General features: G+C 43.6%; 466 protein-coding genes, 4 tRNA genes, 1 other RNA gene, 5 pseudogenes, 2 riboswitches and 1 other annotated feature (2 of these 479 running past the window's edge). Of the genes and pseudogenes, 166 read left to right on the top strand and 310 right to left on the bottom strand.

The window, feature by feature from the left end:
- The 4 genes in view from mobA to VIA_RS15505 are tightly spaced (at most 7 nt apart) and all read right to left on the bottom strand, a layout consistent with a single transcriptional unit that may run on beyond the window.
- Positions 1-522: the 5' portion of a molybdenum cofactor guanylyltransferase MobA gene (gene mobA, locus VIA_RS15520; RefSeq protein ID WP_004414103.1), read on the bottom strand. The gene continues 63 nt to the left of window position 1, outside the view; only the first 522 of its 585 coding nucleotides appear in the window; it begins with the start codon at positions 520-522; its stop codon lies beyond the left edge, outside the window.
- Entirely contained in the window at positions 500-1,216 is a 717-nt protein-coding gene (locus tag VIA_RS15515; RefSeq protein WP_004414101.1) for an energy-coupling factor ABC transporter ATP-binding protein, read from the bottom strand. Before VIA_RS15515 ends, mobA begins: the two co-directional genes overlap by 23 nt.
- Before the next feature lie 7 nt (positions 1,217-1,223).
- Complete coding sequence (locus VIA_RS15510; RefSeq protein ID WP_004414099.1) at positions 1,224-1,922, bottom strand: ABC transporter permease; 699 nt, start codon at positions 1,920-1,922, stop codon at positions 1,224-1,226.
- Between the two features lie 6 nt (positions 1,923-1,928).
- On the bottom strand, positions 1,929-2,747 hold the full coding sequence (locus tag VIA_RS15505; protein ID WP_004414098.1) for an ABC transporter substrate-binding protein: 819 nt from the start codon (positions 2,745-2,747) through the stop codon (positions 1,929-1,931).
- A gap of 260 nt (positions 2,748-3,007) precedes the next feature.
- Between VIA_RS15505 and VIA_RS15500 the strand changes: the two genes are divergently transcribed.
- Positions 3,008-4,453: a sigma-54-dependent transcriptional regulator gene (locus tag VIA_RS15500; protein WP_004414097.1), complete on the top strand. Its 1,446-nt coding sequence runs from the start codon at positions 3,008-3,010 to the stop codon at positions 4,451-4,453.
- On the top strand, positions 4,443-6,473 hold the full coding sequence (locus VIA_RS15495; protein ID WP_040896950.1) for a cache domain-containing protein: 2,031 nt from the start codon (positions 4,443-4,445) through the stop codon (positions 6,471-6,473). Before VIA_RS15500 ends, VIA_RS15495 begins: the two co-directional genes overlap by 11 nt.
- Before the next feature lie 68 nt (positions 6,474-6,541).
- On the opposite strand, the gene VIA_RS15490 is transcribed toward VIA_RS15495, so the two are convergent.
- Together VIA_RS15490 and VIA_RS22430 are read right to left on the bottom strand one after the other, a co-directional pair.
- On the bottom strand, positions 6,542-7,420 hold the full coding sequence (locus VIA_RS15490; RefSeq protein WP_004414093.1) for a mechanosensitive ion channel family protein: 879 nt from the start codon (positions 7,418-7,420) through the stop codon (positions 6,542-6,544).
- A 1-nt stretch (position 7,421) separates the two neighbouring features.
- The gene (locus VIA_RS22430) at positions 7,422-9,767 is read right to left on the bottom strand and encodes an ATP-binding protein (protein WP_004414090.1); all 2,346 of its coding nucleotides are present in this window, start codon (positions 9,765-9,767) and stop codon (positions 7,422-7,424) included.
- A gap of 213 nt (positions 9,768-9,980) precedes the next feature.
- Here VIA_RS22430 and VIA_RS15480 point away from each other — a divergent pair, with 213 nt between their 5' ends.
- Entirely contained in the window at positions 9,981-11,573 is a 1,593-nt protein-coding gene (locus VIA_RS15480) for an ABC-F family ATPase (RefSeq protein WP_004414088.1), read from the top strand.
- A gap of 66 nt (positions 11,574-11,639) precedes the next feature.
- Here VIA_RS15480 and VIA_RS15475 read toward each other — a convergent pair whose 3' ends face one another.
- Together VIA_RS15475 and fdhD are read right to left on the bottom strand one after the other, a co-directional pair.
- Positions 11,640-13,526 (bottom strand): methyl-accepting chemotaxis protein, encoded by a 1,887-nt coding sequence (locus VIA_RS15475; protein WP_004414087.1) that lies wholly within the window; start codon positions 13,524-13,526, stop codon positions 11,640-11,642.
- A 171-nt stretch (positions 13,527-13,697) separates the two neighbouring features.
- Positions 13,698-14,522, bottom strand: coding sequence for a formate dehydrogenase accessory sulfurtransferase FdhD (gene fdhD, locus VIA_RS15470; RefSeq protein ID WP_004414085.1), 825 nt, complete (start codon positions 14,520-14,522; stop codon positions 13,698-13,700).
- A 238-nt stretch (positions 14,523-14,760) separates the two neighbouring features.
- Between fdhD and VIA_RS15465 the strand changes: the two genes are divergently transcribed.
- The 11 genes from VIA_RS15465 to cobB all read left to right on the top strand — a co-directional run bounded on the left by VIA_RS15465 (position 14,761) and on the right by cobB (position 25,878).
- Entirely contained in the window at positions 14,761-15,225 is a 465-nt protein-coding gene (locus VIA_RS15465) for a DUF3305 domain-containing protein (RefSeq protein ID WP_004414084.1), read from the top strand.
- Positions 15,215-15,742 carry a DUF3306 domain-containing protein gene (locus tag VIA_RS15460; protein ID WP_004414083.1) on the top strand — a complete coding sequence of 176 codons (528 nt, stop codon included), beginning with the start codon at positions 15,215-15,217 and terminating at the stop codon, positions 15,740-15,742. The genes VIA_RS15465 and VIA_RS15460 overlap by 11 nt, the downstream gene beginning before the upstream one ends.
- A 178-nt stretch (positions 15,743-15,920) precedes the next feature.
- Positions 15,921-17,582 (top strand): 4Fe-4S dicluster domain-containing protein, encoded by a 1,662-nt coding sequence (locus VIA_RS15455; protein ID WP_004414081.1) that lies wholly within the window; start codon positions 15,921-15,923, stop codon positions 17,580-17,582.
- A 12-nt stretch (positions 17,583-17,594) separates the two neighbouring features.
- The gene (locus VIA_RS15450; RefSeq protein WP_004414079.1) at positions 17,595-18,230 is read left to right on the top strand and encodes a TorD/DmsD family molecular chaperone; all 636 of its coding nucleotides are present in this window, start codon (positions 17,595-17,597) and stop codon (positions 18,228-18,230) included.
- A 47-nt stretch (positions 18,231-18,277) separates the two neighbouring features.
- Entirely contained in the window at positions 18,278-18,475 is a 198-nt protein-coding gene (locus VIA_RS15445) for a twin-arginine translocation signal domain-containing protein (protein WP_004414078.1), read from the top strand.
- Between the two features lie 10 nt (positions 18,476-18,485).
- Complete coding sequence (locus tag VIA_RS15440; protein ID WP_004414077.1) at positions 18,486-21,341, top strand: formate dehydrogenase subunit alpha; 2,856 nt, start codon at positions 18,486-18,488, stop codon at positions 21,339-21,341.
- Positions 21,342-21,352: 11 nt separating this feature from the next.
- Positions 21,353-21,961, top strand: coding sequence for a formate dehydrogenase FDH3 subunit beta (gene fdh3B / locus VIA_RS15435; RefSeq protein ID WP_004414075.1), 609 nt, complete (start codon positions 21,353-21,355; stop codon positions 21,959-21,961).
- Between the two features lie 14 nt (positions 21,962-21,975).
- Complete coding sequence (locus VIA_RS15430) at positions 21,976-23,022, top strand: formate dehydrogenase subunit gamma (RefSeq protein WP_004414073.1); 1,047 nt, start codon at positions 21,976-21,978, stop codon at positions 23,020-23,022.
- On the top strand, positions 23,009-23,425 hold the full coding sequence (locus VIA_RS15425) for a membrane protein (protein WP_004414072.1): 417 nt from the start codon (positions 23,009-23,011) through the stop codon (positions 23,423-23,425). The genes VIA_RS15430 and VIA_RS15425 overlap by 14 nt, the downstream gene beginning before the upstream one ends.
- A gap of 327 nt (positions 23,426-23,752) precedes the next feature.
- Positions 23,753-24,973, top strand: coding sequence for an ammonium transporter (locus VIA_RS15420; protein WP_004414070.1), 1,221 nt, complete (start codon positions 23,753-23,755; stop codon positions 24,971-24,973).
- A gap of 167 nt (positions 24,974-25,140) precedes the next feature.
- Entirely contained in the window at positions 25,141-25,878 is a 738-nt protein-coding gene (cobB, locus tag VIA_RS15415) for a Sir2 family NAD+-dependent deacetylase (protein ID WP_004414068.1), read from the top strand.
- Positions 25,879-25,902: 24 nt separating this feature from the next.
- Here the strand turns inward: cobB and VIA_RS15410 are convergent, their stop codons facing one another.
- The 6 genes from VIA_RS15410 to potA form a co-directional block, all read right to left on the bottom strand.
- Positions 25,903-26,685, bottom strand: a complete 783-nt coding sequence (locus VIA_RS15410; RefSeq protein ID WP_004414066.1) for a GGDEF domain-containing protein — start codon at positions 26,683-26,685, stop codon at positions 25,903-25,905.
- Between the two features lie 98 nt (positions 26,686-26,783).
- On the bottom strand, positions 26,784-27,821 hold the full coding sequence (locus VIA_RS15405; protein ID WP_004414064.1) for an extracellular solute-binding protein: 1,038 nt from the start codon (positions 27,819-27,821) through the stop codon (positions 26,784-26,786).
- Positions 27,822-27,994: 173 nt separating this feature from the next.
- A complete protein-coding gene (locus tag VIA_RS15400; protein ID WP_004414062.1) occupies positions 27,995-29,029 on the bottom strand; it encodes an extracellular solute-binding protein in 1,035 nt (344 codons plus the stop codon).
- 113 nt (positions 29,030-29,142) lie between these two features.
- On the bottom strand, positions 29,143-29,913 hold the full coding sequence (gene potC, locus VIA_RS15395; RefSeq protein ID WP_004414060.1) for a spermidine/putrescine ABC transporter permease PotC: 771 nt from the start codon (positions 29,911-29,913) through the stop codon (positions 29,143-29,145).
- The gene (gene potB / locus VIA_RS15390; protein ID WP_004416913.1) at positions 29,913-30,773 is read right to left on the bottom strand and encodes a spermidine/putrescine ABC transporter permease PotB; all 861 of its coding nucleotides are present in this window, start codon (positions 30,771-30,773) and stop codon (positions 29,913-29,915) included. The genes potC and potB overlap by 1 nt, the downstream gene beginning before the upstream one ends.
- Positions 30,754-31,887: a spermidine/putrescine ABC transporter ATP-binding protein PotA gene (gene potA / locus VIA_RS15385; protein ID WP_004416915.1), complete on the bottom strand. Its 1,134-nt coding sequence runs from the start codon at positions 31,885-31,887 to the stop codon at positions 30,754-30,756. The genes potB and potA overlap by 20 nt, the downstream gene beginning before the upstream one ends.
- Positions 31,888-32,266: 379 nt before the next feature.
- Here potA and VIA_RS15380 point away from each other — a divergent pair, with 379 nt between their 5' ends.
- The 4 genes from VIA_RS15380 to ttcA all read left to right on the top strand — a co-directional run bounded on the left by VIA_RS15380 (position 32,267) and on the right by ttcA (position 35,695).
- Positions 32,267-33,073 (top strand): DUF2189 domain-containing protein, encoded by an 807-nt coding sequence (locus tag VIA_RS15380; RefSeq protein ID WP_004414056.1) that lies wholly within the window; start codon positions 32,267-32,269, stop codon positions 33,071-33,073.
- Positions 33,066-33,914 carry a glucosaminidase domain-containing protein gene (locus VIA_RS15375; RefSeq protein WP_004414055.1) on the top strand — a complete coding sequence of 283 codons (849 nt, stop codon included), beginning with the start codon at positions 33,066-33,068 and terminating at the stop codon, positions 33,912-33,914. The genes VIA_RS15380 and VIA_RS15375 overlap by 8 nt, the downstream gene beginning before the upstream one ends.
- A gap of 27 nt (positions 33,915-33,941) precedes the next feature.
- Positions 33,942-34,601, top strand: coding sequence for a DUF2987 domain-containing protein (locus VIA_RS15370; RefSeq protein WP_004414054.1), 660 nt, complete (start codon positions 33,942-33,944; stop codon positions 34,599-34,601).
- 200 nt (positions 34,602-34,801) lie between these two features.
- Positions 34,802-35,695, top strand: a complete 894-nt coding sequence (gene ttcA, locus VIA_RS15365; protein WP_004414053.1) for a tRNA 2-thiocytidine(32) synthetase TtcA — start codon at positions 34,802-34,804, stop codon at positions 35,693-35,695.
- A gap of 67 nt (positions 35,696-35,762) precedes the next feature.
- Here the strand turns inward: ttcA and uspE are convergent, their stop codons facing one another.
- From uspE to ccoN, 10 genes are all read right to left on the bottom strand, one after another.
- Positions 35,763-36,710: a universal stress protein UspE gene (gene uspE, locus VIA_RS15360; protein WP_004414052.1), complete on the bottom strand. Its 948-nt coding sequence runs from the start codon at positions 36,708-36,710 to the stop codon at positions 35,763-35,765.
- 144 nt (positions 36,711-36,854) lie between these two features.
- The gene (locus VIA_RS15355) at positions 36,855-37,604 is read right to left on the bottom strand and encodes an FNR family transcription factor (RefSeq protein ID WP_004414051.1); all 750 of its coding nucleotides are present in this window, start codon (positions 37,602-37,604) and stop codon (positions 36,855-36,857) included.
- 91 nt (positions 37,605-37,695) lie between these two features.
- Entirely contained in the window at positions 37,696-38,367 is a 672-nt protein-coding gene (locus VIA_RS15350; RefSeq protein WP_004414050.1) for a sulfite exporter TauE/SafE family protein, read from the bottom strand.
- Positions 38,364-38,528 carry a cbb3-type cytochrome oxidase assembly protein CcoS gene (gene ccoS, locus VIA_RS15345; protein WP_004414049.1) on the bottom strand — a complete coding sequence of 55 codons (165 nt, stop codon included), beginning with the start codon at positions 38,526-38,528 and terminating at the stop codon, positions 38,364-38,366. The genes VIA_RS15350 and ccoS overlap by 4 nt, the downstream gene beginning before the upstream one ends.
- The gene (locus tag VIA_RS15340) at positions 38,529-40,901 is read right to left on the bottom strand and encodes a heavy metal translocating P-type ATPase (RefSeq protein ID WP_004414048.1); all 2,373 of its coding nucleotides are present in this window, start codon (positions 40,899-40,901) and stop codon (positions 38,529-38,531) included.
- A gap of 9 nt (positions 40,902-40,910) precedes the next feature.
- Positions 40,911-41,390 carry a FixH family protein gene (locus VIA_RS15335; protein ID WP_004414047.1) on the bottom strand — a complete coding sequence of 160 codons (480 nt, stop codon included), beginning with the start codon at positions 41,388-41,390 and terminating at the stop codon, positions 40,911-40,913.
- Positions 41,391-41,497: 107 nt separating this feature from the next.
- Positions 41,498-42,475 carry a cytochrome-c oxidase, cbb3-type subunit III gene (ccoP, locus tag VIA_RS15330; RefSeq protein WP_004414046.1) on the bottom strand — a complete coding sequence of 326 codons (978 nt, stop codon included), beginning with the start codon at positions 42,473-42,475 and terminating at the stop codon, positions 41,498-41,500.
- On the bottom strand, positions 42,472-42,648 hold the full coding sequence (locus VIA_RS15325) for a CcoQ/FixQ family Cbb3-type cytochrome c oxidase assembly chaperone (RefSeq protein WP_004414045.1): 177 nt from the start codon (positions 42,646-42,648) through the stop codon (positions 42,472-42,474). Before VIA_RS15325 ends, ccoP begins: the two co-directional genes overlap by 4 nt.
- Before the next feature lie 12 nt (positions 42,649-42,660).
- Positions 42,661-43,281 (bottom strand): cytochrome-c oxidase, cbb3-type subunit II, encoded by a 621-nt coding sequence (gene ccoO / locus VIA_RS15320; protein ID WP_004414044.1) that lies wholly within the window; start codon positions 43,279-43,281, stop codon positions 42,661-42,663.
- 12 nt (positions 43,282-43,293) lie between these two features.
- Complete coding sequence (ccoN, locus tag VIA_RS15315) at positions 43,294-44,721, bottom strand: cytochrome-c oxidase, cbb3-type subunit I (protein ID WP_004414043.1); 1,428 nt, start codon at positions 44,719-44,721, stop codon at positions 43,294-43,296.
- Between the two features lie 257 nt (positions 44,722-44,978).
- Between ccoN and VIA_RS15310 the strand changes: the two genes are divergently transcribed.
- Together VIA_RS15310 and VIA_RS15305 are read left to right on the top strand one after the other, a co-directional pair.
- On the top strand, positions 44,979-45,341 hold the full coding sequence (locus VIA_RS15310) for a hypothetical protein (RefSeq protein WP_004414042.1): 363 nt from the start codon (positions 44,979-44,981) through the stop codon (positions 45,339-45,341).
- 295 nt (positions 45,342-45,636) lie between these two features.
- A complete protein-coding gene (locus tag VIA_RS15305) occupies positions 45,637-46,785 on the top strand; it encodes a hypothetical protein (protein ID WP_004414041.1) in 1,149 nt (382 codons plus the stop codon).
- Between the two features lie 668 nt (positions 46,786-47,453).
- On the opposite strand, the gene VIA_RS15300 is transcribed toward VIA_RS15305, so the two are convergent.
- From VIA_RS15300 to matP, 4 genes are all read right to left on the bottom strand, one after another.
- On the bottom strand, positions 47,454-48,050 hold the full coding sequence (locus tag VIA_RS15300) for a class I SAM-dependent methyltransferase (protein ID WP_004414040.1): 597 nt from the start codon (positions 48,048-48,050) through the stop codon (positions 47,454-47,456).
- 262 nt (positions 48,051-48,312) lie between these two features.
- Positions 48,313-49,545, bottom strand: a complete 1,233-nt coding sequence (locus VIA_RS15295; RefSeq protein WP_004414037.1) for an HDOD domain-containing protein — start codon at positions 49,543-49,545, stop codon at positions 48,313-48,315.
- A 224-nt stretch (positions 49,546-49,769) separates the two neighbouring features.
- Positions 49,770-50,081, bottom strand: a complete 312-nt coding sequence (locus tag VIA_RS15290) for a DUF3634 family protein (protein ID WP_004414036.1) — start codon at positions 50,079-50,081, stop codon at positions 49,770-49,772.
- A gap of 17 nt (positions 50,082-50,098) precedes the next feature.
- On the bottom strand, positions 50,099-50,545 hold the full coding sequence (gene matP / locus VIA_RS15285) for a macrodomain Ter protein MatP (RefSeq protein WP_004414035.1): 447 nt from the start codon (positions 50,543-50,545) through the stop codon (positions 50,099-50,101).
- A 169-nt stretch (positions 50,546-50,714) separates the two neighbouring features.
- Here matP and VIA_RS15280 point away from each other — a divergent pair, with 169 nt between their 5' ends.
- Both VIA_RS15280 and fabA read left to right on the top strand, forming a co-directional pair.
- The gene (locus VIA_RS15280; protein WP_004416919.1) at positions 50,715-52,361 is read left to right on the top strand and encodes an AAA family ATPase; all 1,647 of its coding nucleotides are present in this window, start codon (positions 50,715-50,717) and stop codon (positions 52,359-52,361) included.
- Positions 52,362-52,452: 91 nt separating this feature from the next.
- Complete coding sequence (gene fabA / locus VIA_RS15275) at positions 52,453-52,971, top strand: bifunctional 3-hydroxydecanoyl-ACP dehydratase/trans-2-decenoyl-ACP isomerase (protein WP_004414032.1); 519 nt, start codon at positions 52,453-52,455, stop codon at positions 52,969-52,971.
- A gap of 131 nt (positions 52,972-53,102) precedes the next feature.
- Here fabA and rmf read toward each other — a convergent pair whose 3' ends face one another.
- From rmf to VIA_RS15210, 14 genes are all read right to left on the bottom strand, one after another.
- Positions 53,103-53,276 (bottom strand): ribosome modulation factor, encoded by a 174-nt coding sequence (gene rmf, locus VIA_RS15270; protein ID WP_004414030.1) that lies wholly within the window; start codon positions 53,274-53,276, stop codon positions 53,103-53,105.
- A gap of 205 nt (positions 53,277-53,481) precedes the next feature.
- A complete protein-coding gene (locus VIA_RS15265) occupies positions 53,482-55,047 on the bottom strand; it encodes a DUF3466 family protein (protein WP_004414027.1) in 1,566 nt (521 codons plus the stop codon).
- Positions 55,048-55,053: 6 nt separating this feature from the next.
- Positions 55,054-56,970: an ABC transporter ATP-binding protein gene (locus tag VIA_RS15260; RefSeq protein ID WP_004414026.1), complete on the bottom strand. Its 1,917-nt coding sequence runs from the start codon at positions 56,968-56,970 to the stop codon at positions 55,054-55,056.
- Complete coding sequence (locus tag VIA_RS15255; RefSeq protein WP_071816325.1) at positions 56,951-57,190, bottom strand: glutaredoxin family protein; 240 nt, start codon at positions 57,188-57,190, stop codon at positions 56,951-56,953. The genes VIA_RS15260 and VIA_RS15255 overlap by 20 nt, the downstream gene beginning before the upstream one ends.
- Positions 57,191-57,199: 9 nt before the next feature.
- Positions 57,200-59,323 (bottom strand): bifunctional 23S rRNA (guanine(2069)-N(7))-methyltransferase RlmK/23S rRNA (guanine(2445)-N(2))-methyltransferase RlmL, encoded by a 2,124-nt coding sequence (gene rlmKL, locus VIA_RS15250; protein WP_004414022.1) that lies wholly within the window; start codon positions 59,321-59,323, stop codon positions 57,200-57,202.
- A gap of 478 nt (positions 59,324-59,801) precedes the next feature.
- A complete protein-coding gene (locus VIA_RS15245; protein ID WP_004416922.1) occupies positions 59,802-60,347 on the bottom strand; it encodes a cell division protein ZapC in 546 nt (181 codons plus the stop codon).
- Between the two features lie 196 nt (positions 60,348-60,543).
- Positions 60,544-61,554, bottom strand: coding sequence for a quinone-dependent dihydroorotate dehydrogenase (gene pyrD / locus VIA_RS15240; protein WP_004414019.1), 1,011 nt, complete (start codon positions 61,552-61,554; stop codon positions 60,544-60,546).
- An 87-nt stretch (positions 61,555-61,641) separates the two neighbouring features.
- Positions 61,642-66,483, bottom strand: a complete 4,842-nt coding sequence (locus VIA_RS15235; RefSeq protein WP_004414017.1) for an NAD-glutamate dehydrogenase — start codon at positions 66,481-66,483, stop codon at positions 61,642-61,644.
- Positions 66,484-66,671: 188 nt separating this feature from the next.
- On the bottom strand, positions 66,672-66,890 hold the full coding sequence (locus tag VIA_RS21935; protein ID WP_004416925.1) for a DUF2835 domain-containing protein: 219 nt from the start codon (positions 66,888-66,890) through the stop codon (positions 66,672-66,674).
- A 95-nt stretch (positions 66,891-66,985) separates the two neighbouring features.
- Positions 66,986-69,592, bottom strand: coding sequence for an aminopeptidase N (pepN, locus tag VIA_RS15230; RefSeq protein ID WP_004414015.1), 2,607 nt, complete (start codon positions 69,590-69,592; stop codon positions 66,986-66,988).
- Between the two features lie 241 nt (positions 69,593-69,833).
- Positions 69,834-70,496: a hypothetical protein gene (locus VIA_RS15225; protein WP_004414012.1), complete on the bottom strand. Its 663-nt coding sequence runs from the start codon at positions 70,494-70,496 to the stop codon at positions 69,834-69,836.
- A gap of 134 nt (positions 70,497-70,630) precedes the next feature.
- Positions 70,631-72,628: a carboxy terminal-processing peptidase gene (prc, locus tag VIA_RS15220; protein WP_004414011.1), complete on the bottom strand. Its 1,998-nt coding sequence runs from the start codon at positions 72,626-72,628 to the stop codon at positions 70,631-70,633.
- Positions 72,629-72,645: 17 nt separating this feature from the next.
- Positions 72,646-73,275, bottom strand: a complete 630-nt coding sequence (gene proQ / locus VIA_RS15215) for an RNA chaperone ProQ (protein WP_004414009.1) — start codon at positions 73,273-73,275, stop codon at positions 72,646-72,648.
- A gap of 99 nt (positions 73,276-73,374) precedes the next feature.
- Positions 73,375-73,848: a GAF domain-containing protein gene (locus tag VIA_RS15210; protein WP_004414008.1), complete on the bottom strand. Its 474-nt coding sequence runs from the start codon at positions 73,846-73,848 to the stop codon at positions 73,375-73,377.
- Positions 73,849-73,949: 101 nt separating this feature from the next.
- On the opposite strand from VIA_RS15210, the gene VIA_RS15205 reads away from it, so the two are divergent.
- The 4 genes from VIA_RS15205 to rsmF all read left to right on the top strand — a co-directional run bounded on the left by VIA_RS15205 (position 73,950) and on the right by rsmF (position 81,177).
- Positions 73,950-75,746, top strand: coding sequence for an ABC transporter ATP-binding protein (locus VIA_RS15205; protein WP_004414006.1), 1,797 nt, complete (start codon positions 73,950-73,952; stop codon positions 75,744-75,746).
- A gap of 33 nt (positions 75,747-75,779) precedes the next feature.
- A complete protein-coding gene (locus VIA_RS15200) occupies positions 75,780-77,039 on the top strand; it encodes a paraquat-inducible protein A (RefSeq protein WP_004414004.1) in 1,260 nt (419 codons plus the stop codon).
- Positions 77,032-79,665, top strand: a complete 2,634-nt coding sequence (locus tag VIA_RS15195) for an MlaD family protein (RefSeq protein WP_004416929.1) — start codon at positions 77,032-77,034, stop codon at positions 79,663-79,665. The genes VIA_RS15200 and VIA_RS15195 overlap by 8 nt, the downstream gene beginning before the upstream one ends.
- 87 nt (positions 79,666-79,752) lie before the next feature.
- Positions 79,753-81,177, top strand: coding sequence for a 16S rRNA (cytosine(1407)-C(5))-methyltransferase RsmF (rsmF, locus tag VIA_RS15190; RefSeq protein WP_004414000.1), 1,425 nt, complete (start codon positions 79,753-79,755; stop codon positions 81,175-81,177).
- 199 nt (positions 81,178-81,376) lie between these two features.
- On the opposite strand, the gene VIA_RS15185 is transcribed toward rsmF, so the two are convergent.
- Positions 81,377-82,210 (bottom strand): CvfB family protein, encoded by an 834-nt coding sequence (locus VIA_RS15185; protein ID WP_004413997.1) that lies wholly within the window; start codon positions 82,208-82,210, stop codon positions 81,377-81,379.
- A 90-nt stretch (positions 82,211-82,300) separates the two neighbouring features.
- Here VIA_RS15185 and VIA_RS15180 point away from each other — a divergent pair, with 90 nt between their 5' ends.
- A complete protein-coding gene (locus VIA_RS15180) occupies positions 82,301-83,686 on the top strand; it encodes a hypothetical protein (RefSeq protein WP_004416931.1) in 1,386 nt (461 codons plus the stop codon).
- Here the strand turns inward: VIA_RS15180 and VIA_RS15175 are convergent.
- Positions 83,655-84,134 carry a DUF4442 domain-containing protein gene (locus VIA_RS15175; protein ID WP_004413995.1) on the bottom strand — a complete coding sequence of 160 codons (480 nt, stop codon included), beginning with the start codon at positions 84,132-84,134 and terminating at the stop codon, positions 83,655-83,657. The genes VIA_RS15180 and VIA_RS15175 overlap by 32 nt on opposite strands.
- Positions 84,135-84,245: 111 nt before the next feature.
- Positions 84,246-85,133, bottom strand: coding sequence for a putative PEP-binding protein (locus VIA_RS15170; RefSeq protein ID WP_004413993.1), 888 nt, complete (start codon positions 85,131-85,133; stop codon positions 84,246-84,248).
- 213 nt (positions 85,134-85,346) lie between these two features.
- Between VIA_RS15170 and VIA_RS15165 the strand changes: the two genes are divergently transcribed.
- Both VIA_RS15165 and VIA_RS15160 read left to right on the top strand, forming a co-directional pair.
- Complete coding sequence (locus VIA_RS15165) at positions 85,347-86,399, top strand: 3-deoxy-7-phosphoheptulonate synthase (protein WP_004416933.1); 1,053 nt, start codon at positions 85,347-85,349, stop codon at positions 86,397-86,399.
- Positions 86,400-86,415: 16 nt separating this feature from the next.
- Positions 86,416-86,901, top strand: coding sequence for a YajQ family cyclic di-GMP-binding protein (locus VIA_RS15160; protein WP_004413990.1), 486 nt, complete (start codon positions 86,416-86,418; stop codon positions 86,899-86,901).
- 52 nt (positions 86,902-86,953) lie between these two features.
- Here the strand turns inward: VIA_RS15160 and VIA_RS15155 are convergent, their stop codons facing one another.
- Positions 86,954-87,892, bottom strand: a complete 939-nt coding sequence (locus VIA_RS15155; RefSeq protein WP_004413988.1) for an NAD(P)-dependent oxidoreductase — start codon at positions 87,890-87,892, stop codon at positions 86,954-86,956.
- A 459-nt stretch (positions 87,893-88,351) separates the two neighbouring features.
- Between VIA_RS15155 and VIA_RS15150 the strand changes: the two genes are divergently transcribed.
- The 7 genes from VIA_RS15150 to VIA_RS15120 all read left to right on the top strand — a co-directional run bounded on the left by VIA_RS15150 (position 88,352) and on the right by VIA_RS15120 (position 93,802).
- Complete coding sequence (locus VIA_RS15150; protein WP_004413986.1) at positions 88,352-89,380, top strand: amino acid ABC transporter substrate-binding protein; 1,029 nt, start codon at positions 88,352-88,354, stop codon at positions 89,378-89,380.
- Positions 89,381-89,456: 76 nt separating this feature from the next.
- On the top strand, positions 89,457-90,659 hold the full coding sequence (locus tag VIA_RS15145; RefSeq protein WP_004413984.1) for an amino acid ABC transporter permease: 1,203 nt from the start codon (positions 89,457-89,459) through the stop codon (positions 90,657-90,659).
- A 1-nt stretch (position 90,660) separates the two neighbouring features.
- A complete protein-coding gene (locus VIA_RS15140; protein WP_004413983.1) occupies positions 90,661-91,758 on the top strand; it encodes an amino acid ABC transporter permease in 1,098 nt (365 codons plus the stop codon).
- Positions 91,759-91,776: 18 nt separating this feature from the next.
- On the top strand, positions 91,777-92,526 hold the full coding sequence (locus VIA_RS15135) for an amino acid ABC transporter ATP-binding protein (RefSeq protein WP_004413981.1): 750 nt from the start codon (positions 91,777-91,779) through the stop codon (positions 92,524-92,526).
- Between the two features lie 131 nt (positions 92,527-92,657).
- On the top strand, positions 92,658-93,050 hold the full coding sequence (locus VIA_RS15130) for a hypothetical protein (protein ID WP_004413979.1): 393 nt from the start codon (positions 92,658-92,660) through the stop codon (positions 93,048-93,050).
- Positions 93,051-93,197: 147 nt separating this feature from the next.
- The gene (locus VIA_RS15125) at positions 93,198-93,380 is read left to right on the top strand and encodes a hypothetical protein (RefSeq protein ID WP_004413977.1); all 183 of its coding nucleotides are present in this window, start codon (positions 93,198-93,200) and stop codon (positions 93,378-93,380) included.
- A 182-nt stretch (positions 93,381-93,562) separates the two neighbouring features.
- Positions 93,563-93,802, top strand: a complete 240-nt coding sequence (locus tag VIA_RS15120; RefSeq protein ID WP_004413975.1) for an RNA recognition motif domain-containing protein — start codon at positions 93,563-93,565, stop codon at positions 93,800-93,802.
- A gap of 82 nt (positions 93,803-93,884) precedes the next feature.
- Here the strand turns inward: VIA_RS15120 and VIA_RS15115 are convergent, their stop codons facing one another.
- The 5 genes from VIA_RS15115 to VIA_RS15095 form a co-directional block, all read right to left on the bottom strand.
- Entirely contained in the window at positions 93,885-94,502 is a 618-nt protein-coding gene (locus tag VIA_RS15115; protein WP_004413973.1) for an HAD family hydrolase, read from the bottom strand.
- Between the two features lie 71 nt (positions 94,503-94,573).
- Complete coding sequence (locus VIA_RS15110) at positions 94,574-95,191, bottom strand: LysE family translocator (protein ID WP_004416934.1); 618 nt, start codon at positions 95,189-95,191, stop codon at positions 94,574-94,576.
- 129 nt (positions 95,192-95,320) lie between these two features.
- Positions 95,321-95,797: a GNAT family N-acetyltransferase gene (locus VIA_RS15105; protein WP_004413970.1), complete on the bottom strand. Its 477-nt coding sequence runs from the start codon at positions 95,795-95,797 to the stop codon at positions 95,321-95,323.
- A gap of 144 nt (positions 95,798-95,941) precedes the next feature.
- Positions 95,942-96,598 carry a Qnr family pentapeptide repeat protein gene (locus VIA_RS15100; RefSeq protein WP_004413969.1) on the bottom strand — a complete coding sequence of 219 codons (657 nt, stop codon included), beginning with the start codon at positions 96,596-96,598 and terminating at the stop codon, positions 95,942-95,944.
- Positions 96,599-96,838: 240 nt separating this feature from the next.
- On the bottom strand, positions 96,839-97,252 hold the full coding sequence (locus VIA_RS15095) for a nucleotide triphosphate diphosphatase NUDT15 (protein ID WP_004413967.1): 414 nt from the start codon (positions 97,250-97,252) through the stop codon (positions 96,839-96,841).
- 313 nt (positions 97,253-97,565) lie between these two features.
- On the opposite strand from VIA_RS15095, the gene VIA_RS15090 reads away from it, so the two are divergent.
- Complete coding sequence (locus VIA_RS15090; RefSeq protein ID WP_004413964.1) at positions 97,566-97,757, top strand: hypothetical protein; 192 nt, start codon at positions 97,566-97,568, stop codon at positions 97,755-97,757.
- A 76-nt stretch (positions 97,758-97,833) separates the two neighbouring features.
- Here the strand turns inward: VIA_RS15090 and VIA_RS15085 are convergent, their stop codons facing one another.
- Positions 97,834-98,151, bottom strand: coding sequence for a heavy metal-binding domain-containing protein (locus tag VIA_RS15085; protein WP_004413962.1), 318 nt, complete (start codon positions 98,149-98,151; stop codon positions 97,834-97,836).
- Positions 98,152-98,456: 305 nt separating this feature from the next.
- Here VIA_RS15085 and VIA_RS15080 point away from each other — a divergent pair, with 305 nt between their 5' ends.
- Positions 98,457-99,125, top strand: coding sequence for a Bax inhibitor-1 family protein (locus tag VIA_RS15080; protein WP_004413960.1), 669 nt, complete (start codon positions 98,457-98,459; stop codon positions 99,123-99,125).
- Between the two features lie 127 nt (positions 99,126-99,252).
- A complete protein-coding gene (locus VIA_RS15075) occupies positions 99,253-99,582 on the top strand; it encodes a TusE/DsrC/DsvC family sulfur relay protein (RefSeq protein WP_004413958.1) in 330 nt (109 codons plus the stop codon).
- 27 nt (positions 99,583-99,609) lie between these two features.
- On the opposite strand, the gene yccX is transcribed toward VIA_RS15075, so the two are convergent.
- A complete protein-coding gene (yccX, locus tag VIA_RS15070) occupies positions 99,610-99,882 on the bottom strand; it encodes an acylphosphatase (protein WP_004416937.1) in 273 nt (90 codons plus the stop codon).
- A gap of 96 nt (positions 99,883-99,978) precedes the next feature.
- Between yccX and VIA_RS15065 the strand changes: the two genes are divergently transcribed.
- On the top strand, positions 99,979-101,382 hold the full coding sequence (locus VIA_RS15065) for a methyl-accepting chemotaxis protein (RefSeq protein WP_004413955.1): 1,404 nt from the start codon (positions 99,979-99,981) through the stop codon (positions 101,380-101,382).
- Between the two features lie 96 nt (positions 101,383-101,478).
- Positions 101,479-102,672 carry a class I SAM-dependent methyltransferase gene (locus VIA_RS15060; protein WP_004413953.1) on the top strand — a complete coding sequence of 398 codons (1,194 nt, stop codon included), beginning with the start codon at positions 101,479-101,481 and terminating at the stop codon, positions 102,670-102,672.
- A 116-nt stretch (positions 102,673-102,788) separates the two neighbouring features.
- On the opposite strand, the gene VIA_RS15055 is transcribed toward VIA_RS15060, so the two are convergent.
- A complete protein-coding gene (locus tag VIA_RS15055) occupies positions 102,789-112,787 on the bottom strand; it encodes an Ig-like domain-containing protein (protein WP_004413945.1) in 9,999 nt (3,332 codons plus the stop codon).
- 421 nt (positions 112,788-113,208) lie between these two features.
- On the opposite strand from VIA_RS15055, the gene VIA_RS15050 reads away from it, so the two are divergent.
- The 4 genes from VIA_RS15050 (at position 113,209) to VIA_RS15035 (ending at position 117,705) form a co-directional block, all read left to right on the top strand.
- Positions 113,209-114,513 carry a TolC family outer membrane protein gene (locus tag VIA_RS15050; protein WP_004413944.1) on the top strand — a complete coding sequence of 435 codons (1,305 nt, stop codon included), beginning with the start codon at positions 113,209-113,211 and terminating at the stop codon, positions 114,511-114,513.
- 1 nt (position 114,514) lies between these two features.
- Entirely contained in the window at positions 114,515-115,126 is a 612-nt protein-coding gene (locus VIA_RS15045; protein ID WP_004413943.1) for an OmpA family protein, read from the top strand.
- 100 nt (positions 115,127-115,226) lie between these two features.
- Complete coding sequence (locus VIA_RS15040) at positions 115,227-115,580, top strand: DUF2750 domain-containing protein (RefSeq protein ID WP_004413942.1); 354 nt, start codon at positions 115,227-115,229, stop codon at positions 115,578-115,580.
- 148 nt (positions 115,581-115,728) lie between these two features.
- Entirely contained in the window at positions 115,729-117,705 is a 1,977-nt protein-coding gene (locus tag VIA_RS15035) for a tetratricopeptide repeat-containing diguanylate cyclase (RefSeq protein ID WP_004413941.1), read from the top strand.
- Here VIA_RS15035 and queC read toward each other — a convergent pair.
- Together queC and queE are read right to left on the bottom strand one after the other, a co-directional pair.
- The gene (queC, locus tag VIA_RS15030) at positions 117,662-118,360 is read right to left on the bottom strand and encodes a 7-cyano-7-deazaguanine synthase QueC (protein ID WP_004413940.1); all 699 of its coding nucleotides are present in this window, start codon (positions 118,358-118,360) and stop codon (positions 117,662-117,664) included. The two genes, VIA_RS15035 and queC, sit on opposite strands and share 44 nt — an antisense overlap.
- Positions 118,361-118,371: 11 nt before the next feature.
- Positions 118,372-119,040 carry a 7-carboxy-7-deazaguanine synthase QueE gene (gene queE / locus VIA_RS15025; RefSeq protein ID WP_004413939.1) on the bottom strand — a complete coding sequence of 223 codons (669 nt, stop codon included), beginning with the start codon at positions 119,038-119,040 and terminating at the stop codon, positions 118,372-118,374.
- A 157-nt stretch (positions 119,041-119,197) separates the two neighbouring features.
- On the opposite strand from queE, the gene VIA_RS15020 reads away from it, so the two are divergent.
- Positions 119,198-120,007: a Cof-type HAD-IIB family hydrolase gene (locus VIA_RS15020; protein WP_004413938.1), complete on the top strand. Its 810-nt coding sequence runs from the start codon at positions 119,198-119,200 to the stop codon at positions 120,005-120,007.
- Positions 120,008-120,051: 44 nt separating this feature from the next.
- Here VIA_RS15020 and VIA_RS15015 read toward each other — a convergent pair whose 3' ends face one another.
- The 8 genes from VIA_RS15015 to VIA_RS14980 all read right to left on the bottom strand — a co-directional run bounded on the left by VIA_RS15015 (position 120,052) and on the right by VIA_RS14980 (position 130,737).
- Entirely contained in the window at positions 120,052-121,479 is a 1,428-nt protein-coding gene (locus VIA_RS15015; protein ID WP_004413937.1) for a bifunctional NUDIX hydrolase/phosphatase PAP2 family protein, read from the bottom strand.
- A gap of 12 nt (positions 121,480-121,491) precedes the next feature.
- Positions 121,492-121,971, bottom strand: a complete 480-nt coding sequence (locus VIA_RS15010) for a GNAT family N-acetyltransferase (RefSeq protein ID WP_004413936.1) — start codon at positions 121,969-121,971, stop codon at positions 121,492-121,494.
- Positions 121,972-122,075: 104 nt separating this feature from the next.
- Positions 122,076-123,953, bottom strand: coding sequence for a propionyl-CoA synthetase (locus VIA_RS15005; protein WP_004413935.1), 1,878 nt, complete (start codon positions 123,951-123,953; stop codon positions 122,076-122,078).
- A gap of 65 nt (positions 123,954-124,018) precedes the next feature.
- Positions 124,019-125,197, bottom strand: a complete 1,179-nt coding sequence (gene prpF / locus VIA_RS15000) for a 2-methylaconitate cis-trans isomerase PrpF (protein ID WP_004413934.1) — start codon at positions 125,195-125,197, stop codon at positions 124,019-124,021.
- 13 nt (positions 125,198-125,210) lie between these two features.
- Entirely contained in the window at positions 125,211-127,802 is a 2,592-nt protein-coding gene (gene acnD / locus VIA_RS14995; RefSeq protein WP_004413933.1) for a Fe/S-dependent 2-methylisocitrate dehydratase AcnD, read from the bottom strand.
- A gap of 75 nt (positions 127,803-127,877) precedes the next feature.
- Complete coding sequence (gene prpC / locus VIA_RS14990; RefSeq protein ID WP_004413932.1) at positions 127,878-129,020, bottom strand: bifunctional 2-methylcitrate synthase/citrate synthase; 1,143 nt, start codon at positions 129,018-129,020, stop codon at positions 127,878-127,880.
- 113 nt (positions 129,021-129,133) lie between these two features.
- Positions 129,134-130,030, bottom strand: coding sequence for a methylisocitrate lyase (gene prpB / locus VIA_RS14985; protein WP_004413931.1), 897 nt, complete (start codon positions 130,028-130,030; stop codon positions 129,134-129,136).
- 11 nt (positions 130,031-130,041) lie between these two features.
- The gene (locus VIA_RS14980) at positions 130,042-130,737 is read right to left on the bottom strand and encodes a GntR family transcriptional regulator (RefSeq protein WP_038210879.1); all 696 of its coding nucleotides are present in this window, start codon (positions 130,735-130,737) and stop codon (positions 130,042-130,044) included.
- 267 nt (positions 130,738-131,004) lie between these two features.
- Here VIA_RS14980 and VIA_RS14975 point away from each other — a divergent pair, with 267 nt between their 5' ends.
- Positions 131,005-131,802, top strand: coding sequence for a hypothetical protein (locus tag VIA_RS14975; protein ID WP_004413929.1), 798 nt, complete (start codon positions 131,005-131,007; stop codon positions 131,800-131,802).
- Between the two features lie 64 nt (positions 131,803-131,866).
- Here the strand turns inward: VIA_RS14975 and VIA_RS14970 are convergent, their stop codons facing one another.
- Positions 131,867-132,769 carry a hypothetical protein gene (locus VIA_RS14970; protein ID WP_004413928.1) on the bottom strand — a complete coding sequence of 301 codons (903 nt, stop codon included), beginning with the start codon at positions 132,767-132,769 and terminating at the stop codon, positions 131,867-131,869.
- 159 nt (positions 132,770-132,928) lie between these two features.
- On the opposite strand from VIA_RS14970, the gene VIA_RS14965 reads away from it, so the two are divergent.
- The 29 genes from VIA_RS14965 (at position 132,929) to VIA_RS14825 (ending at position 169,941) form a co-directional block, all read left to right on the top strand.
- Positions 132,929-134,911, top strand: a complete 1,983-nt coding sequence (locus VIA_RS14965; protein ID WP_004416407.1) for a type VI secretion system Vgr family protein — start codon at positions 132,929-132,931, stop codon at positions 134,909-134,911.
- Positions 134,911-135,483, top strand: coding sequence for a DUF6931 family protein (locus tag VIA_RS14960; RefSeq protein ID WP_004413926.1), 573 nt, complete (start codon positions 134,911-134,913; stop codon positions 135,481-135,483). Before VIA_RS14965 ends, VIA_RS14960 begins: the two co-directional genes overlap by 1 nt.
- Positions 135,480-135,779 carry a PAAR domain-containing protein gene (locus tag VIA_RS14955; protein ID WP_004416408.1) on the top strand — a complete coding sequence of 100 codons (300 nt, stop codon included), beginning with the start codon at positions 135,480-135,482 and terminating at the stop codon, positions 135,777-135,779. The genes VIA_RS14960 and VIA_RS14955 overlap by 4 nt, the downstream gene beginning before the upstream one ends.
- A 209-nt stretch (positions 135,780-135,988) precedes the next feature.
- Positions 135,989-137,428 carry a type VI secretion system protein TssA gene (locus VIA_RS14950; RefSeq protein WP_004413925.1) on the top strand — a complete coding sequence of 480 codons (1,440 nt, stop codon included), beginning with the start codon at positions 135,989-135,991 and terminating at the stop codon, positions 137,426-137,428.
- Between the two features lie 28 nt (positions 137,429-137,456).
- The gene (locus tag VIA_RS14945; RefSeq protein ID WP_004413924.1) at positions 137,457-137,978 is read left to right on the top strand and encodes an Hcp family type VI secretion system effector; all 522 of its coding nucleotides are present in this window, start codon (positions 137,457-137,459) and stop codon (positions 137,976-137,978) included.
- Positions 137,979-137,997: 19 nt separating this feature from the next.
- Complete coding sequence (gene tssB / locus VIA_RS14940) at positions 137,998-138,501, top strand: type VI secretion system contractile sheath small subunit (protein ID WP_004413923.1); 504 nt, start codon at positions 137,998-138,000, stop codon at positions 138,499-138,501.
- Positions 138,501-139,985 (top strand): type VI secretion system contractile sheath large subunit, encoded by a 1,485-nt coding sequence (gene tssC / locus VIA_RS14935; protein ID WP_004413922.1) that lies wholly within the window; start codon positions 138,501-138,503, stop codon positions 139,983-139,985. Before tssB ends, tssC begins: the two co-directional genes overlap by 1 nt.
- A gap of 63 nt (positions 139,986-140,048) precedes the next feature.
- A complete protein-coding gene (locus tag VIA_RS14930; protein WP_004413921.1) occupies positions 140,049-141,437 on the top strand; it encodes a type VI secretion system contractile sheath domain-containing protein in 1,389 nt (462 codons plus the stop codon).
- Positions 141,437-141,862 (top strand): type VI secretion system baseplate subunit TssE, encoded by a 426-nt coding sequence (gene tssE, locus VIA_RS14925; RefSeq protein ID WP_004413920.1) that lies wholly within the window; start codon positions 141,437-141,439, stop codon positions 141,860-141,862. Before VIA_RS14930 ends, tssE begins: the two co-directional genes overlap by 1 nt.
- Positions 141,855-143,606: a type VI secretion system baseplate subunit TssF gene (tssF, locus tag VIA_RS14920; RefSeq protein ID WP_004413919.1), complete on the top strand. Its 1,752-nt coding sequence runs from the start codon at positions 141,855-141,857 to the stop codon at positions 143,604-143,606. The genes tssE and tssF overlap by 8 nt, the downstream gene beginning before the upstream one ends.
- 17 nt (positions 143,607-143,623) lie before the next feature.
- Entirely contained in the window at positions 143,624-144,553 is a 930-nt protein-coding gene (locus VIA_RS14915; protein ID WP_004413918.1) for a type VI secretion system baseplate subunit TssG, read from the top strand.
- A 52-nt stretch (positions 144,554-144,605) separates the two neighbouring features.
- On the top strand, positions 144,606-147,218 hold the full coding sequence (tssH, locus tag VIA_RS14910) for a type VI secretion system ATPase TssH (protein WP_004413917.1): 2,613 nt from the start codon (positions 144,606-144,608) through the stop codon (positions 147,216-147,218).
- A gap of 25 nt (positions 147,219-147,243) precedes the next feature.
- Positions 147,244-149,790, top strand: coding sequence for an MFS transporter (locus VIA_RS14905; protein WP_004413916.1), 2,547 nt, complete (start codon positions 147,244-147,246; stop codon positions 149,788-149,790).
- Positions 149,787-150,794, top strand: a complete 1,008-nt coding sequence (locus VIA_RS14900; RefSeq protein ID WP_004413915.1) for an ABC transporter substrate binding protein — start codon at positions 149,787-149,789, stop codon at positions 150,792-150,794. Before VIA_RS14905 ends, VIA_RS14900 begins: the two co-directional genes overlap by 4 nt.
- Entirely contained in the window at positions 150,791-151,507 is a 717-nt protein-coding gene (locus VIA_RS14895; protein ID WP_004413914.1) for a type 2 periplasmic-binding domain-containing protein, read from the top strand. The genes VIA_RS14900 and VIA_RS14895 overlap by 4 nt, the downstream gene beginning before the upstream one ends.
- A 3-nt stretch (positions 151,508-151,510) precedes the next feature.
- On the top strand, positions 151,511-152,449 hold the full coding sequence (locus tag VIA_RS14890; protein ID WP_004413913.1) for a type VI secretion system-associated FHA domain protein: 939 nt from the start codon (positions 151,511-151,513) through the stop codon (positions 152,447-152,449).
- Complete coding sequence (tssJ, locus tag VIA_RS14885; RefSeq protein ID WP_004413912.1) at positions 152,449-152,934, top strand: type VI secretion system lipoprotein TssJ; 486 nt, start codon at positions 152,449-152,451, stop codon at positions 152,932-152,934. Before VIA_RS14890 ends, tssJ begins: the two co-directional genes overlap by 1 nt.
- A 20-nt stretch (positions 152,935-152,954) precedes the next feature.
- Positions 152,955-154,286 (top strand): type VI secretion system baseplate subunit TssK, encoded by a 1,332-nt coding sequence (tssK, locus tag VIA_RS14880; protein ID WP_004413911.1) that lies wholly within the window; start codon positions 152,955-152,957, stop codon positions 154,284-154,286.
- 4 nt (positions 154,287-154,290) lie between these two features.
- On the top strand, positions 154,291-155,490 hold the full coding sequence (gene icmH, locus VIA_RS14875) for a type IVB secretion system protein IcmH/DotU (RefSeq protein ID WP_004413910.1): 1,200 nt from the start codon (positions 154,291-154,293) through the stop codon (positions 155,488-155,490).
- Positions 155,491-155,492: 2 nt separating this feature from the next.
- Positions 155,493-158,873: a type VI secretion system membrane subunit TssM gene (gene tssM / locus VIA_RS14870; RefSeq protein ID WP_004413908.1), complete on the top strand. Its 3,381-nt coding sequence runs from the start codon at positions 155,493-155,495 to the stop codon at positions 158,871-158,873.
- Between the two features lie 3 nt (positions 158,874-158,876).
- A complete protein-coding gene (locus VIA_RS14865; protein ID WP_004413907.1) occupies positions 158,877-159,632 on the top strand; it encodes a protein kinase domain-containing protein in 756 nt (251 codons plus the stop codon).
- A 221-nt stretch (positions 159,633-159,853) separates the two neighbouring features.
- On the top strand, positions 159,854-161,641 hold the full coding sequence (locus VIA_RS14860) for a M28 family metallopeptidase (RefSeq protein ID WP_004413906.1): 1,788 nt from the start codon (positions 159,854-159,856) through the stop codon (positions 161,639-161,641).
- 264 nt (positions 161,642-161,905) lie between these two features.
- Positions 161,906-162,877, top strand: a complete 972-nt coding sequence (locus tag VIA_RS14855) for a tripartite tricarboxylate transporter substrate binding protein (protein WP_004413905.1) — start codon at positions 161,906-161,908, stop codon at positions 162,875-162,877.
- A 203-nt stretch (positions 162,878-163,080) separates the two neighbouring features.
- Positions 163,081-163,599, top strand: a complete 519-nt coding sequence (locus tag VIA_RS14850) for a tripartite tricarboxylate transporter TctB family protein (protein ID WP_004413904.1) — start codon at positions 163,081-163,083, stop codon at positions 163,597-163,599.
- An 18-nt stretch (positions 163,600-163,617) separates the two neighbouring features.
- Positions 163,618-165,144, top strand: a complete 1,527-nt coding sequence (locus VIA_RS14845; RefSeq protein WP_004416416.1) for a tripartite tricarboxylate transporter permease — start codon at positions 163,618-163,620, stop codon at positions 165,142-165,144.
- Between the two features lie 128 nt (positions 165,145-165,272).
- Positions 165,273-166,673 (top strand): TolC family protein, encoded by a 1,401-nt coding sequence (locus VIA_RS14840; protein WP_004413903.1) that lies wholly within the window; start codon positions 165,273-165,275, stop codon positions 166,671-166,673.
- A gap of 9 nt (positions 166,674-166,682) precedes the next feature.
- The gene (locus VIA_RS14835; RefSeq protein ID WP_004413902.1) at positions 166,683-167,660 is read left to right on the top strand and encodes an HlyD family secretion protein; all 978 of its coding nucleotides are present in this window, start codon (positions 166,683-166,685) and stop codon (positions 167,658-167,660) included.
- Between the two features lie 14 nt (positions 167,661-167,674).
- Complete coding sequence (locus tag VIA_RS14830; RefSeq protein WP_004413901.1) at positions 167,675-168,817, top strand: ABC transporter permease; 1,143 nt, start codon at positions 167,675-167,677, stop codon at positions 168,815-168,817.
- Positions 168,814-169,941: an ABC transporter permease gene (locus VIA_RS14825; protein WP_004413900.1), complete on the top strand. Its 1,128-nt coding sequence runs from the start codon at positions 168,814-168,816 to the stop codon at positions 169,939-169,941. Before VIA_RS14830 ends, VIA_RS14825 begins: the two co-directional genes overlap by 4 nt.
- Positions 169,942-169,973: 32 nt before the next feature.
- Here the strand turns inward: VIA_RS14825 and VIA_RS14820 are convergent, their stop codons facing one another.
- The 4 genes from VIA_RS14820 to VIA_RS14805 form a co-directional block, all read right to left on the bottom strand.
- The gene (locus VIA_RS14820) at positions 169,974-172,148 is read right to left on the bottom strand and encodes a CHASE3 domain-containing protein (RefSeq protein WP_004413899.1); all 2,175 of its coding nucleotides are present in this window, start codon (positions 172,146-172,148) and stop codon (positions 169,974-169,976) included.
- A gap of 124 nt (positions 172,149-172,272) precedes the next feature.
- Positions 172,273-174,990, bottom strand: coding sequence for a bifunctional diguanylate cyclase/phosphodiesterase (locus tag VIA_RS14815; protein ID WP_004413898.1), 2,718 nt, complete (start codon positions 174,988-174,990; stop codon positions 172,273-172,275).
- Positions 174,991-175,116: 126 nt separating this feature from the next.
- A complete protein-coding gene (locus VIA_RS14810) occupies positions 175,117-175,554 on the bottom strand; it encodes a DUF3859 domain-containing protein (RefSeq protein ID WP_004413897.1) in 438 nt (145 codons plus the stop codon).
- Entirely contained in the window at positions 175,533-175,925 is a 393-nt protein-coding gene (locus VIA_RS14805; protein WP_038210881.1) for an ATP-binding protein, read from the bottom strand. Before VIA_RS14805 ends, VIA_RS14810 begins: the two co-directional genes overlap by 22 nt.
- Before the next feature lie 129 nt (positions 175,926-176,054).
- On the opposite strand from VIA_RS14805, the gene metA reads away from it, so the two are divergent.
- Both metA and pilW read left to right on the top strand, forming a co-directional pair.
- Entirely contained in the window at positions 176,055-176,996 is a 942-nt protein-coding gene (metA, locus tag VIA_RS14800; protein WP_004413895.1) for a homoserine O-acetyltransferase MetA, read from the top strand.
- A gap of 194 nt (positions 176,997-177,190) precedes the next feature.
- Positions 177,191-177,901, top strand: coding sequence for a type IV pilus biogenesis/stability protein PilW (gene pilW / locus VIA_RS14795; RefSeq protein ID WP_004413894.1), 711 nt, complete (start codon positions 177,191-177,193; stop codon positions 177,899-177,901).
- Here pilW and VIA_RS14790 read toward each other — a convergent pair.
- Genes VIA_RS14790 through VIA_RS14780 form a run of 3 tightly spaced genes read right to left on the bottom strand, consistent with a single transcriptional unit; the run spans position 177,898 to position 179,661 of the window.
- The gene (locus VIA_RS14790) at positions 177,898-178,086 is read right to left on the bottom strand and encodes a hypothetical protein (protein WP_004413893.1); all 189 of its coding nucleotides are present in this window, start codon (positions 178,084-178,086) and stop codon (positions 177,898-177,900) included. The genes pilW and VIA_RS14790 overlap by 4 nt on opposite strands.
- A 20-nt stretch (positions 178,087-178,106) precedes the next feature.
- The gene (gene rlmF, locus VIA_RS14785; protein WP_004413892.1) at positions 178,107-179,153 is read right to left on the bottom strand and encodes a 23S rRNA (adenine(1618)-N(6))-methyltransferase RlmF; all 1,047 of its coding nucleotides are present in this window, start codon (positions 179,151-179,153) and stop codon (positions 178,107-178,109) included.
- Between the two features lie 4 nt (positions 179,154-179,157).
- On the bottom strand, positions 179,158-179,661 hold the full coding sequence (locus VIA_RS14780) for a M48 metallopeptidase family protein (protein ID WP_004413891.1): 504 nt from the start codon (positions 179,659-179,661) through the stop codon (positions 179,158-179,160).
- 124 nt (positions 179,662-179,785) lie between these two features.
- Between VIA_RS14780 and VIA_RS14775 the strand changes: the two genes are divergently transcribed.
- Complete coding sequence (locus VIA_RS14775; protein ID WP_004413890.1) at positions 179,786-180,016, top strand: glutaredoxin family protein; 231 nt, start codon at positions 179,786-179,788, stop codon at positions 180,014-180,016.
- A gap of 70 nt (positions 180,017-180,086) precedes the next feature.
- On the opposite strand, the gene VIA_RS14770 is transcribed toward VIA_RS14775, so the two are convergent.
- The 5 genes from VIA_RS14770 to VIA_RS14750 form a co-directional block, all read right to left on the bottom strand.
- On the bottom strand, positions 180,087-183,215 hold the full coding sequence (locus VIA_RS14770; protein WP_004413889.1) for an efflux RND transporter permease subunit: 3,129 nt from the start codon (positions 183,213-183,215) through the stop codon (positions 180,087-180,089).
- Between the two features lie 9 nt (positions 183,216-183,224).
- Entirely contained in the window at positions 183,225-184,370 is a 1,146-nt protein-coding gene (locus VIA_RS14765; RefSeq protein WP_004413888.1) for an efflux RND transporter periplasmic adaptor subunit, read from the bottom strand.
- A gap of 241 nt (positions 184,371-184,611) precedes the next feature.
- A complete protein-coding gene (locus VIA_RS14760) occupies positions 184,612-184,857 on the bottom strand; it encodes a Rho-binding antiterminator (protein WP_038210866.1) in 246 nt (81 codons plus the stop codon).
- A gap of 5 nt (positions 184,858-184,862) precedes the next feature.
- Positions 184,863-186,317, bottom strand: a complete 1,455-nt coding sequence (modF, locus tag VIA_RS14755) for a molybdate ABC transporter ATP-binding protein ModF (RefSeq protein ID WP_004413883.1) — start codon at positions 186,315-186,317, stop codon at positions 184,863-184,865.
- Between the two features lie 116 nt (positions 186,318-186,433).
- Positions 186,434-187,303: a LysR family transcriptional regulator gene (locus VIA_RS14750; protein ID WP_004413881.1), complete on the bottom strand. Its 870-nt coding sequence runs from the start codon at positions 187,301-187,303 to the stop codon at positions 186,434-186,436.
- Between the two features lie 104 nt (positions 187,304-187,407).
- Between VIA_RS14750 and VIA_RS14745 the strand changes: the two genes are divergently transcribed.
- From VIA_RS14745 to VIA_RS14735, 3 genes are all read left to right on the top strand, one after another.
- Complete coding sequence (locus tag VIA_RS14745) at positions 187,408-188,658, top strand: MFS transporter (protein ID WP_004416426.1); 1,251 nt, start codon at positions 187,408-187,410, stop codon at positions 188,656-188,658.
- Positions 188,655-189,224: a DUF1415 domain-containing protein gene (locus VIA_RS14740; protein ID WP_004413877.1), complete on the top strand. Its 570-nt coding sequence runs from the start codon at positions 188,655-188,657 to the stop codon at positions 189,222-189,224. The genes VIA_RS14745 and VIA_RS14740 overlap by 4 nt, the downstream gene beginning before the upstream one ends.
- Before the next feature lie 142 nt (positions 189,225-189,366).
- Positions 189,367-189,942 (top strand): nucleoside triphosphate pyrophosphohydrolase family protein, encoded by a 576-nt coding sequence (locus tag VIA_RS14735; protein WP_004413866.1) that lies wholly within the window; start codon positions 189,367-189,369, stop codon positions 189,940-189,942.
- A 68-nt stretch (positions 189,943-190,010) separates the two neighbouring features.
- Here VIA_RS14735 and btuD read toward each other — a convergent pair whose 3' ends face one another.
- The 9 genes from btuD to VIA_RS14690 form a co-directional block, all read right to left on the bottom strand.
- The gene (gene btuD / locus VIA_RS14730; RefSeq protein ID WP_004413857.1) at positions 190,011-190,766 is read right to left on the bottom strand and encodes a vitamin B12 ABC transporter ATP-binding protein BtuD; all 756 of its coding nucleotides are present in this window, start codon (positions 190,764-190,766) and stop codon (positions 190,011-190,013) included.
- Positions 190,753-191,748: a vitamin B12 ABC transporter permease BtuC gene (btuC, locus tag VIA_RS14725; protein WP_004413856.1), complete on the bottom strand. Its 996-nt coding sequence runs from the start codon at positions 191,746-191,748 to the stop codon at positions 190,753-190,755. Before btuC ends, btuD begins: the two co-directional genes overlap by 14 nt.
- A gap of 107 nt (positions 191,749-191,855) precedes the next feature.
- Positions 191,856-192,884: a succinylglutamate desuccinylase gene (locus tag VIA_RS14720; RefSeq protein ID WP_004413854.1), complete on the bottom strand. Its 1,029-nt coding sequence runs from the start codon at positions 192,882-192,884 to the stop codon at positions 191,856-191,858.
- A gap of 199 nt (positions 192,885-193,083) precedes the next feature.
- Positions 193,084-194,874: a M3 family oligoendopeptidase gene (locus tag VIA_RS14715; protein ID WP_004413847.1), complete on the bottom strand. Its 1,791-nt coding sequence runs from the start codon at positions 194,872-194,874 to the stop codon at positions 193,084-193,086.
- Between the two features lie 14 nt (positions 194,875-194,888).
- On the bottom strand, positions 194,889-195,521 hold the full coding sequence (locus VIA_RS14710; protein WP_004413844.1) for a histidine phosphatase family protein: 633 nt from the start codon (positions 195,519-195,521) through the stop codon (positions 194,889-194,891).
- Positions 195,518-196,057: a bifunctional adenosylcobinamide kinase/adenosylcobinamide-phosphate guanylyltransferase gene (cobU, locus tag VIA_RS14705; RefSeq protein WP_004413843.1), complete on the bottom strand. Its 540-nt coding sequence runs from the start codon at positions 196,055-196,057 to the stop codon at positions 195,518-195,520. Before cobU ends, VIA_RS14710 begins: the two co-directional genes overlap by 4 nt.
- Positions 196,054-196,830, bottom strand: a complete 777-nt coding sequence (locus VIA_RS14700; protein ID WP_004413840.1) for an adenosylcobinamide-GDP ribazoletransferase — start codon at positions 196,828-196,830, stop codon at positions 196,054-196,056. Before VIA_RS14700 ends, cobU begins: the two co-directional genes overlap by 4 nt.
- Positions 196,830-197,861 (bottom strand): nicotinate-nucleotide--dimethylbenzimidazole phosphoribosyltransferase, encoded by a 1,032-nt coding sequence (cobT, locus tag VIA_RS14695; RefSeq protein ID WP_004413837.1) that lies wholly within the window; start codon positions 197,859-197,861, stop codon positions 196,830-196,832. The genes VIA_RS14700 and cobT overlap by 1 nt, the downstream gene beginning before the upstream one ends.
- Positions 197,862-197,868: 7 nt before the next feature.
- Positions 197,869-198,480, bottom strand: coding sequence for a flavin reductase family protein (locus VIA_RS14690; protein WP_004416431.1), 612 nt, complete (start codon positions 198,478-198,480; stop codon positions 197,869-197,871).
- 537 nt (positions 198,481-199,017) lie between these two features.
- On the opposite strand from VIA_RS14690, the gene VIA_RS14685 reads away from it, so the two are divergent.
- The 6 genes from VIA_RS14685 (at position 199,018) to cdd (ending at position 205,144) form a co-directional block, all read left to right on the top strand.
- On the top strand, positions 199,018-199,698 hold the full coding sequence (locus VIA_RS14685) for a Rossmann-fold NAD(P)-binding domain-containing protein (protein WP_004413832.1): 681 nt from the start codon (positions 199,018-199,020) through the stop codon (positions 199,696-199,698).
- Between the two features lie 188 nt (positions 199,699-199,886).
- Complete coding sequence (locus tag VIA_RS14680; protein WP_004413830.1) at positions 199,887-201,260, top strand: L-cystine transporter; 1,374 nt, start codon at positions 199,887-199,889, stop codon at positions 201,258-201,260.
- Between the two features lie 144 nt (positions 201,261-201,404).
- Entirely contained in the window at positions 201,405-202,829 is a 1,425-nt protein-coding gene (gene sbcB, locus VIA_RS14675) for an exodeoxyribonuclease I (protein WP_004413829.1), read from the top strand.
- Positions 202,830-202,970: 141 nt separating this feature from the next.
- Entirely contained in the window at positions 202,971-203,336 is a 366-nt protein-coding gene (locus VIA_RS14670; RefSeq protein ID WP_004413826.1) for a CidA/LrgA family protein, read from the top strand.
- Entirely contained in the window at positions 203,336-204,013 is a 678-nt protein-coding gene (locus VIA_RS14665; RefSeq protein ID WP_004413824.1) for a CidB/LrgB family autolysis modulator, read from the top strand. The genes VIA_RS14670 and VIA_RS14665 overlap by 1 nt, the downstream gene beginning before the upstream one ends.
- Positions 204,014-204,256: 243 nt before the next feature.
- Positions 204,257-205,144, top strand: coding sequence for a cytidine deaminase (cdd, locus tag VIA_RS14660; protein WP_004413823.1), 888 nt, complete (start codon positions 204,257-204,259; stop codon positions 205,142-205,144).
- Positions 205,145-205,190: 46 nt separating this feature from the next.
- Here the strand turns inward: cdd and VIA_RS14655 are convergent, their stop codons facing one another.
- Positions 205,191-206,396 (bottom strand): cyclic di-GMP phosphodiesterase, encoded by a 1,206-nt coding sequence (locus VIA_RS14655; RefSeq protein WP_004413820.1) that lies wholly within the window; start codon positions 206,394-206,396, stop codon positions 205,191-205,193.
- A gap of 295 nt (positions 206,397-206,691) precedes the next feature.
- On the opposite strand from VIA_RS14655, the gene purT reads away from it, so the two are divergent.
- A complete protein-coding gene (gene purT, locus VIA_RS14650) occupies positions 206,692-207,867 on the top strand; it encodes a formate-dependent phosphoribosylglycinamide formyltransferase (protein ID WP_004413818.1) in 1,176 nt (391 codons plus the stop codon).
- A gap of 66 nt (positions 207,868-207,933) precedes the next feature.
- Here purT and VIA_RS14645 read toward each other — a convergent pair whose 3' ends face one another.
- Positions 207,934-208,581, bottom strand: a complete 648-nt coding sequence (locus VIA_RS14645; RefSeq protein WP_004413817.1) for a thiopurine S-methyltransferase — start codon at positions 208,579-208,581, stop codon at positions 207,934-207,936.
- A gap of 338 nt (positions 208,582-208,919) precedes the next feature.
- Here VIA_RS14645 and VIA_RS14640 point away from each other — a divergent pair, with 338 nt between their 5' ends.
- Together VIA_RS14640 and VIA_RS14635 are read left to right on the top strand one after the other, a co-directional pair.
- Positions 208,920-209,693 (top strand): nucleotidyltransferase family protein, encoded by a 774-nt coding sequence (locus tag VIA_RS14640; protein WP_004413814.1) that lies wholly within the window; start codon positions 208,920-208,922, stop codon positions 209,691-209,693.
- 109 nt (positions 209,694-209,802) lie between these two features.
- Positions 209,803-210,783, top strand: a complete 981-nt coding sequence (locus VIA_RS14635; protein ID WP_004413812.1) for a DUF3187 family protein — start codon at positions 209,803-209,805, stop codon at positions 210,781-210,783.
- Here the strand turns inward: VIA_RS14635 and VIA_RS14630 are convergent.
- Positions 210,776-211,519 carry a sporulation protein gene (locus VIA_RS14630; protein ID WP_004413810.1) on the bottom strand — a complete coding sequence of 248 codons (744 nt, stop codon included), beginning with the start codon at positions 211,517-211,519 and terminating at the stop codon, positions 210,776-210,778. The two genes, VIA_RS14635 and VIA_RS14630, sit on opposite strands and share 8 nt — an antisense overlap.
- Before the next feature lie 189 nt (positions 211,520-211,708).
- On the opposite strand from VIA_RS14630, the gene hutC reads away from it, so the two are divergent.
- From hutC to hutH, 5 genes are all read left to right on the top strand, one after another.
- Entirely contained in the window at positions 211,709-212,419 is a 711-nt protein-coding gene (gene hutC / locus VIA_RS14625) for a histidine utilization repressor (RefSeq protein ID WP_004413809.1), read from the top strand.
- Positions 212,420-212,526: 107 nt separating this feature from the next.
- Entirely contained in the window at positions 212,527-213,738 is a 1,212-nt protein-coding gene (gene hutI / locus VIA_RS14620) for an imidazolonepropionase (protein ID WP_004413807.1), read from the top strand.
- Complete coding sequence (gene hutG, locus VIA_RS14615) at positions 213,731-214,729, top strand: formimidoylglutamase (RefSeq protein WP_004413806.1); 999 nt, start codon at positions 213,731-213,733, stop codon at positions 214,727-214,729. The genes hutI and hutG overlap by 8 nt, the downstream gene beginning before the upstream one ends.
- Before the next feature lie 90 nt (positions 214,730-214,819).
- Positions 214,820-216,517 carry a urocanate hydratase gene (gene hutU / locus VIA_RS14610; protein ID WP_004413805.1) on the top strand — a complete coding sequence of 566 codons (1,698 nt, stop codon included), beginning with the start codon at positions 214,820-214,822 and terminating at the stop codon, positions 216,515-216,517.
- Between the two features lie 5 nt (positions 216,518-216,522).
- Positions 216,523-218,070 carry a histidine ammonia-lyase gene (gene hutH, locus VIA_RS14605; protein ID WP_174269808.1) on the top strand — a complete coding sequence of 516 codons (1,548 nt, stop codon included), beginning with the start codon at positions 216,523-216,525 and terminating at the stop codon, positions 218,068-218,070.
- A gap of 77 nt (positions 218,071-218,147) precedes the next feature.
- Here the strand turns inward: hutH and VIA_RS14600 are convergent, their stop codons facing one another.
- Entirely contained in the window at positions 218,148-218,609 is a 462-nt protein-coding gene (locus tag VIA_RS14600; RefSeq protein ID WP_004413801.1) for a methyltransferase family protein, read from the bottom strand.
- Positions 218,610-218,674: 65 nt separating this feature from the next.
- Positions 218,675-221,707: a D-2-hydroxyglutarate dehydrogenase YdiJ gene (gene ydiJ, locus VIA_RS14595; protein ID WP_004413798.1), complete on the bottom strand. Its 3,033-nt coding sequence runs from the start codon at positions 221,705-221,707 to the stop codon at positions 218,675-218,677.
- Positions 221,708-221,909: 202 nt separating this feature from the next.
- On the opposite strand from ydiJ, the gene VIA_RS14590 reads away from it, so the two are divergent.
- The 5 genes from VIA_RS14590 to VIA_RS14570 all read left to right on the top strand — a co-directional run bounded on the left by VIA_RS14590 (position 221,910) and on the right by VIA_RS14570 (position 225,838).
- The gene (locus VIA_RS14590) at positions 221,910-222,596 is read left to right on the top strand and encodes a DUF3334 family protein (protein ID WP_004416437.1); all 687 of its coding nucleotides are present in this window, start codon (positions 221,910-221,912) and stop codon (positions 222,594-222,596) included.
- Between the two features lie 202 nt (positions 222,597-222,798).
- Complete coding sequence (locus VIA_RS14585; RefSeq protein ID WP_004413795.1) at positions 222,799-223,482, top strand: DUF2786 domain-containing protein; 684 nt, start codon at positions 222,799-222,801, stop codon at positions 223,480-223,482.
- Positions 223,483-223,625: 143 nt separating this feature from the next.
- On the top strand, positions 223,626-224,294 hold the full coding sequence (locus VIA_RS14580) for a YiaD family glycine zipper/OmpA-like lipoprotein (protein ID WP_004413792.1): 669 nt from the start codon (positions 223,626-223,628) through the stop codon (positions 224,292-224,294).
- 156 nt (positions 224,295-224,450) lie between these two features.
- Entirely contained in the window at positions 224,451-225,482 is a 1,032-nt protein-coding gene (locus VIA_RS14575) for a J domain-containing protein (RefSeq protein WP_004413790.1), read from the top strand.
- 170 nt (positions 225,483-225,652) lie between these two features.
- Entirely contained in the window at positions 225,653-225,838 is a 186-nt protein-coding gene (locus VIA_RS14570) for a hypothetical protein (protein WP_004413788.1), read from the top strand.
- 97 nt (positions 225,839-225,935) lie between these two features.
- Here the strand turns inward: VIA_RS14570 and maiA are convergent, their stop codons facing one another.
- Genes maiA through hppD form a run of 4 tightly spaced genes read right to left on the bottom strand, consistent with a single transcriptional unit; the run spans position 225,936 to position 229,800 of the window.
- On the bottom strand, positions 225,936-226,583 hold the full coding sequence (maiA, locus tag VIA_RS14565) for a maleylacetoacetate isomerase (RefSeq protein ID WP_004413787.1): 648 nt from the start codon (positions 226,581-226,583) through the stop codon (positions 225,936-225,938).
- Positions 226,576-227,589: a fumarylacetoacetate hydrolase family protein gene (locus tag VIA_RS14560; protein WP_004413785.1), complete on the bottom strand. Its 1,014-nt coding sequence runs from the start codon at positions 227,587-227,589 to the stop codon at positions 226,576-226,578. The genes maiA and VIA_RS14560 overlap by 8 nt, the downstream gene beginning before the upstream one ends.
- A 14-nt stretch (positions 227,590-227,603) precedes the next feature.
- Entirely contained in the window at positions 227,604-228,734 is a 1,131-nt protein-coding gene (locus tag VIA_RS14555; RefSeq protein ID WP_004416440.1) for a homogentisate 1,2-dioxygenase, read from the bottom strand.
- The gene (gene hppD / locus VIA_RS14550) at positions 228,727-229,800 is read right to left on the bottom strand and encodes a 4-hydroxyphenylpyruvate dioxygenase (protein ID WP_004413782.1); all 1,074 of its coding nucleotides are present in this window, start codon (positions 229,798-229,800) and stop codon (positions 228,727-228,729) included. Before hppD ends, VIA_RS14555 begins: the two co-directional genes overlap by 8 nt.
- Before the next feature lie 410 nt (positions 229,801-230,210).
- Here hppD and VIA_RS14545 point away from each other — a divergent pair, with 410 nt between their 5' ends.
- The gene (locus VIA_RS14545) at positions 230,211-231,317 is read left to right on the top strand and encodes a M20/M25/M40 family metallo-hydrolase (protein WP_004413781.1); all 1,107 of its coding nucleotides are present in this window, start codon (positions 230,211-230,213) and stop codon (positions 231,315-231,317) included.
- Positions 231,318-231,396: 79 nt separating this feature from the next.
- Here the strand turns inward: VIA_RS14545 and VIA_RS14540 are convergent, their stop codons facing one another.
- The 3 genes from VIA_RS14540 to VIA_RS22425 all read right to left on the bottom strand — a co-directional run bounded on the left by VIA_RS14540 (position 231,397) and on the right by VIA_RS22425 (position 234,255).
- Positions 231,397-233,181, bottom strand: coding sequence for a putative bifunctional diguanylate cyclase/phosphodiesterase (locus VIA_RS14540; protein WP_004413779.1), 1,785 nt, complete (start codon positions 233,179-233,181; stop codon positions 231,397-231,399).
- 163 nt (positions 233,182-233,344) lie between these two features.
- Positions 233,345-234,079 carry a hypothetical protein gene (locus VIA_RS14535; protein ID WP_004413778.1) on the bottom strand — a complete coding sequence of 245 codons (735 nt, stop codon included), beginning with the start codon at positions 234,077-234,079 and terminating at the stop codon, positions 233,345-233,347.
- Between the two features lie 17 nt (positions 234,080-234,096).
- Positions 234,097-234,255 (bottom strand): hypothetical protein, encoded by a 159-nt coding sequence (locus VIA_RS22425; protein WP_004413776.1) that lies wholly within the window; start codon positions 234,253-234,255, stop codon positions 234,097-234,099.
- Positions 234,256-234,477: 222 nt separating this feature from the next.
- On the opposite strand from VIA_RS22425, the gene VIA_RS14525 reads away from it, so the two are divergent.
- Entirely contained in the window at positions 234,478-234,816 is a 339-nt protein-coding gene (locus tag VIA_RS14525) for a 50S ribosome-binding protein YggL (protein WP_004413774.1), read from the top strand.
- Positions 234,817-234,854: 38 nt separating this feature from the next.
- On the opposite strand, the gene VIA_RS14520 is transcribed toward VIA_RS14525, so the two are convergent.
- Entirely contained in the window at positions 234,855-235,097 is a 243-nt protein-coding gene (locus tag VIA_RS14520) for a hypothetical protein (protein WP_004416442.1), read from the bottom strand.
- 415 nt (positions 235,098-235,512) lie between these two features.
- Positions 235,513-235,628: riboswitch (glycine riboswitch) on the top strand.
- 107 nt (positions 235,629-235,735) lie between these two features.
- Here VIA_RS14520 and VIA_RS14515 point away from each other — a divergent pair.
- Positions 235,736-237,109, top strand: a complete 1,374-nt coding sequence (locus VIA_RS14515) for an alanine/glycine:cation symporter family protein (RefSeq protein ID WP_004413772.1) — start codon at positions 235,736-235,738, stop codon at positions 237,107-237,109.
- A 38-nt stretch (positions 237,110-237,147) separates the two neighbouring features.
- Here the strand turns inward: VIA_RS14515 and VIA_RS14510 are convergent, their stop codons facing one another.
- Complete coding sequence (locus VIA_RS14510) at positions 237,148-237,774, bottom strand: LysE family translocator (RefSeq protein ID WP_004413770.1); 627 nt, start codon at positions 237,772-237,774, stop codon at positions 237,148-237,150.
- 187 nt (positions 237,775-237,961) lie between these two features.
- On the opposite strand from VIA_RS14510, the gene VIA_RS14505 reads away from it, so the two are divergent.
- On the top strand, positions 237,962-239,443 hold the full coding sequence (locus VIA_RS14505; RefSeq protein WP_004413768.1) for a carboxypeptidase M32: 1,482 nt from the start codon (positions 237,962-237,964) through the stop codon (positions 239,441-239,443).
- Between the two features lie 84 nt (positions 239,444-239,527).
- Here VIA_RS14505 and VIA_RS14500 read toward each other — a convergent pair whose 3' ends face one another.
- Positions 239,528-239,866, bottom strand: coding sequence for a zinc ribbon domain-containing protein YjdM (locus VIA_RS14500; protein ID WP_004416444.1), 339 nt, complete (start codon positions 239,864-239,866; stop codon positions 239,528-239,530).
- Between the two features lie 168 nt (positions 239,867-240,034).
- Between VIA_RS14500 and VIA_RS14495 the strand changes: the two genes are divergently transcribed.
- Positions 240,035-240,247, top strand: coding sequence for a hypothetical protein (locus VIA_RS14495; protein ID WP_004413766.1), 213 nt, complete (start codon positions 240,035-240,037; stop codon positions 240,245-240,247).
- 89 nt (positions 240,248-240,336) lie between these two features.
- Here the strand turns inward: VIA_RS14495 and VIA_RS14490 are convergent, their stop codons facing one another.
- The 3 genes from VIA_RS14490 to VIA_RS14480 all read right to left on the bottom strand — a co-directional run bounded on the left by VIA_RS14490 (position 240,337) and on the right by VIA_RS14480 (position 241,683).
- Complete coding sequence (locus VIA_RS14490; protein WP_004413764.1) at positions 240,337-240,753, bottom strand: DUF6232 family protein; 417 nt, start codon at positions 240,751-240,753, stop codon at positions 240,337-240,339.
- Positions 240,754-240,887: 134 nt separating this feature from the next.
- Entirely contained in the window at positions 240,888-241,268 is a 381-nt protein-coding gene (locus tag VIA_RS14485) for a SpoIIAA family protein (RefSeq protein ID WP_004413762.1), read from the bottom strand.
- Positions 241,269-241,461: 193 nt separating this feature from the next.
- Complete coding sequence (locus tag VIA_RS14480; RefSeq protein ID WP_004416446.1) at positions 241,462-241,683, bottom strand: VF530 family protein; 222 nt, start codon at positions 241,681-241,683, stop codon at positions 241,462-241,464.
- A 312-nt stretch (positions 241,684-241,995) separates the two neighbouring features.
- On the opposite strand from VIA_RS14480, the gene VIA_RS14475 reads away from it, so the two are divergent.
- Together VIA_RS14475 and VIA_RS14470 are read left to right on the top strand one after the other, a co-directional pair.
- On the top strand, positions 241,996-242,940 hold the full coding sequence (locus tag VIA_RS14475; RefSeq protein WP_004413760.1) for an IS110 family RNA-guided transposase: 945 nt from the start codon (positions 241,996-241,998) through the stop codon (positions 242,938-242,940).
- A 212-nt stretch (positions 242,941-243,152) separates the two neighbouring features.
- A pseudogene (locus tag VIA_RS14470) lies at positions 243,153-243,965 on the top strand (IS30 family transposase); the annotation flags it as partial.
- A 25-nt stretch (positions 243,966-243,990) separates the two neighbouring features.
- On the opposite strand, the gene VIA_RS14465 reads toward VIA_RS14470, so the two are convergent.
- The 13 genes from VIA_RS14465 to VIA_RS14405 form a co-directional block, all read right to left on the bottom strand.
- Positions 243,991-244,338, bottom strand: coding sequence for a hypothetical protein (locus VIA_RS14465; RefSeq protein WP_004416447.1), 348 nt, complete (start codon positions 244,336-244,338; stop codon positions 243,991-243,993).
- Between the two features lie 66 nt (positions 244,339-244,404).
- Positions 244,405-245,196 carry a zinc metalloprotease gene (locus VIA_RS14460; protein WP_004413756.1) on the bottom strand — a complete coding sequence of 264 codons (792 nt, stop codon included), beginning with the start codon at positions 245,194-245,196 and terminating at the stop codon, positions 244,405-244,407.
- Between the two features lie 638 nt (positions 245,197-245,834).
- Positions 245,835-246,686, bottom strand: a complete 852-nt coding sequence (locus VIA_RS14455) for an IS3 family transposase (protein WP_004413755.1) — start codon at positions 246,684-246,686, stop codon at positions 245,835-245,837.
- Entirely contained in the window at positions 246,683-246,991 is a 309-nt protein-coding gene (locus VIA_RS14450) for a transposase (RefSeq protein WP_004413754.1), read from the bottom strand. Before VIA_RS14450 ends, VIA_RS14455 begins: the two co-directional genes overlap by 4 nt.
- Before the next feature lie 210 nt (positions 246,992-247,201).
- Entirely contained in the window at positions 247,202-247,615 is a 414-nt protein-coding gene (locus VIA_RS14445; protein WP_004413753.1) for a lysozyme inhibitor LprI family protein, read from the bottom strand.
- Between the two features lie 178 nt (positions 247,616-247,793).
- Complete coding sequence (locus tag VIA_RS14440; RefSeq protein WP_004416451.1) at positions 247,794-248,210, bottom strand: globin family protein; 417 nt, start codon at positions 248,208-248,210, stop codon at positions 247,794-247,796.
- A 258-nt stretch (positions 248,211-248,468) separates the two neighbouring features.
- Positions 248,469-249,221 carry a DUF5677 domain-containing protein gene (locus VIA_RS14435; RefSeq protein WP_004413752.1) on the bottom strand — a complete coding sequence of 251 codons (753 nt, stop codon included), beginning with the start codon at positions 249,219-249,221 and terminating at the stop codon, positions 248,469-248,471.
- Between the two features lie 732 nt (positions 249,222-249,953).
- Positions 249,954-250,253: a hypothetical protein gene (locus VIA_RS14430; protein WP_004416453.1), complete on the bottom strand. Its 300-nt coding sequence runs from the start codon at positions 250,251-250,253 to the stop codon at positions 249,954-249,956.
- Between the two features lie 149 nt (positions 250,254-250,402).
- Positions 250,403-251,248, bottom strand: a complete 846-nt coding sequence (locus tag VIA_RS14425; RefSeq protein WP_004413748.1) for an MBL fold metallo-hydrolase — start codon at positions 251,246-251,248, stop codon at positions 250,403-250,405.
- Positions 251,249-251,409: 161 nt separating this feature from the next.
- Positions 251,410-252,069, bottom strand: a complete 660-nt coding sequence (locus VIA_RS14420) for a hypothetical protein (protein ID WP_235801276.1) — start codon at positions 252,067-252,069, stop codon at positions 251,410-251,412.
- Positions 252,070-252,231: 162 nt separating this feature from the next.
- A complete protein-coding gene (locus VIA_RS14415) occupies positions 252,232-252,723 on the bottom strand; it encodes a hypothetical protein (RefSeq protein ID WP_038210877.1) in 492 nt (163 codons plus the stop codon).
- An 84-nt stretch (positions 252,724-252,807) separates the two neighbouring features.
- A complete protein-coding gene (locus VIA_RS14410) occupies positions 252,808-253,659 on the bottom strand; it encodes an IS3 family transposase (RefSeq protein WP_004413659.1) in 852 nt (283 codons plus the stop codon).
- Positions 253,656-253,964 (bottom strand): transposase, encoded by a 309-nt coding sequence (locus tag VIA_RS14405; protein ID WP_004413658.1) that lies wholly within the window; start codon positions 253,962-253,964, stop codon positions 253,656-253,658. Before VIA_RS14405 ends, VIA_RS14410 begins: the two co-directional genes overlap by 4 nt.
- 361 nt (positions 253,965-254,325) lie before the next feature.
- On the opposite strand from VIA_RS14405, the gene VIA_RS14400 reads away from it, so the two are divergent.
- A complete protein-coding gene (locus VIA_RS14400; RefSeq protein ID WP_004418228.1) occupies positions 254,326-254,865 on the top strand; it encodes a GIY-YIG nuclease family protein in 540 nt (179 codons plus the stop codon).
- A 173-nt stretch (positions 254,866-255,038) separates the two neighbouring features.
- Here VIA_RS14400 and VIA_RS14395 read toward each other — a convergent pair whose 3' ends face one another.
- The 6 genes from VIA_RS14395 to VIA_RS14370 all read right to left on the bottom strand — a co-directional run bounded on the left by VIA_RS14395 (position 255,039) and on the right by VIA_RS14370 (position 259,711).
- Entirely contained in the window at positions 255,039-255,584 is a 546-nt protein-coding gene (locus VIA_RS14395; RefSeq protein ID WP_004413742.1) for a hypothetical protein, read from the bottom strand.
- Positions 255,585-255,744: 160 nt separating this feature from the next.
- A complete protein-coding gene (locus VIA_RS14390; RefSeq protein ID WP_004413741.1) occupies positions 255,745-256,422 on the bottom strand; it encodes a DUF4145 domain-containing protein in 678 nt (225 codons plus the stop codon).
- A 564-nt stretch (positions 256,423-256,986) separates the two neighbouring features.
- The gene (locus VIA_RS14385; RefSeq protein ID WP_004418226.1) at positions 256,987-257,544 is read right to left on the bottom strand and encodes a hypothetical protein; all 558 of its coding nucleotides are present in this window, start codon (positions 257,542-257,544) and stop codon (positions 256,987-256,989) included.
- A gap of 191 nt (positions 257,545-257,735) precedes the next feature.
- Positions 257,736-258,149, bottom strand: a complete 414-nt coding sequence (locus VIA_RS14380) for a VOC family protein (RefSeq protein ID WP_004413735.1) — start codon at positions 258,147-258,149, stop codon at positions 257,736-257,738.
- Positions 258,150-258,354: 205 nt separating this feature from the next.
- Positions 258,355-259,278, bottom strand: coding sequence for a hypothetical protein (locus VIA_RS14375; protein ID WP_004413733.1), 924 nt, complete (start codon positions 259,276-259,278; stop codon positions 258,355-258,357).
- A 193-nt stretch (positions 259,279-259,471) separates the two neighbouring features.
- The gene (locus VIA_RS14370; RefSeq protein WP_004413731.1) at positions 259,472-259,711 is read right to left on the bottom strand and encodes a hypothetical protein; all 240 of its coding nucleotides are present in this window, start codon (positions 259,709-259,711) and stop codon (positions 259,472-259,474) included.
- 257 nt (positions 259,712-259,968) lie between these two features.
- Here VIA_RS14370 and VIA_RS14365 point away from each other — a divergent pair, with 257 nt between their 5' ends.
- The 3 genes from VIA_RS14365 (at position 259,969) to VIA_RS14355 (ending at position 261,176) form a co-directional block, all read left to right on the top strand.
- A complete protein-coding gene (locus VIA_RS14365; RefSeq protein WP_004413730.1) occupies positions 259,969-260,211 on the top strand; it encodes a type II toxin-antitoxin system Phd/YefM family antitoxin in 243 nt (80 codons plus the stop codon).
- 8 nt (positions 260,212-260,219) lie between these two features.
- A complete protein-coding gene (locus VIA_RS14360; protein WP_004418225.1) occupies positions 260,220-260,519 on the top strand; it encodes a type II toxin-antitoxin system RelE/ParE family toxin in 300 nt (99 codons plus the stop codon).
- Between the two features lie 255 nt (positions 260,520-260,774).
- A complete protein-coding gene (locus VIA_RS14355) occupies positions 260,775-261,176 on the top strand; it encodes a YkgJ family cysteine cluster protein (RefSeq protein ID WP_004418224.1) in 402 nt (133 codons plus the stop codon).
- Between the two features lie 147 nt (positions 261,177-261,323).
- Here VIA_RS14355 and VIA_RS14350 read toward each other — a convergent pair whose 3' ends face one another.
- The 17 genes from VIA_RS14350 to VIA_RS14275 form a co-directional block, all read right to left on the bottom strand.
- Positions 261,324-261,662, bottom strand: a complete 339-nt coding sequence (locus tag VIA_RS14350; protein WP_004417642.1) for a GFA family protein — start codon at positions 261,660-261,662, stop codon at positions 261,324-261,326.
- 152 nt (positions 261,663-261,814) lie between these two features.
- Positions 261,815-262,342 (bottom strand): hypothetical protein, encoded by a 528-nt coding sequence (locus VIA_RS14345; RefSeq protein ID WP_004418223.1) that lies wholly within the window; start codon positions 262,340-262,342, stop codon positions 261,815-261,817.
- 695 nt (positions 262,343-263,037) lie between these two features.
- Entirely contained in the window at positions 263,038-263,934 is an 897-nt protein-coding gene (locus VIA_RS14340; protein ID WP_004413723.1) for a hypothetical protein, read from the bottom strand.
- Positions 263,935-264,075: 141 nt separating this feature from the next.
- Positions 264,076-264,501: a GNAT family N-acetyltransferase gene (locus VIA_RS14335; RefSeq protein WP_004418221.1), complete on the bottom strand. Its 426-nt coding sequence runs from the start codon at positions 264,499-264,501 to the stop codon at positions 264,076-264,078.
- Between the two features lie 17 nt (positions 264,502-264,518).
- Positions 264,519-264,767 (bottom strand): hypothetical protein, encoded by a 249-nt coding sequence (locus tag VIA_RS22630; RefSeq protein ID WP_050778704.1) that lies wholly within the window; start codon positions 264,765-264,767, stop codon positions 264,519-264,521.
- A gap of 1,053 nt (positions 264,768-265,820) precedes the next feature.
- The gene (locus VIA_RS14325; RefSeq protein ID WP_004413717.1) at positions 265,821-266,060 is read right to left on the bottom strand and encodes a hypothetical protein; all 240 of its coding nucleotides are present in this window, start codon (positions 266,058-266,060) and stop codon (positions 265,821-265,823) included.
- Positions 266,061-266,236: 176 nt separating this feature from the next.
- Positions 266,237-266,677, bottom strand: coding sequence for a zinc ribbon domain-containing protein (locus tag VIA_RS14320; RefSeq protein WP_081453807.1), 441 nt, complete (start codon positions 266,675-266,677; stop codon positions 266,237-266,239).
- A gap of 484 nt (positions 266,678-267,161) precedes the next feature.
- On the bottom strand, positions 267,162-267,863 hold the full coding sequence (locus tag VIA_RS14315; RefSeq protein ID WP_004413715.1) for a hypothetical protein: 702 nt from the start codon (positions 267,861-267,863) through the stop codon (positions 267,162-267,164).
- 729 nt (positions 267,864-268,592) lie between these two features.
- Positions 268,593-269,117 carry an opioid growth factor receptor-related protein gene (locus tag VIA_RS14310; RefSeq protein ID WP_004413711.1) on the bottom strand — a complete coding sequence of 175 codons (525 nt, stop codon included), beginning with the start codon at positions 269,115-269,117 and terminating at the stop codon, positions 268,593-268,595.
- Between the two features lie 166 nt (positions 269,118-269,283).
- A complete protein-coding gene (locus tag VIA_RS22045) occupies positions 269,284-269,631 on the bottom strand; it encodes a zinc ribbon domain-containing protein (protein ID WP_004418689.1) in 348 nt (115 codons plus the stop codon).
- Between the two features lie 133 nt (positions 269,632-269,764).
- On the bottom strand, positions 269,765-270,340 hold the full coding sequence (locus VIA_RS14300) for a hypothetical protein (protein WP_004418193.1): 576 nt from the start codon (positions 270,338-270,340) through the stop codon (positions 269,765-269,767).
- 173 nt (positions 270,341-270,513) lie between these two features.
- On the bottom strand, positions 270,514-270,723 hold the full coding sequence (locus tag VIA_RS22600; protein ID WP_071816317.1) for a GDCCVxC domain-containing (seleno)protein: 210 nt from the start codon (positions 270,721-270,723) through the stop codon (positions 270,514-270,516).
- 175 nt (positions 270,724-270,898) lie between these two features.
- On the bottom strand, positions 270,899-271,339 hold the full coding sequence (locus tag VIA_RS14295) for a hypothetical protein (protein ID WP_004413709.1): 441 nt from the start codon (positions 271,337-271,339) through the stop codon (positions 270,899-270,901).
- A gap of 134 nt (positions 271,340-271,473) precedes the next feature.
- Positions 271,474-272,010 (bottom strand): nucleotidyltransferase family protein, encoded by a 537-nt coding sequence (locus VIA_RS14290; protein WP_038211448.1) that lies wholly within the window; start codon positions 272,008-272,010, stop codon positions 271,474-271,476.
- A gap of 131 nt (positions 272,011-272,141) precedes the next feature.
- Positions 272,142-272,567: a GNAT family N-acetyltransferase gene (locus tag VIA_RS14285; RefSeq protein WP_004413704.1), complete on the bottom strand. Its 426-nt coding sequence runs from the start codon at positions 272,565-272,567 to the stop codon at positions 272,142-272,144.
- A 106-nt stretch (positions 272,568-272,673) separates the two neighbouring features.
- Positions 272,674-273,252, bottom strand: coding sequence for a hypothetical protein (locus tag VIA_RS14280; RefSeq protein ID WP_004418189.1), 579 nt, complete (start codon positions 273,250-273,252; stop codon positions 272,674-272,676).
- A gap of 234 nt (positions 273,253-273,486) precedes the next feature.
- Positions 273,487-273,765, bottom strand: coding sequence for a DUF4242 domain-containing protein (locus tag VIA_RS14275; protein WP_004413700.1), 279 nt, complete (start codon positions 273,763-273,765; stop codon positions 273,487-273,489).
- A gap of 1,396 nt (positions 273,766-275,161) precedes the next feature.
- On the opposite strand from VIA_RS14275, the gene VIA_RS14265 reads away from it, so the two are divergent.
- Positions 275,162-275,584 carry a hypothetical protein gene (locus VIA_RS14265; protein ID WP_004413697.1) on the top strand — a complete coding sequence of 141 codons (423 nt, stop codon included), beginning with the start codon at positions 275,162-275,164 and terminating at the stop codon, positions 275,582-275,584.
- Positions 275,585-275,770: 186 nt separating this feature from the next.
- Here VIA_RS14265 and VIA_RS14260 read toward each other — a convergent pair whose 3' ends face one another.
- From VIA_RS14260 to VIA_RS21865, 4 genes are all read right to left on the bottom strand, one after another.
- Complete coding sequence (locus tag VIA_RS14260) at positions 275,771-276,238, bottom strand: Sbal_3080 family lipoprotein (protein ID WP_004413661.1); 468 nt, start codon at positions 276,236-276,238, stop codon at positions 275,771-275,773.
- Positions 276,239-276,415: 177 nt separating this feature from the next.
- Positions 276,416-276,841, bottom strand: a complete 426-nt coding sequence (locus tag VIA_RS14255; RefSeq protein WP_004413696.1) for a hypothetical protein — start codon at positions 276,839-276,841, stop codon at positions 276,416-276,418.
- Positions 276,842-276,899: 58 nt separating this feature from the next.
- The gene (locus tag VIA_RS14250) at positions 276,900-277,265 is read right to left on the bottom strand and encodes a site-specific integrase (RefSeq protein WP_004418185.1); all 366 of its coding nucleotides are present in this window, start codon (positions 277,263-277,265) and stop codon (positions 276,900-276,902) included.
- A 484-nt stretch (positions 277,266-277,749) separates the two neighbouring features.
- Positions 277,750-277,810: hammerhead ribozyme type II (locus VIA_RS21865), an RNA gene on the bottom strand.
- 762 nt (positions 277,811-278,572) lie between these two features.
- Here VIA_RS21865 and VIA_RS14235 point away from each other — a divergent pair.
- A complete protein-coding gene (locus tag VIA_RS14235; RefSeq protein ID WP_004418180.1) occupies positions 278,573-279,019 on the top strand; it encodes a DUF417 family protein in 447 nt (148 codons plus the stop codon).
- Positions 279,020-279,183: 164 nt separating this feature from the next.
- On the opposite strand, the gene VIA_RS14230 is transcribed toward VIA_RS14235, so the two are convergent.
- The 15 genes from VIA_RS14230 to VIA_RS14160 form a co-directional block, all read right to left on the bottom strand.
- Entirely contained in the window at positions 279,184-279,960 is a 777-nt protein-coding gene (locus VIA_RS14230) for a putative phage abortive infection protein (protein ID WP_004413694.1), read from the bottom strand.
- Between the two features lie 155 nt (positions 279,961-280,115).
- Positions 280,116-280,733, bottom strand: a complete 618-nt coding sequence (locus tag VIA_RS14225; protein ID WP_004413693.1) for a hypothetical protein — start codon at positions 280,731-280,733, stop codon at positions 280,116-280,118.
- 713 nt (positions 280,734-281,446) lie between these two features.
- A complete protein-coding gene (locus tag VIA_RS14220) occupies positions 281,447-282,073 on the bottom strand; it encodes a PmeII family type II restriction endonuclease (RefSeq protein ID WP_004413691.1) in 627 nt (208 codons plus the stop codon).
- 151 nt (positions 282,074-282,224) lie between these two features.
- Positions 282,225-282,473, bottom strand: a complete 249-nt coding sequence (locus VIA_RS14215; RefSeq protein ID WP_004413690.1) for a hypothetical protein — start codon at positions 282,471-282,473, stop codon at positions 282,225-282,227.
- Between the two features lie 221 nt (positions 282,474-282,694).
- A complete protein-coding gene (locus VIA_RS14210; RefSeq protein ID WP_040896926.1) occupies positions 282,695-283,228 on the bottom strand; it encodes a hypothetical protein in 534 nt (177 codons plus the stop codon).
- A 551-nt stretch (positions 283,229-283,779) separates the two neighbouring features.
- On the bottom strand, positions 283,780-284,397 hold the full coding sequence (locus VIA_RS14205; protein ID WP_004413687.1) for an RraA family protein: 618 nt from the start codon (positions 284,395-284,397) through the stop codon (positions 283,780-283,782).
- 226 nt (positions 284,398-284,623) lie between these two features.
- Positions 284,624-285,214 carry a hypothetical protein gene (locus VIA_RS14200; RefSeq protein WP_004418216.1) on the bottom strand — a complete coding sequence of 197 codons (591 nt, stop codon included), beginning with the start codon at positions 285,212-285,214 and terminating at the stop codon, positions 284,624-284,626.
- 246 nt (positions 285,215-285,460) lie between these two features.
- The gene (locus VIA_RS14195; protein ID WP_004413685.1) at positions 285,461-285,655 is read right to left on the bottom strand and encodes a hypothetical protein; all 195 of its coding nucleotides are present in this window, start codon (positions 285,653-285,655) and stop codon (positions 285,461-285,463) included.
- 213 nt (positions 285,656-285,868) lie between these two features.
- Positions 285,869-286,276, bottom strand: a complete 408-nt coding sequence (locus VIA_RS14190; RefSeq protein ID WP_004418215.1) for a hypothetical protein — start codon at positions 286,274-286,276, stop codon at positions 285,869-285,871.
- A gap of 50 nt (positions 286,277-286,326) precedes the next feature.
- Positions 286,327-286,689, bottom strand: a complete 363-nt coding sequence (locus VIA_RS14185; protein WP_004418213.1) for a hypothetical protein — start codon at positions 286,687-286,689, stop codon at positions 286,327-286,329.
- Between the two features lie 204 nt (positions 286,690-286,893).
- A complete protein-coding gene (locus tag VIA_RS14180; protein ID WP_004413682.1) occupies positions 286,894-287,493 on the bottom strand; it encodes a hypothetical protein in 600 nt (199 codons plus the stop codon).
- Positions 287,494-287,632: 139 nt separating this feature from the next.
- Positions 287,633-288,094, bottom strand: coding sequence for a hypothetical protein (locus VIA_RS14175; protein ID WP_004418211.1), 462 nt, complete (start codon positions 288,092-288,094; stop codon positions 287,633-287,635).
- Between the two features lie 818 nt (positions 288,095-288,912).
- Positions 288,913-289,719: a DUF2971 domain-containing protein gene (locus tag VIA_RS14170; protein ID WP_004413680.1), complete on the bottom strand. Its 807-nt coding sequence runs from the start codon at positions 289,717-289,719 to the stop codon at positions 288,913-288,915.
- 144 nt (positions 289,720-289,863) lie between these two features.
- Positions 289,864-290,283, bottom strand: coding sequence for a nuclear transport factor 2 family protein (locus VIA_RS14165; protein WP_004418210.1), 420 nt, complete (start codon positions 290,281-290,283; stop codon positions 289,864-289,866).
- A gap of 160 nt (positions 290,284-290,443) precedes the next feature.
- Positions 290,444-290,800, bottom strand: a complete 357-nt coding sequence (locus VIA_RS14160) for a DUF6547 family protein (protein ID WP_004413679.1) — start codon at positions 290,798-290,800, stop codon at positions 290,444-290,446.
- A 198-nt stretch (positions 290,801-290,998) separates the two neighbouring features.
- Here VIA_RS14160 and VIA_RS14155 point away from each other — a divergent pair, with 198 nt between their 5' ends.
- Together VIA_RS14155 and VIA_RS14150 are read left to right on the top strand one after the other, a co-directional pair.
- Positions 290,999-291,283: a type II toxin-antitoxin system RelB/DinJ family antitoxin gene (locus tag VIA_RS14155; protein WP_004413678.1), complete on the top strand. Its 285-nt coding sequence runs from the start codon at positions 290,999-291,001 to the stop codon at positions 291,281-291,283.
- Complete coding sequence (locus VIA_RS14150; protein WP_004413677.1) at positions 291,280-291,558, top strand: type II toxin-antitoxin system RelE/ParE family toxin; 279 nt, start codon at positions 291,280-291,282, stop codon at positions 291,556-291,558. Before VIA_RS14155 ends, VIA_RS14150 begins: the two co-directional genes overlap by 4 nt.
- Before the next feature lie 176 nt (positions 291,559-291,734).
- Here the strand turns inward: VIA_RS14150 and VIA_RS14145 are convergent, their stop codons facing one another.
- The 15 genes and pseudogenes from VIA_RS14145 to VIA_RS14080 form a co-directional block, all read right to left on the bottom strand.
- Positions 291,735-292,085 carry a hypothetical protein gene (locus tag VIA_RS14145; protein WP_004413676.1) on the bottom strand — a complete coding sequence of 117 codons (351 nt, stop codon included), beginning with the start codon at positions 292,083-292,085 and terminating at the stop codon, positions 291,735-291,737.
- Between the two features lie 225 nt (positions 292,086-292,310).
- Entirely contained in the window at positions 292,311-292,739 is a 429-nt protein-coding gene (locus VIA_RS14140; protein ID WP_004413675.1) for a GNAT family N-acetyltransferase, read from the bottom strand.
- A 154-nt stretch (positions 292,740-292,893) separates the two neighbouring features.
- Complete coding sequence (def, locus tag VIA_RS14135) at positions 292,894-293,397, bottom strand: peptide deformylase (RefSeq protein ID WP_004413674.1); 504 nt, start codon at positions 293,395-293,397, stop codon at positions 292,894-292,896.
- Positions 293,398-293,569: 172 nt separating this feature from the next.
- Positions 293,570-293,812 carry a hypothetical protein gene (locus tag VIA_RS14130; RefSeq protein ID WP_004418208.1) on the bottom strand — a complete coding sequence of 81 codons (243 nt, stop codon included), beginning with the start codon at positions 293,810-293,812 and terminating at the stop codon, positions 293,570-293,572.
- A gap of 254 nt (positions 293,813-294,066) precedes the next feature.
- A complete protein-coding gene (locus VIA_RS14125; RefSeq protein WP_004418207.1) occupies positions 294,067-294,423 on the bottom strand; it encodes a hypothetical protein in 357 nt (118 codons plus the stop codon).
- A gap of 26 nt (positions 294,424-294,449) precedes the next feature.
- The gene (locus tag VIA_RS22270; RefSeq protein WP_050778703.1) at positions 294,450-294,698 is read right to left on the bottom strand and encodes a hypothetical protein; all 249 of its coding nucleotides are present in this window, start codon (positions 294,696-294,698) and stop codon (positions 294,450-294,452) included.
- Positions 294,699-295,164: 466 nt separating this feature from the next.
- Positions 295,165-295,341, bottom strand: a pseudogene (locus VIA_RS21850) (DUF4019 domain-containing protein); the annotation flags it as partial.
- A 30-nt stretch (positions 295,342-295,371) separates the two neighbouring features.
- A complete protein-coding gene (locus tag VIA_RS14115) occupies positions 295,372-295,764 on the bottom strand; it encodes a DUF4019 domain-containing protein (RefSeq protein WP_004413671.1) in 393 nt (130 codons plus the stop codon).
- 753 nt (positions 295,765-296,517) lie between these two features.
- Positions 296,518-296,979: a hypothetical protein gene (locus tag VIA_RS14110; RefSeq protein WP_235801315.1), complete on the bottom strand. Its 462-nt coding sequence runs from the start codon at positions 296,977-296,979 to the stop codon at positions 296,518-296,520.
- 587 nt (positions 296,980-297,566) lie between these two features.
- Positions 297,567-298,106, bottom strand: coding sequence for an isochorismatase family protein (locus tag VIA_RS14105; protein WP_004413668.1), 540 nt, complete (start codon positions 298,104-298,106; stop codon positions 297,567-297,569).
- 150 nt (positions 298,107-298,256) lie between these two features.
- Positions 298,257-298,757, bottom strand: a complete 501-nt coding sequence (locus tag VIA_RS14100; RefSeq protein WP_050778702.1) for a hypothetical protein — start codon at positions 298,755-298,757, stop codon at positions 298,257-298,259.
- A 327-nt stretch (positions 298,758-299,084) separates the two neighbouring features.
- Positions 299,085-299,540, bottom strand: coding sequence for a hypothetical protein (locus VIA_RS14095; RefSeq protein WP_004418421.1), 456 nt, complete (start codon positions 299,538-299,540; stop codon positions 299,085-299,087).
- Positions 299,541-299,673: 133 nt separating this feature from the next.
- On the bottom strand, positions 299,674-300,015 hold the full coding sequence (locus tag VIA_RS14090) for an SH3 domain-containing protein (protein WP_004413666.1): 342 nt from the start codon (positions 300,013-300,015) through the stop codon (positions 299,674-299,676).
- A gap of 55 nt (positions 300,016-300,070) precedes the next feature.
- The gene (locus VIA_RS22265; protein WP_050778708.1) at positions 300,071-300,280 is read right to left on the bottom strand and encodes a hypothetical protein; all 210 of its coding nucleotides are present in this window, start codon (positions 300,278-300,280) and stop codon (positions 300,071-300,073) included.
- 450 nt (positions 300,281-300,730) lie between these two features.
- Positions 300,731-301,042, bottom strand: a complete 312-nt coding sequence (locus VIA_RS14080) for a hypothetical protein (protein ID WP_004418423.1) — start codon at positions 301,040-301,042, stop codon at positions 300,731-300,733.
- A gap of 337 nt (positions 301,043-301,379) precedes the next feature.
- Here VIA_RS14080 and VIA_RS22400 point away from each other — a divergent pair, with 337 nt between their 5' ends.
- Positions 301,380-301,541, top strand: coding sequence for a hypothetical protein (locus VIA_RS22400; protein ID WP_004413662.1), 162 nt, complete (start codon positions 301,380-301,382; stop codon positions 301,539-301,541).
- Between the two features lie 235 nt (positions 301,542-301,776).
- Here VIA_RS22400 and VIA_RS14070 read toward each other — a convergent pair whose 3' ends face one another.
- From VIA_RS14070 to VIA_RS14045, 6 genes are all read right to left on the bottom strand, one after another.
- Positions 301,777-302,157 carry a hypothetical protein gene (locus VIA_RS14070; protein ID WP_004418426.1) on the bottom strand — a complete coding sequence of 127 codons (381 nt, stop codon included), beginning with the start codon at positions 302,155-302,157 and terminating at the stop codon, positions 301,777-301,779.
- Between the two features lie 198 nt (positions 302,158-302,355).
- Positions 302,356-302,823: an Sbal_3080 family lipoprotein gene (locus VIA_RS14065; protein ID WP_004413661.1), complete on the bottom strand. Its 468-nt coding sequence runs from the start codon at positions 302,821-302,823 to the stop codon at positions 302,356-302,358.
- 175 nt (positions 302,824-302,998) lie between these two features.
- Positions 302,999-303,415 carry a hypothetical protein gene (locus VIA_RS14060; protein WP_004418429.1) on the bottom strand — a complete coding sequence of 139 codons (417 nt, stop codon included), beginning with the start codon at positions 303,413-303,415 and terminating at the stop codon, positions 302,999-303,001.
- A gap of 65 nt (positions 303,416-303,480) precedes the next feature.
- Positions 303,481-304,332 (bottom strand): IS3 family transposase, encoded by an 852-nt coding sequence (locus tag VIA_RS14055; protein ID WP_004413659.1) that lies wholly within the window; start codon positions 304,330-304,332, stop codon positions 303,481-303,483.
- Entirely contained in the window at positions 304,329-304,637 is a 309-nt protein-coding gene (locus VIA_RS14050; RefSeq protein WP_004413658.1) for a transposase, read from the bottom strand. The genes VIA_RS14055 and VIA_RS14050 overlap by 4 nt, the downstream gene beginning before the upstream one ends.
- Before the next feature lie 199 nt (positions 304,638-304,836).
- Positions 304,837-305,241, bottom strand: a complete 405-nt coding sequence (locus VIA_RS14045; protein ID WP_038211647.1) for a cell envelope integrity TolA family protein — start codon at positions 305,239-305,241, stop codon at positions 304,837-304,839.
- 250 nt (positions 305,242-305,491) lie between these two features.
- On the opposite strand from VIA_RS14045, the gene VIA_RS14040 reads away from it, so the two are divergent.
- Positions 305,492-305,824 (top strand): PBPRA1643 family SWIM/SEC-C metal-binding motif protein, encoded by a 333-nt coding sequence (locus VIA_RS14040; RefSeq protein ID WP_004413657.1) that lies wholly within the window; start codon positions 305,492-305,494, stop codon positions 305,822-305,824.
- A gap of 793 nt (positions 305,825-306,617) precedes the next feature.
- On the opposite strand, the gene VIA_RS14030 is transcribed toward VIA_RS14040, so the two are convergent.
- The 73 genes and pseudogenes from VIA_RS14030 to VIA_RS13665 all read right to left on the bottom strand — a co-directional run bounded on the left by VIA_RS14030 (position 306,618) and on the right by VIA_RS13665 (position 358,564).
- Positions 306,618-307,382 carry a hypothetical protein gene (locus tag VIA_RS14030; RefSeq protein ID WP_004413655.1) on the bottom strand — a complete coding sequence of 255 codons (765 nt, stop codon included), beginning with the start codon at positions 307,380-307,382 and terminating at the stop codon, positions 306,618-306,620.
- Between the two features lie 161 nt (positions 307,383-307,543).
- A complete protein-coding gene (locus VIA_RS14025) occupies positions 307,544-308,038 on the bottom strand; it encodes a GNAT family N-acetyltransferase (RefSeq protein ID WP_004418405.1) in 495 nt (164 codons plus the stop codon).
- 144 nt (positions 308,039-308,182) lie between these two features.
- A pseudogene (locus VIA_RS14020) lies at positions 308,183-308,527 on the bottom strand (immunity protein Imm33 domain-containing protein).
- A gap of 719 nt (positions 308,528-309,246) precedes the next feature.
- On the bottom strand, positions 309,247-309,486 hold the full coding sequence (locus tag VIA_RS14010; RefSeq protein ID WP_004418400.1) for a hypothetical protein: 240 nt from the start codon (positions 309,484-309,486) through the stop codon (positions 309,247-309,249).
- Between the two features lie 168 nt (positions 309,487-309,654).
- A complete protein-coding gene (locus tag VIA_RS14005) occupies positions 309,655-310,605 on the bottom strand; it encodes a hypothetical protein (protein WP_004413652.1) in 951 nt (316 codons plus the stop codon).
- Between the two features lie 1,348 nt (positions 310,606-311,953).
- Positions 311,954-312,484 carry a hypothetical protein gene (locus tag VIA_RS14000; RefSeq protein WP_004418387.1) on the bottom strand — a complete coding sequence of 177 codons (531 nt, stop codon included), beginning with the start codon at positions 312,482-312,484 and terminating at the stop codon, positions 311,954-311,956.
- 258 nt (positions 312,485-312,742) lie between these two features.
- Positions 312,743-313,213, bottom strand: a complete 471-nt coding sequence (locus VIA_RS13995; RefSeq protein WP_004413651.1) for a hypothetical protein — start codon at positions 313,211-313,213, stop codon at positions 312,743-312,745.
- A 140-nt stretch (positions 313,214-313,353) separates the two neighbouring features.
- Positions 313,354-313,761 (bottom strand): DUF6010 family protein, encoded by a 408-nt coding sequence (locus VIA_RS13990; RefSeq protein WP_004413650.1) that lies wholly within the window; start codon positions 313,759-313,761, stop codon positions 313,354-313,356.
- Between the two features lie 159 nt (positions 313,762-313,920).
- The gene (locus tag VIA_RS13985; RefSeq protein ID WP_004413649.1) at positions 313,921-314,421 is read right to left on the bottom strand and encodes a hypothetical protein; all 501 of its coding nucleotides are present in this window, start codon (positions 314,419-314,421) and stop codon (positions 313,921-313,923) included.
- 1,294 nt (positions 314,422-315,715) lie between these two features.
- A complete protein-coding gene (locus VIA_RS13980) occupies positions 315,716-316,261 on the bottom strand; it encodes a GNAT family N-acetyltransferase (protein ID WP_004413648.1) in 546 nt (181 codons plus the stop codon).
- A gap of 156 nt (positions 316,262-316,417) precedes the next feature.
- A complete protein-coding gene (locus VIA_RS13975; RefSeq protein ID WP_004418391.1) occupies positions 316,418-316,762 on the bottom strand; it encodes a hypothetical protein in 345 nt (114 codons plus the stop codon).
- A 162-nt stretch (positions 316,763-316,924) separates the two neighbouring features.
- Complete coding sequence (locus VIA_RS13970) at positions 316,925-317,290, bottom strand: hypothetical protein (RefSeq protein WP_004413647.1); 366 nt, start codon at positions 317,288-317,290, stop codon at positions 316,925-316,927.
- Between the two features lie 159 nt (positions 317,291-317,449).
- The gene (locus VIA_RS13965; RefSeq protein WP_004413646.1) at positions 317,450-318,127 is read right to left on the bottom strand and encodes a hypothetical protein; all 678 of its coding nucleotides are present in this window, start codon (positions 318,125-318,127) and stop codon (positions 317,450-317,452) included.
- A 153-nt stretch (positions 318,128-318,280) separates the two neighbouring features.
- On the bottom strand, positions 318,281-318,685 hold the full coding sequence (locus VIA_RS13960; RefSeq protein WP_004413645.1) for a putative signal transducing protein: 405 nt from the start codon (positions 318,683-318,685) through the stop codon (positions 318,281-318,283).
- A gap of 139 nt (positions 318,686-318,824) precedes the next feature.
- Positions 318,825-319,325 carry a hypothetical protein gene (locus VIA_RS13955; protein WP_050778701.1) on the bottom strand — a complete coding sequence of 167 codons (501 nt, stop codon included), beginning with the start codon at positions 319,323-319,325 and terminating at the stop codon, positions 318,825-318,827.
- A 147-nt stretch (positions 319,326-319,472) separates the two neighbouring features.
- Complete coding sequence (locus VIA_RS13950) at positions 319,473-319,949, bottom strand: GNAT family N-acetyltransferase (protein WP_071816309.1); 477 nt, start codon at positions 319,947-319,949, stop codon at positions 319,473-319,475.
- Between the two features lie 154 nt (positions 319,950-320,103).
- Complete coding sequence (locus VIA_RS13945; protein WP_038211647.1) at positions 320,104-320,508, bottom strand: cell envelope integrity TolA family protein; 405 nt, start codon at positions 320,506-320,508, stop codon at positions 320,104-320,106.
- Between the two features lie 152 nt (positions 320,509-320,660).
- A complete protein-coding gene (locus tag VIA_RS13940) occupies positions 320,661-320,885 on the bottom strand; it encodes a hypothetical protein (RefSeq protein WP_004413643.1) in 225 nt (74 codons plus the stop codon).
- A 97-nt stretch (positions 320,886-320,982) separates the two neighbouring features.
- Positions 320,983-321,282 (bottom strand): hypothetical protein, encoded by a 300-nt coding sequence (locus VIA_RS13935; RefSeq protein WP_138977060.1) that lies wholly within the window; start codon positions 321,280-321,282, stop codon positions 320,983-320,985.
- 112 nt (positions 321,283-321,394) lie between these two features.
- Positions 321,395-322,225, bottom strand: a complete 831-nt coding sequence (locus tag VIA_RS13930; RefSeq protein ID WP_004418543.1) for a hypothetical protein — start codon at positions 322,223-322,225, stop codon at positions 321,395-321,397.
- Positions 322,226-322,395: 170 nt separating this feature from the next.
- Positions 322,396-323,064, bottom strand: coding sequence for a hypothetical protein (locus VIA_RS13925; protein WP_004413641.1), 669 nt, complete (start codon positions 323,062-323,064; stop codon positions 322,396-322,398).
- Positions 323,065-323,208: 144 nt separating this feature from the next.
- Positions 323,209-323,556, bottom strand: a complete 348-nt coding sequence (locus VIA_RS22030) for a zinc ribbon domain-containing protein (RefSeq protein ID WP_004418689.1) — start codon at positions 323,554-323,556, stop codon at positions 323,209-323,211.
- Positions 323,557-323,585: 29 nt separating this feature from the next.
- Positions 323,586-323,672 (bottom strand): annotated as a pseudogene (locus tag VIA_RS22155) (DUF2007 domain-containing protein); the annotation flags it as partial.
- Positions 323,673-323,809: 137 nt separating this feature from the next.
- Positions 323,810-324,007 carry a hypothetical protein gene (locus VIA_RS13915; protein WP_138977056.1) on the bottom strand — a complete coding sequence of 66 codons (198 nt, stop codon included), beginning with the start codon at positions 324,005-324,007 and terminating at the stop codon, positions 323,810-323,812.
- Positions 324,008-324,269: 262 nt separating this feature from the next.
- A complete protein-coding gene (locus VIA_RS13910) occupies positions 324,270-325,259 on the bottom strand; it encodes a hypothetical protein (RefSeq protein WP_004413640.1) in 990 nt (329 codons plus the stop codon).
- A gap of 54 nt (positions 325,260-325,313) precedes the next feature.
- The gene (locus VIA_RS22260; protein ID WP_004418453.1) at positions 325,314-325,523 is read right to left on the bottom strand and encodes a hypothetical protein; all 210 of its coding nucleotides are present in this window, start codon (positions 325,521-325,523) and stop codon (positions 325,314-325,316) included.
- A gap of 452 nt (positions 325,524-325,975) precedes the next feature.
- The gene (locus VIA_RS13900) at positions 325,976-326,488 is read right to left on the bottom strand and encodes a J domain-containing protein (RefSeq protein WP_004418451.1); all 513 of its coding nucleotides are present in this window, start codon (positions 326,486-326,488) and stop codon (positions 325,976-325,978) included.
- Between the two features lie 160 nt (positions 326,489-326,648).
- Positions 326,649-326,987 carry a GFA family protein gene (locus VIA_RS13895; protein ID WP_004417642.1) on the bottom strand — a complete coding sequence of 113 codons (339 nt, stop codon included), beginning with the start codon at positions 326,985-326,987 and terminating at the stop codon, positions 326,649-326,651.
- A gap of 559 nt (positions 326,988-327,546) precedes the next feature.
- Positions 327,547-327,918: a hypothetical protein gene (locus tag VIA_RS13890; RefSeq protein ID WP_004418436.1), complete on the bottom strand. Its 372-nt coding sequence runs from the start codon at positions 327,916-327,918 to the stop codon at positions 327,547-327,549.
- 212 nt (positions 327,919-328,130) lie between these two features.
- Entirely contained in the window at positions 328,131-328,544 is a 414-nt protein-coding gene (locus VIA_RS13885; protein WP_004418438.1) for a lysozyme inhibitor LprI family protein, read from the bottom strand.
- Between the two features lie 136 nt (positions 328,545-328,680).
- On the bottom strand, positions 328,681-329,136 hold the full coding sequence (locus tag VIA_RS21550; RefSeq protein ID WP_004418440.1) for a DUF4304 domain-containing protein: 456 nt from the start codon (positions 329,134-329,136) through the stop codon (positions 328,681-328,683).
- Positions 329,137-329,874: 738 nt separating this feature from the next.
- The gene (locus VIA_RS13875) at positions 329,875-330,243 is read right to left on the bottom strand and encodes a VOC family protein (protein ID WP_004413636.1); all 369 of its coding nucleotides are present in this window, start codon (positions 330,241-330,243) and stop codon (positions 329,875-329,877) included.
- A gap of 159 nt (positions 330,244-330,402) precedes the next feature.
- Positions 330,403-330,807 (bottom strand): DUF4019 domain-containing protein, encoded by a 405-nt coding sequence (locus VIA_RS13870; protein ID WP_004418443.1) that lies wholly within the window; start codon positions 330,805-330,807, stop codon positions 330,403-330,405.
- Positions 330,808-330,952: 145 nt separating this feature from the next.
- Entirely contained in the window at positions 330,953-331,306 is a 354-nt protein-coding gene (locus VIA_RS13865; RefSeq protein WP_040896918.1) for a hypothetical protein, read from the bottom strand.
- A gap of 566 nt (positions 331,307-331,872) precedes the next feature.
- Complete coding sequence (locus tag VIA_RS13860) at positions 331,873-332,277, bottom strand: cell envelope integrity TolA family protein (protein WP_038211647.1); 405 nt, start codon at positions 332,275-332,277, stop codon at positions 331,873-331,875.
- A gap of 563 nt (positions 332,278-332,840) precedes the next feature.
- Positions 332,841-333,362, bottom strand: coding sequence for a GNAT family N-acetyltransferase (locus tag VIA_RS13855; protein ID WP_004413634.1), 522 nt, complete (start codon positions 333,360-333,362; stop codon positions 332,841-332,843).
- Positions 333,363-333,515: 153 nt separating this feature from the next.
- Positions 333,516-334,040 carry an SUKH-4 family immunity protein gene (locus VIA_RS13850; RefSeq protein ID WP_004418533.1) on the bottom strand — a complete coding sequence of 175 codons (525 nt, stop codon included), beginning with the start codon at positions 334,038-334,040 and terminating at the stop codon, positions 333,516-333,518.
- Positions 334,041-334,684: 644 nt separating this feature from the next.
- Entirely contained in the window at positions 334,685-334,894 is a 210-nt protein-coding gene (locus tag VIA_RS22465; RefSeq protein ID WP_004418536.1) for a hypothetical protein, read from the bottom strand.
- A gap of 449 nt (positions 334,895-335,343) precedes the next feature.
- Positions 335,344-335,889, bottom strand: coding sequence for a GNAT family N-acetyltransferase (locus tag VIA_RS13840; protein ID WP_004413630.1), 546 nt, complete (start codon positions 335,887-335,889; stop codon positions 335,344-335,346).
- A 147-nt stretch (positions 335,890-336,036) separates the two neighbouring features.
- On the bottom strand, positions 336,037-336,444 hold the full coding sequence (locus VIA_RS13835) for a DUF6010 family protein (RefSeq protein ID WP_004413631.1): 408 nt from the start codon (positions 336,442-336,444) through the stop codon (positions 336,037-336,039).
- Positions 336,445-336,585: 141 nt separating this feature from the next.
- Complete coding sequence (locus tag VIA_RS13830) at positions 336,586-337,131, bottom strand: GNAT family N-acetyltransferase (RefSeq protein ID WP_004413630.1); 546 nt, start codon at positions 337,129-337,131, stop codon at positions 336,586-336,588.
- A 146-nt stretch (positions 337,132-337,277) separates the two neighbouring features.
- Entirely contained in the window at positions 337,278-337,727 is a 450-nt protein-coding gene (locus VIA_RS13825; RefSeq protein WP_425273947.1) for a hypothetical protein, read from the bottom strand.
- A gap of 148 nt (positions 337,728-337,875) precedes the next feature.
- Complete coding sequence (locus VIA_RS13820; RefSeq protein WP_004413628.1) at positions 337,876-338,553, bottom strand: hypothetical protein; 678 nt, start codon at positions 338,551-338,553, stop codon at positions 337,876-337,878.
- Positions 338,554-339,207: 654 nt separating this feature from the next.
- On the bottom strand, positions 339,208-339,669 hold the full coding sequence (locus VIA_RS13810) for a hypothetical protein (protein WP_004418108.1): 462 nt from the start codon (positions 339,667-339,669) through the stop codon (positions 339,208-339,210).
- A 159-nt stretch (positions 339,670-339,828) separates the two neighbouring features.
- Positions 339,829-340,182, bottom strand: a complete 354-nt coding sequence (locus VIA_RS13805) for a hypothetical protein (protein ID WP_004418109.1) — start codon at positions 340,180-340,182, stop codon at positions 339,829-339,831.
- Positions 340,183-340,297: 115 nt separating this feature from the next.
- Positions 340,298-340,561, bottom strand: coding sequence for a hypothetical protein (locus VIA_RS13800; protein WP_004418114.1), 264 nt, complete (start codon positions 340,559-340,561; stop codon positions 340,298-340,300).
- 136 nt (positions 340,562-340,697) lie between these two features.
- Positions 340,698-341,960, bottom strand: a complete 1,263-nt coding sequence (locus VIA_RS13795; RefSeq protein WP_004413626.1) for a HEPN domain-containing protein — start codon at positions 341,958-341,960, stop codon at positions 340,698-340,700.
- A gap of 736 nt (positions 341,961-342,696) precedes the next feature.
- On the bottom strand, positions 342,697-343,164 hold the full coding sequence (locus tag VIA_RS13790; protein ID WP_004413625.1) for a cold shock domain-containing protein: 468 nt from the start codon (positions 343,162-343,164) through the stop codon (positions 342,697-342,699).
- A gap of 141 nt (positions 343,165-343,305) precedes the next feature.
- Complete coding sequence (locus VIA_RS13785; protein ID WP_038211432.1) at positions 343,306-343,737, bottom strand: N-acetyltransferase; 432 nt, start codon at positions 343,735-343,737, stop codon at positions 343,306-343,308.
- A gap of 168 nt (positions 343,738-343,905) precedes the next feature.
- Complete coding sequence (locus VIA_RS13780) at positions 343,906-344,352, bottom strand: GNAT family N-acetyltransferase (protein WP_004413623.1); 447 nt, start codon at positions 344,350-344,352, stop codon at positions 343,906-343,908.
- 135 nt (positions 344,353-344,487) lie between these two features.
- The gene (locus VIA_RS13775; protein WP_004418114.1) at positions 344,488-344,751 is read right to left on the bottom strand and encodes a hypothetical protein; all 264 of its coding nucleotides are present in this window, start codon (positions 344,749-344,751) and stop codon (positions 344,488-344,490) included.
- Between the two features lie 144 nt (positions 344,752-344,895).
- Positions 344,896-345,351, bottom strand: coding sequence for a hypothetical protein (locus VIA_RS13770; RefSeq protein WP_004418116.1), 456 nt, complete (start codon positions 345,349-345,351; stop codon positions 344,896-344,898).
- A 180-nt stretch (positions 345,352-345,531) separates the two neighbouring features.
- On the bottom strand, positions 345,532-345,936 hold the full coding sequence (locus VIA_RS13765; RefSeq protein ID WP_004418119.1) for a DUF4019 domain-containing protein: 405 nt from the start codon (positions 345,934-345,936) through the stop codon (positions 345,532-345,534).
- A 790-nt stretch (positions 345,937-346,726) separates the two neighbouring features.
- Entirely contained in the window at positions 346,727-346,969 is a 243-nt protein-coding gene (locus VIA_RS13760; RefSeq protein ID WP_004418123.1) for a hypothetical protein, read from the bottom strand.
- A 251-nt stretch (positions 346,970-347,220) separates the two neighbouring features.
- A complete protein-coding gene (locus VIA_RS13755) occupies positions 347,221-347,625 on the bottom strand; it encodes a hypothetical protein (protein ID WP_004413620.1) in 405 nt (134 codons plus the stop codon).
- A 165-nt stretch (positions 347,626-347,790) separates the two neighbouring features.
- A complete protein-coding gene (locus VIA_RS13750; protein WP_004413619.1) occupies positions 347,791-348,183 on the bottom strand; it encodes a DUF4019 domain-containing protein in 393 nt (130 codons plus the stop codon).
- A gap of 145 nt (positions 348,184-348,328) precedes the next feature.
- On the bottom strand, positions 348,329-348,682 hold the full coding sequence (locus VIA_RS13745; RefSeq protein WP_004418125.1) for a hypothetical protein: 354 nt from the start codon (positions 348,680-348,682) through the stop codon (positions 348,329-348,331).
- 161 nt (positions 348,683-348,843) lie between these two features.
- Positions 348,844-349,254: a hypothetical protein gene (locus tag VIA_RS13740; protein WP_004418128.1), complete on the bottom strand. Its 411-nt coding sequence runs from the start codon at positions 349,252-349,254 to the stop codon at positions 348,844-348,846.
- A gap of 120 nt (positions 349,255-349,374) precedes the next feature.
- Positions 349,375-350,241 carry an FRG domain-containing protein gene (locus tag VIA_RS13735; protein ID WP_004413616.1) on the bottom strand — a complete coding sequence of 289 codons (867 nt, stop codon included), beginning with the start codon at positions 350,239-350,241 and terminating at the stop codon, positions 349,375-349,377.
- 174 nt (positions 350,242-350,415) lie between these two features.
- Positions 350,416-350,832: a globin family protein gene (locus VIA_RS13730; protein ID WP_004416451.1), complete on the bottom strand. Its 417-nt coding sequence runs from the start codon at positions 350,830-350,832 to the stop codon at positions 350,416-350,418.
- Positions 350,833-351,115: 283 nt separating this feature from the next.
- Positions 351,116-351,832, bottom strand: coding sequence for a hypothetical protein (locus VIA_RS13725; RefSeq protein ID WP_004413614.1), 717 nt, complete (start codon positions 351,830-351,832; stop codon positions 351,116-351,118).
- Between the two features lie 145 nt (positions 351,833-351,977).
- A complete protein-coding gene (locus tag VIA_RS13720) occupies positions 351,978-352,337 on the bottom strand; it encodes a DUF805 domain-containing protein (RefSeq protein WP_004418131.1) in 360 nt (119 codons plus the stop codon).
- 40 nt (positions 352,338-352,377) lie between these two features.
- Positions 352,378-352,698 carry a hypothetical protein gene (locus tag VIA_RS13715; RefSeq protein WP_004418134.1) on the bottom strand — a complete coding sequence of 107 codons (321 nt, stop codon included), beginning with the start codon at positions 352,696-352,698 and terminating at the stop codon, positions 352,378-352,380.
- Between the two features lie 142 nt (positions 352,699-352,840).
- Positions 352,841-353,374 carry a hypothetical protein gene (locus VIA_RS13710; RefSeq protein WP_004418136.1) on the bottom strand — a complete coding sequence of 178 codons (534 nt, stop codon included), beginning with the start codon at positions 353,372-353,374 and terminating at the stop codon, positions 352,841-352,843.
- Between the two features lie 145 nt (positions 353,375-353,519).
- The gene (locus VIA_RS13705) at positions 353,520-353,960 is read right to left on the bottom strand and encodes a zinc ribbon domain-containing protein (RefSeq protein ID WP_081453807.1); all 441 of its coding nucleotides are present in this window, start codon (positions 353,958-353,960) and stop codon (positions 353,520-353,522) included.
- A 164-nt stretch (positions 353,961-354,124) separates the two neighbouring features.
- Positions 354,125-354,532 (bottom strand): DUF6010 family protein, encoded by a 408-nt coding sequence (locus VIA_RS13700; protein ID WP_004413611.1) that lies wholly within the window; start codon positions 354,530-354,532, stop codon positions 354,125-354,127.
- A gap of 151 nt (positions 354,533-354,683) precedes the next feature.
- Positions 354,684-355,097, bottom strand: a complete 414-nt coding sequence (locus VIA_RS13695) for a VOC family protein (RefSeq protein WP_004417638.1) — start codon at positions 355,095-355,097, stop codon at positions 354,684-354,686.
- Positions 355,098-355,281: 184 nt separating this feature from the next.
- Positions 355,282-355,881 carry a cytochrome c oxidase assembly factor Coa1 family protein gene (locus tag VIA_RS13690; RefSeq protein ID WP_004413609.1) on the bottom strand — a complete coding sequence of 200 codons (600 nt, stop codon included), beginning with the start codon at positions 355,879-355,881 and terminating at the stop codon, positions 355,282-355,284.
- Positions 355,882-356,032: 151 nt separating this feature from the next.
- Positions 356,033-356,464, bottom strand: coding sequence for a hypothetical protein (locus VIA_RS13685; protein WP_004413608.1), 432 nt, complete (start codon positions 356,462-356,464; stop codon positions 356,033-356,035).
- Positions 356,465-356,643: 179 nt separating this feature from the next.
- Complete coding sequence (locus tag VIA_RS13680; protein ID WP_004413607.1) at positions 356,644-357,072, bottom strand: hypothetical protein; 429 nt, start codon at positions 357,070-357,072, stop codon at positions 356,644-356,646.
- Between the two features lie 150 nt (positions 357,073-357,222).
- Entirely contained in the window at positions 357,223-357,648 is a 426-nt protein-coding gene (locus VIA_RS13675) for an N-acetyltransferase (protein WP_004417641.1), read from the bottom strand.
- Between the two features lie 162 nt (positions 357,649-357,810).
- Positions 357,811-358,149 (bottom strand): GFA family protein, encoded by a 339-nt coding sequence (locus VIA_RS13670; protein WP_004417642.1) that lies wholly within the window; start codon positions 358,147-358,149, stop codon positions 357,811-357,813.
- A gap of 151 nt (positions 358,150-358,300) precedes the next feature.
- Positions 358,301-358,564, bottom strand: a complete 264-nt coding sequence (locus VIA_RS13665; RefSeq protein WP_004417644.1) for a hypothetical protein — start codon at positions 358,562-358,564, stop codon at positions 358,301-358,303.
- A 397-nt stretch (positions 358,565-358,961) separates the two neighbouring features.
- Between VIA_RS13665 and VIA_RS22385 the strand changes: the two genes are divergently transcribed.
- The gene (locus VIA_RS22385; protein WP_004413605.1) at positions 358,962-359,123 is read left to right on the top strand and encodes a hypothetical protein; all 162 of its coding nucleotides are present in this window, start codon (positions 358,962-358,964) and stop codon (positions 359,121-359,123) included.
- Between the two features lie 227 nt (positions 359,124-359,350).
- On the opposite strand, the gene VIA_RS13660 is transcribed toward VIA_RS22385, so the two are convergent.
- From VIA_RS13660 to VIA_RS13645, 4 genes are all read right to left on the bottom strand, one after another.
- Positions 359,351-359,728, bottom strand: coding sequence for a BRCT domain-containing protein (locus VIA_RS13660; RefSeq protein ID WP_004413604.1), 378 nt, complete (start codon positions 359,726-359,728; stop codon positions 359,351-359,353).
- 167 nt (positions 359,729-359,895) lie between these two features.
- Positions 359,896-360,735, bottom strand: coding sequence for a hypothetical protein (locus VIA_RS13655; protein ID WP_004417646.1), 840 nt, complete (start codon positions 360,733-360,735; stop codon positions 359,896-359,898).
- Between the two features lie 139 nt (positions 360,736-360,874).
- Entirely contained in the window at positions 360,875-361,228 is a 354-nt protein-coding gene (locus VIA_RS13650) for a hypothetical protein (protein WP_004417648.1), read from the bottom strand.
- Positions 361,229-361,385: 157 nt separating this feature from the next.
- Positions 361,386-361,853: a hypothetical protein gene (locus VIA_RS13645; RefSeq protein ID WP_004413602.1), complete on the bottom strand. Its 468-nt coding sequence runs from the start codon at positions 361,851-361,853 to the stop codon at positions 361,386-361,388.
- 582 nt (positions 361,854-362,435) lie between these two features.
- Between VIA_RS13645 and VIA_RS13640 the strand changes: the two genes are divergently transcribed.
- Entirely contained in the window at positions 362,436-362,774 is a 339-nt protein-coding gene (locus VIA_RS13640) for a thiamine-phosphate diphosphorylase (RefSeq protein ID WP_038211287.1), read from the top strand.
- 70 nt (positions 362,775-362,844) lie between these two features.
- Here VIA_RS13640 and VIA_RS13635 read toward each other — a convergent pair whose 3' ends face one another.
- A complete protein-coding gene (locus VIA_RS13635) occupies positions 362,845-363,501 on the bottom strand; it encodes an isochorismatase family protein (RefSeq protein WP_004413600.1) in 657 nt (218 codons plus the stop codon).
- A gap of 183 nt (positions 363,502-363,684) precedes the next feature.
- Between VIA_RS13635 and pncB the strand changes: the two genes are divergently transcribed.
- Positions 363,685-364,917: a nicotinate phosphoribosyltransferase gene (gene pncB / locus VIA_RS13630; protein ID WP_004413599.1), complete on the top strand. Its 1,233-nt coding sequence runs from the start codon at positions 363,685-363,687 to the stop codon at positions 364,915-364,917.
- On the opposite strand, the gene VIA_RS13625 is transcribed toward pncB, so the two are convergent.
- The gene (locus VIA_RS13625; RefSeq protein ID WP_071816342.1) at positions 364,914-365,867 is read right to left on the bottom strand and encodes a LysR family transcriptional regulator; all 954 of its coding nucleotides are present in this window, start codon (positions 365,865-365,867) and stop codon (positions 364,914-364,916) included. The two genes, pncB and VIA_RS13625, sit on opposite strands and share 4 nt — an antisense overlap.
- Before the next feature lie 104 nt (positions 365,868-365,971).
- Between VIA_RS13625 and VIA_RS13620 the strand changes: the two genes are divergently transcribed.
- Together VIA_RS13620 and VIA_RS13615 are read left to right on the top strand one after the other, a co-directional pair.
- Entirely contained in the window at positions 365,972-367,312 is a 1,341-nt protein-coding gene (locus VIA_RS13620) for an MATE family efflux transporter (protein ID WP_004413597.1), read from the top strand.
- Positions 367,313-367,349: 37 nt separating this feature from the next.
- A complete protein-coding gene (locus tag VIA_RS13615; protein ID WP_004413596.1) occupies positions 367,350-367,808 on the top strand; it encodes a hypothetical protein in 459 nt (152 codons plus the stop codon).
- Here the strand turns inward: VIA_RS13615 and VIA_RS13610 are convergent.
- From VIA_RS13610 to VIA_RS22660, 3 genes and pseudogenes are all read right to left on the bottom strand, one after another.
- Positions 367,792-368,985 carry a hypothetical protein gene (locus tag VIA_RS13610; RefSeq protein ID WP_004413595.1) on the bottom strand — a complete coding sequence of 398 codons (1,194 nt, stop codon included), beginning with the start codon at positions 368,983-368,985 and terminating at the stop codon, positions 367,792-367,794. The genes VIA_RS13615 and VIA_RS13610 overlap by 17 nt on opposite strands.
- 35 nt (positions 368,986-369,020) lie before the next feature.
- A complete protein-coding gene (locus VIA_RS13605) occupies positions 369,021-370,706 on the bottom strand; it encodes a hypothetical protein (protein ID WP_004413594.1) in 1,686 nt (561 codons plus the stop codon).
- A 518-nt stretch (positions 370,707-371,224) separates the two neighbouring features.
- A pseudogene (locus VIA_RS22660) lies at positions 371,225-371,359 on the bottom strand (phenylalanine--tRNA ligase subunit beta-related protein); the annotation flags it as partial.
- A 369-nt stretch (positions 371,360-371,728) separates the two neighbouring features.
- Between VIA_RS22660 and VIA_RS13600 the strand changes: the two are divergent.
- From VIA_RS13600 to VIA_RS13575, 6 genes are all read left to right on the top strand, one after another.
- Positions 371,729-373,237 (top strand): DUF3360 domain-containing protein, encoded by a 1,509-nt coding sequence (locus VIA_RS13600; RefSeq protein WP_004413593.1) that lies wholly within the window; start codon positions 371,729-371,731, stop codon positions 373,235-373,237.
- Between the two features lie 213 nt (positions 373,238-373,450).
- Positions 373,451-374,452 (top strand): metal-dependent hydrolase, encoded by a 1,002-nt coding sequence (locus VIA_RS13595; RefSeq protein ID WP_004413592.1) that lies wholly within the window; start codon positions 373,451-373,453, stop codon positions 374,450-374,452.
- 272 nt (positions 374,453-374,724) lie between these two features.
- On the top strand, positions 374,725-376,134 hold the full coding sequence (locus tag VIA_RS13590) for an ATP-binding protein (protein ID WP_004413591.1): 1,410 nt from the start codon (positions 374,725-374,727) through the stop codon (positions 376,132-376,134).
- Complete coding sequence (locus VIA_RS13585) at positions 376,112-376,762, top strand: response regulator transcription factor (RefSeq protein ID WP_004413590.1); 651 nt, start codon at positions 376,112-376,114, stop codon at positions 376,760-376,762. The genes VIA_RS13590 and VIA_RS13585 overlap by 23 nt, the downstream gene beginning before the upstream one ends.
- On the top strand, positions 376,759-377,577 hold the full coding sequence (locus tag VIA_RS13580) for a DUF2861 family protein (RefSeq protein ID WP_004413589.1): 819 nt from the start codon (positions 376,759-376,761) through the stop codon (positions 377,575-377,577). The genes VIA_RS13585 and VIA_RS13580 overlap by 4 nt, the downstream gene beginning before the upstream one ends.
- A gap of 129 nt (positions 377,578-377,706) precedes the next feature.
- Complete coding sequence (locus VIA_RS13575) at positions 377,707-380,028, top strand: glycoside hydrolase (RefSeq protein ID WP_004413588.1); 2,322 nt, start codon at positions 377,707-377,709, stop codon at positions 380,026-380,028.
- A gap of 335 nt (positions 380,029-380,363) precedes the next feature.
- Here the strand turns inward: VIA_RS13575 and pheT are convergent, their stop codons facing one another.
- Together pheT and pheS are read right to left on the bottom strand one after the other, a co-directional pair.
- Positions 380,364-382,769 (bottom strand): phenylalanine--tRNA ligase subunit beta, encoded by a 2,406-nt coding sequence (gene pheT, locus VIA_RS13570; RefSeq protein ID WP_004413587.1) that lies wholly within the window; start codon positions 382,767-382,769, stop codon positions 380,364-380,366.
- A gap of 18 nt (positions 382,770-382,787) precedes the next feature.
- Positions 382,788-383,771 carry a phenylalanine--tRNA ligase subunit alpha gene (gene pheS / locus VIA_RS13565; protein WP_004413586.1) on the bottom strand — a complete coding sequence of 328 codons (984 nt, stop codon included), beginning with the start codon at positions 383,769-383,771 and terminating at the stop codon, positions 382,788-382,790.
- 260 nt (positions 383,772-384,031) lie between these two features.
- Here pheS and VIA_RS13560 point away from each other — a divergent pair, with 260 nt between their 5' ends.
- Positions 384,032-384,514, top strand: a complete 483-nt coding sequence (locus tag VIA_RS13560; RefSeq protein ID WP_004413585.1) for a GNAT family N-acetyltransferase — start codon at positions 384,032-384,034, stop codon at positions 384,512-384,514.
- On the opposite strand, the gene VIA_RS13555 is transcribed toward VIA_RS13560, so the two are convergent.
- The 5 genes from VIA_RS13555 to VIA_RS13535 form a co-directional block, all read right to left on the bottom strand.
- Entirely contained in the window at positions 384,511-385,617 is a 1,107-nt protein-coding gene (locus tag VIA_RS13555; RefSeq protein ID WP_004413584.1) for a GGDEF domain-containing protein, read from the bottom strand. The genes VIA_RS13560 and VIA_RS13555 overlap by 4 nt on opposite strands.
- Positions 385,618-385,806: 189 nt before the next feature.
- Positions 385,807-386,988, bottom strand: a complete 1,182-nt coding sequence (locus VIA_RS13550; RefSeq protein ID WP_004413583.1) for a hypothetical protein — start codon at positions 386,986-386,988, stop codon at positions 385,807-385,809.
- 7 nt (positions 386,989-386,995) lie between these two features.
- Positions 386,996-387,790, bottom strand: a complete 795-nt coding sequence (locus tag VIA_RS13545; RefSeq protein WP_004413582.1) for an outer membrane lipoprotein-sorting protein — start codon at positions 387,788-387,790, stop codon at positions 386,996-386,998.
- 21 nt (positions 387,791-387,811) lie between these two features.
- A complete protein-coding gene (locus VIA_RS13540; RefSeq protein ID WP_004413581.1) occupies positions 387,812-390,199 on the bottom strand; it encodes an efflux RND transporter permease subunit in 2,388 nt (795 codons plus the stop codon).
- A gap of 174 nt (positions 390,200-390,373) precedes the next feature.
- A complete protein-coding gene (locus tag VIA_RS13535; RefSeq protein ID WP_004413580.1) occupies positions 390,374-391,162 on the bottom strand; it encodes a TetR/AcrR family transcriptional regulator in 789 nt (262 codons plus the stop codon).
- A 225-nt stretch (positions 391,163-391,387) separates the two neighbouring features.
- Here VIA_RS13535 and VIA_RS13530 point away from each other — a divergent pair, with 225 nt between their 5' ends.
- Complete coding sequence (locus tag VIA_RS13530) at positions 391,388-392,467, top strand: PQQ-dependent sugar dehydrogenase (RefSeq protein WP_004413579.1); 1,080 nt, start codon at positions 391,388-391,390, stop codon at positions 392,465-392,467.
- Positions 392,468-392,486: 19 nt separating this feature from the next.
- On the opposite strand, the gene VIA_RS13525 is transcribed toward VIA_RS13530, so the two are convergent.
- The 9 genes from VIA_RS13525 to uvrY all read right to left on the bottom strand — a co-directional run bounded on the left by VIA_RS13525 (position 392,487) and on the right by uvrY (position 398,558).
- On the bottom strand, positions 392,487-393,938 hold the full coding sequence (locus VIA_RS13525) for a sensor domain-containing diguanylate cyclase (protein WP_071816300.1): 1,452 nt from the start codon (positions 393,936-393,938) through the stop codon (positions 392,487-392,489).
- A gap of 62 nt (positions 393,939-394,000) precedes the next feature.
- The gene (locus tag VIA_RS13520; protein WP_050778707.1) at positions 394,001-394,492 is read right to left on the bottom strand and encodes a hypothetical protein; all 492 of its coding nucleotides are present in this window, start codon (positions 394,490-394,492) and stop codon (positions 394,001-394,003) included.
- A 240-nt stretch (positions 394,493-394,732) separates the two neighbouring features.
- Positions 394,733-394,808: transfer RNA gene (locus VIA_RS13515), tRNA-Gly, on the bottom strand.
- Between the two features lie 29 nt (positions 394,809-394,837).
- A tRNA-Leu gene (locus tag VIA_RS13510) sits at positions 394,838-394,924 on the bottom strand.
- 84 nt (positions 394,925-395,008) lie between these two features.
- Positions 395,009-395,084, bottom strand: a tRNA-Gly gene (locus tag VIA_RS13505).
- 3 nt (positions 395,085-395,087) lie between these two features.
- Positions 395,088-395,161: transfer RNA gene (locus tag VIA_RS13500), tRNA-Cys, on the bottom strand.
- Positions 395,162-395,400: 239 nt separating this feature from the next.
- Entirely contained in the window at positions 395,401-395,958 is a 558-nt protein-coding gene (gene pgsA / locus VIA_RS13495) for a CDP-diacylglycerol--glycerol-3-phosphate 3-phosphatidyltransferase (RefSeq protein ID WP_004413576.1), read from the bottom strand.
- A 78-nt stretch (positions 395,959-396,036) separates the two neighbouring features.
- On the bottom strand, positions 396,037-397,866 hold the full coding sequence (uvrC, locus tag VIA_RS13490) for an excinuclease ABC subunit UvrC (protein ID WP_004413575.1): 1,830 nt from the start codon (positions 397,864-397,866) through the stop codon (positions 396,037-396,039).
- A gap of 47 nt (positions 397,867-397,913) precedes the next feature.
- Positions 397,914-398,558 (bottom strand): UvrY/SirA/GacA family response regulator transcription factor, encoded by a 645-nt coding sequence (gene uvrY / locus VIA_RS13485; RefSeq protein ID WP_004416227.1) that lies wholly within the window; start codon positions 398,556-398,558, stop codon positions 397,914-397,916.
- Between the two features lie 323 nt (positions 398,559-398,881).
- On the opposite strand from uvrY, the gene VIA_RS13480 reads away from it, so the two are divergent.
- Complete coding sequence (locus VIA_RS13480; protein ID WP_004413573.1) at positions 398,882-401,245, top strand: DNA polymerase II; 2,364 nt, start codon at positions 398,882-398,884, stop codon at positions 401,243-401,245.
- A 79-nt stretch (positions 401,246-401,324) separates the two neighbouring features.
- Here VIA_RS13480 and VIA_RS13475 read toward each other — a convergent pair whose 3' ends face one another.
- On the bottom strand, positions 401,325-402,092 hold the full coding sequence (locus tag VIA_RS13475; RefSeq protein WP_004413572.1) for a nucleotidyltransferase domain-containing protein: 768 nt from the start codon (positions 402,090-402,092) through the stop codon (positions 401,325-401,327).
- A gap of 131 nt (positions 402,093-402,223) precedes the next feature.
- On the opposite strand from VIA_RS13475, the gene yeiP reads away from it, so the two are divergent.
- Together yeiP and VIA_RS13465 are read left to right on the top strand one after the other, a co-directional pair.
- Complete coding sequence (gene yeiP / locus VIA_RS13470) at positions 402,224-402,790, top strand: elongation factor P-like protein YeiP (RefSeq protein ID WP_004413571.1); 567 nt, start codon at positions 402,224-402,226, stop codon at positions 402,788-402,790.
- Positions 402,791-402,792: 2 nt separating this feature from the next.
- Positions 402,793-403,113 (top strand): HI1450 family dsDNA-mimic protein, encoded by a 321-nt coding sequence (locus tag VIA_RS13465; protein WP_004413570.1) that lies wholly within the window; start codon positions 402,793-402,795, stop codon positions 403,111-403,113.
- 130 nt (positions 403,114-403,243) lie between these two features.
- Here the strand turns inward: VIA_RS13465 and ihfA are convergent, their stop codons facing one another.
- The gene (ihfA, locus tag VIA_RS13460; RefSeq protein ID WP_004413569.1) at positions 403,244-403,540 is read right to left on the bottom strand and encodes an integration host factor subunit alpha; all 297 of its coding nucleotides are present in this window, start codon (positions 403,538-403,540) and stop codon (positions 403,244-403,246) included.
- A 608-nt stretch (positions 403,541-404,148) separates the two neighbouring features.
- On the opposite strand from ihfA, the gene VIA_RS13455 reads away from it, so the two are divergent.
- From VIA_RS13455 to VIA_RS13425, 7 genes are all read left to right on the top strand, one after another.
- Positions 404,149-404,370 carry a hypothetical protein gene (locus VIA_RS13455; RefSeq protein WP_004413568.1) on the top strand — a complete coding sequence of 74 codons (222 nt, stop codon included), beginning with the start codon at positions 404,149-404,151 and terminating at the stop codon, positions 404,368-404,370.
- Between the two features lie 90 nt (positions 404,371-404,460).
- Positions 404,461-405,012 carry a septation protein A gene (locus VIA_RS13450; RefSeq protein WP_004413567.1) on the top strand — a complete coding sequence of 184 codons (552 nt, stop codon included), beginning with the start codon at positions 404,461-404,463 and terminating at the stop codon, positions 405,010-405,012.
- A gap of 73 nt (positions 405,013-405,085) precedes the next feature.
- Entirely contained in the window at positions 405,086-405,478 is a 393-nt protein-coding gene (gene yciA / locus VIA_RS13445; RefSeq protein ID WP_004416232.1) for an acyl-CoA thioester hydrolase YciA, read from the top strand.
- 105 nt (positions 405,479-405,583) lie between these two features.
- The gene (locus VIA_RS13440; RefSeq protein WP_004413565.1) at positions 405,584-405,880 is read left to right on the top strand and encodes a YciI family protein; all 297 of its coding nucleotides are present in this window, start codon (positions 405,584-405,586) and stop codon (positions 405,878-405,880) included.
- Between the two features lie 3 nt (positions 405,881-405,883).
- Entirely contained in the window at positions 405,884-406,288 is a 405-nt protein-coding gene (locus VIA_RS13435) for a GspS/AspS pilotin family protein (protein WP_004416235.1), read from the top strand.
- A gap of 210 nt (positions 406,289-406,498) precedes the next feature.
- Complete coding sequence (locus VIA_RS13430; RefSeq protein ID WP_004413563.1) at positions 406,499-407,059, top strand: VC2662 family protein; 561 nt, start codon at positions 406,499-406,501, stop codon at positions 407,057-407,059.
- 313 nt (positions 407,060-407,372) lie between these two features.
- Complete coding sequence (locus tag VIA_RS13425) at positions 407,373-407,594, top strand: hypothetical protein (RefSeq protein ID WP_004413562.1); 222 nt, start codon at positions 407,373-407,375, stop codon at positions 407,592-407,594.
- On the opposite strand, the gene VIA_RS21745 is transcribed toward VIA_RS13425, so the two are convergent.
- Both VIA_RS21745 and VIA_RS13420 read right to left on the bottom strand, forming a co-directional pair.
- The gene (locus VIA_RS21745; protein WP_071816298.1) at positions 407,595-407,786 is read right to left on the bottom strand and encodes a DUF1289 domain-containing protein; all 192 of its coding nucleotides are present in this window, start codon (positions 407,784-407,786) and stop codon (positions 407,595-407,597) included.
- A 72-nt stretch (positions 407,787-407,858) separates the two neighbouring features.
- Entirely contained in the window at positions 407,859-408,107 is a 249-nt protein-coding gene (locus VIA_RS13420) for a DUF1289 domain-containing protein (protein WP_038210793.1), read from the bottom strand.
- A gap of 193 nt (positions 408,108-408,300) precedes the next feature.
- Between VIA_RS13420 and VIA_RS13415 the strand changes: the two genes are divergently transcribed.
- The 5 genes from VIA_RS13415 to VIA_RS13395 all read left to right on the top strand — a co-directional run bounded on the left by VIA_RS13415 (position 408,301) and on the right by VIA_RS13395 (position 413,043).
- Positions 408,301-408,747, top strand: coding sequence for an META domain-containing protein (locus VIA_RS13415; protein WP_004413560.1), 447 nt, complete (start codon positions 408,301-408,303; stop codon positions 408,745-408,747).
- A gap of 198 nt (positions 408,748-408,945) precedes the next feature.
- Positions 408,946-410,088, top strand: coding sequence for an ABC transporter substrate-binding protein (locus VIA_RS13410; protein ID WP_004413559.1), 1,143 nt, complete (start codon positions 408,946-408,948; stop codon positions 410,086-410,088).
- Positions 410,089-410,094: 6 nt separating this feature from the next.
- Positions 410,095-411,804 carry an ABC transporter permease gene (locus tag VIA_RS13405; RefSeq protein WP_038210814.1) on the top strand — a complete coding sequence of 570 codons (1,710 nt, stop codon included), beginning with the start codon at positions 410,095-410,097 and terminating at the stop codon, positions 411,802-411,804.
- Positions 411,770-412,417, top strand: coding sequence for an ATP-binding cassette domain-containing protein (locus tag VIA_RS13400; protein ID WP_004416242.1), 648 nt, complete (start codon positions 411,770-411,772; stop codon positions 412,415-412,417). Before VIA_RS13405 ends, VIA_RS13400 begins: the two co-directional genes overlap by 35 nt.
- Positions 412,411-413,043: a CDP-alcohol phosphatidyltransferase family protein gene (locus VIA_RS13395; protein WP_004413556.1), complete on the top strand. Its 633-nt coding sequence runs from the start codon at positions 412,411-412,413 to the stop codon at positions 413,041-413,043. Before VIA_RS13400 ends, VIA_RS13395 begins: the two co-directional genes overlap by 7 nt.
- On the opposite strand, the gene VIA_RS22380 is transcribed toward VIA_RS13395, so the two are convergent.
- The 4 genes from VIA_RS22380 to VIA_RS13380 all read right to left on the bottom strand — a co-directional run bounded on the left by VIA_RS22380 (position 413,023) and on the right by VIA_RS13380 (position 416,459).
- Positions 413,023-413,172 (bottom strand): hypothetical protein, encoded by a 150-nt coding sequence (locus VIA_RS22380; protein ID WP_004413555.1) that lies wholly within the window; start codon positions 413,170-413,172, stop codon positions 413,023-413,025. The two genes, VIA_RS13395 and VIA_RS22380, sit on opposite strands and share 21 nt — an antisense overlap.
- 111 nt (positions 413,173-413,283) lie before the next feature.
- The gene (locus VIA_RS13390; RefSeq protein ID WP_004416245.1) at positions 413,284-414,216 is read right to left on the bottom strand and encodes a class I SAM-dependent methyltransferase; all 933 of its coding nucleotides are present in this window, start codon (positions 414,214-414,216) and stop codon (positions 413,284-413,286) included.
- 11 nt (positions 414,217-414,227) lie between these two features.
- On the bottom strand, positions 414,228-414,923 hold the full coding sequence (locus VIA_RS13385; RefSeq protein WP_004413553.1) for a TIGR01621 family pseudouridine synthase: 696 nt from the start codon (positions 414,921-414,923) through the stop codon (positions 414,228-414,230).
- Between the two features lie 105 nt (positions 414,924-415,028).
- Positions 415,029-416,459, bottom strand: coding sequence for a sodium-dependent transporter (locus tag VIA_RS13380; RefSeq protein WP_004416247.1), 1,431 nt, complete (start codon positions 416,457-416,459; stop codon positions 415,029-415,031).
- A 368-nt stretch (positions 416,460-416,827) separates the two neighbouring features.
- On the opposite strand from VIA_RS13380, the gene cls reads away from it, so the two are divergent.
- The 4 genes from cls (at position 416,828) to VIA_RS13360 (ending at position 421,592) form a co-directional block, all read left to right on the top strand.
- A complete protein-coding gene (cls, locus tag VIA_RS13375) occupies positions 416,828-418,282 on the top strand; it encodes a cardiolipin synthase (protein ID WP_004413551.1) in 1,455 nt (484 codons plus the stop codon).
- A 67-nt stretch (positions 418,283-418,349) separates the two neighbouring features.
- Entirely contained in the window at positions 418,350-419,555 is a 1,206-nt protein-coding gene (locus tag VIA_RS13370) for a cystathionine beta-lyase (protein WP_004413550.1), read from the top strand.
- Between the two features lie 236 nt (positions 419,556-419,791).
- On the top strand, positions 419,792-420,727 hold the full coding sequence (locus VIA_RS13365; RefSeq protein WP_004413549.1) for an esterase/lipase family protein: 936 nt from the start codon (positions 419,792-419,794) through the stop codon (positions 420,725-420,727).
- A gap of 10 nt (positions 420,728-420,737) precedes the next feature.
- The gene (locus VIA_RS13360) at positions 420,738-421,592 is read left to right on the top strand and encodes a lipase secretion chaperone (protein WP_004413548.1); all 855 of its coding nucleotides are present in this window, start codon (positions 420,738-420,740) and stop codon (positions 421,590-421,592) included.
- A 43-nt stretch (positions 421,593-421,635) separates the two neighbouring features.
- Here VIA_RS13360 and VIA_RS22595 read toward each other — a convergent pair whose 3' ends face one another.
- Positions 421,636-421,749 carry a DNA-3-methyladenine glycosylase I gene (locus VIA_RS22595; RefSeq protein ID WP_268869233.1) on the bottom strand — a complete coding sequence of 38 codons (114 nt, stop codon included), beginning with the start codon at positions 421,747-421,749 and terminating at the stop codon, positions 421,636-421,638.
- On the opposite strand from VIA_RS22595, the gene VIA_RS13355 reads away from it, so the two are divergent.
- Entirely contained in the window at positions 421,740-423,284 is a 1,545-nt protein-coding gene (locus VIA_RS13355; protein ID WP_004413547.1) for a recombinase family protein, read from the top strand. The genes VIA_RS22595 and VIA_RS13355 overlap by 10 nt on opposite strands.
- 447 nt (positions 423,285-423,731) lie before the next feature.
- Here the strand turns inward: VIA_RS13355 and VIA_RS13350 are convergent, their stop codons facing one another.
- The 3 genes from VIA_RS13350 to VIA_RS13340 all read right to left on the bottom strand — a co-directional run bounded on the left by VIA_RS13350 (position 423,732) and on the right by VIA_RS13340 (position 426,174).
- On the bottom strand, positions 423,732-424,637 hold the full coding sequence (locus tag VIA_RS13350; protein ID WP_004413546.1) for a hypothetical protein: 906 nt from the start codon (positions 424,635-424,637) through the stop codon (positions 423,732-423,734).
- A 54-nt stretch (positions 424,638-424,691) separates the two neighbouring features.
- Positions 424,692-424,940: a hypothetical protein gene (locus VIA_RS13345; protein ID WP_004413545.1), complete on the bottom strand. Its 249-nt coding sequence runs from the start codon at positions 424,938-424,940 to the stop codon at positions 424,692-424,694.
- A gap of 406 nt (positions 424,941-425,346) precedes the next feature.
- Positions 425,347-426,174: a hypothetical protein gene (locus tag VIA_RS13340; RefSeq protein ID WP_235801275.1), complete on the bottom strand. Its 828-nt coding sequence runs from the start codon at positions 426,172-426,174 to the stop codon at positions 425,347-425,349.
- Positions 426,175-426,505: 331 nt separating this feature from the next.
- Here VIA_RS13340 and VIA_RS13335 point away from each other — a divergent pair, with 331 nt between their 5' ends.
- The 3 genes from VIA_RS13335 (at position 426,506) to VIA_RS13325 (ending at position 428,634) form a co-directional block, all read left to right on the top strand.
- Complete coding sequence (locus tag VIA_RS13335) at positions 426,506-427,042, top strand: recombinase family protein (protein WP_004416255.1); 537 nt, start codon at positions 426,506-426,508, stop codon at positions 427,040-427,042.
- Between the two features lie 119 nt (positions 427,043-427,161).
- Positions 427,162-427,932, top strand: coding sequence for a toll/interleukin-1 receptor domain-containing protein (locus VIA_RS13330; protein WP_004413542.1), 771 nt, complete (start codon positions 427,162-427,164; stop codon positions 427,930-427,932).
- Positions 427,933-428,082: 150 nt separating this feature from the next.
- On the top strand, positions 428,083-428,634 hold the full coding sequence (locus VIA_RS13325; protein WP_004413541.1) for a DNA-3-methyladenine glycosylase I: 552 nt from the start codon (positions 428,083-428,085) through the stop codon (positions 428,632-428,634).
- Here the strand turns inward: VIA_RS13325 and VIA_RS13320 are convergent.
- The 7 genes from VIA_RS13320 to pspA form a co-directional block, all read right to left on the bottom strand.
- A complete protein-coding gene (locus VIA_RS13320) occupies positions 428,571-429,173 on the bottom strand; it encodes a DNA-3-methyladenine glycosylase I (RefSeq protein ID WP_050778699.1) in 603 nt (200 codons plus the stop codon). The genes VIA_RS13325 and VIA_RS13320 overlap by 64 nt on opposite strands.
- Positions 429,174-429,238: 65 nt before the next feature.
- Positions 429,239-432,340 (bottom strand): efflux RND transporter permease subunit VmeI, encoded by a 3,102-nt coding sequence (vmeI, locus tag VIA_RS13315; protein ID WP_004413540.1) that lies wholly within the window; start codon positions 432,338-432,340, stop codon positions 429,239-429,241.
- A complete protein-coding gene (locus tag VIA_RS13310) occupies positions 432,333-433,421 on the bottom strand; it encodes an efflux RND transporter periplasmic adaptor subunit (RefSeq protein WP_004413539.1) in 1,089 nt (362 codons plus the stop codon). Before VIA_RS13310 ends, vmeI begins: the two co-directional genes overlap by 8 nt.
- A 1-nt stretch (position 433,422) precedes the next feature.
- On the bottom strand, positions 433,423-434,454 hold the full coding sequence (locus VIA_RS13305) for an efflux RND transporter periplasmic adaptor subunit (RefSeq protein ID WP_004416262.1): 1,032 nt from the start codon (positions 434,452-434,454) through the stop codon (positions 433,423-433,425).
- Positions 434,455-434,642: 188 nt separating this feature from the next.
- Positions 434,643-435,062, bottom strand: coding sequence for an envelope stress response membrane protein PspC (pspC, locus tag VIA_RS13300; RefSeq protein ID WP_174269807.1), 420 nt, complete (start codon positions 435,060-435,062; stop codon positions 434,643-434,645).
- Complete coding sequence (pspB, locus tag VIA_RS13295; RefSeq protein ID WP_004413536.1) at positions 435,025-435,258, bottom strand: envelope stress response membrane protein PspB; 234 nt, start codon at positions 435,256-435,258, stop codon at positions 435,025-435,027. Before pspB ends, pspC begins: the two co-directional genes overlap by 38 nt.
- Before the next feature lie 77 nt (positions 435,259-435,335).
- A complete protein-coding gene (gene pspA, locus VIA_RS13290; protein WP_004413535.1) occupies positions 435,336-436,004 on the bottom strand; it encodes a phage shock protein PspA in 669 nt (222 codons plus the stop codon).
- Positions 436,005-436,216: 212 nt separating this feature from the next.
- Here pspA and pspF point away from each other — a divergent pair, with 212 nt between their 5' ends.
- The 7 genes from pspF to VIA_RS13255 all read left to right on the top strand — a co-directional run bounded on the left by pspF (position 436,217) and on the right by VIA_RS13255 (position 443,373).
- Positions 436,217-437,212 (top strand): phage shock protein operon transcriptional activator, encoded by a 996-nt coding sequence (gene pspF, locus VIA_RS13285; protein ID WP_004413534.1) that lies wholly within the window; start codon positions 436,217-436,219, stop codon positions 437,210-437,212.
- Positions 437,213-437,326: 114 nt separating this feature from the next.
- Positions 437,327-438,946, top strand: coding sequence for an ABC transporter substrate-binding protein SapA (sapA, locus tag VIA_RS13280; RefSeq protein ID WP_004413533.1), 1,620 nt, complete (start codon positions 437,327-437,329; stop codon positions 438,944-438,946).
- A complete protein-coding gene (locus VIA_RS13275) occupies positions 438,946-439,908 on the top strand; it encodes an ABC transporter permease (protein ID WP_004413532.1) in 963 nt (320 codons plus the stop codon). Before sapA ends, VIA_RS13275 begins: the two co-directional genes overlap by 1 nt.
- Entirely contained in the window at positions 439,895-440,782 is an 888-nt protein-coding gene (sapC, locus tag VIA_RS13270; protein ID WP_004413531.1) for a putrescine export ABC transporter permease SapC, read from the top strand. Before VIA_RS13275 ends, sapC begins: the two co-directional genes overlap by 14 nt.
- A complete protein-coding gene (locus VIA_RS13265; protein ID WP_004413530.1) occupies positions 440,782-441,795 on the top strand; it encodes a peptide ABC transporter ATP-binding protein in 1,014 nt (337 codons plus the stop codon). Before sapC ends, VIA_RS13265 begins: the two co-directional genes overlap by 1 nt.
- Positions 441,792-442,577, top strand: coding sequence for a peptide ABC transporter ATP-binding protein (locus VIA_RS13260; protein WP_004413529.1), 786 nt, complete (start codon positions 441,792-441,794; stop codon positions 442,575-442,577). Before VIA_RS13265 ends, VIA_RS13260 begins: the two co-directional genes overlap by 4 nt.
- 7 nt (positions 442,578-442,584) lie before the next feature.
- Positions 442,585-443,373 (top strand): DUF2927 domain-containing protein, encoded by a 789-nt coding sequence (locus tag VIA_RS13255; RefSeq protein ID WP_004413528.1) that lies wholly within the window; start codon positions 442,585-442,587, stop codon positions 443,371-443,373.
- A 50-nt stretch (positions 443,374-443,423) separates the two neighbouring features.
- Here the strand turns inward: VIA_RS13255 and VIA_RS13250 are convergent, their stop codons facing one another.
- Positions 443,424-443,801 (bottom strand): DUF2750 domain-containing protein, encoded by a 378-nt coding sequence (locus VIA_RS13250; protein WP_004413527.1) that lies wholly within the window; start codon positions 443,799-443,801, stop codon positions 443,424-443,426.
- A gap of 68 nt (positions 443,802-443,869) precedes the next feature.
- Complete coding sequence (locus VIA_RS13245; protein WP_004413526.1) at positions 443,870-444,775, bottom strand: manganese-dependent inorganic pyrophosphatase; 906 nt, start codon at positions 444,773-444,775, stop codon at positions 443,870-443,872.
- A 304-nt stretch (positions 444,776-445,079) separates the two neighbouring features.
- On the opposite strand from VIA_RS13245, the gene VIA_RS13240 reads away from it, so the two are divergent.
- Positions 445,080-446,285: a putative manganese transporter gene (locus VIA_RS13240; protein ID WP_004416264.1), complete on the top strand. Its 1,206-nt coding sequence runs from the start codon at positions 445,080-445,082 to the stop codon at positions 446,283-446,285.
- 80 nt (positions 446,286-446,365) lie between these two features.
- Here VIA_RS13240 and hisIE read toward each other — a convergent pair whose 3' ends face one another.
- From hisIE to VIA_RS13195, 9 genes are all read right to left on the bottom strand, one after another.
- Positions 446,366-447,001, bottom strand: a complete 636-nt coding sequence (hisIE, locus tag VIA_RS13235; RefSeq protein WP_004413524.1) for a bifunctional phosphoribosyl-AMP cyclohydrolase/phosphoribosyl-ATP diphosphatase HisIE — start codon at positions 446,999-447,001, stop codon at positions 446,366-446,368.
- On the bottom strand, positions 446,998-447,771 hold the full coding sequence (gene hisF, locus VIA_RS13230) for an imidazole glycerol phosphate synthase subunit HisF (RefSeq protein ID WP_004413523.1): 774 nt from the start codon (positions 447,769-447,771) through the stop codon (positions 446,998-447,000). The genes hisIE and hisF overlap by 4 nt, the downstream gene beginning before the upstream one ends.
- Positions 447,753-448,490 (bottom strand): 1-(5-phosphoribosyl)-5-[(5-phosphoribosylamino)methylideneamino]imidazole-4-carboxamide isomerase, encoded by a 738-nt coding sequence (gene hisA / locus VIA_RS13225; protein ID WP_004413522.1) that lies wholly within the window; start codon positions 448,488-448,490, stop codon positions 447,753-447,755. The genes hisF and hisA overlap by 19 nt, the downstream gene beginning before the upstream one ends.
- A gap of 28 nt (positions 448,491-448,518) precedes the next feature.
- Complete coding sequence (gene hisH / locus VIA_RS13220; protein ID WP_004413521.1) at positions 448,519-449,133, bottom strand: imidazole glycerol phosphate synthase subunit HisH; 615 nt, start codon at positions 449,131-449,133, stop codon at positions 448,519-448,521.
- 12 nt (positions 449,134-449,145) lie between these two features.
- Positions 449,146-450,219: a bifunctional histidinol-phosphatase/imidazoleglycerol-phosphate dehydratase HisB gene (gene hisB / locus VIA_RS13215; protein WP_004413520.1), complete on the bottom strand. Its 1,074-nt coding sequence runs from the start codon at positions 450,217-450,219 to the stop codon at positions 449,146-449,148.
- A 60-nt stretch (positions 450,220-450,279) separates the two neighbouring features.
- Positions 450,280-451,320: a histidinol-phosphate transaminase gene (hisC, locus tag VIA_RS13210; RefSeq protein ID WP_004413519.1), complete on the bottom strand. Its 1,041-nt coding sequence runs from the start codon at positions 451,318-451,320 to the stop codon at positions 450,280-450,282.
- Positions 451,321-451,331: 11 nt separating this feature from the next.
- Positions 451,332-452,627 (bottom strand): histidinol dehydrogenase, encoded by a 1,296-nt coding sequence (hisD, locus tag VIA_RS13205; RefSeq protein ID WP_004413518.1) that lies wholly within the window; start codon positions 452,625-452,627, stop codon positions 451,332-451,334.
- A 5-nt stretch (positions 452,628-452,632) separates the two neighbouring features.
- Positions 452,633-453,529 carry an ATP phosphoribosyltransferase gene (gene hisG, locus VIA_RS13200; RefSeq protein ID WP_004413517.1) on the bottom strand — a complete coding sequence of 299 codons (897 nt, stop codon included), beginning with the start codon at positions 453,527-453,529 and terminating at the stop codon, positions 452,633-452,635.
- 54 nt (positions 453,530-453,583) lie between these two features.
- Positions 453,584-453,720, bottom strand: a sequence feature (His leader region).
- 176 nt (positions 453,721-453,896) lie between these two features.
- Positions 453,897-455,498, bottom strand: a complete 1,602-nt coding sequence (locus VIA_RS13195; protein ID WP_004413515.1) for a Na+/H+ antiporter NhaC family protein — start codon at positions 455,496-455,498, stop codon at positions 453,897-453,899.
- 114 nt (positions 455,499-455,612) lie between these two features.
- Positions 455,613-455,795, bottom strand: a riboswitch (Lysine riboswitch).
- A gap of 567 nt (positions 455,796-456,362) precedes the next feature.
- On the opposite strand from VIA_RS13195, the gene VIA_RS13190 reads away from it, so the two are divergent.
- Positions 456,363-456,770 (top strand): H-NS family histone-like protein, encoded by a 408-nt coding sequence (locus tag VIA_RS13190; RefSeq protein ID WP_004413514.1) that lies wholly within the window; start codon positions 456,363-456,365, stop codon positions 456,768-456,770.
- A gap of 111 nt (positions 456,771-456,881) precedes the next feature.
- On the opposite strand, the gene VIA_RS13185 is transcribed toward VIA_RS13190, so the two are convergent.
- Together VIA_RS13185 and VIA_RS13180 are read right to left on the bottom strand one after the other, a co-directional pair.
- Positions 456,882-458,186, bottom strand: coding sequence for an inosine/guanosine kinase (locus VIA_RS13185; RefSeq protein ID WP_004413513.1), 1,305 nt, complete (start codon positions 458,184-458,186; stop codon positions 456,882-456,884).
- 199 nt (positions 458,187-458,385) lie between these two features.
- Entirely contained in the window at positions 458,386-458,655 is a 270-nt protein-coding gene (locus VIA_RS13180; protein ID WP_004413512.1) for a hypothetical protein, read from the bottom strand.
- Between the two features lie 173 nt (positions 458,656-458,828).
- Between VIA_RS13180 and mnmA the strand changes: the two genes are divergently transcribed.
- The 3 genes from mnmA to purB all read left to right on the top strand — a co-directional run.
- Positions 458,829-459,965 carry a tRNA 2-thiouridine(34) synthase MnmA gene (gene mnmA / locus VIA_RS13175; protein WP_004413511.1) on the top strand — a complete coding sequence of 379 codons (1,137 nt, stop codon included), beginning with the start codon at positions 458,829-458,831 and terminating at the stop codon, positions 459,963-459,965.
- A 30-nt stretch (positions 459,966-459,995) separates the two neighbouring features.
- Complete coding sequence (hflD, locus tag VIA_RS13170; RefSeq protein WP_004413510.1) at positions 459,996-460,616, top strand: high frequency lysogenization protein HflD; 621 nt, start codon at positions 459,996-459,998, stop codon at positions 460,614-460,616.
- Between the two features lie 170 nt (positions 460,617-460,786).
- A protein-coding gene (purB, locus tag VIA_RS13165; RefSeq protein ID WP_004413509.1) for an adenylosuccinate lyase crosses the window boundary here: on the top strand, positions 460,787-461,373 show its start. The gene runs 784 nt beyond the window's last position; the window shows 587 of its 1,371 coding nt (coding positions 1-587); the start codon lies at positions 460,787-460,789; its stop codon lies beyond the right edge, outside the window.

The raw sequence follows: 461,373 nt of genomic DNA, 5'->3' as shown, positions 1-461,373 counted from the left end.
TGAATCGCTAAAATCGACGTATTTAGTCTTACATTCGTTGTAGAGTAAGATGATCTTACGGTCACCTCGTTCTAGGAATGCAGTCAATCTACCCAGCACGGATTTATGGTAAAGGGTGAAAACAGGCTGTTGGTGATCACCATCATGAGCGACCAAAATCTCTGTCTCATCAGTGGCTTGACGACAAAAACGTTCAACGATGTCGTTGCTGATAAGCGGGCTATCGCAAGGGACAAAACCAACCCAGTCGGTTTTTGCGTTGATTAGCCCGGCATGAATGCCACCCATTGGGCCAGGAAACTGTTCGAACTGATCGCGAAACACTTGGCCATACTGTTGGTAGGTCTCAAGGTTTCGATTGGCGTTAATCAGGATTTGGGATGTTTGAGATGAGAGGCGCTCAATAACATGCTCGATTAATGGTTTATCGTTAAGTTGAACGAGGCCTTTATCTTGACCTCCCATTCGGCTTGCTTGTCCACCAGCTAAGATTACCCAGCTAGTTTGTTTTGGATGAAGCATACGTTTTATCTAACTCTTTATCTGAAATGACTTGTAGCAGTGGAGACTCTATCAAAGTTGTCTCTTTTATCCACCATTGTTTGCGGCATAAATCGGTCAATGCATTCTGTTGATGGCTAGTAATAACAAGACTAGAACCACGATCTATGAGGTCTTGGGCCATAATCACTAGGCGTTCAATCGACTCTTGATCGAGTGAAGCGCTAGGTTCATCCATCAGTAAAATCGAAGGCTTAAGAATCCAGGCACGGGCCATTGCTACTCTTTGTTTCTCGCCACCCGACAATACAGAAATATGTTCGTCCGCTAATGTTTCCAAGCCTACCATGCGAAGCGCCGTGATAACTTGAGCTCGCTTATCTTTTGCCTCTTCTTTTTGATAGCGAATACCATAAACGACATTCTCGTAAACCGTGCCGTCGAACAAATAAGGTGATTGATGTAGATAGATAACGTTTTTTCGACCTGTGCGCGGAAAGAGACGATGTAGCCAAGTATCGTTTGGCGCAATGACAGTACCCGTAGTGGGTTTGATCAATCCAGATAAAATCTTGAGTAGGGTCGTTTTTCCGACGCCATTATCACCTTTTAGATAGATAGCATCATTTGGCCCGATAGAAAGCGTCGGTATATGGAATAGCACGCGTTCTTTGAAACGCATAGAGAGTTGCTGTGCCGTTATTTTTATTGTCATACAGGGCCTAGCTCCTTAAGTAACCTTTACCGCGCATACTGGTGAGCATGAAATTCAAAACCAGTGCGAGAGTCAGTAACACAATGCCGAGCGCGACACCTTGTGCAAATGCACCTTTATGGCTCTCCATTGCGATTGCAGTTGGGATGTTGCGAGTGATCCCCATGATGTTACCGCCTACCATCGTTGAACAGCCGACTTCAGTAACAATACGAGAAAACGCCGCAATAGCAGCAGCGAGAAGAGGGAAGCGAGTTTCCCAAATCATGGTTGCGACAATGCGTGGGATAGATGCGCCCAGTGTTATTGACGTTTCAACAGCACGGCGATCGCTTGATTGCAACGCACCGTGCATCATTGAAACTAACACGGGAAAGCCTATGAGCATTTGACCTACGATCATTGCCTTTTGCGTAAATAGCATTTGCCAGTCTCCAAGCGGCCCGGAACGTGACAGCATCATATACAGGAGAAGACCGATAACGACGGTTGGTATGGCTTGCAAAGTATTCACCAGAGATAGAAGCAACCATTTGCCTCTGAAGTTGGTGTACGCGAGGACAAACGATAACAAAATCGCCGGGAGTAAAACGATCGATATTGCAGATAGTGACACGCTAAAGGAGACCGCAACGATCTCCCAGAGTTCAGTATCGAAACTCACCAATAGCGTGAGTGCATCTAAGGTGGTTTGCCATAGGCTCATAGACGGTTATTTCTCGTTCGCGTTTGCAACGAACAACTGCTTGCCGTGTAACTTGAACTTATTGATAAGATCTTGGCCACGAGAGTTAACCAACCAATCACTGAACTCTTTCGCACCTTGGTAATTGATGCTTGGGTAGCGCTCAGGGTTAACTAGGATAACTTGGTAAGGGTTAAATAACTGCTTATCGCCTTGGAACAAGATCTCAAGATCGAGCTTGTTATTGTAAGCAAGCCAAGTACCACGGTCCGTCATAGTGTAGCCTTGCATTTCATTGGCCATATTTAGTGTTGGACCCATACCTTGACCTACACTGCGATAACCACCGAAGTTAGGTTCAATTTTGGTTTGCTCCCAAATGCCTTTTTCTTTCTTATGTGTACCAGAGTCGTCACCGCGCGAGACGAAAGTGACATTGCTATTTGCGATACTCTCAAATACATGAGCAACGTCTTTCTGCGAAGTTACTTTCGCTGGATCGTCATGCGGCCCAACGATAACAAAGTCGTTATACATCAGCTTTCTTGGAAGAACACCGTAGCCTTTCTCAACAAAGTTTGCTTCTGCTTTAGGCGCGTGTGTCATCACAAGATCCACATCGCCATTTTGTCCCATCTTAAGAGATTTACCTGTACCAGCGGCAATAACATCGACCTTATAACCGGTGTCTTTTTCAAATTCAGGTAGAAGATAGTCTAAAAGGCCCGAGTGGTAGGTACTGGTCGTAGTGGCGAGTCTGACGTGAGTGTTGTCGCCTGCTGCTGAAGCGGAATAACTAACCAAGGCCAAAGACGCTGTCGCGAGAGTAAAAGTGATTGCTTTCATGTTGTTTTTATCCGTTTTTTTATTTGATTTCGGCTTTCCATTCTGAAATGTATAAAACCAATACCACCAATCTTTGTTATAAACTGGCACGCATATAAAGCAATCTTAATGCCAAAACTTTGTGACTATTTTCAAATGTAATTTCAATGGCTTAGCATATTAAAATTTGATCTGGGACAAAATGTCTCACATTGAAAGAGTTGTTGCCTGATAAACTTGGTACACTCTGTCCCAATAACCTCATGAATAAGTAAATGACTATGCCTGTGTCTCTTGACCCACATAAAGCCTCTCAGTACCAAGCTTTCTCTGTTCTTGTTGTCGACGATGAAATTGGTATGCAGACCATTCTTAACAAAGCGTTGAGCAAATGGTTTGCGAAAGTAGATTGTGCAGGGAGTATAGAGGAAGCTGAAGCGCTTCGTGTTGCGAACCATTATGACCTTATCGTTCTGGATATTAACCTTCCGGGCCGTTCAGGTATTGAGTGGGAAGAAGCGTTCAATGATCAGGATAAGAAAGCCGATGTGATTTTTATGACTGGCTACGCCGACCTCGAAACCGCCATTTCTGCTTTAAAGCTCGGCGCGTCTGACTTCATTCTAAAGCCGTTTAATTTAGACCAAATGTTACAAGCAGTACAACGTTGTATGGATAAGCGTTTAGAGCAAAGACATCAGCTTGCACTTAAACATGAATTTAAACGTCACATCAAAACAGAAATTGTTGGTGGGTCTGAAAAAACTAAGCAGCTCAAACAGCTCATCACACAGTTTGCGCCTTCAAGAGCGTCAGTGTTGGTTGAAGGTGAGTCGGGGACGGGTAAAGAGTTGGTTGCGCGTGGCGTGCATGAAGCAAGCGGGCGAAGCGGTCCATTTGTTCCAATTAACTGTGGGGCCATTGCGCCAGAGCTTTTAGAGAGTGAGTTGTTCGGTCATACCGCAGGCGCCTTTACCGGTGCAAAGAAAAGTCGTGAAGGTTTGTTCAGGGTTGCTAGTGGTGGCACTTTGTTCCTTGATGAGATTGGAGAGATGCCATTAACCATGCAATCAGCACTGCTTCGCGTCTTGGAGCAACGCACAATTAGGCCCGTTGGTAGCGAGAAAGAAGTTACGGTGGATGTACGTGTCGTAGCGGCGACCAACCGTAATCTTCAAGAAGAAGTGAACAAAGGTAACTTTAGATCGGATCTTTACTATCGTTTAAACGTTTTGAAGATTGATGTTGCGCCGCTTAAAGAGCGTAAGGCCGATCTTATTGAACTGGTTCCATTCTTTACCAAAATGCTGATTGCAGAGCTTGGCATGCAGGATCCTAAGTGGGCTCACGAAGATATTCATGCCATGAACGACTACGATTGGCCGGGTAATATTCGCGAACTTAAAAACCTCATTGAACGCTGTATTTTATTGGGTAAACCACCAGCTCATTACTGGCGCGAAGTGAATGGTGAGCATCTTAAACCTTCGATTACCATGACAGTATCGAGCGGAGCGGAATTGATTGAAATAGGCGATGGTATGACATCGTCAGGCTACCCTAACACCTGGGCATTAAAAGAGGTGGAAAGGGCGCACATCGAACAACTGGTCGACTTTCATGATGGCAATAAATCAGCCGCTGCCAGAGACTTAGGCGTTGCTCGTAAAACGTTAGAACGTAAATACAAAGAGTGGGACAGCGAGGGCACAAGCTATGCCGACTAGTACGACGTTATGGGGAAAATGGCGATATCGATTCAAAACCATGGTTCGTTACCGACTTATGTTCCTAACGTCTGCGCCTATCTTTCTCACGCTGATTGCCTTGATTGGTATTACCGTCTATTGGTCGATTCATTACACGTGGCAAAGCGCATTATTAGATGTATCTGAGCGGCTAGGTGTAGCTGAGAACAGTATAGAGCTGATTCAAGAGAAGCAGGCCAATCATGTCAAAGCATTCGCAGATTCCTATGAATTCATTACCCACGTAAGAGGGAAGAAGCCAGATGAAGCAGAGCTGCAAAAATGGGTCGCTGACCAGAGGTATCGTTATAAGCTCGATTTTCTACGCTTTCATCGCGTAGATACGATGGAGAATAAGTTTCGGTTCTTGGATTTAACGCGTAAAGAGTCTTTTTTTGATGTACTTACCGCTGAAGAGCTAGGCGAGTTAAACCAAGACTTAACGATACGCGCTCAAACTCCAACGTTAGATGGCAATCAGGTTGAAGGACGAGGTTTAGTCAGCCGCACCGTGATCCCTATCTACAACCAAACCAATGACTTGATCGGTTTCTTGGATGGTGGCTTGCTGCTTAATAACAGTACATCGTTGGTTGATACCATTCGTGACCTAATTTACCCCTCTAAAGGAGACAGTCTGCGTCCAGTCGGCACGCTAACGGTATTCTTAGACGATCTTCGGGTCAGCACCAACGTTCCACTCAATAGTGAAGTAAGACAAGGTCGCGCCATCGGTACTCGTGTTTCCGAAGAAGTCAAACAGTCGGTATTAATTGAAGGAGTAGAGTGGGTAAATCTGGCCTTCGTTTATGACGCTTGGTATATCACTGCGTATAAGCCGCTTTACGACCAATACGATAATGTGATTGGCATGCTCTATACCGGCTATCTGCTGTGGCCCTTTGTTACGACCTATATGACTAACATCGCCGAGATCTCCATAACAACGCTTTTCCTATTGTTGATATCGAGTCTGTTGGTTTATCGCGGCTCGCGCGATCTATTCGTGCCGATAGAGCATATTCACCGCGTGGTGAAGATGATTCAACTTGGTAAAGAGACGCGAATTGGTCCACTGGGGTTAGATGAGAACCACGAACTCGCGATGTTGGCAAAGCAGTTCGATAACATGCTCGACCTGCTTAAACAGCGAAAAAACGAGCTACAAAAAGCGGCTGAGGGCCTTGAATGTAAAGTTCAAGATCGAACCGCTAGCTTAAAAGAGAAAACAGAAGAACTTGAGCTTCATATCCAGTTGTTAAATCAGACCAGAGATAAGCTGGTTATTAGTGAGAAACTCGCGGCGTTAGGGGAATTAACCGCGGGCATTGCCCATGAGATCAACAACCCTACCGCGGTGATCCTCGGCAACGTTGAGTTGATTCAATTTGAGCTTGGTGACGATTCAAAAAGGGTTGCCGAAGAGATTGAAGCGATTCATGCTCAGATCGATCGCATTAGAAATATCACCCGAAGCTTGCTTCAATACAGTCGTCAAGGTGGTGTGCAAGATGAGATCACTTGGCAGCACGTTAACCCAATAATTGAAGAAAGCGTGACTTTAGTTAAAACAGGGGCGAAGAAGCGAGATATTAGTTTTGAAACACAGCTTAACGCTCATACCTGTGTAGAGGTCAATCGCCATCAATTGCTGCAGATTCTTGTTAACCTGCAAATGAATGGCATTCATGCGATGCAAGGTAAAGGCCGATTACTTATTTCGAGCGAAGATTGGGTCGAAGAGGGAAAAAGTCGCGGGGCAATCATTCACGTTCAAGATGGAGGGTGTGGGATTAAAGAAGATAACCTTAAGCGTATCTTCTCGCCATTTTATACCACCAAACGTGAAGGTACCGGTCTTGGACTATCAGTCTCTCAAAGTATCTTAAGTCAATCTGGTGGTGAGCTGAAGGTTGAGTCAGAATGGGGTAAAGGAAGTGTGTTCAGCATTTACTTACCTGAACGTACTGAAAATGAACTAAAGATAACCAACCTTTAAAGTAAGTAATATTGCGAATAAAAAAGCGGCCCTAGAAAGGGCCGCTTTTTTATAAGTTTACATCCATTTTAGTGTGCGAGTACTGCAATCTTAGGTGGGCTAATGTTGTGTTTCTTAAACTCTTTCATAACCCTTAGCGTAATGTCAGTCTCGAACAGCTTCTCATAGGCGGTATCAACCACATAAGCTTTACACGTTAACTGAATCGCTAGGTAGTTATCAGTAATGGTTTGTTTAACTAGTACGGTGACAGGCTTGGGTAAGTGAATATAGCGACTCGATGAAGCTGCTTCTTGGATTAAGTCTCGCGCAAGGGTGATGTCTTCATCCATCCCAACGTAAAACGGAATAACCACCTGCATATCAAGCGCGCCATAGTTGCCGCTGACGGTGACTTCACTTAAGAACTTGTTATTCGGAATCGTGATGATGTCATCGTTAAGTGTACGCATACGTACTGAACGCAAACCGATAGCGATAATGTCACCATAGTTACCCTCAAACGTGACGCGGTCACCAACTTGGAACGGTCGATCTACCATTACTGTCATACCTGCGATGAAAGATGCTGCTAGGTCCTTTAGTGCGAAACCCACCGATACAGCAAGCGTACCGCCAATCAAAGCTAGTATTTGATCGTTGATACGGAAACTCATCATAAATACCAGAATACCGGCACTCATGTAGATGAAGAACTGCATAAACGATTGCAGCTTTTGCAGCAGCATTCGGTACTGGGCAAACTGACTACCAATGCTCTCAACCATAGAGTTGATAAACTTGAGCAGTAACCAAGTTGCGGCGATGATTAGGAAAGAGAAGAAAACGCCACTCCAACGAATCAAACTGGCGATTTGAGTAATGTTATCGACATTGGCCATCTCTTCCGTTGCAAGCGCGGGAAGGGCGATAAACGATGACAAAATAACGAGTAGAAAACGAATCATATTATTTCACCAGTAAGTGTTGACGGTCGAGTACATTAGTAATGTGGCGGAACCAATGGTCTGAAATACGAGCTTTATCTTCCGACCACTCAATATAGCCTCGGCTTTGGAAGTATCTTAATGTGCCGGTGATCTCTGCAATGGTTAGCTGAGTACACTCAGACAGAACTTCCGGTGAAGCGATCTCCAACTGAACAATAGAGCGAAGTACAGCAAGCATTGGCTTAGGCATTTTTTCGAGTTCTTGCGACTCAGGTGCCTTAAACAAACGTACGTAAACTTGCTCTGTTTCTTTATCCCGATTCAGAGAGAAACGGAAAAAGCGCAAAGCAACCGTTGGGTTACCATCGGAGTAATGCCAAAGGATACGATAGAAACCTTGCTTGGCTCGCTCTTCTTCTGTGCACTCTTCTTGATCCCATTGCTTTGGAACCATCAAACCATCAAACGAGAGGCGATAGTCGTCACTTTGATTGATACGTGTATCAAGTAGCTGCCCAACTTGTTTTTCAGTCCAGCGGGGTAGAAAGCTCACTAAATCGAACAACAGGCGTTCACCACGAGCTCGGTCAACAAAGCGCCAACTGGCTTTCTCGATACCAAACACTACGCGGTGATTCTTACGAGAGCGACGAAGTAAGTTAGTAATGCGGATAAGTTCGGCTAAGCCACCGACCATAGGTCTAACTAGACGCTGGGCATTATCTATCGCGATAAGATAAGTTGTGTCGCTTTTACGCAAATGCGCCAAGATCTGAATCTCGGTGGCATCTTCGTCAAGACCAATGCTAACGGCAAGGTGAACCAGTAACTCTTTATAGCCAGCATAAGGGCAGCTTAAGTAAATTGGTTCTGCATTCTTCACACGGTTAAGCAAAGAGCGTAAGGCTGTGGTTGTTCCAGCGCCACGTTCACCAGAGAGGACGCAAACCGCTGGGCTGTCCGTTAACAGGTAATGGGATAGCTGTTTGATCTCATCAGTGGCGTAATCAATCAGTTCACTGTCGGCAGTACCAGGAAGAACATACTTAAAGGTTGCATCTCCGCGAACTCGAACCAGCTTTTCTTGATTACTGTGACTGCTGGTTTGTTTGGCAACTTCAATTCTAAACAGGTATGCCAGTGCTTGGCTAAAGAAGCTAAAGCTTGAAAGCGCAGCGACAATCTTGTGTTTTAGCACATGAATCATTAGCCAAACGATGGTAATGGCAGTGGCGACGATATTTAGTAGGAATGTATCTTTGCGGCTGATTGCCCATTGAACCCAAACTGGACGATCAGGGATATGCGCAACGGTTTCAAACACTTTTGTTCGCCAAAGGCGCAGTACTGAAACGGTAACCAAAACAAACCAGAAGAACAGAGCGCTGTATATCCAGTAATAGATGGTGCCTTTACCAAGGGTGCGCATAGAAATTTGCAAGATGACCCCGGCAACGATAATGCTCCATACGTAACGGCGAATGGTTGAAAGACGCAAAGCGATAACTTCACGACTGGTTGTGCGGCTGTGGCGATAGGTTAGTTCCAAAATAAAGCTCACAGCGATAGAGCCACCGAGAACCCACCAAGTAAAGATCTCTAGGAAGATGAGATGCTGAAGGCTCGGGATGCCAGATAGAACTCGCAACGAGAGAGTAATGCCGATTAACCAAGCAATGGCGCGGTTGGCGCTACTAATGTACCAAACGACACGAACCCAGAAAGGAGGCTTGTTCGAGTTTTCAACAAATGAAGATTTGAATAGAGTGATCAGACGACGGTTATTCGCTAGCCACCAAACCAATACAAAATAGATGAACAGGACCTTCAACGCTGCCCAGATAACAGGCACTGGCGAAATAAGAAGATCATTAATCAATGATTTAAAACTACGAAGCTGGAAATGGAATAAGTATTCACCATTGAGCTTAGTCAGCTGAAGTTCGCGCTTAAATTGCGTCACACCGTAAGGGCCAAAGCCGGTTAGTTTTTCGCGTATCGCATTATCAGCCAGTTCGAGTAGGCGCTGCTTACTTTGGGCTAAGCTATTCAATGTCAGATAACTTGATTCTACTTCAAACCAAGTTTTATCGCTGTCTGATTTGCGGTAAGAGGCCAAGTCTTGATCAAATGAAACGCGTTGTTTGTCTTGCTCTTGCAAAACCGCGTTTAACAACATTGAAACCTTACGGTGATCCTTTGAAGTCATAAACAGAGGATCAGGAATATGGCTTACTTCATCTGCTATATCACTTGCGACAGATTTAGCTTCTGGCACAGGCTGGAAGTCATAATCCCAGCTGGCATAAGAAAAACTAGAGATGAGTAGAGAAAAAAGTACACATAAGCGTGTTATGGAACGCATAGAAATCTCTTAAATCTTATGAGGTTAGAGTTAGTTTAGCGACTTTCATACGAAAAGCGAACGATCGCTGGCAAAATATAAGCGCACAGCCTAATAGTCTTACACATAAGAATCGTCAGTGTAGTGTCATGAATCTATCGTAAAACAATGCTTGAAGTTAGACGCGGTAAACAGTAGTGTGGCGCCGTTTTTCATATTAAATAGGTAACGACATTGATTTCCACTAACAACATCACACAACAATTTGGTGCTAAGCCACTGTTTGAAAATATTTCAGTTAAGTTTGGTGAAGGTAACCGTTACGGCCTGATCGGTGCGAACGGTTGTGGTAAATCGACGTTCATGAAAATTCTAAGCGGTGAGCTAGAGCCAACAGGTGGTAACGTCAGTTACGATCCGAATGAACGTGTCGCTAAGCTAAATCAGGATCAGTTCGCCTACGAAGAGTTCACGGTAATCGATACGGTTATCATGGGCTACAAAGAGCTATGGAAAGTTAAGCAAGAGCGTGACCGCATTTACTCACTACCAGAAATGAGTGAAGAAGAGGGCATGTTAGTTGCGGATCTAGAAGTTCAATTCGCAGAAATGGACGGTTACATGGCTGATGCTAAAGCGGGAGAACTTCTTCTTGCTGTAGGTATCCCAGAAGAGCAGCACTACGGTTTAATGAGCGAAGTGGCACCTGGTTGGAAGCTACGTGTCCTACTTGCGCAAGTCCTATTTGCTGACCCGCACATCATGCTTCTTGACGAACCAACCAACAACTTGGACATGGATACTATCCGTTGGTTGGAAGAGACGTTAAACCAGCGTAACTGCACCATGATCATCATCTCGCACGACCGTCACTTCCTAAACTCAGTATGTACACACATGGCTGACTTGGATTACGGCGAGCTACGTGTATATCACGGTAACTACGATGAGTACATGACAGCGGCTTCGCAAGTGCGTGATCGTCTACTTTCTGACAATGCTAAGAAGAAAGCACAAATTGCCGAGCTACAAACATTTGTGGCGCGTTTCTCTGCAAACGCATCAAAAGCAAAACAGGCAACATCTCGTGCTAAACAGATCGATAAGATCCAGCTTGATGAAGTAAAAGCGTCAAGCCGTCAAAACCCATTCATCCGTTTTGAACAGTCTAAAGAGCTGTTCCGTAACGCACTTATTGTAGAAAACCTAAGCCAAGGTTTTGAAAATGATCTGTTCAGCAAGTTTGACGCAATTTTCGAAGTCGGTGAGCGCGTTGCAATCATCGGTGAGAACGGTGTGGGTAAAACAACACTACTAAACACACTGGCGGGTGCACTAGAGCCACGTTCAGGTGAATACAAGTGGTCAGAAAACTCTAACATTGGTTACTACGCTCAAGACCATGCCCATGACTTTGAAGAAGACATGAACCTTATGGACTGGATGGGTCAATGGCGCCAAGAAGGTGATGACGAGCAGGTACTACGTAGCTTCCTAGGCCGTATGCTTTTCTCGCAAGACGATATCAAGAAGTCAGTAAAAGTTCTGTCTGGTGGTGAGCAAGGTCGTATGCTGCTAGGTAAGATTCAAATGCACAAGCCAAACATGTTGTTAATGGATGAACCAACAAACCACATGGATATGGAATCAATTGAATCGCTGAACAATGCACTTGAACAGTACAAAGGCACATTGTTCTTCGTTTCTCATGACCGTGTATTTGTAGACTCACTGGCAACACGCGTCCTAGAAATCAAAGATGGTCAGATCCACGACTTCCGCGGCACTTATGCAGAGTTCCTAAAAGCGCGTGGTGTTGCAGGTTAATAGACTTGCAATCAATTGATACTAAAAAGAGCCTCGTTATGAGGCTCTTTTTGTTTTTATCTCAAGTTAGTATTTAAACTGAGAAACGATATGAGCCAATTTGTGGCTGACGCCAGAGACTTGTTCACTGCATCTTACAGAGCCTGATACCACTTCATAGGTATCACCGGCGAGGTGTGCGATTTGCGTTATGTTTCGGTCAATCTCAGCTGAAACCATCGACTGTTCTTCAGACGCGGTTGCAATCTGGCTATTCATATCGAACATCTCACTGATTTGACCGCTGATGCTCTCGATAGCCGTGACCACATTGCCAGTATTGGCATTGGTTCCTTTAGCTTGCGCTAAACTGTTCGACATCATGGCGACTGCTTCATTTACACCATTGGTTAACGCAGTGACGGTTGATTCGATTTGGTGTGTGGAGGTATTCGTCATCTGTGAAAGTTGTCTGACTTCATCTGCTACAACAGCGAAGCCGCGGCCACTTTCACCTGCTCTTGCCGCCTCTATGGCAGCATTGAGAGCAAGAAGGTTAGTTTGCTCTGCGATGCCTTGAATTGTTGAAACCACACTATGAATCTCGCGGCTTTGTACTTCAAGGCGTTCAATTTGGCTCTGAGAGTTCTCAATCGATTGCGACAAAGCCTCGATTTCATCTCTAGTCGAATGAGTGACGTCTAGCGCTTTATTCGCCTCGTTTTTCATCCGTTCTGCGTTTAATGCTGCAGACTCAATGTTGGCAGTAATCTCATTGCTTGTCATGACCAGTTCATTCACAGCGGTTGCAACAGATTCAGACTCCGCTTTTTGCTGCTCGGCGTTACTCATACTTTTAGTTGCTGCTTGCTCAGAGCTACAAGAGCTTTCACTTAGTACATTCATCACTTGAGCAAGATCTTTGATATGCAGGTGTAATTGGCTAATGAAACTATCAAAGGAGTGGGCAAGCTGAGCGAGTTCGTCGTTGCCTTTAGCATTCATACGCACGGTTAAGTCGCCATTACCAGACGCTATATCACGCATCAATATGTTGATTGCCTTAATACGTTTCAAGATACTTCTACCAATTAAAAACAGCAGTAAAGACAACAGAGTAACCATGGTAAGACCGATGATTTGTAGCTGATGCTTCACACTGTCCGTAGCATTTGCAACCTCACGAACGATCTCGCTCTGTAAAGCGGCGATAGACTCCTCGGTCTTATGGACATTATTGCGCAATTTACCGCGCAACCCTTCATTGGGTGATAGTCCGAGAACTAGATTGGCTTGTTGCAGTGCCTCTGCTTGCTTTCGATAGGCTAGAAAGTAGTCACTAATCGTAGGGTGGCCAACCAAAAGTAGCGCTAAATTCGCTAAAGCATTTTCAAAAGTCCCTTGGTTTTCCGCAGAAGGATCACTTAAGTAGCGATAGTTTGCCTCCATCAACTCAAATAGCGTCACTTTTAATGGTAAGTTTTGTAGTTCAATCGTTTTAGCCTTTAGCTCATTGCGTGCTTGGGTCAACAAGGAAATATGGCTATCGTTATTGCCTTCAATACTCTTAATTTGCGCCACTAGAGCATGAAACTGTTGCTGGTACTGCTGTAACGTTTCAGTGATGTGATTGGTCGATTGGTTGAACTCAAGTTCATGAGTGGCAAGTTGAGAAAATAGAGTGTTGAGACGAGTTTCTAACTCACCAAATGTGGTGTCAAAACGTTGGGTGTACTTGTCATCTTTCCGAGCAAGAAAATCTTTCTCATGCCTTCTAAGCATTAATAGGTCGATACCACTCGATAGGTTATCTGATGAAGCTTTCTCCAATGATTGTAATCTTTGTAAACTAAGGTGTTCATAATACCCATAGGCACCAACAAACAGCAGTAAAGCGAGGTTAATAAGAACCAGCTTTGCTCTTATTGATAAAGCAAAGCCATGAGTTTGTGTAGTGCTTGGATTTTCATCCATGAACACCTCCCTAGAAGCCAATGTCAACGTTGATAGCTGATGAGTGTGTCATTTATATGAATGTTATGTGACACATATAAAACTAATAGCAGTTGGATGGGGCTTTGCAAGCTGTTGAATAAAAAAACGCACCGATAGCGGTGCGTTAGGGTTGAATGATTGGGAGAGGGACTATTGGTTACCCTTGACGTCAAATTCGATTTTTTCGGCACCAGTAAATACTTGAAAGCGCAGACCTTTCGCTCTGGCGATTGTGGTAATACCAAATTTTTCAGCGAGCTCTAAACCCATCTGAGTTACGCCAGAACGAGAGAGAAGAACAGGGATTCCCATCTGTGCCACTTTGATCACCATCTCTGAAGTTAGACGACCTGTGGTATAGAAAATTTTATCATCACCAGTTTGTTGATTGATCCACATTTCACCTGCCAAAGTATCAACCGCATTATGGCGGCCTACATCTTCAACAAAAGAGAGCACTTCATTGTCACGGCATACGGCACAACCATGCACGGCACCCGCTTTTTTGTAGGTTTCGTTGTAATGGGTTAAGGCTTCTAGAGCTGAATAGATCTCAGACTGCTTTATCTGAATTTGTGGTACTTGGTAGTTTTCCAACTGCTTCATGACGTTACCATACATGGTGCCTTGCCCACAGCCAGAAGTAACGGTTTTCTTTTTAAGCGCTGATTCGACTTGCTGAGTATCTTCAGAAGTAACAACCGCTGCCGAATGGGTTTCCCAATCGATAATGACAGATTCTAAAGCGTCTGGATCTGAGATAAAGCTTTGGTTTTTCAAATAACCTAAAACCAGTGACTCAGGGCGGGAGCCTAAAGTCATTAGGGTCACCACTTCTTTCCAGTTAAGCAGAACGGTTAACGGGCGTTCACAAGCAATCTGTTTGGTCAGCTTTTCTCCATATTCGTCGAAAACAACCACTTCGAGCGTCTGTAGAGGGTTTTCACTGGTTTTGATTATGTTTGGTTTAACCACGACGTATCCTATTCGATCTATCAGTATTATTTTTGCTACACGTTACTTGCAAATAACGTTCCTATTATGGGAAAGCTCTAAGTTTGACTAACTGTTGTCACAAAGTAGACGAACATGCACTAAGTTGAAATTAGGTAACGGCTTAGTGTTTGGGTACAAATATTGCTTTGTGAGTGAACTATTTGCGAGAACTCGATTAGCCGAAACAACTTAATATCAAATTTCAAGCTGGTGAACCATGTCGAAACAAGAAACTGTGAGCCCAAAACTACACAAATCAGAAGAACTTTGGTCCATTGATTGTCAATTAGTCTCTCATGAGATTGCGACAGGGCTATGGACCACAACTCAATGGCAATTAACGGGCTTTGATTTACAGCCTGTAGAGTTAAACGAATCGGTTGCGCTACTTCAATTACATAGAGATGAGCGAACTGACTATCGGTTCAACCTGAGTTCTGCACAACCTAAGTTGTTCTTAGTTTTAGACAATGTTGAAAGTGATGACCAACCCAATATTGTCACTCTTACTGCATCGCAAAGTGTTGCTGGCCAATATATGGATGGTGACTACTTAGTGCTTTCCAATGATATGCCTTTGGCCGTGCAGGCTTGGATGGAGGCCTTCATCGGTCGCCACGGAGAGTTACTAGAGCAGAGACGTAAAAAGAGAAAAGGTGCGGGGCGCGCAAGTGGCAACTAGTTTTTTAAGCCGTTGGTCGAAAAGAAAGCTTGAAGGTGATGAAGCTGAGCAACAAAGCGAGATCGTCGAGTCAGATGAATCCGCTACACCTACCGCTGAACCTATAGAAAGTGTTGACGAATCACCAGTTGCAGAGTTAACAGAGCATATAGAGCCAATTGAAAGCGAACAGTCAGAGGTCAGTGTTGCGGCATTGCTTGCGTCAGAAGCGGAGTCGGCGGTCAAGAAGGCGGCCTTAAGAAAGCTTTTTCTCTCTGGTGAGTTTAGCGCGGTTGATGGCCTTAACGATTATGATCATGACTACAAAGCAGTTAAGAGCTTATCGACTGAAGTGGCAAGTAAGCTGCGTGATTGGATGAATGCTGATGATGAGCAAGAGGAGCAGGTGATCGAAGAATCCTTGGTTCAGAATGAAGATCAGGCAGATGATGAAATCGAGCAGGCGCCGATCACGAACGACGATCTAATTGACGAACAGCATCAACAAGTGGGACAAAATATACCACACAAAAAATAGGTACATTTTGACTAATCAATCAACTAACGGGGTGGGACAATTTGTCTCACCCCGTTTTTTTGTCGCATGTGACTTTTTGAATAACCAATAAACTACTGATTTTAAGGGGATAAAAAGTTGGTACAGCATTTGCTAATACTCGCCTAAGTGAATATTCCGTTCTAACTGGAACTGAGCAATGCTAAAACAACTATTACAACAATCTGATTCTGTAAATGGTAAAGCTCGTCTTTATGCATTTGAGAATACCGTTGAGCTGACAAATCTCATCCCGCCAACAGTAAGCTACGAAAGTGGTGGTAACACGTTAATTGTCGGTCCAACTTCTATTATTGAAAGTGCGGCGCATCAATTAGAGCAAATGAAAAGTGTCACGCTTCTGTCTACTGATGGAGAGAAAGGTGAGCATAGCAACTTGTACTATGCGAGCTCAGTTCAGGTCTCTGGGTTTCTCGGCACGTTTACCGTTATCACAGAAAATAATGGCATAGAGAGCAACTTGGCTAAGGTCGCCCTTAATCATGACTGTTTCGATATCGTTTTGGATTTATGTCTCAACAGTTGTATGGCTGAAGAAGTGCCTGTTCCTGGTTATTACCCAGTTGGTCGTGGATATCCAAAACTTGCCGAAGCGCTTGAAGAAATTCCAACCTTAATGGGGACGTTTGATAAACCTAAGTTCTTCCGCCTTGATACCGACCTATGTGCACACAGTTCACGTGGCGTTAAAGGATGTGAGCGCTGTGTTGATGCATGTCCAGCTGGCGCGTTATCTAGTGAAGGTAGTGACAAGACCGGGCATCGAATCGAGATCAATCCTTATTTATGTCAAGGCGTGGGAACATGTGCAACGGCTTGTCCTACAGAAGCTATCCATTATGCACTGCCAAACCCTCAAGATACGCAAAAGTTTATCGAGCGCACTTTAGCGAACTATGAAGCAGAAGGTGGTGTTAATCCTATCGTTCTTGTCTGTAGTTCACGTCATGAGTCATACAATGTTATGGCACTTAAAGCGCTGCCTGATAACGTTATTCCCCTCGTGGTAGAAGAACTCCCATCTGTTGGCATTGACTCTTGGTTTGCAGCCTTGGCAAATGGTGCGACGCAAGTTCTATTTGCAGCGAGTCGATTTATGCCGCAAACCATTCAACGTGTTCTGAATAGTGAAGTGGCCGTTGCGCAAGAATTACTACTTCAACTGGGTATCGCGAAAGAAACCATCGATATTCTATATTTAGAATCACTGCGTGAAGGCGCTCCAACGCTTTGTACTGAGTCATTTGACTTGGCGCTTGGCGATTTAGAAGGCAATAAACGCCAGCGTTTGTTTACGTCTCTTGATGCGCTCGCTCAATCACGAATTCCAGTAGAAAACATCGTAGAGCTTCCAACTAATGCGCCATACGGCACCATAAGCTGTGAAAGCAAAGATTGTACACTTTGTATGAGTTGTGTAGCGGTGTGTCCAACGCGTGCGCTGCATACTGATGGCTCTTCACCTTCACTTCAATTTATTGAGCAAGACTGCATTCAATGCGGCCTTTGTACTAAGGCTTGTCCGGAACAAGTTCTTAGCATGACCTCACGTATGAACTGGGACAAAACCAGTCGTCAGCAAGCGCAAGTCATTCATCAAGAAAAAGCGGCTGAGTGCGTTCGTTGTCATAAGCCATTCGCACCACAATCGATGATCGATATGTTGCAAGATAAGTTACGTGGTCACTCTCATTTTGCTGATGAGTCAGCGTTAAATCGTATTGCCATGTGTGAAGACTGCCGAGTGGTCGACATGTTCGAGTCAATGGCGGAAGACCCAACGAAACAATTGAACTACTAAGGCGAACTACCAATGGATAATCAACAACAAACCATTCGCGCTGACATTTATTTGCTGCTTTCAACACTGTTTCGTCAGCAACCAACCAGTGAGTTAGTTGAATTTCTATCACAACTGGAAACGGAACAAAGTGAGAGTGCGATGCAACTTGCTTGGAACCAGCTTAAGCATGCCGCGCTAGAGATCCAACCAGAAGCACTTGCGGATGAATACCAAGAACTCTTCATCGGTATTGGTCGTGGAGAGGTTGTGCCATTTGCCTCTTGGCACTTAACTGGTTCGTTAATGGAAAAACCACTCGCGTCTATTCGTCACGACCTAGCATTACTAGGCTTAGAGCGAGAAGAGCAAGTAAAAGAGCCAGAAGATCATTTTTCAGCGCTGTGCGAAGTGATGTCTGTTCTTACCGGGGAGGAAGAGGAACTACAGCAAGTCTTCTTCAATAAACACCTTGGTACTTGGTTTGAGTCTTTAACCAAACAAGTGAAGAACGCCAAAAACGCAAACTTCTACCGCGCAGTGGCTGAACTTGCTCAAGCGTTTATGACACTTGAGCAGGTCCGTTTCAGCGCCAATACCGCAAGTAGTAAAAACAAATTAAAAATTGATGTGAAAAACGTAACTGAGTACGAGCAAGCTCAAAAATAACGTTTCACGTCGATAGCAATACCTACTAAAAGGGTAAGGAAGCAATAATGAAAGATAATAAAGAGTTAAACCAAAGCCGTAGGGACCTTCTCAAAGGCTTGACGACCGCAGCAGTTGCTGGAGCCGTAGTCGCTGGAACAACAAAAGTGGCTAGCGCTTCAGAGTCTGTAGCACCAAAACAAGACGTTAAGAAAACGGGTTATCACGAAACCCAGCACATTCGTGACTACTACGAAACGCTATAGGAGCTAACCGATGAAATTAGTTAAACGCTCCGATAACGTGAGCAAAGAACAAAACCAACTAGGTGTATCACGCCGTGCATTCATGAGAAACAGCTCGCTTGCTGCTGGTGGTGCTGTGGTTGGAGCCAGTCTTTTCGCACCGGGAATGATCAAGAAAGCGGAAGCTAAATCCATTGATCCAAATGCGAAAACTGAGATCAAACGTACAATCTGCTCTCACTGTTCAGTGGGTTGTGGCATTTATGCAGAGGTACAAAACGGTGTTTGGACTGGTCAGGAACCTGCATTCGACCACCCATTCAATGCTGGTGGCCACTGTGCGAAAGGTGCAGCACTGCGTGAGCATGGTCATGGTGAACGTCGTCTAAAATACCCAATGAAGCTTGAAAACGGTAAGTGGAAGAAACTATCGTGGGATCAAGCAATTGAAGAAATTGGTAATAAAACACTAGAGATTCGTAAAGAGTCTGGTCCAGATTCAGTTTACTGGCTGGGTAGTGCTAAGCACAATAACGAACAAGCGTACATGTTCCGTAAAATGGCGTCTCTTTGGGGCACCAACAACGTTGATCACCAGGCACGTATTTGTCACTCAACAACGGTTGCAGGTGTAGCAAACACTTGGGGCTACGGTGCGATGACTAACTCTTTCAACGACATGCACAACTGTAAGTCGATGCTGTTCATTGGTTCAAACCCTGCTGAAGCTCACCCAGTAGCGATGCAACATATCCTCATTGCGAAAGAGAAAAACAACTGTAAGATCGTTGTTGCGGATCCTCGTCGTACTCGTACTGCTGCGAAATCTGATCACTATGTTTCACTTCGTCCGGGTTCAGACGTTGCTTTCATCTGGGGTATTCTATGGCATGTCTTCGCTAACCAGTGGGAAGACAAAGAATTCATTCGCCAACGCGTGTTCGGCATGGAAGAGATCCGTGAAGAAGTCGCTAAGTGGAACCCAGCAGAAGTTGAACGTGTAACGGGTGTCACTGAAGCAGAAGTGTACCAGACTGCGAAGCTTCTATCTGAAAACCGTCCAGGCTGTGTTGTTTGGTGTATGGGGGGGACTCAACACACCACGGGTAACAACAACACTCGTGCATACTGTGTACTTGAACTAGCGTTAGGTAACATGGGTAAATCAGGCGGCGGCGCAAACATTTTCCGTGGTCACGATAACGTACAGGGTGCAACTGACCTTGGCGTACTGTCTCATACTCTTCCGGGTTATTACGGCCTCTCAGACGGCGCGTGGAAGCACTGGTCAAAAGTTTGGGATCTTGACCATGCTTGGGTTCAAAACCGTTTTGACCAAAACGAATACCGCGGCAAGAAACCAATGAACAACATGGGCATTCCTGTGTCCCGTTGGATTGATGGTGTATTAGAAAACAAAGACAACATCGAACAGAACGACAACATCCGCGCTATGTTCTACTGGGGTCACGCGGTTAACTCGCAGACTCGTGGCGTTGAGATGAAGAAGGCGATGCAGAAGCTGGATATGATGGTTATCGTTGACCCATACCCAACGGTTGCAGCGGTAATGAACGATCGTACTGATGGTGTTTACCTTCTACCAGCAACAACTCAATTCGAAACTTACGGTAGTGTGACAGCGTCAAACCGCTCAATTCAGTGGCGTGACAAAGTCGTGGACCCATTGTTTGAGTCTAAGCCTGACCACGAAATCATGTACCTTCTAACCAAGAAACTGGGTTTCTCGGATCAGTTGTTCAAAAACGTTAAAGTTGAGAATAACCAACCACTAATCGAAGACATTACTCGTGAATTCAACAAAGGTATGTGGACGATCGGTTACACAGGTCAAAGCCCTGAGCGTCTAAAAGCACACCAACAGAACTGGCATACATTCCACAAAACCTCTCTAGAAGCCGAAGGTGGCGTTGTGCATGGTGAGACTTACGGTCTGCCTTGGCCATGTTGGGGTACGCCAGAAATGAAGCACCCAGGTACGCATATTCTTTACGATACGTCTAAACCTGTTGCTCAAGGTGGTGGTAACTTCCGTGCCCGCTTCGGTGTAGAGTTTGAAGGTACAAATATCCTTGCAGAAGACAGTTACTCAAAAGGTTGTGAAATCGAAGATGGCTACCCAGAGTTCAGCGATAAACTACTGAAATCTCTAGGTTGGTGGGACGATCTAACGGCTGAAGAAAAAGCAGCTGCTGAAGGTAAAAACTGGAAGACAGATCTGTCTGGTGGTATTCAGCGCGTTGCGATTAAGCATGGCTGTATTCCTTTCGGTAATGCGAAAGCGCGTGCTGTTGTGTGGACTTTCCCAGACCGAGTGCCACTTCACCGTGAGCCGCTTTACACGCCTCGTCGTGATCTTGTTGCTGACTACCCAACATGGGACGACAGTGAATCAATCTACCGTCTACCTACCATGTATAAATCGATCCAAGATAAAGATGTATCGGGCGAATACCCAATCATCCTTACCTCTGGTCGTCTGGTTGAGTACGAAGGTGGTGGTGAAGAAACACGTTCTAACCCATGGCTAGCGGAACTACAACAAGAGATGTTTGTTGAAGTGAACCCGAAAGATGCTAACGATCTTGGCTTTAAAGATGGCGACATGGTTTGGGTTGAAGGTGCAGAAAAAGGCCGTATTCACGTTAAAGCGATGGTGACACGCCGCGTTAAACCGGGTCTGGCATTTATCCCATTCCACTTCGGCGGTAAGTTCCAAGGTGAAGATCTTCGTGACAAATACCCTGAAGGTGCTGACCCATACGTAATTGGTGAATCGGCAAACATCGCAACGACTTATGGTTACGACCCTGTGACACAAATGCAGGAAACTAAAGTCACCCTATGTAACATTCGCAAAGCTTAAGGAGTCAACAGATGGCTAGAATGAAATTCCTTTGTGACACTAAGCGCTGCATCGAATGTAACGGTTGTGTCACTGCATGTAAGAACGAAAACGATGATGCGCTAGAGTGGGGCATTCAACGTCGCCGTGTGGTCACACTTAACGACGGTGAGCCGGGTGAGAACTCGATTTCTGTTGCTTGTATGCACTGTACTGACGCGCCATGTATGGCAGTTTGTCCTGCTGACTGTTTCGAGCACACAGAAGACGGCATCGTACTTCACAATAAAGATCTTTGTATCGGTTGTGGCTACTGTCTGTTTGCTTGTCCGTTTGGTGCACCTCAGTTCCCTAAACAAGAAGCGTTTGGTGAACGAGGTAAGATGGATAAATGTACATTCTGTGCCGGCGGTCCGGAAACGGAACCTGGCTCAGTAGAAGAGCGTCAGAAATACGGTGCGAACCGTATTGCTGAAGGCAAACTGCCAATGTGTGCTTCGCTATGTTCGACAAAAGCACTTCTAGCGGGTGATGCAGAGAAAGTCTCTGATATCTTCCGCCAGCGTGTTGTTGAGCGCGGTGCTAAAGGCGCGGGTTGGACAGACGGTAACGATCTGTCTTACGACGCAACGAAAAGCTAAGACTGGAGAGATACATGTTTTCAATGTTTAAACGTGCATCTCTTGTAATGCTGTCTATGATGGCAGCATTACTGTTTGCTTTGTCGTTGCCTGCGCATGCTGAGCAAAAAGAGTCTGAAGTTGCACAACGTGAAATGACCCAATTGGCTGGTGCCGATTTTTGGCGTCAAGTTCGTGATGGTGAAGTAGGCTACACAACATCTCAGTCCCCAGAGCACGGAATGCTGATTAGTACCCCGGGTCAAACCTGGTACATTTTGAAAGAAAAATGGATGTCGCCAGCGGGAGCTGTGGCAATTTTCGGTAGTATTGCCTTTGTGACGCTAATGTATATTGTCATTGGCCCACTAATGCTGAGTGCCCCTAGAACGGGTAAGAAGATTAAACGTTGGTCTCGACTTGATCGAGCACTCCACTGGAGCATGGCGTTTACCTTCTTAACATTAGCGTTTAGTGGCTTGATGTTGGTTTATGGTAAGCATTTCCTAAAGCCTTACATCCCGTCAGAGTTATGGGGCTTTATCGTTATGTTGGCCAAGCAGTACCATAACTACATTGGTCCGATCTTCTACGTTTTACTACTATGCGTGCTTGTGAAGTGGTGGCGTAAGTCGACCTTTAAGAAGGTGGATATCGCATGGTTTATGAAACTGGGCGGTATGGTTGGTAAACACAAGGGTTCGCATCCTTCGGCTGAGTTCTCTAACGCCGGTGAAAAAGCGCTATTTTGGCTGCTTATCGTGGTGGGCACAGTGGTTGCGTTCAGTGGCTTAGTGCTAGATTTTCCTATCTTTGGCCAGACACGTCGCGATATGGAATTCTCTAACCTTGTCCACATGCTTGCTGCCTTGATCCTCATTTGTGGCTTTGTGTTCCATATCTATATTGGTTTGTTTGGTATGGAAGGCGCGCTGGAAGGTATGGTCACTGGTGAAGTCGATGAGACTTGGGCGAAAGAGCACCATGACTTGTGGTACGAAGAAGTCATGGCGAAAGAGCGAGAAGAGCAGGGTGCTGCTGTTAAAGAAGTGAAAGGAGCGCAAACAAATGAGCAAGCCTAACAAAGGTATTTGGGTCGCGTATGTCCTTAGCTTTTTTACACCGTTTACTTGTTTAATCTCAGGCGTGGTAGCAATTATCTATGCGGGTTACCGATTAGATAAAGGTGAAGACGGCGAAATTGTTGATTCACACTATTATGGTCTGATTCGTTCATTTTTCTTGAACCTAACGTACTTTGTCGTACTGATTATTACCGTTGCTACCTCAAATGGTGTATTGGTCGGCCTTAACGATTATTGGTACAAGAGCCACATCATCGATGAGATTGCTTACTATATTCCATATGTTGGTATGGTGTTTGGTATGGTCGCTATCGTGTTCTGGCTACTACGAATGATCCAAGGCATGAAAAAGTTACAAGCAAACGAGCCATTCAGCTTTTCTAAAGGTCCTAACCTTTAAGAAAGTACGATACTCAAAAGTTAAAATCTTAAGCCCTGACATTGTCAGGGCTTTTTATTATGCACCACAAGCAATCGCATTATTCTGGTGCATGCTCACCAAATCTGTGCGACTTAACGCATTGGTTGTTTGTATGATGTGATAATTACTAATTGGGTTGCCGTATAAACCTTCGCTAATTCAGTTGGTTAGTCAGAGTTTATAAAATCATCAGTTAATGGCATACAACTTGCCATATCCAATCTACTAGCGAGCTCACCACAATGGTGAGCTCGATTATTTGATGCACAGGTAAAGTGCGCAACAACAGAATGGAGACACACACGGATGAGCGTCACAGCCAGTCAGGTTCACGGAGCGGTTCAAACTCTGACTCAAAGTTCGGACACACTTTTTCTTTTACTCGGAGCGATTATGGTGTTCCTAATGCACGCTGGTTTTGCGTTCCTTGAAGTGGGGACTGTGCGACATAAGAACCAGGTCAATGCGTTGGTAAAGATCCTTGCTGATTTTGGTATCTCAGCACTCGCTTATTTCTTTATCGGTTATTGGGTGGCCTACGGAGCAAACTTCTTTGCTGATGCTCAAACATTATCGCAAGGAAATGGCTATGAATTGGTTAAGTTCTTCTTCCTACTTACTTTCGCGGCAGCAATTCCAGCAATAGTATCTGGTGGCATCGCGGAACGTGCTCGTTTTTATCCGGTACTTATTGCAACGTTCTTTACTGTCGGATTGGTGTATCCAGTTTTTGAGGGCATGATCTGGAACGGTAACTTTGGTTTACAAGCTTGGTTTGAATCGCAGTTCGGTTACGGCTTCCATGACTTCGCAGGTTCAGTTGTCGTCCATGGCGTTGGCGGCTGGATTGCATTAGTTGCTGTTCTCTTCTTAGGGATGCGCAAAGGTCGTATTCGTGCGGGCAAACATACAAACTTCGCGCCTTCTAACATTCCATTTTTAGCACTCGGTGCATGGATTCTTTGTGTCGGTTGGTTTGGTTTCAACGTGATGTCAGCACAGACGTTAAATGGAATCAGTGGATTGGTAGCAATGAACTCACTAATGGCGATGGTTGGCGGTATTGTAGCTGCGCTAATTGCTGGCAAAAATGACCCAGGCTTTATTCACAACGGTCCTCTAGCAGGCTTAGTGGCAGTATGTGCCGGGTCCGACCTAATGCATCCAATTGGCGCACTGATCACTGGTGCAATTGCAGGGGCCTTGTTTGTTTATCTATTTACCTACTTACAAAACAGAACAAAGATTGATGATGTGCTAGGGGTTTGGCCGCTACACGGCGTCTGTGGCGCGTGGGGCGGCGTTGCTGCGGGTATCTTTGGCCAAACTGCGTTAGGCGGGCTAGGCGGGGTGAGCATCACTGTTCAACTGCTAGGCACCATTACTGGCATCGCTGTGGCTCTGATAGGCGCATTAATTGTTTACGGTATTATCGATAAGATGTCGGGGCTACGTCTTTCTGAAGAAGATGAGTTCAACGGTGCCGACCTCGCAATCCATAAAATATCCTCGACGAGTGAAGATTAATCATTTATCAGATAAAGCTATTGAGGCAGCCGCTATGGCTGCCTTTTGTTTAACCTCACAAAAACTAGGTTAAAAATCACCAGTTCGACTATGGTCTAACTCCGAATGCTAGGGAAGATAAACATACGATGCTAAGCTAACCTCAAGAACACTAACAAGGATGCAGTATGAACTTCCCATATCGTAATGTCGTTGTATTGACGGGTGCAGGAATCTCAGCAGAATCAGGGATTCAAACATTTCGAGCTCAGGATGGTCTTTGGGAAAATCACCGAATTGAGGATGTTGCCACACCAGAAGGGTTTGAACGCGATCCCGATCTTGTTCAAGACTTCTATAATCAGCGCAGGCTAGGGCTGCAAAACCCATCTATTGAACCGAATTCAGCACATATCGCTTTAGGGGAGCTTGAAAAGCAATTAGATGGCAGTGTCACCATCATTACTCAAAATATCGATAACCTGCATGAGCGCGGCGGTAGTGAAAATGTTATCCACATGCATGGTGAGCTTTTAAAATCACGCTGCAGCGAATCTAACCAAGTTATCGAAGAGAAAGGCGAAATTAAAACCGGTGACTTATGTCATTGCTGTCAGATCCCTTCACAAATGCGCCCCCATGTAGTTTGGTTTGGTGAAATGCCACTGCGCATGGGAGATATTTACTCTTCATTAGAAGAAGCCGATCTTTTCATTTCAATTGGTACATCTGGCGTGGTTTATCCGGCGGCGGGCTTTGTTCATGATGCTAAGATGCATGGCGCTCATACAATAGAAATCAACTTAGAGCCAAGTGCGGTGGAGAGTGAGTTTGAAGAAAAGCGTTACGGAAAAGCAAGTATAGAAGTTCCTAAACTTGTCAGAGAGATCCTTAGCTTACAATCTTCTGATGTTAAGCACGCTTAATCACTATCTGCAAATGAAAAGCTCTCAGTGATTTCGCTGGGAGTTTTTCATTTCATACATTGCCTGATCGGTTTTTTCCAGTGCTTGGGTAAGTTCATTTATACTCGTTGCCTCAATGCCATAGCTAAACTTGATGGCCTCACCTTGTAGCTCTTGTTCGAGCCTATCGATAAGTTGCTGCCCCTCATTCGGTTTAACAACGATTACGAATTCATCACCACCAACTCTGAACGCTTGTTCATGGCGACCGATGACCTGATTAATCGCTTGTGCAAAACGGATAATCATTAAGTCACCAACCGCATGTCCTTTACTATCATTGACCTTCTTTAAACCATCGAGATCCAAATAGATAAGATCAAAATGCTTCATTCTGATTGACGATAATTTCTTACGGTTATAGAGCCCAGTGAGTTCGTCAATGCAGGCTTCCTCGTTAATTTGTTTGATCAACTTGGTAAAGCCAAATGCGATCAAAAGGTAGGCAATTTGAAGGCTTCCATCTTCAATCATAGTATCTACCAGATCGTATCTATCTGAGATAGCATCTAAATAATTGATTTCAGTGATCACATCATAAGCCTGATTAAATATGAGCAGTAAAAAGCCATATTTAATAAAACCATTGTCTAGGATAGTATTTCTAGAGATAACGAAAATGAAGATAAGGACAAAGAGGGTGTTGCTTTCGAACCACACGTCATTGCGGGAGTCGATATAATCACCGTGGGTTAAAAACGCGATAAGCGTAGAGAGGGCAAATAGTAGGCACAATATTATCAGTATGATTTTATACCTCATTTTCATAGCTCATCCTTAGCTAGCTTTAAGAGGTTTTCCCCAAATAAAAACAGAGCGGCATATTGCCGCTCTTTAAGTATATAACTGATTTTTAAAGTCTGTGATTAGTTATTGACTTTCAGCTTTTGGAAGTACTCGTCATAAAGAACGCTTGCTTCGCCTACTTCGTCTTGCCAAGTACCGCTATCCATTACTTCTTGAGGAGGGAAGATACTTGTGTCGTTAGCAAACTCTTCAGGAAGAAGCTTGTGAGCCGTAGCAACTGGAGTCGGGTAACCAATCTCTAAAGCAATTTTTGCAGCGTTCTCTGGACGAAGAAGGAAGTCGATCATCTTATGTGCAGCGTCAACATTTTTAGCTTCAGCAGGGATCGCTAAGCTGTCCATCCAAAATACTGTGCCTTTTTCTGGCCAAATGATATCAATAGAAGCGCCTTCTTGACGCGCCATGTATGCGCTGCCGTTCCAAAGCATGCCTAGTGAAACTTCACCCGCTAGGTATGGGTTAGCAGGGAAATCAGAGTTAAATACCAATACATTTGGCATTAGCTTTTTAAGCTCTTCGTAAGCAGCTTTAATTTCATCTGGGTTGGTTGTATTTGGTGAGTAACCAAGCTTAGTCAGTGCGATATGGAAAACTTCACGAGAGTCATCCATTAGCATAAGTTGGCCTTCCCACTTGCTATCCCAGAAGTCATCCCACTTAGTTACAGATGATGCATCTAGCATGTCAGAGTTAATACCAATACCCGTCGCACCCCAGATGTAAGGGATTGAGTAATTGTTGCTTGGATCAAAAGGTTTGTTTAGGAAATTAGTGTCCAAGTCAGCAAAATGAGACAGTTTGTCCTTATCGATCTTCTGAAGCATGCCTTCTTTACGCATCTTAGAAACGAAATATGTAGACGGTACTACTAAATCGTATCCTGAACCTTGCGTTTTAAGCTTTGCATACATGCTTTCATTTGACTCGTAAGTCGAGTAAATGACTTTAATACCAGTCTCTTTTGTAAAGTCTTCAAGAACTTCACTTGGAATGTATTCAGACCAGTTGTAGAAATAAAGTTCTTGGTCAGCAGCCATTGCTGGCGAAGCGATTAAAGTCGCTGCACAAAGTGCGCTTGCGTAGAATTTACTTTTCATTCTTTTTCCGTTTTATTTTGTCTTATAGGCGGCGATCTTCACAGATATCTGCGCTGATAAAACCATCGTATCAAACTTACTTATCTTCATGACAAGTCTAGCAGGGCGTAAGTATATCAGTGAAAACGAAAATAGGCAGCCGAGGCTGCCTATTTTTACAAAACCGCTAGTTATTACTGACCAGCTTTTAGTTTTAAGAAGTACTCTTCGTACTTAACTGTCATATCGCCAACAGCGTCTTGCCACTCTACGCGGTCAAGGTCTTCTTGTGATGGGAACAGAGGAGCGACATCTTTAAACTTAGCGTTAGATGCTTCAACTGCTGTTAAGTAGCCAGTATCACGAGAAATTTGCTCAGCGATTTCAGGGCGTAGAAGGAAGTCGATCATCTTATGTGCCGCTTCTACGTTTTTTGCACCTGAAGAAATTGCAAAGTTATCAACCCAGCCGATACCACCTTCTTTAGGGAATACCAGTTTAAGGTTCATACCTTCGTTTTGCGCTGCTGCTGCGCTGCCGTTCCAAAGCATACCAACGCCAACTTCGCCTGACATGTATGGCGCACCAGGGTTGTCAGAGTTGAATACAAGAACGTTTGGCATCAGCTTCTGTAGCTCAGCATACGCTTCATCAATCTGTTTAGGATCTTTAGAGTTACCTGAGTAACCAAGCTTACGTAGTGCGATGTGGAACACTTCACGAGTGTCATCCATCATCATCAACTGACCTTCAAGCTCCGGGTTCCATAGATCCGCCCAGCTAGTAAAGTCATTTGGATCGTACATGTCTGCATTCACTGCAAGACCTGTAATAGCAACAACGTGTGGAATAGAGTAGTCGTTGTTTGGATCGTAAGGCTTATCTAGGTAGTTCTTATCTAGATTAGAGAAGTTACTTAGCTTTGACTTATCGATCTTTTGTAGCATACCTTCATCGCGCATCTTAGCGACGAAGTAAGTCGAAGGTACGACTAGGTCATAACCTTGGTTATGTGTTTTTAGCTTTGCATACAAGGTTTCGTTTGACTCGTAAGTCGAGTAAATAACCTTGATACCAGTTTCTTCAGTAAATTGTTCTAGGAGGTTACTGTTGATGTAAGGACCCCAGTTCATAAATACGAGTTCTTTGTTTTCGTCCGCTGCAACTGAACCTGAGAACAGGGAAAGCGCACATGCACTACCAGCTAATAGAGTAGCCCATTTTTTCATTTACGTTAGCTCCAAACCAAACGTTGCCACATCATAAGTTGATGTATTTACGGCAGTAGATAGAAAAACAGAATGACAAAATGCCATTCTGTTTCGTTAAATTGAAAGCGATTCTACTTCACTTTCTCTCTTGCAAGCAACTGAGAAGTTACCACAAGGATTAAAGAAACAATCAGCATGACTGTTGCTAAGGCATTCACTTCAGGTGAAATGCCAACCTTCACCATTGAATAAATCTTCAATGGTAGAATTTCGTACGTAGGCCCCGTCACGAATGAACTGATAATCACGTCATCTAAAGACAGGGTAAAGCTCAATAGCCAACCGGCAGCAACCGCTGGTTTAGCCAGTGGTAGAATAATCTGTTTTAAGATAACCCATTCACTTGCACCAAGATCTTTTGCTGCTTCAAGCATTTTTACATCGAAGCCATTCAATCGGCTGTATACCGTAACGACAACGAACGGTAGACAGAAGGTAATGTGTGCAACCAACAAGGTTAGGAAACCAAGTTGCGCTCCCATTACTAAGAACAGTGCCAGTAACGAGATTGCCATCACGATGTCAGGGGACATCATCACAACAAAAAGCATCCCATTGACTACGCCTTTACCTTTGAACGAGTAACGGAATAGGGCAACCGCGGTTAAACTACCAATGATGGTCGCTGCAGTTGCAGAGAATACCGCTACATTCAACGAGTGCCATGCAGCTTGCATCAAGCTGTCGTTATTAACTAAAGTCTCGTACCACTTAGTGGTGAAGCCTCCCCATTTCATACCAAATTTGTTGGCATTGAATGAGTTGACGATTAAAACAATGATTGGCAAATACAGGAATGCATACACCAATGCCATAAAGCTAAATCTAACTGTACGTCCCATCAGTCTAGCTCCACTTTCTTATTCAATAGCTTACCCGCTCTGTAGTAGGCATATAGCATCACAGCCATCGCAATGGTTAGGGCAATACTGGTTGCCGCACCAAATGGCCAGTCACGTGCATTAAGAACTTGGCTCTTAATTACGTTACCAATCAGTAGGTTCTTCGCACCGCCCAGAAGATCTGAAATGTAGAACATTCCAAGAGCAGGCAGTAGTACAAGTAAACAGCCGCCGATAATGCCAGGCATCGTTAGAGGTAAAGTTACCTTAGTGAAGATCTGGAACTTGTTCGCGCCTAAGTCTTTCGCAGCTTCTACATAGGTATCGTCAAGTTTTTCGATAGCGGAGTAGAGTGGAAGAATCATAAACGGTAGCAAGATATAGACTAAACCAATCATTACTGCTGTTTCTGTGTACATCAGTCGCATTGGTTTATCGATGATCTCCATCGCCATTAGAGACTTGTTCAAGATGCCTTGCGTACCTAGGACGATTTTCAGACCGTAAGTACGGATTAGTGAGTTAGTCCAAAATGGCACGATCACTAAGAACAACATAATTGGACGCCATTTCTCTGGCATCTTCGCCACGATGTACGCAAAAGGATAACCAATCACCAAACACAGCAGTGTCGCAACAATTGCCATGTAGAAAGAGTGGAGTAGCACCTTAGCGTAAAGTGGGTCCATCAAGCGTAGATAGTTATCTAGCGTGAAGGTCATCTCAATTAAGTTTGCTTCATCACGAGTAAGGAAGCTGGTACCAATAATCATTAGGTTTGGCACCAAAACGAAAAGCGTTAGCCAACCTACGATAAGCGTGATGATCGCGTTTTGAAGATTAAGCTTCTTGCTTATCATTTAACACCACCTCCCAGCTTTCTACCCAAGTGATAGCAACTTTTTGTCCAAGAGAGTGGTCAACATCAGGATCATCTTCGTTGAAGAACTCGCTCACCATTACACGCATACCAGACTCAAGTTCGATCACTGAGTCTAAAGTCATGCCTTTATAAGTACGTTCGGTCACATGACCAACGATGCCTTTTTGCTCAGACTCTTTGATCTCTTCGATACGTAAGTCTTCTGGGCGCAATAGGACTTGCAGCTTATCGCCAGCATTTGCATCTTTATCGTAGTAAACGATAGATTCAACACCTTCGATTTCAGCGCGGATGCGTTTGTCATCGATACGCTCAATCATCGTCGTATCGAACACATTGATTTCACCGATGAAGCGAGCAACGAACAAGTTCTTCGGTTCTTCGTAAATTTCACGAGGAGAGCCATCTTGTTCAATCACGCCGTCACGCATAACGATAATACGGTCAGACATCGACAAAGCTTCTTCTTGATCGTGTGTTACGAAGATGAACGTAATGCCTAGCTGACGCTGAAGCTGTTTAAGCTCGATCTGCATCTGTTTACGCAGTTTGTAGTCAAGCGCAGATAGCGATTCGTCAAGTAGCAGTACTTTTGGCTTGTTCACGACTGCACGAGCAATCGCGATACGCTGCTGCTGACCACCAGAAAGTTGATGTGGTTTACGCTGCGCCATTTTCTCTAGGCGTACCATACGTAATGCTTCCATCACACGTGGTTCAATATCAGCTGATGGTACTTTCTGCATGCGTAGGCCGAATGCTACGTTCTCGAATACCGTCATGTGAGGGAAGAGTGCGTAACTTTGGAATACAGTGTTGACGTGCCTTTGTTCAGCAGGGACTGATGTAACATTCTGATTGTCTAGAATGATGTCACCATTATCAGCGGTTTCGAAACCAGCAATCATCCTTAACACGGTTGTTTTACCGCAGCCAGATGGGCCAAGTATCGTAAGAAACTCACCATGGTTAACATCTAGATTAAGGTTACCGATGATTTCTTTACCATCAAAACTTTTACTGATACCAGTCAAACGAACAACTGGTTGTTCTGCTTTTTGTTTAGCGTTCAACGTCTGTTTTTCTCCCACCTTGGTCATTTGTAAATCATTTAAGAAAATGACCTGTCGTTACACAAATTAGAGGCGCGCATCATAATCACCAAAAGTGTGAATTCAAAGCATTTTCTTATCTTGAAACAGAAAAAATTTTGCAGGTAAAAGTAAACATTCCTTACCATACTCTCAGTACGCCAATTAAACAGCGTACAAAGAGGATAATTTCCGTAACGTCCTTCGAGAATAAAGCATTGATATGATGCGTTTAGTGGTTAATTATCAACCAAATAGTCAAGAAAGCAAGTGACAAGATGAGATCTGATTTTAGACTGTGCTCGCTTGCAGTATAATGAATGCAATTTTCTATCAACAAGTTAGCTTGGTTATTGTCAACTAAGCACTAGGTTCAAGAATGAATAACGACATTGAAAAAGACTTCAATTTAGGCGGTAGCGTAGATCGTGCACTGTCAGGTGACTACGAACTTAAAGCCGGAGAGGTAATAAAGGAGGCATGGCAACATACCATTAAGAACTTTTTGTCTTTCTCTCCGTCTATTATCATCTTAATCGCTTTGCAGTTAGCGATTTTCTATATCGCATTAAAGCTACAACTTGGTAACCCAGGAATTATCCTTGATGCTTTTACCAACCCTGAGGCGTTTGACCCAAGTATCTTCAATGCCATTATGGTCGCCAATTTTAGCTACGAAGTGATTAGCGCTCCGATTTATGCGGGTATTAGTTTGATGGCGATGAGTCATGCTGCGGGTCTGACAACTAAACCACGTCATATTGGCAAAGGCTTGCAATATACAATGCCCGTAATTTTGGCGACTTTGTTTAGCTTATTACTGCAGGGTATTGCCGGAATGATCTTCCCATTCCTTTCTCTATATCTATCTCTAGCGTTCAGTAATGCCATTTTATTGATCTGTGAGAAGCAGATTCCGCCAATGCAATCTTTATTGTTGTCGCTAAGAGCCGTCAATAAGAAGATTATCGTATTAGCAGGAATCTACTCACTCGTTACTATCATGTTTGTCGTAGGCATGATGTTCTATGGGCTTGGCTTAATCTTCGTATTGCCTTTCTTCTTCCATGTAAAAGGCATTGTTTACCGCAATATGTTTGGCATTAAATTGAAAATTATTGCCTCCGACCGACCAAAAGATGAAGACGATAACGATGACAACGATCCACAAGTGTTCAATGCGTAAGAGTGAGTTCATTGCTATCGCTGCAGCTGGCGTGATTGCCGGCTGTAGTTTTTATGGCTACGAGCAAACACAACAACGAGTGTCAGAAAGTCGGGTAGAAGAACGTAAGCAAAGTAGACCTTCCGAATCGTTAATGGTTGGAAAGTCTGTTGGCGGCGCACCGAATTTTTCTGCCATCAAAGATACCAAACAGAAAAAACAAGCGTTCTTTGACTATTTAAGACCTGGTATCGCATTAGAAAACCAACGAATTTTCAAAGAAAGGGCGCGACTCGAACAACTAAAAGATCATTTCGATAGTCAATCGATTGAACAAGCAGACCAAAGCTACGCGATTAAGTTAGGTAAGCTATACAAAGCGGAAGTGCCAGCCGATGGCATTACCACGGAGTGGCTAGATTTGATGTTGCACCGAGTTGACGTTATACCTGAGGCGTTGGTTTTAGTGCAGGGTGCAAACGAATCCGCATGGGGAACATCGCGTTTCGCAACCCAAGCAAATAATTATTTTGGTCAGTGGTGTTACAGCCAAGGTTGCGGGCTGGTTCCGCTGCAACGTGGTGAAGGTATGAGCCATGAAGTGGCTAGTTTCAGCTCTGTTCAGCAATCGATACATGGTTACTTCATGAATGTAAATCGTAATCGCGCCTATGAAGAGTTGAGAGAAATACGTTACCAACGCCACCTCGCAGGACAAAGTCTAACGGATACTGAAGCTGCGATTGCCTTGAGTAATGGTTTACTTAAATACTCTGAGCGAGGTGAGGCATACGTCAACGATTTGCAGAGTATGATCAGGCACAATGTGCAGTTCTGGGAATCACCCCTAGCAAATCAATAAATAGCTAAACCAAAAAGAAAACTACCAATGAAAAAAGTATCGTTAGCGATTTTGGCAGCAGCGTTAAGCGGCGTTGTTGCCTTACCTATTCAAGCTCAAGAATACATGTTTACCTACTCTAAGCTCTACTCTCATATGAAGCAGAATGCGAAAGAAGGGCATGATGATGTGAAGGTTGGTTTCTTTTTCTTAAATGCCGACACTAAAAAGTTGTGTAACATTGAAAAAGCATGGATGGAAAAGGAAGAGCATTACGAGGAACTGACCATTTCGCCGTATAACGAAGTGATAGTGCCATTAGATAGCAATCTACGTTCGGCAAATCCACTGGTATTCGTTCATACGCCGATGGATACACGCTGTGACTTTTCTATGGTCGTCATGACTAAAGAGCCGATGTCGGGCGAGATCAGTTACGACCAAGTAGAAGTCTTGTTACCACAGATGCAAGTTATTCTCGAACAATTGGGCGGAATGTTTGCGAGCTACTTTACTCCTGATGTAGAGGGCGTGACGCTTGAGTTTCCTGATAACTTGAACTCTACAATCACGTTCTCTAACGGATCTACGAAGAAGATCGTTGATGGCAAAGTGCAAGTCGCGCTGTCAGAGATTGGGGCGGGTGGTACAATGACACTACCCGCCGAAACAGCAAGGGTATTGCCTTACTTGCCAAAAGCAAACTAATACAAGATTAAAGGTCGCGAAAGCGGCCTTTATTACTATTGAAAGATGATAAAGCTAACTTGTATCAGTATTCGCCCACTTTTATCTGCCTATAACGACACAGGCATTTAATCCTCGTTAAAAAGCTCGTATAATCCACGCCCCAAGAAAACACGTTAGGAAATCCTACTGTCGACTCGTCGGCAATATGAGAGCTCGCAATGAACGAAAAAGATACAAGAAAAGAAACCCTAGAATTCAACAAGCTTCAGAAACGTCTGAGAAGAAACGTTGGAAATGCCATTACTGACTACAACATGATCGAAGAAGGTGACGTGGTTATGGCATGTATTAGTGGTGGTAAGGATTCATTTGCGATGCTGGATATCCTACTGAATCTACAAAAAGCAGCACCAATCAAATTTGAGGTCGTTGCTGTTAACTTAGATCAGAAGCAACCAGGGTTCCCTGAGCATATTCTTCCCGATTACTTCGAAACGTTGAACATTCCTTACTACATTGTCGATAAAGATACGTACTCTGTAGTGAAAGAGAAGGTTCCAGAAGGTAAGACGACGTGTGGCCTATGTTCGCGCCTGCGCCGTGGTACGCTTTACTCGTTCGCCGAGAAAATTGGTGCGACAAAACTGGCACTTGGACACCACCTAGATGATATCGTCGAAACGATGTTCCTAAACATGTTCCACGGCTCTCGTTTAAAGGCAATGCCACCAAAGCTACGCTCTGACGACGGTCGTAACGTGGTAATTCGCCCATTAACGTACTGTCGTGAAAAAGATCTGATTAAGTACGCTGAGCACAAAGAGTTCCCGATTATTCCATGTAACCTATGTGGTTCTCAGGAAAACCTTCAGCGTCAATCAATCAAAGCAATGCTTATCGATTGGGATAAGAAGACGCCAGGTCGTGTTGAAGCGATCTTTAAGTCAATTCAAAACGTTAGCCCAAGCCAGCTTGCGGATAAAAATCTATTCGATTTTGAAAACCTTCCGCTTGATCGTGAAGGTAGCCGCGAAGAGTATGAGTTTAGCGAAGCGATTGTCTCATCAACCAACATTGATGAGTCGATGTTTATCGATGTAACTAACATCTAAGCAAAACCGACAGATACAAAAAAGGAAGATAGTGACTATCTTCCTTTTTTTATTTGTCTAGATTACGTTAGATGGCAGTTTTCGGGTCGAGTGGGCTAATATAGCCATCCGGTTTGAGGGCTAAGACATCACAGTTAATCTTATCGATAACGTGCTCTGCTGTATTACCAATAAATACTGCAGATAAGCCAGTACGACCAGTTGTACCGACAATCACCATCGCTGCGTTAAGCTTTTCTGCCGCTTCTGGGATAACATCTTCAGGCAAGCCTTGCTCAACAACCGTTTGTTCTTCATCGTAACCATGCTTTTGTCTTAGTGCTTTCATCGCGGTTAAGTGATGACCTCGCACTGCGTCAGTATAGGTAGAAGGATCAAACTCAGGTAGTTCAATGGTAATATTGGCCGGAGTAACAGGGTAGGCGTTGACCAAATAAGGTTTGGCATCAAGACGCTCAGTTAAGCTGTTTAATTGCTCAACCATAGAGTCATTAAGGCCAAGGTGGGTATCGTTTTCCGAGCCCACATGGACTGAGGCCAAAATGCTTGAGTTTTCTGGCCACTCCGCGTTTTTAATCAGTAACACAGGGCAAGGGCATTTACGCAATAGGTGCCAATCGGTAGGAGTGAAAATAACCGACTCTAAGACATCATGTTTGCGTGTTCCTTTAACGACAATATCGTGACTGCCTGCAAAGACCTCTGCAATAATGGCTTCATAAGGTCTGTTATGCCAGACAACGCGCACTTCAAACTCCACACCCTCAACAACATAATCTTTGGCGATTTTCTGCATCCATTGCTCACGTTGGTGAATGACACCACGTCGCATTGCGTCTCTCTCATCAATCGACAACATAGAGGTCATATCGTAAGAGAAGTCGTAAATAGAAAGGAAGAAAGTCACTCGACTAGGAGATCGGCTTTTCGAAGCAAGTTGCATAGCACGTGCTAGCGCAGGCTGCTCTTCTTTGTTGATATCTGCAACAACTAGGATTTTATTGTAGATGCTCATATAAAACTCCTTAAAGGCGAGGAGGGGTATATGATTAATGTAGCTTAGTTCGAAGAAGAGTTTTAGAAAAAAATTGAGGAATTTGAAAGAATTATGATGTAGCTCATTATCGGAATGAATAGTGAGCTACATCATTGAAAGATATTATGATTCTGTTGAAACGCCAGCTAATTCCATCAGAGCATCGTGATCTAAGATAGTGATGTATTTACCTTTCACGCTTAAAATCTCTGACTTTTGGAAACGACCCAATAGACGAGAAATTGTCTCAACCGTTAAACCTAGGTAGTTACCGATATCACCACGAGTCATGGTTAAACGGAACTCACGAGGACTAAATCCACGCTGAGAGAAACGCGTTGATAGGTTGTAAAGAAAGGCCGCTAAGCGCTCTTCTGCATTCTTTTTAGAAAGCAGGAGGATCATTTCTTGGTCGCCTTTGATCTCGTTACTCATCAGGCGCATGATTTGCTGACGCAGTTTTGGCATCTTACCTGAAAGGTCATCTAATATTTCGTATGGGATTTCACATACCATAGATGTCTCTAGAGCTTGAGCGAAACTAGGGTGAAGGTCGCCAGTAATAGCGTCGAAGCCAACAAGATCACCCGCTAAGTGGAATGCAGTAATTTGCTCATCACCTTGCTCAGTAATTGTATAGCTTTTGATCGTGCCTGAACGAATTGCGTAAAGAGATTTTAGTTCATCTCCCGCTTTGAACAGCTCCTGACCTTTTTGAATTGGCTTTTTGCGTTCAATGATTTGGTCAAGCTGATCGAGCTCTGATTCATTTAACGTAAATGGAATACAAAGTTGGCTAATACTACAATCTTGGCAATGGATCGCACAACCACCAGACTGAATGCGCTTTGTTGCAGGCTTTTCAGAAATCATAACAACCTTTCACTATTTGATATACATCAATATTTTAGCACTCATTACCTACAAAGGGTAGTGAAAAAAGGTAGGGAAAAACAGCAATCTATCAACTTATTGATAATAAAATTATTGCGCCATAGCCAGTATACAGGCCATAGGTTAATAAAATTAGAGCGCCAAGGTTACGGAAAATTTGGGATTGTTGCAGCTTATGTAAATATGTAGCGCCAAAACCCATTAACAGCATTGCGGGTAGAGTACCTAGGCCAAATGCCGCCATGATCAAAGCACCATTTAATGCGCTACCGGAAACCGCTGACCAAGTTAACGTTGAGTAAACAAGCCCACAAGGTAACCAGCCCCAAATGAAACCGAAGGGGATCGCATGAACTGGAGACTTGAGAGGCAACAGCGATTTACCAGCAGGAGAAATCACTCGCCAAAGTGATTGGCCAAGCTTTTCAATTGCGAGTAGGCCTTGCCACCACCGACCAATGTAGCAAGCGAGGAGTACCATAAACACAGCCGCAGCGAGTCTTAACCAAGTGAGTGCATTATTTATCGAGCTAATTTCGCTAATTGAAGCGACGGTCCCGCCAACGATAGCACCAATAAATGCGTAGCTGGCAAGACGGCCGAAATTATAAAACAGCGGTATCGTTTTAGAAGGTTGTGACTGGCCGATGGTTAGCATAGAGGCAATACCACCACACATTCCCATACAATGGCCAGCGCCGATTAAACCAATTAAGAAAGCGCCAATCCAATCTGGGCTCATTTAGGTGGGTTCTCTTTTGGCTCATCCTCATCGAGTAGGATATTGTGTCCTTGTCTCTCTAAGTCCTCGAATTGATCACTCTTCACTGCCCATAAAAATATAGCAACAGCAACGCACACCAAAACAATGGCAATAGGGATAAGGATATAAAGGCTTTCCATTTATCGACCTTTTTCTTTAAGCAAACGAAGAGAGTTAGATATTACAATAATTGAGCTGGCAGACATACCGACGACAGCAAAATATGGTGCAACAAAACCCGCAACAGCTAACGGAAGGATCAATAAATTGTAACCTAGCGACCAAGCCAAGTTCTCTTTAATAATCCGACGAGTTTGCTGAGCAAGCTCTCTCGCTTCGAGAATTCTATCAAGTCGATCACCGAGCAGGACCATATCTGCAGATGCTTTGGCAACGTCAGCACCACCACCCATTGCAACAGAAAGGTGTGCTCCGGCAAGAGTCGGTGCGTCATTGATACCATCACCAATCATCATGGTTATATCACCTTCATCTGTACCGTTGAGGTAAGCCAGTTTATCTTGTGGCTTAGCCCCAGCAATGACATCTTCTATACCGATTTGAGAAGCAACGATTTGCGCATTCTCTTGGGTATCACCGGTAAGTAGCGTCACCTTTACACCGGCTTGCTGGAATTTCTCAATGAACTCTTTAGTTTCAGAGCGGATAGGGTCGCGATAAACAAAGTTCGCGACATGGACACCATCTACCGATAAGTAAACCGTATTCGCTTGCGCAGAGTGCGTGTCACCCAGTACGTAATGTGCACTACCAATTTTTACTTGCTTGGAATCTAGAGAGCCAACTATGCCAGAACCGATGACATTTTCTACGTCATCAACGCTAACAGAGCGATCCAAATAAGGTTTAAAGGCACGAGCAATAGGGTGGTTTGCATGCGATTCTAGTGACGCTGCAATCGCTAGAACTTGTTGCTCTGAAAAATCGCTAAACAGTTGGACTTGGTCGATTTCGATATCACCATGAGTCAGTGTCCCGGTCTTATCGACAATAAGATGATTCACTTTGCAAAGCGTTTCAAAGACATGACTTTTACGCAGAAGAATACCAAGGTTACCCATACGTGAAGTTGCACATGTCAGCGCCGTTGGTGTTGCTAAGGAGAGGGCACAAGGACAAGTTGCGACCAACACTGACAACATAATCCAAAACGCGTCGTCTGGACGACTTGAGTGCCAGAAGAACCAGGTGCCTGCAGCAACAATAAGTATCACCGCTACAAAATAGCGAGCGACGATGTCAGCAATTTCCGCGATTTTTGGTTTAGAAAGTTGCGCTTCATCTTGTAGGCGAACAATGTTAGATATCATTGAATCGGCTTTAGAAGAGGTCACTTCCAATTCAAACGATTCTTCACCATTGAGGGTGCCAGCGTACACGTGATCATCAACCTGTTTTACTACTGGTAAAGATTCACCCGTAAGCATGGATTCATCGATATGAACGCGGCCAGACATAATCTTACCGTCAGCAGGAATATGCTCACCAGGTAATACTCGGATTTGGTCACCCACTTTTAGCGTCTTAACAGGGACTTGATCGCCGTTTAGCTTGTTTGCTATTGCTGGAATAAGCTTTAACAGGTTACCACTTGCCGCTGCCGCTTTACGACGTGCGCGCATTTCTAAGAAGCGACCGACGAGTAGGAAGAAAGCAAACATCGAGATCGACTCGAAGAACACTTCGCCTTGTTCAGTGACCGTTGCGACTAAACTAGCAAAGTAAGCGAAGATCATAGCAATAGAGACGGGTACATCCATCCCCAAGGTGCGACTGCGAAGACTGCGCCATGCATTGAGATAAAAAGGAAGAGCCGAGTAAAGCATTACAGGGGTTGCGAAAATCAAGCTTACCCAGCGGAAATAGTTTTTGAATTCAGGTTCGAGGTCACCAAACACCTCCAGATATAGCGCAACAGCAAGCATCATTACTTGCATCGTTGCAAGGCCTGCAATACCTAAACGATAGAGGTATTGCTTCATCTGCTCATGGTAAGAGGCTTCTTGCTTGTCTGCTTCGAATGGGGCGGCTTTGTAGCCTAATCGATGAATAGAGGAAAGAAGTTCACTCAGACGAACTTGCGACTTATCCCAAGCTAGAAGTGCTCGGTTAGTTGTCGTATTCACTCGAATAGAAACGACGCCCGACTTAGCTGCAACTTGCTTTTCAATCAACCATGCACAAGCGGCACAAGACACGCCTTCAAGTGACAAGGTTACTTCAGAACAGTTCTCGCTATTTCGTACAAACTCAGCTTGAACATCATCATTATCATAATGAATTAGGGCTTGTAGTTGCTCTGGGACAAGATCGGCTTTTTCTGCCGGGGCGGTGCGATATTGATAATAAGAGACCAAACCGCTGTCGACGATAGTTTGAGCTACCGTCTCACAGCCTGGGCAACACATATCTCTAATGCTGCCCAAAATTTCGACGTTGAAATCCGTGTTGGCTGGTACATCTTCACCACAGTGATAACAGGATTTACACATAGACGTTTCTTAATTGGATAGTTGTATTGCTGACGATGTTGGGAACTCAACACGACCTTGGATTAACCATTTTTCGTCATGTGGAGTCAGTTCAATAAACCATGGGCCTTGAAGCTCATTATCAAGTTTGAATCGATAGCTACCGCGAGCATCAGATGTAATAAGCTTAGTGAAATCATGATCAGGAAGAGTGCGGTGAGCAAACATAGCGGTGATCGCAGGATAGTGATCTAACTGGCCTTTATTAAATTGAATCACTACGGTGTCGCCTTCAGAGCGGACAGTAGCGTCAAGACCTAGCTCTTTAGTAACGTTAACTCTTGATATGTCGACATTTATACCTTTACCTTTTTTATAATAGTCTTCAGTCACCAAATGAACTGAATGGTTAGTAAGTATCGCGACTCGAACCAAAGTTAATATAGATACCCCGACCGTAAGGGAGAGTATAAACCAGGGCCAAAACTGCTTATACCAAGGCTTTTCCATAAATAGTTCTCAATTAAAAAAATTAAATAAATTAGGGCTTTAACTGTAAAGGAAAGACAGCCCCATTACCATCTATAGAAAGTAAGGGGCTGTTATTGAAGTGTAACTTATTGTTCCGAGTTGCTTAGGCTCCAAACGTAAGCAGAAACAAGCTGAACTTTGTCTTCGCCTAGAATATCTTTCCAAGCTGGCATTACGCCCGAACGACCGTTCATTACTGTTTCAGTTACGTCTGCACGTGAACCACCAAATAGCCAGTCTTGGTCAGTAAGGTCAGGTGCGCCCACTGCTGGGTTACCTTTACCATCTGTACCGTGACACGCTGCACACACAACGAATCGTGCTTTACCAGCTTCGGCTTCTTTTGCGTTTACAGAACGACCAGATAGGCTTAGCGTGTAGCTTACAACTTCTTTCACGCCTTGCTCACCTAGAGCGTCTTTCCAGCCTGGCATTTGACCGATTCGACCGTGCATTACTGTAGTAACGATAGCTTCTGGCTCACCGCCATATAGCCAAGCGTCATCAGTAAGGTTAGGGAAACCTTTCAGACCACGAGCATCAGAACCGTGACATTGAGAACAGTTCTGTAGGAACAGACGCTGACCAACTTTAACCGCTTCGTTATCCGCTGCAATTTCAGGGATAGGGCGCAGTTCAGTTGAACCATCTACGTATGCAAGTTTCTTGAATGCTTCACCAAAGTAGGTATCTGCATCATCAAGCTCTTTAGCGTATTGAACCAGTTGCTTGTTCTGTTGAGAAGCCGCAATCGACGCTTTTGATTCTTCAATTGAGCGAACCGTTTGGTCAGAACTCTGCCAACCTAGAACGCCCTTAAAGCTACCTAGGCCTGGGTAAAGCGTTAGGTAAATCGCAGCGAAGATAAACGTACTAACAAATAGGTAAGTCCACCATTTCGGTAGTGGGTTGTTAAGCTCACGAATACCATCGTATTCGTGGCCCATGTCTGCACCTTCCTCGACGCCCATCTTATCCTTAAGGCACCAATAAAGGATCACAGCACAGCCAACTAACGTACCGACTGTAATGATGATTATCCAAAGACTCCAAAATGTAGTCATTGCTTAGTCACTCCTTGTTCTTTTGAAGGTGCTTGCTCTTCATCAGCGAATACAAGGTTAGCGGCTTCGTCGAAACGAGACTTACGGCTCTTGCCATAAGCCCACCAAACAACGCCTATAAAGCTTACGAAAAGCACTATGGTCCAAATACTGTGAATAGTACCGATATCCATAATCACCCCTTATTATTTCATTGCGTGACCAAGAGATTGAAGGTAAGCGATGATGGCATCCATCTCAGTTTTACCTTCTACATCTTTAGACGCGTTTGCAATTTGCTCATCAGTGTATGGAACACCAAACTGATCACGGAAGATTGTTAGTTTCTTCTGAGTGTCCTTACCATCAAGAACGTTCTCTTCAAGCCATGGGAAACCAGGCATGTTTGACTCAGGAACCAACTCACGTGGGTCAATTAGGTGAACGCGGTGCCACTCATCAGAGTAACGACCACCAACGCGTGCTAGGTCAGGACCTGTACGCTTAGAACCCCATAGGAATGGGTGCTCGTATACACTTTCACCAGCAACAGAGTAGTGACCGTAACGCTCCGTTTCAGAACGGAATGGACGAATCATCTGGCTGTGACATACGTTACAACCTTCACGGATGTAAATATCACGGCCTTCCATTTCAAGTGCTGTATAAGGACGTAAGTTCTCAACAGGCTCAGTGGTTTGTTTTTGGAAAATCAGAGGTGTGATCTCAACTAGAGCACCTAAACTGATTGCAAAAACGATAAGAATCGCGAGTAAACCGACATTGCGTTCTACAATTTCGTGGCGATTGTTAGAATTTGAACTCATTCTTAAATCTCCTTATGCCGGCTGTGGGATAGCTTTTAGGCTATCTTTTGGCGCGCTTACTGTCTTGTACGTGTTGTATGCCATTAGGAACATACCTGCTAGGAAGATGAAACCACCTAGGAAACGTACAAAGTAGAATGGGTAAGACGCTTGAACAGATTCTACGAAGCTGTAAGTCAACGTACCGTCAGAGTTCACTGCGCGCCACATCAGACCTTGCATAACACCAGAGATCCACATCGCAACGATGTACAGAACTGTACCGATAGTTGCTAGCCAGAAGTGCGTGTTAACCATGCTTACAGAGTACATACGCTCTTGGCCGAACAGCTTAGGAACAAGGTGGTATACCGAACCGATAGATACCATTGCAACCCAGCCTAGAGCACCAGAGTGTACGTGACCGATTGTCCAGTCAGTGTAGTGAGACAGTGCGTTAACTGTCTTAATTGACATCATTGGACCTTCGAACGTAGACATACCGTAGAACGATAGAGATACGATTAGGAAACGAAGAATTGGGTCATAACGAAGTTTGTGCCAAGCACCTGATAACGTCATGATACCGTTAATCATACCACCCCAAGAAGGTGCAAACAGTACCAGTGACATCACCATACCTAGTGACTGCGTCCAATCAGGAAGAGCAGTGTAGTGTAGGTGGTGAGGGCCAGCCCAAATGTATAGAGAGATTAGTGCCCAGAAGTGAACGATAGACAAACGGTATGAATAAACAGGACGTTCAGCTTGCTTAGGTACGAAGTAGTACATCATACCTAGGAAACCAGCTGTCAGTAGGAAACCTACCGCATTGTGACCGTACCACCACTGAACCATTGCGTCTACTGCACCAGAATAAATCGAGTACGATTTACCCATAGAGACAGGGATCGCCATGCTGTTTACGATGTGTAAGACAGCGACAGTGATAATAAAGGCACCGAAGAACCAGTTTGCTACGTAGATGTGAGAGGTTCTACGAGTGATCAATGTTCCGAAGAACACAATCGCATAAGAAACCCAGACAACTGCGATGGCGATGTCGATTGGCCATTCTAGTTCAGCGTACTCTTTACCAGAGGTAAAACCTAACGGTAGAGTAATAGCTGCTGCTAAAATAATGGCTTGCCAACCCCAGAAGGTAAAGGCGACAAGAGGGCCACCAAATAAACGTTGCTGACAGGTACGCTGAACAACGTAATAAGACGTTGCGAATAGGGCACTTGTACCGAACGCGAAAATAACCGCATTAGTATGCAGAGGACGTAAGCGACTATACGTCAACCACGGCGTATCAAAGTTTAGCTGTGGCCAAACTAATTGAGCGGCAATCAAAACACCAACAGCCATGCCGACAATACCCCAGAGAATGGTCACTAAGGTAAACTGACGAACGACTGTATAGTTGTAGTTTTGTTCAAGCTGCTTTTCTTGGCTCATTTGCATGCTTCCAATTTCTAATTAACTACACTTTACTTCCAACACGACACATGTCGTAATGCCACCCAAACCATAAAGAAAAACAATCTGAAACAATCAGTTAATTATTCTTGCTGATTTTAAGAAAAAGTGGCATTTTCAGCCGCCAACTATACTGCATTTAACAATTCAATGACAGAGTAGTAACCTTACAGTCGGTCTGGTTTTGGCCTTTTATTTTAAAACTTTGAAGTTTGTTACACGGAGAACACCGCAGAATGGCTGCCGAAAAACTTACGCGAGGGCGTTTTGTTCAAATAATCATCATGTTAACCCTGCTTATTGGCGTGTTTGTTTGGCGGACAGTGACATTTGACTCAGCTAAATCTATCGAGTGTCACTTGAAACCAAATTGTGTTTTTACTGTTAAAAACGAGACATTCAGCGCTGAAAGGCTAGAAAATAAAATATTACTTAAAAAGCCGTCTGATGACTGGACTATAAAAACGCAAGCAAGCGATGTCCAAATCATTGAAAAAGCGGAGTTTTGGGAGCTGCATTCTAACAAGAACAGTGACTTTGAAATCACAATATCTGACCTAGAAGAAAACAATTTAGCAGGTGTCCGATTTCGCATTTAATAAAGTGACATTGTCACAAATGTAAGCAGTAAACTTAAATTGAACGGCAATACTCTTAAGGGTTGCCTGCTAGAAAGGAAGGTCAGACCAATAAATGGGCATGATGCCTCAATTTACAATCTTGTCTAAGTCAAATCCTACCATTGTATTATCAATGGTTAATAATCATTACATAGCTGTTGATAATAAATAACTTATAAAATAACAACATAAGCTAAAAGGTAGGTTAATCCGAACGCATATGTGGGCCCGGCTTTAACTAGAATTCGCCAAGATATAAGAATAAGGGATTCCAATGAGCACAGTTACCGTGTTTTTTAGTGGCACTGGTGCAACATCAGAAAACCATGTACATAAAAGTTATGCCGCCGGCGAACTTGTGTCCGTACTCGCCAAGAACGTCATCGGTAAAGATAATTTCGACTATATACAAGTTGATGGCGTTGGTAGCGGAAACCTAAGCGAATGGAAGAAGCAGACTCTAGACAATACGTATTCAGCACTGCTTGGCCAACTAGCAGGCCGCGGTGTAGATAGCAATATAAAGCATGTCATTAATCTACTCACGGGAAATACACAACCTGCGGGTTATGATTATAAAAGCCGAGCTTCAAACCTATTAAGTGCGTCAAAGCCATTTAATCGCGTAAGCTCCGCATTTTCAGCATGGAAAGCACAGCGTGACGAGTTGGCACTGGATCTAAAGTCTGGGTTAAACGCTCAAATGCAAATGTTGTCTAGCGAACGACAAAGAAATCCTGTTACACAATTAAATTTGATCGGCTGGAGTCGAGGAGGCGTCACTTGTTTTGAACTGGCAAACGCATTACTCAAAGTCCCATCTTTAGCCAACATAAAAGTGAATATCTTCGCCTTAGATCCCGTGCCGGGAGGTATGAACGCTTTTAATAACTATAAAACATTGGGGCCGAACGTTAAGCAAATTGTCTGCGTTTTTGCACAGGATGAACGCTCACTGTTTTTTAAAGCGAGAATGCCTAACTTACACAAGAGCACCAAGTTTTACACAACTCTAATGCCAGGTCGACACGGGACGCTCGTTGGAGCTTCAAGAACTAGTGGCGGCAGTAAAGGAGAGCATTTATTACTAGGCCCAGGATTCGTCACTCGCGATTTTGCAGAGAAAATACTCTCTAGTTGGGGAACAAGATTCAAACAAAGCGCCACATTGAATCTCTCGAAAGAGCAAATACTTGAGCTATATAAGAAAATGGATGGCAATAAGTCGCTGTATAAGAAGATGCATAGCAAAGTCTACACAGCCAAAAATTTGATTATCACAACGACGTCGAATCGAATCGCGGCACATTCTAACTTTCCTGGATTGAAAAAAGAGTTTGATGCCGCAGTAAACCGTCATCATTTTGATGTATTAAATGGTGATACATTCGCGATAAACGGAAAGGCTTCAGCGCTGTGTTAAAAACCATTAATAAACAGTATTAGAATCGTCAGATTATAAATACTGTTTATTAGGTATTTTATGGTAAATCAATTATGTTGAATGATTCTATGCCAATCGAAAGAAGAGGAGCAACCGATGAGACTAATATATGAGTTCCATAAACCCCATTTAACATAAGATACATAATGCGCACTTGGTGATGGTATTTTACTAGGTTTATCAACGGCTTGGCTTTCCTGGAAAATGTCATTATTTTGATTCCTGACAGTTGGTTTGCTTCCAAACTGCGTTTAATTACTCCAACAATAAGAATTAATTTTTACTGTGTCGGTCTGTTTATCGCTTTTCTTATTTTGTTTGCGTAAGTTGAGTCTTAACTATGTCACGAGTCTACTCAATGGCTTTTGACTGTTAAGCACAATGAATCGAAATTCCCCAATCGTATTCACGTTTTTCACGTAGAACCGATCATGGTTAAACGTTGGATGGTTGGCTATCATCCGATCACGCCGATAACAGAAATTTATTGCAGCCTAAATCTCATGGTATTTACCGCTCGATGAGCGTCATGTCGACATTGCCAAATAATAAGGTTACGCGGTCACACTTGAAATCCCGAGTTTGCCCCTAATCAAGCAACAGATTACTCCTACGCAATCAAGTGCCATCTTTATCGTTCAACGTTTTTATGTCCGTTTCACAGCGACCACGGAATATGTATGCCAATGCTTTATTCTACCCAATGAAGTTTTAGCGTTTTCATCACGCTCAAAGAACCTGACAATTTCAAAGTCAGAGAGCAAAGCCTTTACCTCTGATTCCGATAAAGTTGTTGTTGGGCTTCGATAGTTTTTAGCCCAGCTATCTTTAAACCCCATGAAGTCCCCTGCAAACACCCCTCCGATTTCAATGGAAGATTTAATTCTGCTCCAGGTCGCTTCAAATTGGTCTGGGTCAACGAAGAATAAGCTTGAGTTTGCGATTACTACAGCAGATTTTGGGTAGTCGAACGACTCAAACGAAGACTCTACGATATCCACTAATGACTTTGACTTAAATCGGTCTCTACAAATAGCGACGGAATCAGGATTAATATCGAAGCCATGAACTTGAAAACCCTGTTGTTCTAGATACTCGATATCGCTACCTGTTCCACAACCAACATCCGTGGCTACTTTGAGGTCTGATTCGTTGAGTCGGACTGCAAGCTCAGTACGCTTTAAGTGTGGTCGAGATCGTGCCTTTTCGTAGTACTGACGCCATATTTGACTATTTTCATCCATAAGTTTCTGATTTCCGTAAAAGTACATAATAGCAATCGGCTGCAATATGCCTATCCAAAAGCAAGGAGATACTAGTCTATTAGTTACATTCAAACCATATTAAGTCACTGAATAATTGTTAGATTATGCCAGGTAGTTTGTTACTGCTAGAATTGGTTAGAAAAATGACTACTTGAGCTAAGAGTTTTCGCACTGTTTGATGTATTAAAATCCATCACATTACTTAGTTATAGTGCATTAAATACCCACGACTAACCCGTTATTACTGGCTTAACTCCACTTTACCAGGTTGCTTAGCGCAAATTTGTTGAATAGACTCCGCAGACATCTGAACGTTAGCAAACCAGAACGGTTTATGTTTCTCGACAAACACATCACTGCGTTCCAACGCATCGTAAATAGCATAAGCTTGCGCTTGAGCCAGAGCCACACCGGCCTCGCTTCTTTCAAGAATAGGCACTTGATCCAAATCTTCTTGTAAGGCTACCTTCAAGTGAAGAGTCTGCGGGCCCCAATCCAGAGCATCAACTATCTTTTGTGTCAGTGTATGTTCTAGCTCGACAATCAGTTTCGGGATAATACTTAGATTTGGTGTGACATCTGCGCATGAGTAATATTGATCGCGCATGTTGTTTTCACGGTAGTACTGCATTTTATCGACTAATGCGTCTTCATAGAGCTGAGTAAAATGGTTGACGACGGCAAAATGGCTTAACGTTCTTAATACACCAAGAAGTACGCCTTGCTCAGGGTTCTTAGCATTGCCCTGCTCTAGCCTTAATCGCGTCACATTGGCCGTCAGTATTAAGTATTGCCATAGCTTAGGGGCTATATTTTTGGTTGGCTTGTCTTGCCATCTCAGTAGACGCCTCGCCATAAGAATCGGAAACAGCAAACTTGAGTTTTCAATTCCAAGCGTACCAATTGCTATCTTGGGATCTTGAAGGTTGCGTGCAGATTTACCAATGCGTTCACAAAACTTGGGATTGTTCGCTAGTTCAATCACTTCCGATTTCAGTTGAGTATCATTGGTGGTTAACACCGACAGTTTTGTATAAGTGAGTGATGGCGAGTAAGCGATACTCATAAAATGGCTAAAGTCTGGAAAACGGTTGAAAAGTTTGTTTACCGGTAAAGACGCGAGCTTCTCGAAAATTTTTTCTTGTGCATAGGCTGCGACATCATCAATAACAAAACTATGAATCTTTTGTCTTTCTTCAATTGCTTGCCTACGCTCTTGAACTCGTGAACTTTCACATTCGAGTAGTAGGCGCTGATTATCCGTAATTCGCTCTTTCTCGTTTAGAATTACACTGTCACAAAACTCACTCTGTCGACTCAATACACCATCAACATCGGATTGATCGAGTAAGTATTTTAAACTGACTAACCACTTGGCATGGCGCTCTTTTGTTAAGAGAGATATTTTGCGTGCAAGGTCAACAGCTTCTTGGTTGTAATTCTTATTTGTAGTGAGAGAACTTTGCATAACCATATAATGTTAGATAACGTGTAGACGACTGTATTTGTATCGATAGTCCGTACGGACAACTTGATTGCGAGTAGATTGACCTTGGTGTCATCAGCACAAACACGAAGGGAGCTTTAGTATGGAAAAATAAGCCTGTTTAGTCATCATGATTAGCTCTGATGACAAGCAAATTTTCTAGCCATTAACTTCTAAGAATTTAGGAGAGAAACGGGAAATTGACAAGCTTCTTAGTTTGACTTTTTATTGCCCTTAGAGCGGAAACCTTGAAACGGGAATACATTGCGAATTCGTTGTTGAACTGATTTATTGATCTCTTTCGACATAACAAGCTTTGTACCTGAGCGCTGTTGGTACACTTTTAATTCGCCACTGAAAGGCGTGCGATGCGCAATTTCTAACACGTTATGACGAAAGCTAGCTGGAAAGTGCCCTTTCTCTTTGACAATTTTTCCGTCTACGAACGCCACCTTCAGAATAGGTCGGTCAATAGCAACCAACCAAAATATAAGAATTGCAGCAATCAAAATCACATAAAGCATCATGACATCCCCTAACGTTAATCAAGCAATTTACTCAAATCTTCTTTTAAGCTAGTTACCGCTTTACTTGCTTTCTCGCTTCTCGACGCTTCTGAAAGCAAATATTCAATCGCATCAGAAAGTGTACACCCCAACTCATTGGCACGGTGTGACAGCTTCTCCCAGACACGATAATCAAGATCAATCGATTTCTTCTTCGTGTGGATCTGCTCTGCATTAAAGTGGCGCTTACGTTTAGCACGAATAGCCTGTTTAAGCTTATTATCGAGCTCAGGAGCCATATGGTTTTCAATCCACTCAAGAACTCGGGTCGGCTCGTGCTCTATTTTTCTCAGTTCAGCGACTGCAGTATCAGCCTCACTCGTATCAATGTGGCAAGTAATAGATTCACCAGCTTTCCATTTATTGACTAAGTAAGTCCATTTCCAACCACATTCAAGATTTTCAAGCTGCTGATATTTCATTTCAAGGCCATTTAATATACGTTAGAGTGACAGCGTAACCGTAAGTAACATAACTTACAATCCCTATTGTATTCGAAAAGAGATCAAGATCATTAGATAAATTATCTATATATACTACATCAGTTTTTCTATATACTTTGCGTCCAATTAAAGCACATGATTTGATTCAATGAACCAAGAAAGCTGGCACGCTGTTACCCCTCAATATTCTCGCTACGATGCGAAAATTCAAAGATTTTCTGAGCTAAGCCTAGTCAATTTTTTCGACATTCAGCCTCGTCTGAAACAATCTTTAGATACGTTTACAAAGCTCGCAGGATATAGCCGCCTGCTGGTTATAAATTCTATCGATAATGCTTTCTATCGCAACTTAATTAAAGATGGGTTGAGTGCTCTTGATTCCGCCAAGCCATGTGTAACCACTGAGTCATTGAATATCACATCACTTCTCGGCTCTTACATATGTGACGAAAAAGGTGACATTGTCACCAAAGTCTCAGGGTTATTTGATAAAGCCAACGGTGGTTATTTGGTTATTCCAGCGACACTCCTGCTTGCTAACCCTGCCAGTTGGCAAGTGTTAAGGTCGGTACTGTTGGGACAGGTTGTCAATCCAGTAAATGCAAATACCAAATTCATCGCTCTCGATGAACCATCGACTAAATATGATATTAAAGTCGTACTGGTTGGTGACAGACACCAAATTGCAGACTTCGAATACCTTGAACCTGAGCTTTATACCGGGTTAGCACTTTTTACAGAAGTTGAAACAGAGCTTGCACTTGATAACAATACTATCGAACAGTACTTAGGGTTCATTTCTTGGATGGTTGAGCATTATAAGCTGCCCCAACCTACCTTTGGTGCAATTCACCGTCTTATGAACGCTGGGGCTCGATACACTGAAGATCAGCACTACATGCCTATCGAGGTGCTTTGGTATTTAGCCCTATTTGAAGAAGCACGACTGACCTCTAATCAACAGTTCATATCAGAACTCGACTTAGACCAAGCGTTGGAAAACAAGTATCACCGAGAAGCCTACTTACCTGAGCGTGCGCTAGCCGATATTACCGATGGGCAAGTCATCATTGAAACCAAAGGTGAATGCATTGGCCAAGTCAATGGTCTGACAGTTATTGACGTCCCCGGCCACCCAATGTCATATGGCGAACCGGCACGTATTTCATGTGTTATCCACTTCGGTGATGGTGACATTTCTGATGTAGAGCGCAAAGCCGAGCTTGGTGGCAACCTGCACGCAAAAGGCATGATGATCATGCAAGCCTTCGTCAGCAGCGCCCTACAATTAGATGAGCCCCTACCATATTCTGCTTCCGTCGTGTTTGAACAATCATACAGCGAAGTAGATGGCGACAGCGCAACTCTGGCAGAGCTTTGCTCTTTTGTGAGTGCATTGTCCGAATACCCTATCAATCAACAAATAGCCGTTACCGGCGCAGTGGACCAGTTTGGTCGAGTACAAGCGGTAGGCGGATTGAATGAGAAAATCGAAGGTTTCTACCACGTTTGTAAGCATCAAGGCTTTACTGGCGAACAAGGCGTGATCTTACCTAAAACAAACCTTAAACATTTAGCCCTCCATAAAGATGTCGTGGAAAGCATTAAAAAGAATGAATTTCATATCTGGTCGGTATCAACGGTCGATGAAGCAATTCCTATCATTATGGGTAAGCCGTTTAGAGGCGACGATGAAGAAAGTGTGATTAGTAAGATCGCTCAACGTATTGAAAACTTTGAAAGACATGAACACCCACCGGGTTTTGTGGAACGAATCAAAAACTGGTTCATGTAAGACGTAAATCATTAAAAAATGGACTGATCGGAGTTGTTTAGCGTACACGTGTTCACTAACATGCTCCTATCAAAATTTGGAGTAATTGATAATGCAAAACAAACGTGATTCTTATAACCGTGAAGATCTTCTAGCATCTAGCCAAGGTGAACTGTTCGGCCCGGGTTACCCTCAGCTACCAGCGCCAAACATGCTAATGATGGATCGCATCAGTAAGATGTCAGAAACAGAAGGCGATTACGGTAAGGGTCTTATCTTAGCTGAACTAGATATTACTCCAGACCTATGGTTCTTTGACTGTCACTTCCCTGGTGACCCAGTAATGCCTGGCTGTCTAGGCCTTGATGCAATGTGGCAGCTTGTTGGTTTCTACCTAGGCTGGGTTGGCGGCAAAGGTAAAGGTCGTGCACTAGGTGTTGGCGAAGTCAAATTCACTGGCCAGATCCTACCTACTGCGAAAAAAGTAACTTACGAAATTCACATGAAACGCGTTGTTAACCGTAGACTGGTTATGGGTCTTGCAGATGGCCGTGTACTTGTTGACGGCAAAGAAATCTACGTAGCGAAAGACCTGAAAGTTGGTCTTTTCCAAGATACGTCAGCGTTTTAAGTTAGACTTTTAAGAATAGCGACTAACTTTAGTCGCTTTTTTTATCCCAATATATTTAGTTATAGTGCATTAAGTGTTCATTTAAAAGCCCCTTTCGGGGCTAGATCCTTTCAAAGTATGTGGATTGAGTGTTATTTGTAGAGACCAGAGTGTTTATCTTCCCTGGCATCGCGCCAACCACCAAGCCAATAAGATCGAGCATCCATCTGCTGGTATGGACATGCCTCCATTGAGCGACCATTAAGGCCCGCTTTATATCCTTGAGATTGAGCTCTTTCTAAGCGGTCACGCTTTTGTCTCTTCATAGTGTCGTCCTCATACATAAAATGTTTTCTTAACGTACTACTTAAATCTATCACTCCACCAGCAATCTCGTTGCTTGCGTTACGTGATAGACATGAAGCTTTTATGGCTTCTAGATTAAGATTCGATCAAAATGTGGCTTTATTCAAGATAAAAAAAAGGCACAGATTCAAAACTGTGAACCTGTGCCCTTGTTGGATATTTAACCTATTTTCTACGGAACCCAAGTAGACCTAGAAGTGTCAGAGCAAAGAACCCTAACGTACCACCACTACGTTCTACAGTAGAGGTCTCTACAGGTCGCTCTGTAATAGAAGGATCTGTCACTGGAACTAATTTCACAGCAACAAGTTTTGATGAGCCGCTACAAGAAGCATCAATCGCGTCACTCGCGTAGCCACCTTCACAATAGTATGCAGTTGCCGCGATAACACCCGCATCGTTGATATCACCTGCTTGGATAATACGGTAATCGTTGTTTGATGCTAATGCGTTGCTACCATAGGTAAGGTTATCAAGATACCAACCTTTGCCTTGAAGTGGCGCTTGAGCTTTACTCGTTAGCTGAGTGATAAAGGCTCTTTGCGCACGTGGTTGACCATCTACTTCACGGTGAGTTTCAAAATCCACCGAACCAACAACTTCGTCGTACTTGTTAATGCCGCCGATTAAGCCATTTGCACCAGTAAAGAAGATATCGCCAGAGAACACTTTCGCAGTTGGATTAGCGACGTCTGAGACATAAAATAATCCGTTACTGTATGCTCCGTTACTGACTACGTCTCTCAGCTTATAAGTACCAACCCCTACACCATTTTCACTGACAGCAGTCAGTGTTGAGTTCAGGTAGTTATCTAGGTCACGGTCGCCACCATCGAAGCCAGAGACAAACGTTGATGTCCAGGTACTACCATCTGAAGAAGAGAATACGCTAGCGCGTAAACGCTCTTCAACATCACTGTTATATCCAACGGCGTAGAATTTATTAGATACTTGAGCAATATCACGAGCGCTACCTTGCGGCATTACGCGGTCACGAACGGCTGCACTATCCCAAGCCAATTCATTTACAACGCCATCTTTCCAGATCGCCGCTTTTGATGTGTAATCAGCGCCAGTACCGTTTTGAGTTGAAACACTTCCAACAGTGTAGACATTTGAACCATCATCATACTGCGCCCATGCACGAGAACGATCACCGTCGGTAAAGGTATCAGAGTCAGCGTAAGCAGTGTTACGGCGGGAATTAGTCTGATAGTTACCTACAGGCTTTCCGGCAGCATTTATACTGTTAACAATTACATTGCCGTCACCCGCTACGCTTGTGTTTTCTAAATAAGCTCGTGAATTGTCGATATCGCCGCCGACTTCGTTTGCGTAACCATTAGTATACTGGCTATTTGCCCAGTTCTCACAAATAGAGTCCGTGTAGCCTAGATAGTTATAACAGTACGAGCGAAAGTTATCGTAAATGTTGTCGCCGGAATCAATATAGTCGAAACCGAAGTTCACTAAGAATGGCGATTCGTCGCGATATTGGAAGCCTTCTTGGTAACGCTTCCCTTCATAAGCAATGGCTGACGTTTGCTGATCACACGTGTCGCTGAAACAGTTCGTTTGTCCTGAATCAGTTACTGGTGAAATCGCAACACCATATGTTTGCACTGCTGAGCTATCGTCATACTTGTATACATTGTATAACGCAGCATTTGCTGCGAAAGAAGCTGCGACTGTAGCCGCAACTGCTGAAATCTTAAAAATTTTACTACTCATTTGATCTTAACTTTCCTGTTGCATTGCCTCGAGCTCTTCCCAGCGTTCGAAAGCAATTTCAAGTTCCTGCTCGGTAGCAGCCAACTTATCTAATATTGGTTGCGTTTGGTCAACAGACTTTGAAAAGAAGTCCGCAGTGTTAACCTGCTCTTGCAAATTCTCGATTTCAGATTCTAGCTCTTCAAGTTTTGCGGGTAACGCTTCTAACTCTCGTTGCAGTTTATAAGATAACTTCTGAGGCTTGTTCTTAACCACCGCCGTTTTGGGAGTTTCCTCAACCTGTTTAGTACTTTTCGATGGTTTTTCATCCGATCGCGCTTGATGGCTTTGTAGACGTTGCTGTTGAGCATCGTGATAACCACCGACAAACTCTTCAATAACGCCTTCACCTTCAAATATCCAACTCGTTGTCACTGTGTTATCAACGAACTGACGATCGTGACTAACAAGTAACAACGTACCCTGATAGTTGGCAAGCAAATCTTCTAAAAGTTCCAAAGTTTCGATATCTAGATCGTTAGTTGGTTCATCTAGCACCAACAAGTTGTTTGATCTGAGGAAAATTCGAGCAAGTAGCAAGCGGTTCTTTTCACCACCCGATAGCGCTTTAACCGGTGTTCGAGCACGCTTAGGAGCAAATAGGAAGTCTTGCAAGTAGCTTAACGCATGGCGCTGACGTCCGCCGACCATCACCTCTTGCTTACCATCCGCTAAGTTATCAATAACTGACTTCTCAGGATCTAGAATTTCACGATATTGGTCAAAATAGGCAACTTCTAACTTAGTGCCGCAGTGTAACTTACCGGACTGAGGTTCAAGGTCGTTAAGTAGTAACTTGAGTAATGTACTCTTACCACAACCGTTGGGGCCAATAAGAGCGATACGGTCACCACGCATGATATTGAACGAGAAGTCCTTCACGATCGACTTATCATCAATACTGTAGTTGATGTTCTTGGCTTCAAACACAATCTTGCCTGAACGCGCTGCATCATCAATTTGAATATTGGCTTTACCTTGAACTTCACGGCGGTCACTACGTTCTTCTCGGAGCTTTTTAAGCGCTCTAACACGCCCTTCATTTCGAGTGCGACGTGCTTTAATACCTTGGCGAATCCACACTTCTTCCTGAGCGAGTTTTTTGTCGAATTCAGCGTTTTGCATTTCCTCAACACGTAACGCTTCTTCTTTCTCAATCAGATAATTATCATAATCACCCGGATATGAAGCGAGTTTGCCACGGTCTAAATCTACAATACGAGTCGCCATCGATTTGATGAATGCGCGATCGTGTGAAATGAAAATAATTGAACCGCGGAAATCTTTAAGGAAGCTCTCTAACCATTCGATAGTCGTTACATCAAGGTGGTTGGTAGGCTCATCAAGCAACAATACATCAGGATCGCGAACCAAAGCGCGAGCCAGAGCGGCTTTACGTTGCCAGCCACCAGATAAGTCAGTCAACTTTGTATGACCATCGAGCTTTAAGGCCGCTAGAACATTCTTAATACGGTCTTCAAAACGCCAAGCACTGTTCGCTTCAAGCTCTTCTTGAATACGCGCTAGCTTATTAATATTTTTCTCAGACGCATCTACCGCAATCAGATCAAGCAGATCTTGATAGATCTTCAGCTTTTCGCCGATTTCAGCAAGGCCACCCGCTACGTAGTCAAAGACCGTACCTTCTTGGTTTCGAGGCGGGTCTTGTTCAAGTCTTGATACGACGACGTCTTGAGTAACAGTCAGTTTACCGTCATCAAGGATGACTTCACCGGCTAACACCTTCATCAAGGTCGATTTACCAGCGCCGTTTCTACCGACTAAACAAACGCGTTCATTTTCTTGAAGCGCGAAGTCTGAATGGTCTAGTAAAGGATGATCACCGTAAGCCAGTAATCCGTTATTAATTGTTAGCAATGCCATTGTTATCTAACCAAGCTTGTAGTTGTTCCAAATCAAAAGGCCAATTGAGCTCATTTCCTTGATAATTCAACACGGGAATAGTGACCCCGTAACGCGAAAATAGCTCATCGTCAAATGCGATATCTACAATATCGACCTGATCTGAAATATTGAGTTGTTGAGTTAAGTGAAATGCCATCTCACAAAGATGGCACCCTTCTGTACTGTACAAAGTGATCACGATACTTAACTAGTCCTTGTGTGTGAGTACCCAACAGTTGTGAATGTGTTTATTACGCGAAAAGTCGAGCGGCAATGTCTGACTAGAGATGTTCTTAGCCGCTAGTCCTAGTTCCTGCAATGACTCCAAGTCCATCTTAAAATGACGCTTGTTGTTTGAGAATACGATCGTACCTTCAGGACGAAGCAGGCGTTTTAAGTTTTTCATCAACTGGATATGATCGCGCTGAACATCAAAACTTTGTTCCATACGTTTAGAGTTTGAGAACGTTGGCGGATCGATGAAAATCAAATCGAATTGTGCCGATGACTTCTCAAGCCATTGTAAACAGTCAGCTTGCTCAAAACGATGCTGACGACCGACTTGGCCGTTCAACTTCATATTGTCTTTCGCCCACTCCAAGTAGGTGTTAGACATATCGACAGTTGTGGTCGACTTTGCGCCACCACAGGCTGCGTGAACGGTTGCAGAGCCTGTATAAGCGAAAAGGTTTAAGAAGTCTTTACCTGCCGCCATTTCACCTAACTTACGTCGAGTGATTTTATGGTCTAAGAACAAACCGGTATCAAGGTAGTCGTGCAGATTAACAATAAGCTTAACGCCATATTCGTTAACTTCTAGCTTTTCAGATTCCTGAGAGAGCTTTTGGTATTGAGAGCGGCCTTTCTGCTTCTCTCTCACTTTAAGAACGACTTTGTTCGCTTCTATGCCCGTAACTTGTATCGACGCACGGATAATGTCCGTCAGGCGACGTTTCGCAGTTTCTTCAGGGATGTCTTTTGGTGCTGCATACTCTTGAATCACAAGTTGATCCAGATAAACGTCAATCGCAACGTTGTAATCAGGCAAATCAGCATCGTAGATACGGTAGCAGTCGAGCTGCTCTTTGCGCGCCCATTTACCGATCTTACCAATGTTTTTCTTTAGGCGGTTTGAAAAGTCAGGAGCAATCGCCTGCTCAGTGACATTGTCACCTTTATTTTCAGACTGACGCGCACTGATTGAATAGTTTTTCTGCTGACAAGGCAACGCGCCGTTGTTTAGTTTGAATTGTTTGTCTGCGCGCATACGTAGACAACTTAATAACTCGTCTGAGCTTGAGAAGATAGAAGCCTGGCAACCGCCGAACTGAGCTTTTAGCTGCGCACCAAATGCTGTATAGAGCGCAATTAAGCCAGGATGCGTTCCAAGACGTTCACCGTATGGTGGGTTTGATACGATAACACCCTCTTCGAAGCCTGCTGGACGTGTTACTTGAGCTGCATCACCTTCTTTGAATTCAATCAGTGAATCGACTCCAGCGCGTCGAGCATTATCACGAGCGGTTTGAATTACGCGCGCATCGTTGTCAAAGCCGTAGAATTTAGTGTCAATTTTATTGACGCCACGTCGGGCTTGAACTGATGCCTCAGATTTTACCTCAGCCCAAAGCTCAGGTTCGAAATCTTCTAATGATTCAAAGCCCCACTTTTCACGCTTAACGCCAGGAGCCATGTTAGCCGCCATCATTGCAGCTTCAATCAGCAGAGTACCTGAACCACACATAGGGTCGAGCAATGGCTTATCTGCTGTCCAACCACTACGTAGAATAATAGCCGCAGCTAGTGTCTCACGCAGAGGAGCTTTACCTGAAGCAGGACGATAACCGCGTTGATGGAGACCACCGCCGACCATATCAACACCTAAGATAGCTTTATCACGATGCAAGCGGACATGAATGCGAAGATCTGCAAGATCTTTGCTGATCGACGGTCTTGGTAAGCTTTTCTTCTCAAAGCAATCCACTACTGCATCTTTAACCTTCATCGCACCATATTGGCTGTTTCTGATTTCACGGTTAGTACCATTGAAATCAACAACAAACTTTTTAGAACTATGGAATTGGTTGACCCAATTAACTGAAGAGGTCGCCAAGTATAAGTCCATGTCGTCGTTACAAGTGAACTCCGATAACACACGAACAAAACGCGATGCCAGACGGCTCCACAAACAACAACGATAAATCTGTTCATTAGAAGCTTTAAAGCGCACGCCCGCTTGCACAGGTTTAGCATTAGAAATGCCCAGCTTTGTAAGCTCCTCAACCAGAAGGTTTTCGAGGCCATTGGAAGTAACCGCAAGATATTGATGCATAGTGATCTTTTTATTCTGTAGAAAATGACCCCCCATTATACCTGACATCAACAACTATCGTTAGCCGAATAGCGATTTTCCTCACGTTTAATCCTTAATTGAATACTCATTAGCCAATTTGACTTTAGGTAATGCAATTACATACAGCCTCGCTTGTGGAGGTCTCTTCCCACCAACTAATAAGGGCTAAAAGAGAAGTGAATACTTATTCGCACCAAAATTGGTCTATACCAGTAAGCATAAATCGTGTAATTAAGTTTCAAAAAGAGCCTAAACGGGGAACTTATCGCCTTTTTAAAGGAGAAGAAATGTACTAGCGTGGTAATTATTAGAATGTTATTTGCTCAAAAATCGAACCAATCTCACAAGTGAAGCACGACTGAAACTGTATTAACTTGTTGTATTCGAGGAAATTAAGGCAAAAAAAAGCCAGCTAGATAGCTGGCGGGAAATGAAACAAAAGGAACGATAATGGGTTTTAGCTCACCATTCTGATGGGCTGAACGGCGAAAAAGTGATTTACGATCGCCATACGGTCATGCATGACTTTAATCGCTTCACCGAACTTAAGACTTTTAGAGCCGCTCAGTGCAAACTCTTCTAAGCAGACCGAGGCACATAAGCTTGCACTCTCTCCCACTTCTAGAACAATGAAATAACCTTCGTTGTGGCTGTTTGATAGACGAATCAAATCACCTTCTTCAGGGCTGATTGAACCATCAGTCACTGAATCAAAGAACCAACTTTTTGGCTGGACTGGTTTGTGGAAACGTTTTGCGGCGACACAATACAAAGCGAGTTCTGCTTGTCTTGGTTCACTTAAATCAAGGTGAGCGATTTGCTCTTTGTAACCTTGATAGGCAGACGCATCATCCACAGAGAATTCGTTTATACCAATTGCACAATCGACAATCAGTTTACGAGGAAGATTTGTTTTAAATAGCATTTCGTTGCCCAGATCGAGCATAAGGTGCCCTTCTGAGTCTTCGTAATACCAGGTCCATTTGTCACTAGGTTTAAGCATCGTTCCATCTCTGGTTAGTTTTTACATTATTAGGTAAAACGCTTAATTACCTTCCAAATAATATTGAAATTCTATTCCCTCTTGCGCAAAAAAAAAGAGGAAATGACTATGCATTTCCTCTCGTTTCACGTCAGCTTTTTTGTCACTAGCTTAAAGTGACATTGTCACTCTAGCTTTAATGACATAGCGATGTAATCTACAGATTCTTAACGATATCTCGTACTAACGCTGGCCCATGGTAAATGAAGCCTGAGTAAACTTGCACCAATTGAGCACCTGCCATCATTTTCTCCTTGGCTGCCACATAAGAGTCAACACCACCTACCCCAATCACTGGAATCTGGTCTTTTAGCTCTTCGTGTAAACGGCGAACAACTTCTGTACTGCGTGATTGAACCGGACGACCACTTAAGCCACCAGCTTCATTACTATGCTTCATTCCTTCAACAATGCTACGGTCTAGTGTAGTGTTTGTTGCGATTACCGCATCGATTTTGTTTTTGATCAGAGATTCACAAATCTGCTTGATTTCGTCATCAGTTAGATCCGGTGCGATCTTTAATGCTAGAGGCACATACTTGCCAAATTTTTCAGCCAATTCAGATTGCTTAGCTTTCAACTCAGCAAGGAGTTCGTCTAACGCTTCACCATACTGTAGTGAACGAAGTCCTGGTGTGTTTGGCGAAGAAATATTAACTGCGATATAACCTGCGTAGTCATACACCTTTTCCATACAGATCAGGTAATCTTCAGCACCCTTCTCGATCGGCGTGTCTTTGTTCTTACCGATATTAATGCCAAGAACACAATCGAATTTTGCTTTCTTAACATTTTCAATGAGATTATCAACGCCCAGGTTATTGAAACCCATACGGTTAATAATACCTTCCGCTTCAACTAAACGGAAAAGACGTGGTTTGTCGTTACCTGCTTGAGGGCGAGGCGTGACCGTGCCTACCTCAACAAAGCCAAAGCCCATCGCATCGAACGCTTCGATACATTCGCCATTTTTATCAAGACCAGCAGCTAAGCCAACAGGGTTACGGAAAGTCAGCCCCATGCACTCTACTGGGCGATGAGGAAGCTGTTGACGATAAAGAAGATCAAGTGGCGTGCCGGTAAAACGTTTGAAGTTTTGAATTGCAAGATCATGTGCCTTTTCGGCATCAAGTTGGAAAAAGCCAGTTCTGGCTAGACGGTAGAGCATTGTGCCTCCGAAAGAAAAAAGCCCCGTGTAAACGGGGCTGTATTATTTACTGTTTTACCGAATTATTCAATGAATTATCGCAATCGTTTACTCATTCGCTGAACAATTAAGGTTTAGCAGCATCAGTTCACGTAAAGCTACCGAGAATTTAGCGAATTCATGTACTGAACCCACTTTAAATTCATTAAGGATATTTTCCCAACGATGAAGAGATACTTCGTTAGTCACAATCCAATCATCAAGCGCTTTCATCACATCAAGCTCTTCTGGTGAACAAGCACAGTTGAGCACTTGTCCTGTTAATTGACGTTGCTGCCAATCAAGATCTTCACGGAATGCGGCTCTTGCAAGTGCCTGCCAGTTGTTGTCCACGGCCTGCCCATTGATTTGCTTTAAGAACCAATGAAGTGATAAACGATCACCTAAGTTGTAGTAAAGTTTTGCTGTTTGCTCAATGGTTTTACCCTTTTCACGGGATACTGTTGATATATCCAGCACTGAGTATAAACTAGACAAACGGGCGACATAGTTAGCAACTTCAGGTTTGATGCCCTGCTCAATCCAAGCTTTCGCCATCTCGTTATGCTCTTCAACTTCCGAAGGTACAAGCATATCATCGAGATGTTCTTTGATTGTATCGACGTCCGCTTGATACAATTCAATCAGATCTTTCACCGATTGACGACCCGTACGATTGCGCAGCAACCAACGTGACAAACGACGAAGGGTTCTGCGAACGTAGAAGATCATATCGTATTGAGCTTCGGTCGAGGCTTCGTTATCTAACGAGCGCACTTCTAGCAACACTTTGCCTAAACCAAAGATTTCACGAGATGCAGTATAAGCGTTGGCAATATCAACCACACATGCACCTGTTTCTTCTTGCAGACGAGTAACGAAATTACAGCCCATCTCGTTAACCATTTGATTGGCAAGTGCTGTTGCAATGATTTCAGCACGTAGAGGATGGTTATCCATTTGTGCAGAATAGTTACGTCGTAACTCTGTTGGGAAGTAGCTGACCAGTTGTTGGGCATGGAATTCATCTTTTGCAATGTCTTCATGAACCAGCTCTTCTTTAAGCACCATTTTACCGTATGCGACCAATACCGAAAGTTCTGGACGAGTCAGTGCCATTCCCTGCTTTTCACGCTCAAGCAGTGTTTCATCATCAGGAATATACTCTAGTGCTCGGTCAAGGTGCCCCGCTTTCTCCATTGTGTGGATAAAGCGAATTTGCTCTTTAACTAATGAAACACCTTGCTGTTCTGTGACCGAGATAGATTCTGCCTGACAGTAAGCATCATCTAGAACAATCTCACCCACTTCGTCTTCCATCGACTCAAGGATCTTATTACGCTGTTTAACCGTCAGATCACCATTAGTCACTAGACTATTTAGGAAGATCTTAATGTTGACCTCATTATCAGAACAGTCAACACCACCAACGTTATCGACAAAGTCCGTGTTAACGCGGCCACCAGTAAGAGCATACTCAATACGACCCAACTGAGTCATCCCCAAGTTACCGCCTTCACCGACCACTTTCGCTTTCAAGTCGCGGCCGTCGATACGCAGTACATCATTGGCTCGGTCACCAACATCAGTATGAGTCTCTGCCGATGCTTTAACATAAGTACCGATACCACCATTCCATAGAAGATCGACTTCCATAGATAAGATCATCTTAATAAGATCGTTTGGTGCCATCGACGCCTTTTTAGTACCTAGCATCTTTTGAATTTCAGGAGTCAACGTGATCGACTTCGCGCGGCGAGAGAAGATTCCGCCGCCTTGAGAGATGAGCTCCGCATTGTAATCTTCCCAACTTGAGCGTGGTAAGTTAAACAAGCGATTACGCTCTTCCCAGCTACTCGCAGACTCAGGGTTCGGATCAATGAAGATATGCATATGGTTAAACGCAGCTTGTAGGCGAATATGCTTAGATAACAGCATACCGTTACCAAACACGTCCCCTGCCATGTCACCGACACCAATCGCTGTAAAATCTGTTGTTTGACAGTTGATTCCCATTTCACGGAAGTGACGCTTAACCGATTCCCAACCACCTTTAGCAGTGATACCCATTGCTTTGTGGTCATAGCCGTTCGAGCCACCTGATGCAAATGCATCACCCAACCAGAAGTTGTATTCATCAGACACTGAGTTAGCAAGATCCGAGAATGTCGCAGTCCCTTTGTCCGCAGCAACAACTAAATATGGGTCATCCTCATCATGACGAACGACACTCTTAGGATGCGCTACCTCGCCATCAATAATGTTATCGGATACATCTAGAAGCGCACGAATGAAGCGTTTGTAACAACGTTGACCTTCAGCGAAGATCTCATCACGGCCACTAAGCGTTGGTTGACGTTTACAGACGAAACCACCTTTTGCCCCAACAGGAACAATGACGGTGTTCTTAACTTGCTGAGCTTTAACCAGGCCAAGAATCTCAGTACGGAAATCTTCTTGGCGATCTGACCAGCGCAAACCACCGCGTGCGACTTTACCGCCACGTAGGTGCACACCTTCAATATCTGGTGCGTAGACGAAGATCTCGAATGCCGGTACTGGCTGAGGAATTTCAGGAATATCACTCGGCTTCATTTTAAGCGATAGCCAAGGCTTAACCTGCTTATTGTCATCAAGTTGGTAGTAGTTTGTACGTAACGTTGCAGTGATCATCTCCATGTAACGGCGGATGATACGATCGTCATCGAGGCTTTCTACATGATCGAGTTGCTCAGTAATCTTAGCGATGAGATCATTTTGCCCTTTCTGGCTGCCTTTGAATTTCGGCTCAAAACGTTTGGTAAATAGTTCAACCAAACCTTTAGCAAGTTCTGGGTAATGATTCAACGTCTCTTCGATATAGTGTTGACTGAATGGGAAGCCAACTTGACGCATATAACGCGCGTACGCACGTAGGATTGAAATCTCACGACCCGTTAATGATGCACCTAGAACCAAGCGGTTAAAGCCATCACTTTCTAGTTCGCCCGCCCAGATTGCTGCAAATGCTTGCTGGAAACGATCTCTTGCTTCACGAAGATCGACCGTTTTGTCACTCTTATGCAGCATGGAGAAATCTAGGATCCAATAGACTTGGCCATTCGACTTACGCACTTCATAAGGTGACTCACCGATAACACGTAAACCCAAGTTTTCAAGCATAGGCATTACGTCAGACAGGTGGATAGGCTCGTCGCGGTGATACAGTTTAAGTTTTACCGCCTTAGAGTCAGAGGCAAGTTCTTGCGGGCGATAGAACAACATGCCTAGCTTATTGTCATCGCTTAGATTTTCAAGGCGTTCGATATCTGCTACCGCAGATCCAGGCATCACATCTTCTTTGTATGAACGAGGGAACGCACGCAGGTAATCTTTTGATAAAGGTAGACCTTTACTCTCACCGAAGTTTGCTACGATCGCTTCTGATAAACGATCATCCCATGTAGAAGATGCTTCCATTAAATTTTGCTCAATCATTTTAACGTCGACATCCATGTTGTTGTTATCAACACGAACGATGTAATGAGTACGCGCTAGCGGGCTTTCAGAGAAGTAAGTTGTAAATTCAACTTCCTGCTTGCAGCCGAAGTATTGCTGAAGAATTCGTTGTGTTTGGCGACGCAGCTCTGTGTTGTAACGATCTTTAGTTACATACACCATACAACTGAAGAAACGACCAAACGGGTCTTTACGTACAAACAGGCGAAGCATGTCACGATCTTGCATCTGGACAACGCCCATACCGACTTCTAATAGCTCTTCTTCTTTAGCTTGAAGTAGTTCGTCGCGTGGGTAATTTTCTAAAATATTGTGCAGTGCTTTATAAGAGTATGAACCTTCTCGGTAGCCACTCGCTTCCAGAATACGCTCAACTTTTTCTCTAATAAGTGGGATACCCGCGACGCTTTGGTTGTACACAGCTGATGTGTACAGGCCAGTGAATCGGTGCTCACCGATAACCTTGCCATTCTTATCGAATTTCTTAATTCCAATGTAGTCAGTGTATGCCGGGCGATGAATACGAGATGCTCGGTTACCTTTAGTCACGATTAGGAGAAACGGTTTTTTCGCTTCTAAGCGCGCTGAATCTGGGAAATCTGAAAGCTTAACCGTACGTACACGTTCACGATTGGCAAACAGACCTAACCCTTTATCTGGGGTTGGACGAAGCTCTGTATCACCATCCACGGAAACAAGATCGTATTCTTTGTAGCCCATGAATGTGAAATTGTGTTTGCCTAACCAGCGTAAAAATCCGATCGATTCGTCATAACGATCACGTTGGATCTCAATCTTACCCTTCTGAGATTCCACTTCACTCGTCACTTGCTCTAGTTTTTCAACCATCAGTAACCAGTCTTGAACAACTAGGCCGGTATCGTTGAGAATGCTGAGAAGTTCCGCTTTCAAAGAAGCCATTTCTTCTTTTTGACTTAGACGATCAACCTCAATGTGGAATAGAGATTGAAGAACGCCCTCGCCTTCATTAATACCGGTAATTTCACCTTTACCGGTACGAGCTACCTGCGTTGGTCCATGTAGCATTAAGTGTGATGAAAGATCCAAACGGCTAAGTGCCATCTTTACAGAGTCAACCAAAAATGGGCCATCCGGCACCACGATTTCTACGATCGTGTGTGTCGACTGCCATCCTTGACGGCTTACGGTTGGATTAAAAACTCGAACAGAAATATCGTCGGCTTTTTTCTCGTTAATATGATGCCAAAGTGAGACAACAGCACCATATAAATCAGATTCATTGCGTTCGACTAAATCGTCTTGAGAGATGTTGCTAAACAGATGTTGAGCAAGTTGGGTGACTAAAGGTTGATGAGCAAGCTCGAGTTTGTCTTGAATAAGTTTATATACTTTTTCAAGCAGAACCGGCATCAATGTTTCACGCGCGGTCATAATCACACTCCACAATTAGAATTGTATGTATTTTTGAGGGTTTTTGTAAGCATAGTGCTTAACACGGGTAATGCCGCTTTATTGTAAAAGCTTTATTGATAAATGGTTAATTGTTTTAGAAGTGGTAGGAGGTGAAATGTTCGAGAATGTGACTAAGGTTCTATTTAAACTTCTATAAAATCAGTTGCTCACAGAAGTTCTAACTTCATAAACTTGTTATTTTGGTCAGTTGTTAATCTGAAGCGCCCTTTTAGCCCAATTTGACTAAGAAAAGGCCTGAAACGAGATGCAGGCAATTGTAAGCGTAACCCCTTGTCAGTAACGACTAAAACGTTACTCGCTACGCCATTGTAATGAGCCAAGAAAGTTTGATATGAGATGTTTAGAGTGAAGTAATAGTGATTCATAAATTGGTTAAATAAGTAACGTTTTTATCACCGCCAATAAAATACTGTACAAATAAACAGTAGCACATAAAAGTGCTACTGTTTTATCCATGTGGTTAAGACTCAAGCGCCTTAGTCACTTTTTCATACAGATCTTTGGCCAGATTATCCATCGACTTCAACGCTTCAAGCTCTGCCTTAATCGTCGCTTGACGTTGATCATCATACTTGCGGAATTTTAACAAAGGATCAATTAAGCGAGATGCAACTTGTGGATTGCTGCTGTTTAACTCACGTAAGATTTCACCCGCAAACTTATACCCTTCACCACTCTTAGCGTGGAAATGTATAGGGTTCATGTTTAGGAATGAGCCAACCAAGCTACGTGTACGGTTTGGGTTTTTCAGACTGAAAGCTTCATGCTCCATCGTCTGCTTAATCACATCGAGAACGTTCTCTGCTGGGTTCGTACCTTGCAACGCAAACCACTTATCCATCACCAAACCATCATGCTTCCACTTATCACTGTAATCTTGCATTAGCGATTCGCGGCACTCTAGTTGTGCACTGTTCGCCGCACTCATCGCCGCAATGGTATCAGTCATATTATTCGCATCTGCATATTGACTCTGAGCTAGCTCGTTACCTTGTTCTGTATAAGCTAAGAAGCTCAGCGCTGTATTACGTAGCGAGCGTTGGCCGATCGCCGCATGTTCAATTGAATATGTTGCTTGTTTAGAGCTGTGGTAAATCGCACTTAGTTCATCGTTCAATTGCGTAGCAAGAATCACTTTGATAGATTTTAGTACTTTAACGACGGCATCGACATCAACTTGTTTATACCAACCAGAAACTTCATTAAAGCTCGGTAATGAAAGGACTTCTGCAATAAATGCTGGCTCGAGGTCTTTTGAAAGTAAAACTCCACGGAACGCATCGACAAGCGCTTCCGACAATTCAACCTCTTGCCCTGCTTGCACTTTAGCAACGTTCGCGCGAATGTACTTAGCAAGAAGCATTTGACCCGCATCCCAACGTGCAAACTCGTTGCGAGCATGAACCATTAAGAAAATTAGCTCTTCATCACTGTAATCGTACTCAAGTTTCACTGGCGCAGAAAACTCGCGAAGCAATGACGGTACTGGTTGCTCTGCCACGTTTTCAAAAACAAATGTTTGCTTAGTCTCTGTCACATTAAGCACGTGGTGAACCGGCTCATTGTTACAGCGTAACTCAATCACACCACCATTTTGAGTATATAGTTCTACATCAAACGGGATGTGTAACGCCTGCTTATCAGCCTGATCTTGAGTTGGCTCTGTCGACTGCTCTACCGTTAATGAGTAAGTTTGCTCAGCAGCGTTGTAATCACTTGATACTTTAACTGTCGGTGTGCCCGACTGGCTATACCATAGACGGAACTGTTTCAGATCCACACCCGATGCATCTTCCATCGCAGCAACAAAATCTTCACACGTCGCGGCGGTACCGTCATGGCGTTCAAAGTACAGCTTCATGCCGGCTTGGAAACCCTCTTCGCCCAACAGTGTATGCATCATACGAATCACTTCACTGCCTTTTTCGTACACTGTTAACGTGTAGAAGTTGTTCATCTCAATCACTTTATCCGGACGAATTGGATGAGACATTGGGCTAGCATCTTCCGCAAATTGAGGACCACGGATAATGCGCACATTGTTGATACGGTTTACCGCTCTCGAGCCTAAGTCTGACGAAAACTCTTGATCACGGAATACCGTTAAACCTTCTTTCAAACTGAGTTGGAACCAGTCGCGGCAAGTCACTCGGTTGCCCGTCCAGTTATGGAAGTATTCGTGACCAATTACCGCTTCAATACCAAGGTAATCCGTATCTGTTGCGGTTTTTTCATTAGCCAAGACAAACTTGGAGTTAAAGATATTCAAACCTTTGTTCTCCATCGCACCCATATTGAAGAAATCGACAGCCACAATCATGTAGATATCAAGATCGTATTCTAATCCGAAACGTTCTTCGTCCCACTTCATTGAGTTGATGAGTGAGGTCATCGCATGCGGCGCGCGATCTAAGTTGCCTTTATCAACAAAGATTTCAAGCTCAACATTACGACCAGCTTGAGTGACAAATTTATCGCGTAATACATCGAAATCACCAGCGACTAGCGCAAACAAGTAAGCTGGTTTCGGATGCGGATCTTGCCATTGAACCCAATGGCGACCGCCTTCTAAATCACCTTGAGCAATCCGGTTACCATTACTTAATAAGAATGGGTATTGCGCTTTGTCAGCAATAACTTTGGTTGTGTATTTTGCCAATACGTCCGGGCGGTCCATGTAGTAAGTGATGCGACGGAAACCTTCCGCTTCACATTGAGTACAGAAAGCCCCACCTGACTTATATAAACCTTCAAGGGCTGTATTTGCTTCAGGATCGATCAGTGTCTCGATGGTCAATTCACACTCTGCAGGCAACTGATGAATTTCTAATGCACCTTCTAGCTCATCATATGCAGTCCAAGTTTCACCATTTACGTGAATACTCTTCAGCTTAAGGTCTTCACCTTCTAAACGCAGTGTTGTGCTCTCTTTAAGCTGCTTTACATTTGATGTAGCAACGACTGTCGTTTCGCTATCATAGAGGTCAAACGTAAGGTCGATATCGGTAATTGTATGAGACGGAGACTGGTAGTCTTTGCGATATTTGGCTTGAGGAGTCTGAGCCATGTCTAAATCCTTCTGACTAAATTCATTGATGTGCTCACCAAGGAGTCTTGATGATATGAATTGTGTATAGAGATTGGCAGATAAAAGCTGCCTTCATTTGTTGCGTGTTAGCTTACAACTCTAAATAGAAAAAAACGAGGCTCTCTACGGAAATACCTCGTTTTTTGTCTATTGTTGACGTAACACTCAAACTATTTGTCTATATTGTCATCAAACCTCACACTATTGCGCCAAGTAGTGGTTATCGAATTCTATTCAAGACGGCGTACATCGCTCCTTGTTCCATTTCCAAGGTTAAGGTGTCACTATTCAATGTGTACTTCGTCTCATGCTCGCCATTTTCATATAACAAAACAAGGTGCTCCCCTTCGGTATAATAAACACCTCTGTGAATGGCTTCCGCCCCGTCGTCATTACTCACTCGGAACATAAACACAAAATCTGGTTGTAGGATGAGATCTAGCTGGTGGACCTCACTGGCCGAAAGATCATCACCTCCAAGTTTGGCACTTGACCACATACCCGCTAACGAATTCGATAGTGCTTTAGTAAACACAACACCGTTAAGATTTAATAAGTTATGGTTGGCTGAGTACTCGTAAATTTGTGGCTCTGATGTGTTTAATCCAAGAATGAGAGTGTCATCGCTCGCGGTATAGAGCCCTTCCCAATGGTCTACAGAGTAATCCCTTTTTTGAATATCTATTTTAAAACTATAGTTAGAGTCAAGTGTAAGCTTAATGGCTAAGAAATTTTCTTGCGACTCCTCAGGATTAGGGTTTACGAGGTACCAGTCACCTATTAAGAATGGCTGATCAAACTGCGTTAAATCGCTGTTATCACGACTCTCATTGCCGAATACTGAAAAACATATAATCAGTGATATCAATCCAATCAATCTCATCGCACGCCCCTCACTCTTTTCTTTAAGCTTAGGCACAGGCTCAATAATTAGCGAAAAATTCGATCTAAATCACATAAATTATTTCCATAAAAAAAGCGAGCTTTGGAAGCTCGCTTTTTATCTTACTCATTTTATTAAGATTTAATCATATCAACCATAATGGCTACAGATTCATCCAAATAAGCATCTGGTGCCTCATAATCCTTTGGTACATCATCTAAAGTACTAAAGGTTTTCTCACCAAGTGCTTTTTGTCGCTGATTTATACGTTCAAGCCGTTTCTCATCAGCTTTATCGCTTTCAGCTTTACGAGTCTTCTCGTTTAATGACAAAGTATTATCGTCTTTTTCAGCTTTGTACTTTTCAATATCTTCTGCGATAAAGCGGAATTCGAGATCTTTCGCAATACGAACTTGGTGCTTGGCGGCCAGTTTACCGACCAAAGGCTCGTTACGCTGTAACACTTCGTATTTCGCTTTATCAATACTGTCCCAAGGTAGCGCGTTATCCTCAACACTTTCACCCGTTTCACTTGGGTCAACAGCTGTTGGGAATGCGATATCTGGTGCAACACCTTTATTCTGAGTACTGCCGCCATCAATGCGGTAGAACTTCTGAATAGTATATTGAACGTAACCTAGCTCTTTATCGAACAGATCATAGATATGATTCAATGAACGGTGTTGCTGTACGGTACCTTTACCAAATGAGTTTTCACCCAGAACGATAGCTCTACCATAATCTTGCATCGCTGCCGCAAAGATTTCTGATGCTGAGGCACTGTATCGATTCACCAAGACAGTCAGTGGACCTTGGTAACTAATTTTACCATCAGTATCACTGTTAACATTGACGCGGCCGTAACTGTCACGCACCTGCACAACGGGTCCACTTGTAATAAACAAGCCGGAAAGTGCCGTCGCTTCAGTTAATGCACCACCACCGTTATTACGTAAATCAACGATAATGCCATCAACGCCTTTTTCTTTAAGCTCGCCGATAAGTTTATCTGTATCTTTAGCTAAGCCGACGTAGAAACTAGGTACTTCTAGAACACCAATCTTCTTGCCGTCTTTTTCAATGACTTCAGATTTGACTGCTCTGTCTTCAAGACGAATCTTATCTCGAACGATGGTAATGACTTCAGCCTTAACATCCTTGCCTTCAGGTAAGATTTGCAGGTTGACCTTGGTTCCTTTCGGTCCCTTGATCAACTGAACAACGTCATCGAGACGCCAGCCAATAACATCAACAATATCTTCACCATCTTGACCAACACCTATGATGCGATCACCTTCGGCAAGTTGTTTGCTATTAGACGCAGGGCCACCAGCAACAAGAGAACGAATAACCGTATAATCATCAGTCATTTGCAGTACTGCGCCAATCCCCTCTAGAGACAGGTTCATCTCTGTTTGGAACTGGTCGGCACTACGAGGTGAAAGATAGCTAGTATGAGGATCTACTTCGCGCGCAAATGCATTCATGTATAGCTGGAAGGCATCTTCATTATGCGTTTGGCTAAGGCGTTTAAGAGCATTGTTATAACGCTTACCTAATACCTCTTTGATCTCATTCCAATCTTTGCCCGTCAGCTTTAAGTTAAGCGCATCGTATTTCACACGTTTGCGCCACAACTCATCAAGTTCAGCCGTGCTTTGTGGCCAAGCTTCTTCACTTCGGTCAAGTTCGATTGTCTCATCACTATCAAAAGTCATCTCTTTATCTAGCAGCCCTAACGCATACTGGAAACGTTCGTAACGACGCTTGATAGAAAGATTGTAAACATCGAATGCGATCTGGTTATCACCCGACTTCAATTGGTCATCAATACCTGCTGACCAACTATTGAATGAGTCAATATCTGCTTGAGTAAAGATATTGCGATTGAAATCAAGCATTTCGATATAACGTTCGAAAATAGCCTGAGAAAACTGATCGTTTAACGAGAAGTGTTTGTAGTGAGAGCGAGTAAAGCGAGACGTAACACGTTTGCTTGCTGTCTCATGCTGAGCTTCAGGAGTAAGGACTGGTAAGTCCTCAAGAGTGATATTTGCTTCTAGAGCATTGGCTGAAGAAGCTGCTAGCCATAGGCTAGCAGCAATCAGCGACAATTTTGAACGGCATTTCATGCGTAGGAGTATCTCCTTTATGCGCGTAAATGCTCCGCTTTTACAACCATTTGTAGGCCGTTAGTCAGCTGAACACGCACATCTTCCTTATTGATTTCAACGATAGTCGCAGCCATATTTCCTTTGCCCATATTTACGTTTACTTGATTACCGACTGTTACTTCGTCAGCGTTCAGAGCGCGCGTCTCTACTGGCTTGCTGGCCTTTTGTACTTTGTTCTGTTGCGGACGACGAGCTTGAGGCTTCTTCGCCGCTGGTTTCGCTTTAGCTTTACCTTCTTCGCGAGCTTTCTGAGCTTGCTCTTTACGACGAGCTTGCACTTTAGCCTTGCTTTCAGCTAGTGCAGTCTTTGCGTGTTCTACGTGTTCTTCATCAAGCTCACCTGCTGGGTTGCCATCTAAATCTACACGTACTGCACCAGGCTTAACACCGTGAAGGTAACGCCATGATGAAGTGTACTGTCTTAACGCTGCACGAAGTTGAGTTTTGCTTACTTTCGGGTCGTCAGTTAGACGCTCCGCAAGATCTTGAAAAATACCAATTTTAAGTGGCTTAGCTTCACCTTCTAAAGTAAAGCACTTAGGGAAACATTCAGCAATATATGCGATAACTTCTTTGCTGTTTTTTAACTTTTCAGTGTTTTCCATGTGGATTCCTGGTTATTGCGGCATGTCCGCGAGCATTAAGTATAAATATTTGAGGTATTATAGTGACCTGCAAGCGAAAAACCACACTCAATAATCAATTTATGCCTTGATAGCGTGTGAATTAAGCAGCTTTTCTACTTCACTCATCAAAAAAGTCAGTCCTTGCTCGTCAGTTTCGCTGAATCGGCCTACTTTTGGGCTATCAATATCTAAAACGCCAGCGATTTGACCATTGATAGAAAATGGAATCACTATCTCAGAGTTACTTTCCGCGTCACAAGCAATGTGACCTTCAAATTCATGGACATCATAAATGCGCTGAACACGATTTTGTGCCACCGCAGTACCACAGACTCCTCGCCCTACCGGAATTCGCACACAAGCGGGCTTACCTTGAAACGGCCCCAGCACCAACTCATCGTCCTTCATTAAATAAAAGCCAACCCAATTTAACTCTTCAAGCTCCATATTTAGGAGTGAACTAATGTTCGATAAGTTAGCAATTAGATCCGTTTCCGATTCAATAAGTGCGATCGCTTGCTTGGTTAAGCGTTGGAAATGTTCTATTTTCATAAGGTCTATACGTCCTACTATTCCATTTGAAAATTAGAGACTTCTAGCATGAATCTGCGTACAATCGCCGCAAACCATAAATAGTAAGCATTCTCATTATAATGATAGATAATCACAACACTATTAGCCGTTCTTGGTTGATAACACAAGTAAAAAAGCACAAATCAAAGCTAATATTTGCCAATGTGATTGCTTTATTAGCCACCTTGATTAGTGTGCCTATTCCTCTTCTTATGCCATTAATGGTCGATGAGGTACTTCTGGATCAACCAGGGTCAGGCCTTGCTGTTATGGACATGGTGTTGCCTACTTCTATGCAAACACCGACGGGCTACATTTTTCTCACACTACTGCTTGTTGTCATAATGCGTAGTGCCAGCCAAGCTTTGAGTATCGTACAAAGCCGTCAATTTACCCTAGTCTCAAAAACCATTACCTACCAGATGCGCAGCAAAATGATTGATAAGCTTGGCCGCATCAGCATTCGTCAATACGAAACCCGAGGTAGCGGTGGCATTAATGCTCACTTAATTACCGATATTGAGACCATTGATCAGTTCATTGGTTCGACATTAAGTAAATTTATTATCAGCCTACTCACGGTCATCGGCACCGCAGGCGTTCTTTTATGGCTAGATTGGCGTTTAGGCCTGTTCATCCTATTGGTGAACCCTGTTGTCATTTACTTCTCTCGTAAATTAGGTAGCAAGGTCAAACACCTTAAAAAACGAGAGAACCAATCGTTCGAACGTTTTCAAAACCGCTTAGTTGAAACACTAGATGGTATCTATCAGCTGCGCGCTGCTAACCGAGAACGTGAATTCCTCAATGAATTAAAAGGCCAAGCCGATCAAATACGCCGCGATGCCGATAAATACGCTTGGCAATCAGAGGCTGCTGGACGCGTCTCTTTCTTACTGTTTCTGTTAGGATTTGAATTATTCCGGGCCGTCGCTATGTTGATGGTACTGTTTAGCGATCTCACTATTGGTCAAATCTTCGCAGTATTCGGTTACTTATGGTTTATGCTTTCACCCGTTCAGGAGCTATTAGGTATCCAGTTTTCTTGGTACAGCGCTAAAGCTGCGCTAAAACGTATCAATGCCCTATTAGATCTTGAAGAAGAACACCGCCCAGTGAGTCAGGTCAACCCATTTACCGATGACCGTGAAGTTGATATTGAGATCCAAAATGTTAACTTTTCATATAATGAAGAAGTCAAAGTCTTATCTGACCTGAGCTTAACCATCCCTGCGGGTAAGAAAGTCGCACTGGTTGGTGCCAGTGGCGGAGGTAAATCGACACTCATTCAGCTACTCATCGGCGTCTATCAGCAAGACTCTGGTTTAATTAAGTTTAATGGTCACACCACTGACGAAATTAGTTTTGACATAATTAGAGAACAAATAGCCGTTGTATTACAACAGCCTATACTCTTTAATGACACTTTAAGGCATAATCTGACGCTAGGCTCAGCATATGATGACTTGCAGCTATGGCGCGCGCTTGAAATCGCCCAAATGCAAGATGTGATTAATCAGTTGAGCGATGGGCTTGAAACTCAAATCGGCCGCAGCGGCATTCGATTATCTGGCGGGCAAAGGCAGCGTTTAGCCATTGCTCGCATGGTGTTGAGTAATCCAAGGTTTGTTATTCTTGATGAAGCAACATCTGCGCTTGATACAGCGACTGAAGCCGCATTGCACAAAGCGCTTACTGAATTTTTAAAAGGTCGTACAACCTTGATCGTCGCACATCGTTTGTCTGCCGTTAAACAAGCAGACCTAATTTATGTTCTGGAAGATGGTCAAGTCGCGCAAGTGGGTACGCATGGAGAGTTGGTTGAACAACAAGGCTTATATCAAACCTTATATGGGAACGTGCAAACACACGCTTAGCCCAAACAATCTACATCAATTAGGAGAGAAGCGATGAGCTCCTCTTCTAAGCTTCATGCACACTCTAGCAAACTTGCATCCGTAAGGTTATGTCACGGCTGCGAGCTTCCGGTTGACCTTATTGATGTCGAGCAAGGCAAAAGCGCCCATTGCCCGCGTTGCAACACTCATCTGTATCGAGGCGGCACCCCTTCTCTTTCCGGAAACCTTGCCGTCGCCGTCGCGTGCCTTCTGCTATTTATACCTTCTCACTTTTTCGATTTTATCAGTATTCGTTTATTTGGGATGATGATCCCTGCCACACTGCCTTCAGGTGTCATGAGTCTGTTTAGTGAAGGGTTTGTTTTACTTTCGATCTTAATCATTTTTTGTAGCTCTATCGCGCCACTCTTGGTGTGTAGCTCTGTCGTCACCGCACATATCGCGCTGAAATATCGCGCTTTTAAACTGCTCAAATATTCACTTTCCATTATTCAGCATCTTAAAAACTGGGTAATGATTGATGTATTCCTCGTCAGTATCGCCATCTCTTGTTTTAAACTTCAGGATTATTCTGACATCTATGTTGGGCCTGGCCTTATCGGCCTAGTTCTGCTCCAAGTCGCAACTATATTATTGATTACTCGCGTGAGTGTTCGTCGTTACTGGGAGGCCTTCCACCCTGAAGATAACTACCTCCTGACAGAGAAAACGCTACACTGTCACCAATGTCATTTATCCCAACCCGAGGGTGAATTCTGTGTACGATGCGATAGCCCCATTCACCATCGTAAGCCAAATTCAATCCAGAAAACTTGGGCATATCTGATCGCAGCGAGTATCGCTATCTTCCCTGCTAACCTAATTCCAATTTCGATTCTTCTGACTAACGGTAAACGTCTAGAAGACACCATTTTTTCTGGTGTCGCATCACTTGTAAACAGTGGCATGATTGGTATTGCTGTGATCATCTTTGTCGCTAGTATCGTCGTTCCGGTCGCTAAAATTATTGGACTCTCATATTTGTTACTGGCGATACAATTCAAAAGAAAGATCTATCACAAACACAGAATGTTTATCTATTTTGTGATTAAGTGGATTGGACGTTGGTCGATGATGGATCTGTTTGTTATTTCCATCATGATGACCCTAGTCGATCGTGGCCAAGTACTCGACTTTACTCCCGGCTATGGTGCTGTAGCGTTTGGTTTGGTGGTTGTTTTGACCATGCTGGCCGCTGAAAGTATGGATCCAAGGTTAATTTGGGATAACTACCCTGATGAAGTTAAACAAAAAGAGTCTATAAATGAGTAATTCATCTCCCACTCAAAACTCGTATTCACCACATATCAAGCGCAATAAAGGGATTTCGCCACTGTGGCTATTGCCGATAATCACCATGGTGCTTGCTGGTTGGTTAGTGTTTAAAGCTGTTCAAGATGCAGGGCAACGAGTACAGATCTATTTCTCCGATGCTCAAGGCCTGATTGCTGGTCGAACAACAATCCGATACCAAGGCCTTGAAGTGGGTATGGTCAAAGACATCAACTTAGCGGAAGATCTTCAAAGTATCTATGTTGACGCCGATATTTACCCAGAAGCGACCAAGCTTCTAACCAAGGAAACACGCTTTTGGATGGTAAAACCAACCGCGAGCCTTTCTGGTATATCAGGCCTAGACGCACTTGTCTCCGGTAACTACATCGCAATTTCACCGGGCAACAACCCTTCTGAACCAGAGACAAAATTTACCGCTTTAGAGCGAGCGCCATCCGACCTACTGGTTTCTGAGGGGCTCAATATTTCACTGAAATCGCGCGATCTTGGCGGTATCTCTGTCGGTTCTCAAATCGTTTATCGCAAGATACCTATTGGTGAAGTCTACAGCTATCAACTCGACTCACAATCTAAAAACGTCATCATTCAAGCTTCAATTCAAGACGAATATCGCCATATTATTACCGACGACAGCCGCTTCTGGAACGTGAGCGGTATCGGCGCAAACATTGGCTTTCAAGGTGTCGATGTTCGCTTAGAAAGTTTAAGCGCACTGATCGGCGGTTCAATCGCCGTTGACTCACCAGATGGGGGGAACCCTGTCGCGGACAATACGTTATTTAGACTCTATAAAGATATTAAAACAGCCGGACGCGGTATTGCGATTAAAATTGCCCTACCTGACGGCAGTAATATCAGCGCATCAGGGGCCCCTATTATGTATAGAGGCTTAGAAGTTGGCCAAATCACGGACCTGCAGTTAAACGAAGGTCGTGAAGAAATCGTCGCTTCTGCCGCTATTCAACCTGCATTTAGTGATATGTTAACGACAGGAAGCCGCTTCATACTTGAAGAAGCGAAAGTATCACTTTCTGGTGTTGAGAACATTGCAAACATTGTTAAAGGTAACTTCTTAACAATTGTTCCTGGTGAAGGTGACCGCTCGCGTGCCTTTAGTGCAATCCGTAAAGATGACTTCAACCGCCAACAAGCGCGTTCGGTATCTTTACAACTCGTTGCGGACAACTCTTTTGGTCTTGATAAAGGCGCGAATATTCTCTATCGAGGTATTAGTATTGGCTCAGTTACCCAGGTCAGCCTTGATAAAGATAAAGTCCACTTCGATATTCTGATCGACAGCACCTACGCTTCGCTGATCAAATCGCAAAATCGCTTCTTTGTCACGGGAAGTGCGAGCGCAGAACTGACTGAATCTGGATTAAACATCACAGTTCCACCGGCAAAACAGCTTTTAACTGGATCAATTAGCTTTGTCAGTGAAGGTAAAGAGTCACCTTTAAAGGAATACAAGCTTTACCCAAGTAAGTCATTGGCCGAGTTAGCCAAGTACAATATGTCAGGCTCTACCCAATTAACCTTGTTTGCCAACGAACTGCCACCGATCAGTAAAGGTAGCCCACTTTTATATCGCAACTTACAAGTCGGCAGTATTTCAGATTTTTACTTAGTCGACGGAGGCGTAATCATCACAGCAAGCATCGAGAACCAATATAAACACCTTGTGACTGAGCAAACCGTTTTTTGGAACCGCTCCGGCGTTGAAATAGATGCGAGTTTGGCAGGTGTGAGCGTTAAAGCTGCGCCACTAAAATCGCTTATTCAAGGTGGCCTTGCGTTTGACTCTCTGCCTGGTGTCGACAATAAGCAAAATGGTAAATGGATACTTTATGATGATTTCAAAACTGCTCGCAAGTTTGGTCAGGTGATCACGTTGACCTTCGAAGGTGAAAATACGCTTTCGAAAGGAACAGTGATCAATTACAACGGAATCAAAGTGGGTGAAGTAACACTGGTCGTGCCGAACTTTAAGCGTCAAAGCGTCGAGGTTAAAGCTCGTATTCTACCGGAATATACTGACTCTATCGCTGCTGAAGGCTCATACTTCTGGTTACCGAAAGCTGAAGTCGGCTTACGTGGCGTGAAAAACATCCAAAACTTGCTGTCTCAATCGATCAGTGTTCAACCGGGTCAAGGCAAAACGAAAAATACCTTTACTCTACACAAGACAAAACAAGCAACTAAGGGTGTTCAGTTTACGCTCCAAAGCGAATCGAGAGGCTCAATTGCTATCGGTACACCGGTGCTTTACCGTGATATCGAAGTCGGCGAAGTAACACATGTACAACTGGGCGAATTTGCGGATCGCATCGTGTCTAACATTGTTATCCGTCCTGAGTACGCATATCTAGTTCGACAAAACAGTGTCTTTTGGAATGCGTCTGGCGTCGATGTCTCTATAGGGCTAACCGGGGCGAACATTAAGGCGGGAACATTCGACAGCCTTGTTCGTGGGGGGATCTCCTTCTCTACTCCAGAGCAAAGCCAATTGCAGCCTATCGCAAAACACGGCCATACCTTCTACCTCAATGCGAAAGCAGAAGAAAACTGGAAGGCATGGAGAACCGCCATTCCTAAACCATAATCATTAAGAAAAACGCAGCCTAATCGCTGCGTTTTTTTTATTAATTGGCTATAATCATCGCCCTTTCAAGCTTGTAGAGACAGAACCTTGCATCAGAACGTATATCTTCCAGCCGAATTCCTCAGCGAAATTGAAGCGATTCTTCCATCTAACCTTAATATGGAAGACTTCATCGCCGCTTGCCAACGTCCACTGCGTAAAAGTATTCGCGTCAACACGCTAAAGATTTCGATTGATGCATTCCTAACACGAGCTAAAAGTAAAGGTTGGCAACTGGAACCCGTTCCTTGGTGTGAAGAAGGCTTCTGGATTGAAGCAGATGAATCGCAAGTGCCGTTAGGTAACACCGCAGAACACATGTCTGGATTATTCTATATTCAAGAAGCTAGCTCAATGATGCCGGTTGCAGCGCTGTTTGATAACCAAGGTGATGATTTTACATCAGTACTCGATATGGCAGCAGCCCCGGGTTCAAAGACCACTCAAATTGCGGCGAAAATGGAAAACGCAGGTGTGTTAGTCGCCAATGAGTTTTCTGCCAGCCGAGTAAAAGTACTGCATGCGAACATTGAACGTTGTGGCGTTCGTAATACAGCCCTATCTAACTACGATGGGCGTGTCTTTGGTGGCTGGCTACCGGAACAATTTAATGCCGTACTTATCGATGCTCCATGCTCTGGTGAAGGCACCGTTCGTAAAGACGCCGACGCGATGAAAAACTGGAATAAAGAATCCGTGCTCTCTATTGCAGAGACGCAAAAGGATCTTATCGAAAGCGCGTTCCATGCACTCAAGCCAAATGGTGTCATGGTTTACTCGACTTGTACTCTTAGTGTTGAAGAAAATCAGCAGGTTTGTCTCCACCTAAAAGAAACCTTTGGCGACCTTGTTGAGTTCGAAAGCCTAGCCGATCTATTTACCGGTGCGGAAAAATCGCTAACCGAAGAAGGCTTCCTACACATTTTCCCACAGGTATACGATTGTGAAGGCTTCTTTGTCGCTAAAATTCGTAAAACAGGCTCTGTCGATGCACCAAAAGTTAAAAAACGTTTAGGTAAGTTTCCGTTTGAGAAAGCAAGCGCGAAGATTGAAAACGACATTGCTACACAGTTAAAAGATACGTTAGGTGTTTCACTGCCTGACGACACATCAATTTGGTTACGTGACAATGATGTTTGGCTATTCCCGAGTGCATTAGAGCCTATGCTTGGTGAGTTCCGTTTTTCACGTATGGGGATAAAAATCGCCGAGGCTCATAAGAAAGGTTACCGTTGGCAGCACCAAGTCGCGACGACGCTTGCCACTGGCGAAGAGTCTATGTGTGTAGCACTTTCTATTGATGATGCCCGAGAGTGGTTTATGGGACGAGACGTTCGCCCTGCTGAGCTTTCAGGTAAAGGTGAAGTGTTCGTAAAGTTTGATAACGATGTGATTGGCTTAGGAAAATGGGTCGGAAATCGTATTAAGAATGGTTTGCCACGAGAGCTGGTAAGAGATAAAAACCTATTCTAAACCGTAAAACATTAGTATGAAATTCTACACAAGCCGCGCAAACTCCAGATATTGTACTACAATTATTTTATTGATTTGAAATATCAACCAATTAGCGCAGGCTCAGTGTGAGCCCTTCCCCAGGCCCATAGCAGGATCAGCTTTGGGCCACTTTTTTTAAGCCGCACAACACGACGGCTTAAGGCTGAGAAGAGCGTCGTTAAGCTAAACGAATACCTTCTTTATCGATAACAATCTTGCCTTGTTTGTATAGACCACCAATGGTCTTTTTGAAGGTGCCTTTACTGGTTCTAAACGCCGAAAAGATCGCTTCTGGTGAAGACTTATCGTTCAATGGAAGAAAGCCGCCTTTTTTCTCAAGCAAATCCATCACTTTCTGGCTCAAGTCGTCCATCTTCTCTACACCAATCTTTTGCAGTGACAGGTCAATTTTGCCATCTTCGCGAATGCTCTTAATGTAGCCTTTGAGCTTTTTACCGATGAACAACTTACCAAACACATCAGACTTAAAGATCATTCCCCAGTGCTCACCTTCAACAATCGCTTTATAGCCTAAGTCACTACGTTCAGCGATAATTAAGTCAACTTGCTGGTTGCGTGAGTAGTTGGCCGGCGTTTTGTCTAATAGCTTGTTAAACTTAGTTGTACCAACAATGCGCCCAGACGCTTTGTCTGTATAAACGTAAACTAATACGTTCTGGCCTTCAGAAAAGCGAGCACGCTGCTCACTAAATGGAATAAGAAGGTCTTTACCTTTGATACCCCAATCTGCAAATGCGCCCGTCGCATTTACGCCCTCAATTTTCATAAGACCCCATTCACCCACTTGAGCGATTGGAGTTTCAGTTGTGGCGACTAACTGACTGTCAGAATCAAAGTATAAAAACGCATCAACAAAACCACCGACTTCTGTACCTTCAGGAACAAAACGGTTTGGTAGTAAGGTTGTGCCATAATCCCCCGCATCAAGGAATACGCCAAAATCGGCTGTCTTTACAACTTCTAAGTGGTTAATCTGACCAACTTTAATCATTTCAACTGTCTCTTGTTAAATTTGCGGTGATTATAGCGAATCTCTGTTATGCTTGCGCCAGATATTTAGTACTTTTTTTAGGAGCATTAATTGTTAACTGTTGATAAGCAGGACGGCATAACTCTCAAGATTTCACATGCAATGGCAGCAACTAAAAAGTCAGACCTTGACTTGTATTTTTTCGTCCCTGGCGAACTCGGGCTGTCCTCTGACGTTATCAAAGAGAGTGAGTTCTACTACGAGTCTATTACTCAAAAACGCGCTTATTACAGTGACAAAACGCTCTTACCCTTGGTACACAGTCGACTCGCCAAACGAGGCCGACTCTCTACAACTCAATACCGCGTAAGCTTGAGTCTCTTCGCCTATCAATACGTGATCGCTCTAGACAAAGCAGTCAACGAGCTCAATAAGCACAATAAAGAGAGCGTCACTACAGACGAAGTCGACGAGGTGATTAAGTTATCTCTCGATATTCTCAAGAAACTGCGCCGTGGTATTCCTTATGAAGAAAGCTTAAAGCGCTACTACGCCAATATCGATAACTACTTGTCTTGGTACACTGGCCAACGCTTGATGTCGCTGGTGGCACACATGCCACGTGATAGCGAATATAAAAGCCTAAAAGAAAGCTTACTGGCCATCGTCGAAAAAGAAGCCGCCCATCGAAAACTAAATAACTACAACTCCAAAAGCGTACGTGACGACGTAACGCGATTGAGTAATAAGATGCGCTTGCTACGACGATTGATTGAACACCCTGTTGTGTTACAAGAAAAGACGCAGTCATTAGGCAAAAACATGAAACGTGTCGTTAAAGGCGGAGCTACTGGGTTTGTCATGGTGTTCGTTACCATTACGGCAATTCTCGCGCGCGACTACTGGGGTGAGATTACCGCTTCGTTCATTGTTTTAATGTCATTCGTTTACGCGCTACGCGAAATTTTCAAAGATGACCTTCGCGATGTGATGTGGCGTTGGATCCGAAAAGGACGTCCTAAGTGGCGCAAATTGTACTTAGACCCGACCACCAAAAAAGCCGTTGGGCAAAAACTTGAATGGCTTGATTATAAGGTTCTAGATAAATTACCCGATCGCATCAAGTCAATCCGAAAGAAGCGCGTGGTTCAGAGAGAGGAACAAATTCTCCACTATAGCTCTAAGACTGAGATGTCGACATCGAAGTTCATGAGTGGTTATGAAGAAACCAGAGAATCACTCTTGGTCAGTATGCGAGAGCTCACTCGTTTGATGGATAAAGGCTCGAACAAGGTCTACACCCATAACAACGGTCAAGTAAGCCGCGAATCGGTAGAGAAACGCCACTTAATCAACCTCATTGCCAGAGAAAACAATCACAACGGTCAAGTCACTTATTACCGTTGGAAGATTGTCTTAAACCGAAGCAAAATTGTCGCTGTCGAGCAAATGGAAGTCGAAGAGGTTAATCACCCTTTCGCTTCAGTGACAGAGTAAGATAAAACTCCGCCATGGGTTCATCGCCATGAAGTGATGGACAGATGGCGGTAATTTTTACCGCTTCATTCACTCTTTCTCCGGTATCGAACGTTCGCTGCAGCATCTGATCGATCTGTTTGCCGTCTTCGCAGATGAAATGAACGTCAGCTTCAGGACGCTTTAAAAACTGTCCTTCTACAGCTTTAAAGGCTAGTGAGACCTTTCTGCCGCTATCCTGCGCTTTACTCATTGCCATAAAACCACCAGCAACGTCAGCCCCAACGGCTAACACACCAAAATACATGCTGTTTAAATGGTTCTTTGTTCGTCGTCTGATCGGAATTTTGACTTCGACTCGCTCGTTATCAAGATGAAGAATTTTTGGTCTTGCTAACCATATGAATGGCACTTTGAAAAAACCAAAGAAGTTGAGGTATAGGTTTGCTTTAGTAAGCGGAGATAACATGAGACTAGTCCGACCAGTGAATGTGCAACTAGTTCATAATGAATAAAGGCCAATGTCAACATTTTGTTAACATTGGCCTTATAAAACAGTGAACTGCCAACGTCGACTAGGTTACAGTGTCACTACCGCATCCACATTATCGTAGTCTGTTACTGACTCTTGAATGCGAGCATATTGTTCAAGTGCATTGCTACAGACAACAACAGGCTTATTGCTGCCATGCGCTGACTTCACCACTTGCTCAATCAGTTGGATAACGGCATCGCTTTGAGGATCAAACAAGTATTCAAGCTCTTCACTTAATCGGTCAATGCCCAGTGTAAATTGTGCTAGATTTTCTAAGTTAACCACTACGCCATCAAAGTAATGCAACAATCTTTCGGAAAGTAGTGCTCCTGCTGGTACATCAACGGTATACAGCACCTTTAAGCCATTCAAACCGCGAGGAAGCCCCTGCTCTGCCAACAAATCAATGATTTTAGCCGCATCAGAGAGCCCGCGTACAAAAGGCACCACGATCTCTACATTGCAATCTTGTGCTTGCAGCACCTTAATCACTTTACACTCGAGTGCAAACTGACGGTTAAATGGTTGCGCGGCAAATCGAGATACGCCTCTAACACCAAGTGCTGGGTTCGTTTCTTGCAAATCAACGTTACCACCTAGTAGCGAGCTAAAACTGTCGCTATCTGCGCCACTCAAACTTACACGAACGACGGTATGATTAGGCTTAACTGCTGACAGAATCTGGTTCGTTAACGTCGAAACGAAGTGTGTTTCAACATCTAAGCCACCTAAGATCGCGTTGATAGAAGCGGCCTCTACTTCGTCCAAAGGTTCTTTAGATTCCATATAAGCAGGGTGATAAAAAACATGCTCTAGAATTAACTCAGACAAAGATACAAACAGATGAGAACCCTCAAATTCCGTATCTAATTTTGGCAGAAACTCGCCAATGTTTAATGAAGGATGCAAACTGCTCGAACTATTTTGATTCATTACTGCTCCGTGCAAACATTTTGTTGTGTTTATAATCTTCAACATACCGTTCGAGTTACGCTAACACAAGGGTAGATCCGCATTTTTACTTTACGTAAGTGCATAATTTTTCAGATTTACACACCGATAGAGATAAGATTGACGATAAGTGGTTTATTCCTAGGTTCGTTTCCGCTATCTTTACCGCTTCGAAATAGAAATACAGGCTGTGGTATGCCACTTAAAACCGATGAATTAAGAACCCAACCACTGGGTCCAATGCCAACTCCGGCAGAACTAGGAAGCGCGCATCCGATTACGGACGAAGTCGCAGAGCGCATTGCACAGTCACGTCGTCAAATTGAAAATATTCTTTCAGGGGAAGACCAACGCCTATTGGTAATCGTCGGCCCTTGTTCAGTGCATGATACAGAAGCAGCTATCGATTACGCTGAGCGTCTCGCTGCGATTCAAGAGCAATACAAAGATGAGCTCTTTGTTGTTATGCGTACTTACTTTGAGAAGCCACGTACTGTTGTAGGTTGGAAAGGTCTGATTACCGATCCTAATCTCGACGGTTCTTACGCTCTTGAAGCTGGTTTGCACAAAGCGCGTAAATTGCTTCTTGATATCAACAAGCTTGGCCTAGCAACTGCGACTGAGTTCCTCGATATGATTACTGGTCAGTACATTGCTGATCTCATCACTTGGGGCGCGATTGGTGCACGTACGACTGAATCACAAATCCACCGTGAGATGGCTTCTGCGCTATCTTGCCCTGTTGGGTTTAAAAACGGTACCAACGGCAACATTAAAATCGCCATTGATGCAATTCGAGCATCTCACGCATCGCATTATTTCTATTCTCCGGATAAAAACGGGCGCATGACGGTTTATCGCACCAGTGGTAACCCATTTGGTCATGTGATTCTACGTGGTGGTGAGACAGGTCCTAACTTTGATGCAGAATCAGTAGACGCTGCCTGTAAACAACTTGGTGAATTCGGTTTACCAGAGCGTTTAGTTGTTGATTTCAGCCATGCTAACTGCCAGAAGCAGCACCGTAAGCAATTGGATGTCGCTAAAGATATCTGTGAGCAAATCAAGTCAGGTAAGAATCAGGTTGCGGGTATTATGGCAGAGAGCTTCATCCTTGAAGGCAATCAGCCGATGACTGACCTCGACAACCTAACTTACGGACAGTCTATTACTGACCCGTGTCTAGGTTGGGACGATACAAGTACCATGCTTGAAATGTTAGCTAACGCTGTTAAAGCCCGTTCATAATTAAAAGGATTCCTACATGCCATCATTTGATATTGTGTCTGAAGTCGATTCAGTAGAACTTCGCAATGCAGTCGATAATGCTTCACGTGAGCTTTCAACTCGTTTTGATTTCCGTGGTGTTGAAGCCTCTTTTGAAATGCAAAAAGACGAATCCGTTAGATTGAACGCTGAGGGCGACTTCCAACTTAAGCAAATGCGTGACATTTTGCGCGGAAACTTAGCAAAGCGTGGCGTTGATGCAAGTTCAATGGAAGCAAAAGGCGAAGAAGCGACTGGCAAAAATTGGCATCAAATTGTTCTCTTTAAACAAGGTATCGAAACGCCAATGGCGAAAAAGATCGTTAAATTAATTAAAGACAACAAAATGAAAGTTCAAGCTTCGATTCAAGGTGAGAAAGTTCGCGTAACGGGTAAAAAGCGTGATGACCTACAAGCGGTTATTGCACTTATTCGCGATGCAGAGCTTGGCCAACCGTTCCAATACGATAACTTCCGTGACTAACTACGCCTAGTCCAAATAGAAAGGCCAGATACGTTTTCGTATCTGGCCTTTTTTATTTTTGGCTTCCGAGTGAGATGATGGTGTCTGTGCCTTGTATAAAAGTCACGTTTGTCGAATGGGGTGCAAGTAACACCACCACCCTTTTATCTTCTTTCTTCGCGCTTTCTATCTGTGTTGATAAGTCTGCTTGATTCGCGAACTCTATACGCTCGGCATCTCGCCTGACCAGATCAACAAAGGCAAACGGGCATTGGCTGTCGAACAAGACAATTTCAGCCTGTTGCATCAGTCGTAACGCTTTTAATGTTAATAGCTCGACATCATGGCCATATTCGACCCAGGTCATCGAGCCTTTACGACTAAAACCTGCCTCTAGTGCTTTTTGATACGCCGCTTCAAGACAAGCATGACTACTGGCACTATCAACATCAGGGCGTGCAAAGAACATTTCCCAAAACTTACGGCGCTCGTCGACGGTAGGCAGTTTTTCTTTTATATCATTACGCTTAGAGGCAGCAAAATCGGCCTGCAACGATAAGTTCTGAGGTAGTACCGCTTCTATCTTCTCACGCATATTACGGATCAGCACAGGCGCTGCACCGCCACTGGAAATCGCCAGTTGAATGCGGCCTCGGTTAATCATCGAAGGAGTAATAAAGTCACAATAAGGCAAGTCGTCGACAACATTGACTAAAATCCCCTTTCGTTTCGCATCACGATGTACCTGATGATTTAAGCTCGGGTTATCTGTTGTCGCCCAAACCTGCACGTACGACGTCTCAAGCAACTCTTCAGAATAGAAACCTTGAATCCACTGGCACTCGCCTTTATCGATCAACTGACTCAGATAATCTTCAACTTGAGGGGAGACGATCGTCACACTCGCTCCTGCCCTAACTAAGCTATCCACTTTACGACTCGCGACTTCTCCACCACCTACGACTAATACGGGTTTATGGTTCAAATTCACGAATAGAGGAAAATACTGCATTTCATTCCTTGATGTGTATAAGGGGCTGTTCTACTGATACTACCAAAAACAAGTCAAAACGTAGATGCCCAATCTTTCACCCGACCAACATATAACCAAATTTTCAACGATCTTTAGTCAGATATTCCAGAACTGTATGGATTGTATAATTTTCAAACCTAAAATCATTGATAATTTTATCACACCAGTCTGTCATTGCCATTTTGTGAACTTATACACTGTTTACATTGTCATAACATTTCGCCATTCTAATGTCTGTCAGGAAATGTGAGTTCATTCAAAAATCTTTTTAAATTATAGAGTTGTGAAAACACAATTCCTTTCCTACGCTTATAACTGGTTGATTTAACAAAGACTCAATAAAGAGCACTGCAACCAAACAAATAAAGAAACACAACAGAGCTTAATCGTTGCATCGAAAAATCTCGATTTAACACGGATCATACAGGAAGGATACAAATGGCACATAAACTAACACTTCTTGCTTCAGTTGTAGCAGCATCTACTGCATTGATGTCTACTAGCGCTTCTGCAGCAGATAGCACGCTTGATAAAGTAACTAAACAAGGCTTTATAACTTGTGGTGTAAGTACTGGCTTGCCAGGCTTCTCTAACCCTAACTCTAAAGGTGAATGGGAAGGCATCGACGTAGAATACTGTCAAGGTCTTGCAGCTGCAGTATTGGGCGATAAGACAAAAGTAAAATACGTTCCTCTAACAGCAAAAGAGCGTTTCACTGCACTGCAATCTGGTGAAATCGACGTGCTTTCTCGTAACACAACATGGACACTGCACCGTGATACAGCACTTGGTTTGAACTTCGTTGGTGTTAACTACTACGATGGTCAAGGCTTCATGGTTAAGAAAGATCTTGGCCTTACAAGCGCGAAAGAGCTAGATGGCGCTTCTGTTTGTGTTCAGTCTGGTACAACAACTGAGCTTAACTTAGCAGACTACTTCCGTAATAGCGGTATGTCTTATAAGCCAGTTGTATTTGATACAGCAGCTCAAACATCTAAAGGTTTCGATGCTGGCCGTTGTGACGTATTAACTACTGACCAATCAGGTCTTTACGCTCTTCGCTTAAACCTTCAAGACCCTTCTTCAGCGCAAGTATTACCTGAAATCATTTCTAAAGAGCCATTAGGCCCAGTAGTACGTCAAGGTGACGATCAGTGGTTTAACATTGCTAAGTGGACACTTGCTGCAATGGTGAACGCAGAAGAGTACGGTATTTCATCTAAGAACGCCGACGAAATGCTGAAGTCTAAAGATCCAAACATCAAACGTATCCTAGGTGTAGATGGCCCTAAAGGTAAAGGTCTAGGTATTCGTGACGACTGGGGTTACCAAGTAATTAAACAAGTAGGTAACTACGGTGAGAGCTTCGAGCGTACAGTAGGTGAAGGTTCACCTCTACAAATCTCTCGTGGCGTGAACGCTCTGTGGAATGCAGGCGGCTTCATGTACGCTCCACCAATCCGTTAACTTTTATAGTTACAACCCAAAATGGGCGGTTTTGGCCGCCCTTTTTAATATAAAATGGATTTGAGGTTATAGTTGTATGAAACCTACTAATGCAGCGTCTAGCGCGGATAACGGACCGGCTAAGAACGCGAACCTTATATACAATCCCACCTTTCGAGCTGTTGTTTTCCAAATCATTGCGATTGCAGCACTTGTTTTCTTCTTTTACACGATTGTCAATAATGCACTTACCAACTTAGAAGCTCGCGGTATCGCCACGGGTTTTGATTTCCTCGATCAAGAAGCCGGCTTTGGGATTGGCCTAACGCTGATTGAATACGATGAAACCTACTCTTATGGCCGAACTTTCGTCATCGGTCTGCTAAATACCGCTTTAGTCTCCTTTTTCGGTATTATTCTCGCTACTGTGATTGGTTTTATCATGGGTATCGCACGTTTATCATCTAACTGGTTAGTTAGTCGATTGGCAGCGGTTTATATCGAGATATTCCGTAACGTTCCGCTACTTCTGCAAATCTTTTTTTGGTACTTTGCAGTATTACAAGCACTGCCATCAGCGAGACAAAGTCTGAGCTTAGGCGAAGCCATTTTCCTCAATGTACGAGGTTTGTACTTCCCTGCTCCTATTTTTGAACAAGGTTCGTCGATCGTTGTCGCCACATTTGTCATTGGTCTCATCGCATCGATCGTCATCGGTATTTGGGCTAAGAACAAGCAGAAGTTAACAGGTCAACAAACTCCTATGGGCCGCATAGCGCTTGGGCTTTGTGTCGTGCTTCCTGTCATTGTTTACTTTTTGATGGGTTCACCTATTTCAGCAGAGCTCCCAGAACTAAAAGGGTTCAACTTCCGTGGCGGCATCAGTATCATTCCTGAACTTGCTGCACTATTGCTTGCACTGAGTATCTATACGGCCTCTTTCATCGCAGAAATTGTCCGTTCTGGTATCAATGCCGTTAACCATGGTCAAACTGAAGCCGCGATGTCGCTTGGATTGCCGCGTTCACGTACCTTAAAGCTTGTTGTTATTCCTCAAGCCTTAAGAATCATCATCCCCCCACTGACAAGTCAATACTTGAACTTAACCAAAAACTCATCCCTTGCAATGGCGATTGGTTACCCTGACTTAGTTTCGGTTTTTGCAGGGACCACACTCAACCAAACGGGTCAAGCGATCGAAATCATCGCAATGACAATGGGTGTCTACCTCACTCTCAGCTTGCTGACATCAGCGCTGATGAACATTTATAACCGCAAAGTAGCGCTAGTGGAGAGATAGCATGAGTGTACATCAATTTCAGCCTGACCTACCGCCACCTGCTAATACAGTAGGCGTGGTTGGCTGGCTGCGCAAAAATCTATTTAATGGTCCGGTAAACTCTGTCGTTACTATTATTCTTGGCTATATCGCGTTCATGCTGCTTTGGAACACCTTTGACTGGGCATTTTTGAACGCGGATTGGGTGGGTACAACGCGTGACGCATGTAGCCGAGAAGGTGCATGTTGGGTATTTATCAGCGTGCGCTGGGAACAGTTCATGTATGGTTTCTACCCGGAAGCAGAGCTATGGCGCCCTCGCCTGTTTTACATCACCTTAGCGATTTTCACGGTGCTACTTGCTTATGAGAAAACACCGAAGCGATTATGGATTTGGTTGTTCTTCGTTAACATCTATCCATTTATCATTGCTGCTTTGCTCTACGGTGGCGTGTTTGGCCTAGAGGTTGTAGATACACACAAGTGGGGTGGCTTGCTTGTCACGCTGATTATTGCACTTGTCGGTATTGTTGTTTCACTACCTATTGGCGTAGCACTTGCGCTTGGTCGTCGCTCTGAAATGCCAATTATTCGCAGTATGTGTACCGTGTATATTGAGGTATGGCGTGGTGTTCCTCTTATCACCGTTCTATTCATGGCATCGGTAATGCTTCCGCTATTCTTAGCCGAAGGTTCCGAAACGGATAAGCTGATCCGTGCTTTGGTTGGTGTGGTAATGTTCAGTGCTGCGTACATGGCTGAAGTTGTTCGTGGCGGCCTGCAAGCGATACCAAAAGGTCAATACGAAGCCGCTGATGCACTAGGCCTTACGTACTGGAAGAAGATGGGACTGATCATTTTGCCGCAGGCACTCAAGATCACCATTCCTTCGATTGTAAACACCTTCATCGGTCTATTTAAAGATACCAGTCTTGTACTCATCATCGGTATGTTTGATGTGCTCGGTATCGGTCAAGCAGCAAACACCGACCCTGAGTGGTTAGGTTTTGCAACCGAAAGTTATGTATTTGTCGCGTTAGTGTTCTGGGTATTTTGTTTCGGCATGTCGAGATATTCGATTTGGCTTGAAAACAAACTTCACACCGGTCACAAACGATAATTAGCTCAAGGACGTATTATGACGCAACAACAAGATTACATGATCCAGCTAAAGGATATGAATAAGTGGTACGGTGAGTTTCACGTACTAAAGAACATCAACCTAGACGTTAAAAAAGGCGAGAAGATTGTTATTTGTGGCCCATCAGGGTCAGGTAAATCAACGATGATTCGCTGTATTAACCGCTTAGAAGAACACCAGAAAGGTCACATCTTCGTTTCTGGGAATGAACTCACAGAAGATCTAAAAAACATCGAAGCGGTTAGACGTGAAGTGGGAATGTGTTTCCAACACTTCAATCTATTCCCTCACCTAACGGTTTTAGAGAACTGTACTCTAGCGCCTATTTGGGTGAAGAAAATGCCAAAGCAAGAAGCTGAAGCGATTGCAATGAAGTACCTTGAGCGCGTTAAGATTCCGGACCAAGCTGATAAGTATCCTGGTCAGTTGTCAGGTGGTCAGCAGCAACGTGTGGCTATTGCTCGTTCGTTGTGCATGAGCCCTCAGGTAATGCTATTCGATGAACCAACGTCAGCGCTTGACCCAGAGATGGTGCGTGAGGTACTTGATGTAATGGTCGAGCTCGCAGAAGAAGGCATGACCATGCTTTGTGTAACTCACGAGATGGGTTTTGCTAAAGAGGTTGCCGATAGAGTTATATTTATGGATGCTGGTGAGATTATCGAAGAGAACAACCCAGTTGATTTCTTTGAAAACCCTCAGTCGGATCGCACACAAAACTTCTTGGCGCAGATTCTGCACCATTAATGGTTGATAAACCATATAACAAAGGGTGGCGTCGGCCACCCTTTTTCGTTATCTGTAAATGGTTCTAAATATTTTGTTATGTTGATACGCCAAAGGTACAATCGCAACGCTTACAACACGGATAACCTGCAATGCTATTTAACAACGATATCAACGAAATGGTTAACTATTTAGAACGTTTCTGCAAAAAGCCGCATGTGAAAGCGCTCGATAACGTTTCAGATGACCAAATTAACCTGCTTCTCGACTTTTTAACGCTCGCCCACCAACTACGTTGTGACATCTACGCGACAAGAAATCTGAAAAGTTCGCACTTTATTGGTGTTGGAGCGTTCGCTTTAACCCAAGACAGAGCGCCACAAGGGAACTTATTTCTGAAGATTGAACTTGACCGCCTTTACCTTACATTCGAACTAGATAGCTGTGATGATGACAACCTATTAACGCCAATCAGAGTAATTGATGGGCTGGTCTATCTCGCGGAAAACAGCGGTCACGCTTTATTACCTGAAAGCTACACATAGTGCATTCACATTAAAGCTTTAACACAAATGCCGATTAAAACTAAACAACGCCATTTGGTTAATCTTATGTTTCACATTTAACAGGTGCGCAACCAAGGCAAATTCACTAATGTTAGTAGCACGTCTAACTCACCGGAGCGTGAACCTATGAAAGTACTCATTCAGTACACCCAAGCAGGAAAATACAAAGACCAAGCGTGGGAAGCATTAGTAAGTAGAGAAAAAGGTGAAATCCAAACTGTGACGCCATCTTATGCCGCACAACTCATTGAACAAGGTAAGGCTAGTCTTCTAACCAATGAAGATGGGCAACTCATTACCCACCCTTAAGCCAACATTATGAGCTCTGAAACATGAGCTCATAATTCCTCCACATAAAATAATATCAAGCATTAAGAAACTCGGTAACATGCTGTTAAAGTGCATTATCCTCTTGTTGGATACAAACTCTTCTTGGTTTACACCGCTATACCTGAGACAATTGGATTGCAACTTACACTAGGCAAAATATTATGAAACTTTTAGTCCGCAATCTAGCGCGTACCACCACAGAACACGAAGTTCGAGTTCTCTTCTCTGCTCACGGTACTGTTACCCAATGTGATTTAGTTCTAGATCAGGAAACTGGCCAATCTAAGGGCTTCGCTTTCCTTGAAATGCCTGATGAAGCTGAAGCAAAAACAGCTGTAAACAGCTTAAATCTGACTAACGTAGCTAAGAGCAAGATCCGAGTTAAATTCGCTCAAAGCTAAACGTCCAAATAGGGAGCTAACCAATCCTAAGCTCCCTTTCGTTTCACCTACGTTAATTCTCTTTAAAGCACTTATTCACTGCCTAAAAAGACAGACCCAGTGCTTTTAACTCTTCTTCACATTGATCTACATTCTCAAATTGGATCCCTGCGATACCAACAGCCCTCGCACCGTCCACATTGTGTGGCATATCATCGATAAATACAGTTTCTGATGCAGTTAGCTTATGTTGGTTAAGTAAGGATTGATAGATTTCTGCTTGCGGTTTGAGGAGACCAAGTTCCGCCGATACCGTCGCGCCATCAAACAAAGGCCAGAATGAATATTCTGATTTTAGGTAGGCTACGATTTCGTGGACATTATCTGTTAACGCATAAACGTTGTAGCCTGATGACTTAACGCGTTTAAGAAGGTCGATTGAACCATAAATAAGGATCTGAGTTCGCTTAACGTAGTAAAATAGACGCTCACACTCCAAGTCAGACAAGTCTAATAATCGCTTGTACTGCACTTTGGCATCATCTTCAGAAATGAAACCTTTATTGAGGTCTAACCAAGTTTCAGACTGAAAGATACGTTTCGCCAGTTCCTCAGAAGCTTTGATTTCACCGAATGTTAGCTTTACTATTTCCAAAGGTGCCCAACGTACCATCACATTGCCGATGTCAAAGACTACATTTTTAATACTTTCTGAACTCATCATTCCCCCCTATTTACATAACGTCCAATGCTCAAAGCTTTTCGCTGAACATTGTAAACATGTTGATTAGTTTATTGTTGGCGGCTTAGTAACAAGCTTGCTCCTGACATCGCTAAGAAGGTAGCGCAACCTCGATTGAAACGCTTTGCCATTTTTGGCTTTGTGAACCATTGCCTCAAATACATTCCAAACATGGCATAGATCGATATCGCCCCCATTTCCAGTATTAGGAACGTAGAACCCAGAACGAAAAACTGCTCATTAACGCTTGCAGACACATCAACAAACTGAGGAAGAAACGCGGTAAAGATCAAGATAGCCTTTGGATTACCAGCGGCTAATAAAAACTCTTGTTTCGCTAAACCTAACTGGTTGCGACCGTTATCGAATTCACCAACAGGGCTAGACTCTGAGCGCCACAGGTTGAAAGCTATCCACAATAAATAAGTAGCGCCGATGACTTTGATAGTGAGGAATAAAGCCTCAGACGCATATAGAACAACAGCCAAACCGGAAGCCGCTAACACTATCATTACAGAAAATGCCGCAATACGACCTAAGCCCGCGATCAAAGCAGATTTAAAACCGTAACAACGTGCATTGTTCATAGATAATAGGTTATTGGGACCAGGCGTCATGTTAAGTGCAAAACACACAGGTATAAAGAGCATTAATTTCCAAATTTCCACACTATTTCCTCTATATTTATGTGTTGCTAAAGTTGCTTGTAGAGCCTCAGCATATCTTGATGCTGAATTCCATTACTCCTCCAAACGTATAACATCCACTTGTCTTGACGTATCAATCCAATGTGCTGGTCATAACCACTTTTCCATTAACAAAAGATCCCAAGGTTCACCACCAAAAGATCGCGTACCGGATTGATGCGAAGTCACCTGAAAACCCAGCGATTCGTAGCATTTCTTAGCCACGGTATTACGCTCAAAAACCGCTAGCGACAGCACTTGAGCGTTATGATCAATGTGAGCTAATTCGATTAATTGCTGAAGCATAAGTTTTGCGATGCCCTGACCACGAAAATCATTTGAGACAAACACACGGCAAACCCGTGATTTTGACTCCGAGAGTTTGAATAACTCTACGTAACCAGCGTTAATACCCTTATGAACAAAAACTAACGGAATGACCTCTGGCTTAGCGCAATGGTCATCAAGCTGTTTGCGATTTAAAGGGAAATTGAAATTTGGCCCACCCCATTGATAATTGAGTTCTTCAGAATCAATCCAGCGGATTAGCAAGTCGTAGTCTGCTTTTTCAAACGCTCTAAGTGCCATTCATTCTTCCCTATAAAGCCTTATTCCACATATAAATACAAGAAGCGTCGAGGCGTACCCTAAGATACGCATATTGAACTCGCGAACCTAGTAGTGCCGAGCCTTGCGAATCTGAGTTGTTATGCGCGTAGCCAAATCGCAGGCTTAATCCGGAACGACTATTACCCCTAATTGCTCTAACAGTTGTTCTTGTTGCCACGAACATATTTTTACACCTGTCAGATCTACTTTTCGAGGATTTAAGCCGTATAGCTCTGAATGACTTAGGTCGCTACCTTGCACTTTGAACTGGTCCCAGCAATCTTCAGAGAAAACACCACGACTGAGATCTGAGCCTTTAAATGAAGCACCTCGTAGATTAGCGCCAATCCAACGGTTCTCAAATAAGTCACACTTTTCAATTAACTGCCTTTCAAAATTAACATACGATAAGTTGCAGCCTGTAATATATGCAGAGCAAAAGTAAACCTGGTGAGAGACGTGATTTACAAAACTAGCTTGAGAAAAGTTAGCCCCTTTTAGGTCACACTCCCTTAACTCAAGACCGAAACAGTTAGCCCCGCTGAAGTAAGACATAGATAACTTACATCTCTTGAATGAAGCATCCCGGAGATCAGAGTAGGAAAAATCGCAGCCTTCCAACTCTCCTTGTTCAATAAAAGCACAATCAATAAACTGCGCATCTCTTAGATTCGTACGCTTAAAACTGCAACAGTAGAACTTGCAGTTAGAAAAGATGAAGCCACTCAGGTCCCGCTTTGAAAAGTCCTCTTGGACAAAAGATTGATCAGTTTTATTCATTTTATAGTCTCTTTAACCCTTTGAGTGGAAGACTATCATTTACGGTGAACATCTCAAGAAAAACAAAACCAATAAAAACAGCAACTTAAAACCACGCAGAATCTCAAAAATAAGGCACCAAACACGCACTATAAGGCCGTTATTTTCTGATCATTGAACGCCAGCGACCAAAAAAAAGTTTTAGCGCGCTATGGCCATCACAGGAAAATCACATAACGTCTATAAGAATTGCCAATATTGTTAGATAAACGCGCTAAGGCTTACAGAATCCTTTAGCAAATTCGTCAGAGGTAAGAAAAGCGGTTCAGGAAGTTCGTCCAATTCGAACCATTTCCACTGCTTACATTTATGTGGTTCCGTCACCTCAGGTTCACCATTAAGACATGTGGCGACAACGAACAGCGTTACATAGTGTTTACCTTCTTTTGCGAAAATATCATTGGTGAAGGTTAGTTTCTCAAACGAGTCCACTGTTAATCCTGTCTCTTCTAATGTTTCCCGCGTTGCGCATTGTTCAATACTTTCACCTAATTCAAGGTGCCCACCTGGAGTCGCCCAAGTGTTCGCTCCATGGGAGCCAATACGCTCTCCAAGTAAAACACGTCCTTCACGTAGAATGACCGCTGCCACACCTACTCGTACTTCCTTACTCATTATTTACTCCCTTTCGAACACAGATTCGTCACACGTCACTGATCTGAAAAGCTTGGTTGTTAACTGGATTTGTAAGCCTTTATGACATTCAAGAATTATATGGATAAGTCACTTCCCAAAACAACGAGATAACGTGCACAAAACTTCCCTGAACTCATTACCTCACGGCATTCATACTGAGAGTCGAATTGTCACAATAAATATCTAAATATTTATTGCCAATACCATAGATTTCTCAAATTAATTACGCAATTGATCTCATAAACATAGACCGCTATCTTAGTCATAGCTCCCTAAATTAAGGTAAGTTGCCATGGAAAAATTATTTAAGTCAGCTATCAAAAGCAGTAAAAGAACGCCTGTCACAACTCTATTCGTCCAGAATGGCTTTAAGATCGCCATGACGGACTTTGATGATGTTGTATTCGAGAAAGATGATATTAAGGTCAATGCTCATTTTGACTTCAACTCGAACTTAAAGTCAGTGATGGTTTTGCCAAACTAGAATCGATAAACATAGATTTAGCTGGCTTCTAACCCAAGAGCCAGCTAACAAAAAAGGCCAACGCTGTTAATGCTTGTTATGTACGGAGCTTAACTGCCGTGCCAAACACAAGTATTTCTGACGCACCATCAGTAACAGAGCTAGTTGTAAATCGTATTCCCACTATCGCATCCGCATTTAGCTTTTCAGCATCTTCTATCAATCGTTGTACAGCTATATTGCGAGCTTCCATCAACATCTCTGTATAACCTTTGAGCTCACCTCCGACGATGCCTTTCAAGCCAGCCATGATATCTCGGCCAACATGTTTAGACTGGACTACGTTTCCATTAACAATGCCTAATACCGATTCTATTTCTTTGCCAGGAACCGTTTCTGTTGTCGTATAAATCATAATTTCCCCTCTAGAACATAAAGCCCCATTACGTATTGAGTAACCCTAACATGTAACGCAAAAAAAAGTGCCAAACGTTGCTAACCCCTGTTCAATTTATCACCAATCAAGTAAACGCTTTAGCCGCTTTTAAATGTCAAATTGAAACTTGGTGAAATCACGTAATATCAAGTTACATATTTCAAAATACATAAGTTTTTATTTCTATTATTATTTTATTTACTACAACGTTAATTGGGGCTTGATTTTTTGGCCATTCAACCTCATAAATGTAGATATAAACATAAAACCTTACGAGGAAGATCATGAACAGCCCTATGTTTACCCGTTCTACAAGTGCTCCTAACACACTTGAGATCAACAAAACGCTTAAGAATACGTACTTCTTGCTATCAATGACGTTGGTAACAAGTGCAGTAGCAGCAATGGCAACAATGGCAATTGGTATTTCGCCAATGATGGCTCTTGTTATGCAGATTGCAGCTATCGGTATTCTTTTCTTCGCGCTACCAAAAAGCATTAACTCATCAATGGGTATCGTATGGACTTTCGTGTTCACAACTCTAATGGGTGGTGCTCTTGGTCCAATGCTAACTTACTATGCTTCAATCGCTAACGGCCCTTCTATCATTGCTCAAGCTCTTGGCTTGACGGGTATGGTGTTCTTAGGTCTATCGGCTTATACAATCAGCAGCAAGAAAGATTTCTCATTCATGCGTAACTTCCTGATTGCAGGTCTGATCATTGTTATCGTTGCTGCTATTATCAACATCTTTGTTGGTTCTACAATTGGACAACTTGCAATCAGTAGTATGTCTGCACTTGTGTTCTCTGGCTTCATTCTATTTGACACAAGCCGTATCGTACGTGGCGAAGAAACAAACTACGTAAGCGCGACTATCTCAATGTACCTAAACATCCTTAACCTATTCACAAGCTTGTTAAGCATTCTAGGTATTATGAACAACGACTAATCGTTCATTAGATTGATACCCAAAAGCCCGGCAGATAACCCTGCCGGGCTTTTTCGTACTTGCGATATTGTTTAATCACGGTATGCTGCGCTACCCTATTGAATATCTATGTTATTAGGATCGTAAGATGTTTGAGTACAACGGTAAACAAATCGAAACTGACGCACAGGGCTATCTATTGGATCATACCCAATGGGAAGAAGGAATGATTAGTATCCTAGCCGAGCAAGAAGGTATTGAATTGACTGATGCACACTTAGAAGTCGTCCATTTTGTTCGCGATTTCTATGTGGAATTTAATACATCGCCAGCAGTCAGAATGTTGGTAAAAGCGATGGAAAAGGCGCACGGGCCAGAAAAAGGCAACAGTAAGTACCTGTTCAAGCTATTCAAACAAGGTCCTGCAAAACAAGCGACAAAGCTCGCGGGCCTACCAAAACCGGCGAAGTGCCTATAGTGCTAAAGACGATTCTGTAGTTTCCCACTACAGAATCTTAAACCCTTTAAACGGTTTGAATGGAATCATCTCTCTTACAACACTCTCCACTCTTGATGTCTTAGGGCCGTGCTCAAGCCACAGTGCCATTGCCTCAATTTGCTCCGGCAAACCGCATACCACAACCTCAACATCGCCGTTATATAAGTTCTTAGCATAACCTGTGACGCCTAGCCTTTGTCCTTCATAGGATGTCGAATATCTGAACCCAACGCCTTGAACAAGCCCCGAGACCGTGAACCTCTCACAACTTTCTTGCATTCTAAGTACCTCTATTCATTTCTCAGTGATATATTTAGCTGGTTTTAATTATCACCCATAATGGACATATGGGTTTTCTCACTGGATATAATAATTATGAAAGAAATACCATTTCGTTGGATTGACAAATATCTCATTCATCTCAAAATTCAAGAAAAGTTCTACCTTCTTTTCCTCCTGCCTTTGATTGCATTAGTCGTTCTGACACTGGTTTTGGACAACACTGCAGATCAAATGCTCAATCATCTATACCAAGATGAACTAGTGCTTATGAGAGACCTGATTGAAGCGGGTAACCTATCGCAAAGCCAAGTCGCTTCAATCATCAATAACTCTGAGACAATTACCTTTGCTTCAGGCAAAGGCTCTATTGCCATTAATGGCGGTGAGTTCAGTATCGCCGCAACGCATGACCAAAACCTTTGGTCTTCAATGTCAGCAACGCATATCACCATCGTACTTGTTACACTGTCTCTTATTGCGTTAGGTGTTTATTACATTATGACCTTCATTGGCGGCGCAATGTTTACGATGAACAAAGCATTGAGCACGCTAGCGAGCGGTGACTTAACCAGTCGCATGAACTTCTTCAAAGTGCGTGACGAATTCAGCGAAATTGCGATTACAATCGACCAAGTGGCTGAGCGTGAGCAAAACTTGGTAATATCGATTCAAGAATCAATCGCGTTAATGCAACAAATCAGCTCTGATTTGAATCAATCGAACATTCAAAGTGCTGATGTTTCTGGTACCCAGCAAGAACACTTAAATTCCCTAGCAAGTGCAACAGAGCAGATGGCTTCAACGATTCGTGAAGTGGCTAACCTTGCGCATGACTCAAGCACGCAAACAGAAGATGCCCGTAGTGTCGCAACTCAAGGTCAAAAGAAAGTTGGCCACACCCTTAACTCTATTTCTCAGCTTTCGAGCGAGATTCGTTCAGCGTCAGAAGCCGTAGCGGAGTTGGATGCAAACGCTGCACAGATCGATGAAGTCGTAACGACCATCAATGGTATTTCGGAGCAAACTAACCTACTCGCACTTAACGCGGCAATTGAAGCAGCGCGAGCTGGCGAACAAGGCCGAGGCTTTGCAGTAGTTGCAGATGAAGTCCGCGCCCTAGCAGGACGCACGCAGCAAGCGACCGTAGAGATTCAAACTATGATTGAAGCGCTGCAACGCAATAGCCAGTCTCTGACTCAGTTAATGGAAACAACAGTGACCAATGCCTCTGAAGGACAACAACTGATGTCTGAAGTCGATGTTGAGATAGGCTCACTCGCTGAGAAGAACCAATCTATCTCAGACAGTAGTATTCAAATTGCGACTGCGGCTGAAGAGCAAGGTGTGGTTGCTGACAACATTGCAGCAAGCGTTGAAGAAATTCGTATCCAATCAGATAGCGTATGCAGCATGATTAATGCAACTAACTCCAACATTGAGCAGTTGAGAAATCAAAGTGACCAAATGGAAGCCCTGCTTACTGGTCTAAAAGCATAAATTTCTGAGCCGCCACTAGGCGGCTCTTTTATTTGCAATTCCTATACACATCCTAGAAAATACCCCTCCTTTAAAAACAACCTATTGAGTAACCCAATGACTCCAGCTATCTATCTAGTCAAAGGCCGAGACAAATCCCTTCGCCGCAAGCACCCTTGGGTGTTTTCTCGTGGCATTCACCGAGTAGAAGGCGAACCAAAGCTTGGCGAAACTGTGGATGTTTTCTCACACGATGAAAAGTGGCTGGCAAAAGCGGCGTATTCACCAAACTCGCAGATCCGTGCACGTGTTTGGAGCTTCAATAAAGAAGAGATTAACAAATCATTCTTCGTTAAGCGTATCCAAGATGCCCAACTGTTACGTGAAGATATTATTGTGCGTGACGGTCTAACTGGCTACCGCCTGATTGCTGCTGAATCTGACGGCCTTCCTGGCATCACCATCGATAAATTCCAGAACTACCTTGTGTGCCAGCTACTAAGCGCTGGTGCTGAGTTCAATAAGCAAGTACTTGTTGAAGCCCTTCTCGAGGTATTCCCAGAGTGCAATATTTACGAGCGCTCTGACGTTGCGGTACGTAAAAAAGAAGGCTTAGAGCAAACTACAGGTGTTCTGCATGGTGAAGAACCACCTAAGTCAGTGGTTATTGAAGAAAACGGCGTTAAGATCAGTGTTGATATCATCGATGGCCACAAGACAGGTTTCTACCTTGACCAGCGTGACAGTCGTCTTCAATCAATGAAGTACGTTCAAGACAAAGAAGTCCTAAACTGTTTCTCTTACACTGGCGGCTTTGGTTTATACGCCCTTAAAGGCGGCGCTAAGCGTGTGATCAATGCTGATGTGTCTCAACCTGCATTAGATACTGCTAAGTACAACGCAGAACTAAACGAGTTTGACATTTCGAAGAAGCGCGCAGTATTCCTTAATGCAGACGTATTCAAACTACTTCGTGAATACCGCGACCAAGGCACTAAATTTGACGTTGTAATCATGGATCCGCCTAAGTTCGTATCCAGCAAGAACAACCTGACGTCAGGTGCAAATGGCTATAAAGACATCAACATGCTGGCGATGCAGATTCTTAAGCCAGGCGGCACACTACTGACCTACTCTTGCTCAGGCTTAATGAGCGGCGAGCTATTCCAGAAAGTGATCGCTGATGCAGCCGTAGACTCTGGCCGCCAAGTGAAGTTTGTTGAACGCTTTGAGCAAGCGGCTGACCACCCTACTGACAGTGCTTATCCTGAAGGTTTCTACTTGAAAGGATTTGCTTGTAAGGTGTTGTAGAAGCGAGAAAAATTTGAAGGGTTGACACTTGGTGTCAACCCTTTCTTTTTACTGGTGCTGAAGGATACACAGCCTAAGTAACGAGCATTAAAAAAGGGCCTTGCGGCCCTTTTTGTTTAATGGTTAGTTGTGTCGTATACCTTCAGTAGGTCGTTTAGGATTGCTGTAGTACTTGCACTATCAAGCGGACCACCGGACAACTCTTCAGTGTACTCAGCCTTACCACCTTCGATAATAACAGTCTGACTCTTCGCACCATCAGAGATAGTTAGTTCCAGATTGTCGCCATTAAGAGCGAGTTCAATTTCATGATTATCTAACAGCGTAGTGATTGAGTCGTTAGCATCTGTATGAAGCAGTTCAGAGATATCAATCTTATCTTCATGAGCAGTAAAGTCTTTAATCGTATCAACTTCACCATCACGAACACCTGTGCCCTGGTCGACGAATTTGAAGATATCTGCATCTTCACCGCCAGTTAGGATATCGTTGCCCAGGCCACCGATAAGCGTATCCGTACCACCTTGGCCGTAAAGAATATCATCACCTTCACCACCATCTAAGGTGTCGTTACCACCGCGAGTATCGCCATCAATATTCAGGCTTTCATGATTAGCCTTGATGTAGTCGTAGAGCTCTGAATCCGACGGAGACGTACCATTTTTGAGCTCAAGGAACTGTTTCAGACCTTCCATTCCAGCGCCTTCACCCAAGTCAGATGGCTTGGCCGGATTACCATCAACACCCCAAGGAAGGTTATCAGTGTTGATACTGTCACCAAACAGAATATCTGAATCACGTCCACCGAATAGAGTGTCTCCACCCATCGAGTCAATCTGCTGAACAGTTTCGCCACCTTGAAGCACCGCTTGCAGTTCGCTAGGTGTGCCTACAATTTGGACATCGCCTGCAGGAGCAAGAGGAGATACAACATAAACATCAGCAACCTCAGCTGACGTTAGCGTCTTACCATTTACAGATGCGTCGTGCGCAAAGACTATATAGTAATTACCTGCGTCAACAACATCAGTTGAAACACTAAACTCGCCATTTTGTTGATCCAAAGTTGCGCTTTGAATTAGGGTTCCCGCCTCATTGTATAGCGCCCATCTGAAGTGGCTGTTTGTGAGGTCAACATCAAATGTAATAGAGCTATTGCTATTAGAGACGGAGAATACCTTGCTCTCATATGCTACTTCTGAGCGACCGTATCCGCTATCTTTGTCTTCAAGAATCAACTTATCGTTAGCTCTATAGAACCTAGACCCGCTTGATTTATCCGCGCTTACGTCGTCATAGTCACCATAATAAAGATCCCGAGAAAGGTTAAGAACCATTGTTTCAGAGCTGTATCCAGGCACTGCCTCCCAACCAGTTACAGACGTATTGTCAAAGAACTTCAGTACCGAGTCATCAATATCGTTACCCATTCCGACAGCCATCACTTTCGCATTATGTGTACTAACTAGTTCATTGTACTCTGTTAGCCCATTATTAAGCGTACCGCTGTTTGGCTCTCCGTCCGTTAGGAAGAAAGTCATATTTTCATAACCATTAGAGCTAATAGATGAGCTAGCGTACCAGTTATTCGCTTCCTCGAAGCCAACACCGTAGTCTGTGCCACCTCCAACTGGTAGATTATTCTCAATCTTACTTAACAATTCAGCTACAACATCCGAGCTGTTAGTGATATCAAGAGCTTCGAACGTAACATCAATATTATCGTCGAAACCAATCAGCTTAATATTAATAGAGCCATCATGGGTAACGAGCGATTCAACTAGGTTAGTCAAAGCTTCCTGCATCATATCCATACGAGTCATTGCTGACCCGTCTGGATTACGCATTACCGTGCCATCAGTATTGTAAACGTAGTCACCCATACTTCCCGACGCATCAACAACTAAAGCGATGTTGTAGTTTACGCCCGGAGTAACATTTGTCTTATAACCACCTTGGTCTCCAATAAGAATATCGTTACCACCATGGCCTTCGAGCGTGTTATCGACATTATTACCAACAACCAGATCAGATCCGGATAGTGTCACAGGCTCTGAAACTGTCGTCGTTTCAGTATCTGCACCGACTTTCTCTTCGCTGGTTGCTGAGACTGACAAATCAAAATCCAGACTACCGTCATAGTCGTGAGGAGCAACAAGTTCCGCACTAACACGACCAGTTAGTTCGTTTTCAGCGACATCAAGCGTTACGGTGTAAGTGCCATTGCTATTTGGCGTTTGTACAACACCATCTATAACCAATTGAACGCCGTCAGGAACACCAGATAAAGTAACCGATTCGTCTTGAATAAACTCACTGCCATCTAGATCTGTTAGAGATACAGAAATATCAACGGGAACAACAGATTCAGTCTGTTCCTGTTTTACGAGCTCTCCGTTATCTACAAGATAGATTCCATCTGCAAATATGAGTTTCTCGATACTGTATAAGGCATCACCTTTCTCGAAGGTATCGAGGCCTTCATTCTTAGCTGCCGACCAGCCAGCATCAGCATCATATCTAGTATCACGTACATTTAGACCGACATTACCGTTTAAGTAGAGCTTTTCGAACTCATAATCGCTGAAGTTACCTGTGTAAATGACCGTATCCATACCGTCATTCGGGTCTTGTAAACCAGACTCATGACCACCGAATATTGAATCATCACCTTCACTACTTACGAAAACGTCATTACCACCATATCCGATAACTGAATCGCTCAGGCCTTTGCCGTCAATGAAATCATTTTTGTCGTTGCTTCCGAGCAACTGATCAGTTTGATTATCGTGGTCTTTATCTCCAAAGATTCCATTGTTCGTTAAATCCTTAGCTTTCTGAACTTCTTTATCATAGTCGAAAGCTACTTCTCGTGGAGTTGTACTACCTACTGTAATCTGAACATTAGGAGCATCAGCTACCGCTGTCACTGAAATAGCAAGAGTACTGCTATCACCTGTATTGGTAGTATAAGTAACTTCAGGCACATTACCAGACCAGTTGTCTACTGGATCAAATTCGTAGCCGCCATCCTGATTGACTACCAGAGTACCTTTGCCTGCAAGGACGATAGATTCGCCTGCAGCATAAGATTTGCCCTCTACTTGAACTCTAGTTACCTGTAGCGTTAGATCAGCATCGTAATCTTCATCATTGGTTAGAACGTTGCCCTTAACCAAGTTATCTTCTAAGGCATTGCCGCTATCTGCTTGTACTTTTACGTAATCTTCTACAGCTACGCTAACTACAGATGTTGCCGTCTCGCCTTTGCTTGATACCGCTTCGATTTCTATACCACTCACCAGGATTGAATCAACATTGACAGAGTGCGGTAGAGATTCAAGTAATTCGACTTTGACTTCAACATCGCCGTCTTGACCAGCACCAACACGGTTCCACTCTAGGCTTAACTTGATCGCCTCGCGGCCCATCGTAGTACCAATAAGTTCACCATTTTCATTCAGTTCCCAGTGAACCTTGGCACGTATACCTTCTACCTGAATACTGTCTGTGTCACCGAATTGGAATGCGCCAATTGCATCACTACCCGCAGTAAATGAAAGCGACTTAACTTGTGACTCTTGACCATCACTCACTAAATCAGACTCTAGCAGTTGGTATGACATCGTTGCTGTGCCAGCAGTAGGGCCTTGCTGAGTATTGCGTGTAGCAGCAAGATCGACGTTGAAACTACCGTTAGCTTCATCGCCATCACTATCAGTTACAACGACGTCAAAGTCCAGATTCACATCATTAATTGAAGAGTCAATAACACTTGATGTGCTTCCGGTAAACTGGAAGTTATTGTGACTATCACTGCTTGAAGTAGAAAGCTCTACATAACTAATTTCACCCAAGTTGGAGATCGAATCGCCGTTAGCAATGTTGCCTTGGCCAAGCACACTACCGTCTTCTGCGTAGGCAATATAGTAGATAGTAGTTGCACCCGTGAATGCAAACGAAGCCGCTGCCACTGGTGATGCGTAATCAACAACAAGAGTTTCACCCTGATCCACCCACGCATTGTCAACGCCAAATCCATTGGTGTTACCGTTAACTGTACCAGCAGAACTATTATCAGAACGTGAAGTCAGCGTAAATGAAAGCTCATGCGATGCAGTTAAGTCAGAAGGGTCGTTAAGAACAAACGTAGACCCTGAACCGTCTAAGCCAACAAATACAGAAGCCGTATTACCGCCTTTACCACCTTCAAGATTCTCGATTGTCACCTCAGTCAATGAATCGATTGGACGTACGACTTCGAGCTGGTAGCTGTCGCTATTAGGATCGGCCACTAGAGTGAAGACTAATTCCTGGTCGGTGTTACTTGCTGAGTACTCTCCAGGAGAATCACTGTGGTCGATATAAGCAATCAAAGTATCTGGGTTTTCAGGATCAACGAAGTAGTACAGTGTCTTACCACCCGCTGTGATACCAGAATCACTGAATGAGCCATCACCCGAAATGTTACTACTTAAATCAGCCGAATATGCTTCATCTACACCGCCAGTAGTTAGTGTTCCATGATAAATACCCTGAGCATTAGATCCAGATAGGTCTAGAGCATTTAGGGTTACACCATCATCTGAGATGCCAATACTTACTGTAGCGCTAGCAGACTGATCATTAGTATCAAATGCATCGACCTTAATCCCGCTGATAGCAATACTATCTGTAGACTCTAAGTGCTGCAGATTATCAAGTAGCGTTGCAATTACAGTAACAGTGCCAGTTGTGTTTGCGGCAATAGTTGAGCCTTGAAGGCTTAACACGATTGCTTGTTGACCACCAATCGAGCCAATCAGGTTTCCGGTTGACTGATCGCTTGACCAAACGATATCCCCATCAAGTCCAGTTACAGAAATGCTATTTAGCACCTCATCGCTAACGTCAAAAGCAAATGTATCAACATCAGCAGAACCCGCTGTAAATGACAGTGAATCTGTATCGACATCAGTGGCAGAACCAGCTGTGTCGGCATCGTCAAGCGATAGGCTTGCAGATGAAGAGCTCGAAGGATCTACGTAATTGTCTAAAATTACACCCGTCGCCGTTACAGCCTTATCGCCGGACACTTTGTCTGAGCCTGTGTTCGCCGTAAGTGCAAGCGTTTCATTAGATTCTAGCTCACTGTCTTTATTAACGAGTACGTACACTTTTACTTCGGTATCACCAGCAGCAATGCGCAGGTCTGCGTCGGTCGCCACGCGATAGCCGCCGTTGCCGTCCGCCACGTAGTAATCCACGTTGTCGTAGTCCTGACCACCCGTCGCATCAGCAGTGTTCACGTCGCTGTCAACGCCGCTGCTCAGCGTGAAGTCCACCGCCTCGCCCACTTCGTTGGACAGTTTCACCGTGAATTCCAGGTAAGCGTCGTCGCCTTCGCGCACTTCATCGCCACCCACTATGCTCAGCGTTGCGGTCGTATCTTCATCCACGTCCGGGTTGTCACTGCTGCGATCGTCGCTGATGCTGCCGCCCGCTGAAAGCGTGCCGTCGTGGCCGTTCACCACTTCGGTGATCTCCACGTGGAACCCTTCCAGGCTCTCTGTGGTTGCGTCATCAAAGCTCTTCACTTGCAGCTCTAACCCGCCCGCCGGTACTTCAATCGCTACCGATGGGTCTACGTTCTGCCAATCGCCATTGCTGTCTTTGTATTGCAGCGTGCCGTCAAAGTCTGCCGCTTCTGTGTCGATGTGGGTCAGTGACAGTTTCACGCTCGCCGTTTGGTCTTGGTCACCGCCCGTGCGCGTGACGCTGAAGGTCGCCGTTTCGCCTTCGGTTACCGCGCCGTTGGTCGCACTGATGTTAACCGTCGCCAGCGCGTCATCGTCGATGCCATCGTCGTTGTTGTCGTCGTCGCTGATGCTGCCGCCCGCTGAAAGCGTGCCGTCGTGGCCGTTCACCACTTCGGTGATCTCCACGCGGAACCCTTCCAGGCTCTCTGTGGTTGCGTCATCAAAGCTCTTCACTTGCAGCTCTAACCCGCCCGCCGGTACTTCAATCGCTACCGATGGATCTACGTTCTGCCAATCGCCATTGCTGTCTTTGTATTGCAGCGTGCCGTCAAAGTCTGCCGCTTCTGTGTCAATGTGGGTCAGTGACAGTTTCACGCTCGCCGTTTGGTCTTGGTCACCGCCCGTGCGCGTGACGCTGAAGGTCGCCGTTTCGCCTTCGGTTACCGCGCCGTTGGTCGCACTGATGTTAACCGTCGCCAGCGCGTCATCGTCGATGCCATCGTCGTTGTTGTCGTCGTCGCTGATGCTGCCGCCCGCTGAAAGCGTGCCGTCGTGGCCGTTCACCACTTCGGTGATCTCCACGTGGAACCCTTCCAGGCTCTCTGTGGTTGCGTCATCAAAGCTCTTCACTTGCAGCTCTAACCCGCCCGCCGGTACTTCAATCGCTACCGATGGATCTACGTTCTGCCAATCGCCATTGCTGTCTTTGTATTGCAGCGTGCCGTCAAAGTCTGCCGCTTCTGTGTCAATGTGGGTCAGTGACAGTTTCACGCTCGTCGTTTGGTCTTGGTCACCGCCCGTGCGCGTGACGCTGAAGGTCGCCGTTTCGCCTTCGGTTACCGCGCCGTTGGTCGCACTGATGTTAACCGTCGCCAGCGCGTCATCGTCGATGCCATCGTCGTTGTTGTCGTCGTCGCTGATGCTGCCGCCCGCTGAAAGCGTGCCGTCGTGGCCGTTCACCACTTCGGTGATCTCCACGTGGAACCCTTCCAGGCTCTCTGTGGTTGCGTCATCAAAGCTCTTCACTTGCAGCTCTAACCCGCCCGCCGGTACTTCAATCGCTACCGATGGATCTACGTTCTGCCAATCGCCATTGCTGTCTTTGTATTGCAGCGTGCCGTCAAAGTCTGCCGCTTCTGTGTCAATGTGGGTCAGTGACAGTTTCACGCTCGCCGTTTGGTCTTGGTCACCGCCCGTGCGCGTGACGCTGAAGGTCGCCGTTTCGCCTTCGGTTACCGCACCGTTGGTCGCACTGATGTTAACCGTCGCCAGCGCGTCATCGTCGATGCCATCGTCGTTGTTGTCGTCGTCGCTGATGCTGCCGCCCGCTGAAAGCGTGCCGTCGTGGCCGTTCACCACTTCGGTGATCTCCACGTGGAACCCTTCCAGGCTCTCTGTGGTTGCGTCATCAAAGCTCTTCACTTGCAGCTCTAACCCGCCCGCCGGTACTTCAATCGCTACCGATGGATCTACGTTCTGCCAATCGCCATTGCTGTCTTTGTATTGCAGCGTGCCGTCAAAGTCTGCCGCTTCTGTGTCGATGTGGGTCAGTGACAGTTTCACGCTCGCCGTTTGGTCTTGGTCACCGCCCGTGCGCGTGACGCTGAAGGTCGCCGTTTCGCCTTCGGTTACCGCGCCGTTGGTCGCACTGATGTTAACCGTCGCCAGCGCGTCATCGTCGATGCCATCGTCGTTGTCGTCGTCGTCGCTGATGCTGCCGCCCGCTGAAAGCGTGCCGTCGTGGCCGTTCACCACTTCGGTGATCTCCACGTGGAACCCTTCCAGGCTCTCTGTGGTTGCGTCATCAAAGCTCTTCACTTGCAGCTCTAACCCGCCCGCCGGTACTTCAATCGCTACCGATGGGTCTACGTTCTGCCAATCGCCATTGCTGTCTTTGTATTGCAGCGTGCCGTCAAAGTCTGCCGCTTCTGTGTCAATGTGGGTCAGTGACAGTTTCACGCTCGCCGTTTGGTCTTGGTCACCGCCCGTGCGCGTGACGCTGAAGGTCGCCGTTTCGCCTTCGGTTACCGCACCGTTGGTCGCACTGATGTTAACCGTCGCCAGCGCGTCATCGTCGATGCCATCGTCGTTGTTGTCGTCGTCGCTGATGCTGCCGCCCGCTGAAAGCGTGCCGTCGTGGCCGTTCACCACTTCGGTGATCTCCACGTGGAACCCTTCCAGGCTCTCTGTGGTTGCGTCATCAAAGCTCTTCACTTGCAGCTCTAACCCGCCCGCCGGTACTTCAATCGCTACCGATGGGTCTACGTTCTGCCAATCGCCATTGCTGTCTTTGTATTGCAGCGTGCCGTCAAAGTCTGCCGCTTCTGTGTCAATGTGGGTCAGTGACAGTTTCACGCTCGCCGTTTGGTCTTGGTCACCGCCCGTGCGCGTGACGCTGAAGGTCGCCGTTTCGCCTTCGGTTACCGCACCGTTGGTCGCACTGATGTTAACCGTCGCCAGCGCGTCATCGTCGATACCATCGTCGTTGTTGTCGTCGTCGCTGATGCTGCCGCCCGCTGAAAGCGTGCCGTCGTGGCCGTTCACCACTTCGGTGATCTCCACGTGGAACCCTTCCAGGCTCTCTGTGGTTGCGTCATCAAAGCTCTTCACTTGCAGCTCTAACCCGCCCGCCGGTACTTCAATCGCTACCGATGGGTCTACGTTCTGCCAATCGCCATTGCTGTCTTTGTATTGCAGCGTGCCGTCAAAGTCTGCCGCTTCTGTGTCAATGTGGGTCAGTGACAGTTTCACGCTCGCCGTTTGGTCTTGGTCACCGCCCGTGCGCGTGACGCTGAAGGTCGCCGTTTCGCCTTCGGTTACCGCGCCGTTGGTCGCACTGATGTTAACCGTCGCCAGCGCGTCATCGTCGATGCCATCGTCGTTGTCGTCGTCGTCGCTGATGCTACCATCACCTCTTACTGGCTCATTTTGTGCTTCGGTTTTACCCTCTAAATAGAAGCTTTCTGCCGGTTCATCATAAACATCGTCATTAGTTGTTACTTTGACAGAAAAGCCAGTATCGCCAGCAGGAACATTTACATCAAAACTTCCATCTTCTTTAACGTCCACTTTCGTAGAGGTACCATCAGAATATACGATGGTTACTTCCGTGTTGTCGAAGTCACTTCCAGCGGTGGCAGTGTTACCCTTTAAACTCAAATTAACTAACGTTTGCGATTCACTGATATTTGATAAATCAACTTCAAATACAGCGACCTCACCTTCGGTTACTGATGGACTAGATATAGTTTCTACAGTTGGGCGGTCATCATCTTGACCCGCAGAGCCATCGTCTTTGATAGTCGTTAGGCTTGAACCACTACCAAGTAGTCCAGAGACCGATTCAACATTTAGCGTGAATGATTCATCACCTTCATAAACATCATCTTGAGTAGTTGGAATTACTACATTAAGCGAAGTGGTGCCTGCTGGAACTGTTACTGTTCCATCAGCGTTTACCGTTAAGATCTGCCCAGTAGAAGTTTCTACTTGAACAGAACCTATATCTTCTTGTTCAGCCGAATCTAGCTGGTTGGTTAGTTTGAGGATCGTGTCCTGGGTAGACGGTTTGTCATAACTAATTGTGTAAGTTGCATCACTACCTTCACTTACATCACCACCACCAGTAACACTGATTTCAGGAATCGGTGTGACAGTAACATTAACCACTAATGTGTCAGTACCTCCGTTACCGTCGTCTACAACAACGGTAAAACTATCGTTACCATCGAAGTTTTCGTTCGGAGTATATGTCCAAGTGCCGTCTGGGTTTACGACAGCAGTACCATTTGAAGGTGTAGAAGATTGGGAAAAGGTTAGAATATCTTGGGCATTTTGGTCTGTAGCGGTGAGCGAACCACTGATTGGTGTATCTTCATCGGTAATAACCGCTAGGCTTTCGCCGAGTGGTGAGCTGTTTGAATCAACAAAGACTGGATCGAATAGAGCGAATTGCTCTAATAATGCTAGGCTCTGAGTTTCTGAAAGACCTAATGATTCAAAGCCTGATGTTTCAAAATCTGTTGACGCAATAGTCTCGGCGCCATCTCGGCTAACACTACCAGAAGCAGTCAGACTTGAGCCACTTTGGCCACCAGCGGCGGTTGCAAAATCTTCACCCAACTGCGTCGGGTCTTGACCTTCTTCTAAAGCAGCAAAGATATCATCGATCTCTGCAGTAAGGTCTTGTGGTACACCACTATCATCAACCAAGCTTACCTGTGATGATTGTTCTTCAACTGCATTCGGGTCGAAAATTACTTCACCTGGTTTTGGTAGCTCGCCTTCACCTAATACTCTTAGATTACCATTGATGTCGATTACGATAACTTGATTAATTCCTGAGTTACCCATTGCTACGTAAGTACCAAATCCCATACTAAAGCCCTTTATCCTTGACTAACTACAACATCTGCCTATGACTCCATGACAAATGTTTGACTGATTATAGATTCACTTGCTCTATAAATTATCATTTTTCGGGCTACAGCTAAAACATTTAATTCATAATTTTTAACATTAAACACGATACAAGTTGCATTTCTCATCATTGAGAACCTGACTTAAGATCTCATTTTTTAGCCCATTTTAAACAGAATGACGTGCAAATGTTTCACTTTTGAGACAGGAGTGCATTTGTACCAACAATTAACACTTGAGCAACAGTAATTTACTTAAATGCATTAGTTTTCTTATTCCAAGAGTGTTACTTTATTGGCGCTATTGATGGATATGTATCGAATTTGAGACAAAAAATTTGATTACTATCCTCTGCGAAGAGCACTTGAGGAGAACCAAAGTGAATTGGAATAAGTTGAAAGTACTAAGCTGCGCGGTTGCGCTTAGCTTTCCGGCACATAGTCAGACACTAGAGCAAGCTGTCGCTCATACAATTACAACCAATCCAGAAGTTAAAGCGTCATACAACGAATTTAGAAGTAAGTTTTTTGATTCTGAAGCATCATCTGGTGCTTATATGCCAAGAATTGATTTAGATGCAGGGATTGGCTATGAAAACGTCGATCTTGCCTCTGGTACAGAGAATGAACTTACTCGTAAAGAAGCAACGCTAACGCTTACACAGCTACTTTGGGATGGTTCAGCGACATTAAATGATATGGATAGAACATCTGCAGACGCTGAATCGGTTCGTTTCCAATTACTTTCTGACGCTCAGGACATAGCGTTAGAAGTGACTAAGATCTATCTTGATGCGACAAAAGCTTATGAAGTACTCGCACTTTCTGAAAGTAACCTAGCGGTTCATAAAGATATATATAGAGATATCAAAAAGCGAGTAGACTCAGGTATTGGCTCTACTGCTGATATGTCTCAAGTAGAAGCTCGTCTCGCAAAGGCTCACGGTAACCTACTTGCCGCTCAGAACAATCTCTTTGATGTTCACACCCAATTTAAACGTATCGTTGGGCAAGCACCTCAAGGCCTTATCTTCCCTCGTGCGGATGAAACAGCGATCCCTTACACGGTAGATGAAGCGGTTGATACGGCATTTAACCAACACCCTGTTGTAAAAGTCGCTCAGGCAGATGTTGACTCTGCTCGTTTCCAATACGATCAGACAAAAGGCGTTAACTACCCAACTCTTTCTATCGAAGCTAACCAAACATGGCGTGATGATGCAGGCGGTATTGAAGGTAGCAGTGATGAGTTCTCTGCGATGCTTCGCATGCGATACAACCTCTATAACGGCGGTTCTGACTCAGATCGTTCGGAAAGTGCCGCTTATCAGTTGAATAAAGCCAAAGATTTCCGCGACCGCACTTACCGCGCTGTCGAAGAAGGTCTTCGCTTATCTTGGAGTGCTCTAGATTTAACGGTTCAACAAAAAGAGTTTTTATCAGACCACGTAGACTCGGCATCTGATACGGTTATCGCTTACGAAAAACAGTATAAGTTAGGTAAACGTACTCTACTTGACCTTTTAAACACGGAAAACGAACTGTTTGAAGCTCGTAAAGGCTACTTAGACGCAAAGTATGATGAACAATACGCTAAGTATCGAGTGATGAATGCAACGGGTAACTTACTTGCATCCCTACGTGTTGACACCCCTGAAGAGTGGAATGAGAAGGTAGAATACTGATATGAACAAATCACTACTTACAATGGTTATTGCTGCTACAGTATTTGTTGCGCCACTTAAAGCTGAGGATGCGTACGAGTACAAAGAGACACCAAAGCCGAACCAAGTTGATGACTTACTGGATGAGGATAAAGATGGCGTTATTAATGCGCGAGATTTATGTCCTCAAACGCCAGCTAAAGCTGATATTGATAATGATGGTTGTGGTACTTACATTAAAACAGAAGAAGAGATGGACCTTCATATTCTGTTCCAAAATGATTCATCAATTATCCAACCAATGTTCTTAGCGCAAATCCGAGAAATGTCTGAGTTCCTAGAAGCTTACCCATCGACTTCAATCGAGCTTCAAGGCTATGCGAGTAAGGTCGGTAAAGCTGAATACAACCAGAAACTATCAGAACGTCGCGCTGAAGCTGTAGAAGCAGCTCTACTCGACAATGGTGTTTCTTCTTCACGTGTTCGCATCGTCGGTTTTGGCGATACTAGACTAGACGAACTGGGTGATGATGAAGTCAGCCATGCAATGAACCGTAAGGTTATAGCAACTGTGGTTGGGTTGAAAGGTAACGTGAAGGAAGAGTGGTCGATCTTCACTAAAATCGAAAAATAGCGCAAATTGTTATTTTAAGGGGGCTTATGTCCCCTTTTTTATTTGGCTTTTCAACGATGAGTGTTACTCTAGCAGCGAATTGACTTACGAGATTATTCCAATGAGCAAATTAACTTCTGATATTCAGGCAAACCTTGAACTATTCGTAGCTGAAACCAAGCAAACTAAACTTGTTTGGGGTATGCGTAATGAAGAAGGCTGGCTAGCGTGTGACTCAACTGAGTTCGAAAACAGTGAGGTTATGCCTTTCTGGTCGACACAGGAAGATGCAAAGGCACACAATGTTGAAGAGTGGGCTGACTTTGAAGTACTAGAAATTCCACTTGATATCTTTGTTGAAGATTGGCTGCTAACTCTCGCTGAAGATGGCGTGCTAGTTGGAACTAACTGGAATGACCAACTTGAAGGTAAAGAGATGGAACCTTCAGACTTAGCAAAACTATACCTTGCTTAATGCATATTAGAAAAGCGCTCTGATGGGCGCTTTTCTTTTTCTAATCCACCCTACCTACCTCGCATTTCTCCTGTTTCTACTGGGCAATAGATTGCACTCTATTTGTTTTACCCTCTAAAATACTGAAAACAAATAGAATTACACTACAATGAAACATCAACTCGTCAGTTATCTCTTCATTCTTGCCACTGCTTTACTCATATCTCCGACTTCTATCGCTAGTAGTGACTGGCAAGAGTGGGAACTTGCGTATCATGAAGTCTCAGCCAATAGCGATAGCCGTGGTCTCAGTATGCTTGAAGATCGCTATAACGCCTTGCCTCCGGGTCTAGAAAAGCTTTACATTAGCTCAAAGATCCATGGCTTCATGATGCTAAGAGGCCAACCCTACCATGGCAATCAGTTGGCTTTCAATCGAGACCACACCGAACGAGAACAACTGTTTATTGCCGCTCTTAATGCTGAAGAGCAGCTCAACTTTACATTATCGCTGAATAACTATACTCAGCTCCTGTCGTATGCAAACAAGACCAATGATATCCAAGGCAAGATTCTCTTCGAGTATCATCTTTGCCGCTCACTAAACAAACAAGGCCTGTATCACAACGCCAATATTTATTGCAGCTCACTACAAACCCATCTAGATGATGTTCCCTATTCACTATTACCTAAATACCAAGCGCTTAGAGTGATCGCTAATAATTTTGAGTCAATCGGCGACTACCAAACTGCATTGAAGTCTTATCAAGAGTATCTAACGATATTGCCGAGTAACGTTGACCCATCAGGGGTATACAACGACTCGGGTCTGCTATTAATGACCCTAGGACAAATCGAACAAGCGGTTGAGTACCTTAATATTGCGCTAAAAATCAGGCATGAAAACAACTCTCAACTTGAGTTAGCTCAATCTCATCACAGTATGGGTAAGATTCTGCTTGCGGCGCAAAACTATGACTCAGCTGTGCATCATTTTACTCAGGCAAAGACGATTCTGACTCAATATCAGCACAGCTATGGGCTTACGTACGCTCTACTTGGGTTAGGTCAAGCTAGTCATTTCCAAGGTCATTATTCGCAAAGCTATAAACTTCTGTTAGAAGCTTTGGAGCTTGCATCAATACAAGGTAACGATCAGCTAAGGGGTGAAATATACCTCACCTTATCTTCGTCCCTGCAAGATCAGGGCAAATACATATCTGCCGACAACTTCGCACAAAAAGCTCATCTTCTAGGCCAGAAAATCGGCAGCGTTGGGCTAAACACTTCTTCACTGAAAGCGTTAGCCTCAATTGCAGAATCTCAGCAGAACTATGAACAAGCGCTCGCATTCTATAAAGAATATACTCTGTCAGAATTATCCAAGCGCACGCTGCAGCACCAATCAGCTTACATTGCACTAGATAGCACGCAAAAAGAGTATCAACAGCAAGCTAACCATTTAAAGTCGATTGAAGAAAATAATGACTTGCTAGCAAAGATCGACAAGTTGAATTCCTTGAATACGATTTATCTAATTGTCATTGCCCTGCTCTGTTGCGCGATGACGGTTTATGCTTGGAAGATAAAACAACGTGCTCGCAAAGCGGAAATGGACTACCTGACTGGCGCGTTGAATAGAGCCGCTGCTATACGCGAAATAAAGTCTGTCGCTAAACTGACGAGTCAGGAACAAAAGCACTTACTGATTCTGCTCGATCTGGATGACTTTAAAAGCATTAATGATCGATATGGCCATCCAACTGGGGATACTGCGTTGACTCATGTCGCGCACATTATCAATAACCACCTGAATGAAGAGGACATATTTGGCCGTTTAGGTGGTGAGGAGTTTGTTGTTGTCGTCAAATGTATTGACGAGTTAGATGTATTGGAAAAGGTAGAAAGCCTGCATCAGGCTATTGCCCACACGATTTTTGAGGCAGAGAACAAAGAGAAGGTTAACGTGACTGCAACCCTCTCATTTCTTACTACTTCAAAAAGCTTGGGTGATTTTGATGAGCTCTATTCAATACTGGACCAGGCTCTCTATCAAGCCAAGCAAAGTGGGAAAAACTGTATCATTGACGCCTTAAACGAGCCTATTTATCTGCCTGCTTCTGCTTGCGCACCAATTCAGCCATGATCTGTTCACGATTATCAAGATAGCTATTTAGGCCAACTTTACGCAAATCACATGATGGGCAATCGCCACAACCGTCACCAATGATGCCATTGTAGCAAGTCAGTGTTTTTTCACGAACAAGCTGCAATGCGTCATACTGGTCGGCTAGTGCCCACGTTTCTGCCTTGTCCAACCACATTAATGGCGTAGCAATCTCAAGGTCACGATCCATACCTTGGACAAGCGCTCTGTTCATTGCTTTGACGAAATCGTTGCGGCAATCCGGATAACCAGAAAAGTCCGTTTCACACACACCTGTAATCACGGATTGAGCACCGATCTGGTACGCATAAATCCCGGCTAACGTAAGAAATAAGATGTTACGACCAGGAACAAAAGAGTTTGGTAAACCATTTTCTTGAAGTTCGTGAGAGACAGGAATGTCATCACGAGTTAGTGAACTAATTGCGAGCTCGTTAAGCAGGCCAACATCCATCACCTTGTGAGCAGCCACACCCAACTCTTTCGCTAAGCTCTGTGCAACTTCGATTTCAAGTTTATGGCGCTGACCATAGTCAAATGTAATCGCATGTACTTCATCGAACTCTTTCAATGCTTGCACTAAGCAGGTAGTCGAGTCTTGACCACCACTAAATACTACAACGGCTTTTTTCATCTGTAATTCCTTTATGCAATGCTGAGGTATTTGTGTGTTTGAATCGACAAACGCCAATTACGAGCAACACAAACATCAATACATAACTGGGTTGCACGCGGTTTTTGACTGATTGGCTGTAAAGCAACTGTCGTCTGTTCAGAAACTTTCGCTCTCTCAAGCAGTTCATCTAGCTGATCGATATCTTTCTGAGTTGCGACTGGGTGCTTGATTTCATTAGCGCGCAATAACGCACTATCAATTACTGGCAATTTACCTTTCATAGCCACTTTTGGTGACACTGTCACCCAGGTCTTCGTCGTTGCTTTAACTTCAAACGTACCGCTAGTTTCAATCTGACATTGGCAACCATTTTCTTCAAATGCTTGAGTCAAAGGTCGTAAGTCATAGATACAAGGTTCACCGCCAGTGATGACAATATGCTTGGCAGTGTAGCCTTGCTTCTTGTACTCATTAACAATATCTTCCGCGCTGACACCACACCAAGTCGGTGAGTCTTCCGTTTTAGCGAGAATTTCATTTAATGGGCGTTCATCTGTCGGAGTCGCATCCCACGTTTGTTTTGTATCACACCATGCGCAACCCACTGGGCACTCTTGCAAACGAACAAACACAGAAGGAACGCCAGTAAACACGCCTTCGCCCTGAATGGTCTCGAACATTTCGTTAATTTTGTACAATTTGAACTCAGCCTAACTCATCTACTAATTTCTGCAGGAACGAGACATTAAAGGGTTGGGCAAGCTAGGTCAACCCATTCATAAATTGATCAATCTAACTCAAGCGATTATGCTGCCCTCTTTTGTCAAATTTTAACTCAACTTTTTTAGGTAAGAGATGTACAAACTGATCGCTCTGGATATGGATGGCACCCTGCTAACCAGTGAAAAAACCATTTCGCAAAGAACTCAACAGGCAATTGCTCAGGCAAGAAAGCAAGGCGTTAAAGTAGTACTGGCCTCTGGGCGCCCACTCGATGGTATGCAAGGCAAAATTGATGAGCTCAGCATCGCTGGTGACAATGAATTCGTTGTTTATTTTAATGGCTCGATGGTAAAAGAAATTGGCAGCGGTAAACTGATTCATTCCGCCACAATTTCTGGTCAAGATGCAAAGCGCATTGCACTCCTTGCTCGAGAAATGGGGGCATACTGTCACGCCTTCAGTACCGAACTCGGTCTAATCACACCTGAGTTGAATGAATTCACTGACATCGAAGCAAACATCAACCAAATCCCTGTCACCGTTAAAGACTTTAATGAGCTTGAAGATGAGCATCCAATTATCAAGGCGATGATTGTTGCAGATCCAGCGACGCTGACTCGTATTAGTCAAACTCTCCCAGCTCAGTACCGTGATGAATTCACCGTAGTTCAGAGCGCTCCAATCTTCCTAGAGTTTTTAAATGGAGAAAGTAATAAAGGGGTTGGCGTCAAAGCGATTGCTGACCACATGGGTATCAGTGCAGAAAGCGTGATTTGCATGGGCGACGCGGAAAACGACCACCATATGATTGAATATGCGGGTTTAGGCGTCGCTATGGAGAATGCAATGGAACAAACCAAACACATCGCAGATATCATTACGGCGAGTAACAATGATGATGGCGTAGCGAAGGTTATTGAGAAATACGTTCTCAATCAGTAAAAGAAAAAGGCAGCCGTACGCTGCCTTTTCTTAATTAAGACCAATTAACGCCGAAACTTACTATTGATTCGAATAATCATCACAAACAACAAGATCATAATCGGATAGCGGACAGTTTCTGCAATTAGAGACAGCAAACCGCTGTGTGATAGTGTGACTACCCAATTGTCCAAAGCTAAATCTAAGCCTATGGTTAACAGAGCAGCGATAGCAATCGCCAGCCCTGAAGCTTTACTTTGGTCGAGCCTCAATGTCGCGACCAAAGCACTCACCGTTATCGTGATAGCTAACCAATAAGTAAACGCAGGAATTGGCCAGAAAAATGTCAATACCGCGCACAAAACAACTAAAGATAACCAGACCGATTTAGACGATAACAACTGCACTAAGTCAACATCGCGTTTCGCATCCAAACGAATCATATGCCATGCGCACAACCCTCCTAAGAGAGCACCGCTTATACTGTCTAACAAGAACGCGGCACCACTGTAAAATCTTGAGAAGCTCATCCAAGCAACAATGAGAACTAACGCCACAGACCATTGATTGATAGAAAGTCGATTAGTCGCATTTAACACTAACGTTCCGACACAAAGCCAAATCGCCACCGACAAACTAGGTAAGCTGTAACCATAACTCTGTGTCAGCTCGACTGCAGGAATATAAACATGTGGTCTTGGGTGTGCGAAACCTTGCTGAGCCACTAACGCAAGCAAGGATGTCACAGTAACAGCGAAGAATGCTTTATACGCAAACTGTTTGCCAAACTTCCAGTAAAGCAACGGCAATACGACCAGTAACACGAGTGGGTTAGCCAAAAACCCGCCCGAAAAGATCAACTGCTCAATAGAAAAACTCATATCACTTGGAAGACGATGGACAGCATTTTGAATCTCTACCATCCAATCAAGCTCAATCTTGTTGATTGCAGGCGCCGCTTCAACAAGATTGCCGACATAGATAACACTCTGATCCGTCGCATTTGGCAAACTATCGATAAGCCACTCTAGCTGTTCTGGGAAACGGTAGGCTTCTGGTGGTACGACCCCAGGGTCAATAAGCATTGCAGAGGCAATCTCTACACCATAATGAGGTGCAAACCAAACTGGCAATTCATTACCATCGAAGTGATTATTAAACTGAAAAGCAACAATATCCGAGTCAGAGACACAATCATAAATGATCGCTTCGTCGGTGCGTCCGAGTTCACCAACAATAGAGACCACCAGCCCTGTTTCTTCCCAAGTTTCACGCTGCGCAGCAACTGCTGGGTCTTCGCCTTGAAGGATGGTGCCTGCGGGCAGAGCAAGCTTCTTGGTCAATATTTCATTGACCATAACCACCTTCTCACCGGAACGGATGACACAAACCGCTCCTTTTAGATTTGATGCTTCATTGGTTGATGCAATAGATGGAGACGCGATTAAGAACAAGCCGATAAGGAATAAAAACAGATTTCGTGTCAGAGTCATAATGTCCATGATTTAAGAGGTAACTGCTTTACGCATCCAATGGATATGGTGGTTAAAGCCAGAGTGGTTATAGAATTCAATAGCAAGTTGGTTAAACTCCCATACTTCGACGAAGATCTGTTTGACGCCATATTCTTCAAATCGAGATTCAAGCTCACCGCATAGGCGCTTGGCAATGCCGTTTCCTCGACTAGCCGGCTTGACATAAAGCTCATCGATACTGCCCATTTGTACAGGTTGGCTGACTGTCGATACAAGCTCACAGAAATGTCCGGATATAAAGCCAACGACTGACTCCGCTTCGCATGCAACCAAAACAATGCACTCGGGATCATCAATGTAACGGGCGATGCTTTTCTCTTGTTCGATTTCTTGTGCACTTTTAAAGTGTTCCGGGCATTGACGGTGATGTTCATCATGCAACTCAAACATTTGCTCATTAAGCTGCTCTAAATCTTTCATCGACGCCGCACGAATAGCGACTTTCTGCATAAATATTTTCGCGTAACGAATAAAGTCATAGTTTGGCTGTTTAATTAAAATATATCAATAAAAAAGCCCCTTCAATTAGGGGCTTCACTTTATATTTCCGAAACTTATGCTTTAAGCACTCGCTCGATTTCATCTAGGCTGCTCGGATCATCAATCGTTGATGGTACAGTGTATTGTTCACCATCGGCAATTTGGCGAATAGTACGACGTAATATCTTACCTGAGCGGGTCTTTGGTAGACGCTCTACCACCAACGCGTGCTTAAAGCAGGCTACTGCACCGATTTCATCACGAACCTTACCAACTAGCTCTCCTTCCAGTTGAACATCGTCTACTTTCACGCCATCCTTTAGTACCACAAGTCCAAGAGGCATTTGACCTTTCAGTTCATCATGCACACCGACTACCGCACACTCAGCAATGGCTGGGTGGCCGCCAACAATCTCTTCCATTTCACCAGTCGATAGGCGATGCCCGGCAACATTAATCACGTCATCAATACGGCCCATGATGAACAGATATCCGTCTTCGTCTAAGTAACCTCCATCGCCTGAGACATAATAACCAGGGAACTGGCTTAAATATCCGGACTCGAAGCGGTCATGGTTACGCCATACCGTGGGCAAACAACTAGGTGGTAATGGACGCTTCAACGCAACAAAACCTTGCTGATTGGCGACTGCTGATTCACCCAGTTCGTTGAGGATCTCAACCTGATAACCCGGGACTGGTTTGGTTGCCGAGCCTGCTTTTACAGGCATCATTTCAATACCGGTCACATTGCTTGCGATCGCCCAACCCGTCTCGGTTTGCCACCAATGGTCAATCACAGGCTTATCCGCTTTGCTTTCGACCCACTCCAGAGTTGGTGGGTCAAGACGCTCACCGGCCATAAAGATCGTTTGAAGTCTCGATAGGTCAAACTGCTTGATGTAGTTACCTTCTGGATCTTCTTTCTTAATCGCGCGAAATGCCGTTGGCGCTGAGAACAACACATCAACCTTATGCTCTTCACACACTCGCCAGAATGCGCCCGGATCGGGAGTACGCACTGGTTTGCCTTCAAACAAAACGGTAGTACAACCGTGAATCAATGGCGCGTAGACAATGTAAGAGTGGCCGACAACCCAGCCAACATCTGATGCCGCCCAAAACACCCCATCTTGAGGAATGTTGTAGATTGAAGTCATCGAGTACTTCATTGCAACCGCATGCCCGCCATTATCGCGCACTACCCCTTTTGGCTTCCCTGTGGTGCCAGAGGTATACAAGATATAAAGTGGATCGGTCGCTAAAACGGGCACACAAGCATGAGGAAGTGCACTATTATAAGCCGCCGACCAATCCACATCTCGCTCGTTGTTTAGCTCGGCTTCACACTGCGGCCTTTGTAGGACCAAGACACTTTCTGGTTTCCAGCGGCTATCCATAATCGCTTTATCCACCAGCGGTTTATATGGAATAATTTTGTTTACTTCTATACCGCACGAGGCCGTCATAACCACTTTCGGCTCGGCATCTTCAAGACGGACAGCAAGCTCGTTCGCAGCAAAACCGCCAAAGACCACCGAATGAATGGCGCCAAGTCGGGCACATGCCAACATCGCCATTGCAGCTTCCGGTATCATCGGCATATAGATAACGACACGGTCACCCTTCGTTACGCCTTGGAGCGCAAGCATGCCAGCAATCTTTGCAACTTTGTCCCGCAGTTCACAATAGGTGTATTGCTGTTTTATTTCGGTCACTGGCGAGTCATAGATTAAGGCAACACTATCGCCTCTACCCTGTTCACAGTGGTAATCAAGCGCTAGCCATGAGGTGTTAAGGACACCGTCTGGAAACCATCGTTCGATACCATGCTCATCATTGGCCAATATAGTTTCCGGTGTTTTAAACCAATCGATATTATTCGCTTGTTCAGCCCAAAATGATTCCGGTTCATTGAGTGCCCATTGATATTCTTTCTGATATGCAGACATATTGCTTCCTCCAGTATGTCCTGACATTGCTTTATTTATGTCGTTTGTAACTGACGTGGAGCCAATTACTCAAAGATATCGGAGGGTACACGCACAAAGCCCTCCATCAAGATGCGAGCACTTCGGCTCATTGATGCTTTTTCTGCACTCCAGGCGTCGGCGAGTTTTAGCGCTTTGGCACCGACTTTTAGTGTGCCCGACGGATGCCCAAAGGTAACCGACTCCCGTTCACCTCCACCGCAAGCAATATTGACTAAAGTGCCGGGAATACACGCAGCTACAGCAATAGCGACTGCCGCGGTTCCCATCATCGCATGGTGCAACTTCCCCATTGATAAGGCTCGAACAAGAAGATCAACCTGCTGTTTGTCAATTTGTTTGCCACTCGACGAGACATAGCTTTTGGGCTTTGAGACAAACGCAATCTTTGGAGTGTGCTGTCGGCTGCTCGCTTGCTCTAAGCTGTCAATAAGGCCCATTTTTAATGCGCCATACGCTCGAATGGATTCAAAGCGGTCTAAAGCAACTTGGTCATTGTTGATCGCCTCTTGTAGCTCTGTACCTTGATAGTCTAATGCGTCTGCCTCAATAAAGATGGTCGGTATCCCTGCATTAATCAGGGTGGCATTGAAGGTTCCTACGCTAGGAACTTCCAAAGTATCAACTTCGTTTCCTGTCGGGAACATACTGCCTTCACTTGACCCGGGAGACATAAAATCGACTTGTATTTCTGCAGCAGGAAAAGTGACGCCATCAAGTTCAAACAACCCTGTTTCTTGAACGCAGCCATCAACAATAGGAACATGAACAACAATACTCTTGGCGATATTTGCCTGCCATACTCGCACCTCCACGGTACCTGTATGCGGAATACGTTGTTGATCGATTAAGCCCGCATGAATGGCAAAAGGGCCAACAGCTGCAGATAAGTTGCCACAATTGCCACTCCAATCAACAAATGGTTTATCAATGGCTACTTGCCCAAACAGATAGTCCACATCGTGATCAGATCGAGTACTTCTCGAAACAATCACTGTTTTACTGGTACTTGACGTTGCCCCGCCCATGCCATCGATTTGCTTGCTATAAGGGTCAGGACTGCCAATGACACGAAGTAGTAAGTTATCCCTTGCCTGCCCCGGAATTTGCGCCTCTGTTGGGAGATCTTCTAGATTAAAAAAGACGCCTTTACTGGTGCCTCCACGCATATAGGTAGCGGGAACTTTGATTTGACTTGATGCCATGATTCTCTCCTACCTATTGTGCCAAGAAATCTTGAGCAAAGCGCTGTAATACGCCACCTGCTTTATAAACATTCACTTCGTCCTCAGTATCTAAGCGACACGTTACTGGGACATCGACTTTTTCCCCGTTGGCTCGGGTCACCACCAGCGCTAAGTCCGCCCCAGGTGTAATTTCACCGATAACATCATATAGCTCGCTACCATCTAACTGGAGAGTCTTGCGGTCAGTGCCAGTCTTGAACTGCAGTGGCAAAACGCCCATACCAACAAGGTTCGTTCTGTGAATACGCTCAAAACCTTCTGCTGCGATGGCTTCAACACCAGCCAATCGAACACCTTTTGCTGCCCAATCACGTGATGAACCTTGGCCATAATCCGCACCAGCGACAATGATCAGTGGTTGCTTACGCTGCATATAAGTTTCAATCGCTTCCCACATGCGCGTCACCTTACCTTCAGGCTCGATTCTCGCGAGTGAACCTTGAACAACCTCGCCATCTTCTAAGACCATTTCATTAAATAATTTAGGGTTAGCAAAAGTTGCTCGCTGCGCTGTTAAGTGGTCGCCTCGGTGGGTAGCGTATGAGTTAAAATCTTCCTCCGGCACGTCCATGGAAGTAAGGTATTCCCCAGCGGCACTGCTGGCTAAAATAGCGTTAGAGGGCGATAAATGGTCAGTCGTGATGTTATCCCCTAACACCGCTAAAGGACGCATTCCTGCCAGATTACGCTCTCCTGCTAGCGCGCCTTCCCAATATGGCGGCCTGCGAATATAAGTGCTCTTTGGTCGCCAGTCGTATAAAGGATTACTATTGCGTTCACCGTCATCCAATTTAAACATCTGGATATACACCTGTTTAAACTGTTCAGGTTTGACGTGCTTACCTACTACAGCATCAATTTCTTCGTCGCTCGGCCATAGATCATTGAGGTAAATTGGATTGCCGTTTTGGTCACTGCCTAACGAATCTCGCTCAATATCAAAACGCATCGTTCCTGCTAGTGCATAAGCAACCACGAGCGGAGGAGAGGCAAGAAACGCCTGCTTCGCATAAGGATGAATTCGTCCGTCAAAATTGCGATTTCCAGATAACACTGCCGTGGTATACACATCACGATCGATGATCTCTTGCTGAATCTCAGGATCAAGTGCACCACTCATGCCATTACATGTGGTACAAGCGTAAGCAACGATGCCAAAGCCAAGTTTTTCCAATTCTGGTAACAGCCCGGAATCTTCCAAGTAAAGCTTGGCAACTTTTGAGCCCGGTGCGAACGAGGACTTAACCCAAGGTTTTCGCACAAGACCTAACTCATTGGCTTTCTTCGCCACTAAACCTGCGGCTACGACATTGCGCGGGTTACTGGTATTTGTACATGACGTAATCGCCGCAATAATCACTGCACCATCAGGCAATTGTTGTGAGGTTTGCTCTTCCTCAGTAGCACCTGCAATTCCACGTTCGACAAGCTCAGAAGTAGGAAGTCGGCGATGAGGATTTGACGGCCCCGCCATATTACGAGTCACCCTAGACAGATCAAACTCAAGTACACGCTCATACTGGGCAGTGTCCAGAGCGTCAGCCCACAAGCCTGTTTGCTTGGCGTACTGTTCTACCAATGCAACCTGCTCTTCATCACGACCAGTCAGCTTAAGGTAATTGATCGTCTGCTCATCGATATAGAACATACCCGCTGTGGCACCGTATTCTGGCGTCATATTGGATATTGTTGCTCGATCGCCAATGGTCAAATCTTTCGCTCCCTCACCAAAGAATTCAAGGTATGAGGAAACCACGCGTTCATTGCGAAGAAACTCCGTAATAGCCAAAACAATATCCGTAGCAGTAATGCCCGGCTGGCGCTTACCCGTCAGTTTGACACCAACAATATCTGGCAGTCTCATCATCGAAGGGCGACCTAGCATCACCGTTTCAGCCTCTAACCCTCCAACCCCGATCGCTATCACCCCTAACGCATCAACATGGGGGGTATGGCTATCAGTACCCACACAAGTGTCTGGATACGCAATACCCTGTTTCGTTTGAACAACTGGCGACATTTTCTCTAAGTTGATTTGGTGCATGATGCCATTACCAGCAGGGATCACGCTGACATTTTCAAATGCCGTTTTACACCACTCGATAAAATGAAATCTGTCTTCATTACGACGCTCTTCAATCGCGCGGTTTTTTTCAAACGCGTCAGGATCGTACCCGCCATGCTCAACTGCTAGTGAATGATCAACGATGAGTTGCGTTTCGACTACAGGATTAACTTTAGCAGGATCCCCGCCCTGTTCTGCAATCGCGTCTCTTAACCCTGCGAGATCGACAAGTGCCGTCTGGCCGAGTATGTCATGACACACCACTCGCGCAGGATACCAAGGAAAATCAAGGTCTCGCTTACGATAGATGAGCTGTTCTAAGCTTTGATTAAGTTTGTCCGGCTCACAACGTCGAACCAACTGTTCGGCTAATACGCGGGAGGTATAAGGCAGCTTTTCATAAGCACCGTCTGATAGTGCATTGACAGCTTCGCGGGCATCGAAATAATCAAGGTCGGTTCCCGGCAGCGCTTTTCGGTATAAAGTGTTATTACTCATATCTGCTTCCATTCAGGTAATAGATTGTTCGCCTCACCGCTTTGTGAGGCGAATAGTTGGCAATTACCCAGCCGTTTAACGACTCTTGATATCAACCCAATCTTGATGCTCTGGCCCGGTGTAATCTGCGCTTGGGCGAATAATTCGGTTATTTGCTCGCTGCTCGTAAACGTGAGCCGCCCAACCAGTCAAGCGGCTCATAACGAAGATAGGCGTGAATAATTTTGTCGGGATGTCCATAAAGTGGTAAGCGGATGCATGGAAAAAGTCTGCATTACAGAATAAGCCTTTTTCTCGTTTCATCACGGCTTCTACACGCTCAGACACGGCATAAAGGTGAGTATCCCCAACTGCAGAAGATAGCTCTTTTGACCAGCGTTTAATGAGCGCATTTCTTGGGTCACTCTCGCGATAGATAGCATGGCCAAAGCCCATAATTTTATCTTTGTTGGCGAGCATCTGCATGATATTGGTTTCGGCTTCTTCCGGTGTTTGCCAATCTTGGATCATATCCATGGCCGCCTCGTTTGCACCGCCATGCAAAGGTCCACGTAGCGTACCAATTGCCGCAGTAATGCATGAGTGAATGTCAGATAGCGTGGAAGCACACACTCTTGCCGCAAACGTTGAGGCATTAAATTCATGCTCTGCGTATAAGATAAGCGAACAATGCATCACTTGTTTATGAATCTCTGTTGGCTCTTTGTCTGTTAACATCTTGAGGAAGTAGCCGCCAATACAAGGCTGGGATTGATCTTGGGTATCGATGCGGACGCCATCATGGCTAAAACGGTACCAGTAGCAGATGATGGCTGGAAACAATGCTAGCATTCGCTCTGTCGCATCAAGCTGTTGGTCAAAATTCAATTCTTGCTCAAGATTACCCAGTACCGAACATCCGGTTCGCATCACATCCATTGGATGAGCCGATGCAGGAATCAGCTCAAGTGCTTGTTTTAGCTCGGCCGGTAAACCGCGCAAACTTGTTAAGCGCGTTTTATACTCATCCAGCTCTTTCTGATTCGGCAAGTGACCGCGTAACAGCAAGTGGGCAACTTCTTCAAACTGAGCATTATTAGCCAGATCGGTAATATCATAACCACGATAGGTTAAACCTGTTCCCGTTTTCCCGACAGTACACAAAGCAGTGCTACCAGCGCTTTGACCACGTAGGCCCGCGCCACCTAACTCTTCATTCTTTTTTGATGATAGAGGCATTTTTGAACTCCTTTTCTGTTTGATCTCGCCCTCTTGTCGGAGCATTTTGATATCAAACAATTTCACGTTATTGGTTTGGTTCCGAAACTCTTTTCTTGGACTTCCGTTTGTTTCTATTTCCCTTCAGAGAATAACTGGTCGAGCTTATCTTCATAATCATGATATTTAAGATGGGTATAGAGCTCTTTGCGCGTTTGCATGGCATCCGTTAATGCTTCTTGATTACCCACTTCCAGTAAGTGTTTATAGACCATCTCTGCCGCTTTATTCATTGCGCGAAATGCACTGAGTGGATAAAGCACCATATCAACCTTTGACTTCGCCAGTTCTTCACAGCCATACAGCGGCGTTTGACCAAACTCGGTAATATTAGCCAATATTGGTACATGCTTGCCTGTTGCCTGCTCCAAAGCCTCAGAGAATTGGACATATTGATCCAAACGGCTCATCGCTTCTGGGAAAATCATATCAGCCCCCGCCTGAACACAAGCTATCGCACGCTCAATCGCGCTATCAATACCTTCGACGGCCAATGCGTCTGTTCTCGCCATGACAACAAAGCTTTCATCGGTTCGCGCATCAACGGCTGCTTTGACGCGATCGACCATTTCCTGTTGGCTGACAATCGCTTTATTGGGTCTATGACCACAGCGTTTCTGCGCAACTTGATCTTCCATGTGAACCGCGCCCGCGCCTGCTTTTTCCATTGCCTTGATCGTACGTGCAATATTGAAAGCGCCACCAAAGCCAGTATCAATATCGACAAGTAGTGGCAAATCACACGCATTGGTGATGCGCTCTACATCAACAAGAACATCATTCAACGTGGTGATACCTAAGTCCGGTAGGCCGTACGACGCATTCGCAATTCCGCCACCAGACAAATAGATTGCTTGGTGTCCTAAATTTTTCGCCATCATGGCGCAATAAGGATTAATCGTACCCACGATTTGTAATGGGTCATTTTGTTCAACAGCGAGCCTGAACTTCGCTCCTTGAGATAAACTCATTTTGTCTTCCTCTAGTCCCTTAGGATTTGTTGCTCAATCAATGTTCGACTGCCCGAAATATGACGTCTCATCAGCATTTCTGCTAACTCTTCGTCTCGATTTCGAATCGCCTGTAAGATGTATTTATGCTCGTCTAGTGCCTCAACCGGGCGTGACTGTGCTCTTGGAGATTGGTAGCGGTACATGCGCAATAAGTGGTAGAGCTCATCACAAAGCAGTGAAATAAGCTTACTGTTACGGCTGGCCAATATAATGCGGTAATGAAAATCAAAATCACCATGTTGATGGAAGTATGAGGCCCCCTCCACTTCATCAATATGCTTTGAGTGTGTCGACAAGACCGACTCTAATCCGACCAACTCATCTTCAGTAATGTGTCTTGCAGCCAATCTTGCGGCCATCCCCTCTAACGCTTCGCGCACAGAATAAAGCTCGATGAGTTTCTCAGGCGAAAAAGAGATCACTCTAGCACCAACATGGGGAATTCGTTCAATCAGGCCAAGACCTTCAATACGCATGATCGCTTCTCTGAGCGGACCCCGACTTACTTGATATAACTTGGCTAACTCAGGCTCTGATATCTTACTACCCGGCGCTATCTCGCCACTGACTATCGCTTCGACTAACGACTCCGTAAGGCTTTCAGATTTAGTATTTTCCTTCTCCGGAGTTCCCTCTTTCTGTCGAGTTTTAAGTTCAATATTCATCATCAACACACTCGTTAAAAGACAACACACTGTCTACAATTCGCACTCATACAATTAAAATAGACCACAACATTGTCGACAATCAAGAAGATTGTCGACAATTAAGACTAAGGTATAAGTAATGGTGATTCAGCGCCGAGTAACATCATGTATGCAACAATACGTCTAGTGTGACGCACACAGCTTTATTGATATTTACGTTGTGATTCGCTACCCGAATAAGATTAGTATCTGACTACCATTAGCTACCCTTATAGCCTAAAACATATGTACGCCCACAAAGCCCTCACGTATAGCACGTTCATCACAAGCTTATTGCTTAGTGGTTGCGCTTTTTTCTCGCCCCCAGAGCGTGAGCCTTATTACCCTCTACTGAGCGAAGCGACGTATTCTAGTGAGGAAATTGCAGTTATTGAGTCAAACAACGTTCTCAAATCAGCAATCAAGCAAAACGCATTAATCAGCTTAGAGAAACAAAACGAGATCGAAACATCGTTCAGTAAAGTGTTTGCTGAAGTAGAAAATAGTGAAGGTTTTTCATTCGAAGACTTAAAGACACCATCATTCCACCAAGCTTTAAAGACGGTAGTTCAGCAGTTTTCTTGTGAGGTATATGCGAGCCAGCAAGATGCCAATACCATTCAGCTCTGCCCGCAAAACGGAGAGATTGTAGACAATAATCTGCCCTACCTTCCCTTTAAAGATGGAGTAAGAGTGATCCAACGCTTAGCGGCTACTGAGTTAAATGGTGAAGGCGCACTTCAACTAGAGATGTTTTTAAAAAGTACCCACGAGCGTCCCCTTGAGTCGCTTTGGGGCGCAGTACATGAGTTGGGTAGATTTAAAGGGAGTGAGTTAGCGGTAGAGAGCTTAGTCCTAACGGTCAATCTCTCTGCGTATAAAAAAGATGCTTATGCTCATGCATGGCGAGCCGCTTACCATGAACCGCTGATTTTCTTTGTTGTTCTTCCGTCAGTCGACGAGATCGCCGACCAGCCCAATGAAATCGCCAGCATGGCATTTAGCTTCAACAAGGCAAAGCTTATTGCCGCAGACAGCCGGTGAATAAGTATAAATTTAAAAAAAGGAGCTCAATTGGGCTCCTTTTTTGTTTCGCTAATAGGTACTGCTAAAGCGTATATTTGTATTTCGCCGCACTTGGATCCATCATTCCGGCGTCAATTAAATTTCGTTCAATCATCATCTCTTGCAACTGTTTAAGTGAGTTGATGTTGCCGTAGCCTCGCTTAATCTGATCAAACGCCTCTTCTAGCTTTGGTAAGTTCTCAGCGGTCATTTGCTCTGTTGCTGCCTCGCTAGACGCCAGGAACCATTCGACATCCTTGGTAATCTCTTGGATATGCACCAAGGTATCTCTCAGCTTATCTTGATAGTGATTCACTTCCTGAATGGCCGAAAAATATGCCGCCCATGCCTGCATGCGCTCTAAAGTCGCACCTTCACTTGAATCCATACTGACTATCGTTTGCGATAATTTATTTCTGGATGAGTTAAGCGCCTCTTTGAGCTTAAATAATCGCAAACTCAGTTCATCAGCTTTTTTAGGTAACAGCTTAATTTCGTATTTCACCAGCTTTCGAATCGCATGAATCTTTTGATCACGTTTTTGGGCTGAGTTCACAAACACCTGATGATCGACTTTACCAACAGGATTTACTTTTAGATGCTTTCTAGCTTCTTCTATTTTCTTAGAAAGCAAGGACTTAACGCCTTTCTTCGATCCTTCTTCCCAAGCCTTTTTGGATGCTGCTTTCAACGCCGCACCACCAGCCGCTTCAAGTAGGGCTGCCCCTTCTTTACTCCCGGGAAATGGAATCATACCAATCCCGGTTTTGACCCCTTTTTGAACCACATCCATTGCGACCATTTTTTTGTCACGTTTGACCCAGTTCTTCGCAGATTGATACTTATTGCCGAACTTTCTCGACCAACTTTTATGATATGAAGCACTTTCTTTTTCTACATGATTCAGAAATTGTTTCGCCATGTTTTTAGCGTCCGAGCTAGCCATTACACTCTCCTTATAATTCTTTAATTTATAAGATAATAGTGAATTTATTTTATTTCATAATCAATACCTGCTACTTTTTAATGAAATATTAACAAGCATCACAAATCATTGTTTAGAGTAGCTTTACTCAAACGGGAAGTCAGTTTTTAAGGAAGTGCTATGGCTGAGAACTTTTCCGCCACCTCCGGTCCAATGTCAGCAAAAGATTTTAAAGGACAGGATCATGCTATAAGCCAATTTTCTGTTACTCAAACCCTATCTGACCCTTTTCTAGTCACTGCGACTCTCATCTCCAATAGTTTTGATATTCAAAGTCAGCTGGGTCAACTGCTTACTATTAACCGTTATTCTAACGTTTCTGGTAGCTCGTCTTTATCTCGCTCATATAATGGTATCGTCACGGGTATTAAAAGCTTAGGTATGGATGGAAATCTGCAATTTGCCCTTTATGAAGTGACGTTAAAGCCTTGGTTAGAATTGCTCAAGCACACGCATTCATTCCGTGTTTACCAGAACCAATCGACTAAAGAAATTGTCAGTGACATTTTCGACAATGCGGGCTTCAAGGGCTGCTATAAGATTGCGAAAATGCCAACGACAAAGCGCGAGTATTGCCTTCAATACAATGAAGCTGACTATGACTTCGTTACACGCTTGCTCGCCGAAGAAGGCGTTTCATACTACTTCACCCACTCCGATAAAGATCATACTTTGGTTCTACAAGACGCTCAGTCTCCATTTGATAAAGCAGAAAACGCAAAGTTTGATATGGTTGAAACTCCAAGTGGTTCACTGCCGCTAATCGAAACTTGGTCCCCAGCATTATCATTCCACGGAGCCAGTGTAGAATTAACTGCGTATGACTACAGTCAATCAAAGTTAGTATCGAGCAAAGCTCAAAAAAGCAGTAACACAATCGCTAACAACACAAAACTTGCGAATCTCCATTACCCTCCTCAAGGGGTCAGTGGTGATAAAACAGACCTCGCGAGTAACCTTGCGAAAAGACGAATTGGTTATTTAGAACAAGACTATGAGAAAGTCATCGCGACTGCCAAACATGACCTATTTGAAATAGCAACATGGTTCTCCTTAGCAAGTCATTTAGACAAATCTCAATTGGCCGATTATTCGATCATTTCAGTCACGACCCAATACACTGAAGATGTTGTCTGTAGCAGCCAAGTCACAGCAATCCCGAAAACAACCTCTTACTACCCTGCACCAATTGAAAAAAATCGTGTTCATGGTCTTCAAAGTGCCACTGTCGCTGGTTCTAGTGCAGGAGATATAAATCAAGATGCTCAGGGCCGTGTCTATATTCAATTTCATTGGGACACTGAATCAAGTGGGGACAAAACCAGCTGCTATGTTCGAGTCGCGCAAATGCTCGCTGGAAATGGCTATGGTACTCAATTTGTACCTAGAACAGGACAAGAGGTACTGGTGTCATTCATTGATGGCGACCCTGACCAACCGATTATTACTGGTAGTGTCTACAACAGTAAGAACTCGCCGCCATACAAAGAAGCAAATACGACCAAGAGCGGTATTAAGACTAAGTTAAACGGTCAATCCAATGAACTCTATTTCGACGATAAGAAGGATAACGAGCTTATCTATCTTCATGCAGCGAAAGATTTGACCAACGAAATCGAAAACAATCATACCGAAACAATTAAAGGTGAGCTGGCCCAGACAGTTACCAAGCAAATGGCGGTCACGACGGAAGATAACTATACCTTGTCTGTGACCAAAGCTCTGTCTGAAAAAGCCAAGACGATTACCCTAGAAGCTGATGACTCTATAGATCTAAAAGTTGGCTCGAGCAAAATCTCAATTTCATCATCTTCCATTTCTATTGAAGCGAGCAGTATCGATATTAAAGCGAGTAATGCTCTCAACCTTCAAGGAACTAATGTCACCAGTAAAGCGACCTCAGCGAACAAGGTAAGCGGAACCACCACCGCTCTTGAAGCTACGAGTTCAAACTCGATTAAGGGCTTAAGTGTTGCGATTAAAGCCGATACGACGCTTTCCGCTGAAGGTTCGCTCAGCGCGGAATTTAAATCCGGCCTTAAAGCGACGTTTGATGGCGGTGTGATGGGCGAAGTTAAAGGCGCAATTGTCAAGGTAAACTAATGAGTTATAAAAAAATCCCATATCAAACCTGCGGGCAAATTCTACCTAGATTCAAAGCGTCAGAAGAAGCAACGGCCGTGCTAAATCCAGACCTGACGATTGACGAATCAATACAAGCATTGCGCTCTAACGAGCTCAATAACGATTTGATTCAATTTCTCGCGCATGCTCTGCCAGTAAGAGAAGCGATTTGGTGGGCTAGCCTGTGTCTACTACAAAGAAAAGACGTTTGGAGCGCCAGTCAAATGCAGTGTATCCAAACGGCTCAACAGTGGGTCCACTCGCCTAGCGAAGAGCTAAGACGTAAGGCTGAACTGCTTTCTAGTCGATTGGAACTCAATTGTGGCCCCTCTTGGCTAGCGCAAGCAGTGTTTTGGAACGGTTCGGGAAGTATTGTCTCTCCAGACTTACCGGTAGTACTGCCAGATCCTTTCTTGTTTGCTAAAGCCGTTGCCGGGGCGATCAACCATTCTGCAGCATTGCCAACTTGGAATAACGCAGATGACTACTATACTAATTCAATGACTTACGTTATCGATATCGCATGCGGTGGCAATGGAGGAGCAGCATGACCTTAGCAGCAAGACTGACTGATATGCACGTTTGCCCAATGCAAACGCCTGCCGTTCCGCCGATACCTCATGTCGGAGGCCCAATTACAGGCCCTGGCGTGCCAACCGTCCTTATTGGCAACATGCCAGCGGCGACAATGGGTGACATGTGCGTCTGTGTCGGGCCACCTGACTCAATAATTAAAGGCAGTGCTACGGTCCTTATTATGAACAAACCTGCCGCACGGATGGGCGATACGACAGCCCATGGCGGCTCGATAGTCCTAGGTATGCCCACAGTCTTAATCGGTGGATAAAACCATTTCACAAACAAGGATTTACTACTTTTTAACCGTCATCCGTCCAATTTTCTAGATACAGATCACCTTTTTAAGTAAATAGTCATTTTGAACGAGCCTTTTTATAAAATAACCCTAGACTATACCTATGTAGGAAAACTCCTAATCTAACAATTAAACAACCACTTGCATTAACCAAGTCGTTACACCCAAGCAACGGAAGTCGTATGGTAGATATCGAAAGTTTATTGGCGCCAATTTCAGATGAAGCAGCAACAGGAACATACCTGAAGTTAGATCGATCGGCATACCGTTCTCTTCGTAACAGCTACAACACCGCCCAATCCTCTTTCCGTCAACTTATTGAGACTCCTGATGCTTCAAGCGACGAAACATTACTAGACACGAACGATTCCAATTGGGCCCAGCTAAGACAAGATACATTCGATGCATTGACTAAGTCGACTAAAGACATTGAGCTTTTAGGTTGGTATATCGCGAGTCAGTTGTTTACAACTAAACCTTATCAAGCGCTCGCAGACTCAACGAAAGTACTAACTGAGCTTATTGAACGCTACTGGTCGACACTTCACCCGACCCTACCTGAAAATAAGGTTAAGAGTAGTGATGAACAGGGAGTCGCAAAAGAATTAGCCGAGTTTAGAATCAAGCCATTGCTTCAGCTTGTCGGTGAGAGTAACGACTCCACTGCGCTCTTCATGCCTCTCCAACTTATCAGCCTAATTGATGAAATTACCTATGGTGATTATTTAAGGGCTGAGCGTTCTGGAGAGCTATCCGCCCTTAAAGAAACCGCTCAGAGCCAATTCTCTTCTGAAGTTGAAGAGACGGTAATGCTGCTTTCTCAGAGCTATCAACACTTTTCAGAGGCAGAAGCGGCCATCGCAAAGGAGTGTCAGGCAATCGGCGTTACACCGACAAGCTTCCGTTTTGTCAAAGCCAATATCGCCAACTCAATAAACGCGATTCGATTCTTAACAGAAGAGAAATTTGCCAACTGGCCACTCGACGATGAATTCCTACCTCGTAAAGAGGAAACCGTTGAAGAAGCAAGCACAGAAGTCGCCCCTGAAGCGACTGTTACTGAACCTGCAGTGGAAATAGCTGCAACATCGAACAATACGCGATCCGCAGAGCCCGCTGCGACAACAAGTAACGCGACCGCAAACGGCGCTTCTCCATCACTCAACCAAGCTCTAGTGACCAATACCGCAGCTTTTACCAGCGTTGGTCACCTTGCATCTCGCGATCACGCATTCCAAGAGCTGAGAAAAATCGCAGAGTATTTCAAAGCGACTGAGCCGCATAGCCCTATCTCCTTCTTACTTGAACGAGCAATACGCTGGGGCTATATGAGCCTACCAGAACTCCTGCAGGAGATGACTGGCGGAAATAGCAACGTCATGGAACACATAAATCAATTAACAGGCATGGATAACTTAGACAAAGTTGACCTTGCTGATAAAGGAGAAGCGTTATCTCCAACTGTAAACATGAGCAGCCCTGTAATTAATCAAGCAGAAGTCGCTCAATCGTCACCTTCTTCCGTTACCCTTCCTACAGAAGAGAGTGTACCTACCCAACCGATAAAAACTGAAGAAAGCTCCTCTAAGTCGTCAGACAATCTTAGCGACTTTGAGTGGTAAATAATGCTAGATAGCAAAGGAGAATAAAATGGCTTCTATTTTCATGAGAATCGACGGCACGAAACCTAAAGGTGCAGCTACAGTAGAGAAAATTGGTGGTAAAGATGGCTTTTTTGCTATTGATACTATCACTTGGAATGCTGTACGTGGCGTAGGTATCGACGTTGGTAATGCTAACAACGCAGACCAAGGCATGGTTGCACTAGGTGAAGTAAACGTAACTCGTGGTTGTGACGGTGCAACACCTCACCTAACGACTTTCTTATACGCTCCAGGCGGTGAAGGCAAAACAGTTGAAATCGTTATGACGAAACCTAACCGTGAAGGTTCTGGTGCCGATCCTTATCTAATTCTTACTCTTAAAGCGGCTCGCATGTCTAGCTACAACATGGCAGCTTCAGACGGTACGCTTCCAAATGAATCATTTAGCCTGACGTACACTGAAATTTCTAAGGCGTACTACATCGAAGGTGAAGGCGGCAAGATTGAGAAAGGTCCTGAAGTGGGCTTCGATGCAACGACAGCGAAAGTAACCTCTACCGCATCATAATTGAAAAAGGAGATCCACCGTGGCACTAAATTCCCAACACAAACGCGTAAGTAAAAACCGCGTAAGTATCACTTACGATGTGGAAACCAATGGCGCTGTAGAAACCAAAGAACTCCCATTTGTTGTTGGGGTAATTGGTGACTACTCAGGTCATAAGCAAGACAAAGAAGATGTCGAGGAACGTACGTTCTACAACGTAGACAAAGATAACTTTGACAACGTTATGAAGCGTGTTGGTCCAGAGCTAAGCATGAAAGTAGACAATGTTTTGGCTGATGACGATAGCCAATTTGAAGCGAACCTAGCATTCAATTCAATGAAAGACTTCGAGCCTGAAGCGATTGTTGAACAGGTGGAACCTCTTAAAAAGCTTGTTGAAACTCGTAATCAGCTAAAAGTTCTACTTTCTAAGGCCGACCGCTCTCGCGACCTCGAAAAGTTACTAAAAGAAGTACTGCAGAGTGCAGATACTATCAATGCACTTTCTGATGAACTCGGCATTAAAAAAGAGGGAGATGAATAATGAGCACAGAAGCTGAAAACCAAACCCAAGCGGAAGCTGGCGCTGCCGAAGGTGCTCTGAGCTTCCTTGATAGAGCGATTGAAGCAACAACGCAAACACCTGCTGATACCACCAAAGAGCTCTTCTCTGTTCTAGCCGAGCAAGCCCTTTCAGGTACAGTGACATGGGACAAAAACCTAACTAAAACCATTGAGAATGCTATTTCTGAGATCGATAAAAAACTCTCTAGTCAGCTTTCTCAGGTTATGCAGCAAAAAGACTTCCAAAAACTGGAAGGTTCATGGCGTGGTCTACAGAAACTGGTAAAAGAAAGCGAACTTGGTCGCGACCTAAAAATCAAAATGGTCGACTACAGCCAAGAAGAGCTGCTAGAACAGTTTGAAGATGCACCTGCTATTGACCGTAGCCCACTATTCAACGCTGTCTACCAAGGTGAATTTGGTACGGCCGGTGGTGAACCATACGGTACATTCATTGGTGACTATGAATTTAGTGCAAAAGATGAAGACGTAGCCCTACTTCGCTACATGGGTGAAGTTGCCGCGGCGTGTCACGCACCATTCGTTGCAGCAGCCAATGCACAAATGTTCGAATTCAATGATTTCACAACATTCGACGAAGGTAAGCCAGTAGCAGCAGGCTTTGACTCACCAGCGTACGCAGCATGGAACTCATTCCGTCAGAGTGACGATGCTCGTTACGTAACACTAACGCTTCCTCGTACTATGGCTCGTTTGCCATACGGTGCGAAAGGTTTAGGCACAAGCTTATTCGACTATGAAGAGCTTGGTACGGATATGGATGGCAATCCAAATCCAGCGAGCAACGATGAGCTTGTTTGGTCTAACGCAGCCTACGATTTGGGTCTTAAAATGACTCAAGCGTACACAGCTTCTGGTTGGTGTACTTCGATTCGTGGTCTTGATAATGGTGGTAAAGTAGAGAACCTACCTAACCTTACCTACAAGACGGAAGCTGGTGACCTAGTTCAGCAATGTCCAACAGAAGTTAACCTAACGGATGAGCGTGAGAAAGAGCTCAGCGATCTAGGCTTCCTTCCGCTTGTTCACTACAAAAATAGCAACTACGGCGTATTTATCGGTGGTCAAACAACGCAGCAACCTAAGACTTATACCGATCCTGACGCAACAGCGAATGCCGCGATCTCTGCTCGCCTACCGTACATCATGGCAAGTGGCCGCATCGCTCATTATCTAAAAGTGATGGGCCGAGACAAGTTAGGTTCAAACCTTGAAGCTCCTGATATTCAGCGTGAACTTCAGCTTTGGATCGACCAATACACCAATGCGGGTGCGATTGGTAACGAACAACGTGCGAAAACACCGCTTGCGGAATCACGCATTGAAGTTGTAGAACAACCAGGTCGCCCGGGCGCATACTCTGCTGTTGCCCACCTACGTCCTTGGCTACAACTTGAAGAGCTGACCACGTCAGTTCGTATGGTTGCCAAAATCCCAGGCTAATCATTGATAGGCCGGCTAGTCCGGCCTTCTTTTCCCCATTATTTTTCAAGGACGATGTTGGATATGAATCTTGATTCTAAATGGCAGCACGACTTCACGTTATTAGACAGCACAGAGAGCGACTTTTTATCAGAGTCTCTCTCTATGTTGTTTGATGTAATGCCTGATGCTTTAACAAGTAAAGGGCAACTCATCAGTAATGTTTCTCGCCTTATTGTCGAGCTCGATAAAAACATCTCCCAGCAGATGGATCAAATCATCCATCATGAAGACTTTCAAAATCTGCATTCAAGTTGGCTCGGGCTAGAAGGCCTAGCAAAGCTGCCAGTTAGCAAACAACGGACCAAGCTTAAGCTACTTGATATGTCGTGGGAAGAAGTCTCTAGCGATGTAAACCAAGCCTATACGATAAAAGCCACAGACCTGTTTAATAAGATTGGCAACCGAGAACTAAATACGTTGGGTGGCCAGCCTTTTGGCTGCATGATGTTCACCCACAAGATCTCTCTAGATATGGATTTCGACGCCGATTATGACGATCTCTTTACTTTAGAGCTTCTTAGCAAATTAGGGGAAATGACCCTCTGTCCAATGCTGTTCTCGCCTGCTGAGGATTTCTTTGTCCAGTCGACGGCAGATTGGCTTTCCGATACTAAACGAATAAACAAAATCCTTCATGGCGAAGACTACCAACCTTGGCAAGCGCTAAGAAATAAAACCTCTTCCAAGTTTCTCGGTTTAGTCATGCCATCAATTCGTATGCGAAGCCGATACGAAAATGAAAAAGTTGGCTTTATCTATAATGAGTCTGGCCAAGGCTTGTGGGGCAACGCAACGTTTGCGTTTGTCGCAACCATCATGCGTGAATATCACCGAGTAAATTGGTTTGGTTTTCTAAAATCTCGCTGGAACGATAAGTCACAAGGCGCGCTGGCAAATATCGATCTTCATACCAGCCAGTTTCTAAATAAGCCAGAAACCGACGTGGTGTTATTTGGCCAAATTTCGACCTTCTATGCACAAAATGGCTTTATCCCACTGACGAAAAGTGTCTTGAGCGAAAAATTCTATTTTAACGGCAATAATTCTATTTGGTTGAGCGGCGGAACAGACAACGAGAAAGTTCTTACCCAGATTCAAACCAGCTTAATGTCTTGCCGTATTGCACACTACTTGAAAGTACAAGTGCGAGAAATGATCGGTAGCTTTAATACAGCAGCGGAGTGTGAGCTGTTTCTGACGCACTGGATCGAAAAATTTTCCAGCAACGTGTCTTTTGCAAATGAAGAGACACTATCAAAGTACCCGCTAAGTTTTGCCAAGGTTTCTATCGCAGAGTCACCACATAGTGCGGGCAGTTTTTCTTGTACATTACGTATGGTTCCTCAATATCAATACGATCACTTCTCTGGTGAGGTTGTCCTGACCACAGAGTTTGACGAGGTGGCGTAATGAGTTTTTGGCAGGCATTTATTCAACCAACAGATACCTCAACGTCAAACGGTGACATTGAAGATATCAAGTATCATTTAACTCGCCTTCTCGAATCAGAAGCGTCTCTTGTCGAGATTGATGACCGCTTCACTGAACTTCAACGTTCTAACTTTCGTTTTGGTATCGAAGATGTGCAATTACTTAGCGCCAGCTTAGATCAAACTCAGCTCGCACTTCGCTTAGAACGTTACATCACCCACTTCGAACCAAGACTGACCAAGGTGTTGGTTGAACTGGGTGAGCGTAAAGAGAACGAAAACGCGATTGCGTTCAGCATTGTGGCAAAAGCGAAAACAGACCAAGGGCAGAAAGACCTTATCTTTGACTCAAAAATATCACTGAACAATTTAAAAACCTTAATGACGGAGGACAGTTATGAGTGATCCGTTATTACGCTATTACGAGCAAGAACTCACATTAGTACGTCGTGCCCTAGGGCAATTTGGGCAGCAACACGCCGGGCATGCAGAGCGCCTAAAAATACACCAAGGGCAGATAGAAGATCCAAGTCTTGCACGCTTACTTGATGGTGTCGCATTACTCAACGCGTCTGTAGAAAAGAAACTTTCCGATCAGCTTCCTGAAGTTATCGAGGGGCTATTAGGTGTTCTCTACCCTAGCTATATTCAAACAATACCAAGCGTTGCCTATTTAGAACTTGGCGAAGACGCCGACCTGGCAGAATCAACATTGCTACCAAAAGGGTCTCAGTTTAATGCGACAACGCAAGGTAAGGACTGCGTATTTACTACCGTTGATGATCTGCAGACTACGCCGTTTTTAATTCTTGATACTTACGCTTCAAACGCGCCCTTTAAGTTCAATCGCCCTCGTGGTACAGAGTTAACTACAGGCGTAATTCAGATCAAACTATCAACTCAGGATCCAGATACGCACTTCAGCTCGTTGGATTGCGATAATCTCGACTTGTTTGTTCAAGGTTTCGAGAACAATGCTGATTCACTTGTTGAATTATTGCTTGCAGAGACTCAGGCAATATCTGTGTCTGACACTTCTTGTGAACATCACGTCGTACTCGACACGGCAAACTTATCGAGTCGTGTCAGTGACGAAGACTTCCGCTTTCTTCCACAAAAAGGCAATCAGTTTTCCGGCTATCAACTAGTGAGTGAGTTTTTCTGCTTTAAAGAAAAACGTCAATTCTTCCGTATTAAAGAGTTCCACAAGGCACTCACAAAATTCGACCATTCTGAGATCGTACTCAACCTGTTTATGCATAGTTTGCCAACAGAGTTTATTCGTCTCTTCGATCGTCACGTCTTTAAGCTAAACATTGTTCCAGCCATTAACTTGTTTGATAAAACTGGCGAGCCAACGAACTATGACCAGCGCAGCTTGAGTGTTCCTGTCAATGCGGATGCCCATAGTGATGACGATATCGAAATCGTCGAAGTCAAAGAAGTGTTTGAAATCACCTCTATGGGTGAAAAGCCATTAGTTCCACTTTTCAAAGATAGCTACCGCTCCAACAAGCGTGCCGACTATTGGCAGTGTACACGTGACAGCAACAACGAGTTCCGTCTTGCAATCAGTTTAAACAACCAGCAAGAACTAGAATTCAACCGACTTTATGGTACGCGGTTGCTGTGTACGAATGGAAAAGCGGCCTGCTCTGTTCAAGGCAACTTCGAGTGTTTAGAAAGCATTAATTTGCCTGGAGAGTTCTACGCTATCTATCCACCTTCAGCACCTGTTGCAAGAGAACAAGACCCTCATTTGCATTGGCAATTTGTCGCCTTACTCAATGCTAACTTTTCCTCTTTATTACACAGCGATGAACCAGCTGAAGCATTGAAGCAAATGCTTCGATTATGCAGCCGTAGCCAACTCCCTGCGGATGAAATTCAAACGATCCGCGATGTGAAATTGCGCTCGCAGGTTTCAGCACTGCGCATATTAGGTAAAAACGTTTTTTGCCCTGGCACTGAAATCGAAATCACCCTCGATACGCAAAGCGGCTTCTTAGCCTTTAGTGATGTACTGAATCGTTTCTTCCAACAGTACTGCAGCTTTGACCGCTATATTCAGCTTTCAGTTCGTGTCTATGGCCGAGACGGTTTCGTTAAACGCTATCCTAAATACCATGGAAGCCAATACGCGCTTTAAATGGCCTAGGAGTTAGCATGAACATAATTAAAGACCTTAGCCAAAACCCACAACAATACGACTTTGCCCAAGCAATGCGTATGTTGTCTCACTTTATCGAGAACTCAGAAAGTAGAGTTCAACTAGTCCTTAAAGCAGAGGCAATGCCAACTGGTGACGCGAGCGAGATCCAATACTTCTCGTTAAAGAGCAATAAAGCGAAATTTAGGCTAGCCAAACAAGCGCTATCTGGCGTAAAAGGCGTGATCCCTTACTACATCTATGAAGAGTTATTGCTAGCACTTCACGATGACGACCATGCGTTAAAGGACTTTCTCGACGTTTTCAACCAACGCTACTTTGAGCTTATTTCACAGCTAGAAATCAGACAATGGTTATTGGTTCAAAACGAACTTAACTCCGACAAAACTCAATTATTGCATCACATTGCTGCGCTAAAAGAAGAACACGCTCATCTATTTCAATACTCACTATTACTTAACCAAAGCAGTCGCAGCCTGACGGGTCTTGAGCAAATTTTGAATGATTACTTCCCGTATGAGATTGATGTTACTGCCAAACGTTTTGAGCGTAGACAACTGCCTAGTGATTCACTCACTCGCTTAGGAACAAATCAAGCGTACAACAGTCGCATCGGTCAAGGCTTCCTCATTGGCAAAACTTGCCTGACCCATTTTACTCATTTGCTTGTATCTATTAGACCAGCAAATGAACAGGAGTTATTGGATATACAAAACGATGCCATGTTGGCTGATTGTATGAAAACGTTGATCCAGCATTACTTAAAAGACAATACACCAGTTTCGATTTATCTCGAGGTAAAACGGGCCTATCTCGCTCGACCTAAGCTGTCCTCAAATATGAATCAAGCTGCAAAACTCGGTGAGGTAGATTGCCTCGCACCTGAACGAAAACCTCAGCAAAGGATTCGTATTTTGCTCAAATAGGAGCATTCAGTGACCTTAGGGCTCTGAATATTTGAAATACAAGGATAAATGTATGACACAAGTAACCTTAACTAATTTAGTCGCCAAGCTATCTTCAGAGCTTAAACAAGCTTTAGAAGTCTCTGCAGGCGCAGCCATGAACCAAGGTGTTGCTTCGATTGAAGTAGAACACTGGCTACTGCAGCTAATCTCTCAACAAGATGCGAACCTAAACAGCCTTATCCAATCGCAGAACCTAGCGCAAGAGACCCTTGTCAACGAGCTTTCTAGCAAGATAGCTCGGCTACCCAAAGGTAACGAAGGCCAGCCAACTCTTAGCCATGGCTTAACCGAATTAGTGAAAGATGCTTGGATGCTTGCGTCAGTCAATTATGGTCATGGAGAAATCATCAGCCTCCACCTAGTTCAAGCTTTGCTGCAACAAAACGTGCTGGGCGTTAATACGCTTCAACTCGATAGCTTACAATCGGTGTCTCTCGAATCGCTGCAAGGGCTGATTAATAAAACTGCAGTCGCACGCGCGAAAACTTCGGCGTCAGGCGAAGCTGTCGCAAATGGCCAACCAAGCGGTAATGACGCATTAAGCAAGTACACGGTTAACCTTACTCAGCAAGCGCTTGATGGCAATATCGACCCAATTTCCGGACGCAATGCGGAAGTGAGAAAAGCGATCGATATCCTTTGTCGTAAGCGCCAAAACAACCCAATTATGGTTGGCGAGCCCGGCGTAGGTAAAACTGCTGTGGTTGAAGGTCTTGCGCTTCGCATCGCCGCAGATGAAGTACCAGGTGCACTTCAAGGTGTACAAATCCACTCGTTAGATTTAGGTCTTCTTCAGGCAGGTGCAAGTGTCAAAGGTGAGTTTGAAAATCGCCTTAAAGATGTCATCAATGAAGTCAAAAACAGCGAAGTCCCTATCATCGTCTTTATTGATGAAGCACATACGTTAATTGGTGCTGGCGGTGCTGCTGGCCAAAACGATGCGGCTAACTTACTTAAACCTGCACTAGCCCGTGGTGAATTCAAAACTATCGCTGCGACTACATGGGCTGAATACAAGAAATATTTTGAAAAAGATCCGGCACTAACTCGTCGATTCCAAGTGGTTTCAATTGAAGAACCAAACGCAGAAGACGCAAAACAGATGCTACGTGGCGTTGCGGTCTCATTACAAAAACACCATGGGGCATTTATCGCCGAGTCTGCTATTGATGCTGCAGTTCATTTATCAATCCGCTATCTTCCAAGCCGCCAGTTGCCAGACAAGGCGATTAGCTTGCTTGATACCGCGAGTGCGCGAATCGCTCTTACGCAAGGCGCAAAACCGGAAGTGATCGAGTCGTTAGAGCAAACTATTCGTTACCAGAACAATGAAAAAGTTGCGCTCGAAAAAGAGAATGCCCTTTTTGGTATCGCTGAAGAGGAAATCGCTGAGCTCACAGAGACAATCAAAGCCAACGAAGCAGAATTAGTCGCTTTAAACACCCGCTGGGAACAAGAAGTTGAGCTGGTTGATAAAGTCAAAGCGCTACAAGAAGAAATTAGCCAAGCTGACGATACAGACGCACCCGATTTGACGAAACAGAAACAGCTGAATGACACGCTTGATGAATTAGCAACGCTCCAAGGTGAGCAGCCTTTAGTTAACGCTATGGTCGACGATAATACCATCGCTCAAGTTATTGCCAATTGGACCGGAATCCCGGTCGGCAACATGATGAGTGACGAGATAGCGCGCCTTCTATCACTTGAGGAAGAGTTAGATAAACGCGTTATTGGTCAGAACGTTGCCAAGCAAGAGCTCGCCAAAGCGATTCGTATTTCGCGTGCGGGCCTGACCGACAGTCGCAAGCCTATCGGCGTGTTCTTAATGTGTGGTCCAAGTGGTGTCGGTAAAACTGAAACCGCGATGGCACTTGCGGAGCAGTTATACGGTGGTAGCAATGACATGACGATCATCAACATGACTGAGTTCAAAGAGGAACACAAGATTTCTATGTTACTCGGCTCGCCTGCCGGCTATGTTGGCTTTGGTGAAGGTGGCGTATTAACTGAAGCTATTCGACGTAACCCGTACTCAGTGTTATTGCTTGATGAAATGGAAAAGGCTCACCCAGGCGTTCACGATCTGTTCTATCAGATCTTCGATAAAGGTCATATTAAAGACAGTGAAGGCCGAACTGTAGACTTTAAGAATACCATTATCATCATGACTTCTAATGCCGCAGACCAAGCGATCTGTGATGCATGTGAAGAGCAAGATGAGCGAATGAGTAATGAGCAGTTGTTAGAGAGCATTCGCCCTGATCTTCAGCATTACTTCAAACCAGCCTTCTTAGGACGTACAACGATTGTGCCTTATTACCCACTCAACGATGAAGAGCTGGCCAAAATCACTGAGATTTCTCTCAACCGTATCAAGAAGAAATTGGCAGAACAGTACCAAGCTAGCTTTACTTGGGATCAAGGCTTTATCGACTTTGTTGTCGCTAAAAACACCGATCCAACTACAGGCGGACGTGCAGTTGAGCAGATCATCAATCGTTCCTTAATGCCAAAATTAGCCGAAGAATGTATCACTCGCCTAAGTCAGCAGCAGCCTATCACGCAAGTTTCCGTGGTCGCAGCGAGTAATGCAGCAGGCTTCGAGCTAACTATTAATTAGTCAAATGGCTAAAGGAAACGTCGTCATGGATAAGCATCACAGCAGTAAATCACAATCGTTTTTCTCTTTACGAGTAAAGCTTGTGCTCGCGATTATTGCTGTGTTGCTCTTTTCCAATGGCCTAAACACAACGCTTAATTATCTCAATTTTGAAAAGCGATTAACTCAAACTAGTGACTCAACGTATCAAGTTGTCCTTAGCGAAACGGACAATGATATTAAGCAAGCGATGAGTTTAGGTTTACCGCTATCCGCGATTTCAAACATTCAATCCTTGTTAGAACGACGTCTCGCGTTAGTAGACGGAATCAGCAAAATTGAAGTATTGGATAAAAATGGCATCGCTCACTACTCTGCAGGGAAACATGTCGACTCTGAGCGTATGATCACTGCAGACATTTCTAATACATTTGGTCAAAAAGAAGGACAATTAAACCTTTATTACTCAACGATTTATTTAGACGACATTAAGTCTCAGCTATTAACACAGCAAATAATGGACACTTTGTTGTGGGTACTCGTGACCTCTTGCATTGGCTATTTCGCACTGAATTTGGGCTTGGATTTTCTACTAAAAAAAATACACGCAACACGTAACGTGCTTGATGACGAAGAGAGTAATGATGAACAACGCATCGAAAATGCGTATAAAACGTTTCTCAGCACACATGGTAAAAACAAGTGGCAACAACTGCGTGATAATTACTTTCCACTACTGATCATTTTTCTTGCGATCTTGCTGACCTTTACCTCCAACATTGGCAGCTCGTACCAAGCGCTTGATAAGTTCTCCACCACTTATCAGACCCAGCTTGAGCAGAAATCGCATGTTATCGGCGACACCCTATCGAGTATGATTCAACGACTTCTGAAACAAGGAGTCCCACTTGATCGCTTATATGGCTTAGAAGACGAATTTTCTTCGTACATTACTCAGCACCCGGAGCTGTTATCCATTCAGCTACAACAATCAGGTACCGAGCTGTATCAGTACCCGAAGCAAATGGTCGTCAGTCAATCTATGATGGCGTCACAGCTGCCAATTGATGATGCTATTGGCATCGAATTATTGATGACGACAGATACCAATATTATCCCTCAGCTTCTCGAAGAGAGCCTGATGGATATGATCACTGTCCTTATCGCCTCAGCATTAATCGTGATTGAAATTATCCTCTTTGCGTGTAATTTCATGATCATTAAACCATGGCATCAAATTAAGCAACTGCTTAGAAACGCCAAACAAGGTCAAGCCGCATGGGTGGCACAGCTCTCAGCCAAAGATGAATTGGGTAGCATTATTGACTGCCTAAATAGCATCACGCAACGTCAAGTACCCAATGAGAAGCTGACTGTGCGTAGCTCGCAAGACTATCGTTTTATTCGTCTTCCCCTGTTTATGTTAGTTTTTGCTGAAGCCGCATCATTAGCCTTTTTCCCTAACTTCGTTGCGAGCCTATCCCATTCACAGTCTTGGATTCCAGAGAGCTTAGTGACAAGCTTACCCATCTCACTGTTTATGTTCTGCTGGGCAATATCGCTTCCCTTTGCTGGATATTGGTCAGATAAAGTGGGTCGTCGAAAGTCTCTCATTGTCGGCGGCTTAGTCACGAGTTCAGGGCTAGCCCTTACCGCTTTTTGCCATACATTAGAAATGCTGCTGTTAGTCAGGGCTTATACCGCGGTTGGTTACGGTATTGTCTTTATTTCAGCGCAAGGCTACATCACAGACACCACAACAGCCAAAAACCGAACCAAGGGTATGTCTACCTTCTTATCAGCATTCTTTGCCGGTTCATTATGTGGTGCTGCTATTGGCGGGATCGTCGCAGACAAACTTGGCTACAACGTGACGTTTTTACTTGCCGCCATACTTGCGCTAGCGAGCGTACTTTTTGTGGTCAACTTCTTTAGCCACGGCAGTTCTAATTCGCAAAGCAAACCCGTTAGCCTCAACGACTTTAAAGTGCTGCTAAGTAATAAGTATTTCGCGTTAATTACTTTCTGCAGTGCGATCCCATCAAAAGTCGTTTTAACCGGCTTCTTGTATTACTTATGCCCGGTTTACCTCCAATCGCTTGGCGAAAGCAGCGCGGTTTCAGGTCGAGTTATGATGAGTTACGGTTTAGCCATCATCATTATTTCCCCGTTGAGTGCCTTCCTTGTTGATCGCTGGAACAATAAAATTCGCTTCATCGTTATTGGTGGGTTGTTATCCGCACTGGCACTGATCAACATCATGATGCTACCGGGTACACTCGGCTTGTTGCTAATAGTCATTATGATTGGCGTAGCGCATGGCATCAGCGTCTCCCCTCAAATCCCATTAGTTATGGAGCTACTTGACCATGAAGGGCTAGATAAAGGAAAAACCATCGGTATTTTCCGTCTCACTGAACGTATCGGCAACATTAGCGGCCCTATGCTCGCAGGGTTGAGTTTAAGCCTATTTGGCTACCAAGACACGATCGTACTCTTTGGTGTGACGCTGTTTATCAGCTCTGCGGTACTCATCATTTTCTACGCTCTATTTACTAAGCGTGATCGCGCCCATTTGGAGGTGGCAAAATGAGAATGTTCGCTTGGGGCTTGCTCATACTACTGCTGCCGCTGACCAGTTACGTTCATGCGTCACAAAGTGAGCCTAAACAAGTGGTCATGCTGCTTTGGCGCGGTGTCACCGATGCTGAACGCGGTTTTATGGAGTACTTGTCTAGTAAAGTCGATGTCAAATACACCCTACTCGATGCAAAGCGCGACAAAGCGATGTTGTCTCAATACGTTGAAAATATCGAGCAATATGATGCAGATTTGATTTATACCTTTGGTACTACAACCACACTGACACTGCTTGGTACTGAAGATAAGCCGAGTGAGTTTCGCACAAACAGCAGCACGCCTGTTGTATTTAGCATCGTTACCGACCCGGTCGGTTCAAAGATTGTATCCAGCACCACAGAGTCAAAACGCAACTTCACTGGTGTAAGCCATATTGTCCCTCATCAGGTGCAGTTTAATGCGATTCAGAAACTGCCTAATGTCGAGACAATGGGCATCGTTTTCAACCCTTTAGAGAACAATGCAGTGATCACGGCGCGTAAGATTCAGATGCTCTCGGCCAAGTTTGGTATGGACGTCTACCTATATCCTCTTCGTACCAAAGATAGCAAGCCTGACTTAAGCTCACTTTCGTCAGTCATTGATACCATGCTCGAGGACAACGTTCAGCTCGCTTATTTACCACCCGATTCATATATCATCAGTCAAGGTAAAGGCATCGTCGATAGTTTGCATAAAAATGGCATTGCAACCTTCTCTGCAACTGAATCTCCGATTCGCAAACATAACGCATTATTTGGTATTGTTAGTCGCTATTATAACGTCGGCGAATTTGCCGGACACAAGGCAGAGCAAATTTTGACCCAAAAACGCGTTCCCCAAGAGGTCGCTATAGAACCTTTGAGCCAGTACTCCTATATTGTAAATATCGGAGCAGCTCGTACATTGGATTACTATCCTCCTGTTTCTATTCTAAAAATTTCCGAACTTATTGGAGGGAATGAATGGCAAGAATGATTCCGAGTTTTACTTTCTGCCTAATGATTATGTTATTCAGCCTGAAATTCAGTGCTGACGCTTTTGCTCAACCTACTTTTGGTCCTTCTCGTCTGCTGTTAACTACTCAAGACTGGCCACCATACCAAGAGTATAAACACGGACAAATGCAAGGTATTGCCCTAGACCGAGTGAAATGTGCGCTAGGGAAAATGGGCCAGCCTTACCAACTAACAATGACCACTTGGTCTGACGCGCAACTACGTGTGCATAGTGGCTCTCAGCATGCATTCTTTGTCGCAACGCAAACTGCGGAGCGTGATGACTACGCAACTCTATCTGATCCAGTCGCTCAACAAGAGCTTATGTGGTATTTCGGTCCTGGGGTTGAGCCTAAAATCAATGAGTTGTCAAAGTTAAACCTCAAGTTCTCTGCCAAATTTGGGTCGAATAAGTGGTTTTGGCTAAAACGTAATGGCTACAATGTAGTCAAACAGCCACGAGATGCTAAAGTATTACTAAAGCTTTTAAAACAAAGGGAAATTGATATCGCGTTGGAAGATAAGCTCGTGTTTCAAGGAGAGTTAGACGAAGCTGACCTACCGAGCGATTATTTTCAGTTTAAAACCCATGAGACTAAACCTATGGGTGTCTATTTTTCAAATCGTTTCCTAAATAAGTATTCTGGTTTCTTACCTGCATTTAATGCAGCGGTTTCAAAATGTGAGAGGTAACTAGTGGCTATCAGCATTCACTTGATTTCTGTACCCACTGAAGAGGTTGTCACCTCTAGAGTTGTGTATTTTCCTGAATCAGGAGGCACTATTGGTCGTGCTCCTGATTGTGATATTTCTTTATCTGACCAAAGTAAACGCATTTCGCGACTGCATGGTGAAGTACGTCTAACAGATCAAGGCTACGTCTATATCAGTCGAGGTCCAAATAGCGCTGCGCTAAACGACAAAGCGCTTAGCCAAGACAAAGAGTATCCACTCAGTGATGGGGATATTCTAAAGATTGAAAACTATACCATGTTGGTTTCTACACTCGTGTCGTCGACCAATGCCGCCCCAGAAGCCGAGATTGATGACCCGATGTTAAAACCATTTGAGTTAGATCTTAACGACGATACTGACTTTCTTGAGCAAGAGAGCGTACCTGAACCCGTGAAACAAGCCAGTAGCTTTTCTCATAAAAATATCTTAAGTGACGATCCGTTTGCCGCTGACCCTTTTGAAGATATTGATAGTGAAGAAATCGCCCAACATGTCGAAGTTGATGAAATCCCGCATGCTGAGACATACAAGCAAAGTTCTGATCTGGAGTTTTTGCCATTAGATACACCTAATAACTCACACCTCGAAGCCTCTATTGAGAAATTGCTGATTCAATCTGAAAAGAATCAGCAATATTTGCAAAACCCAATGCTTCATCATGATGCCCTATTCGACGCTCTGGAAAAGACTGTCGATCAATTTCTTAATGAGTTTGCTCCGCAGGAACTTGAATCTCAGTTTAGCGAGTACATTTCAGGTGGTTTGTTTAGTAATAAAGACAAACGCTATTGGAAGATTTATCGCAAACACTTTCAACACCGTCAGCAAAATGGAGACTTTCGTCGTCAGTTTAAAGCACTGTTTATGGAAAACATGCAGAAACAGCGAGAGGAAAGTTAATGGCAAAGTGGTTTTGGGCACTGGCAGTCTCACTCTTGGTTGGGTGTTCATCTGACCCAGTACCTGTTGTGTCGCAATATAAGTTGGCAATCTCTTCTGACGATACGATGAATCCGTCAGAATCAAATCAAGCGAACCCAGCTGTCGTGCGTCTGTATCAACTGACAGATGCTCAAATGTTCAATCAGCTACCCTTTATTGATTTGTACAACGACGATGTAACCTTGCTAAGTGCCAATTTGATATCAAAGCAGATTCTACCCGTCGTATTACCAAGCAGTAACTTAACCCAAACTTTGGACATCAATTCCACGACACAATATGTCGCCGTCTTGGTGGAGTTTGTTGATTACCAAAATAGTGAGGCAAAGGCATTCTCCACTTTGCCTCTTGAAGATGAGCAATTCTTACAGCTCACAATCGAAGGGGCTAAAGCCTCATTAAACATTGTCACACCAGACTCGAGCTGGTGGCAGATATTTTAGTCAGTAGATAGGGAAATTACGTGGACGCGTTCAAAAAAGTAGTATGGCAAGAAGGCATGTTCATTGCCCCACAACATTTTCAGCAGCAAGATCGTTACGTGCAGAATTACGTTAGACAAAACGTAGAAACGCTTGCTGGCTTTGCTCCCTTTTATGGTGTAACTGAACTTACAATTAATCATGAGTTGCTTAAGATTGGCAAACTCTCAATAACAACCAGCGCTGGCGTATTTCCAGATGGCACCCACTTTGAGGTCAGCCATGAAGTCGCTCGCGATGTACCCGACAACAGTATTGAAACTGTCGTCTACCTTGCGCTGCCTATCTCCCTGCAAGGAAACAACGACTACGGACAAGAGCAGTCAGATCAAGGCCGCTACTTAACTCGTACTGTTAATGTATTCGATACATCCACATCAGAAAATGCCAGCGTAGAGATTGACATAGCGCACCTCAATATTTCTTTAAAGCTACAGGGAGAGGACACCTCAGGGTTTACGTTAATTCCGGTCGCTAAGATTTTGGAATGCACCGAATCTGGCGAAATTATTCTTGATCGCGCCTTTATTCCTGCGTGTCTACACTTTGGCGCATCTCAATTACTGCTTGAGCGAATTAAAGAAATTCACGCGCTTACATCCAATCGCGCGACGACACTGCTACAACGAATTCAAGCAGGTGAAGGGCAAAAAAGCCCGCAGTCGATGATGCATGATTACTTGTGGCTGCAAACGCTCAATACGTGGCTTCCGTGGTTCGATTTAACCATTGCGAATACAAAACTTCAGACTCATGAAGTGTATGGTGAGCTGCGTAAATTTGAAGCGCAAGTCATGGCCCTGACGCCAGCGATCCCAGAGGCTTGTCGACCACTCCAGTACCATAAACTGTATGAAAGCTTTAACCCGCTGTTTTCGTCGTTGCGAAATATGCTGACTCTCGTCCAGCAAGACTCTGTGCTTGAGTTTCCTTGGGACACAACCTTGTTTGAAAAACGTCGCTTACTACGCAGTCTAATCAAAGATACTGCAAGTATTGCTAACCGCAGAGTTGTACTCTCGGTTAAGTCGACGATCAGTAGCGCAGAACTTAATGAGCTGTTCCCTATCGCAGCTAAGCTAAGTAATAACTCACGTATTGTAGAAATTGTTCGTAACGGACTATCAGGTATATCACTGACGCCACTACCTGTGACTCCTAGTGAGTTAAAACCAACTCAAGGCACGGCTTACTTCGAGGTAGACACCTCTGACCGGATGTGGATGGAAATGTTGGAAAATCGAGATGCCATCGCACTTCATGTAGACACACGAATAGCGGATCTTGACGTGATGCTCTATGCATTGAGATAACGCCATGGATTACTTGGATGAAGAAACGCTCGTATGGGATGCTAAACAAGCTGACTTTGTGAGTAAAAACGATGAAACGACAGGTGACTCTTGGTCCCCTGTCGACTCTAGCCGTGGACGTGGCGAATTTTTGCATTACTTCGATAAAGCAGAGAATCAACTGTTTAATATCAGCAGTGAGCTTCTTGCCATCACGTTGAAAATATCTACGCTTCCAGAGCCAGATGATGTTGCAAGCCTACGCCAACAGCTTATCGATAACATTAACGCAATAAAGACAAAAGGAGCTGAACTTACCTACCCTGTTGCCGTTATTGATAAACTCTGTTTTCTATACGCCGTCGTATTGGATGAGTTGATTATCTATAGTGAATGGGGCGAGTCGCGAGGGTGGGAAAATAAAACCTTACTCAGCGAACTGTTTGGTATGCGTAATGGTGGCGAACTGTTTTTCACCGTTGCAGAGAAAGCCCTTCGTCAGCCTCACAAGTTGATCGATCTTCTTGAGATCATTCATATCTTTCTCAACATTGGCTTTAAAGGGCAGTACCGAGAAACAGGTAGCGAACAATTAAAAGCTTTTATCCACCAGCTTGAGCAAGTACTCAGCCGTTATCGACAGCCTGGTAATATTCATTGCCATAGCCGTACCAAGCTGCCAAAAGCCCGTAAACCGACTCGAAGAAAACGCTATTTCATTACAACCGTGTTCTTTGCCTGTCTTATCGCAACGAGTGTGACGTTAACGTATTTTTGGTACGACAAAACCCATTCTCAACGAGCGAGAGACTTCTATAACCTACCTGACTTTAGCGCTCGTTACGTACTGTCTGGTGAAGTAAATGATATCGTGTTTGTTAGCGAAGATTCCGATCTCGACACTCCACCGAAAAAAGCCAGTAAAGTAGAAATGGTCCAGGCAACGCCACCTAGTAATCTAGCAACCAGTTATTCATCGTGGCTGGTTCAATTAGCGACCTTTAAGCAAGGTAACAATGCGACCAAATTCGTGGCAAATCTCTCCCCTTCGAAATACGAACCTGTGATTGATGAATTTGAGTCTTATTACCGCGTCATAGTGCGTAGTGAATCCTCAACTCAAGCTATCGAAATTAAAAAGTGGTACACGGAGCACGATCAACTTACACCGATCATCGTCAGAAACACCCATTCTGATAACAAAAATAATAAAGAGGCAGAATAACGATGAGCGACACAGCACCATCACCTAATAAGAGTAATAAACGAAGCGTTGTTTGGTCATTGATCATCGCCCTGCTTACTCTAATGATTGGCGGCGGGTTAACTTGGTGGCTTGGTTACCCAGAACACCTTATGAGCGGCGGCGCTATAACTCTGCTTAGCAGCATTATTTTTGCGCTACTTTGCTATTGGCTCATGCAACGCAAAGGTAAGCAGAAAGCAAAATCAAGCCAAGAAACTTTATTAATTCAAAAGCGCAGTAAACTGCTAGCCCAGCACTTTAAGCGCATGCTGAACGTACAAAAACGTAAAAAGCGTTTGAACAGTCGATATGATCAACCGATTTATCTATTGCTGAGTGACGAACCAAGTAAAGACAAAAGCATCATCACCCAAATGGGTTATGAGGCATATAAACTCGATGACTTTGGTAATGATATTGAATTTCCAATTCTATTTTGGTTAAGCGAACACTCGATTTTAATCTCATTGAGTATGGGTGAGGATCAACAACCCGAATATCTTAAGACGCTCTGTCGTTGTTTGAACAAGTGGCGTCCTCGTCAAGCCGCGAACGGCATTTTGCTGACGACCGAAGTCTCCATGTTGCTGGAAAATAGAGAGTTACTTAGCCAAAAGGCGGATCAAGTGAAGTCGACCATTAAGACATTCAATGACGCCTTAGGTCTCAACTTACCTATCTATAACTTAATCACCAACATGGGGCAAATTAACGACTTCTGTCAGTTTTTCTCAGCCTTTGACGAATCAAAACGCAACGAAGTGTTCGGAGCGACTTCCCCTGTCCTGAAAAACGGTGGCGTCGACGCCGATTGGTTTAACGAGGAGTACGATCATTTAATCGGCCAACTTATCGCAAGTACTAGCGCGGCTCTAGCTTCTCAATTGAATCAAGAGTATCGCAACTCTATCTGTGCTGCGCCTTATCAGTTTGGCTTGTTAAAACAGACGTTATGGCATTTTTTACAGCGCCTCTATCGCGGTGATCAACTCAATAACGGCCTTAATTTTAGGGGCTTCTACTTTACTCATAGCGGCTCTAGTGAAAAGCAATACGACCTATTAGCAAACGTTGTCAATGACTCTCTGGGGAATGAGAAGTTCCAACAACAGCAACAAACGCCAGTAAACCAATCCCTATTTGCTCAACATATCATGAGTCACGTGATACTAAATGAGCATGAACTGGTGGGGGTAAACCGTCGAAAAGAGAACTTATTACTGATTTGGCAAGGCGCTTACACTGTCTTTTGCGCGCTGACGCTAGTCGCAATTCTCGCTGTTCTAAAGTTTGATTTTGACTACCAGAATGCTCGTGAAACCCGCGCTGACAATATGCTTGAACATTACAAAGAAGCGATCGCCGCGTCACCGTACGATATAGAAAATATGGCGGATAACATTCCGAACTTATATTCGCTAAATCGCATCTATGCACTCTACCTGCGCCCAGACCCGTGGTATACCTTGCCGTTTATGCCAAGCTCGACGATTAAGCAAGAGGTAGAAGATGCCTACTTTACTGAGCTTGCTAAAGTGCTTATTCCTTCGATGGAAAATACGCTAGAAAAAGATCTGTTTGTCTACGTAAACCTTGAAGACCAAGCTAAGACGCTATCACTCCTTAATAACTATCGCCTGCTGTTTGATCCGAACAGAACCAATATTGAAGAGCTCAAGCTTTACTTTATGTCATCTCTAAGCGATCAAGGTGAAGCTGACAGTGTCAACCTGGCACAACTAAAAGTGCTACTGGATGATGTGTTTGCACAGGACCTCGTCCCAGTAAAACCAAACTTTGATTTAGAAAGCCTAGCGAAAAAAGTCATCAATCAAACAGGCATCGAAACGCTTCTCTATGAGCATATTCTCAATTCAGCGACCTACTCTAAACGCGTTGATGTTAGACAAGAGCTTGGCGAGAACTTTTCTCAGTTATTGAACTTCTCTCCTAACTATGTAGGTTACTTAGTTCCTTACCTATATACTCCGTCAGGGTTTAATGAGCTCGATCTCTCCGTTGACTCACTAATTCTGCGTGACGCGCTACAAGCCTATGAAGGTGTAGCAGGAAGCTCGCCAAGTGCATTAGAAATGTATCGTGTGAGTCGTGATTTAAAACAGATGTATCAAACCGACTACATCAATTACTGGCGCGATTTCGTCAATAATGTTCAGGTAAAAGAAATCAATAGCCCTGATACGTTAAAGTCTACCCTGTCAGTGCTAACCACCGCATCGAGCAACCCGCTAGCACAGCTATACAGCACGATTAATAAATACACTTCAGTTGAAATCGAAGTGCCGAAAGCAACAAAAGAAGGTGAGCAACCTCCGCAACAGGATGTTGAGAAGAAAGAAACGGCTCGCCAGATATACATTGCGTTTACGCCGTACCACAATCAAGTCACCGCCTCGAATCAAGATATAAAACCGATTGATCAATTATTGAGTCAGTTTACTGCGCTTGAAACTTGGTTAGAGAAGTTCTTCACCGCTGATAACCCTCAGCAAGTGGCCTTCAATACCCTAACGGCTGAGCTAAAAGTCAGTAATCCAGTTTCTACTGTCGCCGGTATGGAATCGAGTCAACCAGCAATATCGTCTGAGATCATAAAAGGCGTGGCAAACCAAACCAACGAAATGGTCATGCAGCTTGCTCATGGCTACTTAAACAATGCGTGGCAGTCAGAGGTATTCCAAACCTACCAAAGCACAATCGCAGCGTACTACCCGTTTAACCGAACTTCTTCTGTCGACGCGTCGACGAGCGATGTGAAGACGTTTTTCCAAAACAACGGGGTTTTAGATGCCTTCTACCAAACTAAGTTAAAAGGCTTCATTACTGACGAACGTTCACCATTCTTACCAGGCCTACTGCCAAATAGTGGTTTAGCCTTGGACCCGAATGTTTGGCAAATGATCAACAAAGCAGATGATATTCGTAACGCGCTTTTCTTAAACGATCCGCAGAACCTATCACTGCAGTTTCAGCTCAAAGCTCAAGAGATGAGTGCCAATCTGACTCAGTTCTCCATCAATGCTGAAAAGTCGTTGTTTACTTATCGCCATGGTCCTCGTCTTTGGAGTAAACAATCATGGTCAGCCACTGACTTAGATAAGGACACCATTAGCTTTAGGTTGCTTTCTCAAGGAAACCAAGTCGCTAACGAAACTTTCAATGGTAGCTGGGCTTGGTTTAGGTTGATTACACCGAGAGTCGTCTCCACAACGTCGCAAACCACTCAAGTTAAATTCTCATCTAGCGACAGCGAAGTTGAGTTGAACATTAAGACGCAAGGGCAAAACAACCCATTTGTGCCTAATTTCTTCTCTGCATTTTCGCTTCCACCGAGTATTTAATCCATGGCGCGTGTCGCTGAAGAAATAGAGCCGCTAGAGCGTTACAAGCCATTATTTAGAGCATTGAGGTTATCTCAATGCTCTAGCCTCAGTCGCTCAGTATACAAAGCCTATAGCCAAACTCACGGCTGGGTAAGCCTTAAGGTCGCAGAAACCGCCCTAGCAAAAGCGCAGCTTACTAATGAAGTGCGATTCCTCAGTACGCATCAAAGCCGCTATTGGCCTAGATACCTATCGTCTGGAAGCGTCGCTGATTTTGAATGGTTATTGCTGTCTTTTGAAGACGGTGTGGTACTGAGTTCATCGCGCCTTAAACTACCTAGATTAAACTCACTGATCGAATCACTGCAAAATGCTCTTCGCCATTTACACTCCCTAAATTTCATCCATGGGGATATTAAGCCTGCCAATATTCTTATTACTAGTGATGACACAGTTAAACTGATCGATTTCGGCAGTGTTCTACCGATTGGAATATGTTATCCCTCGCTAACTTATAGCTCGATTTCACCAAGATTCAGCGCACCCAACCCTCACTTTCGCCTGGGGCATACTCATCCGAAAGATGACTTTTTCTCGATAGCCGTTTCCGTGCAAAGTCTCTATGACCGCCACCCATTTCAATTACAAAGCATCACCTCTTTCTGCCAACAAAAACAAACTCCTGATATAGGAGCCCTTCCTAGTCGATATCAGATGCTACTCTTGCAGTCCATTACCCGTACACAACAACTGCTCACCAAGTCGCCCATTCAGTAAATACTTTTGTAAATACTCCTGCATAATTCCCCTATTTATTAGAGTGTTACTAGATGCGTTGAATATGTGATTACCTGCCAAGCCAAGATGTAATTCATAAAATTAATAGGTTATGGTTAATTGATATGGATTCCGAATTTAGTAACTTTACTCTAATTAACATTTTATTAACCTTGTATTTCAGCAACCATGGGGGGCTTATTTAAAACAAGGAGTCACACATGCAAGTAAGCATTACAACAACAAAAACAATTCTCGCCAGCGTTATCAGTACTACCCTGCTATCTGGATGTTATTGGGATGATCCTGAAAAAGCGGCGAAACACGTCAGTAATAAAATCGACCGAAAAGCGGTGGTAGAACACCTTTCCGAGCTAGAAGGACGCGCGTCAGTCACTTCAGATGGCAACTCTACGACTCGTGCAGCAGGAACCGATGGCTACAAATACTCGCTTGAATACATCATCGAAACCATGCAAGACCACAATTACGACGTCAGTGTTCAAGAGTTCGATTTCCGAGCATGGGAAGAACTGGCTGGAACGTCACTTAATGTCGCGGGTTCAGAACTCGTCGGCGTTAGAACTGCGGCAGAAGGCCAAGAAGCAGATTTTGCTGCTATGTCATACTCTGGCAACTCAAACGGCTCCATAAGCGCAACTGCGGCCTTTATCACCCCGGATTTCCGCTTTGATGCCGCTGACTACGACAGCACCGACGGCTGTGAAGCATCAGATTTCGATGGTCTAGACGTTCAAGGCAAAGTTGCTGTTATTCAACGTGGTGGCTGTAGCTTTGATGCAAAAGTGGTCAACGCTCAGAATGCTGGCGCAAAAGGTGTCATCGTATTCAACCAAGGAAACAGCGAAGGCCGAACCAGTGTCGTAAATGGCACATTGGGCAGTGATAGTACAGCGACAATTCCCGCTTTCGGCGCGCGCTTCGATCTTGGTAAGCAGTGGTATGATGCCAGCCAAGCCGGTGAAGTTAATGTCGTTTTGAACATCAACGTTCAAGATGAAATGGTAGTAACGCAAAACATCATCGCCGAAACCAAAGGGGGGGATGAAAATCAGATCGTCATGCTGGGTGCTCACCTAGACTCCGTCCCTGAAGGTCCGGGAATCAACGATAACGGTTCAGGCACAGCTGGCCTATTAGAATATGCGGTAACACTTGCTGAGCTAAAAGCACCAGTGAAAAACAAAGTACGTTTCGCATGGTGGGCAGCTGAAGAAGCAGGCCTAGTTGGCTCTGAATACTATACAAATGAACTCTTTGGTCCGTTGTATAATCAGGCTCAACAAGAGATCTTAGCTCAATTCGAGCTCGAAGATCCAAGTCAGTTCACCCCAGAACAACTTGAAATGGTTGAAGCACGCTACAACGAGCTAAACAAAATTAAGCTTTACCTAAACTTCGATATGATTGGTTCACCAAACTACGTCTTCGGTGTTATGGATGGTGACTTATCTGATACAAAAGACAGTCCAGATAATGCTTATACCGGTGACTTTACTCCTCCGTACGGCACCTCTCACATTGAATCTAAGTTCAATAATTTCTTTGATAACAAGAAAGAAGGCACGGTACCTCAAGCCCTTTCAAAACGTTCAGACTATGCCGGTTTTGCTGATTGGGGTGTCGCGTTTGGTGGTTTGTTTACTGGCGCAGAAAAAGTTAAATCAGCGCAAGAAGCCGACCTATTTGGTGGAGAGATCGATGTTGCGTACGATGTGTGTTACCACAAAGCGTGTGATGACCTAAATAACATCAGCCAAAAAGCGCTGTTTGTAAATACTCAATCGCTTGCTTACGTTACGACCTTCTATGCGTTTAGTCAGCCGATATTCCCAGAGCAGCAAGCTGAGCCTGCAGCACTGGTACGTTCATTTAGCGCAGATGCAGAGCCAGTCGATAAGCTTCGCATTGGTGAGAAGCTAAAAGCAGCAGACAGCGTATCTGATCATGACCACTTCCACGGTGATTTTGACCAAGATCGTAAATAACTAAGTTAAACCCTAGTATCCAAGCCGCTCTATTCTGGGCGGCTTTTTATTTTGATTTGTTCTATTTCCCACCGCGTGAACTTTATGAACAAAACCACCAAAATGCTCAATATTGTTTTTATCAACGCATTAGAGACAGGAATGTAACAAGCTCTTAACCTTAATCACATCTATCAACAAGCTTCCCTCCCTTGCTGGTAGTAAATTCATAATGATAAGTACATTTTCAATGAAGAATGTACACATACATAAGGAACGTGAATCATGTTTAAGGTACTAAAACCAACACTGGCAGCTTCGATCATCGCAGCTTCATTTTCATTTAGCGCAATGGCCGCTGATGTAGAGAAAATCCACTTTCTAATCCCTGGTGGCGCTGGCGGTGGCTGGGACATGACGGCTCGTGGTACTGGTGACGTATTAGTTAAATCTGATATCGTTGAAAATGTCTCTTTCCAAAACCTTTCTGGTGGCGGTGGCGGTAAAGCAATCGCACACCTAATCGAAACAGCAAAACGCCAAGAAGATACACTGATGGTGAACTCAACTCCTATCGTTGTTCGCTCACTAACGGGTATTTTCCCTCAATCATTCCGCGACCTGACTCCAGTAGCAGCAACGATTGCTGACTACGGTGCAATTGTTACTTCTGTTGACTCTAAATACGACACTTGGGAAGACGTAGTAAAAGAATTCGAATCTAACCCGCGTAAAGTGAAAATTGCTGGTGGCTCAGCGCGCGGCAGCATGGATCACCTAGTGGTTGCTGCAGCATTCAAAGGTGAAGGCTTCGACGCTAAGAAAGTACGTTACATTGCGTATGATGCAGGCGGTAAAGCAATGGCTGCACTCCTTTCAGGTGAAACACAGCTACTTTCAACAGGTCTAGGTGAAGTTCTAGAAATGTCGAAATCGGGTCAAGTTAAGATCCTTGCGGTAACCGCTCCTAAGCGCCTAGATGCAGCGCCTGAAATCCCAACTCTAACTGAATACGGTAACGAAACTGTCTTCGCTAACTGGCGTGGTTTCTTCGCCGCTCCGGGTGCAAGCCAAGAGAAGATTGACGAGTGGAACTCTGCCCTAACTAAGATGTACAACACTGACGAGTGGCAAGTTGTTCGTGACCGCAATGGTTGGATCGACAACTACAAGGCGGACAAAGACTTCTACGCTTTCCTTGAAGATCAAGAGAAGCAAATGGGCGACCTAATGCGCGAGCTTGGTTTCTTGAAGTAATTTCCTGTAAAGAAGTTTAAGGGCGACTTGCACCGCCCTTATACCCCTTTCGCCGTACATGAGCTAACTACACAATCTCCTCTGTTTATTTATAGACAGTTAAGCCTTTGACTAGCAGCAAGTGGCTTATTTGTTAGTGAACCATGCTCATTAACCCTCATGTACGGCTTTTTTCTTTTTATACCTGTCACATGGAGTTGGATATGTCGGATTTGCCAACGAACTCTTTCAATAACGGGAACTTTTTCTCAAAAGAAAACCTCCTCAGCCGCGATCGTGTTGGCGCGATGATTTTTCTACTTGTCTGCTTATGCTACGGCTATCAGACAACTCAGATCCCACTGTTTCCCGGAGACGAATACGAACCCTTTACGGCAAGAACTCTGCCTACGTTGCTGACGTTCATTGGGATTGGACTTTCCTTACTTTTACTTGTGACTGGCCAACCTGATGTAAAAAGTGGTGCGGTTGTTGAGTTTAACTGGAAACTTCTGATTGGTTTCTTGGCACTAATGGCTCTATATGGCGTAGGACTTACCTATGTAGGCTTTGTGATTGCAACCAGTTTATTCCTATTAGCCGGTTTCTACCTACTCGGTGAACGACGTAAAAGCGTGCTGCTTGGCGCCTCTTTTCCGTTTGTGATCGCTTTTTATCTTCTTCTTACCCAAGGCCTGGATATCTACCTAGAGCCTGGTGTTATTTTCACCATTTGGTCGTAATTTAAGGGAAATGACATTATGTTAGACGGAATCTTACAAGGCCTATCTACTGCGGTAATGCCAATGAACATCATGATGGTGGTGGTTGGTTGTTTCGTAGGTACATTCATTGGTATGTTGCCGGGTCTAGGCCCTATTTCTGCCATCGCACTCATGATCCCAATCACCTATGGCTTAGACCCTTCTTCTGGTCTGATCCTTATGGCGGGTGTTTACTATGGCGCCGTATTTGGTGGTTCAACCTCTTCAATCTTAATTAACGCGCCTGGCTGTTCTTCTACCGTTGTAACCGCGTTTGATGGCTACCCGATGGCTCAAAAAGGCCAAGCGGGTAAAGCATTGGCTCTAGCGGCTTACTCTTCATTTACTGGTGGTACATTGTCAGCAATCATGCTGCTCATTGCCGCTCCTGCTCTGGCAAACGTATCGCTGAGTTTCCAATCATCGGACTACTTCGCTCTGATGCTTCTTGGTTTATCTGCAGTCGCTGCATTCGCAGGTCCTGGTCAGGTCATTAAAGCTTGGATGATGACCATTCTGGGTCTTATGCTCTCTACCGTTGGTATCGATAAAGGCGTTGGCGTTGAACGTTTCACTTTCGGACTGACTGATCTGATGGATGGCTTTAGCTTCCTTCTTCTTGCGATGGCGACCTTCGCGCTGGGCGAAACCTTGATGGGTATTCTTAAGCCTGAGCAAGATACTCGCTCTGATGAGCAAAGCAAGATGAGTAATATCGGTAGTATGAAAGTCACCAAAGAAGAGATTAAAGAGGTGGCGCCTGTTTCTATCCGCTCTTCTATTCTTGGTTTCTTCACTGGCGTGCTACCGGGCGCAGGTGCAACTATCGCAGCATTCTTAAGCTACGGTATGGAACGCAACCTTGCACCTAAAGAGAAAAAGGAAGAGTTTGGTAAAGGTAGTATCCGTGGTCTAGTGGCACCTGAATCGGCGAACAATGCAGCCTCTAGTGGTTCATTCGTACCTCTATTAACGCTTGGTATCCCGGGCTCTGGTACAACGGCAATTATGCTTGGCGCACTTATCGCTTACGGTATTCAACCTGGTCCTCGCCTATTTGTTGAGCACCCTGACGTCTTCTGGTCGGTTATTATTTCTATGTACTTTGGTAACATCGTACTGGTTATCTTGAACCTACCATTGATCCCATACATCTCTAAGCTACTAGCGGTACCACGCACGGTACTACTACCAATGATTTTGTTCTTCTCGATCACTGGCGTGTACCTAGTTTCTTTCAATACCATGGATGTGTTCATCATGCTGTTGATTGCGATGGCGGCAATTGCTCTGAGATTGGCGAACTTCCCGCTCGCACCACTATTGCTTGGATTTATCCTTGGTGGTTTGATGGAAGAGAACCTTCGCCGTGCACTTATGATTAGTGATGGTGAACTGAGCTTCCTATGGGAACGACCTATTACTATGACATTTACCATTTTGGCTGTTTTGGTGCTGTTTAGCCCAATCTTTGTAAAGCTGTTCCAAAAGCTAAAGCCGACCCCGGCTAAGGTCGAGCAATAGTATTTACATTCCTATGTATTTGGGGCCTAACGGCCCCTTTTTTATTCCCCTAACATAAACCTAAGCGTATTGTGAAAAATGCAGTTAGAGTATAAACTCTATTTTTTTAACAGTTAGGGAACATTAGTATGTCATTGCGTCCAATTGCGCTATTGATAGGTTGTGTTAGTCTCGCCTCTCCTTTTGCATATTCTGCACCGATTAGCTTTGACCAAGCTTGGCAGGTTTTGCAGCAAGAAAACAACTCACTCGCGGCGCAACGTTCTAATGTCGAACGCTATCAACACCTTGAAAGCGCCACCGACAACCTTAATCTCCCTTCTGTCTCTATTGGCGCCAACTATACCCGCCTTGATACCGATGTCACTGTATCAGGCAAACAACTGTTTGAAAGTACGGGACAATCTTTGCCAAACCTTGGTCCCGTGCTAAATCCAATTCTTGCCCAAATTGGCGGGATTACTTCGACGATATCTGAGCGCGACATTTTTACCTCTTCCATTCGCGCTATTTGGCCAATTTTCACTGGTGGACGCATCAACGCTGCGCAATCCGCTGCTGAAGGCAAAAAAGAGCAAGCGCAAAGTGAGCTTGCAATGGAGACCCAAGCGCGCTTTGAGGACTTAAGCAAATATTACTTTTCTGTGTTGCTAGCAAAGGAAGTCGTGCAGACGCGCGAGTTAGTCGAAGAAGGGCTAACCAAGCACAGAAACAATGCAGTGAAGTTAGAACAACAAGGTCAAATTGCCCGCGTGGAACGTCTTCAGGCAGAATCCGCATTAGATAAAGCGACCATCGAACGTAAGAAAGCACAAAAAAGCTTAGAAATTGCACAATCAGCTCTAACCCAGATCCTCAATCAAGCCAGCACAGTTGAACCTGCAGATACTCTTTTCATTAACCAAAACTTACCAGAGCAAAGCCTGTTCATTGACCGTACTCTTGCTACTTACCCGGGACTGTCACTTCTCGATTCGAAAGAGAAACAAGCAAGCAGTCTAATTGATGCAGAGAAAGGCAAATACTACCCTGAAGTTTACCTTTACGGTGACTACAGCCTACATGAAGACGACTCCCTTGCCAGCCAAATGAAACCAGACTGGCTGGTTGGCGTAGGCGTGAATATCCCGCTGATTGAGAATAGCGGGCGCAGCGAACAAGTTAAAGCCGCTCACAGTGCCGTTTCTCAAGTTCGTTATTTAAAAGCCCAAGCCAAACAAGACTTATCCGTATTAGTGCAGAAAACCTACCTAGAAGCTCAACAAGCTCAAGAAGAAGTCTTGGGGCTTGAGTCGAGTATAGAACTGGCGCAAGAAAACCTAAAACTGAGAGAGAAAGCCTTCACTCAAGGCTTATCGACATCGACGGATGTGGTCGATGCACAACTCTATGTGGCAAGCGTACAAACACAAAAGGCCGCGGCAAGTTTTAATTACCTAATCTCACTTTCTAAACTGCTAGCGCTCTCCAGTGAGATGAGTTCATTTAGCCAGTATCAACACAACGCAATCAACGTTTCGAGTTTATAAGGATCCAAGATGAAAAATGCAAAAACACTTTTACTGACTGCCGCTGCATTTGGTGTCGTTTCTTGGGTCGGCTACAGCTTTTACCAAGCCTATCAGCCACAACCGATTCGCTTGCAAGGCCAAATCGAATCTCAGCAATACAGCATTTCTTCCAAAGTACCGGGGCGTATTGACCAAGTACTGGTTCGTAAAGGTGAGATGATCAAGCAAGGCGACTTAATCTTTACCCTTCACAGCCCAGAGATTGAAGCAAAGCTAGAGCAAGCTAAAGCAGGCGAAAAGGCTGCAGATGCCTTAGCGATGGAAGCCAACAAAGGGGCGCGTAGTCAACAAATTCAAGCCGCTAAAGATCAATGGTTAAAAGCCAAAGCCGCCGCTCAGCTAATGGAGAAAACCTACCTTCGCGTCAATAACCTCTATAACGAAGGCGTGATCGCAGAACAAAAACGCGATGAAGCGAAAACTCAATGGGACGCTGCTAAATATACCGAAAGCGCGGCTTTTCAAATGTATAAAATGGCTGAAGAAGGCGCTCGTAGCGAAACTAAGCTTGCTGCCTCTGAGAAAGCGCGCATGGCGGCAGGTGCGGTAGCGGAAGTAGAAGCGTATGCCCAAGACACCACGATTAAAAGTTGGTTTAACGGTGAGGTTTCTCAGGTTCTGCTACAAAGCGGCGAATTGGCACCGCAAGGCTTCCCTGTCGTGACAGTCATAGACACTCAAGACTCGTGGGCAATGCTCAATGTACGTGAAGACCAACTTAAGTTTTTCGAAAAAGGCCAAACATTCGAAGCTTATCTTCCAGCTTTAGGCAAGACCATCGAGTTTAAGGTGAGCCATGTCGCGGTAATGGGTGATTTTGCTACATGGCGTTCAACCGATGCCTCGCAAGGTTTTGACCTGAGAACATTCGAAGTGGAAGCTCGCCCTACTGAGCCACAAAGCGGTCTGCGAATGGGTATGAGTCTCGCTGTTGAAATTAACTAAGCGTATCAGCAACTATGCATAACAACCCAGTATCTCAATTGGATATCGTTCGCCGCGATAAGTGGCTACTGTCCAGCTTAACTTGGATTCCTCTGCTGCTAGCAGTAATGATATGGGCAATATTCTCTCAAGGTATCGCTCGCGAATTGCCCGTTGGTGTCGTTGATCTTTCGTCCAGTACTCTTTCGCACAAATTAGTGCGCTATTACGATGCAACGCCTGCTATGCAGGTTACCAAGGCATTCACTAGCGTGCATCAAGCTAAACAAGCGCTTATCAAAGGGGATATCTATGCTTATGCGGTTATTCCTCACCAGTTTGATCAAGAGATCTATAAACAACTAACGCCTCAGGTGAGTGTTTTCTACAACAGTCAAATGATCCTAATTGGTAAGTTGTTAAACTCGGCGTTTCTACAAGCGCAAGGCACTTTCAATGCAGAGTTAAGCACTATGAAGGGTCTTGCGGCCGGTAACTCTACTCTACTTTCTGCAATGGGTAATGCTGTTCCAGTACGCACACAAATTACCCCTTTGTTCAATAAAAACTCCAACTATGCTCAATTTCTGGTGTCAGCAATCATTCCGGCTCTGTGGCAGATAGTGATTGTCGTGACCACGATTCTTATCTTGGCGGCCAATTTAAGAGACCGTCGACTAGCACCTTGGTTGGAAAGCCAACCAATACGAAGCCTGCTATCAACACTCGCTCCCTACTATTGGGTATTTGCGCTGCAAGGTTTTGGGTTTTTATGTTGGTTCTATTTAGGCTTTAAATGGCCAATGAACGGCAGCTTCTTAACGCTAGTGATTGCGCAATCAGTGACTATTGCGGCTTGTATGGTGATGGGCGGCATGTTTTTCTTTTTGACCCTTGATGCCGCTCGCGCGATGAGTTTCGCGGGTGCATTTACTGCTCCAAGCTTTGCTTTTATGGGCATCACCTTCCCCGTGACAGATATGAGTAGTCTTGCGCAGATGTGGCGTAGCCTACTGCCGATCAGTCACTATATCGAAGTTCAAGTGAGTCAAGTGAGCTATGGGCAGGCGTGGGCAACGTCTCTTCATCACCTACTGCCTATGTTCGGCTACCTATTACCCATGCTTATGACATTTGCACTGATCAAAAAGCATCTAACGAATGAGGTGATAAGATGACCATAATGGAACTGATTAAGTCGGAACTTAAAGCCATCATCACCAACCCTGTCGTGGCATTAACGGTTTTTGGTGGCGTGTTGTTTTACTCATTTCTCTACCCGCTCCCATACAGTCACCAGACTCCAAGGGAACAAGAAATCAGTGTCGTCAATCTGGACAAAAGCCAAACCAGCTTTAAGCTAGAACGAATGGTTGACGCGACTCCGCAAGTTAAAGTAGTTCAACGTGATTACAGTGTGGAAGAAGCTCGCCAAGCGTTTCTGTCCGGAGAAGTCAGCGGTATTTTGGTCATACCCGAGCACTTCTATAAAGATCTGATGCTTGGTAAAAGCCCAACTCTCGCGTATGCAGGCGATGCGTCATACTTTTTGGTTTACGGCACAATCGTTGAAGGCTTAGCGCAAGCTGGCGGTACATTAGCGGCTCAGACAACGGTTGCTAAATTGGTACTCGACGGTCAGCCCTTATCCTTAGCCAGTGAACAATACGCAGCAACGAAGCTCAACTTAAAGCCAACGTTTAACCCTCGTATGGGTTACGTCGATTATGTTGTGCCAGCGGTATTTGTATTGATTTTACAGCAGACGCTTGCAATGGCAGCAGGCTTAGTTGGGGGAACGCAAAAACATGGCAATGGATATTGGAATCAAGTTGCACCACTCAAACTCCTGACTGTTAGAACAGGTATCCTGGTTGCCATTTACTACTTGCTGAGCTGCTACTATTTTGGTGCTAGCTTTACTTTTCACGGCGTCAGCCAACTTGCCAAAATGGGAGACCTACTTACCTTACTTCTGCCATTTTTAATTGCCTCTAGCGCAATTGGGGTTTGGCTTGGGAACATTACACCCAGAAGAGAATTAGTCACCCTAGTCGTATTAATAAGCTCTATGCCACTTATCTTTAGTGCTGGCTTTATTTGGCCTATTGAAGCGATACCAACACCAATTGTTTGGCTATCACAGCTATTTCCGAGTACACCTGCTATTCAAGGTTTCTTAAGATTAAATCAAATGGGTGGTGAGTGGCCAAGCATTGCAGGCCAGTATAGCTTGCTGTGGTTACAAGCACTCTGCTGGACAACGTTGGCTTGGGTTTCAATCAGAAACTCTAAGGTTTGAGATGCAAAGGCTGGTGATTAACCAGCCCTCCCTTAAACTTTAAATTGATTGACCATCTGTTTAAGTGATTCCGCTTTATTGGCCAATTCTTGAGCGGAATTTGATGCCATACCGGCTTTATGGTTAGCATTTTGCGAGGCTTCAGAAACGCTTTCAACATTTTTCGCCACTTCACTGCTCGCTAAGGATTGCTCTTCAGCAGCGGCAGCGATGCTATCAATCATGCTAGCCACTTCTTGGGCACCACTCACAATCTCTTCCAAGCTGTTGCCTGCTTCCTTCGCTAAGCCTAACCCCTCATGCACATGGCTAGTTCCCGCTTCCATTCGTTGCACAGCTTCATTGGTTTCACTTTGAATGGCCTCAATAGATTCACCAATTTCTTTGGTCGCGCTTGTGGTTCGATCAGCAAGGGCACGAACCTCATCTGCCACGACTGCAAAGCCTCTACCCGCTTCACCTGCACGCGCTGCCTCTATCGCTGCATTGAGCGCTAGCAAGTTGGTTTGTTCGGCAATGTCATTGATGACATTGATGATCTCACCAATTTGCGCACCTCGTTTGCCCAGTTCAGCAACACTATTCGAGGAGGCCGAAACCGCTTCGTTGATTGAGTTCATCCCTTCAATAGTACTTGATACAATTTGTCCGCCAGTATTCGCGGTGACACCAGCATCTTGAGCCCGTGCTGTGGCATCCGCTGATTTAGCAGCCACTTCTTGAATACTCACCGCCATCTCTTCAATAGATGCTGAGATTTGAGCCACTTTATCTGATTGCAATTCCAGTTCACGAGTCATATCCGTATTAGCTTCGCTGATCGCTACCGAACCATGAACCACTTCGTCGGTCGTTGAGAGTACTTGAACTATCGCGCTATTGGTTTTCTCAACCGCTTGATTATAACTTTGTGCCATTTGGCCAAGCTCATCTTTCGAGGCAACAGTTATCGTAGCCGTTAAGTCTCCTTCTGCAAGCGATGCAAGACCTTTGGCTACTTCTGCCACAGGTTCAGTAATCGCTTTAACTACTCCCCAGGAGATGATAAACCCGAGTGCAATCGCCAACAGCGTACCAAAGATTACGGTGTTTTCCATCGCGCTCGCGGCGTCCTTCGCTGCACCTTGACGGACAACCATCAATTCATCTTCCATGGCAATAAAGTCAGCAATCTGCGAACGGAACTTATCAAAGTAGACTTTGCCCCTCGCCTCTCCAACCAAGCTCGCCATATCATTCATACTTTTCGCATCACCGATATCCGTCCTTAGCTGAATGACTGGCGACACCACCTCCTTTTGCCACTCATCAATGGTGGTTTTCATCTCATCCAGTAATTGAACTTGGGCAGGGTTATCGCTGACCGTCTTTTTCAATGAATCGATACCTTCATTAAAGTGCTGGCTTCCCTGTTTATATGGCTCTAGGAATTCAGGGCGCCCCGCTAACAAGAACCCTCTCATACCTGTTTCCATATCGACAGCCGACGCTAACAGTTCCTGTGCAGCTTCAATCACTTTGTGGGTGTGATTGACCCAACCATTAGCTTCACTTAATGAATTCAGAGAGGAAGAGAGTTTGCGGTAGTCTTGTGCAGACATAAAGCTCTGGGCATTGACTTGATCTAATAAATTCACGCTGCTGGTGAAATTTGACTCGTTTTGCTCTTGGCGTTGCTTTAAGAGTTTGGACTCTCTCTCTACAAACAGATTGATTTGACCCCGGAATTTATCGAAGTAGACCTTTCCTCTCGCTTCTGCGACAAGATCTGAAATGTCATCCATGGTTTTTGCATCGCCAATCTCTCTACGTAACTCAATGGCAGGCTCAGTGACTTTGCTAAGCCATGCATTAATGGTCGCTTCTATCTCACCTAAACGATTGACTTGAGTCGGATTGTCACTCACTGTTCTTTTCAGGTCCGCTATCAACCGAGTGAACTCTTGTTGGCCATTTTTGTATGGTTGTAAGAAGTCTTCTTTACCTGCAAGTAGATAACCGCGCATACCCGTTTCCATATCGACTGCAGCAGCCTCGATCTTCATCGCTTGCTCAATAACCTTGTGGGTATGATCAACCATTCCACTGGTGACGACTTGCGAACGAGAGCTTGCAATTGAGATGATTGAAAGGACAACAAGCAGTATTAGGGGCACGCCAACGCCAAGTGCAATCTTGAACTTTAGAGGGATATTTTTGAATGCCATTTTGAACTCCTAGACCTAACCAAAGCGAGTTTTAAAGTCACTATAGTTAGGTATAGACTTGTTCATTGGCCTGCGCTAGCGAATAAACTAAAGTATTAATAAATTAGCTGTTTCATATACCATTTTAACCATTAACACCAGTAATCAATTTTATTAGCTCGCCTTCTGGCATAGGCTTATAAAAATAGAAACCTTGAATCTCTTCAATATTCCAGTTCTTTAATTTCCTTGCCTGAGAGGCAGTTTCAACACCTTCAGCAACCGTTGTTAACCCAAGTTCTTGTGCCATATTGGCAATATTGCGCACCAAACTTTTCGCACGGTCATTCACTTCTAACTGATCAATATATGACTTATCGAGTTTTACGATATCAAGGGGGAAGCAACAAAGCGTACTAAAGGATGAATATCCCGTACCAAAGTCATCAAGAGCAAACAACACACCAAGGGATTTGATCAGCTCCATTCTCGCAATGACCTCATCTTCAATCCCCATTAACATACTTTCTGTCACTTCGATAACCAATTGACCAGGCAGTACGTTATAGCGCTGAATGATATGAACAAGGTAATCGGGTAAACCAGGGTAATAAAAATGCGCCGCACTCAAATTCACGTGAATGGTGAGTGATGTCTTCCCCTGGGAGCGCCTGATTTTATCAACCTGAGTCATAAACTCGCAGGCTTGTTCAAGAATACTCTCACCAAGCTTGATAATTTGGTGATCACGTTCGGCTAAAGGAATAAATACTGCTGGCGAAACGAAACCAAACTGGGGATGCTGCCAACGAGCCAAGGCCTCAAACCCAACAATCTCAGCAGTTTTACTATCGACGATTGGCTGATAATGCGCATGTATCTCTTTGCTCTCGATTGCAGATTCCAGATCTCGCTTGATCGCTGCCGCCGCTTGGGCAAGTTCTAGCGTACTGCAGCCAACACGTGTTAATTCAGCAGGGGCCGCACTATTTCTCGTTACCTCTAAAGCATGGATCGAGGAGTGAATTAACATATCTAGTGAGTGATGTGTTATTTCGGGTTCAATTAGTGCTATCTGGCACTTTAAGTCCAACATCAATGTTTGAATTTGACGTTTTCTCGATAGTGCTTCCTTAAATTGAACCGCTCCTTGCTCTGCTATTTGACAGTCAGATTCATGTTCAATTAATACCAAAAATTCATGGGAGCTAATCCGTCCTACCGGAAACAACGAAAGTTCGGTGCCAAATAAACACGCAATTGACTCCAGAGATTGGTCAAAGATCTGGTGCCCATAAACCTCTGAGACTTGCATCAAGTTAGGGATAGAGATGTAAATCAGGGCAAATTGGTTAGGCTGACTCTGTACCAGACCGCGCGCCTTCTCCATGATTGCTTTACGGTTCCATAATCCAGATAAGTGGTCTCGCTCAGCCAAATCTTCAATCAACTTAACCTGTTGCTTATGTACTCTCACATCTCTTATCGACAGCATCATGGCGACATTCCCTTGATAGCGAATCGATCGCACTTCAATCTGGCAGTCGATATTCTCACCTTCTTTCGTGAGCATTTGAGCTTCAAACTGAGTCTGCCCTTGCTGAAACATTCGATACATAGCATCAATTTGACACTCAGGTTGTTGGCTGTCTTCGCAAAGTAGATCTAACGGCTGATGAATCAATTCATCACGTTCATAACCAAGCAACCCAAGTGCGGTTTTATTGATATCAACGATTTCTCGTCCACGTACGAGCACCATTGCGATAGTTTGGCTTTCATAGAGAGCCTCAAATTTTTGTTGAGTATCTTGCAGCATCTCTTTGGTGGTCGATGAGTCACTCGCAAGCGCCTGCACCAACTTCACTAACCGATCTAATTCGTCTTTGTTGGGTTGGTTCAGGCCTTCTAATTGGTAGGATGAAAAGAGTTGGTCAATGTCCTTTTCCAGATCAGAAAAACGTACTGCGACTCTGCGGCGGAACAATAAAAATGTAATGGTAGTGATGACAATTGCCACAAACGCAACAGCCATAAAAAGATAACTAAAAAGAACGTTTCCTTTTAAGAAATGAACACGCTCTAAAGTAGTCTTGAGATGAGCGACAGGCGTACCAGACATGCCAACTAAGTCGACCGTTCGGCTCATGTAATGCCGTGACTTGTCAATCTCCGGTATCAAAGAGAGTTGATGAGGTTGACCAATATGAAAGATCTCACTTTGAGCGATAAGAATGGATTCAAAATTTCCAGGAAAGCGTAATGATAAATTTTGTCCCCATAGTAACCAACCGGAAGACGCAGCACTGCCGTCACTGTTTCTCACTGGGGTTAATGACACAGACCAAAGCTGCTCATCTAGAGCCACGAGTCCACTGTAGCTTTCACGAAACGAATCCATCACTTTATTCATCGCTTGTACGTGGTGGCGTATGGCTGGCTCCGACATGACGTTATTAACGAAACGATTATCGTCTTCTTGCTGATGTGTAACTGACTCAATGACTTCACCACGGAGCGTGGTAAAAATCATCATATCGAGACTGAGTGAGTCTAAAGACCCTTCAAGCAGATTTCGCTCTCGGTACTCTTTTACGCTTCCATCCAGTAATAGCGTATGTGTCTCGTCCCAATAAGCCCAATCGTACGAGCGACCTTCTAATTCCTCGACCATATTATTGATCAGGTTGTACGCTTGCTCACTGGCCCTCGTCGATTCTACATTTTCGAGATTGTCGAGACTGACAAGAAAAAAGTAGCGAGTGATATATAGGCAACTTAAGGTGACGCCAAGCAGCCCGATAAGGAAATAGAGTGTTGTTTTAGTTTGTAATTTAAGGTTCAGCAGACGAAATTGCTTCATATAAAATATTGTTATAATTCTATTGGCTTATATCAATATTATATAAAAAACTTACTACCGAGTTTGATATGCCTCTAATTTAGTTAATTGAGGCACTTATTGGATGAGTTTCTTCATTAACAAAGTCTAAAATCCACGACGCTTCCAGAACTCTCCTTCGTCTCTGGAAAAGACATCGAAGGTTTTATCGGCAATCACTTTGTTGTTCATCGTAATGGTCATGCGCCATTTACCAATATTGGATTCATAGCCATCGATAGGGTCTAACAGCTGTATCGTATCCCCTAGATAAAAATCCCAGTCATTACTACCAACATGCATATCACCAGTAAACGGTTCTAACGTCTGCCCTTTTTTGCCTTTAACTCCAGGGTGAGCAATACAAAACTCAATCACTTCTCCCTTGGCCTTTTTGAGATTGACGATATAACCGAATTCTATCTCTTCATCGGCAGGCACTTTGGTTGTGAATTCTTGAATCTTCGGTAGATGCTTTGATTTAGAATCCCACTCTTTATAAATGCCGTAAGATAACATCTCGACTACTGGGCTTCTCTTCGCCACTCTTGCCACCTTTTTTTCATCATTTCAATAATATGGGGCTCAACCTCATGGACGTTACCATAGTTTTCATGGCATTCAATCACTTCAAATTCAGCACCATAACGTTTGGCCATTTTATAATAAGGCATCATTTCCCAACGCCTTACAAAGGTATTAGACACGACTACACTCGCACTGTTTGCTAGAGATTGCTCCGTCATCGATTGGCACCACTGGTGCGCCTCACCAATTTTCTCTGCCTGATAGCGATAGTTTCCTTCTGCATCAACAAAATACATATCCGCTTCGAAATGCGCCACTTCAAAGGTTTTAGCTAGTGTACTTTTTCCCGAACCGGGTAGTCCTCGGATTAGCGTCAATTTCACGGTCATAGTAGAGTTAATTTGAGTGCGATGGCCGAATCTTAATACAAATGGGCCCAAAATTGCTATCGACATCTCATTCTGATTGGGTTAAGTTTAGAAGTATAGACGTCCATAATTACGCTTAGGGAGTAAGCTGTGCCAATTAAGATCCCCGATCAACTACCAGCCTCAGACGTATTACGCACTGAAAACATCTTCGTGATGCCAGAGTCTCGTGCATCCACACAGGAAATTCGTCCACTTAAGGTTTTGATCCTCAATCTTATGCCTAAGAAAATTGAGACGGAAACTCAATTCTTACGTTTATTATCCAACAGTCCATTGCAGGTCGATATTGAACTACTGCGCATTGATGATCGCCCGAGCAAAAACACGCCGACAGAGCACCTAGATAACTTTTATCGCCAGTTTGAGATGGTTAAAGAGCGTAACTTTGATGGCCTGATCATCACCGGAGCCCCGCTTGGCCTTGTCCAGTTTGAAGATGTCATTTATTGGGATCATCTACAAACCATCATGAACTGGGCTAAAAACCACGTCACCTCGACACTCTATGTGTGTTGGGCTGCGCAGGCTGGTCTAAAGCTCCTTTACGATTTGCCAAAGCGGACGCGTAAAGAGAAGCTTTCCGGTGTCTATCATCACAAGATTCATAACCCTTACCACCCTGTACTTAGAGGGTTTGATGACACATTCTTAGCACCACACAGTCGCTATGCGGATTTCTCACCTGAGTATCTGGAACAGAACACTGACCTTGATGTGTTAGCGACATCAGATGTTGCAGGCGTCTACTTAGCAGCGACGAAAGACAAACGTAATGTATTTGTCACTGGTCACCCAGAGTATGACTCGCACACACTACATAATGAATACATCCGTGACCTTGGCGAAGGAATGGAGCCTGCTATTCCAGTTAACTACTACCCAAACAACAACCCTGACAACCCACCATGCGCAAGTTGGCGTAGCCACGGTCACCTATTATTTTCAAACTGGCTAAACTACTGCGTTTACCAGCAAACGCCATACGATCTTGATAAATTCAGTGAAGCCAATTTCACTAAAGATGATTGAACAGCAGTGCCTACAGTAACTAATTAGGTAAAGGTTAATAAGGCGCTTATCCCATAGTAGGCGCCTTTTTTCATTCTTCTGTTTCATTCGTTCAAGAGCGAACGACTACACCTGTCGCATCTCCATTCCTACAGGCTCAGTAGATAAGGTTTAAGGCGTAATATACTCGTCGTAATCCACTTTGAGTTCAAATCATGCGCCTAGTACTACCATCTACCCTACTGATTCTTTCTGGTTGTATGACTGTTGATGCAACCTCGAACAATATTGCTCAATCGCAACTAAGAGAACGTTCTGAAGCTAGGGTTAAACTGGGTATTGGTTACCTTAAACAGGGTAATATGATTAAGGCGCGTGAAAACTTTGAAATGGCCCTTAAGCATGACCCGAACTATTATCGAGCTCAGCTTTCACTCGCCCACTACTTCGAACAAGTCGAAGAAACTGAATCAGCGAAGCATTTGTACCAATCAGCGTTTAACCAGCATGCTAACAATGGCGACGTACTCAACAACTACGGCACGTTTTTATGTAGATACGGTCAATATGAGCAAGCTGACACTCTATTCAATCAAGCGGTCAAACAGCCGAGTTATTACAGAATATCAACGAGTTATGAAAACGCTGCGTTATGCTCATTAAAAGCGGGAAATAAGCAAAGAGCTCAGGAGTACTTTCATCGAGCTTTAGCACACCAACCGGGTCGCCCCACCTCGTCGCTAAACTTAGCCAAGTTAGAGATTGAAAATAGGAGTTACGTCGATGCTAGACTTAGGTTATTGCGATTTCATCAACGGTATGGCGCACAAAAGTCGTCATTGAAATTGCTTATAGAACTTGAACAAGGGGCTGGAAATACAACGTTGGAACACAAATATAGAGGTCAATTAGCGCAATTCGATTAGGGTTTTCCTTTGCGGGAAGCATCGCGTCGAGCCTTACGTTTTTTCACTCGATGAATACGGCGGTATTCTTTATAAAGAATATAGATGAACGCTACCAGCCCCATCACTAAGAGCACAGAGAATAGCGCTAGGAAGCTGTCGCAAATCCAAGCAGGCTCGCAGGGCATATAAATCTCAAACTCCATATGCCCTCCGTTCTATTGGGTTAACTTTTTAACTTTAGCCACTTCTGGCGTTCTGCCTCTGATTTGAACGTCCACGCGATAAATCGGCTGATTTTCTGACCTTGACTCATTTCGACAATGCGGACTTCACTCGCCCCTGCTTTTTCAAGGTTTTTGCACATCCAACGAACATTTTCTTTCTTGGAGATCAAACTTGAAAACCACAATACTTGCTGTGAAAACTCTCGGCTCTCAAAGGCCATATTTTTAATAAAGGCCGCCTCACCACCCGGACACCAAAGCTCTGCTTTTTGTCCACCAAAGTTAAGTATAGGCGAACGCGCTGATTGAGCCTGATTCCCTGCTTGGCCTCGCTTACTCTTGTTAGCCGCTAAGTTCTTAATCTTTCGTTCTGTGCCTTGCTGCGCTTCTTGCAGCGACTTATGGAACGGAGGATTACATGTCGTGACATCGTAAAACTCATTTGGCTTGATGATCCCTTTAAAGAAATGGCGGCTATCGCTTTGCAGCCGACATTCGATGCGCCCTTCTAGCACTGAATTCTGATTTGCGATTCGATTTGAGTTATCTACCGATTCAGCATCAACGTCTGAAGCAATATAGTGCCAACCATACTGAGTCGCACCCACAATCGGGTAAATACAGTTAGCGCCGACACCGATATCCAGAGCTCTAACTTGATTATGTTTAAGCGACTTTGCTTCGCTAGTTAACAGCTCAGCCAATCGGTGAATGTAATCCGCTCGACCTGGAATCGGTGGACATAAGTAACCTTGAGGAATATCCCAAGACGTGACGTTGTAATGATGAGCAAGTAATGCTTTGTTAAGTAGCTTTACCGCTAAAGGATCGGAGAAGTTAATGCTCGCATCACCTTTCGGATTTTTGATGACATGCTTTTGTAGCTCAGGGAGTGCCTGTACCAACTTGGCAAAGTCGTAACGTCCTTGATGGACATTACGCTTGTGTAAACCAGCCTTACCGTTAACCGTAATCACTTTCATTGCTGAAGCGTTGGCATCTTGAGTTTGCTTGCTTTGTCGATGAGGTTTGTTTGGGCGAGTCATAACACTACTTTTTCTTATTAATTTCTTGGTAAATCATGAATAGACGGGCATCGAGTTCCAACTGATGATAGTCAGGCTCCATATGACAGCAAAGTTGGTAGAAAGATTTATCGTGTTCTTTCTCTTTTAGGTGAGCCAATTCATGTACCACCAGCATACGCAATAATGGCTCTGGCGCACTCTTAAATACGCTCGCAATACGAATCTCGTTTTTAGACTTAATCTTGCCGCCATGCACTTTTGCTACATAGGTATGTAAGCCCAATGCATTGTTGATCAGGTGAATTTTGCTGTCGTAAATTACTTTACTCAGAGGTGCCGTTTTTTTCATATAACGGTTTTTAATCGCCATTGTGTACTCGAACAGCGCTTTTTCACTCTTAATGTCATGATTGGCTGGGTAACGCTTTTCAAACCAAGTGGTAAAGCGGCCCGACTCAATCATTTGAGTCACCGGAGTAAGGATATGGTCAGGATAGCCTTGAATATAGCGAAGTAGCGGGTTCATAGTCACTGTAACGAAAATAGAGCCAACGGCACAAATAAAGGGGCGTAAGTCTACCCTATTCACACTTGCCATTCACGGTCTTTTCGTTAAACTCTGCGCCAGAGATAACCCGTAGGAAACCACTATGAAACGACTTGTCCTGTACGTAAAAGACAAATGCCCGCACTGTAAAGACGCACAACGCTACTTAGATTCAAAAGGCTATAAGTACAGACTGACCAATGCCAAAATGCAGCGCGGTCGTAAAGAGCTCGATGCGATTGGGGCTCGTTCTCTGCCGGTATTGAAAATTGGTGACCGAGTTATGATTGGTTGGAATCCGGGCAACTTTGAGAAGATCTATAACGCTAGATAATCTTAACGTTATTAATAGTATGTACGACCTGAACACCCAATAAGCGTCAGGCCGTACAATTCGCCTCATTCTATTCAGTGACGGCTTGTGACTTATTCCGCTTTCGAGTCACTACGCTTTTCAGCTTCGAAAACAGCCCTTTAATATCTTCAAGCATGAGATAAAGACAAGGGACCAACACTAAAGTCAGTAACGTGGCAAACAACACCGCGAAACCTAACGCGACCGCCATCGGGATGACAAACCTCGCTTGCAGACTTGTCTCAAACATAATCGGCAATACGCCAACAAAAGTAGTAATTGAGGTCAGCGTAATCGCTCTAAATCGAGCGCAACCTGCTTCAATCACCGCTTCTTTAATGCCCACTCCCCGCGCTCTGACTTGATTGACGTAATCCGTCATCACCAAAGAGTCATTAACGACTACGCCCGCCGCAGCAATTAAGCCAAATGTCGACATCATGCTGAGATCAAGTCCAAACCAATAATGTCCCCATATCGCCCCCGTTAAACTAAACGGAATCACAGACATGATAATCAGAGGTTGAGCATAGCTCTTAAGCGGCACAGCAAGCAGAATGTAGACGATAATCATGCCGGCAATAAAGAAGATGATCTGCTCATTTTGCTGAGCTTGTTGCTCTTCAATGGTACCGCCTAGCTCACTTTTAACGCCGGGGTAATTAGCAAGAATATCTGGGATGATCTCACTATTAACCTGCTCTACCACTTGGTTTGGTTCAACTAACTCCTCATCAATAGAGCCATAGACATAAACGCTACGATAGCCACCTTCACGACGAATACTGCTCACGCCTGGCTTTTGGTTTATCTCAACCACATCTCCAAGCATCACTTTCTTGCCTTCCGGCGTTGTGATGACTGCATAACGCAGTGATGAGAAAGCTTCACGGGTCAGTTTCGGATAACGCACCATGACTTTAATCTCTTCGCCGTCACGTAACACACGCTGCGCTTCTCCACCATAGAAACTGCCTCCAACTTGAGTGGCAATATCAAACAGATCCAAGCCGAGGTCATAAGCAACAGGAGCAAGGGACAATAGCACTTCCTGACTACCAGAATCGATAGAGGACGAGATATCGAACAGACCTTGCTGTTGCTGCAGTTGGATGATTAAGTCGCGCCCAGCGGCATTAAGGCTGTCGATGTCTGAGCCGTACAATAGAAAACCAAATTCATCGCCCTTTTCGTCATCGTTGACATTGTCTGAAACGTTCAACATCTTTAAGCCGGGAATGCTTGGAATTCGTTCTCGCCATCGTCTCGCCAACTCAAAAGTATTGAATGGCCTTAGCTCTTCATCAACAAGAGGTATAACCAAGCGGCCTTCTTTTCGGCCTTGGCTGAAGGTGAGAATATCACGCACCATTTTCTGGCCAGTCTCTTGCTCAATCTCGCTATCAATGGCTAATACTGTTGATTCCACTAACTTAAGCGCGTCAATGGTTTGTTCACTCGACACATTGTCATTCATCACTAGCTTGATACTAGGAAAGTCGTGAGGAACTTTAGGAGAAGGCACAACTCGCACATAGTTTGCCATCACCATCGCGATGCTTACCGCTAATATCCCAACGAAGGTTGCAAAGACACTCCAGCGCCAGTGAGTACACCACTTAACAAATCGCTTGTATGGGCCGTTAATAAAGCCAAAGAAACGAGTATTAAATCTATCTCGCCAACTGCCTTTTTTGATTGGCTTAAAGTTCGAGTGTGCCAAGTGCGAAGGCAGAATAAGCTTGGATTCAATCAGACTGAAAAACAGACAGAGAATAACGATGGATGCGATACCAAAGAAGAAGGCTCGCTCTATCCCTTTGGACATCAAGAAAGGCGCAAACACCGCCATGGTTGTCAGTACGCCAAATGTTGCTGGCGTAGCCACTCGCTTCGCGCCACGTACGACATTTTCAACCCCTCCGCCATGTTTCTCGATTTCGCTGTACGCACTCTCACCTATGACAATCGCATCGTCAACGACAATACCTAGCACCATGATGAAAGCGAACAGTGAAACGATGTTGATACTGACGCCAATCGCTGGCATCAGCATCACCGCTCCCAAGAAACAGACCGGAAGACCAACCATGACCCACATCGCAAGCTTAACGCGCAAAAACAAGCTGAGCATTAACGCAACCAACACCGCACCTTGAAGCAGGTTTTTGAGCATCATGTCGAGACGTGCGTTCAAGTAGTAGGTCATGTCGACCAAGGTTTTGATTTTCAGATCAGTGGGCAAGGTTTGGTTTTTCTGCTCCAAATAGGCTTTAACGGATTCAGCAACCGTGACCATGTTTTGGTCTTTGGTCGCCTTTACCGATAGGTACATGGCATTTTGACCAGAATATCGGAAGTAGCGGTCATCCTCAGTAAAGCCATCTTTAATCGTTGCGATATCTTGCAGCAGCACTTTGCCACCATTCGCCCCGATCTTGACTGGAATATCTCGAAACTCTTCGCCGTTATAATATTGGTTTTCGATACGTACCGAAATCATCCCTGCATTAGTTCTGACTTCACCGGCTGAATAGTTGGCTGAATATCGTTGAATTGCATTACTTACGTCATTCAGCGTTAGGCTGTATTTCTGCAATACCCTTGGTTCGATTTCAACCGCAATCTCATATTCAGGCGCACCAAGCTCAACCAAAGCGACGTTATTTAACTGAAGGAGTTCGTCTTCAATTTGTTTCGCAATCGGTTTAAGCTCAAGTAGAGTACGATCACCTACGAGCGCCATCTCGATAACGTCTTGTCGCCATTCGTACTGATAGACCTGAATTGGCTCCATGGCATCGGGGAAATTGGAGGTGGCGTCGACCTTTTGTTTGACCTTATCGAGTACTGAGTCAATGTCTTCATCGACTCCTATCTCTAATTCAATATTGCCGCTGCCACGGTAAGCCGTTGATACCGATTTCTTAATGCCGGTAACATCTTTAAGCGATTCTTCTAACTTAATCAGAATGCTTTCTTCAATCTCCTGTGGTGACGCCCCCGGATATTGAGCGCTGACATTGATGTAGTTGACCTCAATATTCGGGAACATCTGTCGCTGGATAAAGAAGAAGCTCACCGTACCAATAATCAGGATGAATGCCATCATCAAATTAGCGGCGACAGAGTTGTTGGCGAAGTAAGCGATCAGCCCTTTCTGTTTAGACTCTTCCATGACCTACCTCTACTTATCTAGTTGACTGTCTTGAACAGCCACTTCGACTTGCAATCCTGTTTGCGGATATTCAGGCACGGTCAGAACGATTTGATCATCATCACTCAAGCCTTGATTGATCAGCATAAACTCTTTTTCAGCACGTAAAACATTGACGGTTCTCGGCTCAAGTTGGTTGTCACTGTTAACCACCCACACTTGGCGGTTGTTCACCAGCTCTTGAGGAAGGCGGTATATATGTTTCAGCTCTTTACCTGAAAACTGTACCTCAACATAAGAGCCAAACTTCATTGGTGCTTGATCACTTTCTATCGCGTAGGGGTTATCGACTTTCACCACCATATTGATCATACGAGTGCTGCTATCAATCACGCCTAAATCACGGTCGATAACACCGTCACGGTAAGTATTCTCTATACCTCGCTGAATCACTTGTGCCGAAGTGCCAGCATAGTCTTGTGGTAGAAAAGCACTATCAAAGCCAGCAATAGGAATATGAATTTCTCCCGCTTCAACATTGTTCAGTGTCGCCACGTGAGCCCCCGCAGATACAAACTGGCCGACACCAATGTCTCTCGCGACCACCAGTGCGTCGTATGGAGCTACAACTTTGCAGTTTGCTAGATCGCGCTTGGCACGTTTTAGCTCTGCTAGCGCGGACTTAACTTGTGCATAGGCACTTAATAACTGTGGCTTACGTAGATATAAGTCTGTGACCTGCTTCTGTGGCAATTTTTTTGCCTGGCGTTTCGCCACTTCTGCTCTGGCTTCTTCTTCAATCAAAGCCGCTTGAGCACCGGCTAACTGCGCTTCAGCTTGCAGCACTGCTGCTTGGTAATTATCGCTTTCAAGACTGAATAGAACTTCGCCGCGCTTAACGATGCCGCCCACGACAAAATTGGGGTGCCAACTTAGCACTTCTCCCGAGACTTGAGCTGAAAGCTGCGTTACCTCAACAGGTTGAAGTTCTCCGTGGCTGGTAATTACGACCTTGTGGTCGCTAGAGCTCACTTTGGAAACTTTGACGATAGGCGGTGCTTTCGGCGGTTTAGTTTCTAGCGACTCTGGCGCACTTGATGCAATCGCAGAATACCCCGCATAAGCGCCACCTAAAATGATAAAAGGCAGTAACCAACGTAACGGCTTAGTCGTCATTTGAGTTCCTTGTTAGTTATTTATTATTTATATGAATAGTTGTACGTCTGAATAGTGCTTCGACATCAATTACGGCGAAACTATCCCATTGATTGAAGCATTTTTATAGATCTAAATGATATCTTGAATATGAATCATTCTTGAGACTGAGAAAAGTAATGCCCAAAACAGCACTATTTAACTTTATTCGGTGTGTTTTTGATGACCTAACGAATGTCAGGCCATCAGATGTCGATGGGGGTTAATCGAATGTCTTGAGCTGGAAGTGCGGGTTATCCACCAGTACTTCCAATTTTGCTAGCGTATCGAGTACAACAAGCTGCTCTATGGAGTCTGCGGCCAGCTTAATACACTCCTGTTTATGCTTGTTGCGTGCGGTATCAAGCGCTTTTCCTTCTAGACTGTGACCATCTTTTAATGTCAGACGAATTGGATAACGGTGCATACACACTATCTCAATGTAGTCATAGTCACTGCAACTTATCATCACTCTTACCCCACTCTCACTTGCGGTTTGTAACACTGCTCACTGTCGTTATAAATAAACTCTACATCATTTTTGATGCTGTCTAACTTATCGTTTTGGTAATGGGATACATAAAGTAGCTGACTTAAGTTTTCTTGGGCAATTAGCTCTAAGGTATTTTTTACCAAGCGACGGCCAAGATAATCCAACCCTTGGTACGGCTCATCCAAAATAAGCAGCGCTGGCTGTTTTACTATCGCACGTGCAATCAGAAGTAGTCGCTGTTGGCCATATTCTAGCTGCTTGAATGATGTGTTCCTATGCTCTGCCATATGCAAGATCTCAAGCCATTCTTGCGCGACTTGAATCTCTTTCTTACTCGGCTGTTGATACAGGCCAATCGAGTCATAAAAGCCCGACAGAATCACTTCAATTGCTTTACAGCTCACTCGATATTGCAGATGTAATGCTGAAGAAACCATACCGATGTGCTGCTTGATTTCCCAAATAGACTCACCACTGCCACGTTGTTTGCCGAAAATCTGGATATCGTTGGAATAACACTGTGGATGATCGCCAAATATCAAGCCCAGCAGCGTACTCTTACCACAACCATTCGGACCTTTAATCTGCCAGTGCTGTCCGTTTTCTATGCGCCAGTTCAAATCGGTAAAAATGGTTTTCTCGGTGTATTCCACTCGGCCATTTTTTATTTCAAACACTGGATTTTCAAAATGATGGGAATGTTGATAACGGTGGATCAGTTCCATCATTTGTTCACTCTGCCGCTGAGACTGAGCCTTGAGTTGACTGATGACGGGGTGCGACTCCCACTGTTGTCTATCCATGGTACTTTCGAGCTTACCGTGGTTAAACAGTGCAATATGATTTATCCAGTCCGGGATATCTTCTTCGCGATTAAACGTCACAATCATTTGTACGCTCTGAGACAGTTCAGATAAGAACTTAGCTAACGAAGCGCGATGGGCGACGTCTAAGCCCGTAAATGGGTTATCTAGCACGATCAAATTCGGCTCACTGGCCAATGCTCTCGCTAACATAACACGCCGCGTTTCACCCGTAGATAGCACGCGAAAACCGCTCTGTTGCAAATGCTGTAGATCAAGCTGTTCGATTAACTTTTCTGTCAACGGCTGCGACTGGCATTGCTCATAGATCAAGTCATAAACGGCTGTGCCGCTATCTACCTTGTCGAGATAATCGGTCTCATCCTTAGCAATTTCCTCTTCCAACAAACGTTGCTGCTCGACCAAGGAAACTTGAGCGATACGACCTTGCGTCAACTTCAATGAAGATTCATCTGCTGTGAGTTCACCACACAACAAACAGCCAAGTGCAGAACCAATGTCACCTTCAGTGCTGAAGACGCCCCAAGATTGCATCTGTTCAATTTGCCACTGCTCTATGTCGAGCTCGTGAGTGCCTAAATCTAAATCAAGCTGGTGAATATCAATTTGCATGAAACGGAGTCCCTACCTTTCAGAACCTTGCGAGAGTGAACTCCAAATTACTGTAATTAATTAACAAGTGCGATAGAGAATGAACAAAGTGTGATATTTGCAGGTAAGTGGATTCATCACACGTACTGCTTAACAAAATCGATAAAGGTTTTGTCCGCGATAGAGAGATAACCATCCTTTCGCCACGCCAATGCCAGATCCAGCTTTACCTTGGGTTCAAAAGAAATACCGACCACATCCTTCTCATGCTGAGTAACCAGTTCTAATAACGCGGTAATGGCAAACTCATGCTTAACGATACTGAGGATCATTGGCAATAAGTTAGTTTCAAATGAGAACAGCATCTCTTTGTCACACAGCTTGGCTTGATTCTCGATAAAATCGCGATGGAAATAGCCTGATTTAAACATCACAAGTTCGTGCTCAAAGAACTCATCAAAGGTAATCGAGTCTTGGCTAGCAAAATCATGCTCCTTCGACACAACCGCAACCATTTCAGAAGTGAGCAAGTGATCAGTTTCTAGGTCGTCAGGGACATTTTCATCATTAATCACACCAATATCGAGCTCACCATCGAGCAGCATTTGTCTAATAGAGCGCGTACCAGCATCAACTAACGTCAACTTAAGGTGTGGATAGCGGCTTTTGAACGCCATCAATACTTCAGGGAAGAAGTAAGAGCCCATCATACTGGGAGCGCCAAGACGTACCTCCCCTTTTTCTAATCCTTTGAGCTCATCGATAGCAAGCTGAGCGTCTTCTAACTGCTGTAGAACCCGTTTAGCATGCTCATAGAGCACCTGACCTTCATCAGTCAATGATACCTGCCGGTCTTCTCTGCGAAACAGCTCTACCCCTAAGCTTTGCTCTAGCTTTTTAATCGAAATGCTTAATGCTGGCTGCGCAATATGCAGTGCTTTCGCCGCCTTGGTAAAATGTTGCTGCTCGGCTACGGCAACAAAGTGTTTGAGGTGTTTTGATTCCACAGTGGTTAATACCAAAAATATATTGAGTTGATATTTTTAATATATTTTATATATCACAATTTGACTGATATTTTGCTCACATAGTTTCTTATTAGATGCCGACAATGATCGAACTCAAAAGCAAAGAATACCGCCGTGTCACGTTCAGCCTAGCTCTGGGCTCTTTTTTAGTATTCTGTAATCTTTACCTTTTCCAGCCAATGCTGCCTTATATGGCGGATTACTTTTCCGTCAGTGAAACCCAAATTAACTGGCTGTTTGCTGCAAGTACATTAGCGCTCTCTGTCTGTCTTGTGCCATGGGCGGTTGCCTCTGAAGCGGTCGGTAGACGAAACGTTATGCTGATGGGTCTGCTATCTATGCCTTTTATTGGCGGTATCATGCTATTGAGTGATTCGTTGTTGTTGCTAGTTATCGCCCGTGCTCTGATGGGCGTTGCCTTGGCGGCGTTTGCTTCTGTCGCGGTGGCATACATGGTAGAAGAGCTTTCAGAAAACGCCTTTAGTCATGCTATTGGGGGTTATATTGCCGCCAATTCGTTAGGTGGTATTGCTGGCCGTATTGTCGGCGGTACGCTAACGGACGCCTATGGTTGGCAGCAGGCCGTGATGGTGATGGCGATGTTCACACTGATTGGCGCTATTTGTGTCGTATTTCTTTTACCCAAGCAGAAAAACTTTATCCCACAGAAAGGAATGCTACGTCAGCACAATCGTGCGCTGATAAAACATATATCGAACAAAACTATTTGGTTTGCCATGCTCATCGGCGGCGTCAATTTCGCCTTGTTCGTTAACCTCTATTCTGTGATGGGTTTTAGATTAGTGAGTGAGCCTCATAACCTGCCTATCGGTTTAGCTTCGCTTATCTTCCTATGCTATTTAGCCGGGACAATCAGCTCAAAAATGACCTCCCTTTGGACAAGAGCGCGCAGCCCAATTTCCGGAATGTTCACTGGAACCGTCATCAGCTTACTCGGCATGTTGGTCGCTTTCGTCGACTACCTTCCATTCATGATGCTAGGACTACTCCTGATCAGTTTTGGCGCATTCTTTACCCATACTTTGGCGTACTCGTGGGTTAGCCGTAAAGCAACCCATGCCAAAGCGACAGCGACCGCACTCTATTTAGTTCACTATTATGTCGGTGGCAGTATTGGTGGTTTCTTCCTCATCTATTGCTGGCAGCATGGAGGTTGGGGAATGGTCATCACTGGCGGGCTGTTCCTGTACGCAGCCATCTTCCTGCTTTGCCAACTGTTGAACAAATTCGAGCAAAGCAGTGCACTGGCAGAGGAGCATCCCTCAACCGATTCTGGTATTCTTGCGCCAAATACTAAATTGGAAGCAAAATGACAGCCAATAACTCAACATCAACCAATGTCGATCTCATCACCAAAGCCGTTGATCAATGGCTAAATGATGTGGTCATTGGGCTTAACTTATGCCCGTTTGCCGCAAAACCTCAACGTAATAAACAAATTAAGATTTTCGTTAGTGAAGCAGCAACAGAAGAAACGTTACTCGAAGATATTCTGACTCAACTTCTAGAGCTTGAATCAACAGAACCGGAACAATTAGAAACGACTCTTGTTGCTGTGCCAAACATGCTGCAAGATTTCTATGACTACAATCTATTTATCGATTGGGTTGAGGCTTTGATTCGTCAACAAAATTGGGAAGGCATCTTCCAACTCGCAACGTTCCACCCTGACTACTGTTTTGGCGGCACACATCCCGAAGACGCAGAAAACTTAACCAATCGCTCTCCATATCCGGTGTTCCACTTGATCCGTGAAGAGAGCATGGAGAAGGTACTTAAGCACTACCCTAACCCAGAAGCGATTCCTGATACGAATATTGCCCGCGTTGAGTCATTAACTGCGCAAGAGAAAGCGAAGCTGTTTCCTTATCTTATCTAGTCAAATCAGTTTCCATTCTGCGTTGGAACGAAAATCAGCCGCCATACTCCTTTATAAGAGATTTATTGCTTTTCGCTAATAGCGAGAATGAGGCGGCTTTGGTAGTATTGGCACAACATAATGACATCCGGACCTATTGGATATGCACCTTTCAAAACTGACTACAGACATTTTCAACCACCTTTACCGCGACATTTCTGAATTCCGCAGCACGTTTGATCTGCCTGTTGCCTCACCAGAAAGCTTAGATGACAAAGCTGACACTCTGCACACATCACTTGCGATTGAAGAGCTAACAGAGCTAGCAGAAGCGGATAACAAAACTGAACAAGCTGACGCAATCATCGATAGCGTGTATGTTTTGATGGGTCGTTTGGTGCACCTAGGCCACGATAAAATCGAAGATAACCTAGCGATCAACTACCTTATTGATCTGCTGCTTAACGTTGCAGTGAACCGCGGTATCGACTTTATCCCTTGCTGGGATGAGGTTCACTCAAGCAACATGAGCAAGGTATGTCGTAACGAAAAAGAGTACGCTGAAACTGAAGCACATTACGCTGAGCAAGGCATTAAGCTAATGGCGGTACAGAAAGGTGATTACATCATCGCAAAATGTGCTGAAGACTTTGTTGCTGAAGGCAAAACGATTCGCCAAGGTAAAGTTCTAAAATCGGTTTACTACCGTCCTGCCGATCTTGCACCTTTAACTAAGTAGTTAAGACTTTCCCAAAATAGAAAAAGCCGCTTGTCGTTCAAGCGGCTTTTTTGTGTCTAAGAGAGTATCTAGTCAAACAATAGAACAGAGCCACTCTCCACTTCCGCTATACTCACTTTGGTTTTGAATACTCGAGAAAGCTCCTCAACCGATAGCACTTCCCCCACTTCACCGACTGCTTGTAACACGCCCTGCTCAAGCAATAGCGCTTTATCCGCATGCTTAAGTGTTCGATTTAAGTCGTGATTAGACATGATGACGCTAATGCCCATATCCGCCACACGTTTAATCAAATTATACAGCAAGGTCTCTTGACCAATATCGAGTGGCGCAGCAGGTTCATCAAGGATAAGCAATTTCGCATAAGGGTTGAGTGTTGGCCATATCTGCAAACAAATTGCGCACAGGCGAACACGTTGCCATTCACCACCAGACAAATGATGAATAGAGCGATGGAGCTTATCATCGATCTCAAGTAGCTGGGATAGCTCTTGTATTACTGACTCGATGTCTGGCGAGTGAGAATCAATATGCGCAGGTAACGACAGCGCTAAATACTGCACCACATCTAGGTTGAAGGCTGGTCGGTCACTCTGACATAAAAACGCGCGGCAAGTGGCTAATGATTCGATAGAACTACCTGCCACATCTTGCTCAAAGATCTGCGCCTGCCCGTCAAAATCGAGTAACCCTGCCACCGCGGACAGCAACGTGCTTTTACCACTGCCATTTGGGCCAATCACGTGCAAAATTTCGCCTTGGCTGACTTCAAAAGAAAGCGGCAGTAATCGTGAGCCAACTGATAAGCTATTAACGTGAATCATGATTATTCACCAACATCCAGATAAAGATAGGCGCACCAATTGAGGTTGTCACTACACCTAATGGAAGCTCCGCTGCGTCAAGCGCAGTTCGGGCGACAAGATCGGCAAACACCACCAGTGTGGCACCAGATAGTGCTGAAAGCGGAATCAAATAGCGGTTCTCACTGCCTAGAGCGAGTCGCAAAAGATGTGGTACGACTAATCCAACAAAACCGATCACGCCCCCCAAAGCAACGGCGCCGCCAACGAGTATAGAAACTGCTAGGATCAGTTTCCAACGCACGGCTTCGATATCCACACCAAGCTGTTTCGCGTGCAATTCACCCATCATCAATCTATCAAGTAAGGTTCCCTTAAAGCACAGCCATAACAGCACAGGAAGCAGGACAAGCGTCAGCAGGTGGTGATACCAACTTGCTGCGCCTATGCTTCCCATTAGCCAATACATCAGTTGGCGAAGGCTTAGGTCGTCACTGAAGTAGAATGCCCACGTCACCACCGCACCTGACAAAATACCAAGCGCAACCCCAACCAATAGCAGTCTAGTGGTCGTCAAGCGCATTGCTTTAGCAACAGACACGAGCAAGATAGTGAAGACGAGCGCCCCAAGTACAGCAGCAATCATAAAGCCAAAAGGCGTCGCTAGCGTCGGCGCAAAGAACAGTAGCAAAACCATGAGGACGCTAGCACCACCAGAGATACCGAGCACGCCAGGTTCTGCGAGAACATTACCCAATAAAACCTGTAAAACAGCACCAGAAACGGCAAGTGAGGCTCCAACGGCAATCGCAGCCAGTAAGCGAGGTAGACGTAGCTGAACAATCAGTTGTTCTTGTAGAGATGAAAGCGATTCAAAAGGTGAGATAAACACTTCGCCAACCATTAAATAAAGTGCACTAATGATCAACAGTGAAAAGGCGCAAATACACCCAAAGCGTATCCATCTTTGCTGCCTGCGATTGAGTAGCTGAGTAAATTCCATGTGGTTGCTGAGTACCGAGCCTAGCCCCTAAAAATAATGGCTTAACGATACCGTTAAGCCATTAAAATAGAAAGTGTAATCACTATATTCAACTTGAATGATTGTTATCAATCGTAAACAAGCTGTCCTTCTTCATAGCGTGTTTTCACCGGGCAAACCATCAAAGCGGCACGTTGACCCACTTCAACATGGCGATTAGGGAAAACAATCGCTTCACCTTCATTCTTCGCCATAAGCGGTTTATCGCCATCATGACCGAAGACTTCACCATGTTTAAAGGCAGTAAAGTTTGCTACCCCATCGTCAAACAAGAAGTCGAAGTCATCATGCAAACGCACGATAGTTCGGCTTACTCGATACATGACCGGTTTGCGTGGTAAATGCTCTGCGTCACTATCTGAAATCAAATCGCGTAGAGCCAGATCAAACGCGACTAGCTTATCAAGGTCGTTTTGGCCAATTTTAGCCACACGGCCCAGTTCAACTGTCAATGCCTGAGCACCAAAGTTCTCTGCGCTGAACCAGCTAAACGTACTCGAAGGTGCGTTCGAGAACATCACCGCTTCTAAATGGGCGCTAGAGACAAACTCCATCAGAGCTTGACTACGCACTGGGTGTCTGACTTTCGGACTAACGACAAATGAGTAATGTTTTGAATCACGTATCGCACAGTGAAGGTCAAGGTGCCAACGCTGCTCTTGCTGCGTACCCTCAAAGAAATCAGTGACAATTTGTTTTAAGTTTTTCGCAATGTCGAGCTCTTTGCAAGGTTCATACTCTTTGTCATCAAACAGACGATTTAAGTTCATTTCAATAAAGCGCGTATGGGCGTTAGTTGCCTCTGGATGCGCATTAATGAACAGAAGTCGCTGGGTAATGGTTTGAAAACCCGTTTGTATATCTGTGATGATTTTATCTGCGATCTCCATTGGCGCTGTTTCGTCACCATGGATACCGCAAGAGATTATGATGTGTTTACTCTCAGGTGAAAGATTTGGAGGAATCACCTCCAACACACCACGTTGATGTAATTTGAATACTGTTCCACCAGCCACAGTCATTTCATTGGCAGGCATTTCTTGTTCTAAGTCTAAGCTGTCAAAAAGAAAAGATTGGCGAAAGAGGTTCTTCGTCATGCGCTACTCCTTTATTGCACAGCGGGTATGTTAAAGAATTGTTCATATAAATTATGTAGGGGCGATCCCACTTATGGACACAAATTTTGTGCTTCATCGTAATTTATTAAATTGCCACACCCAGTTGGGTAGACAGTATCACTGTACAAATTAGCCGAGCGATTGCCCGGCTAATGATAATACCATGATTTAGATGCTGTTATTTTTGATCTAGCAACAATTCAAACTCATCAATCTTAGCTTTTACTCGATCAATACTTTGCTGCCAAAAATCAGCACTCGATAAATCCATACCCAAATGTTTAGCAACTACCTCTTCAGCCATCATCGAGCCCGTATCGCGTAAAAGGTTCACGTAATCTGTATAGAAAGCCTCACCTTTGCTTTCACGTTGAGCGTAAACGCCAATGCTAAATAGATAACCAAACAGATACGGGTAGTTGTAAAAGCTCACCTCTGAAATAGAGAAGTGCAGTTTGCTTGCCCAGAAGTATGGGTCAGGTTCTGACATAGAATCCCCGTACCATTCACTCCAAGTTTCACTCATTAGGTTACAAAGCTCAGGGCCTGATAGCTCGCCGTTACTGCGTTGCTCATAAAATCGTTTTTCGAACTCAAAACGTACCGGAATATTGATCATCAATGCGTAGCAGCTTGAAAGCTCTTCCCATAGCATTTCCAATTTTTCTTCACGGCTAGACACTTGTTCTAGCAAGTAGTCGCGTACGATGTTTTCAGCGAAAATCGACGCCGTTTCTGCCAACGTCATTGGGTAACGCGTCTGACAAAGGGGCATGTCACGCATCACCCAGTTGTGGAAGGCATGACCAATCTCATGAGCCAGCGTTAACAGATCCGAACGACTGCCACCCCATGTCATAAAGACTAATGGCGTTCGCGTTGCAGCAAACTTAGTGCAATAAGCCCCTAGACGGCGATTTTCTGTTGGCTCTGCATCAATCCAACCGTTCTCAACCATGCGGGTCACAAAGCTTGCCATTTCTGGTTCCACTTTTTCAAATGCCGCATAAATGATCTCAATCGCTTCATCAAATGCGTACACCTTTGGCTCGGCGTCGGTCAAACTTGACATTCCGGCTAAATGATTCCAAGGGCGCATTTGTGATAGACCATGAACGCGAGCCATCAAGTGCCCTGCTTTCTGTCCAACTGCCCGATTCGCTTTAGCAGTCTCCATCATTGCATTTAGCGTCGACGCTTGGATGCGGCTGTCATGAAGGCTTGGGTCTAAAAAGCTCACGTCAGCGACTTTTGAACGCTTTTGATATTCCGTTAAGCGCCAACCTGCAAGCGCATTGAGAATCGCAGCAAATGACTCTTGATTGTCCTTCATCGACTCTTGAATACCACGCCAAGCAGGCTCTTGAGCTTCAAAATCAGTCCCGTAAAGCGTACTCGCAGCTTGAGAGAAGCCTACTTTTGAACCTTGACCATCTTGTAAGGTGACTTGCAACGAACCGGTGATGTTATCGTATAAACGGCCCCATGCATCTCGCCCATCCACTTGCATTGCTGTTAGAAGTTGTTCTTCTGCAACCGACAGCTTGGTCTCAGCTATCTTTCGCGTGCATTCAATTTGAAATGCTTGACCATTTACGTCCCCACTCTCATGGCTTAGGACATCTGTGATAAAACTCTCTGGTGCAACCGTTAACGCGTTTTCATAAGGCGTGAAAGCCTGAGAAAGCTCAGAGTTTAGCTTGGCAATACGGCCTATTAGTGCTTTGGCTTGAGTGTTTGTTGCATCAATTGAGGCATGACATTGAGCAAAGGTATTGACCGTCGCCAACAACTTTCCTGCCGCTTCACTGGTCTGAATGGCATTTTGCATCACACTGACGGTGCTGCAGTTGTCGACATGAAGTACCAATACTTCGATGCACTGCTTAATAAGGTCAATGTCTTGTTCTATCTTCGGGTCTTCAAGGTGTTGATAAGCAATTGATAAATTCCAACTCGGTGCAGTCATCTTATTTCCTTACCTTATATTAATGGTTGTCCAATCATACGAACTCGTAGGTAGTTTTTATCAGCTTGAGTGAGTTGTATATGGGTCAATGTTTGATGGTCAATATGTAGGGTTGAGTAGAGTAACGGATTGGTATAATCGAGCTGCAATACGTGCGCTAAAATCATTCGAATCGTTCCACCATGACATATGACCAATGTATCTTGGTCGAGTGCTTGGGTAAAGCTATCCCAAGCCTGCGAGATTCGATGATAAAACTGCTCTAAAGGCTCTGCGTTAGGAAGAACATGTATCGCAGGGTCACGCCAAAAGGCTTCAAACTTAGGCCAGTCTGATTGCGCGGCTTCAAAAGGCACGCCATCTAAATCACCAAAATGGGTTTCTTTCCAATTATCGGTCACCGTTAACGCAAGCGCGGGACAATCGTCCACCAACTGCTGAGCCAATGCTTGGCAACGCTTTAATGGCGAGGTTTCGATTGCCGTGAAGCCTAAGTTCTGTGTAGTTAATGTTTTACGAATCGATTGCTGCGTCTCTATAGAAACGGCAACATCAGTATGGCCATAAAGGGCGGGTGCGCCTTGTGTTTTGCCATGACGCAGCAGATAGATGTTATATGTCTTCACCTCAGTCATTGATTCAGTCACGCTTTTGCACCTTTGAGAGTCATAGGCAGCCCAGCCGCGACAAACGTCACTTGCTCAGCCACTTTCGCTATCGCTTGATTCATCCAACCAGCATTATCGACAAACAGTCGAGAAACTTCGCCCATTGGTACGACGCCTAAACCAACTTCATTGGAAACCAGAATCACTTGCGCTGACGTTGTACCAAGAACTTCAACTAACTCTGATACTCGCTGTTGTATCTGGTTCTCACTTAACGCGACGCCATCATTATAGATGATGTTATTGAGCCACAGAGTTAGACAGTCAACCAGAACCACATCCCCACTGTCAAAGCGAGTTAGTAAAGTAGCCAACTCAGTCGGGCATTCATGCTCTGTCCAACTATCGCCTCTTGATCGCTGATGGTGAGCGATACGCGCTTTCATCTCTTCATCGAAAGCGATGGCCGTTGCGATATAGTGTTTGTTTGATTGATGAGCGAATTCGCTAACACAATGTTCAGCGTAACGTGATTTTCCAGAGCGAGCGCCACCTAAAATGAGATGTATCGTCATACGCCATTAACCATCCATGCAATCAAGGTTAGATAGATCAGTAATTCACTGAGTTGCTGCGCTGCACCGAGGCAATCACCTGTAAACCCACCAATTCGCGCGAGGAGCCAGCGCTTAAACAGAAAACGGAATACAGTAACAACGATGACTAAGGTTATGGTGAGAGGTAAGCCAAGTAATACGCATGGCATCACACCTGTTGCCAGCAGTACGGCGAGCTCCAGTTTCGACTGCTGCTGAGCGAGAGGTTTACTTTTGCTAGCATCCGCATCACTGACATAAGGCATGTCGTAGATAAGCGATGCCGCAACAGCGCGCGATAAGGTATACGCGACAATGATAAAAAGTGCGATGCGCTCAAACGCGACTAATTCAGACAGCAGAACATACTTACCGAGTAACGCCATCACCAATGCGCTCGCCCCGTAAGTACCAATGCGGCTATCTTTCATAATGGTTAAGCGCCGCTCTAAGGTCATTCCACCACCGATACCATCAGCCATATCGGTCAAGCCATCTTCATGAAACGCCCCAGTCAACATCAGGCTAAACACCATCATGATGATAATCGCGACTGAAGCAGGTAGAACAGACGATGCCAAACAGTAAACAAGAGCACACAGGCTACCTAAAAGCAGTCCTACCAGCGCAAAGTAACGCCCCGCTTGATTCATCCGCTCTTCGCTGTATGGGATAGACGCTGGCACCGGAATCCGAGAGAAAAAGCTTAACGCCAGCATAAACAGTTGATATTGATATTTAGCAGATGGCATTAGTCGACTATGACTCCTGCTTCTTCAAAGCTGGCCATATTATTGTAGAACTCAGCGGCAGCACGAAGTAACGGCATGGCAAGTACAGCTCCCGTTCCTTCGCCTAAACGCAGTGAGAGATCCAAAATCGGCTTGGCATCGAGCTCTGTGAGCAGATACTGGTGCCCTGCTTCATGAGATTGATGGGCAAAAATCATAATATCTCGGCAGTGCGGATTAATTAAAGTGGCCGCATAGGCCGCTGCTGTCACAATAAAGCCATCCACCAATACTGGCGTGTTATGCTTCGCTGCGGCAAGAAACCCTCCGACCATTTGCACGATCTCAAAACCACCTACTTCCGCCAATACGCTCATTACGTCCTGATCACGACAGCGAGAAACACCTTGCTCGACTAGCTCAACTTTTCGTTGCCATTGTTCATCGCTAATGCCAGTGCCACGACCAACACAATCTTTAGCATCTCGCTTTGATAAGGCACTTAGAATCGCAGCTGCACTGCTGGTATTGCCGATGCCCATTTCGCCAAACATGACGATATTACTGCCATCTTCAATTAGCTTAGTGATCAAGAGCTGACCGAGTTCGATGCCTTGTTCAACTTGCTTAACGGTCATAGCTGCTTGTTTGGCAAAATTTTCGGTTCTGCTGCCAAGTCGTTGAACAATAAAGTCAGTAGAGTCATCTTCGACAGGAATCAAAATCCCTGTATCAACCACCTTTAGTGCAACATCATTAGCACGGCAGAAGCAATTGATCGCCGCACCACCAGCTAAAAAGTTAAGCACCATTTGCTGTGTCACTGCACTTGGTGCGATGCTGACGCCTTCATCGGCAATACCATGATCACCCGCGAAGACAACCGCAGTAGGCTGACTTAACTCAATATTTGTGACAAGGTCACCAGCATTAACACTTTGAATCATCGCCAGTTGGTGCGCGATGGTTTCTAGCTGGCCTAATGCGCCCACAGGTTTGGTTTTTTGATTGATACGATGCCAAACAGCATCAGAATAGCGTTGTTCTAACATAGGGAATTTACTTAGGCCTTGCGACTGAAAATACGTTATTAATAGTGGCATACTGGCTACCACCGAGGCGAGATAATGGATTCACTTTCAATGCATCGACGACCAGCCGATCACTTCGCTCCCCAATTACATCAGGAGCAATATAGATTTGTTCAATTTCTGCGAAGATAAGGCTTTGTGGCGTTTCACCAATCTCTTTCACTTCAAATAGCTTACAGCCAAACGCGATTGGACAATTATTAACGCGAGGCAACTCGAAACCTTCAAAGTCGACAAGTTCTAACTCAGATGCATCCACTTCTGATTCACCATGCTCCAACGTCGCCGCGGTTTGAGTCACTTCATTAGCTAACGCTTCATGGGCAATATGGACAACCATTCGGCCCGTTTCAAGTACATTACGAGTGGTATCTTTTACGTCTCCGTTTGGTTTTTTGCCTACCGAAAACATTAACAGTGGAGGGTTACTAGACACAGGCGTGAAGTAAGAGAAAGGTGCGAGGTTGTAATTGCTTTCCTCGGACTCAGTTAATACCCAGGCGATAGGTCTCGGTATCACAGTTTGTGTCATTAGGTGGTAGATTTGGTTGGGTGCCAGTGTGCTGAGATTGATGTTCATCTCTTATCCTTTTCGCTGAAGTCCTTCGCTCCGAGTGTAACGTGAAATCAGCGAGTTAACATCCCTAATCACCCTACACTCAAACAGTTTTCTACTAATTTGATTCCTAATCTGAGTCGAATAATGAAAGTTTTAGCGGTTGTGGTCTATCTTATTAATTAGATGAGGGAATTTTAACGGCATGAACTCTGCATTCTTTAAGCCGTGATATCGCTTATCTCATCTGTAACGTGAAGGAGGCTTTATGTTTGCCAACCAACGATCGAATAAGCAAAAACCGAACAAATCTCCACAACGCAATCAAAAGAAAGTCCCTATGTCTCTAACATAGCAGTAAAAAGGCCTCGCTAATTCCAGCGGGGTCTTACTTGACTCCCATTACTCCATACTGTTCAAACCTGCTGTCATTCTTTACTCACCGACCATTTAGTGTTGTGCAGTTTGTTTTCGATCACAGTAATTGTTCAGCGTTTGTTGGATGCTTACCGATTAAGCGCGGAGTTTTCCGCATGACTGTAAACGCACTACACGTAACTTATGACAGATAACCTAATTGTGATCACCGCTGGTAGTACTGGACTGATTGGTAATGAGCTAATCAAGCAAATGTTGGACGCTGACCCTATTGAACGCATCTACGCCCTGTCACGTAAAGAGTTACCCTTTTTCCACTCTAAGCTAATAACCCTCAAGCACCCTGAGCTACGAGTACTTGATTGGGCATCCGAAGAGCCTCAACCTAAATATGGTTTTATCTGTCTAGGTACAACATTAAAACAAGCAGGCTCAAAACAAGCGTTAGAGAAGATCGATCACGAACTGGTCTGCCAAGTCGCTCAAGAGATGAAACTGCTTGGCGTCACTCATTTAGCCGTTGTATCGAGTGTTGGAGCGTCTGCACGCTCCTTCTCTCACTATCTACGCTGCAAAGGGCGCATGGAGTTAGCCATCGAAAGAATGCAATTCGATCGGGTGGTATTCGCAAGGCCCGGACCACTTAAGGGGCTAAGAGAGAACCCACGTAAAGACGAACTCGTTACCCAAACCATGCTAAAAGTAATGCAACCATTGATGATTGGCCCGTTGGCTAAACTGATTCCAATAGACGCCGCTGACGTTGCTCAAGCAATGCAATACCAGTTATTCAGTCACTCAAGCAAAAAAATCGAATTTATTGACTCTGTCGATATGAAAAAACTGCTCAAGAAGTATCAGTAATTGGCTAATATTTATAAACATTTGTTTAAATAGCCCCCACCTTTTCCCTTTAATAACTGAACATTATATTTAATACCTAAATGTCACTTCATTTGGGTGGTCCTGATCCATTAACCTCCCACCAAACTACACTCTATAAGGTATAGATCTCACCTATACCTCACAAGAATACATAAGGAAAATCTATTATGTCAGTCATGGCGATCGCTGCTTTAGCGGTATTTGTCGGCATTCTCTTCTTTCTCTACGGACAGCAGAAAAAAGAAAGCACGCTTTCTCGCTTGGTACTTTTAGGCTTAGTTTTTGGTAGTACGTTTGGCCTTGCTCTTCAACTTATCTTTGGCGAAGGCAACCCAGTTATCGCTCAAATTCTTGAGTGGGTAAATATTGTTGGTCGCGGCTATGTTGGCCTGCTGAAAATGATCATCATGCCGCTTGTGCTTGTGTCGATGATTGCTGCTGTTGTTAAACTCGAAAAAGGTGGTGCACTAGGAAAGATCTCAGGGCTGACCATCTCTGTGCTACTCGCGACCACAGCTATTTCGGCAATCATCGGTATTTTTGTTACTCAAGCATTTGGCCTGAGCGCCGAAGGCCTTACGGAAGGCGCACGAGAAACCGCTCGTATTGCAGCATTGGAAAGCCGCGCCGGCAGTGTGAGTGATTTAACCATTCCTCAAATGCTGGTGAGCTTTATCCCAACTAACCCATTTGCAGATCTAACCGGCGCACGCTCTACGTCGATCATCGCAGTGGTTATCTTTGGCGTGCTAACAGGTATTGCTGCACGTAAAGTGATGGCCGAAAAAGAAGAGCTTGAATCACCAATCCGCACCTTTGTTGAAGCGTCTCAATCGATCGTGATGCGTTTGGTTAAGATGATCATGGCACTAACGCCGTATGGTATTGCTGCTCTGATGGCGAAAGTTGTTGCTACGTCTAACGCATCAGACATTCTTAATTTGCTTGGTTTTATCGTTGCCTCTTACGTTGCGATTCTGTTGATGTTCGTTGTACACGGTATTTTGGTCTCTTTTGTTGGCGTGAGTCCTAAAGAGTACTTCCAGAAAATCTGGCCAGTACTGACGTTCGCGTTTACTTCTCGCAGCTCGGCGGCAACTATTCCGCTGAACGTCGAAGCGCAGATCAATAAACTGAATGTACCACCAGCGATTGCTAACCTATCGGCTTCATTTGGCGCGACCATCGGTCAAAACGGCTGTGCGGGTATCTACCCTGCAATGCTAGCGGTCATGGTTGCACCAACGGTTGGCATCAACCCAATGGAAATCAATTTCATTCTGTCTCTTGTCGCTATTATTGTGGTGAGCTCATTTGGTATTGCTGGTGTTGGCGGCGGCGCAACATTTGCTGCTCTTATCGTGCTACCTGCAATGGGTCTACCAGTTACTATTGCCGCGCTACTTATCTCTATCGAACCATTAATCGACATGGCTCGTACCGCGCTTAATGTATCAGGCGCAATGACAGCAGGTACGATTACCAGCCGCTTAATGAAGAAAAAAGCTTCCGATGAACAGTTGGAAACGCAGCAAGCGTAAGTTCATTTACTTCATATCTAATGGCCGACATCATTTGTCGGCCATTTTTTTATCATTTGAACTGATTTGCCCTTATCTCGTTTGCTATGACGTTAGCGCAATGGTCTAATACCCAGGTGAATTTCAAACACTTGGTAATAGATAATGCGACAAGAGCACCAGCCTACGTTTTTCTTCTTTGACTATGAAACGTGGGGAACTAGCCCTGCTAAAGACCGTCCGTGTCAATTTGCGGGTGTGCGCACCGATATGGATTTCAATATTATTGGTGAGCCTCTTGTTATTTATTGCCAACCTCCGGCGGATTATCTTCCTCATCCAGAAGCTGCGCTGATCACAGGTATCACTCCGCAAACCGCTGAAACGCAGGGTTTGTCAGAGCCCGAGTTTATCGCCAAGATCCATGAACAGTTGGCGACGCCAAATACCATTAATTTGGGTTACAACAGCATTCGCTTCGATGATGAGGTCACACGCTACACCTGTTACCGCAACTTTATCGACCCGTATGCGTGGAGCTGGCAAAACGGCAACTCGCGTTGGGATCTGTTAGATGTAATGCGCGCTTGTTACGCACTTCGCCCTGAAGGGATTGAGTGGCCAGTAAATGACGAAGGTTTTATCAGCTTTAAACTAGAACATTTATCAAAAGAAAATGGCATTGAGCACGAAAATGCCCACGACGCGATGGCCGACGTTATTGCTACGATTGAAATGGCGAAAAAAGTCAAAGCTGCGCAACCTAAGCTTTTCGATTACTTCTTAAGCATGCGCCATAAGCGTAAACTAAATGAGCTGGTTGATATCGTTAACATGACGCCGCTGATGCATGTGTCAGGCATGCTTGGTAAAGAGTGTAACTACACCAGTTGGGTTGTTCCTGTCGCTTGGCACCCAACTAACCAAAATGCGGTGATTTGTGTCGACCTAGCGAAAGACCCGCAAGCGCTACTTGATCTTGACGTTGAGCAGCTAAACGAACGTCTATACACCAAACACTCTGAGTTGGGCCCAGACGAGCTGCCGGTACCCGTTAAACTGATTCACCTCAACAAGTGCCCTATTCTTGCGCCTGCTAAAACATTAACGGCTGAGAACGCCGAAAAGATTGGTATTGACCGCGAGCAATGCCTGAACAATCTCGCCTTGCTTCGTCAACACCCTGAGGTGCGTGAAAAGCTGATTGGCCTTTATAGCGCCGAGCGTGAATATGAAAAGAGTTCTGATGTCGATACCATGCTATACGATGGTTTCTTCTCACCGGCGGACAAGACTGCCATGGATATTATTCGTGAGACTGATCCGAATAACCTCACAGCTCTTGATATTACGTTTAACGATCAACGAATTGACCCACTGTTATTTCGCTATAGAGCACGAAACTTCCCTTGGACATTAGATGAATCTGAGCAGCAGCGCTGGGCAAATCACTGTCGTGACTACTTCGAAAGTCGTATTGAAGACTACATGCTTAATCTGGAAAACTTAGTTCACGAGCATGAGAGTGATCAAAAGAAGATCGCTATTTTAAAATCCATCTACCAATACGTACAAAAGCGAGTATCCTAGAAACAAAATAGAACAATACTGACCAAGTCCTGCCCCTACAAGAATGCCTAATCACCCAATCTAATAAAAACTAGGGATTAGGCTCTGAAATCATTAGAGCTTTCATCCGACTGAAAGCTCACAGTTGGACATCACTAGATTATGGCGAAAACCTTGCTTCAATATGTCGTCTCCATCGGCTTGATATTTCTCTGCCTGTTGGCCGGCATTAACATTCAACACCTTCTCGATATTTCAATTCCAGGCAGCATCATTGGTATGTTGATCCTTTTCGGCCTCATGGCGAGTGGCTTAGTCCCATCTGATTGGGTTAAGCCAGGTGCGACCTTATTCATTCGCTACATGGTGTTGTTGTTTGTCCCTATCAGTGTCGGACTGATGCAGCATTTTGATATGTTAATTGCTAACGCTCTGCCAATTTTAGCCAGCGCTGTTGGTGGTACGCTAATTGTTTTAGTCCTACTCGGCTTAATGCTGGATCGCATGCTTAAAGGAGGGCAAAAATAATGTGGTTACTGGTTACAATTGCTGTCTTCTTTGCCGCTCGTTGGCTTTGCCAGAAGTTTAATAGCCCATTTATGAACCCACTGTTAGTCAGCATTGCGGTCATTATCCCGATCCTGACTTACTTAAAAGTGCCGTTCGAAACCTACTATGCTGACAACCAATGGATTAACTATCTGCTCCAGCCGGCTGTCGTTGCGTTGGCGTTTCCACTTTATGAACAGTTGCCGCAGATCCGCGCCAACTGGCGAATTATCATGTTGGCGTGTGGTGTCGGCAGTGTGATGTCGATGTTCACCGCATCGATGATTGCTGTCTACCTGAAAGCGGATATTTCGTTAATTGCCAGCCTATTAGGTAAATCGGTGACCACCCCGATTGCAATGGAAGTCTCTAGCCACTTAGGCGGTGAGCCAGCGATTGCAGCGATCTTGGTACTGATTGTTGGTCTGTTTGGCGCAATTATGGCTTACCCAATCTATAATCTTCTCAACATCACTCACCCTATTGCCAAAGGGTTAACCATGGGCACCGTTTCTCACGCCCTAGGTACCGCAACTTGCGCTGAGAAAGATCCCCAAGATGCAGCGTTTAGCTCACTTGCGTTAGTGGTCTGTGGCGTCATTACTTCTATCCTAGCGCCGTCGTTCTTTACCCTCGCAGTATGGCTATCTGCCTAACTAAAATGTATCGAGTTGCGTATTGCAGCTCGATACATATCACGAAATGATTCAATGCAATCGTTATCATGTGTGAGCTCACTCTAATTATGTAATTCAATCAATCGTTACATTTATATGTGTGATCTATATCTCTGAAGTATTCTTCGTTTTACCTAAAATGTAATACCAATATCGTGGTTTATTGCCTGCATTCACGCTCTAAACTCAAAGATATCAATTTAGTTATTTAAAGGATTCACTATGAGAAGCCGCATTGAACAGGCGTTAGCTGAAGCGCCAAAAAACGTAGCAGATTTCCTATCTCCTATCCTTCTTGCTGACGATTTTGACGCGACGCTTTCTTCCGAGCAATTTGAACAGCTGTTAGCCATTTCAGGCCTTGAAGACGCAGAGCTTCGCGTCGCGCTACTTCCATTCGCGGCTGCTTACTCGTACGCACCACTGTCTAACTTTTATGTTGGTGCGATTGTTCGTGGTCTATCAGGTAAACTGTATTTCGGTGCTAACGTTGAGTTTGATGGTGTGCAGTTAGGTCAAACCGTACACGCAGAGCAGTCAGCGATCAGCCACGCTTGGATGAAGGGTGAACAAGGTGTTGCAGACATCACCATCAACTTCAGCCCATGCGGACATTGCCGCCAATTTATGAACGAGCTTTCAACCGCCGATAAATTGCAAATTCAACTGCCTGAGCGTGACAGCAAATCATTGCAAGAGTACCTACCTGAATCATTTGGCCCTGCAGATCTTGGTATCACGTCCGCATTAATGACTAACATTGATCATGGCAAACAGAGCCAAGAAGATGATGAAGTGCTACAGCTAGCCATTGCCGCTCTTAATCGCAGTCATGCTCCGTATACTCATAACCTAAGTGGTATCGCACTGAAAATGGCGAATGGTAAAGTGTATCAAGGCGCTTACGCCGAAAATGCAGCCTTCAACCCTAGCCTGCCACCACTTCAAGTTGCTTTGATTCAGCTGCTGCTTGACCGCCAAAAGTTTGAAGATATTGAATCTGCTGCATTAGTTGAAGTGTCTGAAGGGACAATTAGTCACTTAGCGACGACACAATCAACGCTAGAAGCATTGAACCCAGATATCCCAATGAGTTATTTGGAACTATAAGAAAAGGCGCTAAACAGCGCCTTTTTAGTTTTTAGCCATTCTATATTTAAGCTTCATAGAATCGAGTGGCATCCACCTCAAGTTGACTTTGGGCAATAGCCCTTTCAATCTTCACTGGTGAACTCTTTAAATTGACAAACGCGACATCGATAAAGCGTTTATATTTTCGTGAGTAGAAGCATTTGATCTCTGGCTTAAGTGGCTCATTCGAATTAGAGGTCCAGACTATGCCTACTCGACCATCACTCAGTTCCACAATCGCTCCTACCGGATACACACCGATACAGTTAATGAATTTGTAGACCAACTCTTTATCAAGATGGTTGGGCGTCAGACTAAGCAAAATCTTAAACGCCTCTGCCGGACTCATCCCCTGCTTGTAACAACGGTCTGCCGTCAACGCATCATAGATATCAACGATACAGCTCATGCGTCCATGTGTTGGGAGCTGGTCTGCTGTTAGCCCATTCGGATAACCGGTACCGTCGAGCTTTTCATGGTGCATTAGGCACACATCTCGACTTACGTCACTTAAGCCATCGACAGTCACAATAATTTCACCTGCGAATACTTGGTGCAATTTCATGTGCTCGAACTCTTCAGCCGTCAATTTTGCAGGTTTATGGAGCACTTTATCGTCGACCTTAATCTTGCCAACATCATGAATAATGCCTCCAATCGCCATCTGCTTTAGTGTCTCTTTCGGCAGTTCAAGGTACTTGCCAAACGTCACTAACAGCGTTGCCACGTTCACTGAATGCTCAAGTAAATACTCATCTTTGCTACGCAGGGCTGAGACACAATGCAACGCGTCAGAATGAAGCAACACAGACTCAATCAAATCGTCAGCCATGACATCGAGCTCATCTAGCTCAATAGGCTTCCCTTCAAACGTCTGGGTTAGAATCTTTTGAGCTAGCCCTTTCGCATCGCGAATGATTTTTTGTGCTTTCTGTTGTTGAGAAAAACGGCTAAGCTTTTTCTTCTTGACTGGCTTAACTTCCTCAGCCGTCTCTTCTTCTGGCTCTGGTTCAACGGCAGGCTTAAACACGCTGCCCTTTGCCGACAATTCTGGGTCAACCCAAGCAAACTTGATACCATTGTCAATCAACTGTTTGATCGCCTGCTGCGACGAAACGCGCCCAGCATTCGCTAGGTTGACTCGCTTACTATCTTCAATGGCGGTGACAAACATGCCTGTCATCAACGTATTGATAGGGATTTTCACTGAGTTTTTCGGGTCATACTGCATGAATACTGAAGCCAGTTAAATGTTAAGGAAAGTTTAATTCATTAAAATTATATCTCTAATTGCTGGGTTTTACTTAATTTGTCCATATTTAGATGCGAATCCATCAATATCTTAGCGAAAACTTGAGACCTTAAGCAGTATTGTCGAGAAAATAATCATCTTTTCATTCATTTAAGCTAACGGGGCGTTATTGGTAGATAAAATCATTAAACAACCCGCGCAAACGTTTGCTTTTTATCTTAGCTTAAGTATTATGCGTCACAGTTATTACTCCTCTTAAACGTTAAGGTTATTTATGTTTGGTACTGCGACAGCTAAAAATTCGACACGTGTTCTGCTCTTAGGCTCTGGTGAACTTGGCAAAGAAGTCGCCATTGAGTGTCAACGTCTTGGCCTTGAAGTCATCGCCTGTGATCGCTATGAAAATGCACCAGCCATGCAAGTAGCTCATCGCAGTTACACATTAGATATGCTTGATGATAACGCACTAGAAGAGATCATTGCTAAAGAACAACCTGATTACGTCGTACCAGAGATCGAAGCCATTGCGACAGACACACTAGTCAAGCTTGAAGCTAAGGGGCTCAACGTCGTCCCGACCGCTAATGCAACCAAACTCACCATGAATCGAGAAGGTATTCGTCGCCTTGCTGCTGAAGAGCTGAAGTTGACCACTTCACCTTATCGCTTTGCTGATAACTATGAAGAGTTTGCTGCTGCCGTTGAAGCAGTCGGCATTCCTTGTGTATGTAAACCAGTGATGAGTTCTTCAGGTAAAGGCCAAAGTGTTATCAAAGCCCCTCAAGATGTTGAAAAAGCATGGGACTACGCTCAAGAAGGCGGTCGTACTGGTGCGGGTCGTGTGATTGTCGAAGGCTTTATCGACTTTGACTACGAAATCACTCTACTTACAGTACGCGCGGTTGATGGTGTGCACTTCTGCGCGCCAATTGGTCATCGCCAAGAAGATGGGGATTACCGTGAGTCATGGCAGCCACAAGCGATGTCTGATAAAGCGTTACAAGCCGCTCAAGATGCTGCTGGCAAGGTGGTAAACGCACTTGGTGGTTACGGTATTTTCGGTGTAGAGCTGTTTATCAAGGGTGATACGGTCATCTTTAATGAGGTTTCCCCTCGACCTCACGATACTGGTTTGGTCACATTAATGTCTCAAGATAGCTCTGAGTTCGCCCTTCACGTGCGCGCATTTACAGGTATGCCAATCGCAGGCATTACTCAGTATGGCCCGGCGGCATCGGCTGTCATTTTAGGCCAAGGCTCGTCAACCGACATTCAATTTGATGGTTTAAGCGAAGCGCTTGCACTACCGCAAACGCAAGTGCGTCTGTTTGGTAAACCTGACATTGATGGTCGACGCCGCCTAGGTGTCTCTATCACCCGTCGAGACACTATCGAACAAGCTATCGAAGACGCAGTAGCAAGCGCTGCAAAGGTAAAAGTCGTCTACTAAATCGCTTTTGCGAATTAAAACTAAAAGGCCTGGTTCACTGACCAGGCCTTTTTCATTGTGCTTGTTTTAAGCTTCGATGAGATACACTTCTTCAGCGAATCGTGATAACCCTTTTTTGGCAATCTTTGGATGATCATCACCCGCTTCATCACGATAAAGTTTGGTCACTTTGAACTCTGAATAGAGTGAACGTATCTCTTGCTCTGCCACAGAGAACGGAGGGCCTGCCATTTCTGACTGTTGATAATCCAAGCTTACCAACAATATACGAGCGCCTGGCTTGAGTAGTGATTTAATTTTTTGCACATACTCAGCGCGCATCTCTTGTGGCAGTGCGACCAAAGACGCACGATCGTAAACAATATCGACTGGCTGAATCGGCGCAGTAAAGAAATCGCCGGTATAAATCGACAGCTCATCAAACTGAAAGAGCTCATGCTGACCATTGACTGGCATCACCATCGGGGTATAGAAATGCTCTGCAAAGAAAGCTCGAACGGCAATGTTACTTAATTCGACGCCTTGCACATCTTCATGCTTCGTCGCAAGCCAAACCAAATCTTCTGACTTACCACATAGCGGGACAAAGACTTTATCTTGGTGATTTGGCTTAGTGTGGTTCCAATATTGAATCAATAGCGGGTTCACATCTTCCAAATGGAAACCTATCTGGTTGGCCGCCCATTTACCATGCCAAAATTCGGGATCTCTCATTATCATTCTCATTGACTGACTTTAGTGGGCATAGCCTATCTGAAACCGTTCGCAAGTGGTATCCCCGTTTAACAACAAGATGAAAACTCTATTCAGATTAAGTTCATGTTGACCGTTTATACTTGCTTACAAGTTAGCAATGAACCTTGATTCAACGATGAACTCTAAACAAGTGTTCGAATTTTTGAGAGTGACGTCAAAGTTCAGAATAAGAGCAAGGCGGTGCTGCTTGGAATAATAAATAGCAGCCCCATTTAATAAGTACAGATGAGTAGTGCTAGTGATTGAATCCTTTTTCGACACCTTTTAGCTAAGCCCTAAACATCTAAGGAGAGTGAATGAGCCTATTTTTGCGAACGACGGCCCTGATGCTTCTAATGCTCAGCCGTGCCCCTGCATTTGCTGCTATTCCACCCGCACCAGGTAACGAGGAAAACCGTTCAACTAACCAGAACGAGGTTTGCTCGAAAGCATTCAAACATAACCTAAGCGGCCTGTACGGCATTCAATCTATTTCGTCTTCACCAGTACAACCCTATTCTGATTTCGATGTGCTTTACAGCAAAGCGCACCAAGCTCAAGCCGAGCTAGAAACTCTATGTAAAAGCACTGCGCTATTAACTTCAACCGAGGCATATTTTGCTGGCGTAAAATCTTCTGAGCGTGCGAAAGAAAAAATCGCCTACGAACTGGATGGTCAGACAGAACGCATTACTGACCTAGCCCGCGCAACTATTGTAGCGGATGATATTGAAGGCTTGATGTCAGCTTATGAAGTGCTAAACCGCGAAACCACCATCGTCAAAGTCAAAAATCGCTTCAAGAAACCAGCAGCTTCCGGTTATCGCGACCTTAACCTCTTAGTGCAATTGCCTAAAACGAATCTGGTCGCTGAAGTTCAGATCCACTTAAAAGCCATTGCTGATGTGAAAAGTGGCCCAGAGCATGCCATTTACGAAAGAATTCAAAAAATCGAGCGTACCGCTGCCATCGAATCACGTGATTTCAACGAGATTGAACAAGCGCAAATTCGTAATATGCGCCGAGAGTCTAAAGAGCTGTATCAAAATGCTTGGCAGCCCTACATCACTACTCACCTAAGCGCTGCGTAAACACTTATTAAGGCCAATCCTTCCCTTCGATTGGCCGTAATTTTTCGCAACCCCTAAACTTATGAACTAACTTTTGACAAAAGAGTTAATAAAAAGTTTGGAGGTAAGCATGCGAGTATACGCTGGATTATTCACTGCGTTTGCTAGCCTCCTAATGCCTGCCAAAGGCTTCTCTGACGACGGTTTTGGCCCAGTGCAGGGTTACACTCAATCACCCTTTCATACCAATAATCTCTCTCCGCAACTTCGCTCTGGCTTTTCGCTGCCGACCTCACACTATGAGATTTACAGCGCTGGGGTAATATCGAGTATCTGGGCTGTAACCGAACACTATGAGCTCGACTATTATCAAAACCAAATTGCTCTCGGGGCTAAATGGCAGTTGAACTCAAACTGGCAGTTGGATGTTCATTATCGTTGGAATTACGCTGGCAATAATCATCTTGATAGCCCGACCAAAAAGTTTCACGAGTTTTTTGGTTTAGAACAAAATGGCCGCGATAACGTCGAAAATCATCGCTTTGTAATTGATATGCCTGAATATGGGATTCAGCTAGAGGGATTTAGGGGAGAAACGTTAAGCCATGCTCTGACCGGCTATCTTCAATACCAGCTTTATACTCTACCCCACCACGGGGCGTCGTTTGGATTTTCACTCTATTACAATGACACTTCTCATGGCATCTTCAGTTCATCAGATTTTGAACAAGCAATCCAGATTAACTATGGCTATGTTCGCGGCGCCCATTCATTAGACGCTACCGCTGCCGTTACCTTTCGCAACACACCGACTGTATTTGAACAAATGCCATATCGAGATCGCACTTGGATGGTTGGCGCAAGTTACCGCTATCACCTCTACGACAGGCACACGCTCATCGCGCAGATAGCAGTATTACAAGGTGTCACGGATGATGATGGCGAGTTCTCTGAACCTTCAACCGAGTTTACTTACGGCTATCGTTACACACTCAAAAATACCGCAGTGGAACTCACTGCGGTAGAGAATATGTTTAACGCTGACAACAGTACCGATATCGCATTTGGTGTCGCGTTTCGCTATCGTTTTGGCGCTAATGAGGCTAAATAGACAAGATGCGATTTACCACCGAGTTGATTTCACTGTCAGAGGCATCTTTTGCTAACGAGAAAGAGACGTATTGGTCGCCTCTCATGCTAAATGAGCGATCCACTTCCGCTAAGCAATGTACGAGATTGCCATCAAGAATAAATGACAGTTCAATTTCTTTGCGGTTGATAAACCCATTGCTGCGGAATTCAATTTCTTGGTAACAACCAGACTTAGAAGAGAAGTTACCACCACGCAGTTGTCCTTTCTCAACATCCGCTTTCACCATCGCAAAACCGGATTGTTCAATACCAGACAGTACTTTCGCCACGACTGGCAATGGTTTTACTTCCACAAAGTCACGATCTTTAGGATCGATAGCGAAATCAATATCAAGCGTGGTTTCTACCCAGACGTGACACAAATTTTTCAGAACATTTAACGCTGTAATCGGCGTTTCATCATTCAATCTGAATTCAAAAGGCACTTGTTTTGTTTCATTTGGCTGAATGACAAACGGTTGCACCGCTTGAAGTGTACCCATAATGAAGTCTTGGTAACTGGTGCTTTCATCACTTTCAACTTTCACTTCTGTACACAGTTTTAAGTTAATCGCGTCAATTTGCTGCTCAACGTCACCACCTTTGATATGAACCGTGCCTTTTAAAGTGTCACCTTGAAAGACTGACATACTGTCTAAAACCGTATCGACTTTCGCTGCGCCAATTCCCAAAGATGCCTTTAACTTTCCAAACATAAATTGTCCTTATGATTTATTATGCTTAATGATTTATCTTGATGAGGTCATTTATGCAAGCGCTTTCGAGCCGTATGGTGAAAAAACGTGCACACTCGAAAGATTTAGCCATCCCTTCAGCCGCATCTCTTGCATTAATCACATAAATGTATAACCATTTGTATAGTCAAATATAAAGAAAATGATTTTATGAGTAGTTCGCCTCTTTACCTGCAGATTAAGCAATTTATTTCCGATCAGATCGATCAGGGTCTATGGCCGGTTGGACATCGCATTACTACTGAGCTAGAGCTGACTAAACAGTTTAAGGTCAGTCGAATGACGGTCAATAAAGCGATTCGAGATTTGGTTGCTGAAGGCCGCTTAGTAAGGCGTCCTCGGCTAGGTACCTTTGTTTGCACCCCTGACGACAAAGCTGAGTCGCCACTACTCGATATTCGTAACATTGCCAAAGAAGTTGAGCAACGCGGCAAACAATACAGCAGCAAAGTAATTAAGCAGGTTTCGCTCACTGCTGATGACACAGTGGCGATGAAGCTTGGAGTCATGCTAGGCAGTGAAATTTTTTATAGTGAAATCATTCACTTTGAAGATAAGTCCCCTATCCAACTCGAACTTCGCTGGGTCAACGCAAGCTACGCGCCGAACTACCTAGAGCAAGATTTCTCGCAAATGACGCCCAACCAATATCTTTCAGAAAACTGTCCTCTCAGTGCGATTGAACATACTGTTGAAGCGATCGTTGCTGATGACGCAGTCCGCTCTGCACTCAGACTGGCTATCAACGAACCCTGCTTACTACTTAATCGTCGAACTTGGAGCGACGAACGCCTAGTTAGCACCGCATTACTCTACCATCCGGGCACTAGATACAAATTAAGCTCTAAAGTTTTGCTCTGATAAAGAATTTCATACTTTTTACTGATCACATTTTCGCAACATTAAACTTGATCAATTGACTGATTTGAACGAATAATTGTATATACATTTAAATCAGAGCAACCGATATGAGTTTTTGCAGTGATCTCGTTTTGTCGAACGCCAAAGTCGTCTCAATGACACCAGGCCAAGATGGCTACGTCCTCTCCCCTCTATGCCATTTACTGATCAAAGATGGGCGTATAGCCGCAGTATCGCAACAGCCAATCGAATCCCAAAACACTTACGATTGCCAAGGTAAACTGGTCACACCCGGCTTTATTGATTGTCACACCCACCTCATTTTTGCCGGTAGCCGAGCGGACGAGTTTGAACAGCGCCTTAACGGTGTTCCCTACCAAGAAATAGCCAAACAAGGCGGCGGTATTCTTTCTACGGTTAGAGCGACTCGCCAAGCCAGTGAAGAGCAATTAACCGAGCTCGCGTTGCCAAGGCTAGATGGCTTAATTCAAACCGGCGTGACCAGTGTTGAAGTAAAGTCAGGCTATGGTTTAACCATCAATGACGAAATCAAAATGCTACGCGCTGCAAAAGCGCTAGAAGCGCATAGAAAGATTCGCGTTTCTACGACACTTCTTGCAGCCCATGCCCTGCCTCCTGAGTATGCTGGCCGCGCCGATGATTACATCGATTTAGTCTGTAACGAAATCATCCCTTTTGTCGCTGAAGAGCAGCTAGCCACCAGCGTCGATGTTTTTTGTGAGTCCATTGGCTTCAACCTATCCCAAACAGAAAAAGTCTTTCAAGCTGCCGTCGAACACGGCTTAAACGTAAAAGGCCACACTGAACAATTATCTAACTTGGGTGGGACAGCGCTTACTGCGCGCTATTCAGGCCTGTCTGCCGATCATATCGAGTTTTTGGATGAAGAAGGTGTTAAAGCTCTCGCCAAATCAAATACGGTCGCGACACTTTTACCGGGTGCATTTTACTTTCTTAAAGAAACTCAACTTCCGCCTATCAACTTGCTGCGCCAACACCAAGTTCCAATGGCAATCGCGACAGATTTGAACCCCGGCACATCACCGTTTGCAGATTTGACTATGATGATGAATATGGGTTGCACTTTGTTTGGTCTGACACCAGAAGAAACGCTACGCGGTGTCACCGCAAATGCAGCCAAGGCGCTCGGCTATGGAGCAACGAGAGGTCAAATCGCCACCGGTTTTGATGCCGATTTGGCAATCTGGGATGTCTCTCACCCCGCCGAGTTTAGCTATTTCCAGGGCGCACCTCGACTTTCTGCGCGCCTTGTGGCCGGAGAATTAGATCATGTCTAATCAAATGACAACAAGCCAAGATTTTCATTGGCAAGGTCGCCACGACGCAGAGGATGGCGCGCAAGGCAAACGCGTTCACCATGTCGTAAGACAAATGCAAGTCAGTGAGTTACAGCCTTACCACAACGCCATTAGTCTCCTTGGGTTTTGTTGTGACGCTGGCGTTGCTCGCAATAAAGGCCGTATCGGTGCTCACCGTGCTCCGGATTTAATTCGCCGCGCTCTGGCTAACATGGCATGGCATAAAGAGAGTCACCTCATCGACTTGGGTAACGTCATATGTGATGATGATTTACTCGAGCAAAGCCAAGAGCAGTGTGCCGACGTCATCGCCACAGCGCTAAAGTCGACCCCTGTCATTACCTTAGGTGGCGGACATGAAGTCGCATGGGCATCGTTCCAAGGTTTAGCGCGCTACTTTGAGTATATTAACCCAGCCAAGCCACCCAAAATTGGCATTATCAACTTCGATGCGCATTTCGATTTACGCGCTTTTGAAAGTGAGCGTGCCGATGTTAAACCGAGCTCAGGGACCCCATTTAACCAAATTCAAAAATACTGCTCCGAGAAAGACTGGCCGTTCCACTACGCCTGTTTAGGTGTGAGTAAAGCAAGCAACACTGAGGCACTTTTCAAACGCGCAGATGAGTTGAACGTCTGGTACATAGAGGATAAAGAACTCACGCCGCTCAATCAGGTCTACCACTTAACTCAGTTGCAGCACTTTATCGACAATTGTGACTTTATCTATCTCACCATCGACTTAGACGTTTTCCCCGCCGCAACAGCCCCTGGTGTCAGTGCACCTGCTGCGCGCGGTGTGAGCATTGATACTATCGCCCCTTTTATCGACCGAATTTTACATTACAAACAAAAACTGGCCCTCGCAGATATCGCAGAGTACAACCCAACGTACGACGTAGACAGCCAAACCGCCCGTCTCGCCGCACGTTTATGCTGGGATATCGCTAACGCCTTTTCAGAAAAATAACAATCAACCAAATAGTGGGCAGTGAATAGGATGCATCAGCATCAAAGACCCCTATTTGTCTGAATAACGTGAACCACAAGGAGTTTTACCATGACACAGCGCCAAGTAGAGGATATGCGTCTCGATACCACAAGGACTATACGTGCCCCACACGGTACCACCTTGAGAGCGAAATCTTGGCTAACTGAAGCACCGCTTCGAATGCTGATGAACAACTTAGACCCTGACGTCGCGGAGCACCCGCACTCATTGGTTGTTTATGGTGGTATTGGCCGTGCAGCCCGTAACTGGGAGTGTTATGACAAGATTGTCGAAGTACTTGAACGCCTAGAAGATGATCAAACACTGTTGGTTCAATCAGGAAAACCTGTTGGCGTTTTTCCAACTCATAAGAATGCCCCTCGCGTACTTATTGCTAACTCTAACCTTGTACCTCACTGGGCGAATTGGGAACACTTCAATGAGCTCGATAAACAAGGTCTGATGATGTACGGCCAGATGACCGCTGGCAGCTGGATCTACATTGGTTCACAAGGCATTGTTCAAGGCACATACGAAACCTTCGTCTCGGTAGCGAAAAAGCACTTTGATGGTGAAGCCAAAAACCGTTGGGTGCTAACCGGTGGTCTTGGTGGCATGGGCGGCGCTCAGCCTCTTGCTGCAACAATGGCAGGCTTCTCTATGATTGCGGTTGAGTGTGATGAATCACGTATCGATTACCGTTTACGCACTGGCTATGTCGATAAAAAAGCAACCAGCCTAGATGAAGCATTAGCGATTATCTATGAATCAGAAACGCCGGTTTCCGTTGGTCTACTGGGTAACGCAGCGGATATATTCCCTGAACTGGTAGAACGTAACATTACCCCTGATGTTGTGACTGACCAAACCTCAGCACACGATCCGCTTAACGGCTACCTACCAATTGGCTGGTCGATGGAACATGCCGCAGACATGCGCCTAAAAGATGAAGCTATGGTCGTTGACGCAGCAAAAGAGTCTATGGCAATCCAAGTCAAAGCGATGCTGGCTCTACAAGAGCGCGGTGCAGCGACCCTCGATTACGGCAACAACATCCGTCAGATGGCTCTAGAAAAAGGCGTCGAGAATGCCTTCGATTTCCCCGGCTTCGTTCCTGCTTATATTCGTCCATTGTTCTGTGAAGGTATTGGTCCATTCCGCTGGGCTGCACTGTCTGGTGACCCAGAGGACATCTACAAAACAGACCAAAAAGTGAAAGAGCTGATCCCAGACAATCCGCATCTACATAACTGGCTAGATATGGCGCGTGAACGTATTCATTTTCAAGGTTTGCCTGCACGTATCTGCTGGGTTGGCTTAAAAGATCGTGAGCGCCTAGGCCAAGCCTTCAATGAAATGGTTAAAAATGGCGAGCTAAAAGCGCCAGTGGTGATTGGTCGTGACCACTTAGACTCAGGTTCGGTTGCCAGCCCTAACCGCGAAACAGAAGGGATGATGGATGGTTCAGACGCTGTTTCTGACTGGCCGCTAATGAACGCACTACTAAATACCGCTGGCGGCGCTACTTGGGTTTCTCTACACCACGGTGGCGGCGTTGGTATGGGCTTCTCACAGCACTCAGGTATGGTAATTTGTTGTGATGGTAGCCAAGATGCATCAGAACGTATTGCTCGCGTTCTGCATAACGACCCTGCAACTGGCGTTATGCGCCATGCGGACGCTGGCTATGATATTGCTAAACAATGTGCAGCAGAGCAAGGTCTTGACCTACCGATGCTAAACGAAGAACTGCGTAAGCTTAAATAAGGATTATGAAGATGTTAAACCTCACACTTAAGCCGGGACAACTTAACCTAGCCTTACTGCGTCAAGTGAGCCGCTCGCCAATCAATCTCACCCTTGACTCAGAGGCGGTACCAGCGATTGAAGAAAGCACGCAAGTAGTTGAGCAAGTAATCGCAGAAGATCGCACTGTCTATGGTATTAATACTGGCTTCGGTCTATTAGCTAACACGCGTATTGCCCCTGAGGACTTGGAAACGCTACAAAAAAGTATCGTACTGTCACACGCCGCGGGTATTGGTGAGTTTATGTCTGATGAAACCGTCAGACTTATGATGGTGTTGAAAATCAATAGCTTGTCACGTGGTTACTCCGGCATTCGCCTAAAAGTGATTCAAGCGCTGATCGACTTAGTTAATTCGCAAGTCTACCCATGTGTGCCGCAAAAAGGCTCAGTTGGCGCGTCGGGTGATTTAGCACCTCTTGCCCATATGAGTACGGTATTACTTGGTGAAGGAGAAGCGCGTCATAACGGCAAAATCATTTCAGGTATTGAAGCTCTTAAGATTGCTGGCCTTGAACCGATCACCCTTGCGCCAAAAGAAGGCCTAGCGCTTCTAAACGGCACTCAAGCATCGACTGCTTTTGCATTAGAAGGCCTGTTTGCAGCAGAAGATCTGTTCGCGTCCGCAACAGTGTGTGGCGCGATGTCAGTGGAAGCAGCACTTGGAAGTCGTCGTCCATTCGATCCGCGTATTCACCGCGTACGTGGCCATCGTGGACAAATGGATGCCGCTGCAGCGTATCGCCACCTACTCGATATCAACAGTGATATTGGTGAATCACACACGGGTTGTGAAAAGGTTCAAGACCCATACTCACTGCGCTGTCAGCCTCAGGTAATGGGCGCATGTTTGCAGCAAATTCGTAATTCCGCAGATATCTTGCAAGTTGAAGCAAACTCAGTGTCGGATAACCCGCTAGTATTCGCTGAAGATGGCGATATTATCTCTGGCGGTAACTTCCACGCCGAGCCTGTCGCAATGGCAGCAGATAACCTCGCCTTGGCGATTGCTGAAGTAGGCAGTCTGTCAGAGCGTCGTATGGCCCTGCTGATTGACAGTGCCCTTTCGAAACTGCCACCGTTCTTGGTAGACAACGGCGGCGTTAACTCAGGCTTTATGATTGCTCAGGTAACCTCTGCGGCACTGGCGAGCGAAAACAAAACTCTGGCTCACCCAGCTTCGGTTGATAGTTTACCAACCTCAGCCAACCAAGAAGATCATGTATCCATGGCAACTTTCGCAGGTCGCCGTCTACGTGACATGGCCGAAAACACCCGTGGCATTCTTGCGGTCGAGTACCTATCTGCCGCGCAAGGGCTAGACTTCCGCGCGCCAAATAAGTCATCGGCTCGTATCGAAGAAGCGAAGCAGATCCTAAGAGAGAAAGTTTCGTTCTACGATAAAGACCGTTACTTCGCACCCGACATCGAAGCGGCAAACGCACTGCTTAAACTAGCGGTACATAACCACTTGATGCCTGAGGCACTATTGCCAAGTGTGAAAATGGCTTAAGTCGATTAACCAGCACACAAATACAAAGCCCTGCTTTCTAACGCAGGGCTTTTTCATTTAAGGTTAAATTATCTAGACTAAATCCAGCGTCTAACTCTTTGTTTGTAATCAATATACGACGCACCAAACAAAGCTTCTAAAGCGCGTTCTTCAGGAAGAATTTGGAAACGGTTCATATAGAGGATGAATGTAAAAGAAAACGCGATTGAAATAAGGTTCTGCTGCCAATAGGCAAAACCAAACAAAAGCAGAAAGAGTCCGAGGTACATCGGATTACGGGTATAGGCGAAAATGCCACTATCGACCACTGTTGAGGCTGTCTCTACCTTAACCGGATTAACCGTCGTTTGAGCTCGTCTGAACTCATATACTCCGGCAATACCGACAAAGCCCGCCACGACGAAACAGACTAAAAACACCACTAAGCTCAGCGGCAAATTTACCGTAAAACGAACAAACTCATGGCTGATATGATTGATGGCAACAACAAATAAGACAAACAACGCCACCGGTGGGATCTTTCGTTCTAATACATCCATGTACATTCCCTATAGTTAACTTACCTATAAAAATAGCTTAACCATAAAGGCTGAGCTATTAGACGTTATACTATCTTCAATAAAGCTTGCAGCGGATGCTGAACCTTTTCCTGTTCAAAGCGCTTCACTTGGCTTCGACAAGAATAGCCCGTCACCAGGCAGCGCTCCTTAGGTAAATCTTGCAGCCTTGGCTTCCAGCTTAGGCCATAAATATCTTTCGACATCTGCAACTTATCTACCTCATGACCAAAGGTACCCGCCATGCCACAGCAACCCACCGGAACGGAATCCAATCGAGCGCCAAAGTGCGCGAAGATCGCTCCCCACTCTTTCTCTGCATTTGGCATCTTGGTCTTTTCAGTACAGTGAGCAAACAAGTACCAAGGTTCATCACCATTAGGCGCTTGCTGTTCAAACTCTGCCAATTTCGGCTCTAACCATTCGTGCACTGTTAACACTTGGAAGTCACCACGTTTCTCTTGCAGCACTTCTTGGTACTCATCTCGATAGCAGAGCACCAAAGCAGGATCGACACCGACCAAAGGAATATTAATATCCGCCACTTGCTGCAAGAACGCCGCGGTATTTTTCGCGTTGTTGGCAAATTTCTTAAGGAAACCTTTCACATGCTGAGCTTTGCCATTTGGCTTAAACGGCAATAATACTGGCGTTTTACCTAACTTACTCACTAGCGTCGCAAAGTCTTCAACCACTTGAGCGTCGTAGTAGCTCGTAAACGGGTCTTGAACGATCACAACGTGATTGGCTTTATCTTGTTTTGACAACGCAGCCAAAGCCTGGAGATCAAACGCTTTGAGTCCTGAGAGTCGTTTACTCAAGGTAGGGATAGACAGGAGTGGCGAATCCACATAGCCCACCGACTTGGCCGTTAGATCTTGAACCCATTGCTGCTTTAACGCACCGTTAACCAACTGAGGCGCCTTGGCTAGTACTGGCAGCATACTTTCAATATTCGCTACTAAATAGTCTTTCGCTGGGCGCTGGTAACGTGAGTAGTAAATATTTAAAAAGCGCGAACGGAAGCTTGGGACATCCACTTTAATCGGACATTGGCTCGCACACGCTTTACATGCCAGACAGCCATTCATCGCCTCATACACTTCATGAGAAAAGTCATACTCATGACGCTTATTTAGGCTGTTGCGAACGCGGTCAATCATAGTCTTGATTGACGCGCTCTCTTGCAGAGCTTGCTGCTCTAGATCAAGAATATCAACGCCTTGGTCGGTTAGTTGACGGAGCCACTCTCTCACCATACCTGCGCGCCCTTTTGGCGAATGTCTTCTATCCGCGGTCACTTTCATCGAAGGACACATTGGTGACGAGGTATCGTAATTAAAGCATAGGCCGTTACCGTTGCACTCCATCGCTTGCTTGAAGCTGTCGCGCACTTGAACGTCGATTTGGCGATCATAGTAGCCACGTTTGGTATCGGTCACTTTAACCAGTTCATGGTTACTTTCTAGCGGCGTACAAATCTTGCCCGGGTTCATCTTATTGTGTGGATCGAACGCAGATTTGACTCGACGAAGCTCAGTAAACAGCTCTTCACCAAAAAACTCTGGACCATACTCAGAACGGAAGCCTTTGCCATGCTCGCCCCACATCAGGCCACCATATTTCGCCACCAGCTTGACCACCTCATCAGAGAGTTCATGCATCAGAGCTTCTTGCTTCGGATCGCACAAGTCTAACGCCGGACGCACGTGCAAAACACCGGCATCTACATGCCCAAACATACCGTAGTTGAGTGATTTCGCATCAAGCAGCTCTCTAAACTCAACGATAAAGTCCGCTAAGTTCTCAGGTGGTACACAGGTGTCTTCGGCGAAGGCAACGGGCTTTGCTCGTCCTTTTGCTGCGCCAAGCAGACCCACTGCTTTTTTACGCATATTGTAGATGCGACCAATGCTCGCGACATCGCTACATACTTGATAACCAATGATGCCTGCTTCATTGCTCTCCATCATGGCATCTAGGCGCTGGCTCAATGCTTCAACCAAAGCGTTGACTTCTTGCTCATCTTGTCCTGCAAACTCGACCATGTTGATGCCCTGCATATCTTTTCCAGGTACATCGGTAAGTAAATCACTGACGGTATGCCAAACAATATCTTTCTTGGCTAAATTCAATACTTTCGAGTCAACCGTTTCGACCGACAATGCCTTTGCTTCAACCATAAACGGCGCGTTACGCAATGCGGATTCAAAACTGTTGTATTTAACGTTCACCAAGGTACGTGCTTTCGGGATTGGCGTAAGGTTGAGCTTTGCTTCAGTGATAAAGGCTAGAGAGCCCTCTGCGCCACACAGTACGCGAGTAAGGTCAAATTGGTCTTGCTCTACATCTAAAGAATTTTTGAGGTCATAACCCGTTAGAAAGCGATTGAGGGGCGGAAATTTCTCATCAATTTTCGCTCGTTTTTCGCGACATACTTTCTCTGTCGTATGGTAAGCAGTAAAAGCATACTCTCCCTCTTCCGGCAGACCGCGAGATAAGTCAGATTCAATGGTCGAGCCATCCGCAAACACCGCTTGCAACGAAAGGACGTGGTCAGAGGTTTTGCCGTACTTTAGCGAGCCTTGACCGGATGCATCAGTATTGATCATACCGCCAAGTGTTGCGCGATTACTGGTTGAAAGATCAGGAGAGAAAAAGTACCCATATGGCCGAACCGCATCATTGAGCTGATCTTTTATCACACCCGTTTGAACACGAACCCAGCCTTCATCTTCATTGATTTCAAGGACTTTGTTCATGTGACGCGACAAATCAACCACAATACCTTTGGTCAAAGATTGACCATTGGTACCAGTACCGCCACCGCGAGGAGAAAAAGTAATTCGTTCATACTGGGAGTCATTACTCAACTTACCGATGAGTACCACGTCTTGCGTTGATTTGGGGTGAACAACCGCTTGAGGTAGTTGCTGATAAACACTGTTATCCGTGGCAACCGCTAAACGACTAGAAAACTGACTTTCAATGTCGCCTTTAAAACCAGCGGCTTCGAGTTCTTTTAGAAAGGTGAGTACAATCGGATCCACATCCGACTGAGAATGTAATCTTGGTAACATTGGCTTCCTGCTCCCTACGACGCTGATCCAATCAGCACTGGGTTCGCTAAAATTTGAACTATTATTTGAATCTCGTCACTTTACAACATTTAAAAGGGTGATCAAAACAGAAATGCAGTGTCAGAATGGAACTTATCGCATTTTTTTCCCACACTTAAAATGAATAAAAACAATTTGAAGTGTTTCTATGAGCGAATCATCCATGAAAAAAAATAAAGTTGTCACAACAGAAGATATTCTATTAAAGCTATGCCAGTCCGTTTCTGGTGTATTGAGTTCAGCAACCAGCTCGCAAATTACTTACTCAGCTATGGTGCAAAAAATCACCAAGACCAGCTTAAAACCTGACTTTGGCTGTTTTGTACTTTTCGATGGTGGCTTCTCTGGTTTAGTGGTTATTAACTTCACCTCTAAAGCTGCATTAGAAGTTTACACAAACTACATGCGCAATATGGGAATGCCTGAAGAAGAGCTTGCCGTCCTGCACACCTCTGATGAAGTCGCTGACGTACTTGGGGAGCTAATGAACCAATTGGTCGGTAACTTTACCAATCAAGTTCGTAAAGATCTTCATACTCACATCACTCAGAACCAACCGAAAATGTTGGCACTGAATAAGCAAGTGAACCTCTCAGTAGATACCAACCTTGACCGACCGCAAGCCCGTCGTGTGACCTTCTCTACCGATCAAGGCAACATTTTCTATTTAGAACTTGCGATGGATAAAACTGAGTTTATCCAATTAGAAGATTTCGAATCGGCTGAAGACGAGTGCCCAGATACTATTCTGGAAAAAGCTCAGCAAAAAATGAAGTCGGATAAAGAGACAAAGTCTGAAGCGGCGAGTGGTGCCAGCGCAAACGACTTGCTTGATGAACTAGGCATCTAACCTCGTCGCTTGTCCGTAATTTTGTATGTGCGCTACCACCTTTTGGTGGTGGCGTGTGTTCGTTTTCACTATTCGTCCCCACTTAAATCTTCGTCCTGATCTCATCCGACATCGGCTATTCTTTAGCTGGATTATTTCCGTTTTGGGCCATAACACGTTAAAATGTCCGACTTCGTAAAATTAGTGAGATTTGTTCCGTTCAATGGATAAACAGAAAGCCCTTAAAAAAATTGCAAAATGTTTAGAGCTTGGTAACTCAGCCAACGTAAACGAAGCAGCAAATGCGATTAAAATGGCTCATCGTCTAATGCTGAAATACGGCCTAGATAAAGACGATATCGAGTTTATCAAGATGGGCAAGACTCAATCGACGCATTTACTCCCAGCGAATGTCGGTTCAAATATCCTAAGAATCATTCGCGGTATTAACACCAAATTTGGTGTTGAAGCAGTACTGTTGAATCATAAGGGCTTAAAGCGTGTCGAGTTTATCGGTGAAGCTGACCGAGCCATCTTCGCAGCCTTCGCCTTCGATATCATCTATCGTGAGATGAACGAGCAAACAGGCAGGTTCCGTAACGGGTTCGCGGGATCAGGGACTTCCAATGCTGAAGTTACCCGTCGTGTGAACTCATTTCTTTCTGGCTGGGTTGAAGGCGCACTTGAAAAACTGCCGATCATCAGCCCCGATGAGGACTCAGCCAAGAAAATTGATGATTACATCGATAAAGAGTTCCAAAACATCGATCGTGAGACCTTTAAGCAGCAGCTTAGAGAGGCGATGAAGAACCTAACTGATGACTATGAGGTCGGTTTAAAGAAAGGCCGCACTGTTTCGGTCAGCCGTCCAATCAATGGTGCTCAAGCGCCTAAAATGCTCAGATAGTTCAAAAAACACACACCAACTGTCATATTGTGTCAAATTATGCTTTTTAGATTTGACATAACGAATATCATAAGGTTTATTCACTGCTGATCAAAAACCCGCATGAATTTCGGGGAACTAGCATAATACACGGAGATGTTATCGTGAAAAAAATGACTCTTGCTTTGGCTGTCGCAATCGCTCTTACTGGCTGTCAGGCAACTCAACGCCAAAACGCGACCACTGGTGAATCAGAAACTAACTCAGCAACAAAAGGCGCACTCATCGGTGCTCTTACTGGTGTTGCTGTTGGCCTAGCGACGGGTGATAACGCGGATGAACGTCGCAAACATGCGCTAATTGGTGCTGCAGGCGGTGCCGCAGTCGGTGGCGGTGTCGGTTACTACTTTGACCAGCAAGAAGCTGCACTTCGCAAAGAGCTACTAGACTCAGGTGTTCAAGTAGAGCGCGTTGGCGAAAACCAATTGATGCTTCGTTTAGAAAACGGCATCGGCTTCCAATCTAGCTCTTACGCGCTGGACCCAAGCATCCACAACACGCTACGTGGCGTTGCACGTATTCTCGTTGAATACCCAGACACTAGCCTAGTGATCGATGGCCACACAGACAGCACGGGGAGCGATACAACCAACCAAGTATTGTCTGAGCGCCGCGCTGAATCTGTACGCTCATACCTAGTTTCACAAGGTGTAGCGGCTGGCCGTGCAGTGGCGCGTGGTAATGGCGAGCGTTACCCAATATGTACTAACGACACAACAACAGGTCGTGCATGTAACCGTCGTGTAGAGATCCAAATTCTACCGCTTAAATAAGTAACGGCGTAACAGTACAGCAAATCACAATTGGCTTCTTCGGAAGCCAATTTAGTATTGGTTACACAATTTTCACTCATCTTGCTCTATCTCTGCGTACTAATTGATATACTTAGCCAATAGTTAAGTTGGTTTAAGCCGTTCTCGAGGTCACTTTTGCGCACACTCTCGCTACTTTTATTATTTTTATCCTCTTCATGCATAGCGCAACCTATCGAAGAGCTGCTCCAAAGTGCGCAGAACCAAGACGTCCAAGCCCAACTAGAACTGGCTAATCGTTATTCCACAGGAGACCAAGTCGAACAATCGCAATCTGAAGCGTTCTATTGGTACCAACAAGCAGCAAAAAATGGCAACAACAATGCTGCAGCAGCTTTAGGGCACGCCTACTTTACGGGCGATGGTACGAAGGCAGACACTGAAAATGCGATTTTTTGGCTAAGCCACGCAGCAAGCAATGGCAGTCCAGAGGCGGCTAAATCGCTTGGAAAACTCTACGAAAGTCTCAAGCAAGGTCCTAATGCTCTTGACCTCGCAGAGTTATGGTACGAAGAGGCATCACGCAATGACCCTCAAGCAGAAGAAGATTACGCGCGCGTACTAGAAGCGCAATTTAATGCCCGTCGCGCGAAACAAGTCTCGGCTATCGAGCAGCTTGAAGTGGCGTTTGATACGACAGATATTGAAGTGAACCCAAAAGCGCAGTCGATTGCCAACAGCCAAGATGCCCAGAATATGACGTTATATGGAATTGTTGCCCTACTCGGCGCAAGTCTACTCGTCATCGCTTGGCTATTTCGTCGCAATCAACGTCTTTCACTCTCATCAACAGAGCTCGACGATGAAGCAAAGCGTAAACAGATTAAGTTAGAGCGAGAACTAAAGCGAAAAGATGAACAACTGAAACAGCAAAAGCGCCAGTTGGAAACGCTATATCGTCATATCAAGAAACAGCAAGCGCATGCTCCCAAAGAACAAAGCTCACAGCCAAACCCTAAAGAAAAACCACTAACCTTAGCCTGTGCATTGTTTGGGTACAGCCCTAACGCAGTTCCGGACGAAAAGCAGGTTAAAGCTCGTTATAAGCAATTATCTAAAATCTATCACCCTGACTTGAAAGGAAGTGACGCGGAAATGAAACGTTTAAACCAAGCGTTAAAACTGATCCTTAAAGTCGTTAACAAATAGTTACAAAATGCGCATCGCTAAGTTGTGTAAATACGATAAGCCTTGCAATACCAAGCTGCGCAATCGATCCCCCTCCCATTAAACATAACAAATGCTTAACCAATCCATGTTCTCTATGCCATAATTTGCCGCGAAAATAACACCTAGGTTATAAAGGTGAGGAGAGTATTATGTTTACGATCGAAGGCATCTGCGACTGGTGTAAAAAGCCAAGTATGCTTGCCAAGCATGAGTATGTTGATGGTTTATGCCACCATTCATGCAAGGAGTGCAATGATATGGCGACACTAGATGTACGTCAGTTTAACATTGCTGAGCTACAACAAAGAGAACGTAACCCTAACGGTTTACGCTAAGTTGTTCGCTTCTCCGAGAAGGGATGAGGGCCGCCATGGGGTGGCCTTTTTGCTTTTTATCATAAGCGAAAATGACAACCCCTTCTTATTTTACCTCTTACATCGCATCAGGTTGCTGTTCTGGGGCCGCTTGAATAAACGCCCGCACCTTACCAAGTGACGTTGTCACATCATGCAAATTGGGATAGCTCGTCAAATCGACTCCAAAGCGCTGCGCATTGTACATTTGTGGCATTAAGCAGACATCAACCAATGATATCTCGTTTCCGACACAGTACTGCCCTCTCGTTACCGAAATACGTTGCTCTAAAGCCTCAAATCCAGTCGCAATCCAGTGCTTATACCACGCACTTTTGTCATCCTCATCGACATGAAGTTCATTACTTAAATACTGCAACACACGTAAATTGTTTAATGGATGAATATCGACAGCGATATCTTGTGCCATCGCTTTAATTAAATAGCGCGCCTCTCCACTCTTTGGCACAAGTAAGGCATCACTGTAAGTTTCGTCAAGATAATCGATAATCGCTAACGATTGGTTAAGTACCATGCCATTATCCACAAAGACAGGAACCAACTGATTTGGATTTAAGCGCTTAAATTCGGTGGAGTGTTGCTCCCCACCGTTATTAACCAAATGCACAGAGCGCTGTTGGTATTCTAGCCCTTTTAGGTTCAGAGCAATCCGTACTCGATAAGCCGCTGACGAACGCCAGTAACTGTAGAGAATACGATCATGCATACTTCACCACCTGCTGATCGATAGAGCCAAAAATTGACTCGCCATCCTGATTCAGCATTTCCATCTTAATTCGATCGCCAAATTTCATAAATGAGGTCGATGGTGAACCATCACGAATGGTTTCAATCATGCGTACTTCAGCAATACAAGAGTAACCTACTCCCCCTTCAGAGATGGCCGTTCCGTATTCCGTGCCCTGCTTATTCGATACGGTGCCAGAGCCAATAATGGCTCCTGCAGACAGAGGACGCGATTTGGCGGCATGAGCGATAAGCTCTGGAAACTCGAAAGTCATATCAACGCCGGCATTCGGGCACCCGAACGGTTGGTTGTTATAGAAACTCAGCAATGGCAGATTCACCTTACCGCCGTCCCAGTCTTTACCTAATTCATCTGGCGTTACCGCAACGGGCGAGAAGACTGAAGATGGCTTAGATTGGAAGAAGCCAAAGCCTTTACCTAACTCATTGGGAATTAAACCACGTAATGAGACGTCATTGACAAGCATCAGTAATCGAATCGATTTTGCCGCGTTCTCAATCGATACTCCCATTGGCACATCGCCTGTTACTACCGCGACCTCACCTTCAAAATCAATCCCCCACTCTTCACTTGTAACTGGGACATCATCTCTAGGCCCGATAAACGCATCAGAGCCACCTTGGTACATCAATGGGTCGGTCCAAAAACTTGGGGGCATTTCAGCACCGCGTGCTTTTCTCACCAACTCAACGTGGTTTACATAAGCAGATCCATCCGCCCATTGATAAGCGCGCGGTAAAGGTGACTCACACAGCGCTTGATCAAAGGTCATCTCTTGGGTCAATTCGCCATTATTTAGCGCTATGTAGAGCTCATTAAGTTGTGGTTCAACATTGTCCCAGTTGTCCAACGCGTATTGCATCGTCTGAGCCACTTCAGGAACAGCAACGCATTTAGCAAGATCTTTACTGACAACGACCAACAAGCCATCACGGCTATCATTTTTCAAGCTAGCTAATTTCATACTTTATCCTCGCGTTACTTTTCCTGCCAACTGTAGATATATTGTTGATTTTCTACTTGTTTTGCTTCATCACTAAACTCAAGTGCATGGCGAGTATCAATCATCACTGCCACTTCATCGGTAAACTTTTTCTTATATTCCTGTCCCGCTTTGAACGCTTTGGGGTGAGGACCGTGAGCAAATCCTGCTGGATGAAAAGTCACCATACCCGCCTCAATATTGTCTCGGCTGAAAAAGTCTCCCGCGTGATAAAACAGCACTTCGTCGTAGTCATCATTACTGTGATAAAAAGGCACTTTCAACGCACCAGGATCGCTTTCAATAGGCCGCGGTACAAAGGTACACACCACAAAGCCTTGGCCGACAAACGTCGTGTGCGCTGAAGGAGGTAAGTGGTAGCGATGAGACATCAGCGGCCTGATATCACGCCAGTTGACACGCACCACAGAAAGGTCGCCATGCCAGCCGATGGCATCGAGTGGATTAAATGGGTAAGTCACGACGCTCACTTCGCCATGGCGCTTAATGTGAACCTGCGTCGATTGCTCTGAGTACTGCGCCTTAAACGCCTCATCAATCTTAGGTACATCTAATACTGCAGGGTCGAATATGGCGTGATTACCGACCATCCCCTTATCTGGCAGGGTGTAAGCTGCATCAGTGTTTTCTATCATCAAAACAAACATTGGCTCATGGGGCTCAATACGCCATGTCGTCGAACGAGGGATCATCACATAATCCCCTTCGGTCACTTCTAAATGGCCATAATCACAAAACAAGTCTGCTTTGCCTTGGTGGATAAATAACAATTCATCACCATCAGCATTGCGCACCAAGTGACTCATCTCTTTATCAAACTTCCACACTCTGACTTTACAGTTTGTATTGTGCAGCAAGTGAGGCACAGACCAAGGTGAGGTTTGAGTTGCCGTCTCAACATCGTTGAAATCGAACGCGCGGGGTTTTAGCTCCCCCTCCCATTCACTCCAACCGGTGGGTGCGTGCTGATGATGGAAGTGAGCCGCAGGACCGAAGAATCCACTTCGCCCTGCTTCCCGCTCGTAAATGGCCTCTTCCGGGAAGTCCGCATGTGCTTGTTTAGAGCACACTCCCTCCCGGTGAGGGAATGTAATCCATTTATGCATCATCGAGTACCCCACGGCGAATTTGATCTTCTTCGATCGATTCAAACAGCGCTTTAAAGTTACCTTCACCAAATCCTTCATTGCCTTTACGCTGAATGATTTCGAAGAACACTGGGCCAATAACCGTTTGTGTGAAGATCTGCAGCAAGATGCCATCTTTCATCGGAGCGCCATCAATCAAGATGCGTAAATCACGTAGTTTCGCCACATCTTCACTGTGACCTTCTACACGATCATTCACTTTTTCATAGTAAGTATCTGGTGTCGGCATGAAGTCCATACCACGGTCGCGCAGCGTCTGAACCGTTTGGTATATGTTGTCAGTGGTTAAGGCGATATGTTGAATACCCTCACCATTGTATTCACGAATGAACTCTTCGATTTGCGACTTATCGTCCGAAGATTCATTAATTGGGATACGGATTTTTCCGCAAGGCGCTGTCATCGCTCGGCTTACAAGGCCTGTAAGTTTACCTTCGATATCAAAGTAACGAATTTCGCGGAAGTTACCGATGCGCTCATAGAAACCTGACCACACATCCATGTTGCCTTGTTTCACATTGTGAGTCAGATGGTCGATTTCATACAGACCCACGTCCATTTTGGCTAAACGCTCTTTGGCATCATCGTAGAATCGGAAATCGACCTCATAAATACTGCCGTCTTGGTAACGATCGACAAAGTACAGCAGACTTTCACCGATCCCATAAATCGCTGGGATACTCAGCTCCATTGGCCCGATTTCAGTCACGTACTCTTTTCCGCCGTTGTCCTGCGCTTGTTTCATTGCCACTGCCGCATCTGCAACGCGAAAAGCCATGCCACAAACCGATGGGCCATGCACCTTAGCAAATGCGTGCGCCTGACTATGAGGCTGGGCGTTGACAATAAAGTTCACATCACCTTGGCGATATAACCAAGCTTCCTTTGAACGGTGCTTCGCGACTTCTGCAAACCCTAGAGAGTTAAACAAGTTTTTTAACTTCTCAATGCCCTCTTGGTCTGCCGCTGTGTATTCGACAAATTCAAAGCCATCGGTGCCTAGTGGGTTGTACGCTTCGTTCATTTTTGATCCCTCGTTATTGGTTAACTCCGTGTTTCTTTCAATAACTTGGATCACATCGAGTGATAAATGAACCTTTCCCCCCTAGTTTACAATCTTCTCACCGGCTCAAATAAAGTGTAAACAGGTTGTTAGCCGCAAGTGTAATCATTTAAATTCAAATGCTTAGAGTAAAATTATGAGTAACATTTTGTTTACATAGCCATGTTCCGTACATCTATATAGACATATTCGTTGTAACCCTCTGGACAGCATTCGACGACGACGTAAACCACACCAACAAACATTAGTACTACGACTCAATAAAATTTACTGAAAATTGACCAAGAGCGGCTGATTAATTGATTTAACGCAGGCTTTGTCGCGAGCCACAACGCTAATGTATTGCCTCTGTTCCCATACAAGGTATTACAATGACTCAAATAAACCGTGAACGCTTAATCAACCACTTCTGCCAACTGATCCAAATCGACAGTGAATCGCGTGATGAAAAACTGATCGCAGAAACACTCTCAGAGCAACTTGGTGAGCTTGGCTTTTCTGTACATAAACTGCCTGTTCCTCAAGAGATCTCTAACGGCTTTAACATCTACGCTCGCCTAGAAGGTCAACTCGATGAAAGTATCGTACTGAGCTGTCATATGGATACCGTTACTCCAGGTAAAGGTATTGAGTCCGTAATCGAAGACGGCATCATTCGCTCAAAAGGCAACACGATTCTTGGTGGTGATGATAAGTCAGGCATTGCAGCGATTATGGAAGCGGTTCGTCTTATCCAAGAACAAAACGCAGACCATAAAACGATTGAGATTGCGTTTACTGTTCACGAAGAAGGTGGCTTGTTTGGCTCTGAACACTTCGACATGTCATTTATTCAGTCTGACAAAGCGATCGTACTAGATACTGGCGGCCCAATTGGCACTATCGTCAATGCAGCCCCTGGCCAACAAAAGATCGTCGCTAAGTACATTGGTAAACCTGCTCATGCGGGACTGGCGCCAGAAGAAGGTATCAGTGCTATTCAGGTAGCAGCAGACGCCATCACTCAAATGAACCTGCTGCGTATCGATGAGGAAACCACCGCTAACATTGGTATCGTCCAAGGCGGCTGTGCAACAAATATCGTTATGCCTGAGCTAAAAATCGTCGCTGAGGCACGCTCACTGAATGATGAAAAACTGACTGCTCAAGTTGAACATATGATCGCAACGTTTCAAGCGGCAGCAGACAAGCATGGTGCTCAAGTAGAGATCGAGTCAACTCGTGCCTACAACGCCTTTGTTATCGATGACAACCACCCACATATTCAATCCGTTAAGTCTTCCTTTGAAGCAATTGGTGCCAATCCTTACACCAAAGGAACAGGTGGCGGCAGCGACGCAAATAACTTCAACGCTAAGGGTCTTACAACGGTGAATATCTCAACGGGGATGGCTAAGGTCCACACGACTGAAGAGTTCATCGCGGTTGAGGATATGGTAAAAGTCACTGAGTTCATGCTTCACTATCTGACGCATTAATCATTCGCTACGCCCTTTCAAAAAGCCGCATGATGCGGCTTTTTATTTGTGAGATTCCCGCTGATTTACGAATAGCTACTTATTTTCTAATAACGGTGGGCTCACTCACCTCTTGCTGTTTGAGCATTGAGAAGAACTCATCTCGAGACAACGGTTGGGAAAACAGATAACCCTGATACTGGTCACACTGCTCTTGCGCAAGTACATCCAGTTGTTCTTGCGCTTCAACCCCTTCAGCCACTAGCTTGATCCCCAAGCTGTGGCCCATTTGAATGATGGTTCGAATCAGAATGCGGTCAGAATGGCTGGTCGCACACTCATCCACAAAGCATTTGTCAATCTTGATGATATCGACGGGTAATTGCTTAAGATATTTGAGACTTGAGTACTCAACACCGAAATCATCAATCGCAATAGAGACACCAATCGCCCGCAACTGTCGACAGATATCGGTGATGCTCTCGGGATCACTCATCAACGTTGATTCCGTAATTTCTAATTGCAACAAGTGAGAAGGCAGTTTGATCTCTTTCAGCGCTTTGACAACCACATCAAACAGGTCCGCATGTGCAAACTGAACCGTTGACACATTGACCGCAATACACACTGGCGTTCCTGCATCATTAAACATCTTCGCCTGACGACAAGCCTCATAAATTATCCAGTACCCGACAGGAACAATTTGTGTGGTTTTTTCAGCCACTGGGATAAACTCAATGGGCGGTACCATACCTAACTGCGGATGGTTCCAACGCAACAACGCTTCTGCTCCCATGACTTGAGCAGAATCCACAGAAACTTTCGGCTGGAACATCAACACAAATTGCTCACTTTTTAATGCCGATTTAATTTCGGTTTCTATTTGGTGCTGGCGTATCGTTTCACCGAGTAACTCGTCGTTGAACCAGCAAACATTATTTTCATGCTCTGAACGAGCCTTGAATAAAGCAAAATCGGCGTTCTTTTCCCATACTTCGTTACTGCCCGATGCATCTTCTGCAAGCGCAATCCCCATACAAAAACTCAGGCGGTGCGAGGTATCGTCAACGCTGTACATGACCCTTTGGTTTTTATTGAGCCTAAACACCAAGTCCTCTAACTTTTCTGTTAGCTCTTCACTTTCGACCAAGACTAGGAACTCATCCCCTCCCAGACGATAGACCGTGCCCTCTGTCCCAATCACGTCTCGTATATGCTGAGCAAAAGCGACTAGCAAATCATCACCATGTCGATAGCCCAACCTATCATTCACATTCTTAAAGCCAACCAGCCCAATATGAATCAACCCAAAGTGGAACGCGTTTGATTTATTGACCTGTTCGATCGCTTCTTTATAAGCATTCATATTTGGTAATTTGGTCAAATAGTCCGTTTGGCTCTTGGCTTTAAATTCCACCGCTTGTTGCTTTGTTTTCACATAATAATAGGTCATCAGGGTGGCAAAAAGGGTAAGAGCTGTCAGCTCCAAAGAGGTATCAATAAAAGCATCGAAGTCTGACAACGACAGTTGGTACAAATAACCATTGATCAAGGCTGCACACACCGCAATTGGCCACAGCGTGCCAGGGAAAAGTACGATGTAACAAAATGGCAATAGGAACAGACACTCTCTAATCGCATCTAAGGGAAACGGTTGGACCAGTCCACCAAAGATAAACAAAGCTGTCGCTGAAAAGGCAAAGATATGTTTGAAAGATTCGGACGTCACGACCAATGCCATCAGTAAGAACGCTGGGAACAAATAGTAGGCAAGCTCCCAAGGATGAGACTGGGAAATTAAGCCATACGAAGTGATGCCTACTGCACCAATATACGCAATATAGACAATTACCTGCATGCCTTGATTTACTTTAACCAGTTGCATCCTATGCCTTACCAATCCCTCTGCTCATATAAACAGTAGCGCAAAATCGAAACTTCGAGAGAACGAAATGAATATATTGTTCTATTTAAACTTAACGACACACAAAAAAAGCGCCTAATTAGGCGCTTTATATTGATATTGACTGATTAGTTGTGAACGATACCTACAGGCCAAGCTCTTCTGACAGCGCTCGCATCTGTTTTAAGTCCATTTGGTGAACTCGAATCATTTGCTCTATTTGACTCAAACGAGAGTTCGCTTCATCTTGCTTATCGCATGCATCTGATTTCGCGTCCCAAGACGTTCCCTCAAGGTAGACATCACACTCTTTTTTCAGCGTAACCAATTTAGGAGCGAGGTCGTCGCGCTCTTTTTCTAACGCTTCGAGCTCTTGTTTCACTTTGAGCTCTTGCTGGAACAACTCTCTTGAACGTTCAAGCATGGTCGCCTGCATATCAGCCTGACGGTTCAGTTTGCTGTTTTTCGAGTTCACGGTTTCAAGTTGCTCTCGCTGATTCGCGACTTGCTGCTCAAGCGAAAGGTTCACTTTCTCCAGCTCTTCCACTTGCAGCTCAAGCTTGCTCATTGACACTTGGTGAGCGTCTTGTTGCTCTTGGATTGCTAACTGCAGCTTTTGCTCAACTTCATCATCCACCTTAGCAACTTTTTCTTCGACGCGAACGGCCATCTGATTCTTGTCAGCAGCTAGAGTTTGATATTGCTGCTCTAACGTATGGTAGGTCTCTTCCCATTTTTTCGCCGTTAACGTTGAGCCAATCAAGCCCCCTAATGCCAAGCCTAAAACGCCAGCAATAACGATATATATCTGAGTACGTTTATCTCGCTCTTCGATGACAACAACGTCATCATTTTCTTGGCTATCAGTTTGTTCGTTCAATTCTTTGCTCCAAGTCGTTAGCGGATGAGTTCTGTGACCATTAATGTCGCGGTATAGATTAAAAAGCCAGATACCATAGTAATAACAACGTATTTTTGTAGCTTCTCGCTGGTTCGATAACGTATCAGCACATAAGCTAACGCAATCAAAAATACTATAGCTAATAACCTTGTCATAACCTCTCCTTAGGCAGACTTTCTACTTCTTACTTTATACCATTTTTGTCGCTAAATAGTCAGAATTGCGTAGGTTTCTTGTCGAGTAGAGTGACCACTCTGGGTCAAAGTCGCACTAACAGAGCAAACATTCATCAACTACCGTAAGCAAGCTAGCATTTAATTTGGTGGCAAGGGGAATTTGGGGTATAAAGGACTCACAATTATCAATGAGATATTAGAATGAAACCATACAAATTAGACAATAAAAAACGTCGTATTCAGAAAAAACTGTTCTTAGGTGAGTTTGCAATGCTTGGTTTCGAACTAAGCTGTGAAACGACGATCAGCGACTTCGAACGTTACGATACATTTGTCGATGACTTCATTGATTATGTCGACGCTCTTGGCTTGTGTTTCGGTGGTGGCGGCCTTGAACTTTTTGAAGGTTTCCTATGCTGCACTGAACGTTATGCCGATGTGACTAATGAGCAAAAAGCGCAAGTTGTCGCTTGGTTAGAAGCTCGTGAAGAAGTGACATCCGTAAAAACGAGCGAACTCGTTGATGCTAACTACTTCTAAATAAAAATAGCGCCATAACGGCGCTATTTTTTTATCTGTTATCTGACTTCTAAACCTAAATTATACTGTGCAAGACATCTAAGGACGTAGCTGACTTTCAAAAAAGCGGCGATCACAATCGTACTTATATGAGCTGCAATTTGTTGATGCAAAGAGAAGGCGTCAGCATAAGGGTAGGAAATCAGCACACTCACAATCAAAGCGAACATCGTAACCAATAAGGCAATGTTGGCGTAAGAAAGTAATAAACTGAAAGTTTTTTTCGTTGGTTGAGCAATCATATCGACCTCACTTAAATCGTTATTATGTTTTACCTCTCCTATTGCAGATTCCTTGCCAAAAAACAAAACCTTAAAAAACAATAAACTAGAAAAAACCAAAGCCCAAAAAGGTCATATTGACACAAAAACAAATGTAGTCATTATGACCCAACCATATCCTTAAAACCCTCAGAAACAAGTCAACCAATTATTGCTAATTGATATGATTTTTTGGTTGAATTACACCAAAAGAATGATAAAGTTCACACGTCAGCACTATTTCAGAACTGTTGACTAACTTTTATCCACTAGTTGGATAATCGTTCCGATGAAGACTGCAGGAGAGTGGTTATTTACCAAATTTTAACATTTGGTAAGAATAACCTACCGAAGAAGTAAATCTTTCAGGTGCCACATTGTGGCGAGGACTGTCGTTGGAGGAACCTCTGGAGAGAACCGTACTACTTTGTTGTAGAAAGCGGTCGCCGAAGGAGCAAGCTCTACCCTAATTGGTAGTGTGAAACTCTCAGGCAAAAGGACAGAGGAGTGGAAAGACCTATTCTGCTGCATGGCGTTTGCTGTGCATCAATACCAGAGATCCGCGATCTCTGCGCTTTCACTCTTCTCCTTAAATAAGCATTATCACTTAAGGGGAAATCATGGATAACTTACAATCTTTACTTAAAACAATCGACAATTTTGTCTGGGGCCCACCACTGCTTATATTGCTAGTTGGTACTGGTGTCTATTTCACTTTTCGCTTAGGCCTACTACAGTTTCGACACCTACCTACTGCCCTCAAAATGGTCTTCAGTAAAGAGGACTCTAATAAGCAAGGCGACGTTTCCAGCTTCGCCGCGTTATGCACTGCTCTATCCGCAACCATTGGTACTGGTAATATTGTCGGCGTTGCAACCGCAATCAAACTAGGTGGCCCAGGCGCACTATTTTGGATGTGGCTGGCAGCATTATTCGGCATGGCGACAAAATACGCTGAATGCTTGTTGGCAGTAAAATACCGCCAACAAGACAGCAACGGTCAGATGATCGGTGGCCCAATGTACTACCTGCAATATGGTGTGGGCTCAAAGGCACTCGCCGTTATGTTTGCGGTCTTTGCTTTAGGCGTTGCCTGCTTCGGTATTGGTACCTTCCCTCAGGTAAACGCGATTTTGGATGCAAGCGAGATCTCTTTTGGTGTCTCACGCGAAATTTCAGCAAGTGTATTAACCCTTCTCGTTGCCTTCGTTACGCTTGGGGGTATTAAATCCATCGCAAATGTTGCCGGTAAGGTCGTTCCGACGATGGCGCTGTTCTATGTTCTTGCCTGCTTAAGCGTTATCATCATGAACGCAGATAAGCTGCTTGATGCGGTAGAATTGGTTCTCGTTTCTGCGTTTACCTCAACAGCAGCAACGGGTGGCTTCCTAGGTGCAAGTATTATGCTGGCTATTCAGTCGGGCATTGCACGCGGCGTATTTTCTAACGAATCTGGTCTTGGCAGTGCACCAATGGCAGCGGCGGCAGCAAAAACAGACTCATGTGTTAAACAAGGGCTGATCTCGATGACAGGTACGTTTTTCGATACCATTATCATCTGTACCATGACGGGCCTAGCGTTGATCCTAACAGGTGCATGGCAAAGTGATTTCGCTGGCGCAGCGATGACGACGCATGCTTTTGCTGTTGGCCTTAATGCGCAAACATTTGGCCCAATGCTAGTTTCTATCGGCTTAATCTTCTTCGCATTTACAACGATTCTGGGTTGGAACTACTACGGTGAGCGCTGCGTTGTGTATCTTTTTGGTACTAAAGCGGTATTACCTTACAAATTTATCTTTGTCGCTTTAGTTGCCTCAGGTGCTTTTCTTCACCTCGATATGATTTGGATTATTGCCGATATCGTTAACGGCTTGATGGCAATTCCAAACTTGATTGGTCTCATCGCACTTCGTCAAGTAGTCATTGAAGAAACCAAACAGTACTTTGCAGCCAGTGTTAACACCCTGAAAGAGCCACAATTGCAAAACTAGCCAGAAAAAGAAACAGCGACCTAAGTCGCTGTTTTTTTTTATTCTTCCACCATCAGTTTTATTCCTAAGCCGACTAAGACTGCTCCGGTCGTCATTTCCATCCTTTTCATAAAGGTCGCACTTTTCAACAAACTCTTTGCCGAGTTTAGCAATCCAGCCAATCCACATTGCCAGATCATCGCAATCACAAAGTGGATACTCGCCATCAAGCAAGATTGCACAAATGCCGAACCTTCAGGATTAATGAATTGAGGTAAAAACGCCAAATAAAATACCGCGGTTTTAGGGTTGAGGACATTAGAAAGAAAGCCTTCTCTCAGTGAGCGCTTAACATCGATTCGTTTGTGCGCGCACTCTGTCGCCAACGATCCGACTTCCCCTTTCCAAACACTTCTTAGTGTCGTTATTCCTAACCAAATCAGGTATGCCGCACCAACCATCTTTACAAGATTAAACAGCTCGGCTGACTGAGCTAAAATGGCAGAAATGCCCACCGCAGAAAACGTGGCATGAACAAAAAGGCCAAGACAAATCCCCAAACTGGTTGTCGCGCCATCGGCAAAACCTCCGCGTGAGGAGTTACGCACCACCAGCGCGGTGTCCAAACCCGGCGTCAGTGTAAGGATGGTTATCGCTAACAAAAAAGCTTCAAAATTATTGAACACGTCAACTCCTATGACAGTGGCTAAAGGGCGAACTATGTCGATATTGAACCGTCTTGCCCCGATTTAGCAATAATACAAGAAACAGACTTGCAACTCAGCAACATTGGATAAAACAAGATCTAATAACTTGGTCTACCCGCTTTAGGTTGGTAGACTTTGTTTTTTATCCAGTCACGGAAGGCGATTTATGAGCGCATTCAACAAATTAGTAGCCCATTCTCAGAAAATATCTCACTTTGAACACCTAGCTGCAATCGTCGGTTGGGATCAAGCAGCTGTGATGCCCTCTGGCGGTAATGAGGCTCGCAGCAACGCGGTTGCTGAGCTATCGGTTCATATCCACTCTCTTCATACACAGCCACAGCTTGCTGATTGGTTTGCTCAAGCTGAACAAGACACTCTCAACACTCAAGACAGTGCAACGCTAAGAGAGCTTAAGCGTCAGTGGCAGCAGGCAAACTTACTTCCTGAGTCTTTGGTGCAAGCGAAATCGTTAGCCGGTTCAAAATGTGAACATGCATGGCGTAGCCAACGCGGCGATAACGACTGGCAAGGGTTCGAAAAGAACTGGGCAGAAGTGGTTAAGCTATCTCAAGAAGAAGCGCAAATAAGAGCAGAGGCGAATAACCTAACCCCTTACGACGCCATGCTTGATATTTATGAGCCGGGCACGAGCTCTGAGTCTCTTGACGTACTGTTTAACGATGTAAAAACCTGGCTACCGGATCTGATTGATCAAGTCATCGAAAAGCAATCAAGTGAGCACTTCATTGAGCCACAAGGTACGTTTGAGACCAGCAAGCAGAAAGCGCTTGGTTTAGAAGTGATGAAGCTGTTGCAATTTGACTTCGAACACGGTCGATTAGATGAAAGCGTGCACCCATTTTGTGGCGGTGTACCGAGTGATGTAAGGATCACCACTCGTTACGATGAGAACGAGTTTGTTCAATCATTAATGGGCATTGTCCACGAAACGGGTCATGCTCGTTACGAACAAGGCCTTCCTACTGCACTCGCTGGACTGCCTTCGGGCGAAGCACGTTCAATGGGTATTCACGAATCGCAATCACTGTTTTTTGAGATGCAGGTTGGCCGAAGTGATGCCTTTATCGAGCATCTTGCTCAGCTTGCAGGTAAACACTTTACTCAACATGACAAAGCGCTGTTCACCCAAGATAACTTCCAGAAACTGTATACCCGAGTGAAGAAAGACTTTATCCGAGTTGATGCTGATGAGCTCACCTACCCTGCTCACGTTATTTTACGTTATGAGATCGAACGAGATCTTATCAATGGTAACATCAAGCACACTGATGTCCCTGAGCTGTGGGATAGCAAAATGCAGCAATACCTTGGCTTATCAACTCAAGGCAATTACAAGAACGGCTGTATGCAGGACATTCACTGGACAGACGGCGCATTCGGCTACTTCCCTTCTTATACCTTAGGCGCTATGTATGCGGCGCAATTTATGGCGTCAATGAAGCAAAGCGTCGATGTTGATGGTGCGATTCGTAGCGGAGACTTGAGCCCAATATTTACTTGGTTATCAGACAATATCTGGAGTAAAGGCAGCCTACTAACAACCGATGAGTTAGTGAAACAAGCAACGGGTGAAACGCTGAACTCAGCTTACTTTAAGCAGCACCTGTCAAGTCGTTACCTATAACTCTCACTAACAATAAAAGCGCCTCAGTCACATAAGTGATTGAGGCGTTTCTCTATCGAATTGGCTTTGAATAATAGAATATGTTTAAGCTTTTTTGACATATTTCGCGGTGACCATCATCTCGCCGCCTTTATCCAATTTACAATCAAGTTGATGATCTTTGCCTTCAACAATGCGTCGAATGGTCGCTTTGGTGCCAATCTTTAGCACCGCCGAACTTCCTTTCACTTTGAGATCTTTAATGAACGTAACCTTATCACCTTGCTCAAGTACCGCTCCATTCACATCTTTGATTGCATTGGCTTTTTTCTCTGCAGCGATTTCCTCAGGGTTCCATTCATACGCACACTCAGGACACACTAAGTTACTTTGATCTTGATACACATATTCAGAGGAACAATTTGGACAAGGAGGAAACGACATAACTATCTCTTTATTCAGTGACTATTGACCCCTATGGTAAAGCCTAATTGCACCTTAGGCGAGTAATATGAGCCTGTTTCATTGCATATAGAATCAACTAAAGTTGTATAAGCATTCATTTTCATACTACGCTTTATCTGCAACAGATTAACTAAGGAGGAGATGATTATGGACAAGTTGCTTTCATCAGCGTTAGAAATTGGCCAACGAACTCAGGTCACCAGCTTATTCGCGAGTAAAGGTTTCAAGATAGCCATGACCGACTTTGACGACGTCATATTTGAAAAAGCGGGTGTTCGAGTCAATGTGCATTTTGACCGAGCCTCAAACGCACAATCCGTCTCTATTCTAGGTAGCCGATCTGAGCGACTCCTTAAGTAAATCGCAAAACTCTCCACCTTTAGACAAGTTGAACGATAATTTATCCCAGAACAACAAAAAGCCCGCCATATAAAATGACGAGCTTTCTACTACACCTGATTGCGCATGGTACGCTCAACCTCTTTAAAGACGCTATACTCTTCTTTCGTACAGCCTCGAGCGATTGCTACCCAATGGTCTCCGGTTTCATCCGTACCTATAAACTCCGCTCTTAGCTCATACTTCCGCCAGCAAGAAAAACCGATAACGAAGGTAAGAGCCAACGCAATGAGTCCGAATTGTGGAACAAACGCCCAAGTCGCCGCTGAAAGAACCAAAGCGAGTGAAACAATATTCACTGCATTTTCTCTCCAGCCTAACTGACGCACCTCTACACGTTTTATTTTGTTCAAACCATAGAAGTCTTTGCCAACGGACAAGCCGTCATCGCTCACTTGAAAGTCGTCCGCCTTGTAATACTTACGAATTCGGTCCACTAGCCTTTTGCCATCAATGTTACTTCTCATCGCCTTTCTCCATGTTATTAAAGGCTAGTAAAAACTAATATAATCATAGAGTTAAGCTTGAAAAACATTTTATAAACCAGAACAATCATACAATCAAGAGAAATCGACATTTCAAATAGTAAGCACCTCAAGCGCTAATCGGTTAGCCACTCAATTGCAGACTGATAGTCACCAAATGAACGCATATCTCCAGAGATAAACCACCCGCCAACTTTTGACGCCAACTCTTGCCAATTTTTGTCACCATAGATCGCAACTTTCTCTAGTTTGAAACCGAGCTTTAAGCCCAGTTCAAAATCATCCCACGCTGCGCGTAGCTCCCAGCCTGAAAACTCGGTGATATCAACAAGCATCTTAATATGTTCAGCATTTACAGCTTGAAGTGTTGAGTCGAGAACTGGAGTAATAGCTTGATAATCGCTATGGGTAAGCTTTCCGGTCACTTTAAAGACGAGAATAGATTGAGAGTTTATACGCTCAATACCGACGGTAATGCCATGACGCTCTGTATTCATAACCAACTCCTTTACATTGTCTGTTGGCTATAGACTAGAACATCTGAACAGCGACGAGTGAGAGCAAGACTCCAGTTTTGGCGGAGTCTAAATAATTCAGACTTAGAATTTGTCGATTGGGAAGCTGTAGCAATTTCACCTGACAGCCCTCCGTGGTCACTCAGGCATATTTCTCGCAAATGTAGCGATATGTCTACTTACAAAAAGTCTCAATATACAAGGCTTCGACCTTATCTCTTGCCCACTGAGTTCGTCGTAAGAACTTTAGAGAGGACTTAATTGATGGATTATTATAGAAACAATTGATTTGTATTTCTGCATCTAAGCCTTCCCATCCGTAATGCTCTTGTAATCGCACAAGGATTTTTTCTAAGGTCAAACCGTGTAGTGGGTTTTGGGGTTGCTCTTGGCTCATTTTTCTACGTTCCTGCAATACATAAGCTTAAGCACGAAGTCTACCAGAATCATCCACATGATATTGAGGTTTTCTCACTTCGAGAAATAGACGTTTTATTCCGAATTCGTAACACTTGTTCCTAACTCAGCGCGCTATTTAAGGTAGTGTCATTTCAGGGCTTTAGCTGCCACTAAAGCCTTCTATGTAGCAGTTCGATTGAACTCTGGCTCCTCAGTTGAGAGACCGATAACAAGCATGAACGCTACGTAGACTTACAACACACTCCTGAATAGTCGCTGGAGTACGGGCACAACAAAGAGTTCGCTAGTTATGAATCAAACCATTACCGTCGGTGTAGATACCGGAAAATTACAATTAGATATTCATATTCGGCCTTTAAAACTGTTTTTCTCAGTCGAGAATACAGAAAAAGGTATCCGACAGGCACTTAAGATCATAAAACTCCACAGACCAAATCGCATCGTTATTGAAGCGACGGGCCGCTTAGAGATGCCTTTTATACTCGCCTGCGCTGAAGCAAAACTACCCATTGTGAGAGCCAACCCTCTCCATATCAAAAGATTTGCTGGTGCCATTGGTCGACGTGTGAAAAGCGATAAATTCGATGCTGAGCTGATTGCTTATTACGGTGAAGTCATCCAACCCGCCCTAACCTCGATTAAACCCAAAAGCCTACGTCTAATGAGTGACCTAATCACACGTCGCAATCAGTTACTTTCTATGCGAACAATGGAGAAAAATCGCCTTCAAATCTTACCGAAATCGTTGCATTCAACCATAAAGCCGATGATGACAGCGCTCAATCATCAAATCACCAAGATCGAAAAGAAGCTCGTCTTACTCATTGAACAATGCCAAGAATATCGTAGTAAAAGTATGATTTTGAAAAGCTGCCCGGGGATTGGAGATATCGCTGCAGCATCACTCATCAGCAACCTTCCGGAGCTCGGTTACATTACCAACAAGCAGGCGGCTTCACTCGTAGGAGTCGCGCCCATCGCCAAGGAAAGCGGCAGTTGCAGAAAAAGGCGGGTAGTTCAAGGCGGAAGAACACAAGTCAGGACTGTTCTCTATATGGCTATGATGTCTGCTATGCAATGCAACCCAGTTTTTAAAGCGTTTTACACGCGACTCGTCGATGCTGGCAAGCCAAAGAAAGTCGCAATCGTAGCATGTGTACGTAAAATGGTAGTCACCTTAAATTCGATGCTAAAAAATGACACGATGTGGCGAGAGGAAGTGATTAGTACTTAGCCATGGAAGAATTATCACCTTCTAATCAAATGGTGCAAAGTCATCGGGCGGCACATGTGAGCATTGATGAATGGAGTTACGCTAGATTACGATGCTTGGATTCAAGTACGATGTGCGACACCTCTGAACATAAAAACAGTGAGATGCGATAATCATGAAGTTTGCTCCCGCCAAGAAGTAAAAACATGAAATATACACACCTCACTGAGGTTGAAAGGTACTCCTATCAGGCGCGGAGAGCCCAACAAATGGCTCGTAACCGGCTAAGCCGCTCGCGCAGAAATAAGCGCTATAGCGATATCGACTTCAGGTTACCTGAAGCCTTGCTACGACTGGATTGGAGCCCTGTTCAAATCGTTGGATACCTAAGAGTAAGAGGCTATCCAACAATGAGCCACGAGCTCATTTATCAGCATATCTGGAACAACAAAATTCTCGGCGGAACCCTATGGAAACACCTACGCCAATCCACCAAGAAAAGACGTAAAAGGTATAACTCAAAAGACAGCCGAGGTCGGCTGGCAGCAAAGCGTCATATTACCGAAAGACCTGAAAAAGCTGAGCATCGAAAAGAGCCTGGTCATTGGGAAATTGATACCGTCGTTGGCCGCGGAACCAAGCACTGTATCGTCACTTTGGTCGACAGAATGACTGGCTACACTTTTATTGGGCAAATGGACGATAGAACAAACGAGTCGCTCAACGTAAGAATGAGCAAAATCATGACCCGCTCTGACTTACCTTTTAAGACGATAAATGCGGATAACGGCACTGAATTTCATGGTTATGTACAACTAGAAAAACATCATCACTGTCTATTTTACTTTGCAAATCCATACCACTCATGGGAACGAGGCACTAATGAGAACACTAATGGCTTGATACGACAATACTTACCAAAACGAACTTCCATGTCACATGTGACACAGAAGATCTGCAATGAAATTGCACACAATTTAAATACGCGCCCACGCAAAAGACTTGGGTATAAAACACCAACGGAGTATATTCATGCGCATCTGTAGAAAATGTCGCACTTCAAACTTGATACTAAGTGTTTTGATCACCACCGAACCATACTATTAAACCACTAGCAATAAGTAAGAATATACCTATCAATCCAACATTAACCGCAAAACTTACTTTATTACTTTCGTCTTGAAAGTCATTGGTTCGGGACACAAGTTCACGATGAACCATTAACGACAAAAAGTCTTGGTTAGCTGGATTGTTACCATCAAATGTAATAGCTGCCAATACAACCAGCAAAACTCCGCTATATGCTAAGTAGTCAACCAAGGCTATTGTGGATAAGTAATCAAAATAGTTGCGAGAAATTAGTAGAACTAACGAAATCACAACAAGATAAACTAAAATCCCTTTGATAAAACCCTTCATTGAAACTCCCTTTACATATAACGCCAAATTAAGGTGTGAATCACTCTTAAATTTATTGTTAGCTGTTTATTTACCTCTAAGACTCAAAGCGTGCTCGCGCAAAACTCGTGCATTGTCAGCGTAATAAGCGTTTCCACAAACAATATCCCCGTAACTGATATCTGGAGATGAATAGAACGGGTGAGTCTCATCTGCATAAGCCATGATCGTTCCTTTACCCCCACACATATAGCCATATGAATGTTTCTCGTATTTGCTATGAACACTTAGAGGGACTTGATTTGATAGATCAAATGGCATTCCATCAGTTTGATCTGATAGTGTCTCCATATCATGGTTAGCCCATGCTAAATGACCAAGTTCATGCTCTAAAACGCTGTCATCGCACGTTAACCCAATAGTGAAAAATTGAGGGTAGACTGAAGACATAGTCTCACCGCACCATTCAGTTGTGAACTGGGAAATATCTTTTTTGAAAACCAATCCATAAAGATTGGCTTTATCACTATTCAGACGCTCGATTTCTTCTGGGTAATAGTACTCTAAGAAACTATGTACAACCTCAAACTCTTCGCTTTCCTCACCAAGTATTTCCGACGTATAGACAATTTTATCCAATGTTCTGAGCATCGGAACACACGAATTTTTTAGCGCTTGATTTGAAAAATTCAGCCATCGCTGAATATGCCCTTCAATAACAAATGTGTCATAACGCTTTGTTACTGACTCTGAAACAAAAAAAGTGATTGGGGTTTCTACTACATCCTCAATCTGGCATTTAGGTAAGCGAATTTCATCCGCATGAACTTGCCAACAAATACCTACCGAAAGCAGTACTAACATTAACTGTGTTTTCATTAACTACCTGATTCAATTTAAACTGCTAACACCCAATTAACGTGTGAGCAGCGCAGACACTGAACTTAAACACTGCACCGTAAACACTAAATTCAACCCGAAGTGAGAGCGCCAAGCGTTGCGAATCACTGTTGAATTGTTTGTTATGTTTTACCACAAACACATGATTAAATTGAGAAAGAACTGCCATTTTCAACTAGTTTTCTGAGCTAAACCACAAGCTAAGAACCAACTTGGCAGCCAAAAGCGACCAACCCAAAACAAGTAATTCCACTTCCCTGTTCAATGAGGCAGCCCGACCAAGTAACAACAAGCGCCCTTTCTTTCCAACCAAAGCGCAAAACAATGGCAAATTGCCGAGGCAACTGCCAAGCTGAAATGCTAATTGACTAAGAACCTAAAAGCGCCTTTGAGCCAGTTAAACCTGAAACCGACCGCCACGACCTGACAATGAAGCAACCCACTAACATTGGCATGTTTTACGACCTGAGAGATTCAAGAAATTAGGTCGGCAATGCGGATTTGCTGGGTCTACTAGGAACGAATTGCCTAAGGGACAAAGAACCAGAGCCTAAGACCTTTAAGCCTTTGAATTTCAGTTAAACTGGTGTACCCCACAAAAAGTAGACAGTACATAACTACATACTTTCGTACTCAGCTGGGCTGACATGCCCCAACGCTGAGTGTCTTCTTCTGCGATTGTAAAATACCTCGATGTATTCGAAGATGCCCATTCGGGCTTCTTCGAGAGTTTGGTAGTCTTCTGCGTATATCAGTTCGACTTTCAGTCGACTGTAGAACGACTCCATCACCGCATTATCCCAACAGTTACCCTGTCGACTCATGCTCGGTACACCTCCATGCTTGCGCATGAAGTCTTGATATTTATATGCTCTGTATTGTACACCACGGTCTGAGTGGATAATGACGCCCTTAGGTGGCTTACGTGACTCAAACGCCATTTTTAGGGCATTGGTGATGAGCTCGACGGTCATCGTTGTCCCTAGCGACCAACCCACGATGCGCCTTGAATGCAAGTCCATCACTGTCGCTAAAAAAAGCCTGCGGCTCTTCACCCAGATATACGTGATATCCGTAACCCACTTCTGATTTGGCGTCTCAGACTCAAAGTCTCGTCGCAGTAAATTGTCAGCAACATTCGTCATCGCAGCCACATCCTTACTGTATTTAAACCCTTTACCATTACGTGCCTTGATACCTTTTTCCTTCATGATATCAGCCACATAATTCACGCAGCAGGCATGGCCTGCTTCGTTTAGCTCTTCGGCTATTCGCACTGAACCGTAACGTGCCCGATATTGGGCAAAGGTACACATGACGAGCTGTTCAAAGCGCTTTCGCCGCTTTGAACGCTCACTCGGCGTTTGATGACACCACTTATAGTAACCGCCTCGACTCACCTCTAACGTACGGCACATTAAGCTAATGGAATACTCACCGACATAGCTTTCGATGAACTCGTACTTCACTCTTGCTGCTTCGCGAAGTACGCCGAGACCTTTTTTAGGAATTCCATTTCATCTTTGAGTCGCTTGTTCTCGCGCCTTAGCGCTCGAAGCTCTTCGGACTCTTTCTTCGAGTAATCGACACCGTCTAAGGTGTTAAACTGTTTATCAGATAGGCGTGTGAACTGGCGCTTCCAGTTCCGGATCTGCTGGGCACTGATGCCCAGCTCCTTGGCAACGGAGACTGCTGTTCGGCCAGGAAGACTGGCCAGACGCACTGCTTCTTTACGGAACTCTTCGGTGTACGCTGGATTACGATGTTTAGCCATAAATCACCTCTCAATTAGACCCTAGATCTAACTTAGTAAAGTGTCTACTAAACGTGGGGTACTCGGAAACATAACGCCAAATTAAGTAGTGAGCAACGCTGCCACCTACCTAAAGTATTGTGCCGTAAACACTAAAGCTGATACAAACCAAAAGTGCCAAGCGTTGCGAATCTGCTTAAATTTATTGTTATGTGCGTGGTTGAAGTTCTACTACAAACTTGGTTCCGGTAAAACTGGTGGTGTGCTGTCCATATAAGTTAAGAAGTTTTCCCACAGTTCATGCGTTCTTTGCTTCGTTAGCTTAGTTTTACAAGATATCGCCATAACCCCACGAATAGTTCCATCACGCCATTGCGTATATACCGAGTCACAATGTGAGGACATATAGGTCTGCCAGTCCGTTTGAGCTAGCTTCATCGCTTCGACTAACTCTGAGTCAAACGAGTTGTGTTCAAAGCTAGCCTTAAGATACTTCTCTAGCTCAGTTTTCGCTGCATCAAGCTCAATAGCAGCACACCGACTTATCTGGATTGTTGTAAACGCAGCATCGCAATCAATGGCCTTCTCGTCAGCAAGGGCACCAAACGAAAGACTAGCTAAGGCTATGATTAGACTCTTTTTCATTGTTTTCTCCGAAAGCACATAACGCCCAATTAAGGGGTGAACAACGCCACCACCCAACCTAACGCATTGTACCGTAAACACTAAATTTGAAGTAGAAGCAAAAGTGCCAAGCGTTGTGAATCCCTCTTAAATTGCTTGTTAGGTTATTGATTACAAGCTACTTTCTCATTATAAAAAGCTAACTTTCATAGGCCTGCTTCTTCATAACTGTCGCTATAGTTCGGAATGTATCCACCCAAGCTTGACGTAATTCAGGTGTCCAAGAATCCCCTAAACCCACTTTGAGTGTATGAAGCAAAGCATTACCTACTGGTGTATAGTCTTTTGCTTGCACACCATAAGCCACATGCCTTTCCGCTAATTTCTGTAACTCTGGAACTAATGTATCAAGGTTGTCTAGCTCATTAACCGCGACTTTCAGTATTGCCATTAGTTTTCTTCCTTGCTCTTTCATACCGCTTTTAAACAGCGGCTTTAAAGACGGGTCAAACTCGAATAAGGTTTGATAAAAAATCTCCGCAGCTTGTTCAGCTATAGGTTCAACCTTAGAGAAACTGTTCTGTACAAGTTGTTTTTGTCTATTACTTATAGGCATAATCATGCTCCTAGCTACGCCGCAATCTATTGTTCAGGGCTGAGCCCTCCTATGCAAAGAGTAGCAGATACCTATAAGGCTATCCCCGCCTTTATCAAATTGGCAAGATTATAACTTTGTAAATTCGTTGAGAGCATTTTGACGCCGGTAACCTAACGCCGCATTAAGGTGTGAGCGACGCTTGGCTATACTTGAGCGAAGCGAAAATGCCAAGCGTTGCGAATCACTCTTAAATGCTTTGTTACACGGTGGATTACACTATTCCAAGTTTTCAAATTTATCGTCGAATTGTTCTTTTGCTTTGAGCAAATATTCCGAAACCCACTCAAGACAAAGTCCTGTGTATTGAATCTCTACTTGTGATTCGACACCACGACCTCTATTACCATCCGCCATTCTATAAAACCCCATTGGAAAAGTATGGGTATGGTTAGATGCAAATATGTATTTAAACCTGAAGTCGGAGACGTCACCACCACTAGCAGTCAGAATTTCATCCTGACTTTTGAAAAAGGCATTTTTACCTTTTAAAAAATGTGCTTGTTGTTTATCAGATAATTTACGAAACCATTTGTTTGATTTTAAATTTTCTATGACTTCATTTTTTACGCACTTAGCTTCTTCCTTTTCCTCGTAGTCCATGTCTAACGCATTGAACATTTTAACCCTTGACAGATGGTCGTGTAGATTCATCAATTGCCACCGAGCATTCCATTCTTCACTTGAGCATTTATCAATACACAGATAATAAAAAGTAAGATAACACTCAATTAGATCTCTAGTTAAAGATGCAACAGAACTGTAATCCCAGTGGGCATCCTTACCTATCTGGTCGGGTTTTGGAGCCAAGTGACCTATGGAGTGAGCGCAATTACACAACTTCGTAAACAACAGCGAAGCATAAAAATGAGAACTGGTTGGTGATGGTATTCCAGCGCACTCTTGAGACAGCTTTGTACACTCTAAAAGCGCAGACTCATATTTTTTAAAAGATTCGTGATAATTTTCCATTGAACCACCTTAGCCGTGTAACGCCCAATTAACGTGTGAGCAACGCTGCCACTGAGCTAAAGCACTGCGCCGTAAACACTAAACTCAACCTGAAGTGAAAGCGCCAAGCGTTGCGAATCACTGTTGAATTGTTTGTTATGTTTTACCACAAACACATGATTTAATTGAGAAAGAACTGCTATTTCTGACTATTTTCCTGAGCTAAACCACAAGGCAAGAACCAACTTGACCACCAAAGGCGACCAGCCTAAAGCGTGTAATTCCACTTCCCTTCCCAATGAGGCAACCCGACTGTCTTTCAACAAGCGCCCTATCTTTCCAACCAAAGCGCAAAACAATGGCAAATTGCCGAGACAACTGCCAAGATGAAATGCTAATTGGCTAAGAACCTAAAAGCGACTTTGAGCCAGTTAAACCAGAAGCCAACCGCCACGACCTGACAATGAAGCAACCCGCGAACATTGGCATGTTTTACGGGCTGAGAGATTCAAGAGCTTAGACCGACAATGCGGATTTGCTGAGTCTACTAGGGGCGAATTGCTAAAGGGGCTAAGAACTAGAGCCTAAGAACTTTAAGCCTTTGAATTTCAAGTAAACATAACGCCCAATTAAGGGGTGAACAACGCTTCCACCCAACCTAAAACATTGTGCCATAAACACTAAAATTGAAGTAGAAGCAAAAATGCCAAGCGTTGTGAATCCCTCTTAAATTGCTTGTTATACAAATTTTTCCTAGTGAACAATACCTAAATACCTTTCAGCACACCCCTGACAGTAACTATCTGAATGCATTGTCCCCTGTGGAAAATAGTCATTACACTTACTGCAAAAGCCAATGAATTTAGGATTTGATAATAAAGTTTCTATCTCATAGTCCAAATCTTTGAGCTCAATACTAGAATCCAAAGTCTTAGCAGTTACCCATTTAGCTCTTGGTTCATGAGGTCCATCCCATTCAACTGTACAAACCTGTAAAATGAGCTTTTTATTCCCTCGTTTGAGCCGTATAAACTCTTTGAACTTTGAACTCATAGTTCCTCCATTTGTATAACGCCAAATTAAGGTGTGAACAACGCAGACACCTTACTTAAATCATTGTGCCATAAACACTAAACTGGCTTGAAGTGAAAGCGCCAAGCGTTGTGAATCACTCTTAAATTTATTGTTAAGCGTACTTTTCGCTATACATTAATACAGCTTCCCGTGGGGATTGCCTCTAAACGTTCTCCGAGTACTTCTTTTAGCAGACCATAAGCCTTCTTACCTGTACAATGCCCTGTATACAGTTTATCAATGGGGTATTGTAACAACGCGAGACCAAGGTCTTTGATGTCTTGCTTAGTCCCACCGATACTATCGAATAATGGCAACCCAACAAGGTGAAAGCCCCCAACGACTGCTTTAATTCTTTCACCCGGAAAATAGCTAACAGCAGTGTCAACCATATTAAGAACTCCACTATGAGCACAACCAGTAAATATAACTAAACCATCGCGCTCTTTTATCACTAGTAGTAATTCATGGTCGAATGTATCGGACTCCCATCCATTTTGAGATCGCGTATATAGATATCGGTTTCCTTTTGGCTTTTCGTGTTTGGTACTTATATCAGTAATAGCAAATACATTCGGTGCAATTTCAGTCGTTTGGCTAACGAATACTAGGCGACCATTGCTGCCTTTTAATAAGTCTGTATTGATACCAACATCATTTTTGAAACCATAAGCCCTAAAATAATAGTTTTTTTCTTCACAATCTTTCAAAAATACATTGGCTTTAGAATTGTGAGAAACAAAACCTACAGCACCATTACAGTGATCATGGTGCCGATGCGATATAACCGCAATATCAACACGTTCGATATTAACGCCTAGTAGAGGGGCGTTTTGACAAAACGTATTACCTCCACCCATATCAAACAGTATATTCAATGATTCAGTTTCAATATGTAATGATAACCCACGCTCAACAGCCAAATCTTGCCTATCGTCCAGCCGACTGTTATCCACTAATGTTGTTATTTTCATAGTTTCCTTTAGACATCGGTTCCGATCTGTACGCTTAACGCCAAATTAAGGTGTGAACAACGCTAACCACCTCACCTAAACCATTGTGCCATAAACACTAAACTAGCTTGAAGTGAAAGCGCCAAGCGTTGTGAATCACTCTTAAATTTATTGTTATGTTCCTAATAAAAACCATACTTCTCTTCGATGTATTCCATTAACTCTCTTAAAGAGGACTCGACCATACCCAAACTTTTCCGCAGGTATTCATATGATATGTCTAGTTGATCCGATGTGATGAAAATTAACTTTTCTTTCGATGCTACTTTCTTAATTGCACTCGCTTTGCTTGCCTCAAGGGAGCTTAAGTTTCCATTAGCATGGGCAACGCAATTTCTTAGTTTCGTAATTTCTGATAGCGCATTCATAGTCTTTTGATCAAATGCGAAGTCGAAGCCCAAAACCTGCTCAATATATTTATTGCACTTTGAAGGCAATGATTTAGCTGTAACATCTTTCAACTTTGACGTTTTTTCTTCTTTTTTCCTCGTATACTCAAGTAGCTGCGTTACTGAATTCTCAAATAACGTATAGATACTAACCAACATTGGCATGCGAATAATACGCGGGATCTCGTCTTCGGCAATTCGGTAAACATGAGAGTATTCATCGTGCTCAAGACCACTGAAGCTCTTTTCCTCCGATGTAACGTAACTACTGCAAGATGCAGCAACACCAGACTCCATGTGTGTCAGGTATTCTTTAAGTACTATCAGCTCAACTTTAATGTGAATACCTGGATAAGAAACATCCAAGTTTAATATTCCTTGCAATGAAGCCATAAGCCATCTCTCAATTATCCCACGTTATAAATCCAATCTGTAATATCCACTAGCGTCTAATTGTTGGAGGTACATAACGCCGCATTAAGGTGTGAGCGACGCTTGGCTATACTTGAGCGAAGCGAAAACGCCAAGCGTTGTGAATCCCTCTTAAATTGCTTGTTATGTGTTGTCTATAATTTTAATCATGAACTGACAAGCTTTAGTCATATTGCTTTCTTGTTCAGAAAGTTTATAGCGCCATTTAGGACCGTGGAACAAGTTATTTCTAAAGCGATAAACCACGAACAGACACCCAACGAGTTTAGTAACTTGATCCGTAGAATCCTCTAACAACATCGCATCCACTTCAGGTGGGTTTCTACTTTTTTCCAACTCTAATGCATCATACCTGTCATTGAAGCTTCCACCTGACAGGTAGCGTTCCTTAAAATAGGTAACGAGTTCATTTAAACCAATCTCTGATATTTTTTCAGAATTTTGCAAATTATTCGCTAAATTTGAAAAACTCGTTCTATTAGCATTACAGTTTAACACTTGAGATTCGAAGTAGCTCCAGATCAGAAAAAACTCACCTATCGCTTTTTTTTCTTCAGGGCTTAGACTTGCATAAGTGTTTTCTTTATTACAAATCCACTCTGTCGGATCAATCATATACACCTCAATAATAACTTGCGCGACACTATAAAATGAATGCGTTGACACTGGTGTACCCCACAAAAAGTAGACAGTACATAACTACATACTTTCGTACTCAACTGGGCTGACATGCCCCAACGCTGAGTGTCTTCTTCTGCGATTGTAAAATACCTCGATGTATTCGAAGATGCCCATTCGGGTTTCTTCGAGAGTTTGGTAGTCTTCTGCGTATATCAGTTCGACTTTCAGTCGACTGTAGAACGACTCCATCACAGCATTATCCCAACAGTTGCCCTGTCGACTCATGCTCGGTACACCTCCATGCTTGCGCATGAAGTCTTGATATTTATATGCTCTGTATTGTACACCACGGTCTGAGTGGATAATGACGCCCTTAGGCGGCTTACGTGACTCAAACGCCATTTTTAGCGCATTGGTGATGAGCTCGACGGTCATAGTTGTCCCTAGCGACCAACCCACGATGCGCCTTGAATGCAGGTCCATCACTGTCGCCAAGAAGAGCCAACGGCTCTTCACCCAGATATACGTGATGTCCGTAACCCACTTCTGATTTGGCGTCTCAGACTCAAAGTCTCTTCGCAGTAAATTGTCGGCAACATTCGTCATAGCAGCCACATCCTTGCTGTATTTAAACCCTTTACCATTACGTGCCCTGATACCTTTTTCCCTCATGATATCAGCCACATAATTCACGCAGCAGGCATAGCCTGCTTCGTTTAGCTCTTCTGCTATTCGCACTGAACCGTAGCGTGCCCGATATTGGGCAAAGGTACACATGACGAGCTGTTCAAAGCGCTCTCGCCGCTTTGAACGCTCACTCGGCGTATGATGGCACCACTTATAATAGCCGCCCCGACTCACTTCTAAGGTGCGGCACATTAAGCTAATGGAATACTCACCGACATAGTTTTCAATGAACTCGTACTTCACTCTTGCTGCTTCGCGAAGTACGCCGAGACCTTTTTTAGGAATTCCATTTCATCTTTGAGTCGCTTGTTCTCGCGCCTTAGCGCTCGAAGCTCTTCGGACTCTTTCTTCGAGTAATCGATACCGTCTAAGGTGTTAAACTGTTTATCAGATAGGCGTGTGAACTGGCGCTTCCAGTTCCGGATCTGTTGGGCACTGATGCCCAGCTCCTTGGCAACGGAGACTGCTGTTCGGCCAGGAAGACTGGCCAAGCGAACTGCTTCTTTACGGAACTCTTCGGTGTACGCTGGATTACGATGTTTAGCCATAAATCACCTCTCAATTAGACCCTAGATCTAACTTAGTAAAGTGTCTACTAAACGTGGGGTACTCGGACACATAACGCCCAATTAAGGGGTGAACAACGCCTCCACCCAACCTAAAACATTGTGCCATAAACACTAAATTTGAAGTAGAAGCAAAAATGCCAAGCGTTGTGAATCCCTCTTAAATTGCTTGTTATACGCATTGTTGCGCAACTGTTTATGATTATTACCTATATAACATAAACTTATATCCATTCGAAGACCAAAATCTACGCCTACAGCTATCATGACGAAGATCATTATTTTTAAGCCAAGTTTGGGGTAGCATCCCGCAAAAATTTAGCACCAGTACGAGATTTGAGTTATGACCACAGACATGTGGAGTCAAAACTACCACGAAGCAACAACATTCTATATTGCTAGCTCAAAAGAAGCTGACATCATAAAAATTGGTATTACCAAAAATATTAAGTCAAGAATTAAAAATCTAAACTCCCACAAGTTAGGTGGTGTCGAGGACTTTAAAATTGTCACATCTGTAGAGCTAGGTAAAACTCAAGCAGGTGAGTTTGAAACGGCAATGCTAAAGATATTTAAACAGCATAAAACTTATACTGATTTTCAAAGTAAATCTGAAGACACATACAGTAATGAAACCCTTAGAGTACCTGTTATTGAGCTAATTCTAGCTGGTGAAGCTCTGCTAAAAGGGAGATCTAAAGAAACATTGGAACTCGTGTCTTGCCGAGAGCACCATAAACAAGATCTATGGGGAAAAGATACAGATACTCATAAGCTTAGAGAAATCAGAAGCAAATACATCATAGAGAACAGCAACAACAAAATTGTTGACTATTTATGGGTTAATCATGGAGTAATTCCTGGCAGAACAACAGTTTTCTAATCTAAATTACGCCAAGAAGCTTAATTCGAAGCTTCTTGCGTATAACGCCAAATTAAGGTGTGAACAACGCTTACACCTTACCTAACTCATTGTGCCATAAACACTAAACTTGCTTGAAGTGAGAGCGCCAAGCGTTGTGAATCACTCTTAAATTTATTGTTAGGCGCGTGGTATTAGATACTCATGCTCAAAGCTTCAATATTGCTTTCAACCCAACTAGAAATAACCTTCTTTGCATTTCGTTCGATTGTTTTTCGCCCAAACGTTCGGGTCCAGATACCACTTGGCAGCATGTTCTCCGTTATTTCACCTAAAATATGTACAGGTCGTTTAAAACAGCCTTTCTGCATAAAAAAGTCTTCAGAAATATATCCAGTAACACGACACAAGATTACCTTGCTCTGTTTGGTTCTTACAAATACAAGATCACCCGCCTGCATTATAGATAACCAATAACGAATAGCTAAGTCACAGCGACGCTTGCCTGAATCTTCGAGTTTGATTTTTCCGGCGTCTACAAGTGATAACTTAATTTCTCGAACTAATTTCGCTAAGTCTTTCCCACTGAGGCTAAGCTCAGGGAAAATTAAATGCTTATGTTTTGTCGCAACTTCTAAATCACCACAACTGCCGTGAGCACTGTAAATGTATGGCGAGTTTTCATTAAGATCGAGGTCCTTCCAACCATCTTTGTCCATACGAATAAACCAAATATTCATTCTGAATCCTAAAATTTTCGAGAAAGCGCCTAACGCCCAATTAAGGGGTGAACAACGCCTCCACCCAAACCTAAAGCATTGTGCCATAAACACTAAAACTGAAGTAGAAGCAAAAGTGCCAAGCGTTGTGAATCCCTCTTAAATTGCTTGTTATGTGCCTTTATTGAGTAACCTTATTGTCTCTTTTTTCAATTGACTCTTTTGCAGGATCAGGCAAATCATCATAGAAGCTTTCAATTTCTTTAGGTTCAGTGATCATTTTAGTCGCTATAAAGTTTAAAAGATCAAACAACTTGAGTACTCTTTGAGGCTCATCATCCAAGTTAATTTCACCGGGGTGAACAGCGTTGTTACCCGTAATACGTAGAGAGTCTAATGACTTTTGAACTAACGGGTTAAGCCCTTTTTTAACAAGATTTTTGATGTCTTGATTTATGTTGTCACCTTTCTCGCCCAGTTGTTTACATAACTTTTGAAGTGCTAAGCGAAGCAGTGCAGCCGCAGCTCGTGGAGAGTCGTTAAAAACATTAGCTGCTTCCAAATAATCCTCAATGATCTCCTGATCAAGGTCAGGATTAGGATGTTGGACAGGAATTGATTTTGGAAAAATCATCTTTTGCTTATGCCAAATAATATGATCTTGACAGTGGGAACATTTAGATACGACCCAATCAGAAGACAACTGCTCTTTGAAGTTAGGCATACGATCAACGACACTTCTCCAACTAAATTCCGTTAGGGTCTGTAAATGAGCCCAACCTTGCCTAGCGAACACATTACAACTAGGACAATGGAACTCTTTATTACCATATAATGGCGGGTAATACTTACTGTTCACAAATTATTCTCCATTTTATATTTTTAGGTCTAGGTGTATATCGGGCACATAACGCCCAATTAACGTGTGAGCAGCGCAGACACTGAACTTGAACACTGCGCCGTAAACACTAGACTCAACCTGAAGTGAAAGCGCCAAGCGTTGCGAATCACTGTTGAATTGTTTGTTATGTTTTACCACAAACGCATGATTTACTTGAGAAAGAACCACTATTTCTGACTAGTTTTCTGAACTAAACCACAAGGTAAGAACCAACTTGACCACCAAAGGCGACCAACCATAAACGAGTAATTCCACTTCCCTGCCCAATGAGGCAACCCGACTAAGTTCAAACAAGTGCCCTTTCTTTCCTACCAAAGCGCAAAGCAATGCTGAATTGCCAGAGGGACACAGAACTAGAGCCTAAGACCTTTAAGCCTTTGAAATACAAGTAAACATAACGCCAAATTAAGTAGTGAGCAACGCCACCACCTGACCTAAAACATTGTGCCGTAATCACTAAAGCAAATTCAAACCGAGAATGCCAAGCGTTGCGAATCTGCTTAAATTTATTGTTAGCTTTAGTTAATTGAAGTCCGATTGGCCAATTATGAAACCAAACATCAATAGAAACGATAGTGCTTGCCAAACATATAAGCCACCATCTGAGTTTAGTGATTTGACAAAGTCATTAACTGAGGAGAGCTTTAACTTGAATTTATTAACGTGGTCACCAATTAAGTAACAAGCAAAACCAGCAAAAAAGACCCCCATAGCAAACAGCCCAAAACCTTGTGCACCAGTTGTTGGAGCTTGCCCTAGTACTAGCCATTGTGCGTTAAAAAGTGAAGTCCAAGCAGAAATAAGCATGAGCACAATTGCTAACAAATATGGTAGTCCATTTCCTTTACTATTTACGTATACTATTGCGTAACCAAAAGCGGTAGCTAACAACGCTTCTAGTAAGCAGGCGAGAATAAAACCAACTGCTACACTACCGGCTGGTATTGCTGCTGTTGGAACTCCATCATGTGAATTAAATGCTTGAATACTCCAAATGAAGTTGATAATAGTCACGATGCTTGCGACCAAATTAATTGGTTGTTGCATCTCTTTTTTTATGTTGGTTGTTACGGTAGACATACATTGAGCCATTTACTTAAATTTCAAAGAATTATACGGAAAATGTGCATAATTTAAAGCTAACGCCCAATTAAGGGGTGAACAACGCCTTCACCCAAACCTAAAGCATTGTGCCATAAACACTAAAACTGAAGTAGAAGCAAAAGTGCCAAGCGTTGTGAATCCCTCTTAAATTGCTTGTTATGTGCGTACTACTTGGTTGCGCTATTTAGTTGCAGTAAGTCCCACTTATTTCCATATAGATCTTGGAACACCGCTACTGTGCCGTACTCTTCTACTCGTGGCTCTTCATTAAATACAACACCACTTGCTTTCATTAACTCGTAGTCTCTCCAGAAGTCGTTAGTCTGTAGAAACAAGAACACACGACCACCAGTTTGGTTACCGACAGCAAGACTCTGTTCTTCTGTGCTTGCTTGAGCTAAAAGCAGATTTGTACCATTTGAGTTCGGAGGAGAAACCTGAACCCAGCGCTTTCCGCCACCTAAGTCAGTGTCTTCGACGAGTGTAAATTGAAGTTTTTGAGTATAAAACTCTATAGCATCATCGTAGCTTTCAACGACTAGTGCGACGTTGCCGATTTGCTGCTGAACTGATTTAGACATGCTGATTTCCACTTCTTTCAAAACGCCAATGCTACACTAGTTTTCAAATTTTCGAGAAAGCACATAACGCCCTGTTAAGGTGTGAGCAACGCAATACCGATGCTGCCGCATGCCACCTTAAACACTAAAACCAACGCATAGTAAAAATGCCACGCGTTGCGAATCACTCTTAAACAGATTGTTATGTGCTTACTTCAGACCACCGCTAAGCTCTTGTCGCATGTGAAAAGAGCACTTTCCAAACTTCACTGTTATAATCAGTAAGAACTCTTTGTTGCTTAAGTTCCTTTATTGTTACTTGCTCTAACTGGCTATACTCAGAAGGGCAAATTGCTAAAAATTCGTCATATGCTCCGTCAACGTTATGGTCTTTAGCCCATTTAATAATTTCCTCATATCCAGATTTGAAGAAATTAATGAACATGTAATATTCATTATCCACACCACACATAAAACCTGACATAAGCATTATGTTTCTCAGGTTTGGACTGTGGTAGTCATTGTTTTTTGATTTTATCTTTTCGAAGAAGAACAATGTCAGCAAAGTCATTGCGCAACCTGCGTCTTTAAAAAAGATTGGCGGTCTTATAGCTTCTTGAGTTAAATTAATGTTATTCATCAAGCTATCGCCAACAGCTGGTCCTATAAACCATTTATATAACTGTAAACCTGCAAGAAAATCCGCATCCGTTTCTGAAGCTCTTACTGCAAGGTTGTCAGGTTTCGAGACATCAACCGTTGTTGAATTATGGCCTCGAATGATATGAGTCAACTCATGCAAAAATGCCACTGTAATTGCCAAAATAATCCGACGAACCCTCTGATCATCCTGCAAGGATGATATAACGCTGATAGAGTAGAATTCTTCGTAGAACTTAATGTACTCTAAGATAAGATTGACTTGAAAATTTATTAGGTTTGTGCCAAAAACTGTGCCTGCATCAGGCGAAATTACATCTTCTGTTTTTATAATAACTTGAAAGTTTGCATCACCTTTTAACTTAGCGGTGAACTCATCACCGATAGTCTTTATTGACTTAAGGCACCTATCAACAATTTGGTAGTATACTTCATGCTTAGACTTATCAATATTTGCCCTCCACATTAAGTCAAAAATTTCTTCTTTCAATTTTTTATCTTCCTATTTTTAAATTATGAGTTGCACATAACGCCAAATTAAGTAGTGAGCAACGCTGCCGCCTTACCTAAACCATTGTGCCGTAAACACTAAAGCTGATTCAAACCGAAAGTGCCGAGCGTTGCGAATCTGCTTAAATTTATTGTTAGTTGTGAAACTTACCGCTTGCTAAGTACTACCAACCTTAATCCAGGTAGTCTGGCGTATGTAAGTTTGTACCGCAGACTTTGCACTTGTAATCACCTGTAGGCTCACCTTCCATTAGCGCACTAGCTATTGCCGCGAATAAACCAGAAAAGAAACCTTTAACTTCTGTTTCCGTGGATTCATCAGATTTAGAGAAGCTTTCATACTTATGAAGCGTCACCTTTTTGCAATTACAGCAGAACGCTTTGGTTTCTTCAGAACCGTATGTTTGAACCAATTTGATTATCTCCCAAAAGTTATTTTCCCGCCTAGCAACTAACGCCCAATTAAGGGGTGAACAACGCCTCCACCCTAATCTAAAGCATTGTGCCATAAACACTAATTTTGAAGTAGAAGCAAAAGTGCCAAGCGTTGTGAATCCCTCTTAAATTGCTTGTTAGTTTAACTTTCGCACAAATCGCACGATTTAATTAAATTGAACATTTCGTACAAACAATTATACTCTTACTGGTAACCCAAGTTTGGAGCTTTAAAATGCATACATTAACAGCAAATGACGCTAAACGTAATTTTGGCGAACTACTTCTAAGCGCTCAACGAGAGCCTGTTAAAATTAGTAAAAACAGCAAAGATGCGGTCGTTGTTATGTCCATTCAAGACTACGAAGAACTTGAAGCAATGAAAGCTGATTACATTAAACATTGCTTTGAGGCTGCAAAAGTCGACCTAGCACAAGGTAATGCAGTTGATGGCGAAACATTCTTGAAGAGCCTGTAGCCTAACGTATGCGAACAAATAAATATAAGCTAAGTAAATTGGCGCAAAGCCATTTGCGTAAAATTAAAAGCTACACCGTTACAAACTTTTCCGAATTACAATGGAATAGCTACAGAGACAACCTACTTACTGCTTTTCAAATGCTTGCTGACAATCCAGCAGTTGGTAGAAGCTGTGATGAATTGTACCCAAGCGGCTTCTACTTCCCTGTTGGCAAGCACACTGCCTACTTTACCAAAGAAGACGGCTTTATTCTGATCGTTGCCGTTCTTGGTCAATCGCAACTGCCTCAGAATCATTTGAAATAATATTCACACCCTAACAATCACAGTTAGGGTGCGGAGCCTGATTGGTAAACTAACGCCAAATTAAGGTGTGAACAACGCTACCACCTTACTTAAACCATTGTGCCATAAACACAAAACCAAACTGAAGTGAGAGCGCCAAGCGTTGTGAATCACCCTTAAATTTTTTGTTATATGCAAACTCCTACCCTAAACGCTGAGCTGTTCTGGCTATTAATGGTAAACTCAATCAACACCTAAAAACTCAAAGTAACCACCATGAAAGACTGCAACCAATGCGGAAAATGCTGTATCAAATATGGAAATGGTGATTTAGCGGCGACAAAGGAAGAGATAGACCTGTGGGAGTTGTTTAACCCAGATATCTTTGAGTATGTTAAAGATGGAAAAATCTGGTTCGACCCCAAAACAAGAGAACAGTTAAACCACTGTCCATTTTTGCAGCTCGCACCGAAAGCTAGGCCAGAAGAAAAGGACAAATACACGTGCAGCATTTACCTCGACCGACCAGAGGATTGTCGCCACTACCCTAGCCTTATCAATGAAATGGTTAGGGATGAATGTGAAATGATAGAGCTTGCCGACATAGAAAACCCAAAGCGCGCCCAGGAGCATTTAGATAAACTGATGAGTTCAAGCCGACCTTCGAGCTATTCCTAGGGCTGATTTAGACGATTGCATATAACGCCAAATTAAGGTGTGAACAACGCTACCACCTTACCTAAACCATTGTGCCATAAACACTAAACTTGCTTGAAGTGACGGCGCCGAGCGTTGTGAATCACTCTTAAATTTATTGTTAGGTGATTAGTACGACGCACCATTGATCTTACGAACAGGAATACTCGAAAGCACTTCATTTTCGGCCATTCTCATATTTACAGCCAAGATATCTTCGGAACATTTCTGTGTGGTTATGTAGTGCGTTAAACAACCACATGAGTTGCAACGATGAAATTCTACTTCTTTGTCACCCCAACAATAGAAGACTGTTTTCTCATTCATGTTGATTTGAACTTGCTCTGGAGAAAAGTATGCCCAAGCCGGAGCATAACGACGACAAATAGAACAGTTACACTCGCCAACCTCTTTGGGCAGCGAACTCAATACCAAGCTAACGTTTCCACAGTGACACTTTAATTCCATTCGATAATTCCCTGTATTCACCTAACGCCCAATTAAGGGGTGAACAACGCCTCTACCCAAACCTAAAGCATTGTGCCATAAACACTAAACTGACTTGAAGTGAGAGCGCCAAGCGTTGTGAATCCCTCTTAAATTGCTTGTTATGTTTTGGGTTAAACGAGTTTGGATAACATTGCTTCTGCAACTTGTTCCCCAAACACTGACATACACTTTGGACCGTCATAGATAATTTGTTCATCTACATTTTCACGAATGAACATATTTAATGCCAATGCGCTACTATGAGCAATTTCAAAAGATGGCACAGGCTTTTGTTTGCAATGAATATCATGGTGTACTACCCATTTATTACGAAACAATACCATGCCCTCTCGATATTCGTTAAATTCGCTGAGGCTTAATTTTGTCGATTTGAGCAGGGAGTCTATGAACTTCTCGTGGAGTATCTCTGGTATTAGTTTTTTCCAATGTCCCTCATCTTTCCACGAGCCAAACAATTTACACCAACTTGTTACCGCATCACAAAGTAATACATTCTGGATATGAGTATATGGATACAAGCCATCAAACTCTTGATCTAAGTCTTGGCACTTATGTTCAAGAGCTAGAAAACAGGAATGCGACCGAAAAAATGAGTTTAAGACTGTCAATCGACCTTGTAACTCCTTGACATTATTCATATTTACCTCTTAAAAACATAACGCCCAATTAACGTGTGAGCAGCGCAGACACTGAACTTAACCACTGCACCGTTAACACTTAACTCAACCCGAAGTGAAAGCGCCAAGCGTTGCGAATCACTGTTGAATTGTTGTTATGTTTTACCACAAATACATGATTTACTTGAGAAAGAACTGCCATTTCTGACTAGTTTTCTGAGCAAAACCACAAGGTAAGAACCGACTTGACCGCCAAAGGCGACCAACCAAAAACGAGTAATTCCACTTCCCTGCCCAATGAGGCAACCCAACTAACTTTCAACAAGCACCCTTTCTTTCCAACAAAAGCGTAAAACAATGCTGAATTGCCGAGACAACTGCCAAGCCAAAATGCTAATTGACTAAGAACCTAAAAGCGACTTTGAGCCAGTTAAACCAGAAGCCAACCGCCACGACCTGACAATGAAGCAACCCACGAACATTGGCATGTTTTACGGCCTGAGTGATTCAAGAACTTAGGTCGACAATGCGGATTTGCTGAATCTACTAGGGACGAATTGCCAAAGAGACAAAGAACTAGAGCCTAAGAATTTTAAGCCCTTGAAATACAAGTAAACATAACGCCCAATTAAGTTGTGAGCAACGCTGCCACCACACTCAAGCACTTCGCCGTAATCACTAAACCAGTTGAAACCGAAAGCGCCGAGCGTTGTGAATCAACTTGAATTGTTTGTTATGTGTTTGTGTAGCTCTGTAGTAATTAGCGAAGCATGTGCTACTAACAACTCCATTAAATTACCTAATCTATCCGTAAACATGTGCAAAGGAAACTCTGTTGTATAATTTTTCTCTAGTAACAAAATTAAGTTTCCATACTCTTTATCCCCAAAATAGTTATCTATATACGCTAAATGATTTTCATTCGGGGATTTGGGATTGTATAAGCTGCATTCTTTCAATACTTTTTGTATAAAGCTCTCTTTATCATTCACAGACCCACCTTCATGAACAATGATGTGTCGTAAATTCTTTATTAATGATATCGATAACTGGATGTTTAATTTGTGTGCATTATTTCGTTCTATTGACTCTATTTTGGGGAATACTCTTCGAAATTGTGTAAGAATGCTCTTAGGTTTATCTTTTTTCTTATTTGCTTGCTGCTTATAAAACTCCATGTCATGTTCAATATTTTCTGAATATGGGATATTACCAAAATCAGCCATAAGCCAAAGACTTGGATCGCAATATCCTGCACTGGCATAAATAGTTTCGATGTACTCAGCATAAATTTCATAAGCCTCTGCTAATAACCATTGATACTGCTTATTTTTGTGCTCGAACAACCTCATTTTTTGCTCTTCTATGGTTATTTTACTAAAACCATAAAATCTAGCTTCTCCAGTCTCAAGGCAATTGTAAGTCATATTTTGAGCGGAAATAGGAAAATCATCACCCAATTGACAACCTTTAAGGCTTTTGGCACTCTCGATGCAAGCGGACATTTCTTTAGAAAATGAATCTTTCGCTACTTTTTGAAGAACTCTCAGGTTTGACATTCGACTAGCAAATTCATTGTAATTGTCCGAAACTTCTTTTTCAAACAATGACATATCGATAAACTCCTTAAAAAACACATAACGCCAAATTAAGTAGTGAGCAACGCTACCACCTACCTAAAACATTGTGCCGTAAACACTTAAGCTAATTCAAACCAAAAGTGCCAAGCGTTGCGAATCTGCTTAAATTTATTGTTAGGTTTTTGCGCTGAACTCCATGAGATAGTAGTCGCCCAAACTGTCAGCGCTCTTTTGCACCTTCATGAAACTATTGGATTCATAGAAACCAATCGCTCTTTCGTTTTCCGCCATACACTTTAGGCTCAAACTGCTATATGAAGACTTAGCCTTTTCTAACAACTGAGTACCTATGTTTTTCCCTTGGTGGTTATTCGAAATATATAAGTGATGTATAAAATTCTCTGGTTCCCAGATTGAAATAAACCCTAATACCTCATCACCAGCAACAGCCACTAAAACACGTTCACCTTCAGTGTCTCGGCTAAAGTCTGAAAGTTGATAGTCACTGGTGTCAAGCCAAGTAAACGTGGAAACCCTAGCGCTCAAATACAGCTCACTTACTGCTTCCAAAAAGTCATCACTGTAGTCTTTGATTTCCATATATCCCTTTCCGAAACCTAACGCCCAATTAACGTGTGAGCAGCGCAGACGCTGAACTTGAACACTGCGCCGTAAACACTAGACTCAACCTGAAGTGAAAGCGCCAAGCGTTGCGAATCACTGTTGAATTGTTTGTTATGTTTTACCACAAATGACTGATTTACTTGAGAAAGAACTGCTATTTCTAACCAGTTTTCTGAAGCAAACCACAAGGCTGAAACCAACTTAACCACCAAAGGCGAGCAACCTAAAACAAGTAAGTCCACTTCCCTGCCCAATGAGGCAACTCGACCAAGCAACAACAAGCGCCCTGTCTTTCCAACCAAAGCGCAAAACAATGCTGAATTGCCGAGGCAACTGCTAAGCTGAAATGCCAATTAGCTAAGAACCTAAAAGCGACTTAAAGCCAGTTACACAAGAAGCCGACCGCCACGACCTGACAATGAAGCAACCCACGAACATTGGCATGTTTTACGGGCAGAGAGATTCAAGAACTTTGGTCGACAATGCAGATTTGCTGAGTCTACTAGGAACGAATTGCCAGAGGGACAGAGAACTAGAGCCCAAGACCTTTAAGCCTTTGAATTTCAAGTAAACATAACGCCAAATTAAGTAGTGAGTAACGCTTCCACTTACCTAAACCATTGTGCCGTAAACACTGAAGCCGATTCAAAGCAAAAATGCCGAGCGTTACGAATCTGCTTGAATTTATTGTTATGTTTTACCACAAACACATGATTTACTTGAGAAAGAACTGCTATTTCAGACTGATTTTCTGAAGTTAACCACAAGGCTGGAACCGACTTGACCACCAAAGGCGACTAACCCAAAACCAGTAATTCCACGTCCCTGCCCAATGAGGCAACCCGACTAAGCACCAACAAGCGCCCTGTCTTCCCAACCAAAGCGAAAAACAATGCTGAATTGCCGAGGCAACTGCCAAGCTGAAATGCTAATTGGCTAAGAACCTAAAAACGACTTTGAGCCAGTTAAACCAAAAGCCAACCGCCACGACCTAGCAATGAAGCAACCCACGAACATTGGCATGTTTTACGGGCTGATAGGTGCAAGAACTTAGACCGACAATGTGGATTTGCTGAGTCTACTAGGAACGAATTGCCAGAGGGACAAAGAAATAGAGCCTAAGACCTTTAAGCCTTTGAAATACAAGCAAACATAACGCCCAATTAAGGGGTGAACAGCGCTACCACCCAACCTAAAACATTGTGCCATAAACACTAAATTTGAAGTAGAAGCAAAAGTGCCAAGCGTTGTGAATCCCTCTTAAATTGCTTGTTAGTTGCGTAACCAAACTCGCGCTACATACCATTGAACACAGCGATTCCTAGAAGAACTAAAGCTATACTTGCAAGCCCAATATAGCTGACTTTTCCACGTTCTGATTCCGTTACCTCTGAAGATGGGAAACGCCCAAATGTAACCGCTTTCGATACTACCCAACCTACACCGTAACCAATACGCTCAATAATGATTAACTGAACAATTGTCTTTAATAAGGAACCTAACATTCGAAAAAATGCCAAAACTGACTCTTCCATATGCACTCTCCTTTAATACTGAATTCTAGGTTTTTTCGGAGCAAACTAACGCCCAATTAAGGGGTGAACAACGCCTCCCCCTAAACCTAAAGCATTGTGCCATAAACACTAAACTGACTTGAAGTGAGGGCGCCAAGCGTTGTGAATCCCTCTTAAATTGCTTGTTATGTGTATTTTTACACCACTTTAGTACCGCAGTTTGAGCAAAATTTATTATCGTCATTAGTTTTTTCACCGCAATTTGTGCAGTAAGAATGATCTTGTCGCACATCATGCCCCAATACCCTATTTAATGGGTCGGGCTCTTTGTCAGGAGAGACTATGTCTTGGGCTGAAAATCTGTTTTTAGCAAATGCATTATACATATGGTAAATACCGGTGATGACAGAGGAAGCGATTATAAAATACCCTATCAAGCTCCAGTATTGGGGGCCTGATTCAGCCGTTGTATTAATCCAAATAACTCCAAACAGGCTCCCACCCACGAGTTCACTTAGCCCCCTTCCAAGAGATGGCGCTCGACCCGTTTTGACAGATGCAATATTTCCTTGCTCATCCGCCATCGTAACTTTCTGCGTCGAGTTGTTTTCTAGACTTCCTTTCGATGTATCTTTCATGTTTCTATTTATACTCCTTGTAATCCAATTAAATTCTGTATACTCATAACGCGCAGCATTAAGTTGTGAGAGCCGCAACCACATGACTGTCTGCACTGCGAGTTTGCCAAATCTACTTAATGCATACCAAAATCGCCCATAGGCTCGAATCAACTTAAATGCTTTGTTATGACACAACCAAAGCCGTCAATATTTGAATGAAATGTTATTTATTTTCAATAGGATATGAGTAAAAAGGCAAAAAATCGAAGCCGAAGTATTTGTTATCTCACTACCTTGAGAGCGCTTTCGCGATCTTTTGAATTGCTGCGCTAATTAAGGATCGCGAAAGCGCCTCAAGGTTAGCATGGAAATAACCAATATTCGCCCTTTTTGTCGTCTTTCACACAACCCCATTGGACACAATCATACTTTATCTATATCGCTGTACATACAATATGTGATAAACGTTGTGTCATAACGCCTTGTTAGGTGCGTGTCCAAATTAAAAAGGGATTTCTCCAAGAAAGCTGCTATCACCCAACTCAACAACGTCCTCACCATTTATCTTTCTAATCAGAAGGTTGAAAAAAGATTCTATTTCGTACGACGCGAGTTTTAAAAACACACCCAACGATTCGCTATCAAATTTTGTTTTGCTTTTGAATACCTTGATCTTTTTCGAAGCGTTAATCTTCAGCGAATGTTTTAAGTCATTATTGACTCGCCTTAAATCGTCAATGAATTGATAGCCATTTATCTCTTCGAGAGCGACCCCATTGCTTGCAAAACAGCTATTCAACGCTCTTAAATTTGATAACTGGCTGGTTTTTTGAGAATAGTAGGTAGAAATTATCTGCTTCAATCGAATCTCGATTTCTTTATATAGAAACATTACTTTCATTTCGATGAGCGCTAATGCATGCAACTCTTTAGCTTCGTTGAAGAAATCAAATTGAGCATTTGCAGCCATTTCTTCTAATCTTAGCTCTTGTTCAACACCATAGTCATAATTGTGGTAATCGTAATCCTCTCCCATTTCTTCCATAGATGTCTGGGCAGATGAAATGTAATCAGACAGTTCCTTTTCGGAACGTCTTTTATACTCCAGATTGTCGAGATATTGCTTATCATGGTATTCATCTAGTACACCAAATAGTGAGTATACACCTGCAAATGAGCCAATATCTTCATCGAGTTTGTTCATTTGAATCTCCATTCCTCAGACAACGAGAGCACCTAACGCCCTGTTAAGGTGTGAGCAACGCAATACCGATGCTTCCGCATACCACCTTAAACACTAAAACCAACGCATAGTAAAAATGCCACGCGTTGCGAATCACTCTTAAACAGTTTGTTATGTTTTACCACAAGTTACTGACTTAATTGAGAAAGAACTGCTATTTCTGAACAGTTTTCTGAACCAAACCACAAGGCCAGAACCAACTTGCCCGCCAAAAGCGACCAACCTAAAACAAGCAAGTCCACTTCCCTGCCCAATGAGGCAACTCGACCAAGCAACAACAAGCGCCCTTTCTTTCCAACCAAAGCGCTAAACAATGCTGAATTGCCGAGGCAACTGCCAAACTGAAATGCTAATTGGCTAAGAACCTAAAAGCGACTTAAAGCCAGTTAAACAAGAAGCCGACCTCCACGACCTGCCAATGAAGCAACCCACGAACATTGGCATGTTTTACGGGCTGAGTGATTCAAGAACTTAGACCGACAATGCGGATTTGCTGAGTCTACTAGGGACGAATTGCCAAAGGAACAAAGAACTATAGCCTAAGACCTTTAAGCCTTTGAAATACAAGTAAACATAACGCCAAATTAAGTAGTGAGCAACGCTACCACTTACCTAAAGAATTGTGCCGTAAACACCTAAGCCAATTCAAACCAAAAGTGCCAAGCGTTGCGAATCTGCTTAAATTTATTGTTAGTGCGCTTTTTCAGCGATCCCCTTACTCTTAAGCGCGTTACGCCAATACTCGACCGTTTTTTCTGAAACCATGCCGGTTTCCCTAGCTGCAGCCACTAGAAAGTCACACAAGTTAGCTGCTATCTGCTCATTACCGAGTAAATACAAACTACGAATTGCTCGGATCAGGCGGAGTTGGTTGTGGTCATGACTTTTAAGCCAGACGTGGTTAGCAGGACTTAGTTCCAGTAATGAAGAAATTTCACACCCATCTCGCTGCAATCCCCAAAACTCGAGTAAAAGGTCGAGTGCTTTTAAGTGGGCAATGCGCAATTCTTCTGAGTTAGCAAAAGCCTCTCGATCTGCTTGAGTTACCAAAGGAGCATGTTGATTGAACTTAGTACCCTCATCAATCGGGAAAAGAACTTGAATATACTTATGATCATGCTCTAACCAGAAGTGGTTGTAAGCTAACAACTGCTCTACATTGCGACCAAATTTATCTGGAGCTTTACCAGATATGAAACGAGCAATTTCACTCATTTTAAATCCTGCTAATTGTAATTTTTGTCTTTGCGCACTAACGCCAAATTAAGGTGTGAACAACGCTACCACCTTACCTAAACCATTGTGCCATAAACACTAAACTTGCTTGAAGTGAAAGCGCCGAGCGTTGTGAATCACTCTTAAATTTATTGTTATGCCTATGCTAACCACCCAGAAAATCAAGTATTTTTTGTCCTGTACCTAGACCTCGTTTGTAAAACTCGGTGTGACCGCAGCTACTGCATGATAAGAAATAAAAACGGTGTTTGTTGTAATTGAAAAATGTGCTCCAAAATCCACCACTGGCTCTTAACTCACCAACCTCATATGACTCTGAACCACATTTATCACAGCAGTATTCAAACTCCGATTTCATTTTGTCATTCCCTAATAGGTGATTTGCCATCTGCTTATTTGCAAGCTCTTTGCCTAAGGCCCCGCACTTTTCACACTTCAATGATGAGTGTTCATTGCTATGCCCGCACCCAATACACTCCCATTTACTATCCATATTTCCTCTTATAGGCATAACGCCAAATTAAGTAGTGAGCAACGCTACCACTTACCTAAAGCATTGTGCCGTAAACACTTAAGCTGATTCAAACCAAAAATGCCAAGCGTTGCGAATCTGCTTAAATTTATTGTTATAACGATGAGTTGATACCTAAAGTTATAGCAACAAGAGCGAATACATACGGCATAAAGTAAGTGGAAAGACTAGGTTCCTTTAAGAAAATCACTACCGTACATATAAAAATCATAAATCTGTCCGCAGGAGACTCGATACTCTTAGTTTCTGACTTTTGCTGCCCACTTTCCAACTTATATATATGACGAAATGAAATTGACTTAACCACGCCATCACCCGAAACAGATAGCCAATGTCTGTCTGGGTAATATGATCTCTCAAAGTTATCCGATAGACTAAATTTTTTGACCATATACCGATAGCATATCTTTGATGAAATTTCAGAGCCCATCTCAGTGTAATAGCCGTCTTTCCATGAACCTTTGTAATTTATCCAATAGCGGTAAGTAAACCATGCGAGTAAGCCCCACACAAAATATACAAGTACCTCAGGTTTGTTGAAATGGACATTTATGACCTGTAATCGAACATTATCATCGATAAGCTCACCACCAGCGAGAAAATAAAGCACTATAGATGTTGATAGAACTACCAGGTTTCTTCTATCAGGGTTACTGTCAGATATTGCCAAGTTACCTCCTCGTTATAACGCCAAATTAAGGTGTGAACAACGCTAACCTCTTAGCTAAAGCATTGTGCCATAAACACTAAACTAGCTTGAAGTGAAAGCGCCAAGCGTTGTGAATCACTCTTAAATTTATTGTTATGTTGATTTTCTTCGGTGTAGAAACAGGGCTCAACGGACTAATTACAACACTTTCCCTGTTCTTGGATTGGAGGACATGGAACACTGCCATAAGAACAAAATACACAACAATCGCCAACCTTAGGCTTAAGCAGCTCACCACACCCTTTGCACTCATAGAAATAGAGACATGAGTCTGTGGGCATGATCTCTCGGCTTTCATGTCCACATTTCGGGCAAACTAGCTCTGATTCCAATACAGTTTTCACGAGACTCTTTCCTTCAATCTTAGCTTATTCTAAGCATAGAACCTCAGTAGCAACATAACGCCCAATTAAGGGGTGAACAACGCTTCCACCCAAACCTAAAGCATTGTGCCATAGACACTAAATTTGAAGTAGAAGCAAAAATGCCGAGCGTTGTGAATCCCTCTTAAATTGCTTGTTATACATTTGTCCAAACCTTAGGGTCTGACTTGAAGCCTTCTTTCTCTAGTTTCTCCAAAAAACTAAATGTACCAGGGGCAGATTCCTTAACTTCAGACCAAACCTCAGAAAACAAAGCTCTATTAATATTTTCTTCAATTCCACTCGCCCAGTTCTTCCAAAGGCGTTCGCTTATGCGCTTAGTGTTCCTATGAGCAATTTGTTCGTTACATAAATCGAGATAGTTAAATACAATTTCACGCGCCTTTAACTTTTCAAGCTCAGGTAAGTCTTTCCCGAGAAGCACATCAACTGGGATTGCATAAATCAAATCTCTATATTGTTGGTTAAAAGAGTCTTCAAACGTAGCTTGAGCAAGCTTTCGACTCTCCCATATCTGCCAAGTTGCAACACCAACGCCAATTGCTGTTGCTATCGAAGCAATATTCTCTAAATCCATAACTTCCTCGAAAATGTATAACGCCAAATTAAGTAGTGAGTAACGCTACCACCTACCTAAAACATTGTGCCGTAAACACTAAAGCTGATTCAAACCAAAAGTGCCAAACGTTGCGAATCTGCTTAAATTTATTGTTATGGCGCAATTCTCAAAGATGGCCATCTAACTAACCACCCTTTCGAATTTACACGATTTTCAAATGTTGCTCGTGACCTTTTAGGGTTATGCGTGACGCAGTAGCCAAATAACGATTCAAACCCAAACGCTGAGACAACTTCATATTGATTCATGGCTGTTTGACGAACGCCAACGGCTGTTTCTTTTTCAGGCCAATAGCTCATAGCATCCACTGAACTTTGATAAGGTTCGTCACCATTACGTTGATGCATTTGAGCTTGATTTCGAACTTGCCAGTTGAGCTCTGGCATACAGCCTTTCAAGTGTGCTTCATAATCCAAGTAAGTATCAGAACTAGATTCGTTCGGGTCGTAGTAGATGACATCAACGTCATTCAAAGGAGTAGTAGATTTAAACTCATGCAACGAGTCCCAAACTAGATTTCGGACGAAACCCGCTGCTATATAACACTGAGGTAAATTCAGCTGAGACACATTATTTAGTGCCTCAGTCCTTACTGGATCCCGCTTTATTAATTCTACGATTCTGTCCATTTTTGCCCTGCGTCATAACGCCAAATTAAGTAGTGAGCAACGCTACCACCTACCTAAAACATTGTGCCGTAAACACTTAAGCTAATTCAAACCAAAAGTGCCAAGCGTTGCGAATCTGCTTAAATTTATTGTTAGGTTTTTGCGCTGAACTCCATGAGATAGTAGTCGCCCAAGCTGTCAGCGCCCTTTTGCACCTTCATGAAACTATTGGATTCATAGAAACCAATCGCTCTTTCGTTTTCCGCCATACACTTTAGGCTCAAACTGCTATATGAAGACTTAGCCTTTTCTAACAACTGAGTACCTATGTTTTTCCCTTGGTGGTTATTAGAAATATATAAGTGATGTATAAAATTCTCTGGTTCCCAGATTGAAATAAACCCTAATACCTCACCACCAGCAACAGCCACTAAAACACGTTCACCTTCAGTGTCTCGGCTAAAGTCTGAAAGTTGATAGTCACTGGTGTCAAGCCAAGTAAACGTAGAAACCCTAGCGCTCAAATACAGCTCGCTTACTGCTTCCAAAAAGTCATCACTGTAGTCTTTGATTTCCATATATCCCTTTCCGAAACCTAACGCCGCATTAAGGTGTGAGCAGCGCTTGGCTATACTTGAGCGAAGCGAAACTGCCAAGCGTTGCGAATCACTCTTAAATGCATTGTTATGCAGTTAGCTCTCTATATCGTTTAGCTATGCGATTAATAAAATATTCACTTTTGGCATACGTCAATAGTGGAATCAACTCTTGCTTAACGTCATGCCAAAGTAAGCGACCTGAAGATAATAATTCTGCTTTTTCAACATCCAGAACCCAAGGCGTAACTTTTACTCTTCTTTCAGCACACAGTTCAATGACATTTTGTGCCACTCTGATACCGCCACCGCCACCTTCAAATGCCATTTCCCCTTTTTGGGAAACAAACCACTCTCCAGTTTTTTGGCACTCAATAACCAGTGTAATTAGGTGGTAGTGAGTAGTTGGAGAGTCTTCAACGATAGCGTGTACTACTGGCTTTTCAACATAGAGCAATATGTCCTTAAAGCCATTCTTGATATGAAACGTCTCAAAAAGTTTAGGGGACTGGACACCACTATGCGCTGAACCATCGGGTTGATTCTCATCATTGTTAGGTTCTGGTGTTTCAGAATACAACTTATTGCTACCCCAGAATGCTTCAATAAGCTTAGTAGCAAAGTTACCTGCTACTCCTGTGGCCACCCCGCTTACAAAGTCAAACATAATTACCTCATTTAGTCATATATTCAGTCCATTAGATAGCTCAATATAAAACCAAAGTGTGACATTGTAAAACTAGCTGCATAACGCCCTGTTAAGGTGTGAGCAACGCAATACCGAAGCTCCTGCATACAACCTTAAACACAAAACGCAACGCATAGCAAAAATGCCAAGCGTTGCGAATCACTCTTAAACAGATTGTTAGTATTGTACCTGAAGTAGTCAATATAGTTGCAGCTACGCAACCTCTGCTGACGTAGGGTCAATCACTGACTTTATTTCGTTTACTTGACTAACTGGGAACTCTCCCATTTCTGCATGCTTACGAATCAGTGACTCATCTTCAGAGATAAAAACACAGTAAATCTTGTTTGGAGTAACAAATGTCTCCAGCCACTGAATTTTTGGACCTAAAGCCTCTAGGACACTACACGATTTCTGTGAGATACCTTGAAGTTCTTCCGCTGATAGGCCTCCAGCGCCTTCCACCTCTCTTTCTATGACATATTTAGGCATAACTACCTCCTTTTGGTTCACATAAAGTCTAGACCAAAAGTGCTAAATACATCACAGGAAATACTAACGCCAAATTAAGGTGTGAACAACGCGGACACCTTACCTAAAGCATTGTGCCATAAACACTAAACTTGCTTGAAGTGAAAGCGCCAAGCGTTGTGAATCACTCTTAAATTTATTGTTAGGCTTCTGTACGTTGAAGCAGGGTTAGGACCATACAATGCGAACCAATATGGGATTAATAGCCCAAATGCCATTGACCCACCGATAAACGTGGTTGGGAAGCTTTGTAGCACTAATTCAAAAACCTTATCGTATTGCTCTGGGCTCAACGTTGACTTACTTACGTATATCTCATAAGAAAAACAAACTGGCTGATATATCGACATTCGTAAAAACCAACTCAAAGCACTAACAGGAAGCAAAAACAAAAACGGTCTCGTCCATACTGAAGGCAATATAAAGTGAATAGCAGGAATCAAGAACAGAAAAGCCACGTACAAGGCATTCGCTGATATGTCCTGGGTGCTGAACGTATAAGACTGACCTTCATACATCATTAGCACAGAGACCCCGAGTACACTAATTAGAAACAGCTTCCCAAATTCTTTTGTACGTGAAAAACGAAGCAAGCAATAGCCTACGACCAATAGCAAGACCGTAAACCAAATGTAGGCATCCCAGTTCATTTCGAGGAATCGAGGACGAGATGTTTGAATAATGATCAAAAACGCATACGCTACGGGCAGGTATAGAAATAAAACAACTACAAGACGTAGAAATGCCCAAATCGCCTGTCTTATCATCTAGTGCCCCTCCTAGGAAGCCTAACGCCCAATTAAGGGGTGAACAACGCCTCCACCCAAACCTAAAGCATTGTGCCATAAACACTAAATTTGAAGTAGAAGCAAAAATGCCAAGCGTTGTGAATCCCTCTTAAATTGCTTGTTATGTTTTACCACAAACGACTGATTTATTTGGCAAAGAACTGCACTTTTGACCGTATTTCAAGAAGTCAGTCACACGCCAAAACTCACTGGGCCGCCAGATGCACCAAACATAAAACGCGTAAGTCCACTTCCCTGCCCAATGAGGCAACCCGACCAACGTTCAACAAGCACCCTCTCTTTCCAACCACAGCGCAGAACAATGTCAAATTGCCGAGGCAACTGCTAAGCCGAGGTGCCAATTGGCAAATACATTCAAAGCGACTTAGAGCCAGTAACATTTAAAACCAACCGCTACGACAAACTTAGGGTAATCAATAAACAGAAGCTTATATAAAAATAATATGTGACACTCCGCCAAAATAAATGCAATTGATATTCATTATCACCTGCGCGTACTGTACATTTCGAACTGGGAATGTTCCCAAATAAAAATAATAGGAAGTATCATGAAAACGATAAAATTGCTTGGCCTAATGACATTTATTGCATCATCTGTTGCCTCTGCAAACACAGCCATTACTTTTCCTGGAGAAGGCAGTTCGGTGCCAAATGCACCAGTCACTTTCCCAACGTCTTCAAAAACACCAATCACATTTTACAATGGCTATACCATCAAAGATGGAATTTTCCGTTCAGAAGTAAACACATGTGTTGTTGAAGTCAATAATCCCGAATACGAAGCAAAACTGATTTGGGAAGGAAAAACGCCGAAGCTGCTTATTGTGGGTAACACCGACCCATTCCCATGCCGCGCAGGCTTTACCGAGGCAATGGAAGTCGATCTAACCGCATTTTTGCAAAATATTCCAACGCATATCTTTGAATATTTGGAAGTGGCAAACCGCGTAAATATGCAGCGTAGCTTCTAACTTCCACACGGACGCCTACCAAATCAGCCGCCAGATCTTCGGATCTGGCGATTTGCAAAACATAACGCCAAATTAAGTAGTGAGCAACGCTACCAACTACCTAAACCATTGTGCCGTAAACACTGAAACCGATTCAAACTGAAAGTGCCAAGCGTTGCGAATCTACTTGAATTTATTGTTATGCCGCTACATTTCACCTGACTTTATTTTGGACTGAGCCTCACTTACAGTCTGCTTCCCAAACAACAAATCCATCATTGCGATGATTCGTTTGCTGTCGTCTCCCCACTTATCTGAATTTGCACTATTTGGTGCCTTGAACTCAACTTCACCAACTTTCTCGCTATTTCTATACGCTTTAACTTTGGCATCTGCGATAAACGTTCTGAAGTCCCAGCTCCAACGTGATACGTAAGTAAGTGTAAGTTCCGAGCTTTTCGGGGAAGTTCCATCACTTACAACAGTACATTTATGAGCAGTATCCAAACACCACTCTTGCATTGAATCTAAGAAAATTTCTCGTGTCGCGTCATCTTTCACGATAGTGATTTCTTTACTCTGGTTCTCTTGCGAGATTGCTTCCGCTGTATATTTTGGCGCAGCACATGCTGCCAATAGAACGGGTAGACTAAGGATAAATAGTTTCTTGTACATGTTACTTCTCTTTCAATACATCTATTATTTTTCGGGAATTTCAAGTAGCTGCATAACGCCAAATTAAGTAGTGAGCAACGCTACCACCTACCTAAAACATTGTGCCGTAAACACTTAAGCTAATTCAAACCAAAAGTGCCAAGCGTTGCGAATCTGCTTAAATTTATTGTTATGTGTTTACTCAAAGTAACCCTCGGAAGCAATTGCCACCGATTGAAAGTACAACCCTTCACCTTCTTCTAAGTCAGGAAGAGTTGGACGCCAGAAAGATAACTGAAGCTCTTTAAATACGTAGCTATAGCCTAACTCTGGATCAGAATGATCATAGTTACCTTCTAGCTGAATTCGTTCGAGCACATTAGTTGCTAATGTCCTATGTACGTCTAAGCCAAGCAATGTCGTTGAAAACAACTCAGACGCAGCGGCTTCAATGAACTCAACTCTTCCTTCATTATCAAAATCTACCATGAGACCGTCTAAAAAATGATGGCGATGACCATAGATGCAATCAGGGGCTCCGATAACATTGCTCACTTCAGTTTCTGTCATACCGAGCTTGACTGGACCGATTGAGTTTCCTAGTTGAATTTCGAAAATTTCCATTTTTTTCCTAAAAACACATAACGCCCAATTAAGGGGTGAACAACGCTACCACCCAAACCTAAAGCATTGTGCCATAAACACTAAATTGAAGTAGAAGCAAAAATGCCAAGCGTTGAGAATCCCTCTTAAATTGATTGTTAGCATGCGGGGCTGATTGATTCACCATATTCACATACAGCCTCATAGCAGACACGTAGTTGGCGATTGTTCTATCAGATATTTCATGCGATTCATGAAGCTTCGCGACTATAGCTGAAATATCGTTTTCACTTGCTAGAGTTTTTGAGTTAATTCTAATATTTGCATGCTTCTCCACACCATTTAAGTAGGAAACATAAGACTTACAAGAGTCAGCCACTTTATCATTTTGCCCTACGCCTTGCTCACGAATAAATGCTTCATATTTCTTCTGATGTTCAAACATAGCCCTAGCCTCAGAGTATTCATACTCTTAAAACGTAGGTTACGATCCCATCTAATGTCATCTATGATTTCGTACAAAGCATGCTAACGCCCAATTAAGGGGTGAACAACGCCTACACCCAACTTAACGCATTGTACCGTAAACACTAAATTTGAAGTAGAAGCAAAAGTGCCAAGCGTTGTGAATCCCTCTTTAATTGCTTGTTATATTTCAGTGCGCTATAGGTGATTTGGGCTATGCGCACCTACTGATTTGCTCTTTTCACTGGAATTTCACCAGATCATCAGTAAGTTAAACTTAAAAGAGCGGTGGTTCTCCCAAAACATGGCAACACATTTTGAAAGTTGCTTAAATTTACTACTAATTTTGTTGATAATTTTCATACCCATAAGCTCTCCCTCCTTAGTCTGACTAGTTAAAAACCCCACAATTTCCGCTAAGAGAAACTGCACCACAAAAACAGGTGGATTTGACGCAAAGTAAATCGAGGCTGCCATCATCAGTCTCAGGAGACCACCACTGAGAGACGTATTCACGTTTCGGCTTTCGACTTGATTTTCAACATTATAACGTACTGAACTAAAGCGAAATATAACGCCCAATTAAGGGGTGAACAACGCCTCCACCCAGCCCTAAAGCATTGTGCCATAAACACTAAAACTGAAGTAGAAGCCAAAGTGCCAAGCGTTGTGAATCCCTCTTAAATTGCTTGTTATGTTCGTACTTTCAACTACTAACGTACATATTTGAATTTGACATTGTTATTGATGTACGCGTTTAGTCCGTCCCCTGAAACAGCTAATTTTTTCATTGTCTCAACATGAGAACTTCCAGCACTCGAGTAGCTATAAGTGTAAGAACGGGCAGTACCATCAAACCAAACTGTTATATAGTCAGATCCAATTTCGTAACCTCTTACACCAGAATCATTGTCAATGTCTTTGTAAACTTGCATTTGAACCTCTAAATCAAATTGCATACAAAATTATATGCAACTTGAATATCCGCAAGAAATTGAGACGATATACTGATTAAGATCAATAGGCTGAATCTATTTTACAAATTAATCAACTAATTGCTTATACGCTCGCATTTTTCGGTAAGAACATAACGCCAAATTAAGGTGTGAACAACGCAACCACCCAAACCTAAAGCATTGTGCCATAAACACTAAAACTGAAGTAGAAGCAAAAGTGCCAAGCGTTGTGAATCACTCTTAAATTTATTGTTAGGTAACTGCTATCAACGAAATTTTTTTAGCGTTCTCTAGGTCTTCTTCTCCATGCTAATAATGAGGAATATAATTTATGCATGCTGTAGAAAACAATTTAAAAAGTGACAACATTGGATACCTTATCGGTGTTTTTGGCGTCTCATTGGTTCTGGCTTGGATTGGAATTTACAAATTTACACCAACTGAAGCTAAGCTCATTCAACCCTTGGTAGAAAATCATTTCGCTATGGGTTGGTTATATAACATCATCTCCGTTCAAGCAGTATCTAACATTATAGGTGCAACAGAAATTGTCGTAGCTATAGGACTTATCATTGGTATTAAAAATAAAAAAGTAGCTTACTTTTCCGGTATCGCGGCAACAATTATTTTTGTTACTACATTGAGCTTTCTTCTCACCACCCCAAACACATGGAAAGTCTCTGATGGAGTTTTAGTTACCAACTTTTTCTTAATCAAGGACATTTTATTTCTCGCGATATCTGTGAGTGTTATCGAACGAAACAAACCTAAAACGTAATAATTACTGAGCCGAAAAAGACCATGTCTAAAGTAGGCTCCTGTTGCCTAACGCCAAATTAAGGTGTGAACAACGCTGACACCTTACCTACGCATTGTGCCATAAACACTAAACTAGCTTGAAGTGAGAGCGCCGAGCGTTGTGAATCACTCTTAAATTTATTGTTAGGCTTCTGGTTCACAGAACTTAACTTTATCACTAATAAGCGTCATATGTGATTCATGAATTAAGTATGATTTTTGTAGGTTATCCATTAACTGAAATGTTTCTATATAGGACTGGAATTTCTTCCCATATGGACCGAAGCTATTATAGTAGATAAGAATCAACTCTTGGTCAGACAACTGAGCCCGTACCAGGCGAGAGTAAAATTGCTTATTTTCAATTTCACTTTCATCAATAAACTTAAAAATGTTATACAAAAATCTAAAGTAGTGAGCTAGTTCATGCCCATTATCATCCCAGAAACTCGAATAAGCAGCATAAAGTCGGTTTGATTCACCCTCGAGATCATCATCCTTTCTAACTTGCACATCGTAGTGCTCAAAGAAACGGTTAGCAAAGGTTACAAAACAATCCCTACCCGCAGTCCTAACCACTCCAGCCTCTTTACGGGTGTTTACTAAGTCTATTTCATTTATGATTTGATTGTGTAATTTCAACATTTGGAAAAAAGCATTTTCAAACCCTTGGTTTTTAAGCTCATCCCTAGTGACCTTTAACTCTTCACGTTGGGAAACAATTGTCCAAACCACACCTGCAAATGCAAGACCTGAGAAAATAGAAGTAAGAGCTCCAAAACTATCCCCAAATACGCCTGATTTATTAATTGAAAACTCAGATATAGGCCAAGTTAATAAAATTAAAGACGCAGCGTAAATTAGAAATATCGCTACTACTCCGACAAACACACCCAATGCAATTTTTTCTGTTTTTTCCACGAATTTATATACCTAACTAAAATGAAGCCTAACGCCCAATTAAGGGGTGAACAACGCCTCCACCCAAACCTAAAATATTGTGCCATAAACACTAAATTTGACGTAGAAGCAAAAGTGCCAAGCGTTATGAATCCCTCTTAAATTGCTTGTTATATTTATTTTTCGATATGCACTCCGAGAGTCTTTCTCATTTCTGAAATCAAAGACTCCTGTAACGCCGGTATTTTTTGTTCTAAGAATTGAAACACCTCTTCTTGTGCTTCCTCAATTTTTTCATATTCTTCATCACTAACATTAGATGTAAGCCTCTGATCTAATGAGTTATACTTAAGAATATTCTTGAACATTTGAGAAAAGAAGTCCTCTAAGTCTTGATCGATATGCTCAGGAAGTAAGACTCGAAGTTCAGAATATTTATTGCGAATTTCGCGCCAATGGGGCATAAATTCTTTTCTTCTATCTGTTGGTAATTTGGAGTCATGGACTGCTAGATACCTTGCTTGATCTAATTTTAATAAATATTGGTATAGCTCGAGAATAGCATTAGCCTGCTTTTCAAATATCCCTCCATAGGAAATTTGTAACCTTAACCGATCTTTTTCTAATTCTGACTTATAAGATTCTACTTGTTTCGAAGCGTCATTCTGAAGCTGCTGTTTAAAGTTTGAGATATCTTTATTCAAATAGTGAGTAAACAATGAGCGAGCAACGAATGCAGCTATTCCCATAAAAACAGTGCTTGTAAGTACATTTTCAATGACTGATGTGTCCATATTTCCTCGATAAATATAACGCCCAATTAACGTGTGAGCAGCGCAGCCACTGAACTAAACCACTGCGCCGTAAACACTAAACTCAACCTGAAGTGAAAGCGCCAAGCGTTGCGAATCACTGTTGAATTGTTTGTTATGTTTTACCACAAACATATGATTTACTTGAGAAAGAACTGCTATTTCTGACTATTTTTCTGAAGCAAACCACAAGGCTGAAACCAACTTGGCCACCAAAGGCGACCAACCAGAAACGAGTAATTCCCCTTCCCTGCCCAATGAGGCAACCCGACCAATCACTAACAAGCGCCCTGTCTTTCCAACCAAAGCGCAAGACAATGGAAAATTGCCGAGGCAACTGCCAAGGTAGGGTGCTAATTGGCAAAGAACCCAAAAGCGACTTAAAGCCAGTTAGACAAGAAGCCGACCGCCACGACCTGACAATGAAGCAACCCACGAACATTGGCATGTTTTACAGGCTGAGTGATTCAAGAACTTAGGCCGACAATGCGGATTTGCTGAGTCTACTAGGGACTACTTGCCAGAGGGACAAAGAACTAGAGCCTAAGACCTTTAAGCCTTTGAAATACAAGTAAACATAACGCCCTGTTAAGGTGTGAGCAACCCAATACCGAAGCTGCCGCATAACACCTTAAACACTAAAACCAACGCACAGTAAAAATGCCACGCGTTGCGAATCACTCTTAAACAGATTGTTATAAGCCTTTTATGTACTGACTACGAAGTTCAATGGCTCTTGATTTTACAATTTCATTGAAGCTTACCTGTGAAGCCAAACCTGAAATTAACTTAAGAACCTCGTCTCCCGTAGATTTGCTACCACCAACCAGCTCCCAAAACTCAGCACCATTTAGCTTATATTCTTCTTTCGATCTTCTGTCATCGTTATACATACACAGCCTAAATATACAACCAGCAACATCAGCGAGCTCTTTCCGCTCTTTAATAGTCTGTGAGTTACTACTGTTTTGTGCGTTTATAGATTTAATCTCGATCCAATATTCACAACCATTAGGGTGTACAAATTTAAGATCAAAAGGGTTCGGTTTACCTTTTACAATTGTGCCACCTTGTGACTCAACCAAGATTACACTGATTTTTTCAATCACAGCTCCTAACTTGGTCGAAAACGATTTAGTTACCCGCTGTGCTGTAATAAAGTAGAAATACTCTTCAATGTTATTTGAGAACAACTCTAGAGTAAGCGGCTTACTCTTTTCTAAAACCTCTTTCAGCGTCAGTTTCTGAGCAGATTCAGAAATTCCGTCAAGTAACTCATTGAACAGCTTTAATATCTTTTTATTACTGATATCATCAAGCACAAAATTCTCCTAGGCTTATAACGCCAAATTAAGGTGTGAACAACGCAGTCACCTTAGCTAAGGCATTGTGCCATAAACACTAAACTGGCTTGAAGTGAGGGCGCCAAGCGTTGTGAATCACTCTTAAATTTATTGTTATATGCGTACTCGTTTAGACCACTGAAATCACAACACGCTCGTTGCCCGCTTTATCTTCCACTTCCAGTAGAGTTCCTTTCGTCTTAGTGTCCTTTAACGCATTTACTAAGGCTTCTAGTTGTTCACCATTTTCGTCGAATTTAGACGATATATTCTGAGGTATTATATTCGCTACGACTTTGGCCAAACCAAGGGGAATAGACAAGCTGTCTTTCAACTCACCTGAATCACAAGAATAAGTATCGATTTTTAGTTTACGCATACTGGAACTCTCACAGACCATATGAATCAACCAGAATACGCTACCTTTGAAATATATCTGTGAGCGAGATTAAGGGTTTGAAAGCCCAGAGCATATAACGCCAAATTAAGTAGTGAGTAACGCGACTACCCAACTAAACCATTGTGCCGTAATCACTGAAGCTGATTCAAAGAAAAAATGCCAAGCGTTACGAATCTGCTTAAATTTATTGTTATGTTTATTTACCTTGGTGCTACCCAAGCCATTGCTTCATAGTCATATACCGTACAATTAGAGAAAGTTTTGTCGATATCACTCAGGTGCCTGTAGTTTACACTTGGCATAAAATGAACAATGTATGTTTCGACCATCGAGCTATAACCCTCACCATAATCGTCAATATCATCAAAATAAGCCTCTAAAAACGCTTCGTCACTCTCAGCAGTACCTAAAATCAGAGAGCTACTATTCGAGTAACGTATGAGTTTAACTTCAAGCTTTTGTTTTTCTAGATCAGAATATAGCTCTTCCCCTATTGGAAACGCTTCCATGCTTCCAATCTTGCTAACTTTTTGAGGTGCTTCACCGAGAGAGGACAAATGAAATTTAAGCAATACATCCACTTGCTGTCGTGCTAATTCTGAATGCTGACTAAAAACATCTTCTTGAATTGAACGAGGGTCAATCGTAGTGTTTTTTAGCAACAAATAGCTAAGCGTTCCCTTTATATTTATCTCAAAAAGGTGAAACTCATTGATTAGTGTTTTACGTGCCAAATTTGCCTCCCATGAGGATAAACATAACGCGCAGCATTAAGTTGTGAGAGCCGCAACCACATGACTGTCTGCACTGCGAGTTTGCCAAATCTACTTAATGCATACCAAAATCGCCCATAGGCTCGAATCAACTTAAATGCTTTGTTATGACACAACCAAAGCCGTCAATATTTGAATGAAATGTTATTTATTTTCAATAGGATATGAGTAAAAAGGCAAAAAATCGAAGCCGAAGTATTTGTTATCTCACTACCTTGAGAGCGCTTTCGCGATCTTTTGAATTGCTGCGCTAATTAAGGATCGCGAAAGCGCCTCAAGGTTAGCATGGAAATAACCAATATTCGCCCTTTTTGTCGTCTTTCACACAACCCCATTGGACACAATCATACTTTATCTATATCGCTGTACATACAATATGTGATGAACGTTGTGTCATAACGCCAAATTAAGTAGTGAGCAACGCTACCACCAACCTAAAACATTGTGCCGTAAACACTAAAACTGATTCAAACCGAAAGTGCCAAGCGTTGCGAATCTGCTTAAATTTATTGTTAGGCTTTTTGTTTCGCAGAACTTATTGCTAGAGCTATTTTAGCTCTGTGGTTCGCTTCCCACTCAAGCAGAGTTAATGAAGCTTCATCACGTGCTTTCTTTGAGGCCGACAAGAACACTTCCTCTGCTCTTGCTTTAGGTATAACTACTATACCCTCTAAATCAGCGACAATTACGTCTCCCGTAGATACCTTTACTCCCCCACAAGTAATTGAAACACCCAGCTCACAATAGACATCTTTCTTGCCTGGTACCGGATGAACACCTTTCGCAAAAACTGGAAATTTCATATCTGAAATTTCACCCAAGTCCCGAATTACACCATCAATGATGAAACCTTTTATTCCTCGACTCTTAGCAACTGCACACACATTACCGCCCGCAACTGCATACTCACTATCAACGCCATCAACAACGATTATGGAGCCTTCAGGCGCTTCGTATATTGCAGAATGAAGCATTAAATTATCACCTGAAGCTAACTGAACCGTGAATGCCTCTCCACTAATTCGCGGCATACCCTGCCAAAGAGGGCCAATGTGGTAATCTATAAAGTGGTCATTGGTAAGTATGTTCCCATAATCAGTTGTCGCCAATTTAGAAAAATCTTGCTTCATTTTAACCCCATGTTTGTAGAAAGCCTAACGCCAAATTAAGGTGTGAACAACGCTACCACCTTAACTAAACCATTGTGCCATAAACACTAAACTTGCTTGAAGTGAAAGCGCCAAGCGTTGTGAATCACTCTTAAATTTTTTGTTATATACCTATTTCAAAATACAAAAAAGACCGATTCAGAAGCCCTCTGAACCGGCCTTAGATATCGATAAAATTAGAATTTATTTAAAACGCTACTGATTGGTGTTTGCATCGGTATATATCAGCAGCAACAGAGGTTGCGTTAGAGCCATCAGTCGCAATAATGTTCGTGATATGGTAGCGATTTCCCCCACGCATAAATACTTCATTGGCAAGTTCCGTATACAACCCATCAGGGCTTGTTTCTTCGACCACGTGACTACCAAGAACTTTACAAGTCGAGTTTTCAATTTCAGCAAACGCTATCGGTTTAACTGCGTGAGCACCGGGTAACAAACTAACGATACCAGCTGGTTTTGCCTTGTATGTAGCTGAGTTACACATAAATATTTCAGCAACAACGCTGCTCGGACGTCCACGACTGGTATCTAAAACCTCAGCAATTCGGTATCTATTACCACCAGACATATAAGTCTGATTTTTCAAAATAGGTGTAACATTGTTAGGGTGAGAGTCACCCAAAGTGTAAGTATCAATCATCTCACATTGAAGGTTGCGTATTGCTACTTCAGAAATTTCACCAATCGATTTAGCTGCAGGCATAACAGGAACTTTACGTGTTACGCAACCACCAAGGGCGACTAAAGATAGTAGAAGTAAGGTAATTTTATTCATATTAAACTAATTGAAAAAGAAACGAATCGTACTGATGTCGCCCCCGTTTGAGAAACAACAACTTTCTATCGTAACGATTATTAAAGTTACCCTTAAAATCAATTGATTGGAGGTATATAACGCCAAATTAAGTAGTGAGCAACGCTGCCACCTACCTAACCCATTGTGCCGTAAACACTAAAGCCGATTCAAACTGAAAGTGCCAAGCGTTGCGAATCTGCTTAAATTTATTGTTATGTTTGGGGTTCAAGTTTTTCTCATTTCTACTGCACCATTTTCGATACCTTCAGAAGTGAAATTGCACTTAGCGTAAAACTCGTTTCCTGAACCACACTCTGGGCAAACTAAGCTATAAAGTTTATCTAATTGAATTAGCTCCATAGTCCAGCCAACGACTGAGCTTTGACATGCACTGCATTCAACATGGTTATGAGTATACATTCCGTTCTCCTTTTGAATATAACCTACACAACACATTGAATCATAAGAACTAAATTGACGAAACAGTCATCTTACGGTAGAAAACATAACGCCAAATTAAGGTGTGAACAACGCTGACACCTTACCTAAAGCATTGTGCCATAAACACTAAACTGGCTTGAAGTGAAAGCGCCAAGCGTTGTGAATCACTCTTAAATTTATTGTTATGTGTTCTTAGTCATGAAGCTCGACATCACATGAATAGAATTCGTTATAGATGATTGCAATAACCTCACCTTTCTTTTTCTTCAACGTTTCTGCTGATATATAGAAATCATTAATCCTATTAACTTTGTAGTCTTGGAACGTTATGCCTGTTTCAAGTACATCCGAGCCATCCCCACTAGGTGTAAATGGAGCTAAGTAGGTTCCCATCGTAGAGTTGGAGTCTCGATGAAAGTACAAATTGCCATTACCAGAAAAGACGTTTATCGAAACCGAGTTCAAGCCTTTAGAACATTCCATACTCATTGATAAATTTTTGGCATAGCTTAAATTTTTATCAACGATAGAAATGGAATTAGTTTCTGTAGCAAAAGAGCTAAAGCTCAATAACGACAATAAGAAAACTAGTTTTTTCATATTACCTCTGAATATATAGCGAAGTGCAAATAAATAAGTAGTACTAACCACTACCAAGATAATTGTTGTTGAGATGCCTTTACATTCTCTTTGTACATCATTTCAATCATTTGATATGTACACATATCAACTGTGCCGCAATAATCATGTATTGCGCGATCTAGAATATCTCGACTTTTTGCTTGAGTAAGTCGTTTAAAAGCATCGAGATTTTCATTTTCCATTATTCGCAGCATGCTTTCTTGGCACATATCAATTGTCTGACAATAGTCTTTCTTAACCCTACTCTGGATATACGCAATTACTTCATTTTTTTGTACGTCGGAACCATCAAAGTCTAGTGGGTGTATGAAAGCAGCCGTTGCTCCAAAGGATAGGAACGACATTGAAACCATTACCAGTAGCTTTTTCATTACAATTACTCCTAATAGAAAAATCGACGCATATTAGGTGCATTATTGCATATTGGCAATGAAAATTTTCTGAGACACATAACGCCAAATTAAGTAGTGAGCAACGCTACCACTTACCTAAAGAATTGTGCCGTAAACACCTAAGCCGATTCAAACCAAAAGTGCCAAGCGTTGCGAATCTGCTTAAATTTATTGTTAGGTGAATTAGTATACAGAAAATCGGAATTCTTCTGGTCTATATGGCTCTAGGGTGCCAACACAATTCTCTTTGAAGAACTGGATTCTAGTACTAGACATCTCAAAGCAGTATTTAGGGTCAAATTTCAGCATAGCTTCATGCTGGAAACGTCTTGGAGCTAACTTTATTTCACTTTCCCATGTAATATCGTAGCCGTGCTGTTGAATCCAGAACCGAATAGCTTTTAATGACTCTTCCATAAAATCATAATTTCCGTGAGTGCGGTGCTCTAAAAGAACAGCGTTTCGAAGAAAAGCGAACTCATTATCTTTATATTCAAAGTTTGAAACCACGGCTATTGGGCAATTTCTACTCGCGTTTCTCAGTTCACCATGTTTGTAAAAATCACCTGCATCCACGATTAAGTTTTGTGAAAAACACATTTCATTTGCTTGCCGATCACTCAACTCTGAAAAATCCACTTGGTGTCGTAATGCTATAGAAATCCCTCCAGCCAAACGGGTTACATCCGATAGGTCTGGTTGAAATGCAAACTGATTTACAAGAAGTAGATTTAACTCTTCCCATGGCTTAATAACGTCATTTATGAACCTATTCTTGTTCATCCGCCCTCCTTCACCTAACGCCCAATTAAGGGGTGAACAACGCCTCCACCCAACCTAACGCATTGTGCCATAAACACTAAATTTGAAGTAGAAGCAAAAGTGCCAAGCGTTGTGAATCCCTCTTAAATTGCTTGTTAGGCTATTTGTACCCAGAGCCACCACAACTAGTGCAAATTTCTTTATCTTTTACCCCTGTCCCCCCACAGTTCTCGCAGACTTCTTCTTTGTCACCATTAACTGGCTTAGCAACCAAATCAAATTCCCATTCCGGCATGCAATAACACGAGTGATTATCAACAAAGCAACTTCTATCACCACTGCAATCACATGTTATTGTTTTATCTGCTTGATATATCGAACATATAGGGTTGGGATAAACAACTTTTTCCTGCGTATAGTCTTTTTTTAAAACTTCTATTTCAAATTTATAGCGGTCTAATATTTCTTTAATAGAAAAAGCGCTACCATAATAGTGTGTGGAGCCATCTTCAAAAACAACAACATTCTCCCCCTGGGCACTACTATAAAGCTTTACATTATTTTCTTCTGCATAAGCCCCGTAGCAAAAAATTATCAATAAAAATACTACGAATTTTCTCATAATCCTTGCCTCATGTTACGAAAATTTCCTATCTCTCTTGATAAGTATTGCTCACGTTTATGAGAAGAAAAATCTAAATAGATACAAGTTGATACTGGTCAATTTTTGCCCAAAAGCCTAACGCCCAATTAAGTTGTGAGCAACGCTGCCACTTTACTAAAACACTGCACCGTAATCACCAAACAAGTTGAAACCGAAAGTGCCGAGCGTTGCGAATCAGCTTGAATTGCTTGTTATGTTTTAGCACAATTCGTTGATTTACTTGGTAAAGAACTGAGATGCAGACCTAGTTTTCTGAACCAAATCACAAGCTCGAACTTACTTGACCGGCAGACGCGCCAAAACTAAAAACGAGTAAGTCCACTTCCCTGCTAATGAGGCAACTCAATACGCTTTCAACAAGCGCCCTTTCTTAGCAAAAGCAGCGCAGAACAATGGCGATTTGCCGACTCAACTGCCAAGGTTATTAGCTAATTGGGAAATATGCCCAAAGCGACTTTGAGCCAGAGAAACAAGACGCCCAAACCACCCGAAAACTTGAATGAAGCAACCCGCGAACCTTGGCATGTTTTACGGGCTAAGTGGTTTGAGAACTAGGCGATAATAGTGATTTGCGGAGTCTACTCCCAACGAATAACCAAAGGGGCAAAGAACGACTCAAAGGCATTTAAGCCATTGAAATTCCATTAAAACATAACGCCCAATTAAGGGGTGAACAACGCCTCCACCCAACCTAAAGCATTGTGCCATAAACACTAAACTGGCTTGAAGTGAAAGTGCCAAGCGTTGTGAATCCCTCTTAAATTGCTTGTTATGTTTTATTTAATGCCATAATGGTTATTTAACTCTATACACTCCTGCAAAGAGGGTCCAAATGAAGCAGTTGCCATAAAACCAAACCTATCAGAGCGAGCCTTTTGTTTGATAACCGGAATTCCAAACTTTTGATGGAATTCGTAGCCAAGTTTCAACAATTCACTTGATGCATTTGAGCCAAGGAAAATCATCTCAACGTCTTTTACAGGTAAATCATGAATATGGATCGGGAAACCATATATGTCCTTGTTGTCCAATGTATCACATTCGCTGAGTGGGATAGCTAACCGCCGCTCTTGTTCGTACTCCCAATCTGTTGACTTAAAGTACAAATCACTTACAAAAAAACTAGACTCAGACAATATAGATGCGTCCAACATTGGCGTCGAGGTGACGTAATTAACCTTATTTAAAATAGAGCTAATAAAGGAACCTTCTTTTAGTTTTATTGCTAATCCACGATGTGACTCCGCATAATGAGCCCACATCAATACATTATCGGGTATTTTTGATTCTGACTCACTAAAACAAGACATCCCCACTTTCCCACATATGTCTTCATAAACTGATGTGTCCAGTGAAAATGGATGCTTACTGTCGTCCACAATTAAATACTGGTCAATACAACCTGAATTACCATGAAGGTGGAAATTAATTTGCTTATAACTAGCTTCGATTTCAACTTTCGACTTAAAACGAACCTGCATTTCATAGGGATCATTATACGCATCTGGGGTATTAAAACGGATAGTTTGATACTTTAAATATGCTTCCGCTGCACTGATACCTAAATACTTGAAAATACTCATAAGTCTCCTAAAACATAACGCCAAATTAAGTAGTGAGCAACGCCACCACCTGACCTAAACCATTGTGCCGTAAACACTAAAGTTGATTCAAATCGAAAATGCCAAGCGTTGCGAATCTGCTTAAATTTATTGTTATACGCGTTTTCACCGGGTTGGGTATGCTTGCCCTTTTTCCTGTGAGCCTGACGCCGTTGACGCATGCCTATGTATCCAGACCCAGCGCTCTACTTTCTTAAGAGCGACTGTCCAACGCACAGGGACACTGATTTCCCCGTCTTCCGTGTTCAAGTAAATAGTTAAACACTGTGAAACCACTGCACTCCCACTTGAGATGACAATATCAGACCAACCCCATTCAAACTTACTAGCCGTTGCCTCTGCAAAGTTCCTCTGAAACAACTCCCTCACAGCGGGTGCTCCTGAGCACAATTCATCCCCACCAGTCCCAATAACTGATATGTTGCCGCTAGGGTCAAACACAGACATCAAAGCATCTATATCCTTGGCACAATATGCTTTGGCATAATCTTCTAATGTGGCCCTAATCTCTTCTTGTTCTTGCATCGTACACTCCTTTGTTAAAGTGAAGTGTAGACCAACGCGTATAACGCCCAATTAAGGGGTGAACAACGCCTCCACCCAACTTAACGCATTGTACCGTAAACACTAAATTTGAAGTAGAAGCGAAAGTGCCAAGCGTTGTGAATCCCTCTTAAATTGATTGTTATATTCCGGACTCACCATATTTGCTGTATTTAGCAAACCAACCATTGTCAGAGAACAACTCACCATTTAACCCATCTGACTCTTTGACTATATCTTCGCCATTTATTGATACAGACAGTTCGTCTTGTGTCTCATCAAGAGTATAAAGAAAATCATGAATACCAGTATCAACGCAGCTAGTTACTAGCCGTTTTACGACGGAGATTTGCTCATCCGTTAAGCTAGCTAAACTGTCGTTGATTTCTAGACATTCTTGAGATTTCACTTTTCGTTCTATGATATCCTCGCACCTTCCCAAGGCTTGGTCTCGTAAACCTTTAGATATCAACTGACCAAATTCATCGATATTTTTCATATTTATCACCTTAGGAATATAACGCCAAATTAAGTAGTGAGCAACGCTACCACCAAACCTAAACCATTGTGCCGTAAACACTAAAGCCGATTCAAACCAAAAGTGCCAAGCGTTGCGAATCTGCTTAAATTTATTGTTAGTTGCCCAACTTCAAACCTAGTGCTAACATTTGTACACACACAAGATATGGAGTGCATCATGGACACTAGAATTCAATTTCGTGTTGATGAAGAAACGAAGCGACTAGCCCAACAAATGGCTGAAAGCCAAGGCAGAACACTAAGTGATGCTTGTCGCGAACTGACTGAGCAACTGGCCGACCAACAGAGAAAGACTTTATCTCACGATGCATGGTTAACTGAACAAGTAAACTTAGCTTTTGAGAAGTTTGACTCGGGAAAAGCCGCTTTTGTTGACCACGAATCAGCCAAATCTCGTATGGCCGAGCGCAAAGCTAAAATACGTAACCGAGGCAAATTATGATTTTGTGGGAAGAAGAGTCTCTTAACGATCGTGAAAAGATCTTTGAGTTTCTTTATGACTTCAACCCCGAAGCTGCTGATAAAACAGATGAAATCATCGAAGCAAAAGTTGAGAACCTTTTAGAACAACCTCAAATGGGAGTCCAACGAGACGGAATTAGAGGGCGATTGCTCATTATTCCTGAGATTTCGATGATCGTTTCCTACTGGGTTGAAGGCGACATCATTCGAATTATGCGTGTACTACACCAAAAACAAAAATTCCCAACAGACTGATTATGTCGACTGGGCAACTAACGCCAAATTAAGGTGTGAACAACGCTAACACCTTACCTAAAGCATTGTGCCATAAACACTAAACTGACTTGAAGTAAGGGCGCCAAACGTTGTGAATCACTCTTAAATTTATTGTTATACCAATTTATTCCCACGCGATTTCTAGCATTTCAACTCTATAAGCCAAACCCGATTTTTGGTTGCTTACGCACCGAACGAACGCCCCACGGGGACAAATCAGGCTTAGGTTGACCGACAAAATCGCCTAGACAGATATAGCCTTTTGCTAAATAACGATAGAGAAAATCACCGCCATCAAGTGCGCTATTTTTATCGTCACCAAAAGGTAGTCGGATGCGCTCCACTCGAAGATCGGATGCTGCCTTAAATGCAGGATATACGGAAGAATTTATTTTATATGAATCTAAGTCTTTGATAAGTGCTTTGTCTGGCTGCTTCGCTGTTGTACGACTAAAAATCATGATTAAGCGCTTTTGCTGTTCAGAAGCAACAATGATCATTTCCATAACGGTTTTCCTTTGAAACAAGAGAGTATATAGGAATCCCAATCTAGCTACGATACAAGTATTTGAATTGGACGAATCATCAAATTGGTATAACGCCCAATTAAGGGGTGAACAACGCCGCCACCCAAACCTAAAGCATTGTGCCATAAACGCTAAACTGACTTGAAGTGAGGGCGCCAAGCGTTGTGAATCCCTCTTAAATTGCTTGTTATACGCGTGCTGACACTACAACGGAACTTTCATAACCTTATGATTTAGCTCACTTTCAATGTCAACCGCTAACCAATCTAAAGACTCATACAACGATGGTACGTTTGTGTAAGCATACAGGTTACTTTGAGTTGTTGCTGATACCTGCCTAACACCTCGATTGATCAGTTCACTCGCAATACCTTGACCACGCCACTCATTGGATACAAAGACTGCGTTAAGCCAAATAACTTCTGAGTCACCATGAGGTTCTTTAAAGCGCGAATAAGCGAGACCACCAATAACTTGGTTCTCTCTGAGAGCAACAATTACCGGTGGAAGGTTAGATTCTAGTTTATAGGTATCTACAAACTGAAAGTCAGACCATTCCGTTTGAAACAGCTTCTCTAGAGCAACCCAATACTCACTATTTTCATCGCAATTTCTGAATACTACCTTGTTCATATTGGATTATTTCCTCAAAAGCGTATAACGCCAAATTAAGGTGTGAACAACGCTAACACCTTACCTAAAGCATTGTGCCATAAACATTAAGCTTACTTGAAGTGAGAGCGCCAAGCGTTGTGAATCACTCTTAAATTTATTGTTATGAGCGGGGTTAAGAGTGCGCTTTAACGTACTTTTTAACCTTTTTCATAGCCATTTTACGCTTAAGTGGTGAAAGGTAGTCAATAAACAAGTTACCCGACAAATGATCTATTTCGTGCTGCATTACGATAGCTAGAAACTCATCACTTTCGATGGTAATTGGCTTACCTTCGCGATCTAAAGCAGACACAACAACTGAAGTAAAACGCTCTACGTCTGCATAATAATCAGGAACGGATAAACAACCTTCTTGACCCAATGCTTTATCCGAACCACTAACCACTTCAGGGTTAACCAAAATTAACGGTTCATCTCGACTTTCTGAAAGGTCGATAATAACAACGGCCTCTTTACGACCAACTTGAGTTGACGCCAAACCGATACCATTGTCAGTCGCATATAACGTTTCCAACATATCGTCTATTAATGTTTGTACCGTCGAAAGATCTTGCACCTTTTCCGCTTTGACCTTAAGCCTTGGGTCTGGTGCCGTCAGAATTTCTAAAACTGCCATATTTTCCTTCTAATTCTTGGAAGCTCATAACGCCCAATTAAGGGGTGAACAACGCTACCAGCAACACCTAAAGCATTGTGCCATAAACACTAAATTTGAAGTAGAAGCAAAAGTGCCAAGCGTTGTGAATCCCTCTTAAATTGCTTGTTAGCTTTCTGTCTACAGAGGAGAGCTATTGAAATTCTGTGCCGTGATTTTCTAGTGTTTGTTTGCCACATTTAAGACAAACTACGTACCTGTCTGTTAACTCCAATGATGCTCCTCCTGGCAAAGAAGCCGCTGATCCACTGAAGAAACCGTCTAGAAACGCTTTGAACTGTTCTTTTTTTGACTTGCCATATTTTGAGGGTTTCTGCTTAATTGCCTCTGTATGTTCAGTTTCTCTCTCGCACTTTTCACAAAACCTAATATTCATACTGCCTCCAATGAGATTAACGCACGCATGGAAAACGACAATTCTAAGAATACCAAAAGCACTAAGTAAGTTCGTATTCTTACTTAATACATTCGACTTTGTGCCCAAACTTGAGAAGATAGCTAACGCCCAATTAAGGGGTGAACAACGCTACCACCCAACCTAAAGCATTGTGCCATAAACGCTAAATTTGAAGTAGAAGCAAAAATGCCAAGCGTTGTGAATCCCTCTTAAATTGCTTGTTAGTTGCCGACCTATTTAAAGCTGTTCATCTCACGACGACTCACCGGCATACGAGCATCAGCAGTTCTCAGTTGGCGCTTAAAGCCACGATTCCCACGCACTACCTCATTGCCGTTCTTGTCCACTGTTTTCAACGTATCGACAAGTATATTTTTGTATGTACCTTTAATTTCATATTCGAATGAAACTAAGTCGGTTTTAAACACCCATTGCTGTGAACCAAGGGCTAGAAAACTGTAACTTTCTCCGTCTACAACTAAATAATGGGCATGTAGAGCATTTGTATTCCCCCCACGACTAGGCGGGCGACTTTTCTCTTTGAGGTACTTACTATAGTTTTCTATTTTCTTATTTGTAATTTTATTCATTTAAGCCTCTATTTCCTCGTAGGCAACTAACGCCCAATTAACGTGTGAGCAACGCAGCCACTGGACTTAACCACTGCACCGTAAACACTAAATGCAACCCGAAGTGAGAGCGCCAAGCGTTGCGAATCACTGTTGAATTGTTTGTTATGTTTTACCACAAATACATGATTTACTTGAGAAAGAACTGCTATTTCAGACCAGTTTTCTGAGCTAAGCCACAAGGCAAGAACCGACTTGGCCACCAAAGGCGACCAACCAGAAACGAGTAATTCCACTTCCCTGCCCAATGAGGCAACCCGACTAAGTAACAACAAGCGCCCTATCTTTCCAACCAAAGCGCAAGACAATGGCAAATTGCCGAGGCAACTGCCAAGCCGAAGTGCTAATTGGCTAAGAACCTAAAAGCGACTTTAAGCCAGTTAAACAGGAGCCCAACCGCCACGACCTGACAATGAAGCAACCCACGAACTTTGGCATGTTTTACGGGCTGAGAGATTCAAGAACTTAGGCCGACAATGCGGATTTGCTGAGTCTACTAGGGACGAATTGCAAGAGGGACAAAGAACTAAAGCCTAAGACCGTTAAACCTTTGAATTACAAGTAAACATAACGCCAAATTAAGGTGTGAACAACGCTACCACCTTCCCTAAACCATTGTGCCATAAACACTAAACTTACTTGAAGTGAGAGCGCCGAGCGTTGTGAATCACTCTTAAATTTATTGTTAGCTTACTGGCCGAACTAGTTGATGAAATAACCAATAACAACCCAACCAGTTTTGTTTTTAGAAAGAGTTAAGGTTTCTGTCGACTTCTTCCCTGAAAATATCGTTTGATATTGAACTACAACGTACTCGCCGTCAGGTATATTCGGTAAAGATTTCACCGGCTTTGTGGTTACTACACTACGTGATTCAAGATTTCCGAGCTTGTTAGCTTACTGGCCGAACTAGTTGATGAAATAACCAATAACAACCCAACCAGTTTTGTTTTTAGAAAGAGTTAAGGTTTCTGTCGACTTCTTCCCTGAAAATATCGTTTGATATTGAACTACAACGTACTCGCCGTCAGGTATATTCGGTAAAGATTTCACCGGCTTTGTGGTTACTACACTACGTGATTCAAGATTTCCGAGCTTTGTACGCGCAGAGCCTACCGCTTCAGCCCACTCATCTTTTGATATTTGTGAACGAAACAAACCACCAGCACTATCCCAACTTTCACTGTAGTGTTGATTGTCTATTAAGCTAAGCCAATCGGAAGCCGTAATATCGATAGGCTTAGTTTGCGAAAATAACAATGTAGGAACTAACGACAGAGCCAGAATGAATTTTCTAAGCATACATAATCAACCTTTTCTTCGTTGTAAGCTAACGCCAAATTAAGGTGTGAACAACGCTAACCACCCGACCTAAAGCATTGTGCCATAAACACTAAACTTGCTTGAAGTGAAAGCGCCGAGCGTTGTGAATCACTCTTAAATTTATTGTTATGTTTACCACAAATACATGATTTTCTTGAGAAAGAACTGCTATTTCTGACTACTTTTCTGAAGCAAACCACAAGGATAGAACCAACTTGGCCGTCAAAGGCGACCAACTTAAAACCAGTAATTCCACTTCCCTGCCCAATGAGGCAACCCGACTAAGCACCAACAAGCGCCCTGACTTTCCAACCAAAGCGCAAAACAAAGCTGAATTGCCGAGGCAACTGCCAAGCAGAAATGCTAATTGACTAAGAACCTAAAAGCGACTTTGAGCCAGTTAAACAAGAAGCCAACCGCCAAGACCTAACAATGAAGCAACCCGCGAACATAGGCATGTTTTACGGGCTGAGAAATTCAAGAAGTTAGACCGACAATACGGATTTGCTGAGTCTACTAGGGACGAACTGCCAGAAGGACAAAGAACTAGAGCCTAAGATATTTAAGCCTTTGAAATACAAGTAAACATAACGCCAAATTAAGGTGTGAACAACGCTAACACCTTAGCTAAACCATTGTGCCATAAACACTAAACTTACTTGAAGTAAGGGCGGCAAGCGTTGTGAATCACTCTTAAATTTATTGTTATGTCTTCAATACAAATGTTCTGAATTAGTCGCTAGTGTTTTCTTCACCGTTAAAGCCCCAATATGTACGGCCTTCTGTAATACTAACTTTTAGGGAATCGATGTCCCCTGATTCAAATCTTTTATACTTAACCATAAGCTCATCTTTTGAGATGATTTTCTGTAATAAAACTTCGCAAGTGAGCCCAATTGCTCCAATCGTTGTAGGAACAATTTCAGCTTCAGTTTTAACCTTTAGCTTTAATAATGTACCTGTTTTTAAAGTTTTAACACAATTGCCTGAGATCGCTTTAGCTGGTTCTACAACTTCGTTACTAACGCCTAGGGAAATCTTATTTATCATTACCCAGACTAACATTAATGAGATAACAATCAGTTTGACTTTAAACATCAATCTTATTCTCCCTTGCTGGTAATTTCCGCCGAAGACATAACGCCGCGTTAAGTGGTGAGCAACGCTACCACCCTGCCTAAACCATTGTGACATAAACACTTAACCCAAAGTAAGCCGAAAACACCATGCGTTGGGAATCCGTCTTAAACGCCTTGTTATGTAATCGCGCTTCATTTTCTTCGGTACAATCTAACTTACACCTTTCAGTATGCATACTGTATAGATCACAGATGATAATGAAGTTATAGCCAATCTACTGTACTGCTTGGTGAGGTCGTTTGGCTCAAAATCAACTATTACAGACCCTATTGGTAGACCTTTGTCATATAGATAACATGCGATGACTGCACTCATATAAAGAGACACAAATAGCCCAGGATATAAAGTACTATGATTTACAACCTGATATATGCCACGCCCAATGACGATTGAAACTAAAGTTAGTACACATATCATTTGGGACTGCCAAGTTAAGTACTTATGAGGCCATATTATTCTATTTCCAACACACTTCCGCACTAAAAGACTCCTAAACTCCATGGGTTACATAACGCCAAATTAAGGTGTGAACAACGCTAACCACCTTACCTAAACCATTGTGCCATAAACACTAAACTTACTTGAAGTGAGAGCGCCAAGCGTTGTGAATCACTCTTAAATTTATTGTTATAAGGCGAGTTCTAACGAATTAGACTTAGCACCTGCTTAAATTCAGCTGCCCTACAGTCTTTGACAAGTTCGTAGAGACACATTTCTAACCCCGAGATTCCTACACCACTTTCCTTCAGCCGATTAATACCTAATTGGACATTTGATAGCGTACGAGAGGAAACACAGTCATTAACCAGTTCAACATTGAAGCCTAATTCGACCAATCCTTTTGCCGTTTGGTACACACATATATGCGCCTCAATACCACAAACTAGCCAAGTATCTACATCCATATCTTTGATTGTTGCTAGGAAATCGGGAGACTCACAAGCATTGAAAGTAAACTTTGTTATCGGATTGACTTCACCAAGGGGAACTCTCAGTTCCTCTACTGTCTCACCCAACTTCTCAGGGTTTTGTTCAAGCAGAACTATGGGCAAACCTAGGGCTCTAGCCCCGACTATCAATTTCGAGCAATTAGAAACAAGTGTTTCACTATCATAGACTAAGCGTGCAAGCTTACCCTGCACATCAACAACGATAAGCCCTGTTTTATCTCGTGACAACATTTTACCATCCTTAGTTTGATGCAGCCTTATAACGCCAAATTAAGTAGTGAGTAACGCTGCCACCTACCTAAAGCATTGCGCCGTAGACACTTAAGTCAATTCAAACCAAAAGTGCCAAGCGTTGCGAATCTGCTTAAATTTATTGTTAGCCTATTGTGTTGAGTCAACCTTTGCGCAATCTTGTATATCACTAGGTAACCTTACAATCATTGCGCTATCACTTTGCGGCTCTACAGAAACATATATCATTTCATGCAGGATACTTTGATCTTTCATCACTTGCGTAAGTTGTTTTGAAATTACGTCGTTATTTGTTTCAACCGAAAACTTATGATGAAACTCCGTTATATCAGTGATGAAAGGATCTCGCATCCAAACCCCATCAGTTTTGGCGTTCACTGTCAGAGGTACTTCCATTTCATTAGTATGCACCTCAAAGCTCACTTCAATGTTAAGTACTCCACTTTCCTCATACACTCGATAAAGTTTCATGTCTGAGAATAAGTTTAGAGGGTCACTTTGTTTGGGAACACAACTCCATTTGCCTATAAAGTACTCTCTACTTAGCTCTATCGTTTTGTTATTTTCCTCATAGTGGGAAGTGCTACACCCAGTCAGTGTTAAGATAAAAAGCATTAAATATTTTTTCATAATAATCCGTACATTATAAAATAGGCTAACGCCCAATTAAGGGGTGAACAACGCCACCACCAAAACCTAAAGCATTGTGTCATAAACACTAAATTTGAAGTAGAAGCAAAAGTGCCAAGCGTTGGAATCCCTCTTAAATTGCTTGTTATGTGATAATTTCTAGAACAGTATATTTTGCATATTGATAACACCCGCGACTTCCTTGTAGAAAGGTCTGTCGTTTTTATCACATAGGTCAATGAACGCTTTATACGTTGTGCTTTTAGTAAAAAGAAGAGTTACTTCATCAATAGAAAACTCAAAATCACCTTTTACTCGCCACTCACGCTAATGTGTCCAGTCAATGATAAAATTCGGATTTGAAAGATCAAAATTTACGATACGCCACCATTCTGATTTTGGTAAATACTTCTTAGCTTCAGCTGTTTTATCGTATATCACAGGACGACCGCCACTTGTGTACACCTTTTGTTTCGGAAACATGAAACCACAAGGGTGATACCTTGTTTTTTTCGTATGCCCACTAGCTCTCAACTTTTGCTCAAACCAAGTATTCTGGCAAACTGAACTCAAAGGAGCATCCTGAAAACAAACAGCGGTGTCTTTACCAACAATAAAGCCTTGTTCAGTGGAGCTACCTTTCAAGGATTGCTCTGTTAAAATTTTAAACATTAGGGCTGCAACAGATGCATTATCCGTTGCTCGAGTTAAATGGACTAACCCAGTCGAAAGGTCAGAACGCTCTGAATAGCGATTTCGCCAATCTTCAATTTTATACGACATACTTTCCTTATCACATAACGCCAAATTAAGGTGTGAACAACGCAACCACCCAAACCTAAAGCATTGTGCCATAAACACTAAACTGGCTTGAAGTGAAAGCGCCAAGCGTTGTGAATCACTCTTAAATTTATTGTTATGTACGTTGTACCGAGCGCACTGGTACCCAACCAATTTCACCCGTTGACCTCGAAACTCGATACCACTCGTTGAGTTCGAATAGCACTGACAGTTTTTCGCCAATGACAGTATTAAGCTCAACATTGTCATAGTCTTCAAGCAAGATACCTTCAGAGCTTCCTACAATCTTCTCGATATATTGAACTGGAGCCCAACCCTGCTCCCCTTCGAGACTGGTTATAAAGATCCAGTTGGGAAACTCGTCGTCAATTGTACCTAGAGCTACTTTGTCACCTTGCTTCAAATAAAACGGATTGGGATATTCTGAGACGTGTTTTTCAGTAGTAACAACTTCCATATTTTCTCCAAAGTACATAACGCCCAATTAACGTGTGAGCAGCGCTGCCACTCAACTAAACCACTGCGCCGTAAACACTAAACTCAACCTGAAGTGAAAGCGCCAAGCGTTGCGAATCACTGTTGAATTGTTTGTTATGTTTTACCACAAACACATGATTTAATTGAGAAAGAACTGCGATTTCTGACCAATTTTCAGAACTAAACCACAAGGTAAGAACCAACTTGGCCGCCAAAAACGACCAACCCAAAACCAGTAATTCCACTTCCCTGCCCAATGAGGCAACGCGACCAAGGAGCAACAAGCGCCCTTTCTTTCCAACCAAAGCGCAAAACAATGGCAAATTGCCGAGGCAACTGCCAAGCTGAAATGCTAATTGACTAAGAACCTAAAAGCGACTTTGAGCCAGTTAAACCTGAAACCGACCACCACGACCTGACAATGAAGCAACCCATGAATATTGGCATGTTTTACGGGCTGAGTGATTCCAGAACTTAGGCCGACAATGCGGATTTGCTGAGTCTACTAGGGACGAATTGCCAAAGGAACAAAGAACTAGAGCCTAAGACCTTTAAGCCTTTGAATTACAAGTAAACATAACGCTGCGTTAAGGGGTGAACAACGCACCACCTAACCTAAACCTATTCTGCCATAAACACTTATGTTGATTCGAACCAAAAATGCCAAGCGTTGTGAATCCCTCTTAAACGCCTGGTTATGCTGCAGTCAAACAACGCGCTAGTTCTTTATTGCCCTTTCGCGTTAAATAGTTTTTTAGCGCAGAAAGATAATCTCGTTCACTCACAAGCGACTCGTTTTCAGAACCGTCCCAATAGTTGATTCTAAGCATACCCTCTGGAATGCATTGTCCTTCAACTTCACGCTCGTATTCATCTAAGTCATCCGGATAAGTAACACCGTAGTAGCCATTATCCATACAATATCCGTGACGCTTTAGTGCAAACTCAACTAACTGCTCGTCGCTAGGAAAAGATTGGGAAAACAATTCATTATAGATTTTGTCCATTTTTTCTCCCTGCTGCATAACGCCCAATTAACGTGTGAGCAACGCAGACACTGAACTTGAACACTGCGCCGTAAACACTAAACTCAACCTGAAGTGAAAGCGCCAAGCGTTGCGAATCACTGTTGAATTGTTTGTTATGTTTCACCACAAATGTATGATTTTCTTGAGAAAGAACTGCTATTTCTGACTGTTTTTTCTGAAGCAAACCACAAGGCTGAAACCAACTTGACCGACAAAGGCGACCAACCTAAAACGTGTAATTCCACTTCCCTGCCCAATGAGGCAACCCGACCAACTGACAACGAGTGCCCTTTCTTTCCAACCAAAGCGTAAGACAATGAAAAATTGCCGAGGCAACTGCCAAGCCGAAATGCTGATTGGCCAAGAACCTGAAAGCGACCTTAAGCCAGTTAAACATGAAACCGGCCGCCACGACCTGACAATGAAGCAACCCGCGAACATTGACATGTTTTACGGGCTGAGAGATTCAAGAACTTAGGCCGACAATACGGATTTGCTGAGTCTACTCGGAACGAATTGCTAGAGGGACAAAGAACTAGAGCCTAAGACCTTTAAGCCTTTGAAATAAAAGTAAACATAACGCCAAATTAAGGTGTGAACAACGCTACCACCCAAACCTAAAGCATTGTGCCATAAACACTAAACTGGCTTGAAGTGAAAGCGCCAAGCGTTGTGAATCACTCTTAAATTTCTTGTTATATGGTTGATTAGCATCAAGAAATACAATGTGCATATACTCGTTCCCTCTCTAAAGCAACGATAGCCTCTCTCATTTCAAATGGTATAGCACTTGAAGTTGATACTTCACCACGAGTTATATGAATATACTCTTCGTTGCGCATATTCATGAATACATCAAAAAATCCATTTTGAGGTAAACCGGTTGCTTTAGTCGCTAGGAGAGCACCGTAAATCGCAACTCTTGAATCAGCTAATTGACCACATGCCTCTTCGAACGTCTCCCAAACAATTGAAGAGTCTGTCCCTTCATCGAAAACTTGGTAGATTCTCGAATAAGCCACTGTTGACTCATTTTGAGCAGCATTTCTTAAAATTGATTTAATATCTTCTATTTTATCTACTTGTATCATCATTACTTCAACCTATAGCCCTAACAAAAACAAGAATGTGTCAGAACAGCTACGAATGAGCAGTTCATTCAACCATATAACGCCAAATTAAGTAGTGAGCAACGCTACCACCTACCTAAACCATTGTGCCGTAAACACTGAAACCGATTCAAACTGAAAGTGCCAAGCGTTGCGAATCTACTTGAATTTATTGTTATGCCGCTACATTTCACCTGACTTTATTTTGGACTGAGCCTCACTTACAGTCTGCTTCCCAAACAACAAATCCATCATTGCGATGATTCGTTTGCTGTCGTCTCCCCACTTATCTGAATTTGCACTATTTGGTGCCTTGAACTCAACTTCACCAACTTTCTCACTATTTCTATACGCTTTAACTTTGGCATCTGCGATAAACGTTCTGAAGTCCCAGCTCCAACGTGATACGTAAGTAAGTGTAAGTTCCGAGCTTTTCGGGGAAGTTCCATCACTTACAACAGTACATTTATGAGCAGTATCCAAACACCACTCTTGCATTGAATCTAAGAAAATTTCTCGTGTCGCGTCATCTTTCACGATAGTAATTTCTTTACTCTGGTTCTCTTGCGAGATTGCTTCCGCTGTATATTTTGGCGCAGCACATGCTGCCAATAGAACGGGTAGACTAAGGATAAATAGTTTCTTGTACATGTTACTTCTCTTTCAATACATCTATTATTTTTCGGGAATTTCAAGTAGCTGCATAACGCCAAATTAAGTAGTGAGCAACGCTACCACTTACCTAAAGCATTGTGCCGTAAACACTAAAGCTGATACAAACCAAAAGTGCCAAGCGTTACGAATCTGCTTAAATTTATTGTTATGCTTATGATTCACCATAGCAGATAGCCAAACCGTCTTTCATTTGTTGCTGTACTTGAGTAGATACAAATTGTGGAACCGAACTACGGTTAAGAATCATGTAGATTGGTTTAAGGCTACCAATAACACTTTCTTGGGCTGTTTCTAATTCAAAGGACGCCGGAATGCCACCAAGCGGATCGGATATATCATTCGCTCGCTGCTTTAGAAGCATTGCATGAGACACTTTTAAATAGTGCCGCTTTAAAGCAGAAGTTAAGTCATTCAGATCATCAGTAGTAAAATTATCAGTAAATCTAGCTACCCTTTCGTCAACAGTACTTTGATAGCACTCATTGCTCAACTGAAGCTCTGCGCTCGGACCTTTAGCTGCACATCCAGCTAAGGCGGTGGCCAAGACACTAATAACAATAGCTCTCATAATCAAATTAACCTCCTTGTCTAAAAATAAACTGGTGTACCCCACAAAAAGTAGACAGTACATAACTACATACTTTCGTACTCAACTGGGCTGACATGCCCCAACGCTGAGTGTCTTCTTCTGCGATTGTAAAATACCTCGATGTATTCGAAGATGCCCATTCGGGTTTCTTCGAGAGTTTGGTAGTCTTCTGCGTATATCAGTTCGACTTTCAGTCGACTGTAGAACGACTCCATCACAGCATTATCCCAACAGTTGCCCTGTCGACTCATGCTCGGTACACCTCCATGCTTGCGCATGAAGTCTTGATATTTATATGCTCTGTATTGTACACCACGGTCTGAGTGGATAATGACGCCCTTAGGCGGCTTACGTGACTCAAACGCCATTTTTAGCGCATTGGTGATGAGCTCGACGGTCATAGTTGTCCCTAGCGACCAACCCACGATGCGCCTTGAATGCAGGTCCATCACTGTCGCCAAGAAGAGCCAACGGCTCTTCACCCAGATATACGTGATGTCCGTAACCCACTTCTGATTTGGCGTCTCAGACTCAAAGTCTCTTCGCAGTAAATTGTCGGCAACATTCGTCATAGCAGCCACATCCTTGCTGTATTTAAACCCTTTACCATTACGTGCCCTGATACCTTTTTCCCTCATGATATCAGCCACATAATTCACGCAGCAGGCATAGCCTGCTTCGTTTAGCTCTTCTGCTATTCGCACTGAACCGTAGCGTGCCCGATATTGGGCAAAGGTACACATGACGAGCTGTTCAAAGCGCTCTCGCCGCTTTGAACGCTCACTCGGCGTATGATGGCACCACTTATAATAGCCGCCCCGACTCACTTCTAAGGTGCGGCACATTAAGCTAATGGAATACTCACCGACATAGTTTTCAATGAACTCGTACTTCACTCTTGCTGCTTCGCGAAGTACGCCGAGACCTTTTTTAGGAATTCCATTTCATCTTTGAGTCGCTTGTTCTCGCGCCTTAGCGCTCGAAGCTCTTCGGACTCTTTCTTCGAGTAATCGATACCGTCTAAGGTGTTAAACTGTTTATCAGATAGGCGTGTGAACTGGCGCTTCCAGTTCCGGATCTGTTGGGCACTGATGCCCAGCTCCTTGGCAACGGAGACTGCTGTTCGGCCAGGAAGACTGGCCAAGCGAACTGCTTCTTTACGGAACTCTTCGGTGTACGCTGGATTACGATGTTTAGCCATAAATCACCTCTCAATTAGACCCTAGATCTAACTTAGTAAAGTGTCTACTAAACGTGGGGTACTCGGAAACATAACGCCCAATTAAGTAGTGAGCAGCGCTGCCACTTAACCTGAACATTGTGCCGTAATCACTACAGCTGATTCAAACTAAAAATGCCAAGCGTTGCGAATCTGCTTAAATTGTTTGTTAGTGCGCTCCTCACGGTTTAATGATAATACTCAACTTTCTTAACTTATCTGCCTCATTAACATCAACTGGCAACGGAAATGAACCAATTTCCCATACGGCATTGAAGACTGTCTGACAAAGCACATTTTTATTACTTATTTCCACATGCTCAATAACACCAAGCGATGATAACGATATTTCAGCGCGACAATCTAAGTCTTTGTTTAAATTCAACTCACCAAGTTTTTCTTTGATTAATGAATGGTATATTGACGCATATCTAGATGTGACAGATTCTTCAATATCAGTATAAGTTTCTAAACCTTCGAAGAGCTTATTTAAGGCAGCCATTTGTTCCTGTTCAGTTTGGCTTGAAGAGAATGACACCATCGGTATAAATAAAAACGAAAGGAAAAACCATCTAACTTCTTTCATATTGCAACCTTGTTTAGCGTGAAGTTTATGCGCGCTAACGCCCAATTAAGGGGTGAACAACGCCACCACCCAAACCTAAAGCATTGTGCCATAAACACTAAACTGGCTTGAAGTGAGGGCACCAAGCGTTGTGAATCCCTCTTAAATTGCTTGTTATACCGCTTTTTTTAACCAATTAGAGCTTTATCATTTTAATACGATACGTATAATCCCTGCTCATTTTCTTACATACCAAGTAAAGAGTATCAGCATGTCTAAGCTGTTTTTTAAAGGTCGAATCGAAACTCGACAAAATCACGTACTGTCAGGCTACAACGTTAATCGCGATGTTAAAGCTGGTACAGAAGAAGCACCGATCAATATCGTTGTTCCGACAGAAGTACGTAAACAAGAAGTCGAAGCCATTACTCAAGAGCATTCGATTTTCGCAAACATCACTGTTGATGGGAGCCAAGAAGAAAACACTATCGAACTAGATACGCTCCTGAACAAGGCAACACCAACGGTATTTGAAAAGAAACCAAACAGAAACGACCCTTGTTGTTGCGGTAGCGGCAAGAAATACAAGAAGTGCTGCGCTTAGATTTCTAATACCGCCCTCACACGGCGGTATAACGCCCAATTAAGGGGTGAACAACGCCTTCACCCAACCCTAAAGCATTGTGCCATAAACACTAAAATTGAAGTAGAAGCAAAAATGCCAAGCGTTGTGAATCCCTCTTAAATTGATTGTTAGCCATCTTGAACAGATGTCTCGACTTTCTGTCTAAATAATGACAATTCATCATATAGATACTGTGCAGATGGAGACTGCGCTAATATATTTAACTCTAGTTCCGATTCAGCCTGATGAGTGAACATAAATTTCATCTTCAGCGGCTTTCTCAATTTAACTACTACGTAGTATACATAGCACCCTGGGTACCGCTTTAATTTCATAACTTCGATATAGCTCCATGGAACTATGTCACCATATTCTCTATTCCTAAACTGTCCTGTTTTAATACCCAAATCATTTAGTTCATAGTCAGGCTGAAACAGCCCGCGTGTATTTACGTAAAACGCAAATAGAAAATATGAACCTAAGATTAAAGCTAGCAACAAATATCCATACGCAAATTCATTTAAAATCAAAGTGTTTAACCCTACGGTTAAAACTACAGCATAGAAAAGTATTGAACTCAGTTGAAGAGTCAAAACTCTCCACTTTGGGGCTTTTCTAATCAAAAGTCTTCGATGCACAAATTCCTCCCTGATGGCTAACGCCAAATTAAGTAGTGAGTAACGCTACCACCTACCTAAACCATTGTGCCGTAAACACCGGAGCTAATTCAAAGCAAAAATGCCGAGCGTTACGAATCTGCTTAAATTTATTGTTATGTTGCGGTGTTTAAGGTTAACGACTGAGCAAACTCTCGCATGTGTCGTGCATTGTCTGCCTGTTCTTCATCACCACAGGCTTTCCCATAATATTCAATGTCTGGTGAGGAATACACTGGTAACACTTTTTCTGCATACGTCATAACTGTCCCCGCTTCACGACACAAAGCGCCAAATGCATAGGGCTTTATGAACTTATGGTTTTCTGACAGCAGTTGACCTTTAAGCCAGTACTCTGGAGTATCGTTGTGCCACGCCCAGGCCAAGTGACCTAGTTCATGTTCGAGTACATGTACTTCTGCATCAGATGATAAAACCAGAAAACTACGACTAAAGTTCACATGAGCAGTACCGGCACTTCCGTCCTGTGAAAATGGGTGTTCTTTAGGAAGAACTAGTACATAGTAACTCCCCTCACGTTGCAGTGGTTCTAACACCGAGTCGCCCACAGCTTGCGCTAACTGATGATGCAACTTACCACTACCGCCGTCTTCGAAACCTGCAAGATCAATCCTAGTAATGCCGGACAATGTTCGCTGCATCGGCACACATGAGTTTTCAAGTACAAGATTAGAGTAGTCGATGAATTCATTGATTTTTGACTCGCTTATAGCGTCATCCGTAAAGAAATGAACTGGAGTTTCGACCTTTTCAGTCAGATCACAAGCTGCTAATGACAGTTCCTCTCCACTCCGTTTCCCGACGAAAAATAGCGCGACTACACCTAGCAATGTGCAACCAACCACAAGGTTTTTCTTCATTAAACTGTCCTTTTTTCTGTAGCAACATAACGCCGCGTTAAGTAGTGAGCAACGCCACCACCTGACCTAAACCATTGTGCCATAAACACTTAAACTAGACTTTGAACTGGAGCCGCCAAGCGTTGGGAATCTGCCTTAAACGCTTGTTATAAGGCGGACGTTTAGTCAAGCGCCTTTTCCAACCAAACCGAGCTGATGTACTGACCATTTTTCTTTGCATATTCATTAAATACGCCAATTTCTCTAAAACCAAAACGTTTATGTAGAGCAACTGAAGCGTCATTAGGTAATGCGATACCTGACAACACCCTGTGGACTCCGTAATCAGAAATTGATGAGAACAGTTTGGAATATAGTTTTGAACCAACTCCTTTACCTTTTGCTGTTGAAGCAAGGTACACTGTCACTTCTACCGTATCTTCAAATGCTGAAATGTCCCTATATAGTTGGGAACATGCAAAACCTAGCAACTCCCCATTTTCGGTAGCAACGAAAAGTTGATGCTTACTATTGCTTGAAAACTGAGAGAACCAATTTAGACGATTATCTTGCATAAATGCGCATTCTTCAAAACGAGCATTAGTGTGCTCAATGTAAAAATTGAAGATGTCTGTAATAGCTGCAACATCGCTTAGTTGCCCTACTCTAATTTCCACGAAAGTTCCTTTTATTTTCGAGCCTTATAACGCCTTGTTAAGGGGTGAGCAACGCAATACCAAAGCCGCCGCATACCACCTTAATCACTAAAACCAACGCATAGTAAAAATGCCACGCGTTGCGAATCCCTCTTGAACAATTTGTTATGCGTTTCCTTCCAACAAGCTGCTGTCATACCAGATATCTTCGCAGCCATTGTTATCTATTAGGAAGCGGTAGCCAGGAGGCAAACCAAGATAAGCTTGCACTTAAGGTAGGTATTTAACTATATGCTCAACATGTAGCGAGTCAAAGAAGTCTGAGTTTGAAGATAAATCTTCACCGCACCAGATATACCAGCCATTAGTACCATTTTCGGGAGCGACTCTCATACCATTAATAGGAACCTGACTTAAGGTAGAGAGTGCAATTCCTAGTTTGCTACCGGCTTCCGGATGTTCCTTTGCTAAATCTTTAAACTGATTATCCAACTCTTCCTCCTGACGCATAACGCCCTGCTAAGGGGTGAGCAACGCAATACCGAAGCCGCCGCATACCACCTTAATCACTAAATTCAACGCATAGTAAAAATGCCACGCGTTGCGAATCCCTCTTGAGCAGTTTGTTATGTTTTACCACAAGTGACTGACTTACTTGAGAAAGAACTGATGATTTAGGCTATTTTTCTGAACTAAACCACAAGGCAGATACAAGCTTGACCACCAAAGGCGACCAACCTAAAACAAGTATGAACACTTCCCTGCCCAATGAGGCAACCCGACCAAGCTTCAACTAGCACCCTTTCTCTCCAAGCAAAGCGAAAGACAGTGGCAATTTGCCGAGACTACTGCCAAGGTAGGATCCTAATTGGCAAAGAACCTCAAAGCGGCTTAAAGCAAGAGGAACATAAACTTAGCCAGCTCGACCTGATAATGAAGCAACCCTCGAATATTGGCATGTTTTACGGGCTGAGAGATTCAAGAACTTAGGACGACAATGCTGATTTGCTGAGTCTACTAGGGACGAATTGCCAAAGGGACAAAGAAATAGAGCCTAAGATATTTAAGCCATTGAAATAAAAGTAAACATAACGCCAAATTAAGGTGTGAACAACGCTAACACCTTACCTAAAGCATTGTGCCATAAACACTAAACCGACTTGAAGTGAGAGCGCCAAGCGTTGTGAATCACTCTTAAATTTATTGTTAGTTGCGTAACCAAACTGGCGCTACATACCATTGAACACAGCGATTCCTAGAAGAACTAAAGCTATACTTGCAAGCCCAATATAGCTGACTTTTCCACGTTCTGATTCCGTTACCTCTGAAGATGGGAAACTCCCGAATGTAACCGCTTTCGATACTACCCAACCTACACCGTAACCAATACGCTCAATAATGATTAACTGAACAATTGTCTTTAATAAGGAACCTAACATTCGAAAAAATGTCAAAACGGACTCTTCCATATGCACTCTCCTTTAATACTGAATTCTAGGTTTTTCGGAGCAAACTAACGCCAAATTAAGGTGTGAACAACGCTAACGCCATACCTAAGGCATTGTGCCATAAACACCAAACCGGCTTGAAGTGAAAGCGCCGAGCGTTGTGAATCACTCTTAAATTTATTGTTATACCTATTTTCCCACATAATTTTCGTCTATTTCACGGGCAAGACTTTCAAAGTTTTTATGAGTTTTTTGTAGATAGAACAAGTAAATTCGCGCATCTGCTTCTGAAAAGTCATTAACACTAGAGCTCGTAAGGTAAGCTTTCATTCGTTGAATACCGTGGAAATATTCATCAAGATCGTACTGCGTATGATCTGGTAACTCATTTCGCTCTTGCAATGCACTCTTGAAATTCATATATGCCTCTTCGATTGACTCAAGCATACTAAGACCAAATGAAACGTTCGAACTGGACGGCGAATATATTGCCTGCCCTACTTTTTCAAACATGTACCCCATTGTTGAATGAAGAATATCTGCTAGAGGTTTTTCCATAAATTTAGCCCTATGCTGTTCGTCAATATCTCGAAGCTTGTCAGTAATTAGTGCGTAAGCAGTATTGATACCAATGAGCTGTGTTTCTACTATTTTCTTCAAATCAACATCGATGAATTCACTTTCACCCTCGTCGTAGAAACGAGCTAAAGTAAACCCATCTTTACTCATTGAACTGCGAGAAATGTGATTAAAGTAAGTAGTCGTCTTAACTCTATTCTTTGTTGGGTGACCTATAGAGGCATTCCTAACAGCTCTGATACTCTTTAGCTCATCCGACAATTCATATGGTACATCGAATGCTTCAGATAAATGATTCATCGCATCTTGTTGAATAAATAACGCCTGCAAAAGCCCATAAGTGTAGATATAAGACAATCCTGCTTCAGCAGGAAAGTCGGATTCGAAATAACTTTTTAGCGCTAGCCCTGTATCGCCTAGAGTGTCCAAAGAGCTACATATCTGACTCCAGTTATCTAATTCTGAAATCAGAACCTTCTGATACCTATGAGTATTGATGTGATCTCGCACTTGCGTTTCGATATCACAAAACTTAATTAAGCTATCTTCAATATTGTTCATCTATCGCAATTCCTCTCAATAGGTATAACGCCCAATTAAGGGGTGAACAACGCCGCCACCCAAACCTAAAGCATTGTGCCATAGACACTAAATTTGAAGTAAAAGCAAAAATGCCAAGCGTTGTGAATCCCTCTTAAATTGCTTGTTATGTTTTACCACAAATATATGATTTAATTGAGAAAGAACTGCTATTTTTAACTAGTTTTCTGAAGCAAACCACAAGGATGAAACCAACTTGACCGACAAAGGCGACCAACCTAATACAAGTAAGTCCACTTCCCTGCCCAATGAGGCAACCCTGATCTCTTTCAACAAGCGCCCTTTCTTTCCAACCAAAGCGCAAGACAATAGAAAATTGCCGAGGCAACTGCCAAGTTGAAATGCTGATTGACTAAGAACCTAAAAGCGACTTTGAGCCAGTTAAACAAGAAACCGACCGCCACGACCTGACAATGAAGCAACCCACGAACATTAGCATGTTTTACGGGCTGAGTGATTCAAGAACTTAGGCCGACAATGCGGATTTGCTGAGTCTACTCAGAACGAACTGCCAGAAGGACAAAGAACTAGAGCCTAAGACCTTTAAGCCTTTGAATTACAAGTAAACATAACGCCCAATTAAGGGGTGAACAACGCCGCCACCCAAACCTAAAGCATTGTGCCATAGACACTAAATTTGAAGTAAAAGCAAAAATGCCAAGCGTTGTGAATCCCTCTTAAATTGCTTGTTATGTTTTACCACAAATATATGATTTAATTGAGAAAGAACTGCTATTTTTAACTAGTTTTCTGAAGCAAACCACAAGGATGAAACCAACTTGACCGACAAAGGCGACCAACCTAATACAAGTAAGTCCACTTCCCTGCCCAATGAGGCAACCCTGATCTCTTTCAACAAGCGCCCTTTCTTTCCAACCAAAGCGCAAGACAATAGAAAATTGCCGAGGCAACTGCCAAGTTGAAATGCTGATTGACTAAGAACCTAAAAGCGACTTTGAGCCAGTTAAACAAGAAACCGACCGCCACGACCTGACAATGAAGCAACCCACGAACATTGGCATGTTTTACGGGCTGAGTGATTCAAGAACTTAGGCCGACAATGCGGATTTGCTGAGTCTACTCAGAACGAACTGCCAGAGGGACAAAGAACTAGAGCCTAAGACCTTTAAGCCTTTGAATTACAAGTAAACATAACGCCCTGTTAAGGTGTGAGCAACGCAATGCCGAAGCTACCGCATACCACCTTAAACACTAAACGCAACGCATAGCAAAAATGCCAAGCGTTGCGAATCACTCTTAAACAGATTGTTATGCTATGCTGTCACTCAATTGACATATTGCTCGAACTTTAGTTATCTAAATGAATATTATTTTTGATTAGTATTGTTGCAACTTGCTTCTTTACAAACAAATCTTCACAGCTTTCCAAATCAAACTTCCAACCTTTCCGTAGATAGGACTTGAATCTCCATAAGTTAACCTTATTAGCTAAGTAAACCCAACTTATCAGCACTACAGCACCATAGATTGACAAATGTAAATAACTGTCACCTATAGATAAGTCCTGATATTCAATGTTTGCTAATAATAAAGCCATTAGAGGTGCATTTACGAAATCCATTGCAACTTCTACAGATGAAGCCCCTATGGCAGCACCAACCCTCATGTCCAATAAATGATCTGATAAACCAAAAATGCCGACACCTAGCCAAGTGATGATAATTCCGTAAATCAAATAACTCAGCGCCCCATATATATCCATTCGAAATAACGAAACTGTACCTCCGAAAAAAAGGTGCTTAATTGAAAACCCAATTTTCAGGTCTTTTTCGATTGAATAACCATTCGCTGTTTTTGTAAGTACAATTTTAAATGCCATGCTTTACCATTTCGGCTCATTACAAGCTCTATCGCTAAAAACGACGACATGCTAACAATTGAATCAAAGAGTCTCAGCAAAGATAATTAATCGAAACGACAAACATCAACTAGGCATGTAATTTTTTGCATTGCATAACGCCAAATTAAGTAGTGAGCAACGCCACCACCTAAGCTAAACCATTGTGCCGTAAACACTTAATTCGATTCAAACCAAAAATGCCAAGCGTTGCGAATCTGCTTAAATTTATTGTTAGGGCTATTTTACCCCTAAGCTCTTTGTTGCGAAATTAGATAACTTGGCTAACGCCTCTTCAGCAGCAACCCTTGTAGTAACAAGCATTTCTTCTAAGTCTCTTTTTTCTTCAGCGACTGAAAGGTTAAAATTAAACTCTCGAAGTGCTTTACATGCTTCTGGGCTAAAAAGTAACTCTGACGAGTTATTCTGAGCCTTTAACTTGAGGCATGAAGTGTCGAACCGCTCCTTTAACTTGGAAACTTGATGCTTATCTCGACTGAGGTCAGAAATGTGGTACTCAACAGCATAATCGCAATACAAGAGCACGTCGTTTAGTGCACCGACTACCTCTAAGTAAGCTTCCGCGCGTTTATCCCACCACTTGTCTGTTCTATATTTCTTAACGGCTAAATGACTTGTGAACCAAGCTGTCGGTACTGCAATAACCAACGCTGAAAATAGCTTTTCTATGACCCAAATATATTCTGACAAACTCTAAACTCCACTTATAGCCCTAACGCCAAATTAAGGTGTGAACAACGCTTACACCTGACCTAAAGCATTGTGCCATAAACACTAAACTGGCTTGAAGTGAAAGCACCAAGCGTTGTGAATCACTCTTAAATTTATTGTTATGCAATTTTTCCAGCACGTGCTTGAGCTAGCAAGTAACAAGCTACTGTAATATCGAAAGAAATGCACATTATCACGTACCATTCAGGAGCAACATTACTGCCTGAGCCTACTAAATGAAGACCAACGTCCCAAACGGGATGAAGTAACCAACCTACTGCTAATAAATATGAGCTACGACTTTTGGAAAGAATATAGAAAGCACCGTATAACAGTACGCCTAATGATTCGATTCCAATCCAAGCCAGATTCGAAGCTAAAATAGCAAACAGGACATAGATAAGCGCAGCAATTATCAACGCATAACCGAGAATCTTAAGACGAAACTTTGAGGATTTATGGTGTACACACTTGAGCAGTACAGCACTAGCTATTACACCAACAGCTAGCCAAAAGATTACTTCCATTGCTGTAATTTCCTCCAATTGCATAACGCCCAATTAAGGGGTGAACAACGCCTCCACCCAAACCTAAAGCATTGTGCCATAAACACTAAATATAAAGTAAAAGCAAAAGTGCCAAGCGTTGTGAATCCCTCTTAAATTGCTTGTTATGCATATTTAATGTTACTCAGTACTTTCTTCAACTTGCTCCAGTATATATTCCAATTCAACTTCAACTTCATGCCACAAGCGAATTGCTAAATAGAACACCATAACCACAAACTGCTCTTTGATTGAAAGAAGCGAGTACTTTTTTCCTAAACCGGGCGGTCTATCAGGATTGCTGGAAATAACCTCTTGAATAAGAGCCTGATCTTCAGAAGTAAAGCTTTTATAAAAGTTATTAACTTCCGACTTTGACAACTGCATGTCTGCTCGGTGGGCAAACTTATTACGAATGTTGGTAACTGATACAAGTGGCTTGTATATTTCCTCGTCCAAGCCAAATGCTACAGCAAGTTTGAGCTTATTCGAGAAATCTATTTGCATCTTCTGAATGTAATCAGAATTAGTAGCAACTAGCGATACAAAGCGATCTACATCTTGCTCCAAAGCCATGTGAGCTCTGATAACAGCCCCTAGTTCATCTTCATTAAGTAAAACCGACATTAACTTTTGGTGCATCAAAACTCCTATATGCATAACGCCCAATTAACGTGTGAGCAACGCTACCACGGAGCTCAAGCACTGCGCCGTAAACACTAAACTCAACCTGAAGTAAAAGCGCCAAGCGTTGCGAATCACTGTTGAATTGTTTGTTATGTTTTACCACAAATACATGATTTAATTGAGAAAGAACTGCTATTTCTAACTAGTTTTCTGAGCCAAACCACAAGGCAAGAACCAACTTGACCGCCAAAGGCGACCAACCTAAAACAAGTAAGTCCACTTCCCTGCCCAATGAGGCAACTCAACTAAGTACCAACAAGCGCCCTTTCTTTCCAAACAGAGCGCGAGACAATGCCGAATTGCCGAGGCAACTGCCAAGTTGAAATGCTGATTGACTAAGAATCTAAAAACGACTTTGAGCCAGTTAAACAAGAAACCGACCGCCACGACCTGACAATGAAGCAACCCACGAACATTGGCATGTTTTACGGGCTGAGAGATTCAAGAACTTAGGCCGACAATGCGAATTTGCTGAGTCTACTCGGAATAAATTGCCAGAGGGACAAAGAACTAGAGCCTAAGACACTTAAACCCCTGAAATACAAGTAAACATAACGCCCAATTAAGTAGTGAACAACGCGACCACCTAACTAAAACATTGTGCCATAAAACACTAAACTTAACCTAGAAGGCAGATCAACAAGCGTTGTGAATCTGCTTAAATTGTTTGTTATGTTTTACCACAAGTTACTGACTTGCTTGAGAAAGAACTGATATTTTGGACTGCTTTTCTGAACCAACCCACACGGCAAGGACTAACTTGGCCACCAAAAGAGACCAACCTAAAACGTGTATGAACACTTCCCTGCCCAATGAGGCAAACTGACTAAGCTCCAACAAGCGCCCTGTCTTTCCAACCAAAGCGCAATACAATGGCAAATTGCCGAGGCAACTGCCAAGCCGAAATGCTACTTGGCAAAGAACCCAAAAGCGACTTTAAGCCAGTAAAACAAGAAACCGACCGCCACGACCTTACAATGAAGCAACCCACGAACATTGGCATGTTTTACGGGCTGAGAGGTTCAAGAACTTAGACCGACAATACTGATTTGCTGAGTCTACTAGGGACGAGTTGCCAGAGGGACAAAGAACTTGAGCTAAAGATATTTAAGCCATTGAAATACAAGTAAACATAACGCCAAATTAAGGTGTGAACAACGCTAACACTTACCTAAACAACTGTGCCGTAAACACTAAACTGACTTGAAGTGAGAGTGCCGAGCGTTGTGAATCACTCTTAAATTTATTGTTATGCGTAATTTTTGACGTACTTTGTCATTGCTGTTTCCGAGACTGACAAACCGTCGATTCTATATTGATCTTTGAACTCTCCAACAACATTGAACCCTGCTTTTAGGTAGAGGTTCTTTGCTGGAAAATTCTCTGATAATACACAAAGATCAAGCCAGTCAATTTCAGCTTTTTCTTGGCAGAAATTTATAACAGCATCAATGAGTCTTTGACCAAGACCTTGCTTCCGGCAAGAAACATCTACGCCCATACCTAATAGAACTCTGTGAGAACGGCTTTCATCACTGTGGTGGCGAAGATCAATATGACCTTTGATATTTCCAGAGGTGTCTTTTACAACCCAAAGTTTTCTCCAACCTAAGTCGCCAAACTGATGAGAAAAGCCTTGGATAAACTTATCTTTTGTTGCTTCTGGAATTTCACTTTCCTCTCTGGACATTGGCTGGAAAAGAGGAACTTCTCCATTACCATTTTCAGACAGCTGATTTTCTAGATACACAAAGAATGAATCTAAATCCGATTTTTCCGCTTCTACTACTTCCATCTAATTCTCGGTACTCCATCGATTACGCATAACGCCAAATTAAGGTGTGAACAACGCCGACACCATATCTAAACCATTGTGCCATAAACACTAAACTTACTTGAAGTGAGGGCGCCGAGCGTTGTGAATCACTCTTAAATTTATTGTTATACAAAATTATCTACTTGACCAATAAGCCATAATTTTCGGATATACGTGATATCTTACTCCGTAAATAAGAATCCCAACAATTGCTGACCGACAAGCTAGATTGATTACCTCTTGTGTAAGATTTGGCTGATCGTTTGTATACAAGTAAATGATAATCCAAGGAACAAATGTGATGACTCCTGATACAAAATAGTTCCCTTGTTGGTACTTCATAATGAGCCAAGTCTGAAGAGCAGGAATCACTACAAAGCCGCCCATAATCAGCGTGATTACACTTAAAACCCCAGCTAAAAAAGCCGTTACTGATGAGGCCAATACACGCATAAACAACTTAGCGATGTTATTTATCACCCGCCCCTCCTTTTTGTATAACGCCAAATTAAGGTGTGAACAACGCTAACACCTTAGCTAAACCATTGTGCCATAAACACTAAACTTACTTGAAGTAAGGGCGGCAAGCGTTGTGAATCACTCTTAAATTTATTGTTATGTCTTCAATACAAATGTTCTGAATTAGTCGCTAGTGTTTTCTTCACCGTTAAAGCCCCAATATGTACGGCCTTCTGTAATACTCACTTTTAGGGAATCGATGTCCCCTGATTCAAATCTTTTATACTTAACCATAACCTCATCTTTTGAGATGATTTTCTGTAATAAAACTTCGCAAGTGAGCCCAATTGCTCCAATCGTTGTAGGAACAATTTCAGCTTCAGTTTTAACCTTTAGCTTTAATAATGTACCTGTTTTTAAAGTTTTAACACAGTTGCCTGAGATCGCTTTAGCTGGTTCTACAACTTCGTTACTAACGCCTAGGGAAATCTTATTTATCATTACCCAGACTAACATTAATGAGATAACAATCAGTTTGACTTTAAACATCAATCTTATTCTCCCTTGCTGGTAATTTCCGCCGAAGACATAACGCCCAATTAAGGGGTGAACAACGCCACCACCCAACCTAACGCATTGTACCGTAAACACTAAATTTCAAGTAGAAGCAAAAGTGCCAAGCGTTGAGAATCCCTCTTAAATTGCTTGTTAGCTGTTTTGCACCTTTCTCGCTGAATCAGTCAGTTCATGCGATAACTTCCACATTGCGTCTGTTGCAGATTCTATATAGCCACTAGAGATATCTAGCTGTTGTCCATTGATTGAAATACCTTCGATATCACCAACGTTCTCTGTATTCTTTGCGACACCGCCGTTGTGAACCCAATCATTGCGGATAAATCTAACTTCATTGTCTAACTTGTTGAACGCCATCTCAAACTGTTCTGATGGCTCAGTTAATAAGCCAATCGCTTTGAAGTTTTTAATCAGATGACTTAAGTCACTACCTCTTTTCTTTTTAGGTAGTTCAGGAGAATGCCCCATTTCTTCGGCAATGATGCTATAAAATTTTTTTAGTTCACACTCAAATACAGCCCAGTTAGTGACTAGCATGGACTGTCGTTGATACATGGGCATCAAATCTGTAAACACTGCTTTAAAATCGTATTCATCTTCGCTTACACCAGCAATATGTGATACTTCGACCTCAACAACTTCACCAGGGTCATCTGCACACTGTTGTTGGAACATTTCGGTTGTATATGTTTGTACATGCTCGTCTATATTTTCTACGAAATTTGCAGTTAGTTCTACTTGCTTCGAGTTAAATGCATGCACCAAACGCAACTCTTCGGGAGAAAAATAATATGGAATTTTCTTTGTCATATCGTACCTATAAATGAAGACAGCTAACGCCAAATTAAGGTGTGAACAACGCCACCACCAGACCTAAAGCATTGTGCCATAAACACTAAACTCACTTGAAGTGAAGGCGCCGAGCGTTGTGAATCACTCTTAAATTTATTGTTATGCCACGATTCAAAGTTTTTCGCTGAACTCGCCACACTGATTACACTTGTAACCTTGTTTGTAGAAAAACAGGGGAAAGCCTAACAAAATGAACACCAGAAATGCTGGTCGCTTACCCTTTGTGTGAGCAGATAGGTTACTACTTCCACAATGAGGGCAAAGATCTTGTTTCTCTCCTATTGCTTCAGAGTGAGTTCCAAGGCTTTCCGAAAAATCACTAGACAGAATTTCAGTCGCTTCCTCTAAGTCTTCTTCTGAAACCATTAAGCGAACACCTCCAATAGCATTTGAGTATAGCCATTGTGTATTCACTGTATGCTCATCTGCGATGAAGCTTTCAATACCAGCACTTTCTAGATTTGCTTTGGCAATATGAGCTTCATGAGGAAAAGAAAACCTTGCTACAACAATCATGAATTTCTCCCTGTGGCATAACGCCAAATTAAGTAGTGAGTAACGCTGCCACCTACCTAAAGCATTGCGCCGTAGACACTTAAGTCAATTCAAACCAAAAGTGCCAAGCGTTGCGAATCTGCTTAAATTTATTGTTAGCCTATTGTGTTGAGTCAACCTTTGCGCAATCTTGTATATCACTAGGTAACCTTACAATCATTGCGCTATCACTTTGCGGCTCTACAGAAACATATATCATTTCATGCAGGATACTTTGATCTTTCATCACTTGCGTAAGTTGTTTTGAAATTACGTCGTTATTTGTTTCAACCGAAAACTTATGATGAAACTCCGTTATATCAGTGATGAAAGGATCTCGCATCCAAACCCCATCAGTTTTGGCGTTCACTGTCAGAGGTACTTCCATTTCATTAGTATGCACCTCAAAGCTCACTTCAATGTTAAGTACTCCACTTTCCTCATACACTCGATAAAGTTTCATGTCTGAGAATAAGTTTAGAGGGTCACTTTGTTTGGGAACACAACTCCATTTGCCTATAAAGTACTCTCTACTTAGCTCTATCGTTTTGTTATTTTCCTCATAGTGGGAAGTGTTACACCCAGTCAGTGTTAAGATAAAAAGCATTAAATATTTTTTCATAATAATCCGTACATTATAAAATAGGCTAACGCCCAATTAAGGGGGTGAACAACGCCGCCCCCCAAACCTAAAGCATTGTGCCATAAACACTAAAACTGAAGTAGAAGCAAAAGTGCCAAGCGTTGTGAATCCCTCTTAAATTGCTTGTTATGCGTGTTGTTCCAGTGATTTTGTCATTGGAATACAATCCAAACTAATACCTCTTGGTGAATGGTAAGTAGATACTTTATCTCCCATAAATCCAAAGGAGCGATAGAAAGGTGCAGCATTTAAAGTTGATTCTAATTTTAGTGAGCACAAACCATTTTCTCTGGCCAAGCTTTCTAAAAAATTCAGCATTTTTTTGGCCGCACCGACTCCAAAGTATTCGGGTGCTACAAAAATAGCGTCTACCATACCGGTTTCGATATTAAGCTTACCACTACCAATTACTTGACCATCAGTTTCAGAAACGTAAAAAGTACTAATTACATCTTGAACAAAGCCATCAGAAACTCCACCATGCGTCCACAAGGAGAGCTGTTCTTTCGTATAATGGGCTGCACATTTGTCTAAAATAGCGCGTCTTCTTAATTCATAAATTATGTGAACATCAGCTTCAGTAGCTTTTCTAATTACGATCAAAATAACTCCTCCGATGCTTTACGCATAACGCCAAATTAAGTAGTGAGCAACGCCACCACCTGACCTAAACCATTGTGCCGTAAACACTAAAGTTGATTCCAACTGAAAATGCCAAGCGTTGCGAATCTGCTTAAATTTATTGTTAGTGCGCTCCTCACGGTTTAATGATAATACTCAACTTTCTTAACTTATCTGCCTCATTAACATCAACTGGCAACGGAAATGAACCAATTTCCCATACGGCATTGAAGACTGTCTGACAAAGCACATTTTTATTACTTATTTCCACATGCTCAATAACACCAAGCGATGATAACGATATTTCAGCGCGACAATCTAAGTCTTTGTTTAAATTCAACTCACCAAGTTTTTCTTTGATTAATGAATGGTATATTGACGCATATCTAGATGTGACAGATTCTTCAATATCAGTATAAGTTTCTAAACCTTCGAAGAGCTTATTTAAGGCAGCCATTTGTTCCTGTTCAGTTTGGCTTGAAGAGAATGACACCATCGGTATAAATAAAAACGAAAGGAAAAACCATCTAACTTCTTTCATATTGCAACCTTGTTTAGCGTGAAGTTTATGCGCGCTAACGCCAAATTAAGGTGTGAACAACGCCACCACCTTACCTAAAGCATTGTGCCATAAACACTAAACTTGCTTGAAGTGAAAGCGCCAAGCGTTGTGAATCACTCTTAAATTTATTGTTAAGCGTCTAATTTATGGGCAATAATGTCATTGAATTCCATACTTAAACCCAAACTACGCAGCACTGAAGTAAAACAATCATCTGGAGATTTTTCTCTTGGCTTAAATCTCTCTTTCTCTAATGAAAGGTTTATAGCACCATGATAGATTGCACATAACGTGCTTAAATGTGAACTAAATTTAGCCTCATCTGAACTCGCAAAATCTGTCGCATCGGTATTCATGCACAAATACTCAGATTCACTCTTCGCTGAGGTTACAAGGTGAATTACACTCCGAATACCGTCCCGTTGTTCCTTAGTCAGTATACTAAAACAGTTTTCAGTAGCACTTTCCAACAGCAGCGTCATTGGCGGGCGAGGAAAGATCATTTCGGTTACTTGTTCCTTTCGGTAAAGCCCTTTTTTTCAGCTTATAAATAGTGCAATAGTTACTATGTATAAGCTTTATGTCTCCTGCACACTGATCTGCCAAATCACTTAACTCGGTGTACAATACGTCACGCTGCTTTTCTGATTCCAGTTCCATCTTTATGGTTTCAATTTTCTTTGTTGCAGCGACTGTAGCCGCAACACCAATTAAAGTTGCAGATACGCCCATTAAAAATCCATTAATATCCAAATTGACCTCTTTGACGCTTAACGCCGCATTAAGGTGTGAGTGGCGCTTGGCTATACTTGAGCGAAGCGAAACTGCCAAGCGTTGCGAATCACTCTTAAATGCTTTGTTAGGTTTAATTTATAGTTCCCTTATAGCTACTGCATGACTCTAAGACCAAGTTCCTTTTGGAATAGGTTTTCTCGAAGTCAGGCACATTAGAAATCGAAGGATTGCCACGAACACCAAAAGCATAAATATTGAACTTAAAGCCTGTCCTATATATTTCCGCATCAAACGCAGATTGATAAAAAACGGAACCGATAATTGAGAATGAAGGTAAATACCCATTTTCCCTTGACCAGTCATTATGCCCTTTTTCAATTTCATCATTGGTTAGGGGGCTTTTCCAACGAATTATTTGTTGCTCAGATGGGAATAATTGTACTCCCATATGCTCTCCTGCACCGCTTTCGCCTATTTGGTCAGTACGTTGTCGAGCGCCACTATATTGATCTTGTGCAACTTTAAGAGTAACGACTTCATAGACGACATGTACATTTAAAGCAGGACTGTTGCCCACATTTTTCACAGCATAATCAACACCAAAATTGATGCCGTGTTCCTCTTTAACTAAATCAGAGCTGAGTGTAGGTGTAACTGTTACCCAAGGCCTTTCACTAGCAATATATGCATTTTTAGCAACAACAATAGAATTTTCAGCTAACTTAGCAGAACGGTCAGCTGCTTCAGCTGATGCTTTTGCATGCCGAGCGGAGGTTAATGTAAGCCACGCTATTACTAGAGTTGCTAGTGCTGAGATAAGTGTTCCAAGACTTGCTATGTTACTCCATGTAACCCAGTTAGGAACTTGAGATACACCTTTTCCCACTATCTCATCGGTTGGGCTCGATTGAGAAGGAATCTCTAACACCGATATCTGTACTTCCATTGCTTCATTAGCCAATAACCAACTACTACATAAAAGAGTTAACAACCCAAGCAGTATAATCAATATTTTCAATACTCTACCCTTTTAAACCTAACGCCGCATTAAGGTGTGAGCAGCGTTTGGCTATACTTGAGCGAAGCGAAACTGCCAAGCGTTGCGAATCACTCTTAAATGCTTTGTTAAATTTATTGTTCGTGATGCTTGAGAAACCTATAGTAAAACTCAGGACAGCCTTCGGGCAAACTAACAACTAGCTTGTTGTCGTAAAGTAAACCTCTTGCTTTGTCCACAGCAGCCTCGACCATTGCAATTAGTTTTTTCTGGTTAACGTAAGTAGTATGCGCATTGGTTAACGTTGAAAAACTACCATCCCACTCCTGAGCAGGATACGTGATCAAATCATTTGCTTCTGGGTCAAACACAAACCTATGATTTGGTTGATTCGGATACTGCGCTTTAGATAAGCCGCTAGCGGTATGCAGGAAAGAATTTCGCAAAGCAACTAACGTTTGAGTATCAGTGTCGTTCTCAGCAAAGCCACAGAAATAGTAAAGAGACTTTTTAATCGAGCTTGCATTTTGGTTACCAAACTTGGTTAGCTCTGCGTTTTCATAACAATAACCAAGCTGATCTAGAACTGTAAATGCTGCAGATAACGGCAAGAAAGAGTTGCCATATGTTTGCCACTTAACATGCCTAATTTCTCGCAAAACTGTAGACAAAGAAGAAGTTAGCAGACCATGATTAGTCTCCGTGAAGTTTGAATCTGATAAATGAGCGTAAGCTAGTTCCTCTAATGAAAGCTGCTCTAACCTCTTCTTTTTCACCGCATTGAAAAATTCAATTCTCGTCATTGTTACCTCATAAATTTAACGCCAAATTAAGGTGTGAACAACGCTACCACCTTACCTAAACCATTGTGCCATAAACACTAAACTTGCTTGAAGTGAAAGCGCCGAGCGTTGTGAATCACTCTTAAATTTATTGTTATGCCTATGCTAACCACCCAGAAAATCAAGTATTTTTTGTCCTGTACCTAGACCTCGTTTGTAAAACTCGGTGTGACCGCAGCTACTGCATGATAAGAAATAAAAACGGTGTTTGTTGTAATTGAAAAATGTGCTCCAAAATCCACCACTGGCTCTTAACTCACCAACCTCATATGACTCTGAACCACATTTATCACAGCAGTATTCAAACTCCGATTTCATTTTGTCATTCCCTAATAGGTGATTTGCCATCTGCTTATTTGCAAGCTCTTTGCCTAAGGCCCCGCACTTTTCACACTTCAATGATGAGTGTTCATTGCTATGCCCGCACCCAATACACTCCCATTTACTATCCATATTTCCTCTTATAGGCATAACGCCAAATTAATGAAGCTTTCAATACCAGCACTTTCTAGATTTGCTTTGGCAATATGGGCTTCATGAGGAAAAGAAAACCTTGCTACTACAATCATGAATTTCTCCCTGTGGCATAACGCCCAATTAAGGGGTGAACAACGCCTCCTCCCAACCTAAAGCATTGTGCCATAAACACTAAATTTGAAGTAGAAGCAAAAATGCCAAGCGTTGTGAATCCCTCTTAAATTGCTTGTTATGTATCCGCAGTACCATACAATTCAGGATCTTGCTCTTGTGCCCTTCTCTTGGCGACGTCTAACAATGTAAACGGGTCATACTTATCATAGAGCACAAATACGAACTCAAATCTCGGTGGTGGTTCCTCCCAAGTAACATCTAACCCTTCTTTCTTTAACAGTCGAGCGAAGTCGCGAGCTCCTTGTCTGGTCATTATATCTTGAGTCCAAAACCAACCACATTTTATAATTTCTGATTTTGCATCACCTAGCAGGTTCAAAGCCTCCCTACTAACCATATATTCTCCTTAGTCAGTCAATTGGAAATGATATTTTCCCAATATTCAGTATCTTAGATCCAACCCTTCCCTAAGGGTACATAACGCCGCATTAAGGTGTGAGCGGCGCTTGGCTATACTTGAGCGAAGCGAAACTGCCAAGCGTTGCGAATCACTCTTAAATGCTTGTTAGAAATATTTACCCACACTCGATTAGCAAGCCTTTAATTGCTCTATGATCCTGTATTTCTCGCTTTTCAGCACATGGCTCAATTACTGCTTCAAAGCCATGTGGCACCAAAGTGTAAGGTTCATGCTGTGACTGTATGTGAATTCGATAATTGCTAGGCTTACACTTGATTGTATACATAGCGGATATAACAAACTTTGACACATCAAATTCTAGTGTTTCACTAGCGAAGTCAATTCCCGCACCCGACATGTAACTTTCTAGAATTGAGTAGTTGTTCTTAACCCACTCCGCTAAATCGTCCGAAGCCCTGAGTATAGTATTCGCCTTGTGAACATCATTACCGCCAATGTTCCCGCAAGTTAAACCACCACCAAGCCCCATATATGAACACCCACGCACTAGCACAGCAGTATTGACGCACGCATTCCTTAGCTCCAAACGGTCAAGATCGGTGATATCAATAGTTGATCTAACATCCCTTGGCAATTCAAAGGGTTTCAGCAAGTGATACCAGTTGTCATGTACTATTTCCAAAACCTGCGTTTTAGTCCATGAGTCATGATCGAAGATGCCAATCAAATAAGCATCGTTGTTTGTTACCCAAACAAACAATATTTCTTTATTGCCTTCAATCAGCCCCTCATTTTTCCCTTTGCTGATAACTTCTTCACCAAGGTGCAGATGATGGATTCCCCAATCAGCGAGCATACGATCTGTATACACTTTCTTGTCTTTAATTCGTCTAGACAATCTAGCGTTCACATTATGTCCAACGTTCAAATCATGGATGATCTGTTTAATTGCCTTGTCATATTTTTGGGGAGTCATAAAGCTTTCAGAGACATGAACTCTTCTAGGTATTGTCGAAATAAACATTCGGCTTAATGTGAATACATTTGCAAGTGTTACAAATGAATCTTTGTTAGCTTTATAGCCAACTTTTTCTATGAGGCGTCTGCCCCATTCATAGACGTCATTTTCAAAATTCGTACTCATTTTTTGCCTGTATTTCTAACGCCCAATTAACGTGTGAGCAACGCTGCCACAGGGCTAAATTACTGCGCCGTAAACACTAAACTCAACCCGAAGTGAAAGCGCCAAGCGTTGCGAATCACTGTTGAATTGTTTGTTATGTTTTACCACAAATGCATGATTTACTTGAGAAAGAACTACAATTTCTGACCAGTTTTCTGAACCAAACCACAACGCAGAAACTAACTTGACTACCAAAGGCGACCAACCTAAAACGAGTAATTCCACTTCCCCGCCCAATGAGGCAACCCGGCAAAGCACCAACAAGTACCCTGTCTTTCCAACCAAAGCGCAAAACAATGGCAAATTGCCGAGGCAACTGCCAAGTTGAAATGCGAATTAGCTAAGAACCTAAAAGCGACTTTGAGCCAGTCAAACAAGAAGCCAACCGCCACGACCTGGCAATGAAGCAACCCGCGAACAGTGGCATGTTTTACGGGCCGAGAGATTCAAGAACTTAGACCGACAATGCGGATTTGCTGAGTCTACTAGGGACGAATCGTCAGAGGGACAAAGAACCAGAGCCTAAGACCTTTAAGCCTTTGAAATACAAGTAAACATAACGCCCAATTAAGGGGTGAGCAACGCCTCCACCCAAACCTAAAGCATTGTGCCATAAACACTAAATTTGAAGTAGAAGCAAAAGCGCCAAGCGTTGTGAATCCCTCTTAAATTGCTTGTTATGCGACTTTTCTACGGAGTTTTTCGTAAGCATCGTTTAACCTCTGCATCATTGCTTTACTGCCACCTTTGTCAGGATGGTGTAACGAAGCTAAACTTTTATATCGTTTTCTCAACTCCTGAGAACTTGGCTCTCTTTCGTAACCTAAAATATCTAAATCACAAAGGCTATCAGTGCCCCCTGAACTTTTATACTTTAGTTGATTATTGAGAGAGTCAATCTCCCTTTCCGCAACTAACAACTGTCGCTTGAGCTCATTTATTCTTATATTGGCTTGCCTTATGGTTAGGTTCGCTAATTCTAAGGGCGTTAAAACAGGTTCTTCAACAAAGGATGCACGGTACTTATGCCACTTATCGATGGCTATTTTGGAGTTTTTAGCCCTGATGCTATCGGAAACAACTATGAAACCTTGAGATTGTAGCTGACAGATCTCGTCTGACGTATTTTCCGCCATTACATCCAAAGCTAAAAAAAGCCCGTCCAATTCCAATATATAGAAAATTTTCAATTACCTACCTCTTAGTCTCGAACTTATCTGTCGCATAACGCCAAATTAAGGTGTGAACAACGCTACCACCTTACCTAAACCATTGTGCCATAAACACTAAACTTGCTTGAAGTGACGGCGCCGAGCGTTGTGAATCACTCTTAAATTTATTGTTAGGTGATTAGTACGATGCACCATTGATCTTACGAACAGGAATACTCGAAAGCACTTCATTTTCGGCCATTCTCATATTTACAGCCAAGATATCTTCGGAACATTTCTGTGTGGTTATGTAGTGCGTTAAACAGCCACATGAGTTGCAACGATGAAATTCTACTTCTTTGTCACCCCAACAATAGAAGACTGTTTTCTCATTCATGTTGATTTGAACTTGCTCTGGAGAAAAGTATGCCCAAGCCGGAGCATAACGACGACAAATAGAACAGTTACACTCGCCAACCTCTTTGGGCAGCGAACTCAATACCAAGCTAACGTTTCCACAGTGACACTTTAATTCCATTCGATAATTCCCTGTATTCACCTAACGCGCAGCATTAAGTTGTGAGAGCCGCAACCACATGACTGTCTGCACTGCGAGTTTGCCAAATCTACTTAATGCATACCAAAATCGCCCATAGGCTCGAATCAACTTAAATGCTTTGTTATGACACAACCAAAGCCGTCAATATTTGAATGAAATATTATTTATTTTCAATAGGATATGAGTAAAAAGGCAAAAAATCGAAGCCGAAGTATTTGTTATCTCACTACCTTGAGGCGCTTTCGCGATCTTTTGAATTGCTGCGCTAATTAAGGATCGCGAAAGCGCCTCAAGGTTAGCATGGAAATAACCAATATTCGCCCTTTTTGTCGTCTTTCACACAACCCCATTGGACACAATCATACTTTATCTATATCGCTGTACATACAATATGTGATGAACGTTGTGTCATAACGCCAAATTAAGGTGTGAACAACGCCACCACCTTACCTAACGCATTGTGCCATAAACACTAAACTGGCTTGAAGTGAAAGCGCCGAGCGTTGTGAATCACTCTTAAATTTATTGTTATGTAAATCTACTTACGTTCAACGACCTTTAGTGAAAACGCATTGTACAAGCTTATTTGACTACGCCCACGATACTCTGAAACAGTTCCCTTGCCACAAACCTTACTATTTACTAACTGTTGTAGTGAACCGTGTTCTTGCTTAAATTCAGCCAAGTCATCTTCCCATACAACAAGTGTTAGAGATTGCTTTGGAAAGCGATCATCCATATTGAGGTATAAGCCACGCTTGAAACGAGAGACTTCCTTTAAAGTACCGCAAGCTATTACATCTTCACCTTCATGAAAAGGAGCATCTTTGGAGTCGATTTTAGTAGCACTATAGCTGAACGAAGAAACCAGCAATGATGTAAGTAATACAATTGGAGTGATAAATTTCATACGAGTAAACCTTAAACGTCATAATTAAGGCCATTATACAGAACGCCATTTATTTGAGATATCAATATTTACATAACGCCAAATTAAGTAGTGAGTAACGCTACCTCCCACCTAAACCATTGTGCCGTAAACACTTAAGCTGATTCAAAGCAAAAATGCCGAGCGTTACGAATCTGCTTGAATTTATTGTTATGTGCGTGGTTGAAGTTCTACTACAAACTGGGTTCCGGTAAAACTGGAGGTGTGCTGTCCATATAAGTTAAGAAGTTTTCCCACAGTTCATGCGTTCTTTGCTTCGTTAGCTTAGTTTTACAAGATATCGCCATAACCCCACGAATAGTTCCATCACGCCATTGCGTATATACCGAGTCACAATGTGAGGACATATATGTTTGCCAGTCCGTTTGAGCTAGCTTCATCGCTTCAACTAACTCTGAGTCAAACGAGTTATGTTCAAAGCTAGCCTTAAGATACTTCTCTAGTTCAGTTTTCGCTGCATCAAGCTCAATAGCAGCACACTGATTTATCTGAATTGTTGTAAACGCAGCATCGCAGTCAATGGTCTCCTCGTCAGCAACGGCACCAAACGAAAGACTAGCTAAGGCTATGATTAGACTCTTTTTCATTGTTTTCTCCGAAAGCACATAACGCCAAATTAAGTAGTGAGCAACGCCACCACCTGACCTAAGCCATTGTGCCGTAAACACTAAAGTAGATTCAAACCGAAAATGCCAAGCGTTGCGAATCTGCTTAAATTTATTGTTAGGTGAAATAGCTTGTAAGTAGGTCTCTTTGCCATTTTGCCGGAACTCTATTAGGCAAAATGTATTCAGCTTTTGCGCCGTCAAACGATGAGCATTGGTCCAACCATGGTAAACCTTTAGCTAAAACCAATTCACTGATTTCTTTTCTGTCACTGTTCTCAAAAGCTGTTTCGTAATCCAGTAGTTTATGAACCAAACTGGGGTTAGCTAATGAATCGAGCCTCATTTGAATGTGACAATCACTTTCTGATGGCCATTCTTTATCCCCTACTACAATAATGTAGACGCCTAAGTTCAAGTAGAACTGTTTGGAGTATTGAGATCCTTGAATATTTATAACTTGAATAAAGCCTTCTAAGTGTTTCCACCAAGTGCTTCCTTTTTTCCTAAAGCCAGCCTTCTTCAAGACTGGTTTTAAAATAGATTCCAAACACTTCTTTTCTTTAGAAACCAAAGGTTCCTCCTGACTTCATTTCACCTAACGCCAAATTAAGTAGTGAGCAACGCTGCCACCTACCTAGACCATTGTGCAGTAAACACTAAAGCCGATTCAAACCGAAAGTGCCAAGCGTTGCGAATCTGCTTGAATTTATTGTTATGTTTACCACAAACACATGATTTACATGAGAAAGAACTGCTGTTTCTAACTAGTTTTCTGAGCCAAACCACAAGGCAAGAACCAACTTGACCACCAAAGGCGACCAACCTAAAACAAGTAATTCCAATTCCCTGCCCAATGAGGCAACCCGACTAAGCAACAACATACGCCCTGTCTTTCCAGTTAAAGCGCAAAACAATACTGAATTGCCGAGGCAACTGCCAAGCTGAAATGCTAATTGGCTAAGAACCTAGAAGCGACTTTGAGCCAGTTAAATCAGAAGCCGACCGCCACGACCTGGCAATGAAGCAACCCACGAACATTGGCATGTTTTACGGGCTGAGAGGTGCAGGAACTTAGACCGACAATGCGGATTTGCTGAGTCTACTAGGGACTACTTGCCAGAGGGACAAAGAACTAGAGCCAAAGACCTTTAAGCCCTTGAAATGCAAGTAAACATAACGCCAAATTAAGGTGTGAACAACGCTAACACCCTACCTAAACCATTGTGCCATAAACACTAAACTCGCTTGAAGTGAAAGCGCCGAGCGTTGTGAATCACTCTTAAATTTATTGTTATATGCGTATTCGAAGCTACATTGAAACTGCTTCGATTTTGTTTCCGTCTAAGTCACGTACGAATGCTGCGTAGTAAGTTTCACCATACTCTGGTCTTAACCCTGGCTTACCTGCACATGAACCACCTAACTCAATGGCTGTAGCATAGAACTGGTCAACAGCTTCTTTTGAAGGCGCATTAAAAGCAATATGAGCACCATTACTTGATGTAGCTTTTCCTTCGCAGGGACTTCCGACCCAAAATTCAAAGTTCTCACCATAAGCCGCTGCGATATCTTCTATATAGTGAGCACGCTTAATAGACAACGTAGAAAGAACTGAGTCATAAAAACCAACTGCTTTGACCACATCAGAAGCGCCAACTGAGACATGATTTAGAATCATTTTTAAGCCCTTTTATTGTTTGAAACTTGAAAGCATATAACGCCAAATTAAGGTGTGAACAACGCTAACACCTTACCTAAAGCATTGTGCCATAAACACTAAACTGACTTGAAGTGAGAGTGCCGAGCGTTGTGAATCACTCTTAAATTTATTGTTAGCTTACTGGCCAAGCGAGTTGATGAAATAACCAATAACAACCCAACCCGTTTTACTTTTGGAGAGAGTTAAGCTTTCTGTCGACTGCTTACCCGAAAATATCGTTTGATATTGAATTACAACGTACTCACCGTCCGGCACATTCGGCAAGGACTTCATCGACGTTGTCTTTGTTAGACGGCGAGATTCAAGATTACCGACCTTTGCACGTATAGTGCTTACAGCTGCAACCCACTCACCTTTTGATATTTGTGAACGAAACAAACCAGCAGCACTGTCCCAGCTTTCACCGTAGTGTTGATTGTCTATTAAGCTAAGCCACTCTGAAGCCGTAACATCGATAGGCTTCGTTTGTGCGAATAACAATGTAGGAACGAACAACAGAACCAGTATGAATTGTCTAAGCATACAAAATTAACCTTTTCTTCGTTGTAAGCTAACGCCAAATTAAGTAGTGAGTAACGCTACCACCCACCTAAACCATTGTGCCGTAAACACTTAAGCTGATTCAAAGCAAAAATGCCGAGCGTTACGAATCTGCTTGAATTTATTGTTATGTAGCGCTGCTCGCAAGGACACAAACCAAGAATGCAGGCACCCCAGCTATAAGTAGTTTGATACAAAAAGCTGTATTTTCTGAGAACCGCTCATCATCGATTTCGTCCGCAACGCTACGGTCAACCATTGAGTCTGTAACCCTATCAACTTTGTCGTCAGACTGCCCTATACCACCCAAAGGCGGATACATGAAAAATAAGGCTGTCGTGCCCCATAAATGTAGAACGATGAAAAATGCGTAGTCCGATACAAACTTAAGCCCAAAGAAGCCTGTGGACATCTCAAGACCAACAACTATTACGGCTGCTATTACATTCGCAACCAATATAAATCGAACTAAACCAAGCATTTGTACTCCATTTCTTACCTAGCTACATAACGCGCAGCATTAAGTTGTGAGAGCCGCAACCACATGACTGTCTGCACTGCGAGTTTGCCAAATCTACTTAATGCATACCAAAATCGCCCATAGGCTCGAATCAACTTAAATGCTTTGTTATGACACAACCAAAGCCGTCAATATTTGAATGAAATATTATTTATTTTCAATAGGATATGAGTAAAAAGGCAAAAAATCGAAGCCGAAGTATTTGTTATCTCACTACCTTGAGGCGCTTTCGCGATCTTTTGAATTGCTGCGCTAATTAAGGATCGCGAAAGCGCCTCAAGGTTAGCATGGAAATAACCAATATTCGCCCTTTTTGTCGTCTTTCACACAACCCCATTGGACACAATCATACTTTATCTATATCGCTGTACATACAATATGTGATGAACGTTGTGTCATAACGCCAAATTAAGTAGTGAGCAACGCCACCACCTGACCTAAACCATTGTGCCGTAAACACTAAAGTTGATTCCAACTGAAAATGCCAAGCGTTGCGAATCTGCTTAAATTTATTGTTAGTGCGCTCCTCACGGTTTAATGATAATACTCAACTTTCTTAACTTATCTGCCTCATTAACATCAACTGGCAACGGAAATGAACCAATTTCCCATACGGCATTGAAGACTGTCTGACAAAGCACATTTTTATTACTTATTTCCACATGCTCAATAACACCAAGCGATGATAACGATATTTCAGCGCGACAATCTAAGTCTTTGTTTAAATTCAACTCACCAAGTTTTTCTTTGATTAATGAATGGTATATTGACGCATATCTAGATGTGACAGATTCTTCAATATCAGTATAAGTTTCTAAACCTTCGAAGAGCTTATTTAAGGCAGCCATTTGTTCCTGTTCAGTTTGGCTTGAAGAGAATGACACCATCGGTATAAATAAAAACGAAAGGAAAAACCATCTAACTTCTTTCATATTGCAACCTTGTTTAGCGTGAAGTTTATGCGCGCTAACGCGCAGCATTAAGTTGTGAGAGCCGCAACCACATGACTGTCTGCACTGCGAGTTTGCCAAATCTACTTAATGCATACCAAAATCGCCCATAGGCTCGAATCAACTTAAATGCTTTGTTATGACACAACCAAAGCCGTCAATATTTGAATGAAATGTTATTTATTTTCAATAGGATATGAGTAAAAAGGCAAAAAATCGAAGCCGAAGTATTTGTTATCTCACTACCTTGAGAGCGCTTTCGCGATCTTTTGAATTGCTGCGCTAATTAAGGATCGCGAAAGCGCCTCAAGGTTAGCATGGAAATAACCAATATTCGCCCTTTTTGTCGTCTTTCACACAACCCCATTGGACACAATCATACTTTATCTATATCGCTGTACATACAATATGTGATGAACGTTGTGTCATAACGCCAAATTAAGGTGTGAACAACGCTAACACCTTACCTAAAGCATTGTGCCATAAACACTAAACTGACTTGAAGTAAGGGCGCCAAGCGTTGTGAATCACTCTTAAATTTATTGTTAGTTGCGTTCTGACCACTCCGACCATAACACCCCATATTTGACGGAGTCATAGTACTCACCCTTGTAGTAACGAACCTTTCTAAGCCTTGCTTCTTGCTGAAAACCCAGTTTCAAAGCCAAAGACATCATTCGAGGATTACCCGACCAAGTAGTTAAACCAACCCTCTCGATTTCTTTAGTTTCGAACAAGTACGATACCCATAAAGGTAGAGCAAGCGCAGCAATTCCCTTCCCCCAGTACTGTGCATCATAAATAACTACACCAGCTTCAAGCCAACGCGTTTCTTCACATTCCCAGTAGCAACTAACCGTTCCAACAGGAATATCGTCAACAATGATTAATTGTAAGTCTGAGCCTGCTAGTAAACGCTGAAATGATGAACTTTCAAACTGTTCTAATGTTGGGTGAGAATATGGAAAGTAAGGACCATTGAACTTCATCCATTCATCATTTGAAATAACCAAAGAATGGAGAGGTTCCAGTTCGTCTTCCTTGGCTGGTCTAATATCTACTTTCATATCTTCCTCAATACTTCCAGATTCTTTGTAGCAAACTAACGCCAAATTAAGGTGTGAACAACGCTAGCACCTTAGCTAAATCATTGTGCCATAAACACTAAACTGGATTGAAGTGAGGGCGCCAAGCGTTGTGAATCACTCTTAAATTTATTGTTATGCGTTTTTTCCACATGCTTCAGCCCAACTAGACCATACAGTGCTACTATTCTCGACACCTCTGATTTGATCGATAAAACTGTTAATCAATGCCCTCGGTATAGTTTTGTTAATAAAGGCGTCTTGGTCTTCGGACGCTGCAGCCTCTATTATGCTCTCAAATTTAGCGATAACCCGAGACAGTGACTGAACGTCAGAGTTTAAAAATAGCAATTCACTACCTTTGTTATCAAAGATAAATACTTTAGGGTTGTTCGGGAGCAAAATTATCGGTTCGTTACCCATAGCTGAACCTAAAACGCGCGCCTTAGGGTATCGAGATACCGCTGAGTCGTAACCTTCAGGCCAATCACAAGCCCAACACCAACTCTTAAGCTGAGGCAAATATTCCTCTTCAAAATCACCGAAATACAAATGAGGTGCACACCAATTAGGCAAGCCGACTTCCACTAAATATTTTGAAGTCTTAGTCGGGACATCCTGAAATTTTAGGATGCTATTTGAAAAACGAGATACTTCCATTTGACCTAATCCACTCGTGAAACGCATAACGCCCAATTAACGTGTGAGCAGCGCATCCACTGAACTTAACCACTGCGCCGTAAACACTAAACTCAACCCGAAGTGAGAGCGCCAAGCGTTGCGAATCACTGTTGAATTGTTTGTTATGTTTTACCACAAACGCATGATTTACTTGAGAAAGAACTGCTATTTCTAACTAGTTTTCTGAAGCAAACCACAAGGCTGAAACCAACTTGACCGACAAAGGCGACCAACCTGAAACGTGCAATTCCACTTCCCTGCCTAATGAGGCAATCCGAATAAGATCCAACAAGCGCCCTATCTTTCCAACCAAAGCGCAAGACAATGGCAAATTGCCGAGGCAACTGCCAAGGTGGGATACTAATTGGAAAAGAACCTCAAAGCGACTTTGAGCCAGTTAAACAAGAAGCCAACCGCCACGACCTGACAATGAAGCAACCCACGAACATTGGCATGTTTTACGGTCTGAGGGATTCAAGAACTTAGGCCGACAATACTGATTTGCTGAGTCTACTAGAGACGAATTGCCTGAGGGACAAAGAACTAGAGCCTAAGACCTTTAAGCCTTTGAATTTCAAGTAAACATAACGCCCAATTAACGTGTGAGCAGCGCATACACTGAACTAAACCACTGCGCCGTAAACACTAAACTCAACCTGAAGTGAGAGCGCCAAGCGTTGCGAATCACTGTTGAATTGTTTGTTATGTTTTACCACAAATACATGATTTACTTGAGAAAGAACTGTTATTTCTGACTGGTTTTCTGAAGCAAACCACAAGGCTGGAACCAACTTGACCGCCAAAGGTGACCAACCTAAAACAAGTAAGTCCACTTCCCTGCCCAATGAGGCAACCCGACTAAGGAACAACGAGCGCCCTTTCTTTCCAACCAAATCGCAAGACAATGGAAAATTGCCGAGGCAACTGCCAAATTGAAATGCCAATTGGCTAAGAACCTAAAAGCGACTTTGAGCCAGTTAAACAGGAAGCCGACCGCCACGACCTGGAAATGAAGCAACCCACGGACATTGGCATGTTTTACGGCCTGAATAATTCATGAACTTAGGCCGACAATACGGATTTGCTGAGTTTACTAGGGACGAATTGCCAGAGGGACAGAGAACTAGAGCCCAAGACCTTTAAGCCTTTGAAATACAAGTAAACATAACGCCCAATTAACGTGTGAGCAACGCTGCCACTACGTTGAAGCACTGCGCCGTAAACACTAAACTCAACCCGAAGTGAAAGCGCCAAGCGTTGCGAATCACTGTTGAATTGTTTGTTATGCGTAATTTTTGACGTACTTTGTCATTGCTGTTTCCGAGACTGACAAACCGTCGATTCTATATTGATCTTTGAACTCTCCAACAACATTGAACCCTGCTTTTAGGTAGAGGTTCTTTGCTGGGAAATTCTCCGATAATACACAAAGATCAAGCCAGTCAATTTCAGCTTTTTCTTGGCAGAAATTTATAACAGCATCAATGAGTCTTTGACCAAGACCTTGCTTCCGGCAAGAAACATCTACGCCCATACCTAATAGAACTCTGTGAGAACGGCTTTCATCACTGTGGTGGCGAAGATCAATATGACCTTTGATATTTCCATAGGTGTCTTTTACAACCCAAAGTTTTCTCCAACCTAAGCCGCCAAACTGATGAGAAAAGCCTTGGATAAACTTATCTTTTGTTGCTTCTGGAATTTCACTTTGCTCTCTGGACATTGGCTGGAAAAGAGGAACTTCTCCATTACCATTTTCAGACAGCTGATTTTCTAGATACACAAAGAATGAATCTAAATCCGATTTTTCCGCTTCTACTACTTCCATCTAATTCTCGGTACTCCATCGATTACGCATAACGCCAAATTAAGGTGTGAACAACGCTACCACCCACACCTAAAGTATTGTGCCATAAACACTAAACTGACTTGAAGTGAAAGCGCCAAGCGTTGTGAATCACTCTTAAATTTATTGTTATGCAATTTTTCCAACACGCGCTTGAGCCAACAAGTACCAAGCTATTGTAATATCGAAAGAAATGCACATTATCACGTACCATTCCGGAGCAACAGAACTGCCTGGACCGACTAAATGAAGACCAACGTCCCAAATGGGATGAAGTAACCAACCTACTGCTAATAAATATGAGCTACGACTTTTGGAAAGAATATAGAATGCACCGTATAACAGTACGCCTAAAGATTCGATTCCAATCCAAGCCAGATTCGAAGCTAAAATAGCAAACAGTACATAGATAAGCGCAGCAATTATCAACGCATAACCGAGAATCTTAAGACGAAACTCTGAGGATTTATGGTGTACACACTTGAGTAATACAGCACTAGCTATTACACCAACAGCTAGCCAAAAGATTACTTCCATCGCTGTAATTTCCTCCAATTGCATAACGCCCAATTAAGGGGTGAACAACGCCTCCACCCAAACCTAACGCATTGTGCCATAAACACTTAACTGACTTGAAATGAGGGCGCCAAGCGTTGTGAATCCCTCTTAAATTGCTTGTTATGCGTAATTTTTGACGTACTTTGTCATTGCTGTTTCCGAAACTGACAAACCGTCGATTCTATATTGATCTTTGAACTCTCCAACAACATTGAACCCTGCTTTTAGGTAGAGGTTCTTTGCTGGGAAATTCTCCGATAATACACAAAGATCAAGCCAGTCAATTTCAGCTTTTTCTTGGCAGAAATTTATAACAGCATCAATGAGTCTTTGACCAAGACCTTGCTTCCGGCAAGAAACATCTACGCCCATACCTAATAGAACTCTGTGAGAACGGCTTTCATCACTGTGGTGGCGAAGATCAATATGACCTTTGATATTTCCATAGGTGTCTTTTACAACCCAAAGTTTTCTCCAACCTAAGCCGCCAAACTGATGAGAAAAGCCTTGGATAAACTTATCTTTTGTTGCTTCTGGAATTTCACTTTGCTCTCTGGACATTGGCTGGAAAAGAGGAACTTCTCCATTACCATTTTCAGACAGCTGATTTTCTAGATACACAAAGAATGAATCTAAATCCGATTTTTCCGCTTCTACTACTTCCATCTAATTCTCGGTACTCCATCGATTACGCATAACGCCAAATTAAGGTGTGAACAACGCTGACACCTTAGCTAATACATTGCACCATAAACACTAAACCTGCTTGGAGTGAAGGCGCCAAGCGTTGTGAATCACTCTTAAATTTATTGTTAGGTTTTAAGCTCTCGAACTTGAACATTCCTAAAGCAAAACTTGGAAAAAACAACCATTAAAACAAAGTTATAGGCTAATAGCGGGAGCATATGTTCAAAAAGTAGAATGCTGCCAACGAATTGAAATATAAAAAAGAGGCAGAATAATCCATACGAATACTGAGGGTTAGCCTGAAGAATCGCCACAAGCTTTCCATCAATCGTCAATCTACATGCAACAAGCCCTTTAACCCAACTAACTACTTTGAAATCGACGACAAATTCTTCATCGTTAACCTCAAACATATGCGTCGAGTTCAACCCGAAAGAATATTTCTCAGAGCAAACCTCACCATTGACTTTGATTACCTCTTTTCCCGCCAAAGCACTGCCAGAAGCTAAAACTTCGTAACCGGGTAAAGAAAACAAAAACTCATAGCCTTTAGTATATCTATGACTCAAACTCACGACTCCTTGTAGAAAACCTAACGCCGCATTAAGGTGTGAGCAACGCGACCACAAAACTAAACCATACCACCGTAAACACAAAACCCAACGATGGAATGAAAAATGCCATGCGTTGGGAATCACTCTTAAATGCTTTGTTAAATGTATTCTACGACTTACTATCTTTTGAACTCGACGCAGACTCTGCTGACTTGTGCTCAGAAGTTGGAGCTGTACCCGGAGCCATTTCCATTTTGGGGATATCCGCACTATAGATTGGAACTTCCTTACTTTCGGGAGCAAGTTGCATACTCGGAATATCTGCACTATCGGTTACAAAAACCCTTTTTGATGTTTGTTTTTTATCTGACATGTTTGTTTCACCTTGAATGTTTATGATTACAAAAAAGACAACTAATGATATTGCTACCGCAAAGAACACACCAGTGGCTCGATTTAAAATGTGATTTGCCTTCTGATAAAGGTTGGATTCTAAATGAGCATCCACAACACCCTGAACATAATATCGTTCAGCTTTAGTCAATTCTTTTGAAATTGCCTGATTACCTACTAGGTAAGCAATTAACGTCGAAATTACAGTGAATAAAAATAAAACCCAAGATAGCTTTATCGCCCATAAGTATGTAGCTGTTTCTAGAGGAACGATAAATCGAATTGCAGTTAAAGATAAAGCTAACCCAGCAGAAGATAAAGACAGTATCGCCTTATCATAACCTTCACTGTTAGAAAGCTGTCGTTTCAACAACTCCTCTCGAAACTTGTCATGAATCTCAATGCAACGTTTTTGTTCGTCTTCAGTTCGCTGATATCTTTTGTTTTGTTCCATACTACCCCATACATTTAACGCCAAATTAAGGTGTGAACAACGCTAACACCTTACCTAAAGCATTGTGCCATAAACACTAAACTGGCTTGAAGTGAAAGCGCCGAGCGTTGTGAATCACTCTTAAATTTATTGTTATGTTATCAATCACGACAAGGACTAACCAAGCTTGGCAGTCCCTTTTTATAGAAAGGTTCCATATACGTAAATAATCAGGGAGCCTAAGAAAACCAACAGCCGAAAGCACTGTACATCGCTTTTACCATCTTCAAAGTCGTATGTTACCCCCCCTATAGGCAGGTTACGATTAAACAGAAAACAGTACATGATTAGTAAGCTGTATATAGGAACAAAGTCTTTTAGCACCACATAGCCCAAGTCCAGCGAATACCAAATTAGATCCAAAAGCCAAATAAATGTGAATAGAAACATCACTATCAACTTAGCCGTTCTATTCAATATATTGTCTGGCCATATTAACTGCTTCATCAACCCTACTTCTCCCCAAGTAACCCATCCCCGCCGTTAACATAACGCCCAATTAAGGGGTGAACAACGCCCCCACCCAACCTAAAGTATTGTGCCATAAACACTAAATTTGAAGTAGAAGCAAAAGTGCCAAGCGTTGTGAATCCCTCTTAAATTGCTTGTTATATTTTATATTCCTGCCGCTTCCTTTCGCGCTTCACATACGCCAAGTAAGAAACCGACTAGAAAGCAAAACGCCTTTGCCACGGTATTTCGATACGTTGTATGACTGTTCAAAGTCTTAGGAGTATAACCAATAACATCACAAGCCCATGACTTTAGCTCATCATGGTAGTCATCAAAATTTAGTTGATGAGCCAGCTTGTTTCTAATTTTATTTATACGCTTGATGTAAGGGGTGTATTCCTGCCATACATTCGGCTTCGAGCCTTCTAAGGCGTTCAACAAGTCCACCTTCTTTGCAAACATAAGACTGAGCGAATCTAGATTTTTCTCGTGATCAATATAACGTAACAAATGCTGATTTATAGCTTGCTCTAAGATCAAGTGACCTTTCAATAACACAAGCTCAATTTCTGACTGATTCAATAAATCTTTCTCTAAAGAAGCGTAAACTTCATGCAATTCCATTTCAGTTCTCTATGACTACAGCTTTGGAAGCTGATTTAAAATATAACGCCAAATTAAGTAGTGAGCAACGCTACCACTTACCTAAAGAATTGTGCCGAAAACACCTAAGCCGATTCAAACCAAAAGTGCCAAGCGTTGCGAATCTGCTTAAATTTATTGTTATGTAGCGATGCTCGCTAGGACACAAACCAAGAATGCAGGCACCCCAGATATGAGCAGTTTGATGCAAAAAGCTGTGTTTTCTGAGAACCGCTCATCATCAATTTCGTCCGTTACAGTACGGTCAACCATTGAGTCTGTAACCGTATCAACTTTGTCGTCAGACTGCCCTATACCACCTAGCGGTGGATACATGAAAAATAAGGCGGTCGTTCCCCATAAAAGCATTACGATGAAAAATGCATAGTCCGATACGAACTTAAGTCCAAAGAAGCTTGTAGACATCTCAAGACCAACTACTATTACGGCTGCTATTACATTCGCAACCAATACAAATCGAACTAAACCAAGCATTTATACTCCATTTCTTACCTAGCTACATAACGCCGCATTAAGGTGTGAGCGACGCTTGGCTATACTTGAGCGAAGCGAAACTGCCAAGCGTTGCGAATCACTCTTAAATGCTTTGTTATACGAATTTACACCCACATTTTTTACAGCTTTCTTTACTAATTACTTTTGCTCCGATTGATCGGCACTCAGGACACATTGATTTTCGATGCGCTAAAAACAAAAATACTATAGCGCACGCACGTAACCCTAACACGACCACTTCTGAAAAGTTTTCAATACCTTTTGGTAACACAATCGATGCCAACATACATAGAATAGCCATTAAACCGAAGCGTCTATATTGCTTTAAAGTTTCCTGATAATTTTCACTATTTGCCATACAATCTCCATTCGTATAACGCCCAATTAAGGGGTGAACAACGCTACCACTCACACCTAAAGCATTGTGCCATAAACCCTAAAACTGAAGTAGAAGCAAAAGTGCCAAGCGTTGTGAATCCCTCTTAAATTGCTTGTTAGGCAATTTCTTTCTTCAGCATTAATTCATTCCAATCTGGAAACTTACCAAGCTCAATAATCTTAATTATCGCTCGAATACAATATTCATCACCTTCTTCAAGAAGTTTATTAGCCTCGACTTTGCCTCTAAAGGAAACTTTAATCTTTGTATCGAGTTTTCCAGTATGTGCTGCTTGAGAACGACAACTATAAAATGATGAGAAAAAATTCAATAGCTCTTGTCGCTCTTCGAAAGAAGAGCCGAGGAACAAAGCCGCTCTAAGCCGTAGCGTAAATGATATTTGCTCTTTATGTGATTTGTCATTTAACAACAAAGCTTCACATGCCACGCCTAAGTCTATCGCTTTATCTGCTAAATTATTACGGCGCCGAGCTTGATTTACACGTTCAATAGGAACACGAAGCAAATCACGTACATCTTGAGGCAATTTAGTAAATTTAAAATAAAGTTCCTTATGAGTATCCCACTCTCCCTGCGTAATCTTTGATACGTTGCGAGATAAGACATCAACTGCCGGAGAACCCCATGACCCTCCTAGGAGTGGCTTACATGGGACACTCTCCTCTAGATCACACCAAGAGCCGACAGGCACTGGGGTAGTAGATTTTACAAGAGTAAGAAACTCACAGAATTCATATAATGATTGAAAATCTTGACCATAAAACGCTCGGTCGGGATCTGAATAGGATTTTGGCGAAAGTTCCGAACTTAGCACCGCGGCCGCTTCTGGAGGACGGTACCCGTTCATCTGATTAGGTGCGAAACCAAGCCTCATGACAAATTCAGGTTTCATAAATGGAGGATATAAAGCTTCTTTTGCATAAGACTCAGGAAGCTCTTGAAATGGTACTAACTTCATTTTCTCGCTTATTATCAATTCACTATCTAAGGACACTCCCGATATCGCAAGCACTTGCCAACAGGGGGTATTTTTCGCTTGTAAGTAATAGTCGAGCTCATTGATTACTTGTTCAATACCGACTAGTTTCGCTCTACCTACTAACCAACGAGCTAAAGACTCTATCGTGACCCTATGAGCTCCATTTCCGGTGTTGAACATCATGTTATCAAACACCTGAACTATAGAGTCTAGCGAAAATAGATAGTTAATAAGATCACTAAGGCTTTCTCCGTCTATCGAAAAATAATATAAACTTTCTCTCGACATTGTGTTTCCAATACCATCAAAAGAAATTGAAGCCTCAGGAATTCCCTTCACTACTTCAGATAGCTTTATAGTTAACTCTTTTTTATCCATGATGTTACCTATAGCTCGATTTGCCTAACGCCCAATTAAGGGGTGAACAACGCCTCCACCCAAACCTAAAGAATTGTGCCATAAACACTAAAACTGAAGTAGAAGCAAAAGTGCCAAGCGTTGTGAATCCCTCTTAAATTGCTTGTTATGTTTTACCACAAACACATTATTTGCTTGAGAAAGAACTGCTATTTTTGACTAGTTTTCTGAGCTAAACCACAAGGCTAGAACCAACTTGACCACCAGGCGCGACCAACCAGAAACAAGTAATTCCACTTCCCTGCCCAATGAGGCAACTCGACTACGTTTCAACAAGCGCCCTTTCTTTCCAACCAAAGCGCAAAACAATGCTGAATTGCCGAGGCAACTGCCAAGCCGAAATGCTTATTGACCAAGAACCTGAAAGCGACTTAAAGCCAGTTAAACAAGAAGCCTACCGCCACGACCTAACAATGAAGCAACCCACGAACATTAGCATGTTTTACGGGCTGAGAGATTCAAGAACTTAGGCCGACAATGCGGATTTGCTGAGTCTACTAGTGAGAAATTGCCAGAGGGACAAAGAACTAGAGCCTAAGAACTTTAAGCCTTTGAAATACAAGTAAACATAACGCCAAATTAAGTAGTGAGCAACGCTGCCAGCAGCCTAAAGCATTGTGCCGTAAACACTAAAACTTATTAAAACCAAAAGTGCCAAGCGTTGCGAATCTGCTTAAATTTATTGTTATATCACGCTCTAATTAGTGCACCACTGCATTTCACAAGGCACGCCATCACGATCCCCATCAATTTGTACATTGGGGCAGTTTGCTAAATAGAACTTTGCCTCATTGCAAGATGTCATATGGCTACAGCGAGTCTTACCCTCACATACAAAACCCATATTTTCATATTCAGGAGTAGTAAAAAGCTTTTCAAAAGCAAAGTAGCCAAAGACACCTAGAGCTAAGCCAATTAGTACAACAGATAATATAGATGGTGACGAACTGTTTTTCATAGGTTCAACACCAACAAGCAAGACATTATGAGCGCTAGTCTTGCCGTTGTTTACTTCGATCTGAAACTCTACTTTGTCGCCAATTTTAGGGCGCCTGTAACCTTTCTTAAACTTCGATACATGAACGAAAATATCACCTGGGTAGGCATCAGAGTTGATGAAACCAAAACCACGATCATCAACCCACCGAACAATTTCACCTTTCATCTTTGTTGTTTCCTCGAAGTGATATAACGCCAAATTAAGGTGTGAACAACGCTGACACCTTACCTAACGCATTGTGCCATAGCCACTAAACTTGCTTGAAGTGAGAGCGCCAAGCGTTGTGAATCACTCTTAAATTTTTTGTTATATGCCCGAACTCATTGTGTATTCTGGATGTCCAGTATGATCATCCAATTGTTCACTAACTACTTGGAACCCTTGAGACAAATAGAACTGATAACTAGCCTGATTTTCCTTGTATACGGAAAGACTTAATACCGCCCTTTGAGCTTTAGCATGACTCAATAGTTGCTTACCAATACCTTTACCTTTACCTTGAAACTCAGGAGAAACGAATATAGCAGCTAAGCTATTTTCATATAGTGCGTAAAAACCAACCACCTTCGACTCAGCTTCGTAAACGTAAGTTTCTGAAGCCGGAATATAGATATTACGCATGTTCTCTACTTGAGATTCCCAGAACACAGCTGAGACGAAATCGTGAGCTTTAACTGACGCATTAAGCCAAATTTCAAGAACTGAATCCATGTCATTTTCGTTGTACTTTCTTATCATTTTAAAGCTCTAGATAGCCGATTTTATCGGGGCAATATAACGCCCAATTAAGGGGTGAACAACGCCTCCACCCAAACCTAAAGCATTGTGCCATAAACACTAAAACTGAAGTAGAAGCAAAAGTGCCAAGCGTTGTGAATCCCTCTTAAATTGCTTGTTATGTGCGTACTAAACATTGACGTACAATCTCAGCATGTCTTTGTGTTGAATACCATTTTCATAGATTGGCTCGAGGTAGTTTAACAAAAAATGGTCTTTGATAATTGAGTCTACTCGAAAGCCTAAACGCTGATAATAAGTCAGTTGATAACCAAATGTACCCGTACCAAGTTCTACACGATTAATTCCCTTACTTGGTAACTGAGATAGAACGAACTTTAGCAGCTTAGAGCCAATACCTTGGCCTTGGAGTTCTGGAGATACTGATACATTAAATATCTCAGCAAAGCAGTGAGTCTGCGCTTTAACGATACAAGCCGCTAAAATCTGCCCATGGTCTGATGCAACAAAGCACCATGAATCAGATAAATATGAAGCGATGTTAACTTCAGAAGGATCAGCTTCAAGCAATAAATCTAGTGGAATATCGCTACTTTTGACTTCGATATATTGCATACTTTCTCCAAGCACATAACGCCCAATTAAGGGGTGAACAACGCCACCACCCAACCTAACGCATTGTACCGTAAACACTAAATTTGAAGTAGAAACAAAAGTGCCAAGCGTTGTGAATCCCTCTTAAATTGCTTGTTATACGAATTTACACCCACATTTTTTACAGCTTTCTTTACTAATTACTTTTGCTCCGATTGATCGGCACTCAGGACACATTGATTTTCGATGCGCTAAAAACAAAAATACTATAGCGCACGCACGTAACCCTAACACGACCACTTCTGAAAAGTTTTCAATACCTTTTGGTAACACAATCGATGCCAACATACATAGAATCGCCATTAAACCGAAGCGTCTATATTGCTTTAAAGTTTCCTGATAATTTTCACTATTTGCCATACAATCTCCATTCGTATAACGCCAAATTAAGGTGTGAACAACGCTACCACCTTACCTAAACCATTGTGCCATAAACACTAAACTGACTTGAAGTGACGGCGCCAAGCGTTGTGAATCACTCTTAAATTTATTGTTAGAATGCGTTTACCTACAATACTCAACCAGTTTATTGAAACCTTCATTATACTCTGTATCAAGCTTGATGATATCCCACGCCTGAATGAAGGCAGGTTTCGAAAACGCAAATTTCATTCCACCTTCCCATGTTGCCCACATGTCATCGTCAATCATTTTCTTGTTATATAAATCGTACTCTTCGAAACAAAGATCAAAGTAAACACGCATATACCTCATTGTCTTATCTTGTATTTCAGGACTAAAACTATCCAGCTTAAAACTTATTTCATTTACGCTTTCTGGGAAATTCAGAATTATCTCTTGATACCTTTTTGTGTACTCCATGTAATTTTGAAGCTTTAACTGCTTAGTCTGAAGTTCAATTTGATTTCTTGTTGTGCGAGACTGGCATATCAAAGCAACGATAGACACTAAGGCCGCCCCCAATGCTATCCCATTCCCCCAGTCAAAAGATGTACTCATAATTATTACCTATCTATTATTAATTTTGTTTACTAAAGCGAGAGGTTAATTTCGCATGCTAACGCCAAATTAAGTAGTGAGCAACGCTACCACCTACCTAAACCATTGTGCCGTAAACACATAAACCGATTCAAACCGAAAATGCCAAGCGTTGCGAATCTGCTTAAATTTATTGTTAGCTTACTGGTCAAGCGAGTTGATGAAATAACCAATAACAACCCAACCAGTTTTACTTTTAGAGAGAGTTAAGGTTTCTGTCGACTGCTTACCCGAAAATATCGTTTGATATTGAATTACAACGTACTCACCGTCCGGCACATTCGGCAAGGACTTCATCGACGTTGTCGTTGTTAGACGGCGAGATTCAAGATTACCGACCTTTGTACGTATAGTGCTTACAGCTGCAACCCACTCACCTTTTGATATTTGTGAACGAAATAAACCACCAGCACTGTCCCAGCTTTCACCGTAGTGTTGATTGTCTATTAAGCTAAGCCACTCTGAAGCCGTAACATCGATAGGCTTCGTTTGTGCGAATAACAATGTAGGAACGAACAACAGAACCAGTATGAATTGTCTAAGCATACAAAATTAACCTTTTCTTCGTTGTAAGCTAACGCCCTGCTAAGGGGTGAGCAACGCAATACCGAAGCCGCCGCAAACCACCTTAATCACTAAATTCAACGCATGGTAAAAATGCCACGCGTTGCGAATCCCTCTTGAGCAGTTTGTTAGTCGCGAGGCACCGAGCGACAATTTTAAGCCGAACTAAACTTTGCGAACAACAAACTTTATGTGCTTTGATGCATTTAAGTCAGGCGTAGTCTCAAAGCGGCTACTCAATGAAACCACTTGGAACAAACAACGCCGCAGAAAATGGACTGACAACACCAAAAAGCGCTTTTGGAAAGCCAATCTCACAGTGCGGACTTTCAACAAAGTCACTGAAACCACGTGGAACTTACAACACCAGAGAAAACGTCCTTTCAGCAAGTAAATAAGCTTTTAAACCAACAAACTCACCGAGCAGATTTGCAACCAAAAACAGATTTTCGATTGTCCAGCCCTATCACCACCAAAGAACGAAACAACCGCTTGGAAAATAGCAATGCATTGACTTAGAACCGATGAAACTGAGCTTTGACCGTCGAAGATGGAACTATGAATCAAACAACCAGTAGCCAAGTTTTGAGCTTAGAAACATGATTTTGACTGCTAGCTTTTTCTGGCGACTAACGCCCAATTAAGGGGTGAGCAACGCAACCACCCAACCTAAAGCATTGTGCCATAAACACTTAACTGACTTGAAGTGAGGGCGCCAAGCGTTGTGAATCCCTCTTAAATTGCTTGTTAGCTTTCTGTCTACAGAGGAGCTCTATTGAAATTCTGTGCCGTGATTTTCTAGTGTTTGTTTGCCACATTTTAGACAAACTACGTACCTGTCTGTTAGCTCCAGTGATGCTCCTCCTGGCAAAGAAGCTGCAGCTCCACTGAAGAAACCGTCTAGAAACGCTTTGAACTGTTCTTTTCTGGACTTCCCATATTTTGAGGGTTTCTGCTTGATTGCTTCTGTATGTTCAGTTTCTCTCTCGCACTTTTCACAAAACCTAATATTCATACTGCCTCCATTGAGATTAACGCACGCATGAAAAACGACATACTAAGAATACCAAAAACATTAAGTAAGTTCGTATTCTTACTCAATACATTCGACTTTGTGCCCAAACTTGAAAAGATAGCTAACGCCCAATTAAGGGGTGAACAACGCTACCACCCAAACCTAAAGCATTGTGCCATAAACACTAAACTGACTTGAAGTGAGAGTGCCAAGCGTTGTGAATCCCTCTTAAATTGCTTGTTATACCCGTGCTAAATTTCATCGTATCTCTCTTCCGGGATCTCTAGGCAAAACTTCAGTTTTTCGCCAGAAAGTTCAAAGCCCCACGCATCATCGATCTGGTCCCCATTGTCCATGTCTTTGCATCCGTAATATGCGTCGTACTCAAAACTCACACTGATAGTACCTGATACATTTTGGATAAGCTCTTGGTTGTCATCAAAGATATTTTGAGTAGAAAACTCAATGTGCTCGACATCAAGGCTCCCCTCTAAATAACTTGCTCTTACGTCGGCTTGTGAGCACAAAACCCCAGTTCTAGAAGTAAATTCCAGTTCATTTTCAATGACGCTATCAGTAATAGCACTTTTCAAATCTTCGAGGTCACTAATTTCCTCATAATAGATATCTAGTTCTAATTCTAAACGTTTTGTCATTGGAATCTCCTTACCATTAAGATTAAGGGTATAACGCCAAATTAAGGTGTGAACAACGCTACCACCTTACCTAAACCATTGTGCCATAAACACTAAACTTACTTGAAGTGAGAGCGCCGAGCGTTGTGAATCACTCTTAAATTTATTGTTAGCTTACTGGCCGAACTAGTTGATGAAATAACCAATAACAACCCAACCAGTTTTGTTTTTAGAAAGAGTTAAGGTTTCTGTCGACTTCTTCCCTGAAAATATCGTTTGATATTGAACTACAACGTACTCGCCGTCAGGTATATTCGGTAAAGATTTCACCGGCTTTGTCGTTACTACACTACGTGATTCAAGATTTCCGAGCTTTGTACGCGCAGCGCCTACCGCTTCAGCCCACTCATCTTTTGATATTTGTGAACGAAACAAACCACCAGCACTATCCCAACTTTCACTGTAGTGTTGATTGTCTATTAAGCTAAGCCAATCGGAAGCCGTAATATCGATAGGCTTAGTTTGCCCAAATAACAATGTAGGAACTAACGACAGAGCCAGAATGAATTTTCTAAGCATACATAATCAACCTTTTCTTCGTTGTAAGCTAACGCCAAATTAAGTAGTGAGTAACGCTACCACCCACCTAAACCATTGTGCCGTAGCCACTTAAGCTGATTCAAAGCAAAAATGCCGAGCGTTACGAATCTGCTTGAATTTATTGTTATGTAGCGATGCTCGCGAGGACACAAACCAAGAATGCAGGCACCCCAGCGATAAGTAGTTTGATACAAAAAGCTGTATTTTCTGAGAACCGCTCATCATCGATTTCGTCCGTAACGCTACGGTCAACCATTGAGTCTGTCACCCTATCAACTTTGTCATCAGACTGCCCTATACCACCCAAAGGCGGATACATGAAAAATAAGGCTGTCGTTCCCCATAAAAGTAGAACGATGAAAAATGCATAGTCCGATACAAACTTAAGCCCAAAGAAGCCTGTAGACACCTCAAGGCCGACAACTATTACGGCTGCTATTACATTCGCAACTACTACAAATCGAACTAAACCAAGCATTTATACTCCATTTCTTACCTAGCTACATAACGCCCAATTAAGGGGTGAACAACGCTACCACCCACACCTAAAGCATTGTGCTATAAACACTAAATTTGAAGTAGAAGCAAAAATGCCAAGCGTTGTGAATCCCTCTTAAATTGCTTGTTATGCGCACTTTTTTAGATAACGTCCCTGAGGGTGCTTTCTACCAAAACACCCGAGACAAACTTGAGTTTTACTGCCTTTGTATAACTTAGTTGAAAGCCCAACTCTACGTTACAGTCAACCAAGTCGCCTTGAGGCAATTCAAATATTCCTGAATACCAACTCGCAAACAAAGGCTCATTATCAACAAGGCGGTATTTCCCTTCTAGGTTAACCAAATATAGCTTGTTACCTTGTACTTCCCAGGTTGCAATATAATTACGCCAGCAAGCTGTCGAAAAATAGATACCATTTGAATCGATACTTTCAAGATCGCTAAGACTCAACTCCTCAATCTTCGAATTATCGACAGGAAAACCCAAACAAAAAGGCATTTGATATTCGGAGCCTAGATATTTGCAGTTATCCTTTATTTGATTTGTCATGTATCCTCCAACCCGAAGTTCGCATAACGCCGCATTAAGGTGTGAGCGACGCTTGGCTATACTTGAGCGAAGCGAAACTGCCAAGCGTTGCGAATCACTCTTAAATGCTTTGTTATAACGCTACTCACCAATTGCCCATGAGTTTATTGAGTCTTGCACTGCTTTTCCTGCCCCATCGGCACTAGGGTAAATCGTAGCACCATTAATACCTGCTTTTAAGCATAGGCGGTACAAGTTCAGTGCCTCATCAACGGAAAGTGTTAGCTTTAATAGCGGTGAATTCGGTAATGTTGAAAATTCATATTCGAGACCCGTAATCTCAAACTCTTCGTTTCGATAACCAGAATGAGGGTGGACAGTAAATAAGCCGGATTGAGCTGACACATGGTGAGAGGTACTACCTGGCACCTGCACAATATTTACGTTCTTGTATAAGTTAACTAACTCAGTGTTAAAGACCCATATTGCAAGCTTAGTATTGGACTTCCAGTTTTTATAATTAGCCATAGCGCTAGAAACCGCAAAATATACAGCCACATATGGCTGTTTAGTCCAATCTAGTAACCTTGTTGGAACACCATGGTGCTGCGCGAGAGCCATTAATTCAATGAGCTCTGGATTCGGCCATAACTCAGGTCTAATGTAGTATTTATCCTGAACTTGAGAGCTCAATGTCTCTTTACGGAACTTCATAGAGTCATTTGGGATACGAATACCAACATTATCACAGTAGCTTGCAAACTCTTCGAGTAAACGAACCTCTGTGAACACAAGCTCATCTGCTTTGCTTGGCTGCCCCATAAACTCCAAAAGCGGGTTAGACTCTTTGTTTCTTAACAACGAAGGAATTAAGCTCCAAGCTGAATCAGCTTGACCACGATATATAATATTATAAGGTTCTTTGAAGAAAGACTTAGTTGGGCTCAAAGCGTCCCATAGCTCGTTTGCAGTCTCGTAGTTAAGTTCTTCAAATGCTGGATATTTCATAATTCCTCCTGCGTTATAACGCCAAATTAAGGTGTGAACAACGCTGACACCTTTAGCTAAAGCATTGTGCCATAAACACTAAACTGGCTTGAAGTGAAAGCGCCGAGCGTTGTGAATCACTCTTAAATTTATTGTTAGGTTATTGATTACAAGCTACTTTCCCATTATAAAAAGCTAACTTTCATAGGCCTGCTTCTTCATAACTGTCGCTATAGTTCGGAATGTATCCACCCAAGCTTGACGTAATTCAGGTGTCCAAGAATCCCCTAAACCCACTTTGAGTGTATGAAGCAAAGCATTACCTACTGGTGTATAGTCTTTTGCTTGCACACCATAAGCCACATGCCTTTCCGCTAATTTCTGTAACTCTGGAACTAATGTATCAAGGTTGTCTAGCTCATTAACCGCGACTTTCAGTATTGCCATTAGTTTTCTTCCTTGCTCTTTCATACCGCTTTTAAACAACGGCTTTAAAGACGGGTCAAACTCGAATAAGGTTTGATAAAAAATCTCCGCAGCTTGTTCAGCTATAGGTTCAACCTTAGAGAAACTGTTCTGTACAAGTTGTTTTTGTCTATTACTTATAGGCATAATCATGCTCCTAGCTACGCCGCAATCTATGGTTCAGGGTTGAAGCCCTCCTATGCAAAGAGTAGCAGATACCTATAAGGCTATCCCCGCCTTTATCAAATTGGCAAGATTATAACTTTGTAAATTCGTTGAGAGCATTTTGACGCCGGTAACCTAACGCCGCATTAAGGTGTGAGCAACGCTACCACGAAACCTAACTTTGCCACCGTAAACACTGAACCCAACGATGGAATGAAAAATGCCAAGCGTTGGGAATCACTCTTAAATGCTTTGTTATGCGAATTTACGCAAAACTCTCATCCTCTTCGGGTGGCGCTTTATGCCTAAAGGTTAAAGGCTTAGGCGCAACCAAAATTTCCGTACGATTACTACTGTTTTCTGGTGTAGTTTCTTTTACAAAATCTTCAATACTCATAACCACAGCAACATTGTCTTTTAAACAAACTCCAACGACAACACCGTAATTTGAAAGACTTAACCCCCCATTTGGGTTTTGTGGCGGATATGTATTTGTACCACCCCCATTTCCACCATTTCCACCATTTTTCCACTGATTAAATTCATGAACATATTTAGCAAAAGAACTGAGCTCTATACCTTTATTAATAAGGTTATTTGGCTCAAATACATATTCATTTTCAATTGAAAAATAACGTTCAGACTTTAATGTTAAAGTTCGATGTAAATCTAACTTACCATATACAATAAAATGGTGATCAATGCCTTTATCGGAATCTCCATAACCTTTCACCAATGCTAGTTTTGCTTGTGCATAATTCGAAGAACCATGCTTATTGAATTTTATCTTTTCAGCACTTTCCCATCGTTCAGTAGCTTTAAATTCAATAATTGACCATTGAAGCCCATTAGTAATAGCACAGTCACTTAAAGTCTCATGTTCACCATCAAACGGAGAAATAAACTCATACTCGCCTAAGTATTGCTTTACATAGGCATATTCAACCGTTTTTTCCCACCATTTAGGGGTTCTAGTTCCCATTAACTATCTCCAAAAATCAATTAATCGCATAACGCCAAATTAAGTAGTGAGCAACGCTGCCACCAACCTGAAACATTGTGCCGTAAACACTTAAGCTGATTCAAACCGAGAGTGCCAAGCGTTGCGAATCTACTTGAATTTATTGTTAGGCAAATGTTTCGCCCGGCTCCTTAGGGTTGGATCCGTATTCATTACTTCCTTCATTTCCGTCAGTTGCCGCGAATATGATAAGTACGATCAATCCAATTAATGGGATTAGTCCAACTAAAACCCACCAACCTGTTCGACCAATATCGTGCAACCTACGAACAGTAACAGCTATACCTGGAATTAAAACTATTAACCCGTAGATAGTACCGATAAACACAGTCCCTAAGAACCCATCAACAAACCCCAAAATAAAAGAAAAAATGAGGTTGAACAAAAAGAACATCCAATATTCTTTTCGTCTAGCCCTTCCATTAAAAACTGCATACTTCTTTAAAACAGCCAAATACCAATCCATTTTATTTCCTCTGTTAGTTATAAATACCGCTGTTAGAAATTTATTCGCCACCTAAGCTAATTGCAACACTTATTGCATACGATTCGTCACCATAAATGGTTTTAACCATTGATTCTACTTCATTTCCAAGTTTGCTTACTGTCACGTCATTTAACGAGTTAGCACGATAAATAACCGTAATATCAGTTAATTCACCATTATGGATATTCCAACTTGTTTCTGCCTTAGCACCGAGCTTCTCGATACTTAACTCATTAAACTGCTTTTCTTTATTGTCCATATCTTGAAATGCTTCAAAAGGCGAACATGCTGCAATACTAATAAGCAAAAGCGAACTTAAAGTTAATTTCAAAACTGTCATTGAAGATCCTAAGGAAATTTTGCCTAACGCCGCATTAAGTGGTGAGCAACGCTGCCACCCGACCTAAACCATTGTGCCGTAAACACTAAAGCTGAATCAAACTGAAAATGCCAAGCGTTGGGAATCCGTCTTAAATGCTTTGTTAGCTTTGTAGCGACTTTTTAAGCTGCTCTATCAACCCTTTCTCAGGCTTTACGGTAAATGTTTGTCCCTGTGCAATATGAACCCATAACCTGAGCGAATGTATATTGAGAGAGGAGTGTTCAGTAACAGATTTGGGGAATCGGACAATCCAGTCATCGTTATCCCCTTTTAGACGGAATGGTACAGCAAAAGTAGCGTCCTGCCCTTCAGCCAAAACCTTTGGCATATCATCAAAGCCGGGGATACCGAACAACTGAATCAGACTCGTTTTGCTACGAAAAAAGCCCGCTCGCCAACCAATACTCTCAATTTTCGCCGGCTTGCTGCCCAAGTTAACAACCTTTATCACACAGTAGTCCGGTGAACCTTCTGAACTTCGAGACAATATTTGTCTATGTCCAACAGTTATTCTTAGTTTTACTTTATTTTGGTTATATGCAAAAAACAAAGAAGTAATAACCGCTGCTACAGTGCCGAAACTTGCAACCCAAGTACCAATCATTGTCCAAAACTGAATTTCATCTGATGTCATTTTTTTCCTCTGAAAAGCTAACGCCCAATTAAGTTGTGAGCAACGCTGTCACTTTACTAAAACACTGCACCGTAATCACCAAACAAGTTGAAACCGAAAGTGCCGAGCGTTGCGAATCAGCTTGAATTGCTTGTTATGTGTATTTTTACACCACTTTAGTACCGCAGTTTGAGCAAAATTTATTATCGTCATTAGTTTTTTCACCGCAATTTGTGCAGTAAGAATGATCTTGTCGCACATCATGCCCCAATACCCTATTTAATGGGTCGGGCTCTTTGTCAGGAGAGACTATGTCTTGGGCTGAAAATCTGTTTTTAGCAAATGCATTATACATATGGTAAATACCGGTGATGACAGAGGAAGCGATTATAAAATACCCTATCAAGCTCCAGTATTGGGGGCCTGATTCAGCCGTTGTATTAATCCAAATAACTCCAAACAGGCTCCCACCCACGAGTTCACTTAGCCCCCTTCCAAGAGATGGCGCTCGACCCGTTTTGACAGATGCAATATTTCCTTGCTCATCCGCCATCGTAACTTTCTGCGTCGAGTTGTTTTCTAGACTTCCTTTCGATGTATCTTTCATGTTTCTATTTATACTCCTTGTAATCCAATTAAATTCTGTATACTCATAACGCCAAATTAAGGTGTGAACAACGCTACCACCCACACCTAAAGTATTGTGCCATAAACACTAAACTGGCTTGAAGTGAAAGCGCCAAGCGTTGTGAATCACTCTTAAATTTATTGTTATGCAATTTTTCCAACACGCGCTTGAGCCAACAAGTACCAAGCTACTGTAATATCGAAAGAAATGCACATTATCACGTACCATTCCGGAGCAACAGAACTGCCTGGACCGACTAAATGAAGACCAACGTCCCAAATGGGATGAAGTAACCAACCTACTGCTAATAAATATGAGCTACGACTTTTGGAAAGAATATAGAATGCACCGTATAACAGTACGCCTAAAGATTCGATTCCAATCCAAGCCAGATTCGAAGCTAAAATAGCAAACAGTACATAGATAAGCGCAGCAATTATCAACGCATAACCGAGAATCTTAAGACGAAACTCTGAGGATTTATGGTGTACACACTTGAGTAATACAGCACTAGCTATTACACCAACAGCTAGCCAAAAGATTACTTCCATCGCTGTAACTTCCTCCAATTGCATAACGCCAAATTAAGGTGTGAACAACGCTGACATCTTACCTAACGCATTGTGCTATAAACACTAAACTTGCTTGAAGTGAAAGCGCCGTGCGTTGTGAATCACTCTTAAATTTATTGTTATGTGCGTACTATTTGGTTGCGCTGTTTAGTTGCAGTAAGTCCCACTTATTTCCATATAGGTCTTGGAACACCACTACTGTGCCGTACTCTTCTACTCGTGGTTCTTCATTAAATACAACACCATTTTCCTTCATTGACTCGTAGTCTCTCCAGAAGTCGTTAGTCTGTAGAAACAAGAACACACGACCACCAGTTTGGTTACCGACAGCAAGACTCTGTTCTTCAGTGCTTGCCTGAGCTAGAAGCAGGTTTGTACCATTTGAGTTCGGAGGAGAAACCTGAACCCAGCGCTTTCCGCCACCTAAGTCAGTGTCTTCAACGAGTGTAAATTGAAGCTTTTGAGTATAAAACTCTATAGCATCATCGTAGCTTTCAACGACTAGTGCGATATTGCCGATTTGCTGCTGAACTGATTTAGACATGCTGATTTCCACTTCTTTCAAAACGCCAATGCTACACTAGTTTTCAAATTTTCGAGAAAGCACATAACGCCCAATTAAGGGGTGAACAACGCCTCCACCCAAACCTAAAGCATTGTGCCATAAACACTAAAACTGAAGTAGAAGCAAAAATGCCAAGCGTTGTGAATCCCTCTTAAATTGCTTGTTATGTGCCTTTTTCACAAGGCGCTAAAATTTCGAGTTCTTGGCTAGGTAAATATGTAATTTCCAAGCAGGTTAACCGCCATGTACTTTCACTTAATTCGGCTTTGAATTCAAATAGACCATCACCTTTAGGACCTTCGATCTCGTACTGCATATCAGCAGAACCAGAAACTTCATACCCTCGAATGATTCCTTGAATTAAGTCAATGTCGTAAGGCGTACCAATATTTGCGTGAAACTTGTCCGAGCTCTCTAGAGTGTTAAGCGCTAGCTTAGTTGAACCAGACTCTTCAAATGAGCTATTCATGCTTATAGTGAAGATGAATGCCAAGATAACACCACAGGCCAGCATTATCGCAGCTGCAACAGACCACTTCCTTTGAGAGTTCTTAAACTCTTCAACACTACTCCATTGGTTATGCTTCCAAGCCCACTCATTGCCTTTGAAACCAAGAATAAATGGCATCGCAATGTTAACGAGCGGCACAAAAACCAACAAAGCTCGATAGGTACGAAAGCGAATACCCCATATCCAATTGAACGCAAACGCGCCCCAATTCCAACCTTTAATCTGTTCAGGGACTTCTTTACTATTATCCATATATTCCACTAATCCTATTCGGGCACATAACGCCAAATTAAGTAGTGAGCAACGCTGCCATCTACCTAAACCATTGTGCCGTAAACACTAAAGCTGACTCAAACCAAAAGTGCCAAGCGTTGCGAATCTGCTTAAATTTATTGTTAGGTTTTTACTCAAATAGTTCGTTAAACTTCTCTGCATCCCACGCAGAAACAATTGGTGAGTCTGATACAACCGCTTTACTAAAGCCATACTTTTCACTTTGAGTAACGAACGCTATTGGAGCATTTTTATATAATAAGGCTACTGAGTTACCATCAGCCGACCATAAGAAGCTAAAATCTTGCTCTGCTGTTTTTGCAATAACGGCTACTTCAGAAGCTACACCTTCATGTAATTGTGGTGGTTCTCCTGCTCTCATTTTCTGTTTCCAAGTATCCTTAGAAACAGGAGCGTAATGTATGTATGCGACAGCGTCTCGCTCTGGCTCTTGAGTCTCTGGCTTAGTTAAGTAAAGCACTCCAGACTGGTCAGACTCATCGAGAATTGCATAACGATCAGACACTTTATTATATGAGCTTAAAAACAAACCCTCAGACATGACTACTCCTGACATCAAAGTACACAAGATAAATAAAATGTGCTTCATATTACTCCGAAAACCTAACGCCAAATTAAGTAGTGAGCAACGCCCCCACTAACCTAACCCATTGTGCCGTAAACACTAAAGCCGATTCAAACCGAAAATGCCAAGCGTTGCGAATCTGCTTAAATTTATTGTTAGGTGTGGATTCCCGCAACAGCTTCAGTAGCTACATACGCTAAACCAAACATTCCTGCGACAAAAGTGGTAATTCCTAAAAGCCCTAATGCCACTATCAAAAACTCAAAGAAGCCAGGAAAGCCCGACACATCGATATTCTTGTCGTGGAACGATTTTCGCCACTGTTCGCCAAACAGAAAATCTCTAACGATGATAGTTGAAAGCATAAACACACCAAGGGCGATAGTTGCAAACAAAAGCCACCATGAGTACTTTAAAATGACTAATGCACAGTCTGACAAAGGTAAGCGTTCTGTTTTTAGAAACAGGCCAATGGATACAGTTAGAGAGCCACCCGAAAGTACAAAAATCGCTTTTGCCAATGAATCGGCTCTAGATCTAACGTCTTGTTGATGCTGGTTAAACATTTCAAGCTCTTTTGTCATACTACCTCAATCTGTTAATTTTCTATGCACACCTAACGCCAAATTAAGGTGTGAACAACGCTGACACCTTACCTAACGCATTGTGCCATAAACACTAAACTGGCTTGAAGTGAGAGCGCCAAGCGTTGTGAATCACTCTTAAATTTTTTGTTATATGCCCGAACTCATTGTGTATTCTGGATGTCCAGTATGCTCATCCAATTGTTCACTAACTACTTGGAACCCTTGAGACAAATAGAACTGATAACTAGCCTGATTTTCCTTGTATACGGAAAGACTTAATACCGCCCTTTGAGCTTTAGCATGAATCAATAGTTGCTTACCAATACCTTTACCTTGAAACTCAGGAGAAACGAATATAGCAGCTAAGTTATTTTCATATAGTGCGTAAAAACCTACCACCTTCGACTCAGCTTCGTAAACGTAAGTTTCTGAAGCCGGAATGTAGATATTACGCATGTTCTCTACTTGAGATTTCCAGAACTCAGCTGAGATGAAATCGTGAGCTTTAACTGATGCATTAAGCCAAATTTCAAGAACTGAATCCATGTCATTTTCGTTGTATTTTCTTATCATTTTAAAGCTCTAGATAGCCCGATTTTATCGGGGCAATATAACGCCAAATTAAGTAGTGAGTAACGCTACGATCTACCTAAACCATTGTGCCGTAAACACTAAAGCCGATTCAAACCAAAAATGCCAAGCGTTGCGAATCTGCTTAAATTTATTGTTAGGTGATTAGTACGATGCACCATTGATCTTACGAACAGGAATACTCGAAAGCACTTCATTTTCGGCCATTCTCATATTTACAGCCAAGATATCTTCGGAACATTTCTGTGTGGTTATGTAGTGCGTTAAACAACCACATGAATTGCAGCGATGAAATTCCACTTCTTTGTCACCCCAACAATAGAAAACCGTTTTCTCATTCATGTTGATTTGAACTTGCTCTGGAGAAAAGTATGCCCAAGCCGGAGCATAACGACGACAAATAGAACAATTACACTCGCCAACCTCTTTAGGCAGCGAACTCAATACCAAGCTAACGTTTCCACAGTGACACTTTAATTCCATTCGATAATTCCCTGTATTCACCTAACGCCAAATTAAGTAGTGAGCAACGCTACCACTTACCTAAAGCATTGTGCCGTAAACACTTAAGCTGATTCAAACCAAAAGTGCCAAGCGTTGCGAATCTGCTTAAATTTATTGTTATGTTCCGCCTTCAAAGTTTGTCACATTCCTTTTTATCCTTGAGCAAATTTGTAAAGGCTGTAGCCTCTGTGCGCTCCAAGTCCTGATATGCTTCAAACATGTCTCCATCTTTATACCCTAGGAAACAAAGAGTTCCTTGAATAACTGCTGTGAAAAAGGAAATAACTAAAACCAAAAAAGGAATTACGCCAAATAAGTCTAGAGCTAGAAAAACCGAAGATATCGCCATAGCGGCAAAGGAAACAACAACTTTGACTTTACTTGTAAGTGCCATAACCACTCCTTATGAATGACCACCGCACATAATATAGACGTCTAATTGCACATAATGTCAGACAAATCACACTAGGCACATAACGCCCAATTAAGTTGTGAGCAACGCTTCCACCTTACTAAAACACTGTACCGTAATCACCAAACTAATTGAAACCGAAAGCGCCGAGCGTTGCGAATCAGCTTGAATTGTTTGTTATGTTTTACCACAAGTGACTGACTTAATTGAGAAAGAACTGCTATTTCAAGCCAGTTTTCTGAACCAAACCACAAGGCAAGAACCAACTTGGCCGCCAAAAGCGACTAACCCAAAACCAGTAATTCCACTTCCCTGCCCAATGAGGCAATCCGACTAAGCTTCAACAAACGCCCTGTCTTTCCAACCAAAGCGCAAAACAATGGTGAATTGCCGAGGCAACTGCCAAGCTGAAATGCTGCTTGGTAATGAACCTGAAAGCGACTTTGAGCCAGAGAAGCTAAAAGCTAGCCAACTCGATCTGACAATGAAGCAACCCACGAACATTGGCATGTTTTACGGGCTGAGAGATTCAAGAACTTAGACCGACAATGTGGATTTGCTGAGTCTACTAGGGACGAATTTCCATAGGGACAAAGAACTTGAGCCTAAGATATTTAAGCCATTGAAATACAAGTAAACATAACGCCAAATTAAGTAGTGAGCAACGCCCTCACTAACCTAACCCATTGTGCCGTAAACACTAAAGTTGATTCAAACCGAAAATGCCAAGCGTTGCGAATCTGCTTAAATTTATTGTTATGTCGCTAACTACCCTACTTGCACTTCAGGTATTTCTCCTGTTTCTGCCAATGATTTAAACTGGTCTGCAGTTAGGACTTGAACACCTTGCATTTCAGCTTTCTCAAGCTTTTTGGGTCCCGCATTTACACCACCAACTAGGAAGTCTAATTTCTTAGTTACTGATTTAACTACATTAAAGTTATTCGCTGACGCCATTTCTGTTAGTTCATTTTTTTCGGTAGTTCCAAAGCCCGTAAAACAAACCTGCAAACGACTATCGACGACTTTTTTGGCTCTGGTCGAGTAAATAATCTGCCATGCTTCTGCATCAGATAATTGGCTAATTTCTTCTTCAGTTAAATCCGTTTTCGACAACAGAATCATTGTCGGTTTTTGACTTGCCATATTATTTCACCTTACGTAAAACTTATGAATTGCGACATAACGCCCAATTAAGGTGTGAACAACGCCACCACCCAAACCTAAAGCATTGTGCCATAAACACTAAATTTGAAGTAGAAGCAAAAATGCCAAGCGTTGTGAATCACTCTTAAATTGCTTGTTATGTGTCTTTATAGATATCCCCTTCTAAACACGAAGAAATTACTGGTCTTAGTTTCTAATAGCCCCAAATCAAGGCCATACAGCAACCATTTAAATTTGGGTTTCTTAGGCATTTGTGTACTGCAACCTGTAAACATTTCTTCTGCAAATTCTCGGCTATCTACCTTGTGATCAATTTGACTAATTACATGCCAGTATTCATGAGTCATAGAATTGATATGGATTGGATGCCCTGACGTAGTTATAGGGTATGACATGTAAACTGAATTCGGTGGAAGCTCTCTAGCTGCTATATGATCAGATATAGCCCACATTCGCCGCCTTTCTTCGGACATTTCATGTTTGTCATAATCAAAAACAGAGTGGTCAAACAAAGCTACCGCCGTAAATTTATCTCTGCTAACTTGCGCAAACAGTACAACACTTCCCTTTTTCGACTTACCCGCATGTAAATGCAGATGATGAAAACCTTTAGTATTTAACAACTGATCTTTATCTGTCCATGCGTCACCCTTAGTAAGGATGTAGTCCTTAGGAGTGTAGCCTTTCGTAAGCACCTTATTGGAGAGATGTTCAGTTAAGTCTTCTCCTAACTCGACTTTTCTAAGTAATTCCCTTACATCGTTTTCGTATTCACTCCAGCGAGAGTCCTGTAACAAATAAGGCTCTATACTAACCACCCTTGGCCTAACGGGAATTAGCCTAGACGCCCAATGCAGGTAATGGAACATAACCGAGCTTAAATGCTGTTCTAGTAACTCTGTCTGAACTTCCTTTGTGTTTGGAAAGTAAGGCATTATTTTTATAAGCTCACTTTTGAAGGCTCTAATTGTTTTTGATTCTTCCATTTCTGCTATCTCTGACAGACACATAACGCCAAATTAAGTAGTGAGTAACGCTACCACCCATCTAAAGCATTGTGCCGTAAACACTTAAGCTGATTCAAAGCAAAAATGCCGAGCGTTACGAATCTGCTTGAATTTATTGTTATGTAGCGATGCTCGCAAGGACACAAACCAAGAATGCAGGCACCCCAGCTATAAGTAGTTTGATACAAAAAGCTGTATTTTCTGAGAACCGCTCATCATCGATTTCGTCCGTTACGCTACGGTCAACCATTGAGTCTGTAACCCTATCAACTTTGTCGTCAAACTGCCCTATACCACCCAAAGGCGGATACATGAAAAATAAGGCTGTCGTTCCCCATAAAAGTAGAACGATGAAAAATGCGTAGTCCGATACAAACTTAAGCCCAAAGAAGCCTGTAGACATCTCAAGGCCAACAACTATTACGGCTGCTATTACATTCGCAACCACTACAAATCGAACTAAACCAAGCATTTATACTCCATTTCTTACCTAGCTACATAACGCCAAATTAAGTAGTGAGTAACGCTACCACTTACCTAAACCATTGTGCCGTAAACACTAAAGCCGATTCAAACCAAAAGTGCCAAGCGTTGCGAATCTGCTTAAATTTATTGTTATGGCGCTGAACTCACGTTAGTTCTTGTATGTCTATTAGGTCGACTTCCCTACCCAATATTCGCTTGTACTCAACGAGACGATGTACTGGAATAACTGGTAATTCGATACCTTGATAGTGTTTTACCACTGACTCTGAAAAGTGGATTTCAAGCTCATGCCAAGAACCATCGATCGCTGATTGTATCTTCGTGTTTAGATCTAAACCAATTTCAATTTTTTGATTTTGGTAAACCAGCTGGAAATACTCTAGATCCCAACCGTACTCAGTGTAATGAGTTAACGGTTTAGATATGAACTGCGATACGCGAGCCAAGACCTTGTTTGCGTCAGAATTGCAAATATAAAGATCGATATCAGCAATTTCACGACTTCCACCATGAATAGTTGCCGCTAACCCACCAACAATTTGATACTCAACACCCTCAGCCTCCAAGAGATCTTTGAGCCATTTCAGGGCCACTTTCACTTTATCACTCATCTAGTCCCCTTAGCTGAATTTTGCCCAGCGCCATAACGCTAATTAACCCACATTAAGTTGCTCTAACCACTAGTTCAACTGTAGCCTTTCATTAATGCTTCAGTACGTTAGTTCACCGGCAACTTAATGATAAGTAACACTTTACATTGCTGAATCATATCACTTGCTTTGGAGTTAGGTTACAAAGTGTCGCTTAATTCTCGACTTGAGTAGAATTAAACCAAGCGTCACTATAGCTAGGCTTACATTTCATCACTATACGAACCTATACGCTAAACTTCATAACGACAAAGTTAAGGTTGTGCGGTAAACGCTAAGAAACATCGTCAAGGTACATGCTGAGACAGCTAGAAAAATATATTTATCGTCTAAACAAAATCCTTAAGTTGCTGCAATTTTGTCATCTCTCTACCATGCCTTCTATTATTGATTACCGAAGATAAATAGCGGTTGTTATAGATCGACCTTTGAATGTGAATTCAACTTCACCGTTTTGAGCCAATTTCGGCTCAGCTTACATCTATAAAAATCTCTATTGGAGTAATTTTCGTGAACGACTTAAAAGATATTTGTCCTGCAAAAATGAGCAAAGAGCGTATCAAGCGTGAATACGACCTACGCGTGCTCAACTGCGTTAGTGAAGGCGAGTATGAATCACGAATGGCGGTTTGGAACGGTTTAACCCTAGCGGGCGCGACGGCTCTAGAAGCCAAAACTTATGTGGATAATGCATTCGATAAGATGCAGCAAGATCTTAAGGAAGCAAAGCGCGAATTAGCGATTAACTACGCTGATTTTTCTACAATGGCAAACGAAGAGATTAACTTCATCAAAGTCCACGTAGCAGACAACAAAACACAATATTTCTGGTACGCAACAATCGTACTGATGATCGCGGGCACTATCGCTCTGTGCATCTAGTTTTACGCGAGAGCTCATAGCCAAGGATGGCTTGAACTCTCTCGAAACATATCAAGTTATTCCTATCGATTTAGTCGACCAATACTATCGACTCAGAACTCTCGACAATCTCAACCCCAAGTGTTCTCAACTTCTCGACAACATCACTAGTGTTATCAGGAAAGACCGCACGAGTCGACGCTAGGTTTAGTATCACACTGAATCCTGCATCAACTAACTGCTCTACTGACTTTTTCACACAGAAATCTAATGCCAACCCACCGACGATCACATGGCTTATCTGATGAGATATCAAGAACTCAATACCACCCGTAGAAAGAGTATCTGCCTGGTCGTGATAAAATGCGCCGTAAGGATGCGCATCGGGATCTATGCCTTTATTGATTTGAAAATCGTACTCTCGAATTGCAGGCAGTCCCGGCAGTAGTTCAACGCCTGTTGTGCCTACGACGCAATGCGGGTTCCACTTAATGTCGACCTCTGGCATGCCAACTGGCTCTAACATCTGCTCAGGCGTTTCTGCCTCCCATGCTGCGCCCGGTGGATGCATATCGCGTGACACTATTTTAATCGACGCCTTTGAATGATTACATTTCAGTTCCTCAACGATTTCAAGTGCACCTTGCACAGGTAACTCATTAGGACACAGTTCACTGAATCCTTTTTGTGGATCTACATCGACGGCCGCAGTTTTAGATCGTAGTAACTGAATAGTTTTCAAAGACATGGAGGTTCCTTTAGCGAATTATCAAACGTATTAGGCGATTTCATTCTCTATGATACTCAAGTTAGCGGATAAAACACCTGCTTTAAGCCAAGATAGCGTTTAGTTCGTAGAATTTGACAATTTTCATCGCGTTAACTAGAGTGCGACTCTTCACCAAGCCTAGTAAGATAATAGGAAGGCCGGATGTCAGCCTCACTTTTCAACGACAACATTATCCAAAGCGCACTCGACTTAGATGTCTACAAAATCAATATGATGTTTGCTGCTTTCACGCACTACCCGCAAACTGAGGTGCGTTATGAGCTTATTGTGCGTTCGAGCGAAGACTTATCTGACCTTCATGGCTTGATTAAACAAGAAATCAACCAACTTTCAGAGTGCTACTTCACCACTGATGATATAGCATACCTAGAGCAGAATGCCCGTTATCTAAGCAGTGACTTTCTCTCCTACTTGGCTGACTTTAGATTTTTAGCGAAGCAGCAAGTCACGATGTCACAAAGCGGTGGGCAGCTTAGTGTCTCAATCAAAGGGGTGTGGCATGAGACCATCTTGTATGAAACGCTGGTGATGAGCATTATCTCTGAAGTACGCAGTCGTCAGCGCTGGAACAAGATCCCCCCTACGCAGTTCTCGAACGTACTCGAGCAAAAAGTATCAGCGTTGAAGTCAGAGCTTTCGAAGCGCTCGCTGACTAATTTCAATTTTTCTGAGATGGGTAGCCGCCGCCGTTTTAGTGCGCAGGTTCAACATGATGTCGTTGCTTACCTGAATCAACACGTTCCGGAGCTGATGACCGGGACCAGCAACTATCACCTTGCTAAAAAGTTTGGGCTAACACCCATTGGTACCGTGGCACATGAGTGGTTTATGGCCCATCAAGCGCTTGTCGCTCCCGCAAAGTCTCAGCAAGTAGCGTTGGATCTATGGCAATCGACATTTAGCGGCAAGCTTGGTATTGCCTTGACGGATACCATCGGCATTGATGCATTCCTGAAAGACTTTAACTTGGAACGCGCTAACGCTTATGCTGGCGTTAGGCATGACTCAGGCAATCCATTTGAGTGGGGCGATAAGATGATTACCCACTACGAGTCTCTGGGCATAGACCCGATGTCAAAAGTGCTCATTTTTACCGATGGTCTAAACTTTGCTCGCGCGATTGAAATATGTGAATACTTCGCGGGCAGAGCGAACATCAGTTTTGGTATCGGTACTTTCCTTGCCAATGATATGGGCGGTTACGTATCAGACGGTATCGAATACCAACCGCTGTCTATCGTCGTCAAAATGGCAGAGTGTAACGGTCTACCAGTCGCAAAGATCAGCGATGAGCCAGAAAAGGCCATGTGCGAAGACCTTCTGTTTCTTGCCTCTTTAAAGCAAAGCTTTGGACTCTTGTCTCAACAGGCTTAGAACTTAACGTCTTCAGTAGACCAACCAAATTTGTCACACAATGCCTTAAGTTGTGTGACGTCAGACTGTGTTTGTGCCACCAGCCAAGCCAATATTTCGTTGGCAATTGGATTAGGGTTTCTTTGATAGCAAAAGTACTGCCATTCACTGTGCTGCAGGGTGATTTTTTCTGGGCACTTAAGAAACTTCCGCTTGAGTTCAGGTAATACGAGTAGCAAATCGGTCACTGTCACACCTTGTCCAGACAAACACGCACTCAGGGCCAAATCTAAACTATAAAATACGGTGTCTCTGCCCTGCTTTTTGCCTTTAAGTTTGGCGTTGCTGATCCATAACTTCCAATCTTGATGATCAAGCGTCGCATGCAAGTGCGGTAGCGTCAGTACATCTTCAATCTGAATGCTCTTGTCTGACACTGATTCCGCGTAAACCGGCGCCATATACTCTTCCCGTAACAAAGTAATGCCAGGTCGATTTTGATAGCGTAAACGCTTGCGAGAATTAATGATCAGCAAATCACAATCTTCCGATTCAAGCTGTGGGTCCTCATCGATAGCAGGAATGATGACGATTTCATGCTCTGGGTATTTTTCATTAAGTAACGCGACATTGGGCATCAATACGCGAGTCGCAAAGCTAAGCGCACTTTTGATCACAATACGCTTCTTCGCTGGCACCTTCCACTGTCCGATTAATGCATCAAGGTTATGGTAATTTTGGCGTAAAACCTCATAAAGATCCTTGCCACTTTGCGTCAATTCAATCGCTCGATGTTTACGTATTAAGAGCGGCGAAGTTAACTCGTCTTCAAGCTGCTTAATTTGTCGGCTCACTGCGCTTTGGGTGACATTGAGCTCATCCGCCGCTTTGGTAAAACTCATCAGCCTTGCTACCGCCTCAAAGACTTTTAATGCATTGTGTGAATAAGGAAGATGGCTATAAGGGCTCATAAGCTGCTCGCATGATCTGAAGTCATGTAAGAGTGGCACAAATGTCATTTGAATGCCAAGTCGATAACTCGTACCTTTATGTGATAACGATCACGAGGCACATCATGAAAAAAATTCTCTCCTTGGCTATTCCACTTATTATCTCGCAAATGATCTCTATGGCGTTGGTGCTCACCGACGTATGGATGATGTCGCGATTAAGTGTGTCTGCCATTGCGGCGGGGGGATTAGGTGCGTCTGTCTATTCATTCGTATTTATTGTCGCAGGTAGCACAGTCGGTTGTGTCGCCAACTTGATTGCGATTGCTTATGGGCAGCGTGTCGCAAGACCTGAGCATGGCAACCAACAAATTAGATTGGCAGTTAAAGGCGCTGTACTGCTGTCATTTGTATTGACCGTCATCTTAACCATTAGCTTTACCTTTGTGCCACAGCTACTAGCCCTTGCCAACCAACCAAGTGAGCTAGCTGCACCTGCTATGCAATATGTTGATGCCTTAAAGTGGGCGATGCTGCCATCACTGCTGCTGCTTGTACTGCGCGGTTTAACCAGTGCGTTTGGTAATGTCCGTTCAATCATGGTCATGTCACTGCTAACAGTCACCCTGAACGTTCCAATTAGCTATGTATTGGCCTTCAGCTTCAACTTAGGTCTTGCAGGTTTAGGTGCCGGTACAGCGCTCGCAGCCTTTATTGTGATGATTGGTTACACGCTTTGGGTATTTAAGCGCCCTGAATACGCCCCGTTTGCACCGTGGCTAAATCGCGATGAGTACTCGCTTTCTCTGCTCACTCCGCTACTGGCCATGGGTTTGCCTATCGCTATGGCTGCCTTGCTGGAACACGGTTTAATCTATGGCGGCACATTAATGGCCGGTACCATCAGCATTGCTGCGTTGGCACTACACCAAATTCTATTGCAGTGCTTAAGCTTCACTTGGAACATCAACTTTGGTTTCTCACAAGCCGCTGCCATTCTCGTTGGGCAAGACTTCGGTGCTGAGAACTACGACGGTATCAAGCGTACTGCGCTGCGCAGTTTTGCTATCACCACGCTATTAAGCGTCGTTTTAGCTGGAGGCTTTATGTTATGGCCAGAGCTTATCGCTGGGATCTTTAATCTAGACGCTGACCTAACCCACTTACTGACTATGGTTCTTTGGGTTGTCGCGCTGTCATTTGTTGTTGATGCATGGCAACTGCTGGCGATTAACCTTCTTCGAGGAATGAAGATTGTTATGGGCCCGACCATTATGACTGCGATTGGCTATTGGGCATTTGGTCTACCAGCAGCATGGCTGCTCATGCCAGAGTTCGAGTTAGCGGGCATCTGGGGCGGTATTGGTATTGGCTTAGGTGTGACTGGCGTGTTGCTTCTTATTCAGCTGATCTTTGCTATCAGAAAACAGCGCAACACGGATTCACTTGCGATGGCGATGAGCTAAGCGATACACTCGCCGCTCATTACACAAGAGCCATGCTATGACCAATCTAGAACTCGAATTTGAACATATCTATTTAGAAGTGAAAGCTGAGCGATGGCATCAAATCGAGCGTTTTCTATTTAGCTACTACTGCTACAAACACGATTACGTCAGTAAGCAAGGCAAGCCGGATTGGGAACTGGCTCGTCAAAGCGTTGCTCGCTCTACCCGCTGTAAAAGCCTAAAAGAGTCAGCTCTTGAGCCTGTTGTACCACTTAGCGTCGTTATAGGAGAGATAAAGCGCTACTGGCGAGATGGAGAACTAACGCCGAGCAACTTACGCCGCCTGCTCGATGGCCTAATTGACTATGTCTTGATATCTAAAGCCGAGCTACAAGCATTAAAAAAAGCTGGCCTGCAGAACGCAATGCCAGCTTATTGGTATCAACAACGAACCGATTCAATTTATTTAAGGTTTCAATCCGTTGGTATTGAGTTAATTATGGAGCAGGAGTAGCTGCGATGTCTGCCCATTGACCATCGATTAATGTTGAGTAACCGAAGATATCAATATCACCAAAAATCGTACGTGCCCCTTCGATTTGCCCATTACAGCCATAGTTAATATTTAATGAAGGCTCGTCATCGCTCCCCCAATCAAACACGCTATTTAAGGTTAAGTCGCCACGTACACGGAACGAAGAGGCAAAATCACACCCCATATAGCCAGCGATAGCATTACCTTCAACCAAGAGAGTACTGTTTTTCGATATACCCACCTCATTGGTGATATTAATTGAGTCCGCCTCAATAACCGAACCAACTTCCGCTAATAGCTGATCCGCAGCAATATGATTCGCATAAATGAATGAACTCGCTACCGCTTCAACCATACCCATTGAAATATTCGCAGATTCACTTACAAGCGTTGAGTTCGCATCAACCACTACCTCATTGGCTGTTCCCGTCACGCTACTCTTAATATCCATAGTTGAATTTCGGTTCACCCGAACAGTAATGTTATCCACTGAACCACTATTAATTCGAACGTAAGCGTTCCTAACGTCTAAGTTGCTGTCGTCATTTTGTGGCGATGAAAAGCCGACATCATCCATTCTTAGCACGGAGCTATTCTTAACGACAATATTGCCAAGCACATTAATGCTTTCTAGACGCACATTGGATTGGCTGCTTATAAACATAGACTCATTATAATCAGCATCACCAGCAATCGAATTGCTGCCCGTTCCAACGATTTTCACGTCATTCCTATCAATCACAACAGCATCACAATCACCAGTCACATTATACGTCGTGCGTGTTGTCGCGTTTCTTGAGTCTTCAAGTGCAGTCGCTAATGCTGAGGCATCAGAAGAACAATCAATAGCAACAGTGGTATAGGCACCAGAAGTTGGACTTGCACTTTCAAGAGTCGCGACACGGGTAGTCAGTGCAGTAATATCACCAGCTAAGGTTCCCACTTGACCCTCAACCGAATCCACATCAGTTTCAAGCGTTGCCACCTTACCCTCTGCCGTTGACAGACGTGTATCCAAATCAGAAAAATTGGCGTTTACTTCACTTGCCAAAGCGGGTGAGCCTGAGCTAAATGTATGAGGTACGGCAGCAGAGGCTGATGAAGCAAACAATAGACCGATGCTCGTTGCCAATAGAGTTGTTGTTGTATGTTTCATTTTAATATCCTTTCAATTCCATATCGTCGAGTTGGCTATTGCCAAGTCGCGTCATCCCAATTGGTGTTGTCCCAAGTTAAAGCTGAATTTAAATCACAAGCATCACCAAGACCGTCTTTATCAGCATCGTCTTGGCTAGTATTTGGTGTGGTTGGACAGTTATCGTCTACATCAAGAACGCCATCATTGTCCCCATCATTTGGGTACTGATCGTCCTCATTATCCCCTAGCCCGTCGTTGTCTGCATCAGCCCATTCGGTCGGGTCATTAGGGAAAACATCAATATCATTGCTGTAGCCATCGTTGTCAGTGTCATTTGGATAGGGGTCTGCATTATCGCCAACACTATCGTTATCGGCATCGACCCACTCTGTAGAATCATTGGGGAACTCATCAACATCGTTGGTGTAACCATCATTGTCAGTATCGTTCAGGTATGGATCATCTTGGTTATCACCCAAACCATCGTTATCGCCATCAGCCCACTCTGTTGGGTCATCATCAAACGCATCTTGGTTATCACCATAGCCGTCCGAATCAGCATCAGCCCACTCAGTCGGGTCATCATCAAATGGATCCGCATTATCACCGACACCATCAGCGTCTGTATCTGCCCACTCAGTAGGGTCATTATCGAATAGGTCGACGTTATCACCGTATCCATCACGGTCAGCATCGTTCCATTCAGTTTTATCTTGAGGGAATGCATCATTCACACTGTCAACACCATCTGAATCATGGTCACCAGCGCGCGAACGATCGGTAGGAAATGCGTCAATGGTGTCAGGATAAATGTCATCTTCACCGTTGACAGTATCATCGTTTGGGTCGGTATTATTTCCCGTTCCATCACCGTCTGAATCTAGGCTTTCAGTTGGATCATTAGGAAAAGCATCAAGATCGTTAGGCACGCCGTCACTATCGTCATCAACTGAGAAGTTTACGCCATCAGTAGCACCACCCACATTATCAAACGTCTTACTGCTGTCATTCGAGACTTCAGCAATTTTTTGCTTGATGACATTGTTAACTGAAGCCGTTACGGTAAGAAATTTAGTGCCTGTTGCATCATTTTCGGCTACTTGTTCCAGTTCCTCTGGTGTCGAAGGCAACACGCTTGAGTCGACAATATTTTCCGCAGCATAAGCTGCCTCTTCCACACCGGACTCAACGAAGTCACCCAGAACTTGATTTTCATCTAGACCTAGTTGGTCAGCAACTTGTTGGATTGCAGCTTGTTTAGCCGCTTCAATCGTGGCTGCGTCGTCTGAGTCTGTAGTGTTTTGCTCAATAAGCACATGAACGAGCGTCGTTAAGGGCGTCACATCTTGCTCACCCGGAGGCGCGGACATCATGTAGTCTTCTGAGATCAGCACACCAGGTTCGTCTTCATCTTCTGTTTGACCAGCGATTGCTTGTACCACAACAGGATATTGTGCAGGGTTATCAATATTGCTTACATCAAGATCAGCGACACCACCAGTGCCAGAAATAGCGTTTGGCTCTCCTTCATCAAGGACATAATTGCCATTGAGGTCTAGCCAAACACGAGCATTACGTAAATAACCATCTATCGCGGTAACACTATAACTAGTGGTTGCAGAAGGTGTCGAAGGAGTAGAGGGAGTACCTGTACTTGAAGTAGAACTATCGTCATTACATCCCGAAAGAATGACAGCACTTGCTAGCCCAAGCGCCAGCGAAATAGCGTTAAGTCTCATCTATAATTATCCATATTGTTGCACAGAACCAACGTCGCACAGACATTAATATCAGAAGAACTTATTTACAATAGTGAGACTTTCTTCCACGTTTTGGTTGTTGACAAGTTGAATATTTAACCAACTCAAACACTTATTAAGATGAATAATTAATTAACAACCACGCATTCATTGAACCTATATGTTAAATATTAGTAATTTATAGAATGTTAAAGTAAATGATGACGATTTCGTTTAACTATTTAATTTGTGATCAGTTTCAAAATTATAGCCATTGCATATACAAGAGACTTCTGGACTGACGAGTAAATTCTCAACAACTTTCCTTTAAAAACCAGCTACTAAGTTTGATACTAGATACACATAATTAGCACTTTAGTTTAGAGCTTTTGTCCTTATCCATCGTGCGGAGTGACAAAAGATATGTGTCAGGTTTAGAGCTTAACAAGCTATCGACGCAAAAAAATGCCACTCGCTTTCACGAATGGCATTTTAAAATAGGCTTAGTCTGTTACCGATTAGTCACGAAGTGACGCACCAAACTTCTCAGATACGTGAGCAACGATAGCGTCAACCGCACCAGCGATGTCTGCATCTTCTAGCGTACGCTCAACTGACTGTTGTATCAGTGCGATAGCTAGGCTTCTCTTAACATCTTCATACTTACAGCCTAACTCTACGACTAATGTCTAACTCACTGAGACTATTTGTTTTTTTGAGTTTGGTTTAAGGTACTAGCGACTTCAATGATTCGTTTATTGATAGGGCAATTTGTTCTTTATATTTAACTGTGAACCTCAAGCTTTTATAACAATACCAACGATATTCTTGCTTGTTTCCGACCCTATTCTTAGTCAGTCGTCTTCACTTTTAAACAATAACTCAAGTCACCCCTAATAGAGATTTATCGAATTCTTTGTAGAAAAACGAATATAACTCACTACTCCGCGACATCATCATACCGCGAGTACATTACGTTTGTTGGAACAACACACCTCAGAGTGTGAACGAAAGGAATCAAAATGAGCAGTACTTTAGAGTCCGCACAGATAAGAACAGATAAGCCTCAAGCCAATGAGGATGAACTCAGTTATGAACAACAACACAAACCAAGCTCTGAATTTGAGTCCCGAGAACAGTATCTAGAGCACGAATTGCAAATCATGTCGCCGAAACGCTGGCGTCCAAATTTGCCGTTTAAAGATTATCGATTTGAGATTGAAGACACCATCCCAGCAATGGCGGCGACCATTGGTAAAGTGGTTATGGTGGGCGCTATTGCAGCAACCTTTGCCGGGGCTCTGGGGCTAAATGAAGGATTTATTCTAGAAAATGTTCGTTATGAATTACTGATAGCGTCAGTTTTCATCATTCTTTTCTCTGGCTTTCTATTGCCGACCGCTAACCTCGCAGGCACACACGGCCCACTTATCCCTCTAATTCCTATTGTTGTTGCTGCCGGCGGACACCCGATGGCCTTTGGCTTGCTGATTGGCGCTTTTGGCTTACTGCTGGCCATCAGTAAAGGTGGCAGCATGTTGGCAAATCTCACCAGTAAAGGCGTGTGTGGTGGCTTATTGCTCTACCTAGGCTTCGTCGGGACCGTTTCTCAAGTCAAAAAGCTATTCGCTTGGGCAGAAGGAATTGGTATGAGTCACATCGCTTTCGTCGTGATCTTTTGTACCATTATTTTGTATGCGCTATTGGAGCATTTCCGTAAGCGTTGGCTAGCAGTACCTCTTAGTTGCTTGCTGGGTGGCACGTTAGCTTTTGCTATGGGCGCACCGTTTTCTTTCCAAACCGAGCCTGGTTTGCCTCATATGAACCCTATGTATTGGTGGGGAGAAGATACCGGTTGGATGCTAGGCCTTCCGACAATTGAACACTTCATGGTGGTATTGCCGTTTGCTATTTTAGCCGTCGCGATGTGGTCACCAGATTTTTTAGGCCATCAAGTCTTTCAGAAAATCAGCTACCCAGAACGTACCGAAAAAGTACATATGAACATTGACGATACCATGACCACGGCTTCTATTCGTCAGACGTTTGGTTCTTTGCTCGGTGGTACTAACTTTACCTCTTCATGGGGTACTTATATCGTGCCAGCGGCTATAGCTAAACGCCCTATTCCTGCGGGTGCGTTGCTAACGGCTCTGTTTTGCATCATCGCCGCAATTTGGGGTTACCCGATGGATTTGGCTATCTGGCAACCGGTACTTTGTGTGGCGCTGATTGTTGGCGTATTCGTCCCATTGCTAGAAGCTGGCATGGAGATGACGCGTGAGGGGAAAACCACACAATCTGCAGCTATCGTTGTATTTTCATCAGCGCTAGTAAACCCAGCATTTGGTTGGTCGCTCACTATGCTGTTAGACAACTTAGGCTTAGTCGGCTGTAAAGAACGTAGCGGTGAATTGAGTAAAATGAGCCGTTGGGTGTTGCCGGGCATTATGTTTGTGGTGCTAACCAGTGTGATGGCGTTGGTTGGTCTTCTTCCTGGTATTCCAGCAATTATTCCAAGCTTTCGTTAACCAGATTAAAACGGTTTAGTGCTGTGTTGCTAAACCGCTTTTTCTATTCTCCACTAACAATACAGCTTGCCGGTATCAGTATTGGAACGTAGGAGAAATTGAATGACTAAAGTCGTTGGCAATGTGCGGTGTTCACTAGCATTACTGGCATTTGGGGTGGTGAAGCTCATCGAATCAGCTACTATTAATTAATTCATAATCAAAGAGTTAATGATGGACCCACTAACGCAAGGTGTACTGGGCGCCTCCCTCTCTCTATCGGCGAGCAAAAAACAGCACTTACTCGCCGCAGGCCTCTTCGGGCTAGTCGCTGGAATGGCACCCGATCTGGATGTATTAATTCGGTCTGAAAGCGATCCTTTACTCTTCTTAGAGTTCCACCGACAGTTTACCCATTCACTCTTTATTATCCCTTTTGGCAGTTTCTTATGTGCTCTGGTTTTATACCCGCTATTTGGCAAAAAACTCCAGCTATCATTTCAACAGAGCTGGCTTTATAGCGCACTTGGTTATAGCACTCACGCATTGTTAGATGCTTGTACCTCTTATGGTACTCAGCTGTTTTGGCCCTTAACCACTGAACGTTACGCCTGGAATCTTGTGTCTGTGATTGATCCAGCTTTCACCGTTCCCATATTGATATTGCTCGTCTTAGCAATGCTAAAACGAAACGCTTGGCTAGCACGTATTGCCGTTGTTTGGGCGTTAGCTTATCCCACGCTAGGCATGATTCAAAGAGACAGAGCTGAAGCGGTAGGATGGCAACTCGCGAAAGAACGACAACACATACCGATTCGATTAGAAGCCAAGCCGACTTTCGCGAATATTTTGGTTTGGAAGGTCATTTACGAAACAGAGGAGGAGTACCATGTTGATGCCATTCGAGTGGCTGGTTCAATTAAAACCTATCCCGGAGAGACCATCGCAAAGCTAAATCTAAGCCGGGATTTTCCTTGGCTCGACCTTAATTCACAACAAAGCAAAGACATTGAACGTTTCAGACAGTTTTCAAGCGGCTTTCTAGCAAGAGCCCCCGAAGACGAACTACATATCATAGATGTTCGATATTCGATGGTACCAAATCAGTTCAATGCACTATGGAGTGTCAAGCTGTCACTATCAGCGAGTGCGGACGACCATGTTGAATACGTGACACACCGTGACAATAGTTCAGAATCGAGACAGCTCTTTTCCGACATGCTATTCGATTTTTAACCAAGCCTGCTGTCTAATGAAGATGTACTGGTCTAATGGGACAGGACCGTATTTTCTGTGTATCTTATCGATAGTAACAATCAGACTCTTTCCTAAAACAGGAACGCCGTCGTTATAATTAGTCATACAGTGAATAGTCAGTTGAAATGCAATACGCGTTTCATGCCTCTCGGTCACAATTTGATAAAGCAGGGAAACTTGTTGACATTAAGGTTACAAATCTCGAGCAAAACTCTTTAGACTCGCTTATGACTTTTAAGGAGAATAACTGGATGCACAGGCTGACATTAGCCCTCTGTTTTTTCTTTTGGCTCCCTACGTTAGCCAATGCCCAAAGCTTGCAAGACAAGTGGCAAGCACTCTATCAATTGAGCTGGCAAGCATCCCCGATCTTTGTTTCTCAACAAGAGTTATCTCATTACCCGAAGGTTCTGCTTAAAGACAGTAGTCGTTACCCCAATTTCAGCAAATTCAGTTGGCAAGATATTTCGTCGTTAGCCGCGATACAGCAAACATGCCAAGCGATTGAACCTTCTAATTCAGCGTTAAACGATGCCATCGAGTTTGAGCTTGCTTTGTGTCAGCAACAAACCTTAGATTCAATCTGGTTTGCCGCTCATTCTAAACAACACCCTGCTGGTGGAAGCTTTGCAGACCGTTATGTGGCGCATTATTCAGAGACAAGCGCACAGATTCACCCATTTTTAACGATTACCAATCCACTGCACCCGCTGTACACCAAACTACAGCCCTTAACAGCAGAAGGAAGAGAAGCGCTGCTTGATGGATACCGAGCCTGGCAACAAGGTGATGTACTTTGGTTAAGTGGGGAACAAGGCTGGAAGGCCGTCCCGGAAGAAATTTGGGAACCCATTGCACGACAACAAGGCGTAAGTTTATCTGGAGAGAACTGTTCTTTTCGTTACAGTAACCTGTGTCTTAGTGAAACAAGCAATGACACACTCTTGATGAAAGTGATGATCTTTTCATTGCTGATTGTTCTGTGTTCTATACTAGGGCGCTCACTGTATTTAAAAACCAAGCAACGGAAAGAGAGACAGTTTGTGTTGCAAATTCTGACTCATGAATTGCGTACACCGATCACCAGTTTGGGATTAACAGTCGAAATGTTCAGAAATCGCTACGATGAGTTCCCAGATGAAACTCAAGGTGCGGTTTGGCGTTTAATATCTGACTATCAAAGGCTGTCTCAGCTAACTGAAAACAGTAAGGTCTACCTAAGCACTGAACAGTCCGAACCTTTATTGAAGCAAAACGCTTCTCTTGAAGAGTGGCTTGAACATGTATGCGAAAAGCACAACATAGGCTATCAATGTGAGTCTGGAGAAGTAGAGCTTAACCTGCCCTATTACTGGCTGACGATTTGCTTAGATAACTTGATCAAGAACGCTAAGCAACACGGTCAAGGTGAGGTATTGGTTAATGTAACGCTCGCGGATAAACTGAGGATCGAAGTGCAAGATCAAGGACATTTCCCTTCGTTATTACAACGTACTTTGTCCCGAGTCACTCCAAACGACCCACATAAACACGATAACATGGGTATTGGCCTCACCATTGTGGAACATTTAGTGAAACAGGCAAATGGTCGCCTCATTATTCTTCGTAATCCGACACGATGTATTTTGGAAATAGCTTATGAACACCCTACTACTGATTGAAGATGACCCGTTACTTGGGCAAGGCCTCGTCAGTTTCTTTGAGTCTAACGGTTATCAATGCCTTTGGGCGCAAGATTCAAGTAACGCCAATAAACTGTGGTTACGCGCCGATCTTGTCGTACTCGATAGACAACTAGAAGACGGTGACAGTTTACAACACCTTCCAAACTGGTTGCTCCTTAAAGCGCTACCCGTGATTGTATTAACCGCGAAAGTAGAAGTTCAACAGCGCGTAGAAGGCTTAATGGCGGGCGCCAAAGATTATGTGACTAAGCCATTTTCAAATGAAGAGTTGCTGGCGCGGGTCATCACTCAACTGCGTCCACTGGGTGTAAGTCATCTAAATTACGCCAACATACAGATCAATCTATCAGAAAGAATTGCTTATCTGGAAGAAAGCCCAATCGCTCTGAAACCAAAGGAGTTTCAACTGCTGGTTCTGTTTATCCAAAACCAAGGGCGAGTGTTTCATCGAGACGAACTGCTCAACAAGATTTGGGGCTATCAAGCCTTTCCAAGCACCCGAACAGTAGACAATCACATACTACGTTTGCGTCAGAAACTGCCGACACTCCACTTAGAAACTCACCGTGGTGTTGGCTATCGTTTAGTTGGAGATTCGCAATGAAAGTAGCATCGTTAACCGCTTTGCTGTGCGCGCTACCGTTTGCGAGTCATGCGACTTGGTTTGCAGAGACACCTTTACAACGATCCTATCAATCCCTACTTGATGAGCAACCACAGCTTGCATGGCAAGAACTACAGATCGCACTCAATCATGAAACTCTTGATAGTCAGCTTTGGTTGCCCGTAAAACAAGAAATACTCACTAGAACTCAATGTGGAAGAACACTCAAACAAAGTCATGTAACTGCCCACCATATCCAAGTGAGCTTTATTAAACGCTACGGTCTTTCATCACAAGGCTATCAGATTAAAATCTCAGCCGAACCACGCAGCAGTGATCTAAATGAACAGGCACACCCAGTCACACTTATCGCTCCAGATGGTCTTTCGATCATTGAAGGGCAGCTCGACTCTGGCGTTGATTACCAAGAGATTGAGACTAATGAGATGTTCATTAAGCCTGAATCTGGTGTTTATCAATTAACCGTTGGGGTGAACAGCTACCCTATTGTTGTTGCTATAGATGACAGCAAGCGCTGGCTAACACTGGAGAATAAACTTGAGAACGCACACGTTGTGGTCACACCACCAGAGGTTATCGATAACTGCCCTAGTACCCACGTAAGTTGGCAATGGTTTGATGAAAACTACAACATGTTAGGTTTCAAAGTGCCAATCAAGGCAAAGCAAGTTGCGGTTCCTGCACAAAGCCCAACGGGAGAAAAAGCCAAGCACCTAAGCGCATCAGTGGAAATGTTCGAGTACCAAGGAGCGATTGAGGTCCAATACGTGCAACGCGTCGCTGTACCTTTCTAGTAAGCATTTTTGGATAACTTTGGTGGATAGCTTTGTTGGTTCTATGAAGTAGAAATAGAGACATATAGGTGACAAAACACTAACGCATATTAGATGTAATGGCCGGAATTACCACCACGGAATCTAAACATGCTGAATATCCACCATAAATTAAATGCTTCATCTTGTGCTATGTTAGCTCTATTCACCGCTTGTACTTTTTCAACAGAAACACAGGCGAGTGGATTTACACTTCAAGACCACAGTGGCGACGTCACCAACAATACTGTTCTAATAAACCCGTCGACACTCACGATTAATTGGAATGGCTTGAGCGTTAACAGTGACGCGCTAACCGTTGACGGTATCCCTCAAACAGTAGCCGAGATAACCCGGGATTCAACCAGCGCCTCTTGGACGTTAATGCCAAGCCAAATCGCAGTAAAAGCGGAGTTAAACCGAGGTGAGCTAGTCCTGCAATTCACCCTACCTTCCGATATCAAAGTAAAGCGCAACCAACCAATCGAACTGGCTTGGTTTGACCTTGCAGAACAAGAAACACAAACACTGCTACTGCCCTTTAGTGAAGGTATGCGCGTACCTACCGACAATAAGCTATGGGCCAGCTATCTCGCCAATAACCACTCTGGAAGTAACACCACTCAAGACTTAAAGATGCCGTTTTGGACCACGCAGCAGAGCGATCAATTCATCAGCTACCAGTTGATCAACCCAACCAATAACCAACTGTTTTTTTATGATGTAACTTCTGAATCGAGCTCAAAAAACAAGTCTATTATTGATATGAGCGCATCGCATCAATTTACCGCGCTAAATCAATCACAACCTTTTGCTGTCCGCATAACGCTTGGCGATTCAATGCTCGACGGTGCCAAGCAGTACCGAGACTGGCGCTTCACCAATGGATTGTCAGAATCACTAGCTTCAAAGCAAACACGTAATCCAGATGTCAGCAGGTTGATTGGTGCAAGTCATGTCTACCTGTTTGGTAAAGATCCTTTGAGTATCCAAGATGTGAAAGACTGGTGGGGACTAAAAGAGTGGTACTTTGAACGCTCAAAGCTCAACATATCCGATGTAGCTAAGCGCGAGCTATCACCTTTGTCTAAGGGTAAGGACTGGTTAAGCCAATACCACAAACAGTTGCTGTTGGATTCTATTAGCCAGTCACTACAAAGCTTATACCCCATCTTACCCCCGACACTGGCTGATAACACGATTGAAGCACAATACATCGCAGCGCAAAGCAGAAAAAGCTGGTTGTCTGAACATGCCTCTTCGTTTTTTAATTCATCAGACACTTGGGGACAAGCCTTATCATCCGGCATGGTTGATAATCTAAATAAAGCTGGATTGAACAAGCTTTGGTTAGGCTTTGATAACTGGATGCCCGCGTTTTATCAACCAAACGCAGTAGAGCTAGCCAAGCAATCTGGTTACTTGGTTGGCACTTACGACTCCTATAACACCGCAATACCGACTCGGTTAAATGACAGCTGGTTAACCGCTCAGCTACCAGATCCAATACGAAAAACATGCGCAATTGAACAAGCTGATGGATCTTTGAAAAAAGGATTTCGTGGTAACGGCTTCTACTTAAATCCCAATTGCCATTTGGATTACGTAAATCAGCGCGCAAAAGACATCATGAACTTTGGTCACTTCAATAGTTTGTTCTTAGATGTCGATGCAACCGCAATGGCGCGTGAGGACTACAGTGACAATACCAGTGAATCGCAGATGCTTTCCGCTTTTAACAACCGAATGCAGTGGCTAAGCGAGCAACCATCTCTCGTATTGGGCTCCGAAGACGGTAACAGCTTAACCACCAAAGGCATTGCGTTTGCGCACGGCTTAGAAACGGTTGGATTCGGGTGGACAGATAAAGAGATGAAACAAGACCGTCAGTCTCCCTACTTTTTAGGTCGTTGGTATCCTGATCATAAGCCCGATTTTTTCTTCAAGCCAGCAAAGGTTAAAGAGCCGTACAAGTCGCTACTATTTTTGCCTCAATATCGTGTTCCTCTATACCAAGCTGTGTTCCATGATGAAGTGATTAATACGCACCATTGGCACTCAGACAGTCTCAAGTTTACCAATGTGAAAGCCAACCGTGACTTAACAGCCATGCTATATAACACACCCGCGATGGTTCACTTAACCAGAGACGAAGCTCTCAAAAGAACAAGTCCGAGGCTCAAAGCCTTAAAACACTATCAGGATGGGTTTGAGCCGATACATGAACAGCTTTGGGATAAAACGTTGACTGATTTCTCATGGTTAAATAACCACGGTACCGTCCAACAAACCACGTTCAGCGATGGCAGTAAGATCATCGCCAACTTCTCTGACCAAGCGTTTGATAAAGGCGACATCGATGTGGCTTCGGCTTCGATCAAAGCGATATTAAGCAACGGAGAAGTCATAAAGTGGAAAGCTGAACTTAACTGAATATGATTAATTTAGTCCCTTAGCTGTTAGCAGAAAGCTAAGGGATTGAGCTTTTGACGCCTACTTACGCTTCTCACTCGAAAATGCTGTGAGTAGATAATCGATAAATACCTTCTTACGTTTCGGCATTAATTGTCTGCCGGCATACCGAACTGCACCAGTCATACTGAACAAGCCATTAAGCTACTTTGCGATACCCAAGTTAATTCATGAGTCGCTAAATTGGTAAGATCACTGATACAATTTTGTCCAATAATGAATTAGCATCCGTTTCCTGATCTAACAAAAAGGCCTCGCAATGCGAGGCCTTTGATTTTCTATCTAGTCAGCAGTGATTAGTCACGTAGTGACGCGCCAAACTTCTCAGATACGTGAGCAACGATAGCGTCAACCGCACCAGCGATGTCTGCATCTTCTAGCGTGCGCTCTACAGATTGTAGTGTTAGCGCGATTGCTAAGCTCTTCTTACCTTCTTCAACGCCTTTACCAACGTAAACATCGAACAGTTTCGCGTCTTTCAGGAACTCACCACCTTGCTCTAGGCACGCTGCAACGATGTCGCCAGAAGCGACTGCTTCGTCAACAACTACCGCGATGTCACGACGGTTTGATGGGAACTTAGAAAGCTGTACTGCTTCTGGAATCACTTTAGTGTTGATTGCAGACCATTCCACTTCGAATACGATAGTACGGCCGTTTAGACCAAACTTACGCTCTAGTTCTGGGTGAACCGTACCAATCACACCTACCTGCTTACCATCAACGATGATAGCTGCAGATTGACCTGGGTGAAGCGCAGGGTTCGCTGCTTTATCTTCTGCAGAAAGTGCTGCGAAAGAGTAAGCGGCTTCGTTAGCTGTTAGCTCAAGAACCGCTTCTAGATCGCCTTTAAGGTCAAAGAAATCAACTGTGTTAGTTTCGATGTCCCAGTGCTCTTCGCTGCGAGTACCTGCGATAACACCTGCAAGCATAGGCTCTTGGCGCATACCGTTTTCAGCAGACTCACATGGGATGAAACGTAGGCCGTATTCGAACAGACGAACACGCGGCTGTTGACGCTTCTGATTGTGAACCACAGTGTTTAGTAGACCTTGGATTAGGCCTAGACGCATTGCTGACATATCCGCAGAGATTGGGAATGGCAGGATTAGCGGCTCAACACCTGGAACAATAAGCTTTTGCTGCTCTGGCTCAACGAAGCTGTAAGTGATTGCTTCTTGGTAACCACGGTCAACAAGTAGGTTACGAACGCGTTTTAGCGGAATGTTCGCTTCAACGTGGTCGTGCATCTTAAGTGCTGCCGCTGGGTTTTGGTTAGGGATGTTATCGTAACCGTAGATACGACCTACTTCTTCAATTAGGTCTTGCTCGATTGCGATATCAAAACGCCATGTCGGTGCTGTCGCTGTCCAACCTGCATCTGTAGTTTCTACAGTTAGGCCAAGACGCTCTAGAATTTCAACAACATCGCTATCTGCAATGTGGTGGCCTAGTAGGCTGTCTAGCTTAGTGCGACGTAGCGATACTGTGTTTGCTTTTGGTAGGTCAGCTTCTGACTCTACAGCAACAACTGGTGCTACTTCACCACCACAGATCTCAACGAGAAGTTCTGTTGCACGCTCCATTGCGCTGGTTTGTAGTGCGAAATCGACACCACGCTCAAAACGCATTGAAGAATCAGTGTGTAGACCGTAGCTACGAGCGCGACCGCGGATGTGGTCTGGTGCGAAGAATGCACACTCAAGTAGTACGTCTTTAGTTTCAGTCGTTACACCAGACTCTTCACCACCAAAAATACCTGCGATAGCAAGTGCTTTGTTGTGGTCTGCTACCACTAGAGTATCAGCATTTAGCTCAGCTTCATTGCCGTCTAGAAGAGTTAGCTTCTCGCCCTGCTCTGCCATACGAACGACGATGCCACCTTCAATCTTAGCAAGATCGAATGCGTGCATTGGCTGGCCTTGCTCTAGAAGAACAAAGTTAGTGATATCAACAACTGGGTCGATAGAGCGAATACCACAGCGGCGCAGTTTCTCTTGCATCCAAAGTGGTGTTTCAGCTTGAACGTTTACGTTCTTAACCACGCGGCCAAGGTAACGTGGACATGCTGCAGTCGCTTTCACTTCGATAGAAACTGTGTCGTCGATAGCTGGTGCTACTGCGTTTACCGCAGGCTCAGTAACGTCAGCACGGTTTAGAACGCCAACTTCACGCGCCATACCACGGATGCTGAAACAGTCCGCGCGGTTAGCCGTTAGGTCTACGTCTACTGTTACGTCGTCAAGACCTAGGAATTCGCGGAAATCAGTACCGATTGCTGCGTCTTCTGCTAGCTCCATGATGCCGTCAGATTCAACGTCGATACCTAGTTCAGAGAATGAACACAGCATGCCGTGTGATGGTTGACCACGTAGTTTTGCTTTTTTGATTTTGAAATCGCCTGGTAGAACAGCACCAACAGTCGCTACAGCAACTTTGATACCTAGGCGACAGTTCGATGCGCCACAAACGATGTCTAGAAGTTCTTCAGCGCCAACATCTACTTTAGTTACACGTAGTTTGTCAGCGTCTGGGTGTTGACCACACTCAACCACTTTACCTACTTTAACGCCAGTGAAAGAACCAGCAACAGGTAGTACGTCGTCTACTTCTAGACCCGCCATTGTGATTTGGTGTGTAAGTTCGTCAGTCGATACCGCAGGGTTTACCCACTCACGAAGCCAAGATTCGCTAAATTTCATAGTGATGTATCCCCTGGATTACTTGAACTGTTTTAGGAAACGAAGGTCGTTCTCGAAGAACGCACGAAGATCGTTTACGCCGTAACGAAGCATAGTTAGACGCTCTACGCCCATACCAAATGCGAAACCAGAGTATTTCTCAGGATCGATGCCTACGCTGCGAAGTACGTTCGGGTGAACCATGCCACAACCTAGAACTTCAAGCCATTTGCCATTCTTACCTTTCACGTCAACTTCTGCTGAAGGCTCAGTGAATGGGAAGTAAGAAGGGCGGAAACGAACTTCAACTTCTTCTTCAAAGAAGTTACATAGGAAATCGTGCAGAATGCCTTTAAGCTGTGCGAAGTTTACGTTCTCGTCTACTAGCATGCCTTCCACTTGGTGGAACATTGGCGTGTGCGTTTGGTCGTAGTCATTACGGTAAACACGACCCGGTGCGATGAAGCGGAATGGTGGTTTGCCATTTTCCATCGTACGGATCTGAACGCCAGACGTATGCGTGCGCAGCATTAGATCGGGGTTAAAGAAGAACGTGTCGTGATCAGTACGCGCTGGGTGATCCTCTGCGATGTTTAGTGCATCAAAGTTATGGAATGCATCTTCAATCTCAGGACCAGACTCAGTGTTAAAGCCTAGCTCACCAAAGAACTGTTCAATACGCTCAACAGTACGAGTAACAGGGTGTAGACCACCGTTCTCGATACGACGGCCAGGTAGAGTCACGTCGATTGTTTCTGCGGCTAGCTTCGCTTCAAGCTCGGCACGTTGTAGTGCATCTTTACGAGCTGCGATCGCTTGTTGAACCACGCCTTTCGCTTTGTTGATCTCTTGACCAGCTTCACGGCGCTCTTCTGGTGGTAGTTTACCTAAGCTTTGAAGCTGAGCCGTTAGCTCACCTTTTTTGCCTAGATACTGAACACGCACTTCATCAAGTGCAACTAACGAATCCGCTGCTTCAATAGCTGCGTTCGCGTTAGCAATGATCTCTTCTAGATGTTGCATCGTTTCCTCATCTACCTACACCTACATGCAAGCCATAGGCATAAGTGGTAGTGTCCATTCTGGGTAAGTTGCTATGCAGCGACTACCCGACAGGGATCTTGGGTCTATAAATAGCTGTACATAGTAACGAATGACAAGGTCAAATCCAAACTGAAATCGTCCTATTTACCGCCTTTGGGTAAAATTTCGGCTGAGCGCTTGATAAAACCGTTTTTAGTACCCAGTTATTTAATGACAATTCGGTATTCTAAGGAAGCAATATGACAATTTTGATTGAGCCCATTCTCCAAGAGCATGACACAGAGATCCGCGCCATCATCAAAGCTGTAGGGGCAGAATTTGGCGCGGTTGGAGAGGGGTTTGGACCGTCAGACCCAGAAGTGGATGCTATGAGCCAGTACTATACAGCTGGCAAGAATAGTTTGTACTTGGTCGCCACGTTAAATGGCAAAATTGTTGGCGGATGCGGACTGGCTCCTTTCAACGGTTCATCAACGGTGTGCGAACTCAAAAAGCTGTTCTTACTTGAAGAAAGCCGAGGGCTAGGACTTGGCAAAACACTAAGTGAGCAGTGCCTCGCGTTTGCGCGGACACAAGGATTTAGTTCTTGTTACCTAGACACGCTCTCTTCCATGGCGTCAGCAATCAAATTATATGAAAAGCTTGGCTTCGAGCACCTCGATAAAGCGCTCGATGGCACAGAGCATGGCAAATGCGATGTATGGATGTTAAAACAGCTTTAACCTTCTCGTTCGACTCGATTTCGGCCTGCTGATTTTGCTTTATATACCGCATTATCAGCAGCTTTAATCAGATTGTTAAAGTCGATCATCTCAGGCGTACGCTCCCCGACTCCAACACTGATGCTTCCACGCCAAACGCTATCGCCAACAGGCACCAGCATTTGATTCACTTTGTGTCGGACACGCTCTGCAATATGTACCCCACCTTCTGATTCCGTATTGGGGCATATCACAAAGAACTCATCACCACCTAGTCGACACACCAAATCATCACTGCGGAATGAATCGGCAAGAGTTTGCGCTAACTCCACCAATAACCTGTCACCGGCGTCATGGCCTGCGGTGTCGTTAACCTGCTTAAAGTAATCAACATCAATCATGATACACACCAAAGGTTCGTCATTTTCTGCTGATTCCTGCCAATACGCTTTGAGTTTACGAATAGCACAGCGGCGATTAGGCAATTGAGTGAGTGAATCCGTCAACGTCAGTTCTTCGAGCTGTTTATTCACTCGCGATAACTGCTTGGTTCTTTCAATGACTTTATCTTCTAAGCTTTGGTTTAACTCTAGTAACTCTTTATTGCGTTCAGATACCTGCTCAAACAAACCATTTAACGCCTTGAGAAGTGGCTCTGTCGAGCTATCGAGTTGCTTTTCTTCTGTTTCCCAAGCAGTTTGAGGGTCAACGCCAGCCTCAATTTGCGCTACTTGGCGTGACATATTCTGGTCAACACCTAAGATATGATAAGCCAACCAATGGATCAGAAAATTGAGTAAGTGCTCCGAGGCCTTCTTATTTTCTTCACTAATGAAGGCTTGCATACTGATGATGTCGGCCATAAAGGCGCGATGGATCTTAATGTGTTCTTCGATGTGCTTTTCAAATAAGCCAACATCGCGCATGAGCGTTTCTTCTTCCTTAAAGTGGAATTCCGCGTAACGAGACAACTCAAACAGAGCCATGCGAATATCATGCAGGGAAATATTGTTCTCTGCGATTAGCGCCCCGTAACGATTGATGATTTCAACAAGATACTGATGCTGTTCATCCACGTCGTGAATACCTGTTTCGTAGCAGCTATCCCATTCAAATGACTTCATTGGCCAATACCTTTAGACTTTTCTACTCTCGCTCTTCATTGAGCCTAGCAGTTTATAATAACCTTTATCATTAGGTGGATTTTACATATTTAGCAGATAAATCTAAGGGTCAAGAATCAAAAAAGGGAGCTAGATCAGCCCCCTTACATTTGGAATCGATGTCACACGTCACGTTTTATCGAAAATTCATCAAAAGTAGTACTGCAACGAAAACTCGATAAAGTCATCTTTACGCGCGAAATAGAGTAGATCATCGGGCGTTTCATTCTCAAACAACCATCCATTCACGGTCCAAGAGAAATGATTGGTTAATCGACTTGATGCCTCCAGTTTTGCGCTATAAACATCACTGTTATCTAGGTCTTGACTGATGCCGAACAAAATCTCAGTGCTATCTTCATCATTTAAAGCCAATCGAGTGCCAGCAAAAAGATCATTCTGACCAACAGATTGGGCGTTGTTGCCACGACTGTCATACAAATATTCCGCTATCAGTCCGATATCCCATACCGTGTCGAACGCCCCGACTATGGTGTATTCAAAGCCGCCAACGACACCCGTATGATTGTCAAAGCTGTCGCGATAGATGCTTTCTATTTTCCACAACCAGTCACCGACGATACCTTGAATATCAACCCCAACTTGCTTGGCTTGCGCGTAGTAAGGTTTTAGCTCATTACCATGGATTTGATAATAAGGGTCTCGACTGGTGCCTTGGAAATAACTTAATCCTAAATCCCAATCTCCTAACATTTGTGAGTACCGAACGGCATAGTCGATGTGTTTTTCTTCACTTGAGGATTCATAAAGCGCATTGTCCGATACCGGGACTGTTGGCCTCAATCGACCATCAACACCAGCAAACATACGCTCTCGAAAATAAGGCAAGATCATCGCATCAACAGTGCCCCACTCTTTGATTGAGGAGAAATGGACCATCGGCTGACCGAGTTTATCTTCGCCATCGACCGACTCAATGGCGTCAGTTTGGTTAACGACATCGACAAGATGCGCTGACTCAGTCACGCCCCAAAAGACCTTACCGATGCCTGCCCGCAGTTCGTAGTCGTCCCAATAGGTAAGGTATAGCGCCTCACGAATATCACCGTGGCTGCGCTCTGTATCCAAGCTATCTAAGCGATAAAACGGCGTAAAGGTAAAATCGGACGATTCGCCCAACTGCCAATACAATTCAGGCTGAAACACCAATGAACTTTGCCCTTTGTCTTGCCCCTGCAAACCGTGACTAGCAAATTGGCGGTGCTCTGCATTAATTTGCCCTGACAACTCAACAGAGTGACACTGTAACGCCAGACCAGTTAATAATGCGCTGGCCGCTAACCGACCAGCTAAATTGATGACTGTGTTCATACCACCTCTACTTCACACGCTTAAGGACGTTTTTCTCGAAATCTTTCTCACGCAGACCGGTTTGGAAGTCCAACAGGCTAGTCGTCAGTAAGGTACTCTTGCCCGTTTGGTGGTTGACCATTGCCATGGTATGAGCACGCCAATACTTGTCTAGGTACTGTTTGTAATCATCAAACTTAAGCGTCTTTAGTAACGTGCCTTTGCGATCATAAAACTCGACCTGCAGCGGGCGATAATGCTCGGTGTCTAACCAGACTAGCTGCTTGGTGTAGCCAGAGTTTTTGTCCGTTGGCGTTTGCTCTAATAGATAAGTTGAAATGCCATTAATGTCTTGATTGCCTAAGTGGTTAAAGGTGTATTTTTCCAGCTCAAACGAGCTGAGATCTTCATAGGCGAATTCACTGCCCATAAACGGACCGGACTTATTACGTGATGAGATACGTTTAACGCGTTTTAGCGCCGGTAAATAAAGCCATTGGTCATCTGCTTCAACACTGTGCGAGTGGTTGAGAAACGCCGTTCCTTTGACATCGCGTGGCTGATCGAAAATAGTTAGCCCCTTATCGCCATCATTAGCGACCTCAAACGACTTCAAACGCATTTCTCGAGTACTGCTTTCACCTTGAGCGTTCTTTAAGATCATCCGCATAGTGGCAACTGAATCCCCCCATCCTTCGTCACGCGCTTTACGCTCCTTGGCAATCTCCAGCCCTTTTTCTGGTGATGCAAAACTTGGGCTACTAAGCGCTAACAAAGCCGTTAACGCGATGGTTTTGATTATTGAGTTCTGTTTAACGTTCATCGTGACATCCTTTTAACGTTGTCATTGAGTTGTTGCTGGAGTAGTTGTTGCTGGATTGTTTGTTGCGTTAGCGGTCTGCGGCTCATCTTGGGTGTAGCTCGCGGTATCGAATTTCATTAGCAACGCTGGTAGGAAAACGAAGTCAACCACAAGAGCAATAAAGATAACGATCGCACTGAGCTGGCCCATATCGGCGTTAAGCCTAAAGCTCGACATCGCCAACACAGAGAAACCTGCCACTAGGACGACCGTGGTAATCCACAATGCGCGGCCTACTGTATGGAAGGCGTAACGAACTGCTTCTTCTGCGTTTTGCCCTTGCTTACGCGCTCGCTGATATTTAGAGAGGAAGTGCACCGAATCATCGACGACGATCCCTAGGGTTAGGGTCACCACTACCGACAAACCTAGGTTTATTTCACCGGAGAACAGCGCCCATAGACCAAAGCCGATAATTGCCGGCGCCATGTTAGGTACCACACTGATGATGCCGAGCCTCAGCGAACGTAGAGAGAAAATCATCAAAGCGGAAATTAAAATCAGCGTGATAGGTAAAGTCGCGAGCATACTTGCCATGTTGGTTTCACCAATGTGGGCAAACATCAAGGTTGGGCTAGACGCGACAACTTCATACTGAGGTGCATGTTGATTGAACCAAGCGTAGATACGATTTTCTAAATCGACCATCTCCACGCTGCCAAGATTGGCCACGGTCGCCACCATTTTGATCGAAGACTTATCAACATTGATCTGATTGTTGAGATCAAGCCCATAAGGCAGAGACATTTCATACAGCAGCAGGTATTGTGCGGCTAATTCTCGGTCCAATGGCAAGGTGTAATAGCTGTTCTCATCACCATGCATGTTTTTGTTCAAGCGCTTATACACATCCGATAACGTAGCAACGTGGTCAGTTTCTGGTTGCTGACGCAGCCATGTAGAAAAGTCACCAATGGTCTGCAAATAAGTAGGATCCGCGATACCTTGAGACTCATTGCTTTTGACCACGATATTGATGTTACTCATGCCACTGATGCGCTGCTCCATAAAGTCAGCCGCGCGGCGAAACTCGCTACGAGAATCAAAATATTTAACCGATTCATCGTTTATTTTGTTAAGTGGTAACAAGCTTGCAGAGACAGCGATCACCACCGCTGAGACCGGCAGCAACACTCTTCTGTTTCGCACTACCCAATCACCTAGCTTGTCCATAACATCACTTGGCTCTGGGTTATGAGCATCAACCGCTTTGACCTTAATCGGCAAAACTTTAAGCATCGCCGGTAGCATAGATAATGAAAGTAGGCAGGCGATCATCACACCAAGAGCGGCTAAATTACCGAAATCTCGCAATACCGGAGAGTCAGACATATTCATCATCAGAAAGCCGATCGCCGTCGTGATAGAGGTAATGACGATGGGCATAAAGTTAACGCTAACACTCTGATCAATCGCATAACGTTTACTATGGCCAAGCTTCATGTTTTGACGCATGGTCGCAATAACATGGACACAGTCAGCAACTGCAAGCGTCATCACCAAGGTTGGAATGTTGACCGTTGCGGTACTAAGAAACATCCCTGCCCAACCAGAAAGCCCCATGGTCGCAGCAACAGAGCCGATAATAACGACAAGTGTCGCCACCACGCTGAGCACAGAACGCAACATCAAGGTTAAGAACAACAAGATGACCAATAACATAGTCGGAACCAAGGTCGAGCTGTCATCTTGTGCGGCAACCATAAACGCGTGGTTCATCGCAATGATCCCGGCTTTATGGAATTCCACATCAGGGTACTCAGCTTGGTATTTGGCAATCATTTGATTCACCGCAGCGACCACTTCGAGGACTTCCGCGGTTGCATCAACCTCAGGCAACTGCATGGTAATGTTAACAACCGACACGTCGCCTTTTTCTGAAATCATCGAATGCTTGATGACCGGTTCAGAAAGCGCGATTTGTTTCACTTTGGCGATGCGTTCAGGTGTCAGACGATATTCTTCGAGTAATAGATCTTCGACAATCAGATCGTCTTCAGTCGCTTCGGTATGTTGATAGTTGGCTAACGAGTCAACACGGCTAGAGTATGGGACTTGCCAAGCGTCTTGAGTTAGGCGCTGGATAAGCGAGAGGGTTTCAGGTTCGAATACATTGCCACTTTTAGGCGCAATGACGATCGCGAGGTTATCTGATTTGGCGAACGTGGTTTGAATTTCATCAAAGGCTCTGAGCTGTTTATTCTCTCCATCAAAGAAAATGTTGTAATCGCCTCTGAAATAGAGGTTTTTGCCTCCTATAGTCGCGGCAATGACAATAGATATGGTGATTAGGAGCACCCACCAACTAAAGCGAGTCGGCATCATTAACCAGTTGGGTGGCTGTTTTGGGGTTGCTTGTTTAGTATTCATCACACTCTCCGTTTGTGACGTTTCGTCAAAATCTATTACTTAAAAACCAGCAAGTGCTGGTATTTAAGTAACAAAACTCAAATGAAAGACCGAACCAAAGTTCGAGTGTCATTTATTGACGATTCGTCACAAACGCTGCTTTAAAAAGCCCAAGCGGGCTTTTATTCAGAGTGATTAGCGGCCGACAGACTGTAGGTATTCGACCTCTTGAGCAAACAACTCTTGCTCTACTCTTTGCCAAGTCTTACGGTAATCCCACTCGGTTGAGAGAGGTTTCCAGCTAAGACCATCAAGCAACATATTCGCATTATGTAGAACAGAAAACGGATCTTGAAGACGGTGAATACAATGACTATTAGAAGCATTTTGCGTTAAAGCATTCGAGCCAAATGCGATCGACCAGTTAGCAAATACTATCGCATCTGAGCCTATCCCCGGTGAATACTTTAAGTCACCTTGCTCGACTGCAAAATTGACCAGTTGATCAGCGCTGCTAATCACCTGCTCCTCTAACTCATTGAGTTCTTTTACTCGCTCTGGTGAGGCTTTCTCTAGCACCCATGGGCTCTTAGCCATGATGGCACAGGTTGAAAGCACTGGCTCCATACGCGCATAGATTCGATAACCTACGTGCATCGCCACGATTTTCTCACGAGTGCTACCTTCAAATTCGGCAGCTCTAGCGAACAATATCGCCTCACTTTTTAGTGAGTGAATACACAAAGCGAGGATCACATCTTCTTTGCTACAAAAATGATTATAGATCGTCCCTTTTGAATAGGCACTCGCAGCGGTCAACTTATCCATGGACAAGTTACTCCAGCCCTGCTCTTGCACTAATGATTTAGCTAACAGGGTAAGTTCTACTTCTCTATCTGCGATCGCCTGCTGCTTTTTGGATTTACCAAAACTGCACCCAGAGCGCTCACTCTTATCACTTTTTTTACAGCCAAAGCCAAACATGATCAATTAATCCGTATCAGTCCATTACTCCTTAACATGCTAATTGTAACACGAATAACGACAGCGTGATAAATCACTTTTATGACGCATCGTCATTTTTGACACGTCGTCATAATAGCGCACATATTGATCAATTCAAGTGAATTTATAAAAAACATTTGTGACAGCTATAGATTCTCACTAATGCTACTCTTTGTGCATTAACACGGTTTAAAGGAGTCGCAGATGAAACATTTGATTTACGTTGTGGCGGTACAGTTCATCGTCTCTTTCAATGTACAAGCAAACGACTGGGATGCTGAGCTATTAGTTGAAGGGCTTAATGTGCCTTGGGGACTAAGCTACGTTGGCGAAAACCAAGTGCTTGTCAGTGAGAAAAATGGAATGGTTGGCCTTCTGAGCCTAAACGACAACAGCTACTCATCACTTGGCTCACATCCAAACGTGCGTGTTTCTGGGCAAGGGGGACTGCTCGATATCGCCCAATCCCCTTTTAATCATCAACAGATCTATTTTACCTACGCCAAACAAGTCGGTAAGGCAATTGAAACGACCTTGAGTACCGCGACATTCAATCAAGGTCAGTTATCAGATTGGCAAGATTTACTGAGCACTCATTCAGGTTCAGACGGTGGACGCCATTTTGGCAGTCGCATTACCTTCGATAATCAATCACTCTATTTTAGCGTCGGAGATCGTGGCGAGCGCAGTAACGGACAAGATTTAACAACCCATGCAGGAAGTGTTTTACGCGTAACCCCAAAGGGCCAAGCCGTCACAGATAACCCCTTTGCCGCTAATAGCACTGCCAAACCTGAGATATGGAGTTATGGCCACCGTAATCCTCAAGGGCTATTTTTTGATAACACGACAAATCAACTTTGGTCGATTGAACACGGTCCAAGAGGCGGCGATGAAATCAACTTAATTGAGAAAGGTGCAAATTACGGCTGGCCTATCACATCACATGGTAAGGAGTACTGGGGACCAATAAAGGTTGGTGAGGCTCAAGAAAAAGAAGGGGTTAACTCGCCTAAGAAGGTGTATGTTCCGTCAATTGCGCCAGGATCTTTGATCCTTTATCGTGGAGAGAAGCATCGTCAACTAAGCGGTAAGCTGCTCGCTGGAGCTTTGAAACTCACCCATATTAATGTGCTTACCTTACAAGGCAGTGAGGTGATCTCCGAGCAACGCATCTTAAAGCACTTAGGTGAACGGATCAGAGATATCGAAGCACTACCAAATGGTGAGATCATATTCAGCACCGACAGCGGCAAGATCTACCGCTTAACGATGACTGAGTAAAATCGACTCAAGTTAAGCTTTAAGCCGATTCTTTGATGTGGTCTTGTTTACACCCTGACCACGTCACTTGATTGCGCCCATTCTGCTTACCCACATAGAGGGCTTTGTCAGCGACATTAAACATCGACTCTTGCAGTTCTTGGTGAGTAACAAAGTGCTCGTTGATGTCCTTCAAGGAAGCGGCAGAGCCCCCCACTGAGATTGTCAGGGCTCCATAGGGCTGGTTCCCTGCATGAATGACGTTTAAACCTTCAATTTCGGTTCTCAAGCGTTGTGTAAAGCTGATCAACTGATTCATTTCAGGTCGAGCGCAAAGCAGAACGAACTCTTCACCACCGTAACGGAATGCCAAATCACTATCTCTCGCTATTTCACTCATCTTTGAGCCGACGAGCGACAACGCGTTGTCCCCTTCTGTATGACCATAAATATCATTGAACGCTTTAAAATTATCCACATCACAGATAATCAAGCCAACATATTGGCCATTGGCAAGATGTCGCTTGAGAAATGGAATCGCGGTACGTGAATACTTATATCGAGAGCCTAGTCCCGTTAGCGGATCGGTATCTGAGCGAGTGCGGAGAATATTGAGCTGATGATCCAGCTTAGTCAATAGTCCTTGGTAGGCGCGAGCCAACTGACCGATTTCATCACTTCGCTCTAACTCTCTCAGTGTGTTTAGATTTTCACTGGTGTTGTCAGAGCGCATATGATTGGCCAATGACTTGAGCGGGGAAACGATCCAGTGAGAAACCCAGCCAATAAGCACGAGTGAAATCGCCAACGCAACGATCGCCTCCGCAATGATCTCTTCAAGCAGCGAATGCTGTAGGTCTGTCAGGTCACTGGCATCAAATACTGCCCAGACTTCACCGCCATTTTTATTCCTAAGTGGCAACACAATATTGAGCGTACAGAGCTCTTCGTCTAAATAGTAACTTTCACTATTCACTGGTGACTTTTGCCAAGGAATATAGATGTTCTCGGAGGCAAAGATACTCTCAGTTACCGCATCATATTCACGCTTCACCCGATTTTGGATGAATTGGAGCTTCTTATGTCGGATGACGTTCTCAGGGGCAGTCGCCTCAATCTGATCTTTTAGCTGTGAAAGCTTATTTTCCAATTCTTTCAGTTCTTCCTGACTAACATCTGCACGCCACAAATATTCCAAACGCTTAAAGTAACTGACATGGATCGTCTGAGAGGAATAATCGGACTGCCCTGTAATATCAAGAAACTCGAGATCATCAATGGCTCCAAACAAATCCTTCGTCGCGGGCATAGTCAGATTGGCATAATTGAGACCAGCAACAGACGTGGAAATAAATGAAATATGTGGGGCAAGGGTAAGCTTAGCTAGACTGGCAGAATACTCTATGTGTCTGTTCCACTCACTCTGGTATCGGGTATAGCTGAAACCCGATATGAGTATCAACACCAACAACATATGCGATACAACTAACATTTGGTTGATCGATAGCTTGGTTACAAACCTTTTAGGTAGCTTTCTTAACTTCAAGGAACGGGTCACTCGCTGTATACATCTAGAACAGGCTCTGCGCATGTCCCATTGATACAGATATCTTTATAGGTTGTGTGGCAGCTTTGGCAAAATGTCGGCTGTAACGAAGGGTGCTGGTGACTAATGTCTTTACCTTGACGATTATAGCTGCCATACACCGCTTCCCCACCAATATGTTCCGTTACCCACACAATACCTTGTGCCTCTGATACCGCAACGGCGGTCGGCCCATCACTATAGGGGCCATGCGTGCGGTACTCTGCCAGCTTATTTGGGTGAACCCGAATCGTTAACGGTGAGCCTAGACCATTATTGATCCAGCTATAAGCTCTAACAGACTCTTGAATAAAAAGTGATGTATCTGGAGGGAGTACAGCGTCGGCAGGCAAATTGACGGACTCTTTTACTACCGGCCAGTCTAAGAAGTCTTTAGGAAACGAGGCAATAGACTCTGCTTTTGCCGGTACAGCGATAAAAGCAGCGACGAATAGAAACATTGTCAGTAACCCTTTTGCTCTATTCATATGCATTTACCTCATTAATTCGTGTGATAGTCATTTATCATTCATGGGTATTTTATTTGATTTTAAAATAAAAGCACTAAAAGTATGCGCAAAAATCAGGCTAAATGCGTATTAAAACAACATTGGCTTAAAGGCGGGATATGGATGAAGTTGATTAGACGTTAGATGGGTAAAAACGCAAAAACCCCAGCATTTCTGCTAGGGTTTTTAATTTGGAGCGACACACGAGGTTCGAACTCGTGACCTCAACCTTGGCAAGGTTGCGCTCTACCAACTGAGCTAGTGTCGCATGTTGTTTGCTAATAGTTTAGCGTTAGATGGTGCCCCGGGCCGGACTTGAACCGGCACAACGCGAACGTCGAGGGATTTTAAATCCCTTGTGTCTACCAATTCCACCACCAGGGCACACAAATCTAAATTTGCGATGCCTTTACTGAAGTAAGTAAAACACCATCTTGATATCGAACTTAAATTCGCTATCCAAAAATTTGGAGCGACACACGAGGTTCGAACTCGTGACCTCAACCTTGGCAAGGTTGCGCTCTACCAACTGAGCTAGTGTCGCAAATGGAGGCGCGTCCCGGAGTCGAACCGAGGTCCACGGATTTGCAATCCGCTGCATAGCCACTCTGCCAACACGCCTTCACAACACCAATTGAAACCGCTTTACGCTCTGTTCCTCTTGGGTACGGAATGCATTCTACGGATTCGAACTAATGAGTCAACACTATTTTCTTGTTTTTTGAATCGTTTGTCTATTTAACGTTCAAAATAGCCCAAATAGATGAGTTTTCTAGCAAATAACTGTGTAAAACTACTGACTTAAGTGAGGAATTTGAAAAAGTAGAAATAAAAAAGCGGACTGTCGTCCGCTTTTTTATTTAATGATGTTCTTCGTCGAGCAAATCGTCTTTGGCTGCCATCAAATATTGCGCCATAGACCAGTAGGTCAATATCGTCGCGATATATAGGGCGGCATAACCTACCCAAATCATCCAGTCATCATAGCGCCAGATAAGCACCCAAAGCGCAAACATTTGGCTGACCGTCTTAACTTTACCGACCCAAGATACCGCAACACTTGCACGTTTGCCGATCTCTGCCATCCACTCTCTGAGAGCTGAAATAATAATTTCACGGGCAATCATGGTTACTGCTGGAATCGTTACCCAAATGCTGTGGTAATGCTCAGTAATAAGAATAAGCGCTGTGGCCACCAATACCTTATCTGCAACCGGATCAATAAATGCGCCAAAACGGGAGGTTTGACCTAACTTACGAGCCAACATGCCATCGAGCCAATCAGTAAAACCTGCGACCCAGAACACCATTGCTGCGGCAAAAGGAGACCAGCTATAAGGAAGATAAAAAACCACGACAAAGACTGGTATCAAGAATAGTCGTAATAAAGACAGTATATTGGGGATATTTAAACGCATATTTTATTAAGGCTCTTTTTGTTTGCGTATTGCTCTATTTGGTGCTTCAAACAGGGTCCTTATGGTGCGGGATTTTTGTTATTGTTTCAATGCTTGATAGATGTTTTCTGCTAAAGAAAAGCTAATACCGGGCACTTTGGCGATTTCTTCTACACTTGCTCGCTTTAACTCTTGCAAGCCACCCATGTATTTTAGGAGTGCTTGCCTGCGCTTTGGCCCTACTCCTTCAATACCTTCTAAGGCACTGGTTCTTCTCGTTTTTCCGCGTTTAGCTCTATGCCCTGCAATCGCATGGTTATGGCTCTCATCACGAATATGCTGCATAAGGTGGAGCGCTGGCGCGTCACTCGGCAAATTAAATTCGTCTCCTTCGACGGTAATCAAAGTTTCCAAACCCGGTTTACGGGTGACACCTTTGGCAATACCGATCAAATGCGGGCGTTTCGGCCAATCTCCCCAGTATTGGGATATGATTTCATGAGCCCTGTTTAGCTGCCCTTTACCACCATCAATGAAAACGATATCTGGTATTTTTTCTACTTCAAGTTGTTTAGAGTAACGTCGCTCTAACGCCTGCCCCATCGCCGCATAATCGTCACCGCCGGTAATCCCAGAGATATTGTAGCGGCGATACTCTTGCTTCACGGGCCCTTCGTGATTAAACACCACACAAGAAGCAATAGTGCTCTCACCCATGGTATGAGAAATATCAAAACATTCCATGCGGGTAATGCTTTCCATCTCCAAAAGTTCTCTCAGCTCTTTGAAACGCTGAGAAATCGTCATCTTATGGTTGATCTTGGTTGTGATCGCCGTAAGAGCATTAGTATTCGACAGTTTAAGGTATCGACCGCGAGTTCCAGTTGGGTTGACATGAAACTGCACTCGACGTCCTGCAATGTCAGATAACGCTTCTTCCAGTGACTTCGTCTCTTCCACCAAGCCATGATTCAAAATGATTTTGGTCGGAACCGTACGCGCCTCATTATGACTGAGATAATACTGGCTCAAGAAAGAGTAGAACACTTCTTGCGACGTAGTACTGTTTGGGATTTTAGGAAAGTGACTACGGCTACCAAGCACTTTACCCTGGCGAATCATCAGGATATGGATGCAAGCAATGCCGTTTTCTTGAGCGAAGCCTAACACGTCCATATCATCCATCGAATCTTCCGAGACAAATTGCTGCTCTTGAACTCGGCGAATGGCCTGAATTTGGTCGCGAAACTTAGCGGCTTGTTCAAAGCGCAGCGATTGACTCGCTTGTTCCATTTTCTCAACCAAAGAACTGAGTACTTGCTGATCCTTACCTTGTAAGAAGAGTCGTACCAAATCGACCAATTCTGCATACTCTTCATCGGAAATGACACTACTGACACAAGGGGCCGCACAACGACCAATTTGATACATCAAACATGGACGAGTTCGATTGCTGTAGACCGTGTCTTCACATTGTCTAACGGGGAAGATTTTTTGCAGCAGATGAAGCGTTTCTCTTACCGCACCAGAGTCTGGATAAGGACCAAAATACTCGCCTTTACGCTTTTTTGCCCCGCGGTGCATGGAAAGACGCGGGTGTTTGTGCCCACTGACGAAGATAAAAGGATAGGATTTATCATCACGCAGCAAGACATTGTATTTAGGCAAATACTGCTTGATGTAGTTGTGCTCTAAAATGAGCGCTTCTGTCTCGGTATGAGTCACCGTGACATCAATCTTATCGATATTGCTGACTAACGCGCGCGTTTTCTCACTATCCACTTTGACGCGAAAATAGCTTGAAAGGCGTTTTTTGAGATCTTTTGCTTTACCGACATAAATAACGACAGCCTCGGCGTTATACATACGATAAACGCCGGGCTGGTTAGTCACGGTTTTTAGAAAAGAAGCCGAATCAAATTGGCTCATACCAACTCCGTGAATTGGCTGTATAGAGTTGCGATGGTAATGATGCCTTATAAGGTCTCAGTATCAATCATGCCATGGCGAATAGCCAAGTGAGTCAATTCCACATCTCCGCTGATATCCAGTTTATTGAATAAGCGGTAACGGTAACTGTTCACTGTTTTCGGGCTGAGATTTAATTGCTCTGAAATATCAGTGACTTTTTGTCCCTTAGTAATCATCATCATGATTTGCAATTCACGCTCAGACAAATCAGCAAACGGGTTTTCCGATGCCGGAGAAAATTGACTTAATGCCATTTGCTGAGCAATTTCAGGTGAAATATAGCGTTGTCCACTATTCACCATACGAATCGCATTGACCATTTCATCTGGGCCAGCGCCTTTTGTTAGGTAGCCTGCGGCACCTGCTTGCATCACTTTAGTTGGAAACGGATTTTCCGTATGAACAGTTAAAACGATGATTTTCACATCAGGATTAAAACGCAGGATCTTCTTGGTTGCTTCAAGACCACCAATACCCGGCATATTCATATCCATTAAAATGACGTCTGCATGATTACTACGACACCATTTTACTGCTTCTTCACCGCTTTCAGCTTCCCCTGCTACGTTCATTCCACGGACGTCTTCAATAATACGTCGTATCCCTGTGCGAACCAGCTCGTGATCATCTACAAGGAAAACATTTATCAAACTTGTATCTCCACACTTTTACATTCGCTATGTACCCAAAATTATGGGGTACATCATAGCTGTTTAGTTTAACCTAAAAACTCAGAATTTACTTACTCTGAATATGTGCTGAAATGGAAAGATTAGCAAGTACTTATTTTCATATCTGCCACTCACGTAGCAATTAACCTATTAATCAATGAGTTATCGATAGTTTAACGATGCTTATCCAACCAATACATCAACCACTCAGCACGATATATGGATTCTATTTATATGGCTGTGCATGTGTTAATCTAGCGCTGCGGGTCAGGTTCCGCATCACCTCAACTATCGTCAGTATCATGGTTATTCAAAACGGTTTTTTACTTACTCGCCAAGCTCGTGACATCAATGGTCAAACTCAAATTGATCTGTGGTTGTCGACGCCAAGTGGCCCAGCACAGCTACTTATTTATGGTGAAAAGCCGGTCTTTTTTATCCCTCAAACCGACTTACCCACTGCGGAAAATCTTGCTAAACAACATGCGATTACTGTCCAATGGAAGCCTTTACCACTCAAAAGCTTTGCTTTGCAACCTCTTGCGGCTTGTTATTGCCAGCTGAGCAAACAATCTCAACAGCTGAGTCAAATACTTAAACAACATGATATTACGGTACTTGAGGATGATATTCGCCTCGCCGACCGTTATTTGATGGAGCGCTTTATCAAGGGTAGCCTTGAGTTTACCGGTCGCGAGCAAAATAGAACTCAGTTTACACGCTATAGTGATGTGAAATGCCGTCAGGGTGACTACACGCCAGATTTGAAAGTGGTCTCGCTTGATATCGAATGTTCCGAGAAGGGCATCCTCTACTCCATTGGGCTTGATAGCCCAATGGATAGCCGAGTTATTATGATAGGAACACCCGAAGCGTCTGAAACGGAGATTGAATGGGTAGCCGATGAAAAAGCTCTGCTGCAGGCGATGGTCCAGTGGTTCCAACACTTTGACCCTGACGTCATCATCGGGTGGAACGTTATAGACTTTGACTTTAGGTTGCTGCACAAACGCGCCGATTGGAATAAGGTCAAGTTGGCGATTGGTCGCGGTCAGCAAAATAGCTATTTCCGAACTTCTAATACGACCCAACAAGCATTTATCTCGATTCCTGGTCGTGTGGTGATGGACGGCATTGATACCCTTAAAACCGCCACCTATCATTTCCGCAGTTGGTCGTTAGAGTCTGTCTCGCAAGAGCTACTTGGTGAAGGGAAACAGATCCACAACGTTCATGACCGGATGGATGAAATCAATCAGATGTTTCGTTCTGATAAGCCTTCGCTAGCCAAATACAACTTGCAAGACTGCGTGCTAGTCAACAAGATATTCACCCATACCCACCTGTTAGAATTTGCCATTGAACGGGCTAAGTTAACTGGCGTCGAACTTGATCGCGTTGGAGGTTCAGTTGCTGCTTTCACTAACTTGTACCTGCCTCAAATTCACCGCGCTGGCTATGTCGCCCCGAACCTGTATCCAGAGAATTGGATTGCCAGCCCGGGTGGTTATGTGATGGACTCTATCCCTGACCTTTATGACTCGGTATTAGTCCTCGATTTCAAAAGCCTTTATCCTTCTATCATCCGCAGTTTTTTGATTGATCCAATGGGGTTAATTGAAGGGTTACAGCTCGATATTGGTAAAGACGATAACCAAGCCGTAGCGGGGTTTCGTGGTGGCCAATTCCACCGTTCGCGCCACTTTTTACCACAAATGATCGAACATCTTTGGGCAGCTCGTGATGTAGCGAAAAAGAACAATGAACAGGCATTTTCTCAAGCGATCAAGATCATCATGAACTCTTTCTATGGCGTATTAGGTTCATCTGGCTGTCGCTTCTTCGATACGCGTCTCGCATCCAGTATCACGATGCGCGGCCATGAAATCATGAAGCAAACTAAGAAATTAATTGAAGATAAAGGTTATCAGGTCATTTATGGTGATACTGATTCGACCTTTGTGTCGTTAAATGGCGAGTACTCACAGCAACAAGCTGACGAGATTGGTCATGAGCTGGTTGCCTACATCAATACGTGGTGGACCAAGCATCTCAGAGAAGAATATAACCTCAACTCGATCCTTGAGCTTGAATACGAAACCCACTACCGCAAATTTTTGATGCCGACCATCCGCGGTCAAGAGACGGGTTCGAAAAAGCGTTATGCTGGTTTGATTGGTGAAGGCGCGAATGAACGCATTATCTTCAAAGGACTTGAAAGTGCCCGTACCGACTGGACACCCCTTGCGCAAGAGTTCCAACAATCACTCTACTCGATGGTCTTTAAAGGCCAAAACCCAAGCGAGTATGTGCGCAGTTTTGTTGAGCAGACCAAAGCTGGTGAGCATGATGCTAAGCTCACCTATCAAAAACGGCTACGTCGTAAACTGAGCGAATATCAGAAAAATGTGCCACCTCAAGTACGTGCTGCTCGAATGGCTGATGAAATAAACTCACAGCTTGGTAGACCACTTCAATATCAAAACAAAGGTCGTATTGAGTACGTGATCACCCTAGGTGGACCTGAGCCAAAAGAGTATCAGCAAAACGCGATTGATTATCAGCACTATATCGATAAACAGCTTAAACCAGTAGCTGAAGCTATTTTGCCGTTTATCGGCGTTGACTTTGCGTCGCTCAGTGAGCCTCAGCTTGGATTGTTTTAACGCTGTCTTGGCAAGGAAGCTACTTTTATTAAGTCAGTTCTATAGAAAGTTGAACCAAGCTGGCAATGTCACCACAACCTTAGCCTATACGAAATTCGGTTTTTTTGTATTGCTTAACCAACCAATCGCCAAAGCTATCTAGGATGCCTATAACTGAGCGCTTGGCGATTACGCGGCCTGACAACAAGATCCCTAGGCGATCAATTTCTACCTGTTTTTCCGGATAGTAGTTTAAGAAGTGCTGACCGCACTCTATTGGATCATCAAACCATTTTTTATCTTTGTACATCACTAAGGAGTAGCTGGCCCTCAGAAGCTTTTTGGCGATGATCTTTTGCGCCTTCACTTGGTCTTCATCTTTGTCAGTCCTTGCGATACGGTTACGATAAACCGCCACCCAATCCTCAACGTCCATATTCCAATGCTTAGCAATCTCCCAACTCGGTTCGTAATCACCAAAACATTCGGAGAGATCCTCACCGTAAATACAAACCGAGCAATGACGCAGTAAAAAGCCCCACGATAGGATTCCGTCAAGACTGGCGACATCTTCGACCAACGCCGTTTTGAACGACACTTCAGTGATAAACGGGTACGCCTTTTGATAACGCCATTTGATTGAATTAAACAGCGTGGTTCTCATGTCGCTAAAACTGCGATGCGTTACGACAATCACATCGATATTCGACTGTCCCGGTTTGGCATTCTTACGAGCAACACTGCCGTACAAATATACGCTGTGCAGGTTGTCGCCTAAGCCATTGGTCAGATAGCTCACTAGATCATCAATTGCAGGTTGGTAATGTGACTGAAAAGCGTGTTTCGGATCGATAGTGGTAAGATGCATCTGATTATGAACAAAAAAGTGACGGACTGTCTCTAATGTTCGCTCACCACGATTGATGAATCAAGATATTCCTTCCTTAATTCGCTCGGTATATAATGCCGCTACTACCTAACACACGAAGGAAAATGTTCATGCCAAAGGCAAGTGAGCTTAAAAAAGGTTTTGCTATCGAATCTAATGGTAAAACACTACTAATCAAAGACATCGAAGTAACCACTCCTGGTGGTCGTGGCGGCGCTAAAATTTACAAACTGCGTTGTACTGACCTAAATACAGGTGCTCGCGTTGATGAACGCTACAAATCGGACGATGTGCTTGAAACTGTAGATATGTTCAAGCGCGCATCGTCTTTCTCTTATGTTGATGGCGATGAGTACATCTTCATGGACAATGAAGATTACACTCAGTACACGTTCAAGCAAGACGAGATCGAAGATGAACTTCAGTTCATTACTGAAGAGATCAAAGGTCTTCACATCATTCTTGTTAACGGCAGCGCAGTAGGTATCGAGCTACCAGCAACTGTAGAACTAGTGATCGAAGAAACAGACCCATCGATCAAAGGTGCTTCAGCGTCAGCACGTACTAAGCCTGCTCGATTCTCTACAGGTTTAACAGTGCAGGTTCCTGAGTACATTGCAACTGGCGATCGCATCGTGATCAACACGACTGAACGTAAGTACATGAGCCGCGCATAATTATGACTGAGCTTATGTCTTACGACGACGCCATTGATACCGCTTACGATATCTTTCTAGAAATGGCTCCTGACAATCTTGAGCCTGCTGATGTAATTTTGTTCACTGCACAATTTGATGAGCGCGGTGCTGCTGAGCTTGTAGAAACTGGTGATGATTGGGCTGGACATGTTGGCTTCGACGTAGACAAAGAGATTTACGCTGAAGTACGAGTAGGCCTAGTGAATGAAGAAAATGACGTCCTTGATGACGTATTTGCGAGACTGCTGATCAGCCGTGACCCAGAACATAAGTTCTGTCATGCATTGTGGAAGCGCGATTAATTCGTTATCAAATGCTAAATACTAAAACACCCTAGCCTAAGCTGGGGTGTTTTTTTATCAGGGTATCACCGAGTTCATTACTTATGTGCTAGCGAGCAACATAGCAACTTACCAACACCGGAAACCAGACTTAGTCATCGATCTTAATGTTTTCGACACGGGCTTTTAGTTTTTGCCCAGGACGGAAGGTCACTACGCGACGTGCACTGATTGGAATGTCTTCACCTGTCTTCGGGTTTCGACCTGGTCGTTCATTTTTATCACGCAGATCAAAATTCCCAAAACCAGACAGTTTTACCTGTTCGCCACTTTCAAGTGCCTTACGAATCTCTTCGAAAAACGCCTCAACCGTTTCCTTGGCATCCCGTTTACTGTATCCAAGCTTTTCAAACAGGTTCTCAGCCAAATCGGCCTTTGTGAGCGCCATAAAACTTTCCTCAAAGCTACGTTAAACATTGCCACCAATAGGCGGCGCCTAAACATTTCGCCAAGCCAATCAACAACATATCGGCTTTACTTTGGAAAGTGTATGCCAAGCTTATGATTTTCGCCAACTTTTTTATCAAAAGAGCACACTTTAACCACTTAAAACAATAACATAGATGCTAATTACAACAGCATTATCTGAAATTTATTAGTAAATAACTCTTTAATTTCAGAATATTAGCCCACTATTAACACTTAACTCAGTATCAAAAACTAAATGATATAAGTTTTGTAATTAAGCCGTTGATGTCAAAAGAGAAACAAATTACCCCTATTGAGTATGTGTCATTATCACCTGAGAGGCAGAATGCTTCGATTGTCATTGCGTGTCGAATTGAGTCGCAAATTGCCTCTCAGCCAAATTTAACCCTCTTACTAAAGGCCAAAAGGTGCAGTTCGTCAATTTCTTTACTCTCTATTTAATAGTATTACACTTTTAAATTCATCCGGTTAACCACTGCTGTCTACAAATGGCATCGAATATGCTTTGAACAAGGTAAGAAGGAAAACGGCAAAGTTTCGACACTGCCAGACGTTAAGGGGTACATTATGGAAGTTCAACGTCATACTTACTACCGACTCATTCACCATGGAATTAAGAGTCTACTCGTCGACCGAATTGGCCACTTTACCGAGTTGGAATATCACGAATACTTAAATGGCATGACAGGTAAATCCAGTTGTTTTGCCATGAGCGATGACGAGCTAAGATTTACCGTCGATAGTCTACGTAGCGAAGGATACTTAGAAGACTTAAAACACGTCATCTGAACGTGTATTGTTAGGGTTACGTCAAGCGCTTTGTCTAAACGGCATATTTCGTTAGACTGAGCGCAATTTCGTCTCAAAAAGATTAGCTCAATGAAACAACTGCTTGACTTCATCCCACTGATTATCTTTTTTGCCCTTTACAAACTGCAAGACATCTATGTCGCTACAGGAGCACTGATCATTGCTTCAGCAGTTCAAATCGCCATCACTTACTTCATCTATAAGAAAGTCGAAAAGATGCAACTTATCACCTTTCTAATGGTGGCTATCTTTGGCGGTATGACCCTCTTCTTCCACGATGATAACTTTATCAAATGGAAAGTAACGATTATCTACACGCTATTCGCCGCTGGACTTACAATCAGCCATCTCATGGGGAAATCGGCGATCAAGGGAATGCTTGGTAAAGACATCACCCTACCAGAGCCAGTTTGGAGCAAAATAACTTGGGCATGGGTGGCGTTCTTTTCATTTTGTGCGGCGCTAAACGTTTATGTGGCCTTTAAGCTGCCGCTTGATGTCTGGGTCAATTTTAAAGTCTTTGGTCTATTGATCGCGACTTTCGCTTTCACGCTATGCACTGGAATATATATTTATAAGCACATGGCTAAAGATGACCGCGAAGCAAACTCTAGCGAATAGCACGTTTGTTTTGTTACAATTCCCTTTTTCAGCGACCCCTTTGGTCGCTGTTTTGTTTGTACCGGATGTCACAATGAGCCATGAAATGAATGCACCTAAAGGCCAACTTCTTCTAAGAACTCTCGCAATGCCCGCTGATACTAACGCTAATGGCGATATCTTTGGGGGTTGGATAATGTCACAACTCGATTTAGCTGGCGGGATTCTCGCTAAAGAGATCTCTTCAGGTCGTATCGTCACGGTCTCTGTTTCGAGTATCACCTTTAAAAAGCCCGTGCGCGTGGGTGATGTCGTATGCTGTTACGGCGAATGCACTCGAATCGGCCGCACATCGATGAGTATTGATTTAGAAGTTTGGGTTAAACCAGTAAAAGAACATGGTTTAGAAGATCGCTTTATGGTCTGTGATGCGACCTTCAATTACGTTGCCATCGACGCTGATGGAAAACCTCGTCCAATTCAGTAAGCACTGGCAGGGATCGAATTATCTCGACTTCAAGGCTTCAAATTAGTCTGAATTAAGGTAGAGTAATCAAACTCTGTTACATTCTTCATATAAGGACATCTGAACATGTGGTATGTCATCTTTTCACAAGACGTTGAAAACTCGTTAGAAAAACGTCTAAGCGTTCGCCCTGCACACTTAGAACGTCTACAAGCACTGCAAAATGAAGGTCGTCTGTTAACGGCTGGACCAATGCCTGCAATTGACTCAGACAACCCAGGTGAAGCTGGCTTTACTGGCTCGACAGTAATTGCGGAGTTCGACTCCCTTGAGCAAGCGCAAACTTGGGCTGATGCTGACCCATATATTGAAGCGGGTGTTTACGAAAAAGTTATCGTCAAACCATTTAAGAAAGTATTTTAATCAATGGTACGAGTAAAAACGCTCTTCTTGCTAACTCTCGCTGCTATTTTGGCTGGCTGTTCATCTGCAACTGCGGAGAAACAAAGGCACCTTGAAATGCTCGCGGACAGTCGTGCAAATCTATTAGCATCTGAACTGCCTTTAGAGCATGGGCCGCTCTCCATCATGAGAGCAAGCTCAAAAGGCACAACCATTGAAATTATGATGGTTTACAATCAAGAAGCGCCCGGAGCGAAGCCAACGGCACAAGTTCTTAAGCAAAGTATTCATACTTATTGCAGTAGCCCAGACACAAAGAATAATCTTGAAGTTGGCCTGAGCTACCGCATTAAAATGCGTAATAGCCGCGGCCAACTGATGGCAGATGAACTTGTCACATATGATCGCTGCACCAATTCAGCCAACTAATGATCTGCCGTACTGATATACAAAGCCTCGCTCCGCGAGGTTTTTTTATTGTCTCTAAGCCCAATACTATGACTTGCTCTCGCTTACAAGTCGGCATATAGTAAAATCGTCACTCATCTATAATGCACTGACTTTAATTGAGAAGTCTTGGCCGATGAGTGAATAATTACTCTCAAATGGGTAAACGGAATAATCCTCGGAGCTATAATTATGAAAAAAATTCTTTCTGCAGTGGCGATTGTAACTGCCTTCGCATCTTCAGTCGCTGTTGCTTCAACGCCAGTTATGTTTTCTTCTATCAATAATTTCAATGCACCTGACAATTCAGCAGTTGGTGGTGTTCGTCTCGCGGCACTGCACGGTAAGGTCGACACACTAAAAGGTGTCGATTTTGCCATTGTTGGCATGTCGGAATCAGACGTCACTACGGGTGTTAACTTTGGCCTGTTACTTGGTGCTTCAAAAATCAATCAAGAAATGACGGGGGCATCTCTAGGCCTATTTAACTGGAACGAAGGCCAAACTACTGGGGTAAACCTAGGTGCTGTTAACGTGACTAACGATGTAAAAGGTGCCAACGTCAGCTTTGTGAACTATTCAGAAGGTAACACTATGGTTGATGTCGGTGCGGTTAACCTGTCAAGTGAATCAACGGTTCAAGTCGGTATCTTCAACAAAACGGCCAAAATTGAAGGTGTTCAGGTCGGTCTTATCAACTGTGCTGACAATGGCTTCCTACCATGCTTCCCTATTGTAAACTTTGCTAAATAGCCATTAGTGTAAGTCAAGACTCCAAGAGGCTCCGCATTGCGGGGCCTTTTTTGTATCTGTGCTCTAACCTTGGTGTGTCGCGACTTTTAAAACACGAACTAATATCGATGAATTTTTTATTTCAGTGTTTTCTTACCTAAATTGAAAAGAAAACCGTTGAATCAAGCATCTATCCAACCTATCAGCTTGGCGCTCTTGTCTATGAATTCAGACTCGACCAATTTTTGACTATTTTTTAACCAAATTCGATTGACGTAGTTCACATAGACTTCTAACTTTTCATATTAGTGTCATAGCCAAGGAGGTCCACCAAATGAAACGTGCTAGCAATTCATATCGTCTGCAGTTAATTAAGGAAGTCGCCACTCGCCAGCAGCGGCTTAAAGGTGGAGACCCAATGGCAAGTCACATTCAGCACTTGCTGGATGATAACGGTCACGATGAATCAAAAAATGAATTGAACCACCGCTTTTCCGGCAATCACTTTGATGAGCAAGCAGGTGGTTGGGTCAGTGATCACTGGGGCTCAAAATAGCTAGCGCGGCTCGACAATGATTGAGAGAGACTCACTATCAAGCCTGATAAGTATCTCTCTCTGTTCTACTTCAGACAGTTGATACCAGCGATACCTTTCTTGGCGAGTTCGTCCACAGCCAATACAACGTCCATTGTTGTCGGCTTGGCATAGGCCAATGCAAGGATTCGCAGGCTGACATCTCACATCCATATTACACCTCAATATACAATGCGACATAATTAACATATGGAAGATAAGTTCTGAAATGTCAAGAAGTTAAAGCTAGAACAGGTCTTGTTGAGGGTCAGAATCGGACAAATGAGCGTTACTGCCACCAGGGGCTTTACGGTGTTTACGAATATAGCGCTGGCGACAAAGTTTAATGACGTGTAGTTGTTGGGCAGGTGTCATATTGAGCCAATTGAAGCGCTCTTCACGTTTACGCATACACCCCTGACAGTAGCCTTTTTCGTCTACTGTACAGACACCCACGCATGGGCTGGGGACAATGAAAAACTCTAGTTGCTCCAAAAGATGACTCACCTATTAATGTGCCACTCATCTACTGTATGTGAACTATAAGTAGATGTTTATCAATAAGTTCCAATATGTGATTTAGACCAAACTATGACTTAGAGCTGACAAAAACAGTGTTTTATTATCTATACTGCTCTCATCAGGCCTATCAACGGCTTATCTATCTACTTATTGGAGTTGATTTATTATGAAGCTTAGTCCAAAAACGTTACTTGCAGCAATTGCCCTTCCTTTTGTAGTAACAGCATGTGCAAGCAATGGTGACGATGTGAAACAAATTACAGCTCAAGATCTACAGCACCACAACTGGGAACTTGTGAGCATCGACGGTAAAGATATTACTCTTGAAGGCCGCCAAACTGCTCCTCGTCTAGAAGTTGGTGAAAAAATGACAGCAAACGGTAACGCTGGCTGTAACAACTTCTTTGGCCAAGCAGAGCTACAAGACAACCAATTCCGCATTGAAAAAATGGGTATGACGATGAAAATGTGTATCGGCGATCTAATGGACGTTGAACAAGCTTTCTCTCAAACTCTATCTGATTGGAGTGATATGACTCTAACTAAAGATTCAATGGTTCTTAAGAATGACGTTCATACACTGACGTTCAAGCTTAATGACTGGAAGAACTAATCTGTTCTCACTTTGATTTGAAAAAAGCAGCTTTCGAGCTGCTTTTTTTGTTTTTGAGGCCTAATTTTCATACAACCTGTCAACAAACATATCAAATAGTTAATAAATCAGACTTTTTTCAGTCATAATGAATGAATATTTGGATTGCTCCGGTCTATCACACTGACCGTCACAACTATTCAACGAACAGGGACTATTATGACAAGGTTGATCACGCTACTCTCTATCTTACTCTTTTCTATTAGCGCTTACGCCAACGAAAAGTGGCAGCAAACACTAGAAGAAGCAAAAGGACAAACTGTCTATTTTCATGCATGGGGTGGCAGCCAAGAAATTAATCAATATATTCAATGGGCAGGAGCCAACCTAAAAGCCAATTATGATGTCACGCTTAAACATGTCAAAGTCACTGACATTGCTGAAACGACAGCGCGACTGATCGCTGAAAAAGCCGCTGGTAAAAACAGTGGCGGTAGCGTTGATATGGTGTGGATCAATGGTGAAAACTTTAAGTCAATGAAGGACAATCAGCTTTTATTTGGCCCTTTCACGCAAGCACTGCCAAACTGGCAATACGTTGATCAGGCACTTCCTGTAGACGTTGATTTCTCTGAGCCCACTGAAGGTTTAGAAGCACCTTGGGGTGTGGGTCAATTGGTTTTCATCCATGATAAATTATCGCTCAATAACCCACCACGCTCGTTTAGCGAGTTTCTGAGCTACGCCAAAGCATTTCCTAATCGTTTGAGCTACCCTCGCCCACCCGAGTTTCACGGCACGAGTTTCCTAAAAGCGCTGTTAATTGAGCTCACCAACAATGATGCATCATTAATGAAGCCTGTCGAGAAAGAGAGCTTCCAATTAGTGACTGCACCTTTGTGGAACTATTTGGATGAGTTCCATACTGTTGCATGGCGTGGCGGAAAACAGTTCCTATCTGGCACAGCCGAGTCTATTCAATTACTTGACGATGGACAGATCGATCTTGCGATTACCTTCAATCCAAATGCGGTGTATTCAGCGCAGGCTAATGGCAAGTTGGCTCAATCAACTCAAGCTTATGCAATGGATCAAGGCGCACTATCTAACATCCATTTCTTAGCGATTCCTTGGAATGCCAATGCGACAGCCGGCGCTCAGGTCGCCATTAACTACCTACTAAGCCCAGAAGCACAATCACGTAAGGGTGATACCAGTATTTGGGGTGACCCATCCGTGCTAAGTAGTCAGTACCTGACAGGGTCAGCAAAAAACACCCAGCAATTTAAATCAGTTGCAGAGCCACACCCAAGCTGGCAAAGCGCCCTTGAGCAAGAGTGGCTAAAGCGTTACGGAAACTAAACTGTGATATTGCCTGCGTTATACCTACTGCTTATTGTCATATGTATTTTGCCGACCATCCCGGGATTGCTTGGGGTGGTCATGGCGGCATTGGGTTATATCCCTCCCGTAGGGTTAACTAGCATTGGCTTAGATGGATTTACGCAGGTATTCAATTGGAGTGGGGTTAGCACCTCAATTAGCCTAACTCTATACTCGACAATTGTTAGCAGCTACCTCGCCTGCTTTATCACCTTTATGATCCTGCAATCTTGTTGGAACAAACGATTTTGGCGAGTAATTGAGACCACACTCTCTCCTTTGCTCGCCATGCCTCATGTCGCTTTTGCTATTGGCTTTGCGTTTCTTTTCTCTCCAACAGGCATTGGTGCTCGGGCGCTGTTTCACCTATTTGGTTACGACCCTAACGACCAGTCGGTGACTGATCTCGCTCTACTTATCAAAGACCCATACGCCATTGGGTTAATCGTGATGCTCACTTTCAAGGAGATCCCTTTTTTGCTGTTAATGAGCATTCCAATTATCCAGCAGCTAAAAGTAGAACGGATTGAGAAAGTGAGTGCTTCTTTAGGTTATAGCCGAGCTCAAACATGGTGGAAATGTGTGTTGCCGCAATGGCTGTCTAAAATACGCTTTCCGATGTTTGCAGTGATTGCTTATAGTCTATCAGTGGTCGATGTCGCGCTGATTATTGGACCAACAAACCCTCCTACATTCGCAGTTCTCGTCTGGCAATGGTTCAATGACCCAGACTTAGCCTTGTTGCCGAGAGCATCGGCAGGCGCGGTAGTACTGTTTATCATAGCTACCCTGCTTATCGGCTTTGCAAGAGCATTTGAGTGGATTCTGCTTCACGGGTGGCGTAGTTGGCAGACGTCTGGTCGTTTCGGATTAGAGCTCCCCGGGCGCGGCTTGTTTGGCAGCTTAGTGATATTAACGGGTCTGATGATCCCTCTAACCGTATTGTGGAGCTTCGCCCAGCGTTGGCGGTTCCCTGATCTGCTTCCGACTCAATACAGTAGTCGATTTTGGCAATATGAATGGTCCAATATTTTAGATACTTTGAGCCAAAGTCTATCTATTGCGGTTATCTGTGCCTCATTAGCGCTGATACTTGCCGTGATCGCGCACGAATATCGCTTACGCCATCGATGGACATTGCCTCATTATCTGATCGCGATCCCTATGCTGATTCCGCAGTTATCGATTTTATTTGGCATCCAAGTGGCAACGCTTTATATCGACAGCAGCGCTTATCTGCTGTGGGTCTGTTGGGCTCATGTATTCTTTGTTTTTCCCTATGTTTATCTTTCTCTGGATGGTCCATGGAAAAGCTATGATTCAGGCCTGACGCGTGTTGGATTAAGCTTGGGCAAGTCTCCAATTCACGTATGGCTGAAGATAAAGCTACCAATATTACTTCCTGCGGTGATGTTCGCTTGGGCAATAGGTGTCAGTGTTAGCCTGGCACAATATCTACCAACCTTGATATTGGGCGCGGGACGAATTAGTACCATCACCACTGAGGCGGTGGCACTATCAAGCGGCTTCGACCGACGAGTCACCGCTATCTATGCCTTATGGCAAGCACTGCTACCACTACTATTTTTCTCTATTGCTATTTTACTTGGCCACTTCCACGCTAAGTATCGTAGGTTGTCTATAAAGGGATTGTTACCCAATGAGTCTTTGTCTCGAAAACCTCACCGTCTGTAAAAATGACGGAGAGCCCCTGTTTACCGGTTTTTCACTCGAAATAAAGAGTGGAGAGATCGTCACCATTATGGGTCCTAGTGGCTGTGGTAAATCGACTCTGCTTAGCGCAATCGCAGGTCACCTTCCAGTAGATTTCACACTCACTGGAGCGATACATCTGAATCACCAAAATATTGGCCTGCAGCCAGCCCATAAGAGGCAGGTAGGCATTCTTTTTCAAGATGACTTGCTGTTCCCACACCTAACTATTGCGGAAAACCTTGCATTTGCTTTACCTGAGTCAGTCAAAGGCTCAGAGCGAAAGCAACAAGCGATTGAAGCGTTAAAGAACATCTCACTCAGCAAATTGGCGAATGTATTCCCAGATCAAGTATCAGGGGGCCAACGCGCGCGAATCAGCCTGACAAGAATGTTACTCGCTACGCCCCAAGCAGTGCTTCTTGATGAACCATTTAGCAAGTTAGACAAAGCTCTTAGAGAGCAGTTTCGTGATTGGGTTATTGAGCAGCTTGCAAGCGCAAACATTCCGACCTTGATGGTTACCCATGACGAAGAGGATATCCCACCGAACAGCCGTTGTATCACTTGGCCTTGGGAGGGAGAAACATGCTAGATAAATTTAGCATTAAGGTTATTCGTTGGCCTCTAGCCCAATGTGCAAACCTGATTGATAGAACGGGCGTGAGCGCAAATCAAGTGACTCTATTCGGCTTTACACTTGGTTGTATGGCCTTTCCAGCACTCATTGCTGAGCAATACACGCTGGCCTTGGTATTTATTATTCTCAATCGCGTTTGTGACGGATTGGATGGCGCACTAGCGCGGATACAAGGCATCACCGATGCGGGAGGCTTTTTAGATATTAGCCTCGACTTTCTGTTTTACTCGCTGATCCCTTTTGGCTTTGTACTCGCCAATCCGGAGCAAAACGCTATTGCCGGCGCATTTTTGATTTTTTCGTTTATTGGCACGGGTTCAAGCTTTCTCGCTTTTGCCACTATGGCGGGTAAACGAGGAATCGATAACCCTGTCTATAAACATAAATCACTCTACTACATGAGTGGCTTAACTGAAGGGACTGAAACCATTGCCTGTTTCATTACGTTCTGCTTATTCCCTCAGCACTTTGCCATCATCGCTTATGTTTTCGGTGCAGCTTGCTGGTTTACGACTTTCACTCGTATTTATTCAGGCTTTCACACTCTTCACAGCGATCCACTAAAACACGATAAAGAGTAAAAGTGACGCCACCACACCGGCGCTAAAACTTGGAGTATGGAATCGACTGCGGCGAGCGTGAACATACTCTTTAGCTAACTCTTCTTGATAGGTTTTAATGCTTAGCTCTTTGATGTAATTGTTGTACATGATGTTGTCCTCCTGACTTAACTGTTAAATCAAGTTTAAAACCTCAAGTTAACTTGAGATCAAGAGCCGATGACAAAAAAAAGCGCCATTTGGCGCTTTAGTCGTAAAAGTTTATCTGAATCTAAGTACTTTAAGTGAAGCCTCAGGGTCCGTATCTTCGAACTCTGGCGGGTTATCTAATCGCTCAATAAAGCTTAACTCTGGCGCTTCTTCCTTCATACCATCGATCAAGAACTGGCTAGTTACCTGGGGTGAGTTCACACACGCGATCACTTCCCCACCCTCAGCTAAAAGCTCAGGTAGTTTTCTCAAGATACGCTTATAGTCTTTGGTTAACGCAAAGCTGCCTTTTTGGAATGATGGCGGATCGATCACGATAAGATCATAACGTCCCATCTTTTTGATTTTTCCCCACGAGCGGAAAATATCATAGCCTAAGAACTTAACCTGGTTGATATTGTGCTCGTTAAGTTTATGGTTCTCGCGCCCTTTCGCCAATGACCCTTTCGACATATCGACGTTAACGACTTGGTCAGCGCCACCAGCGATTGCGGCAACTGAGAATCCACACGTGTACGCAAACAGGTTAAGCACATTCTTATGCTTCGAGTTCTCTTTTACCCAATCTCGCCCGTAACGCATATCGAGGAATAAGCCGAAGTTTTGGTTACGACCAATATTCAGTTGGTACTTCAACCCCGATTCATGCACGACAGGTTGGCTATCTAGTTCACCTAACACCACTTCAGAAGGCGCACCTTCTGCATAACGATGTTGAACAACCATAGATTTACCCTGCTTTTGTTGCCATAAATCTGACTCAGACAGTGCGGCTAAGCCCTGCTTTAGCGTTTCAATGAACAGCTCATCAACTTGTTTGAATATCGCGACGATTAACTGCCCTTGAATCCAATCACACGTTAACTGCTCTAAACCTTCAAAGCGACGTCCACGACCATGAAAAAGTCGGCGAACCTCGTTTGGCGCCTCAGTTAACTGCAGGTTTAACTGCTCAAAGAAGGTTGCTAGTTTGTCAGCCTGCATCGGCGCAGGAATTACTTGTTGATCTTCGGCCATGATAACTCCCATGGTGTCAGCCAAGTTTCAATACCTTGGCATGTGATATCAGTGTTCCATTTACTCCCCAAAACACTTTGGTTTCTTGGGTCACAAATAAATTTAAAATCTTGTTGTTGATAAGTGAAACGCAGCGCAAAAGCGTGCAGATAACCGCGGTCCGACTCGGAACCTGCATTGTAAATAGGATCGCCGACGATGCCTGAACCGACAGACTTCAACGCCACTCGGATTTGGTGGGTTTTTCCGCTATGTGGCTTACATAAAAACAACCTTTCTCCCGGCTCTGCTGCGAGTGAGAAAAACTGAGTAACTGCAGGGTTAGTTTGAGAAGTAAGCAGCTTCCATGAAGCGCGGCGTGAGCGCTCCATATCACCACTCACAAGCCCTTGCTTCTTTTTCGGCTTCTTACTGCCTATCGCAAGATAGTACTTTTCGACACTACGCTGCGCAAACATTTGTGAGAGCTCACTCGCTGCTGTTGAACTTCGACCCAATAGCAAAATGCCTGAGGTCATTTTATCTAGACGATGGATAAGATAGAGCTTTGTGTCGCCGGTTTGCTTGGCAACTTCTTGCAGTAGCATGGTATCGCCATCATCCTTGTGTACTGAGACATTTGGGTGCTTACTGATGACAATAAAATCAGTGTGAGTGTGTAAGATATCGAACATTAAAACTGGCTCCACTTTGGACGCGAGAGTATACCCGTTATCTCAGCAAAAACAAAAAACCTCCCTATTGGGAGGTTTCAATTATTTCAGATTGCCTGTGTAGCGTTATAGCTTCTTCGAGAAGATACCCGCTACCGCGATGATACCAATGCCTAACAGCATGATTTCACCTTTACCGCTATCAAAGCCAGACTTGATGCCCATAAATGCTACGATTGCGATTGCTACAGGAATTACGTACTTAACTAGGTTGTACCATAGACCGAACAGTGGGAAAGATACTTCACCGTCGTTAGTGATCTCTTTCTCTAGCTCAGCGCGGTTTAGACGCCAGCCAGCGAAGATACATACCAACATACCGCCAACCGCTAGGAAGATCTTATCTGTTAGTAGATCGAAGATATCGAACGCGCCAGTACCGAATAGTGTTGGACCAACACCACCTAGTGATAGTGATGCGAACACACATAGCGCTGCCATTACTGAACTTGCAGAAATAACCGCTGTTGAACGCTTCATGCCTTTTTCATCGATTAGGTAAGAGACGACAACTTCAAGTAGAGATACAGAAGAGGTCAGTGCAGCTACCGTTAGACCAAGGAAGAACATTAGAGCGATTAGCAGACCAATTACGCCGCCCATTTCAGCAAATAGCTGAGGCACAACGACGAATACTAGACCTGGACCTGCTGCTGGCTCCATACCGAATGCGAACATTGCTGGGAACATAGCTACACCAGCTAGAATCGCAACGCCTGTATCCATTGCAGTAACCATACCTGTTGTTTGAACAAGGTTCTCTTTCTTCTTCAGGTAAGAACCGTATGTCAGCATACAACCCATACCTAGTGATAGAGAGAAGAACGCCTGACCAAGAGCGGCTAATACGACGTTACTGTCTACTTTCGAGAAGTCTGGCATGAATAGGAATTCTAGACCCGCCATTGCACCTGGAAGCATTAGACCTTTAACAGATACAAAGATAAGGATCAGGAATAGAAGCGGCATTAATACCTTACCTGCTTTCTCGATACCGCCAGAAATACCTTTCATTACGATAGCGATGTTTAGCGCTAGGTAAATACCCATCCACATTAGTGGCTGTACTGGGTCAGAAATAAATCCACCGAAGCTATCACCGATTGCTTCAGGCGTGTTTAGAAGACCACCACCCACTTTGAAGATATAAGCAAGCGCCCAACCACCTACTACTGGGTAGAAACCCATGATTAGTAGGCCACTAAGCACACCCATAACACCAGTAAACGTCCAACGACGGTCAGTCGTTTTAAACGCACCTACTGCTGATAGACCTGTCTTACGACCAATAGCGAATTCTGTAAGCATTACGCTAAAGCCGATAAAAATCACAAAAAGTAGGTAGATAGCAACGAACGCACCACCACCACTTTCACCCGCTGTGTAAGGAAACTTCCAAATGTTGCCAAGACCTACAGCTGAACCTGCTGCAGCCATTACGAAGCCTAATTTAGACCCCCATGTATCACGGGGCTGTGCACTTGAACTAGTAGCCACGATTTACTCCATTAAAATCATTTTATAAGTTGTGTTTGCTTCTGTTAGGCGTCTAGAAAAGTGATTGTAAATTTTTTTTTACACTTATTAGAATTTTAAGTGACGCTAACGTTGTAGCAAGTAAACCAGTTTAGGAATAAAATTGGAAGCCCAAAAAGTATATTTTCCCACCACAAATGTAATTAATATGTTTAAATGCTGTTTTTTTAGCCTTTAACATGTATTACACACCAGTTTTAACATTCACCTAACAGATTTGTCCTATCTATTAATCTATCGCCATGATTAGCTGATTTGAGAAAATCTTGCTTGTCGTCGTTCCTGTTGAGCTCTACTATTGGGAGTGCCATACACTTCTAGGTTATTGAATGGAAAAGTTTTACCACTTTCTTACACTTGCTGGGATTGCCTTTTACTGGATTCTAGTCGCGGGTGTGACGATTCGCGTTGTACTTAAACGACGCGCTGTCAGTGTTTCTTTAGCTTGGTTGATGATCATCTATATCATCCCAATTGTCGGAGTTGCGTGTTACTTCATGTTTGGTGAGCTCAATTTGGGCCGAAAACGTGCTGAACGTGCGAAAGAGATGCTCGCTCCCTTTGCCAAGTGGTTCTCTAGCCTTAATAACTGCCACGCACACTCTCCAGAAAGCTTTGGCCGCCATATCTACCGAATTGATGAACTTTGTAACAACCGCTTAGGTCTGCCTGCTCTTTCAGGCAACTCACTCTCTTTGCAAAGCTCACCCGATAAAATCCTTCATTCGATTATTGAAGATATTGAGAGTGCGGAAACTAGTATCCGTCTGGTCTTTTATATCTGGCATCCGGGTGGATTGGCAGATTCGGTTGCATCGGCACTTATCCGCGCTGCAAAAAGAGGCGTAGATGTTAAATTATTGCTTGATTCAGCAGGTAGCCCGCGCTTTTTCCGCAGTCAGTGGGCGCAAATGATGCGAAATGCGGGTATCCATGTAGTACAAGCGCTTGAGGTTAGCCCGTGGCGTATTTTTTTAAGACGCCTCGATTTGCGACAACATCGTAAAATAATTGTTATCGATGAGAAGATTGCCTATACAGGTTCAATGAACTTAGTCGACCCTGCTCACTTCAAACAAAATTCCGGTGTCGGCCAATGGATTGATATTATGGTGCGTATTACTGGGCCAACAGTGAATGTCCTTTCCGCTATCCACTGTTGGGACTGGGAAGTCGAAACCGGATCACGCGCATTCCCGCAATCACCAGAATGTTCGATCAAGCCAAATGAACCACAACACCCTGTTCAAGTGGTGCCTTCTGGCCCCGGTATGCCAGAACATTTGATCTCTCAAGTGCTGACACTGGCGATTAACCAAGCGAATCAATCCGTGCGCATCACCACCCCTTACTTTGTGCCTAGTTCCGACCTACTGGAAACTCTAAAGATGACAGCCCAGAGGGGCATCAATGTAGAGCTGATCATCCCACATAAAAATGACTCAATGATGGTTCAATGGGCCTCTCGTGCCTTTTATAGTGAGCTGATGCTAGCAGGAGTCAAAATCTTTGAATTCTACGGTGGTCTTCTGCACACCAAGTCTGTCGTTATCGATGAACAGTTCTGTTTAGTCGGTACGGTTAATATGGACATGCGCAGTTTGTGGCTCAACTTCGAACTGACCTTAGCCATCGATGACGAAGCGTTTACGAAAGAAATGTTTTGGTTGCAGCAAAGCTATATAGAGAATTCGCACCCTGTCGACTTTGAGCAGTGGAAAAAGCGTACCTTATCCTCTCGCTTTTTAGAGCGCACTTTCTATCTATTCAACCCGCTACTTTAATCGGACTTGCTATTCACGCTTTGCCATGGTTTAAATATGGCAATACGTGATTAGATAAGGACTTCCAATGTCAGAGAGCAAGCAGACCAAATACGTTACCGCGGGTCGAGATAAGAAATGGACCAACGGCGTTGTAAACCCTCCGATACAACGCGCTTCAACTATCGTATTTGATACTGTAGCGGAAAAGCAGCAGGCGACGATTAACCGCGCCAATAAAACGCTTTTCTATGGCCGCCGTGGTACCAATACCCACTTTGCCTTCCAAGATGCAATGACAGAAATTGAAGGCGGCGCTGGATGTGCCCTTTACCCTTGTGGTACGGCGGCTATCGCCAACGCGATTCTTTCGTTTGTTGAAACGGGTGACCATATTTTGATGGTTGATACCTGTTACGAGCCAACACGTGATTTCTGCGACACCATCATGAAAAAGATGGGCGTCGAAACGACTTATTACGAGCCAACCATTGGCGAAGGTATCCGCGACCTGATCAAACCCAATACCAAGGTTCTGTTTTTGGAATCGCCTGGTTCGATCACCATGGAAGTTCAAGACGTTCCTACGCTGGCAAAAATTGCCCATGAACAAGAGATCATCGTAATGCTCGACAATACTTGGGCTGCGGGCGTTAACTTCTCACCTTTCGATCATGGCGTTGATATTTCGATTCAAGCTGCGACCAAGTACATTGTCGGCCACTCTGATGTCATGCTGGGTACAGCAGTAGCAAGCGAGAAGTACTGGGATCAGCTCCGTGAGCAAAGCTACTTGATGGGTCAATGTGTCTCACCAGATGACGCATACTTAGGTCTACGTGGTATCCGTACATTAGACGTTCGTCTGCGCCAACACGCTGAGAACAGTTTAAAAGTCGCCAAGTGGCTGCAATCTCGACCAGAAGTCGACCATGTTCGTCATCCAGCGTTAGAAACTTGTCCAGGCCACGAATTTTACCAGCGTGACTTTACCGGTGGTAATGGCTTGTTTTCATTTGTACTGAAGACAACTTACCCTAAAGCGACCACGGCACTGCTGGATGGCATGAAGCATTTCAGTATGGGTTATTCGTGGGGCGGTTATGAGAGCCTTATTCTAGCCAACGAACCTAAGAGCTTTAATAGTCTACGTACCGTGGCTAACCCGAACTTTGAAGGTACCTTGGTGCGTTTGCACATTGGCTTAGAAAATGTCGATGATTTAATTGCTGATTTGGAAGCTGGGCTTTCTCGCTACAATGCGTTGATCTTAGAGAAAGAAGCAACAGCGTAGAGCTTATAGTTCAAAGCACGAATACCAATAAGCCTCGTTCGCGAGGCTTTTTAATACCCTGATTTTATTAACAAAAACCCTAATTCCCTCTCCCCCAACCAACTCACTAATCAAAACTGTTGTTTTTGAACTAAATATCACAATTTAACATTTCACTCACCATCCAGATTTGTATCAATTGGTTTTTCTTCTACGTTTAAATATCTCATCAGAGGTCATACCAGAAGGAGCTAGCTTTGAAACAATTCTATTCACTTGTCCTAACTTGCGCTTTGGCATTGGGACAACCGATATTCACTAATGCTGCCCATGCGAGTGGCTATACCCAAACTCAATACCCGATTGTCTTAGTTCATGGGTTGTTTGGCTTTGATACCCTTGCCGGCGTCGACTATTTCTATGGAATCCCCCACTCCTTAACCAAAGATGGAGCCACAGTTTACGTCGCGCAAGTCTCTGCTTCCAACAGCAGCGAAATTAGGGGAGAACAACTGCTAGCTCAGGTAGAGACCTTACTTGCAGCCACTGGCGCAACCAAAGTTAACCTAATTGGCCATAGCCATGGTGGCCCAACGGCTCGTTACGTCGCTTCAGTGAGGCCTGATCTTGTCGCATCAGTCACCAGTATTGGCGGCGTGAACAAAGGCTCTAAAGTGGCCGATCTCGTAAGAGGTACTGTCCCTGAAGGCTCAGGTTTAGAAGGATTAGCAGTCAAGCTTGCTGGTGGGCTCACCACGCTGATTAATCTGCTTTCCGGAGGGTCAGATTTGGATCAAGACCCATTAGCCTCGCTTGAAGCGTTAACGACTGAAGGTTCGTTAGCTTTTAACCAACATCACCCATACGGAATTCCAAGCACTGAGTGTGGTGAAGGCGATCTGCTCGCGAGCAATGGGGTGTATTACTACTCTTGGACAGGTTCTTCCACTTTTACCAACCTTTTAGACCCGACTGATGGTGCGTTAGTCATCCTCGGCTGGGCATTTGATGAACCGAATGACGGACTCGTCAGTGCGTGTAGTACCCACCTAGGCAAAGTGATTCGCGATGATTACAAGATGAACCACTTAGATGAGATTAACGGACTTTTAGGTATTCATCATCTGTTTGAAACCGACCCAGTTACCCTCTATCGCCAACATGCGAATCGTCTAAAACAGCAAGGACTATAAGGATCACTCGATGAAAAAGGCCGCTCTCATTTTCGTTTCTCTTATGACATCTGTTGGGTTAGGAGCGGTCTTATTTTTCTCCTATCAACAGCAAGCTTCAGCCCCAGCCGCGCTATCTCAAGCAGATGTGCAGGTTGATACAGCAACCACAAAGCACTTCTTCGATTTTTCATTGAGCAGTTTAGGTGAGCAAGATCTTGATGAGATTAAACAAAGAATCAGTCAGCGCCCTTCGTCGGACGTCAGCCTCAACGATGAAGAAGCCCTCTTTTCGGCGTATTTACAGTACAAACAAGCACTGGTCGAATTAGAGCCTTTACAAACAAACCAACTCTCTGCGCTCGATTTAGAACAGCTTCACTTACGCATTTTAGACCTGCAATTTGAATACTTTACCGTCGAGCAAATCGAGCTGTTATTTACAGAGGAGAACCAGCTGCGCCAATTAGCCATCGAAAAATTGAACATCGAGAACAGTAATTTGGATCCTCAACAAAAGCGAGACTTGCTAGAGGAACAACTGAGTGCGATGCCTAAATACATTCAGACAGCCGAGAACAACCATCAGCTAGTAAAAGATCTATCCTCCCTTTCAGCTCTTGATGGTCAGCAGAAACATATCGCAGCAGTCGAGTTGGTTGGCGAAGCGGGCGCAGAGCGACTGGAAGTCCTTGATCAGCAAAGAGCCTCCTTCCAAGCAAACATGGACTCTTACTTACAGCATCGTGATGAACTACTTACATCAGACTCACTGTCCGCTCAGGACAAACAAATACAAATAACTCGACTTAGAGAAGAGACCTTTGACGCAGCCCAACTAAGACGTGTCGAAGCACTTGAGCGAATTCATGACCAAAGTCACTAAGTAGACAGAGATTGGCAGCGCAAAAAATGGCTGCCAATTCGTACTAGCTTGCCTTTTTAGGACAATCGACTAAATGGTCATCGACCATGCCAACCGCCTGCATAAAGGCATATATACTAGATATAGTTATTAAGTTAAGATTGAGAAATGAACGCATACAGTTACAGACGCTTTTCTTCAGCAACTCAAAGTCATGGGGACTCAATACGTCGCCAAATACAACTAGCTGAAGACTACTGCCACAAACATAACCTAGAGCTTAGTACAGATTCTTTTGAGGATTTGGGAGTCTCTGCATACCATTCAAACAATAGCCTTGAGGATGCTGGCTTAGGGCAGTTTATAGCTGCTTTAGAGGAAGGTAAGATACCAACTCCTTGCTACTTATTGGTTGAGAGCTTAGACCGCTTAAGCCGAGCTAATATTGATGAAGCACTACAACAACTTTTAGCCATTACTAATCAAGGTGTCATTGTAGTAACCCTGTTTGATAACCAAACCTACAAGAAGGGCATGGGATTAGCTGAGTTCATAACAGCCATAGTTACGATGGCTAGAGCCAATGAAGAATCAGAAACCAAATCAAAACGTTTAAAGGCTGTATGGCACAAGCGTAGAACAGACCCTAACGCACTGAAAACCAACAATAAGCCTTTCTGGCTAGACCTTTCCGATGATAAGACGTCATTCATCCTTAATGAAAGTGCTGAGTTAGTTAGGGAAATATACGAGCTAAGCATTGGTGGGATGGGCTCTCACCTTATATCTAAGCACCTCAATGCTAAAGGTATCCCTAGCCCCAAAGGCAAGACATGGGGTGATGCTGTAATTACTAAAGTGCTTAACACAAAAGCAGTTCTTGGTGAGTATCAACCAAATCAACGAGTAAACAGAAAGTCAGTTCCGATTGGTGAGCCAATACAAGACTTTTACCCTTCAGTGATTAATGAGCAAACCTTCTATCTATCCCAAGCTCAAATAAAGCAAAGGGCTAAATCTCTAAAGCGAGGCTCAACCTCTAGCCACCTTAATATACTTAAGGACGTTGGTACTTGTAGACGTTGCAGTGCTCCCCTTAGGTTGCAAAAGCAGTCCCACCTTTATTACTTCAGATGCCCTGAATCACTCAAAGGCACATGCGACTCAAAGCCTATTAACATCATGTTTCTACGGGACTGGCTTAAAGAGCAATGGCTAACCCCTGCATTCTATAAAACATGGAGTAAGCCCAAACCCAAGCTTAATAAACTGAAGCCACTGGAAGCCAAGAGGCAGAGCCTTGGTGAAGCCTACGAAACGATGTTAGAAGCCTTTGGTTCTTCATCTAGCTCTAGCACCATCAAAAACCTTCAAAAACGTGACAGTGAACTACAAGAGTTAGACAAGCAGATAGAACTACTAAAGCAAGAGCAAGCCGAGGAATCCAACCCAATTAAGCTCAATATGGATGAGTCCATTAAGCTAATAGAGACTGCCTTTAAGCTCGAGATAACAGCCGAAACCATTACGGCTCGCAACAAGCTTAGGCAGTTAATGAACCAGTTCTCAAGGTTTGAGGTCGACATGATAGACAAGCAGGCTATCTTTGAAATTGACTCTACGAGTAGTTTTATATTCCAGTCAATCCAGAATCCATATCACTATATGAAGTCTAAGCCTATGTTTGTATGGAAAATGCTAAGCATTAAGTAGTTCTATAAAGTTGATAGGGTACTTGATTAGAGTACTAGGTATAACGGTCTTTTAGCTTATAGATGTATACATGCTAATTTGTTTCTACAAGTCAGATGCAATTAACAAATTAAGATATATGTATACCTACCCATTTAATAATGGATGATAATTGGGATGCTTGCAGTGTAGACCTTTATATCGGCTCTTAATGGGTTGAAGTGTATTGCTAACTTTGGGTAAGCACTTAGTTAAAGCAGAGTTGATAACCATAAGTATAGTTGTTTTAGGGGGCTGTATGGCTTCATAGTGTCGGTCAATACTAAGCTGCAATATATGACTCGCTATTGTTTTCGACCCTATACACTACCTAGGAAATAGCACAAGCAATACCCTCTCAGCCCTTATGTACCAACGCCTACAGGCGATTTAGAGTGTAACCAAAGCAGCGACTCTAGGTAAAACCTTCTACGCAACAAGTCCAACTCTTTGATTTTCTTGAACTTCAAAGTACATCTGGGTCTGTTCAATCTCTAGTGGCGTTAGCATATCTGCAAGATAATTAGCTTCATTTCCACCTAACTCTCCTTGAACCTTCAGCTCTTTCAATCTCTCCATTGCTTTAGCTGATTCCATTTCTATCAGCGTATCGTCTACATCAAATTCATTTCTTGGTTCTATATCAAATCCCATAATTCCATCCTGTTGTTTTCTATAATTGAGTAGCTGTTGATGCATATCATCAAAACCCATTAGTATTTCTAGTTGTTCTAATCCATTGGCTATTTGACTGAATTTACTAAGTTTCTGATGGTAACCAGACACTAATAACTCAGTACCTTTCGGTTGTTCACCTAAACGCTCAGCCTCTATTTGAAGCACTTCATCCATTGGTAAGCCATTGGTTTCAAAGTCATTAACATTACTAGCCTCAGAACCTCCTATATAAGCCTGTAAGCGCTCTATATCAATACTAGCAACATAGTCCTTAAACTCATCTAAAGTCCAATGACCTTCGGTACGCTCAATCTTATAGCACTCCAGCCCATCACCATGCTTATCTCTCAGTGTTAAGTTAACCAAAGCAGGCATAACAACTAAGTTTTCAGCTATCAGCTTGCCTCCTTTTGAAGCAGGGTATCTATGACCAATGTGATAGTTATACTTAGTGCCTAGGCTTTGATTCTCCCTATAGTAACCCCTTGCTTTAATAGCAAACTTCCTGACTTCAAAGACCTTAATCAATTCATCAGTGCAACTAGGCATAGCTTGCTTATCAGACAGCTTAGCCATGTCCCAAAGCCAGCGAAAGTAAGAGCCACTAAAGAAGCCATCTTGCTTGCATTGACTGCATATACGCTGGTGGCGTGTCATACGCTTAGCCTTCTTGCATCTAGAGCACTTCTTTACCTTCTTCATCCATACCCCTTAGCTTGCTTTGGCTTGCATGACCCATTTAACCTTCTTACCTTCAGCGCTATTAGCAATTAAGCGCACTTGCCCTTTAGCATTGGGCTTCAATACTCTGTGAGTATTCTTGTTTCTATATAAACCACTGATGTTATGACGCTGATAGTTAGGAAAACCTTCAACATTATCAAAGCCTATTGCTTCTAACACTGAAGTATCTAACCCATTCTTAGTGGCTAGTTCTATTAATTCTGTTACGTTATTCAAATTGAAATCCTTTTTAAGTTATTGAAATGTATAGGTTAGATAGATTAATTAGTGTTCAGATACAGTTATTCTTAAACCATAGGAACTCTTATTAAGAGCTAACACCTATGGCAGCCCGACCTGAAGTAAACCTTGGGAGTTGGTTAATCTGTATCCCATCAAACCTTCAGTGCCGTTTAAGCAAGTTGTAGTCGTCTTGCCAGAGCTTTATAACTTATCTATCTAATTGTATTTGCTACATTTAATAGTATGCATGTCAGACCTGATTTGTGACCACATTCATACCACACTTATATAGACTCCTTAACTCAGCGATTTGTGACCACAGCTACAGCTCACTTTTCTATAGGCAATAAAAAAGCCCAAAGGTAATCCCATGAGCTTCACTCAAATCGTTGGTAACTAACTATTTTCTGTTCTTGATGATAGCTCGCTTAACTGGCTGCGAAATTGAGTAATAGTCATTTGGCGAACGATTAACTAAGCCCTCTTCAACAAGCTCATCAATATAAAACTTTGCTTTCCCTTGATTCTTATACTTTTTCACTAAAGCATGCACAGGTAGTGCGTTAGGAGAGTCTGCTAATTCAGACAAAAGCACTAGCTGTGTCTCTTCTTGTTCATCATAAGGTGGTTCAAGGGATAATAATTCCATTGTCCTATCATAAAGCCTTTCGTCTTCAGTCTGTATAGATGCAGGCTGTACGCGAATATAGCTTTGATGTGTATTGTCTTCACTCTCAGATTCCTTTTCTGAACCCTTGGATTTCTCTTCGTTTAGAATTGCTTCTTGCTCATCCCTTTCAAAACTAGGTGGTTCTGAGGGCTTCAATCTATCCTTGAGCTCACTAATTTGGCTATCTTTTTCGGCAATTAACCTAGAGTACCGTTCTCTTTCTTCTGCTAATTGCTGGTCACTATCTACCACTCTTTTCCACAGTAGCTTTGACTCTTCTACATTGAGTAACTTTGCCTCTTCTGCTTTTTGTTTCGCTTCTCTTAACTCTTTCTGTTTCACGAGGCTATATTCAAAGACTTTCTTTGCAGGGATAGGGTAAACGAATAGATAGAATGCTGCGGTAAGCAGTGGGAGTATTACAGCTATCATTGACTGGTTTGATACTGAGAGTTCAAAGCTCTTGATGGTAATAGTATAGAAATTGTCATTATAGAATCTATCTATTTCTGCCATCTTCTCTGCATACTTCATATCACTGAATACTAATAGCACCATTCTATAGTTCCAGAATAGCCAAGAGACGACCACACTACCTAGCAATGGGCTACTATTTTTCTCGTACAAATACGCCCTGATGGACGTTACAGCGTCAGCTATCACTACATTTCCTCACAAACTTAAACTAACTCTATTCTAATTGCATATGTGATTGTAATCCTATGTCTAATCTACACTTTCTGAATTTAATCCCATGTTTTAAGGTGTGATAGTGCCTGTCTCATATATATACCTTTTAAGATAACTTAGAACTCCTATATCAAAACCTTGATTAAGCACTTTTGATATAGTACAAGTCATAACTCCTTAGACTTTATGAGATAGACCGATGGCAACTATAGGCTATAAACGAGTATCTACAACAGACCAGAATACAGACCGTCAATTAGTAGGTATGGAGTTTGATAAGGTATTTGAAGAGCATTGCAGTGCTTCTACGATAGACCGCCCTGTATGGTCTGAGTGCCTTAATTACCTCAGAGAAGGAGACAAGCTTTACATTCATTCATTAGACCGTGTATGCCGTTCTGGGGCTGGTGATGCTGTAGCTATTGTGGAGCAACTAACAGCTAAGCAAGTATCAATTGAGTTCATCAAAGAAGGTCTTAGCTTCAACTCCACTATGTCAGCAGCTCAGAAAGGTGTCTTAGGGATTCTTGCTTCAGTGGCACAAATGGAGCGAGAGCTTATAAAAGAGCGTCAGCGTGAAGGTATAGAAGCAGCTAAAGCCAAAGGTAAGAAGTTTGGCAGACCTTCAAAGGCAACCCCTGAACAAGTTAAAGAACTACGCCAGACACTGTCTATTGCTCAAACAGCAAAGCAACTAGGTATATCGCCAGCAACAGTTAACAGGTTGCAGAAGTAATGAATTAGACTAATTGTGATTTAGGTCAATTGGTTAGCGATAAAATATAGAGTGTAACTATTGATACTGCCTTGTGTACCCTTCATATTATAGTGATTGAATATTATCAGGATATATTTATGAGCACTTCAGTACCTAAAGTCTTTCTATCATACTCCCATGACAATGCTGAGCATAAACAGTGGGTTCTCGACCTTGCTACTAGGTTAGTTAATGGTGGTATCGATGCTCGAATTGATGCGTGGAGTTTAGGGGCTGGTGATGACTTACCCCATTTCATGGAAACTCAACTAGCGGAGGTAGACCGAGTTATAATGGTCTGTACAAGCAATTACGTAAATAAAGCCAACAAAGGTACAGGTGGTGTAGGTTACGAGAAGATGATTGTGACCTCTTCGCTGATGTCTAGAATTGATGACAACAAGATAATCCCTATCATCCGTCAACAAGGGACTAACGATGTACCCACATTTTTGAAGTCGAAGCTCTATATTGATTTCTCCAATGATAAAGAATTTGAAGCTGTTATAGATGACCTTATGAGAGCAGTGCATGGCTCACCTTTATACAAAAAGCCTGAATTAGGTTCTAACCCCTATCAAACCGCAGAATCGAAGCCAGCTGAAAGTAAAACTGATAAACAGACTGAACTATTAAAGGCGATGGTTGAAAGATACGAGCTTGGTACTAACAACTTCTACTTTCAAGACTTACACAACATGCTTAACTGTTCTAGGATGTTCGCAGAGGTACATGTGGAAAATCTACTAGAGAAGAACCTTATCAATTCGTCGATACAGCGTAGCCCAATTAGTGGCAGTGTTACTGTGTACAGCCTAACGAGTAATGCTAAAAAAATGGCAATGCAATTCGGTTGGGTTACAGAGTAACGCCTTCCCCCCTTTTACACTTCTTAGTTAGCCCCATAAGACATACACGTTGGGGCTTTGGTTTATATACATGTGGTAAATATGTGTATTGGCATTCACTAATTAACACATATGTTAAGCTAATCACTCACATCTTACGAAGGCTCTATTATGAAACGTTGCCAATGGGTTGAAGGTGCTAAGCCTGACTATCTCGAGTACCACGATAAAGAGTGGGGAGTGCCTGTCTATGACGATAAGGTGTTCTTTGAGTTCTTAATACTTGAATCAGCACAAGCAGGCTTGAGTTGGTACACAATCCTAAAACGCAGGGAAGGCTATAGAAATGCCTTTGCAGAATTCGACCCTATCAAGGTATCTCAGTTTGATGAGGGCAAGGTAGAAGAGTTGATGCAAGATGTTGGTATCATTCGTAACAGAGCAAAAATACTAGCCGCTATTAACAATGCTCAGCGCTTCCAAGAGATACAACAAGAGTTCGATAGCTTTAGCAATTACGTCTGGGGGTTTGTTGGTGGGAAACCATTGATTAATAACTATTCTGAAGGCGAGATGCCTCCTGCAACTACTAAAGAATCAGATGCTTTAGCGAAAGACCTTAAGAAGAGAGGCTTTAAATTCCTAGGTACAACAACGATTTATGCTTTCATGCAAGCTTGTGGTCTAGTTGATGACCATAGCGAGGGCTGCTTCAAGAGATGATTTATTGTAAATACACCTAGAAAGTACACATATATAAAGGCATAGCAAATTGTCTCACCAACAAACTTGAAGCCCTTTTTCTTTAAGAACTTACTCATTGCCTTTGACTGCTCTGTCGAGGCTGGCACATCGCCCATATCCGTCCAGTGATTAATGATTGGTTTACCATCAACAAACTGCCAAAGAGCATTAGATAGGCTGCCATACTCTTCTTGTAGAGCTTGCGCTGCACGTGCGTTACTGAACACGGAGTTTATCTTTCCTCGATGCTTAACCACATCGAAGTTTTCTATGATCCGCTCTACTTGTGACTCATCATAATTGACAAGAGTGTCTAAATCATAGCCTTCAAATGCCGCGCGATATCCTTCTCTTTTCTTGAGAATCGTTATCCAACTGAGGCCAGCTTGCGCGCCCTCTAAGGTGATGAACTCAAACAAGACAGTATCATCATAAACAGGAACGCCCCACTCAGCGTCATGATACTCACGCTCTAGTTCATGGTTCATTGCCCATGCACAGGTTGTATCCTTGCTCATCTATTATCTCCTTTAAAAACAAACGCCCCTAACAGAGTCAGGGGCGTTTGATTGCTTGTTACTCTTTAATTTAGCACTTTGATTTTGTGGAATAGACGATACAGCACAGGTACGACAATAAGTGTCAGTACTGTTGCAAAGCCTAAGCCAAACATGATGGTCACCGCCATCGGTTTGAAGAAGATATCAGGCAATAGTGGGATCATACCTAAGATCGTCGTGATTGCCGCCATACATACCGGGCGTACACGACTAAGCGATGCGTCGACCACCGCTAGGTATGGGTCTTTACCTGACTTCATTTCTATCTCAATCTGATCCAGCAGTACGATACCGTTTTTCAGTAACATTCCTGACAGACTCAAGAAACCGAGCAGCGCCATAAAACCAAATGGGGTGTTCAACGCGAGCAGACCCGTGGTTACACCAATAATCGCTAGTGGTACCGTCAGCCAGACAATCAATGGCTCTTTAACCGAGTTAAATAGGAATACGGTCACTAAGAACATGAACAAGTAGCCCATTGGCATCGTGGTAAATAGCGAAGCCTGTGCATCACCTGAGGATTCATATTCCCCGCCCCACTCTAGCGAGTAACCTGGTGGTAGTTCAATCGCTTCGATTTGCGGCATCAAACGTTTCTGTAATGTCGAAGCCGTCTCTTCGCCAAGAAGATCAGGGTCCGCCATAATCGTTAGTACACGTTTACGATTCTTACGCACGATGATTGGGTCTTCCCAACGCAGATCATAGCCCATGGTAATTTGCTGCAGTGGGATATACTCACTTAATGCAGGGCTCCAAATCTTCATACCTTCGATATTGCGTATATCGACACGCTCATCTTCTGGTAAGCGCGCCACAATCGGCATCAAGGTTGTACCATCGCGGTAAACACCAATCGCATTACCTGAGAACGACATCGCTAGGAATTCGTCTACGTCAGACTTGGTGATACCGTAACGACGCGCTTGGCTTTCATTGAACTGAGGCTCTAACACCTTAGTACGTTCACGCCAATCATGTCGCACGTTGGTCGCACCCGGATCGGCATGCATGATTTCTTCAACTTGCTTGGCGATACCACGTAAAACAGTAGGATCAGAACCGATAATGCGTGCTTCAATCTTAGCGCCGCCGCCTGGACCTAATTCGATCTGCTTCAACTTGTAGTTGATCTCGGGAAAGTTTTTCTCAAGATGCAGTCTGAAGTTCGCCATCAAATCAGCAAGCTTTTCATAGTCCGTCACGCGAGTTGTGATCTCACCATAGGCTGCATAGCTCTTTTCAGGCGCATAAGTCAGCATAAAGCGCTGCAAACCTTTACCCGCCGTGGTGGTGATATGATCGACGCCATCTTGCTCAGCAATCCATGACTCCAACGCCTTTAGCTTGGTATTAGTCGCACGAATGTCTGTCCCTTCTGGTAGCCAAATATCCGCTTGGAAGATCGGTGTTGTAGATGAAGGGAAAAACGACTGTTTAACCTGCGTGAAGCCGACAATACTTGCGGCAAGACCCAGAATTAACACAATCACAGTCAACCACGCACGCTTCATACAAAACTCTAAGAAGCCCTTGTATAGAACAAAGATCATACCGTTATATGGGTCACTATTTTCGCCATCTTGCTTCAGTTTCTGCCCTTTAAAGAAAATATCGGCAAAAAATGGCGTCAACGAGATAGCAGTAAACCAACTCAACATTAAAGAGATCAGCAGCACGGTAAAGAGAGTGCCACAATACTCACCTGTTGCGTCTTCAGACAAACCGATTGGCGCGAATGCGGTAACGGCAATTACCGTTGCCCCTAACAATGGCCACTTGGTTTGTGTGACAATATCGGTGGCCGCTTGCATCCTCGTTCGGCCTTTCTGCGTGCCTATCAATATCCCTTCGACCACCACTATGGCATTGTCCACCAGCATACCCAACGCGATAACCAACGCACCTAGCGAAATACGCTGCAGGTCGATAGCAAAGTACTTCATGAAAATGAAGGTACCCAGTACGGTCAGCAAGAGAATTAGACCAATCAGTAGTCCTGAGCGTAATCCCATAAAGAACAACAGAACAATGATTACAATCGCTACCGCCTGCCCTAGACTGACCACAAAGCCGCTAACGGATTTATCCACCTCTTTTGGCTGGCTGTAGATTTCGGAAATATCAACGCCAACAGGTTGTTGGAACTTCAATTCTGCTAAGCGGCGGTCAAAGCGCTTACCCACCTCAACAACGTTTACCCCTTGTGCGAATGAAACACCAAGGTTCAGCGCAAGATCACCATTGAATGTGATGATATTGGTTGGTACTTCAACATAGCCACGCTTAATCTCAGCCACGTCTTTTAAGTAAATTAGGCCCTGAGCACCACTCTCTGTAATGATCAAGTCACCTAACTGGTCGACATTTTGGAACTCACCAGTTGGATGAATACGCACATATTCGTCACCAATTCGAATCGCACCCGCATCAGAGACAACGTTCTGAGTCGAGAGTAGATTAAATACGGTATTTGGCGAGAGACCTAAGCTACTTAGCCGCTTCATCGAAACTTCGATAAAGACTTGTTCTTGCTGCTGACCAGATACCGAGACCTTACTCACCCCATCAATCAACTCTAACTCACGCCGTAAGTAATCGACGTAATCAAGTAATTCTTTATAGCTGTAACCATCGCCCGTTACCGCTAATAAGATCCCGTAAACATCGCCGAAGTCATCGATAACCTGAGGATCGTTCACCCCGGGTGGTAATTGACCTTTCAAGTCATTAACTTTACGGCGCAGCTCATCCCAAATCTGAGGCAAGTCATCAGGACCATAGTTGTTTTTCATGGTCACAGTGATCTGTGATAATCCGCGGCTTGAAATCGAGTTCACTTCGTCGACATAAGTCAATTGTTGAATCGCTTTCTCGAGTGGGTAAGTCACCTCTTCTTCAACTTGCTGAGGTGTTGCCCCAGGGTAAGAGGTCACCACCATGGCATCTTTAATGGTAAATGCTGGATCTTCTAGTCGACCTAAGCCAAAGAAAGCCGCGGCACCACCGATGAGGAAGATCAGTGAGATCATCCAACTGATTACTCGATTGCGAATAAAATACGCCGCAATCCCTGTGATATCGTCATCGCTTTGAGGCGAGTTCACTTTGTTCTCACTCATTACCAGCCTCCTGCTCGATCACTTCAACTTCTAGTCCTTCGGTTAATCGCGACACACCCGCAATCACAACGACTTGCTCATTAGTCAAACCTTCTAAAATCTGCACAGCATCCTTGCTCGCTTTGCCTGTTTTCACTAATTGCTTAGTTACCGTGCTATCTGAGTTGAGAACCCAAACGTATTTATTATCTCGTCCTAGTTCATCGCCATCACCATTGAAGATCGCCTCAATAGGGATTCGTACACCTGCATTGAGATCAAGGCCAATGTCTTCACCTTTAGATGTCACCGATACCGCCATACCATCAAGAATGTATTCATTTTCAGGCATTGGCAGCGATAACGTCACCGTAAACGTGCCTGTGGCAGGATCTGGCTCTGTGGTGAATTCCTTTATTTGCGCGCTGTATTCATTGCCACTCGGAACCTTCACAAACGCATTGACCTTTTCAAGTGCCGCTTGGCTCGGTTGGTTCACGTATAGACGGTCCGGAAGCTGAATCAATACTTCAACATCTTCGACACTGTGAATATTAACCACTTGTTGGCCCACTTGAATATTTTCAAATTGGTCAGCGCTAACACGAGAAATAATCCCATCGACAGGGGCTTTTAGCTTGGTAAACGATAGATGTAGCTTTGATAGTTCAAGCTCTGCATAGGCAATTTGTCGGTTGGCCGCAATTTCATCAAATTGAGATTTAGCCAGCAGCCCTTTCTCTACCAGAGGTTTTGAACGTTTGTACTGGCTATTAACAACGCTATATCGAGCGGAAGCATTGTCGACATCTAATTGATAGTCAGTTGGGTCCAATTCAGCGATCAAATCGCCCTTTTTCAACTGGTCGCCTTCTTTGACATAGATCTTGCTGATTTCTCCCGCAACACGGAAGCTCAAGTGTGAACGTTCTGCCGCGTTGGCAACCGCAGGGAAATAGAGCCTGTCTTCTTGTACTTCGCTACTGGAAAGTTCAAGCACTTTCACTTTTGGTACACCAAAGTCGACATACTGTAGTTCACCACCACAGCCAGCTAACAGCGCTGCCGTCGACAATGCGCATAGATTTAACCATTGCTTCATCTTATAGGCCTCGCTCTTTAACCCATTCACGAACCTTAATTCCCGGTTCGATCCCTGCCACACCAGAAGTAATAATCTGGTCGCCTTCACTCAAGCCACTTTTGACTTGGCGCTTATCATTAAGCTCGACTTTGGCTTTCGCCACGATACCTTGCTCATCAACGCGCCAAACGTACATTTGGCCATTTTCATCCATCAGAGCGGATTCAGGTATTCTCGTTGCCCCAGTCGACTCAACCGCAACATGAACCGCACCGGCCATACCTGGCAAAATGCCGATATCACTTGGCCTTTCCATTACCATAGTGACTTTGTAAGAACCTGTTTTTGGATCGGCTTCAGTGTCCACTTCTTGGAAAATCAGTTCATATTGATTCTGAGGAAAGGCATCAAAAGTCATGGTTGCGGTTAAGTTCACGCCGCTAGCAAATCGATTCAACAAATGATCCGGCAGTTGAAACAGTACCTTCATTAGTTGATTGGTTTGAATGTTCATAACCCCCTGCTTTGCCGCGATGTACTCGTGGGTTTCTGCAGGAATAAGAGAGATGGTACCTTCATAAGGCGCGACAAGCCGTGTGTAGCGTAGATTGGCTTTCGCTTGCTCTAGTGTCGCTTTCGCTGAATTGTGGTTCGCTTTCGCTTGGTCAAAGTCTTGCTCAGACACCACTTTATCTATACGCAATTTTTTATAGCGCTGATATTGGACATCCGCTAAACGAAATTGCGCTTCAGCTTGTTTCGCTAGCAAGGTGTATTCATCAGGATTTAACGATGCGAGAACGTCACCTTTCTTAACTGGTTGTCCAGCTAAGACATCTATCGATTGCATTTGTCCTGGGACACGAAATGCGAGTACAGCTTTATCACCAGCTTCAGAAGTGGCAGGAAAAGTGCGTTCAAACTGGGCATTGCCGACGGAAACTGTAAATAATTTAGCGGGCCTAGAATCAGGCTCAGGAACAGGTGGAAGCTCCTTGCCACAACCACTCAGCGCGGCCGTTATTGCAAGAAGCAAAACAGATTTATGCATAGTCAATCATCCATTTGTATCTATTAGGTACAAAGATAGATGAATGCTACCGTGACTTCCATAGCGATGGCAGTAAATTATTATGAAAATTAATAATTTGCTTGTGTATGACTACAATGTCGCAAAAGCGAGCAAGAGAATAATTATGAAAAAGCACTCTAAGTTTTAGAGTGCTTTAAAAATAGACGTTACAGCGATTTAAACTCTCGGTTGACTTTAAATGCATCTGAGGTCACATAGGCCTCTAAGTTTCTTACTTGCGTTTCTAGCTGAGAGAAATCTTTTTCTATTGTGTTCAACAATAACTCTGGAGTCTGGCCTTGCTTCCACGGTTTATTTTTCAGCTTGTGCTCTTGCTCAGCTTTCATCGCTTCAACGTAGTTTTTCGGCTGCTTTTCAATCATTAGCGTCATAGCGATATAGGCGAGTAGGACAAGGAAGCTTCCCCCCAATAGCGCTGCAGAAATTACCAATATTCTGACTAGCCATACTTCCAATGAAAAGTAGTTGGCGAGGCCGGCACAGACACCAGTGATCTTACCGTTAACCGTATCCCTATAAAGTTCTCGTTTAGTCATAACGACGTCTCCAACTTGGGGATTCTGCATCTAAGATTTGCTCTAAAGTATCGACGCGTTTTTGCATGATCTCAGCTTTCTCTGATAGAGATTCTAGACGCTGCAAGTCTTCTTGCGATAACCCAGTGCTGGCATTCTTTTTACTTCTGTAATGTAAAAACAACCAAAGCGGGGCAACGAAAATGAGAAAGACAATTAACGGACCAGCGATTAGAAATGACGACATATATAACTCCTTAAATGGGGAAGATGAGTGGGATTGGCACCCATCTACCTAGCTAACCTAACAAAAACAAACAGGAATTACTTTTTATCTTCCATTTGCTGCTTCAATTTCTCTAGCTCTTGTTCAATTTCATCTTGAGCCTGAAGTTCAGCAAATTCCTGATCAAGAGATTTTGCATTGCCGGTTTTCGCGTACAAGTCGGCTTCCGCTTCCATTTCATCAATTTTACGCGAGTACTGCTCAAACTTAGCCATCGCTTCACTTGTTCTCGCCGTATGCAGATGCTTTTGCACGTCACGACGGTTCGATGCGGTTTGGCTACGAATCGCTAAAGCTTGTTGCTTGGCACGAGTCTCAGTGATCTTGGTTTCTAATTTACCAATCTCACCAGTTAGCTTTTCAATCGTCTCTTCTACCAAGGTTTGCTCAGTATGAAGACCTTTTAGCATGTCTTGTAACTTTTGTTTTTCAATCAGCGCAGCACGAGCTAAATCTTCACGTTGTTTTGCCAACGCCAATGTCGCTTTGTTTTGCCACTCGTCAATTGTCGCTTCAATAGAGTCTACTTTACGCGCTAACTCTTTTTTATCCGCAATGGCTTTGGCTGAGTTAGTACGCACTTCAACCAGTGTGTCTTCCATTTCTTGGATGATAAGACGGATCATCTTTTCCGGATCTTCAGCTTTATCTAATAGAGCACTGATGTTTGAATTAACGATGTCTGCAAATCGAGAGAAAATACCCATAGCGAGGCTCCTTATGTGGATAATATTGGAACACAGTCAGCTGTACTCCGTATAAATTCGTTTGTTGTTACCTATTGCTAGATAATATTCCAATTAACGTGCCAACTTTTATTGCATTACAAATCAATAGTTTAATAAATATCACATTGCAATCCTTCGCTAACTATGATGAATTTAACCAACAGTAGGTAAATTTCGCCACGGAGTCAGTCATGCAACAAAACTTGATTGGAGAGTCCCCCGCTTTCCTATCGGTACTGGATAAAGTATCTAAATTGGCAGCAATCGAACGCCCCGTACTCATTATTGGTGAGCGCGGCACAGGTAAAGAGTTGATAGCTCAACGACTTCACTACTTATCCAAGCGTTGGGACCAGCCGCTTATCTCACTCAATTGCTCAACCCTAAGTGAAGGGTTGATTGACTCCGAACTATTCGGCCATGAACAAGGCTCGTTTACTGGATCAAAAGGGCGTCATAAAGGCCGCTTTGAGCGTGCAGAAAATGGCACACTGTTTCTCGATGAACTCGCCACTGCGCCTTTACTCGTGCAAGAGAAATTACTTCGAGTGATTGAATACGGCCAATATGAGCGTGTCGGCGGACACCAACTACTCAATGCCAATGTTCGCCTAGTCTGTGCCACCAATGCCGATCTGCCTCAAATGGCAGCGCAAGGCAGTTTCCGCGCGGATTTACTTGATAGGCTCGCATTTGATGTGATTCACCTGCCTCCTCTAAGGGAACGCCAAGAAGATATCTTGCTGCTCGCGGAATACTACGCAATCAAAATGTGTCGCGAGCTGGGTTTTGAATACTTTGTAGGATTCACCCAACAAGCACAACAAGACCTACTCGATCACCCATGGCCCGGTAATGTACGGGAACTAAAAAACGTGATTGAACGTGCGGTTTACCAGCATGGCAATCAAGATACGCCTATCCAAGACTTGGTGTTTGACCCTTTCCAATCAAGTTGGCAAACATCTGAAGACACCGCTCCCCAACAGCCTGAACTCACGGCGGTGCAATCATTTCAATTTCCGCTTAATTATAAGCAGTGGCAAGAACAACAAGACCAACTCATACTTAAAGCAGCATTGGTTCAGTGTCAGTACAACCAGAAGAAAGCAGCAGAGCTTTTGGAGCTGAGTTATCACCAATTACGAGGGATGGTTCGTAAGTACGACATCACCAGCGACAGTTAACCCACCAAATTTGTGGTTTTACTATCGTTCCAAACTGCAAATAGTGGTAAATTATTAGGATCTTAAGGCATAATGGTGAGTTCCATTGTGCTTTGTCCCAGACAAGTTCTTTCTATGAAAGTATTCATTCAGTTTACATTAGGTTTATTTAGTCTCAGCCTGCTCGCGGGCTGTGGCGAAGAGATTGATCATGACAAAATCCGTCAAAAGGGATTTGTCTATTGTGGTCAAGGCGGGCCAGATACATTCAACCCTCAATTGGTTGATAGTGGTATCACACCTGAAACGCTCAGCCCTCAACTCTTCAATACTCTGTTGACGTTAGACAGCAAAACGTATCAACCCGTGCCTAGCTTGGCGAGTTCGTGGCAAGTCAATCAGCAAGGTACTGAGTACATTTTTGAGTTACGTAAGAACGTACCTTTTCAAACCACTGCTTGGTTTACACCGTCTCGGACGATGAATGCGGACGATGTCGTTTTCAGTTTCCGCCGCATTATCGACAGTACCAACCCATTCCACTATGTCGGCAGCGGGTTATACCCTTGGTTTAGTGGTATTGATTTTCAGAACCTTGTGGTGGATATCGTTGCTCTTTCTAAACATCGAGTTAAGTTTACTCTTAGTCGCCCAGACAACAGCTTCTTATCAAACATCGCCACCAGCCACGCAGTGATTCACTCAAAAGAATATGCGGGCCAACTCGAAATCAGTGACGAAAAAGGTATGCTCGATAGTCACCCTGTGGGTACTGGGCCTTTTTACCTCGCGGAATATCAAGTTAACGATTTGATTCGTCTAAAACGTCACAATGGTTACTGGGGTGGCACACCGAAAATGGATCAGGTGGTGTTCGATATTTCCCAGCGCGGTACTGGCACTTTGGCCAAACTGCTGAGAAAAGAGTGTGACGTACTGAACTCCCCGCTTTCTAGCCAATTACCGATTATCGAGCAAAATGAGCACGTTGAGTTGACCGCAAAACCTGCGATGAATATTTCATTTGTGGCGGTGAACACCTCTCACCCTGCACTTAATGACGCACGGGTTCGCAAAGCGCTCAATTACGCGATTAATCGCCAGAATATACTTGATTCAGTTTACTACGGGACCGGTAGTCAGGCTTATTCGGTACTTCCACCAACGTCGTGGGCATACCATAAAGATGCGGTACACATTCGCTATGACCGCAACTACGCAATCGCATTACTTCGTGAAGCCGGTTACAGCAAAGGACTAGAGCTGACGATGTCAGTGCCCCTTGAGCCAAAGGCTTATAATCCAAGTCCAAGAAAAACCGCCGAGCTTATCCAAGCAAACCTTGCTGATGTGGGTATTAAACTTAAACTGATGACGGATGATCGCTTCGATCGCAGTGATCTTAGCGAAAATACCTATATCGACCTCTATCTCACCGGTTGGAGCGCAAATACTGGCGACCCAGATAACTTTTTCAGACCGCTACTTTCTTGTGACTCAAAACGTGCAGGCTTAAATGTCTCAAGCTGGTGTAACCCAGACTTTGACTTCCTACTTGATCTTGCACTAGAGGTAGACAAACCTCGTTATAGACTCAACCTGTATAAGCAAGCGCAAAATATTTTGAACGAAGAGTTCCCTGTCATCCCGCTCAACCACGGAATGCAGATGCAAGCTCACGATCGTTCTTTACAAGGATTTAAAGTGAGCCCATTTAACGCTCAGCCATTTGATACCGTCGAGAGGGTTCAGTAATGCTGCTATACGCTGTTCGACGTTTAAACCTCTTTATCATTACCTTGCTTATTTTGACTATGGTGGGTTTCAGTCTTTTACGACTTGAACCTCAATCACCTTGGGCAATACAAGATTTCTGGAGTGGTTGGTTGACTTACTTAGGCGAGTTGATGCAACTAAACTTTGGTGTCAACAAAGCTGGAATTCCCATTATCGACGAGCTGCAGATTGTCTTCCCAGCAACGCTTGAGCTCTGTTTGATCGCCTTTGTCATCTCACTGCTCATTGGTATCCCAGTAGGCACCATTGCGGGAATGAAACAAGGTAAGTGGATTGATACGGCTATCTCATTTACCTCTATGTCAGGATACTCTGCGCCGCTATTTTGGATTGCTCTGTTAATGATCATGGTCTTCTCCCTGCATTGGGAGATCTTCCCTGTCGCAGGTCGCTATGACTTACTCTACCAAATCGAACACGTGACTGGATTTGCTCTCATTGACGCCTTCTTTGCGGATGGAAAATATCGCGCACACGCCTTGCAAAGTGTCATTGAACATTTAATTCTGCCTTGTTTGGTACTGGCACTGGCGCCTACCACGCAGGTTATCGGCTTGATGCGTACCTCTGTCGCTGAAGTGATGGGGCAAAACTACATTCGAGCGGCTCGGATCAAAGGTCTTTCGACGCATGAGATTGTAACGCAGCACGTGCTTAGAAATGCCATTCCGCCAATCATTCCAAAGATTGGGGTACAGCTTTCAAGTATGTTAACGCTGGCGATTATCACAGAGTCTATCTTCAACTGGCCTGGTATTGGTCGTTGGTTACTTGATGCCCTCTCTAATCAAGATTACGTTGCTATCCAAGCTGGTGTTATCGTCGTCGCGACGTTCGTGCTCACCGCGAACATCCTGTCCGATTTGATTGGCGCTATGATTAACCCGTTGGTAAGGAAAGAGTGGTATGCTAACCGATAACGTATATCAAGAAGAACGCATCCCTACTCAGTTCGAGCGTTTTTGGCGAAGCTATCGCGCAAACAATCTTGCGATGTTTGGCCTATGGTGCTTATTACTCATCGTGCTACTGACATTGGTCTCCCCGTGGATAACGCCACATGACCCACAAGCTCAAACAGGTGAACTGCTCATTCCGCCATCGTGGAATCCGGCAGGGACCGTCGAGTACTTCCTAGGGACTGACGATTTAGGCAGAGATATTCTCTCTCGCTTGCTTGAAGGCTCACAGCTAACTTTTGGCTCCGCTATCATCATCACACTGATCGCGTCAGCCATTGGCTGTATTATTGGCGTATTAGCGGGTATGACTAAAGGCTTGCTATCAAGTACGCTCAACCACTTACTCGATACCGTGATGTCGATTCCGTCGTTGCTGCTTGCCATTATCTTCGTCGCATTTCTGGGCTTTGGCGAGTTCAATATCTTACTCGCGATCTGTTTGGCGCTGATCCCCCGCTTCATTCGCTCGGTCTATATTGCCGTTCACACCGAAGTTGAAAAAGATTACATCATGGCGGCGCGCTTAGATGGCGCAAACGACTTTTACTTATTGTGGAACTCGATCCTACCCAATATTTTGGTGGTGATTGCTTCTGAAATCACATTAGCGCTTTCCATCGCTATCCTCGACATCACCGCACTGGGTTTCTTAGGCTTAGGAGCACAAGCGCCGAGTACGGAATGGGGCGCCATTTTGGGTGACTCTGTTGAGCTTATTTACTTGGCACCTTGGACGGTGACGCTACCGGGTCTGGCGATTATGTTTACCGTTATTGTAATTAACCTTGTTGGTGAAGGCGTTCGCCAAGCACTGAATGCGGGGATCGAATAATGCCATTGCTCGATATTCGACATCTGACGATTGAGATTGAAACCCCTCAGGGCATGATGAAAGCCGTTGATCGTATGAGCCTGACACTTAACGAAGGTGAAATACGTGGTCTTGTGGGCGAATCTGGCTCAGGCAAGAGTTTAGTTGCAAAAGCGATCGTTGGCGTCTGTAAAGATAACTGGAAAGTGACTGCTGACCGCATGCGCTTAGGCAATGTTGACCTTCTGCAACTGACACCAAAAGAACGTCGACGCGTTATTGCCCGTGATATTGCAATGATTTTCCAAGAACCGTCTACCTGTTTAGACCCATCTGAAGAAGTGGGTAGCCAGCTGATTGAGGCGATTCCTTCGCGTTCATTCCAAGGCAAATGGTGGGAGCGTTTCAAATGGCGTAAAAAACAGGCGATTGCCCTACTCCACAAAGTCGGCATTAAAGACCACAAGCAAATTATGCGCAGCTACCCATACGAGTTAACCGATGGGGAATGCCAAAAGATCATGATTGCAATGGCGATTGCGGCTAAACCTAAGTTGCTGATTGCAGATGAGCCGACCAATGACTTAGACCCGATTACTCAATCGCAGATCTTACGCCTATTGAGCCGTATGAATCAGGTCCATAACACCTCGATCATGCTGATCGGCCATGACTTAACCACCATCACTCAATGGGCAAATCGTATTACGGTGATGTACTGTGGTCAATCGGTTGAATCAGCCGATACCAAAAAGATCCTAGAGAAACCTAAGCACCCTTATACTGTTGCTCTGCTAAAGGCGATGCCTGATTTTAGTGATTGGATCCCTCACAAGGAGAAACTTCAATCCTTACCAGGCACCATCCCACCACTTCAGCACCTACCGATTGGTTGCCGACTTGGTCCGCGCTGCCCGTATGCTCAGCGCCAATGTGTAGAAATACCAATGACTCGTCGTATTAAGAACCATAAATTTGCTTGTCACTTCCCATTGAACCATTCGCCTAAAGAGCGGGAGAAGAAAAAAGTATGAGCGCGCTATTAGAAGTAACCGATCTTTCTAAGTCGTTTATCACTCGTTCTGGTCTGTTTCGTAAGAAAGTTCAAGAAGCGGTTAAACCGGTCAGCTTTAGCCTTGAGGCGGGACAAACCATTGGCTTTATCGGCCAAAACGGTTCCGGCAAGTCGACACTCGCTCGTATGCTCTCTGGTGTGGTTGAACCGACTTCAGGTGAGATTCGCGTAAATGGCGAGCTATTAGAGCATGAAGATTACTCAACACGCTGTAAATTAATCCGGATGATCTTCCAAGATCCAAATACTTCTTTGAATCCGCGCATTCAAATTGGTCGCATCTTAGAAGGCCCACTAAAGCGAAACACCAGCATGTCACCTGAAGCACGTATTAAACGTGTAAAAGAGACATTGCTTCGTGTTGGCTTACTGCCGGAGCACGCCTACTTCTATCCGCAAATGCTAGCAACTGGTCAAAAACAGCGTGTATGTCTCGCTAGGGCTTTAATTCTTCAGCCATCGGTGATTGTTGCTGATGAAGCACTGAACGGCTTAGACATGGCGATGCGCTCACAGATCATCAACCTATTTCTAGAGCTTCAAGAAGAAATGGGCGTATCTTTTGTTTATGTATCACAGCATATCGGGGTGGTAAAACATATCACCGATAAAATAATGGTGATGCATGAAGGCGTCGTTGTTGAAAGCGGTGAAACACACCAAGTTCTCTCATCTCCTGAGCACCCAATTACTCAGCGACTGGTTGAAAGTCATTTTAATAAGGCGACGTGCTTTAAATAGGAGAAACATGCTAAGGACAGCGACCGTAATACTAGGGTTATTCTCCGTTTTCTTTACCACTTCAGGATTTGCTTATTCTTCACAGCAAACTTGGCTTGAGCCTGACTTTGTCGCTCGAGCCTTTATCGATGTCGCGTTAAGAAACGAATACTCTTCAGGCCAAAAGCCGCTTGTTAAGTGGCAAAAGCCGCTCCGAGTTTGGGTCAAGCATGACGTTGGCGATCAAGACCTTCATGACCAACTGACCAATGCTCACCTTAGACATCTAAGCGCCATTACAGGTCTATCAATCAAACGCGTCTCGTCAAGAAAAGAGGCCAACATTGTGTGGATCTATACCAATGACGCGAAATGGGAAAAAGATATTGAACGAGAGATGGGAAAGTCATCTCTTAAACATGTCAGAGATGCAATTTGTAAAGCAGGCTATCGAATAGGCAGTAACAGTGCGATTGACTCAGCTTCGATCGTCATACCCGTTGACCGCGCAAGAATACATGGAAAGCTGATCGCTTGTGTGGTGGAAGAGATAACCCAAACTCTTGGTTTACCTAACGACTCTGACAGTGCTTTCCCTTCAATTTTTAATGATAATACACCAGAGGATCTACTCTCACCTCTTGATGTGGTACTGCTAAAACTGCTCTATGAGCCAGAGCTCAAGGTTGGAATGACAGAGCGAGAAGTTACCCCTATCATCAAACGCTTACTTAAACGCTATCAGCAAGATGGCACGCTAAACAAAGCTGTCTCTGTTGCCAAAAGCGGCGAGTTATTTCAGTTAATTGGCTACTGAATGAGGTTAAGTGATGCCCAACTATGGGGCATCACAAACTAAACATACGGCTATTTAGTGCGTTTTTTCAATTCAAATTCAAACTCGTCAGGGTAAAGTACCACACCTTCTTCGTTATCATTTGGGAACACAACTACCGACAGTTCATCCTCTTCCAAACCGTGGGTCCAACGACTGAACCACTTAGCGGTTGAGATTGCTTCTGCTTTACAGTGCTCCCACTCTCCAGTCGCCCACTGAGCCGCAAACTCTTCGTGTGGCCATACTGGAACGCAATCTTCATCTTCAGTGTTGAGCATCACGCAGCCATGTTCGTCTGTAAGAATCCATACTTTACGATGCTGAGCAATTTCTTTTACGCAGTAGTTAAAACGCTCGTCAGGGCGCATTTTGTTAACCGACTCTAACTGATCTTGAGATAGTGACATTTTGTATCCTCCAAATAAAACGCCCACGGCTGAGCCATGGGCGTTTAAAATTCATTGAGCTATGGAAATTAAGCCAGTTCAGTTTGAAGCCAAGGCCAGCCTTGCTTCTTACGGCTTAGAGTGTTTTCCATCATTAGCATGCCGTTTTCTTCATGCTTAACCAGCTTCTCTGCCCACTCACCTTTGTAAAGTAGACGAGTTTGAGCGGTAGTGATATCGGTTAGCATCACTGCTGCAAATGCTAGACCTTGCTCAGCGCAACGACGCTCAAGATCGGCTTCTAGCGCATCGATCATGTCATCTACTTGCTCTAGAGTTGCAAGCTCAACCTGACCAACAACCACATCACGGCCATTGAACGGGTAACCTTTCAGGTCTTTCTCAACAAGCTCAGCTGCTGATAGGCCTTCAATGTTTGTCTTAGCAATCAAAAGATCTTTAATGAATGCATCTACATCACATACGTCAGCGATAGCGGCTAGTTCTTGAACTGCGTCTTTATCTTTCTGAGTACATGTTGGTGATGCGAAACCAACTGTGTCAGATAGGATAGCTGACATCATTAGTTTAGCGATCTGAGGAGTGATTGCATGACCTTCAATCTTGAACATGTTGAATAGTACAGTGTTAGTACAACCAACAGGCCAGATCCAAGCTTCCATTGGGTTAACAGTCATCACATCACCTAGACGGTGGTGGTCAACAATACCTAGGATTTCAGCTTCAGCTACATCGTCTGGTGCTTGCGCAAGATCTGAGTAGTCTACTAGCCAGATTTTTTCACCAGCTACTGAAGTACGTAGTTCAGGAACTTCTGCACCCGCGACTTCTAGAATGTGCTGAGTTTCACGGTTGATTTCACCTTGGCGAATTGGCATAGCTTCACCGCCACGTGCTTTTAGTAGTTCGGTTGCTACTAGTGCACTACAGATACTATCGCTATCAGGGTTCTTGTGACCTACTACTAGAATCATCTTTTTTCCTATCTGACTATATTTCTACCCAACAGAGGGCTATTACTCACAAACCCGACATTTTACCTGATTTTGATAATTTGTCATCGGATTGAAAAAGAATATTTCGGTATAAGGCATGACAGACCTTAACAATGCGATCTATTCTCTCTATAAGTTTAGCACTAACCCGTCAATTTCGTGGTTCATGTCCGCCATCACAGCGTAAGCAAACCTGCACAGTTAGCACTCGTAAAAATTATTTATTGCAAATAATTCTCATTAGCATATATTGATAATAATTCGCATTCACATTGTGTTAGCTATGGATTCTTTACGACTTTCTCAAACATTGCCTAGCTGGTTATCCGTGACCCAGTTTCGACCTGCGTATAAGCGCCTGATTTTACCTATCTCACTGATTGCTCTTGTGGCTAGTGGTGTCACGCGCGAAGTGACCGTAAATACCTTATCTGATGCCTTTTGGGCAGTGTCGAGTTATGTCGCATTCACCCTAGCACTCTATCACTACGTCTCTGGCTTTATTAACAAAGAGAATCGTATCGCGAACCTCTACCGAACCTCCCGTGACCACCAAGTTTTTTTTGCTGCTTTGTTAGGTGCACTACCCGGTTGTGGCGGTGCGATCATCGTCACCACACAGTTTGTCAGTGGGCGCGTTGGTTTTGGTGCGATTGTGGCGGTCTTAACCTCCACCATGGGCGATGCCGCTTTCTTATTGCTTGCAAGCAAACCTGATATTGGATTAGCTATTGTAGCTCTTGGTGTGTTTGTTGGCGCGCTTTCAGGGTGGGTAGTCAATGCGATTCACTGCGATGATTTTTTGCGCCCTCAAGTATCAGCACTTACGGAGCGTTTAGCCTGCAGTAAAGGCGAAACAAGTAACATCGAACAAAAAGCAATCAATCTTCAAGGTGCGTTTTGGAAATGGTTACTTGTTCCAGCGACAGTTATCGCTGCTCTTGGCTCATTCCAAGTCGATATTAATCAACTCCTGCAGCTACCTAAAATGACGATTGAGTGGATTGGGGCGGTGCTCATTATTGTCAGCATGCTGCTTTGGTCATTAACCAAAGAGATTAAAGACTACGAATCGACTGTTGCTGAAGATACTAAGCAAGTTTCTTCCCACCCAATACAAAAAGCGGCGCAAGATACAAACTTTGTCACTGCTTGGGTTATTCTCGCTTTTATGGCTTTTGAGCTCATCACATTCTTTGGTCATATTGACCTTGCAACGACTTTCTCTGGCTGGGGAGTTTGGATGCCTCTGATGGGTTTGGCTGTCGGTTTACTGCCTGGGTGTGGCCCTCAGATCCTTGTGACGAGTTTGTACATCTCAGGTGCAGCTCCATTGTCTGCTCAATTGGCTAATGCAATCTCCAATGATGGTGACGCATTGTTCCCCGCGATTGCTCTAGCGCCTAAAGCCGCCCTTGTGGCGACGGTTTATTCCGCAATCCCTGCCTTTATCGTTGGATATGGCTATTACTTCTTATTCGAAATATAACACTAATAACCTATGGCTAGGTTTAAAAACAAAAAGCGCCCTTCGATAAGGGCGCTTTTTCATTGGCATAGAGTGGTGAACTATTTGTGTCGCTCTTTAAGCTTATTCACCACGTCATTCATTGATAGGCCTTGGTCTTGAAGAAGAACCATCAGGTGATAAATCAAATCTGCTGATTCACAGACTAACTCCGCCTTATCGCCCGACGTCGCCGCAAGCGCGACTTCAACGCCTTCTTCGCCCACTTTTTGCGAAATACGCTTGGTGCCACGTGAATATAGGTGTGCAGTATAAGAAGATTCTGGGTCGGCGTCCTTGCGGGTAGCCAGTAACTGCTCAAGTTGATGAAGCCACACCATTTGGCTCTCTTCTTGAGGGTCTCCGTCCCAGCATGTCGTGGTCCCTTTGTGACAAGTAGGCCCAATCGGGTTGACCTTAACCAGCAAAGTGTCGTTATCACAATCGAGTGCAATGTTCTTTAGCTGAAGTACGTTCCCAGAAGTTTCGCCCTTAGTCCAAAGGCGTTCTTTAGTACGAGAGAAAAACGTGACTTGACCCGTTTCCCCCGTTTTTGCCAACGCATCTTGGTTCATGTACCCCATCATCAACACTTGGCTTGATTGAAAATCTTGAACAATTGCAGGTACAAGGCCATCCACTTTGTCCCAATCAATACGTTCAGCTAGCGTATTTACTTCTGTCGCTGCAAAACTCATAGACGCACCTCTACACCTTGTTGTTTTAAATACTGCTTAAGTTCCCCAATATTAATGACTTGCTTGTGGAATACCGAAGCCGCAAGCGCTCCATCAACATTAGTTTGCTTATAAGCCTCAGCAAAGTGCTCCATTGCACCCGCGCCACCTGACGCGATTAGCGGCACATTACACACTTCACGAACCATATTAAGCTGCTCCAAGTCGTAACCGTTACGCACACCATCTTGGTTCATCATGTTCAAAACGATTTCACCCGCGCCACGCTTTTGTACTTCTTGCACCCAATCTCGAGTTTCCCACTTGGTTGCTTTGGTGCGCGCTTCGTCACCGGTAAATTGGTAAACCTGATATTTACCGGTCTCTTTATCAAAGTAAGAGTCGATACCGACGACAATACATTGCACACCAAACTTATCAGCAAGCTGGGTAATGAGCTCAGGGTTCGCGAGCGCAGGGGAGTTTATAGACACTTTGTCAGCACCAAACTCTAAAATTCGTGCGGCATCTTCTGCTGACTTAATACCACCAGCGACACAAAAAGGAATGTCGATCACCTCAGCAACACGTTGGACCCAGCTCTTGTCGACAACGCGGCCATCGCTCGACGCGGTAATATCATAAAACACCAACTCATCCGCCCCTTCTTCAGCGTAACGCTGAGCCAGAGGGACAATATCGCCAATGATTTCATGGTTGCGAAATTGAACGCCTTTTACAACTTGTCCATCACGTACATCAAGACAGGGGATTATTCGCTTTGCCAGCATGCAAACGCCTCCTCTGCTGTAAATTTGCCATCCAGTAGCGCTCGGCCAACAATAACCCCCGCAACACCGCTACCTTTTAGCGCTTCAATGTCGGCTAATGAACCGATGCCACCTGAGGATTGAAACTGAACCTGAGGATACTGCTTACATAGGTCAACGTAGAGTTCCACGTTCGAACCTTCCAGTGTACCGTCACGAGAAATATCGGTACAAAGCACGTGTTTAAGACCAACAGTTAGGTAGTCATTAATCAAGGCTTCAATCGTTACACCAGAGTCTTCTTGCCATCCTGAAATCGCCACTTTACGAGTGCCACTTTCATCAATATTGATGTCGAGCGCTAAAACAATTTTTTCGGCGCCATATTTCTCCATCCAGCCTTTGACGAGCTCTGGCTGTTTGACCGCTGTAGAGCCGACGACAACGCGCTGCGCGCCCGCTTCCAGAAGATCCACAACATCTTGTTCGCTGCGCACGCCCCCACCTATTTGAATATTGGCAGGAGTGCTAGCTAGCAGCTTAGCAATCAAGTCTAGCTGGCGAGCGGTGGTATCTTTAGCCCCAGTTAGGTCAACTAAGTGCAACCAACCTGCGCCCGCTTGGTGGTAGAGATTAAACTGCTCTGCTGGATCAACTTTGTATTCGGTTACTTGTCCGTAATCACCTTGATATAGGCGCACTACTTGACCTTCAATTAAATCTAATGCTGGAATAATCACTGAATTACTTCCCTTTGATTCTTTAAAATTACAGCTCTAAAAAGTTCTGGATAAGCTTTGAGCCAGCTTTTGATGAACGTTCTGGGTGAAATTGCACCCCGTAGTAGTTGCCACTCTGAACGGCTGCTGTAAATGGTTTGCCATATTCACATTGAGCAATGGTGTAGTCACCAACGGGCATACCGAAGCTGTGTACGAAGTAGAAGTACTCGCCCTCTTCAATGTCTTTAAACAACGGATGTTCAGGCGTCGACTTAACGGTATTCCAACCCATGTGCGGCAAAGGAAGAACACCGGTTTCAAGCAACTTTACTTCGCCTTCACATAGGCCAAGGCATTCGACAAGTTCATTCGCTTTCTGCCCTTTCTCTTGCGACACTTTGCCAAGTAACTGCATACCCAGACAAATGCCAAGCAGCGGTTTTTCTACTTGTTTCACTAGTTCAATTAAATCGCGCTGTTGGAGGTTTTTCATCGCCTCACTGGCAGTGCCTACACCAGGCAAAAATAGCTTATCTGCAGCAAGAACAACATCTGGCTGTTTTGAAATCGTGACGGCATAACCAAGACGCTCGATAGCAAACTTTACTGAAGAGACATTGGCGCAACCCGTATCAATAATCACTACTTTTTGATCAGTCATAACCTGCCCTTCCTAGAGTACGCCTTTACTACTTGGTAGTTCGTTGCCTTCTACTTTAATCGCTTGGCGTAATGTACGACCAAACGCTTTAAAAAGAGACTCAATGATGTGGTGATCATTATCGCCAGCAGAAGATAGGTGTAGCGTACACGCTAAGGTATCTGTCAGTGAGCGGAAGAAGTGAACGACCATCTCTGTCGACAAGTCACCAACTTGCTCACGGCTGAACTCTGCATCAAATTTAAGGTAAGGACGACCTGAAAGATCCAGCGCACACTGAGCTAAACACTCATCCATTGGCAAGCTAAAACCAAAACGACCGATTCCACGTTTATCACCGAGTGCATCTTTCAGTGCTTGGCCAAGTGCCAACGCGGTGTCTTCAATGGTGTGGTGGTCATCGATGTGCAGATCGCCTTCGACGTTACATACCATCTGGAAGCCACCGTGTGTCGCAATTTGATCTAGCATGTGGTCAAAGAAACCAAGTCCTGTTGAGATTTGATTGCCGCCCTGCTCATCTAGGTTAACTTTGACTTTGATATCCGTTTCTTTAGTGGTGCGAACTACCTCAGCAACGCGCGCTTTTACCGTGAGATCTTTTAGGATTTGTTTCCACCCCATGGTTTCAGGGTTGTATTGAATCCCTTGAATCGCCATATTTTCAGCAAGCTGAAGATCAGTTGCTCGGTCGCCAATGACCACTGAGTTTTGGAAATCGACTTTGCCACCTTGCAGATACTCTTTAACCATACCTAGCTTGGGTTTACGGCATGAACAGTTATCTTCTTCAAAATGAGGACAGATAAGCACATCATCAAATTTGACCCCTTGCGACTCAAAGATCTCCATCATCATGTTGTGTGGCGCATCAAATTCGTCTTGCGGGTAGCTATCAGTACCTAGACCATCTTGGTTGGTCACCATCACTAGACGGTAGCCAGCATCTTGCAGTGATAGCAAACTTGGAATTACGAACGGCTCTAGTTTTAGCTTATCTAAGCGGTCCACTTGAAAATCAACCGGCGGCTCAACAATAAGGGTGCCATCTCGGTCAATAAATAGGGTTTTTTGTTGCTTGCTCACACGAACTTCCTTATTTCTAAAATTGGATGGCTCTTGCAAAGGACAGGAGCCAATAAATCGTTAGTTGTAATAATTTCGAATAAAGCCAAGTGTTTTTTCACACTCATCTCGGCTACCAATGCTGATGCGAACACAATTGTCGATTGGCGAGTTACGCAGAATGATTCCACTGTCCCAAGCCGCTTTAAATACTGCGTCACCGTCTGGGAATTTAACCAACAGGTAGTTACCCCAACCTTCAAATATTTCAAGGCCTGTAATCATCGACAAACCGACTTGGAGATAAGCACGATTGGCATTAAGGTCTAGCACTTGGTATTTAGCTCGAGCTAAGCCTGCTTCTGACAAGGCTTGCGTCGCAATCTCAGCCACTGGGATTGGCACTGGATATGGCGCAATCACCTTAAGCAGTACATTGATGAGTTCTTCGTTTGCTAGAGTGAAACCACAACGGAGACCGGCCAAGGCAAATGCTTTTGAAAGCGTACGTAAAATCGCTAGATTTGGATACTCTGCTAGCAAGTCAACGGTTGACGCTTCCGGACAAAAATCGATATACGCTTCATCCATCACGACAATCGCTTTGTCTTTAGTCATCTCAAGCAGAGAGACAATGTCTTCACGCTTAACTAAGTTACCCGTTGGGTTGTTTGGGCTACAAACAAAGACGAGCTTCACGCCATCTAGGTTTTGCTCGATACCCTCAAGGTCAAGCTGCCAATCTGCGGTTAAAGGGACTGTCTTACGCTCTACACCAATGGTTTCTGCACTGATTGAGTACATCCCGTAAGTCGGTGGGCAATACAGAATCGCATCTTCACCCGGCTCACAAAATGCACGGATAAGCAGTTCAATACCTTCATCGGCACCACGTGAAGTTAGCGTTTGTTCTGGTTTTACACCTGCGTATGCTGCGTATGCTTCAATTAACTCTTTTGGCTGACACTCGCTGTAACGATTCAAACGCGAAAAGTCGGTTTTATACTCATTGTCGAATGGAGATTCATTGGCATTCAACCAAACATCACCCGTGCCACCGATACGTCTTGCTGAAAGATAAGGCGTTAAATTTTGAACTTGTTTACGTGCTAGCTTTTCCATCTCAAACTTCCTTATGCTTTCGACGCTAACTTTTCAACGCGAATTGTCACTGCGCGTTTGTGTGCATCTAAACCTTCAGCTTCAGCCATAGTCACAACCGTTGGCGCTAGAATCTTCAGACCTTCAGCACTCAACTCTTGCACTGTCATGCGCTTCGAAAAATCAGCAAGACCAAGGCTTGAGTAAGTACGCGTATAACCGTAAGTCGGCAGTACGTGGTTCGTACCTGACGCATAATCGCCTGCAGATTCTGGAGACCAATCGCCTAAGAAGATTGAACCTGCGTTATCTAACAAAGGTAATAGCTCACGTGGGTTCTTGGTCTGCACAATCAAGTGCTCTGGACCGTAGTAATTCGAGATAGACACCGCTTGTGTCAGTGATTCAGAAATAATGATTAAGCTTGACGCGAGCGCTTTCTCGGCGATATCAGCACGCGAAAGCTCTTTCAGCTGACGTTGAACCGCATCGGTAACCTGATCGGCAATCACTGGAGAAGGTGTTACCAGTACCACTTGTGAATCTGGGCCGTGTTCCGCTTGGCTAAGTAGGTCAGCCGCAATAAAGTCCGCATCGGCTGTATCATCAGCCAGAACAAGAACTTCTGAAGGGCCCGCTGGCATATCAATCGCTGCACCGCGGAAATCATTGCTCACTTGACGCTTCGCTTCGGTCACATAAGCGTTACCCGGACCAAAGATCTTATCGACCTTAGAGACAGACTCTGTCCCGTAGGCCATTGCAGCCACCGCTTGGCCACCACCTATATTGTACACTTCATCAATGCCACACAGTTTTGCGACATAAAGGATTTCATCGGCGATCGGCGGCGGCGAACACAATACAACCTTGCGACAGCCTGCAATTTTAGCTGGAACGCCTAGCATCAATACCGTCGACGGAAGCGGCGCACTGCCACCAGGAATGTATAAACCTACTTTTTGAATTGGGCGGGTCACTTGCTCACACACTACACCCGGCTGCGTTTCGACCTTAATTGGCTGCGGTTTTTGCGCCTTGTGAAACTTAGCGATGTTGGCATAAGCTTGCTCTAACGCTTGCTTCATCTTGTCTGATAAGCGGTCGCATGCCTCATCGACTTCTTGCCCTGATACGCGAATAGACGCAGGTTTTACACCATCAAATTTTTCAGTTAACTCTTGAAGGGCCGCATCGCCTTCGTTACGTACTTTAGCGATAACTTCAGAAACCGCCGCGGTAATGTTTGCGCCTTCTGTGATCGCTGGACGTTCAAGAATCGAATCTTGCTGCGTCTCACTTAATGATTGCCAAACGACTGTTCTCATCGCGACTACCCCATCATTTTTTCGATTGGAAGAACCAGAATTGAACTTGCACCGAGCTCTTTAAGCTGTTCCATTGTCTCCCAGAACAAGTTTTCAGTACTCACTAGGTGTACCGCAACTTTGTCTTTATCTGATGACAGCGGCAGTACTGTTGGGTCTTCGGCACCTGGCAGCAGTGACTTAATTTGCTCTAGTTTATCTGTTGGAGCGTGCAGCATGATGTACTTAGATTCTTTCGCTTGCTGGACCCCTTGCATACGAGTCAGTAGCTTCTCGATTAGCGCCGTTTTATCGGCATCAAACTCACCGGTACGTTGAATAAGCGTCGCTTTCGATTTGAAGATGATTTCCGCTTCTTTCAGCCCATTAGCTTCAAGCGTTGCACCTGTTGAAACAAGATCGGCAATCGCATCAGCAAGACCGGCACGCGGCGCAACTTCTACAGAGCCGGTTAGCATACACGTCGAGAATGGCACACCTTGCTCATCCATATACGCTTTCAGTAGCTGTGGGTAAGTTGTTGCAATGCGCTTACCAGCAAGATCTTGCGGACCGTTGTACTGCTCATCTTTATCAAGCGCGATTGAAAGACGACAACCACCAAAGTCTAAACGGCGCAATTGAACAAAGTCGCATGGCTCGCCTAACGCTTTGCGGTCCAAGCGTACTTCTTCCAGTTCGTTTTCACCGATGAAGCCGAGGTCAACCACGCCATCCATAATTAAACCTGGAATATCGTCATCACGAACAAGCAGAAGGTCGATTGGCATATTTAGTGAGTGCACTACCAGACGCTCACCCATGATATTGAATTTCACGCCGCACTTTTTAAGTAGAGTTTGACACTCTTTGCTTAGGCGACCTTTCTTTTGAATTGCGATTCTTAGGCGTTGTGTTTGCATTGCTGTATCCCTGTGCAAGATTTTGTAATTCGTAAACTTTTTAAAAACTGTAAAACTAAAAAACCCTCGGAAGAGTGTATCTCCCGAGGGTTCTAAATCTTGTAGTTTGCGATTTTAGCCTCCGGGAGTTTCCTGTCTCCCGGGTATGCGTGCATCTCCCGAAAGACTAGACTGGGTGATGGTGGTGATGAATATTCATGACTAATTTACGCATACTTAATAAGCTCTTCTGTTTCGCTTTGTTGATATCCACACTAACCAAGCTGTAAACATTTTTCAACCATTTATTTAAACTTTTTTCATTTTGTCATATACAAATAAAAAGGGAGCCGAGGCTCCCTTTAACATGACTATTTATATGCTGTCATTATGCGTTCTGACAGCTCGCCATTTTTGACTTTGATAGTACTGAAAGCAGCACACAGACCGCAATAAAGGCAGCGGTTGATGCCGCTAATGACATACCGATTGATGCCGTCATACCCAACGTAATGAAACCGATACAAGAAACGGCAGCCACAGAAAGCGCGTAAGGTAACTGCGTCGATACGTGATCAATGTGGTTACAACGTGCACCCGTTGAAGAGAGGATCGTTGTGTCTGAAATTGGTGAGCAGTGGTCACCAAATACTGAACCAGCTAGAACCGCACTCAACATAGGTAACATCAGCGCTAAATCTGTCGCTCCTGCCATGTCACCGGCGATTGGCAACATGATACCGAACGTACCCCATGAAGTACCCGTTGAGAACGCCATAAGACCAGACAATAGGAACAAGATAACAGGAAGCCAATGTGGGTTGATGTTGCCTTGAGCAAGTGTCGATAGGTATTTACCTGTGTTCATATCACCGATAACAGAACCAATCGTCCAAGCAAAGACTAAGATCAAGATTGCGCCAAACATCGACTTTGCGCCAATCCAAAGGGTACGCGTAATCTCTGTTGCGGCAATACCTTGCTTAAGCACAGTAAACAGTGCGAAAGCTAAACCAACAAGGCCACCGTAGATTAACGATGTACCTACATCGGTATTCTCAAACGCCCCTAGCATATTAAATTCAATGCCGTCAGCAGCCAGAGCTTGACCACCGGTGTACATCATAGAAGCAATTGTCGCGATGATTAGGAATACGATAGGTAAAATAAGATCAGATACCTTACCGCCTTCGCTTTCTTGAATATCAAGCTCTTCATTTAGCTCATGGGCTTCTTCTGAGTCATCAGCTTGCTCTTTGGCAAACCCATGACCACGCGATGCCGCGATTTCATGCTCGCGCATTTTACCAATGTCTAGACCGAACCATGCGACAGCAAAAACCATTAGCAATGCAAAGATAGCGTAGAAGTTCATTGGAATAAGACGAACGTAAGCACCTAGAGCTGAATACTCAGTGATGCCATGAGAAACTAAGATGCCACCAATAATCGTCATGATGTATGCCCCCCAGCTTGAAGCCGGCATGATCACACACATAGGTGCAGCAGTAGAATCTAGGATGTAAGCCAGCTTAGCACGTGAGACATAAAAACGGTCAGTAACAGGGCGTGAGATCGCACCTACTGCAAGGCTATTAAAATAATCATCGACAAAGATGAACACGCCGAGAAAAGCAGCCAGAAGTTTAGAACCTCGCTTGCTCTTAACTCGTGTTTGGGCCCACTCAGCGAATGCACGTGTACCACCTGATAGTGTCAGCAGCGCGGTCATCATACCAAGTAGTAATAGGAAGCCAACAATACTCATATTCCAAGTGTTGATGCCGCCATCTTCAACAAATACGCTCGATACCGTTGAAGCGACGTAGCCAAGAGCGCTACCGAATGAGTAGTCATTCAATAAAATAGCGCCAAGAACAATACCAACACCCAGTGAAACAAGTACACGGCGTGTAAGGATAGCAAGACTCAAAGCCACAATCGGCGGCAATAGAGACAAAGGAGATGATGCAAAATCAATTAAATTCATGATCTTCAAAAACCAGTAATAAATGGTTAGAGATCTACTGCAGACTCATTGAAGGAACTCATTTCCTAACAAATAAGCGAAAAGAAGCGACGGGAAAGCGATTGCTTATCCCAGCCCTACAGTAGCGCTCCATAGTTTTACAAAATTATAGACTATGGCAGTGTTACCCCTTTCGAGTGTAACCCCAGCGAACGCCTTTGATATGAACATTCACTTCGGCGAAATACCCTTTCCTGCTTACTCATTGGCATCACCCCAGTAAACATTACTTATTTATTCCGCGCCTCTACCGCGAGCGATGGAATTTTAAACTATTGCAAAATCATTTTAACAACAATTTAACCAACACTACGCATTAGGTTCCGCCCATTGTACTTATCTCGGTTACCATTTCAACATATCATTCCATTTTTATTGTTAAAGTTATTGCTAGTCACTCATGCTTAAGCTTCCACTACCAATGAATAGTCATCCTAGTGCTTAAAAAGAATGTATTGCTACTCGGCCTTCCACATCGAATATCATTCCATATAATGATATCAATACCTGCTTTACTAGGTCTGTACAAAGTATGCCACTCACCACAACTTATTGAAGTAACAATAACCGTACAAAGCATATTGTTAGCCATATAAGTTAAGAGCATTTAATAAATATTGATCACGATTTATATGAAACTAAAGTAACAAAGTGCAACTAAAACGCCCCGCTCGGCTCTTAAATAAAAATTCTATTTAAATTACTGTGTCCAAATATTTAAACAGTTAGAAAATAGTTTATTTAATTCTATTTCTTAGATTGTATTATTTTATTCTAGCGTTTATTATTCCTATATCGGCAACTTATATATGAAGAGATGAATAAATGTCGGAACTAACAAAGACACTATTAAACATTCGTAGTCTACGTGCATTTTCACGTGAACTAACTTTAGAGCAACTAGAAGAAGCTTTAGATAAACTAACTACTGTAGTTAGTGAGCGTAAAGAATCTGAAGAAGCAGACCGCGCTGCAGCAGCAGAGCAAGAAGCTAAGCTTGCTGCAATCGCAGAGCAGATTTCTAAAGATGGTATCGATGTTGAAGCATTGATTTCAGCTTTATCTGGCGAATCAAAAGCTAAGACAAAATCTAAACGTGCTCCTCGCCCAGCAAAATACAAATATGTAGATGCAGCTGGCGATGAAAAAACTTGGACAGGTCAAGGTCGTACGCCTTCATCAATCCAAGAACAGTTAGATGCGGGTAAATCTCTAGAAGATTTCCTAATCTAATCGTAATAATCAGTATTGATAATAAAAGCGCCTATATGGCGCTTTTTTATTACCTATAAACTCAGAAAAGCCCCACAAAAGTGAGGCTTTAATTAATGTGACGTTATTGAATTAACGTTCCCAGTACGCTTCTTCTAAGCTATCTTCTCGCTCAGGCAATCCGCGAGATAAACGCGGTGAGTGCTGTACCAATACTTCATAACTTGCTCGGTTTGAGTATTTACATACCTGAGAGAAAGAAGAATAAGTTAGGTAAGTGTGAGCATGCTTGCTTGAATTCGGCACATTCTCTCTATGATATTTATTTGCTGCCATATCATGTAGTAGCGCTGACAACGCCGCATCTCCGGCACCATTAGTGTTTTTAATCTTCTCTGGTCCGCCCATATAAGGCGCAATATGTGAATAGACCTTAATTGGGTTATCACACAACTCTTTAGAAGCCGGACGACTAAATTCATATCGGTTGAATTCGGCAATACTACCAGGCAGTAATGGTAGAGAGGTTTCGCGCTTCGCTGACTCTTCTGTGTAACCCGCCATAAATAAGCCAACAGGCCCTGCGGTACATAGAACGAGATCAACCCACTCAAGTGCCTTATCTGACGCGGCAAGTGGCTCTGACTCACCAGTTAGCGCTTCCGCTTCATCTTCGTTCATCGCAACAACAGAAACGTGGTCACGTAAAAAATCCTGCCAGAACTTAGGATCGTCCTGAATCACGAACTTAGTGCCTAAAGTCAGAACAACAGGTACATCATGCTTCTTCGCGTATTCAATCGCTTTCATCGTCGCTTCTGGCATTGGGTCGCCTTCTTTACAACGAACCAAGTAAGCGGTTAATACCAACGCTGATGCATTCTTGAAAATCTTCTCTGGGATACTTTCTGGCTTCAGTTGGTTCATTTGACCTTCACTGATAGCAAAAGTACGTTCACCATCTTCAGTAATCAACGCAAAACAACGACCAATCGCCCCTTCTACGCCTTGAAGATGGTTAAGGTCCATACGGCTAGACGTATTACATAGATAACGATAGCCATAGCTACCAATTTTAATGTCTTGGCTCATTACACCCAGTAGTGTCGAGCGATCATCTGCTAGCACCGAGTAGTTATGAAGTGTATTACCGATCGTACCACCAGCATATTCGTTGGTGATCAACGCACTCTCTTTTAATTCGTTGTAAAGCGCTTCCGCTGTTTGGTCGTCAATTACTAAAGAGTGTCCCTTACTCAGATTGTATTTTTCGATCAGTTCACTGCTTACCTTCGCTTCAATATCAACCAAAGTCTGATCGATACCGATAATATGCGTACGTGACATTTTTTTGCTTTCTTGCGATTGGCTTACAAGCGGATCGCGGGCATGAACCGGAAAATAATGCTTAGATTTACGTTGACCAGGAAATTTCATAACTGTTTTTCTGCCGTAAAGGATTCTGAATAAGGGATGAAAAGAAGCCGGATTCTACCTTGCGGACGGGGGTGCGGCAATAAGCGCAAGTATAGCAAACGTTTGCAAGACTAATAATTTTACTGGCGACTTAAGGTGTAATAAATAAGAGGGGAAAATATTCGTGAGCGAGTCCCATTACCCACTCACGAACTAAGGGTTATTCGCCTTCCATAAAGCCAAGGTCTGGTAACGAATCTAAATTCTCAGAATAACGTTTTAAGTCAAACTCATTGCCATTTTTCATCACATCAAAGATTTCAATCGCCACAGCGCAAGCCATCATCGCTACTGCATCTTCACGTGGCGTACCTGTCATCATCAGGCGCATTAGTGTTTCTTTGGTTTTCATTGGATTACCATCAGCAAGTTGGTTTTCGATCACTTCAACTAACTGCTCTTCACCCATCATCTGATTTTCATCAGTCATATTATTTTCTCGTAGTGACTTGAATTCCGCGTACTATGCCATATATAGGCACTCTATACTTGTAAAACCGCAGATATAGTGAAAATAGCAAGTGTGATTTCCGTCTCGGATCTGTCCCACTGCAACGCTTTCTGATAAAATCTGCGTCCAGTTAATTTAAGTGGTGTTTAGTAATGTCTGACAACTGTACTGATAACAGTCAAAAGAAAGTCATCGTTGGCATGTCCGGCGGTGTTGATTCATCGGTTTCTGCTTACCTTCTCAAGCAACAGGGCTACCAAGTAGAAGGCCTGTTCATGAAGAACTGGGAAGAAGATGACAATGAAGAGTACTGTACAGCAGCTGAAGATCTTGCCGACGCGCAAGCCGTGTGCGACAAGCTAGGCATTCACCTACATACAATTAACTTTGCTGCAGAGTACTGGGATAACGTATTTGAATACTTCCTTGCGGAGTACAAAGCGGGCCGTACACCTAACCCAGATATCCTTTGCAACAAAGAGATTAAATTCAAAGCTTTCCTAGAGTTTGCTGATGAAGTTTTAGACGCAGACTATATTGCGATGGGCCACTATGTACGTCGTACCTTCCCTACTGCTGAAGAGCTAGCTGCTGGTGAAAAACCTAAGATGTTACGTGGCCTTGATGGCAACAAAGATCAAAGCTACTTCTTATATACACTAAGTAGTGATCAAGTGGCGCGCAGCCTATTCCCAGTTGGTGAGTTAGAAAAACCAGAAGTACGTCGTATCGCTGAAGAACAAGATCTGATCACAGCAAAGAAAAAAGACTCGACCGGTATCTGTTTTATCGGTGAGCGTAAGTTTACTGACTTCCTAGGTCGTTACCTACCTGCGCAACCAGGCAATATTGAAACACCGGAAGGCAAAGTAATCGGTCAACACAACGGCCTGATGTACCATACACTAGGCCAGCGTAAAGGTTTGCACATTGGTGGCCAAAAAGGTGGCGGTGGTAACGAAGATCCGTGGTTCGTTGGTGACAAAGATCTTAAACGCAATGTTCTGATTGCGGTTCAAGGTAAAGACCACCCAATGCTGAAATCTCAAGGCCTTATCGCCTCTCAACTACACTGGGTAGATCGTGACGCGATTAAAGAACCGTTACAATGCACTGTAAAAACTCGCTACCGTCAAACTGATATCCCATGTACTATCATCCCTATTGATGATGAGAACATCAAAGTGATCTTTGACGAACCGCAAGTCGCTGTTACGCCAGGACAATCTGCTGTTTTCTATAAAGATGAAGTCTGCCTTGGTGGCGGCATCATCGAAGAGCGTATCTAATTTAATCGTAACTATCAGGAGTAGAATTACGTGGCTAACACACTTTACGACCGCACTATTGCATTTGCTGGAATTTGCCAAGCCGTCGCTTTGGTTCAACAAGTCGCTAAAAACGGTCACTGTGACTCTGACGCGTTTGAAACTTCTTTAAAAGCGATTCTAAACACCAACCCAAGCAACACAGTTGGTGTTTATGGTCGTGAAGTCGATTTGAAGCTTGGACTAGAATGCCTAGTTAAAGGTATTGATAGTACGCCGACTGGTAGCGAGATCACTCGTTACATTATTAGCTTGATGGCACTTGAGCGTAAGTTACAGACCCGTAATGACGCGATGTCACAGCTCGGTGACCGCATTCAAATGTTAGATCGTCAGCTTGAGCACTTTGAGCTACTTGACGAGCAAATGCTTAGCAACTTAGCAAGCGTATATTTGGATGTCATCAGTCCTGTCGGCCCACGCATTCAAGTTACTGGTACGCCAGCTGTGCTTCAACAGACTTCGAATCAACATAAAGTTCGTGCTCTGCTGCTCTCAGGCATCCGTAGCGCTGTATTATGGCGTCAAGTTGGTGGTAAACGCCGCCACCTGATTTTCGGCCGTAAGAAGATGGTCGAACAAGCTCAGATTCTACTCGCTAGAATGTCATAATCTCTACAAGCTCGCACATGGATGCGAGCTTGTTATTTATGCCAGTACAACACTTTTCTTATACCAGCACATTACTCACGCAAACGTTTGCGCAATATTCGTGACAAATGCTTCAGATACTGGTATAAAGCTCTCAAAATTTCGAAACTCAATTTTTTCAGGAGAACATCATGGAACTGTCAGCATTGACTGCTGTTTCACCAGTAGACGGTCGTTACGGAAGTAAAACTATTGCACTTCGCAGCATCTTTAGTGAGTTTGGTCTACTAAAGTACCGCTCTATCGTTGAAATTCGTTGGTTACAAAAGCTTGCAGCTACAGATGCAATCAAAGAAGTTCCTGCATTCAGCGCAGAAGCAAACGCCTTCTTAGATGAGCTAGCAGCAAACTTCTCTGAAGAAGACGCAGCTCGTATCAAAGAGATCGAACGCACAACTAACCACGACGTTAAGGCGGTTGAGTACTTCCTTAAAGAGAAAGTCGCTGCTGTTCCTGAACTGCACGCTGTTAATGAGTTCATCCACTTTGCATGTACTTCAGAAGACATCAACAACACTTCTCACGCACTAATGCTTAAAGAAGCTCGTGACGAAGTTATTCTTCCTGAAATTCAAAATATCATCGACGCAATCAAAGCGCTTGCTGTTGAATACCGCGACATTCCACTGCTTTCTCGTACCCACGGTCAGCCAGCTTCCCCATCAACAATGGGTAAAGAGATGGCAAACGTTGCGTACCGCATGGAGCGTCAATACAA

The sequence above is a fragment of the Vibrio orientalis CIP 102891 = ATCC 33934 genome, from assembly GCF_000176235.1.
GTDB classification, from domain to species: Bacteria; Pseudomonadota; Gammaproteobacteria; order Enterobacterales; family Vibrionaceae; genus Vibrio; species Vibrio orientalis.
Note: the sequence above shows the minus strand (reverse complement) of the source record. Positions and strands in the feature narration are given on the sequence as shown.

Bases quoted from the DNA above. Each gene is read 5' to 3' on its own strand.
- VIA_RS14655 (WP_004413820.1), bottom strand. From the start codon at position 206,396: ATGCAGTATGACCCGAAAAACTCAGTGAAAATCCCTATCAATACGTTG.
- VIA_RS13330 (WP_004413542.1), top strand. From the start codon at position 427,162: ATGAGCACTTCAGTACCTAAAGTCTTTCTATCATACTCCCATGACAAT.
- VIA_RS15160 (WP_004413990.1), top strand. From the start codon at position 86,416: ATGCCATCATTTGATATTGTGTCTGAAGTCGATTCAGTAGAACTTCGC.
- VIA_RS13805 (WP_004418109.1), bottom strand. From the start codon at position 340,182: ATGCTTGGTTTAGTTCGATTTGTATTGGTTGCGAATGTAATAGCAGCC.
- VIA_RS13685 (WP_004413608.1), bottom strand. From the start codon at position 356,464: ATGTCTGAGGGTTTGTTTTTAAGCTCATATAATAAAGTGTCTGATCGT.
- VIA_RS14520 (WP_004416442.1), bottom strand. From the start codon at position 235,097: ATGATTGCTCAACCAACGAAAAAAACTTTCAGTTTATTACTTTCTTAC.
- vmeI (WP_004413540.1), bottom strand. From the start codon at position 432,340: ATGAGTGAGAACAAAGTGAACTCGCCTCAAAGCGATGACGATATCACA.
- VIA_RS14735 (WP_004413866.1), top strand. From the start codon at position 189,367: ATGCACCTTTCAAAACTGACTACAGACATTTTCAACCACCTTTACCGC.
- VIA_RS13810 (WP_004418108.1), bottom strand. From the start codon at position 339,669: ATGGAATTGCATGAAGTTTACGCTTCTTTAGAGAAAGATTTATTGAAT.
- tssF (WP_004413919.1), top strand. From the start codon at position 141,855: ATGAGTGATCCGTTATTACGCTATTACGAGCAAGAACTCACATTAGTA.
- VIA_RS13650 (WP_004417648.1), bottom strand. From the start codon at position 361,228: ATGCTTGGTTTAGTTCGATTTGTAGTGGTTGCGAATGTAATAGCAGCC.
- VIA_RS13945 (WP_038211647.1), bottom strand. From the start codon at position 320,508: ATGAAAGAAGTTAGATGGTTTTTCCTTTCGTTTTTATTTATACCGATG.
- VIA_RS14400 (WP_004418228.1), top strand. From the start codon at position 254,326: ATGACCACAGACATGTGGAGTCAAAACTACCACGAAGCAACAACATTC.
- VIA_RS15080 (WP_004413960.1), top strand. From the start codon at position 98,457: ATGAACAGCCCTATGTTTACCCGTTCTACAAGTGCTCCTAACACACTT.
- tssE (WP_004413920.1), top strand. From the start codon at position 141,437: ATGAGTTTTTGGCAGGCATTTATTCAACCAACAGATACCTCAACGTCA.
- VIA_RS15505 (WP_004414098.1), bottom strand. From the start codon at position 2,747: ATGAAAGCAATCACTTTTACTCTCGCGACAGCGTCTTTGGCCTTGGTT.
- VIA_RS15170 (WP_004413993.1), bottom strand. From the start codon at position 85,133: ATGAATCAAAATAGTTCGAGCAGTTTGCATCCTTCATTAAACATTGGC.
- pspF (WP_004413534.1), top strand. From the start codon at position 436,217: ATGCAACAAAACTTGATTGGAGAGTCCCCCGCTTTCCTATCGGTACTG.
- VIA_RS15430 (WP_004414073.1), top strand. From the start codon at position 21,976: ATGTTTTCAATGTTTAAACGTGCATCTCTTGTAATGCTGTCTATGATG.
- VIA_RS13435 (WP_004416235.1), top strand. From the start codon at position 405,884: ATGGTACGAGTAAAAACGCTCTTCTTGCTAACTCTCGCTGCTATTTTG.
- VIA_RS13585 (WP_004413590.1), top strand. From the start codon at position 376,112: ATGAACACCCTACTACTGATTGAAGATGACCCGTTACTTGGGCAAGGC.
- VIA_RS15120 (WP_004413975.1), top strand. From the start codon at position 93,563: ATGAAACTTTTAGTCCGCAATCTAGCGCGTACCACCACAGAACACGAA.
- VIA_RS14765 (WP_004413888.1), bottom strand. From the start codon at position 184,370: ATGACGACTAAGCCGTTACGTTGGTTACTGCCTTTTATCATTTTAGGT.
- VIA_RS13390 (WP_004416245.1), bottom strand. From the start codon at position 414,216: ATGCAGGCTGACAAACTAGCAACCTTCTTTGAGCAGTTAAACCTGCAG.
- VIA_RS14905 (WP_004413916.1), top strand. From the start codon at position 147,244: ATGGATAAGCATCACAGCAGTAAATCACAATCGTTTTTCTCTTTACGA.
- VIA_RS13840 (WP_004413630.1), bottom strand. From the start codon at position 335,889: ATGGAAGTAGTAGAAGCGGAAAAATCGGATTTAGATTCATTCTTTGTG.
- VIA_RS13635 (WP_004413600.1), bottom strand. From the start codon at position 363,501: ATGTCTTTGAAAACTATTCAGTTACTACGATCTAAAACTGCGGCCGTC.
- VIA_RS22030 (WP_004418689.1), bottom strand. From the start codon at position 323,556: ATGGATAGTAAATGGGAGTGTATTGGGTGCGGGCATAGCAATGAACAC.
- VIA_RS13450 (WP_004413567.1), top strand. From the start codon at position 404,461: ATGAAACAACTGCTTGACTTCATCCCACTGATTATCTTTTTTGCCCTT.
- VIA_RS15100 (WP_004413969.1), bottom strand. From the start codon at position 96,598: ATGAATAAAACTGATCAATCTTTTGTCCAAGAGGACTTTTCAAAGCGG.
- VIA_RS15060 (WP_004413953.1), top strand. From the start codon at position 101,479: ATGACTCCAGCTATCTATCTAGTCAAAGGCCGAGACAAATCCCTTCGC.
- VIA_RS14485 (WP_004413762.1), bottom strand. From the start codon at position 241,268: ATGAATACAGAGCGTCATGGCATTACCGTCGGTATTGAGCGTATAAAC.
- VIA_RS15035 (WP_004413941.1), top strand. From the start codon at position 115,729: ATGAAACATCAACTCGTCAGTTATCTCTTCATTCTTGCCACTGCTTTA.
- pheS (WP_004413586.1), bottom strand. From the start codon at position 383,771: ATGCAACATCTAGAAGAGATCATTGCTAACGCGAACGCAGCTATTGAA.
- VIA_RS13780 (WP_004413623.1), bottom strand. From the start codon at position 344,352: ATGCAATATATCGAAGTCAAAAGTAGCGATATTCCACTAGATTTATTG.
- tssJ (WP_004413912.1), top strand. From the start codon at position 152,449: ATGGCAAAGTGGTTTTGGGCACTGGCAGTCTCACTCTTGGTTGGGTGT.
- ccoN (WP_004414043.1), bottom strand. From the start codon at position 44,721: ATGAGCCAAGAAAAGCAGCTTGAACAAAACTACAACTATACAGTCGTT.
- VIA_RS14970 (WP_004413928.1), bottom strand. From the start codon at position 132,769: ATGGCTAGCTCGGACGCTAAAAACATGGCGAAACAATTTCTGAATCAT.
- VIA_RS15410 (WP_004414066.1), bottom strand. From the start codon at position 26,685: ATGAAAATGAGGTATAAAATCATACTGATAATATTGTGCCTACTATTT.
- yciA (WP_004416232.1), top strand. From the start codon at position 405,086: ATGAGCCATGAAATGAATGCACCTAAAGGCCAACTTCTTCTAAGAACT.
- VIA_RS13695 (WP_004417638.1), bottom strand. From the start codon at position 355,097: ATGTCTAAATCAGTTCAGCAGCAAATCGGCAATATCGCACTAGTCGTT.
- VIA_RS14825 (WP_004413900.1), top strand. From the start codon at position 168,814: ATGACCATAATGGAACTGATTAAGTCGGAACTTAAAGCCATCATCACC.
- VIA_RS15125 (WP_004413977.1), top strand. From the start codon at position 93,198: ATGAAAGTACTCATTCAGTACACCCAAGCAGGAAAATACAAAGACCAA.
- VIA_RS14295 (WP_004413709.1), bottom strand. From the start codon at position 271,339: ATGGATTTAGAGAATATTGCTTCGATAGCAACAGCAATTGGCGTTGGT.
- VIA_RS13760 (WP_004418123.1), bottom strand. From the start codon at position 346,969: ATGAATATTAGGTTTTGTGAAAAGTGCGAGAGAGAAACTGAACATACA.
- icmH (WP_004413910.1), top strand. From the start codon at position 154,291: ATGGATTACTTGGATGAAGAAACGCTCGTATGGGATGCTAAACAAGCT.
- VIA_RS14340 (WP_004413723.1), bottom strand. From the start codon at position 263,934: ATGTCATTGTTTGAAAAAGAAGTTTCGGACAATTACAATGAATTTGCT.
- VIA_RS13940 (WP_004413643.1), bottom strand. From the start codon at position 320,885: ATGAATACCGATGCGACAGATTTTGCGAGTTCAGATGAGGCTAAATTT.
- VIA_RS14830 (WP_004413901.1), top strand. From the start codon at position 167,675: ATGCATAACAACCCAGTATCTCAATTGGATATCGTTCGCCGCGATAAG.
- queC (WP_004413940.1), bottom strand. From the start codon at position 118,360: ATGAAAAAAGCCGTTGTAGTATTTAGTGGTGGTCAAGACTCGACTACC.
- VIA_RS14290 (WP_038211448.1), bottom strand. From the start codon at position 272,010: ATGGACAGAATCGTAGAATTAATAAAGCGGGATCCAGTAAGGACTGAG.
- VIA_RS14165 (WP_004418210.1), bottom strand. From the start codon at position 290,283: ATGCAAGAACAAGAAGAGATTAGGGCCACATTAGAAGATTATGCCAAA.
- VIA_RS13265 (WP_004413530.1), top strand. From the start codon at position 440,782: ATGCCATTGCTCGATATTCGACATCTGACGATTGAGATTGAAACCCCT.
- VIA_RS13860 (WP_038211647.1), bottom strand. From the start codon at position 332,277: ATGAAAGAAGTTAGATGGTTTTTCCTTTCGTTTTTATTTATACCGATG.
- VIA_RS14045 (WP_038211647.1), bottom strand. From the start codon at position 305,241: ATGAAAGAAGTTAGATGGTTTTTCCTTTCGTTTTTATTTATACCGATG.
- VIA_RS15130 (WP_004413979.1), top strand. From the start codon at position 92,658: ATGCTATTTAACAACGATATCAACGAAATGGTTAACTATTTAGAACGT.
- VIA_RS13455 (WP_004413568.1), top strand. From the start codon at position 404,149: ATGGAAGTTCAACGTCATACTTACTACCGACTCATTCACCATGGAATT.
- VIA_RS14680 (WP_004413830.1), top strand. From the start codon at position 199,887: ATGTCAGTCATGGCGATCGCTGCTTTAGCGGTATTTGTCGGCATTCTC.
- VIA_RS14325 (WP_004413717.1), bottom strand. From the start codon at position 266,060: ATGGAAGAGTCAGTTTTGGCATTTTTTCGAATGTTAGGTTCCTTATTA.
- VIA_RS15175 (WP_004413995.1), bottom strand. From the start codon at position 84,134: ATGTTATCTCCGCTTACTAAAGCAAACCTATACCTCAACTTCTTTGGT.
- VIA_RS13550 (WP_004413583.1), bottom strand. From the start codon at position 386,988: ATGAACACAGTCATCAATTTAGCTGGTCGGTTAGCGGCCAGCGCATTA.
- VIA_RS14715 (WP_004413847.1), bottom strand. From the start codon at position 194,874: ATGACTGCACCGAGTTGGAATTTATCAATTGCTTATCAACACCTTGAA.
- VIA_RS13700 (WP_004413611.1), bottom strand. From the start codon at position 354,532: ATGGAAGTAATCTTTTGGCTAGCTGTTGGTGTAATAGCTAGTGCTGTA.
- VIA_RS14265 (WP_004413697.1), top strand. From the start codon at position 275,162: ATGAAAACGATAAAATTGCTTGGCCTAATGACATTTATTGCATCATCT.
- VIA_RS13970 (WP_004413647.1), bottom strand. From the start codon at position 317,290: ATGTTTAAAGTCAAACTGATTGTTATCTCATTAATGTTAGTCTGGGTA.
- VIA_RS13530 (WP_004413579.1), top strand. From the start codon at position 391,388: ATGAAACATTTGATTTACGTTGTGGCGGTACAGTTCATCGTCTCTTTC.
- VIA_RS15450 (WP_004414079.1), top strand. From the start codon at position 17,595: ATGGATAATCAACAACAAACCATTCGCGCTGACATTTATTTGCTGCTT.
- VIA_RS13185 (WP_004413513.1), bottom strand. From the start codon at position 458,186: ATGAAATTTCCTGGTCAACGTAAATCTAAGCATTATTTTCCGGTTCAT.
- VIA_RS13730 (WP_004416451.1), bottom strand. From the start codon at position 350,832: ATGCCTATAAGTAATAGACAAAAACAACTTGTACAGAACAGTTTCTCT.
- hisG (WP_004413517.1), bottom strand. From the start codon at position 453,529: ATGCAAACACAACGCCTAAGAATCGCAATTCAAAAGAAAGGTCGCCTA.
- VIA_RS13765 (WP_004418119.1), bottom strand. From the start codon at position 345,936: ATGCTTAGACAATTCATACTGGTTCTGTTGTTCGTTCCTACATTGTTA.
- VIA_RS14320 (WP_081453807.1), bottom strand. From the start codon at position 266,677: ATGAAAGATACATCGAAAGGAAGTCTAGAAAACAACTCGACGCAGAAA.
- VIA_RS15440 (WP_004414077.1), top strand. From the start codon at position 18,486: ATGAAATTAGTTAAACGCTCCGATAACGTGAGCAAAGAACAAAACCAA.
- VIA_RS14155 (WP_004413678.1), top strand. From the start codon at position 290,999: ATGGACACTAGAATTCAATTTCGTGTTGATGAAGAAACGAAGCGACTA.
- VIA_RS13340 (WP_235801275.1), bottom strand. From the start codon at position 426,174: ATGGTGCTATTAGTATTCAGTGATATGAAGTATGCAGAGAAGATGGCA.
- VIA_RS14260 (WP_004413661.1), bottom strand. From the start codon at position 276,238: ATGTACAAGAAACTATTTATCCTTAGTCTACCCGTTCTATTGGCAGCA.
- VIA_RS13715 (WP_004418134.1), bottom strand. From the start codon at position 352,698: ATGACAGTTTTGAAATTAACTTTAAGTTCGCTTTTGCTTATTAGTATT.
- VIA_RS15090 (WP_004413964.1), top strand. From the start codon at position 97,566: ATGGAAAAATTATTTAAGTCAGCTATCAAAAGCAGTAAAAGAACGCCT.
- rmf (WP_004414030.1), bottom strand. From the start codon at position 53,276: ATGAAGAGACAAAAGCGTGACCGCTTAGAAAGAGCTCAATCTCAAGGA.
- VIA_RS15265 (WP_004414027.1), bottom strand. From the start codon at position 55,047: ATGAGTAGTAAAATTTTTAAGATTTCAGCAGTTGCGGCTACAGTCGCA.
- VIA_RS15355 (WP_004414051.1), bottom strand. From the start codon at position 37,604: ATGATTTCTGAAAAGCCTGCAACAAAGCGCATTCAGTCTGGTGGTTGT.
- VIA_RS14845 (WP_004416416.1), top strand. From the start codon at position 163,618: ATGTTAGACGGAATCTTACAAGGCCTATCTACTGCGGTAATGCCAATG.
- VIA_RS14570 (WP_004413788.1), top strand. From the start codon at position 225,653: ATGTTTACGATCGAAGGCATCTGCGACTGGTGTAAAAAGCCAAGTATG.
- VIA_RS13890 (WP_004418436.1), bottom strand. From the start codon at position 327,918: ATGAAATTTATCACTCCAATTGTATTACTTACATCATTGCTGGTTTCT.
- VIA_RS13965 (WP_004413646.1), bottom strand. From the start codon at position 318,127: ATGACAAAGAAAATTCCATATTATTTTTCTCCCGAAGAGTTGCGTTTG.
- ihfA (WP_004413569.1), bottom strand. From the start codon at position 403,540: ATGGCGCTCACAAAGGCCGATTTGGCTGAGAACCTGTTTGAAAAGCTT.
- VIA_RS13475 (WP_004413572.1), bottom strand. From the start codon at position 402,092: ATGCATCTTACCACTATCGATCCGAAACACGCTTTTCAGTCACATTAC.
- VIA_RS13190 (WP_004413514.1), top strand. From the start codon at position 456,363: ATGTCGGAACTAACAAAGACACTATTAAACATTCGTAGTCTACGTGCA.
- VIA_RS13560 (WP_004413585.1), top strand. From the start codon at position 384,032: ATGACAATTTTGATTGAGCCCATTCTCCAAGAGCATGACACAGAGATC.
- VIA_RS15140 (WP_004413983.1), top strand. From the start codon at position 90,661: ATGAGTGTACATCAATTTCAGCCTGACCTACCGCCACCTGCTAATACA.
- VIA_RS14170 (WP_004413680.1), bottom strand. From the start codon at position 289,719: ATGAGTATTTTCAAGTATTTAGGTATCAGTGCAGCGGAAGCATATTTA.
- VIA_RS13640 (WP_038211287.1), top strand. From the start codon at position 362,436: ATGAGCAAAGAGCGTATCAAGCGTGAATACGACCTACGCGTGCTCAAC.
- rlmF (WP_004413892.1), bottom strand. From the start codon at position 179,153: ATGACTCGCCCAAACAAACCTCATCGACAAAGCAAGCAAACTCAAGAT.
- VIA_RS14140 (WP_004413675.1), bottom strand. From the start codon at position 292,739: ATGAACAAGGTAGTATTCAGAAATTGCGATGAAAATAGTGAGTATTGG.
- VIA_RS13335 (WP_004416255.1), top strand. From the start codon at position 426,506: ATGGCAACTATAGGCTATAAACGAGTATCTACAACAGACCAGAATACA.
- VIA_RS13645 (WP_004413602.1), bottom strand. From the start codon at position 361,853: ATGAGTGATAAAGTGAAAGTGGCCCTGAAATGGCTCAAAGATCTCTTG.
- VIA_RS15205 (WP_004414006.1), top strand. From the start codon at position 73,950: ATGATAGATAATCACAACACTATTAGCCGTTCTTGGTTGATAACACAA.
- cobU (WP_004413843.1), bottom strand. From the start codon at position 196,057: ATGACGATACATCTCATTTTAGGTGGCGCTCGCTCTGGAAAATCACGT.
- VIA_RS13595 (WP_004413592.1), top strand. From the start codon at position 373,451: ATGGACCCACTAACGCAAGGTGTACTGGGCGCCTCCCTCTCTCTATCG.
- VIA_RS13865 (WP_040896918.1), bottom strand. From the start codon at position 331,306: ATGCTTGGTTTAGTTCGATTTATATTGGTTGCGAATGTAATAGCAGCC.
- VIA_RS21935 (WP_004416925.1), bottom strand. From the start codon at position 66,890: ATGAATCACTATTACTTCACTCTAAACATCTCATATCAAACTTTCTTG.
- VIA_RS15280 (WP_004416919.1), top strand. From the start codon at position 50,715: ATGAACCAAGAAAGCTGGCACGCTGTTACCCCTCAATATTCTCGCTAC.
- VIA_RS14480 (WP_004416446.1), bottom strand. From the start codon at position 241,683: ATGAGCCAAGAGCAACCCCAAAACCCACTACACGGTTTGACCTTAGAA.
- VIA_RS13245 (WP_004413526.1), bottom strand. From the start codon at position 444,775: ATGATTCTAGTAGTAGGTCACAAGAACCCTGATAGCGATAGTATCTGT.
- VIA_RS13720 (WP_004418131.1), bottom strand. From the start codon at position 352,337: ATGGATTGGTATTTGGCTGTTTTAAAGAAGTATGCAGTTTTTAATGGA.
- btuD (WP_004413857.1), bottom strand. From the start codon at position 190,766: ATGATTCACGTTAATAGCTTATCAGTTGGCTCACGATTACTGCCGCTT.
- VIA_RS14125 (WP_004418207.1), bottom strand. From the start codon at position 294,423: ATGAATAAAATTACAAATAAGAAAATAGAAAACTATAGTAAGTACCTC.
- VIA_RS15085 (WP_004413962.1), bottom strand. From the start codon at position 98,151: ATGATTTATACGACAACAGAAACGGTTCCTGGCAAAGAAATAGAATCG.
- prc (WP_004414011.1), bottom strand. From the start codon at position 72,628: ATGAAATGCCGTTCAAAATTGTCGCTGATTGCTGCTAGCCTATGGCTA.
- VIA_RS13820 (WP_004413628.1), bottom strand. From the start codon at position 338,553: ATGGAACAAAACAAAAGATATCAGCGAACTGAAGACGAACAAAAACGT.
- VIA_RS13395 (WP_004413556.1), top strand. From the start codon at position 412,411: ATGCTAGATAAATTTAGCATTAAGGTTATTCGTTGGCCTCTAGCCCAA.
- VIA_RS13960 (WP_004413645.1), bottom strand. From the start codon at position 318,685: ATGATTGTTGTAGCAAGGTTTTCTTTTCCTCATGAAGCTCATATTGCC.
- VIA_RS13310 (WP_004413539.1), bottom strand. From the start codon at position 433,421: ATGAAGCAATGGTTAAATCTATGCGCATTGTCGACGGCAGCGCTGTTA.
- VIA_RS14145 (WP_004413676.1), bottom strand. From the start codon at position 292,085: ATGGAAATGATCATTGTTGCTTCTGAACAGCAAAAGCGCTTAATCATG.
- VIA_RS14505 (WP_004413768.1), top strand. From the start codon at position 237,962: ATGAGCGCATTCAACAAATTAGTAGCCCATTCTCAGAAAATATCTCAC.
- VIA_RS14525 (WP_004413774.1), top strand. From the start codon at position 234,478: ATGAAACCATACAAATTAGACAATAAAAAACGTCGTATTCAGAAAAAA.
- VIA_RS13955 (WP_050778701.1), bottom strand. From the start codon at position 319,325: ATGAAAAAATATTTAATGCTTTTTATCTTAACACTGACTGGGTGTAAC.
- VIA_RS14955 (WP_004416408.1), top strand. From the start codon at position 135,480: ATGACCTTAGCAGCAAGACTGACTGATATGCACGTTTGCCCAATGCAA.
- VIA_RS15075 (WP_004413958.1), top strand. From the start codon at position 99,253: ATGTTTGAGTACAACGGTAAACAAATCGAAACTGACGCACAGGGCTAT.
- VIA_RS14590 (WP_004416437.1), top strand. From the start codon at position 221,910: ATGAAAAAAAATAAAGTTGTCACAACAGAAGATATTCTATTAAAGCTA.
- VIA_RS14950 (WP_004413925.1), top strand. From the start codon at position 135,989: ATGGTAGATATCGAAAGTTTATTGGCGCCAATTTCAGATGAAGCAGCA.
- VIA_RS14190 (WP_004418215.1), bottom strand. From the start codon at position 286,276: ATGAAAAAACTAGTTTTCTTATTGTCGTTATTGAGCTTTAGCTCTTTT.
- VIA_RS15065 (WP_004413955.1), top strand. From the start codon at position 99,979: ATGAAAGAAATACCATTTCGTTGGATTGACAAATATCTCATTCATCTC.
- VIA_RS15405 (WP_004414064.1), bottom strand. From the start codon at position 27,821: ATGAAAAGTAAATTCTACGCAAGCGCACTTTGTGCAGCGACTTTAATC.
- VIA_RS13400 (WP_004416242.1), top strand. From the start codon at position 411,770: ATGAGTCTTTGTCTCGAAAACCTCACCGTCTGTAAAAATGACGGAGAG.
- potC (WP_004414060.1), bottom strand. From the start codon at position 29,913: ATGGGACGTACAGTTAGATTTAGCTTTATGGCATTGGTGTATGCATTC.
- VIA_RS14365 (WP_004413730.1), top strand. From the start codon at position 259,969: ATGCATACATTAACAGCAAATGACGCTAAACGTAATTTTGGCGAACTA.
- hutI (WP_004413807.1), top strand. From the start codon at position 212,527: ATGAGTTTTTGCAGTGATCTCGTTTTGTCGAACGCCAAAGTCGTCTCA.
- VIA_RS15490 (WP_004414093.1), bottom strand. From the start codon at position 7,420: ATGATTCGTTTTCTACTCGTTATTTTGTCATCGTTTATCGCCCTTCCC.
- VIA_RS14645 (WP_004413817.1), bottom strand. From the start codon at position 208,581: ATGAGAGATCCCGAATTTTGGCATGGTAAATGGGCGGCCAACCAGATA.
- VIA_RS15195 (WP_004416929.1), top strand. From the start codon at position 77,032: ATGAGTAATTCATCTCCCACTCAAAACTCGTATTCACCACATATCAAG.
- VIA_RS13250 (WP_004413527.1), bottom strand. From the start codon at position 443,801: ATGTCACTATCTCAAGATCAGTTAGAGTCGGTTAACAAAATGCGCCCT.
- VIA_RS14335 (WP_004418221.1), bottom strand. From the start codon at position 264,501: ATGGAAATCAAAGACTACAGTGATGACTTTTTGGAAGCAGTAAGTGAG.
- VIA_RS14315 (WP_004413715.1), bottom strand. From the start codon at position 267,863: ATGAACAAACTCGATGAAGATATTGGCTCATTTGCAGGTGTATACTCA.
- VIA_RS15340 (WP_004414048.1), bottom strand. From the start codon at position 40,901: ATGTGTAAATCCTGTTATCACTGTGGTGAAGATGTACCAGCCAACACG.
- VIA_RS15260 (WP_004414026.1), bottom strand. From the start codon at position 56,970: ATGGCATTGCTAACAATTAATAACGGATTACTGGCTTACGGTGATCAT.
- VIA_RS13545 (WP_004413582.1), bottom strand. From the start codon at position 387,790: ATGAACGTTAAACAGAACTCAATAATCAAAACCATCGCGTTAACGGCT.
- VIA_RS15475 (WP_004414087.1), bottom strand. From the start codon at position 13,526: ATGGATGAAAATCCAAGCACTACACAAACTCATGGCTTTGCTTTATCA.
- hppD (WP_004413782.1), bottom strand. From the start codon at position 229,800: ATGAACGAAGCGTACAACCCACTAGGCACCGATGGCTTTGAATTTGTC.
- VIA_RS14000 (WP_004418387.1), bottom strand. From the start codon at position 312,484: ATGGCATTTAAAATTGTACTTACAAAAACAGCGAATGGTTATTCAATC.
- VIA_RS13540 (WP_004413581.1), bottom strand. From the start codon at position 390,199: ATGAATACTAAACAAGCAACCCCAAAACAGCCACCCAACTGGTTAATG.
- def (WP_004413674.1), bottom strand. From the start codon at position 293,397: ATGGCAGTTTTAGAAATTCTGACGGCACCAGACCCAAGGCTTAAGGTC.
- VIA_RS14440 (WP_004416451.1), bottom strand. From the start codon at position 248,210: ATGCCTATAAGTAATAGACAAAAACAACTTGTACAGAACAGTTTCTCT.
- VIA_RS14945 (WP_004413924.1), top strand. From the start codon at position 137,457: ATGGCTTCTATTTTCATGAGAATCGACGGCACGAAACCTAAAGGTGCA.
- VIA_RS15305 (WP_004414041.1), top strand. From the start codon at position 45,637: ATGAGCACAGTTACCGTGTTTTTTAGTGGCACTGGTGCAACATCAGAA.
- hutH (WP_174269808.1), top strand. From the start codon at position 216,523: ATGAAGATGTTAAACCTCACACTTAAGCCGGGACAACTTAACCTAGCC.
- VIA_RS15295 (WP_004414037.1), bottom strand. From the start codon at position 49,545: ATGGTTATGCAAAGTTCTCTCACTACAAATAAGAATTACAACCAAGAA.
- VIA_RS13670 (WP_004417642.1), bottom strand. From the start codon at position 358,149: ATGGAATTAAAGTGTCACTGTGGAAACGTTAGCTTGGTATTGAGTTCG.
- VIA_RS15350 (WP_004414050.1), bottom strand. From the start codon at position 38,367: ATGAGCCCAGATTGGATTGGCGCTTTCTTAATTGGTTTAATCGGCGCT.
- VIA_RS14430 (WP_004416453.1), bottom strand. From the start codon at position 250,253: ATGAGTTCAAAGTTCAAAGAGTTTATACGGCTCAAACGAGGGAATAAA.
- VIA_RS14835 (WP_004413902.1), top strand. From the start codon at position 166,683: ATGAAAAATGCAAAAACACTTTTACTGACTGCCGCTGCATTTGGTGTC.
- VIA_RS15235 (WP_004414017.1), bottom strand. From the start codon at position 66,483: ATGACCGCGCGTGAAACATTGATGCCGGTTCTGCTTGAAAAAGTATAT.
- VIA_RS13610 (WP_004413595.1), bottom strand. From the start codon at position 368,985: ATGAAACATACAACAACAACTCTATTGGCAACGAGCATCGGTCTATTG.
- VIA_RS15495 (WP_040896950.1), top strand. From the start codon at position 4,443: ATGCCGACTAGTACGACGTTATGGGGAAAATGGCGATATCGATTCAAA.
- ttcA (WP_004414053.1), top strand. From the start codon at position 34,802: ATGAACGAAAAAGATACAAGAAAAGAAACCCTAGAATTCAACAAGCTT.
- VIA_RS14050 (WP_004413658.1), bottom strand. From the start codon at position 304,637: ATGGCTAAACATCGTAATCCAGCGTACACCGAAGAGTTCCGTAAAGAA.
- VIA_RS13675 (WP_004417641.1), bottom strand. From the start codon at position 357,648: ATGATAAGAAAATACAACGAAAATGACATGGATTCAGTTCTTGAAATT.
- yccX (WP_004416937.1), bottom strand. From the start codon at position 99,882: ATGCAAGAAAGTTGTGAGAGGTTCACGGTCTCGGGGCTTGTTCAAGGC.
- VIA_RS13425 (WP_004413562.1), top strand. From the start codon at position 407,373: ATGAAACGTGCTAGCAATTCATATCGTCTGCAGTTAATTAAGGAAGTC.
- pyrD (WP_004414019.1), bottom strand. From the start codon at position 61,554: ATGCTCTACCGTCTAGCCAGAACTGGCTTTTTCCAACTTGATGCCGAA.
- VIA_RS13625 (WP_071816342.1), bottom strand. From the start codon at position 365,867: ATGAGCCCTTATAGCCATCTTCCTTATTCACACAATGCATTAAAAGTC.
- VIA_RS14115 (WP_004413671.1), bottom strand. From the start codon at position 295,764: ATGCTTAGAAAATTCATTCTGGCTCTGTCGTTAGTTCCTACATTGTTA.
- VIA_RS14395 (WP_004413742.1), bottom strand. From the start codon at position 255,584: ATGAATATTTGGTTTATTCGTATGGACAAAGATGGTTGGAAGGACCTC.
- hisH (WP_004413521.1), bottom strand. From the start codon at position 449,133: ATGACTGATCAAAAAGTAGTGATTATTGATACGGGTTGCGCCAATGTC.
- cdd (WP_004413823.1), top strand. From the start codon at position 204,257: ATGAGAAGCCGCATTGAACAGGCGTTAGCTGAAGCGCCAAAAAACGTA.
- cobT (WP_004413837.1), bottom strand. From the start codon at position 197,861: ATGTTAGAACAACGCTATTCTGATGCTGTTTGGCATCGTATCAATCAA.
- VIA_RS15425 (WP_004414072.1), top strand. From the start codon at position 23,009: ATGAGCAAGCCTAACAAAGGTATTTGGGTCGCGTATGTCCTTAGCTTT.
- VIA_RS13710 (WP_004418136.1), bottom strand. From the start codon at position 353,374: ATGACATCAGATGAAATTCAGTTTTGGACAATGATTGGTACTTGGGTT.
- VIA_RS22385 (WP_004413605.1), top strand. From the start codon at position 358,962: ATGGTGAATTGCCGAGGCAACTGCCAAGCTGAAATGCTGCTTGGTAAT.
- VIA_RS14360 (WP_004418225.1), top strand. From the start codon at position 260,220: ATGCGAACAAATAAATATAAGCTAAGTAAATTGGCGCAAAGCCATTTG.
- VIA_RS13895 (WP_004417642.1), bottom strand. From the start codon at position 326,987: ATGGAATTAAAGTGTCACTGTGGAAACGTTAGCTTGGTATTGAGTTCG.
- VIA_RS22045 (WP_004418689.1), bottom strand. From the start codon at position 269,631: ATGGATAGTAAATGGGAGTGTATTGGGTGCGGGCATAGCAATGAACAC.
- VIA_RS14235 (WP_004418180.1), top strand. From the start codon at position 278,573: ATGCATGCTGTAGAAAACAATTTAAAAAGTGACAACATTGGATACCTT.
- VIA_RS14385 (WP_004418226.1), bottom strand. From the start codon at position 257,544: ATGTCTACCGTAACAACCAACATAAAAAAAGAGATGCAACAACCAATT.
- rlmKL (WP_004414022.1), bottom strand. From the start codon at position 59,323: ATGCATCAATATCTTGCGGTTACTTCCAATGGCCTCGAAAACCTTCTG.
- ydiJ (WP_004413798.1), bottom strand. From the start codon at position 221,707: ATGTTACCAAGATTACATTCTCAGTCGGATGTGGATCCGATTGTACTC.
- VIA_RS14185 (WP_004418213.1), bottom strand. From the start codon at position 286,689: ATGAAAAAGCTACTGGTAATGGTTTCAATGTCGTTCCTATCCTTTGGA.
- VIA_RS14665 (WP_004413824.1), top strand. From the start codon at position 203,336: ATGTGGTTACTGGTTACAATTGCTGTCTTCTTTGCCGCTCGTTGGCTT.
- VIA_RS13415 (WP_004413560.1), top strand. From the start codon at position 408,301: ATGAAGCTTAGTCCAAAAACGTTACTTGCAGCAATTGCCCTTCCTTTT.
- VIA_RS14690 (WP_004416431.1), bottom strand. From the start codon at position 198,480: ATGAACATCAATCTCAGCACACTGGCACCCAACCAAATCTACCACCTA.
- VIA_RS13875 (WP_004413636.1), bottom strand. From the start codon at position 330,243: ATGATTCTAAATCATGTCTCAGTTGGCGCTTCTGATGTGGTCAAAGCA.
- prpB (WP_004413931.1), bottom strand. From the start codon at position 130,030: ATGAGTTTATCTCAAGGAGCGAAGTTCAGGCTCGCTGTTGAACAAAAT.
- VIA_RS13745 (WP_004418125.1), bottom strand. From the start codon at position 348,682: ATGCTTGGTTTAGTTCGATTTGTAGTAGTTGCGAATGTAATAGCAGCC.
- sapC (WP_004413531.1), top strand. From the start codon at position 439,895: ATGCTAACCGATAACGTATATCAAGAAGAACGCATCCCTACTCAGTTC.
- VIA_RS14980 (WP_038210879.1), bottom strand. From the start codon at position 130,737: ATGAATATTGAACTTAAAACTCGACAGAAAGAGGGAACTCCGGAGAAG.
- VIA_RS14960 (WP_004413926.1), top strand. From the start codon at position 134,911: ATGAGTTATAAAAAAATCCCATATCAAACCTGCGGGCAAATTCTACCT.
- VIA_RS14205 (WP_004413687.1), bottom strand. From the start codon at position 284,397: ATGAAGCAAGATTTTTCTAAATTGGCGACAACTGATTATGGGAACATA.
- tssH (WP_004413917.1), top strand. From the start codon at position 144,606: ATGACACAAGTAACCTTAACTAATTTAGTCGCCAAGCTATCTTCAGAG.
- VIA_RS14850 (WP_004413904.1), top strand. From the start codon at position 163,081: ATGTCGGATTTGCCAACGAACTCTTTCAATAACGGGAACTTTTTCTCA.
- VIA_RS14355 (WP_004418224.1), top strand. From the start codon at position 260,775: ATGAAAGACTGCAACCAATGCGGAAAATGCTGTATCAAATATGGAAAT.
- VIA_RS14545 (WP_004413781.1), top strand. From the start codon at position 230,211: ATGACTCAAATAAACCGTGAACGCTTAATCAACCACTTCTGCCAACTG.
- VIA_RS15150 (WP_004413986.1), top strand. From the start codon at position 88,352: ATGGCACATAAACTAACACTTCTTGCTTCAGTTGTAGCAGCATCTACT.
- proQ (WP_004414009.1), bottom strand. From the start codon at position 73,275: ATGGAAAACACTGAAAAGTTAAAAAACAGCAAAGAAGTTATCGCATAT.
- VIA_RS15445 (WP_004414078.1), top strand. From the start codon at position 18,278: ATGAAAGATAATAAAGAGTTAAACCAAAGCCGTAGGGACCTTCTCAAA.
- pepN (WP_004414015.1), bottom strand. From the start codon at position 69,592: ATGGCTCAGACTCCTCAAGCCAAATATCGCAAAGACTACCAGTCTCCG.
- VIA_RS13465 (WP_004413570.1), top strand. From the start codon at position 402,793: ATGACTGAGCTTATGTCTTACGACGACGCCATTGATACCGCTTACGAT.
- VIA_RS15155 (WP_004413988.1), bottom strand. From the start codon at position 87,892: ATGCAGTATTTTCCTCTATTCGTGAATTTGAACCATAAACCCGTATTA.
- VIA_RS15245 (WP_004416922.1), bottom strand. From the start codon at position 60,347: ATGCTTAAACCTAGTGACAAATGGACCTGGTATTACGAAGACTCAGAA.
- VIA_RS14720 (WP_004413854.1), bottom strand. From the start codon at position 192,884: ATGACGAAGAACCTCTTTCGCCAATCTTTTCTTTTTGACAGCTTAGAC.
- VIA_RS15420 (WP_004414070.1), top strand. From the start codon at position 23,753: ATGAGCGTCACAGCCAGTCAGGTTCACGGAGCGGTTCAAACTCTGACT.
- VIA_RS15145 (WP_004413984.1), top strand. From the start codon at position 89,457: ATGAAACCTACTAATGCAGCGTCTAGCGCGGATAACGGACCGGCTAAG.
- VIA_RS14285 (WP_004413704.1), bottom strand. From the start codon at position 272,567: ATGGAAATCAAAGACTACAGTGATGACTTTTTGGAAGCAGTAAGCGAG.
- VIA_RS15040 (WP_004413942.1), top strand. From the start codon at position 115,227: ATGAGCAAATTAACTTCTGATATTCAGGCAAACCTTGAACTATTCGTA.
- VIA_RS15210 (WP_004414008.1), bottom strand. From the start codon at position 73,848: ATGAAAATAGAACATTTCCAACGCTTAACCAAGCAAGCGATCGCACTT.
- VIA_RS14775 (WP_004413890.1), top strand. From the start codon at position 179,786: ATGAAACGACTTGTCCTGTACGTAAAAGACAAATGCCCGCACTGTAAA.
- VIA_RS13885 (WP_004418438.1), bottom strand. From the start codon at position 328,544: ATGAAAAAGAGTCTAATCATAGCCTTAGCTAGTCTTTCGTTTGGTGCC.
- pgsA (WP_004413576.1), bottom strand. From the start codon at position 395,958: ATGCGTTTAAATATCCCCAATATACTGTCTTTATTACGACTATTCTTG.
- VIA_RS14065 (WP_004413661.1), bottom strand. From the start codon at position 302,823: ATGTACAAGAAACTATTTATCCTTAGTCTACCCGTTCTATTGGCAGCA.
- VIA_RS15375 (WP_004414055.1), top strand. From the start codon at position 33,066: ATGCGTAAGAGTGAGTTCATTGCTATCGCTGCAGCTGGCGTGATTGCC.
- VIA_RS14195 (WP_004413685.1), bottom strand. From the start codon at position 285,655: ATGTATACTCATAACCATGTTGAATGCAGTGCATGTCAAAGCTCAGTC.
- potB (WP_004416913.1), bottom strand. From the start codon at position 30,773: ATGATAAGCAAGAAGCTTAATCTTCAAAACGCGATCATCACGCTTATC.
- hisC (WP_004413519.1), bottom strand. From the start codon at position 451,320: ATGGAAAAGCTAGCACGTAAACAAGTTCAAAATTTAACGCCTTATCTT.
- cobB (WP_004414068.1), top strand. From the start codon at position 25,141: ATGAACTTCCCATATCGTAATGTCGTTGTATTGACGGGTGCAGGAATC.
- VIA_RS15225 (WP_004414012.1), bottom strand. From the start codon at position 70,496: ATGAGATTGATTGGATTGATATCACTGATTATATGTTTTTCAGTATTC.
- VIA_RS13320 (WP_050778699.1), bottom strand. From the start codon at position 429,173: ATGAGCAAGGATACAACCTGTGCATGGGCAATGAACCATGAACTAGAG.
- VIA_RS14350 (WP_004417642.1), bottom strand. From the start codon at position 261,662: ATGGAATTAAAGTGTCACTGTGGAAACGTTAGCTTGGTATTGAGTTCG.
- pheT (WP_004413587.1), bottom strand. From the start codon at position 382,769: ATGAAATTTAGCGAATCTTGGCTTCGTGAGTGGGTAAACCCTGCGGTA.
- pspB (WP_004413536.1), bottom strand. From the start codon at position 435,258: ATGTCGTCATTTCTAATCGCTGGTCCGTTAATTGTCTTTCTCATTTTC.
- VIA_RS13440 (WP_004413565.1), top strand. From the start codon at position 405,584: ATGTGGTATGTCATCTTTTCACAAGACGTTGAAAACTCGTTAGAAAAA.
- VIA_RS15010 (WP_004413936.1), bottom strand. From the start codon at position 121,971: ATGCAGAAAGTCGCTATTCGTGCGGCGTCGATGAAAGATTTAGAGCAG.
- VIA_RS13555 (WP_004413584.1), bottom strand. From the start codon at position 385,617: ATGAAGTCATTTGAATGGGATAGCTGCTACGAAACAGGTATTCACGAC.
- VIA_RS15510 (WP_004414099.1), bottom strand. From the start codon at position 1,922: ATGAGCCTATGGCAAACCACCTTAGATGCACTCACGCTATTGGTGAGT.
- VIA_RS15310 (WP_004414042.1), top strand. From the start codon at position 44,979: ATGGCTGCCGAAAAACTTACGCGAGGGCGTTTTGTTCAAATAATCATC.
- fdh3B (WP_004414075.1), top strand. From the start codon at position 21,353: ATGGCTAGAATGAAATTCCTTTGTGACACTAAGCGCTGCATCGAATGT.
- VIA_RS13985 (WP_004413649.1), bottom strand. From the start codon at position 314,421: ATGCACCAAAAGTTAATGTCGGTTTTACTTAATGAAGATGAACTAGGG.
- VIA_RS13480 (WP_004413573.1), top strand. From the start codon at position 398,882: ATGGTTATTCAAAACGGTTTTTTACTTACTCGCCAAGCTCGTGACATC.
- VIA_RS14815 (WP_004413898.1), bottom strand. From the start codon at position 174,990: ATGAAGCAATTTCGTCTGCTGAACCTTAAATTACAAACTAAAACAACA.
- VIA_RS14555 (WP_004416440.1), bottom strand. From the start codon at position 228,734: ATGCATAAATGGATTACATTCCCTCACCGGGAGGGAGTGTGCTCTAAA.
- VIA_RS14965 (WP_004416407.1), top strand. From the start codon at position 132,929: ATGGCTGAGAACTTTTCCGCCACCTCCGGTCCAATGTCAGCAAAAGAT.
- tssC (WP_004413922.1), top strand. From the start codon at position 138,501: ATGAGCACAGAAGCTGAAAACCAAACCCAAGCGGAAGCTGGCGCTGCC.
- hisIE (WP_004413524.1), bottom strand. From the start codon at position 447,001: ATGAGTTTTGCAGCGACAGAAGTAAATACGCTAGCTGAACGTATTGAT.
- VIA_RS14100 (WP_050778702.1), bottom strand. From the start codon at position 298,757: ATGAAAAAATATTTAATGCTTTTTATCTTAACACTGACTGGGTGTAGC.
- VIA_RS14005 (WP_004413652.1), bottom strand. From the start codon at position 310,605: ATGAACAATATTGAAGATAGCTTAATTAAGTTTTGTGATATCGAAACG.
- VIA_RS14560 (WP_004413785.1), bottom strand. From the start codon at position 227,589: ATGAAATTAGCTAGCTTGAAAAATGATAGCCGTGATGGCTTGTTGGTC.
- VIA_RS15500 (WP_004414097.1), top strand. From the start codon at position 3,008: ATGCCTGTGTCTCTTGACCCACATAAAGCCTCTCAGTACCAAGCTTTC.
- VIA_RS14420 (WP_235801276.1), bottom strand. From the start codon at position 252,069: ATGGCTTCATTGCAAGGAATATTAAACTTGGATGTTTCTTATCCAGGT.
- VIA_RS14900 (WP_004413915.1), top strand. From the start codon at position 149,787: ATGAGAATGTTCGCTTGGGGCTTGCTCATACTACTGCTGCCGCTGACC.
- VIA_RS22400 (WP_004413662.1), top strand. From the start codon at position 301,380: ATGAAAAATTGCCGAGGCAACTGCCAAGCCGAAATGCTGATTGGCCAA.
- VIA_RS14175 (WP_004418211.1), bottom strand. From the start codon at position 288,094: ATGAGAAAATTCGTAGTATTTTTATTGATAATTTTTTGCTACGGGGCT.
- VIA_RS14030 (WP_004413655.1), bottom strand. From the start codon at position 307,382: ATGAAGAAAAACCTTGTGGTTGGTTGCACATTGCTAGGTGTAGTCGCG.
- VIA_RS14080 (WP_004418423.1), bottom strand. From the start codon at position 301,042: ATGGACAAAATCTATAATGAATTGTTTTCCCAATCTTTTCCTAGCGAC.
- VIA_RS14895 (WP_004413914.1), top strand. From the start codon at position 150,791: ATGATTCCGAGTTTTACTTTCTGCCTAATGATTATGTTATTCAGCCTG.
- VIA_RS22595 (WP_268869233.1), bottom strand. From the start codon at position 421,749: ATGCGTTCATTTCTCAATCTTAACTTAATAACTATATCTAGTATATAT.
- VIA_RS13620 (WP_004413597.1), top strand. From the start codon at position 365,972: ATGAAAAAAATTCTCTCCTTGGCTATTCCACTTATTATCTCGCAAATG.
- VIA_RS15400 (WP_004414062.1), bottom strand. From the start codon at position 29,029: ATGAAAAAATGGGCTACTCTATTAGCTGGTAGTGCATGTGCGCTTTCC.
- VIA_RS22430 (WP_004414090.1), bottom strand. From the start codon at position 9,767: ATGCGTTCCATAACACGCTTATGTGTACTTTTTTCTCTACTCATCTCT.
- VIA_RS14445 (WP_004413753.1), bottom strand. From the start codon at position 247,615: ATGAAAAAGAGTCTAATCATAGCCTTAGCTAGTCTTTCGTTTGGTGCC.
- uvrC (WP_004413575.1), bottom strand. From the start codon at position 397,866: ATGAGCCAATTTGATTCGGCTTCTTTTCTAAAAACCGTGACTAACCAG.
- sbcB (WP_004413829.1), top strand. From the start codon at position 201,405: ATGCGACAAGAGCACCAGCCTACGTTTTTCTTCTTTGACTATGAAACG.
- VIA_RS14105 (WP_004413668.1), bottom strand. From the start codon at position 298,106: ATGTTGTCACGAGATAAAACAGGGCTTATCGTTGTTGATGTGCAGGGT.
- VIA_RS15335 (WP_004414047.1), bottom strand. From the start codon at position 41,390: ATGGAAAAGCCTTGGTATAAGCAGTTTTGGCCCTGGTTTATACTCTCC.
- VIA_RS14630 (WP_004413810.1), bottom strand. From the start codon at position 211,519: ATGTTTGGAAAGTTAAAGGCATCTTTGGGAATTGGCGCAGCGAAAGTC.
- VIA_RS14855 (WP_004413905.1), top strand. From the start codon at position 161,906: ATGTTTAAGGTACTAAAACCAACACTGGCAGCTTCGATCATCGCAGCT.
- VIA_RS15370 (WP_004414054.1), top strand. From the start codon at position 33,942: ATGAAAAAAGTATCGTTAGCGATTTTGGCAGCAGCGTTAAGCGGCGTT.
- VIA_RS13355 (WP_004413547.1), top strand. From the start codon at position 421,740: ATGAACGCATACAGTTACAGACGCTTTTCTTCAGCAACTCAAAGTCAT.
- matP (WP_004414035.1), bottom strand. From the start codon at position 50,545: ATGAAATATCAGCAGCTTGAAAATCTTGAATGTGGTTGGAAATGGACT.
- VIA_RS14460 (WP_004413756.1), bottom strand. From the start codon at position 245,196: ATGAAAACACAGTTAATGTTAGTACTGCTTTCGGTAGGTATTTGTTGG.
- VIA_RS14515 (WP_004413772.1), top strand. From the start codon at position 235,736: ATGGATAACTTACAATCTTTACTTAAAACAATCGACAATTTTGTCTGG.
- VIA_RS14225 (WP_004413693.1), bottom strand. From the start codon at position 280,733: ATGGACACATCAGTCATTGAAAATGTACTTACAAGCACTGTTTTTATG.
- VIA_RS15290 (WP_004414036.1), bottom strand. From the start codon at position 50,081: ATGCTTTATGTGATTTTGATTGCTGCAATTCTTATATTTTGGTTGGTT.
- VIA_RS14585 (WP_004413795.1), top strand. From the start codon at position 222,799: ATGGATAAACAGAAAGCCCTTAAAAAAATTGCAAAATGTTTAGAGCTT.
- VIA_RS15380 (WP_004414056.1), top strand. From the start codon at position 32,267: ATGAATAACGACATTGAAAAAGACTTCAATTTAGGCGGTAGCGTAGAT.
- VIA_RS14930 (WP_004413921.1), top strand. From the start codon at position 140,049: ATGAATCTTGATTCTAAATGGCAGCACGACTTCACGTTATTAGACAGC.
- VIA_RS14090 (WP_004413666.1), bottom strand. From the start codon at position 300,015: ATGGAAGTTGTTACTACTGAAAAACACGTCTCAGAATATCCCAATCCG.
- ccoP (WP_004414046.1), bottom strand. From the start codon at position 42,475: ATGACTACATTTTGGAGTCTTTGGATAATCATCATTACAGTCGGTACG.
- VIA_RS14095 (WP_004418421.1), bottom strand. From the start codon at position 299,540: ATGTCGTATAAAATTGAAGATTGGCGAAATCGCTATTCAGAGCGTTCT.
- VIA_RS14975 (WP_004413929.1), top strand. From the start codon at position 131,005: ATGTACGCCCACAAAGCCCTCACGTATAGCACGTTCATCACAAGCTTA.
- VIA_RS13665 (WP_004417644.1), bottom strand. From the start codon at position 358,564: ATGGCACTTACAAGTAAAGTCAAAGTTGTTGTTTCCTTTGCCGCTATG.
- VIA_RS14040 (WP_004413657.1), top strand. From the start codon at position 305,492: ATGTCTAAGCTGTTTTTTAAAGGTCGAATCGAAACTCGACAAAATCAC.
- VIA_RS13600 (WP_004413593.1), top strand. From the start codon at position 371,729: ATGAGCAGTACTTTAGAGTCCGCACAGATAAGAACAGATAAGCCTCAA.
- VIA_RS14760 (WP_038210866.1), bottom strand. From the start codon at position 184,857: ATGATAAGTTGCAGTGACTATGACTACATTGAGATAGTGTGTATGCAC.
- VIA_RS13785 (WP_038211432.1), bottom strand. From the start codon at position 343,737: ATGATAAGAAAGTACAACGAAAATGACATGGATTCAGTTCTTGAAATT.
- maiA (WP_004413787.1), bottom strand. From the start codon at position 226,583: ATGCATGATCGTATTCTCTACAGTTACTGGCGTTCGTCAGCGGCTTAT.
- VIA_RS15135 (WP_004413981.1), top strand. From the start codon at position 91,777: ATGACGCAACAACAAGATTACATGATCCAGCTAAAGGATATGAATAAG.
- VIA_RS14275 (WP_004413700.1), bottom strand. From the start codon at position 273,765: ATGCCTAAATATGTCATAGAAAGAGAGGTGGAAGGCGCTGGAGGCCTA.
- VIA_RS13385 (WP_004413553.1), bottom strand. From the start codon at position 414,923: ATGTTCGATATCTTACACACTCACACTGATTTTATTGTCATCAGTAAG.
- VIA_RS13615 (WP_004413596.1), top strand. From the start codon at position 367,350: ATGACCAATCTAGAACTCGAATTTGAACATATCTATTTAGAAGTGAAA.
- modF (WP_004413883.1), bottom strand. From the start codon at position 186,317: ATGCAAATTGATATTCACCAGCTTGATTTAGATTTAGGCACTCACGAG.
- VIA_RS15095 (WP_004413967.1), bottom strand. From the start codon at position 97,252: ATGAGTAAGGAAGTACGAGTAGGTGTGGCAGCGGTCATTCTACGTGAA.
- VIA_RS14160 (WP_004413679.1), bottom strand. From the start codon at position 290,800: ATGAAAAATATCGATGAATTTGGTCAGTTGATATCTAAAGGTTTACGA.
- VIA_RS14490 (WP_004413764.1), bottom strand. From the start codon at position 240,753: ATGAGAAGTAACATTGATGGCAAAAGGCTAGTGGACCGAATTCGTAAG.
- VIA_RS14425 (WP_004413748.1), bottom strand. From the start codon at position 251,248: ATGAAAATAACAACATTAGTGGATAACAGTCGGCTGGACGATAGGCAA.
- cls (WP_004413551.1), top strand. From the start codon at position 416,828: ATGGAAAAGTTTTACCACTTTCTTACACTTGCTGGGATTGCCTTTTAC.
- VIA_RS14070 (WP_004418426.1), bottom strand. From the start codon at position 302,157: ATGATGATACAAGTAGATAAAATAGAAGATATTAAATCAATTTTAAGA.
- VIA_RS13350 (WP_004413546.1), bottom strand. From the start codon at position 424,637: ATGACACGCCACCAGCGTATATGCAGTCAATGCAAGCAAGATGGCTTC.
- VIA_RS13525 (WP_071816300.1), bottom strand. From the start codon at position 393,938: ATGTTAGTTGTATCGCATATGTTGTTGGTGTTGATACTCATATCGGGT.
- VIA_RS14670 (WP_004413826.1), top strand. From the start codon at position 202,971: ATGGCGAAAACCTTGCTTCAATATGTCGTCTCCATCGGCTTGATATTT.
- pilW (WP_004413894.1), top strand. From the start codon at position 177,191: ATGCGCCTAGTACTACCATCTACCCTACTGATTCTTTCTGGTTGTATG.
- VIA_RS14250 (WP_004418185.1), bottom strand. From the start codon at position 277,265: ATGTTTGAACATCAGAAGAAATATGAAGCATTTATTCGTGAGCAAGGC.
- VIA_RS13800 (WP_004418114.1), bottom strand. From the start codon at position 340,561: ATGGCAAATAGTGAAAATTATCAGGAAACTTTAAAGCAATATAGACGC.
- VIA_RS13605 (WP_004413594.1), bottom strand. From the start codon at position 370,706: ATGAGACTTAACGCTATTTCGCTGGCGCTTGGGCTAGCAAGTGCTGTC.
- VIA_RS13855 (WP_004413634.1), bottom strand. From the start codon at position 333,362: ATGAAAGTAGATATTAGACCAGCCAAGGAAGACGAACTGGAACCTCTC.
- VIA_RS13240 (WP_004416264.1), top strand. From the start codon at position 445,080: ATGGATTCTTTACGACTTTCTCAAACATTGCCTAGCTGGTTATCCGTG.
- VIA_RS14150 (WP_004413677.1), top strand. From the start codon at position 291,280: ATGATTTTGTGGGAAGAAGAGTCTCTTAACGATCGTGAAAAGATCTTT.
- VIA_RS13740 (WP_004418128.1), bottom strand. From the start codon at position 349,254: ATGACAAATCAAATAAAGGATAACTGCAAATATCTAGGCTCCGAATAT.
- VIA_RS14380 (WP_004413735.1), bottom strand. From the start codon at position 258,149: ATGTCTAAATCAGTTCAGCAGCAAATCGGCAACGTCGCACTAGTCGTT.
- VIA_RS13590 (WP_004413591.1), top strand. From the start codon at position 374,725: ATGCACAGGCTGACATTAGCCCTCTGTTTTTTCTTTTGGCTCCCTACG.
- prpC (WP_004413932.1), bottom strand. From the start codon at position 129,020: ATGCCTCTATCATCAAAAAAGAATGAAGAGTTAGGTGGCGCGGGCCTA.
- purT (WP_004413818.1), top strand. From the start codon at position 206,692: ATGTTTGGTACTGCGACAGCTAAAAATTCGACACGTGTTCTGCTCTTA.
- VIA_RS15105 (WP_004413970.1), bottom strand. From the start codon at position 95,797: ATGGCACTTAGAGCGTTTGAAAAAGCAGACTACGACTTGCTAATCCGC.
- tssM (WP_004413908.1), top strand. From the start codon at position 155,493: ATGAGCGACACAGCACCATCACCTAATAAGAGTAATAAACGAAGCGTT.
- uspE (WP_004414052.1), bottom strand. From the start codon at position 36,710: ATGAGCATCTACAATAAAATCCTAGTTGTTGCAGATATCAACAAAGAA.
- VIA_RS14790 (WP_004413893.1), bottom strand. From the start codon at position 178,086: ATGGAGTTTGAGATTTATATGCCCTGCGAGCCTGCTTGGATTTGCGAC.
- VIA_RS13870 (WP_004418443.1), bottom strand. From the start codon at position 330,807: ATGCTTAGACAATTCATACTGGTTCTGTTGTTCGTTCCTACATTGTTA.
- VIA_RS15015 (WP_004413937.1), bottom strand. From the start codon at position 121,479: ATGACTCTGACACGAAATCTGTTTTTATTCCTTATCGGCTTGTTCTTA.
- VIA_RS13770 (WP_004418116.1), bottom strand. From the start codon at position 345,351: ATGAGTACATCTTTTGACTGGGGGAATGGGATAGCATTGGGGGCGGCC.
- VIA_RS13410 (WP_004413559.1), top strand. From the start codon at position 408,946: ATGACAAGGTTGATCACGCTACTCTCTATCTTACTCTTTTCTATTAGC.
- VIA_RS15185 (WP_004413997.1), bottom strand. From the start codon at position 82,210: ATGATTAAAGTTGGTCAGATTAACCACTTAGAAGTTGTAAAGACAGCC.
- VIA_RS14600 (WP_004413801.1), bottom strand. From the start codon at position 218,609: ATGGATGTATTAGAACGAAAGATCCCACCGGTGGCGTTGTTTGTCTTA.
- fabA (WP_004414032.1), top strand. From the start codon at position 52,453: ATGCAAAACAAACGTGATTCTTATAACCGTGAAGATCTTCTAGCATCT.
- VIA_RS13775 (WP_004418114.1), bottom strand. From the start codon at position 344,751: ATGGCAAATAGTGAAAATTATCAGGAAACTTTAAAGCAATATAGACGC.
- VIA_RS13255 (WP_004413528.1), top strand. From the start codon at position 442,585: ATGCTAAGGACAGCGACCGTAATACTAGGGTTATTCTCCGTTTTCTTT.
- VIA_RS15465 (WP_004414084.1), top strand. From the start codon at position 14,761: ATGTCGAAACAAGAAACTGTGAGCCCAAAACTACACAAATCAGAAGAA.
- VIA_RS13575 (WP_004413588.1), top strand. From the start codon at position 377,707: ATGCTGAATATCCACCATAAATTAAATGCTTCATCTTGTGCTATGTTA.
- VIA_RS13305 (WP_004416262.1), bottom strand. From the start codon at position 434,454: ATGCATAAATCTGTTTTGCTTCTTGCAATAACGGCCGCGCTGAGTGGT.
- VIA_RS13835 (WP_004413631.1), bottom strand. From the start codon at position 336,444: ATGGAAGTAATCTTTTGGCTAGCTGTTGGTGTAATAGCTAGTGCTGTA.
- VIA_RS15045 (WP_004413943.1), top strand. From the start codon at position 114,515: ATGAACAAATCACTACTTACAATGGTTATTGCTGCTACAGTATTTGTT.
- VIA_RS14770 (WP_004413889.1), bottom strand. From the start codon at position 183,215: ATGGAAGAGTCTAAACAGAAAGGGCTGATCGCTTACTTCGCCAACAAC.
- VIA_RS13850 (WP_004418533.1), bottom strand. From the start codon at position 334,040: ATGGAAGTATCTCGTTTTTCAAATAGCATCCTAAAATTTCAGGATGTC.
- VIA_RS13735 (WP_004413616.1), bottom strand. From the start codon at position 350,241: ATGAAATATCCAGCATTTGAAGAACTTAACTACGAGACTGCAAACGAG.
- VIA_RS13750 (WP_004413619.1), bottom strand. From the start codon at position 348,183: ATGCTTAGAAAATTCATTCTGGCTCTGTCGTTAGTTCCTACATTGTTA.
- VIA_RS13275 (WP_004413532.1), top strand. From the start codon at position 438,946: ATGCTGCTATACGCTGTTCGACGTTTAAACCTCTTTATCATTACCTTG.
- VIA_RS14740 (WP_004413877.1), top strand. From the start codon at position 188,655: ATGACAGCCAATAACTCAACATCAACCAATGTCGATCTCATCACCAAA.
- VIA_RS13655 (WP_004417646.1), bottom strand. From the start codon at position 360,735: ATGGAAGAATCAAAAACAATTAGAGCCTTCAAAAGTGAGCTTATAAAA.
- hutU (WP_004413805.1), top strand. From the start codon at position 214,820: ATGACACAGCGCCAAGTAGAGGATATGCGTCTCGATACCACAAGGACT.
- VIA_RS22425 (WP_004413776.1), bottom strand. From the start codon at position 234,255: ATGACAAGGTTATTAGCTATAGTATTTTTGATTGCGTTAGCTTATGTG.
- VIA_RS13910 (WP_004413640.1), bottom strand. From the start codon at position 325,259: ATGAGTACGAATTTTGAAAATGACGTCTATGAATGGGGCAGACGCCTC.
- VIA_RS14180 (WP_004413682.1), bottom strand. From the start codon at position 287,493: ATGAACAAGAATAGGTTCATAAATGACGTTATTAAGCCATGGGAAGAG.
- VIA_RS14805 (WP_038210881.1), bottom strand. From the start codon at position 175,925: ATGACCGTGAAATTGACGCTAATCCGAGGACTACCCGGTTCGGGAAAA.
- VIA_RS14405 (WP_004413658.1), bottom strand. From the start codon at position 253,964: ATGGCTAAACATCGTAATCCAGCGTACACCGAAGAGTTCCGTAAAGAA.
- VIA_RS14640 (WP_004413814.1), top strand. From the start codon at position 208,920: ATGAGCCTATTTTTGCGAACGACGGCCCTGATGCTTCTAATGCTCAGC.
- ccoO (WP_004414044.1), bottom strand. From the start codon at position 43,281: ATGAGTTCAAATTCTAACAATCGCCACGAAATTGTAGAACGCAATGTC.
- VIA_RS14345 (WP_004418223.1), bottom strand. From the start codon at position 262,342: ATGAATAATGTCAAGGAGTTACAAGGTCGATTGACAGTCTTAAACTCA.
- VIA_RS13195 (WP_004413515.1), bottom strand. From the start codon at position 455,498: ATGAATTTAATTGATTTTGCATCATCTCCTTTGTCTCTATTGCCGCCG.
- VIA_RS15300 (WP_004414040.1), bottom strand. From the start codon at position 48,050: ATGGATGAAAATAGTCAAATATGGCGTCAGTACTACGAAAAGGCACGA.
- VIA_RS15200 (WP_004414004.1), top strand. From the start codon at position 75,780: ATGAGCTCCTCTTCTAAGCTTCATGCACACTCTAGCAAACTTGCATCC.
- VIA_RS15455 (WP_004414081.1), top strand. From the start codon at position 15,921: ATGCTAAAACAACTATTACAACAATCTGATTCTGTAAATGGTAAAGCT.
- acnD (WP_004413933.1), bottom strand. From the start codon at position 127,802: ATGAGTAATAACACTTTATACCGAAAAGCGCTGCCGGGAACCGACCTT.
- sapA (WP_004413533.1), top strand. From the start codon at position 437,327: ATGAAAGTATTCATTCAGTTTACATTAGGTTTATTTAGTCTCAGCCTG.
- ccoS (WP_004414049.1), bottom strand. From the start codon at position 38,528: ATGGAAAGCCTTTATATCCTTATCCCTATTGCCATTGTTTTGGTGTGC.
- VIA_RS14915 (WP_004413918.1), top strand. From the start codon at position 143,624: ATGAACATAATTAAAGACCTTAGCCAAAACCCACAACAATACGACTTT.
- VIA_RS15325 (WP_004414045.1), bottom strand. From the start codon at position 42,648: ATGGATATCGGTACTATTCACAGTATTTGGACCATAGTGCTTTTCGTA.
- VIA_RS14840 (WP_004413903.1), top strand. From the start codon at position 165,273: ATGTCATTGCGTCCAATTGCGCTATTGATAGGTTGTGTTAGTCTCGCC.
- VIA_RS13725 (WP_004413614.1), bottom strand. From the start codon at position 351,832: ATGGGAACTAGAACCCCTAAATGGTGGGAAAAAACGGTTGAATATGCC.
- VIA_RS13660 (WP_004413604.1), bottom strand. From the start codon at position 359,728: ATGGCAAGTCAAAAACCGACAATGATTCTGTTGTCGAAAACGGATTTA.
- VIA_RS13370 (WP_004413550.1), top strand. From the start codon at position 418,350: ATGTCAGAGAGCAAGCAGACCAAATACGTTACCGCGGGTCGAGATAAG.
- VIA_RS14255 (WP_004413696.1), bottom strand. From the start codon at position 276,841: ATGGAAATTTTCGAAATTCAACTAGGAAACTCAATCGGTCCAGTCAAG.
- pspA (WP_004413535.1), bottom strand. From the start codon at position 436,004: ATGGGTATTTTCTCTCGATTTGCAGACATCGTTAATTCAAACATCAGT.
- VIA_RS13260 (WP_004413529.1), top strand. From the start codon at position 441,792: ATGAGCGCGCTATTAGAAGTAACCGATCTTTCTAAGTCGTTTATCACT.
- VIA_RS13790 (WP_004413625.1), bottom strand. From the start codon at position 343,164: ATGAAAGGTGAAATTGTTCGGTGGGTTGATGATCGTGGTTTTGGTTTC.
- VIA_RS14495 (WP_004413766.1), top strand. From the start codon at position 240,035: ATGGACAAGTTGCTTTCATCAGCGTTAGAAATTGGCCAACGAACTCAG.
- VIA_RS13980 (WP_004413648.1), bottom strand. From the start codon at position 316,261: ATGGAAGTAGTAGAAGCGGAAAAATCGGATTTAGATTCATTCTTTGTG.
- VIA_RS14475 (WP_004413760.1), top strand. From the start codon at position 241,996: ATGAATCAAACCATTACCGTCGGTGTAGATACCGGAAAATTACAATTA.
- btuC (WP_004413856.1), bottom strand. From the start codon at position 191,748: ATGGAATTTACTCAGCTACTCAATCGCAGGCAGCAAAGATGGATACGC.
- VIA_RS13580 (WP_004413589.1), top strand. From the start codon at position 376,759: ATGAAAGTAGCATCGTTAACCGCTTTGCTGTGCGCGCTACCGTTTGCG.
- prpF (WP_004413934.1), bottom strand. From the start codon at position 125,197: ATGGCATCAAGTCAAATCAAAGTTCCCGCTACCTATATGCGTGGAGGC.
- VIA_RS14435 (WP_004413752.1), bottom strand. From the start codon at position 249,221: ATGGAAAATTATCACGAATCTTTTAAAAAATATGAGTCTGCGCTTTTA.
- hisF (WP_004413523.1), bottom strand. From the start codon at position 447,771: ATGCTGGCAAAGCGAATAATCCCCTGTCTTGATGTACGTGATGGACAA.
- VIA_RS14820 (WP_004413899.1), bottom strand. From the start codon at position 172,148: ATGGCATTCAAAAATATCCCTCTAAAGTTCAAGATTGCACTTGGCGTT.
- VIA_RS13705 (WP_081453807.1), bottom strand. From the start codon at position 353,960: ATGAAAGATACATCGAAAGGAAGTCTAGAAAACAACTCGACGCAGAAA.
- VIA_RS15005 (WP_004413935.1), bottom strand. From the start codon at position 123,953: ATGTCTGCATATCAGAAAGAATATCAATGGGCACTCAATGAACCGGAA.
- VIA_RS14060 (WP_004418429.1), bottom strand. From the start codon at position 303,415: ATGAGAGCTATTGTTATTAGTGTCTTGGCCACCGCCTTAGCTGGATGT.
- VIA_RS14500 (WP_004416444.1), bottom strand. From the start codon at position 239,866: ATGTCGTTTCCTCCTTGTCCAAATTGTTCCTCTGAATATGTGTATCAA.
- VIA_RS14465 (WP_004416447.1), bottom strand. From the start codon at position 244,338: ATGAAGGGTTTTATCAAAGGGATTTTAGTTTATCTTGTTGTGATTTCG.
- VIA_RS13180 (WP_004413512.1), bottom strand. From the start codon at position 458,655: ATGACTGATGAAAATCAGATGATGGGTGAAGAGCAGTTAGTTGAAGTG.
- VIA_RS14540 (WP_004413779.1), bottom strand. From the start codon at position 233,181: ATGCAACTGGTTAAAGTAAATCAAGGCATGCAGGTAATTGTCTATATT.
- VIA_RS15115 (WP_004413973.1), bottom strand. From the start codon at position 94,502: ATGAGTTCAGAAAGTATTAAAAATGTAGTCTTTGACATCGGCAATGTG.
- VIA_RS13535 (WP_004413580.1), bottom strand. From the start codon at position 391,162: ATGTTTGGCTTTGGCTGTAAAAAAAGTGATAAGAGTGAGCGCTCTGGG.
- VIA_RS13430 (WP_004413563.1), top strand. From the start codon at position 406,499: ATGAAAAAAATTCTTTCTGCAGTGGCGATTGTAACTGCCTTCGCATCT.
- hisD (WP_004413518.1), bottom strand. From the start codon at position 452,627: ATGAGAACAGTCGTTTGGCAATCATTAAGTGAGACGCAGCAAGATTCG.
- yeiP (WP_004413571.1), top strand. From the start codon at position 402,224: ATGCCAAAGGCAAGTGAGCTTAAAAAAGGTTTTGCTATCGAATCTAAT.
- VIA_RS13360 (WP_004413548.1), top strand. From the start codon at position 420,738: ATGAAAAAGGCCGCTCTCATTTTCGTTTCTCTTATGACATCTGTTGGG.
- VIA_RS13690 (WP_004413609.1), bottom strand. From the start codon at position 355,881: ATGGATAATAGTAAAGAAGTCCCTGAACAGATTAAAGGTTGGAATTGG.
- VIA_RS15020 (WP_004413938.1), top strand. From the start codon at position 119,198: ATGTACAAACTGATCGCTCTGGATATGGATGGCACCCTGCTAACCAGT.
- hutC (WP_004413809.1), top strand. From the start codon at position 211,709: ATGAGTAGTTCGCCTCTTTACCTGCAGATTAAGCAATTTATTTCCGAT.
- VIA_RS14200 (WP_004418216.1), bottom strand. From the start codon at position 285,214: ATGAATAAAATTACCTTACTTCTACTATCTTTAGTCGCCCTTGGTGGT.
- VIA_RS13795 (WP_004413626.1), bottom strand. From the start codon at position 341,960: ATGGATAAAAAAGAGTTAACTATAAAGCTATCTGAAGTAGTGAAGGGA.
- VIA_RS13520 (WP_050778707.1), bottom strand. From the start codon at position 394,492: ATGTTTCTATTCGTCGCTGCTTTTATCGCTGTACCGGCAAAAGCAGAG.
- pncB (WP_004413599.1), top strand. From the start codon at position 363,685: ATGTCAGCCTCACTTTTCAACGACAACATTATCCAAAGCGCACTCGAC.
- VIA_RS15515 (WP_004414101.1), bottom strand. From the start codon at position 1,216: ATGACAATAAAAATAACGGCACAGCAACTCTCTATGCGTTTCAAAGAA.
- VIA_RS13755 (WP_004413620.1), bottom strand. From the start codon at position 347,625: ATGACAAAACGTTTAGAATTAGAACTAGATATCTATTATGAGGAAATT.
- VIA_RS15165 (WP_004416933.1), top strand. From the start codon at position 85,347: ATGCCACTTAAAACCGATGAATTAAGAACCCAACCACTGGGTCCAATG.
- VIA_RS13830 (WP_004413630.1), bottom strand. From the start codon at position 337,131: ATGGAAGTAGTAGAAGCGGAAAAATCGGATTTAGATTCATTCTTTGTG.
- VIA_RS13990 (WP_004413650.1), bottom strand. From the start codon at position 313,761: ATGGAAGTAATCTTTTGGCTAGCTGTTGGTGTAATAGCTAGTGCTGTA.
- VIA_RS14280 (WP_004418189.1), bottom strand. From the start codon at position 273,252: ATGTTTGACTTTGTAAGCGGGGTGGCCACAGGAGTAGCAGGTAACTTT.
- hutG (WP_004413806.1), top strand. From the start codon at position 213,731: ATGTCTAATCAAATGACAACAAGCCAAGATTTTCATTGGCAAGGTCGC.
- VIA_RS13325 (WP_004413541.1), top strand. From the start codon at position 428,083: ATGAAACGTTGCCAATGGGTTGAAGGTGCTAAGCCTGACTATCTCGAG.
- VIA_RS14110 (WP_235801315.1), bottom strand. From the start codon at position 296,979: ATGTCACAATGGTTTAGGCAGGGTGGTAGCGTTGCTCACCACTTAACG.
- VIA_RS14415 (WP_038210877.1), bottom strand. From the start codon at position 252,723: ATGATTGATCCGACAGAGTGGATTTGTAATAAAGAAAACACTTATGCA.
- VIA_RS14745 (WP_004416426.1), top strand. From the start codon at position 187,408: ATGATCGAACTCAAAAGCAAAGAATACCGCCGTGTCACGTTCAGCCTA.
- pspC (WP_174269807.1), bottom strand. From the start codon at position 435,062: ATGCAGAATCCCCAAGTTGGAGACGTCGTTATGACTAAACGAGAACTT.
- VIA_RS15055 (WP_004413945.1), bottom strand. From the start codon at position 112,787: ATGGGATTTGGTACTTACGTAGCAATGGGTAACTCAGGAATTAATCAA.
- VIA_RS14700 (WP_004413840.1), bottom strand. From the start codon at position 196,830: ATGCCATCTGCTAAATATCAATATCAACTGTTTATGCTGGCGTTAAGC.
- VIA_RS14860 (WP_004413906.1), top strand. From the start codon at position 159,854: ATGCAAGTAAGCATTACAACAACAAAAACAATTCTCGCCAGCGTTATC.
- VIA_RS14010 (WP_004418400.1), bottom strand. From the start codon at position 309,486: ATGGAAGAGTCCGTTTTGACATTTTTTCGAATGTTAGGTTCCTTATTA.
- VIA_RS13680 (WP_004413607.1), bottom strand. From the start codon at position 357,072: ATGACAAAAGAGCTTGAAATGTTTAACCAGCATCAACAAGACGTTAGA.
- VIA_RS14130 (WP_004418208.1), bottom strand. From the start codon at position 293,812: ATGAATATTAGGTTTTGTGAAAAGTGCGAGAGAGAAACTGAACATACA.
- VIA_RS14685 (WP_004413832.1), top strand. From the start codon at position 199,018: ATGACAGATAACCTAATTGTGATCACCGCTGGTAGTACTGGACTGATT.
- VIA_RS14635 (WP_004413812.1), top strand. From the start codon at position 209,803: ATGCGAGTATACGCTGGATTATTCACTGCGTTTGCTAGCCTCCTAATG.
- VIA_RS14450 (WP_004413754.1), bottom strand. From the start codon at position 246,991: ATGGCTAAACATCGTAATCCAGCGTACACCGAAGAGTTCCGTAAAGAA.
- VIA_RS14215 (WP_004413690.1), bottom strand. From the start codon at position 282,473: ATGCGTAAACTAAAAATCGATACTTATTCTTGTGATTCAGGTGAGTTG.
- VIA_RS14310 (WP_004413711.1), bottom strand. From the start codon at position 269,117: ATGAGTGAAATTGCTCGTTTCATATCTGGTAAAGCTCCAGATAAATTT.
- mnmA (WP_004413511.1), top strand. From the start codon at position 458,829: ATGTCTGACAACTGTACTGATAACAGTCAAAAGAAAGTCATCGTTGGC.
- VIA_RS14865 (WP_004413907.1), top strand. From the start codon at position 158,877: ATGGCGCGTGTCGCTGAAGAAATAGAGCCGCTAGAGCGTTACAAGCCA.
- VIA_RS22380 (WP_004413555.1), bottom strand. From the start codon at position 413,172: ATGTACAACAATTACATCAAAGAGCTAAGCATTAAAACCTATCAAGAA.
- VIA_RS21745 (WP_071816298.1), bottom strand. From the start codon at position 407,786: ATGGATGTGAGATGTCAGCCTGCGAATCCTTGCATTGGCCTATGCCAA.
- VIA_RS14780 (WP_004413891.1), bottom strand. From the start codon at position 179,661: ATGAACCCGCTACTTCGCTATATTCAAGGCTATCCTGACCATATCCTT.
- VIA_RS13925 (WP_004413641.1), bottom strand. From the start codon at position 323,064: ATGACGAGAATTGAATTTTTCAATGCGGTGAAAAAGAAGAGGTTAGAG.
- VIA_RS13915 (WP_138977056.1), bottom strand. From the start codon at position 324,007: ATGACCAGACAAGGAGCTCGCGACTTCGCTCGACTGTTAAAGAAAGAA.